This is a genomic window from Photobacterium sp. GB-56, assembly GCF_003026105.1.
Taxonomy (GTDB): Bacteria; Pseudomonadota; Gammaproteobacteria; order Enterobacterales; family Vibrionaceae; genus Photobacterium.
In genome coordinates, this window is record NZ_PYNW01000004.1 from 57672 (window position 1) to 405146 (window position 347475).

The 347475-nt window shown below is 38.7% G+C and carries 298 protein-coding genes and 5 pseudogenes (1 of these 303 cut by a window edge); 138 read left to right on the plus strand and 165 right to left on the minus strand.

Annotation, left to right across the window (positions count from 1 at the left end; translation table 11 throughout):
- Window positions 1-1765 carry the 5' portion of an efflux RND transporter permease subunit gene (locus tag C9J42_RS06645; RefSeq protein ID WP_107301807.1) on the minus strand. Its footprint begins 1328 nt before the window's first position, so only the first 1765 of its 3093 coding nucleotides appear in the window; it begins with the start codon at window positions 1763-1765; its stop codon lies off the left edge, out of view.
- 1 nt (window position 1766) lies between these two features.
- On the minus strand, window positions 1767-2918 hold the full coding sequence (locus C9J42_RS06650; protein WP_107205871.1) for an efflux RND transporter periplasmic adaptor subunit: 1152 nt from the start codon (window positions 2916-2918) through the stop codon (window positions 1767-1769).
- 134 nt (window positions 2919-3052) lie between these two features.
- Between C9J42_RS06650 and C9J42_RS06655 the strand changes: the two genes are divergently transcribed.
- The 4 genes from C9J42_RS06655 (at window position 3053) to C9J42_RS06670 (ending at window position 5609) form a co-directional block, all read left to right on the plus strand.
- The gene (locus C9J42_RS06655) at window positions 3053-3661 is read left to right on the plus strand and encodes a TetR/AcrR family transcriptional regulator (RefSeq protein WP_107205872.1); all 609 of its coding nucleotides are present in this window, start codon (window positions 3053-3055) and stop codon (window positions 3659-3661) included.
- Between the two features lie 29 nt (window positions 3662-3690).
- Window positions 3691-4293, plus strand: coding sequence for an HAD family phosphatase (locus C9J42_RS06660; RefSeq protein ID WP_107245317.1), 603 nt, complete (start codon window positions 3691-3693; stop codon window positions 4291-4293).
- A 54-nt stretch (window positions 4294-4347) separates the two neighbouring features.
- Complete coding sequence (locus C9J42_RS06665; protein WP_107205874.1) at window positions 4348-4815, plus strand: hypothetical protein; 468 nt, start codon at window positions 4348-4350, stop codon at window positions 4813-4815.
- Between the two features lie 95 nt (window positions 4816-4910).
- Window positions 4911-5609: a hypothetical protein gene (locus tag C9J42_RS06670; RefSeq protein ID WP_107301808.1), complete on the plus strand. Its 699-nt coding sequence runs from the start codon at window positions 4911-4913 to the stop codon at window positions 5607-5609.
- A 30-nt stretch (window positions 5610-5639) separates the two neighbouring features.
- Here C9J42_RS06670 and C9J42_RS06675 read toward each other — a convergent pair whose 3' ends face one another.
- Window positions 5640-7580, minus strand: a complete 1941-nt coding sequence (locus tag C9J42_RS06675) for an FUSC family protein (protein WP_107205876.1) — start codon at window positions 7578-7580, stop codon at window positions 5640-5642.
- A 211-nt stretch (window positions 7581-7791) separates the two neighbouring features.
- Window positions 7792-8157 (minus strand): hypothetical protein, encoded by a 366-nt coding sequence (locus tag C9J42_RS06680; protein ID WP_107205877.1) that lies wholly within the window; start codon window positions 8155-8157, stop codon window positions 7792-7794.
- Between the two features lie 290 nt (window positions 8158-8447).
- Between C9J42_RS06680 and C9J42_RS06685 the strand changes: the two genes are divergently transcribed.
- A complete protein-coding gene (locus tag C9J42_RS06685; RefSeq protein WP_005367462.1) occupies window positions 8448-8729 on the plus strand; it encodes a hypothetical protein in 282 nt (93 codons plus the stop codon).
- 108 nt (window positions 8730-8837) lie between these two features.
- The gene (locus C9J42_RS06690; protein ID WP_107245314.1) at window positions 8838-9419 is read left to right on the plus strand and encodes a glutathione peroxidase; all 582 of its coding nucleotides are present in this window, start codon (window positions 8838-8840) and stop codon (window positions 9417-9419) included.
- Between the two features lie 68 nt (window positions 9420-9487).
- Here the strand turns inward: C9J42_RS06690 and C9J42_RS06695 are convergent, their stop codons facing one another.
- Window positions 9488-10990: a sodium:alanine symporter family protein gene (locus C9J42_RS06695; RefSeq protein ID WP_107205879.1), complete on the minus strand. Its 1503-nt coding sequence runs from the start codon at window positions 10988-10990 to the stop codon at window positions 9488-9490.
- Window positions 10991-11553: 563 nt separating this feature from the next.
- Window positions 11554-12567, minus strand: a complete 1014-nt coding sequence (locus C9J42_RS06700) for a ribonuclease T2 (protein ID WP_107301809.1) — start codon at window positions 12565-12567, stop codon at window positions 11554-11556.
- Window positions 12568-13122: 555 nt separating this feature from the next.
- On the opposite strand from C9J42_RS06700, the gene C9J42_RS06705 reads away from it, so the two are divergent.
- From C9J42_RS06705 to C9J42_RS06715, 3 genes are all read left to right on the plus strand, one after another.
- Window positions 13123-13428 (plus strand): hypothetical protein, encoded by a 306-nt coding sequence (locus tag C9J42_RS06705; protein WP_107205881.1) that lies wholly within the window; start codon window positions 13123-13125, stop codon window positions 13426-13428.
- Between the two features lie 565 nt (window positions 13429-13993).
- Window positions 13994-14866, plus strand: a complete 873-nt coding sequence (locus C9J42_RS06710; RefSeq protein ID WP_107205882.1) for an ABC transporter ATP-binding protein — start codon at window positions 13994-13996, stop codon at window positions 14864-14866.
- Window positions 14863-15696: an ABC transporter gene (locus tag C9J42_RS06715; RefSeq protein ID WP_107205883.1), complete on the plus strand. Its 834-nt coding sequence runs from the start codon at window positions 14863-14865 to the stop codon at window positions 15694-15696. The genes C9J42_RS06710 and C9J42_RS06715 overlap by 4 nt, the downstream gene beginning before the upstream one ends.
- Before the next feature lie 124 nt (window positions 15697-15820).
- Here C9J42_RS06715 and C9J42_RS06720 read toward each other — a convergent pair whose 3' ends face one another.
- From C9J42_RS06720 to C9J42_RS06735, 4 genes are all read right to left on the minus strand, one after another.
- Window positions 15821-16024, minus strand: coding sequence for a hypothetical protein (locus tag C9J42_RS06720; protein ID WP_005367479.1), 204 nt, complete (start codon window positions 16022-16024; stop codon window positions 15821-15823).
- Window positions 16025-16351: 327 nt separating this feature from the next.
- Entirely contained in the window at window positions 16352-19204 is a 2853-nt protein-coding gene (locus tag C9J42_RS06725; protein ID WP_107301810.1) for an Hsp70 family protein, read from the minus strand.
- Between the two features lie 151 nt (window positions 19205-19355).
- Window positions 19356-21191: an Hsp70 family protein gene (locus C9J42_RS06730; RefSeq protein WP_107301811.1), complete on the minus strand. Its 1836-nt coding sequence runs from the start codon at window positions 21189-21191 to the stop codon at window positions 19356-19358.
- Window positions 21191-21859 (minus strand): DUF2760 domain-containing protein, encoded by a 669-nt coding sequence (locus tag C9J42_RS06735; RefSeq protein WP_199188044.1) that lies wholly within the window; start codon window positions 21857-21859, stop codon window positions 21191-21193. The genes C9J42_RS06730 and C9J42_RS06735 overlap by 1 nt, the downstream gene beginning before the upstream one ends.
- 455 nt (window positions 21860-22314) lie before the next feature.
- Between C9J42_RS06735 and C9J42_RS06740 the strand changes: the two genes are divergently transcribed.
- The gene (locus C9J42_RS06740; protein ID WP_005367488.1) at window positions 22315-22671 is read left to right on the plus strand and encodes a YajD family HNH nuclease; all 357 of its coding nucleotides are present in this window, start codon (window positions 22315-22317) and stop codon (window positions 22669-22671) included.
- A gap of 80 nt (window positions 22672-22751) precedes the next feature.
- On the opposite strand, the gene C9J42_RS06745 is transcribed toward C9J42_RS06740, so the two are convergent.
- The gene (locus tag C9J42_RS06745; RefSeq protein WP_107301812.1) at window positions 22752-23837 is read right to left on the minus strand and encodes a site-2 protease family protein; all 1086 of its coding nucleotides are present in this window, start codon (window positions 23835-23837) and stop codon (window positions 22752-22754) included.
- 79 nt (window positions 23838-23916) lie between these two features.
- Window positions 23917-24210 carry a helix-turn-helix domain-containing protein gene (locus C9J42_RS06750; RefSeq protein ID WP_107205888.1) on the minus strand — a complete coding sequence of 98 codons (294 nt, stop codon included), beginning with the start codon at window positions 24208-24210 and terminating at the stop codon, window positions 23917-23919.
- Window positions 24211-24574: 364 nt separating this feature from the next.
- On the opposite strand from C9J42_RS06750, the gene C9J42_RS06755 reads away from it, so the two are divergent.
- Together C9J42_RS06755 and lpxL are read left to right on the plus strand one after the other, a co-directional pair.
- On the plus strand, window positions 24575-25501 hold the full coding sequence (locus C9J42_RS06755) for an LpxL/LpxP family Kdo(2)-lipid IV(A) lauroyl/palmitoleoyl acyltransferase (RefSeq protein ID WP_107261550.1): 927 nt from the start codon (window positions 24575-24577) through the stop codon (window positions 25499-25501).
- A gap of 227 nt (window positions 25502-25728) precedes the next feature.
- The gene (gene lpxL, locus C9J42_RS06760) at window positions 25729-26661 is read left to right on the plus strand and encodes an LpxL/LpxP family Kdo(2)-lipid IV(A) lauroyl/palmitoleoyl acyltransferase (protein WP_107301813.1); all 933 of its coding nucleotides are present in this window, start codon (window positions 25729-25731) and stop codon (window positions 26659-26661) included.
- 102 nt (window positions 26662-26763) lie between these two features.
- On the opposite strand, the gene C9J42_RS06765 is transcribed toward lpxL, so the two are convergent.
- From C9J42_RS06765 to C9J42_RS06785, 5 genes are all read right to left on the minus strand, one after another.
- Window positions 26764-27510 carry a YdiY family protein gene (locus C9J42_RS06765; RefSeq protein ID WP_107245305.1) on the minus strand — a complete coding sequence of 249 codons (747 nt, stop codon included), beginning with the start codon at window positions 27508-27510 and terminating at the stop codon, window positions 26764-26766.
- Window positions 27511-27624: 114 nt separating this feature from the next.
- Window positions 27625-28251, minus strand: coding sequence for a DNA-J related domain-containing protein (locus C9J42_RS06770; RefSeq protein WP_107290341.1), 627 nt, complete (start codon window positions 28249-28251; stop codon window positions 27625-27627).
- A gap of 139 nt (window positions 28252-28390) precedes the next feature.
- Window positions 28391-29680, minus strand: a complete 1290-nt coding sequence (locus tag C9J42_RS06775) for an HAAAP family serine/threonine permease (RefSeq protein WP_107301814.1) — start codon at window positions 29678-29680, stop codon at window positions 28391-28393.
- Window positions 29681-30274: 594 nt separating this feature from the next.
- On the minus strand, window positions 30275-30757 hold the full coding sequence (locus C9J42_RS06780) for a YajQ family cyclic di-GMP-binding protein (protein WP_005367504.1): 483 nt from the start codon (window positions 30755-30757) through the stop codon (window positions 30275-30277).
- 147 nt (window positions 30758-30904) lie between these two features.
- Window positions 30905-31963 carry a 3-deoxy-7-phosphoheptulonate synthase gene (locus C9J42_RS06785; RefSeq protein ID WP_107205894.1) on the minus strand — a complete coding sequence of 353 codons (1059 nt, stop codon included), beginning with the start codon at window positions 31961-31963 and terminating at the stop codon, window positions 30905-30907.
- A 339-nt stretch (window positions 31964-32302) separates the two neighbouring features.
- On the opposite strand from C9J42_RS06785, the gene C9J42_RS06790 reads away from it, so the two are divergent.
- Window positions 32303-33187, plus strand: coding sequence for a putative PEP-binding protein (locus C9J42_RS06790; protein ID WP_107205895.1), 885 nt, complete (start codon window positions 32303-32305; stop codon window positions 33185-33187).
- Between the two features lie 97 nt (window positions 33188-33284).
- On the opposite strand, the gene C9J42_RS06795 is transcribed toward C9J42_RS06790, so the two are convergent.
- The 3 genes from C9J42_RS06795 to cra form a co-directional block, all read right to left on the minus strand.
- Complete coding sequence (locus C9J42_RS06795) at window positions 33285-33659, minus strand: hypothetical protein (protein ID WP_107205896.1); 375 nt, start codon at window positions 33657-33659, stop codon at window positions 33285-33287.
- A gap of 119 nt (window positions 33660-33778) precedes the next feature.
- The gene (locus tag C9J42_RS06800) at window positions 33779-34828 is read right to left on the minus strand and encodes an FUSC family protein (RefSeq protein WP_107205897.1); all 1050 of its coding nucleotides are present in this window, start codon (window positions 34826-34828) and stop codon (window positions 33779-33781) included.
- 140 nt (window positions 34829-34968) lie between these two features.
- Window positions 34969-35952, minus strand: coding sequence for a catabolite repressor/activator (gene cra / locus C9J42_RS06805; RefSeq protein ID WP_107301815.1), 984 nt, complete (start codon window positions 35950-35952; stop codon window positions 34969-34971).
- 306 nt (window positions 35953-36258) lie between these two features.
- Between cra and fruB the strand changes: the two genes are divergently transcribed.
- From fruB to fruA, 3 genes are read left to right on the plus strand one after another with little or no spacing between them, the layout of a single operon-like run.
- On the plus strand, window positions 36259-37377 hold the full coding sequence (gene fruB / locus C9J42_RS06810; protein ID WP_107205899.1) for a fused PTS fructose transporter subunit IIA/HPr protein: 1119 nt from the start codon (window positions 36259-36261) through the stop codon (window positions 37375-37377).
- A gap of 11 nt (window positions 37378-37388) precedes the next feature.
- Window positions 37389-38339 carry a 1-phosphofructokinase gene (gene pfkB / locus C9J42_RS06815; RefSeq protein ID WP_107301816.1) on the plus strand — a complete coding sequence of 317 codons (951 nt, stop codon included), beginning with the start codon at window positions 37389-37391 and terminating at the stop codon, window positions 38337-38339.
- A gap of 40 nt (window positions 38340-38379) precedes the next feature.
- Window positions 38380-40119 carry a PTS fructose transporter subunit IIBC gene (fruA, locus tag C9J42_RS06820; protein ID WP_107301817.1) on the plus strand — a complete coding sequence of 580 codons (1740 nt, stop codon included), beginning with the start codon at window positions 38380-38382 and terminating at the stop codon, window positions 40117-40119.
- A gap of 103 nt (window positions 40120-40222) precedes the next feature.
- Here fruA and C9J42_RS06825 read toward each other — a convergent pair whose 3' ends face one another.
- Together C9J42_RS06825 and C9J42_RS06830 are read right to left on the minus strand one after the other, a co-directional pair.
- Window positions 40223-41590, minus strand: coding sequence for a DEAD/DEAH box helicase (locus tag C9J42_RS06825; protein WP_107301818.1), 1368 nt, complete (start codon window positions 41588-41590; stop codon window positions 40223-40225).
- Window positions 41591-41711: 121 nt separating this feature from the next.
- The gene (locus C9J42_RS06830; protein ID WP_173425657.1) at window positions 41712-41993 is read right to left on the minus strand and encodes a hypothetical protein; all 282 of its coding nucleotides are present in this window, start codon (window positions 41991-41993) and stop codon (window positions 41712-41714) included.
- A gap of 342 nt (window positions 41994-42335) precedes the next feature.
- On the opposite strand from C9J42_RS06830, the gene C9J42_RS06835 reads away from it, so the two are divergent.
- The 3 genes from C9J42_RS06835 to def all read left to right on the plus strand — a co-directional run bounded on the left by C9J42_RS06835 (window position 42336) and on the right by def (window position 45956).
- Window positions 42336-43226 carry a sulfurtransferase gene (locus tag C9J42_RS06835; RefSeq protein WP_233217601.1) on the plus strand — a complete coding sequence of 297 codons (891 nt, stop codon included), beginning with the start codon at window positions 42336-42338 and terminating at the stop codon, window positions 43224-43226.
- Between the two features lie 152 nt (window positions 43227-43378).
- A complete protein-coding gene (locus tag C9J42_RS06840) occupies window positions 43379-45256 on the plus strand; it encodes an ATP-binding protein (RefSeq protein WP_233220731.1) in 1878 nt (625 codons plus the stop codon).
- A gap of 187 nt (window positions 45257-45443) precedes the next feature.
- The gene (def, locus tag C9J42_RS06845; protein ID WP_005367524.1) at window positions 45444-45956 is read left to right on the plus strand and encodes a peptide deformylase; all 513 of its coding nucleotides are present in this window, start codon (window positions 45444-45446) and stop codon (window positions 45954-45956) included.
- Between the two features lie 61 nt (window positions 45957-46017).
- On the opposite strand, the gene C9J42_RS06850 is transcribed toward def, so the two are convergent.
- The 5 genes from C9J42_RS06850 to C9J42_RS06870 all read right to left on the minus strand — a co-directional run bounded on the left by C9J42_RS06850 (window position 46018) and on the right by C9J42_RS06870 (window position 51753).
- Window positions 46018-46986, minus strand: a complete 969-nt coding sequence (locus C9J42_RS06850) for an LD-carboxypeptidase (RefSeq protein WP_107205905.1) — start codon at window positions 46984-46986, stop codon at window positions 46018-46020.
- 119 nt (window positions 46987-47105) lie between these two features.
- The gene (locus tag C9J42_RS06855; protein ID WP_107301820.1) at window positions 47106-48221 is read right to left on the minus strand and encodes an anhydro-N-acetylmuramic acid kinase; all 1116 of its coding nucleotides are present in this window, start codon (window positions 48219-48221) and stop codon (window positions 47106-47108) included.
- 218 nt (window positions 48222-48439) lie between these two features.
- A complete protein-coding gene (locus tag C9J42_RS06860) occupies window positions 48440-50200 on the minus strand; it encodes an ABC transporter ATP-binding protein/permease (RefSeq protein WP_107301821.1) in 1761 nt (586 codons plus the stop codon).
- A 166-nt stretch (window positions 50201-50366) separates the two neighbouring features.
- On the minus strand, window positions 50367-50654 hold the full coding sequence (locus C9J42_RS06865; RefSeq protein ID WP_107205910.1) for a hypothetical protein: 288 nt from the start codon (window positions 50652-50654) through the stop codon (window positions 50367-50369).
- A 187-nt stretch (window positions 50655-50841) separates the two neighbouring features.
- Complete coding sequence (locus C9J42_RS06870) at window positions 50842-51753, minus strand: LysR family transcriptional regulator (RefSeq protein ID WP_107205911.1); 912 nt, start codon at window positions 51751-51753, stop codon at window positions 50842-50844.
- 265 nt (window positions 51754-52018) lie between these two features.
- Between C9J42_RS06870 and C9J42_RS06875 the strand changes: the two genes are divergently transcribed.
- From C9J42_RS06875 to C9J42_RS06885, 3 genes are all read left to right on the plus strand, one after another.
- Window positions 52019-53212 (plus strand): glycine C-acetyltransferase, encoded by a 1194-nt coding sequence (locus C9J42_RS06875; protein ID WP_107205912.1) that lies wholly within the window; start codon window positions 52019-52021, stop codon window positions 53210-53212.
- Window positions 53213-53347: 135 nt separating this feature from the next.
- Window positions 53348-54379: an L-threonine 3-dehydrogenase gene (gene tdh, locus C9J42_RS06880; RefSeq protein ID WP_107205913.1), complete on the plus strand. Its 1032-nt coding sequence runs from the start codon at window positions 53348-53350 to the stop codon at window positions 54377-54379.
- Between the two features lie 240 nt (window positions 54380-54619).
- Entirely contained in the window at window positions 54620-55093 is a 474-nt protein-coding gene (locus C9J42_RS06885) for a VF530 family DNA-binding protein (RefSeq protein ID WP_005367537.1), read from the plus strand.
- 125 nt (window positions 55094-55218) lie between these two features.
- Here the strand turns inward: C9J42_RS06885 and C9J42_RS06890 are convergent, their stop codons facing one another.
- Window positions 55219-56571, minus strand: a complete 1353-nt coding sequence (locus C9J42_RS06890) for a phosphatidylserine decarboxylase family protein (protein WP_107205914.1) — start codon at window positions 56569-56571, stop codon at window positions 55219-55221.
- A 332-nt stretch (window positions 56572-56903) separates the two neighbouring features.
- Here C9J42_RS06890 and C9J42_RS06895 point away from each other — a divergent pair, with 332 nt between their 5' ends.
- The 8 genes from C9J42_RS06895 to C9J42_RS06940 all read left to right on the plus strand — a co-directional run bounded on the left by C9J42_RS06895 (window position 56904) and on the right by C9J42_RS06940 (window position 65670).
- On the plus strand, window positions 56904-58499 hold the full coding sequence (locus C9J42_RS06895; RefSeq protein WP_105060337.1) for an ABC-F family ATPase: 1596 nt from the start codon (window positions 56904-56906) through the stop codon (window positions 58497-58499).
- 126 nt (window positions 58500-58625) lie between these two features.
- Complete coding sequence (locus C9J42_RS06900) at window positions 58626-59078, plus strand: YaiI/YqxD family protein (RefSeq protein ID WP_107261532.1); 453 nt, start codon at window positions 58626-58628, stop codon at window positions 59076-59078.
- A 458-nt stretch (window positions 59079-59536) separates the two neighbouring features.
- Window positions 59537-59995 (plus strand): isoprenylcysteine carboxylmethyltransferase family protein, encoded by a 459-nt coding sequence (locus tag C9J42_RS06905; protein WP_233217597.1) that lies wholly within the window; start codon window positions 59537-59539, stop codon window positions 59993-59995.
- A 139-nt stretch (window positions 59996-60134) separates the two neighbouring features.
- Window positions 60135-60647, plus strand: a complete 513-nt coding sequence (locus C9J42_RS06910) for a methylated-DNA--[protein]-cysteine S-methyltransferase (protein ID WP_107247676.1) — start codon at window positions 60135-60137, stop codon at window positions 60645-60647.
- 888 nt (window positions 60648-61535) lie between these two features.
- Window positions 61536-62138, plus strand: coding sequence for a hypothetical protein (locus tag C9J42_RS06920; protein ID WP_107245287.1), 603 nt, complete (start codon window positions 61536-61538; stop codon window positions 62136-62138).
- Window positions 62139-62270: 132 nt separating this feature from the next.
- The gene (locus tag C9J42_RS06925) at window positions 62271-62867 is read left to right on the plus strand and encodes a bifunctional 2-polyprenyl-6-hydroxyphenol methylase/3-demethylubiquinol 3-O-methyltransferase UbiG (protein WP_107208492.1); all 597 of its coding nucleotides are present in this window, start codon (window positions 62271-62273) and stop codon (window positions 62865-62867) included.
- 887 nt (window positions 62868-63754) lie between these two features.
- On the plus strand, window positions 63755-65089 hold the full coding sequence (locus C9J42_RS06935) for a cyclic GMP-AMP synthase DncV-like nucleotidyltransferase (protein WP_107301822.1): 1335 nt from the start codon (window positions 63755-63757) through the stop codon (window positions 65087-65089).
- 2 nt (window positions 65090-65091) lie between these two features.
- Entirely contained in the window at window positions 65092-65670 is a 579-nt protein-coding gene (locus tag C9J42_RS06940; RefSeq protein ID WP_107301823.1) for a hypothetical protein, read from the plus strand.
- 497 nt (window positions 65671-66167) lie between these two features.
- Here the strand turns inward: C9J42_RS06940 and C9J42_RS06945 are convergent.
- A pseudogene (locus tag C9J42_RS06945) lies at window positions 66168-66397 on the minus strand (phage integrase N-terminal SAM-like domain-containing protein); the annotation flags it as partial.
- 216 nt (window positions 66398-66613) lie between these two features.
- On the opposite strand from C9J42_RS06945, the gene C9J42_RS06950 reads away from it, so the two are divergent.
- Window positions 66614-66985, plus strand: a complete 372-nt coding sequence (locus tag C9J42_RS06950) for a hypothetical protein (protein ID WP_107301824.1) — start codon at window positions 66614-66616, stop codon at window positions 66983-66985.
- 221 nt (window positions 66986-67206) lie between these two features.
- Here the strand turns inward: C9J42_RS06950 and C9J42_RS06955 are convergent, their stop codons facing one another.
- Window positions 67207-67392 (minus strand): hypothetical protein, encoded by a 186-nt coding sequence (locus C9J42_RS06955; RefSeq protein ID WP_233220732.1) that lies wholly within the window; start codon window positions 67390-67392, stop codon window positions 67207-67209.
- 453 nt (window positions 67393-67845) lie between these two features.
- On the opposite strand from C9J42_RS06955, the gene C9J42_RS06960 reads away from it, so the two are divergent.
- Both C9J42_RS06960 and C9J42_RS06965 read left to right on the plus strand, forming a co-directional pair.
- A complete protein-coding gene (locus tag C9J42_RS06960; RefSeq protein ID WP_107208491.1) occupies window positions 67846-68403 on the plus strand; it encodes a type II secretion system protein GspG in 558 nt (185 codons plus the stop codon).
- 110 nt (window positions 68404-68513) lie between these two features.
- Window positions 68514-69176, plus strand: a complete 663-nt coding sequence (locus C9J42_RS06965) for a tetratricopeptide repeat protein (protein WP_107208490.1) — start codon at window positions 68514-68516, stop codon at window positions 69174-69176.
- Between the two features lie 463 nt (window positions 69177-69639).
- Here the strand turns inward: C9J42_RS06965 and C9J42_RS06975 are convergent.
- A pseudogene (locus C9J42_RS06975) lies at window positions 69640-69905 on the minus strand (site-specific integrase); the annotation flags it as partial.
- 208 nt (window positions 69906-70113) lie between these two features.
- Between C9J42_RS06975 and C9J42_RS06980 the strand changes: the two are divergent.
- Window positions 70114-70653, plus strand: coding sequence for a DUF2628 domain-containing protein (locus tag C9J42_RS06980; RefSeq protein WP_107301825.1), 540 nt, complete (start codon window positions 70114-70116; stop codon window positions 70651-70653).
- 243 nt (window positions 70654-70896) lie between these two features.
- Here C9J42_RS06980 and C9J42_RS06985 read toward each other — a convergent pair whose 3' ends face one another.
- The 3 genes from C9J42_RS06985 to C9J42_RS06995 form a co-directional block, all read right to left on the minus strand.
- Window positions 70897-72300 carry a HAMP domain-containing sensor histidine kinase gene (locus C9J42_RS06985; protein WP_107301826.1) on the minus strand — a complete coding sequence of 468 codons (1404 nt, stop codon included), beginning with the start codon at window positions 72298-72300 and terminating at the stop codon, window positions 70897-70899.
- Window positions 72301-72302: 2 nt separating this feature from the next.
- Entirely contained in the window at window positions 72303-72974 is a 672-nt protein-coding gene (locus tag C9J42_RS06990; RefSeq protein WP_107287433.1) for a response regulator transcription factor, read from the minus strand.
- A 77-nt stretch (window positions 72975-73051) separates the two neighbouring features.
- The gene (locus C9J42_RS06995; RefSeq protein WP_107208484.1) at window positions 73052-74668 is read right to left on the minus strand and encodes a phosphoethanolamine transferase; all 1617 of its coding nucleotides are present in this window, start codon (window positions 74666-74668) and stop codon (window positions 73052-73054) included.
- Between the two features lie 266 nt (window positions 74669-74934).
- Here C9J42_RS06995 and C9J42_RS07000 point away from each other — a divergent pair, with 266 nt between their 5' ends.
- The 3 genes from C9J42_RS07000 to gpmA all read left to right on the plus strand — a co-directional run bounded on the left by C9J42_RS07000 (window position 74935) and on the right by gpmA (window position 79233).
- The gene (locus tag C9J42_RS07000; RefSeq protein ID WP_107291297.1) at window positions 74935-76833 is read left to right on the plus strand and encodes an LTA synthase family protein; all 1899 of its coding nucleotides are present in this window, start codon (window positions 74935-74937) and stop codon (window positions 76831-76833) included.
- Window positions 76834-76948: 115 nt separating this feature from the next.
- Entirely contained in the window at window positions 76949-78136 is a 1188-nt protein-coding gene (gene metC / locus C9J42_RS07005) for a cystathionine beta-lyase (RefSeq protein WP_107208482.1), read from the plus strand.
- A 404-nt stretch (window positions 78137-78540) separates the two neighbouring features.
- Window positions 78541-79233 (plus strand): 2,3-diphosphoglycerate-dependent phosphoglycerate mutase, encoded by a 693-nt coding sequence (gene gpmA, locus C9J42_RS07010; RefSeq protein ID WP_107246573.1) that lies wholly within the window; start codon window positions 78541-78543, stop codon window positions 79231-79233.
- A gap of 76 nt (window positions 79234-79309) precedes the next feature.
- Here the strand turns inward: gpmA and C9J42_RS07015 are convergent, their stop codons facing one another.
- On the minus strand, window positions 79310-80773 hold the full coding sequence (locus C9J42_RS07015) for a YdiU family protein (protein WP_107301827.1): 1464 nt from the start codon (window positions 80771-80773) through the stop codon (window positions 79310-79312).
- 187 nt (window positions 80774-80960) lie between these two features.
- On the opposite strand from C9J42_RS07015, the gene C9J42_RS07020 reads away from it, so the two are divergent.
- Both C9J42_RS07020 and C9J42_RS07025 read left to right on the plus strand, forming a co-directional pair.
- Entirely contained in the window at window positions 80961-83561 is a 2601-nt protein-coding gene (locus C9J42_RS07020) for a choice-of-anchor L domain-containing protein (protein ID WP_107301828.1), read from the plus strand.
- Window positions 83562-83577: 16 nt separating this feature from the next.
- A complete protein-coding gene (locus C9J42_RS07025; RefSeq protein WP_107301829.1) occupies window positions 83578-83979 on the plus strand; it encodes a hypothetical protein in 402 nt (133 codons plus the stop codon).
- A gap of 60 nt (window positions 83980-84039) precedes the next feature.
- Here C9J42_RS07025 and C9J42_RS07030 read toward each other — a convergent pair whose 3' ends face one another.
- Together C9J42_RS07030 and C9J42_RS07035 are read right to left on the minus strand one after the other, a co-directional pair.
- On the minus strand, window positions 84040-84549 hold the full coding sequence (locus C9J42_RS07030; protein ID WP_107301830.1) for a beta/gamma crystallin-related protein: 510 nt from the start codon (window positions 84547-84549) through the stop codon (window positions 84040-84042).
- Between the two features lie 52 nt (window positions 84550-84601).
- Window positions 84602-85450 carry a hypothetical protein gene (locus tag C9J42_RS07035; RefSeq protein ID WP_107301831.1) on the minus strand — a complete coding sequence of 283 codons (849 nt, stop codon included), beginning with the start codon at window positions 85448-85450 and terminating at the stop codon, window positions 84602-84604.
- 264 nt (window positions 85451-85714) lie between these two features.
- Here C9J42_RS07035 and cfa point away from each other — a divergent pair, with 264 nt between their 5' ends.
- Window positions 85715-86857, plus strand: a complete 1143-nt coding sequence (gene cfa / locus C9J42_RS07040) for a cyclopropane fatty acyl phospholipid synthase (RefSeq protein ID WP_107301832.1) — start codon at window positions 85715-85717, stop codon at window positions 86855-86857.
- A 68-nt stretch (window positions 86858-86925) separates the two neighbouring features.
- Here cfa and C9J42_RS07045 read toward each other — a convergent pair whose 3' ends face one another.
- Window positions 86926-88335 (minus strand): hypothetical protein, encoded by a 1410-nt coding sequence (locus tag C9J42_RS07045; protein ID WP_107208475.1) that lies wholly within the window; start codon window positions 88333-88335, stop codon window positions 86926-86928.
- A gap of 312 nt (window positions 88336-88647) precedes the next feature.
- Here C9J42_RS07045 and C9J42_RS07050 point away from each other — a divergent pair, with 312 nt between their 5' ends.
- Entirely contained in the window at window positions 88648-89490 is an 843-nt protein-coding gene (locus tag C9J42_RS07050) for a S1 RNA-binding domain-containing protein (protein ID WP_005367598.1), read from the plus strand.
- Between the two features lie 102 nt (window positions 89491-89592).
- On the opposite strand, the gene C9J42_RS07055 is transcribed toward C9J42_RS07050, so the two are convergent.
- Window positions 89593-89826 (minus strand): glutaredoxin family protein, encoded by a 234-nt coding sequence (locus tag C9J42_RS07055; RefSeq protein WP_107208474.1) that lies wholly within the window; start codon window positions 89824-89826, stop codon window positions 89593-89595.
- 477 nt (window positions 89827-90303) lie between these two features.
- Between C9J42_RS07055 and C9J42_RS07060 the strand changes: the two genes are divergently transcribed.
- Window positions 90304-91512 carry a NupC/NupG family nucleoside CNT transporter gene (locus C9J42_RS07060; RefSeq protein ID WP_105060313.1) on the plus strand — a complete coding sequence of 403 codons (1209 nt, stop codon included), beginning with the start codon at window positions 90304-90306 and terminating at the stop codon, window positions 91510-91512.
- Between the two features lie 93 nt (window positions 91513-91605).
- Here C9J42_RS07060 and C9J42_RS07065 read toward each other — a convergent pair whose 3' ends face one another.
- The 3 genes from C9J42_RS07065 to moeA all read right to left on the minus strand — a co-directional run bounded on the left by C9J42_RS07065 (window position 91606) and on the right by moeA (window position 94321).
- Window positions 91606-92112 carry a DUF2059 domain-containing protein gene (locus C9J42_RS07065; protein WP_105060312.1) on the minus strand — a complete coding sequence of 169 codons (507 nt, stop codon included), beginning with the start codon at window positions 92110-92112 and terminating at the stop codon, window positions 91606-91608.
- Between the two features lie 186 nt (window positions 92113-92298).
- A complete protein-coding gene (gene moeB, locus C9J42_RS07070) occupies window positions 92299-93069 on the minus strand; it encodes a molybdopterin-synthase adenylyltransferase MoeB (RefSeq protein WP_107246584.1) in 771 nt (256 codons plus the stop codon).
- Between the two features lie 16 nt (window positions 93070-93085).
- Window positions 93086-94321 (minus strand): molybdopterin molybdotransferase MoeA, encoded by a 1236-nt coding sequence (gene moeA, locus C9J42_RS07075; protein WP_107301833.1) that lies wholly within the window; start codon window positions 94319-94321, stop codon window positions 93086-93088.
- Between the two features lie 306 nt (window positions 94322-94627).
- Between moeA and folE the strand changes: the two genes are divergently transcribed.
- Together folE and C9J42_RS07090 are read left to right on the plus strand one after the other, a co-directional pair.
- Window positions 94628-95281: a GTP cyclohydrolase I FolE gene (gene folE, locus C9J42_RS07085; RefSeq protein ID WP_107208468.1), complete on the plus strand. Its 654-nt coding sequence runs from the start codon at window positions 94628-94630 to the stop codon at window positions 95279-95281.
- A gap of 151 nt (window positions 95282-95432) precedes the next feature.
- On the plus strand, window positions 95433-96380 hold the full coding sequence (locus tag C9J42_RS07090; protein ID WP_107208467.1) for a LysR family transcriptional regulator: 948 nt from the start codon (window positions 95433-95435) through the stop codon (window positions 96378-96380).
- 120 nt (window positions 96381-96500) lie between these two features.
- Here the strand turns inward: C9J42_RS07090 and C9J42_RS07095 are convergent, their stop codons facing one another.
- The gene (locus C9J42_RS07095) at window positions 96501-97373 is read right to left on the minus strand and encodes a YjjW family glycine radical enzyme activase (RefSeq protein WP_255419057.1); all 873 of its coding nucleotides are present in this window, start codon (window positions 97371-97373) and stop codon (window positions 96501-96503) included.
- A gap of 14 nt (window positions 97374-97387) precedes the next feature.
- Window positions 97388-98932, minus strand: coding sequence for a YjjI family glycine radical enzyme (locus C9J42_RS07100; protein WP_107287426.1), 1545 nt, complete (start codon window positions 98930-98932; stop codon window positions 97388-97390).
- Window positions 98933-99054: 122 nt separating this feature from the next.
- Between C9J42_RS07100 and C9J42_RS07105 the strand changes: the two genes are divergently transcribed.
- The 3 genes from C9J42_RS07105 to C9J42_RS07115 all read left to right on the plus strand — a co-directional run bounded on the left by C9J42_RS07105 (window position 99055) and on the right by C9J42_RS07115 (window position 102345).
- Entirely contained in the window at window positions 99055-99312 is a 258-nt protein-coding gene (locus C9J42_RS07105; RefSeq protein ID WP_107208465.1) for a DUF333 domain-containing protein, read from the plus strand.
- 377 nt (window positions 99313-99689) lie between these two features.
- Window positions 99690-101453, plus strand: a complete 1764-nt coding sequence (locus tag C9J42_RS07110; protein WP_107301834.1) for a murein L,D-transpeptidase — start codon at window positions 99690-99692, stop codon at window positions 101451-101453.
- A 163-nt stretch (window positions 101454-101616) separates the two neighbouring features.
- Window positions 101617-102345: an HAD family hydrolase gene (locus C9J42_RS07115; RefSeq protein ID WP_107208463.1), complete on the plus strand. Its 729-nt coding sequence runs from the start codon at window positions 101617-101619 to the stop codon at window positions 102343-102345.
- A 50-nt stretch (window positions 102346-102395) separates the two neighbouring features.
- On the opposite strand, the gene C9J42_RS07120 is transcribed toward C9J42_RS07115, so the two are convergent.
- Window positions 102396-103358 (minus strand): TerC family protein, encoded by a 963-nt coding sequence (locus tag C9J42_RS07120; protein WP_107208462.1) that lies wholly within the window; start codon window positions 103356-103358, stop codon window positions 102396-102398.
- An 811-nt stretch (window positions 103359-104169) separates the two neighbouring features.
- On the opposite strand from C9J42_RS07120, the gene C9J42_RS07125 reads away from it, so the two are divergent.
- A complete protein-coding gene (locus C9J42_RS07125; protein ID WP_107208461.1) occupies window positions 104170-104568 on the plus strand; it encodes a hypothetical protein in 399 nt (132 codons plus the stop codon).
- A gap of 58 nt (window positions 104569-104626) precedes the next feature.
- Here C9J42_RS07125 and C9J42_RS07130 read toward each other — a convergent pair whose 3' ends face one another.
- The 4 genes from C9J42_RS07130 to C9J42_RS07145 all read right to left on the minus strand — a co-directional run bounded on the left by C9J42_RS07130 (window position 104627) and on the right by C9J42_RS07145 (window position 110504).
- Entirely contained in the window at window positions 104627-105997 is a 1371-nt protein-coding gene (locus tag C9J42_RS07130; RefSeq protein WP_107208460.1) for a DASS family sodium-coupled anion symporter, read from the minus strand.
- 484 nt (window positions 105998-106481) lie between these two features.
- Window positions 106482-107228: a vancomycin high temperature exclusion protein gene (locus C9J42_RS07135; protein ID WP_107208459.1), complete on the minus strand. Its 747-nt coding sequence runs from the start codon at window positions 107226-107228 to the stop codon at window positions 106482-106484.
- 200 nt (window positions 107229-107428) lie between these two features.
- Window positions 107429-109117: an NAD-dependent malic enzyme gene (locus C9J42_RS07140; RefSeq protein WP_107246592.1), complete on the minus strand. Its 1689-nt coding sequence runs from the start codon at window positions 109115-109117 to the stop codon at window positions 107429-107431.
- 490 nt (window positions 109118-109607) lie between these two features.
- Window positions 109608-110504 (minus strand): 1,4-dihydroxy-2-naphthoyl-CoA synthase, encoded by an 897-nt coding sequence (locus tag C9J42_RS07145; RefSeq protein ID WP_107287423.1) that lies wholly within the window; start codon window positions 110502-110504, stop codon window positions 109608-109610.
- A 149-nt stretch (window positions 110505-110653) separates the two neighbouring features.
- Here C9J42_RS07145 and C9J42_RS07150 point away from each other — a divergent pair, with 149 nt between their 5' ends.
- A complete protein-coding gene (locus tag C9J42_RS07150) occupies window positions 110654-113137 on the plus strand; it encodes a helicase-related protein (protein ID WP_107301835.1) in 2484 nt (827 codons plus the stop codon).
- Between the two features lie 46 nt (window positions 113138-113183).
- Here the strand turns inward: C9J42_RS07150 and C9J42_RS21500 are convergent, their stop codons facing one another.
- From C9J42_RS21500 to C9J42_RS07185, 7 genes are all read right to left on the minus strand, one after another.
- Window positions 113184-113996 carry a hypothetical protein gene (locus tag C9J42_RS21500; RefSeq protein WP_158260203.1) on the minus strand — a complete coding sequence of 271 codons (813 nt, stop codon included), beginning with the start codon at window positions 113994-113996 and terminating at the stop codon, window positions 113184-113186.
- An 87-nt stretch (window positions 113997-114083) separates the two neighbouring features.
- The gene (locus C9J42_RS07160) at window positions 114084-115655 is read right to left on the minus strand and encodes an LruC domain-containing protein (protein ID WP_158259526.1); all 1572 of its coding nucleotides are present in this window, start codon (window positions 115653-115655) and stop codon (window positions 114084-114086) included.
- 34 nt (window positions 115656-115689) lie between these two features.
- Complete coding sequence (locus C9J42_RS07165) at window positions 115690-116187, minus strand: hypothetical protein (RefSeq protein ID WP_107301836.1); 498 nt, start codon at window positions 116185-116187, stop codon at window positions 115690-115692.
- Window positions 116188-116206: 19 nt separating this feature from the next.
- On the minus strand, window positions 116207-118381 hold the full coding sequence (locus tag C9J42_RS07170) for an LruC domain-containing protein (RefSeq protein WP_107208452.1): 2175 nt from the start codon (window positions 118379-118381) through the stop codon (window positions 116207-116209).
- A gap of 493 nt (window positions 118382-118874) precedes the next feature.
- The gene (locus C9J42_RS07175; protein ID WP_107208451.1) at window positions 118875-119330 is read right to left on the minus strand and encodes a TerB family tellurite resistance protein; all 456 of its coding nucleotides are present in this window, start codon (window positions 119328-119330) and stop codon (window positions 118875-118877) included.
- A 120-nt stretch (window positions 119331-119450) separates the two neighbouring features.
- The gene (locus C9J42_RS07180) at window positions 119451-120425 is read right to left on the minus strand and encodes a zinc transporter ZntB (RefSeq protein ID WP_107262206.1); all 975 of its coding nucleotides are present in this window, start codon (window positions 120423-120425) and stop codon (window positions 119451-119453) included.
- A gap of 128 nt (window positions 120426-120553) precedes the next feature.
- The gene (locus tag C9J42_RS07185) at window positions 120554-121414 is read right to left on the minus strand and encodes an AraC family transcriptional regulator (RefSeq protein ID WP_107208449.1); all 861 of its coding nucleotides are present in this window, start codon (window positions 121412-121414) and stop codon (window positions 120554-120556) included.
- Between the two features lie 124 nt (window positions 121415-121538).
- Between C9J42_RS07185 and C9J42_RS07190 the strand changes: the two genes are divergently transcribed.
- The 8 genes from C9J42_RS07190 (at window position 121539) to C9J42_RS07225 (ending at window position 140882) form a co-directional block, all read left to right on the plus strand.
- Window positions 121539-122933 carry an MATE family efflux transporter gene (locus C9J42_RS07190; protein WP_107301837.1) on the plus strand — a complete coding sequence of 465 codons (1395 nt, stop codon included), beginning with the start codon at window positions 121539-121541 and terminating at the stop codon, window positions 122931-122933.
- A gap of 261 nt (window positions 122934-123194) precedes the next feature.
- The gene (locus tag C9J42_RS07195) at window positions 123195-125249 is read left to right on the plus strand and encodes a metallophosphoesterase (protein WP_107291306.1); all 2055 of its coding nucleotides are present in this window, start codon (window positions 123195-123197) and stop codon (window positions 125247-125249) included.
- 217 nt (window positions 125250-125466) lie between these two features.
- On the plus strand, window positions 125467-129381 hold the full coding sequence (gene hrpA / locus C9J42_RS07200; protein ID WP_107208793.1) for an ATP-dependent RNA helicase HrpA: 3915 nt from the start codon (window positions 125467-125469) through the stop codon (window positions 129379-129381).
- Between the two features lie 259 nt (window positions 129382-129640).
- Window positions 129641-135259, plus strand: a complete 5619-nt coding sequence (locus tag C9J42_RS07205) for a tandem-95 repeat protein (RefSeq protein WP_107301838.1) — start codon at window positions 129641-129643, stop codon at window positions 135257-135259.
- 64 nt (window positions 135260-135323) lie between these two features.
- The gene (locus C9J42_RS07210) at window positions 135324-137498 is read left to right on the plus strand and encodes a type I secretion system permease/ATPase (protein WP_107287417.1); all 2175 of its coding nucleotides are present in this window, start codon (window positions 135324-135326) and stop codon (window positions 137496-137498) included.
- Complete coding sequence (locus C9J42_RS07215; RefSeq protein WP_107260282.1) at window positions 137491-138873, plus strand: HlyD family type I secretion periplasmic adaptor subunit; 1383 nt, start codon at window positions 137491-137493, stop codon at window positions 138871-138873. The genes C9J42_RS07210 and C9J42_RS07215 overlap by 8 nt, the downstream gene beginning before the upstream one ends.
- 30 nt (window positions 138874-138903) lie before the next feature.
- Window positions 138904-140274, plus strand: a complete 1371-nt coding sequence (locus tag C9J42_RS07220) for a TolC family outer membrane protein (RefSeq protein WP_107301839.1) — start codon at window positions 138904-138906, stop codon at window positions 140272-140274.
- The gene (locus C9J42_RS07225; RefSeq protein WP_107301840.1) at window positions 140274-140882 is read left to right on the plus strand and encodes an OmpA family protein; all 609 of its coding nucleotides are present in this window, start codon (window positions 140274-140276) and stop codon (window positions 140880-140882) included. The genes C9J42_RS07220 and C9J42_RS07225 overlap by 1 nt, the downstream gene beginning before the upstream one ends.
- 98 nt (window positions 140883-140980) lie before the next feature.
- On the opposite strand, the gene C9J42_RS07230 is transcribed toward C9J42_RS07225, so the two are convergent.
- Window positions 140981-143170, minus strand: coding sequence for an LruC domain-containing protein (locus C9J42_RS07230; protein ID WP_107301841.1), 2190 nt, complete (start codon window positions 143168-143170; stop codon window positions 140981-140983).
- 1246 nt (window positions 143171-144416) lie between these two features.
- Between C9J42_RS07230 and C9J42_RS07235 the strand changes: the two genes are divergently transcribed.
- The gene (locus C9J42_RS07235) at window positions 144417-144632 is read left to right on the plus strand and encodes a hypothetical protein (RefSeq protein WP_233220734.1); all 216 of its coding nucleotides are present in this window, start codon (window positions 144417-144419) and stop codon (window positions 144630-144632) included.
- Window positions 144633-144681: 49 nt separating this feature from the next.
- Here the strand turns inward: C9J42_RS07235 and C9J42_RS07240 are convergent, their stop codons facing one another.
- The 4 genes from C9J42_RS07240 to C9J42_RS07255 form a co-directional block, all read right to left on the minus strand.
- A complete protein-coding gene (locus C9J42_RS07240) occupies window positions 144682-145959 on the minus strand; it encodes a GlyGly-CTERM sorting domain-containing protein (RefSeq protein ID WP_233220735.1) in 1278 nt (425 codons plus the stop codon).
- Window positions 145960-146140: 181 nt separating this feature from the next.
- Complete coding sequence (locus C9J42_RS07245) at window positions 146141-147445, minus strand: inosine/guanosine kinase (protein ID WP_107208173.1); 1305 nt, start codon at window positions 147443-147445, stop codon at window positions 146141-146143.
- Between the two features lie 297 nt (window positions 147446-147742).
- On the minus strand, window positions 147743-148441 hold the full coding sequence (locus tag C9J42_RS07250; protein WP_107208174.1) for a DUF2786 domain-containing protein: 699 nt from the start codon (window positions 148439-148441) through the stop codon (window positions 147743-147745).
- 228 nt (window positions 148442-148669) lie between these two features.
- A complete protein-coding gene (locus C9J42_RS07255) occupies window positions 148670-149914 on the minus strand; it encodes an NADH:ubiquinone reductase (Na(+)-transporting) subunit B (RefSeq protein WP_107301842.1) in 1245 nt (414 codons plus the stop codon).
- A 207-nt stretch (window positions 149915-150121) separates the two neighbouring features.
- On the opposite strand from C9J42_RS07255, the gene C9J42_RS07260 reads away from it, so the two are divergent.
- The gene (locus tag C9J42_RS07260; protein WP_107246615.1) at window positions 150122-151087 is read left to right on the plus strand and encodes a hypothetical protein; all 966 of its coding nucleotides are present in this window, start codon (window positions 150122-150124) and stop codon (window positions 151085-151087) included.
- Window positions 151088-151261: 174 nt separating this feature from the next.
- On the opposite strand, the gene C9J42_RS07265 is transcribed toward C9J42_RS07260, so the two are convergent.
- From C9J42_RS07265 to C9J42_RS07275, 3 genes are all read right to left on the minus strand, one after another.
- The gene (locus C9J42_RS07265; protein WP_107290809.1) at window positions 151262-152347 is read right to left on the minus strand and encodes a methyl-accepting chemotaxis protein; all 1086 of its coding nucleotides are present in this window, start codon (window positions 152345-152347) and stop codon (window positions 151262-151264) included.
- Window positions 152348-152632: 285 nt separating this feature from the next.
- Window positions 152633-153121, minus strand: coding sequence for a CIA30 family protein (locus C9J42_RS07270; RefSeq protein WP_107301885.1), 489 nt, complete (start codon window positions 153119-153121; stop codon window positions 152633-152635).
- Between the two features lie 80 nt (window positions 153122-153201).
- Complete coding sequence (locus C9J42_RS07275) at window positions 153202-153474, minus strand: DUF3081 domain-containing protein (RefSeq protein WP_107260291.1); 273 nt, start codon at window positions 153472-153474, stop codon at window positions 153202-153204.
- A gap of 178 nt (window positions 153475-153652) precedes the next feature.
- On the opposite strand from C9J42_RS07275, the gene C9J42_RS07280 reads away from it, so the two are divergent.
- The gene (locus C9J42_RS07280) at window positions 153653-153967 is read left to right on the plus strand and encodes a heavy metal-binding domain-containing protein (RefSeq protein WP_107208179.1); all 315 of its coding nucleotides are present in this window, start codon (window positions 153653-153655) and stop codon (window positions 153965-153967) included.
- 120 nt (window positions 153968-154087) lie between these two features.
- Here C9J42_RS07280 and C9J42_RS07285 read toward each other — a convergent pair whose 3' ends face one another.
- Window positions 154088-154534 (minus strand): DUF411 domain-containing protein, encoded by a 447-nt coding sequence (locus C9J42_RS07285; RefSeq protein ID WP_107208180.1) that lies wholly within the window; start codon window positions 154532-154534, stop codon window positions 154088-154090.
- 81 nt (window positions 154535-154615) lie between these two features.
- Window positions 154616-155053, minus strand: coding sequence for a hypothetical protein (locus C9J42_RS07290; RefSeq protein ID WP_107260293.1), 438 nt, complete (start codon window positions 155051-155053; stop codon window positions 154616-154618).
- 221 nt (window positions 155054-155274) lie between these two features.
- Here C9J42_RS07290 and C9J42_RS07295 point away from each other — a divergent pair, with 221 nt between their 5' ends.
- Window positions 155275-155634 (plus strand): helix-turn-helix transcriptional regulator, encoded by a 360-nt coding sequence (locus C9J42_RS07295; protein WP_105060270.1) that lies wholly within the window; start codon window positions 155275-155277, stop codon window positions 155632-155634.
- Window positions 155635-155681: 47 nt separating this feature from the next.
- On the opposite strand, the gene C9J42_RS07300 is transcribed toward C9J42_RS07295, so the two are convergent.
- Window positions 155682-156395, minus strand: coding sequence for a phosphatase PAP2 family protein (locus tag C9J42_RS07300; protein WP_107260295.1), 714 nt, complete (start codon window positions 156393-156395; stop codon window positions 155682-155684).
- 356 nt (window positions 156396-156751) lie between these two features.
- On the opposite strand from C9J42_RS07300, the gene nagE reads away from it, so the two are divergent.
- The 3 genes from nagE to C9J42_RS07315 all read left to right on the plus strand — a co-directional run bounded on the left by nagE (window position 156752) and on the right by C9J42_RS07315 (window position 160307).
- A complete protein-coding gene (gene nagE / locus C9J42_RS07305) occupies window positions 156752-158137 on the plus strand; it encodes an N-acetylglucosamine-specific PTS transporter subunit IIBC (RefSeq protein WP_107208183.1) in 1386 nt (461 codons plus the stop codon).
- A gap of 183 nt (window positions 158138-158320) precedes the next feature.
- Window positions 158321-158998 carry a response regulator transcription factor gene (locus C9J42_RS07310; RefSeq protein WP_107208184.1) on the plus strand — a complete coding sequence of 226 codons (678 nt, stop codon included), beginning with the start codon at window positions 158321-158323 and terminating at the stop codon, window positions 158996-158998.
- The gene (locus C9J42_RS07315; RefSeq protein ID WP_107208185.1) at window positions 158979-160307 is read left to right on the plus strand and encodes a HAMP domain-containing sensor histidine kinase; all 1329 of its coding nucleotides are present in this window, start codon (window positions 158979-158981) and stop codon (window positions 160305-160307) included. Before C9J42_RS07310 ends, C9J42_RS07315 begins: the two co-directional genes overlap by 20 nt.
- 54 nt (window positions 160308-160361) lie before the next feature.
- Here C9J42_RS07315 and C9J42_RS07320 read toward each other — a convergent pair whose 3' ends face one another.
- The 6 genes from C9J42_RS07320 to C9J42_RS07345 form a co-directional block, all read right to left on the minus strand.
- Window positions 160362-161087, minus strand: coding sequence for a DUF3581 domain-containing protein (locus tag C9J42_RS07320; RefSeq protein ID WP_107208186.1), 726 nt, complete (start codon window positions 161085-161087; stop codon window positions 160362-160364).
- Between the two features lie 506 nt (window positions 161088-161593).
- Window positions 161594-163372, minus strand: coding sequence for a bifunctional molybdopterin-guanine dinucleotide biosynthesis adaptor protein MobB/molybdopterin molybdotransferase MoeA (locus C9J42_RS07325; protein ID WP_107301843.1), 1779 nt, complete (start codon window positions 163370-163372; stop codon window positions 161594-161596).
- A complete protein-coding gene (mobA, locus tag C9J42_RS07330; RefSeq protein WP_107246623.1) occupies window positions 163359-163952 on the minus strand; it encodes a molybdenum cofactor guanylyltransferase MobA in 594 nt (197 codons plus the stop codon). The genes C9J42_RS07325 and mobA overlap by 14 nt, the downstream gene beginning before the upstream one ends.
- Window positions 163939-164640 (minus strand): energy-coupling factor ABC transporter ATP-binding protein, encoded by a 702-nt coding sequence (locus tag C9J42_RS07335; protein WP_107246625.1) that lies wholly within the window; start codon window positions 164638-164640, stop codon window positions 163939-163941. Before C9J42_RS07335 ends, mobA begins: the two co-directional genes overlap by 14 nt.
- A 15-nt stretch (window positions 164641-164655) precedes the next feature.
- Window positions 164656-165357 (minus strand): ABC transporter permease, encoded by a 702-nt coding sequence (locus tag C9J42_RS07340; RefSeq protein WP_107208190.1) that lies wholly within the window; start codon window positions 165355-165357, stop codon window positions 164656-164658.
- Window positions 165358-165485: 128 nt separating this feature from the next.
- Complete coding sequence (locus C9J42_RS07345; protein ID WP_107287408.1) at window positions 165486-166310, minus strand: substrate-binding domain-containing protein; 825 nt, start codon at window positions 166308-166310, stop codon at window positions 165486-165488.
- Window positions 166311-166583: 273 nt separating this feature from the next.
- On the opposite strand from C9J42_RS07345, the gene C9J42_RS07350 reads away from it, so the two are divergent.
- On the plus strand, window positions 166584-168035 hold the full coding sequence (locus C9J42_RS07350) for a sigma-54 dependent transcriptional regulator (protein ID WP_107301844.1): 1452 nt from the start codon (window positions 166584-166586) through the stop codon (window positions 168033-168035).
- 59 nt (window positions 168036-168094) lie between these two features.
- Window positions 168095-170089, plus strand: coding sequence for a cache domain-containing protein (locus tag C9J42_RS07355; RefSeq protein WP_107301845.1), 1995 nt, complete (start codon window positions 168095-168097; stop codon window positions 170087-170089).
- A gap of 414 nt (window positions 170090-170503) precedes the next feature.
- Here the strand turns inward: C9J42_RS07355 and pbpG are convergent, their stop codons facing one another.
- A complete protein-coding gene (pbpG, locus tag C9J42_RS07360; RefSeq protein ID WP_107208194.1) occupies window positions 170504-171400 on the minus strand; it encodes a D-alanyl-D-alanine endopeptidase in 897 nt (298 codons plus the stop codon).
- A 608-nt stretch (window positions 171401-172008) separates the two neighbouring features.
- Here pbpG and C9J42_RS07365 point away from each other — a divergent pair.
- Window positions 172009-172467 (plus strand): hypothetical protein, encoded by a 459-nt coding sequence (locus C9J42_RS07365; protein WP_107287405.1) that lies wholly within the window; start codon window positions 172009-172011, stop codon window positions 172465-172467.
- 124 nt (window positions 172468-172591) lie between these two features.
- Here C9J42_RS07365 and C9J42_RS07370 read toward each other — a convergent pair whose 3' ends face one another.
- Together C9J42_RS07370 and fdhD are read right to left on the minus strand one after the other, a co-directional pair.
- On the minus strand, window positions 172592-173503 hold the full coding sequence (locus tag C9J42_RS07370) for a helix-turn-helix transcriptional regulator (protein ID WP_107208196.1): 912 nt from the start codon (window positions 173501-173503) through the stop codon (window positions 172592-172594).
- The gene (gene fdhD / locus C9J42_RS07375; RefSeq protein WP_107260303.1) at window positions 173503-174384 is read right to left on the minus strand and encodes a formate dehydrogenase accessory sulfurtransferase FdhD; all 882 of its coding nucleotides are present in this window, start codon (window positions 174382-174384) and stop codon (window positions 173503-173505) included. The genes C9J42_RS07370 and fdhD overlap by 1 nt, the downstream gene beginning before the upstream one ends.
- A gap of 311 nt (window positions 174385-174695) precedes the next feature.
- Here fdhD and C9J42_RS07380 point away from each other — a divergent pair, with 311 nt between their 5' ends.
- The 10 genes from C9J42_RS07380 to cobB all read left to right on the plus strand — a co-directional run bounded on the left by C9J42_RS07380 (window position 174696) and on the right by cobB (window position 184958).
- Window positions 174696-175190: a DUF3305 domain-containing protein gene (locus tag C9J42_RS07380; protein ID WP_107208198.1), complete on the plus strand. Its 495-nt coding sequence runs from the start codon at window positions 174696-174698 to the stop codon at window positions 175188-175190.
- A complete protein-coding gene (locus tag C9J42_RS07385) occupies window positions 175180-175875 on the plus strand; it encodes a DUF3306 domain-containing protein (RefSeq protein WP_107208199.1) in 696 nt (231 codons plus the stop codon). Before C9J42_RS07380 ends, C9J42_RS07385 begins: the two co-directional genes overlap by 11 nt.
- 300 nt (window positions 175876-176175) lie before the next feature.
- The gene (locus C9J42_RS07390; RefSeq protein WP_107260308.1) at window positions 176176-177831 is read left to right on the plus strand and encodes a 4Fe-4S binding protein; all 1656 of its coding nucleotides are present in this window, start codon (window positions 176176-176178) and stop codon (window positions 177829-177831) included.
- Window positions 177832-177840: 9 nt separating this feature from the next.
- On the plus strand, window positions 177841-178458 hold the full coding sequence (locus tag C9J42_RS07395) for a molecular chaperone (RefSeq protein ID WP_005367775.1): 618 nt from the start codon (window positions 177841-177843) through the stop codon (window positions 178456-178458).
- Window positions 178459-178555: 97 nt separating this feature from the next.
- A complete protein-coding gene (locus C9J42_RS07400; protein ID WP_107208201.1) occupies window positions 178556-178750 on the plus strand; it encodes a twin-arginine translocation signal domain-containing protein in 195 nt (64 codons plus the stop codon).
- Window positions 178751-178763: 13 nt separating this feature from the next.
- Complete coding sequence (locus tag C9J42_RS07405; protein ID WP_107292315.1) at window positions 178764-181622, plus strand: formate dehydrogenase subunit alpha; 2859 nt, start codon at window positions 178764-178766, stop codon at window positions 181620-181622.
- 11 nt (window positions 181623-181633) lie between these two features.
- Window positions 181634-182251: a formate dehydrogenase FDH3 subunit beta gene (fdh3B, locus tag C9J42_RS07410; protein WP_005367779.1), complete on the plus strand. Its 618-nt coding sequence runs from the start codon at window positions 181634-181636 to the stop codon at window positions 182249-182251.
- Between the two features lie 95 nt (window positions 182252-182346).
- Window positions 182347-183417, plus strand: coding sequence for a formate dehydrogenase subunit gamma (locus C9J42_RS07415; RefSeq protein ID WP_107292316.1), 1071 nt, complete (start codon window positions 182347-182349; stop codon window positions 183415-183417).
- Between the two features lie 177 nt (window positions 183418-183594).
- Entirely contained in the window at window positions 183595-184101 is a 507-nt protein-coding gene (locus C9J42_RS07420; RefSeq protein WP_107208204.1) for a prepilin-type N-terminal cleavage/methylation domain-containing protein, read from the plus strand.
- A gap of 143 nt (window positions 184102-184244) precedes the next feature.
- A complete protein-coding gene (gene cobB / locus C9J42_RS07425; protein ID WP_107208205.1) occupies window positions 184245-184958 on the plus strand; it encodes a Sir2 family NAD+-dependent deacetylase in 714 nt (237 codons plus the stop codon).
- 66 nt (window positions 184959-185024) lie between these two features.
- On the opposite strand, the gene C9J42_RS07430 is transcribed toward cobB, so the two are convergent.
- The 6 genes from C9J42_RS07430 to potA form a co-directional block, all read right to left on the minus strand.
- Entirely contained in the window at window positions 185025-185471 is a 447-nt protein-coding gene (locus C9J42_RS07430) for a glycine zipper family protein (protein WP_107208206.1), read from the minus strand.
- 191 nt (window positions 185472-185662) lie between these two features.
- Window positions 185663-186718, minus strand: a complete 1056-nt coding sequence (gene potD, locus C9J42_RS07435; protein WP_107208207.1) for a spermidine/putrescine ABC transporter substrate-binding protein PotD — start codon at window positions 186716-186718, stop codon at window positions 185663-185665.
- A 304-nt stretch (window positions 186719-187022) separates the two neighbouring features.
- Window positions 187023-188060: an extracellular solute-binding protein gene (locus C9J42_RS07440; protein ID WP_107292318.1), complete on the minus strand. Its 1038-nt coding sequence runs from the start codon at window positions 188058-188060 to the stop codon at window positions 187023-187025.
- Window positions 188061-188244: 184 nt separating this feature from the next.
- Window positions 188245-189015 carry a spermidine/putrescine ABC transporter permease PotC gene (potC, locus tag C9J42_RS07445; RefSeq protein WP_045084112.1) on the minus strand — a complete coding sequence of 257 codons (771 nt, stop codon included), beginning with the start codon at window positions 189013-189015 and terminating at the stop codon, window positions 188245-188247.
- Window positions 189015-189872: a spermidine/putrescine ABC transporter permease PotB gene (gene potB / locus C9J42_RS07450; RefSeq protein WP_045128969.1), complete on the minus strand. Its 858-nt coding sequence runs from the start codon at window positions 189870-189872 to the stop codon at window positions 189015-189017. The genes potC and potB overlap by 1 nt, the downstream gene beginning before the upstream one ends.
- Entirely contained in the window at window positions 189856-190974 is a 1119-nt protein-coding gene (gene potA, locus C9J42_RS07455) for a spermidine/putrescine ABC transporter ATP-binding protein PotA (RefSeq protein ID WP_045129697.1), read from the minus strand. Before potA ends, potB begins: the two co-directional genes overlap by 17 nt.
- Window positions 190975-191417: 443 nt before the next feature.
- Between potA and C9J42_RS07460 the strand changes: the two genes are divergently transcribed.
- Both C9J42_RS07460 and pepT read left to right on the plus strand, forming a co-directional pair.
- Window positions 191418-192248: a hypothetical protein gene (locus C9J42_RS07460; protein ID WP_107208209.1), complete on the plus strand. Its 831-nt coding sequence runs from the start codon at window positions 191418-191420 to the stop codon at window positions 192246-192248.
- A 268-nt stretch (window positions 192249-192516) separates the two neighbouring features.
- Entirely contained in the window at window positions 192517-193731 is a 1215-nt protein-coding gene (gene pepT / locus C9J42_RS07465) for a peptidase T (RefSeq protein ID WP_107301846.1), read from the plus strand.
- A 65-nt stretch (window positions 193732-193796) separates the two neighbouring features.
- Here pepT and C9J42_RS07470 read toward each other — a convergent pair whose 3' ends face one another.
- Window positions 193797-194042, minus strand: a complete 246-nt coding sequence (locus tag C9J42_RS07470; RefSeq protein WP_107208211.1) for a hypothetical protein — start codon at window positions 194040-194042, stop codon at window positions 193797-193799.
- A gap of 251 nt (window positions 194043-194293) precedes the next feature.
- Between C9J42_RS07470 and C9J42_RS07475 the strand changes: the two genes are divergently transcribed.
- Both C9J42_RS07475 and C9J42_RS07480 read left to right on the plus strand, forming a co-directional pair.
- The gene (locus C9J42_RS07475) at window positions 194294-194893 is read left to right on the plus strand and encodes a sugar O-acetyltransferase (protein ID WP_107208212.1); all 600 of its coding nucleotides are present in this window, start codon (window positions 194294-194296) and stop codon (window positions 194891-194893) included.
- A gap of 75 nt (window positions 194894-194968) precedes the next feature.
- Complete coding sequence (locus tag C9J42_RS07480; RefSeq protein ID WP_107208213.1) at window positions 194969-195763, plus strand: Cof-type HAD-IIB family hydrolase; 795 nt, start codon at window positions 194969-194971, stop codon at window positions 195761-195763.
- Window positions 195764-195828: 65 nt separating this feature from the next.
- Here the strand turns inward: C9J42_RS07480 and C9J42_RS07485 are convergent, their stop codons facing one another.
- Together C9J42_RS07485 and C9J42_RS07490 are read right to left on the minus strand one after the other, a co-directional pair.
- Window positions 195829-196500, minus strand: a complete 672-nt coding sequence (locus tag C9J42_RS07485) for a flavin reductase family protein (protein WP_107208214.1) — start codon at window positions 196498-196500, stop codon at window positions 195829-195831.
- Window positions 196501-196664: 164 nt separating this feature from the next.
- Window positions 196665-198149 carry a carboxypeptidase M32 gene (locus tag C9J42_RS07490; protein WP_107301847.1) on the minus strand — a complete coding sequence of 495 codons (1485 nt, stop codon included), beginning with the start codon at window positions 198147-198149 and terminating at the stop codon, window positions 196665-196667.
- A 357-nt stretch (window positions 198150-198506) separates the two neighbouring features.
- Between C9J42_RS07490 and C9J42_RS07495 the strand changes: the two genes are divergently transcribed.
- On the plus strand, window positions 198507-199682 hold the full coding sequence (locus tag C9J42_RS07495) for a D-alanyl-D-alanine carboxypeptidase family protein (RefSeq protein WP_107294846.1): 1176 nt from the start codon (window positions 198507-198509) through the stop codon (window positions 199680-199682).
- Window positions 199683-199880: 198 nt separating this feature from the next.
- On the plus strand, window positions 199881-200774 hold the full coding sequence (gene ttcA / locus C9J42_RS07500; protein WP_107208217.1) for a tRNA 2-thiocytidine(32) synthetase TtcA: 894 nt from the start codon (window positions 199881-199883) through the stop codon (window positions 200772-200774).
- A gap of 63 nt (window positions 200775-200837) precedes the next feature.
- Here the strand turns inward: ttcA and C9J42_RS07505 are convergent, their stop codons facing one another.
- Together C9J42_RS07505 and C9J42_RS07510 are read right to left on the minus strand one after the other, a co-directional pair.
- Complete coding sequence (locus C9J42_RS07505) at window positions 200838-201596, minus strand: hypothetical protein (RefSeq protein ID WP_107292322.1); 759 nt, start codon at window positions 201594-201596, stop codon at window positions 200838-200840.
- A gap of 3 nt (window positions 201597-201599) precedes the next feature.
- Window positions 201600-203330 (minus strand): trypsin-like serine protease, encoded by a 1731-nt coding sequence (locus tag C9J42_RS07510; RefSeq protein ID WP_107292323.1) that lies wholly within the window; start codon window positions 203328-203330, stop codon window positions 201600-201602.
- 166 nt (window positions 203331-203496) lie between these two features.
- Here C9J42_RS07510 and C9J42_RS07515 point away from each other — a divergent pair, with 166 nt between their 5' ends.
- Window positions 203497-203796: a hypothetical protein gene (locus C9J42_RS07515; RefSeq protein ID WP_107208220.1), complete on the plus strand. Its 300-nt coding sequence runs from the start codon at window positions 203497-203499 to the stop codon at window positions 203794-203796.
- 44 nt (window positions 203797-203840) lie between these two features.
- Here C9J42_RS07515 and uspE read toward each other — a convergent pair whose 3' ends face one another.
- From uspE to C9J42_RS07540, 5 genes are all read right to left on the minus strand, one after another.
- Window positions 203841-204782 carry a universal stress protein UspE gene (gene uspE / locus C9J42_RS07520; protein ID WP_107246646.1) on the minus strand — a complete coding sequence of 314 codons (942 nt, stop codon included), beginning with the start codon at window positions 204780-204782 and terminating at the stop codon, window positions 203841-203843.
- 271 nt (window positions 204783-205053) lie between these two features.
- On the minus strand, window positions 205054-205818 hold the full coding sequence (locus C9J42_RS07525) for an FNR family transcription factor (protein WP_105060229.1): 765 nt from the start codon (window positions 205816-205818) through the stop codon (window positions 205054-205056).
- Window positions 205819-205892: 74 nt separating this feature from the next.
- Complete coding sequence (locus C9J42_RS07530) at window positions 205893-206576, minus strand: sulfite exporter TauE/SafE family protein (RefSeq protein WP_107208166.1); 684 nt, start codon at window positions 206574-206576, stop codon at window positions 205893-205895.
- Complete coding sequence (gene ccoS, locus C9J42_RS07535; RefSeq protein WP_107208165.1) at window positions 206569-206790, minus strand: cbb3-type cytochrome oxidase assembly protein CcoS; 222 nt, start codon at window positions 206788-206790, stop codon at window positions 206569-206571. The genes C9J42_RS07530 and ccoS overlap by 8 nt, the downstream gene beginning before the upstream one ends.
- Window positions 206791-209187: a heavy metal translocating P-type ATPase gene (locus tag C9J42_RS07540; RefSeq protein ID WP_107301848.1), complete on the minus strand. Its 2397-nt coding sequence runs from the start codon at window positions 209185-209187 to the stop codon at window positions 206791-206793.
- Window positions 209188-209655: 468 nt separating this feature from the next.
- On the opposite strand from C9J42_RS07540, the gene C9J42_RS07550 reads away from it, so the two are divergent.
- Window positions 209656-210111, plus strand: coding sequence for a hypothetical protein (locus C9J42_RS07550; RefSeq protein ID WP_107287396.1), 456 nt, complete (start codon window positions 209656-209658; stop codon window positions 210109-210111).
- Window positions 210112-210157: 46 nt separating this feature from the next.
- On the opposite strand, the gene C9J42_RS07555 is transcribed toward C9J42_RS07550, so the two are convergent.
- Window positions 210158-210889, minus strand: a complete 732-nt coding sequence (locus tag C9J42_RS07555; RefSeq protein WP_107208162.1) for an SDR family oxidoreductase — start codon at window positions 210887-210889, stop codon at window positions 210158-210160.
- Window positions 210890-211034: 145 nt separating this feature from the next.
- On the opposite strand from C9J42_RS07555, the gene C9J42_RS07560 reads away from it, so the two are divergent.
- Both C9J42_RS07560 and C9J42_RS07565 read left to right on the plus strand, forming a co-directional pair.
- Complete coding sequence (locus tag C9J42_RS07560; protein WP_107208161.1) at window positions 211035-212198, plus strand: FIST signal transduction protein; 1164 nt, start codon at window positions 211035-211037, stop codon at window positions 212196-212198.
- A 12-nt stretch (window positions 212199-212210) separates the two neighbouring features.
- The gene (locus tag C9J42_RS07565) at window positions 212211-214313 is read left to right on the plus strand and encodes a PAS domain-containing hybrid sensor histidine kinase/response regulator (RefSeq protein ID WP_107301849.1); all 2103 of its coding nucleotides are present in this window, start codon (window positions 212211-212213) and stop codon (window positions 214311-214313) included.
- 721 nt (window positions 214314-215034) lie between these two features.
- Here C9J42_RS07565 and C9J42_RS21835 read toward each other — a convergent pair.
- Window positions 215035-215145 carry a single-stranded DNA-binding protein gene (locus C9J42_RS21835; RefSeq protein WP_105060222.1) on the minus strand — a complete coding sequence of 37 codons (111 nt, stop codon included), beginning with the start codon at window positions 215143-215145 and terminating at the stop codon, window positions 215035-215037.
- Window positions 215146-215875: 730 nt separating this feature from the next.
- Here C9J42_RS21835 and C9J42_RS07575 point away from each other — a divergent pair.
- The 3 genes from C9J42_RS07575 (at window position 215876) to C9J42_RS07585 (ending at window position 217461) form a co-directional block, all read left to right on the plus strand.
- Complete coding sequence (locus C9J42_RS07575) at window positions 215876-216670, plus strand: transcriptional regulator (protein WP_107287394.1); 795 nt, start codon at window positions 215876-215878, stop codon at window positions 216668-216670.
- Window positions 216663-217100, plus strand: coding sequence for a hypothetical protein (locus tag C9J42_RS07580; protein ID WP_107208157.1), 438 nt, complete (start codon window positions 216663-216665; stop codon window positions 217098-217100). The genes C9J42_RS07575 and C9J42_RS07580 overlap by 8 nt, the downstream gene beginning before the upstream one ends.
- A gap of 115 nt (window positions 217101-217215) precedes the next feature.
- Window positions 217216-217461 carry a hypothetical protein gene (locus tag C9J42_RS07585; protein ID WP_107260332.1) on the plus strand — a complete coding sequence of 82 codons (246 nt, stop codon included), beginning with the start codon at window positions 217216-217218 and terminating at the stop codon, window positions 217459-217461.
- Between the two features lie 45 nt (window positions 217462-217506).
- On the opposite strand, the gene C9J42_RS07590 is transcribed toward C9J42_RS07585, so the two are convergent.
- The 3 genes from C9J42_RS07590 to matP are packed head-to-tail and all read right to left on the minus strand — an operon-like array spanning window position 217507 to window position 218783.
- On the minus strand, window positions 217507-217905 hold the full coding sequence (locus tag C9J42_RS07590) for a PPC domain-containing DNA-binding protein (RefSeq protein ID WP_107208155.1): 399 nt from the start codon (window positions 217903-217905) through the stop codon (window positions 217507-217509).
- A 55-nt stretch (window positions 217906-217960) separates the two neighbouring features.
- Window positions 217961-218266: a DUF3634 family protein gene (locus C9J42_RS07595; protein ID WP_107208154.1), complete on the minus strand. Its 306-nt coding sequence runs from the start codon at window positions 218264-218266 to the stop codon at window positions 217961-217963.
- A 52-nt stretch (window positions 218267-218318) separates the two neighbouring features.
- Window positions 218319-218783, minus strand: a complete 465-nt coding sequence (matP, locus tag C9J42_RS07600; RefSeq protein ID WP_107208153.1) for a macrodomain Ter protein MatP — start codon at window positions 218781-218783, stop codon at window positions 218319-218321.
- 193 nt (window positions 218784-218976) lie between these two features.
- Here matP and C9J42_RS07605 point away from each other — a divergent pair, with 193 nt between their 5' ends.
- Together C9J42_RS07605 and fabA are read left to right on the plus strand one after the other, a co-directional pair.
- Window positions 218977-220710, plus strand: coding sequence for a Lon protease family protein (locus C9J42_RS07605; RefSeq protein WP_107246653.1), 1734 nt, complete (start codon window positions 218977-218979; stop codon window positions 220708-220710).
- Window positions 220711-220778: 68 nt separating this feature from the next.
- The gene (gene fabA, locus C9J42_RS07610) at window positions 220779-221294 is read left to right on the plus strand and encodes a bifunctional 3-hydroxydecanoyl-ACP dehydratase/trans-2-decenoyl-ACP isomerase (protein WP_107208151.1); all 516 of its coding nucleotides are present in this window, start codon (window positions 220779-220781) and stop codon (window positions 221292-221294) included.
- 317 nt (window positions 221295-221611) lie between these two features.
- On the opposite strand, the gene rmf is transcribed toward fabA, so the two are convergent.
- The 10 genes from rmf to pepN all read right to left on the minus strand — a co-directional run bounded on the left by rmf (window position 221612) and on the right by pepN (window position 239304).
- Window positions 221612-221785: a ribosome modulation factor gene (rmf, locus tag C9J42_RS07615; RefSeq protein WP_005367875.1), complete on the minus strand. Its 174-nt coding sequence runs from the start codon at window positions 221783-221785 to the stop codon at window positions 221612-221614.
- A gap of 172 nt (window positions 221786-221957) precedes the next feature.
- On the minus strand, window positions 221958-223937 hold the full coding sequence (locus C9J42_RS07620; protein ID WP_107301850.1) for a DUF3466 family protein: 1980 nt from the start codon (window positions 223935-223937) through the stop codon (window positions 221958-221960).
- A complete protein-coding gene (locus tag C9J42_RS07625) occupies window positions 223937-225871 on the minus strand; it encodes an ABC transporter ATP-binding protein (RefSeq protein WP_107287392.1) in 1935 nt (644 codons plus the stop codon). Before C9J42_RS07625 ends, C9J42_RS07620 begins: the two co-directional genes overlap by 1 nt.
- Window positions 225872-225876: 5 nt before the next feature.
- Entirely contained in the window at window positions 225877-226128 is a 252-nt protein-coding gene (locus tag C9J42_RS07630) for a glutaredoxin family protein (protein ID WP_107246656.1), read from the minus strand.
- Complete coding sequence (rlmKL, locus tag C9J42_RS07635; protein WP_107208148.1) at window positions 226122-228266, minus strand: bifunctional 23S rRNA (guanine(2069)-N(7))-methyltransferase RlmK/23S rRNA (guanine(2445)-N(2))-methyltransferase RlmL; 2145 nt, start codon at window positions 228264-228266, stop codon at window positions 226122-226124. The genes C9J42_RS07630 and rlmKL overlap by 7 nt, the downstream gene beginning before the upstream one ends.
- Window positions 228267-229251: 985 nt before the next feature.
- On the minus strand, window positions 229252-229791 hold the full coding sequence (locus C9J42_RS07640) for a cell division protein ZapC (protein ID WP_107208147.1): 540 nt from the start codon (window positions 229789-229791) through the stop codon (window positions 229252-229254).
- Between the two features lie 254 nt (window positions 229792-230045).
- Complete coding sequence (pyrD, locus tag C9J42_RS07645; RefSeq protein WP_107208146.1) at window positions 230046-231056, minus strand: quinone-dependent dihydroorotate dehydrogenase; 1011 nt, start codon at window positions 231054-231056, stop codon at window positions 230046-230048.
- Window positions 231057-231392: 336 nt separating this feature from the next.
- Window positions 231393-236216, minus strand: coding sequence for an NAD-glutamate dehydrogenase (locus C9J42_RS07650; protein ID WP_107246661.1), 4824 nt, complete (start codon window positions 236214-236216; stop codon window positions 231393-231395).
- 112 nt (window positions 236217-236328) lie between these two features.
- Complete coding sequence (locus tag C9J42_RS07655) at window positions 236329-236553, minus strand: DUF2835 domain-containing protein (protein WP_107301851.1); 225 nt, start codon at window positions 236551-236553, stop codon at window positions 236329-236331.
- 126 nt (window positions 236554-236679) lie between these two features.
- Window positions 236680-239304, minus strand: a complete 2625-nt coding sequence (gene pepN / locus C9J42_RS07660) for an aminopeptidase N (RefSeq protein ID WP_107246662.1) — start codon at window positions 239302-239304, stop codon at window positions 236680-236682.
- A gap of 673 nt (window positions 239305-239977) precedes the next feature.
- On the opposite strand from pepN, the gene pncB reads away from it, so the two are divergent.
- Window positions 239978-241177, plus strand: coding sequence for a nicotinate phosphoribosyltransferase (gene pncB, locus C9J42_RS07665; protein WP_107301852.1), 1200 nt, complete (start codon window positions 239978-239980; stop codon window positions 241175-241177).
- 153 nt (window positions 241178-241330) lie between these two features.
- Here the strand turns inward: pncB and C9J42_RS07670 are convergent, their stop codons facing one another.
- The 4 genes from C9J42_RS07670 to C9J42_RS07685 all read right to left on the minus strand — a co-directional run bounded on the left by C9J42_RS07670 (window position 241331) and on the right by C9J42_RS07685 (window position 245419).
- Window positions 241331-241996: a lipocalin family protein gene (locus C9J42_RS07670; RefSeq protein WP_107301853.1), complete on the minus strand. Its 666-nt coding sequence runs from the start codon at window positions 241994-241996 to the stop codon at window positions 241331-241333.
- A 200-nt stretch (window positions 241997-242196) separates the two neighbouring features.
- Complete coding sequence (gene prc, locus C9J42_RS07675) at window positions 242197-244200, minus strand: carboxy terminal-processing peptidase (RefSeq protein WP_107301854.1); 2004 nt, start codon at window positions 244198-244200, stop codon at window positions 242197-242199.
- 18 nt (window positions 244201-244218) lie between these two features.
- Complete coding sequence (proQ, locus tag C9J42_RS07680; RefSeq protein WP_107208140.1) at window positions 244219-244851, minus strand: RNA chaperone ProQ; 633 nt, start codon at window positions 244849-244851, stop codon at window positions 244219-244221.
- A gap of 109 nt (window positions 244852-244960) precedes the next feature.
- Window positions 244961-245419 (minus strand): GAF domain-containing protein, encoded by a 459-nt coding sequence (locus C9J42_RS07685; protein ID WP_107208139.1) that lies wholly within the window; start codon window positions 245417-245419, stop codon window positions 244961-244963.
- An 84-nt stretch (window positions 245420-245503) separates the two neighbouring features.
- Here C9J42_RS07685 and C9J42_RS07690 point away from each other — a divergent pair, with 84 nt between their 5' ends.
- The 4 genes from C9J42_RS07690 (at window position 245504) to rsmF (ending at window position 252838) form a co-directional block, all read left to right on the plus strand.
- The gene (locus C9J42_RS07690) at window positions 245504-247336 is read left to right on the plus strand and encodes an ABC transporter ATP-binding protein (protein ID WP_107208138.1); all 1833 of its coding nucleotides are present in this window, start codon (window positions 245504-245506) and stop codon (window positions 247334-247336) included.
- A 117-nt stretch (window positions 247337-247453) separates the two neighbouring features.
- A complete protein-coding gene (locus C9J42_RS07695) occupies window positions 247454-248650 on the plus strand; it encodes a paraquat-inducible protein A (protein WP_107208137.1) in 1197 nt (398 codons plus the stop codon).
- The gene (locus C9J42_RS07700; RefSeq protein WP_107246665.1) at window positions 248631-251258 is read left to right on the plus strand and encodes an MlaD family protein; all 2628 of its coding nucleotides are present in this window, start codon (window positions 248631-248633) and stop codon (window positions 251256-251258) included. Before C9J42_RS07695 ends, C9J42_RS07700 begins: the two co-directional genes overlap by 20 nt.
- A gap of 149 nt (window positions 251259-251407) precedes the next feature.
- Window positions 251408-252838, plus strand: coding sequence for a 16S rRNA (cytosine(1407)-C(5))-methyltransferase RsmF (gene rsmF, locus C9J42_RS07705; RefSeq protein ID WP_107301855.1), 1431 nt, complete (start codon window positions 251408-251410; stop codon window positions 252836-252838).
- Between the two features lie 357 nt (window positions 252839-253195).
- Here rsmF and C9J42_RS07710 read toward each other — a convergent pair whose 3' ends face one another.
- Window positions 253196-253504: a DUF496 family protein gene (locus C9J42_RS07710; protein WP_105060198.1), complete on the minus strand. Its 309-nt coding sequence runs from the start codon at window positions 253502-253504 to the stop codon at window positions 253196-253198.
- Window positions 253505-254022: 518 nt separating this feature from the next.
- Between C9J42_RS07710 and C9J42_RS07715 the strand changes: the two genes are divergently transcribed.
- Both C9J42_RS07715 and C9J42_RS07720 read left to right on the plus strand, forming a co-directional pair.
- On the plus strand, window positions 254023-254232 hold the full coding sequence (locus tag C9J42_RS07715; RefSeq protein WP_005367915.1) for a cold-shock protein: 210 nt from the start codon (window positions 254023-254025) through the stop codon (window positions 254230-254232).
- A gap of 481 nt (window positions 254233-254713) precedes the next feature.
- Window positions 254714-254923 (plus strand): cold-shock protein, encoded by a 210-nt coding sequence (locus C9J42_RS07720; protein ID WP_005367917.1) that lies wholly within the window; start codon window positions 254714-254716, stop codon window positions 254921-254923.
- A gap of 93 nt (window positions 254924-255016) precedes the next feature.
- Here C9J42_RS07720 and C9J42_RS07725 read toward each other — a convergent pair whose 3' ends face one another.
- The 3 genes from C9J42_RS07725 to hflX form a co-directional block, all read right to left on the minus strand.
- The gene (locus tag C9J42_RS07725; protein ID WP_107301856.1) at window positions 255017-255478 is read right to left on the minus strand and encodes a GNAT family N-acetyltransferase; all 462 of its coding nucleotides are present in this window, start codon (window positions 255476-255478) and stop codon (window positions 255017-255019) included.
- A gap of 111 nt (window positions 255479-255589) precedes the next feature.
- Window positions 255590-256162, minus strand: a complete 573-nt coding sequence (gene yeiP / locus C9J42_RS07730; protein WP_107246668.1) for an elongation factor P-like protein YeiP — start codon at window positions 256160-256162, stop codon at window positions 255590-255592.
- A 311-nt stretch (window positions 256163-256473) separates the two neighbouring features.
- The gene (gene hflX / locus C9J42_RS07735; RefSeq protein ID WP_107208167.1) at window positions 256474-257817 is read right to left on the minus strand and encodes a GTPase HflX; all 1344 of its coding nucleotides are present in this window, start codon (window positions 257815-257817) and stop codon (window positions 256474-256476) included.
- A gap of 478 nt (window positions 257818-258295) precedes the next feature.
- Between hflX and C9J42_RS07740 the strand changes: the two genes are divergently transcribed.
- Window positions 258296-259627 (plus strand): hypothetical protein, encoded by a 1332-nt coding sequence (locus C9J42_RS07740; protein WP_107292334.1) that lies wholly within the window; start codon window positions 258296-258298, stop codon window positions 259625-259627.
- Complete coding sequence (locus C9J42_RS07745) at window positions 259620-259955, plus strand: multidrug efflux SMR transporter (protein WP_107246672.1); 336 nt, start codon at window positions 259620-259622, stop codon at window positions 259953-259955. Before C9J42_RS07740 ends, C9J42_RS07745 begins: the two co-directional genes overlap by 8 nt.
- Window positions 259956-260072: 117 nt before the next feature.
- On the opposite strand, the gene C9J42_RS07750 is transcribed toward C9J42_RS07745, so the two are convergent.
- The gene (locus C9J42_RS07750) at window positions 260073-260675 is read right to left on the minus strand and encodes a LysE/ArgO family amino acid transporter (protein ID WP_107246673.1); all 603 of its coding nucleotides are present in this window, start codon (window positions 260673-260675) and stop codon (window positions 260073-260075) included.
- 393 nt (window positions 260676-261068) lie between these two features.
- Here C9J42_RS07750 and C9J42_RS07755 point away from each other — a divergent pair, with 393 nt between their 5' ends.
- Window positions 261069-261359: a hypothetical protein gene (locus C9J42_RS07755; RefSeq protein WP_107208129.1), complete on the plus strand. Its 291-nt coding sequence runs from the start codon at window positions 261069-261071 to the stop codon at window positions 261357-261359.
- 297 nt (window positions 261360-261656) lie between these two features.
- Here C9J42_RS07755 and C9J42_RS07760 read toward each other — a convergent pair whose 3' ends face one another.
- Both C9J42_RS07760 and C9J42_RS07765 read right to left on the minus strand, forming a co-directional pair.
- Complete coding sequence (locus C9J42_RS07760; protein WP_107301857.1) at window positions 261657-261974, minus strand: antibiotic biosynthesis monooxygenase; 318 nt, start codon at window positions 261972-261974, stop codon at window positions 261657-261659.
- 186 nt (window positions 261975-262160) lie between these two features.
- Window positions 262161-262460: a DUF3088 family protein gene (locus C9J42_RS07765; RefSeq protein WP_107246678.1), complete on the minus strand. Its 300-nt coding sequence runs from the start codon at window positions 262458-262460 to the stop codon at window positions 262161-262163.
- A gap of 15 nt (window positions 262461-262475) precedes the next feature.
- Here C9J42_RS07765 and C9J42_RS21705 point away from each other — a divergent pair.
- A pseudogene (locus C9J42_RS21705) lies at window positions 262476-262618 on the plus strand (phage integrase N-terminal SAM-like domain-containing protein); the annotation flags it as partial.
- Window positions 262619-262807: 189 nt separating this feature from the next.
- Here C9J42_RS21705 and C9J42_RS07770 read toward each other — a convergent pair.
- From C9J42_RS07770 to C9J42_RS07785, 4 genes are all read right to left on the minus strand, one after another.
- On the minus strand, window positions 262808-263191 hold the full coding sequence (locus C9J42_RS07770; protein ID WP_107208126.1) for a VOC family protein: 384 nt from the start codon (window positions 263189-263191) through the stop codon (window positions 262808-262810).
- Window positions 263192-263243: 52 nt separating this feature from the next.
- The gene (locus tag C9J42_RS07775; protein ID WP_107301858.1) at window positions 263244-264050 is read right to left on the minus strand and encodes a DUF6597 domain-containing transcriptional factor; all 807 of its coding nucleotides are present in this window, start codon (window positions 264048-264050) and stop codon (window positions 263244-263246) included.
- A 504-nt stretch (window positions 264051-264554) separates the two neighbouring features.
- On the minus strand, window positions 264555-266042 hold the full coding sequence (locus C9J42_RS07780; RefSeq protein ID WP_107301859.1) for a hypothetical protein: 1488 nt from the start codon (window positions 266040-266042) through the stop codon (window positions 264555-264557).
- 16 nt (window positions 266043-266058) lie between these two features.
- Window positions 266059-266670 carry a hypothetical protein gene (locus C9J42_RS07785; protein ID WP_107208123.1) on the minus strand — a complete coding sequence of 204 codons (612 nt, stop codon included), beginning with the start codon at window positions 266668-266670 and terminating at the stop codon, window positions 266059-266061.
- Window positions 266671-267045: 375 nt separating this feature from the next.
- On the opposite strand from C9J42_RS07785, the gene C9J42_RS07790 reads away from it, so the two are divergent.
- The gene (locus tag C9J42_RS07790) at window positions 267046-267522 is read left to right on the plus strand and encodes a peroxiredoxin (RefSeq protein WP_107208122.1); all 477 of its coding nucleotides are present in this window, start codon (window positions 267046-267048) and stop codon (window positions 267520-267522) included.
- Between the two features lie 177 nt (window positions 267523-267699).
- Here the strand turns inward: C9J42_RS07790 and C9J42_RS07795 are convergent, their stop codons facing one another.
- Window positions 267700-268590, minus strand: coding sequence for a LysR family transcriptional regulator (locus C9J42_RS07795; protein WP_107208121.1), 891 nt, complete (start codon window positions 268588-268590; stop codon window positions 267700-267702).
- A 202-nt stretch (window positions 268591-268792) separates the two neighbouring features.
- Here C9J42_RS07795 and C9J42_RS07800 point away from each other — a divergent pair, with 202 nt between their 5' ends.
- Complete coding sequence (locus tag C9J42_RS07800; RefSeq protein ID WP_107246683.1) at window positions 268793-269362, plus strand: DUF2938 family protein; 570 nt, start codon at window positions 268793-268795, stop codon at window positions 269360-269362.
- Between the two features lie 285 nt (window positions 269363-269647).
- On the opposite strand, the gene C9J42_RS07805 is transcribed toward C9J42_RS07800, so the two are convergent.
- The gene (locus C9J42_RS07805; RefSeq protein ID WP_107208119.1) at window positions 269648-270079 is read right to left on the minus strand and encodes a DUF2000 domain-containing protein; all 432 of its coding nucleotides are present in this window, start codon (window positions 270077-270079) and stop codon (window positions 269648-269650) included.
- A gap of 59 nt (window positions 270080-270138) precedes the next feature.
- Entirely contained in the window at window positions 270139-270546 is a 408-nt protein-coding gene (locus C9J42_RS07810; RefSeq protein ID WP_107208118.1) for a GNAT family N-acetyltransferase, read from the minus strand.
- Between the two features lie 205 nt (window positions 270547-270751).
- On the opposite strand from C9J42_RS07810, the gene C9J42_RS07815 reads away from it, so the two are divergent.
- From C9J42_RS07815 to C9J42_RS07825, 3 genes are all read left to right on the plus strand, one after another.
- Entirely contained in the window at window positions 270752-271561 is an 810-nt protein-coding gene (locus C9J42_RS07815; RefSeq protein ID WP_107301860.1) for a peptidyl-prolyl cis-trans isomerase, read from the plus strand.
- Window positions 271554-272588 (plus strand): HupE/UreJ family protein, encoded by a 1035-nt coding sequence (locus C9J42_RS07820; protein WP_107301861.1) that lies wholly within the window; start codon window positions 271554-271556, stop codon window positions 272586-272588. The genes C9J42_RS07815 and C9J42_RS07820 overlap by 8 nt, the downstream gene beginning before the upstream one ends.
- A 109-nt stretch (window positions 272589-272697) precedes the next feature.
- A complete protein-coding gene (locus tag C9J42_RS07825) occupies window positions 272698-273000 on the plus strand; it encodes an antibiotic biosynthesis monooxygenase (RefSeq protein WP_008987102.1) in 303 nt (100 codons plus the stop codon).
- A 61-nt stretch (window positions 273001-273061) separates the two neighbouring features.
- Here the strand turns inward: C9J42_RS07825 and C9J42_RS07830 are convergent, their stop codons facing one another.
- Window positions 273062-273364, minus strand: coding sequence for a hypothetical protein (locus tag C9J42_RS07830; RefSeq protein WP_233217731.1), 303 nt, complete (start codon window positions 273362-273364; stop codon window positions 273062-273064).
- Window positions 273365-273685: 321 nt separating this feature from the next.
- Between C9J42_RS07830 and C9J42_RS07835 the strand changes: the two genes are divergently transcribed.
- The 9 genes from C9J42_RS07835 (at window position 273686) to purT (ending at window position 283554) form a co-directional block, all read left to right on the plus strand.
- Window positions 273686-274759, plus strand: coding sequence for a sensor domain-containing diguanylate cyclase (locus C9J42_RS07835; RefSeq protein ID WP_158260204.1), 1074 nt, complete (start codon window positions 273686-273688; stop codon window positions 274757-274759).
- A 215-nt stretch (window positions 274760-274974) separates the two neighbouring features.
- Window positions 274975-276150 (plus strand): serine hydrolase, encoded by a 1176-nt coding sequence (locus C9J42_RS07840; RefSeq protein WP_107301863.1) that lies wholly within the window; start codon window positions 274975-274977, stop codon window positions 276148-276150.
- Between the two features lie 549 nt (window positions 276151-276699).
- Window positions 276700-278121 carry an exodeoxyribonuclease I gene (gene sbcB / locus C9J42_RS07845; protein ID WP_107292345.1) on the plus strand — a complete coding sequence of 474 codons (1422 nt, stop codon included), beginning with the start codon at window positions 276700-276702 and terminating at the stop codon, window positions 278119-278121.
- 239 nt (window positions 278122-278360) lie between these two features.
- A complete protein-coding gene (locus C9J42_RS07850; RefSeq protein ID WP_107208277.1) occupies window positions 278361-278882 on the plus strand; it encodes a hypothetical protein in 522 nt (173 codons plus the stop codon).
- A 125-nt stretch (window positions 278883-279007) separates the two neighbouring features.
- Window positions 279008-279352 carry a CidA/LrgA family protein gene (locus C9J42_RS07855; protein ID WP_107292346.1) on the plus strand — a complete coding sequence of 115 codons (345 nt, stop codon included), beginning with the start codon at window positions 279008-279010 and terminating at the stop codon, window positions 279350-279352.
- On the plus strand, window positions 279349-280032 hold the full coding sequence (locus C9J42_RS07860) for a CidB/LrgB family autolysis modulator (RefSeq protein WP_107247647.1): 684 nt from the start codon (window positions 279349-279351) through the stop codon (window positions 280030-280032). The genes C9J42_RS07855 and C9J42_RS07860 overlap by 4 nt, the downstream gene beginning before the upstream one ends.
- 228 nt (window positions 280033-280260) lie before the next feature.
- Window positions 280261-281148 (plus strand): cytidine deaminase, encoded by an 888-nt coding sequence (gene cdd, locus C9J42_RS07865; protein WP_005367973.1) that lies wholly within the window; start codon window positions 280261-280263, stop codon window positions 281146-281148.
- Between the two features lie 149 nt (window positions 281149-281297).
- Complete coding sequence (locus tag C9J42_RS07870; RefSeq protein ID WP_107247649.1) at window positions 281298-282182, plus strand: DMT family transporter; 885 nt, start codon at window positions 281298-281300, stop codon at window positions 282180-282182.
- Between the two features lie 193 nt (window positions 282183-282375).
- Complete coding sequence (purT, locus tag C9J42_RS07875; RefSeq protein WP_107247650.1) at window positions 282376-283554, plus strand: formate-dependent phosphoribosylglycinamide formyltransferase; 1179 nt, start codon at window positions 282376-282378, stop codon at window positions 283552-283554.
- A 105-nt stretch (window positions 283555-283659) separates the two neighbouring features.
- Here purT and C9J42_RS07880 read toward each other — a convergent pair whose 3' ends face one another.
- Window positions 283660-284298, minus strand: a complete 639-nt coding sequence (locus C9J42_RS07880; protein WP_107208272.1) for a thiopurine S-methyltransferase — start codon at window positions 284296-284298, stop codon at window positions 283660-283662.
- A gap of 129 nt (window positions 284299-284427) precedes the next feature.
- Window positions 284428-285765 (minus strand): PLP-dependent aminotransferase family protein, encoded by a 1338-nt coding sequence (locus tag C9J42_RS07885; RefSeq protein WP_107292347.1) that lies wholly within the window; start codon window positions 285763-285765, stop codon window positions 284428-284430.
- Between the two features lie 307 nt (window positions 285766-286072).
- On the opposite strand from C9J42_RS07885, the gene C9J42_RS07890 reads away from it, so the two are divergent.
- A complete protein-coding gene (locus C9J42_RS07890) occupies window positions 286073-286948 on the plus strand; it encodes an NAD(P)-dependent oxidoreductase (protein ID WP_107260398.1) in 876 nt (291 codons plus the stop codon).
- A gap of 185 nt (window positions 286949-287133) precedes the next feature.
- On the opposite strand, the gene C9J42_RS07895 is transcribed toward C9J42_RS07890, so the two are convergent.
- Entirely contained in the window at window positions 287134-287427 is a 294-nt protein-coding gene (locus C9J42_RS07895; RefSeq protein WP_005367981.1) for a hypothetical protein, read from the minus strand.
- A gap of 241 nt (window positions 287428-287668) precedes the next feature.
- Between C9J42_RS07895 and C9J42_RS07900 the strand changes: the two genes are divergently transcribed.
- Complete coding sequence (locus C9J42_RS07900) at window positions 287669-288061, plus strand: nitrous oxide-stimulated promoter family protein (protein ID WP_107247678.1); 393 nt, start codon at window positions 287669-287671, stop codon at window positions 288059-288061.
- A 364-nt stretch (window positions 288062-288425) separates the two neighbouring features.
- On the opposite strand, the gene C9J42_RS07905 is transcribed toward C9J42_RS07900, so the two are convergent.
- Entirely contained in the window at window positions 288426-288794 is a 369-nt protein-coding gene (locus C9J42_RS07905) for a lipoprotein (RefSeq protein ID WP_107208269.1), read from the minus strand.
- A gap of 398 nt (window positions 288795-289192) precedes the next feature.
- On the opposite strand from C9J42_RS07905, the gene C9J42_RS07910 reads away from it, so the two are divergent.
- Entirely contained in the window at window positions 289193-290482 is a 1290-nt protein-coding gene (locus C9J42_RS07910) for a hemolysin family protein (RefSeq protein ID WP_107208268.1), read from the plus strand.
- Between the two features lie 66 nt (window positions 290483-290548).
- On the opposite strand, the gene C9J42_RS07915 is transcribed toward C9J42_RS07910, so the two are convergent.
- From C9J42_RS07915 to C9J42_RS07945, 7 genes are all read right to left on the minus strand, one after another.
- Entirely contained in the window at window positions 290549-291007 is a 459-nt protein-coding gene (locus tag C9J42_RS07915) for a hypothetical protein (protein ID WP_107301864.1), read from the minus strand.
- A gap of 138 nt (window positions 291008-291145) precedes the next feature.
- Window positions 291146-291739 carry an alpha-ketoglutarate-dependent dioxygenase AlkB gene (locus C9J42_RS07920; RefSeq protein WP_107301865.1) on the minus strand — a complete coding sequence of 198 codons (594 nt, stop codon included), beginning with the start codon at window positions 291737-291739 and terminating at the stop codon, window positions 291146-291148.
- 100 nt (window positions 291740-291839) lie between these two features.
- Window positions 291840-292886, minus strand: a complete 1047-nt coding sequence (locus C9J42_RS07925) for a lactonase family protein (protein ID WP_107208280.1) — start codon at window positions 292884-292886, stop codon at window positions 291840-291842.
- A gap of 73 nt (window positions 292887-292959) precedes the next feature.
- On the minus strand, window positions 292960-295350 hold the full coding sequence (locus tag C9J42_RS07930; RefSeq protein ID WP_233220736.1) for a family 20 glycosylhydrolase: 2391 nt from the start codon (window positions 295348-295350) through the stop codon (window positions 292960-292962).
- A 58-nt stretch (window positions 295351-295408) separates the two neighbouring features.
- The gene (locus C9J42_RS07935; RefSeq protein WP_107301867.1) at window positions 295409-296353 is read right to left on the minus strand and encodes a sugar kinase; all 945 of its coding nucleotides are present in this window, start codon (window positions 296351-296353) and stop codon (window positions 295409-295411) included.
- 100 nt (window positions 296354-296453) lie between these two features.
- On the minus strand, window positions 296454-296846 hold the full coding sequence (locus C9J42_RS07940; protein ID WP_005368015.1) for a RidA family protein: 393 nt from the start codon (window positions 296844-296846) through the stop codon (window positions 296454-296456).
- 43 nt (window positions 296847-296889) lie between these two features.
- Complete coding sequence (locus tag C9J42_RS07945) at window positions 296890-298341, minus strand: amidohydrolase family protein (RefSeq protein WP_107294638.1); 1452 nt, start codon at window positions 298339-298341, stop codon at window positions 296890-296892.
- Window positions 298342-298518: 177 nt separating this feature from the next.
- Between C9J42_RS07945 and C9J42_RS07950 the strand changes: the two genes are divergently transcribed.
- Both C9J42_RS07950 and C9J42_RS07955 read left to right on the plus strand, forming a co-directional pair.
- On the plus strand, window positions 298519-299790 hold the full coding sequence (locus C9J42_RS07950; protein ID WP_107301868.1) for an amino acid deaminase: 1272 nt from the start codon (window positions 298519-298521) through the stop codon (window positions 299788-299790).
- 28 nt (window positions 299791-299818) lie between these two features.
- Complete coding sequence (locus tag C9J42_RS07955) at window positions 299819-300682, plus strand: MurR/RpiR family transcriptional regulator (protein ID WP_107301869.1); 864 nt, start codon at window positions 299819-299821, stop codon at window positions 300680-300682.
- 43 nt (window positions 300683-300725) lie between these two features.
- Here the strand turns inward: C9J42_RS07955 and C9J42_RS07960 are convergent, their stop codons facing one another.
- Window positions 300726-301268, minus strand: a complete 543-nt coding sequence (locus C9J42_RS07960; RefSeq protein WP_107301870.1) for a prepilin-type N-terminal cleavage/methylation domain-containing protein — start codon at window positions 301266-301268, stop codon at window positions 300726-300728.
- A 158-nt stretch (window positions 301269-301426) separates the two neighbouring features.
- Entirely contained in the window at window positions 301427-302314 is an 888-nt protein-coding gene (gene bla, locus C9J42_RS07965) for a class A beta-lactamase (protein WP_107301871.1), read from the minus strand.
- Window positions 302315-302515: 201 nt separating this feature from the next.
- Between bla and C9J42_RS07970 the strand changes: the two genes are divergently transcribed.
- From C9J42_RS07970 to C9J42_RS07980, 4 genes are all read left to right on the plus strand, one after another.
- A complete protein-coding gene (locus tag C9J42_RS07970) occupies window positions 302516-303235 on the plus strand; it encodes a sulfite exporter TauE/SafE family protein (RefSeq protein ID WP_107208259.1) in 720 nt (239 codons plus the stop codon).
- 146 nt (window positions 303236-303381) lie between these two features.
- Window positions 303382-303534, plus strand: coding sequence for a hypothetical protein (locus tag C9J42_RS21610; protein ID WP_199187151.1), 153 nt, complete (start codon window positions 303382-303384; stop codon window positions 303532-303534).
- Between the two features lie 760 nt (window positions 303535-304294).
- Entirely contained in the window at window positions 304295-304756 is a 462-nt protein-coding gene (locus C9J42_RS07975) for a SulA-like leucine-rich domain-containing protein (protein WP_107260411.1), read from the plus strand.
- 194 nt (window positions 304757-304950) lie between these two features.
- A complete protein-coding gene (locus C9J42_RS07980) occupies window positions 304951-306363 on the plus strand; it encodes a basic amino acid/polyamine antiporter (RefSeq protein ID WP_107208257.1) in 1413 nt (470 codons plus the stop codon).
- Between the two features lie 63 nt (window positions 306364-306426).
- Here C9J42_RS07980 and C9J42_RS07985 read toward each other — a convergent pair whose 3' ends face one another.
- The 9 genes from C9J42_RS07985 to C9J42_RS08025 form a co-directional block, all read right to left on the minus strand.
- On the minus strand, window positions 306427-307743 hold the full coding sequence (locus C9J42_RS07985; RefSeq protein ID WP_107208256.1) for a GGDEF domain-containing protein: 1317 nt from the start codon (window positions 307741-307743) through the stop codon (window positions 306427-306429).
- A gap of 186 nt (window positions 307744-307929) precedes the next feature.
- Complete coding sequence (locus tag C9J42_RS07990) at window positions 307930-309213, minus strand: DEAD/DEAH box helicase (RefSeq protein ID WP_107301872.1); 1284 nt, start codon at window positions 309211-309213, stop codon at window positions 307930-307932.
- A gap of 142 nt (window positions 309214-309355) precedes the next feature.
- Complete coding sequence (locus tag C9J42_RS07995; RefSeq protein WP_107247661.1) at window positions 309356-309685, minus strand: hypothetical protein; 330 nt, start codon at window positions 309683-309685, stop codon at window positions 309356-309358.
- Between the two features lie 131 nt (window positions 309686-309816).
- Window positions 309817-310725, minus strand: coding sequence for an N-acetylglucosamine kinase (nagK, locus tag C9J42_RS08000; RefSeq protein WP_107208253.1), 909 nt, complete (start codon window positions 310723-310725; stop codon window positions 309817-309819).
- Between the two features lie 232 nt (window positions 310726-310957).
- The gene (locus C9J42_RS08005) at window positions 310958-311683 is read right to left on the minus strand and encodes a tRNA-uridine aminocarboxypropyltransferase (protein ID WP_107247662.1); all 726 of its coding nucleotides are present in this window, start codon (window positions 311681-311683) and stop codon (window positions 310958-310960) included.
- A gap of 93 nt (window positions 311684-311776) precedes the next feature.
- The gene (locus tag C9J42_RS08010) at window positions 311777-313858 is read right to left on the minus strand and encodes a methyl-accepting chemotaxis protein (RefSeq protein WP_107247663.1); all 2082 of its coding nucleotides are present in this window, start codon (window positions 313856-313858) and stop codon (window positions 311777-311779) included.
- 321 nt (window positions 313859-314179) lie between these two features.
- The gene (locus C9J42_RS08015) at window positions 314180-314524 is read right to left on the minus strand and encodes a DUF3802 family protein (protein WP_158259295.1); all 345 of its coding nucleotides are present in this window, start codon (window positions 314522-314524) and stop codon (window positions 314180-314182) included.
- A 65-nt stretch (window positions 314525-314589) separates the two neighbouring features.
- Entirely contained in the window at window positions 314590-315609 is a 1020-nt protein-coding gene (locus C9J42_RS08020) for a GGDEF domain-containing protein (RefSeq protein ID WP_107208249.1), read from the minus strand.
- Complete coding sequence (locus C9J42_RS08025; RefSeq protein WP_107260419.1) at window positions 315606-316574, minus strand: response regulator; 969 nt, start codon at window positions 316572-316574, stop codon at window positions 315606-315608. The genes C9J42_RS08020 and C9J42_RS08025 overlap by 4 nt, the downstream gene beginning before the upstream one ends.
- 317 nt (window positions 316575-316891) lie before the next feature.
- Here C9J42_RS08025 and C9J42_RS08030 point away from each other — a divergent pair, with 317 nt between their 5' ends.
- From C9J42_RS08030 to C9J42_RS08040, 3 genes are all read left to right on the plus strand, one after another.
- Window positions 316892-317251: a glutathione S-transferase N-terminal domain-containing protein gene (locus C9J42_RS08030; protein ID WP_107208247.1), complete on the plus strand. Its 360-nt coding sequence runs from the start codon at window positions 316892-316894 to the stop codon at window positions 317249-317251.
- Window positions 317252-317417: 166 nt separating this feature from the next.
- Complete coding sequence (locus C9J42_RS08035; protein WP_107208246.1) at window positions 317418-318098, plus strand: DUF3334 family protein; 681 nt, start codon at window positions 317418-317420, stop codon at window positions 318096-318098.
- A 202-nt stretch (window positions 318099-318300) separates the two neighbouring features.
- Window positions 318301-319329, plus strand: coding sequence for an acyltransferase (locus C9J42_RS08040; protein WP_107208245.1), 1029 nt, complete (start codon window positions 318301-318303; stop codon window positions 319327-319329).
- A gap of 56 nt (window positions 319330-319385) precedes the next feature.
- Here C9J42_RS08040 and C9J42_RS08045 read toward each other — a convergent pair whose 3' ends face one another.
- The 9 genes from C9J42_RS08045 to C9J42_RS08085 all read right to left on the minus strand — a co-directional run bounded on the left by C9J42_RS08045 (window position 319386) and on the right by C9J42_RS08085 (window position 329343).
- Window positions 319386-320927 (minus strand): GTPase family protein, encoded by a 1542-nt coding sequence (locus C9J42_RS08045; RefSeq protein ID WP_107301873.1) that lies wholly within the window; start codon window positions 320925-320927, stop codon window positions 319386-319388.
- Window positions 320911-322107, minus strand: coding sequence for a YcjF family protein (locus tag C9J42_RS08050; RefSeq protein WP_107294644.1), 1197 nt, complete (start codon window positions 322105-322107; stop codon window positions 320911-320913). The genes C9J42_RS08045 and C9J42_RS08050 overlap by 17 nt, the downstream gene beginning before the upstream one ends.
- 63 nt (window positions 322108-322170) lie before the next feature.
- Window positions 322171-322854 (minus strand): potassium channel family protein, encoded by a 684-nt coding sequence (locus tag C9J42_RS08055; RefSeq protein ID WP_107208242.1) that lies wholly within the window; start codon window positions 322852-322854, stop codon window positions 322171-322173.
- Window positions 322855-322893: 39 nt separating this feature from the next.
- Window positions 322894-324153, minus strand: a complete 1260-nt coding sequence (locus C9J42_RS08060) for a hydroxymethylglutaryl-CoA reductase (protein ID WP_107208241.1) — start codon at window positions 324151-324153, stop codon at window positions 322894-322896.
- A gap of 87 nt (window positions 324154-324240) precedes the next feature.
- Window positions 324241-324591, minus strand: a complete 351-nt coding sequence (locus C9J42_RS08065) for a hypothetical protein (protein WP_107301874.1) — start codon at window positions 324589-324591, stop codon at window positions 324241-324243.
- A 21-nt stretch (window positions 324592-324612) separates the two neighbouring features.
- On the minus strand, window positions 324613-325023 hold the full coding sequence (locus C9J42_RS08070) for a GFA family protein (RefSeq protein WP_107301875.1): 411 nt from the start codon (window positions 325021-325023) through the stop codon (window positions 324613-324615).
- A gap of 117 nt (window positions 325024-325140) precedes the next feature.
- Entirely contained in the window at window positions 325141-326232 is a 1092-nt protein-coding gene (locus C9J42_RS08075) for a lipocalin-like domain-containing protein (protein WP_107301876.1), read from the minus strand.
- Window positions 326232-328691: an ABC transporter permease gene (locus C9J42_RS08080; protein ID WP_107260429.1), complete on the minus strand. Its 2460-nt coding sequence runs from the start codon at window positions 328689-328691 to the stop codon at window positions 326232-326234. The genes C9J42_RS08075 and C9J42_RS08080 overlap by 1 nt, the downstream gene beginning before the upstream one ends.
- Window positions 328672-329343 carry an ABC transporter ATP-binding protein gene (locus C9J42_RS08085; RefSeq protein WP_105060132.1) on the minus strand — a complete coding sequence of 224 codons (672 nt, stop codon included), beginning with the start codon at window positions 329341-329343 and terminating at the stop codon, window positions 328672-328674. The genes C9J42_RS08080 and C9J42_RS08085 overlap by 20 nt, the downstream gene beginning before the upstream one ends.
- A gap of 402 nt (window positions 329344-329745) precedes the next feature.
- On the opposite strand from C9J42_RS08085, the gene C9J42_RS08090 reads away from it, so the two are divergent.
- Window positions 329746-330879, plus strand: coding sequence for a cupin domain-containing protein (locus tag C9J42_RS08090; RefSeq protein ID WP_107208236.1), 1134 nt, complete (start codon window positions 329746-329748; stop codon window positions 330877-330879).
- 71 nt (window positions 330880-330950) lie between these two features.
- On the opposite strand, the gene C9J42_RS08095 is transcribed toward C9J42_RS08090, so the two are convergent.
- On the minus strand, window positions 330951-332318 hold the full coding sequence (locus C9J42_RS08095) for an MATE family efflux transporter (protein ID WP_107247670.1): 1368 nt from the start codon (window positions 332316-332318) through the stop codon (window positions 330951-330953).
- 281 nt (window positions 332319-332599) lie between these two features.
- Between C9J42_RS08095 and C9J42_RS08100 the strand changes: the two genes are divergently transcribed.
- Window positions 332600-334060, plus strand: a complete 1461-nt coding sequence (locus C9J42_RS08100; RefSeq protein ID WP_107208234.1) for an SDR family oxidoreductase — start codon at window positions 332600-332602, stop codon at window positions 334058-334060.
- A gap of 136 nt (window positions 334061-334196) precedes the next feature.
- On the opposite strand, the gene C9J42_RS08105 is transcribed toward C9J42_RS08100, so the two are convergent.
- Window positions 334197-335768: a BCCT family transporter gene (locus C9J42_RS08105; RefSeq protein ID WP_107208233.1), complete on the minus strand. Its 1572-nt coding sequence runs from the start codon at window positions 335766-335768 to the stop codon at window positions 334197-334199.
- Between the two features lie 919 nt (window positions 335769-336687).
- Window positions 336688-337476, minus strand: coding sequence for a helix-turn-helix domain-containing protein (locus C9J42_RS08110; RefSeq protein WP_107208232.1), 789 nt, complete (start codon window positions 337474-337476; stop codon window positions 336688-336690).
- 94 nt (window positions 337477-337570) lie between these two features.
- Here C9J42_RS08110 and C9J42_RS08115 point away from each other — a divergent pair, with 94 nt between their 5' ends.
- The 3 genes from C9J42_RS08115 to C9J42_RS08130 all read left to right on the plus strand — a co-directional run bounded on the left by C9J42_RS08115 (window position 337571) and on the right by C9J42_RS08130 (window position 340807).
- Entirely contained in the window at window positions 337571-338926 is a 1356-nt protein-coding gene (locus C9J42_RS08115; RefSeq protein WP_107288013.1) for a CynX/NimT family MFS transporter, read from the plus strand.
- 673 nt (window positions 338927-339599) lie between these two features.
- Window positions 339600-340100 carry a hypothetical protein gene (locus C9J42_RS08125; RefSeq protein WP_107301877.1) on the plus strand — a complete coding sequence of 167 codons (501 nt, stop codon included), beginning with the start codon at window positions 339600-339602 and terminating at the stop codon, window positions 340098-340100.
- 131 nt (window positions 340101-340231) lie between these two features.
- On the plus strand, window positions 340232-340807 hold the full coding sequence (locus tag C9J42_RS08130) for a hypothetical protein (protein WP_107208228.1): 576 nt from the start codon (window positions 340232-340234) through the stop codon (window positions 340805-340807).
- Window positions 340808-340900: 93 nt separating this feature from the next.
- Here the strand turns inward: C9J42_RS08130 and C9J42_RS08135 are convergent, their stop codons facing one another.
- Complete coding sequence (locus C9J42_RS08135; protein ID WP_107301878.1) at window positions 340901-341206, minus strand: hypothetical protein; 306 nt, start codon at window positions 341204-341206, stop codon at window positions 340901-340903.
- Between the two features lie 215 nt (window positions 341207-341421).
- Between C9J42_RS08135 and mdtD the strand changes: the two genes are divergently transcribed.
- On the plus strand, window positions 341422-342801 hold the full coding sequence (gene mdtD / locus C9J42_RS08140) for a multidrug transporter subunit MdtD (RefSeq protein ID WP_107301879.1): 1380 nt from the start codon (window positions 341422-341424) through the stop codon (window positions 342799-342801).
- Between the two features lie 444 nt (window positions 342802-343245).
- Here the strand turns inward: mdtD and C9J42_RS08150 are convergent, their stop codons facing one another.
- Entirely contained in the window at window positions 343246-343719 is a 474-nt protein-coding gene (locus C9J42_RS08150) for a GNAT family N-acetyltransferase (RefSeq protein WP_107301880.1), read from the minus strand.
- 200 nt (window positions 343720-343919) lie between these two features.
- Here C9J42_RS08150 and C9J42_RS21710 point away from each other — a divergent pair.
- A pseudogene (locus C9J42_RS21710) lies at window positions 343920-344080 on the plus strand (integrase); the annotation flags it as partial.
- Between the two features lie 219 nt (window positions 344081-344299).
- On the opposite strand, the gene C9J42_RS08160 reads toward C9J42_RS21710, so the two are convergent.
- Window positions 344300-344842, minus strand: coding sequence for an N-acetyltransferase (locus C9J42_RS08160; RefSeq protein ID WP_199187152.1), 543 nt, complete (start codon window positions 344840-344842; stop codon window positions 344300-344302).
- Window positions 344843-345064: 222 nt separating this feature from the next.
- Between C9J42_RS08160 and C9J42_RS08165 the strand changes: the two are divergent.
- Window positions 345065-345223: pseudogene (locus C9J42_RS08165) on the plus strand (integrase); the annotation flags it as partial.
- A gap of 219 nt (window positions 345224-345442) precedes the next feature.
- Here the strand turns inward: C9J42_RS08165 and C9J42_RS08170 are convergent.
- A complete protein-coding gene (locus tag C9J42_RS08170) occupies window positions 345443-346195 on the minus strand; it encodes a class I SAM-dependent methyltransferase (protein ID WP_158259626.1) in 753 nt (250 codons plus the stop codon).
- Window positions 346196-346324: 129 nt separating this feature from the next.
- On the minus strand, window positions 346325-346738 hold the full coding sequence (locus C9J42_RS08175) for a TonB C-terminal domain-containing protein (RefSeq protein ID WP_107301881.1): 414 nt from the start codon (window positions 346736-346738) through the stop codon (window positions 346325-346327).
- A 415-nt stretch (window positions 346739-347153) separates the two neighbouring features.
- Between C9J42_RS08175 and C9J42_RS08180 the strand changes: the two genes are divergently transcribed.
- Window positions 347154-347366 carry a hypothetical protein gene (locus tag C9J42_RS08180; protein ID WP_233220737.1) on the plus strand — a complete coding sequence of 71 codons (213 nt, stop codon included), beginning with the start codon at window positions 347154-347156 and terminating at the stop codon, window positions 347364-347366.
- The last annotated feature ends 109 nt before the right edge of the window (window positions 347367-347475 follow it).

Here is a 347475-nt window from a genome sequence, read left to right on the forward strand (position 1 = left end):
TATCCTTATATTCTTTAAGTAAGTGATCGATTTTTTTCGTGGTTGCTTCTGTTGCATTGCTACTCGCTTGTGGCGGTAAAAACACTTGGATCTCGAACATATCACGATCAGAAGGTGGGAAAAATTGTTCGGTTAACTGAGATGCACTCCAGATACCAACAAAAGGTAATACTGACATTGTAATGAGCGCTAATAACGGACGCTTAATTGCCATTTTTACGGTATTGCCAAATGCATTGGCAAGCCATGGTAGGGTTAAGCCTGTTTGGTACCATTCATTATGTTGGGTTTGTTTAGGAAGCCAACGCGCTGCAAATCCTGCAACCAGAGTATGAGCAATAAGATAAGAACCGATCAGAGAAAAAGATACGGTGATAGCAATAGCACCTACAAATTCACCAGCAGGACCTGGCATTAGGAAAATAGGGGCAAAGGCAAGAATGGTTGTTAGTGTTGAACCGAGTAATGGTATCCATAAATGCTGAATAGCTTTTAAGGCTGCATCGATTCGTTCAAGACCTTTCTTACGATAATGTTGAATAGTATCTACCATTACAATCGCATTATCGACCATGATCCCAAGCGCAACAATCAACCCCGTTACCGACATTTGGTTCATCGGTAACCCAGTAAAATGCATTAAAGCGAGGGTGAATAAACAAGTAAGTGGTAATGATAGTGCAACAATAAACGCAGATCGGATCCCAAGCGTAATAAATAATACGATTAAGATGAGCGAGAAGCCGAGCAATAAATTGTGGGCTAAGTCAGTAAGTCGAACTTGGGTATAACCTTGCTGCTCAAAGATACGATTGAGTTTTATATTACTCGGAAGCTCTTGTTCAAATTGAGACAGAAAGTGATTAACGTTTTTTGTCCACTGATCAACGCGTAGATGAGGCTGCATACGCGCAGCAACAATAACAGCGAGCTTTCCATCGATAACAGCTATCTCAGCTGCTGGGTTTGTTTGCTGACGTTGAATGGTGGCGATATTTTCTAACCGCACAAGATGACCGTTACTATCAATAGTGATAGGTACTTGTCTGATACGGTCGAGTGAGTCTAAAGAATCGGCAATTTCTAAACTAAATCGACTTTGTCCATTTACCAGTTCACCGGCAGCATTTTTTGCATCTGCACCTTGTATGGCAGAAGAAATAGAAATGGCTGAGCGTCCTAATGCACTAACGGCAACAGGATCAATTTTTACCACCACTTCTTCTTCGGGTAAGCCATATTCATCAACAAACTCTGTACCATTAAGTGCACGTAGGCGGTTACCTAGTTCAATGGCATAACGGCGTAGAGTGAGTAAATCTGTGGGAGAGCGACCTTGCCAAGTAAGCGCGGTAATGACGGTAAAGGCATAAGAATGATCGCTGTCTAAATTAGGAACAGAAGCACCTTCTGGTAGGTTCGGTGTGATATCAGAGAGTTTATCTCTTGCATCAGACCATACTGGTTCTGAATCGGTAACGCTGTCTTTTAGTTCTATACTGACAAGCGAAATACCCGGACGAGAAACCGATGTAATGTTATTAATATCATCTATTTGTCGTAGTTTATTTTCAATTTTCTCGGTAACGAGCGCTTCAACACGTTCAGCCGTTGCCCCCGGATAATGGGTTATAATTGAAGCGTTACGATTATTAATAATTGGGTCTTCAGCTCTTGGCAACGAAGATAAAGCAGAAAGACCACTCACGATCAATAAAGCGACAGCCAAAACCAGTAGGCGGGTATTAGAAAGAATACGTTTCATTTTAAGCCCCATTATCATCAGTTAATGCTGGCTTGGTGGCTGTTTTTTGTTTTGGTGTTACGCTTGGGGTTATGGTTACGATTTGGCCTGGTACTAAACGATGTAATCCTGTTGCGATAATCTGTTCGCCTTCATCAACGGCACCTTGGATATAGGCTTTATCATTTGCAGCATAGAGGAGTTGTACTGAGCGTCGTTCAACTTCCGGCCCCGCACCATTTTCAACAACCGCAAAAATATTCCATGTACCGCGTATACCGTCAGTTAACGCTGATAAGGGAACCCAAAATCCTGCTTGCTGTTGTGTATCGTTGTAATTGAGATACGCTAATTCACCATTAATAACATTGGCATTCGTTGGCAATGAAAAACGGAAATTTATTGCACGACTATTAAGGTTCACGGTAGCACCCGGATTGAGCAAAGTGACAGGGTATGTATCTTTACCCACCCGTACTGTCCATGTTTTTTGTTGGGTCACGCCTTGTACCTTGTCGATAGGAATACCGATATGTACTTCTTTGTTTTTATTCGCCAGTAGAGTAACAGTAGGAGAGCCTGCGTTTACAACATCGCCATGGGAAACATGACGGGCGCTGATGACCCCACTGTAGGGAGCAATAATGGTGGATTTCACTAACCGTAGTTGGTTTGCTGCAAGGGTCGCTGAGAGTTGACGATAGTTCGCTTGAAGCTCTTTACGTTGGCTTGTCAGGCTATCTATGTCCGATGCCGCGCTAAAGCCTTTGGATTTGAGTGATTTTTGGCGTTTTAAATTAGCATTAACTAACTCAAGTTGCGCTGATATTTGAGCTTGTTGGGCTTTTAATTGGTCGGCTTCAGTGGCAAGTAATAAAGTATCGAGCGCTAAAAGAGGATCACCTTGCTGAACTGTGTCACCCACATTGACATAAATACTGTCAATTTTACCGCCGAGTTCAAAGCCAAGGTTTGCCTGTTGACCTGCTTGAACAAATCCAACGTATTCACGCTCAATCGCAAACTCTTGTTGTTGCTTGAGTTGATGAGTGTCTACACTAAGCAGTTGTAATGATGCTTTATTTTCTTCTTTTGCTGGCGCATCACACCCAGTTAGCGTAGCAGTGCTCATTATCACATATAACGCTAAAGAAGATTTGGTTATCCGTTGCATTAATGGCTATCCTAATATTAAACTAGACTGGCAAGTCCATATGACTAAAAAGTATACCATTCAAACTAGACTGTCTAGTTTGAATGCGTGTATTTATGTAAATAATTAGCATTTATGTGCTCGTAGGTGGAAAATTGCTAACAGCAAGAAGTCAATTAAAGAAACAACAAATATTAGATGCGGCGACTGAGCTCTTTACTCAACATGGTTATGCGATTTCTATGGATAGCATTGCATTGGCTGCGAATGTTTCTAAACAAACGGTTTATGCGCATTTCAAAACTAAAGATGATCTGTTTGAAACGTGTATTCGTGCTAAATGCATGGAAAGCCAGATGGATAAATTGCCATTAGATGATAGAAGAAAGCCACGAGATGTATTGTGTGATTTTGCTAAACGTTTTCAAACGATTTTACGAACAGAAGAAGCTATTTTGACCTATAGAACAGCGATTCGTCAGTTAGAATCGCATCCTGATCTGGCTAAAGTGTTTGTTTCTGCCGGACCTGAAACGACTATTGAAATGTTGGCTCAATACTTATCTGTTCAACAGCAACAAGGTGTGTTGAATTTTTCAATTTCAGCCTCTGACGCAGCGATGCAGTTATTATTAATGTTGCATGGTCGAATGGTATTTTTAGCGCAACTAGGTCAACCTTGTGATATGACAGAGCAAGAAAATGATGCTTATATTGAAAGCTGTGTTGATTTATTTATGACAGGTTACGCCGCAAAAAAGTAACGATAAACGATTGAGAAGGGATTTAATCAATGGATATTAGTAAATACAAAGCAGTCATTTTTGATATGGATGGAACCTTAGTGGACTCTATGCCAGCTCATATTTATGCTTGGCAACTCACGTGTGAAGCGCACAATATTCCTTTTGATCACGATTGGTTTTATACCATGGGCGGTTCACCAACCTTAAATACGGCAAAAGCTCTCATTGAAAAATATCAGTTAGATGTAGATCCTGTTTATCTTGCTGAATCAAAACTCCATCACTTTGATGATATTACACATAAAGGTGAGGTGATAACGGGGACTTTCGAGGTATTGAAACAAGCAAAATCGAAAGGTATTCCAACTGCAATAGGGACGGGATGTCAGCGTCGCCACACTGAAGAAATTTTAACCAGTGCAGGCTTAATGCCGTATCTTGATGCTATTGTCACTGCCAATGATGTTACACAGCATAAACCGCTTCCTGAAACGTTCTTATTAGCGGCACAAAAATTAGGTATTGCAGTACAAGATTGTGTGGTGTTTGAAGATACCGAATTAGGTTGCCAAGCAGCTAAATCGGCAGGCATGGACTGTTATTTAGTCGCTGGTGGAGAAATGAAAGAATTCCGCCCTGCAAATATGTAGTGTTAACTGAAGATCAGTTATGCTTGCGCGCCTACTCGCTTAATACCGACGATTATGACCGATAAAAAATCAACGCATCAACGTGGAACACATAAACCACACCCGAATAAAGGCCAGCCTTACACTATTTCTGAAACGCGATTTTGGTGCCAGCGTTTAGCAAAAACAACCATCAGAGCACTACATATTTTAGGGGTTGCAGTATCTAGTGCTGGTTTTATGTTCGCTGTTGATAAAGCACTTTGGATCAATTGGTGGGTTTTAGCCATGATGAGCGGTGTTACCATGATGTCGCTAGAAATTTATCGTTCAAAACTATGGCTCATTCAGCTTAAAGGTATTTTAACCTTTGTTAAATTATTCATGTTGTTATCTATTATTTGGCTTCCAGCACATCAAGCACATATCTATATAGCAGTGATTTTACTTTCAGTATTTATTGCCCATGGTCCAGCGGGATTACGTCATTATTCTATCTGGCACCGTAAACGCATTGATGAGAAAAAACAGTTGAATGGATAGATTATTACAACTGTTCTTATAGCAATAAAAGCAAGGATGCTGAATTAGACTTACACTAATAGGAGCGAGTGTGTTGTTATCAATAGGAAGGCATTATGGGACACCGCCACATTGTATTTTATTCTATTGTCATCACTGTAATTGTTCTTGTTGTGTTTGCGTTAAGGGAACAAGAAGTACATCAACAAAGTATGGAAGAAAAGTTAGCCTCCGCGATAGAAAAACAGATCTTACCCCCAGATAAAACCTTACCTAATACTGATCAGAAATTACCTTATTACCTCTATGGGCGAGCGGATTTAAATAATAACGGTAAAGAAGAAACCTTTGTGCTTATGCAGAGCGAACGTTATTGTGAGAAAGATGAGTGTAAGGCCTATTTATTTGATGACCAATATCAATTAATGGCAAAGTGGGAAAAAATTCAACAACCTGTGTTGGTAGGTGATGATACGAATAACGGTTGGAAAGATATTTTATTAACATCTAATAATCAAACGTATATCATTCAATATTCAGATAAAACCTATAATGAAAAGATAACGACAGCAGCTAAATATACGGATAAAGCACAAGCGTTAGAAGCCGTAGGATTAGCAATAGATAGTGAATATTATCAAGCGAACGGGACTAATTTAGAGCTTGATTACAACCAGCCGATTTTTGATTGTCAAACCTGCTATTTATTTAGTTATGAAGAACTTGATAATGCTAACAGTCAGCAACATTACTTAGCCGTGAATGTTGCGACTGGCAGTGTTAGAAGGGTGAATGACTCTCAAAATAAACAGTGAAAGTAGATTTTTCTGAACTGTAAACCTAGCTTATTTTAATGGAAATGCTTGTTGATAACATAGCCACAATTCTAATTGATTAATATCTTCTTCAATTAATGAACATAGCATATCAGCCGAATGTTCATAATTATCCGTATCAATATCAATAGGTTGATCTATCTCATATCGTTGTGGGAATCGTTTTTCAATGTCAGAAAGCTGTTTAATCCACTTCTGGGTATAGTTATTATCATCAGGAGTATTCAGTCCAAGCTTGGTTGCTAATAAAAGTGAATCACTTAAACGGCGTAAGATAACCAACAAACTCTTCCAATCTTGAGAGGTACGAGGGCTAAGATTTGGTTCTTTTAGTAAATTAAATATCTCAGCTTTAAGGGCATAATAATTATCCTGTGCTTTGTACAGGTTTAGTTTCTGCTCAAACAGTGGCTTATTGAGTACTGTTACATACAAAATCTGTGAGCGTATCATGCGTGCAATATAGAGATCTAACCAACGCATTGTCCAACTCGGCGCGACAAAATAATTAATAGAAAAGGCAATGGTTACACCAAATAAGGTATCAATAATACGATAAAACGTCACATAGGTATTATCCGGTGAGAGTAAGCTGATAGAGAATACAATCATCGATGTTAACCAGAATACGTGAATGTCATAGCGCTCTTTATGGTATGTGGTAAAAGCAAAAAAGACAGAGATGCTAGTTAGTATAATCAAGTGTTGATTTGGAAAAAAATATAAGCATACAAAGCTATATAAACCGCCTAATGCAGTACCATAAAAACGATGCCAAATGCGGTGGTTAGTTACACCTATTGACGAGGTGAGTAATACAATAAAGGCTGTTAATGAAATCCAATAACCTTGAGGGATTTGATAGAAAATCGTTAAAAATTGCGTAATCGCTAATGTAATGGCTATTTTACCACCGTGTCGCCATTCTTTAGATTTAAGATGTAAAGCATGCTTAAAATTACGTAAAAAGGACACCGTATCTGAGGTGAAAAGATAAATATTTTTACTGTAATCGAGTGTAGAAAAGGTTGAGAAATTATAACAGCGCTTAAGTTGTTCTAATAAATCGACAATGTATTGGTTGTTTTTATGTTCGTTGACATCAAAGATCGCTGTAATTTGCTGGTGGTGTTTGATTTCTCTCGCAGCTTGCTCAATCCAATTAGATAAACGGCTGCGTGTATTTTCTTGTAAATTGAAACTTAAAATACGCTCAAGACTAATTACATATTCAGCAACTTCAAGTGAACGTTGTAAATCCATACGCACTTGTTCAGTTCGTTTAACTGAAGTAATTGAATTGCTGTAGTAAGCGACTTTGTGCGCGCATAAATAAAATTGCTGTCGTTTCTCTTCTAGAACAGATTCATCATCGGTTAAACGGACTGTATTTAGCCAGTCAGCAAGAGTAAACGTCACTGAGTGTATATGGTTTTGTAAAATACGTCCTTTGAAAAAAGGCCATAAGATCAGTGACGTTAGTATTACACTGCCTGCGGCAAACAGGTTCGCGAACAGAATGATGAAAAAGGAATTTTCGGTGCTCGCAAAATGAATGGACATAATGTAAGTGAAACCAAAATTATAACCAAACGAACGAATATGCGGACGTTGGTTAGACATCAAGCCATATACAATTGCAATGCTACATAATGTAATGGCGCTAAGCCATAAGTTATCAAAGACACTAAAAGCGAGGTAGGTTGATAAAGCGGTTAAAAGCACTGAGATCAATAAGATTTGTAAGCGCTTTAAATAGGGGAGATCGCGCGCTTGAGTGCCGAGTAGCCAAGCGGTGATGAGTCCTGATATTCCAGCAGCGGTAAAACCAAAAAAATAGAATAAGCCGAGTGACATCACCATAGGAATGGTAATGCGAATAGAGTCAGGTATATCTGCCGCATTAGAAAACCAACGAGACCATAGAGAGCGAAGAGAGTGCTTTTTCATTAGTTACAGTACAAACGCAAGAAATATAGAGATGAGTTAGTATAAAACTAACGGAATTCGTAAGAGGTATATTATAGCGTAATGTATGCCCATGAAAGAGGCTTTACAAGAGGATTCTCAGTATAAGACTTATTTAGTGCTTATTAGTTAAATATTGCAGCAAATAAATGCAATAAAGCCCTTGTGTTAAGGGCTCTAGAAAGTGGCGACATTAAGCTGATTTTAAGAGTAGTTGGCCAAGGTAGTTCATCGAAAATGCAGCATCTTGCGCTGCGGTATTAACTTTAGCGATGTATTTCTCTGCTCGTTCTGGATCATCTTTTAGGCTAGCTTTGATCTTGCTGATCATTTGCTCTGCCATTTCAGTCTTTTGCTTACAATCATTAAATAGCGCAGAAATAAAAGAAATTTCAATTTCTCCGCCTTTTGCGAACAACTCAGCGGCAATGTTATAAACTGTATGGAATTTGTTCGCAGCATCTTTTTTATCTGCTTCCACTTCCGATTCCCATTCAGATGACCAAGTCTTAAAAATAACGGCAATCTGCGAATTAGCGGCGATTTTAATTTGTTGCATATTGAGTTCCTAGCGTTGTTCGATAAAGCATAATAATTCAGCTTAATTACGGATAAAAGCCTTTCTTACCGAAAAGCAAAATCGATGGTAGATCTCTTTATGCTTTGTTTGATTGTTAGCCATATTTACTATTAACAACCAATTATCAGCGGATTTACATCACATTATTTATCTAAATTTGCACTTTCTTGTCATTTCTATTGCGAAAAAGCTTGCTTGCGACACTGTAACGTTTTAGCTTGAAGTTAGCCGATAATTTATATTAATGGCTGAAAGCTAAGGAGGAACTTATGATTCAAGTGAACTTCGATTTAGCAAAAACGGCGTACAATAAAGTGCTTAAATACCCATTTGGAGGTGAATTAGAGCAGCATGAATATTTAGCTCTCCGAGTATTTCGTTGGGATCTCGCTCGTGCTGGAATGCAAATCGATCGTGCGTTTGATTTGCGCTTAAAACGGTGCGGTTATCGAAATATTGCTACGCAGCCAGCTAAAGCACATCGACCATTGCCTGCTTGTGTTATTGATAAGATGAGCGAGGCGTGGAAATTTCAAAACGGTTATATCTAATGTTTTATTCTCTTCAATAGTGGCTAAAGATATAAACTTTCTTTAGCCCTTTTTCGTATTGTTGACTAATTAGCTAAATAATTAATTGATAAATAGAAGGGAAACAGCATGCAAGTGGTTAGTAATAATCGTTTTATTTTACGACTTATTTTATTAATAAGTTCGATCCTTTTTACTTCTCTTGTTACAACATCAGCGAATGCTTCAAGTTGCCCAACGCTCTATCAACATCCTTTAAAGAAACTCAATAGCGATGAGTATTATGATTTTTGCCAGCAATTGACTGGCAAAGTGGTATTAGTGGTGAATACGGCTAGCCAATGTGGTTTTACACCTCAATTTAAACAGCTGGAAGAATTATATAAAAGGTATAAAGACAGGGGATTGGTGGTTATTGGTTTTCCATCTAATGACTTTAAGCAAGATAGAGGTAGCGATCAGCAAACGGCTAATATCTGCTATAGCAATTATGGCGTAACGTTTCCTATGATGACAAAAACAAGTGTTAAGGGAAGTAAGGCCAATCCATTCTATAAACATTTAATCGCACAGTCTGGTAAGTCGGTTGGGTGGAATTTCCAAAAGTATTTATTAAATAAACAAGGGCAAGTAGTCGGCGTATTTCCATCAAGTCTATCACCAACAAGTGATGAAATGGTTGCTGCAATTACGCAACAATTGAAGATGTAATATCGGAGATTAGAAAAGAAAAAAGCCAGTATTGAATATCAATACTGGCTTTTAAAAGCGCTTATAGATTATTTAGTGAAATGGTTACCGTGTTTACGGCGCGCTTTCGCAATGGTATCTGGGTGCCATGCACCGTCAAGATCTTCAAGCTCTGGGAATTTAGAACGGTCAAACTCAGGCGTTTTTCCTTGTTTTATCTGATGCTCGTAATCTTTAATAACGCGGATAGCTAATTTTGATAAGAAAATTAGCGCTACGATATTAACAAATGCCATTAAGCCCATGGATGCATCAGCTAAGTTCCATACCACAGGTAGAGAAGCGACTGAGCCAAACATCACCATGCCTAGTACACACAAGCGGAAAAGCATCAGACCTTTTTTGGTATTACCATTTAGGAACATGATATTTGTTTCAGCGTATGAGTAGTTTGCAATAATTGATGAAAAACAAAATAACAAGATTGCTGCGGCAATAAAGTATGTTGTCCAGTTACCTAATTCGTTAGACAGTGCGGTTTGTAATAAGCTAATACCTTGACCCGCATTTGGCATATCCATCACACCAGAAAGCATGATCATCGCAGCAGATGCAGTACAGATAACAATAGTATCAACAAATACACCTAGCATTTGTACAAAGCCTTGTGAGGCTGGGTGGTTAGGGTTTGGTGTTGCACTTGCTGCGATATTAGCAGCCGAGCCCATACCCGCTTCATTTGAGAACAAACCACGTGCAATACCGGTTTGCATTGCTTGTGAAATTGTAAATGCGACACCGCCTGCAGCCGCTTCTTGCCAGCCAAATGCACTCTTCACAATAAGAGAAAGAACAGCAGGGATTTCTGTGATATTCATTATTACGACGATAACAGCAATAGCGAGGTAACCAATTGCCATCACAGGAACAATTTTAGCTGATGCTGAAGCAACACGGCGAAGACCGCCCATAATAAAGAAAGCAGAAAAGATGACGAGTACGATGCCTTGAGTTGTTTCATTAAAACCAAAAGAGTGGTGAAGCGCATCTGTAATCGTATTTGCTTGAACTGCGTTAAATACAAAGCCAAACGCGATAATTAAGCAGATAGAAAATAGCGTTCCCATCCAACGCTTGCCTAAGCCCTTTTCCATATAATAAGCAGGGCCGCCACGATATTGACCATCAACGTCTTTTACTTTGTATACTTGCGCAAGAGTGGATTCAATAAACGCGGTTGCCATACCAAATAAAGCTATAACCCACATCCAGAAAATAGCACCAGGTCCACCAATGCTTAAGGCTACTGCAATACCTGCCATATTACCGGTACCAACACGCGCCGCCATTGATGTACAAAATACTTGGTATGAACTGATTCCATTTTCAAGTTCACGGCCACTTCTAAGCACCTTAATCGCATGTCCGAATTGACGGATTTGTATAAAACCTAAACGTAGAGAGAAATAAATACCCACGCCTACGAGTAAATACACTAATACTTGTCCCCACAGTACACCATTGATTGAACCAATGATTGCTAACAGACTATCGTTAATAGTTGTAAGCAAATTTTCATTCGTAGAATTCATAATTTTTCCTGTAAATAAAACTTAATCATCAAGATAATTAAGTGAATAGGAACATTCATATTTAGTGAGTGTTCTTAATTTATCGGCTTGTATGATGGTATTTTTTATAATTAATATGAATGAATATTCTATAGTGAACATATCACAACCATCTCACCGACTTAGCTGCTCTAAAGGCGATGAAAGGTAGCACGAATCACTAAAAATCCAAGTGGGTTTATATCACAAAAAAAGAATCAATTCTATGTAACGCGTTACATTTCGCTGTGTGTTACAGTGTTTTATTTATTTTAATCAATTAGTTATATTTTTGTATGCGGTGATAGTGAACTTACTCAAATAAACACTGTGCATTATCACAGGTTAAGAATATTCGAGCGATTTAAGATTTTTAAGTGGCATTTTATTTTTTGATAAGCGCGAGATAAGAGAATTAACAGTAGATTGAGAGGAGTGTAAATGGAGATAAATAGTCATATATATGATTATATTGAATGACATTTACACTGTATAAGAATATACATGTGAAGAGTAAGGGATAAACAATGTTTATCCCTTTTATATTATTTACCAGAATCTTCGATATAAATTATTTTACGGCAGTTTCCGTAAAACGCTCTGCCTTTTGGACCAGCATTAAGTAAATCAACAATAGGTTTACTCAAATCGATATCTTTTCCTAAATTAAGGCGTACTTCATTGAGGTATTTACCCTGAGTACAAGATAGACTGATACGATCAACGGCATTGTTACCAAAGCTGGCAACGAGTTTCTTCTTGAAACTAGATACAGAAACGTTACGACCTATATTGTCTTTAATAAATAAGCCAATAGGAGAGGCGTCTACTTTTTCAACCAGTTTTGTTGCTGTTATAAAGTAGTCGTTAGCATCACGCGTTTGACAAGTACCATGTTTCTTCCACTCATATTCACCAAACTTTGTTTGGTAATAGAAGTTAGGCATCCACGGTGCAATTTGGTTTATGGTATTACGAGAAAGGTCTAATCGAGCGTAACGATCACAGTAACCATAGGTGGTTCCGCAACTGGCTTTATTCGGCCACAAGCCATGCAATGTTAGGTTGGTGATTTTTAACTTACCATCGTTAATTGCATTACATTCAGGCTTTGTACCTTTATAGCGAAAGTGTTCACAAAAACCTGGCTGCCAAGTAAGTGCTAAGACATAAGAATCAAAATCTCCCACAGTGCTGCAACTTTTACGAGAGTTCGAATATTTGTTGTCATGCTTTTTGACGGGGGCGCTGATGCTTTGGCTTAAATCCACAGTACCGCAATCTTTACTTACCCAGCGAACAGCAGGTTTAGCATCTGGCACAAGTATATGAACCCAGCGATAATCGCGTTCATTGAGTGCCTTTATTTGATATTGTTTACCGACGACAAGTTTAGTGTCGTCAGGGTTCGTTTGCTTACGAAAGGATTGGAAGGCTTCGCAATTTTGTGTTGCTGTAAAACCACCAGATGTGGCAATAGAGGCATAAGAGCCAAAACTAGAGAAAGAGAAAAGTGTACCTAAGCAAAGCGCTGTTAGTGTTTGTTGATGTTTACGCACAGTAAAACCTATAACAAAGATGATATGGCGCTAACTATAGTCTATTATTTTATAAACCTTAATAGTTGTGACTTTTTGTCATTGTAAAAGTTAGATTTTAGCTATCGACCAGTCTATCTAGACAAATCTCAATTGAAACATCATGATAGTGACAATAATCAATATGTGATTCTGGTTATAAATATGAATGACGAGTCATTATTGTGCCCTTTTTTTTTGTACAATTCTATTAGTGGCCAGTGTGTTCTAAGTTATGAATTAAATTTTTACTTAATTATGTATTCACAATCATCAAAACAGAGAGTAATATCTGTCTAAGTAACACTCCCTGTTATACGAAATTGTAAATTTCAATTATAATTAAAGCATAAGACCTACTTGGTGAACAACTCATTAGTGTTTACAGTTATCATCCCACGATCCTTTGTTGGGAGGTTAATATCATTAAGACTAAATATGTAGAAACTAATGCAAAATCAAGCTTGGTATTAGTAATTTTACGAATAAATGATACGGTACTTTTACCGTAGCGAATTTGTGTCCTCGAGGTAATTAATGGATAGTTTCGCAGCTGCAGAAAAAGCGCTGAGTGCAATGTTAAAGAGTGTAGAAGAGACGGGCGTTGTTAAAGAAACACGTGTCGACTACCGCCAAATTTTGATTGATTTTGCCGATGAAGTCCCAGGTCGTCAAAAAGCAGTGATTAAAAGAATACCACTCCAAAAAATAAACAACCTTATTGCTGTTCTGCATGAATTTAAACAAGAATCACGCCAAACGCGTATGATTGAAATATTAGCCATGATGGAAAAAGATGATGTTTCTCCTTATGAGCTGTTAGATGATGAATATGAAGATTAAACAGTAACAAGCAGTTTATTGATTTATAAAAAGAATGATAATTATATATAGAATATACAACAAGGTTTGTATCGTCTTTTATATGTAAATTATATATCGCATTCATAATAGATTGCTTTATTACTCCGAATTGCTGTCGTATGCAGAGCGTATGCTTATTCAATGCTCTGTGTACGCTTGTTCATGCCTTCTATTAGCCTATCTATATTACTTGATAGTCCAATTTTCCACGATGTTTCTTTTAATGAAATGATAATTCGACATTAGCTAAATAATCGTGAGAAGAATAAATTTATAATGCTATTTACCTTCATAAAGGCGTTTCTTATTTATCCGTTTGCATAAATGAGATCTTTTATTGCTAGGCTGAGTACGATTAACTTTTATCTTCATATATTTCATCTAAATACAAAGACGTTCAAATTTTGTCGATTTTCATTATAAAAATCAAACGATGCAAAGCCATTCTTTTATTAACAGTTGATTCATTGCCGAACTTCTCGTTACTCTTACTATAAGCAAGCCAATAAATAACCGTTATTAGGTATTTCCAAAGGAAGCGGACGTGAATAAAAGTTTTGTAGATCTAACATTTATCTCAGCCCAACACATCAGTAAAGCGTACCAAAATAATGAAGTATTAAGTGATGTTAATTTTGAGTTAAAATCGGGACAAGTCTTAGGCTTACTTGGGCATAATGGCGCAGGAAAGTCGACATTAATTAAAGCAATGCTGGGGATGCATAACCATAGTGGTGAATTAACTATTTTTGGTCTAGAGCCACAAAAACAACGGGAAAAAATTGTAGAGCGTCTTGGCTATATATCGGATGTTGCAGTATTACCTGAATGGATGACTGTTAAGCAAGTGATGAAATATGTACAAGGTGTACATCCTCGCTATGATCAACAGAAGATGACAGCATACTTAGCTCAAACCAATATTTCATTAAAAAGTAAAATTGCTGCGTTATCTAAAGGGATGAAAGTACAGTTGCATCTTGCACTTGTGATGGCGACAGATGTGAATGTTTTAATTCTTGATGAGCCTACGCTAGGCCTTGATTTAATGTACCGTGAAACCTTCTATCGTTATTTAATGGAATGGTTCCATGAGGGCGAAAGAGCGTTGATTATTGCAAGTCATGAAGTTGATGAAATAGCTCATATGCTGACAAATGTGTTGGTGTTGAAAAAAGGGCGAACTGTTTTACAAGGACAACTTAGCGATTTATCTGAGCGTTTTAATATCCTTTCGGTTGATGATCAACATATTGATCAAGCGAAAAAGTTAAAACCGATTAGTTGTAAAGTAGGTTTAGGCCAACACCGTTTATTGTTTGAAAATATTTCACCAACTGAATTAGCAATGTTAGGTACAGTTACTAAGCCAAGTCTTGCTGATATATTTATTGCCAAGCAACAGGAGGCTTTATGAACCCAATAAAAGCATTGTTAACTAAAGAATTGCTTGAGCATAAGCTTGTCACTCGCTTACCACTGTTTCTTGCTGCTTTTTCGATTATTTGCATCATATTAATTATGAGTAATAGCCAGAACTTCTCATTTAATGTGCAATCATCAGGGTTAGAAAATTGGTCGCCAAATTTTACTCATAGCGATTCTTTTGCGGGTATTGCCGGGCTAATTAATTTCATGCTGGCAGGGTTGGTGACATTAGTGAGCTTTTTCACCTACACAGCGAGAACACTGTCGAAAGAGAGAAAAGAGGGCAGTTTAGCGTTTTGGCATTCAATGCCAGTATCGGATGCTAAAGCGATAGCTGTAAAACTTATTTTTGCCTTAGTGATTATACCGATTATTACTTCTTTCCTATTGTTGTTTGCTGATCTTACTGTTTGGTGTGTCGGACAATGGTTTCTTCCACAAAGTTTATTAACGGACTATTCAGTTAATCTTGTGGCATTGGGGCAGCATTATGGCGAATTTATATCGACAATGGCAGCCATGAGTTTAGCGTTATTGCCTGTCGCTTGTATTATATTCTTTATTTCTCAATTTAATGAGCATCCCTTAATTACAATATTTGTGATTATCTTACTTATTAAAATAATGGGATCTATTGTTTTTAATTCAAGTGCCATTGGCGATTGGATAAGTCAAGTCAACAATCTGTCAATTAATATATTAATGAGTGATCACCCATGGGGGACATTAATGGCAATAGGTAGCCCAACATTGATGGGATTATTCATTATTGCGGTTATTTTCTTTATTCTCACTGTCAGATTTAGATCGGGAAAATAAACAGTAGACAATAAAAAAGGAGAGTATCAACTCTCCTTTTTTTACGCACCGGTATTAAGCTTTCGTTTGTTTTTTTATCTATACAGTTATATGCATGGGAAAGCTTATTATTTTATAATTTAGATTAAGCTGCTGTTACAGATTCAATGTACTTTACTTCATTTTTATATTTGCGCACGTTACGTGATAATGTGCCTTTAGGAAGTTCGTAACGTTTTTCAGCCTCATAGCTTGATAGGCCATCAAAAACAACAGCTGCTACTGCAACACGTTGATTTTCTGACTTAAAAATACGTTGTGCGATGATGTGGAATTGAGAATTATTCATAGCGACTTCTACTCTTCTATATATTTAAATGTCTTTATTGAGGGGCTAAAGGGAGTCCCCCAATAGCTTTACTTGTTAATAAAACAAGCAAACAAATGCTGTTAATAAGACAATAACAAGATGAACCTTAACAGAAGATTAATAGATTAGGCTTTCGTTATTAAAAGTAGATATTGATTCATAATTTTAATAGATTCTCTTTGTTTATTTATATTTATCAACGGATAAGTAATAAAATACAGATGTTATATTTCATAAATGATGAAAGGATGAGTAAAAACTCACCCTTTTAATTAAAAGTAAGGTTAACTTTTATAAATTAGCAGATTAGCCAATTAATCTTAAACCATTAGGTAAAGCATCACCAAAGACGCGCTTGGTTTCATCTTCAGTTAATATTTTAATTTCTGATACCATTTCAATCCAGCTTTCAGGTGCACGACTTGCTTTAAGTTTATCAATAACTTGCTGTCGTAAAGCATCATTGATATCTAAGTTACGATCACCCGTTTTACGCGTCATCATAACAGCCGCAAAGCCAATATAGGGTTCTTTACGCCAATCAAGCTCCATCAGCTCTGGTAAACAGAAAGAGACATGTTCTGCCGAGAGAAGATTATGAGTTGAACCATAGAAAGGCGTACGTGTAGCAATACGTCCAATCGCCCACCAATGCGCTTGTGCGTATTGGGTTTTCTGTAAGCGTCCAAATAACCACTCAATAAGTTGAAGCTTTTTGTCAAAAGGCAAATGTTCAAGTGAGGCGGCTAAACGTACCATGTCTTCATAGCTACGTTCTTGAAGCTCTTTATTCAGTTTGGCATTACGACTAGCACCAGGAGTGATGTATTTAGCAATGTCTTTATAGATCACTAATTGTTGCTCTTGGGTTAAACCACCGGCAACACGACGCCAGAAGGTCCACCAGTCACACCAAGTTTGGGTATTGGATTCAAATTGAATACCTTGTTGGTACAATGCCCAAATTTCATTCATACGGAAATCATCAGCAGGGTAGCCAAAACCCGGACGCATGGTAAAGCCTATAAGTTTTAACCAGTTACGCTCATGAAGATCTGAACGACGTCGACGCTTTTTACTTTCTAACAGAGCGTTAGCTAATTCACGTAAACAGGGGGTTTCCCAGTTATCACGTTTTCCCAGCATCTTATCCAGATCGTTACGCAACGTTTTCGCCGCTTTACTGTTATCGCTATTCTTGCTGCCACCATAAACTTTTTTGATAGCATCAATGGCGTCATTCATTCGTGGAGGAAGCTCACTTTCAGCAAGGGTGCTGTCGACATCACCACGATGTAATTTTGCGAGATCTTTTCGGATCGCAAATTCAACTTTCCAGCGTTTTTTGGGATCTGCTATGCTAACCGCTTCGATCTGAAGGGTGCCGACTTCAGTTAGCTGACATGCTAAGGTTACCTCTTCACGATCTTTCTGGTTTGCCGCTAATTCGCTACGATCTCGTTCACTATCAAGAGTCGCAATAAATGGCGGTAGAGTAACAAAACCATCACCAATAATTTCAACCAGTTCACCGGCTTCTGAGTATTTTTCATCAGTGGTAGAAACAAGGTTAAAACGCACGGGCTCACCCAAGGTTAAAGCAAATTTACGATGAGTTAAGTTAACTTCAGTACTTTCTTCAATACCTTTTGGTAATAAACAGATACCTTGTTTTACGTCTTTATTTTGACCAATAACAAGGAAGAAAGAACGGGCAGAGCCACCGCCAATTTTTAGTTGTGCGCCATGACGGGCTTTGGCATAAGCAACCGCACCAAAGGCAACCGCAAGATCGGGATGTAGGTTTTTAAGCTCTGTAATACTGCTATCGTCGCGCCATGATGAAATGACGTTAAGTGTGCGCTCAGTCAGTAATGGGCTGTTAAAGACACCACCATTTAGCAGTACGGCAACAGGAATCGCTGGTTTATCGTCATCGATTTCAATACCATTTTCTTTGAACGCATCGCGGCACACATGATCATGAAGATCGATAAATTGTGCAATATGTTTACTAATAGCAGGATCTGCCGCATAGGGTAGGCCAAATTCGACCATAGCCGCTTGACGTTGGCTTGGTTGCTCGCTGTATGCTGTCATAGGGAAGAAACCGTCAAGCGCAATGCGATGCACTTCGTCACGATTTAACTCAATACTTTTGGCACCACCAATCAATCGTGAGCCGCTACCTAACATGGTTACTTTTGCTGTATCTGGTGCATTACCTGATAATAAGCTTTCTTTCACTTTACGTGTTTGCTGTATAAGTTTTGATAGCGCAGATTGACTGAGTTTGTTTGATTCACCGTTCAGACGTTGCTCGGCAACATGAGCAAGGGATAAATCAAGGTTATCCCCACCAAGCATTAAGTGATCGCCAACCCCTATACGATCAAGGGTTAGCTTATTATCTTTGCTACCGACTTTTATTAAGCTTAAATCCGTTGTACCACCACCTACGTCACACACCATTAATAGTGGTATGTCTTTTAATAATTCATCAGCGTTATCTTTATTTTGCGCGTACCAGTCGTAACATACTGCTTGCGGCTCTTCTAGCAGTAAGACTTTTTTTAATCCTGCTAACTCTGCTGCTTGTAGTGTTAACGCACGTGCGGCTTCATCAAATGATGCAGGCACAGTTATCACTACTTCTTGATCGGCAAGCTTGGCATTCTTATGGTGATAATCCCATGATTGACGAACATGGTTTAAGTAACTGGCACTAGCAATGACAGGAGAAACTTTCTTAACATCTGATTTAGATGCGGTTGATGACCAAGGTAAAATAGCTTCGTTACGATCAACGTTGGGATGAGATAGCCAGCTCTTAGCACTCACCACTTGGCGACCTTCAACTTTTGCACCCAGCTCACGCGCTAACTCACCAATGATCACGGTATCAATTTCGCCGTTAACCGGTTCAGGGTTCCATGGTAAGACAAGTTGAGTTGCATCCATTTCACCTTGAGCGGGGTGATAACGGAAAGAGGGCAGTAGAGGTTTACGAGCGACTTCGCCCGGTGCAATAAGTTGATCGATATTGAAAATATGCATTGGGCTATTTTCAAGGTCATCTGTAATTTCAGCGTAAGCTACAACGGTGTGCGTTGTCCCTAGATCGATACCGACTAAATAGCGAGGGGAAGATGAAGGCATGACGACTCCACAAAGTAAAATAGGAAAATTGACAAGTGGGAATAAATGAAAGCCCTACAGAAGGTAGATGATTGTGTATTGTTATAACTATAAACCCACGAGTATGTATATAGATAAACGGCGCATCAAAAGATGCGCCGTTAGTTCGATATTAGCTTTCGCGAACGTCGAATTCTACCTGCCATTTCTGACCGTTATCAGTCGAAATCGCTTCAAGACAAAGTGTCCCTAATTCTGTTACGCGTGATGCTAGCTTAACAGGAACCACTTCACCTACGGTACGGCCATCAGATACTGGCAGTGTCATTTGAATCGATGGTAATTCTTCCATCTCTTCAGGTTGCCACCAATCAAGATGAGTACCAGCAACATCATCACGGCGTACTGTAGAACCGAAGAACTTGAACTGTACGGGTTGGCCAATGATTAAGCCAAACTCTTGGCTTGGTACGTTAGCTTGAGAGCCTTCTTCCATACCAAATGGTGCGACACATAGCGCTTCAAGTGGCGGCTCCATGCCTGGGATTGCAGGCATAGCACTTTCGATGCCGACATAGTAGCTACTTGCGATACCGCCACGGATACGAACGCCTTTACCTTGACGAACAGAGCCGTAGTAGGACGCGCCGCTTGCAACCGCTAAATCAAGATCTAAACCTTGAAGTAATTTAGCTGGCTCTGAACCACCTGTAGTTAACCAACTATTAATGATACCTAGTAGGCGATCAGATAATAGGTTAGATTTTAAAACGCCACCGTTGAACAAAATTGCAGTAGGACGGATGAAGCCGTCATGCATTTGTTCAAATTGCTCAAAAAGCTCATCAACCGCTTGGCTTTGACGGCTAAGGAAACTTGCTACATGGCGAGATACCGCCGCATCTTGTGCGTAAGGTAAGCCCATTTGGGTTAATGCGCCGCGTGCTGCTTGAACTGGGTGCTCTTCAACAGATGTTTGTGGGAAGAAACCTTCAACAAGTGTCTGTTGTACTTCTTCTTGAGTCAGTTCAGTTTGAAGTGTGCCGCCAAGTAGTTTAGAACCACGACTAGGAACAACAATTGGCATTGCTTGTAATTCAGCATCATTAAGTAATGCTTCTTTAGCATCACGACATGCATGCGTAATCGCCAATACTTGCCAAGGTTGTAACTGTTTGCCTTCTTGCGCTAGCTTCATCTTTAAACGATAAGCCAGAGCTAAGTCCATGTTGTCGCCACCCAGCAGGATATGATCGCCAACAGCAACACGATTCAGAGTAAGGTTGCCGTCTTCTTCAGTTACAGCGACTAACGATAAATCTGTTGTACCACCACCGATATCAACCACGAGGATGATATCACCAACGGATACTTGATCACGCCAGCTTTCATCGTTGTTTTTAATCCAGCTATATACTGCCGCTTGTGGCTCTTCAAGCAACGTAAGGTACTTAAAGCCAACATTACGTGCTGCTTCTGCGGTTAAATCACGCGCTGCGGGATCAAACGACGCTGGGACAGTAATCGTTACGTCTTGATCAAAAATAGGCGTTTCAGGATGCTGGAAGTTCCATGCATCAGCCATGTGCTCAAGATATTGTTGTGTGGCTTCAAGAGGTGATACTTTGACCACTTCTTCTGGGCTATTTAATGGTAAGAATGCATCACGACGGTTTACGCCGCCGTGACATAGCCAGCTTTTCGCACTAGAGATAAGACGGATAGGAGTCTTACTGCCTAATGAACGTGCCATTGTACCCACAATCGCATTCGGTTTTGCATTCCAAGGAAGTGCAGTATCACCTTCAGCCAGTTCAGATTCATGTGCTTGATACATGAACGATGGAAGCTGGTTCTTTTCTTCCACATTACCCGGATTGGTTAATTGTGGGATGGGCATAACCGTAACATCAGCGTTCTCATCTTGAAGATCAACATAAGAGAGTACGCAGTGTGTTGTACCTAAATCGATACCAACGCTGTAACGGTGTTGTTGTGTGTCTTGCATTATAATTCTACCTCAGCGGCTGCGATGATATGTGCATCGTGGCCTTCTGCCAATTTAGGCAATTTAACTTCTGTTACTTTCCAGCCACGGTGGATCAAAGTTCCGTTAAATGGTGCTTCACCAACCACATTACCTGTTAGGCGAACTTCAGATGCGTTGAAGCCTTGTGGCAGGGTAATACGTGTCTCTTCTTCTTCAGTGCGAACTGGCGCAAAACTGAAGTATTCATTTAATACTTTATGACCGCCTTCGTGAATAACACGTGCTGCGGCACCGATATCGGCGTCAGCATAGCCTTTAAGATCTTCTTGCATGAAGTCGATAAAGCGCGCTTCTTGTTGAAGCAGAGAAAGAAGTTGTAATGCAGCATCAGGGGTCGATGTTTTTAGCTTAGGTTCAACTTCAACCTCAACGATTCTTTCAACAACTTTTTCAACTTCGACAATTTTCTCGACGGGTTTTTCGATAATCTTTTCTACGATTTTCTCAACCGGTTTTTCAACTTCGACGATCTTCTCTACTTCGATTTCTTTTTCGATAATCTTTTCAACTTCGACTGGCTTGCCTTTTTTCGTGAGGTACATAACCAATAGAATTAGAACTAGAGCGCCTAACCATGCGTGACCCATGTCGATAGTAGTTGGCACTGCCGACAAATCAACGTGCATCTTAGAAAAATCAAAAGCCATATTTGTTTACTCTTAGCGGTTAAAGGGCGATTCGGTTAAATATTAAGTGTGAATCAGCTTCAAATAATTAGTCGAATATTAACATAGACGTATGCAAAAGATGCCTACTAGAGCGTGTTTTTTTGCTTAAAAGCGAGAACAAACGGTTTCTTAGCCTAATTTGCAATCAATATATTACGTTAAATACTAGTGTATTTAGCGTATTTGACACATCGATGTTCTGACATGTAGCTAAAATGGGGATGGAGGGTGACGTTTTCAAGCTAACTGATTGTATTAAAAAGATATGGCTTAAAATTCGATAACAAGGTCATTAATCTTAAAAGAATTGCTTGATATAACCACTTTGGTGGTGGTTCAATACAGCAAAATTAGTACTAAAGCATGATAGTTCTTAAGTGTATGGGCTGTTGTGTTAGAAGATAGGTCAAGATATGTCATCTGATTTCTACGGCACCAGTGCCGCTTATGCACGTAAAGAAGCGGGTTACCGTGAAAAAGCATTAAAAATTTACCCGTGGGTATGTGGTCGTTGTTCTCGTGAATTTGTATATTCAAATCTCCGTGAATTAACCGTTCACCACGTAGATCATGATCATACTAATAATCCAGAAGATGGCAGTAACTGGGAACTACTTTGTTTATTCTGTCACGACCATGAGCATGAGAAATATACTGATGCGGATAACGGTCAAAGTAGTGTGATCCGTGCTGGCGAAAATGAGCATGAAGCTGCTACGTTCAACCCATTTGCAGATTTAAAAGCAATGATGGAAAAAGGCAAAAAGTAATAGCTTGCTTGTATCCGTTAGAAAAAATGAAAGGGACGATAATTCGTCCCTTTATTGTATCTATCGTTTAGGAAAATCTATTAGGTGCCTAGAATTTGCAATGGCAAGCTCAGCAAGGTATCGCCCATGCTTGCAAAGTACCAAATAATTGCCATTAGTGAGGAAACCAGACCGACATACCATACAAAAGAGAAAATCTGTCCATAGCGATCAAGTGGTAGCAAATGACTATGATGACGCTGCTTCCACTCAAAAATAATTTCAATACAGCCCATGATAAGTAAAAAACCAAAGAGGGTTAATCCTAGTTTATAGCTGAGAATGACACCACCAATAGCCGCGCCGGCACATAGAATAATGCCAAGCTTACTGTTCATAGAAAAGCTGATACTTTTCAGTACATGTCCACCATCTAACGGTAAAATAGGCAGTAGATTGAATAAATTCAGTAAAGCATTAAATACCGCGAGACCTGCAAAGAACATCTCGCCAGTGATCCAATAGGCAACCATACAGATCAAAGACATGATCAAACCAAAGAGTGGTCCCATAATAGAGATAACCACATCTTGCCAGCGAGTATTTATTTTCTCATCACTTAGCGCAAGCCCACCAAGAAAAGGCACAAGATAAATACCTTTGGTTTTCATACCAAAATATTTCATGGCACGGACGTGACCGTATTCATGAAAAACTAAACAAGCGATAAGTGCTAAAGCAAACTGAAATGAGAAAAGCCAAGAATAGGCAGCAAGGCTGGCTGACGCTAATACCACTTTGATCAGCTTGGCACTTTTTAATGCCTTCATACCGAGCGAGACTAGACCAATTATGCTGAATCTTCTTTCAGCAACAATTGGTGTATGAGGCGTTTGGCGCTCTATGTCTTTTTCGTTACGCTCACCCTGCGCGATAACTTGGTTATTCACTTGCGCTTGGTAACTGATCAAAAAAGGTTGCCATGAAAGATTACCTGATAGCTGGCATTCAATGGTTTCATCGCCATTTTGAAGCGCAAATTGGTGATGAAAATTGTTATTATCTGATGCTGAAGCATCTTTTTGTGAAACTAGCGTGTTGTCCCAGAACAACTGTTGCCAGCCTGCAAGTGAACCTTCTAAACGAAGCGGTTTACCTAAAAAGTCATCTAGTTGAAGCAGTTCCAATGCGTTACCTGTCTATCTAAGGTGAGTGAGAAAATTATACGGAAAAAAGCACAATGTTATAGCGTAAATGTGTAACGAGTTATGGATAATCTAGTGCTACTTTTATCTGTTCAATATTCTGGTTAAGCCAGTCTTTATTAATCGCTCCCCATTGTTCAATGCTGTAATGGCCTGTTTGATGTCGCTCACCCTTGGTTTGGGTAAATTGACAAATAATATCAAGTTCAATCAAGCTCTTGATAGTATCTTGTGCAGTACGGCGAGGCATACCTGAAAAGGCAATAATTTTAGGGACATTATTAATGCCATTTTCGATTAAATAAGCGATATAAAGACGACGATAAAAACTCGATTTTGTTTTGCTTAATTCCATATACAGATTCCGTTGAGTTGAAAAATTACCCTGGGGGATAAGTCAATAAACTTATGTTCTATTTTTGTAAAAATTTAAACTTATTACAAAATGAACTAATACCTTTAATTATGAGCTAATTTTAAATAATAAACATTTATTTTTTAATTGGTTAACGAATTTTTAAATAAAACCAACTTACAATAATGATTCTTTTAGTACGATGTTATGAGTAAATATTGAGATGTATATCAAATGAATTAGGGGAAATAATTTATTTACAATATTTTACTACCTCATTAGTTGTTAACCGCTTATTATGTCCGTCTACATGATTATGCGTTCTGTTGTCTTTTTGCACGATAGGAGGCAGAAGGCTATAAATATGACAAAAAATAACACTCCAAAATTTACCCTATCTCTTCTTCATCCCCGTTATTGGGGGACGCTTATTCTCGTTGGCGTAATGTATCTGCTGAGTTGTCTTCCGTACTCATGGCAATTAATGATGGGTAAAAACATCGGTCGCCTAGCGATTAAATTGATGAAAAAACGTCGCCGTACAATTGAGCGTAATTTAGAGCTATGTTTTCCTACGATGCTGGAAGAAGACAAACAACGTTTAATTGCAGAAAATATCGATAATACAGGTATGGGCCTGTTTGAAACTGGCATGGCATGGTTTTGGTCTGATGAACGCGTGAATCGCCATGTGACAATTGTGGGTCTTGAACAAATGGAACAACTTGCCAAAGAAGGCAAAGGCGCATTAATGGTTGCTGTGCATTCAATGAATCTTGAATTAGGTGCGCGTGCGTTTGGCATTAAAATGTCAGGTATGGGGGTTTATCGTCCTAATAGTAACCCTTGTTTTGATTACTTTCAGTATTTAGGTCGTTCACGCTCAAACCGTACTTTGATTGATCGTAAAGACGTAAAATCAATGTTGCAGGCATTAAAAACGGGTGAGCGAGTATGGTATGCACCCGATCATGATTATGGTCGTCGTCGTTCAACATTTGCGCCATTATTTGCAGTAGAGCAAGCGTGTACAACAACAGGTACAAGTTTGTTAGTTGATAATACTGATTGCGTTATCGTACCCTTTACTATGGTAAGAGACGATAAAGGGCATTACACACTAACCTTACGTAAAGCGGTTGAAGGGTTTCCGAAAAAAGATCCTGATGCAGCTGCAGCCTTCATCAATAAAATTGTTGAAGAATCAATTATGGCTGCGCCTAGCCAATATATGTGGCTACATCGTCGCTTTAAAACTCGCCCAGAAGGGCAAGAATGCTTGTATAAATAACCTAAGCTATCTGATTAATACTTTGAAGCCTGCAAATATTGCAGGTTTTTTATTTTTCAAAATCTTAACGCAAGCTGTCTATTTGCGATGATGATCACACTTGAGCTTGCAACTATTCCACAACTCAACATAAAATACTGTTACTAACTGCTTAGAAATACTATCAATATAATTAGAAATTTATACTTCACTAAGCAGACATACATTGTAACGGGATTATCGTCGCTATGAGAAAGTTCACAGCTCCAACGTTTACTTCATCTTTTTTACATCCTAGATATTGGCCTGTTCTGATATCTATGGCAGTGATGTATTTAATTAGTTGGTTGCCTTATTTTATACAATTTCGCTTAGGTCAAAATGTTGGACGTTTAGTAATGCATTTTATGCGTGACCGACGTAAAACGATTGAGCGTAATTTAGAGTTGTGCTTTCCAGATATGGATATTAATGAGCGTAATAAGCTTATTAAACAAAATATCGATAATACTGGCCTAGCGTTATTTGAAACCAGTATGGCATGGTTTTGGCCTGACTTACGGGTTGAGCGCCACGTTAAGGTTGAAGGTTTAGAGCATGTTTATAAGCTGCAAGAACAAGGAAAAGGGATCTTGTTAATTGCTGTTCATTCACTGAACCTTGAATTAGGTGCGCGTGCTTTTGGTTTACATACGCCAGGTGTCGGCGTATATCGTCCTAATAACAATCCATGTTTTGATTTCTTTCAATTTAAAGGGCGTGTCCGTTCAAATAAACATATGCGTGATCGTAAAGATTTAAAAGGCATGTTTCAGGATTTAAGACAGGGTGAAATGCTGTGGTATGCACCCGATCATGATTATGGTCGTGGCCGAAATTCCACATTCGCACCTTTATTTGCGGTAGAGCAAGCGTGTACAACGACAGGTACCAGTTTATTGATTGATAATACTGATGCGGTGCCATTACCTTTTGCGATGATCCGTGATACTGATAGTGGTCAATATACGTTGAAAATATTTCCACCGTTGGAAGGATTTCCACACAACGACCCAGATGCCGCTGCAGCTTATATTAATAAAGCGGTAGAGCACTCTATTTTGGCGGCACCTTCGCAATATATGTGGTTACATCACCGCTTTAAAACCCGCCCAGAGGGTGAACCATGTTTATATAAGTAGTTAGACAAAGATAGCGAATATATAAAGAGAGAATAGAAATGCCGAAGGTTATTATCTTCGGCTTTTTTATATCTAACCTAATATTTTCTATCAGGGAAAATATTAAAAGTCGTAAGTAATACTGACCGTACTGTATATCTCATCGTTACTTTTATCACTTGCTACTTCTGTATTGTAGATATATTGGGTATCTAACATGAGTGCAATATGATCAATTAATCGGTTCTTTACAAAGGCTTTTACATCATAGGTTGTATTTGAACGACCATAGTCAATATTACTTTCAAGCCCAGCAGAAAAAGTCGGAGTGAACTGTTTTTTTGCACGCAAGAATACATTGGCAATCATGTTTTTTTCAGTTTGATTTGGATAATCGGGATCATTTTTTTGGCGACGACTATGACGATAACCCGGACCACCACCAACCGTTAGTTTTGTTGTTTTGGTGTTATAAAATTTGTAGCCTAAACCGGTCGAGACAATATATTCACTGTGGTATGTGCCAAATTGATCGTGGTTATAGGTATTACTTAAATAAGTAAAAGAATGAGGCCCGATAGCATATTCATTTTTTAGTGCTATTTGGTATTTATTAACACCATCTTCTTCTTTAGTGCTATCGGTATAAAAAGAGCTTAATGATAATTTATTCGACCAATTATTTTTATCGTAATTAAAATCAGTACCGGAATTTAACGACATAGAAGTGTTGGTCGTTTTTGAATAGATAAAGCCCAGCTTTGCTGAACCATCAAAGGCTGGGGTACTTTGTGCTGTATTGGATGACGTTGTTGCGAAAGCCATCTGACACAAAAGGGGGGAAAGTAGCAATATAGAGTATCGTTTCATTGTCTCGCAGCCAAAAATAAATGTCGCGGACAATGTAGGTGATGAAGGTTAATGTGCTGTCAGAACTGTGTGATAGCTATGTGTGAAATATCAGTCGTATGATTATCAGTGTCGCTATCTATTCTTTAAGTAATTAACTAATCGTTGGTTAGCGTTATAAAGTAGTTTGAATTTCTCACTATCACCATTTTCACGATCAGGGTGCCATTGTAATGCTAAACGACGCCACTGTTTTCTGACTTCCGCTAGTGATGCTGTATTGGATAAAGAAAATAAATCAAAATCATCATCAATGGATGTCGTGGTAATATTAATTGGCTGGTTATTAATATGTTGCTGGTATCGTCGCCAAAAAGAGCTCAGTAGTTGCTCTATCGCATCGCCATTAGCATGATAGTTCTTCCAGTCTAAATAATACTCCCGTAGCGGATCTTCTTGTTCTATATGATGGGTCTGATAAACAATATTAAGCAGTTGAATATCCATTGCTTGAACTTGTAGCCACTGTTTTGGAAACAATAAAATCTGCAGTTGGTAGAGTGCATTCATTAATAAGAAATTACGTTTGAAGAGATCCTTATTGCTGTCACTATCAAGCGTATCTAACATTTCTTTTTCACGTAATGCTTGGCTAAGGGTGTGGATCATCCAGTTTTTTGGTTGGTGTTGCAGTAAGGACAGGATCGGCCAAATAAGCGGGTTCTCGTGTTCGAGTTGAAAATCAATTGGCTGATTAGTCATTGGCTTCCCAATATTTAAGTCATAAAAAATGGCATACGTTATGATTAATGTAGCAAATTTTTAACAATATTGAGAGTGGTAAGAGTTAAAAATAAAAAAGGCTAGCACTAAGCTAGCCTTTTAACTCATTGTTTATACATTATATAAATAATGAGTAGAAGATTGCAGAGATAGAAACAAGGCCGATAACCGTCACAAATACATTGCTGATTGCGCCTGAGTATTTCTTCATGGATGGTACTTTTTTGATTGCGTACATTGGCATAATAAAAAGCAACATCGCAATAATAGGGCCACCTAAGCTCTCAATCATACCGAGAATACTTGGGTTTAGTGTCGCTACAGCCCATGTTGTTACTAGCATAAAGATTGCTGTAAAGCGGTTTAGTACTTTTTTTGAGATCTCTTTATTCTTATCACGAGTAACTTTGATTACTAAACCATTTAGGCCTTCACTGGCGCCTAAGTAGTGGCCAAGGAAAGACTTAGTAATTGCAATAATTGCTACAATCGGCGCAACGTAAGCAATGATCGGTGTATCAAAGTGGTTCGCTAAGTAAGTTAGAATCGATACGTTATTTGCTTTAGCTTCTGCTAGATTTTCAGGTGATAAGCTTAATACGCAGCTGAAAACGAAGAACATTACGGTTAATACCATCATAATGTGTGCACGGGCTAGAATACGTGAACTTTGACGCTCTGCGTTTTCGCCGTATTCTTTTTGCTTAGCTACAGCAAATGATGAGATAACAGGTGAGTGGTTAAACGAAAAAACCATTACCGGTAAGATTAACCATACAGCAAGCATTACTGAGTTTAAGCCACCGTCTGCTGGGATGATGTTATGGAAGATAGAGTCATTCCAGTACGGTACAAGAAACAGTGCCAACATTAATAATACAGCAACGAATGGGAATACTAAGATACTCATCGCTTTAACAATTAACTGCTCACCTAAACGAACAATTGCCATTAAACCAAGGATCAATACTAACGCTAAAATTGCACGTGCTGGTGGCTCGATACCTAACTGGTTAAGCATAAAGCTTTCAACAGTATTTGTTAGTGCAACACTATAAACTAATAGAATGGGGTAGATAGCAAAGAAATAAAGTAATGTGATCACTTTGCCCATGCCCTTACCAAAATGCTCTTCAACAACTTCTGTAATATCAGCACCCGGATTCGAACTTGATAACACAAAACGTGTCATCGCACGGTGGGCAAAGAATGTCATTGGAAATGCAAGAGCGGCCATTACAAGTAATGGAATTAAACCGCCAACACCCGCATTAATGGGTAAAAATAGAGTACCTGCACCCACGGCGGTACCGTATAGGCCAAGCATCCATAATGTATCACTTTTGCTCCACCCTAATTTTTTGTTTTGTGCAGAAGTCGTCGCCGTTAAATTTTGTGCGGTGTCCATAATGGACATCTCCTTTATAAGTATTATGTTTAACTTTCAAAGGGCTGAGTTATTCTGATCTTCCTTGGTCGCATACGCGAAGAGCAACAGATAAAGCTTCAAAAAATAAGAAGTAGTGAACGTGCGATTTGATGGTGAAATATAGGATATATACTCTATATTCAGTGACGGGTCCGTTGTCGATCTTGTGTTTCCATACTTACATCAAGCAAGTTATAAACAATGTCTGCTGTGATTCTCTCTTATAATAACCTTGTAAATAGTCCCCTTATCGAAGAGCGCGCATTATAGGGGAAAAAACTTGGGTTCAACAAATTTTGCAGAGAAAAAATTTACGTTTGCTTAAAAAGCATGCAAGTGCGTTAACGTTATATTAATAACATTATTATGTAGTGATAATGGTAGGGGTTTTATGTCATAAAAGTGTATATATTGGATAAAATATGCAATTTGTATGATTAAAATGACTTTTAAACTATATTTTTGAATAATGCGTCTTGGGTATATTTTTTACAATATTATTTTAATGCATGCAAAAAAAGTTTTAAAAAAAGGAAGGCAAAGAGCCTTCCTTTTTTAACTATTTGGATAAAATCAGTCGCGGAAATTATCAAACTGGAATGGTTGACCTAACTCTTGTTCACGCACCAGTGACATAGTCGCTTGTAGATCATCACGCTTCTTACCCGTTACGCGCAGTTTCTCACCTTGGATAGAAACTTGAACTTTCAGTTTAGCGTCTTTAATCGCTTTCACTAATTTCTTCGCGTTTGTGGTTTCTACGCCTTGCTTAAATTCAATATTTTGAGACGCAGTTTTACCTGAGAAAGTGACTGCTTTACGCTCAAGCGCATTAGCATCAACACCACGTTTAGCAAGGTTACTACGTAAAATTGCAACAATTTGGTCTACTTGGAATTCAGACTCAGATGTGATTTTTACGATTTCTTTATTTAATTCAATGCTTGATTCAACATTACGGAAGTCGAAACGCGTGTCTAATTCACGCTTTGAGTTGTCTACCGCATTCTTGATTTCTACGGAATCTACTTCTGAAACAATATCAAAAGATGGCATGTTTATGGCCTCTTATCATAAGTCTAAGGGAATATTTCCCATCTACATTAACACGAATAGTATACCGTTTATTAATGAAGGAGAAGCAATCTATGCCTCTCTTTCTATCTCGGTATTATATATCATCAAATTGTTTTTATTGATATTTTAGCGTTGTGCTGTTTTAACAGCATCCGCTAGCATATCGAGCATCTTAAGCGTGTCTTTCCAATGAATACAAGGGTCAGTAATAGATTTACCGTAAACAAGTTCATCAAGTTTGTTTTCAATAACCGCTTGATTCCCTTCTTCAATAAAGCTTTCTGCCATGATGCCCGCAATTGAATGGCTACCATTTTTCAATTGTTCACAAATTTCAGCAGCAACATCTAATTGACGTTTATGCTGTTTTTGGCAATTACCATGACTAAAATCGACAATTAATCGCTGTGGTAATTCAAACTCGGCTAATGCCTCACATGCTGTTGCGATGTCTTCAGCGTGGTAGTTTGGCATTTTACCGCCACGTAAAATAATATGACCGTAAGGATTACCGGAAGTACGGTAAATTGTCATTTGTCCATTTTTTGCTGGTGAGCAGAAAAGGTGAGATTCACGTGTGGCGCGAATAGCATCAATCGCAATTTTGGTATTACCGTCAGTGCCGTTTTTAAAGCCAACTGGACACGACAGTGCTGACGCCATTTCACGGTGGATCTGAGATTCGGTAGTACGCGCACCAATGGCTCCCCAACTGATAAGATCAGCAAGGTATTGACCAGTGATCATATCGAGGAATTCAGTCGCAGTAGGTAAGCCTAGCGAGTTAATATCAATTAATAGTTTGCGTGCTTTTTTTAAACCAGTTGCTAAATCTAAACTGCCATCTAAATGTGGATCAGTAACTAAACCCTTCCAGCCAACAACAGTGCGTGGCTTTTCGAAATAGGTACGCATTACGATAAACAATTGGTCTTTATATGTTTCTTGTACAGCAACAAGGCGTTTCGCATAATCAACTGCGGCATCGGTATCATGTATAGAACATGGACCAACAATCACCAGTAAACGGGAATCTTGACCCGTTAAAATTGCTTCAATCTGTTTGCGAGAGTGGTCTACATGCGCCGCAATTTCATCAGTCATTGGTGATGTTGCTTCAATTTCAGCAGGAGTTGGCATCAAGCCTAAACTCACGGTGCGAAGTTCATCTGTTTTCATTGGCATAATATGTTTGCCTACCTTGGGGATCTCTGTAATAACACCGCTAAGATATCCCAAAAATCGATTTTAATAAACCAAACTTGTGATATCACTTAGCTTTCTAACCATCCTATGACTACGATTGAAAACTAATGATGATTTTGTAATCAAGAAATGATCTAACTTTAAAGTTTGATTGATATGAATAAGTTATCAGTAATTAGCTTTAGTTCTTGCCTCATAATTCAACACAAAGTAAGGTCGATATACAGTAATGGTGTTTAATGTATTTTTGAATACACAGGGTTTAGATGACGATTTATTTAAATACTCGTCTTATTAACAAGGAAGTATTGGTGTTTTATGACAACTGAAAATGAATTAACGTTAACTGCAATGTTGACGTCATCAGTGCAGTTAACTGGACTTGAAAGTGGTGAGGTGGGGATTGTCTCACTCGATGATCTTATTGCTCATGATATTGGTGTTCACCCTTGTGCTGTTACAAAGCCTGAATCACTTTCTACTGAAACGACAGCGGCTATTTTTGATGCGCTAGAAGCCGATAATCAAACGCCTGTCGCTGAGTTATTTGTAACCAAACTTAGCCAGTTATTAATTGCAGCGGCAGCCACACAAGGTGATGCGCCGTTAAAAGTATGTTTAACCAGTGATAACTCATATTCTCGTAGCCATTTATTAGGTGCGGAAGTAGAGCCAGACGAAATTAACCCAGCAATGGGATTACGTGGTGCATCTCGACTAGGTCATGCCGATTACCGAAAAGAGTTTGAGCTAGAATGTGAAGCGATTAAACGCGCACGCCTTGATGCGAAAAATATCGAACTTGTTGTACCGTTTGTTCGTACGTTCAGTGAAGCGGCAACAGTGATTGATTTATTGGCTGAGCAAGGATTATGTCGCGGTGCTGATGATTTAAAAGTCTTTATGATGTGTAGTGTCCCTTCTAATGCATTATTAGCAGAAACATTCTTGCAGTATTTTGATGGTTTTATTGTTGATGTTGAACAATTAGCGCAATTTACTCTTGGTCAAGATATTGAGAATACATCGTTAAACTACATGTCGGATGCACAAAACGACGCGCTACTTTTGTTAGTGAAAATGTTATTAACCTCGGTTGGAAACTCGAATAAGCCGTGCTTGGTATACAGTCGTTTTATTGAAGACTCACCACGTTTTAGTTCATGGTTACAAGAGCAAGGTGTCACTCACGTTATATGTTGAGCTAATGCTAAATAGTTAGTGCTATAGAATTAAAAACGGCATGGTTAATTTTAACCATGCCGTTATATTTTGTATTTTATAAAGAGAATAGGCTGAATTAATCCATTTCTTGCATAGCAGAAACAACAGAAGGATCGTTGATTAGGTTAAATAACAAGCTTTTTGCTGAAGCGCGTTGAGCGTCAGATAAAACTTTTTTCGGGTTTTCACGGGTTAGCGTCAAAATACTGGTGACAAATTTACTGTTCGTACCTGAGAGCTCATAAGCAAAGCGTAATGTATCCATTAATTCTGCTTGAGGTAGGCTATAAACGGCCATTTCACAACTCAAACCATCCATAGCAAGGAAGTTGTTTACTATTTCTTTCTGCTTAGCATTAAACTTTTGTTTGGCTTCAAAAGCATCAATTAAAGCCTGTACTCGATCGGCGATGGCTACAGGTACTTCCATTGTTTTCGTTTTATGAGTCATTGCTGATTCTCCCGACATAGCTGTAAATATATTATTGAGTCAGTTTACGTTGTTGTTTACCGTTTGGCATTTCTTTCTTTTAGACATAATGCAAGTGTCAAAATTGTTATCAAAACCGATTATTCACCATTCGTATCATCATGATAAGGTTTTGTATTCTTAATTAATTTCAATTGCACAATTAACTCATCTAAACGATAAACCAATTGACGTGTTAGCCATAGATAACCATAAGGGCCCAATAAAATCGAGTCTTTTGGTTGTGATATTTGTAATGCCATCTGTTTTAGTTGATGAATGTCCGGCAGTTCAATATTAAGATCTTTATCATCGGCTAATTGATTTAAAATCAACACTATTTGCTGCTGATAGTTTTTCAATCCTGTTTGCTCTAATAACTTACGGCGACCGATATCTGAGCTCCAATGGGTTTCGATGAGTTGTTCAATTAAGCTAATCATTGAACTTTGAATCGTTACAATCGCTTTATAGTGTCCTGTTGACTTTGGGTTTTCCTTTTGTACATTCGCCAGCAAACTAATCATTTTTATTTGGCGTTCATTCACTTGGTTTTTGATCCGCGCTAGGATCTTAATACTTGGTATATGGGCTGATGCATGTGCTTGATAAAGCTGACGTAAATCATGCATGTTTTGATTAAATAGCATATCCCATGAATATTTAGCGCGAATAGGGAAGAGCATTGAAAAAGACATCGCGATCAAACTACCAATAATGATATTAGTGACTCGCCATAATGCAACAGAGACTTCTTGGGCACTGTTACCTTGATATGCCACGATGATCAGCGTCATTACGGCTAAGAAAAAGATATATGTATTTTTACCATGTGACTTAAGCGACAGTAAAAAACACCAGGTTAGTATCCAAATAGGAATAAATGCAACGAGGTTTTGTGGAAAAAAGACAGTAACTAAACCTAAAATGGCGCCGAGTAATGTCCCACCTACACGTTGAAAGCCTTTTTGTTTGATCACGCCTGCATAAGGCTGCATTAACACCACTGCGACTGTGACTGGTCCCCACATTGAATGAGGTACTGGAATAAAGTGATAAAAGACCAAGCTAAATGCGATAGCCATAGTGACACGAAGGGCATGAGAAAATTGTGCGTGCGTTAACAGCAAATTTTTAAAACGAAGATACATAGCGTGCCATAAAGTTAGGTAATTACTTGCTGTGATTATGCGATTAAAATCATAGTCTATCCACCTATTTATGTGTTGTAGGTATCGAGTATCTAACGGGTTACTAAAAATTATGCTGTTATTTTGTAATGGATATTTATTTATCGGCGGATCACTTTTCTTGGTACGACTTCAACGCCTTGCTGATAATGACCTTGAACTGCAGAGAGGGCGAGTTGTAGCGCATGATCAGCAATTAAATCGAATTGCTGTGGGAGTGATTGGATTTTATTGGGTAAAAAATCAAGTAATCGATTATCACCAAAGGTTGCCAAGTATGTTTTTGCCATTACATCGGGATACTTTAACAAACAATCTAGAATACCCTCAAACAAGGTATAAGAAGTGGCAAGGATAGCTTCAGGAAAACAGTTTTCATCAATCCATTGTTGAGCAATTAGTGCACCATGGTGTTGGCTAAATTGCTCACCATAGGCAAGGCTAACATTCATTGTTTTAGGGTGATTATTGATTGCAGCTTGAAAACCTTGCTCTCGCTCAATAGAAACACCCAGTTCCGCAACGGCGCCAATTAAGCCGATCGATGAAATAGATTGATCTAACAATGCGTTCGTTAATGCATAGGCACCATCAAGATCTTCACTGATAACGGATGCAAAGTATTCGTCATCTAACGCGCGATCAATGGCGATAACTGGGGTACCTTTTGCCTGTACTTTTTTGTAAAACTCATTATCAGCAGGAAGGGCACTCGCAACAATAAGTGCGTCTAATTTACGACTTAATAATAGATTTGCGACGTCTACTTCAGTGACAGGATCATCATCACTACACGAGATAATAACTTGATAACCTGCAGTTCTAGCATTCAATTCTAGTAACTTAGCAATCTTTGCATAGCTCGTATTGTCGAGATCGGGGATGATCAAACCTAGCGATTGACTACTTCCTGCACGAAGGGAAGACGCCGCGTGATTGGGGCGATAATTGTGCGCATTAACCACAGCGAGGACTTTTTGTTGTGTCTTGTTACTGATTCGATATTGCTCAGCTTTACCGTTAATAATATAGCTAGCTGTGGTTCTTGATACACCAGCAAGCTTGGCAATTTCATTCAATGTCATCAGTTGATACTTCCATTTAAAGCTGTTTGCGCAGCGCGTTTTGCTATAAATAGCAATTCCTATCCTTATTTCATAACACTAGATATAGATTTAAGGCCAATTTGTGCGTCTCATCATAGATCTAATAATCGCTATGCGTTGATCAATTGTAATTTAAGCTGAAACGATTCAGTATTCAAGCTGAAAGGTTTCAGCAGAATCTATAGGTATAAAATGTTCCCATAATTCGACTGAAACTTTTAATTTGCCCATTTGCTGAAACGATTCAGCCTATATGAATAAGATTCGATACTATCGGAGTTAGAGATGTTGTCATTATCAAAACACGATATTGCTTTGCGTAAATCAGCAAACAATAAACAAGATGCAATCAAAGTACTGGCATCAGAGTTAGAGTCAGAAGGCTTAGTTAAAACGGGATACGTCAATGGTATGTTGGCGCGTGAAGCCCAAAACTCAACCTATCTTGGTAATGGTATAGCGATCCCACACGGTACAACAGAGACGCGAAATCTTGTTAATAAAACAGGTGTAAAGGTTCATCATTTTCCTCAAGGCGTAGACTGGGGCGAGGGGCAAACTGTTTATTTAGCCATTGGGATCGCTGCTAAATCCGATGAGCACCTTGAGATTTTAAAGCAATTAACCAAAGTGCTGTCAGCAGATGGTATCGATGAGAAATTAAAGCGTTGTGATTCAGCAGATGAAGTTATTACGATTTTAATGGGTTCAGAGCAATCGGAAGCAGAATGCAATGCTCAACTTGTTTTAAAAGATTTTCCAGCAACTGATTTATTACAGCTAAGTGCGGTTGCTGCCGGTTTAATAAAGCATCAAGGCTTTGCGAGCAAGCAAATGGTGGCGGATGTTGTCGCAAAAGAGCCGAGTTACTTAGGTCAGGGATTGTGGTTAATAAGTTGCAATCAAGAGGTTGAGCGAACAGCGATTGCTATTGTGACACCATCAGTAATCTTTGAAGAGCACAATCATCCAGTTAAAGGGGTAATTGTTATTGCGGCGAAAAACAGTAGCTATATTGCCAATATTGAACGACTCACTCAGCTGATTTATAGCCAAACGGTTGATGCGTTTTTGTCATCAAGCCCAGAGCAAATGTGTGCAGTGCTTTCTCAAACTCAATTAGAAGGCAATAGCGCAATATTTACGATTAAAAACCCGCATGGCTTACATGCTCGTCCGGGGGCAATGCTAGTTAATACCACCAAGAAGTTTGATGCAGATATACAAGTCGTTAATGTTTCTGGCGGCAGCAAAGCGGTTAATGCAAAGAGCTTAATGAAAGTGATTGGGCTTGGTGTTAAATGTGGTAACGAATTGAAATTTACAGCCAGTGGTAGTGATGCTGAACAAGCACTAACGGCGATCGGACAAGCTATTGCCGATGGTTTAGGCGAGAAACTTTAAGGGTGAAAATAATGAGCGAAACAGAAATTAAACCGTCACTTAAAGTTGTCGCCGTGACGTTAAATCCTGCCTTGGATCTAACTGGGCACCTATCATCTCTTACTGCCGGTACGGTAAATGTGGTGGATTCAGGTTCACTTCATCCAGCAGGTAAAGGCGTTAATGTTGCAAAAGTACTCGCGGAATTAGGTGCGGAAGTAACGGTAACGGGATTATTAGGCCGTGAAAATCAAGACGGTTTTTGTCAGTTATTTGAACAGATCGGTGTTATTGATAAATTTGTCAGGGTATCAGGCGCAACACGTATTAACGTTAAATTGGTTGAGCAAGATGGGCGAGTAAGCGACATAAACTTCCCCGGTGTTGAAGTAAATGCCACTGACATTGCGAAATTTGAAGCGACATTATTTGAACTGGCAAATAGCCATGACGTTTTTGTTATCGCAGGTAGTTTACCCCGTGGAATTTCAACCCAGCAATGTGCGAAATGGATCGAGCAACTTCAACAGCAAGGTAAGCAAGTGTTGTTTGATAGCAGTAAAGCGGCTTTTGCTGAAGGGTTAGACGCAAAACCATGGCTGGTTAAACCGAATGATGAAGAATTAGCGGACTGGGCAAAATGCGAATTACACAGCGATGAAGAAATCATTGAAGTGGCAGAGCAGCTTGCTACTAAAGGCATTGAAAATGTAGTGGTGTCACTGGGTGCGAAAGGAGTGATGTGGCGCAATTCTGAAGGTTGGTTACGTGCCGAGCCGCCTAAAATGACGGTAGTTAGTACTGTTGGTGCTGGTGATACCTTAGTTGCAGGTATGTGTTGGGGGCATCTACAGCATTGGACAAAATCAGAGACATTACGTTTTGCAACGGCGCTATCAGCGTATGCAGTCACACAAGTGGGTGTTGGCGTTGATGATATAAACGCAGTCAAAGCAATCGAAGAAAACGTTCAGCTTTCATAACAACATAAAAATATAACGTGAAAAGTGCAGAGGTCGAATAATGAATATTAGTATTATTACCGCATGTCCAAGCGGTATCGCAACAAGCTTAATTGCTGCCGGTTTACTTGAAAAAGCCGCCGCCGAATTAAAATGGCAAGCCAATATTGAGCGCCATACATCGTTAAAAGCAACCAATATGCTGACACAACTACAGATCGAACAAGCTGACTGTATTGTGATTGCCGCTAATGAAAATCTCGCCATTGATGAGCAACGTTTTGTTGGTAAGCGAGTCTTTCGTGCAGATGTTACCGCTTGCATGGAAAACCCAACCGCGTGGCTACAAAAAGCGGTTGAACTAGCTTCAGAACTGACGGTTGAAAGTGTGGCAACTCAAGCGATATCGACCAAGAAAAAGATTGTCGCAGTCACCGCGTGCCCAACAGGTGTTGCGCATACGTTTATGGCAGCTGAAGCGCTAGAGACCGAAGCTAAACGTCAAGGTTATGAGATTAAAGTTGAAACACGTGGTTCAGTTGGTGCTAAAAACCAGTTAACAGCCGATGAAATTGAAGCTGCTGACTTAGTGATTATCGCCGCCGACATTGATGTCGACTTATCGCGTTTTAATGGCAAAGCACTGTATAAAACCAGTACTGGATTGGCACTAAAGAAAACAGCCCAAGAAATAGAGAAAGCGTTTGAACAAGCAACGCCTTATACACATACCGTTAAAGAAAATAGCGAGAAGAAAGAAGAAAAAGCAGGCGTTTATAAACACTTAATGACAGGTGTATCTTACATGTTGCCATTAGTTGTTGCCGGTGGTTTGTCTATTGCACTGTCGTTTGTTTTTGGTATCGAGGCATTTAAAGAGCAGGGCACATTAGCGGCGGCCTTAATGAAAATTGGTGGTGAATCTGCCTTTGCATTGATGGTTCCTGTATTAGCTGGCTTTATCGCTTTCTCCATTGCAGATCGCCCGGGTCTAGCACCTGGCTTAATTGGCGGTATGTTAGCAAGTGCGACAGGTGCGGGATTCTTAGGCGGTATTGTTGCAGGTTTCCTCGCAGGTTACAGTGCAAAATTCTTAGCCGAAAAAGTGAAACTGCCACAATCAATGGATGCATTAAAACCTATTTTAATCATTCCGCTGGTGGCGAGTTTAATTACCGGTCTTGTAATGATCTACATTGTTGGTGGTCCAGTATCGGCAGCAATGGAAGGATTAACCCACTTCCTAAATACAATGGGCTCTGCAAATGCTGTGCTTTTAGGTGTGATTTTAGGTTGTATGATGTGTTTTGACCTTGGTGGGCCAGTGAATAAAGCAGCTTACACCTTTGGTGTGGGTTTATTAGCGTCACATACTTATGCGCCAATGGCTGCGGTAATGGCTGCAGGTATGGTACCAGCAATGGGCATGGGTTTAGCAACGTTCCTTGCAAAACGTAAATTTGCAGCAAGTGAAAATGAAGCGGGTAAAGCCTCTTTCGTATTAGGTTTATGCTTTATCTCTGAAGGTGCGATTCCATTTGCAGCGCGCGATCCTATGCGTGTGATTCCATGCTGTATGCTAGGTGGCGCATTAACAGGCGCATTGTCTATGTTATTTGGTGCAAAACTAATGGCTCCACATGGTGGTCTGTTTGTACTGTTGATCCCTAACGCCATCACACCGCCACTACTTTACCTTGTTGCAATTATTGCAGGTACATTAGTAACGGGTATTTCTTACGCGATATTAAAGCGTCCAGAGCAAAGCTCGGCAACAGAACTAGATACAGCAAAAGCGTAATATAACGACAGATATAAAAATGGCGGGATGTATTGAATACACTTTATTAGAAAGTATATTCAGTCCATCTCGCCATTTTTTTGCTTAAAGTTTAACGTTGTGTTTACTGAGCAGGTTTCGCTTTATTTCGTGGGTTACGTGGAATGCCCGTATCACGATCAGTAATTGGTTTACGACGTTTAGGCTTAGTTGATTTTGTATTTTCACCACGTGGCGCATTGTTTTTCGAGCGTGTATCGCGACGAGGTTTACGCTCAGAATTTTCGCTATCACCGTCACGAGGTGTCATTGGTTTTTTAAACTTAGGCTTATAGTTTAAAACCGAAACCGGTACGTCTTTTTTCGGTACAAAACCTTCGATTTCTTTACGTGTGATCAAATGACCAAGTAGGCTTTCAATCATGCATAGATTTTTAAAGTTATCGCGTGAAACAAATGAAATCGCTTCACCCGATGCTCCTGCACGACCCGTACGACCAATACGGTGAACATATTCTTCTGGTGGGAACGGCAGATCGTAGTTAACAACACGAGTCAGTTGCTCAATATCGATACCACGCGAAGCGACGCCAGTGGCAATAAGATATTGCAATTTACCGTTTTTAAAATCTTCCAGTAATTGAGAACGTACGGCTTGGCTACGACCACTGTGGAAAGACTCAGCGGAAATGCCACGCTTTTCTAATTGGGTAACCAGTTTTGCTGCACCATGTTTAGTTTCGATAAAGATTAATGCTTGATCCCATTTTTGTTCTTGGATCAAATGGCTCAGCAGTGCTGATTTCATGTCTTTATCAACAGTAACAAGCCATTGATCGATTTTTGGATCAGCAGAAGCATCTTTTGCAACTGAGATTTCAATGGGATTACGCACCGCTGTTTTTGCAAGAAAGCGTACTTGATCAGAAAGCGTTGCAGAGAACAGCATGTTTTGACGATCAACAGGTAAACGCTCAACAATCTTATTAATGTCTTCAATAAAGCCCATATCTAACATACGGTCAGCTTCATCAAGTACAAGAATTTCAATGGCATCAAAGTGGATTGCACGCTTAGTGTACATATCTAATAGACGACCGGGAGTGGCGACAAGAATATCAACACCTTCAATTAAGCGACGTTTCTGTGGTTCGTAATCAACACCACCGTACATTGCCATTGACGTTAAATTTAAGTGCTTACTGTATTGCTTAATATTGTCTTCTACTTGAACGGCTAATTCACGTGTAGGCGCAAGAATGAGCGCACGTATACGTTTTGCGCGAACTTTGGTGCCATCATCTAGCATTTGTAGAATAGGCAGTACAAAACTGGCGGTTTTACCCGTACCTGTTTGTGCTGCTGCCATCAAGTTTTTACCGGTTAGTGCAACAGGAATGGCTTTTTCTTGAATAGGAGTAGGAGAGGTGTAACCCATTTCGGTTACGGCTTTAACGATAGAATCGTTTAATCCAAGCTTAGAGAATGGCATGTAGAATCTCAAAATAAATCATTAAATAGCTAATGCGGCGCACTAACTAACGCAAATACGTACATATTATACCACGCTTAACAATCAGCTGTATGTAGTCAGGCAGAGAAGACAAAAGCAACTAGTTACTAATGATGTTGTTTCTCACTAATGCGCGGCGGACATTATTACAAAGTTTGCCAAATCGACGGATCTCATCAAATTGCGGTGTTTCACCTCGTGAAATAGCGGATTCCCAATAGGTTAAATCAGTATCAACGAGCTCTAACAATTTTTTAGGACAACCGACGCATTTGTTATCAGGGCCACAGACAAACGTACTTTCATCATAAAGAGGAAATTGTTCTTTTACTTGGCTGATTATACTCAACATCGCCGTTTTACGGTCGGGCTTCTTATTCATCATAAAGACTTCCGATAAAATAATATTCTAAAACAGCATAAAACAAATATCTATTGGTAATCATCCTATACTTATGAAAGGTAATAAAACGAAGATATAGATAAATATCATATTGATATAAAACACTATTTTTATTCAATGATCATGTCTAAAAAATTAGCCATAAAGCGCAAATATGCTTTGCAAAATGCATTTTGAGAATAACAGTTTTAATTAATAAGACTTAATTACCTGATAAATCAATAAGTTGCCTGTTTGATAAATTGGCTGGTTAATTGCTCTGTTTTTAGGTAAGTCACTTGATTGTGTGTTGATAAAATTCAGTATTGCAGGGTGATAAGGATGGCAAGAATGATTCAAAGGCGAGATCTCTCGAAATTCGTAGCATCTTTTATGTTTATGACTTGGGCGTTATTGAGTAGTAATGCCTTTGCACAGCAAGATATGGTCGCAGAGCCTGATTGGTTAAAAGCGCAGATTGCAGATAAACAGCCTGTTGTGATTTTCGATGCCCGTGCGAAAGAAGATTATGATAAAGGCCATATACCTACCGCAATCAGTTTTCCTGTGGATGATACTTACGTTATCAAAGACGGTGTTTATTACGTTAAAAATAAGGTCACTATTGCCCCTCTTTTACGTAAAAAAGGGGTAACAAAAGACACCAAGATAATTGTTTATGATCAAGGTGAGCTTATGCATGCGTCACGCTTATTTTGGGTATTAGAGCTATATGGCGTGAAAAATGTCGCCATACTCAATGGCGGACTGAATGCATGGCAACAACATAATGCTTTGTCCCAAACAGCAAATAGATTACCTAAGTCTGATTTTGTTCCTGTCTTAAAATCGAATATTTATGCGAGTACGACAGTAGCAAAAGTCGCTGTCCATAACCCTAATTATGAGCTTTATGATAGCCGCACGTATGATGAATATTTAGGGAAAAAATCCGTGACTGATAAATATGGTCGAATACCTAAAGCTAAATATATCGAGTTGAATGAGTTTTTTACGACTAATGCAGATGGTCAAAAAATCTTAAAACCTAAATCAGAATTGTCTGACATATTAAGTAAATTGGATAATAACAAGAAAACGATTACATACTGTAATAAAGGTACGGCTTCAACGTTATCTTATTTCTTATTTAAACAAGCTGGATTTAATGTCGCTCATTATGATGGTTCATGGTTAGATTGGTCTGCAAAAGGACTACCCATAGAGAAGTAATATTATCTAAAGGGTTAATGATGAAAAATAAATTGGACGATAATTGTCTTAAAAATGGAAAGAATGAGCGATTAAACGCCAAGATATCACATGATATTGATGTGCATCATTTGTACCATAAAACGAGTTTATTCAGTAAAATAGCGCTGGTAATGAGCAGTGTTCTACTGTGTGTGATGTTAACCGCGCTATATATTAGTTATTACAACAATACCCAGCGAGTCGTCAAAGACATTAAAGTAATGATGAATACCTTTTCACCATTAATCATTGATGCCGCTATTTATAAAGATACAGAAACGTCGATAGAATTAAATCGCTCATTGGAAACCCATAAAAAAATACTCTCTTTATCATTGTATGATTTAGATGGGGATTTAATTCATTTTTATGAGAAGAATGATGGCAACACTTATACACCATTAGCACAAGCCCCTGGTTTATCTATTTATGATGGGAACTATACCCTTACTTATCCAGTATCTTTTAATGGCGATAATATTTTTAATTACGTTATATATTACAGTTCGGCTGACATTATTCGGACGATATTAATACAGCTTTTTGTTTTTATTCTCCCGTTCTTGTTTTTTATTATCTTTATTTTAGTGTACATGTACCGCAAAGTGACAAGACCACTAACGTTTTTGATTGGTCAACTTCCTAAAATTGGTTCAGGTGGTGTGAATATTGCGGAAGTTGAAGATGCAGAAGGGGAGGTGTCATTATTAGCCAGTGAATTAAAAAAAGCTGATGAGTGTATTTACAATACGGAAAGCAAGCTACAAGGCTTAAATAGAAAATTACGAGAGCAGGCCAACGATTTAAGCGAAGCAATAAAAATAAAAGCCGAATTTATGGCGAATATGAGCCATGAAATAAGAACGCCAATGAATGGAGTCCTTGGCTTTGTACAATGCTTAGAAGAGCGAAATTTAGATCAAGAATCACAACGGCAGATTGGTTATATAAAAGAGTCGGCTTATTCATTGTTAGTTATTATTAATGAAATATTGGATTACTCTAAACTAGAGTCGGGTAATGTGGAATTACACATGACGCCATTTAATTTAAAGCCGTTTGTGCATAGCTGTGCGACTCCATTTATCCATCAAGCCAAGATAAAAAAAATACAATTATCAACAGAAATAGGTGAGGGGTTAGCAGATAGCTATACTGCAGATGAAGGTCGATTAAGACAAATTCTGATTAATCTTATTGGTAATGCGGTTAAATTTACCCATACAGGCTCTGTAACATTAGTGGTTGAAAAGCGAGAACCGCCTGAGCAGCAGTGCGAAGAATTAAAAAAATATAACGATAAACATATTCAATGGCTGCGCTTTAAAGTGAAAGATACGGGGATTGGCATTGCTGAAGAAAAACTCGCATTTATCTTTGATTCTTATACCCAAGCTGATGGCTCTATTTCTCGCCAATTTGGTGGAACAGGGCTTGGTTTATCTATATCTAACAGCTTATGTCGATTAATGTCAGCAAAATTACAGGTTGAAAGCACCATTGGTAATGGCACAGAGTTTTGGTTCGATATTCCACTAAAACAATCGGATATTCAGAGAAATGAAAATGGCGAAGATCATGCATTAATCACTAATCTTAGCATGTATGAAGATCGTAAGATTTTAGTGGTTGAAGACAGTATGGTTAATCAACAATTAATTAAGGCATTTTTAACCGCATTTGGTTTGAAAAACATCACCATTGTTAATGACGGGGTACAGGCGGTTGAGTATATGATAGAAAATACCGCCGATGTGATATTAATGGATTGTCAAATGCCTAATATGGGGGGATTAGAGGCGACAGAATTAATTAGAAAGATGCCGTCAATCTCTCGACCTATCATCATAGCCTTAACAGCAAACGTCATGGAGGAAGAGAAGAAACGTTGTTTAAGTGTCGGTATGGATGATTATGTATCGAAACCGATTGAAAAAATCATGCTTTATAAAAGCTTACTACGTGCATTTGATAATGAACATGGTGAATATTGGGCTGCCAATATTTAAAAAATTATCCTACCTATTAATACTGCCTATCAGTCTAATTGAAAAAAACGATTGTTTTTTACACGCTATTTTCTGTAATTTATTAGTCATAAAGTATCGATATGAATTATCACTTTGAGAGTTAGCGCCTATCTGATAAGTTACGACCCAGCAAGGTATTTAACACCATTAAGTAAGTAGAGAGAAAATGGCAGTTTTAGAAATTTTAACCGAACCAAATCCAAAGCTACGCGTTCAAGCAGAAGATGTTGTAGACGTGAAAGCTGAGCACATTCAAACGCTGATTGATGACATGCTTCATACCATGTACGAAACGGGTAATGGTATCGGTTTAGCGGCACCTCAAGTTGGCCGTAAAGAATCTATCATTGTTATCGACTTATCTGAAGAGCGCAACGAGCCACAGGTATTCGTAAACCCTAAGATTGTTCGTGGTGAAAATCCTGTTGTTGGTCAAGAAGGTTGTCTATCTGTTCCTGATTACTACGCAGATGTAGAGCGTTTTGAAAAAATCGAATTAACAGCGCTTGATCGTGATGGTAATGATATTCACCTTGAGCGTGATGATTTCCTTGCTATTGCATTACAGCATGAAATTGATCACCTAAAAGGTATTCTTTTCATTGATTATCTATCACCTCTTAAGCGCCAAATGGCAATGAAGAAAGTGAAGAAATTCTTGAAGGCACAAGCGAAGTAATTCATTCTCGCTTAGAAAAAACGGTGAAAGGTTGATAGCCTCTCACCGTTTTTTTTATGTCTTAATTTTGCGTCAAATTACAGTAATCAGATGGCATACCATGCTCGTTTAATTCGTGACGCTGTAACGAAACTTGACGACCAAAAATAACCGGTTGGTTATATTTACCGTGACCGATAAAAGGGAAGTAATACACGGGTTTGCCAAGTTGTTTAGCAAATTGTTCAAGCACATGTTTATACATTAGACGGTCTTGATCGTTAGGATCCATGTTGTAGTACTGACCAAACACAATCGCATTAACGTCAAAGTCTTTTAAGAACAGTAATTGCTGAAGATAGCGATCAAGCTGGCGGTAAGTAACACCAATATCTTCCAGCAGTAAGACTTTATTTGAAAAATCAGGTTGGTAATGTGTGCCAAAGGTGGCTGAAACTAATGTGTGATTACCACCGATAAGCTGACCCGATACAGATGCGCTCTTAGCTAAATCATTGAGAGGCAATACGTTGTTGTAGCTCACCCCGTCATTTATTAAGGTTTTTAAATCAGGAATAGGTTGCTCATTACCGCCGTTGGTCGCTTGATTGGTTGAGGCGTTCACAGCATGGACTGATTGCCAGCCTAATTCGTTATTAATAAAACTATGGATAGCTGTAACATCGCTAAAACCAACAATCATTTTTGGTTTTATTTCCTGCAACTGTGTCTTGTAAGCGTGCAAAAATGGCAAGAGGTTTAACGCGCCACCACCACCACGGAAGAACCATAGGACATCAATCGTAGGATCCAGTAAAGCGGCAATAAGGTTATTTGCTCGTTCTTGATCAGTATTCACATAACCGATGTCGGAAATCACTTGGTTTAAATATTTGGTGGTAACCATGTAACCATGGGCAATAAAAGTATCAACCACGTTATTGACGCTTTGTTCATCATATTGAGTTGAACATGAAATTAGGGCGATTTGGTTCAAATCTTTTGCGCAAATATGATCGGAATCTAACGCATTATTGTTCATTGTATTCATATTAGATCTGTCTTCAATTTAGCGTGTGCCATGTTAAAAACCACTGAAAAGCGTGGTTTTTAAAGATGGCAATGAGTATAACAGATTGTTTCTTCGTTATTTTAGGTCAGCGTCAGAAATCACGGCGCAGGGTAAATTGCACCTAATGTGGTTAATCGTGATGCGCCAGTTACTTCGGGTAAATTACCTGATAATCCATGTAGCGTGCGATAGCCAAGCCATGCAAATGCCATTGCTTCCATGTTATCGCTATCGACACCACGCTCATTGGTGGTCGTCACTGTCCAATCAATTAGCAGTTCTGTTAAACGACGCATTATTAATGGGTTATGGACTCCGCCACCACACACTAATAACTCATTAGGCATGTTATCGGGCGTATCTTGCGCTGTTTTTCTTACATCGTTGGCAATGGTTACTGCAGTGTATTCCGCTAAGGTTGCCTGTACATCTTCAGGCTTAATGGTTAAACCTGATAAATGTTGCTCTAACCAAGGCAAGTTAAACAATTCTCGTCCAGTACTTTTCGGTGCAGATAGTGATAGGTAAGGTTCGCTGAGTAGGTTAGCTAATAGCTTTGAATTAACCTTTCCTGATAATGCCCACTGTGCATTTTTATCATAGCTTTGTTGAAGGTGTAGGTTGATCCATGCATCCATTAACATGTTGCCAACACCGGTATCAAAACCTATTACGGGTTTATTCGGTGTCAGAACGGTTATATTGGAAATACCGCCAATGTTTAAAATGATACGATTAATGTTTTTATCGCTAAATAGTTGCTGGTGGAATGCAGGCACTAATGGCGCACCTTGACCACCAAATGCCATGTCTTTACGGCGAAAATCAGCAACGGTAGTAATCCCTGTGTTAGCAGCGATGATATTGGCGTCACCTAATTGCATGGTAAAAGGATAGGGTGAATCGGGAGCATGGAAAACGGTTTGACCGTGACTGGCAACGGCTTTGATACTCTCTGCTGAGGTAGCTGTTTTCTCAAGTAATCCATTTACTGCATCTGCAAATAAATGGCCTAAACGGTGATCAAGCTCGCCAATGGCTAGGAGATTGGTTGACTGTCCAATACAAACGTCGAGTAATGCTTGCTTTAAATCACTCGGCATTGGGTGGTCATAATTGCCTAATAGGGTGATTTTAGTGTTATCTATTTCAACCAACACAGCATCAACACCGTCCATGCTAGTGCCAGACATTAGGCCAATATACTTTTCCATCGCAAATTCCATACATATTACAAGGCTGTAGCCATACTTTAGAGCTTACTGTTTCATAATTAAATAGATTTTAACGAAGTGCTTTGCATATATTTTAAAAGTGAAGCCAAAATATAGGCGAATAGCCCAAAAGGTTTTGAAATTGATCTAAGAAACAGCCGACGGAGTGTCGGCTATTGAAGTGATATTACGAGTGAATAAGTAATATCGAGATAGTCTTATTTTAAATGCTTGAACTGAAGATGGACTAAGCGCTGGTAGAGTTCGCAGCTTTTAAGTAATGATTCATGATCGCCTTCATCAATAAGTTCGCCACCCTCTAATACAGCGATTTTATCTGCGTGCTGTATCGTTGATAGTCGGTGAGCAATGATTAATGTAGTACGATCTTTCATTAGTTCTTCAAGTGCTTGCTGTACATAGTGTTCGCTCTCACTGTCTAGCGCACTGGTTGCTTCATCAAGTAGAAGAATTTTAGGGTTTTTAAGGATAGCCCGTGCAATCGCAATTCTTTGTTTTTGACCACCAGATAAACGCACGCCTCGCTCGCCTAAGAAGCTATGATAACCATTAGGTAGTTTTTCAATAAACGCATGGGCATGGGCTTTTTTTGCCGCTTCAATCACTTCTTCATCTGTTGCATCTGGGTTGCCGTAACGAATGTTATGGAATACATCATTACTAAATAATGCAGGTTGCTGAGGAACGAGTGCCATGTGTTGACGAAGTTCATTTGGAGCAAATTGACGAATATCTTTATTACCAATTAAAACTTGACCTTGTTGTGGATCGTAAAAGCGTTGAAGTAATTCAAAAAGCGTTGTTTTACCGGCACCTGAAGGCCCTACAAGAGCTAACACTTTACCCTGTTCAGCAACTAAGTTTAATTGATTGATAGCAGGATGATTTAAGCGAGAAGGATAGTGAAAGATCACATTGTTAAAACGAATGTCTGATGGCTGAGAACAGTCAATTGATTCGTGATCATGTGGCGTACAAATATCACTTTTTACTTGCAGGATTTCTATGAGTCTTTCCGTCGCGCCAGCTGCTCTTTGTAACTCACCAAGCACTTCTGAGATATTTGCCATTGAAGATGCAGCCATGATGGCATAAAAAACGAAAGCCCCTAAATCACCTGCTGACATTTCACCCTTTATCACATCACTGCCACCAACATATAGCATGCCTGCAATTGCGCTAAAAACGATGGCAATGACACCGGCTATTAAAATAGCGCGTTGTTTTACTCGTTGTCGCCCCACGTCATAGGCTTTTTCTACTTCCTCCGCAAAAGCTTGCTTTTCATATTGCTCAGCACTAAAACTTTGTACTGTTTTAATATGCTCAATGGCTTCTCCTGCATAGCTACCAATATCAGCCATCGTATCTTGGCTTTTTCTTGATAGTGCGCGTACACGTCGTCCGAAAAATAAAATAGGTATCAAGATAAAAGGAACAGAAGCAAGAACGATAAATGTCAGTTTAAAGTTGGTCGCAAATAACATGATTATGGCGCCGAAACATAATAATGCACTGCGCATGGCCATTGAAAATGAGGAGCCAATTATATTTTGCAATAAAGTGGTATCAGTCGTTAGTCGTGACATAATGTCGCCACTACTGTTAGTTTCAAAGTAACTAGGGTGTAGTGAGATAACATGGTTAAATACGGCAAGACGGATATCAGCACTCACTCTCTCACCAACGGAAGAGACGAGATAAAAACGAAAATATGTGCCAACTGAGATACAGATAGTTACGCCAATAATAAATTGAATGGCATGGCTAAGGTCGGTCAGTGATTGCTGGGCAAACCCCTGATCAATCAAAATACGAACCCCGTAACCAATTGAAAGTGTAAGACTGGCTGTGGTGAGAAGAGAAGCTAAAGCAGCAATTACACGCCACTTATACGGTGTAATGTAGGTCTTAAGCTTTAAAAGGATACTGAGCCTTTTGTTGTTATTCTTACTCATAGTGTTGGAAAGACCCCTTGCTACAAATCACTTAATACGTACTTTTCTAATTGAAAGATCGTAATCACTTTATATCAGTCATTGAATCATGCTTTACATCTAACAAAAAAGCCACTGGGTTAGTGGCTTTTTAGAATTCTTTAGAAAAGGAAATAGGATTTTATCTTTAATGTAATCTAGTCGTATTGCCTTTTAAACTTTGTACGCCTTGATCCGAAACGACTGATTGCATCTTATTGGCAAAATTCATTAGTTCAAGGCTAACTGGAGAGCGTGCAATCAGCTCTTCTTGATCATTAGTGATTTCAATCGCATGGCCTGTGGTGCCATCTTCATATGTACCAGATACAAAATGAATCGAAGTATTAATCAAAATTGAGTGTCCATACTCTTTTTCAACTAAATTCATCCAGTACATCAACTCATCGTGGTTTTCGATAATTTTAGCATTCATATGCTCTATCCTTGATGTATTAGTGCATTTTCTAACGTCTAATTGTATAAAAATGCTTTTATTTATAATTACTTAGTGATGATAGAGTATCAACCATCACGAAAGAATAATCGATGAATTGTTATTAAAATAATTACTCTAACGCCAAAAAGGAGAGATTGAGCAAATTACTCAACTTCAATTTTCATTAAAGAGTCAAATGAGCCGTAAAATAGTCAATGACTGCACGAATTCTTGCTGGCATAAACTTACTTTGCGCGTATTGCAGTGCAATATCACCGTGATAATTGCCTCGAATAGTCCAATCTGGTAACACTTGGATCACCTTACCAGCAACAAGATCGTGTTTAATCACAAAGTCAGGAAATATCCCAATACCCAAATCATCTATTACGCCTTTCAATCGCATTTGAGAGTGATTGACGGCATATCGACCAGAAACAGCAACGGTTATTTGTTCTCCGTTCTTATCAAAATCCCATATGTGATCGATGTTATTTTCACCAAGGTATAAACAATCGTGATGTTTCAAATCGCGCGGATGTATTGGCATCCCACGCTGGGCAATATAGTTAGGGCTGGCACACAACGTCAGATTCACTTTGCCAATTTTCTTTAGTACTAAGCCTTCAGAGGGTCTTTCTGTTAAACGAAATACCACATCAATACCTTCAGCGATAATATCAATATCACCATCACAGGCTTTTAGTTTTAAATTTACTTCCGGATATTGTGTTAAGAAAGGTTTAACTAAAGGTTGAAGAAGAATGTTCATAAAGGCTTTTGGTGCTGCAATTGTGACAGTCCCAGAGGGCACAGTATGCTCAGAGCTTGATATTTCAATTGCTTGTTTAGCCGCATCAATCATCTGAGTACATTGTTTATAAATACGATTACCCGACTCACTGATCATCAATTTGCGTGTTGTACGTTCTAACAGCTTTACCGATAAGGCTTTTTCTAACCGTGCGATTTGTTTACTGAGTGCGGATGGCGTAACACCTAATTTACGTGAAGCGGCAGTATAACTGCCTTCATCTACAATAACGATGAAGGTGGCTAAATCTGGCATTAGTGCGATGAGCTTATGTGTATCCATTTATTTGTGCCTACAGTTCATTAATCATTTTCCATCGCAGGGGATAATAGTTGTTTTTAGCATGATTTAGAATGGCAATATTAGCTTGTAGTTATCTGTATTGGATTAATTGTGATTTAGGAATACAAATAGCTTAAAACAAGGTCTAGCTACGATTTTTATTCAGATATAGTTGCTATGATAGTTGTTTATATCATGTGACGAGAATGTTGTGAGCTAATTTTCGCTAACCAACATTAACCATAATAATACTGTGAGGGACATCATGACTTCTGCATTCTATACCCAAATCCAAAAACAAATTGAAGATGTAAAAAGTGAAGGGTTATACAAATCTGAGCGTGTGATCACATCACCGCAAAAAGCAGCGGTATATATCCAATCGGGTCAAGAAGTCTTAAATTTCTGTGCCAACAATTACCTTGGTTTAGCCAACCACCCTGAGTTGATCAAAGCGGCTAAAGAGGGGATGGATGAGCACGGTTTTGGTATGGCGTCTGTACGTTTTATTTGTGGTACGCAAGATGCGCACAAAGAGTTAGAGCGTAAGCTGTCTGATTTCCTTGGTATGGAAGATACGATCCTTTATACCTCATGCTTTGATGCAAATACGGGTTTATTTGAAACGATTTTAGGTGCAGAAGATGCGATTATTTCTGATGCATTAAATCACGCGTCAATCATTGACGGTGTACGTTTATGTAAAGCGATGCGTTTCCGTTATGCCAACAATGACATGGCAGAATTAGAGCAACAATTAATTGCAGCAAAAGAAGCAGGTGCACGTAATACATTAATCGTAACTGATGGCGTGTTCTCAATGGACGGTGTTGTAGCGAACCTACCTGCGATTTGTGATTTAGCGGATAAATACGGCGCACTAGTGATGGTTGATGACTCTCACGCGGTTGGCTTTATGGGTGAAAATGGTCGTGGCACGCATGAATACCATAACGTTATGGATCGTATCGACATTATTACCGGCACATTAGGTAAAGCGATGGGTGGTGCATCAGGCGGTTATACCGCAGGTAAGAAAGAAGTGATTGACTGGTTACGTCAACGTTCACGTCCATACCTGTTCTCTAACTCAGTCGCACCTGCAATTGTTTCTGCTTCAAATCGCGTTATTGATTTATTAGCGGAAAGCGGCGAACTTCGCGATCGTTTATGGGAAAACTCGGCGCATTTCCGTACTCGCATGACAGAAGCTGGCTTTACGATGGCAGGGGCTGATCACGCGATCATTCCTATCATGTTAGGTGATGCAAAAATTGCGGCAGAGTTTGCCGAGCGCGCCCTAGAAAAAGGCATTTACGTGGTTGGTTTCTCATTCCCTGTTGTACCAAAAGGCAAAGCACGTATTCGTACGCAAATGTCAGCAGCACACACACCAGAACAACTGGATAAAGCGATTGATGCCTTTATCGAAGTGGGTAAAGAGATGGGCATTATCTAATTAAAGCTTTACGTTATTCAATGTGACGAAAACATATTGCTACTACTGCATGGTAAGGCAAAGGTTCAATAACATGCAGTGGTAGATGGACGCTGAAAAGCATGTTGTATCCTAAAGAAATAAGCGATTAATATAATGAAAATCAAAGCTCTTTCTAAATTAAAGCCTGAAGAAGGCATCTGGATGACTGAAGTAGATAAGCCTGAGGTCGGTCATAACGATCTGCTTATCCGCATCAAGAAAACAGCAATTTGTGGTACTGACGTTCATATCTACAACTGGGATGAGTGGTCACAAAAAACGATCCCTGTACCTATGGTTGTGGGTCATGAGTATGTCGGTGAAGTGGTTGGGATGGGGCAGGAAGTGCGTGGCTTTGCTCTTGGCGATCGCGTTTCGGGTGAAGGCCATATCACGTGTGGTCACTGCCGAAACTGTCGTGGTGGCCGTACTCACTTATGCCGTAACACCATTGGTGTGGGTGTAAACCGTGAAGGGGCATTTGCGGAATACTTAGTGATCCCGGCATTTAACGCATTCAAAATTCCTGATGATATTTCAGATGATGTTGCGTCTATTTTCGACCCGTTTGGTAATGCTGTTCACACCGCACTGTCGTTCGACTTAGTGGGTGAAGATGTGCTGATCACAGGTGCAGGCCCAATTGGTATTATGGCTGCGGCTGTAGCAAAACATGTGGGTGCGCGTTATGTTGTGATCACGGATGTGAACGAATACCGTTTAGATCTTGCTCGTAAAATGGGCGTGACCCGTGCGGTTAACGTAGCTAAAGAAAGCCTGACGGATGTGATGGCAGAGCTTGGCATGAAAGAAGGCTTTGACGTGGGCATGGAAATGTCGGGTAACCCTGCGGCATTCAACAGCATGCTATCAAGCATGAACCACGGCGGTAAAATTGCCCTGCTAGGTATTCCACCATCAGACATGGCAATCGATTGGAACCAAGTGATCTTCAAAGGTTTGATCATCAAAGGTATCTATGGCCGTGAAATGTTTGAAACATGGTACAAGATGGCAACCTTGATCCAATCAGGTTTAGATCTATCACCAATCATTACTCACCATTACAAGATTGATGATTTCCAACAGGGCTTTGATGTTATGCGCTCTGGTCAGTCTGGTAAGGTTATTCTTGATTGGGAATAACATTTAACGTTATTTTTTAATCGGCATAATAAAAACGGCACTGTCAACGATATCTCATTAATAGGTTGAATTGACGGTGCTATTCAAATCGAACACCACAGACATATTTTGACTGCCACTATTCGTCATACTTTCCTTCGCTTTTAAAATTTCATTCCATTACAAATTAAATTGTTTATAACTTCTTGCTCGTAGCCTTTATACTACAAAGATATCTGTAAATATCCGTTAGGAAAGGTAATGCAAGAACAACAGCAACCTGCTCAACCAGCAAAAAAAGAAAAAGAATTAACGCTAGAGCAGCGACTTTTACAAAATAATCCGCTTCATGGCTTGAGCCTTGAAAAAATGCTAACCGAACTCGTCGATCACTACGGTTGGGAAATTTTAGACACGGCAATGCGTTTTAACTGTTTCAATACTAAACCGTCTATTGCGAGTAGTGTGAAATACTTGAAGAAAACAGAGTGGGCGAGAGAGAAACTAGAAGCTTTCTACCTATCACGTTTTAAGCGTATGCCACGTGCAACAGCCGCTGAATTAGAAATTCCACCACGTATGCGTACCTTTGCTGATGGCATTGTACCTAAAGAGCCAATGGAACTAACCGTTGAATCAATTCTAGCATCGCAAGCAAAAGCGGCTTCAGCTTACAAAGAACGTGCTTCTCGCGGTCGCAGTAATAGCCGTGGCGGTGGTCGTAACCGTCGATAATTTTGTTTAGTAAGTATTAGTTACGAGTAAGCTGATATTTAAGCAATAAAAAAACGCCTTATTACAAAGTGACATAGTAATAAGGCGTTGTTGTATTTAGTGATCAGCTAATTTAAATCTTGGTATTATTTATCGGATAATACGGTTGCAATACGTGAACAAACAGGAATATTGGTTGCATCTAAACCTGGTGTTGTATTGTGGAAGTCAAACGCTAACTTCACATCTGGTCCAAATACAAGACAATGTGTTGAACCACCAAAGTGGAACATACCCAATTCATCACCTTTATTTAAGTGTTGACCTTCTTTTACGGTAATTTCACAAGACGACACTTCTGCCATACCTACTGCAATAAAGCACATTAAACCAATCTTTGGATTGTCTGATTCAATAAAGATCACTGCGCGAGTTGCAACTGCGGTTAAGAAAGGCTGAGAGTTATTCGGCGCGCTGTCATCAGCCCCTTCTGGATTATCAAAACCTTGGTATTTATTACCTAAGTAATATGAACCGTTAACAATGAAGGCTTTTTTCACTGTTCCTGAAACAGGGCTATTCCAACGGTGATAACTTAATGCACTTAAGAATGCTTGATAAATTGTACCGCCCACGAATTGTTTCGCGAGTGGATCAAAATCCATCATATTCTGTAGTGAATAAGGTTGACCTTTTAGCCAAAACTCGGATGTTTCAGCCACGTTTTCTGCCACTTGCAACGGTGCTGATTCACATGCATTAGCAATAATGTCATCACCTTCAGCAATTGGACGAACACCTTTTACGAACTCACGAGTGAAAAAGTCATCCCATGATTTAAAGCCATAATACTTATCATCAGGATCACATTGGAAAAAGTGCTCAAACGGTAATGCTTTAAGTGCTGGATCAGAAGTGGCTTGGCAAGCGACTCCAACCATTTCACGTTTAGCTGTTGGATTTAACCAACCTAACACCTTCGGTGTACGATTAAGATCATCGTTTACTAATACGTAACGGGAGTCAGAGCTTGAAAGGAAAGAAGACCAGTAAGTTAATATTTTCTTAATTTGCTGATTCACTAATGCATTTGAGAAGAATGTGTAGCCAGCAGGAGTTGCCATCGGCCAATCTAATAACGCATTAATAGGAAAACCAATTAAACCACAAGGATTGAGTTCGCCGGTTTTAGGGTCGGTATATTCAGTACATTCAGGCGCTTGCGTCATAATTGCGTTTAATAGCACAATAAATTCATCAAAACTCATGACTTCTGGTGTACCTAGCGGCGTTAATTCTTTTTGATTACCCGCATAGCTAAACATACGTTCAGCGAGTTCTTTTAGGCTTTCATCATTATCAACCAAATCTTTAAATTCTTGGATAGGTTGAACAAGCTCTGCTGGATGTTGCTCAGTGTGTGTTTTTAAGTGTTGGATCCAAGCATTAACATGTGCTTTGCTTTTTGGTAGCCAGTTACCGAAAGAATGGATATTCATAATAACTCCCTATTTATTAACCTAATGTTTGAAAATTACTATACGCTTTGAATAAACATTATCATTACACAAAAACATAACTTCATATTTCATTATTCTTTTTTCAAATCTTATTAACTCAATGTAAATACATACTTAATTGAAATAAGGTAAGTATGAAATAAGAAAAAGAGGACAGTTATCAGCAATATTACTAGTTACAATTTTGTTGTTAATTTAAAGGTGATGTAAGTCACTAAATCTGTTATACTCTGCATCAATTTAGAGAAAAGTCGCTTGTAGTAGGCGGCTTTTTTAATGCTTGATATATTCATAAATTTTGGAACAGTACATTGATTTCAACAGCTAATATCACAATGCAGTTTGGCGATAAGCCATTGTTTGAAAACATCTCAGTAAAATTTGGTGGCGGCAACCGTTACGGCCTAATCGGCGCGAATGGTTGTGGTAAATCGACATTCATGAAAATCTTGGGTGGCGAGCTAGAGCAGTCTGCAGGTACTGTTTCACTTGATCCTAATGAGCGTATGGCTAAATTAGGTCAGGATCAATTTGCATTCGAAAACTACAGCGTAGTAGACACTGTGATCATGGGTCACAAAGAGCTATGGACGATTAAAGAAGAGCGCGATCGCATCTATTCAATGGCTGAAATGTCAGAAGAAGACGGCATGCGTGTTGCGGATCTAGAAGTAGAATTTGCAGAAATGGATGGCTACTCAGCAGAAGCGCGTGCAGGTGAATTACTACTTGGTCTTGGTATTCCAGAAGATCAGCACTTCGGCCTAATGAGTGCTGTTGCTCCGGGTCTTAAAGTTCGTGTGCTTCTTGCACAGGTATTGTTTGCTAACCCAGACATCATGCTACTTGACGAACCAACGAACAACTTGGACATTCACACCATTGCATGGCTTGAGCAGATCCTACTAGCGCGTAACTGCACTATGATCATCATCTCGCACGACCGTCACTTCTTAAACAGCGTATGTACACACATGGCTGACTTAGATTACGGTGAGCTTCGTCTATTCCCTGGTAACTACGACGAATACATGATGGCTGCAGAGCAAGCTCGTGAGCAGTTACATGCAGATAATGCGAAGAAGAAAGCACAAATGGCTGAACTACAAACGTTCGTAAGCCGCTTCTCTGCTAACGCATCTAAAGCGAAACAAGCAACGTCTCGTCAAAAGCAATTGGATAAAATCCAATTAACAGAAGTAAAAGCTTCTAGCCGTCAAACACCATTCATTCGTTTCGATCAGGAAAAAGAACTGTTCCGTAACGCATTAGAAGTAGAAGGTTTGAAACAAGGTTATGGCGAAAACATCCTAATCAACGGTGTTAACTTACTGGTAGAAGTCGGTGAGCGCATCGCGATTATCGGTGAGAACGGTATCGGTAAATCAACATTCCTAAACACGCTAGCGGGCCAAATGGAGCCAATGGCGGGTATGGTTAAGTGGTCTGAAAACAATAATATTGGTTTCTACGCACAGGATCACAGTGCTGATTTCGCAGAAGATATTACATTGCTTGAGTGGATGAGCCAGTGGAAAAAGCCAGGTGATGACGAGCAAACTGTTCGTGGTATCCTAGGTCGTATGCTGTTCTCACAAAACGACATTAAGAAATCAGTTAAAGTGATTTCGGGTGGTGAGCAAGGTCGTATGTTGTTTGGTAAGTTAATCATGCAACGTCCTAACATCCTACTAATGGATGAACCAACAAACCACATGGACATGGAATCTATTGAAGCACTTAACCTTGCGTTAGAGAACTTCAAAGGTACATTAATGTTCGTATCTCACGATCGCCAGTTTGTAACATCCGTTGCAACACGTATTCTTGAGATCACTAAAGACGGCGTAGAAGACTTCCACGGTACTTACGATGAGTACATCGCGAAGAAAGGTCTTGTTGGTTAAGTTTTTACTTAATAAAACAGGCTAAGCCAAAAAGTTAATTGAAAGCCGCCTTTAGATAGGGCGGCTTTTTTACAAATAAAGCTTACGTGTTTTATGGCACGTAGAGAAAGAATGAAAGGATTATCTATGAAAATTTGGGTAGATGCTGATGCATGTCCAAACGTTGTAAAAGAGATTCTATTTCGCGCTGCTGATCGCGCAAAAGTGAACGTAACGCTGGTGGCTAACCAATACATTCGCACGCCACCTTCACCGTTTTTACGTTCGATTCAAGTAGAGCAAGGCTTTGATGTTGCGGATAATTATATTGTGCAACAAGCCGAAGAAGGGGACTTGGTGATTACCGCTGATATCCCATTGGCAGACGAACTTATCACCAAAGGCGCACATGCATTAAACCCTCGTGGCGAAATGTACACTAAAGACACTATTAAGCAGCGCTTACAAATGCGTGACTTTATGGAAACCATGCGCAGTAGTGGGGTACAAACAGGTGGCCCAGCACCACTTAGCCAAGCGGATCGCCAAAACTTCGCTAACAAACTGGATGCGTTTTTAGCCAAGAATCACAAGCCATAATAATTGCTTAATATGGAGATGAACACCGTTTGTCTCCATCTTTCTTATCTCTATTTCCTTTCTTTTAGTACCTCCGTTATTCCTATTTCAATTTAGGCGAAATGCTTTTGTTTGCTGGTAATGAATTGCCTGTATATTTATCCAGTTATAATGGAAAGCGTAAATTTTGCAGATTAAGTCTCGTTTTTAATCAGAAAATTTTCTTAATTATCTCAGTAGGTGTTTTTAACCTATTGATATTAAATAGCCAGTTTTGCTGTTTGTGTTTTTAATCCGACGGACAAAATACCATTCTTACTTTTACCAAAGGAAATATATCGATTGAATGTGATTTTTTGCGATTAACACTATGAAACGTAGTGCTTTTATATAGTAAAATGTGGGTTATTTACAGTATTAATAAAGCGTAAAAGTAAGAATGCTTATTAATATACTGTTATGCTTACAAGGAAAATACAGTGAAACTTGAACAAAAAATTCCTCCTCTATTACTTACATTTTTATTTGCTGGCTTTATGAAGCTCATAAGCTTTATTACACCAAGCTTTAATTTAAACTTCCCATTTGCACTAGAACTATGCTTCTTATTTATTGTATTAGGTATTAGCTTTGCCCTCGCAGGTGTTTATTCGTTTAAAAAACACAAAACAACTGTTAACCCTGTAAGCACCGATAATGTATCAACCCTAGTTAATACTGGTATTTTTGGTTACACTCGAAATCCAATGTATGTCGGTATGTTTACTACTTTATTAGGGTACGCATTACTTTTGTCTAACCCTATAAACTTATTAATACTAATTATGTTTATTCTTTACATGAATAAATACCAAATAACACCAGAAGAAACCTTTTTAACATCTATTTTTGGTAATGAGTATGTTGCTTATAAAAATAACGTCAAACGATGGCTGTAATTGTAAGCATAACAAGCGCTTCAACGGGAAATTTACAGCTTGGCTCCCGTCGCTACGCTCCGTAATTATAGCCAAGCCATAAATTCCCGTTAAGCGGGCGTTATAAATACGGGTAAGTTATTCATAATAAGGACATTCAATGAATCAGATTAATATCCAACACTTTAAACATCCTTATGCCGAATTTGTGCTTGGTTCATATGACGGTAAGCTTTGTCTTTGTGACTTTCGATATCGTAAAATGAGAAGTGCAGTTGATGACCGTATTAAGCGTAGCCTTAACGCTGAATTCGTAGAAAGAAACGACAATGTTTTAGAATCTACTAAAACGCAACTTGAAGAATACTTTCTTGGTGAGCGAAGTGTTTTCGATATTCCTTTATTACTGGTTGGTACGGATTTTCAAAAATCGGTTTGGGACGCATTAAATAAAGTAAAATACGGTGACATTGTAACGTATCAAGATTTAGCTATATCAATTGGTAATGAAAGCGCAGTGAGGGCGGTTGGCAATGCTAATGGTGCAAATGGATTGGCGATTATAATTCCTTGCCACAGGGTAATTGGCAGCAAAGGTGAGCTTGTTGGTTATGGTGGCGGTTTGTCATTGAAAAAACGTCTTTTAAAATTAGAGCAGAATCTCTTCATCTAAGTCTAAATAGTATTTATAACAGATAAGGATATGTGTCGCGAAGCCGACACCTCTCCGAAGTGTTGGATAAGCCTAAGCCTCCTTATATAAGTAAATATTGGAAATATCATGAAGGGTGATGACAAAAAGCAGTCGAGCGTTATCCTTGGTGTGAACCAATAATATTAATACCCTGATTTATAATAAAATCCTCTTTAATTCTGAAGCGTGAATGCCATTATCCTTATTATTTAACATCGGTTATCTGGGTCGAAATATTCCCGTTAATTGCATGACATGTTGGCAGCAGGGGCAAAAGGGTTGGGCTTTTATACGTACCGTTTTATTCGGTGAGGGCAACGTCAGTTACCCTGCTAACATGAACATAAATTGGATGGCTTGAAGCTGTGTTTTATCATCACCACAAGCCGCAATAATGCCTAAACATGGAGATGAACCCTTCTTTGTCGCCACCTCTCTTATCTCCATTTCCTTTCTTTGCGAGCTTCAGATAATCCTATTTCAATAAGGCGAGATGCTTTTGTTTTCTGCTAATGAAGCAACCTGTTTATTTACCCAGTTATAATGGAAATCGTAAATTTTGACGCTTAGGGTTCGTTTTAAATAAGAAAAAATGCTTAATTATCTCAGCTTCTATTTATAAAGCATTGATATATATGATGCTTTATTCATAGCTGTGTTTTTAATCAGACAGGTTAAAAACAGTTCTTACTTTTATCATGAGTAATTAATCAATTGAGAGTGTTTTTTTGCGACCAAGGTAATGAAAATAAATGTTTTTATTTATTAGAATGTTGAATATTTGCTGTATTAATAAAGCGTAAAAGTAAAAATACTTATTAATATGCTGTTAGCTTTTACTTTAAAATCAACTAGGGATGCAGAATTATGAAAAGAAATTTGTATGCAGTGTTTGTTTTTTTTGGTTTATTAAGCGGTTGTTCAACCACTCTTAAGCCCACGACTGTAGGGTCCACAACAGGTGAATTCAAAACAAACCATAAGATTTCATATGGAGGAGTAAAGCTTAATGAAGACTATAAAGAAGAATACTCTAAACTTGTCTTCATAAAAACTGACGAAAAATCTAAAAAATATAATGAGTTTTTTCTTAAATCCGTTGAAAATACAAAGAAATTTGAAAAGGTTGTAGACGTAAAAGGTATGGAGATGATCGTTTTTGAAAAAGACCTAACTGATAAGGTTTCAAGTGTCTCTGATTTAATAGGTCTTCATAACTTGCAAAAACATATAGGTAACTTTCTTATTATTGAACCTTATGTCGAATGGAAAGGCGGTTATAACTACGTTGCTAGCATTAAGGCGATCGATGCAAAATCTGCAAAGGAAGTCCTTCACTTGGAGAACAGTGCTTTTAATTGGGATGGCCTTGATCAGCCACTATTCTTCCCTTTGTTTAATGGTTTAATACAATGGGTAGAAGGAAGAGAAATCAACCAAGAAAATAAAAAAACGAAGAAGAAAAGTTAGAAGGACGGCTCTTAAAAGCTAACAAGTTGCTTAAACGGAAAAATAATAGTTGGCCTTCGCTTCACATTTTAGCCAGCTATTTTATTGCCGCTTAGCAAGGTGTTATGTACTTTTACGGAAAATTAGATATTTATGGATGAAAATACTGAAAATTGGCGTCAGTACTACGAAAAGGCACTGTCTCGCCCACATTCAAAACGTACTGAATTTGCTGTCAGACTTAATGAATCAAACCTCAAAGTAGCCACTGACTGTGGTTGTGGAACCGGCAGTGATATCGATTATCTATCGGGTCAAAATTACAAAGTGTTTGGGTTTGACGTTAATCCTGATTCAATAACTATTTGTAATGATAGATTTGGTTCAAATCCACAAATTAACATTGAGCAATCTTCGTTTGAATCGTTTCGGTACCCAAAATCGGGGGTAGTAATTGCAAATAACAGTTTGTTTTTTGCAGTCCCAACTGTGTTTTCGACGACTTGGCATAACATTGAATCCTCATTAGTTGTCGGTGGGGTATTTGCTGGCGACTTTATGGGTTATAAAGATAGTTGGGCTTCAGGTTTTCGCGTTCCAACTTCACCTTTCACAGAATCAGAGATTCGAGCAATGCTAACTAATTTTGACATAGTTAGTTGGTCTGAACGAGATGAAGTAGGTCAAACAACAATAGGTGCAACGAAACATTGGCACATATATTCAGTGGTCGCCGTGAAACGTAAATAACAGATAAGGATATGTGTCGCGTAGCCGACACCTATCCGAAGTGTTGGACAAGCCCAAGCCACCTTATATAAGTAAATATTGGAAATAGCATGAAGGGTGATGACAAAAAGAAGTCGAGCGTTATCCTTGGTGTGAACCAATCATTTTAATACTATGATTTATAATAAAATCCTCTTTAATTCTGAAGCGTTAAAGCCATTATCCTTATTATTTAACGTCGGTTATCTGGGGCGAAATATCCCCGTTAATTGCATGACATGTTGGCAGCAGGGGCAAAAGGGTTGGGCTTTTATACGTACCGTTTTATTCGGTGAGGGCAACGTCAGTTACCCTGCTAACATGAACATAAATTGGATGGCTTGAAGCTGTGTCTTATCATCACCACAAGCCGCAATAATGCCTAAACATGGAGATGAACCCTTCTTTGTCGCCACCTCTCTTATCTCCATTTCCTTTCTTTGCGAGTTTCAGATAATCCTATTTCAATGAAGCGAAATGCTTTTTTACTGGCCATGAAATAACCTGTTTATTTGTCCAGTTATAATGCAAATCGTAAATTTTTCCGATTAAGTCTCGTTTTTAATCAGAAAATTTTCTTAATTATCTCAGCTTCTATTTATAAGGTATTGATATATATGATGTAATATTCATAGCTGTGTTTTTAATCCGACGGACAAAATACCGTTCTTACTTTTACCAACGTAAACATATCGGGTAGATGCTAATTTTTGCGACTAAGGTAATGAAAATAAATGTTTTTATTTATTAGAATGTTGAATATTTGCTGTATTAATAAAGCGTAAAAGTAAGAATGCTTATTAATATACTGTTAAATTGGCACAGTCGAAAAGTATGTAGGCTGTTAGTCTCATAAAGGATAATTAGTGATGAATTGTAGTCAGTTGTTTTACAGTATAGATGAAAGTATAGAAACCCTTCATCAACGAACTAAACTTTCAGATATCGTATTGTCGAAAGGCATAAATAAGAAAGATGAAGTAATTGAATTTTTGAAAGCAGAACTCAGTGCTGCATTTAAATGCAAAGTAGAGTTTTGGTTGCAAGGCTCTTATAAAAGTAGCACGTTAATTAAGCCTGTAGATAAGTATTCCTCTTATGATATTGATATTGGAGTTTACCTACTATTTGACGCGGAGGAGGAGGAGATTGATGCTCAAGATGTTAAGGCTACATTAAAGGATGCATTAGAATCTTATTGTCAGATAAATGACGAGGCTAAACTACAAAAATCAAAGAATGCGTGTGAAGGTCTTACATTTTCGTCATTTTTAACTCTCGATACACCTATTTATTATAAATCTGATCTTGAAACAAAGCTTGCTACAGATAAAGGATGGATTGATAGCGATCCTAGAGCAATTCAAGAATGGCTTACGAATTACTATACAAATAGTGGTGACCGAGCGTTGATGAAGCGATTGGTACGTTATTTTAAAGCGTGGGTAAATGTTAAATGGCAAGGTACAGAGTTCAAAAAAATTCCATCGTTGGCCATAAATGTGCTTGTAGCTCAACATATGCAAAAGTATGAGAATGAAGATGACAGCTTTATACATACAGTTTTAAGTATATGTGAAGAGTTGGAGTCTACTTTCATCGTTAGTAATCCACTTAATGGAAATAATATTTTAACAATGCCAGAAGATGCTGAAGCATTTGCGCATCAAAAATTAGACCATTTAAAGAAGGTTTGTTTAAATTGCTCCGATTCAACTGAATTGGAACGATCTGTCGAATTTTCCAATCTATTTCAACATTATTTCCCTCAAGTCGAGCTTGATCCATCTTCTGGTAGTATAAATCTTCCTGCAGTTACAACAGTTCCTGAAATTTCTATCTGCCGATATGATAAAAATGGAAAACACGTAGAAACTATAGTTACTAATAGCGTAACTGTGAAAAAAGGTGATTCGCTGACATTCACGATTTGTAACCATAGTGATTTTAATTCATTTGCCGATGCGCACTGGACTGTTAGGAACGTTGGTAAGCAGGCAACTGATGCTAATGATATCGGTCATAAAGTGTCAGGTCGAACAAACGAGAGTCATAAGAGAGATACTACGTACACAGGTGCTCATACGATGGAATGTATGATTACTTATAATGGTTCGGTAATTGGCATTCAAACCATTAATGTAGAAGTTAAGCCTGCCACAACATTGAGAAGAAAAAGAGTATTTAAGGGTGGGAGACGCTAATTATGTGGGACTTATTACCATCAAAGTTAAAGTATGGATTGCCTACAGCAATTGCTATCATCTTGTATTTGGCTTTTAACCAATATCTTGAGCAGCCAATGCTAAGGTCAATATCTTATACAATTACAGCAATAACCATATTGTCATGGTTTGTTGGTAAATACCTGTGGAAGTATGTATATATCGACTACTTTAAGAATAATTTTTGTCCTGACTTTAACGGCAAATGGACTGGAAGGATTCAATCTAATTTTAATGGAGGAACAGTTGTTGAGTTTCCAGTTACAATTGAAGCAGATTTCTTTTCGATAAAAATGAAAGGTCAAACAACAATAGGTAGAAGTTACGCTAACTACTGTAAAGTAATTAGAACTGAAGATGACGGTTTTGAGCTCGAATATATGTTTAAAGGGGTAAATGATACTCCTTCTGAAACCGATACAATTTTTTACGAAGGTGCGGCTAGGCTGCATGTTACCGATGTCCCAACTATGAAAATGAAAGGCGTATTTTGGACAAATCGTTGCTGGCAAAATGGCAAAAATACAGCCGGGATAGTTGAATTTACAAAAGTTGAATAGCCGTATATGTGCCATTTAACAAATAAGGATATGTGTCGCGAAGCCGACACCTATCCGAAGTGTTGGACAAGCCTAAGCTACTTTATATAAGTAAATATTGGAAATATCATGAAGGGGGATGCCAAAAAGAAGTCGAGCGTTATCCTTGGTGTAAACCAGTAATTTTAATACACTGATTTATAATAAAAACCTCTTTTGTTCTGCAGCGTGAAAGCCATTATCCTTATTATTGAACGTCGGTTATTTGTGTCGAAATATTCCCGTTAATTGCATGACATATTGGCAGCAGGGGCAAAAGGATTGGGCTTTTATACGTGCCGTTTTATTCGGAGTGGGCCACGTAAGTTGTTCTGCTAACATGAACATAAATTGGATAGCTTTAAGCTGTTTCTTTTCATTACCCCGCAGCAAAGCATAATCACGTAGCCGACGAAATCCTTTCGGTAATATATACTGCAATATCCATATTTAATAACTTTGAAGCACATGCCTAAAGACCTAAAGAAAAGCTGTAAGTCATTGCGATCAATTTTCCGGTACTCCATGAGTGTGTTTTGATCTGTTGTGTAGAATGTTGTTTAAGATCTTCGGTAGTTAATTTGTCTAGTGATTTATCCAGTTGATGGATAATGCGACGTAGAGCACGAGTATAAGCATCAATCATAGCGGGGCGTTTACCTTGCAAGGTGAGATGGGTAAGGTGTTGTTCATAAAAATAATCTGAACGATGTTGCTATGCTTTGTTCATGATAAATATTCCTTTTTTAAAGGTATATTTACCGTAGTCGAGCTTATGGGCTTTCACTCTGCCGCGAAGCGGCCTCGTTCAACAAGCACTTCAAACGGAACAAAAACAGTTAGTTAGGTTCCGCTTCGCTTCACATTTTAACCAACTATTTTTGTCCGCTTAAGTGGGCGTTATACACTAGAGAGGATCCCGTAAGTGGATTTGGAACAACACATTAAGGAAACATGCGAACATCTCGAAAAAACAGTTTCGTTGATGGGCTGTAAGCTTTGCAAGAAACTTAGCTACATCGAGACTTTGGAAGATGTCCTAATAGTATTGTTGAATGAAAATGATAAAGGTGCAGTTTCAGGCGCTAGGTATTTAATTGGCGTTTATCTCGGTGAGATTGTATTAAATCAAACTGGTGGTGAGTGGTTCAAGAGTGAAGTAAATAACCATTTAGCACTTCGTATAAATAACCAACAGTCGTTTCCAATTGAAGCAGTTGAAGATTTTATTCAGCAACCAGTCAAGGGAAAACTTCAGATCTTTGCGAAAGGGTTAACAGTTGTGCATTGTGTATAACAGATAAGGATATGTGTTGCGAAGCCGACACCTATCCGAAGTGTTGGACAAGCCCAAGCCACCTTATATAAGTAAATATTGGAAATAGCATGAAGGGAAATGCCAAAAAGAAGTCGAGCGTTATCCTTGGTGTGAACCAATAATATTAATACCCTGATTTATAATAAAATTCTCTTTAATTATGAAGCGTTAAAGCCATTATCCTTATTATTTAACGTCGGTTATCTGGGTCGAAATATCCCCGTTAATTGCATGACATGTTGGCAGCAGGGGCAAAAGGGTTGGGCTTTTATACGTACCGTTTTATTCGGTGAGGGCCACGCCAGTTGCCCGGTTAACATGAACATAAATTGGATCGCTTTAAGCTGCTTTTTATCATCACCAAAAGCCCAATAATGCCTAAACATGGAGATGAAACCCTACTTTGTCGCCATCTCTCTTATCTCTATTTCCTTTCTTTGCGAGTTTCAGATAATCCTATTTCAATGAGGCGAAATGCTTTTGTTTGCTGGTAATGAGACTACCTGTGTTTTTACCCAGTCATAATGCAAATCGTAAATTTTGCCGATTAAGTCTCGTTTTTAATCAGAAAATTTTCTTAATTACCTCAGTAGGTGCTTTTAACTTATTGATATTAAATAACTAGCTTTACTGTTTGTGTATTTAATCCGATGGACAAAATACCGTTCTTACTTTTACCAACGTAAATATATCGGGTATATGCTAATTTTTGCGACTAAGGCAATAAAAATAAATGTTTTTATTTATTAGAATGTTGAATATTTGCTGTATTAATAAAGCGTAAAAGTAAGAATGCTTATTAATATACTGTTATAAACCACAAGAAGTATCAATGTAGTATGGAAAATAAACAAGAAAATAAGAAAGAAGCTGGGTGTCTAGGCTATGTTATTGGTGGGATGTCATTTATTCCATTAATTGGTGTTTTATTCGGAATAGTTGCCATTATATGGGGCTTTGCAATAAAGCATACAAAGCTAAAAGTTGTTGGTGCATGCGGTATTGCATTTACTGTAATTCTTTATAGTTCGTTGGGTTACTTTGGCTTTGTACAAGAGGGAGGCGTTTATGATGATTTACGCAGTGAACTGACTAAAACACAATTAACAAGTGCTGTACAAGCAATAGAGTTTTATAAAGTGCAAAATGGACAGTACCCTGAGTCATTAGAAGTGTTGCAAAAGTCCTTACCAGAGAACTCTATGGTTTTTCTTCATGATGCAGCGCAAGTAAACACAGAAGGGAAGCTTTACTATTACATGCTAATTAATGAAAGCTCATACCATATTCGCTCTTATGGTCGTGATGGCGTACTAAACACCTCTGATGATATTTTGCCTTCACCAATAAAGAATGTAGGCTTAGTTGCAGACTATAAAGTTGCAAGTGGTTTATAACAAGCGCTTGAACCAAAGGACGCAAAACAGCAGGCTTGCGCTCCTTCGTCTCTAATTTTAGCCTGCTATTTTGCGCCGGTTAAGCGGGCGTTATATTCTATGAGGGCATAGTGAAAAAGTTCCTATTGATAATAATAAATTGTTGTTTGATCGTCAGTTGTAACTCAACTGGCAATTCGACTGGAAAAGAACCTGACAAATTTGCTCAAATAGCCATAGAAAAAGCTGAAAACGGAGACCATGCCGCTCAGTATTTTTTGGCTTCTTATTATGCTGACGGTAAGCGTGGCCTCCCTAAAGACAAAAATAAAGCAATTTATTGGTATCAAAAATCAGCAACTGGCGGAAACTCAAGGTCACAAAATAACCTAGCTGTAATTTTTGAAAAATCAAAAAATTTGGAAGAAGCCGTATATTGGTATAAGAAAGCTGTTTCAAATAATAATAAAGTTGCAATGATCAATTTAGGTACGTTGTATATGAAGGGGCAAGGGGTTAACAAAGATCAAAAAAAGGGGTATGAGCTACTCTTGCGTTCCGCAAAATTAAAAGAAGGAAAAGCACAAAGAATGTTAGCATCAAGCTATCATTATGGATATGGAACCAAGTTAGACTATAACGAAGCGTATGCTTGGTACATGACCGCTAAAAGCAATGGAGTAAATGTAGAAAAATTCTTAAAGAGTTTACCTAAAATTGGTAAGGGGTTTGAGTTATCCAAAGCCGAATTACTAAGTGAGAAATACAAAAACCTTTACGGAGGGGCTTTGTAAAAATATAACAAATAAGGATATGTGTCGCGAAGCCGACACCTATCCGAAGTGTTGGACAAGCCCAAGTCACCTTATATAAGTAAATATTGGAAATATCATGAAGGGTGATGCCAAAAAGAAGTCGAGCGTTATCCTTGGTGTAAACCAGTAATTTTAATACACTGATTTATAATAAAATCCTCTTTAATTCTGAAGCGTGCAAGCCATTATCCTTATTATTGAACGTCGGTTATTTGTGTCGAAATATTCCCGTTAATTGCATGACATGTTGGCAGTAGGGGCAAAAGGGTTGGGCTTTTATAGGTGCCGTATTATTCGGTGAGGACAACATCAGTTGCCCGGCTAACATGAACATAAATTGGATCGCTTTAAGCTGTTTCTTACTATGACCCCGCAGCAAACCATAATCACGTACCCGACGAAATCCTTTCGGTAATATATACTGCAATATCCATCTCTAATAACGTTGAAGCACATGCCTAAAGAAAAGTTGTAAGTCATTGCGATCAATTTTCACGGTACTCCATGAATGTGTTTTGATCAGTTGTGTAAAATACCGCTTCAAATCGTCGGTAGTTAAATTGTTGCCGATTTATCCAGTTGATGTGTGATGTGACGTAGTGCACGACTATAAGCATCAATAGTAGCGGGACGTTTACCTTGCAAGGTGAGATGGGTAAGATGTTGTTCATAAAGATAATCTGGACGATGTTGCTGCGCTTTGTTCATGATAAATACTCATTTTGGAAAGGTGTATTTACCGTAGTTGAGCTTATGGTTTTTCACTTTGCCGCGCAGCAGCTTCGTTCAACAAGGGCTGAAAGGGACTGATAGTACTGGATCAATTTTTAGTCTTTTTAAATTGTGGTGTTTAAGGTGGTTGTTTCGTACGAGTAGTGCGTTTTTAGCCCCTAAAGCTGACGTTTTAGGAGGAAAGATGATTCCAACAGGAATGGAAGTTGTAAAAGAAAGAGAAAGACTCGTTATTTCTAAAGAGGCATCTATTGAAGCTTATAAGGCTTTTACCTGGAGTGATTATTACCCTCAGCAGTGGAAGAGTAAAATCGAAGAAGGGAAAGGTTCTGCTGGGTTTAATTTTTCAGCTTTTTTACTTACGTACAGGTGGTGTTTCTTTAGAAAATTGAACAAGCTTGGGTTAATCCTCTTTATTGTTGAAAGTCTAATTCTTGCTGCTGGTTTGATATCTATCAGAACATATCAGTTCGAACCGATTGTCGCTATATTCGCGGTTACAGCGGGAATTTTCACTATGATGATTTTTACAGGATTCTACGCTAATAGTGCTTATTTTAATCATGCACGAAAGCAGGTAGAAAGCTATATAAACTCTCGAATACCTGAAATACACTTTGGAGAAGCATTACGTAGTGACGGTGGAACAAGTATTGGAAATGTTCTTATCTTTATAGCTCTGAATGGGTTTATAACGTCATTACCAAAACTTGGTTTGGTGTAATCTCCTATAACAAATAATGATATGTGTCGCGCAGACGACACCTATCCGAAGGGTTGGACAAGCCCAAGCCACCTTATATAAGTAAATATTGGAAATATCATGAAGGGGGATGCCCAAAAGAAGTCGAGCGTTATCCTTTGTGTGACTAAATATTTTTAAAGCTTTGATTTATAATTCTATTATCTTTAATAAGGCAGCAATAAAGAATCCTAATTGCTGCTTTTTTTATCCCATTGGTTAGCTTTATTCGCTGCAATTCTTTTTCGGTATCCTTACTAATACCTGAAACTCCCCATTGGCTAACTGGTTTATTGATAACTCGTAATCGTTAATTTTGCAGATGTTATCAACGATAGATAACCCCAAACCATAGCGATTGTTATTAGAACGTGAATCGTCATGTTGAAATAACGGTTGCACCAGTTTATCGACTTCCTGCTGTGAGTAATTAATAGAGGATGGGTTGGTGATAGTGAATACCACACCCTGAGTATCATCATTAATCGTAATATTAATAGCGGTATTAGGCTCGCTGTAAAACAGTGCATTATCTAATAAGTTGGTGATGATGGTTTTTAAACAAAACTCATCAGCGAGAACTGGGTACTGAAGTGTGTTATTTAAAACGACACGTTGTTTAATATCGTCATATTTAAAGTTTAAATCGTGAATCACGGTATTTGATAAGGTTGTGATTTCAATCGGCTGTTTATAAATAGAAAGCGAATGAGACGTGCGTTGTAGTAATAATAGGTTTTCTACTATCACTTTCATTCGGTTCGATATTTGGAGAATGTCCGAGGTAAAAGTTTTCGCTAAACGTTCATCATCGGGAAAGCGTTGATGCACTTCGGTTAGGGTGATGAGTTCTGCAATAGGGGTTTTGATTTCGTGGGCGATATCAGAGGTGATCCGTTTTTCGTTATCGACCATTTTACGGTTAGTTTCGAGGAAGTTATTAAGCTCTTTACGGATCAAATCAATCTCAATATAAGAGGATGCATTTTCTTTAAACGCAAAGGTGTGATTGTGTCGTTGCTGTTTATTTTCGTTAAACAGTTTTATTTGATCGTTTAAGTTTACGAGAGGATCAAGCCCTTTAGTCACAATGATTTTAGCGACGACACGCATAATGATCATCGAGAGTAAAAAGCTACCAACCAGTAAAATATCGAGAATCCCCGTAACCTTATCAAGTCCTGTCGTTGATGCATAAATGGTTAAATAAATAGGGGTTGGTTTTTTATCTTTAGGTTTTGCGAGATAAGAGTATAGAAATGCCTTACCTATCTCATGGTTTGGTAAAGTGACATCGACAATTTGATAGCTATTTAGTGGTAACTTCTTGTGCAGTAAATTGATGTTGGGGTAATCATTGAGCGATGTAGAACGATAAATGACATCATCATTTTTCCAGATCTGATAATAGGCATAATCTTTATCGCTTTTAATCGTTTGTGCAAAATCTTGGATATTGGTGATGGTTTTAAACTGTCCGGCTTTTTGTTGGATCTCTAATTCAAATTGTTCTTGAACCCAATTATCCACACTGAAATCGACGAAAGTAAAAACAATAATAATAAAGAAGCCAAATACGGCGCTGATCGCGTTAATTAAATTCTTTTTAATTGATCGAGGATTTGTCATGTTTAACTCTCTACGTAATACCCAAAACCGCGTTTATTTTTTATTGGCAATACAGCCTCAATATTTTTCGCTTTTTTACGCATGGTAGAGATATGTACTTCAATGGTATTTTTCGAAATATAGTCGAAGTTATTAGTAATATTATCGCTGATCATACTAGCGGTCAGGATTTGACCTCGGTGAGTGAAGAGATAATCGATGATCTTAAATTCATTCGGTGTGAGTTCTAAATCGTTGTTACCATAGAATAACGTTTTGTTATTAAGATCTAACAGAAAGCCATCAATTTCAATGGTATTGGTAATGCTTACAGGTTGGCAACGACGGGAAATTGCAACCACACGAGCATGGAGTTCATCAAATGAAAAAGGTTTAGTGACATAATCATCAGCACCTTGCATTAAGCCATCAATACGATCTTGGCTTTGTGTTTTGGCTGAAAGAATAATAATACGAGTTTCAATGCCTGTTTGACGCAGTTTATTTAAAATTGTCATACCGTCAATGCCAGGGAGCATGAGATCTAAAATAATAATATCGTAATCATTGTCTAATGCTAAAGTGAGCCCTTCATTACCATTTTCTGCTTCATCAGTGGAAAAGCCTAAATTATTAAACCCCACAGCTAAACTACGACGTAATGCCGAGGAATCTTCGATAATCAGTATTTTCATGGAATGAGAGCTCAAATAAAAATGTATACCTGTAATGTCTTACAAGTATACATTAAGTCAATGGGATCATTGAATAGTTATGCTTTTACTCGACAGCTTGCAGTAATGTCTAGCTTAGGATTTATCACTTTTGATTTCACACCGTATAAGCTCAATAGGCTAGGGAATAAATTATCCTGTGATAGTCCTGCTTGGTTTTCTTTTTTCTCTAAACACGCTTTATTTAACCCTTTCGCTTGTGCGTATTGCTTTGGCAACCATAGTAACCAAGGCACGTGTTTTTGCTCTTTAGGCGCAATAGAGAAGGGCGCACCATGAAGATAGAAACCGTTCTCACCTAAAGATTCACCATGATCTGACATATATAACAAAGCAACATTATATTTATCTTCTTTGGCTTTTAGCATTTTGATCACTTGTTCTGTCACATAGTCGGTGTACAGAATAGTATTGTCGTACACGTTCCTAATTTCTTCGTCAGTACAATTTTCAATGTCGCTGCGATTACATGATGGCTTAAATTTATCGAACGCTTTAGGGTAGCGTTTGAAATAAGTCGGTCCGTGACTACCGATTAAGTGCAGTACCAAAAATTTATTTGTATCGCCTTTATCAATAAAGCTTTGTGCTTTATCTAGCATTACACTGTCGTAGCAACTGGTACCATTACAGAATTGATTATGCTGTGAAGGATCGATCGCTTGATAGTTAACGCGATCTGCTACGCCTTTTGATCCGCCATCGTTATCAAGCCACAATACTTTCGCCCCTGCGCGATGGATAATATCAACGGCATTATCTTGAGAATATGCACGATCTTGGTTGTAATGTGCTCGTGTTAAATTCGAGAACATACAAGGCACGGAAAGGGCAGTATAGGTACCGCAAGATTCAACGTTTTTGAACGATATTATGCCTTCATTTTTGGTGTATGGATTGGTGTCACGTTTATAACCGTTATAAGCATAGTTATAGGTACGTGCGGTTTCACCTAAGATCATCACAAATAAAGTAGGTTTATGGTTTTTACTTGGGCTTAGTTTTGCGTCTAACCCTTGTTGTTTAAATGGTAGTGGTTTGTAAATAAACTTCTTATAGAGGTACTTACCACCCGCATATACATGACCTGGAATGATCATACGGTTTAAAAAATGGTTATTTCGACCCACAGAAGCATAGCTTTTAAATGTCGTTAATCCGACGAGCAAAATCGCTGTACAAGCGATACCGATTAACGCGACACGAGCAACGATATCTTTAATAAAAGACTCTCGCTTGGTGATTTTTACCATTGCAATCCAAATACTTGGCACAATACCAAATACGATGACGTAGATAATAGAATGGGCATTGACATAAGACAGCGCTTCATCTGAACGTGTTTCGAAAATACTTTCAATTACGGCATTATTAAATAAGGTGTGGTAATTCACTTCTGCATAGAGTGCCATCGATGAAGTAATGGTTAAGAAAATCATTACTGGCTTAAACAGGTATGGCCAACATAACACTGTGAAGATAATCAGAAATGCCGCCATTAATACAATCGGTGCAGTATATGGAAAAAAGACATTAGACACTGAATGGCTTAAATCGAAAATCTTAGCGAGGATCGGATAGTTAAAGCATAGGGTGAAGTATGCTGACATCACCACGATGAAGCTTGTCATCTTAATTTGGAAAATTTGACGCATTACGAGCTCTTATGAATTAGCGAATAGCCATATCATCCATTTTATAACTTAAGGCTTACTTAATATTTGGATTAAAATCACTATTATTTTCAAACATGCTCACCCCTTATTCAACAAAATTGACTATCAATACTGAATTAACTTTCAACAGATGTTAGAAATGAAGAAAATGATATGGTTAATCTAAATCAATACTGCGAATAAATTGGACATAGATGCATTTTCTTGCTTCTCTAAAAGGAATCATTCATTAGCAAGGAATAGCTGTGCTTGCAATAAATACCATTATATCTTTTGCCTTTTTAATCGCAGCGATCTTTATTACTAAGTTGCTCGCTTTATTAAGTTTTGTTGAACTTCCCATCGAACTTAGTTCGCAAGATGGCATCGATGCTTTACTTTTTGGTATTTACTTTGATGCTAGCGCTGCTGTTTTACTGACTATCCCCATTTTCCTTAGCTTAATCATTGCTAGTTTATTTAAACGAGCAACCAATCAATTAACTCGATTCTTACTCTGCATTGCGATTTGTTGGGTTGTTATTACTACCTTTTCTGATGCCATTTATGCCAAAGAAGCCAGTAAACATGTCACATTTGAACTGTTTAATACGCAAGGGATGGAAGTGTCACTTATTCAGACTGCGTTTAAAGGTTACTTTGGAACTGTCGCGCTTGGTATTGCATGTTTATTAGTATCACTGTTTTTCATTTGGAAATATTTGCCATTATCCAATAGAAAGCAAGCAAACTGGTATTTTAATAGTCTGTTTATATTTTTGTGGTTAGTTACTACACTAATCATTGTTCGCGGAGGCTGGAAAGACTCACCTCAGAGTCCGATGAGTGTTTATACTATTGGTGACTTAGATAAAGCCTTCATTGCTTGGAATGCTCCCTATAGCATTGGTTACTATCTCTCTAAAGGCGATCTTGCGCCCATAGAAAAAATCACTAAAAATCCAACGTCACAGCAAGTTAAGTTTTTTGAACATACACAAGAAACAGCTTCTCCTGCCCAGCTTCAATCACTTAAATCGGCCAATGTCATTGTTGTTCTGCTTGAGAGTTGGTTGGCTTTTGATATGCAAAGTTACTCGGGTGTTGTGAATGCCACCCCATTTTTTGATCAACTTAGAGCACGTTCTTTTTCGACGTACTCAACCTATGCCGATGCTTATCGAACAGTACAAGGGACGTTTTCTACATTTTGTTCTTACCCAAATCCTATAAACGGCTTTATGGCAAATAGCCAATTACAAAATGCTTCTTATTCGTGTTTACCACATATTTTAGCTGAGCGAGGTTGGCAAACAGCCTTTATTCAGGGAAGTGGAAGAGGGGCGGTTGGGGCTTTTGCACAAACGTTAGGGTTTGAGGAGTCGTACGGTAAGTATGATTACCCATTCAAAGCGGTGCACAATGAATGGGGATTTATGGATGATGATATCTATCGTTTTTCTTTAAACCAAATCGATAAATTCAGCCAAACGGGTAAACCCTTTCTTATGACCATCAATACAGGGACCACTCACGGTTCTTTTTTACCGGATAATGTTGAATATGTTTTTGGTCGCGAAAACATCATTAACGAGCGTAGAAGTGTGATGAAGTTCGCTGATGATGCACTGAAACGTTTTATTCCTAAATTGGATTCGAAGCTTGCTCAACTCGATAAGCCGACCATCGTTATTTTGCTCTCAGATCACACGGCAAAAACGATAACTGGAGGATTAGTTAAAAATTCTATTCCACTTCTCATCTATGCGAGTGATCAATCTATCCCTAATGAAAAGAGGTCGATCACCTCATCTCAGAGAGATATTGCACCCACGATTATTGATTGGCTTGGTGGTTATGTTCCATGGTTTACTGGCAACTCGCTATTTGATGATAGCTATGATGGTCGCTCAAGCTTTTCGTATGGCACGAATTTCTTTTGGCTAACCAAAAATCATGGTGTTGCGATAGATAGTGCGACTGGTGAGCTACATTCTTGTTTTGATATTGATAATGATGTTGTGACTAAAAGACGATTAGAGTGTTCTGAGCAAGCTTGGAGCGAATCTCTTTTTGCCGAGGGAAGTTATTTTAATGCTATTTCACAGCAGTTGTTGTTTGAGGGAAAAACGCAACAATACCGTAAAGTAAACACCAAACTTTAAGGATAATTGTTCATCAGTTTAGTGCTTGATACTTATGATAACTTGCTAGTTTGTTGTGTTTATTCATGTTATACAAGAAACAGAATAGATAGACGAGTAAGGGAATCACGAAGTTATGTCTAGTAAGAAAATTGATACTGCATTAGTGAGTGCAGGAAGAAAGAAAAAATACACTCACGGTGCGGTGAACAGTGTTATTCAACGTGCTTCATCATTAGTTTTCGATACGGTTGCAGATAAAAAACATGCTATTAAGAACCGTGCGAAAGGCGAGTTGTTTTACGGACGTCGTGGCACGTTAACCCACTTTGCGCTTCAAGATGCGATGGTGGAATTAGAAGGCGGTGCTGGTTGTTATTTATATCCATGCGGTGCGGCTGCGGTATCTAACAGTATTTTAGCGTTTGTTGCTTCTGGCGATCATGTATTGATGACAGGTGCCGCCTATGAGCCTACCCAAGAGTTTTGTAATATTGTCCTTAAAGGATTAGGGGTTAGTACTACTTATTATGATCCCTTGATTGGTGAGGGGATTGCTGAACTTGTACAGCCAAATACCAAGGTTGTTTTCTTAGAATCACCAAGCTCTATCACAATGGAAGTGCAAGATATTCCAGCAATTGTGAAAGCTGTGCGTGCTGTTAACCCTGATGCTGTGATTATTATGGATAACACATGGGCGGCAGGGGTGCTATTTAAAGCGCTCGAGCACGGTGTTGATATCTCTGTTCAAGCTGGTACGAAATACATTGTTGGCCACTCTGATGCGATGATAGGGACGGCAGTTAGTAATGAACGTTGCTGGGATCAACTACGTGAACGTTCTTATTTAATGGGGCAAATGGTTGATGCTGATACCGCGTATGTGGCTGCTCGCGGATTGCGCACTATGGGCGTTCGTTTAAAACAACATCATGAAAGCAGTATCAAAGTAGCAGAATGGCTGGCAAAGCGTCCAGAAGTTGCAACCGTTAATCATCCAGCACTACCAAGCTGTAAAGGCCATGAATTCTTTGTGCGTGATTTTTCTGGAAGCTGTGGTTTGTTTTCATTTGTGCTTAATAAACGGTTATCGAGTGAAGAAGTTGCTAATTTCTTAGATAACTTTGAGCATTTTAGTATGGCGTACTCTTGGGGCGGTTATGAATCTCTTATTTTGGCAAGCCAACCTGAAGAGTTAAATCGTATTCGTCCTGTGGGCAAAGTAGATTTTGAGGGCACGCTTATTCGTGTTCATATTGGTTTAGAAGATTGCGACGATCTCATTGAAGATTTAGCCAATGGCTTTAGCCGCATCGCTTAATTAACCTTAAATATATCCTACAAAATAAATCGCTTTTTTCATCTGTTATGGCATTTGAAGAAGCGATTTTTTATTATTCATGTAAATAATACTTTACGAATGAGTTTTTCAATCATCCCCATAAAGTTAAAATAACTAATTTTATCAACTGGTTAATGTCTATTGTTACTCTGCTCAAACTCTATAATGACGCGATAGATACACATAATGACGGTATGTAGCACTTTTATTTAATAACTTTTCTTTATAGTCAGTATTGTAATCGATGAGGAATGGATTTAATCTACAACTAAAGATGATAATGATTATCAATTAGAAAGTAATTGTTAAATGCCATATGGAAATGACAGCGATTAAAAAGACGAATCTACTTAACTCATGATGTTGAGTTTCAAGGGGCTGTTATGAAAAATACACGTATTGTTTTACTTCGTCATGGTCAAAGTGTTTGGAACAAAGAAAACCGTTTTACTGGCTGGGCGAATGTCTCTCTTTCTGAATTAGGCGAAAACGAAGCGCGTAACGCAGGTATTAAATTGAAAGAGAATGGTTTCAACTTTAATTTTTGCTATACCTCAATGCTTGATCGTGCGATCAAAACATCTAACTTAGCATTAGAACAGCTTGATTCTTTATGGATCCCTGTTGAGCACGACTGGCAATTGAATGAACGTCATTATGGTGATCTTCAAGGATTGAATAAAGCAGAAACCGCAGAGGAGTTTGGCGACGAACAAGTACACATTTGGCGTCGTAGTTATGATATTGAGCCACCACAAGTAAGTGAAGATAGCTCCTTTTACCCAGGTAATGATAGACGTTACCAAGAACTACAACATAGCCAACTTCCACATGGTGAATCGTTGAAAGATACTTATGATAGGGTAATACCATTCTGGAATGAAAATATTGTCCCTAATGTTAAACCTGGCTCTGATATTTTAATTGCCGCTCACGGTAACAGCTTACGTGCTTTGATTAAATATTTAGATAATATCCCTGATGACAAAATTACAGAATTAGAAATACCAACAGGTGCACCATTAGTTTATGAATTTAACGAGCAAATGAAACCTGTACAGAGCTATTATTTGTAATGCGTATTAAATGAAATATTGAGAAAAATGCCCTATTGAATAGGGCATTTTTTTATTAATAAAACGAGAGAATGACTTAAGAAGAGCAACTAATTTCTAACTCTTTACCCCATTTAGGAGGAAGATCGGCAAGATCTTCAAAGTTAGGATGCTCATCAAAAGGATCATGTAAAACGGTTAATAGATTCTCTATAAATGTGAAATTTCCTTGCTCGGCAGCATCGATAGCAAGCTGTGCCAAATAGTTACGAAGAATATATTTCGGGTTGCTGTTAAGCATTAATGCTAAACGTTGTTGATCATCGATATTTGAAATACGTTTTTTGTAATCAGCTAACCATTCATCGATTGCGGTTGTATTTTCAGTGAGAGATGAAAAATGAGAACTGGTGTTATCGAGTTCGTCTTGGGAAAGCGTCGAAAGCGTGCGGAAGAACTGGGTGTAATCGATCGATTGTTGTTTGAGTAAATTAAATAACTGCTGAAATAACTCAGTGTCTTGTTCTTGGTTATCGAATAAGCCTAATTTTTGACGCATCAGTTTGCTGTAATGCACTTGTAGTTGGTGCTGATAAATTTCTAATGCATGTTCTATGTCTGATTTATCAATGATAGGTGCTAAGGCGTAACCGAGTGCTGATAAGTTCCATAACCCAATGGATGGCTGTTGATTGAAGGCATAACGACCAGAATAATCAGAATGATTACAAATATAACCCGGATTATAATCGTCCAGAAAACCATAAGGGCCATAATCAAACGTTAAGCCTAAAATCGACATGTTGTCGGTATTCATAACGCCATGAGCAAAGCCTACTGCTTGCCAATGGGCGATCATTTTAGCTGTATTTTCACAAACTTGCTCAAACAGGGCGGCGTATGGTTTTTCGACTTGTTGGCACTCAGGGAAATGATGTTGAATAACGTAATCTGCTAATAAACGTAATTGATCGTGTTGTTGGGTATAAAACAGATATTCAAAATGGCCAAATCGGATGTGGCTTTCTGATATTCGGAGCAGGGTTGCGCCAAATTCTTGTTTTTCACGGTACACATGAGTATCACTACCAATAACCGCGAGTGCATGTGAGGTCGGAATACCAAGGCCTGCCATCGCGGCGCTGGCTAAATATTCTCGAATGCTTGAACGAATAACGGCACGGCCATCGCCCATACGCGAATAAGGTGTAAGTCCGGAGCCTTTTAAGTGAATATCCCACTTTTTACCATGACTTGTTTGTACTTCCCCCAATAATAAACCCCGACCATCACCCAGATCGGGGTTGTATTGCCCGAATTGGTGGCCAGTGTATTTCATTGCTATGGGATCAAATCCAGCTAAGGTGTCGTTACCACTGAATATATTAATAAAATCATCAGATTGAATGGCGTTTATATCGAGTTCTAATAATTTCGCAATGTGTGGATTCACACTGATTAAGTAAGGGTTACTCAGCGGTTGCGGACTAACGAAAGTGCCGAAAAGTGAAGGGAGTTGGCTGTAAGTATTATTAAAAACAAGCTGTTGTAATGATTTCATAACAAAGGTATTCGGTGGGTTTAACAAGGATTATAGATCTAACCATATATTATAGTTAAGTACTTACATCCATTACATTTCTAATCATGAAGTGTATCGAGTAGGGGTATCGCTTAATAGAATAGTATTTAGCTTAGCAATATGATCCTTTGTTCATTTCTATTGGTTTGTTATTGAAGGGAATACAATGAACTTAACAAGGAACATACTTTTTGCCAGCACCGCCTTAGCGCTATTGGGTTGTGGTGGCGGTGGAAGTGGTGAGTCAACACCACAAGCTAAAGCTGGTGATGATATTTATACCTATGCTAATAAAAGTGTGGTGATTTCATCTAACAATATTGATCCAAACGGGACAATTGTGGATGTTTCTTGGACGCAATCAGACGCAGATGCAACAAAAGTCGAACTGATAAAAGTAAACAATAGCGCTACGTTTACTGTTCCTGATATTCAAGACAATGAAGTGTTTAATTTTACCGTTACGGTCACTGATAACGACGGTGACACAGCAACTGATGACATCAGTGTATATGCAAAACCAGCGGAAAAATCCTTATCTCTTTCTTTTGTTGGCTTAGGTGATATCAAGAAAGTAACCAATGAAGCAAAGGTGACTTTAAAAGGAAATGTTGTTTCTGATCATGATATTAAACAGATCTTAGTGACTAACGGTACCACCAAGCTTTCTGTGAATGCTGAAGTCGATGAAATGTGGTCAGCAACAATTGATTTGGTAAAAGGTAAAAATCAAATCACCGTAATGGCGTTAACCGCTGATGAAGCGCAGGTTGAGATTGTTTCTACGATTAACTATCACCCAGCGATGGATTTCACTACGCCGTTAACATTAAGCCAGCGCTCTTTTGTGTTAAATGAAGATGCAGTAACGATTTACGCTAATATTGGTACATCAAATAATAAGAATCCTGAAGTTAACTTGATCGGCTCTGGCGGTAGCATTAGTTTTGATGAAGGTGCTGATGGAATCGATGATGATGGTATTTATGCGACCTCTTTCTCTTTTAATCCAACTAAGAAAGGTAAATTTTGTTATCAAGCACAAGTATCTGATAGCGAAAAGAATGTATACCAATCAGAGCCTGCCTGTATTTGGGTAGCTGAAAAATACACCTCAGATCAAGTCACTAAGTCTGTTGATATTGCTGACAGTGTTGAAACATGGTTAACCTCAGAATTAGATAAAGGAAAAGATGTTCATGCTTCAGCCAAGGCGGTGGTTGATCAACTTAACACCCATAAGGATGTAGGTGCTGCTGGGTATACCTATGAAGGTGGTATTTGGTGGGTAAATGAAGATGGTATTTTAGGGCTTCATAACCCTCTCGTTGAAAATTCAAAGTCAGCGGCTCGTAGTGGGACTGTTGCGCCAACACCTGTTGTGAAAGCGGCACGTGAAACGCGTTATTATGATGATGTATTTAAAAAACAGGCCACAACCTACTCATCAGTAGCGCCGGCAAACCGGATTCAAAGCTCTAAAGCCGTGATGATCAGCCCGTATATTAATAATCCTGATGTGTCTGAGTTTAGTAACTTCTTCACAGCGGATGATTACTATGGTGTTTGGAAAACGATTAAAGATAGTCAATCATGTAAATTATTCCCTGATAGTGAGTTTGTGAATAACGAAACTGTGGGTGTTTCGCTTGATAGCTTTAAAGACTTTACTACTTTTGGATATATTCATTTTTCTACCCACGGTAATAACTATTTCAATGGATTATTTAAAATCTGGGATGAGAAGTGGGGGCCAAGTCACTTCTTAAAAGGGTATTTATCGGTTTCTGGTTTATATACAGGCATAGTTTTACCTAAAAATGAGGATGGCACTTATAACCTTGAAGGTTATGAAAGCGATCTTTATATGAAGCGCCTAGCCATTGGTGCTGGTGGCGCGTTGATTATTCTTCCTTCGTTCTTTGATCATTATCTTTCCACTATGCCTAAGAGCTTAGTCGTACTGTCAGCGTGTCGGTCTGTTTACAATAATTCACTTGCCAATGTGTTTTTATCAAAAGGTGCAGGGGCGGTGATTGGTTATGATGACTATGTCCTTTCTTCTTATGCTCAAGATACGACGAATGCCATTATTAGTGACATGCTTGAAAATGATTCGACATTGAAGGAAGCCTTTGATGTTGCTGTTAATAAACATGGTATAAGTGATAACAGCAGTGATGAAGCATTTATACGTATGAGAGGCGAAGAAGATTTAAAACTATCTAGTGGCTCATTTGATAATCTCAGTTTTGAACAAGGCGAATTGAATGCTTGGGCGAAAAAGGGTGATGGTCGTATTATTACAAATCTTGGTGGAACTAAACCGTTAGATGGTCAATTTGTTGGTGTTGTATCAACGGGATTAGGCTATACCAATGAGCTAGGTAGTATCGAACAATCTGCTTGTTTAGATAAAAACGTAACAACATTAAATTTTGACTGGAAGTTCTATTCAGAGGAATTTTTAGAATATTGTGGTACCGGTTTTGATGATTCATTTACTTTAAACGTGTGCGAGGAAGGCACAACAAATTGCGCATCGTTTGAAACCAGTGTTAATAAACTTTGCGAGAATCAAGAAGTACTGGTGGAGTCTGATGTATCGTTTGATCAAGGAGGTGTGTATAACACCCCTTGGATAAAAGAGCAGTTAGATGTCTCTGCTTTGGCCAACAAACGCGTGAAGCTAACAATAGAGGCGATCGATAAAGGTGATACAGCATACGATAGTGCGATATTGATTGATAACATAGAAGTTAAATAATTAGAGAGGTGCGCATATGCTGAAAATGTTTTCTTCGTGCGCACCATTATTATTTTTATTGATGCTGACTTATGGTTGTAATGTTAAATCCGATGTGGTTTATCAATCAAAAGATTTAGGTAAAGTCTTATATCAACATAAAGATAATAATGGTTGTGATTTAGAAGCAGTAGATAAAATGATTGCTCAATTCTATCTACAAATTGAAAGAAGAGAGTTGCTGCCATTAAAGGCTATGTATCAAGAAAGTGATGCTTTTATTATGAAGATAAAAACATTGCCTGCATTAGTCATTATTAAAAATGATGCAAAATGGTATATCCCATTAATAAAAGGCAGTGACTGGATTTTCGTTAATGTTAATGACACCGTTAACGTATTTAAATATCCGGAGGTGTTTCGTCAATTATGTGAATAAAGCCCCATAATAGTCACTAGTAATAAACCAATGATTATAGGGCTTATATTTTTATTAATATTACTTTTTCAAAATCTTCATTGAGCTGATAGCGTGCTCAAAACCATCGGCATTATCTTTGCCACCATTGTAAGTATAAGATTTGCCTTGATAGTTAATATCTTCGTAAAAGCGAACTTTCCAGCCAGAAGGGATCTTAAATGACACCATTTTGTCGTTAAAATCAGTGTCGAAAAAGTTAGGTTGATCGCGACTGATATCAATGGAATGGCCTTTTTGATTCTTTTTACTAAATAGCTTCACTGATTTATTCGAGTTGTGGTCATTATTTGCTGATAGCGAAGTTGTAAAGCAATTAGCTTCTTGTGCTCGGCAAAACATATCACTTTGCGATTTTAAGCAACGCTGTGAAACTTTATAGCGGGCTGCATCTTCAGTTCTAGCTGCATCTGCAAACATGTCGGTAAACGGAGAAAGGGTGCAGACATAAATTTCATCATTATTATGTTTGGCTGCAAACGCAGGAGAAACAAAACCAATCATAAGAGATAAACACAGTAATTTTTTCATTTTTCACCTTAAATATTAAAAAAATCATATACTTACCAGACCAATAATAGTCTTATAAATTCGATGAGGTTACAAAATTCACACCAATAGATGACATTCTATTCATAAAATCTTTTGCTTGTTGTTCAAATCCAGCAACAGGGCTGGTGGTATCGATTAAAATTGTTAGCTTTTTGATCTCTTCGTTTGTGAGCTTTTCGACTATTTGTTCAACCGTACTGGCAACACAGTGGGAAAGAGCTTGGCCTGAAATATAAACCTGATCATTTTGCTTAACGAGCTCGACTAGTTGAGGATCAAATTGGGTCTTTTTATCATCTTCTAACGGATATTCAGCTTCGCAACCACCGTAATGCTCTGTATGTGGGTTCTCGCCTTTAGCAATACTGATATGTTGTGTATTCGCTTGCTGCTCCCAAGCATGAATAGCAGCCTGAATAGGTTTAACGATATCATGTCCAACAGAGCCAATCACACAATGAGTCGGCCAGATAAGAAGGTTATATTTTCCCGTTTGCTCTAATGATTGGGTGTAATTAAGGACATGATTTAAAAGCGTTGGATCAGTAGGCTGCCAGATACCATCTACAATGTCTTGATGGCTAATTAGAGTAAATGGGGCTGGGTGTTCGCCTGCTTCATTTTTCCAATAGGGCGCATGAGCAATATCGTATTCATGATGGCTATCCAGTGTCACAATAATCTGATTAATATTCTTTTGTTGCTTTGTAATAAATGCAGCAAGTTTGTTAGCGTCTTCCCATGCACCAGGAACGGGAAGTGCTGGCGAAATAGTAATCTTCTGAGATGCTGAACCTAATGTGAATTGTTCATTAACGGGAACATCATAAAAGTCATATTGAGGATCAATGATAAGTAAAGACGTCATTGGTAGACGCATTGCATGCTCCTTTATGCTTTGTTAGCTTGACATGATTATGTCGAAATAATGGAAAAAATTTGAGCTAAATATACGTTGATGAGCGTTAATTGAAAAGAAATATCATTCAATTCTTAATTAGAAAATTGTTAAACTGTTTTTCTGCAATATTATTATTTTACTTATTGATATTATTAACTAAAAATTAGTTTTTGAATTTTTATATTGTGAATATAAATACAAAAAGGCAATTTGTCATACAAATAAAAAGTAGTGGTATACAGAATGACAAATAATCAATTTTTTCAAGACATTTTAGATTTTGCTGATGTGAAAATTAATGGTAATCGTCCTTGGGATATTAAAATTCATGATGAAGGTGTTTTTGATCGCGTATTAAAAGATGGTTCTTTAGGCTTTGGTGAAAGCTATATGGATGGCATGTGGGACTGTGATGCTATTGATGAAATGATTTCTCGTGTATTACATGCTGGTATCGAAGATAGGCTAACCACCACAACAAAAATACAATTAGGGTTAAAAGCTGGCGCGTCTAAACTTAAGCAATTATTTAACCCTCAAAGTGTTGAGCGTGTAACTCAGGATGTGCCTTTTCATTATGACTTAGGCAATGATTTATTTGAAGCTATGCTCGATCCTCGTATGACTTATACGTGTGCTTATTGGAAAGACAGCGACAACCTGAAAGCAGCGCAAGAAGCAAAGCTAGATTTAGTCTGCCGCAAAATGGGTTTACAACCGGGTATGCGTTTACTTGATATTGGTTGTGGATGGGGCAGCTTTATGATCTTTGCTGCTGAAAAGTATGGTGTTATTTGTGATGGTTTAACCTTATCAAAAGAACAAGCAGCACTTGGTCAGGCGAGAGCAGACGATAAAGGCTTACCCGTTAACTTTATTCTTCAAGATTACCGCTTATATCAACCAGAGCAGCCTTATGATCGCGTTGTCTCTATTGGCATGATGGAGCACGTTGGCCCTGAAAACTATGAAGACTACTTTAAATCTGCGTACAGTTTTCTTGCTGAAGACGGTATTTTCTTACTTCACACCATTGGTAGTCCGAAATCAAAAACCTCAGTTGACCCATGGATCAATAAGTACATTTTCCCTAACGGTGTGATCCCATCAATGATGCAAATTGGTGCGTCAGCTGAAGATTATTTCAATATTGAAGATGTACAGAACATTGGTCCTGATTACGATACAACACTCGTCGCTTGGAATGATAACTTTGAAGCCGCTTGGCCGACATTAGCAGAGAAGTATGGTGAGCGTTTCTACCGTATGTGGCGTTATTACTTGCTGTCTTGCGCTGGGGCATTCCGTTGTCGTGATTTAAATGTGTGGCAATTTGGTTTAACAAAAAAAGGTGCAGAATTACCAGTTTCTGTTCGTGCAGCATAATTTTCAATACCACAGTAAAAAGCTCACTATTGCACGATTGTTATCGTCAACAGTGAGCTTTTTGAGCGTTAGGCCGTTTGCGCTTTTTCGCTTTCCTTCGCAGCTTGAGCTTCCGCAACTGGCTTTTTCTCTGGAGGGAGAATAGGCTCAATATCCACAATTTTGGAACGACTCATAATAATTTTCCAACGCTGAATACGCACTGTTTTATCTTCGTCTGTTTCTTTGGTTATTAAGTTAATCAGGTGACGTTTTTCCACAGACTCTTTTGTTACCTGGCCATCATTCAGTTGGTATAAACGCTGAGAGCCTTTTTCCATTAATGCTGCAACAGTACGTAAATCTAAAATGATCGATTCTCGCGTTTGCTCATAACCACTTAAAAACTTTGTTGGTGACATACGGGTGGTACTTTTATAGTGAAGAATGGTTTCTTCCCGGTGAGACACTTTATGTTTACGCGTTTTACGAATATCGGTTGGTAAACTGTCATAGCTAATATATTCAAGCCATTCGAGCTGTCGACCAATTAAATGAGTGGTATTCGCATCAAAGAACTGCTTGCGCCAACGAGCTTTACCTTTCCGTAACCAACGCCAAAGCATGGTTTTTAAGTCATCTTTAAACACTTCACGTGCGGCATAAATTAGCGATAACACCAAAATGAATGACGCGGTAATATCACCGAGCATACCGCGTGCTTTTATCAGCATCATGGTGACAAAAATCATCACAATGCCGGCAGCTGCGCCTGTCACCACTTTTTTTGTGCTTGCACCCAGCTCAATGGTTTTCTCACTCATCGTAACAGGGTATTCAATCAAACGTCGTAATAGCCGCATTTTATTCGACATACGGGTTGGATCTTCCATCGCTTTAGCCGAGTTATAATTATGCTTTATTCGGTGTTGTGTTTCAGATTCACAGATTTCAAGTAACGTTGTTTTAATGGCGTTGTAATCGTTGCCACGCGGAAGATGAGAAATTAACTGAAGGAAGCGCTGCTCAGTAAACCAAGACAGATAGTTATCAATATTCTCGTAATACTTAAGCAGCTTTTTGTCGGTTGGAATATTTCGACGTAAGCGCTTTAAAATACGCACCGAGATATTGGCAGATTCCTCAACATCTTCAAATGTCGGGTTATCATTTTGATTTAATAAATCATTGGTGGCTTTTTCTAGCGCGAGTGCATACTGATAAGCGTAAAGGCTTAAGCTTAAACGGTATTGTTCGATAGATAATTTTCCACGGCTGGCAAGGCGACTATGAACAAGAGGAAGGTGATTAATATCACTGAAATAAGTGCGTTTACCGTGGATAGCGTTATGATAGAACTCTTCTTCAGAAATGATATTGGCATTTAAACCAAGCTCACCGGGAATGAAGATGTACATATCGAGCTGCCGATTGGTTGTTTCTTGAATAACATGGGATATTTTTAATTTATGCCCATCTTTTTTATCGACAGTGATCACTTATTGATATCCTCCAAGATCTACAACAATAACTTACTCTATTAATTTTAGAATAAGTTGGTTTTAAATATTACTGTTAACTATATAAGTTTGCGCTGATAGCATGAAAAATCATCAAATAAATGCAGATAGGTCAGGCGTTGCGAACCAACATCACGTATAATGCAGCAATCTAAGCACAACACGTGCATTATAGCCGATTGATTAGCGAGATATAGCTAATTCATCATGCAGCTAATAAATTGATTGATAAAGATATTGAAGCAACATCACCAAACGCGTGTCGTTGCCTATGCAGAGAGTACCTGATACATGATTAGAATTGGAAAATACAACACACTAGAAGTCGTCAAACTAGTAGATTTTGGCGTATTTCTTGATGGTGGTGAAGACTTCGGTAATATCCTGTTACCTAAGAACTCAGTTCCAGCAGGTACCGAGCTAGGCGATAAGTTAAAAGTATTTATTTACTTCGACTCGAATGACGAAGTCATTGCTACAACAACGGAACCTTATGCACAAGTTGGCGATTTCGCAAAACTACGTGTAGTGGGTGTAACCAACATTGGTGCGTTTGTTGATTGGGGTTTAACGAAAGATTTGCTTATTCCATTTAGTGAGCAACGCCGTCGTTTAGAAGAAGGTCAAGAAGTGGTTATTCACGTATACACAGACAAAGCGTCTGGTCGTATTGTGGGTACTACTAAATTTAACCGTTACTTAGATAAGACACCAGCAACTTACCAGATCGGTCAAGAAGTGCAGGTAATTATTGCTGAAGTAACAGATCTTGGTTTTAAAGCCGTGGTTGAAGGTAAACATTGGGGACTTTTCTTTAAAACAGAATCATTTGGTAAGCTATTTATTGGTAAAGCATTAAAAGCCTACATTAAAGAAATTCGTCCAGATGGTAAGTTAAACCTATCACTACAGAAAATGGGTAAAGATCGTGTTGACGATCTAGCGGATAAAATCTTAACCTCGTTAGAGCGTAAAGGTGGCTTTATCCCAGTAAGTGATAAATCAACTCCTGATGAAATCTTCCAAGTTTTTCGTACAAGTAAAGCGACCTTTAAGAAAACGATTGGTGGCTTATACAAGAAAGGGTTAATTGTTATTGAGCGTGAAGGTATCCGCTTAAACGACAACGACTAACAACTTGCTCGATAAATCGAGTAAAAGAAAACCGACGCATGCTGTCGGTTTTTTTATATCTAAAAAATAATAACTCACTGAAAAGTAGTATTAAATGCTTTCTTAGTCTTTTGACTTTAATGCTTTTTCAAACTTGGTAATATTCCAGCCAATTAACACCTGATCACCCACTTTTAAAACAGGGACAGATCTAGCGCCAGTACTATTAAATTCCTTTCTTCCTTTTGGTGAGCTGATATCAACCAAACGATAACTGTAGTTTTTATTTGTCATGTATTGTTGTGCATCTTTACAGTTTGAGCAGTTTTTCTGGCTAAATAAGACAATACGTTTCATTGGGATGTTTCTTTTATTTTAATATTTGCTGTAACTCTAACATAAATGAAATGAAAGATAGTAATGACAGAACAGTAGTTACAAGTGGTCTAAATCAAACAAGTTTTTAAGCCTGTTTACTTTTTCCTATCAGTAATAAAGAAGTGATACGGTAAAGGCATAGGTGATAACGCTGTAACTTATAGATTGCTTTGCAAATACGTATTTTATTTTGTTGAAAATATCAGCACATACATGCTTGTTAAATACGCTGATATTTTCGATTTTATTGCGTTAAAGCAAATTATTTTTTTTATATGGAAATAATAAAGCAGCATTTACAGCTAATGTTTTGATTTTTATGGGTTAGCTTTTGTTTTTGGCTCAATAAGTTTAGGTGTATCACTCTTGGTGTAACAACCAAATAACAATGTGATGTTGCTTGTATTTTTAGTGTAAATACAATGCAACCCTCTTTTGGGTAACAACAAAGATCTCATGATTGCTTTATTAGGTATATTCGTTCTACTTTTACTCGCGTTTCTTATCTCAACGGATAAAAAGCGTATTCCTGTAAAAATGGTGTCTATCGCGTTTGCGTTACAAGTACTGTTTGCTTTAATTGTTTTATATATCCCAGCAGGTAAAACAGCACTTCAAGCTGTCAGCAATGGCGTAACGTACGTCACCGATTATGGTAAAGATGGTTTGTCATTTTTATTTGGTGGTTTGGCAACAGGTAGTATCGGTTTTGTATTTGCCGTTAATGTACTTGGTATTATTATTTTCTTTTCTGCACTGATTTCTATGCTGTATCACGTAGGCATTATGCAGAAAGTCGTTAATATTTTTGGTGGCGCACTGCAACGTATTTTAGGTACGGGTCGTGCTGAATCATTATCTGCTGGTGCCAACATTTTTGTCGGCATGTCTGAAGTCCCACTGGTTATTAAACCGTATTTAAAATCTATGGATGATTCACAACTTTTTGCGGTGATGACATGTGGTTTGGCTTCTGTTGCAGGTTCTACGATGGTGGGTTATGCCGCTGTTGGTGTTGATTTAAATTACTTGATTGCCGCTGCGTTTATGTCTGCGCCTGCTGGTTTATTAATGTCAAAAATCATTATGCCGCCAAGCGAGAATAAGCTATCAGCGAATGAAATTACCAGTGTTGAAATTCCTAAAGCAACCAATGTAGTTGAAGCGTTGGCTGATGGTGCAATGTCTGGCTTGCGTATGGCGGTGACTATTGGTGCAACATTGATTGCTTTTATCAGTGTAATCGCATTATTTAATGGCCTGTTAGGCGATATTGGTGAGTTCTTTGGTATTCATGGCTTAACGTTCCAAATGTTGATTGGTTACCTGTTTGCGCCAGTTGCACTTTTACTGGGTATTCCAATGAGCGAGGCGGTAACTGCGGGTTCGTTAATTGGTCAAAAAGTAGTGATGAACGAGTTTGTTGCTTTCATTGATATGATTAAAGTGCAGGATACCTTATCGCCACACAGCCTTGCTGTTGTTACTTTTGCATTATGTGGTTTTGCCAATATTACAACGCTGGCTATTTTGATTGGTGGTATGGGAAGCTTAATTCCTGAGCGCCGTCCATTTATTGCGAAATACGGTATCCGCGCAGTTGCAGCTGGTGTACTGGCAAACTTAATGAGTGCAGCGATTGTGAGTATTATTTTATTGCTCTAGTAGCAGAGTGAAAAATAGTATTGGATAAGAGAGCCGACTGAGTATTAGAAAAATAGTCACAGTCGGCTTTTTAATACCTGAAGAGTAAACGGTTTACTTTATCCCTTCTTCTTTAAAACGCTTGGTTATACGTTTTTGAATTTTCGGACCTAATTTCTGTCCAAATTCTTGTCCAACTAACATGCCTTCTTGATTGATAAGCGGCATTACTCGAATTAACTTTTTGCCAAATTCGGTATCGTTAATTTCAATCATTTTACGCAGTTCATCTTCAGTGAAATGCTTATTGTAGATTGGGTACATCATGGTTTTGAAGCTGTCGTTGATCACAAACTCTTCATCCATGATGGCACTGATCTCTTCTTCTACAATGTCAAACGCTTTGGGATTAATATCGGGCTTAGATTGCTTTAAGATCAATGTCATTTGCTGGGTGAATAAATCTGAATATTGCCTACCGACAGCAACGGCAGATTGCCCCGTTTGCGCTAATAGTTTATCTATCAGTAGTTTTTTTGAGACTGGAATGTCACCAGTGGCTGCAGAGACATTAAATGACAACGCAAGCAAGGCTGCTGCTAAGATCTTTTTACTAAACATGTTTATCCCGTAATTTATTTTTTGTATTAAGGTGTTTTAGCAAAAAAATGCTCGATATATAAATTTGAGCTTGAGTTGTGTGAAACCGATCGGCTAGGGGATTTAGAGGTAGTCGTTAGTAAAGCAGTGATGGGTGAAAGGAATTACCGCTGTATATTTCATGGATGGCATATACAGCGGATATGATCAATTAGCGCAAACTGAGCAAGTGGGTTGTTTCATTAACTTCATTTCTCGCCAGCTCATTGTGAGCGCATCTAGCATGAGCAGTTTACCTGTTAATGGTGTCCCCATGTTGGCAACCACTTTGATTGCTTCCATCGCTTGAACTGCACCAACGATGCCGACAACGGGCGACATAATGCCTGCTTCAACACAGCTTAATGTTTGTTGACCAAATAGGGCGCTTAAACACTGATAACACGGCTCGTTATCTTGGTACGTGTAAACACTGAGCTGACCTTCCATACGAATTGCTGCGCCGGAGATAAGCGGCGTTTTGGTTCTAAAGCATAGGCGGTTAAGTTGATTACGAGTATCAACGTTATCGCTACAATCTAAAACAATGTCGTGGCTTTCTATGAGTGGTAGTAACGCTTCATCGGTTAAGCGTTTGGCTATGGTCTCTACCGTAAGATATGGGTTAATACGACATAACGCTTCTTTTGCAGAATCGACCTTTAATAGGCCAACCGTAGCATCATGGTGTAACACTTGACGCTGAAGGTTAGAAACTTCAACCTTATCATCATCAATCAGGGTTAGTTTACCCACACCAGCAGCGGCTAAATATTGCGTAGAAGCACAGCCTAAGCCTCCAGCACCAAGGATAAGCATAGAAGAAGACTTTAATGCTTCTTGCCCTTCAAAATCAAACTGACGCAAAATGATTTGGCGGTTATACCGCAGCATTTCATCATCTGTCAGTTCAACGTTATTTGTGTTTTCTGTTGTCATTAGAAATACCGTTTGCTTAGTACAAGGTGTGGTTGAAGATTTCGATAGTCACATCTTCACCCGCTTGAACACGACCACGATCTTGCTCTAGTACCACAAAGCAGTTAGCAAGGTGCATTGAACTAAAGGCACCAGAGCCTTGATTGCCTGTTGTTGCTACTTCTAATTGACCTTCAACGTTAATGCTGTAAATACCACGTTGGAAATCGGTACGACCAGGGCGTTTTTTAAACATTGTTGTCGCTTTTGCTTTTACACGAACAGGCGGTTGGTATTGGCTGTTACCTGCTAGTTTCGCCAGCATAGGTTGTACTAGTTGGTATAAAGTCAGCATTGCTGATACTGGGTTGCCCGGTAGGCCACAGAACCAAGCATTATTGATTTTACCAAACGCGAAAGGTTTACCCGGTTTCATGGCGATTTTCCAAAAACCGATTTGGCCTTCTTGATCCAAAATATCTTTGGTGTAATCCGCTTCACCGACACTAACGCCACCTGATGTGATTAATACGTCGGCTTCTGTTGAGCCTTTTAAAAATGCGTCACGCAGTTTTTCAGGGCAGTCCGGAATAATGCCTAAATCTAACACTTCACAACCAAATTTTTTTAGTAGAGCGCGAATACCGTAGCGATTGCTGTCGTAGATTTGACCAGCTTCTAGTGTTTCGCCTACTGGACGTAATTCGTCACCAGTAGAAAAGAAAGCCACTTTCGGGCGGTGGTACGTTTCAAGCTCTGCAATACCAAGTGATGCAAGTAAAGGCATTTCACGCGCAGTTAAACGTGTACCTGTTACTAGCACAGTTTCACCAAGGCTTACGTCATCACCAATTGGGCGCACGTTATCGTTCGCTTTTGGCTTGATATTAAAAGTGATGTTCTCACCATCAACAGACGTTTCCTCTTGCATAATCACGGTATCTGTACCGGCAGGCATTTCAGCACCCGTCATAATACGGATACATTGACCTTGCTGACATTTACCTTCAAATGGAACACCAGCGAAAGATTTACCCGCTAAAATCAATGTATCTGTATTTGCTAAGTCTTCAGCACGAAGCGCGTAACCATCCATTGCCGAGTTCGCAAATGGTGGTACGTTGATAGGCGAAAGAATATCTTGCGCTAGCACTAATCCCATTGCATCGGCTAATGCTACCGTTGATGTTGTAGTTGTAGAGGAAACTTGCTCAAGAATATTTTCAATGGCAGTTTCAACGGGCATAAGGCCTGGTACGTCGCAGCATCCCATAATGGTATCCATCTCGTTATTGTTTAATTTGAATCATAGTGGCTTTGAAGCAAGAGCATCAGTAAAATGATAAATATTAATAGCCCTTCAAACCACGTAGTAAATCGCTTAATTATGATTTTACCCTTTATTGTTAAGGGCTGTAAGGGATTGATTATGCCAAAATTAGGCCAATTGGACTAATCCCTAATAAATGGGAGGTGTAATTATTTTCATTTGGAGGTATTCTGCGTATGTTTTTAGCGCTGGCGAGCGAAAACAGGCTTGTTTTATTGCATTTCAGCCTGTGCCAGTTGGAGGAAAAGAATGACAGCATTAAGTGAATCTGCAGTACTAGTTCGTGATGCATTAGCAGCCCGTGGTCTTGAAACCCCAATGGTTGAACAAGATGTTAGCCGCGAAGAGAAAAAAGAAAAGATTGAATACCACATGCGTGAGATCTTATCGTTACTCGCGCTAGATCTGACTGATGATAGCTTGGTTGAAACCCCACACCGCATTGCGAAAATGTACGTTGATGAAGTGTTTTCAGGTTTAGACTATGCCAATTTCCCTAAAATCACCGTCATTGAAAATAAAATGAAGTGTGATGAAATGGTGCGAGTTAAAGACATCACGTTAACCAGTACGTGTGAGCACCATTTAGTAACGATTGATGGTAAAGCGACGGTTGCTTATATTCCTCGTGGGAAAATTATTGGTTTATCCAAAATTAACCGTATTGTTCGTTTCTTTGCTCAGCGCCCACAAGTTCAAGAGCGTTTAACACAACAAGTGTTAGTCGCACTTCAAACATTATTAGAAAGTGATGATGTCGCAGTTACGATTGATGCAACGCATTATTGCGTAAAAGCGCGTGGTGTTATGGATGCAACCAGTGTAACCACAACCACAGCGCTTGGTGGTATTTTTAAGAAAAATTCAGCGACACGTGCAGAGTTCTTAAACGGTATTCGATAAATAATAGTTTACGCTATTGTTGAAATTTAAAACAAAAACAACGTGCGCTATTAATAAATGAACAGAAATGCTAGTCCTTTATTGACTAGCATTTTTTTTATCTCATACTGCTGAATTATCGATTTTCTGGCTTATATATTAAAGGTCGCAGATGGATTTAATTAAACTTTCTCGTATAAGTATGAAACACTTAATTACCTTGCACGTAATGCTAGATACGCTAAGTGTTACGGCATGTGCAGAGCGATTATGTGTAAGCCCTTCTTCCGTTAGTAAAACACTCAGCCAATTACGTGACAATCTCAATGACGAACTCTTTTATCGTCATGGTAATAAGCTAATTTCTACTCCTTTAGCTCGTAGGCTAGGCCCTACGGTTCACCAAATGATCAGTGATATGAATCAGATCATGACCAAAGAAGCGTTTCAGCCAGAAGAGTATGAAGGGAGTTTTTCACTTGCGATGCGGGAAAGTACTTTTGAATTAATCGCCGGTGGTCTTTATGCCCATGTTCTAAAAAAAGCGCCGAATGTCCGTTTTGATATTTGGTCGAAAGACAGCATTGGTTTTGATGGTTTAACCAAAGGCATATTGGATTTTGTGATTTTGCCACACGATCTTAGCCAGCCACCATTGATGCAAAATAACTTAGTATGGCAGACCTTGTTTACCGATGAGATGGTTTGCTTAATGGCGCATGATCATCCTCTTGCCGATAAAGAGCTGACAATAGAAAATTATTTAAATTGTGGTCATATTGGTATTTTGGATAGTGATTTAAGTGTGCCATTTTTTGAGATGCAATTAACGCAACAGCATCATAAAAGAAAAGTGGTGGTGAATGTCGCAGACTTTGGTGGTGCAGCGACGATGTGTCATAACAGTAATTTGTTATTTACCTGCTCTAAACGTTGGGCAAGTACGGCATTACAGTCTAAAGCACTTGTTGAAAAGCCGTTACCGTTTAATTATGGCAAGGTTGCTTATAGTTTGGTGTGGCATCAACCGAGCATGAATGATCCTGCTCTTCGTTGGTTACATCAGCAAATTTTAATTCTTTGTGGCGTTGAAGATAAAACAGCAGAGATTGATTTATAAAGTCTCACTTCAAAAGATACGTTAAGAAGTGAGGATCTAAAGAAAACGAAACTCCGACTGCTGAACGACTTAATTAATTATGTCGCTATGATCAGCAGACGGAATATCTAAATTTTTGATTTAATAAATAGCAGGAGTCAGTAAGTTTTTCACGCCACGCTCTGATAGTCCGTTAGCTAATTGATTAATCTCTTCTTGGTTACACTCATCCCAGTTGAGTGCATCACCTACCACACCATGATGCCTGAAAGCATTGAGCTTTATTTTCACACTGCTTGAAAAGGGACGTAAGTAATACGCTACTTTTTCTATCTGCTCCATAAAATCGGTATTATTAGGAATATGCAGAAGTCTTATTTCGTGTAATTTGTTTTGAGCATGAAGAAAATTCATCGTTTCAAAAACGCGGTGGTTACTTCTGTTGGTTAACCATTTATGCGTTTCATCGTGCCATGCTTTTAAGTCAATCATCGCACCATCAAGGTAGGGGGTAAGGTGTTTCCAACCCGTTACGCTTAAACTGCCATTACTGTCTATCATGCATGTTAAATGTTTCAGTGAAGCCGTCGTTTTTATTAAACGAAATAGCGAAATAATAAAAGGTAAATTAAGTGATGCCTCGCCACCAGAAACGGTAATACCATTAATAAATAACCTATTTTCATGAATTTTTTCAATTAATTCAGAAACTGACATCGTTATGGTTTTAGGGCTCGCTTGTCGAGGGCAAGCCTCAATACACTTATCACATTCAGTGCATAATGCTTGATTCCATGCCACTTTAGTTTTTTCACTTTTCGTATGAATTGTTTGTAATGCTTGTGTTGGGCATTGCTTAACACAGTCTGCACAATGGTTACAAAGACCGATGGTTTGTGGGTTATGGCAATTTTTGCAGTTGTAGTTACATCCTTGAAAAAAAATCACCATTCGGTTGCCGGGTCCATCAACGCACGAAAAATTAAGTATCTTACTAATAGTGGCTGAAATCATTTACTTGTTAACTCTTAATTCTCAATAGAGAGATGTGAATAATGAGGTGTTTGCTCGTGACTTAACACACGAGGTAGACGTTTTAAAATGTCGGTTTGTTCGCTGGCTTCTGAGCCTAACCACGTTGTATTGGTACGTGAACCGGCCTCTTTGAATTTAGCAACATCAGATAGCTTAATCATATAGCCCGTTACTCGAACAAGATCGTTTGAGTGAACGTTTACGGTAAACTCACGAAACCCCATATTTAATGCGCCTTTACATAAGGTAACCATGGCGAGTGGATTTTGTTTGATTGTTTCATCAATGGTTAAAATATCGCTGATACCTGATAGGTAATACTGATGATGTGCAGCCAGCGCTTTAATGTGCAAAACAGGATCAGGCTCTGTACCATAAGGAATACGGATCCCTGGTGTTACGTTTTGATCGCTGCTAATACCACCTTGCGAGTGCAATAGTGCTCGCTGGTTATAACCATATTTCACTGGTGTATTCGTGACAATGTCACTTAATAGTTGAGTGATAGATAATGCTAATGCATTGGCTGAATCACTGTGGCCATATTTTTCTGTTGAGCCTGATTTCTCCAATAATAAATTGACTGCTTCTGCCATACCATAGATACCAAACATTGGGGCAAAACGGTTTTCATCAATCAATTGTTCTTGTACTAAAAAGCTAGTAAAGAAGTTTGATTCTTCATGAAGAAATGCTGAACGCGCTTCAATAAGTCCGAAAGTCATTTGGCAATAATGCGGTAGCACTTGGTTGATGAAGTTATCTACATCTGTTGCTTTTTCTGCCGCCGCTTTTAAGTTTAAGCGTACAAGTGTATTTGCGCCGCCTGCTAACGGTAGTGAGTTGTAGCAACTAACAATACCAAAGCCTTGTTTACCAAATGTATCTTTAAACATTGGGTAGTTGGCAATATGGGGTTTACTGCATTCACAAATATTTTGGCAAGCTTGTTCGAGTAAAGATATTGGTGATACTTCAGCGTCGTACATAAAAGTGAGATTAGGCGCGACTTGCTTAAGCTCTGCATCAATTTTTAAAATAGTACGGCAAATAATGTTATCAGTTGGACCAATATTGGCATGCATAAACGCATCGGGTAGGGTGCGGTCGAGCATAATCCAAAAACGCTTTAGCTTGTTGTAAATATCAGTTTCAGATTCACTATTTACAAACGGTAACAATAAATCATCAAGTTGACCGATATAAACAGGATAGTTAGTTACAGACGGTACGTGATGATAAATAATGGTGAGCGCATTGAGCGCGTCATCCAGATTTTTTGCGGGCTCTAGCTCTAAATAGCTTGAACCATTCTGTAAGTATTTAGCATAGTCGGGCAGTATGTAGCGAGGCTTAAAAGGCGCATTACCTTCGAACATATCACAGATAATTCCTTCATTTTTTGCTTCTAAAATTTCGTCACTTACTGGCATATAGTCTACAATTGCTTCAGCTTCGAGAGAGAGAAACAATGTTTTTTGTTTCGGGCTTAATGTAGAAGAAGAAATAATCTGTTTTATTTTGGAATGTAATGACATTGCAAGTACCGTGCATTGTTATAATTTAGTGGCACTTTAGATGAGATTAACAATTTCCAGAAGTGAAAAAGAATTAACGTATGTTTTCCAAAATGGAAAAGCGAATGACATAAGGGATGAATATGAAAAAGTGGACAGTTTTATTCGCTGTTATCGGTTTGGGTATCGCATTAGTTGGGTGTAATAAAGAAGAGCAAAAACAACCAGAACAACCCAAAAAAGAAGCGGTTGGTATGGCGAATCCAGCTTCTGTTTACTGTGAGGAGCAGGGTGGGAAACTTGAAATTAAAAAAGAAGAAAAAGGTGAAGTGGGATATTGTCACTTAGCGGATGGTAAAGTTGTAGAAGAGTGGGCTTTCTATCGCGAAAACAATAAGTAGCTTTATTTTTGAGCATAATTGAGACGAACTCACTATAAAATGCCGATTAACTTGCGCTAATAGATATTTTAGATAAATGGTGTTTTTATGAACACCATTTCAAATAATGTTTTTTTTATCTTTTAAATCAAGGTGATATTTGTATTAAATGTGTGATACTCAGTATAAAAAATCCTGTTAGGGTATATTTAACGTTTAAAGTTACGTTATTTGAATTGTATCGTGATTAAAAATTTGTCTAAATATACTGATATTGGCCTTTATACAGGTTATTTTGTTTGTGTGCCGTATGTAAGCGTTACATGGTTGTAAATGAACGTTTAGTTATTTTAATACGGATATCTTTCTTCTTTTATTTGATAAGGATCGCTTTGAAGATGTTTAATTCTCAGCGTGTTGTCACTCAGTGTTTCAGCAAGCTTCTTGTTTTATCTTTGATTCTTCCGAGTAGTGCTTTTGCTATTGAATTAGCACACATTGCACCACATAACTATGTGAACATTACAGGGCCGGATAAAGATACTGTTGTGTTTCCTCCTGTAAATGATAGAGAAGCTCCTGCAACGAGTACAGGTAGTGTGGATTGGTCTTCTTTAAACAATCAAACAGTGTTTAGCACCAAAACACTTTGTGCTGATTCGGTGAATAAGGTTTGTTTTAAGTCTCAAATAGAACAAGCGTATACTGAGAATAAGTTTTATCCTTTTTGGCAAAATAAAGCACTGCGAGATGAGTTTGAACTACAGTTAAAAGCCGTTGTAGATACAAAAATGCTACCGGGTTTATCCCAACGTCTTTCCGAACTGAATAAGCTTAAGAGTGAAAATAACGAGCAAGCTTATGACTTATTAGCGACTGATACCTATTATGTGTATCGCGCATTCCAAAACTACATTGCAACTCACCGTGATGTACTGTTCTTGTCTAAGCCTATTAACATGAGTAAGTCGATGAGCAAATATGCCGATGGCGTTAATGTTTATCCGATGACACTTGCGAGACTTGAGCAATTACGTCCTGGTTATATTGCATTTAAACCAACAATGGATGCGATTGCCAAATACCTGAATTTACCCGCGCATACTTTAACATCATCGAACTTTAAGCAGGTTTATCGCAAAGGGGCAACACTGCCTAACGGGCATGAGTTGATTAAAGTATTGTATACCCTTGGTGATATGGATCAGACAGATTACGACCGTTTATCACTTGAACATCAGATCACCAATTCTGGTGCTGTTTTTGAAAGCTTAAAAGCATTCCAAAAACGTCATGGTTTAGCAAGTGATGGTATTATTGGTGAGGCAACTGTTCAGCAACTTGTTATGCCTTATGCGGATATTGCGCGTCGTTTAGCATTGAATACGCTACGTGTGGCTACCTTAAATAAGTATAATGAAAATCGTCCTCATATTTGGGTTAACATTCCTAACTATAAGTTAGAAGTGTTTGATAAAGGTAACATCGTATTTGAATCTAAAGTCATTGTCGGTCGTGATAGCCGTCCTACAAACTTATTCTCATCGGCTATTACGACTATGGTTGTAAACCCATACTGGAACGTACCGATTACAATCAAGCAGCATGATGTTATCCCAAAAGTGAAGCACAATATTGATTATTTAAAGCAGCATAATATGCAGATTTTAAATAGTTGGCGTGATCGTACTGTGATTTCACCAACGAGTATTGACTGGGCGACGGTGAATCCAAAAACATTTCCGCATGAGTTTCAGCAAGGTCCTGGTCCTCGTAATTCACTTGGTCGTGTTAAGTTCCTTATGCCAAATGATTACGCTATTTTCTTGCACGATACTCCTTCACGCGGATTGTTTAGCAAAACTAAGCGTGATTTAAGCTCTGGTTGTGTACGTGTTGAACGTGCTTATGATCTTGCTAATTATGTAATTGAGTACCAAAATCGTGGAAACATTCCAGAATTTAAACAAATGTTAGATGCGCAAAAGCAAAAAACCGTGAGTTTATCTAAGCGGATTGGTGTCGATTTTGTCTATCTCACGGCATGGGTTGATAATAATGGTAAAGTACAAATGCGTGAAGATATCTACGGTTATGACTCGCCAAGTGCAAATAAGATTAAAAATAAATTTATTACGATGAAAGATTTTGTTAAAAATTAAGTCGTAATTAAAGATAAAAACCAGCACTAGGTTGCTGGTTTTTTTATACTTAAAATACGTGATACTCATCAGTTTGGGTAATGAAATCATGATAAATACTAGGTTAAGCGCACCATACTCGTTACTATAAGTGTGCCTGTAATCACTAATAAAGAAGGTTAACGTGTTAAAAGCTATTTTTCTCGATATGGACGAAACCTTGTGTGCAACGTCTTTAGCTGACAAACATGCCGCGAACGAGCTGAAATTATATGTCAGTAATTTGTACCCACAATTAAATGTAGACATGTTTTTAGAACGCTATATTGCAGGTGTATATAAAAAACTCAATGATGAATTACCTGAGCTAGTGCCACTAATATCCGATGAGCTTCTCTTCCGCCAAAACCTTATTTTAGTTTTATTTAAAGAGCAGGGCATTGAGTTATCTTTTGATGCTGCAGTCGCTATTCAAGCATGCTTTGATCAATCTCGTATGGCTAGCTTTGATTTTTTTCCTCAGATGAAAGAAACGCTGTTGGCATTGCGCAAATCATATCAATTGGTTGTTATTACCAATGGTCCGGTTTTTTCACAACATCCAAAGTTGGCCGCAACAGAAATGCAGCAATATGTTGATCATATTATTGTGGGTGGGGAAGAGCCTGAGGAAAAACCGGCAGTAAGTATTTTTGAAAAAGCACTAAACTTGGTGAACTGTAAACCTGAAGAAGTCATCCATATGGGGGATTCATTGGCGGCAGATATTATAGGTGCTAAAAATGCAGGTATTAAGAGCGTATGGGTTGATACCCAAAAAGACAGCGATCATCAGCAATTAGCGCTGATTAAACCTGACTATATTGTTACTAACCCTGTTGATATTCAAACTATTGTTGCTAAATTGGCTTAGACAATAAAGATAAAAAACGCCACAGACACCTGTGGCGTTTTTTTTACTTTTTATTCATGATTGATAGGCGTTTGTTCGTCGTTACGTGTTTTCCATAGCGATGCGCCAATGGCGATGGAAATAGTAAGAACAATGACACACAGTGATACCGCTGTTGGGATAGCCCAAGCGGTACCGACTAAAAGCATCTTCAAGCCAATGAAGCTTAGAATAAATGCCAGTGCGACACGTAGGTAGCAGAAACGCGTTAACATACCCTCAAGTACGAAATACAGTGAGCGTAAGCCTAGTAATGCAAATACGTTAGCAGTAAGCACCAAGAACGGTTCACGTGTTACCGCAAAGATCGCAGGAATAGAATCGAGTGCAAACATGACATCGGTAAGCGCGATCACTGCAACCACAACAAGTAATGGTGTCGCTAACCAACCATGCTCTCCTTTAACGAACATTTTATGGTCGTGATAATCATCTGTAACTTTAAAGAAGCGTTTTACAATACGTACCGGTAACGCATCTGAGAAGTCTTCTTGTTCTTCTTCATCTTCTTTCCAGAGTTTGAAGCCAGTGTAAAGAAGGAAAACGGCAAAGATGTACATAACCCAATGGAAGTCATCCAAGAGTTGAGCACCGACTGCGATCATACCACCACGTAAAAAAAGCGCACCGACAATGCCGAGCATTAATACGCGCGGGCGTAAACGCTCAGGTACCATAAATTGGCCAAAAATTAGGGCGAAAACAAATAAGTTATCAACACTTAATGATTTTTCTAATAAGTAGCCCGTGACAAAAGCAGTTGCTGCTTTTGAATTACTGTAGGTACTTTCTGGTGCCATCAACTGCCAATTGAAGTAGATAAACACCGCAAATAAGAAAGCGAGAAAAACCCAGAATACACTCCAGATAGCTGCTTTCTTGATGGAAATCTTACCACCACGTGTTTGATACAAATCCAACGCAAACATTAACACTGTTAATACAGCGAACCCTTCATAGCTAAAAAGGCTCATAGAGTCTCTCCTAAAAATCGACCTTAAAGCGATAACGTATTGTTATTTTATAAACTAAATAATAAATATTAGTTTTTTATAAGTATAAAGTTATATGCCTATAAAAAGGCAATATAGTTTGGCAACAATATGTTATCGCATAAAGATTAAAAACGCGGAAGGCAGGGTAAAAGGGTGTTTCACAATCAACCTTACGCGCATTAAAAACTCAAACCTCTGAGTGTTTGAGTATGACTGCACCAATGTGCAAGCGATAATGGCATTGGTCTCGTCAAAATGGTGCATGAATAATAATGCAAATCCATTCACGGCTGCCGGAAGTGTAAACTTCGAGATGACGACAGACGAACAATTGTGACTACTCCCCAAAACAAGGCGATTTTAGTCTTGTATTGACAAATTTTCCAGTCGTTTTTCAAAATGATTACCATATAAAGCAGTTATATAATGGTACAGCGTTTTTAAAGGTAAAATTACGCGCTTAAATATATCGATTGATTGTTATTCTCAATAACCTGATCGAATGGTTAAGCATTTTTTTTTGTGTATTAAAGGAGATCTTGGGGTATTGCTACCACAGAATATACGGTCACGTAACATGCTTAATCATAAATGAGTAGTGATAATAAAAGGTTTCTTGTTGTTAAATCTTTGTTTTAAAAGTGTTTTTTGTAATGTTAAATCAAATGTTTTATGTGACGATAATCACAAATCAAGGTTGGGTGATTTAGTTTGTTATTCTACTAGTCGTATAGTGATAAGGACATTAAGTTAATGCTAGAAGATGTTATGTTTCTACCTAAGGATAGTTATGGAAACAATGTTGAACACATCAGAAAAAGAGCAAATCATATTTGATTACACGCATTTCCTCTCGCTTCTTTGTAATCAAAAATGGACATTTATTGATGTTGTAAAAAACATCATTTCATCTTTTGAATTAAATATTAAAACAGGCACATATTCACAAATAAGCCCCGCAGAAAAGTTACATCAACAGGCGTTAAAAGTATTATCAAGCAGTGCCAGTGATACGCAGAATATTATTCGATTATTATTATTATCACGAAATGAAGGTATAAAAAGTATTTTATTATTATTACCTTTTGCTTTAGAAGAAGAGCAATTAAAAAAAATAGAAAAAAAAGGAAAGTGTAAATTAGAAAAAGAAAATGGAAACAATGAAAGGTTACTCATAACCTTATTATGAAATAATAGATAAAGAAGGTGTTGGCAGGCACCTTCTTTATATGTATTTTTTATTAAAATTACCAGAATAGCCAAGTAAATATTGTTAGAAATGCAATACATAAGATATTGAGATAAATACCAACACGCATCATTTCTTGTTGTTTTATATAGCCTGTACTAAATACGATCGCATTAGGTGGTGTCGCAACAGGCAGCATAAAGGCACAAGAAGCCGCGATAGCAATAAGAGCTGATAACACAACAGGCGATACACCTAATGCTTCTGCAACGGTTGCAAATACAGGGATTAACAGCGCTGCGCTAGCAGTATTACTTGCAAACTCGGTGAGAAAAACAACAAAGATAGCAACAACTAAAATAGTAAGGAATAAACCCGCTTGGTTTAAAAACGTACTTAACTCTTGTGCTAAGAAGACACTTGTTCCCGTGGCTTTTAATATATTGCTCAAACAGATACCGCCACCAAATAGAATAAGTACACCCCAGTCTGTTGATTTTTGAATATCTTTCCAGCTAACCACGCGTGACACACATAATAATACGATGGCGCTTAAGGCAACCAGCGTATCAAATTTAGCGAACCCACCTAAAAATGCGTTAATGGGTTTGCTGAAAATCCAACAGCTAACAGTGAGAAGGAAAATAGCTAGAGTAAGAAACTTTCCTTTTGTCCAAGTGACAGGAGTGTGGTCAATCTCAAAGGTGTGATTTAAATTTGGTTTTAGAAGAATATATAACAGACCAACGGTTAGCGGTAACAAAAAAAGACTCACAGGTATGCCAAAGTACATCCACTCGGTAAAGTTTAATCCGGCTTCTGCGGCTGCAATGGCATTAGGAGGGCTGCCGACAATCGTGGCAATGCCGCCAATACTGGCACAATAAGCAATACCAAGTAGGGTAAATACATAAGTGTTATGACCTGTTTTACTATTAACCTTATTTAATACCCCTAGTACTAATGGCAGCATCATTGCGGTAGTGGCTGTGTTACTTATCCACATTGATAGCCCTGCTGTTACACCAAATAGCATCAATACCGCGACGGACATCTTACCTTTTGCAGCTACTAGCACTTTATCTGCAATGACTTGATCGAGTTGCTGTTTATGCAATGCTGCAGCTAACGCGAAGCCTCCAAGAAAGAGAAATATAATTGGATTAGAGAAGTTTGCTAATGCTTGCTGAGTTTGAAAAACACCAAAGAATACGGCGAGTAAGGGAACGAGAATGGCAGTGACACTGACATGTAATGCTTCAGTTAACCAGAGCACAGCGATAAAGCTTAATATACTAAGCCCTAATGTGATATTAGCTTCAAATGGTAGCGTGTTTAGTAGCGTTAAAAACAAAAGTATATCTGCAATGATAATTAGACTATTACGATTCAATATCCATTGTTTAATCGTGAGTGTGAGCGCTGTCATAGCGTTTCTCCAATAGCAAGGCCAGTAGTTAATGCATCTAGTTGCGCTGCTAATATAAGGCTTGTTAACGAAAGAATTTGAGACTTATGTATATAATCGGTTAATTTTTGGTGATAATTAAGTGATTTTGTTATTTCTAGACGATTGAAATAAAAAGATATTTTATTGTTTATTCGAAGGTTAAGAAAATAGAGCAATATCATTCTATCAATGACTAATAATTTAGGTGTTGATCACAAAGAATCGCCGCTATAACTTTTGTAGCCTGTGCTAATATGTTTTCCGACAAATTATTGACGCAAAGATGGGCAGTAAAATGGCAGGGATGCAGAGACAGACTAAACGTACAGAGTTAAAAAAGAAGATGAAAACCGACGTTTTTCATCATATGAAAGATGTAAAGCATAGGTTTATGAAGATGATGAGAGATAAAAGCTAAAGACAGGTTAAAAATATAAGCCAGTGAAATCACTGGCTTTATGTTTTACTTTGAAGTGTTACTTTTTGTCACTGCTAAATTATCTAACTGCTTTTGACTATTAATAGCTGAAGATGGTGCTGTATCATCACTGATAACAGTGGAAGGTGCGGGTTTTATAATAGGTTCTTTAGGGCCTAGAAACTTAGGCTGAACATTCAGTATAAACAGATCACTCAATGCTTTAACACGAGCAAGTACTTCTCGAATACGGATTTTAAGTTGTGCCGTACCATTTGGCTCATGTACCGCCAAACATGTAGCTTTTATGTTATAACTGTCAGCAATAAATAGGGCGCGCTCGCAGTGGAATTGTTGGGTAATAATTGTAAAGTTATCCGTTTCAAACACTTCTTTTGCGCGGACGATAGAATCAAGCGTTCGAAACCCAGCATAATCTAAAACAATTTTGTCATCAGGAACACCTGCTTTTAATAAATCTCGTTTCATCGTCCAAGGTTCATTATATGAGCGGTGTGCATTGTCACCACTGAGTAAAAAATAATCTATTTTACCTTGTTTAAATAAATCTAATGCTGCTGTAATACGATATTCATAATATGGGTTTAGTGTCTTAGCTATATATTTACTTGTTCCAAGAACTAATCCCACAGAATGTTTGGGTACTGTAGAGATATCATGATAAATGCGATCAGATGTACGAGCTGAAACCCAACGATCAAATAACAATAATGTTGAAACAAATAAGATACAGATAACTGCAGAAATACGGATGAAGTTGAGCAGTTTCATAATTATCCACGAAAGTACAAAGTTCTTATCTTATATCTTACCCTAATCATTTAATAAAATGTTTATTAATTAAGAGGTAAATGTCTGCGTATTGTCATTTTACCTTATGACTGCTGAAATAATATTCAATAACGAGTAAAGGCGCAGTATTACTTACATCAAAAAAAGGTGCCAGATTGGCACCTTTTTTAAACTGAGGTTTAGAACGAAGTTCGTTTGTAACGACGATATTCTGATTTCCAGAAGTTAGCATCGATTTTTTCACGGATACGTTCATCGGAGTTTTTCGGTGCTTTATGTTGTTCTACCGCTTTCTTCGCAACGGCAAAAGCAATTTTACGTGAGACTTTCTGAATATCTTCTAATGGCGGTAATAGTGGGCCATGTCCATGAATAGCAAGTGGAGAACACTCCGCTAAGGCTTGACTACTTTCCATTAGCATTTCATTGGTAACACGGCGAGCATTAATGGCTAATACCCCTAAACCAATACCTGGGAAAATGTAACTGTTATTACATTGTGCGATTGGATAAGTTTTACCTTCATAAATCACAGGCTCAAATGGTGAACCTGTTGCAACAAGTGCATTACCATCCGTCCAACGGATCAAATCAAACGGTGTTGCTTCAACGCGGCTGGTTGGGTTGGAAAGTGGGAAAATGATAGGGCGTTCGCAGTGCGCGTACATTTCACGGATCACGTCTTCACTAAACAGTCCCGGAACACCAGATACACCGATTAAAATCGTTGGTTTTGCATTACGCATAACATCAAGGAGTGAGATGTTATTATCTGCCACATCCCAATCTGCTAATTGTGCATTTTTCTGAACAAGAGCTTGTTGGAAGTTGAGTAGATTTGGCATGCCATCAATGAGTAGGCCCCAACGGTCAACCATGAATACTTGACTGCGCGCTTGTGCATCAGAAATACCTTCAGACACCATTTGTGCAATAATCGCTTCTGCAATCCCACAACCTGCCGAGCCCGCACCAAGGAAGGTTACACGCTGCTCAGACAGTTTATTGCCTGCTGCTTTACATGCCGCAAGTAGAGAGCCAACAGTTACCGCTGCTGTGCCTTGAATATCATCGTTAAAGCAACAAACTTTATCTTTGTAACGCTCAAGTAAAGGCATTGCATTTTTTTGTGCGAAATCTTCAAATTGAATTAATGCTTCAGGCCAACGTTGTTTTACGGCTTGGATAAATTCATCAACAAACGCATCGTACTCTTTTCCGGTAATGCGGGTATGGCGCCAACCCATGTACATGGGATCAGATAAACGTTGTGGGTTATTGGTACCAACATCAAGAACAACAGGTAAAGTATAAGCTGGGCTGATACCACCACATGCGGTATATAAAGAAAGCTTACCAATTGGAATGCCCATACCACCGATACCTTGATCACCTAAACCAAGGATACGCTCACCATCGGTTACAACAATCACTTTAACGTTCTGACGAGACGCGTTGTTCAGCATGTCTTCAATACGATCACGGTTTGGGTATGAAATGAATAGACCACGACCACGACGGTAAATATTTGAGAAATCCTCACACGCAGATCCCACTGTAGGGGTATAGATGATTGGCATCATTTCTGTTACGTGATTTTCTACCAAACGGTAAAACAAGGTTTCATTGGTGTCTTGGATATTTCGCAGATAAATGTGCTTATCCATATCGTTATCAAACTTTAGGTATTGCTGATAAGCACGTTCTGTTTGTTCTTCAATAGATTCAATAGCTTCAGGAAGAAGCCCTTCAAGGTTAAAGAACATACGTTCTTCGACAGAGAATGCACTACCTTTGTTAAGAAGAGGTGTTTCAAGTAGTGCAGGACCTGCATAGGGGATATATAAAGGTCTTTTATCGTTGTTCATGCAAATAGACTCTGTAGCTAGAAGATTAAAATTGAAAACAAGTGCAAGTTTTCAGTTGGTCACTAATGCTAGAACGTCAAAGATAAGAATACAAAGGGTATGATCACTTATTTTGAAAGTTGAGCCATATTATTTGTGAAAATGCTGTTTTTTAAATTGATACTTTGTTTTAGTGACGTTTTTTGGCGAGTTAATGATGTAATTAGTTTATATGCGTGAACGCGTGCCATATTTTATAAATCATTTTTTTGAACAATATCGTCTCGTCACAACGGTATACTCAATTTTAAAATATTGACCAACGATGGGGGGAGATTAACAAGACATTTACGCAAGGAGATGTGTCATAAATCACTATTTAGCGAAGGCTTCAGTGTTGTTTCGATTGATTATTCTACGTTAGGATTCATAGCAAAATAAATGAGTAAAGCAGTATAGCCACTTATTGATAATCAGTAAGTGGCTTTTATTTATCTAGAAATTGAGTCGATCAGTAATGCCAAGGGAAGCGGCTAAAATCTTGATCGCGTTTTTCTAGGAACGCATCACGACCTTCTTGTGCTTCTTCTGTACCGTAAGCAAGACGCGTTGCTTCACCAGCAAACAGTTGCTGACCGACTAAACCATCATCTGGAAGGTTGAAACCGTATTTTAGCATACGCATTGCTGTTGGTGATTTACTTGTGATTTCTTTACCCCAACGAAGCGCTTCTTCTTCTAGTTCAAAGTGATCAACAACCTTGTTCACCATGCCCATTTCATAGGCTTCTTGTGCGCTGTAATTAAAACCACAGAAGAAGATTTCACGGGCACGTTTTTGACCGATCATTTTAGCCAGATACGCAGAGCCGTAACCAGAATCGAACGACGCAACATCAGGATCGGTTTGCTTGAATATGGCATGTTCTTTAGATGCCAGCGTTAAATCACAAACAACGTGTAAGCTATGACCGCCGCCAACAGCCCAACCGGGAACAACCGCGATAACGACTTTTGGCATAAAGCGGATCATGCGTTGTACTTCTAGAATATGAAGTCGACCCATACGCGCAACGTCAGCAGTACCCGCTTCTTCGCCTTCATATTTATAGCCATCTTTACCACGAATACGTTGATCGCCACCCGATGAGAATGACCACTGGCCTTTATGAGATGGGCCATTACCCGTTAGTAATACACAGCCTACATCAGACCATTGACGAGCGTGATCGAGTGCGGTGAAAAGCTCATCAACTGTTTTGGGACGAAATGCATTCAGGCAATCAGGACGATTAATTGCGATACGAACAGTACCCTGATCTTTGGCGCGATGATAAGTAATATCTTCAAAATCAAAGCCTTCAACTTCGTTCCAAAGCTCAGGATTAAATATGGTTTTCTTTGTCATGTGGCGTTGCCTCCATAAGTTGATGCTGTAAGGCTAGGGAGTTACAAAAAAAAGTCAATTTTTCGATGAAATTAGTAGTACTTACATAAAATAATGAAACGTAATTGATGATGGAATAAACAATTAGCCTGATACGAATAGCAAGTTTAATGAATATTATGATTCTCACTGACAAGGTAGGTAATAATTGCGAAAATAGCGTTGAATTCATTAAAGATATATTAGATATGCAGAACAACTTACCTATAGATAGCATTGAGCAACAATTTAAAGCCTTGTTACGTGATGAACATATTGTTGTTGAAGCAGAAACGGGGTCGGGTAAATCAACCCGTCTACCACTATGGGCTGCTATTTATGGGAAAGTGCTGGTGGTTGAGCCTCGACGGGTTGCTTGTACATCGCTAGCTGAATATTTATTAACAGAAGACGCAAACCCAGATCAGTTATCCGTTGGTTATGCGATCCGTTTTGAGCATCACTTTGATGAAAATACGGATATTATTTATGCGACTCCCGGTGTTGCATTACGTTGGTTAAGTGAAGGTAATTTAGATCAGTTCTCAACAATTATTATTGATGAATTTCATGAAAGACGTTGGGATACTGATCTTCTACTTGCGTTACTCAAACAGCAACAATCTCATCGTTTAGTTATTACTTCTGCAACGATTGATAGCCAACGATTAGTTAACTATTTATCCGCACAGCACTTACAAGCTAAAGGGCGTAATTTTGCGGTGAATGTGTTGCATCATACCTCTGATAGTCGAGATATGCCCGATGTGATGAATATCGATAAGCGGATAACTAGCTTGGTTCAAACGCATATTGATAGCCACCAAGACATTTTGATCTTTTTACCCGGAAGAAAAGAGATAGCGTCAACGCAAAATGCACTAACGCAACAGTTTAGTGAGCAAATACAAGCAGGATTAATGGATATTATTCCATTACACGCTTCAGTTACCGATGATGAAAGAAAGCGGGCTCTAACACAAAGTGATAAGCAACGCATTATTGTTGCGACAAATGTGGCTGAAACCTCGGTAACTATCCCAGGGATTACGTTGATCATTGATTCTGGTTTAGAACGTCGTACCCACCAGCGAAACGGTCGAACAGTATTATCATTACACGCTATTTCCAAAGCAAGCTCAGAGCAGCGGAAAGGGCGTGCAGGGCGCGTAACAGATGGTGTTTGTATTCGCTTGTATGGTAAAGCCGCAGCGCTAGAGTTATTAACACCGCCAGAGTTGCAACGCGAAGAATTGGTAGAAGCCTATTTGGCTGCTTTATGTTGTAACGCAAAACTCAGCCAACTTTCGTTTATTGATCCTCTACCTGAAAAAACCTTTGTTGCAGCGCAGCAGGCTTTGTTGTCGATGGGAGCTATGACTGAAAATGAAGTTATTACTGATTATGGCCGTTGTTTATATCAACTACCTATCGATACTTTATTTGCCCACTTAATAACAGCGATGGATACCCGAGCAAATAAAGAAGCAATGGTCGATCTTGCTGCTGCATTGTCTATTCCGCAACGGTTATGGCAGCCACCGCGATCAGAAGAAAATATTGAACAATTGTATCGATGGCTGGGTAACGTATTTTGTGATGCGACGGCATTAATAAAAATGGTGCGTATGGATGAGTGTCCAGAATGGCTTGTGGTAGATGACAATATGCTAGCAGAAGCGCGTTTGTTGTCAGTTCAAATACGAGAGTTACTTGAACTTCCAGAGCTGTCTGTTGCTAGCCGATTTAAACGAGAGTTATGGCAAGATGCTGTAATCAAGGCGGTACCTGAATTGGTTTTTCTTCGTCGAGAAAAACGTCAGCAGGCAATGAGTAACGGTATTATTGAAGTCAGTAGTGCGAAAGATTCATTAATTGATAACCCGCCGATAGATGGATCATTATCTCAAGCAGTGATCGTATTTGATCAATTTGCCTTACCAGGAAGAGGGGTTAAACAAAACCGCATTTTGGCAACGTGTAGCTCTCCCGTTACCTTGTCACAAATAAATAATGCTGAGTTAGGTGAGTTGGTTCAAGGTGATACCATCGAGCAACAGGATGGCAGTTTTAAAACGGCTGTCCAGCGGATTTATGCTGGACGGGTTATTGATACTCAATGGATTGAACCTGAAGGGCAATCAGCACGCTCTGCTATTGTCGATATGCTACTTGCAGGTGAAGTAATGCCAGATCTTGCACCTCGAATTATCTCAGATATCTCGCAGTGGAATTTATATCTCGCATTGGGTTTATATAATGCAGATTTTGTTAAACGTGCACCTGAGCAGGTTGATGCTATTGAATGGCTATCGCAACAAATTGAAGATTTAGGGATTGAACATATTGATGATCTTGAACTCTTTGAACCTTCAGACTTCACCTTTGAGGGGATCCCTGAATGGGAACGGCAAGAGTTTGATGAGCGTTACCCGCGTGAAGTTAAACTCACTGATCTTGTGATGGCTATAGAATATGATATTCATCGTAAACTTGTTGTTGCAAATTATCAGTCTGGCAACCGTAAACCAGATCCAAAACGATGGGAATTACCACGATGGCAAGGGTGGCGAGTGCAATATAAAAAAGCCAGTCGAACAATTGATATTAAGTAATAGAGGGTGACTCATAGTATCTATATACATTGGTTTATATACATGGCTATTCAACAATAGTAATGCCGCTTGGTGATGTTTCTTTTACTGCCTGATAGAAGAGCTGGTTGGCATTACTGTCGTAAAGTTGAATGAGTATAAATTCCATAGAATGAGTAACACGGATTGTGCCATTAAAATCACCATTCACAATTGTACCGGAAGTAAGCAGACTCGATGAGATTGGCAATACTGATCCACTCGTCATAACATTAAAGTCTTGGTAAATGCTAATTCTTAACGTTTTTACCGTATTGAAATCGAGTTTTATTGTCATATCATAAGATCTGTTTAAATTGAAATCATTAGGAAAGAAAAGTTCGCTAAAGTCACTTGCTGTTACATCATTTTCATTATTTGATGCTGGTTCTGCTGGTTCTGCTGGTTCTGCTGGTTCTGCTGGTTCTGCTGGTTCTGCTGGTTCTGCTGGTTCTGCTGGTTCTAAATCTGAAATATTCTCTCCTAATAAGATAGGCTCTGAACTATTACCGCTATCATTTTGCGATGAAGGCGCTTCTTCGCTGTGCTGCTCACTTTCAACTTTTATTTCATCAGGTAAAGAAGGAGTTAACAATTGATGATTACTTTGCTCAGTTGCCCCAGTTGTTGAAGAGTCATTTAGAATATCTTGGGGGGGACTATTATCAATTACTTGTGTGTCTATAGATGAATTATTCTGAGGGGCACTGGGTTCATCGATATTTTGTTGAACACTCAAATCTGAAGCTTCATTGTAACTAATATTTTCCTCAGCTTCAGGAGAAGTGTCACTTCTACAACCAAAAAGAAAAGTTACAACTAATAGAATTAATAATTTCATTTATTAGACTTAAATAATTATCAAAAAATTATAGAGAGATATGTTCAGTTATTTGTTAACGCAAGTTAGGTGCCAAAAAATATTGAATTATTCATAAATCTTCTCTAAGTTAGCGTTACTTCTTATATACCAGTCAGTATTTTCACCGCCTCCCGAAATTGCGAAGTTTGTAAGCTCTGGATATGCCTGTAATATATTGGAACCTTCACTAGGATGATTCCAAATCGATTCAACGAGTATTGCCCAAGGTAATCCACTTGAATTGTGATAGGTATCGCAACCAATACCTGGACATCTATTTTTAATAAAAATAGATGTGTCATCTTGCGTTGAAAAATAAGATATATTTGCTTTTGATGAGACATCATGATTTTTTAAATGAATTTCAATTTCTCTACCGTTTATACCTCTTATATTTGAGCCATGATTTATATCAGGAGTACCGAAAATAAATGGATTAAGTGGCATTTTTGGAACATCAGAAGGGGGAATAGGCGTGATAAATGGAATGCTGGCAATGAAAATATATTGGTTAGGAGCGTCATCAAAACATCCTTTCCAGACTCGATAAAAAGCACCAAGTTCTCCTGTACAGGTAGGCTGTTCTATCTCATCTTTAAGGTTATTGCTGATAATAATAACCGCATCAATGGTTCCTTGTTCTAACGTTTGGACATTATGTAAGGTTGTATTATTAACAACAAGTTTTGTTAACAAGCCATCTACTTTTTCTGAAGGAATGCCGTCAAGTTTTACTGCAAAGCCATTGGCTAAGTTAGCGCCATAAGCTTTAAGGCTGCCGTAAATATCATAGCGTACAATATCACCTTGATTATTAGTGATTTTGTCTACACGGTAAAGTAAAGCGACATCATTAAAGTCGAAATCACCAATAAATGGCCAACTATCTTCAAAGGCTAAAGTAACCCATTTATTTTCAGATGGATAAACATTATGTATTAAGTTTTGAGCTTCAATAGTAACGTTATGCTCTTCTTCTATGTCCGTTATAGAGGGGGTGTTTTTATCTATAGTGCTGTTATTTTGAAGCTCAGATAATTGAAATTTTGTCCATATCTGACCTGTAGATGATTTTTCTGGTACTCTAATTTTTAATTTATGAAAAGGCTTATCTTTTTCATATATTAATTGTTCATTCACTAAGACATATTCATTATTATTTTCATAAATTCCATTGTTATTCCAGTCAAACCAAGCATTAAGAAAAAAGTTAATATCTTTTTGAGTTTGAATTTCAATGAGAGCATCAGAACCTTGTTTAAAATGGGTACTGAATGTAACGATATTATTTACAGAATGGATTTCTTCTGAACTATTTGTTGATGTTTCAGTGTTTTGATTATTTACTATTTCTTGCGAATTCATCTCATTTTCTTGACTATTATCGATAGATTCAAAAATCTCGTCATCGTTTAATGGTGAGGTGTTTTGAGGGAGAAAATTATCGGTTACGACGCCTTCAAGATAAATATCATTTACGACTTCATCTTGAATTGATGAACTTTCAATTAGATTTGAAGTATTTTCAGATGACGATGTGGTAGCTTGTTGGTCATTATCACCTTTACAAGCGAGAAATATAAATAGGAATAATAATAAAGCTGTTTTTCTTACGTTCATTTTGAAAAAAATGGCCAACTTTCCTCCGTTGTAAAAGTTGGCCTTATTTGAATTAATTAGAGATGGTAACTCCGTTAACATCTGCATTAACTACAGTTTGGAATGGTGCTTTAGTCGTATCTTGATACCAAGCCTCAATAAGTAGAGATTTTACTGAACTCGTTGCAGCAATAACGCCATTAAAATCACCATTTTCGATTTGACCTGAAATAATGCGACTACTTGCAATTGGAGTCAGTGTTCCATCGTCAGCAACATTATAATCACAGTAAACACTCAAACTCATTGGTTCAGAAGTGTTTAGGTCTATCTTAATTGGCATATCATAGGTAGTAATCAAATCATAATTATCTGGAATAACAAGATCCTCAAACTTCGAAACAGTTACTGGTGCTGCACCACTAACAGAATCGCTTACTTCAGGTGCTGCTGGAGATGCTTCTGGTGATGCTTCTGGTGATGCAGCACTTGTTGAGCCGCCATCATCACCACCACCACCACAACCAAATAGTAGAGCAGCAGTAAAAAGAGTCACATATAAATTTTTCATCGTTAAATACTCCCTACCATTATTCAAAGAGCTGAGTTACATCAGCGTTAGCACGAAGGTACCAATCTGTATTAGTTGCACCACCTGATGTTGAAAATGCTTGTAGATCTGGATATGCGGTTAGTACATTAATACCTTCACTTGGGTGATCCCAAGTGCCATCAACTAAAATAGCCCAAGGTATACCGTTTGAAGTTTGGTAAGTGTTACAGCTAGGTCCAGGGCAATCTGCATCAACATAAACCGATGCATCTTGTTCTGTAGCAAAGTAAGCAGTACTTGCCTTACTTGTTACATCAGCATTTTTCAAATGAATTTCGATTGCACGACCGTCGGTTGCACGAGTACCGTCACCATGATCAATACCAGGGGTACCGAATAAGAATGGATTTAGTGGCATGCTAGGGGCACTAGAGGCTGCAATAGGTGACGAGAACGGAATACTCATTTCAAATTCGAATAAATCTGCAGCGTCATCCGTACAACCTGCCCATACTCGATAATAAGTCCCTAATGGACCAGAACAAGTAGGACCTGGAATTTCCGTTTTAAGATTATTCGTAGCAATAGCGACAGCATCTGTTGTACCAGACTCTAGAACTTGTGTCGCATGTTGAGTAGCGCCATTAATGACAAGTTTGGTTCTGTCTGAATCGACTGCTGTGGCTGCAATACCATCAAGCTTAACAGCGAAGCCATTAGCAAAGTCTGCACCGTAAGAACGTAGGTTTCCGTAGATATCATAGCGAAGAATGTCGCCAGACGAATTAGTCACTTTGTCTACACGGTAATACATTACTATATCGTTGAAGTCAAAGTCACCTTCTTGCGGCCAATCATCCTCAAATGCCAGTGTTACCCATGAACCTGCTGAAGGGTACCAATTGTGAGTAACAGTTTGTGAATCGACAGTAACTTGATGATCCTCTACTTCACCATAGGAAGCACCGCCGTATGAGAGAACTCCCGAATCTCGTGAAATACGGAAACGAGCCCATATCTGACCAGTCGCAGCATCATCAGGAACTCTCACTTTAAGAACATGGCTGGCAGGTGTTGTACCATCACCACCGATAAGCACCTCATCAGTAACAGCATGCTCAGTTGCTTCGTCAAACACACCATTATTATTCCAGTCAAACCATGCATTTACGAAACCTGAAGCAGAACCACCGATAGTTACATTGACTAAACCATCAGATCCTTGCTTAAAGTTCGCAGGGAATGAGATACCGTCTTCATCCGCAATGTTATCGGCATCATCAGAGTTAGGGGAAAGAATGGCATCTGGCTCTGTATCTACAGTAGGGCCAAAGAAGTAATTAACACTTGATACATTATAGTGTCGAGCACCATTACTAGTGAGTAAGGTTTTATAGGTGTCCGGTGCATCACCAAAGTCTGTATTTTCCGAGGTAATAGCTGCACTAACACATCGTGCACCATCGTTTATATTAGTAGAAGGACCGTTAGAGTAGAACACTGCTGTTGGGCTGATAGAGGATAAATCAGTCAAATCAATTTGATAAACATGTCCGTTTCCGTTGGTGCTTAGATAGAGAAAGCCAGCTGAATCAAAATATTGAGCTCCATAAGTACCAGATGGTAAGCCTATATCACCGAGATCATTGAAGGTTGCGTTGCCTGTGTTGAGGTCAACAATTTCATATAAATGTTGGTTACTATTATTCACAGCAAACAGACGCCCACCTGGGTGGAAAGCCATGTCAGTCAAACCAAGCGTTGCCGTCGATGAGGCCATGATATTTGTCGCTGCTAAAGTGACTAAATCAATTTCATATAATCCAGCCCCATTTTTGTACAAGTACAATTTGTTGTTAATCACATCACCTGTAATGTAAGTTGTCGCTGGTAAGCCTGTTACAGCTAAACTTTCATGTTGATAAAGTTGATTAATTCTAACTACTGTCTGTGAAGTTTTATCATGACCGTAAACATAGTCATCGGATTCGTTATAACCAGATGCAGTGATAGTCGCTGTCATTGGATCAGAGTTTTGATAGAAGCCTGTCGACAAATCAAGTTTGTGAACGACACTTGGATCGCCTTGGAATAAGATGGCTTCTTGTGGACACCCCCCATCATCTGTAAAAGGGTGGGGAATGATGCTGTAAGCTGGACTTGCGAACAAAGCCAGCGAACTAACTAGCAGGGAGTGTTTCAAACACTTCATATCTTGCCTCACTCAGTTAAAAATACTTATGGACATGCATTGTTTTGTTCATCATTGAAAAAATGTACAAGTTTCAAGCCAACAAATATTTAATAAGGCAGTAATTTCAGTGTTTCTATCTATATGATTATAAATGGAAAGTATTTTTTAAACTTTTCCATTGTACGTTGCATATAGCGAAGTTATTAAAATAAGTATCAATATAAAAATATAAATTAGGCAGGAGTGTCTATATATTCAAACCTGTCTTTCTTTCTAAATAAAAAGCATAAATGGTTATATTATCCATCAATGCCGCTATGTTAATAACATAATAGTGTTATTAAAATTTGCCTATTAAATGATTGCTTTAATTGTCTAGTAAAATATATAAAGGTGCATAAAAATTAGTATATGTTTAACTTTGCACTCTATACATAGGATAGGTCTTGATATTAAAACTATCAAGAAAGGGGTAATAAAAAAAGAGCTATAGTTATAGCTCTTAAATAGGTTAGCTTGCAGTATTTTTAGCGCTGATTTTGGCTTTTATAAATGCAGAATGATCTAAATATATTAAATCAGAAACTTGGCGAATGACAGCCTCTTCTTGTGGGTCTATCACACCATCAGCGTAGGCAACTTGCCACATTGCTTCAACTAATTGATAGCGTTCTGGTTGCTCAAGTGAACGTAATTTATTAGTAAAATCATAAAGAGAAACAGACGCCTCTGCTTGTAGTTGAGCTTTATCAAGTAGTTGTTTTGATGTGATTTCATCAACTTCAAGTAATTTCATTAGAAGCTGAATTTTAGCTTGCTCTTCTCTTGGATCCTTCTCATGGTCGGCAATAGCTACTTCACATAATAAAGAAGCCATAGCTAAATGAAGCGTTGGAGTATCAACGGCTTTATTACTATTAGGATCATTCGTCAGTTGTCGAAATAGTGTACGTAGCGATTTGAACATTATTGTCCTTATTATTTTTTCAGTTTAAGTTAATAATATTAATAATACCTATAATAAATCAACATTAAAAATAAAAATATTGGATTACACATATGTAACCAATTTATCTATTTTAGTTTTTTATATCCATTTTCTACGATAAAAAAGGATAAGTTGAAGTATTAATACACCGAATAACAGGCTACAGAATATATAAAATGCCCAATGATTTTGTGAGCCAGGAATACCTCCTAAATTAACACCCAGTAAACCGGTTAAAAAACCGAGTGGTAAAAAGATAGTGGTAATTAAAGACAGAAAATATAAACGTTGGTTTAATGCTTCAGATTGTAAGCTCATTAATTCTTCTTGTGTCACATTAGCACGTTCACGAATGGCGTTTAAGTCATCGATTACATGGAGTAGCTTTTCATTTACTTCATGTATTTTTTGTTTGTCTGATAGTGAGAGCAGTGGAGTATCAATAGTGAGTAATTTAGCGATGGCATCACGTTGTGGAGTGACATAGCGACGAAGATAAACGGTCTCTCGTCTTAATTGTGCAATATTATTACGGAGGTCGTCATCACTATTATTCATCACCTGATCTTCAAGCTGGGTTAACTTGTCATCGAGGGAATCAATTACTTCTATTTTATGGCTCGTAAGGTGATCGCAAAGACAGAGAATGAATGCACCAATGGTTTTGGGCCCAAAGCCGCCATTTATATGTGCCGCGACACGATCAAGTGCTCTGACAGGACGATCTGAGGTGGTAACAATGGTGTTGTGTGTATAGTAACCTCGAATAGAGACCATTTCTGATGGAGGATCAAACTGATTATCAGAATCTAAATCTATTCCTCGTAATGATAGGAAAAAACCTTCTTTCGTTTGATTTAATCGAGGGCGAATACGCTGAGTCGTAAGGGCTTCTTTTTCTACATCTGGCAAATGACTATTTTTTATCCATGCTAGTGCTTCTTCATCGGTATAGTTTAAATGCACCCACATTAGCCCATCATTACTGCTCCAGTTATTTATTTGATCAAGTGAGAGAGGCGAAGCGCCATTACTCGCATCAAGTTGATAACTATATGTAAAGCAGTTTTGCATCTGGTGATCCTTTCATCGTTAAAGGTATATTATCTAACAAGCTTTATTATCACTTTATTTATTTACTAGCTTAACTGATATCGCCTTCGAGAGAAAAATTATTTAATCACGACAAAGGAATAGGGGTTTTAAAGCTGAGGCTGAAACTGCGTTCGAAATTGTCGAGGGGTAAAACTACTCCAATTTTTAAATCGGGTACTAAAATTGGTTGGGTTTGGATAACCGCATAAATCACTAATATGTTGAATTGGCCAATTGGTGGTAGTCAGTAGCCCAGCAGCATGTTCCATTCGAATTTGAGTTAAATAGGCAATGGGAGATTGTTGGTAATACTGTTGACATAATCGATGAAAATGCGGCTCAGAGCATGGATATAAGGCGGCCAGATCGGAGACTTGCCATGGGTGATGTAACTGACTTTTCGTTTGCTGGTAAACATGTTCTAAACGGGTAAGTGCTTTAGGAGAGTGAGAGGCGGTTTGGGTATTCACTAATAAACAAATCTGTTCGGTAATACTTTTACATAGCGCATCGCCCAATGGATAGTTGAAACTTAAAGATTCGCTTAAGCAAATGATAGTCTTAAATAGTAATGAGCCTGATTGTGAATCTTGATAGGTAATATCATGAGGTAAGCTCTCATCCCAACGCTTATGTTTTTCAAGCATAACCCATGCGACATCCCAAATAAGATCAGGATTATCATCTGGGTGGATGACAAAGCCATTCTCATAACTGGGCGGTACATAAATAACACTGCCGGTTTCTAATGCCCATTCACTGTCTGGTGTTTTCAATAACCCTTTTCCACCCGTTGTGTATAGCAGCATATACATGTCTGGGTTTCTTCGATAAATACTGAATGCCTCTTTGCCATAATTGATGCCACATTGAAGAATTTTTTGCTTTTCAAGTTCAATCGATTGTACTTGATCAATAATAATAGATTGGCATTTTGGCGAAATAGTAAAAGTATCAATATACCCCATTCAGAGCTCCGAAATTAAAAAATGATAGTCTAGCAAAGCTTTTTGATTGCTTAGAATAAACGTGTTTGAGTAAACATAGGTATGATCAGCTTCACAGTAAGATAACATTAATTAGGTGGCGGTCATGCAACACTGGCGATACTCAGCAGATAAAACTTTTTGGCAAAAAACATGGCGTCTAGCGTTGCCAGTATCAATGCAATCTATGTTGTTTTCATTACTTGGTTTAGTCGATGTCATCATGGTCTCTAAACTCGGTGAGTCACAAGTTGCCGCTGTAGGTATTGGTAACCGCATATTTTTCTTTAATTTATTGCTTGTTGTTGGCGTCAGTGGAGCTGTTGGTGTTCTCGCGGCTCAATATTTTGGCGCAGGGAAAATGGAAGGGGTGAGACGTACGTTATTGCAATCTTGGGTATGTGCAATCTTTTTAACATTGCCTTTTGCTGTTGCATACCGTGTTTTTCCAGAGCAAATTGTTTCTTTGGTTAATGATCAAGCCGACTTTATTCACTATGCACGAGATTATTTATATGTCTGCGGCTGGAGCATTTTTTTTACAGCCATTGTCGTACCGCTTGAATCTGCTTTACGTGCAGTAGGCGAAGCTAAAATGCCTACGTATGTTGGGCTGGTGGCTGTCATTATTAATGGCGTACTTAATGCGCTATTAATTTTCGGATTATATGGTTTTCCTGAAATGGGGGTTGCTGGTGCCGCGCTGGGGACAACGATTTCGCGTGGTGCACAAACAGTTATTTTGCTGTTTATTACTTATAAAACCTATAAAAAAGTATTACCAATACAGGAAGATATAGAGCCAGCAAGTAACGCCAAAGCAAGGAAACGTTATTTTAATGTCGCTTGGCCTATGATTGTTCATGACGGTGCATGGGCGATGGGAATACTGGTTTATAGCGTTATTTTTGCCAAATTAGGTGTAACAGAGCTTGCCATCATTAGCTTATTATCGCCGATAGAAGCGGTATTAATTTCTGCCTTTATTGGTTTTGCGGTTGCCGCATCAACGAATCTGGGGCATGAATTAGGCGCTGAAAATTATCAACGAGCGTTTCATCAGTCGTGGTTCTTTTTAGCTTTGAGTGTGTCTATTGCTTTTGTGCTAGGTGTATCTATTTGGCTATCGAGTGGGCTTGTTGGTGAGTGGTTGGCAAAGGCTCAAGCACCGAACCTTGAAATGTCGCTCAATGTTACCTTAGTGATGGCGTTAGGTATGTTCCTAAAAGTGTTCAATATGGTGGGTATTGGAGGGGTATTACGTAGCGGTGGCGACATTAAATACAGCATTTTTATTGATTTATTTGGCCAATGGGCAATAGGTATTCCTTTAGCCATACTCACGGGTATTGTTTTAGGCTGGCCATTACACTGGGTGCTTGTTGCTATATTGGCAGAAGAAGTCGTGAAAGTTGGACTCACAACTTATCGGATTTATGGTCGTAAGTGGTTAAAAAACCTTATTAATGATGACGTAGAATCCTCTTCTATGACAGCATAAAAATAAAACAATACATAGCGATGGATTTAAGTCTGCATAAAAAGGGTTAGACAGAGATTGTCTAGCTTTTTTTATTTGTAATCAACTCGCCTAAGAATATCAATATTAAACATATTTTGTTGCTTATTACACAAGTAAAATTTGCAGGTAGAATATTGCCACGTGTAAGTATTTAATAAATCTGTCATTTTTAAATAATAGAAATGAAATAACAGCTTCTTAATATCCATCCATTTTTTAGGGCATTAACCAAGGTTGTATATGAGTTACCAATTATCAAGACGTCAGTTTTTATTAAATTCAGCAAGTGTTGCTGCGACATCAGCAACGGTATTACCTGGTTGTAAAATGCAAAGTAATAATAACCAGACTGATCAAACACATAGAATTGCTTTACTTGGTGATGTCCATTTTCATGATATTCATGGTGATTTTGACTTCAACAATAACGAAGTTTGTATTAGAACGATGCAAGACTCAGTTGGTTCTACTCGTATGTTTAATGAAAACTACTTTGTCTTCAAAGCGACATTAGATGACATTGTTGCAGAGGGCATTAAGTTCGTTATTCTTGTTGGCGATTTTTCTGATGATGGACAAGAAGCCCATGTTGATGGCTTGAAAAAAGTACTTGAACAATATAGTGACGAATATGGATTGGAGTTCTTCTTAACTCATGGCAATCACGATCCTACTACACCCTATGGTGAAAATTGTGATAAGACCTTCTTACGATCAGATGGTGCTGGTGTAAAAGTAACCAGCAATCAGGGCGATGTTGAAAGCTTTATTCCTAGTGATGAAGTTGACGATGTACTCTATAGCCCGAAAATGCAATCTCTAGGTTTCACACCATTAATGGAAAAATTAGGTCGATTTGGTTTTCAATCTCAGCCGCATTATCACTATTATGAAACGCCATGGAAATCGAACAAACTTGAAGATCGTGTATATCAAGCAATATCTGCTGATGGAGCTTATACAGTAGAATGTCCTGACTCTAGTTATCTCGTCGAACCAATAGAAGGTTTTTGGATTTGCTCTGTAGACATGAACACTCATGTACCTTTGGATCCGCTGGGAAGTCAGTGGGATCATGATGCAAAAGGGTATGAAGATGGTAAAGTTCAAAAACCGCAGGTATTAACTTGGTTAAAAGATGTTATTAAGCGAGCAGATGAGCAAGGAAAAACATTACTCGTTTTTTCACATTACCCTGCTATTGAATATTTAAACTACAGCGCTGACGATTTTTATTATTTGTTCGCTGACTCATCGTATAACCACAAGCGAGTCCCAACATCAGAAACTACTGAAGAGCTCATTGATTGTGGATTAAAGCTGCATTTTGCTGGGCATATTCATATTAACGATACCGCTAAATATGTTGGTCGTAATGGACAAACCTTAGTTAATGTTCAGGCACCGTCATTAGCTGCTTATATTCCAGCGTATAAAAAAATCACCTGTTATGGTCCCGACGACTTCGAAATAGAAACCAAAGTCATTGAAGATGTGCCTGAATTTGATTCTTTATTTAATCATTATGAAAATGAAATAAGCTGGCGTACAGCTAAAGGTTTAGATACACATTGGAAATCGATGCTTGAGGTGTCTTCTTACCGAGAGTTAATGTATCAACACCTGATTTGCTTAACTGTTAATGATAAGTCTGATGATTGGGGCTGGGATATGCGCCATCTTTACCAGTCAACGTTTCCAATATATTGGCTAATGGTTTTAAGCGTGATTGATGATGATTTATCAGGAACGGTACTTTCAACGCTTGTAGACAACATCAACCCAGATACCAATGATACTAAAGTTATTGATTTATTGGTGGGAGCGGGGCTAGAACAAGTGAGTGTTAATAACGCAATTGAAGACGTCAATCAGCACTTAATCAATATGAACTACAGCCGTCAGCAATTAAATCAGGCTATTTTTACAGATTACTGTAATGCAATGCTACATATTCGAAACGGTGATGAGCTTGCATTACAAGACATTGGTTTAGATAAGGTTGTTGGCTACAGTGTTGTTGCAGAGCTTTTTGGTCGTTGTGATATCGACAATAACCTCGAAAATCATGATTATTCTCAAGACTATATTGAGGCTGATCCTGAAGCAGGTTCTCATGAAGAGTTTGATGAGAATAAAGATAATTTATCAAACTTAAAATTACGTTTGGCGGCACTGGCTAGAATTTTCCACATGTTCAGAATTACAGAGCCAACAACGCACTTCAGGGTTTTCCCATCGCGAGGGGAAGTGTTGGATTTATCAAATGAGAATCCACTTAGAATTAAAGCGTAATCAATAGCCGACCTTTAGAGTCGGCTTTATTTTTTTATTCATTACACATCATGTTCTATATCGCATCATTACATCCCAGTAATTGTCTTTTAACCTGCTCTCACGCCGCTTTAATTGTGATAGAATTAACAAAAATTTCGAATCGCCAAGTGATACTAAGCGAGTTGTCATCATGATGTTCTCGGTATCCATTAGTCATTGAAAGACAGGAATTAAATTGAGTCAGTCGAATCAAACTCAAGCAGACGTGTTGAATAACGAAAAAACATTAAAGTCTGCTATTAAAGATTGCATGATGCGCGATCGTTTTCGTCTACACAAACGTGTACAAGGCGCATCAAGAATTAAAAACGAAAAATCCAAGCACGCTGTATTTGACGAAATTGCATTAGAGATTGCGAAATCAATGCAAACAGTGGAACGTCGCCGTACTCAGCGTCCAAAAATCATATACCCAGCACAGTTACCCGTAAGCCAGAAGAAAGATGATATCGCTGAAGCGATCTTAAATAACCAAGTGGTTATTGTGGCGGGTGAAACGGGTTCAGGTAAAACTACTCAGCTACCTAAAATCTGTTTAGAAATCGGTCGTGGTACCCACGGTATGATCGGCCACACTCAGCCTCGTCGTCTGGCTGCACGCTCTGTTGCTTCTCGTATTGCAGAAGAAATGGAATGTGAGATGGGCTCTCACGTAGGTTATAAAGTCCGATTTAACGATCAGGTCTCAGAGCATAGCCACGTAAAGTTAATGACAGACGGTATTTTACTGGCTGAAATTCAACACGATCGTTTCTTAAGTCAATATGACACTATCATTATCGATGAAGCGCACGAACGTAGCTTAAATATTGATTTCATCATGGGTTATTTGCGTGAGTTATTACCAAAACGCCCAGATTTAAAAGTCATAATTACTTCAGCAACCATCGATCCTGAGCGTTTTTCTAAGCACTTTAATAATGCACCTATTATTGAAGTGTCAGGTCGTACGTACCCAGTAGAAGTTCGCTACCGCCCTGTGGTTGAAGACGGTGATGACACCGATCGTGATCAGTTAGATGCAATTTTTGATGCGGTCGATGAACTGTGCGATGAGGGTGAGGGTGATATCCTGATCTTCTTAAACGGTGAGCGTGAAATTCGTGATACTGCAGATGCGTTAGAAAAGCGCAAATTACGCCATACTGAAATTCTACCTTTGTACGCACGTCTATCGGCGGGTGAGCAAAACAGAGTATTTCAATCACACTCTGGTCGCCGTATTGTACTTTCAACAAACGTAGCGGAAACTTCACTGACTGTTCCGGGTATTAAATACGTTATTGATCCGGGTACAGCCCGAATTAGTCGCTATAGTTACCGTACTAAAGTACAGCGTCTTCCGATTGAAGCTATATCACAAGCTAGTGCTAATCAGCGTATGGGGCGTTGTGGTCGTGTTCAAGAAGGTATCTGTATTCGTCTATATTCTGAGGAAGATTTTTTATCGCGCCCAGAATTTACCGACCCAGAAATTCTACGTACTAACTTAGCGTCAGTTATTCTTCAAATGACCGCGATTGGTTTGGGTGATATCCAAGCTTTCCCATTTGTAGAAGCGCCCGATAATCGTAATATTCAAGACGGTATTCGATTATTGGAAGAGTTAGGTGCGATTAACTCTAAAGCCACAGATCCTCGTAAACGTTTATCACCAATGGGTCGCCAATTAGCGCGTCTTCCTATTGATCCACGTTTAGCTCGTATGGTACTTGAAGCGCCTAAGCATGGTGCATTACGTGAAGTGATGATCATTGCATCGGCTTTATCTATTCAAGATCCACGTGAGCGTCCATCAGATAAACAGCAACAGTCTGATGAAAAACATCGCCGATTTAACGACAAAGATTCTGACTTTGTTGCGTTCGTTAATTTATGGAATTACGTCCAAGAGCAACAAAAAGAGCTTTCTAGTAATCAATTCCGTCGTTTATGTAAGAAAGAATACTTAAACTACTTACGCATTCGTGAGTGGCAAGATATCTATTTCCAAGTCAACCAAGTGATTAAAGAGCTTGAGTTGAAAATGAATGGCAACGAAGCAAGCTATGACAGTATTCATATTTCGCTATTAAGCGGATTGCTTTCGCATATTGGTATGAAAGACCAAGAGAAAAATGAATACCAAGGTGCGCGTAACGCTCGCTTTAATATCTTCCCTGGCTCTGGCATTTTCAAGAAACAGCCAAAGTGGGTGATGGTTGCGGAGCTGGTGGAAACGTCACGTTTATGGGGGCGAATTGGCGCAAAAATTCAGCCGGAGTGGGTTGAACCATTAGCAGGTCACTTGATTAAACGTAGTTATAGCGAACCGCATTGGGAGAAGAAGTCAGCTGCCGTTCATGCGTTTGAAAAAGTTACGCTGTATGGCATTCCTGTGGTTGCCAAACGTAAAGTTAACTACGGCAATATTGATCCAACGTTATCACGTGAAATCTTTATCCGCTCAGCATTGGTTGAAGGGGATTGGGATACGCGCCATAAGTTCTATCAACAAAACCGTAAGCTATTGCGCGAAGTTGAAGAACTTGAGCATAAATCACGTCGTCGTGACATTCTGATCGATGATGACGAGCTGTTTAATTTCTACGATCAGCGTATTGATTTGAAAGTAACGTCAGGTCGCCACTTTGATTCATGGTGGAAGAAAGCATCGAAAGAAGATCCTGAGTTATTGAACTTTGAGCGTGAGATGTTATTCCGTGGCGATGCAAGTCATGTCACTGATCTAGATTATCCAAACTTCTGGCATCAAGGTAACTTGAAGCTAAAACTGAGCTACCAGTTTGAACCGGGTGAAGATAACGATGGTGTCACCGTTCACGTGCCATTGGCTATCTTAAACCAAGTTCAACCTGACGGCTTTGACTGGCAAATTCCAGGTTTACGTCATGAGTTGGTTGTTGCGTTGATCAAATCATTACCAAAACCGTTACGTCGTAACTTTGTGCCTGCACCAAACTACGCTGATGCGTTCTTAGCACGTGTTAAGCCAATGGAAGCACCATTGCTAGATTCACTAGAAAAAGAATTGAAGCGTATGAGTGGCGTCACAATTGTGCGTGAAGATTGGAATTTAGATCAGATCCCTGATCACTTGAAGATCACTTATCGTGCTGTTGATCACCGCAATCGTAAGTTACGTGAGAGCAAAGATATCTATGGTCTGAAAGACAACTTAAAAGAGAAGGTTCAAGAAACTTTGTCACAAGTTGCTGATGATGATATTGAGCAAGATGGTTTGAAAACCTGGAGTTTTGGTACGCTACCTGAACGTTACCAACAGAAACGCGGTGGCTTTGAAGTAAAAGCTTATCCTGCGCTGGTGGATAACAAAGATTCTGTTGGTATCAAACTGTTTGAAACTGAAGAGCAGCAAAACAATGCGATGCAGGCGGGTCAACGTCGTTTGATTTTACTTAACGTACCATCGCCAATTAAGTACCTTCATTCAAACTTGCCAAACAAATCGAAGCTAGGTTTGTACTTTAATCCGTATGGTCGTGTACTTGATCTGATTGATGATTGTATTGCTTGTGGTGTTGATAAGCTAATTGAAGAGAAAGGCGGATTAGCATGGCAGCCTGAATCATTTGAAGCGTTGAAAGAGTTTGTTCGTGCTGAGCTTGGTGACACCGTGGTTGATATTGCCAAACAAGTAGAAGAAATCTTAACCACAGCATTTAACATCAGTAAGCGTTTGAAAGGGCGTATTGATTTAAGCATGGCATTTGCGATGTCTGATATCAAAGCACAAATTGAAAGCTTGATCTTCAAAGGTTTTGCAACAGAATGTGGGTGGAAACGTCTGCCTGATATTCTGCGTTACATGCGTGCCATTGAGCGTCGAATGGAAAAGCTGCCAATCGATCCAAACAAAGATCGTGTGCATATTCTGAAGATTGAATCAGTAGTTAATGAGTACAAAGAGCTATTGAATAAGATCCCGAAAGGGCAGCCAGTACCTGATAAAGTAAAAGAGATCCGATGGATGATTGAAGAGCTACGTGTTAGTTACTTTGCTCAGCAGTTGGGTACGCCATACCCTGTATCAGACAAGCGTGTACGAAACGCAATTAACGAATGTTGATTTAGTTAATAGCGAAATAATAAAGAGCCGATAATGTACATAACATTATCGGCTTTTTTATGCATAAAAAACAGTATTTATTATGTCATTAATAATTAACATGCAAATTTGTTGAGGTGGTGACAAAAAAATGACACCATATGATATATAAAATAAGTGTGAACTTATTAAATTGTTTTTGTGCCAATTACCATCAGGTGATAATACCACTAGAGCTATATCTATCTGATTTTGTAACTAAACAAGGATTGTTTATTCCATGAAATCTTTTTCGGTCGTTCAAGAAAGTAAAGTATTGTCATTTTCTGGCAATGTTGAATTGAGTAATGAAATGGGTAACAAGGTTGTTACTGAGCAGCTCATGTTGTCAGTTGGCGATGTATTAATATTGCCTAATTATGCAACTGTGAGTTTGGAGCAGTCAGATGGAACACAAGTCGTATTTTCTAATGTTAATTCTAATAGTGTAGAAGAAGATCTTCCTGATGAGATAGCCAACCTTCAGGCTTTAATTGCTTCTGGAGAGGATCCAACCCTTATTGCGGAAGCTACTGCAGCTGGTCTTCAAAACATTAGTAATAGTGGTGGTTTTAGTTTTAATAGCATTGAAAGAAACGCAAAAGAAATCATAGCTGAGTCTGGATATGATAGTCGTGATACCAGCCCTCGTCCTCCTACCTCTCCTTACAATGATGGTAATGATTTTTATAGTCCTTCAAAACCACTAGAGCAGCAATCTCCTCAAGATGACGGTAAATCGAATATATCAATAAACAGCAAGCCTATTATTGTCGATGAAAACGGTGCGCCAGAAGGTGAGAGTATTACGGTAAGCACCGATGAAGAAGTCGCAGTGAGCGGTCAACTGTCCGCGACCGATGTTGACGGCGATAGTTTAGCCTTCACTTCATCGACGAATCCAACGAACGGTACAGTTACCGTCAACACTGATGGCTCGTGGACTTACACGCCTAAAACTAATTTCCACGGTGAAGATAGCTTTAACGTTGAGGTCAGTGACGGCAACGGCGGCACCGATACGATCACTGTTAATGTGACCGTGAATCCTATCAATGATGCGCCAGTGATTGTTGATGATAACAATAATCCACTGGGCACAGATATTGGTGTTGAGACCGATGAAGAAGTCGCAGTGAGCGGCAAATTGTCCGCGACCGATGTTGATGGCGATAGCTTAACGTTCACTTCATCGACGAATCCAACCAATGGCACAGTGACGGTTAACACTGATGGCACATGGACTTACACACCAAACAGTGACTTTAACGGTGATGATAGCTTTAAGGTTGAGGTCAGTGACGGCAACGGCGGCACCGATACCATCACCGTTAATGTGACCGTGAAGCCAATCAATGATGCGCCAGTATTGGTTGATGATAACAATGATCCATTAGGCAGTGACATTACCGTCACGACCGATGAAGAAGTCGCAGTGAGCGGCAAACTGTCCGCGACAGATGCGGATGGCGATAGCTTAACGTTCACGCAAAGTTCTAACCCGACCAATGGTCAAGTGACGGTTAACACTGATGGATCGTGGACTTACACACCAAACAGTGACTTTAATGGTAGCGACAAATTTGATGTTATCGTCAGTGATGGCAAAGGCGGCACCGACACCATCACCGTGAATATAAAAGTTAATCCAATTAATGATGCGCCAGTACTGGTTGATGATAACAATGATCCACTGGGCAGTGACATTACTGTCACGACCGATGAAGAAGTCGCCGTGAGCGGTCAACTGTCCGCAACCGATGTTGACGGCGATAACTTAACCTTCACGCAAAGTTCTAACCCGACAAATGGTCAAGTGACGGTTAACACTGACGGTACGTGGACTTACACACCAAACAATGATTTTAACGGTGATGATAGCTTTAACGTTGAAGTCAGTGATGGTAAAGGTGGTACCGACACCATCACCGTTAATGTCAAAGTTAATCCAATCAATGATGCGCCAGTATTGGTTGATGATAACAATGATCCACTGGGCAGTGACATTACCGTCACGACAGATGAAGAAGTCGCAGTGAGCGGTCAACTGTCCGCGACCGATGTTGACGGTGATAACTTAACCTTCACGCAAAGTTCTAACCCGACCAATGGTCAAGTGACGGTTAACACTGACGGTACGTGGACTTACACACCTAAGACTAATTTCCATGGTGATGATAGCTTTAAGGTTGAAGTCAGTGACGGCAACGGCGGCACTGACACCATCACAGTTAATGTGACCGTGAAGCCAATCAATGATGCGCCAGTACTGGTTGATGATAACAATGATCCACTGGGCAGTGACATTACCGTTACGACCGATGAAGAAGTGGCAGTGAGCGGCAAACTGACCGCGACCGATGTTGATGGTGATAGCTTAACCTTCACGCAAAGTTCTAATCCAACCAATGGCACAGTGACCGTCAATACGGATGGCACATGGACTTACACACCAAACAGTGACTTTAATGGTGATGATAGCTTTAAGGTTGAAGTCAGTGACGGCAACGGCGGCACTGACACCATCACAGTTAATGTAACCGTGAATCCAGTCAATGATGCACCAGTATTGGTTGATGATAACAATGATCCATTAGGCAGTGACATTACTGTCACGACAGATGAAGAAGTCGCCGTGAGCGGTCAACTGTCCGCGACCGATGTTGATGGTGATAGCTTAACCTTCACTTCATCGACCAACCCAACCAATGGCACCGTCGTCGTGAATACTGACGGCACGTGGACTTACACACCAAACAGCGACTTTAATGGTAGCGACAAATTTGATGTTATCGTCAGTGACGGCAAGGGTGGCACCGATACCATCACTGTAAATGTGACCGTGAATCCAATCAATGATGCACCAGTACTGGTTGATGATAACAATGATCCATTAGGCACAGACATTGCCGTTACGACTGATGAAGAAGTGGCTGTGAGTGGTCAACTGTCCGCGACCGATGTTGACGGTGATAACTTAACCTTCACGCAAAGTTCTAACCCGACCAATGGTCAAGTGACGGTTAACACTGACGGTACGTGGACTTACACACCAAACAGTGACTTTAATGGTGATGATAGCTTTAACGTTGAAGTCAGTGACGGCAACGGCGGCACCGATACCATCACCGTTAATGTGACCGTGAATCCAATCAATGATGCACCAGTGATTGTTGATGATAACAATAATCCACTGGGCAGTGACATTACCGTCACGACAGATGAAGAAGTCGCAGTGAGCGGTCAACTGTCCGCGACCGATGCGGATGGTGATAGCTTAACCTTCACGCAAAGTTCTAACCCGGCCAATGGTCAAGTGACGGTTAACACTGATGGCACATGGACTTACACACCAAACAGTGACTTTAATGGTAGCGACAAATTTGATGTTATCGTCAGTGACGGCAACGGCGGCACCGACACCATCACTGTTAATGTGACCGTGAATCCAATCAATGATGCACCAGTATTGGTTGATGATAACAATGATCCATTAGGCAGTGACATTACCGCTACGACAGATGAAGAAGTCGCCGTGAGCGGCAAACTGTCCGCGACAGATGTTGATGGTGATAGCTTAACCTTCACTTCATCGACCAATCCAACCAATGGCACAGTTACCGTCAATACGGATGGTACGTGGACTTACACACCAAACAATGATTTTAACGGTGATGATAGCTTTAACGTTGAAGTGAGTGACGGCAACGGTGGTACAGATACTATTACTGTAAATGTGACCGTGAATCCAATCAATGATGCGCCAGTACTGGTTGATGATAACAATGATCCATTGGGCAGTGACATAACCGTCACTACTGATGAAGAAGTGGCAGTGAGCGGTCAACTGTCAGCAACAGATGTTGATGGCGATAGCTTAACGTTCACGCAAAGTTCTAACCCGACAAATGGTCAAGTGACGGTTAATACTGACGGCACATGGACTTACACACCAAACAGTGACTTTAATGGTAGCGACAAATTTGATGTTATCGTCAGTGACGGTAAAGGTGGCACCGATACCATAACCGTGATTATCAAAGTTAATCCAATCAACGATGCGCCAGTATTGGTTGATGATAACAATGATCCATTAGGCAGTGACATTACCGTCACTACCGATGAAGAAGTGGCAGTGAGCGGTCAACTGTCTGCGACAGATGCTGATGGTGATAGTTTAACGTTCACATCACTGACAAATCCAACGAACGGCACAGTTACCGTCAATACGGATGGCTCATGGGAATACACACCTAAGACTAATTTCCATGGTGAAGATAACTTTAAGGTTGAAGTCAGTGACGGCAAAGGTGGCACTGATACCATCACTGTTAAACTAGACGTTGTTGCTATTGCAGATCCAATTCTTGTCACCGTGAATTTATTAGGTACTCCTGTTTACAATACTGGCGGTAAATATGAAGGTGGAAAGAACTATGTCGATTGGGAAACAGTTGTTAAAGAGTACGGTGATAAAGCAAGAACGTTAACACAGAAGGTTGATACTCCATATGAAAATACATTATCGACTGAAAGTTTAGCTTATAGAGGAATGGAGCTCAGCGATCATATTGTTATTCAATCAACTGGCGATAACATTTTGGTCGGTGAAGATGGGATTATAGGTAATTCAACGATTGATGGTAGCCCAATAACAGGTCTAGTTAACGACACATTAACTGCTGGTGCCGGTAATGATATTTTAATGGGTGAGCAAGGGGATGATTCACTATATGGTGCCGCAGGAGTTGATACAGCAGTATATGCTGGAAATTTCTCTGATTACGATATTACTAAACCTGTCGAAACCTCAGGATCATCGATATTTTTTGAAGTAACAGATAAACGAGTAACAAGTGGCGAAAATGTATATGCACGAGAAGGCTCAGATGATCTCTACGACATTGAACGCCTTCAATTTGCTGATGGCACATACTACTGGGATGGTGATAGCTGGATCAAAGAGCAACCAACTTACACGTATACGTTAGATATTAACGTTATGCTAACGGATACAGATGGTAGCGAGTCAATTAGCCAAATATTATTGTCAGGATTACCTAAAGATACCAAAGTAATTAGCGCGGATGGTACAACCGTTCTCGGTATTGCCAATGCTGCTGGTGAGATTGAACTAACGGGATTATGGCAAAACACGGATACGCAAGTTTCACTTCCTGGTTTACAAATTACCGTACCAGCAGAATCAGCAGATTCAATTGAGTTAACGGTAACGGCTACTGGTAAAGAAAATAGTAGTAGCAGTGAAAATTCTGGCTCTGATAGCGTGTTATTTGATAATAACATTGTCAATGGCTCGGATGTTGATAATGACCTTGTCGGTAGTACCGGTATCGATATTCTTAATGGCTTGCTAGGTAATGATAAACTTTCGAGTGGTGAGGGTAACGATACATTAAATGGCGGTGAGGGCGATGATCTTCTAATTGGTGGTCAAGGCAATGATCTTCTTAATGGCGGGATCGGTGCTGATACATTTACTTGGAGTAAAAGTGAGTCTATTAGCGATATAGATACCATTCGAGATTTTGATTTAGCGGAAGATAAATTAAACCTCAGCGATTTATTAAAAGATGCAACCGCAGAAACGTTAGATGACTTCTTATCGATTAGTCAAAATAATGATGATAGCGTTATTACTATCAAAACTGGGAATGATAAGTCAGTAAACATTATTCTTGAAGATATCGATTCAAACAGCTTGAAAGATAAGCTTGGTGTTATCACCAATAACTTATTAAGTAATGATAATGGTGAAATCATTTTAAATACTCAGATGCTTGATAGTATTTCGATTGATAAGCCAATGACATTACCACCACAGCAAGATGATAATTAAATATGAATAGAGAAAATGGATATTCCTGTTCGTAGTAATAAAAAGTAACAAGGACGTATAATTCATGATATCCACAGCTGAAAATAAGCAGGAATATTGGAGTATTCCTGCTTCATTAAAAACAACGGATGATCCATTATTGGATAGTCTTGTTATTTTGTCTGAATATTATGGAAACCCTTGTTCTGGAGATGCGTTAATTGCAGGGCTTCCTCTTGAAAGTGCTTTAGTCACGCCTGATATATTTCCTCAGGCAGCAGCAAGAGCAGGTTTAACCGCAAAATTATTACGTAAATTGTTGTCAGATATAACGCCGCTTGTTTTGCCTTGTGTTTTACTTTTAAAAGATAAGCAAGCATGTATTTTAAGGGAAATAGATCAAGTAAATAACCTTGCTGTGATTCAGTTTTCTGATAATGGCGGTGAATCTGAAATTTCATTAGAAGAGTTAGAAAGTTGCTATACGGGGTATTGCTTCTTTATTAAGAAGCAATACCGAGGTGACCAGAGTGTTGATGTTCATCAACATGTTAGTTACGGTCACTGGTTATGGAATATGATTAAAGAAGCCAGCCCTATTTATCGAGACGTATTAATTGCTTCGATATTAGTGAATGTTTTTGCTTTAATCTCTCCCTTATTTATGATGAATGTGTACGATAAAATTGTACCTAATTTAGCATTTGAATCATTATGGGTTTTAGCCAGCGGTGCTGTCGTTGCTTTTATATTTGATTTTTTAATGCGTCATATTAGAGGGTATTTAATCGATTTAGCTGGGAAGAAAATTGATATTGTTGTTTCATCTCGTTTATTTGAAAAAGTGATTGGAATTCCATTATCAAAACGTCCATCTTCAGTTGGTGGAATGGCAAAACAATTAGGTGAATTTGATAATATTCGTGACATGTTGACGTCAGCAACGATAACGACATTAATTGATTTACCTTTTGCTTTATTATTTTTATTAGTTATTTATTTTGTTGCTGGCGACCTTGCTGTTATTCCATTAATTGCAGGCTTATTAATTATTGGTTATACATTACTGGTTCAACCTAAATTAAAAATAGCCGTTGAGGAGTCTAATAAGTTTTCAGCGTTAAAACATGGACATTTAATTGAAAGTTTAACGGCGATAGAGGCGATTAAATCAAATAGTGCAGAAGGGATGATACAACGGCACTGGCAACAGATGATCGCACATACTGCTAATTGGCAGTTAAAAGTTAAAAAAATCTCTAACTCTGTTTCGTATTTTGCCACCTTTATTACTCAGTTAACGGCTATTGGTGTTGTGGTTTTAGGCGTTTATCGTGTATCAACGGTCGATATATCCATGGGTGGGATTATCGCTGCTGTCATGCTATCAAGCCGTGTTGTTTCTCCTATGGCTCAGTTAGCAAATTTATTAACAAGAGCCAATCAAACGTCAAGTTCTCTGCGTCAATTAGATCAACTGATGCAAGAAGAAAGTGAATTTGAAGACAAAGCACATTTGATCAGTCGCCATAGAATGAAAGGAGCTATTAAGGCAGAAAATGTCCAATTTTCGTATCCGAATCAGAAAAAATGCACGATTGACTCTGCGAACTTTTCAATTAAACCGGGTGAGAAAATCGCGATTCTTGGTAAAAATGGTTCAGGTAAAACGTCATTAGCGAAGTTATTAGCGGGGCTATATTGCCCAACAGAAGGAAGTTTACGCTTTGATGGCATTGATCGTGAACAAATTCACCCCGCAGATTTACGAAGAAATATTGGTTACATGCCACAAGATATCACGCTTATTCATGGCACTATTCGTGACAATATTATGTTTGGAACGAGACAAGTCACTGAACATCAGTTGTTGCGTGCAATTCAACTCTCAGGTGTTAGCAGCTTTACAGATAGCGACTCAGAAGGTTTAGATAAACAAGTTGGAGAGTTAGGAAACGCATTATCGAGAGGGCAGCGTCAAGCAGTCGCACTAGCTCAGGCGATATTAAATGATCCTCCAATTTTATTAATGGATGAGCCAACAGCAAGTATGGATGCACATGCAGAGAAGCGTTTTATGCATTCAATGCAGCATGTTGCCATAAATCGAACCTTGCTAATTATCACCCATAAAATGTCATTACTACCGCTTGTGGATCGCATTATCGTCGTTGATAACGGTAAGATCGTTTTAGATGATCAACGTGAAAAAGTATTGAAACAGTTACAGCAAGGTGTATCGGGAGGCCGGAATGAATAAGCCTTTTTCCGACCAAGATCAAGAGATGATGGATGATGTCTACAACGCGATGATGATTGATTCGCCTAGGAAGCATCGCTATATGGTATGGGCACTGTTTTTTATGTTGATATGCTTTTTCATTTGGGCTTTTTTTGCTCAATTGGAACTTGTCACTAGAGGTTCAGGTAAGGTTATTCCATCATCACAAGTACAAGTAATTCAAAGTTACGATGGCGGTCTGTTGCAAGCACTATACGTGGAAGAAGGAATGACAGTTAAAAAAGGTCAACCCCTTGTACGTATTGATGATACTCGTTTTCGTTCTGATTTAGCTCAGCAAGAAGACGAAGAAGATAGCTTAAACACGAATATTGCCCGTTTTCGGCAAGAACTGAAAAGCATTGTAATTGATGATGATATTAAAGACTGGAAAGAACGGATTAAGATCAATATCGAGCCGCTTGTTTTCTCCCAAGAACTTGCACAAAAAGAGCCTGAACTCATCGCTCGCCAGCAGGATGAATATCAAGGGCGGTTAGAAGAACTTCAAAATCAATTGGCGATCCTTGCTCGTCAAATTGTTCAACAGCAACAGGAAAGTTACGCATTATCATCTCGAATTCGCACCCTGAAAAGTAGCTTAAAACTGATTAATAAAGAATTAGTCATGACAAAGCCTTTAGCGAAAAAGGGCATTGTCTCGGAAGTTGAACTGTTGCAGTTAGAGCGTAAAGTCAATGAAACCAAAGGTGAACTTTCGGCACTTTATGCTGAACAACCGAAGCTAAAAGCCGCTTTAGATGAATCTATTTTAAAGCGACGTGAAGCCGTGTTGAATTATCAAAAAGATGTACGAGCTCAACTTAATGAAATGACAGCCAAACTTTCACGTTTAACCGAAGCGCAGGTTGGCTCGCAGGATAAAGTAGATAAAGCGATATTACATTCACCCGTAAATGGCACAATTAAAAGTATCAATATAACAACCATTGGTGGTGTGGTTAAACCCGGTGAAGCCATATTAGATATCGTACCAACGGAAGATAACTTATTAATTGAAGCAAAGATCCAGCCTAAAGATATTGCATTTTTACACCCTGGGTTACCGGCTGTTGTAAAAGTAACAGCGTATGACTTTACTCGTTACGGCGGGCTTGAAGGCTCTGTTGTGAATATTAGTGCAGATACCTCGCAAGATGAAGAGGGCAATAGTTATTACTTAGTAAAGGTTCGCACAACAAACTCACATTTAATGAAATCAGATCAGACACCTTTGCCTATTATTCCCGGTATGTTGACATCTGTTGATGTAATTACAGGAAAAAGAACAGTTTTAGAATACATACTTAACCCGATTTTAAGAGCTAAGGAAATGGCGCTTAGAGAGCGCTAAACCATAAAAATAAGAGAAGGATATTCATTTATGCGTTATGGAATACGCGATTGTATTAAGAAGAGTTTGATTACAACAGCCATTGTTTCATCGTTATATCCAGTGTCAGCCATGAGCCAAACATTAGAGCAAGCTGTTGCGGTTACTTTAGATACTAACCCTCAGTTACAGCAGGCTTTAAGTCAATTTAAAGCACGAGAGGAGCAAGGTAATCAAGTGTTTGGTGACTATTTACCGACTGTTGATTTGACGGCGAGTTATGGTTTTAAGCAAAGCTCAACTCCTCAGAGTCGATTACAAACAGAAGATATTGTTGATTCAGAATCACCAGAAGTTGGAATTAGTATCCGACAAGTATTATTTAATGGCTTTTTAACAGGACATGAATTATCACGTTTAGATTTTGAAGCTAAAGCGGATCAACTAAAGCTTTTTGCTACAGCGGAAGATATCGCGCTTTCGGTGGTAAAAGTCTACATTAACTACTTAGTAGAAGAGCAGGTAGTTAAGTTAGCAGAAAACAATGTTGAAAAGCATCAGCTTTTGTTTGACCAAATAAAAGAGAAAACAGAATCTGGCTTAGGTTCAAGCGCTGATTTATCTCAAAGTAAAGGGCGTTTAGCACGTGCTAATTCTAATTTAATGTCAGCACAAAATAATCTCGCTGATGCACGAAGTGAATTTATTCGAGTGGTTAATGAATCGCCAGAGAATGTAATTGTGCCAATGGCCGATCAAGACAAACTTCCATCATCATTAGAACAAGCGATTGAAATAGCACAAAAAAATAATCCGATATTGAAATCATCCAACAGTGATATTGATGCAGCGCGTTCAGAGAGAGAGGCTTTAAAATCTAACTATTATCCTGAAGTCACTTTGGAGCTTGGTGGTAAATGGTCAGATGAAAAGTTTGATTATGAAAATGCGCTTGAAGGGGAAGATAAAGAGTTACAGGCAGGGATTCAGTTACGTTATAACCTCTTTAATGGTGGCAAAGACACGTCTCGAGTTCGTGAAGCCGCATATAGAATTGATGAAGCAAAAAGTGTTCATCAAAATACATCACGCGATGTAAGAGATGGAACAACACTCGCTTGGAATGCTAATACCTTTTTGGCTAAGCAACGAGACTTTATCCGTACACATGTTGAGGCTTCGAAAGAAACCCAATCAGCGTATGAGCAGCAATTTAAATTAGGCCAACGTTCATTATTAGACTTGTTAGATTCTGAAAACGAATTGTTTGAAGCGCGAAAAAGTTATTTACGTGCTGAGTTTGATGAGCTTGTTTCACAATACCGCATATTACATGCAACAGGGCAGCTAATCTCATCACTACGTGTAACAACGCCTGAGAACTGGAACAGTGAAGCAACTCGTCAAGGAGAGAGTGAATAATGAAAAAAAACATACTATTAAGTTCGTTAGTCATTATGTCTACAATGATTAGCGGTTGTGCTTCATCCGACGGTTCTGAATCACAAACAACGACACAGCAATACGATCTACGTGACTTAGATGGTGATGGTGTGATTGAAGCACGCGATCAATGCCCAAACAGTGTGCCAGGCTCATTTGTTAATAATGTTGGCTGTGGAAAAGAGAAAGAAATTTCTGAGCGTGTAGAGCTTAAATTAAACTTTGCTAATAATTCAGCCGTTATTAAACCTGTGTATCAGCGTGAAATTGAGGCCATTGCTAATTTTATGCATCAGTACCCTGATTCGTCTGTGACGATTGAAGGGCACTGTAGCAAGAGCGGTAGCTATGAGTTGAATATGGCACTGTCTCAGGCTCGTGCTGAAGCAGTGGTTGATATGTTGAAAGATACATTCTTTATTGACCCTAATCGTCTTCAAGCAATAGGTTATGGTTACACCAAGCCTATTGATGATAGTGAAACAGAGATTGCTGCTGAGCGAAATAGACGTGTTATTGCAGCGGTATCAGGTACGGATAAAACAATTGATATGAAGTGGCATATTTATTCGGTAGATACTGAATAAGTGTTACAGATAAGCAATTAACGAGCTACAGTAAAAAGCCGACAGTTCAAGTATGAAAGCACTATCGGCTTTTTTATATTCATCGCTTACAAATAGACTTACTCGAAGAGCTTAGTAATATCTGAGTTCGCACGAAGATACCAGTCCGTATTAGTACTACCACCAGATACAGAGAAGCTTTGAAGATCAGGGTAGGCTTCAAGTATGTTTATCCCTTCGCTGGGGTGATCCCAAGTTCCATCAACTACGATAGCCCATGGAATACCGTTTGAAGTATGATAGGTATCACAGTTAATACCAGGACAGTCGCTATCTACATAGGCAGAATCATCATGTTCAGTTGCAAAATAAGCAGTATTTGCCTTAGTTGAAACGTCTTTATTTTTCAGATGAATCTCAATTGCACGGCCATCAGTTGCACGCGTACCTTCGCCATGATCAATACCTGGCGTACCAAATAGAAATGGGTTCAAAGGCATACTTGGAACACTCGATGATGCTAATGGCGTGATGAAAGGAATGCTTGCTTCAAATTGGAATAAATCAGCGGCATCGGAATTACACCCCGTCCATACTCTGTAAAAAGTTCCTAAGAATCCTGAACAGGTTGGGGTCGGTATTTCTGTAAGGAGATTATTTGAAATAATCGCAACCGCATCAGTTGTGCCCGATTCTAATATCTGTTTAGGGTGTAAGGTTGATCCATTAATCACTAACTTAGTTCTGTCCGCATCTACGGCAGAAACGGGAATACCATCAAATTTTATAGCGAAACCATTCGCAAAGTCTGCACCGTATGCTCTTAAATTTCCATATATATCATAGCGGAGAACATCACCCGCAGAGTTCGTTACTTTATCAACGCGGTAATATATAACGACATCATTAAAGTCGAAATCGCCTTCTTGCGGCCAGTCATCCTCATATGCCAATGTTACCCAAGAGCCTGAGGATGGGTACCAGTTATGGGTAACGGGTTGGGAATCAATCGTTACTTGGTGATCTTCTACTTCACCGTAAGAGGTCCCCCCATAAGATAATAAACCTGCATTTTTGGAAATACGAAAACGAGCCCATATTTGTCCAGTGGCTGCATCGTCAGGCACTCTAATTTTCAGAACATGACTTGCTGGTGTTGTTCCATCTCCAGCGGTTAATAACTCATCATCAATCGCATGTTCTGTTGCCTCATCAAATACACCATTATTATTCCAATCAAACCATGCATTGATAAAACCATTTGCTGAGCCACCAATAGTCACGTTAACTAAACCGTCAGAACCTTGTCTAAAGTTTGCCGGAAACGAAATACCGTCTTCATCAGCAACACTATTGGCATCATCTGAATTCGGTGAAACAAAAGCATCGCCTTCTGTATCAATGTTGGAACCAAAATAATAATTGACGCCTGAAATATTGTAGTGACGAGCGCCGTTAGTAGAAAGGGATGTTTTGTATGTATCAGGAGCATCACCAAAATCTGTATTTTCAGCCACTATGGCAGACGTTGAACACCTAGCGCCATCGTTCAACGTTGAAGTCGGACCATCAGAATAAAAAACGGCATTTGATGTAAAACTCGATAAATCACTTAAATCAATTCTATAAATGGCGCCATCATCGTTACGGCTTAGGTAGAGGAAACCATTTGAATCGAAATACTGCGCACCAAAACCACCGTTTTCTGGAACATTGATCCCACCAATTTCAACAAACGATGCACTATTGGGTGTAGTAAAGTTAGTTATTTCATAAAGCTTTTTATTGTCGCTATCAACAGTAAATAGTCGTCCAGATGAATCGGGATGAAAAGCCATATCATGAAGGTTTAATGTGGCACTACTGGGTGTCATGACGAGAGTAACAGATAAAGTCGTTAGATCTATCTCGTACATACCTACACCCTGTCTGTATATATAATATTTATTATTATAAACGTCACCAGTTGGATAGGGCATGGTGGTGTCAATACCTGTGACGGGAATAGTTTCGAAATCAAAAAGCTGATTTATACGGACAATTTCTTCATTATTTACGTCGTATCCGTAAATATAACTGTCTGTTACGTTAAATCCGACAGCATTAACTTGAGATGCCATCGTTTTCGATGGGCGATAAAATCCAGAAGATAAATCCATTTGGTACACTACAGTTGGATTACCTTGAAACAAAAAAGCATTACTAGGGCAGCCACCATTGTCAGTGAATGCATGCGGTATGATGCTGTGGGCCGAGGTTGAAACTAAGGCTAACGAGCATGCTAGTAAAGAGTGTTTTAAACACTTCATATCTTTGCCTCACTCAGTTAAAAATATTAATGGAAGTCATTGAGCCTTTCATCATTGAAAAATTTACAAGTATCAAGCCAATAAATATTTAAAAAAGCAGTCGGGTAATTATATGATTTATCTGTTAATTAAATTTTCGAATAATCTAGTTATGATCTAATAGGGTAAAGAAATCATAATGATTCTAAGATTGAAAATATAAATTAGACATTAATGTATTCATATATATACTTCTAAGTAAAAATAAAATATAAGAATTGTTTCATATTTAACTTATGATCTCTATCATAAGCGATTGCTTTGTTTGTCTAGTAAAAATACAGGAATGCACATTTAATAATTATATGATTTAAATTGCACTCTAATATAAAGTTTAGAATTGGTTAATAGAAGTATCAAGAAAGTAAGATAAAAAGAACGTAGAAAATTGTCGTATAACAGCTTCTTTTTCTAAACAATAACATCATCATCGTATGTGACTTTCAACTAATTGAAAGCATTCAGACTGTTCTGAAGAAAAAACGTTGTTGTAACATCATAAAAAGAAACTAAATATTATTTTTCTGTTGCGCGATCATTCATAGGCTTTCATCATTTATTAAATGGTTTCAATTGGTTGATTGGTTGATTGGTTGATTGGTTGATTGGTTGATTGGTTGATTGGTTGATTGGTCGATTGATTGGTGTTTTTTATTTTTCCTCTCTTATTTATGTTGAACGAGCGCAATGTAAATAAAAAACAAGCTATGGCGAGCTAAAGTGTAGGCATATCTACGCATCATCAATATTGGAATTGGCAAAGTTTTTAAAATAGTATTCGTAATTAATTTAAATTATTACCCCTAATATTTTGTTATCTCGGTTATAAAGGCTAAGTTATTTATTAAATTAAACATTAAAATATAACTTTGATTACCAGTAGTAAAAAAGTTATATAAATGTTAAAAAATTAGAAAAATTTTCATATGAAAGCACTGGTTAATATATTACTACTTAAAGTGATTAAATACAGGAAATACAAATCACCTGTGTTTATCTAGTTAAAGACGTTTTCTTAATTTTAAATAAAATAACGTGAAGTTCTATTAATTTTTCTACTGTCGGAACGCCATATCCAGTGTCTGATAAGCGTATATGTAATGCGATTTATAAGGGTTTATTAGCATTTATTAAAAATAGATGAAAGCAAATAGTATTGAAGCACTATTAAAATGCTTTCTTTGCCGCAAGCTTACTAGGAACCGAAGTGTTTGTATTAACAACATCGTTTACGACTTATTTAACTCGATTGATTTCAGAAGGGACAATGCGGTCAGTGGGGAAGCTGGTAAACCAAAATAAATCTCAGTTGATTGTTGAAGCGGCGGTTTATGATGCCGAAAATAGAGAAATAGGGCGAGGTAGTGGCGTCTTTGTGCATAGTAAACAGCAACTTGTTGATGTAAATGGTTATGGTCTATAAGTGGCAAGCCGTTCCTAATGGTTAGGAACGGCTTGTTGTAATTAAAAAATTAATTACGACGTCTGAAGAGCAATAGTGCAAGGCCAAATAGACTCAATAGACCTGTGCTACCGCCGCCGCCGCCGCCGCCGTCATTTCCATTATCTGGTGCTGGTGTCGGTGTTGGTTCTGGCTCTTTGTCTTTCGCACAACTAGCTAGCGTGTCTTCAGGCGTTTTAACGGTAAAATCGAGTTGGTTAGATGAGCCAAGTTTCTCTCCCCATCGTGTACCAAGTTTTAACGTTCTTTCACCATCATCACAAATCGCATCAGTAGGTGCTGGATTGACAAGTTGTAGAGATACCGTTTTTGTGGTTTCGTTCGGTGCAAACTCAACACGTTTTGCCAGCTCTTGATAATCGGTTGCTGGCACAGCGGTGACCGCATCTGAATAAACCTCAATCGAAGCAGCTTGAGACACGTCACCATCACGTGTCACCGTGATAACTTTCTCAAATTCTGACGATTGGTTTTCATCCAGAGCAATAGTGACGTTACCAATTTTTGTTAAAGGTGGTACTTGCGCCCAATCTGCCGTTCTCACTTGGCTAATTGTTTCGAGTAATACTTTCGCATTGTTCGCGGTTACTGTACCACACGCTTCTCCACCTCTTGTTACGTTGGGATCCGAATAGAACTCATTCAAATCAAACTGATTGTAATTGAGGTCGGCACTCATGATGGTCGGTTTTCCGCCACAGCGCCATGCGTAGTTGTCGTCTTCAAAATGTGATTGTGTGTGCTCGTACTCATGACCAAGACGGTCAACGTGTCCCCATTCGTGCGCTAGCAACGTTGGTAGTGAGCAGGATTCGTTAAACGCGCTGACGGTGTGGTAACTGGTTTGTACACCACACTGACGGTCAGCAAGGTTACTGTTAATGACAAGTGAGACGACTGAAGCACCGTACTTGCGGCGTATTTCATCAAAATCACCAAATGAAAAACTATCCGCAACTTCTGCCACATTATCGCCTTCCAATTTCATTGGAATGGCGGCAACAACATTACGGCGGTATTTGATGTTGTTGATATCGTGAGCTTTATTAGCAATCGCGGTTTGCTGCATCAAATATCGATTTAACTGCTCAGGTTTGATGCTTGGATCGTAAATAACAAGAATGTTACTCAGTGGGCCGTCATACCCATCTTCAACTTGTGAGTTGTAATTTTGGATTTCATAATTCGGCCAATTTTCAGGAAGATTGTTTGCTGAGAATGGTTGCATTCCTGCGAATGTGGGGGCACTTAATAAAGCCGATAACGACACGATTAATATTTTATTCATTGTTTTCCTTAACAATATAGACTGCAACTTTATAAAGTAATCGAAAAATTCAAGCCTAATTAACAAAATATTAACTTTCAATGAAGTAGCAAAATTTTGCGATACACTTATCTCATTGAGTTAAATACAAATAACAAAAAGGAGCTAATTAGCCCCTTTTTTAAACTATTACAAATTGGAATTAACGTTCCCAGTATGCTTCTTCTAAACAGTCTTCACGCTCTGGTAGGCCATGAGATAGGCGAGGTGCGTGTTGGATCAATACTTCATAACTAACACGGTTAGAGTACTGGCAAATCTGAGAGAAAGACGAATACGACAAGAAATTCGCAGTGTGTTTCGCAGAATTAGGTACATTAACCTTATGGAAACGGTTAGCAGACATATCGTGTAGAAGTGCAGAAAGCGCAGCATCACCCGCACCGTTTGTGTTTTTGATCTCAACAGGGCCACCAAGGTAAGGGGCAATGTGAGAGTAAACACGAATTGGGTTTTCACATGCACTTTTTGCCATTGGGCGGCTGAATTCGTATTTATTGAATTCTGGGATCTTACCCGGCAGAAGCGGCAGTGATGATTCACGCTTTAATGAATCTTCGGTGTAACCCGCCATGTATAAACCCGCAGGACCGGCAGTACACAAAACCATATCAACCCAATCAAGTGCTTTATCGGCAGCCGTCAGTGGATCTGTTTCACCGGTTAGTGCTTCAGCTTCTTCTTCGTTCATCGCAACACAGGTGACGTGCTCTTTTAGAAACTCAATCCACCATTCGCGCTTATCTTCGATAACGTATTTAGTCCCCATCGTCAGTACGACTGGCACATTATACTTTTTCGCGTATTCGATAGCTTTCAGTGCCGCATCTTTCATTGGATCTGTTGGCTTACCACGAACAAGGTAAGTTGATAGCACCAATGCAGAGGCTTTTTTGAATGCAGATTCAGGAATACTCTCTGGACGAAGTTGGTTCATTTGACCTTCGTTAATCGCGAAAGTACGTTCACCATCTTCACTAATAAGCGTGTAACAACGACCGATAGGGCCATTTACAGGCTGCAGGTAATCTAAATCCATACGGCTAGAGGTGTTACATAAATAGCGGTAGGCGTATGAACCGATTTTTAGATCTTGGCTCATTACACCAAGCAGAATTGACTTATCATCAGCTAATACAGAGTAGTTGTGCAATGTATTACCAATGGTATCGCCAGGGTATTCGTGGCTGATAAGCTTACGATCTTTTAATTCTTTATAAAGCAGTTCAGCTTTATCTTCATCAAGAACGACAGATTGTCCCTTAGTAAGAGCATGTCTGGCTAAGAAGTCATCGTCAACGCGAGCTTCAATATCAACTATGGTTTGACCTACACCAATTAGATGTGATTTTGCTAATGGATTGTCTTGTTGAATTTGAACAATTAATGGATCGCGGGCATTGACAGGAAAGTAATGTTTTGACTTACGTTGACCAGGAAATTTCATGTCTTGATGGCTATGGAATTAAGGGATTTTGATTTATTCTAACATAAAAACGCGACTGGAATCTCATTTCTTTGAAATATCGTGTTTATAGTTGTTCTTTTGCTGTTTTTTTAAACGAGTCAAATAAAGTTAGATAAAAAGAGGCTAATAACTATACTTTTAAGCTATTTATCAGCGATGTACATCGATTTGTGATAGGCGTGAAATGGTAGCTATATTAGCGATTATGGTAATTTATAAATTAAAAAGTTATAAAAAAAGCCACATTAGCGGCTTTTTTACGAGAAAAGGATAGAATCAGTTAAGTCTTTTTAATTCTTCTTGTGCTGATTTACCACCGACAGGGCGGCTAACCGAAATGGAACGGCCTTTTTTCATCCCTTTTTCATAATCATCGGTGAGTGCTTTCATTGCTTCCTGTAGCTGTTTTTTAAACGTTTCACGATCAAGGTTTTCAAATTGTTTATCAATGTAGTTCGCCATACGTTGATCATGGTCATCGTCTGTCGTTAACTCCGGCAGTTTTTCCAATGCACCTTCAAGCCAACCTGCTAGGAAAGAGTTTACACGTCGTGTGACTTCCTGTGTGCTAGTGCCAGAACCGGCAAAACTATTTCTAAATTGTCCCGTTTGTTGGTTCATTTCACGATATACAACATCAAAAGCAAAAGCGGCGAAAATTGCGCGCTCAGCCATACCGATGAATTCCGCTTTTTTTAAACCTTTATAATTAGTTAGTACACATTCCACGCCAAATCGACGGTTAATACCACGGATTATTTTTAATATCTGTGCGCTTATATCAGTTGGGAGTAAGGTTTGAGATTTTGTTTTGCCCATTTTGATGAATTCAATATCGTCTTTCTCAAGACCATATTTGAGCATGAGGCGATGGGCCATACGAATAGCTTGCGCGGCTTCATTAACGTTAGCCGAGTTACCTAACTCAAGGCATTTTGCTATTTTCTTTAGCGCCTTTCGCTTTTGTTCAGACATTCAACATACTCACGATTTAAAACAGGGCACGTATTTTACCGCTTTAGTTGCTATTACATCAAGCGTAACGGCTATTAATAACGACAATTAATACTAAGAACCTAATCTTTATCATAACAACATACTGTAACGATAATTTCTGTTGATATATTTTTCTTATTATCTGATTACACGAAACGAAAGATTATCGTGTAATCAGATAGTTGATAAGGGTATCAGTGAAGGTATCTATTTTAATGCCGCCCGTTTAGCACGGCGTTTAATATTTCCTGTTTTGGTCATAAAATCGAACAGTGGCGCAAACAAGTTGGCAAATAAAATAGCGAGCATGATACCTTCGGGATAAGCAGGATTTAGCACGCGAATGAATATGGTCATCACACCAATTAAAATGCCGTATGCCCATTTCCCTTTATTGGTAAATGCGGCAGAAACTGGATCGGTTGCCATAAAGAAAGTACCAAAAGCGACACCTCCAATAACAAAGTGCCAATAGAAGGGCATTGAGAACATGTAATTAGTATTTGAACCAATGGTGTTAAGTAGTAAGGAACTCCCTGCGAGGCCGATGAAAACACCTAGTACAATTCGCCACGATGCGATTCGCATAAAAATTAAGATGACGCCTGTTAGCGCGATAAATAGGGTTGAGACTTCTCCCATTGAACCGGGAATATTACCAATGAAAGCATCAAACCATGAGATAGGTTGCCCCGTCATATTATTCGTCAGTGCATTTTGTCCACCTTCATACCACTGACTGAGTGGTGTCGCCCCTGAATAACTATCTGCTGCAACCCAAACAGCGCCTCCAGACATATTTGCAGGGTAGGCGAAGTATAAAAAAGCACGACCGGCGAGTGCTGGATTTAAGAAATTTCGACCCGTACCACCAAAGATCTCTTTTGCGACAACAATACCAAAGGTAATACCTAGCGCCGCTTGCCAAAGTGGAATAGTTGGAGGAAGAATAAGCGCAAACAATATGGAGGTGACGAAGAAGCCTTCATTCACTTCATGCCGCCGAATAATGGCAAACAATACTTCCCAAAAGCCACCAACTATAAAGACAGTAAGATAAACAGGGAAAAAGTAACTGGCACCAACTAAGAGATCGCTGATCCAACTTGATTGCTGAACGGCGTCAAGAGACCCCCACACCCAACTAAGTCTCCATGAGGAATCCAATGCTTGCTGAGCCGCCGTCGCATCAAGTCCGTATAACAACGCATGACTAGATTGTTGCCCAATATTGTACATACCCCAAATCATGGCGGGAAAAACAGCTAACCAAACCATGATCATAATGCGTTTTAAATCAATGCTATCTCTAACATGAGTAATACCTTTGTTGACCTGTCCAGGGGTATAGAAAATAGTTTCAACCGCCTCAAACAAGGGATAAAAGGTTTGGTATTGTCCACCAGGTTTGAACTTTGGTGATAGCTTATCTAAATAACGTTTAAGACTCATAACACACCCTCCTATGATGTATTACGAGCGATCGCTAAAATAGATCGCTTTTTGAGCAAGTAAACGCCTTTCTTTATATCTAACACCTCTATATCTAATGAAAGATAAAATCAGATTAGCCATAAACAGCGACTTTAAGTATAAATAGCCATACAAGGTTGAGATCATGTCAACTTCAACGATTACCACAACAATGAGTACTCCCATATGACGACCGATTATGTGTCGATTGATGTGCCTTTTGAGTTTCGTCATACCTGTTGGTTTTGTGGCGAACCTTATTATGAAAGCCATGCATTTATGGCAAAGCCTAATTATGATGGCCAATCTGCACCTATCATGGTGCCTTGTTGCCAAGAGTGCTTTGGTTTTACGAAAGAAATTAAAGCAAGTGGCCTTGATATTTTACGCGATAAAGTAAAAGAGAAACTGCATAAGAAGTATCAAAAGCATTTACAGATTGGTGTTAATTGGACTAAGCAAGAGCTTGAAGAGTGTGAATTTGAAGGTAAAGCACTTGAAGGTTTTCGTGAAAGCGCATGGGCAATGTTTGAAATTGCCAAAGAGCGAGTCAATTACCGTGGATGGGCGGTAAGTATTGATGGTATTCCTGTTGAAGGGCTAACAACAGCGTTCCAGTTTGAATTTGATGGCATTGTATATACCAGTTTAAATCATGCAGTGATCCAGCTGGCGACGGCATATGCGATCCCACAACCCTATTTGGAACAGGTCATTGAGTTAGTCGGACGCGATAAAATGGCGTATGCCTTACGTTTTTGTAAAACAAGCTACGGTTATTCAAGTGCTGAAATTGCGGCAAGTTTAGCGAGTTTACGAGCATTGTTAGCGGAAGAAAAAGCCAACAAGCAGATTGAATCTAGCAGTACTCGTTGTAAAAATAAAAAAGTCGCTATTTCGGAGATCAAAGAGCTGATCTTACATCGAACGATGATTTCACCTTATGCCATTCAATGGGCGCTAGAGCATGGTGCAACCACCTTGCAATTATTAGCAGAACAAGAAGAGGCGTTTTTTGAGCATTTTAATAAAGAATCTGAATTAACAGCCTTTACGTATTTTAATGGCTTACAGATTTACCTTGAGCAGCGAGAGATTGATCCTGAGTGGGTCGTTAATTCTGATCCAAATAAGCAGCTATTTGAATCTTAACTGAGTAAATGATTTCCCATCAAAGTGCTGTAATGGTGAGAGGGCATTGTTGCGCTCTTTAACCTATCTGAACAACGGTGTATAGCATGTAAAAAAGCTATACACCGTTTATATTTGAGGTAATCTTTAGCACTCGATATAAACACAAGAGTGCAATTAAAATAACCTAATCAACTAGCTTTGTGTTATTTCGTGCATTAAATTGTCGATTTGGAGAACTACTTTTTTACTTGCTTCTTCCATAGCGTTTATTGCCGTTACTACTTCTGACATATTGCCCGATTTCGCTTGGCTCATCGCTTCACGCCCCATTTCATGAACCGCTTTATGAGGCTCTTCTATTAATGCATAGCTTCTTAAATGGCTAAATGCTTTACCTTCATCATGGTAATACCATTGACCTAAACGACACTCCGAGTGGCTATTAATAACTTCATTAAATGCACCACGCTGCAGGAAGCTGTAAATATTATTTTTCCAAATGGCATGATCAAGTTTTACCGTATCTAAAAAAGCACGCGTTGATGCAATATGAATAACACGCTGCATATGTTCAGATTGGCCAACCACTTCATTAACAATAGTACCGATTTGAGCAGAAGAAGCTGATACTTCTTCAGCACAGGACTGGTTTTCATCAATCGATGATTTTATCTCATTCACTTGCGTAAGTACTTGGCTAACAAGAGTGTCAATCTGCTCGCTGGCTTCGCTTGCTTTGCCTGCTAAATTTCTAACTTCATCGGCTACAACCGCAAAACCACGCCCAGCTTCACCCGCACGAGCAGCTTCAATAGCGGCATTGAGCGCTAACAAATTCGTTTGGTCAGAAATTTCTTTAATCGTTGATACAAGGTGAGAAATAGAAGTGGCGGTGGTATCGAGTATTTTTACAGAGTCTGTACTTTGAGTGGCCTGAGAGCTGATGTTAACCGCACGAGTATCAAGGCGTGAAAGTGCCTGATGGGTTTGTGCAAACATTTCGTCTAGTTGTTGTAGCTGATGGTTTTCGTGTTCCATAGATTGAGCACTTTCAACCATCTCATTACGGATCGTTGTAAGCATGTCGCCACCTTTTAAACTGCACGACAATAACTCATCACTTTTATGGTTATCCTGCTTAGCCGATTGAACTAATTGTTGAGTTTGTTGAAGTTTTTCTTCTAAGGCGGTGATATCAGCTTGATACTTTTCTTTAAGGTCTGCTAACTCTTGCTTTAGCGCTTTATTTTCTGTTTCTATTCGTTTTCGTCCAAACATTGTTATCAAACCTTTATTTATACAGCCGTGAAATACAATCGATCTTCCATAGTGAAAGTAATACTGAGTATTAATAATATTATCTGAGAAATACGGCACTTATACCGTGACTTGTTACAAATATTTAAAGATTGTGAATAAAAAACGAAATGATAAGTTGTTACCCGTTAATAATCAAATAAGTGGTTGTAAAGGCTTTATAAGTAGAACAAGTGAAACATCTTCATAAACCATTTAGCGAAGACTGGCTAATAAAATCCCTATATTATTATGTGTTAGTGAGTTTTATTTAAAATTAAGAAATTCAATACTCTGAACTTTCAAGACGAAAGGGAGTGGTGTTTTATCAGTAATTAAAAAGCCAATTTGTTTGATATCTTGTGCGACAAGTTCGGGCGCGCCAATCAGTAACCTTCCTCTAAACACAGCTTTAAAGTCATTAAAGTTAAAAGTTTTGCTTTGTTGTTGCCCTTTAATCGTTTCGAATTCATGTTTGTAGTTAATAGGGTAACCATCTTTCCTCGTCGTAAACCGTAATTGATATGTTCTACCATCACCAATATAAGTCAGATTCACAGCGTTAATGTTATTAGTTAATGGTGCTACTGTTCTATTTACCGAGCTAAATCCGCCATTGTTAGCTAATGATAGCTCACCAGTAAATTGACTTACGCTGCCATCATAGGTGAATTGCCCAGTAGAAATACCACCCATCACGTTGTCGTTTACGGCAGACCAACGTTCGTATTCTTTCGGACTGTTAAAATCCATCATTTTTAATTCTGAACTCCATGCTTTAGAAGAAATAATCGTGGCGATAGTGATGATAATAGATAATAAATTCATACTAACACCTATTTGACCGTTTGCGTGTTATTGGCAATCAGTGATAAACAACGCTTAGTGAAGTCTACATAGTTTGCATGTTTCTCGTATTCAACTTTTAGCGAACCATGAAACATCAATGTGACCGTTACATCTCGATAATTTAGCCAGCAGGTGTAACCGTCATAGTCATGCCATGCGTATATATCTTCCAACAAGTATTTGCTATCTAGGGGGGTACCGATTGAGCGAATATGATCAAATGCTCTAAGAAATTCTTTAATAGTAAGTTGACTTTCCATTTATCACTCCAACAATGTAGATATTAACTGAGTGTAGTTATCTTATTAAAAGAGTTACGATTTAATCATATGCATTGATCACCTAATGCATCATTACCATTTTAATAACATATGAGTGAGGGTGTTATTGTGATAGGTTCTCATTTATCACTGTTTCTAACGCAACGGCAGAGGCCATATGATTTACACAACAACGGAAACAATATCTGGACGTGAAATAGAGTCCTTGCTGGGCGTGGTCACTGGAAGTGTTGTTCAGTCAAAACATGTCGGCAGAGATATTATGGCAAGCTTAAAGAGCATTGTGGGTGGCGAATTGAAAGGGTATACAGAAATGCTAATGGAAGCACGCGCGCTTGCGACAGAGCGTCTAATTGCAGAAGCTGATAAACTTGGTGCTGATGCTATTGTTGGCGTGAGATATACCACTAGCTCTGTCACTGATGCCGCATCTGAAATTATGGCTTTTGGTACAGCCGTTAAATTAAAATAGTGTTATCTGTTGTGATGCAGTAATTCATTTGAATCTTACGGTAAGAATGTATAGTTTCTGTATGCGATACATTAAAAAGCCCGTCACAAGTACGGGCTTTTCATGCATCGCTAAAATCGATTACTGGTTGTGGCGTGACCAAACCATGGTGTTGCCATCCTTATCAAATGCTAACACGTCATAGGCGTCTTTTTGATCGCCATATTCCATACCAGGTGAACCCATTGGCATACCACCTACAGCAAGGCCAATCATACGCTCAGGCTTACTTTCTAAGAAACGCTTAATTTCAGTTGCTGGAATATGTCCTTCAAAAGTGTAACCTTCAATTTGTGCAGTGTGGCATGACGCATATTCAGGACGTAAACCTAATTTAATTTTAATAGGCGTTAAGTTTTCTTCGTACACCATATCTAATTTAAAGCCATTGTCTTCCATGTGCTTAACCCATTCTTTACAACAACCACAGTAAGGTGACTGGTAGTTAGTGCCAGTAATAGGTGTACTTGCTTGAGCCAATGAGGTAACAAATAAGCATGTAGCAGCAAAGATATGTGAAATTTTCATCTGTAAGTCCTTCAAGTTGCGCGAATATTGTCGCGCTAAATAACAAAATAAAGTGGTGGCAAATGCCGATTAGTTATTTCGTTAAACGAGAGGAGGCCTTAGTTGTGCTTCACTAAAATAAATAGGTGCGTGTGTTTGACTTGCATATAATTGCACGTCATTAACAATTGCAGAAAACGCAAACAAAGTTAACAGTGCTGCTTGTGTTTGTTTGCTCTTGCAATCATCGTCATTACAGCATGATGATTTTTCTTTAACAGTATCGTTGTGAGCCAGTGATATATCATCGATATCGCTCATTCCACAAGAGGAAAGCGTCGTGATGTTCGTTGACAACATAGGCATATCTTCATCGCAGCATTGATCTGGATGGACTGCTTCTTTTAATGGTGTTGTCATTTGAAGGCAGTGTGTTTGAGGTATTTGATCAAAGCTAATGGTGCGTGCAATCACAGCGTTAGTAAAAACACTGAAAATGATAAAGAGTGTGAGGATTGAACGACGACACAACGTGATCATATAAAAGCAGCATTCCTTACATAACATTAGCTTATAAATATTAATTATTAACAAGTATATATGAACATCATGTAAGTACAATAACGAGGTTGTAACGAGCTGTGTTATCGAAGCAGAGCTTAACGCGGTTTTGACATTAATACCTAGTAATTAGGCGTAAACTATTCTAACTAGAGGAAATGACTCTATTTTAAAATAAAAATGCGCTGTTAGGGCTAATTATGTTGTATACAGAAAAAGATCGTCAAATTTTGCATGACACATGGATGAGTTACAAAGCAAAAATGCGTATAACTCAGATTGAAATGGCTAAAAAGCTAGGCTTAACCCAGTTGGAGTTTTCAGATATTTTACGGGGATCTAAACCGATTGAGCAACAGTTCGTCAATGAGTTTTGTCGTCTATTAAATGTTGACCCTATCTTGATTTTACCGTCACTGCGAGAGCAAATGGCTTCAGGACAAAGCGCTAATTCATCTATTAAAAATACGTTTATTTTTGATGGTGAAATTACTAACGTAACGTATTCGGGCAATCAATTGATTGTTGAATACGAACACAAAGCGACACCTGTACAGTAAATTAATATTGTGTGGATGTAAAAGAGGGCTCTTGCGAGCCCTTTTTATTATTTCTCAGAATCTACTCGCCATTCGGGTATAAATAAATATAACACTGCTGCAGATAAGATTGAGCCCATTACGTCTGATGGGAAATGCATACCTAGCCATAAACGGCTAATACCCACACCCACGGCCCATGTTACAAGTCCACCAGCTAATAAATAGTGGCGAGTACGTAGTAAAAAGCCGCCCCAAAACAGAACGCAAATTGCAGCAAAGATTGTGTGTCCTGATGGAAATGAATAGTTTGTTTCAGCTTCCCAACTACGAATGCGCCATTTACTAATATAGGTAGATGCTTTTTTAACAACGTTTTTTCTTTCGCTTTTATTCAGCTGATAAAAGTTTTCAGGTGATGTGACTAAGTTTAAACGCTGTAGTTCATAGGTATAAGGACGAGGGATCGCGGTTTCATGCTTTAAGATTGTTTTCGCGCCAAAACTTAGTACCAACAAAATAGCAAATTGAATCCACAACTTAATGATTTGTTTTTTAGGTAAACGGAAAAATACCGGTAATAAACACAGTAATACGGTTGTGATAAGGAAGAAGGGTTTACCTGCCGTATCCGTTAATAAAGAAAATGATAAGCCAGCCGCATTATTAATGGGATCGCTTAACAGAGGTACTGGGAATATAGAGATAGCAATGAAAAGTGCTAATGCAAAAAAAGCTAATGCTAGATAGTTAACAAGTTTTTGAGAGATAAAAGACATCATGGTTAAAGTCAATCAGTAATAGGGTATGAGTAGGTTGACATCAAATTCTAAAGAAAGTGCCATAGAAATGATATTTTATTTTCACAAAGACGGCCAAATTTTGCGTCAAAGAGAATGTGTAATGCTATATAGCCATGATTATTTGCTGTTGGTTCTTTCCATGTTAAACGTGAAAAATTGGAGAATTTATAAAACTGTGATGTCTATCACTCATAATTGTGCTTTTAGAAGCAAACATTAAGAATCCTTAATCTTTTGCTTAATTCCAATTAAGAATCAATGCGTATCATTAAGTTATTAAAACAATTTACTTTAATTTTAACTTTTAACTTTTAACTTTTAACGTGGAGAAGAGGATGAGCATTCTCGGACATTTCCAAAAGCTAGGAAACGCAATTATGTTTCCTATTGCAGTTTTACCGATTGCCGGTATTTTGCTGCGTATTGGACAACCTGATCTATTAAATATTCCTTTTATTGCAGCGGGTGGTCAGGCTGTATTTACCAATCTTGCATTACTTTTCGCAATGGGTGTGGGGGCCGGATTTTCGAAAGATAATTCAGCAGCAGCAGCGATTGCATCTGCCGTAGGTTATTTCATCCTGATGGCGGCACTTAAAACGTTAAACCCAGATGTTGATCCAGGTGTTGCTGGCGGTATCATTATTGGTGTTTGCGCCGGTCTTCTATATAACCGCTTCCATGCAATCAAATTACCTGAGTTCTTAGGCTTCTTTGGCGGAAAGCGTTTTGTGCCTATAGTAACGGGTTTAGTTGCTTTAGTACTTGCTTACGCATTCAGCATTATTTGGCCTCCAATTCAAGATGGTATTAACCATCTTGGTCAATGGATCCTAACAAGTGGCGTACCTGGTGAGTTCGTTTACGGTGTTGCTAACCGTCTATTAATTCCACTTGGTTTACACCATATCTTAAACAGCATGGTTTGGTTTGTATTCGGTAGCTACACAGCTGCGGATGGCCATGTAGTAACAGGTGAAATCTCTCGCTTCTTTGCTGGTGACCCAACAGCAGGACGCATCCTAAGTGGTTTCTTCCCAGTTGTTATGTTTGGTTTGCCAAGTGCTGCGCTTGCATTCTATGTAACAGCGAAGAAAGAAAACAAGAAAGTGGTTGGTGGTATGTTGTTAAGTGTTGCGCTAACTGCATTCTTAACTGGTATCACAGAGCCAATCGAATTCATGTTCATGTTCCTAGCTCCAGCATTATACCTAGTACACGCTATTTTAATGGGTGTGAGTATTGTTGTGGCGTCTTACCTGAATATCCACATGGCATTTAGCTTCTCTTCAGGCTTAATTGATTACATCTTGAACTACAACGCACCTGCTGCGCACAACTCATGGGAAATTATCCCAATGGGTCTTGTGGTAGGCGCAATCTACTTCGTAATCTTCGTTACTGTAATTAAGATGTTTAATCTTAAAACACCAGGTCGTGAAGATACGCCGGCTGAAAACTCTAACCCAGAAGACGATGCTGCAAGCAAAGCAGATTTAGCAAAAGCTTACCTAGCAGCATTAGGTGGTAAAGATAACTTAACTGATATTTCAGCTTGTATCACACGCTTACGCTTAGGTATTGTTGATCGTTCAGTTATCGATGACACAAAACTTAAACAACTTGGTGCTAAAGGTGTAGTAAATGTAGGTTCTAATAACCTTCAAGTCATCCTTGGCCCTCAAGCTGAAATTATTGCTAACCAGATGAAGTCACTTTAAGACGTTAGCATTAAGAAATTCGTGATTTCATAATTCCCCCTATGATCACGTTAAGCGGCCTACCTTTTGGTAGGCCGTTTTTTTGTCTTTAAAAAGTAAAGCCATGATCCTGTTACCTGAAAATTATATCTCTTATGTATATAATGCGAAAATAAGCGGTGAGAAGAAATGATTAGGTATTAAATGAAAGTTCTCGTTATTGAAGATGATGTCACTACGCGTGAATTTATTGCGCAAGGATTGCGAGAGCATGGCTTTGTGGTTGATGAAGCAGAGGATGGTCATCAAGGATTAATGATGGCAACAAGTTGTGAGTATCAACTGATTATTTTAGATCGAATGTTACCGATACTTGATGGTTTAAAAGTACTTGCAGCATTACGAGCAACAGAAAATGAAACCCCCATCTTAATCTTAAGTGCCATGGATAGTGTAGAAGACCGTGTAGCTGGTTTAACGGCAGGCAGTGATGATTACTTAACGAAACCTTTTGCTTTAGCTGAGCTAATTGCTCGTGCCAATATATTAGTGAAGCGCCATCAGTCTAGTGTGAATATTTCATCTGAATATAGCTATGACGATTTACGACTTGATATTAAATCTCATCGGGTATGGCGCGGATCTCGCGTATTAAATTTGCAGCAAAAAGAGTTCTTACTTCTGCAATATTTAATGGAGCATGCTGAAAGTGTGGTTTCGCGTATGAGCTTATTTGAGTCGGTATGGAGCTACCACTTCGATCCTAAAACTAATGTTATCGATGTACATATCGCAAACTTACGAAAAAAATTAGAAGAAGGTGGTGAGCCCAGTTTGATCCATACCGTACGAGGTGCAGGTTATGTCTTACGCAGGCTCTGATCGGTTATCGCGTTCGAGTATTCTTAAAGTTCTACTCTATTTTATTTGTTGTGTTGCTATTATATTTATACTGTTTATTAACCAAGTTTATGTTAATTCAGAAACTATTTACAATAAACAGTTAACAAAAGAGTTAAATATTGAAATGACATTGTTTGAGCGTATGGTTCAAAAAGGTCATATTAATGCGATTCCTGATCTTGTTAAAGAGCATCAGCAAATCCAAAATGAGCTTGAATATAGGATTATCAACAGACCAGAGATGAATACTACGCTATCGTATCCAGCAGTATTATCAGATACCGAGCTTAGTGTTAATCACCTTCAAAAGACATTAAATTTACCTAATAATAAAATGCTTATTATTAGTGTTAATCCTGAAATAATGCGCTCATACCGAGAAAACATGACACCAATGTTAGTTTCAGGCATTGTGGTTCCCGTGATTTTGATGCTTGCGGGCGCTCTATTATTTGCAATTTCTATTTTAAGGAAATTAGAGCGTGTTAACCATGGTATGAACCGAGTTAGCCTTGGCGAAAAAGGGGTGAAACTCCCAGTCAGTAAAAATGATGATGAATTTGATGTACTGACTATCCACCTTAATTTTCTTATTGAACAAGTCGAGAAAAAAGAAGAGTCATTAAAGGAACTCTCGGTTGGTATGGCGCACGATTTGCGTACACCAATTGCAAGAATGAAACTTCGGCTTGAAAGCTTACTCGAAAAAGATACGACACCGTTTACCAAAGACTTAGAAGCTTGCCATGATGATTTGGAAGTACTCCTTAGCATGTTCAATGGGATGTTGGAAATTTCTCATATCAACACGGGGAAACATAAAATTGATAAGCAATGGGTAAGTCTATCTCAAGTTTGCCAAGATGTTGTTGATTTTCTATTGCCTATTTCGGATGAAAAGAAACAAGTTTTATCATTTCGTGAGGACGAGCCATACCATGTAAAAGGTGAACCTAGTTTACTCTTTCGTGCCATTTATAATGTGGTTGAAAACGCGATTAAATATACACCTGATGAAGGAAGTATTGATGTTGTCGTCGATCATTTTGGTGTGGTAGTGATTGATAATGGAATTGGCGTATCCGATGAAGATAAAGGACGCATTAAAGAGCCGATGTACCGTGCTGATAAAAGCAGGACGCATCAAGGTTTTGGTTTAGGATTATCGCTTGTTGAAGCGGTGATGAAACGTCATGGTGGCGATTTGGTGTTTAGTGATAATAATCCTGGTTTACGAGCACGATTATATTTTCCTTTAAAACATGATCATAGAATAAATGATCATTAAGAAAAAGCCCGCTAATGGCGGGCTTTTTGAAATACAAAATATGATTTCTTCTGTTTAAACTTTTTCTGTTTGAAGATTATTGTAGTGTTCTTTTTTTGCGTTGAAACGAGAAACCAAATCATCGATACCATCTTGGCAATAAGGCTTTAAGCCACTCATCAGCATACGCTTACGGCCAGTACCCACAATCTCTCCATTTTCTTTAAAACAGAAATTCAGCGTTACGCTGCCACGTTTGCCATCAACATCAATATTTGAACTTGTTAGCTCTACATGGGGTGCTGTTAAATCTAGTCGGCAGAACTCAAGTTCCATGCTTTCGTAAATAACTAATGGTCGAGCAGGGTTGATCATCATGTCTTTAGATTTCATCAAAGGCACCATGATATGAGGAAAATTCATTCCTGAAAATTGAACGTAACTTTTAGTTATTTGAGCAATTAAATCTTGGTTATGGGTAATTTCACCAGAACGTGCAAGATGAAGAAATTCCTTACCTTTGCTATCGATTAATGATAAATCGGTATCGGATTCGGCTAAAATACTCAGTTCTGTACTCTCATTTATCATACCTGCAAACGTCACACGCATTTTTTGGCTGATACCAACATTGGCAAGTAAGACAGAAAAAAGTAGATCACCAGGAACACAAAAGCGCTTATTATCTGGATCGTGAATAGGGTTGAAGTCACCCGCAATTCGTTTTGCAAAATCACTTGCTTGTTCACGAGTAAAAGAAAACTGACCACTTTTATCTGAATAGTATGTATCTAAAAACATGTTACGTATGAATACCTAAAATAGAGACTGCGCCTATTCTACAACATAAAATGTTGTGTAATGGTCTAGCCAGATGAAAAACGAGTTGTTCTTAACTTATGTGTAAATGCAAGTGCTTCTATTCACCATTGATATTCAATGATTGTGAATAGTATACAATGCCATATTTGTTCTAGTTTAATTATATAGAAATGTTTACAGTATTTTATGAAAATTTCAATAAAACATATAATCTTGATTGCATAATATGCTTAACCGCTATTTTTTTAATGTTTTACCCAGTAAATCTATGATTGTCGTGTATATCGATAAATTATTCGGTATTATCATTTATCTAGAGAATAAAGAAACCTTTTGTTACAACTTAACATATAACGAAAGGTTTGTGTCGACTTCTAACGTGTAGAAGATGGGAAATAAAAAGGTAGCATGGAAGCTACATATAAAAATAAAAAAGCCAAGCTACTTTAAGTAGCTTGGCTTTTTTATCATGGAGAGCTGAAACGTTACATGCGTATATCTAATGGAATGATGGTAACCTTATCACCGATTTCTGCATTTACTTGCTCTGGTGCTATTTCAATTAAGCAATTTGCTTCGCTCATCGAACGAAGTATGCCAGAACCTTGCGAGCCTGTACTTTTCACCACTAAACGGCCATTAGCATCAAAACTCGAAATACCGCGAGTATACTCAGTACGTCCTGGACGAGAGCGAAGTTTTTCAATCGCGATAGCTTGATGCGTTTTCGGCTGCCAATTGATAATGCCTTGCTGTTTTCTAATTGCTGGTTCAACAAATTGTAAGAACGCAACTATTACCGCGACAGGATTACCCGGTAGGCCAAAGAATGGCACGTTACCAATGGTTCCAAAAGCAAGCGGACGACCTGGACGCATATTAATACGCCAAAAGTTAATTCGACCTAACTTCTCTAACACGCTTTTTATATAGTCCGCATCGCCGACAGATACACCACCAGAAGATAAGATCAAATCAGCTTTCGTGCTCGCTTGTATTAACGTTTTTTCAAGCGATGCTTCGTTATCATCAATAATACCGAGATCAACGACTTCACAGCCTAAGTGAGTGAGTAGGGCATATAATGTATAGCGGTTTGAGTCATAGATGCAGTTTTGTTTCTGTGCGTCACCCGGTTGCTGAACTTCATCACCGGTAGAAAAAATTGCAACCCGGATAGGTTTGTTGATTATGATTTTATCAATACCCAGTGACGCTACCATACCAAGCTCTGGCGCTGTGATGGTTGTTCCTGCAGCAACGGCAATTTGACCTAATGCGAGATCTTCACCTGCTTGACGTACGTTTTGACCAGCTTTAATGTTACCCATTGCTTTATCAAACGTGACCGTGTCACCTTTTTGGGTTGCTTGTTCACGCATAATGACGGTATCCGCACCTTGCGGAATAGGTGCGCCTGTCATGATACGAACAGCTTCACCATGATGTAGTGGCTCATCGTAACTATGACCAGCAAGTACTTGACCAACAACCTGATAGCTATCACGCCCTATATCATCACCAGCAATGGCATAACCATCCATTGCAGAATTAGTATGTTGGGGGACATTGACTGGCGATAAAATATCTTGTGCGACAATTTGCCCTAGTGCTTGATGTAGACTAACAGATTCGCTGATATGTAATGGCTTAATCTGTTCAAGAATTTTTTCTCGACCTTGAGTAACCGATAACATACCTGCAGGATTGATATCGCTACAGCTTAATGTTTGCGCTTCAGTGGTTGCACTGCTGTTCACGTAATCAATAACAAAGTCAGTAAGTTGATCAAGATTATTGATATCCATTTGTGGCAATGTGCTTTCAGCTGGGATATTCGCTGCGATGGCAATGATGTTGCTGTCTTCTGGGTGTAGCCAAGGTTTGCCGACTTCTTTGCGGTGTAATTCAATCTTAGGGAAATCGAGCTTTTTAAAACCTTCCACCAAAATGAGATCTAATTGGGTTTGATCTAGTTGGCTGAGTAAATAGGGAAGTTGTGCTTCTTCTTCTGGTGTTTCTGTCACCAGTGCGCGACGGTAGCGAGAAGAGATCAACATTTGGCTTGCGCCTGCTTTACGAAGGCGGTAGCTGTCTTTGCCTTCTTGGTCGATATCAAAATTATGGTGAGCGTGTTTTACCACGGCTACACGAAGTCCTCGCTCTACAAGTTTAGGCAACATTGCTTCAAGTAAAGTGGTTTTACCTGTACCGCTAAATGCAGCGAAACCAAGTAGCGGTAAAGAAGCGTTAATTTGACTCATGTAGCACTCCAAATTGAGAGAGTTCTTCAGGGGTATTAAGGTTTACAAAAGCATCGGCTTGATCACTAAAATCAACCGTGATCATATTACATTGACGGTAAAGCAGAATGATTTTTCTATCACCATTAGCGAGAAAGGCTTCAAGCTTAGGTAAAATGCGGCGGTGAACAAGTGTGACTACCGGTTGAATATGCTCACCATTATGAGCAACAGCAATATCGGTTTCTTCTGTACAAGCGTTTGCCATTCTTGCGACTAAATCATGTGGAAGCTGTGGGCAATCACAAGGCACAAAACCGATCCAGTCGTTATCGATATGAGAAAGTGCGGCATGCATCCCCCCCAAAGGGCCGGGGTAGTCTTTAATGGTATCCCCAAAGACTTCACCAAATTCAGCATAACGTTCATGGTTGCGGTTTGCATTGATGGTGACATGTGATGTTTGTGGGCGCAGCGTATCGATAACATGTTGAATTAATGGCTTATCAGCCAATTTAATTAAACCTTTATCATTGCCTCCCATGCGACTAGCTTGTCCACCAGCCAAAATAACCCACTGAGTTTGCTCAGGCGTAGGCATAGTTATCCTTATCTTTTTTAACAAGCTGCAAATCTGCACGCTCAATTAATTTTGTGTCATTGATTGTCCACTGGCGACGACATAAGTCGGTTAGCTCATTATGTTGGTGGCTAGTGATGACAAGGCTAGAGCCTCGCTCTAATAAATCTTTTGCCAATACAACTTGTCGGCTGATGGATTCTTTATCCATACTTGCACTGGATTCGTCCATCAATAATACACTTGGTTTTAATACCCATGCACGTGCCATTGCTACACGTTGTCGTTCGCCGCCCGATAATACCGAGACATGTTCATCGGCAAGGGTTTCTAAGCCAACCATTCTTAAGGCATTAATGGCTTCATTACGGCGTTGTTGGCGATCTCTAACAATATATTTTAAGCCATAACAAACATTATCAAACACCGTTCCATCAAACATATAAGGGGTTTGATGCATGTAGATAATGCCATTTTGATAACAGCCTCCAAACAAACGACTTAACCAATGGTGTTGAGTATTAATTTTTCCAGTGGTCGGCTTTTGTAATCCCGCGAGTACTTTTAATAGCGTTGTTTTTCCAACACCGTTATCACCAGTAAGATAAATCGCATCTTGCGGCTCTAACTTTAACTGAGGAATATGGAAAAGTAGACGATGTTTAAAGCGAACAGAAAGATCTGTTGCCTCAATTGAAATATGCATCATATCAATACCCTCAGCTTAGTTCGTACGCAAGTGGGCTTTGCCACGAGAGAACGATAAAATAAAGTTTAGTCCGAGAGCGAGAAGTAATAAGACCATTCCCAAGGCGACACCTTGTGCAAACGCACCTTTAGAGCTTTCCAATGCAATGGCTGTCGGAATATTTCTGGTTGAATTTAAGATGTTGCCACCCACCATCATTGAGCAACCCACCTCAGTGATGATGCGACTAAAAGACGCAACAATGGCAGCTAATAGTGGAAAACGGCTTTCCCACATAAGGCTCATTAGTGCACGAGGGTAGCTTGCACCTAATGAAATAGCGGTTTCCCATGCGCGACGGTCACTATTTTGGAAGGCGGCATGCATCATAGATATCAAGATTGGAAAACAAATTAATATTTGCCCAAGAATCATCGCTCGCTGTGTAAACAGCATTTGCCAGTCACCTAAAGGCCCTGAACGCGATAGCAACATATACAACAATAAGCCAATAACAACAGTAGGAACGGATTGCAGTGTATTAACAAAAGAAAGGATTAGCCATCGACCTGGAAATTTGCCATAAGCAAGGGCGAAAGCAACCAATAAAGAGGGAATTAATACAATAGCAATGGCTAACAGAGAAACTGAAAAAGAAACACCAACAATGCCCCATAGCGAACTATCTCCACTGAACAAAAGTTGGATTGCTTGTTGCGTTGTTTGCCAAATATTCATTGTTATTTTATTTCTAATATTTAATTGGTTACGCCGAACATGGCCTTATTTCATTATAACAGAAGTGTTAATTAGATAAGAGCAAGTGTTCGGCGTAAAATGCTATAAAATCAAATAAAGTTGATTGTTTATTGCGTAATCGCATCTGCAACAAATAGTTGTTCACCATGACGTTGGTAATCGTTAATCATTTTTTGTGCTTTAGCGTTAACTAACCAATCGCTGAATGTTTTTGCACCTTGGTAGTTAATGTCAGGGTAACGGCTAGGGTTAACTAAGATCACTTGGTATGGGTTAAATAGACGTTTGTCACCCTGAACCATGATTTCTAGGTGCAGTTTATTTTGGTAAGCAAGCCATGTACCACGGTCAGTTAAAGTATACGCTTGTAATTCAGACGCCATGTTTAATGTAGGCCCCATACCTTGACCAACCGCTTTGTAACCACCGAAGTTTGGTTCCATTTTTGTCTGTGCCCAAAGGTTAAGTTCTTTTTTATTGGTACCAGAATCATCACCACGAGAAACAAACACAGCATCTGTTTCGGCAATGTTAACCAGTGCATTAGCAACGTCTTTATCACCTTTGATCTTTGCAGGATCTGCCTTTGGACCAACAAGTACGAAGTCGTTGTGCATTAGCTTGCGAGGAAGGATACCGAAACCACCATCAACAAATTTGGCCTCTGCTTTAGGGGCGTGAGTCATGACTAAATCAACATCACCATTTTCGCCCATGCGCAATGCTTTTCCTGTACCCGCAGCTAGAACTTCAACAGTGTAGCCCGTGTCTTTTTTAAACGCTGGTAAAAGGTAGTCAAGAAGCCCTGAGTGGTAAGTACTGGTTGTCGTTGCTAAACGAATTGTTTTGTTTTCCTTGTTATCGGTTGCAGCATGGCTAAGGCTTGCTGCGGCTAAGCTTAAAACAACTAAACTCGTTTTAAAAAAATTCATAAGGTTCCTTGATTTACAGATTCAACGTCAAATAAAAAGAGACAATTTGAGACCTTTCGTCCCAATAAATAGCTTATGCGCCTATAAGCAAATAAAATGCCAGAAGCGATAGGATTTAAAATATGTGAATATTTATTTCATAATACTTTGATTATAAACTGCTATTTTTTGTTTTTTGCGCTGCGTCATTATTCTGCTTCAAATCTATTTTGACTTTTATCTTCATGGTGAGACAAAATGTCGCATCTTTTTTATGGGTAATAATGTCCCTTTATGTCTGATCTTGAATTAAATACACCTTGGACTGCTGTTTCTGTATTGGTTGTCGATGATGAGCCGGGAATGCGTGCCATCTTAAAAAAAGCATTAAGTAAAAAGTTTGCTCAGGTTGATACTGCAGGCAGTATTGAAGAAGCGGAAGAGATAAGAAAACGCTGCCACTTTGATTTATTAATAGTAGATATAAATCTACCAGGGCGTTCAGGCATTGAATGGCATGAAGCGTTTGATCCAAATACACGCCGTAGCGATGTTATCTTTATGACAGGCTATGCAGATTTAGACATGGCGATTCAAGCACTACGCGCGGGGGCGTCAGATTTCATCTTAAAGCCGTTCAATTTAGAACAAATGATGCAGTCAGTAAGCCGTTGTATTGAACGTCGATTAGTAGAACGTCAAAACTTTGCACTCCAACGCGATGTAGAGCGCAGTTATCCCGTTGATATTATCGGGGATGCAGCAAGCACGCAAAAAATGAAAAAACTGATCACCCAATTAGCACCATCAATTGCCGCGGTATTGGTTGAAGGGGAATCTGGAACCGGTAAAGAGCTGGTGGCGCGTGCCCTTCATCAGTTAAGTAAACGTACCGGACCATTTGTACCTCTTAACTGTGGTGCGATTGCACCTGATTTATTGGAAAGTGAACTGTTTGGTCATGTTTCTGGTGCATTCACAGGTGCTAAAAAAGGGCGTGATGGTCTATTTCGGGTAGCAAATAACGGCACACTGTTTTTAGATGAAATTGGTGAAATGCCGTTATCCATGCAATCTTCGTTATTACGCGCGCTTGAGCAAAAAGCAATACGACCTGTAGGCGCTGAGCGAGAAGTGAATGTTGATGTGCGTATTGTGGCAGCAACGAATAGGAATTTGAAAAAAGAAGTAGAAGAAGGGCGCTTTCGTCAAGATTTGTACTATCGCTTAAATGTGCTCACCATTGAATTACCCGCATTACGTGAACGTATAGAAGATATTCCAGCGTTAGCTCACCACTTTACACAGCAGCTTTCGAAAGATTTAGGAATGAAGCCAATTAAATGGGCACATGAAGATATTCTAGCAATGCAAGCTTATCAATGGCCGGGTAATATTCGTGAATTACGTAATATGATGGAACGTTGTATTTTATTGGGTAAATCACCTTCTGAATATTGGCAGGAATTAAATGGGGATGTACCTGTAATACCATCGCCCGAGAAAACGTCGATCGTATTGAGGAGTGATGAGAAGCGACCATGTCAGTGTCACGATGGTGAACAAGAGCAATATTGTTACCCAGTAGATTGGACGTTAAAAGATGTCGAAAAAGCACATATTATGCAGGTAGTAGATTCAAACGAGGGTAATAAGTCTGCGGCAGCTCGTCAGCTTGGTGTAGCGCGTAAAACGTTAGAGCGTAAATATAAAGAATGGGCTGAAGAGTCGGCATCATGCGAATAACCAAAGCATTAATGCATCCTAAAGCTTTTATATTGTTATGGCTAAGGCGGTTTCGAACCATGGTTCGTTATCGTCTATTAGTCCTAACGTCTGTACCTATTATCATCACATTAATTGCGTTAATTGCCTTAACTTTTTATTGGACAGTCACTTACACTTGGCAAAATGCGTTAATGAACGTAAGAGCGGATTTAGCTGTTGCTCATCATAGTATGGAATTATTACAAAAAGAGCAGCGTATGAAATTGCAGTCAATGGCTGACTCTTACGATTTCCAATATCGTTTACGTTTTGATGAATCCTCTTTAAGTCACTGGGTACGCACTGAAAACCAGCAATATAATCTGGATTTTATCGTGCTTCATCCTGCATCAGCATTAGGCGAGTTCTCTAAGCAAGAGCGCCGTTTTTTACTCGAAGGAAAAGTGCAAACATTTTTTCAGGTACTAGATCGTAGAGCACTAGCAGCATTGAATAGTGATTTACCTGCTCGTGCGCAAGTGCCACTGCTCAAAGAACATAAGATAGAGCAGAAGGGGTTAGTGAGTCGAAGTTTGATCCCTATTTTTAATGATAAAGGGCATCTTCAATGGATTCTTGATGGCGGTATATTACTCAATAATAGTACGGAACTGGTTGATCGAATTCGTGATTTAGTTTTTGCGTCTGATACGTTACCGACGGGCAGTATTGGCACTGTTACTATTTTTATGAATGATGTTCGTATTAGTACGAATGTACCATTAGATAGTAAAAATCTGGTTGGGCGAGCGGTTGGTACTCGGGTATCAGATGAAGTGAGCCGTGAAGTAATTACGTTTGGAAAAACCTGGGTTGATAGAGCTTATGTCTATGACAGTTGGTATGTTTCTGCTTATGAACCGTTACGCGATATAAACGGTAAAGTGATTGGTATGCTTTATGCGGGCTATTTACAATGGCCACTGATCAGAACCTTTTTAACGAATATTATTGAGCTTGGCATTGGTATTATTTTGGTGCTGATTATCTCTGGTTTTATCGTTTATCGGGGCTCTCGTGATCTGTTTTTACCGATTGAAAAAATTTATCAGGTAGCCAAATTAGTACAGATGGGATTTGAGCGTCGAGTAGGTAAATTAGATGTTTACCCCGATCACGAACTGCAAATTTTGGGGAATCAGTTTGATACCATGCTGGATCAGCTTGAACAGCGTAATCAAGTGATAAAGCAGGCTGCAGTGGAATTAGAAGAAAAGGTCGAGCAACGTACGCATAGTTTACATCATAAAACTGAAGAACTAGAGCAACATATTAAATTGCTGAATCAAGCAAGATCTAAGCTGGTGGTGAGTGAAAAACTAGCCGCCTTGGGTGAACTGACTGCTGGTATCGCCCATGAAATTAATAATCCATTAGGGGTTATCTTGGGTAATGTGGAATTGATCCAATTTGAGTTAGGGGATAATACGCTTCAAGTTCAAGAAGAGTTAGATGCAATCCATGCACAAATTGACCGTATACGTAATATTACTCGAAGTTTGTTGCAATACAGTCGTCAAGGTGGCGTACAAAATGAAGTGACATGGCATCACCTGAACCAGATTGTTGAAGAGAGTTTAACCTTAGTACGTTCAGGCACAAAAAAACTATCCGTTACTTTTGTTGTTGAACTAAATGCGAAATGCAGCGTGGAAGTTAATCGCCACCAATTATTGCAAGTGCTAGTGAACCTTCAAATGAATGGTATTCATGCCATGGACGATAAGGGGCGATTAATCATTAGAACTGAAGATTGGATTGATGAGCAGGGGAAGTCTATTGGTGCAATTGTTCGTATAACTGATCATGGCTGTGGTATTGCGAAAGAAAATTTAGAGCGAATATTTGATCCATTCTTTACTACTCGTCGTTCAGGTACTGGGCTTGGTCTCTCTGTTAGCCAAAGTTTAATTGAAGATATTGGTGGAGAGATAACGGTTGAATCTGAGGTGGGTAAAGGGACAACGTTCTCTGTCTATTTAAGACAAAAAGCGTCAACAAATAATGATCTAGATTTATTGATGATGTCTTAGTTTCATTACAACAAAGCCCCTTGGTATTTTTTCATTTAAGTGAGAGAAAATACCAAGGGGCTTTTTGTTATATGTCTATTTAGAAATTACATCAACGACAAACCAATAAGTAGAATGGCTAGAGAGGTAAGAGATATACGAGTTATTAAACTAAGGTGGGTGGGATTAATCATTTCTTGATGCTGCATAGGCACTCCTTTTATTTACTCTAACTTAAGCATAGTTGAAGAGTGTCGTAGGCGTACGTTTTTTGTTAAAAAATAAAAGGCTAGGTAAGGAAAATTCTTATTACGGGCTTAAAAAGCAGTATCCCCACATGCATCGAAGGTTTTACAAGCTATGTTCATGATAGTTCTAAAAGCAAAAAGCCAGCAATAGATGCTGGCTTTTACTTATCTCAATTAACCGTAATGATTATTTCGTTAATTCTTTTAGTTTCTGTTGTTGGTAGTATTTTGCATCAGCAGTAATTGGTTTGCTCTTACCTGTTTGTAGCCATTGCTTAATACGGCCAGCATCACCAATCGGTGTTAATTTGCCTTGAGAATCTAACATAACCATCAGGATTCTCTTACCATCAATTGTTGTTACCATACCTAAGCAACGACCAGCTTCATCAAGGTAACCTGTTTTGGTTAGGTTAACCGTCCACTTCTTACCACGCGCTAGGGCATTTGTATTGGTGTAGCCAAGTTTGTAATTAGGTTTACCAAAGTAAGCAGTATGCACAGGTGTTGTACTGTACTTACGAATTTCAGGATATTTGTAAGCAGCGCGTACCATCTTAGCGACATCTGATGCTGTCGAGTGGTTATGAGGGTCAAGGCCTGAGCTATCAACAAAATGCGTATTGGTCATCCCCAAAGATTTAGCTTTTCGGTTCATCGCTTTAATGAATGCCTTGTAGCCGCCAGGGTAGTTTCCTGCAAGTGTTGCTGCTGCTAGGTTTTCAGATGACATTAAAGCAATATGAATTGTCTCACCACGGCTTAGGGTAGAGCCCATACGAATACGTGTATATGTATTGTACATGTGCTCTTTATCAGTAGGAGTAAACGTTAGTTTTTCGTTAAGTGGGAGTTTTGCATCCAGTGTTACCATCGCTGTCATTAACTTAGTTAATGAAGCAATTGGCATTTTTACATTTGAATTTTTTTTGTACAGTGTCTTTCCTGTACTGAGGTCTATCACATAATTACTGACTGATGCCGTTTGTAACTTATTAGGATCCAGCTTACTGGTGTTGATGCTAGCCACGGAAGAGAAGCTTATACTAGCAAGAGTAAAAAACAGAATAAAAGCGTTACGCACAACGGCTCCTTGAAAATGCAAAGGGAAATAATAACAGTATTGTTAATGTCGCTATTGTCGACTTAACCTGTACTGTTAGGCAAGTCATGTTTATGTAAATAGGCCATTTATTCGCACCAAAAATTATCAATGAGTGAATATTTGTAATGAAACATTATTCAATAAAATAAAAAGTGGCTGAGTAATACAGGGGATCGTTGTAAACAAGGCAATGGCTATCAGTTTTGAGTAAGCAAATCTTAATTTATGATTGCATACTATTATTGCTGCTCATTAATTTTTATCATTTTAATGGTTTAATTCCGAGGACGTATTTCGTGGGTTTTGGTGTTTTGATTGCATTTTTGTGACTATTTAAAAAGTAGATACGAATGAAACATAGGATAATTATGATTAAGTCATTAAGTAGATTGTCTGAAGTTTAAGTTTGAACAATCGTGTGAAGGACTTAAAGAAACACAGATATTTCTAGACTAGATAAAGAGTCGATATAATGTGATCTATTACGAATATAAATATCTATTGACATAAAATTAACAAACGAAAGGTGAGAAATAGCGGTCAATTAGTTAGGGTCTTTCAATTAAATTCTATTCATTGGACTTACTATGCTTGCTCGTTGTTTACTTATCGCTTCTGTATCATTGATGTCGTTATCATCTTACGCATCAATTGACGATTCAGATTTAAATGATATTAAAAACAGTATTGAAAAGTCACAAGATACAATGCATTACGTTCGGACTGTATCGGGCTCGATCCCTGTACCTATGCCTAAACATAATGAAGATAAACCAGCTTATAGTTACTATGAAATCGTCTCTTATGACATTTATAGTAGTCAAGGTGGAAAGCGTATGATCCAAGCGGTAATCACAAACCATTCCGGCGGCGGTATTGCACTTAAACCTAAGCAGGTCAAAGCGTATTTCAGCAATAATACCTATGTTGAACCGACACGAATTGAGCAAAAGGGAAAATTTGCACAAGGTGAAACAAAGTCAGTGACCTTGTATTTTGGTGAAACAGACGCTTCTATTATTGGTTTGCTTACTCGTTCTTATTAATTCTTTTTAACTAATAGTGATGCGGTTTTAAACTGAATGGAAAAAGCCCTGATAATCATCATGCATTATCAGAGCTTTTTATTATCCAGCGACTTTCAGGGTATGTTGTTAGCTATTAGCTGACTTAGTTAGCACTCCATACCTGTTTACCTGTACGTGCAAAGTTATAACCACCGAGTGCTTTACCGTGAGCTTGAACATCTTCCTCTGAAATCGCTTGCAGCAATTGTTGCTGTAGTGTTCTAAAGTAAATGTTCTTTGGGATCACCAATTCAAACGCTTCGGTACATAGTGGAATAAAGCCTAAGCCAAATTCCCCCGCCGTACTTTGGCTAGCGCAGCCCACATCAGCCTTACCACGAGCAACAGACGAGGCAAGTTCACGTTCACTGTTACACACATCTGATTGATTAAGCATAGAAAGATTATAAGCGTGACCGTGTAACCATTCATCTAACGCACGCATGCTACCTGCACCTTCTTGACGTAGTGCCCAGCGCCAGCGAGAAGATAGTAATTCAGGCAGTTGGATAGATTTTGAATTTACCGCTTCTGCTAACTCTTTACTGACCACTAAGCCTTGTTCACGTTCAAAGGCATGGACTAATACCCAGTTTTTATGCCCTTGGTATTGTTGTAATAGCGCCGGGTGACGCAGGCTAGCTTCTTCTGCATTTCCCCAGTGAATGGCGCACATATCAACGTGGCCTTTACTTAACATGGCTAAACCTTGTCGTGTACCCGTTGAGGTATAACCAACTAATGCGGTACTGCCTAATTGGTTCGCCATCTTACCTACCACCATTTGTAATAGTGGATCGTCTGAGCCGGCAATTAATAATCGATCGGTTAACACACCGTTATGGCAAGACTCTAATAGCCATTTATCCAACATTGCTTTAGGAAATAACCATTTCCCTGTCACTTTTGTTGCTGGAAGTAAGCCATCGTTAGCAAGGGCATAGACTTTCTTCTCATTAAGATCTAAATATTCTGCGACAAGTTTCGCGTTCATGAATTCAGGAAAGTCAGCCATTAATTTTGCTCTTTATTAGAAGAAGGTTGCTCTGTTTTCTTCGATTGCTGAGAGGTATCAGCACCTTTCACATCAAGAATAAGATTCTGACCGCCATTATAAACTTGGAAGCGATGACCTTTCGCGCGGGCTATCATAGTAATACCGAGCTTCTGCGCTAACTCATAGCCCATTTGTGTTGCACCAGAGCGGGATAGAAGTACGGGAATACCCATCTGTGCGACTTTAATTACCATCTCTGAGGTTAAGCGGCCTGTGGTGTAGAAAATCTTATCTTCGCCCGTTTCGCCTTGTAGCCACATTTCACCGGCTAGGGTATCAACAGCGTTATGGCGACCTACATCTTCGACAAACGATAAGATTTCTGTATTACGGCAAACGGCACAACCATGAACGGCACCTGCAGCCTTGTACGTTTCATTGTGGTGAGTTAGCGCTTCAAGCAGCCCATACAACATAGATTGTTTTATTTGTACTTGAGGCAGTGTTACGTTTTCAAGCTTTTTCATGACGTTACCAAACATAGTGCCTTGACCACAGCCAGAGGTAACGGTCTTTTTTTCTAATTTTTTTTCTAAGCCATGGGTATTTTCACGGGTGATCACCGCCGCTGAGTTGGTATCCCAATCAATAATTACAGATTCAATGGCATCAATATCTTCGATAAAGCCTTGGTTCTTTAGATAACCGAGCACTAGTGCAGAAGGTCGTTCACCTAGGGTCATCAGGGTAACGATCTCAATCCAATTCAAATAAACCGTTAGGGGATGCTCACACGCAATTTCTTTGGTTTGAAGATCACCGTACTCATCCATGATTTCCACAGACATTGTCTGCTTAACGGCGGATTTAGTTTTTATAATTTTAGGGAGTTGGCTCATTAGGATATCCAGTGGTTACAAGAAACGTATCGAGATTTCAAATAAGTCCGTCAAAATACACACAATGATACTAAGCTCAATAAGTAGCATTAAATGGCATGTATTAAGGCAAATAAGTTTATCTCTAACGCATTAAAGCAAATATTGTTCCATAAATTCCATTTACGGATTAAAAGAGGCTACTGGTTGCCATTATTGACGATATTTTGATTTATATTTCGCACTTGGTCTAAATTTTGCTTATTACGGACGAATATTCTCAACATACCGCGATAAGCGAGTGTGTAAAAAGCAAGATGTAAGGAGTCATTGTGCCAGAACAAGTAAAGCTAGAAATAAAGAAAGATGAAAGTATTTGGCCTATTTATTTTCGACTTCAAGCAGAAGAGAAACAAGTTGGGCGTTGGACGACATACGCATGGACGATTGAAGATCTTTGTTTGAATGGTGAACAAGACTCAAACGTAGCACTTGTAGAAATCGGTGCTGGTAATTACATGCTGCCGTTAGAATTATTTCGTGATGAACGTATGGAGTATCGCTTTAACTTAAACGCACAAGATCCGCATTTATTTTTTGTTTGTGCTGAAGAAGATGAACAACTTAAACCTGTATTAATGACGGCAGCTCAAGGGGTTGCAGCCCGTTATATGGATGGAGATTATGTTGTTCTTCACATTCAAATCCCATTGCCTATTCAAGTCTGGATGGAAGCGTATCTTGGACGACACGGTGAATTAGAAGAGTGTAAACGTCGAGGCGGCGGTAAAGGTAAAAAGCAAAAAGGGCGTTCAAGTGGCAACTGATTTTTTTCAACGTTGGTCTCAAAGAAAATTAACCAAAACAGAAGATAAATCTGTAGGTGAGACATTAACTCTCGAAAGTACTGAAACGGCTCCTGAGCAAGATGTGGTTGTTACCGAAAATACGGCTATTCATACAGATATTTCTGAATCTATTGAAACGGACAAAACATTAGATAATCAATTAGATAAAACTGATTTAGTCGCTGATGACACCCCTGATATTGCACTGACGCATGATGATGTATCAACCGTGACTTACGATTCTGGCGTTGCATCATTTATGAAAGAGTCGGTTGAGAAATCAGTTAAGAAAGCAGCATTACGTAAGTTATTTCATTCAGAAGAATTTAATTATATCAGTGACATGGATGATTGCACTGAAGACTTTAGCAACATCCCAACGTTAGATCCTGCCATCGCTTCTCAAATGCGTGGTTGGGTAAATCAAGCGGTAGAGAAAGTAACTGATATGGTTGAAGATTTAAGCAGTGAAACGATGTACAACTCTGAGTTAGATAATAAGGCTGAACAGTCTGAATTAGCGCTAACAGCAACAGAGCAAACATCCTTAACTTCTCAAGATACTCTCCAGTCAACAATATCTTCATCTACGGATAATGGTGCTGAGGATGAAACTAACCCTACAACGGTTTCTCCAGAGAAAAATTCAGCACAAGAGATTTAAGTTTATAGAGTGAGACAAAAAGGGAACTAAAACCTTATTAAATGTTGGGACATTTTGGCGCGATGGGTCTTTTGCGCTAGGACAAAATGTCTCAATGCTGGTGGGTGTAATTATCCACCTCCGACTTTAGTTCCTTTTAAGTCATTTTATTCCGTGAAAAGTTGGATCGGTTATTGCTCTATATAGAGTGGAAGAAGCCAAAAACGAAAGTCAGATTTTATTGTAGAAAAACTTTAAGACATAACTTCGTTACTTCTTCAATCGGCACTGACTAGCGGTGACGGGCAAACAGGAATAAGAATGTTAAAAAGTACACTAGAAGCATTTTCTGATACAAACGGTAAAGCGCGTGCTGCTGCCATTAATGGCACAGTAGAGCTAACAAATTTAATTCCACCTACGGTTACCTATGAGAGCCGTGGGGATTTGTTGATCGTGGGTACTCAGAAAAACATCATTGCACTTGCTGAACAGTTTTCAGAACTTAATAGCGTCACCTTGCTGTCAACGGATGCAACAGGCGAAAAATCAAGCTTGTCTAATCTTTACTTTAGCCATGACGTATCAGCAAAAGGTTATCTTGGCGCGTTTGAAGTAACTTGTCAGGTTGCAGGTCAATTGACCAAAGCGAATTTAGCAAAAGTGGCTATCGGTCGTGATTGCTTTGATTTGATCTTAGATATGACAGAAAACGGCATTATGTCGTTAGAAATTCCTGCGCCGGGTTATTACGCGGTAGGTAGTCGTAAAGATAAACTGGCTCAGCTGGTGGAAGATTTACCGGCTATGATGGGGACTTTTGATAAACCTAAATACTTTCGCCTAAATCCTGATCTTTGTGCGCATTCATCGCGTGGTGTTTCAGGTTGTGATCGTTGTTTAGATGCATGTCCTGCTGGTGCGCTAAGCAGTGATGGGGTAGAAATTGCGATTGATCCTTACCTTTGTCAGGGTGTTGGCACGTGTGCTACAGCTTGTCCAACAGAGGCGATCACATACGCATTACCTGATCCTCAAAATACACAAAACTTTGTTCATCGTGTTCTTACTCGTTATAAGCAAGAGGGCGGTGAGAAACCAACATTACTTTTGTACGGCAATCGTGATGAGAAAGCGGTGACTGCTGCATTAGCAACGTTTCCAAGTTCAGTTATTGCGATTGCATTAGAAGAGCTTGCAACTGTTGGTGTTGATACATGGTTTAGTGCATTGGTTTATGGTGCGCATCAAGTTCTTCTTGCGACTAACACAAAATATATTCCTGCCACGATTGATCGTGTTTTATCGAATGAGCTTGCAATGGCTCAACGTTTCTTAACCGAAATGGGTTATGACGCTGATCGTATTTGTCTGTTTGATTTTAGTGATGTTGAAAACTTTGTTTCTTATGGCGATGCACTAGTTTCTCCTGTTACAGAGGCTTTAACTGGCTCTAAACGTGAAAAACTATTTACTTCACTTGAAATGCTTTACACCGAAGCGAGTACAAAACCAGAACAATCTTCCGTTGTAGAAAAAGCGCCTTATGGTTCTGTTTCATGTGACACAACGGATTGTACGTTATGTATGAGTTGTGTGGCAGTTTGTCCAACTCGCGCTTTACATGCCATTGGTGATCGTCCAGGACTGCTATTTATTGAAGAGGACTGTGTTCAATGTGGTATGTGTGAAAAAGCATGTCCTGAAAAAGTCATTTCATTAGAACCTCGTTTTAATTGGGATTGGCATGCTCGTAAAGAAGCGCGTCTTGTTCATGAAGAGCCTGCGGCTTGTTGTATCAGTTGTGGAAATGCATTTGCGCCAGCATCTATGGTGAAAATGTTAACTGAAAAACTTCAAGGACATTCTCACTTCCAAGGTGATGCTATTCGTCGTTTATCCATGTGTGAAGATTGTCGTGTTCGCGATATTTTCGAACAAATGGAAAAAGATCCAGAAAGTCAGGCTCGAGTTTAAGGAACGAAGATGGAAACAATTGCTATGAGCCCAGCTCAAACGTCATTGAATGAAGACGCAGTACTTCGTATTGAAATTTATAACATGCTTGCACATTTATTTCGTCAAGCGCCTGATCAAAATGTATTGAATTTTTTGGCTGATATAGATGTTGATACGGCTAATAAACCTCAACAATCTACGATGTCTGCTGCTTGGCCTTTACTGAAACTTGCAGCACAAAAGAGCATGCCACTTGCAGTTGAAGAAGAATATCAAGATGTCTTTATTGGTATTGGTCGCGGTGAAGTTGTGCCTTTTGGATCATGGTATTTAACAGGTTCATTAATGGAAATGCCTCTGGCTTATCTTCGACGAGATCTTAAGCAATTAGGATTTGAACGTGATGAGTCAGTGAAAGAACCGGAAGATCATATTGCGGCTTTGCTTGAAGTGATGGCAATGCTAGTTGAAGGCGGCGATGAGCACCTTCAAAAAACGTTCTTTAATCGTCACTTAGCTGAGTGGTGTGAAAAGTTCTGTACCGATGTTAAAGCTGCTAACAGTGCTGTTTTTTATACCGCTGTTGGTGAGCTCGCTTTGCAGTTCTTAACTGTAGAGAAAACACGCTTTTTAGAATCAAAATAATCCCTATACGTTGCTTGCAACGGTTTGATTCAAAGCAATAAAACTAAGGCAAAAACCCATCGTAACTTATTTTAGTGACGATAAAGGAGCAAACTTTATGAGTGAGCAAAAAACCAATGAAAGCCGTCGTCAATTGTTGAAAAACATTGGCTTAACAGTGGCTGCTGGTGCTGTTGCTGCTGGAACGACAACAGCAGTTCAAGCTGTTGAAAAGTCAGAAGAGAAAAAAACAAAAACAACTAAAGGTTATCACGAGACCCAACACATTCGTGATTACTACAACACTTTGTAAGGCGGAGCTCTAAATGAAACTTACTAAACGTTCCGATAAAGTGAGCAAAGCAGAAAACCAACTGGGTATTTCTCGTCGTTCTTTTATTCGTAATACATCTCTAGCTGCGGCTGGTGGCGTTGCAGGTGCAAGCATGTTTGCACCAGGTCTGATGAAAAAAGCAGAAGCTGCATCAGAAGATGTGTACGACGCGCCTAAAGTGGTTAAACGTACTATTTGCTCACACTGTTCAGTGGGTTGTGGTATTTACGCAGAGACGCAAGATGGTGTCTGGACTCACCAGGAACCCGCTTTTGATCACCCTTTTAATGCTGGTGGACACTGTGCGAAAGGCGCAGCACTTCGTGAACATGGTCACGGTGCACGTCGCGTAAAATACCCAATGAAACTTGTTAATGGCAAGTGGAAGAAACTGAGCTGGGAACAGGCGTTAGATGAAGTTAGCCAGCAAGTGCTTAAGATCCGTGAAGAATCAGGCCCAGATTCTGTTTACTTCCTTGGTTCTGCAAAACATAACAACGAACAAGCTTACATGTTCCGCAAAATGGTTTCTATGTGGGGCTCGAACAACGTTGACCACCAAGCGCGTATTTGTCACTCAACAACAGTGGCAGGTGTAGCGAACACTTGGGGTTACGGTGCAATGACTAACTCGTTAAACGACATGCATAACTGTAAGTCGATGTTATTCATTGGTTCAAACCCAGCTGAAGCTCACCCAGTAGCAATGCAGCACATCCTTATCGCGAAAGAAACGAACAGCTGTAAGATTGTGGTTGTCGATCCACGCCGTACACGAACTGCGGCAAAAGCAGATCACTACGTTTCACTTCGTCCAGGTACTGACGTTGCTTTTGTATGGGGTGTGCTATACCACATCTTCAACAATGGCTGGGAAGATAAAGAATTCATCCGTCAACGTGTATACGGTATGGACGAAGTTCGCGCAGAAGTGGCGAAATGGAATCCAAAAGAAGTTGAGCGTGTATCTGGCGTGCCAGAAGATCAAGTTTATCAAACAGCGAAAATGCTGTCTGAAAACCGTCCTGGCTGTGTTGTTTGGTGTATGGGTGGTACTCAGCATACAACAGGTAACAACAACACACGTGCTTACTGTATCCTTGAACTTGCACTTGGCAATATGGGTAAATCAGGCGGCGGTGCAAACATCTTCCGTGGTCACGATAACGTACAGGGCGCAACAGACTTTGGCGTGCTTTCTGACAACCTGCCTGGTTACTACGGCCTATCTGAAGGAGCTTGGAAACACTGGGCACAAGTGTGGGATGTAGACTACTCATGGCTACAAGGTCGTTTCGACCAAAACACTTACAACGGCAAAAAACCAATGAACAGTGCGGGTATTCCTGTCTCTCGTTGGATCGACGGTGTGTTAGAAAACAAAGATAAGATTGAACAGCGCGATAACATCCGCGCCATGTTCTACTGGGGCCATGCTGTAAACTCACAGACTCGTGGTCCTGAAATGAAAACTGCGATGGAAAAACTGGATATGATGGTCATCGTTGACCCATACCCAGGTGTTGCCGCTGTAATGAATGGTCGTACAGACAATGTATACCTATTCCCAGCGACTACACAGTTTGAAACATACGGCTCAGTAACAGCAACTAACCGTTCTATTCAATGGCGTGATCAAGTTATCGAACCGCTATTTGAATCGAAACCTGATCACGAAATCATGTACTTGCTTTCTAAGCGTCTTGGTTTTGCAGATCAATTATTTAAAAACATTAAAGTTGAAAATAACCGCCCACACATTGAAGACATTACACGTGAATTCAACAAAGGTATGTGGACGATTGGTTACACAGGTCAAAGCCCTGAGCGTCTAAAAGAGCACCAACAAAACTGGCATACATTCAACCGTACTTCTCTTGAAGCGATTGGTGGCCCAGTGAACGGTGAAACTTACGGTCTACCTTGGCCTTGTTGGGGTACGCCTGAGATGAAACACCCAGGTACACACATTCTTTATGATACATCTAAGACGGTGGCACAGGGTGGCGGTAACTTCCGTGCACGTTTTGGTGTTGAGCACAATGGTGTAAGCCTATTGGCTGACGATAGCTACTCATTAGGTTGTGAGCTAGAAGATGGTTACCCAGAGTTTACCGCTAAGATGTTAAAGCAACTTGGTTGGTGGGACGATCTAACAGCAGAAGAGAAAGTGGCTGCTGAAGGCAAAAACTGGAAAACTGATCTTTCTGGTGGTATTCAGCGTGTAGCGATTAAACACGGTTGTATTCCATACGGTAACGCCAAAGCACGTACTGTGGTTTGGACATTCCCAGATGCAGTGCCTATTCACCGTGAGCCACTATATACACCACGTCGTGATCTTCTTCCTGAGTACCAAACTTGGGATGATAAGGCGCACTTGTTCCGTTTACCAACACTTTACAAGTCAATTCAAGACAAAGATATGTCGAAAGAATACCCAATTATTCTAACGTCTGGTCGTCTGGTTGAGTACGAAGGTGGTGGTGAAGAAACGCGTTCAAACCCATGGCTTGCAGAGCTACAACAGGAAATGTTTGTAGAACTTAACTTAAAAGATGCAAACGATCGTGGCATTAAAGATGGCGAGATGGTTTGGGTTGAAGGTGCAGAAAAAGGCCGTATTAAAGTGAAAGCGATGGTAACCCCACGTGTTCGTGAAGGCTTAGCATTCTTACCATTCCACTTCGGTGGTGAATTCGAAGGTGAAAGCCTACGTAGTCATTACCCAGAAGGTTGTGCTCCTTATGTTTCTGGCGAAGCTGCTAACACAGCAACGACATACGGTTACGATCCAGTAACTCAGATGCAAGAAACAAAAGTCACCCTTTGTAACATCACTAAAGCGTAAGGAGTCATCAAATGGCACGTATGAAATTTCTTTGTGACTCTAAGCGTTGTATTGAATGCAACGGTTGTGTGACAGCTTGTAAAAATGCTAACTCAGAAGCAGTAGGCTGGGGTATTCAACGTCGTCGCGTTGTGACACTAAACGACGGTCTTCCAGGTGAAACATCTATTTCTGTTGCTTGTATGCACTGTAGTGATGCGCCTTGTATGGCGGTTTGTCCAGCAGATTGTTTCAGTCAAACAGAAGACGGTATCGTTCAGCACGATAAAGATCTTTGTATTGGTTGTGGTTACTGTCTATTTGCTTGTCCGTTTGGAGCGCCTCAGTTCCCTAAACAGGAAGCGTTCGCAGAGCGTGGCAAAATGGATAAATGTACTTACTGTTCTGGCGGTCCAAATACTGAACCTGGTTCAGAAAAAGAGCGTGTACTTTACGGCGCAAACCGTATTGCAGAAGGTAAGTTACCAATGTGTGCATCTATGTGTTCGACTAAATCACTACTTGCAGGTGATGCTGAGAAGATTTCTGAAATCTTCAGCAAGCGCGTTGTTGCTCGTGGTGCAAAAGATGCAGGTTGGGCAAGTACTGAAGATCTAGCGTACGACGCAGCAAAAGTACGTAAAGCGTAATTGTCTTTATTTGGGCTTAACATAGGCGTTGAGCCCAAATATTAGATCTCGGATGTAACAAAATTTCTGTTCAAATTGAGCAGGCAGGAGCTTTAATGACTAAGCGAATTCAACGCTGGTTAACGGTATTCGTTACCGCATTAATGGTTGCGTTTTCTGTCCAAGTGATGGCAAATGAAGCCACTACAACAACCAGTAGCGAGCAACTTGGCGAATCTATGGTAAAAAAAGAAGTCATAGGTTTTGCGGGTGCTGATTATTGGCGAGCGGTCAAGGATGGCGAAAAAGGGTATACCACATCGGGTTGGCCTGAGCATGATGTGTTGATCAGTGTGCCTGGTCAAACATGGTATATCTTAAAAGAAAAGTGGATGTCACCACTTGGCGCGATGGCTATTTTTGGCAGCCTTGTGATGGTAACACTAGCCTACTTTGTGGTAGGCCCTCTTAAATTAAGTAAGCCTAAAACAGGTCGTAAAATTCAGCGTTGGAGCCGGATGGATCGTGCTTTACACTGGAGTTTGGCATTCACATTTTTAACGTTAGGTTTTAGCGGTTTAGCTCTTGTTTACGGTAAACATTTTATTAAACCTATCGTCCCAACAGAAGTGTGGGGCTGGATCATTTATGCCGCGAAACAATACCATAACTATATGGGGCCATTATTCGCAATCATTCTTCTTTTAGTGGTCGTTAAATGGTGGCGTAAGAGTATCTTCAATAAAGTTGATATTGATTGGTTTAAAAAAATGGGTGGTATGGTGGGCAAACATAAAGGCTCACACCCTAAAGCTGGTTTCTCAAATGGTGGTGAAAAAGCACTGTTCTGGCTACTTGCCTTCTTTGGTGTCTTCATTGTAGTGAGTGGTTTTGTTTTAGATTTTCCAATTTTCGACCAAACGCGTCGACACATGGAATTATCAAATCTCGTACACATGATTTCAGCACTTATTCTGATCTGTGGCTTTATTTTCCACATCTATATTGGTTTGTTCGGTATGGAAGCGGGTCTTGACGGCATGGTAACTGGTGAAGTGGATGAAACGTGGGCGCGTGAACACCACAGCGAATGGTTTGAAGAAGTAAAAGATCTGCCTGAAAACCAACCAGGATACAGTGAATCACAGCAGCATGAAGCGAAGAGTAAACCTTCGTCTAATGCATAATCATAGTTAGTGATTTTTAAAACCGACATTCGTGTCGGTTTTTTTATACCTAAAATTCGAGCTTAATGTTTTTTTTGTTACTTATAGCTATTCATTCATCCTGTTAAGTTTTTGTACAATAAAGTAAAATACTACTGCCAATAATATCAATAATAAAACATTAAAAAGGATTAATTGATGAGGAATAAAGCAGGATTTACCCTGATTGAAGTTGTTATTGTTATCGTCATTCTCGGTATCCTTGCTGTTACTGCGGCTCCTAAATTCCTCAATATTTCTTCAGATACGTATCGCGCCAAGCTACATGAGCTTAAAGGATCTATGACTGAAATATCTCGGATTATCTACGGAAAAGCTGTAATACAAGGCGATGAAAATGATATTACCGGCCGTAAAAAGGTAGAGGGGATCGCTATCTGGAATGGTTACCCGAAAGCAATATACGTCGGTATTGGTTTAACGATTGTGGATTTTAATAAAAACTGGGCATTTAACCAAGATAAGACGGGTTCTAATTCACATAATGGTGGTGAGCGTGTTTTTGTTGCGACTTTTCTCAAAAAACTGGATAGAAAAGACAAAGATGATGTTAATAAAATCAAAGCGACCAATTGTTATTTAAGTTACAAAGAAAATAACACTGGGGGCGAACCTATTATTACAATTATTGATTCAGGTTGCTGATCTAACTGTGATACTGAAAAGTTTATTTACACGGTTTTGTAGGGTGAAATCACGCATAATTAAGAACCTAGATTGTTAGGGTTAAATTCTTTGTATTTCAGTGCTATAAAGGCAGTATAAATACTGAAATAAAGGATGTTCATATGCTTTTTCCCTATAAAAATATCGTTGTACTTACGGGTGCAGGTATCTCGGCTGAATCGGGCATCCGAACTTTCCGTGCCGCTGATGGTTTATGGGAAGAACATCGTGTTGAAGATGTTGCAACACCAGAAGGCTATTTACGTGACCCTGAGCTTGTGCAACGCTTTTATAATGCGCGTCGAGCCCAAATCGAGAATGGCTCTGTAGCGCCTAATGCTGCACATATTGCACTTGCTAAACTTGAACAAGAATTAGATGGTAACGTGACTATTGTTACGCAAAACATTGATAATTTGCATGAGAGAGCAGGAAGTAAAAATGTCATTCATATGCATGGAGAGTTATTAAAAGCACGATGCTGTGAATCAGGACAAACAATTGAATGGCATGGTGACTTAACGACCTGTGATCATTGTCATTGTTGTCAAATTCCTGCACCGATGCGTCCTGATATTGTATGGTTCGGTGAGATGCCAATTGGAATGGATAGAATTCATGATGCCATTGTGAAGGCGGATTTATTCATTTCTATTGGTACTTCTGGCAATGTATATCCAGCAGCTGGATTTGTACATGAAGCTGCTTTACAGGGCGCTCATACGATTGAATTAAATCTTGAACCAAGTAACGTAGAAAATGAATTTGAAGAAAAACGTTATGGTAAAGCTTCTGAATTAGTACCTGCTTATGTAGACGAAATATTATCTGCTTAATAAAAAAGCCTCAAGTTTGAGGCTTTTTTATTATAAGAACAAAAGGTGAGCATGTTTTTCGATTAATTAAGATATATCGTAAACGTGATAACCTTTTTGTAATAAGCATTGGCGAAGAACGGATGACTTTTTATGTTTTTCATCTTTAGATGCTTCATTAGAGCCGGCTACGTATCCGCCAGCTGCACCAACAACAGCACCTAATGCAGTTACAACTCCTGGATGTTTTATCGTATCGTAATTATCCGAATCGTAAGCGCCTGCACCAAACGCTGTAGCACCTGCTAGAGTGCCAATTACTACATCTCTCTTTTTTGTTGCTGACGTCATTTCAGGTGTTGAAACACTATCAGCAAAATGGTTGCAGTAATCATAATCTTTTTGATATTGAGCAGTATCAACACCATTCATGTCAACGACGAGTTCTTTATCGACTGGTGTCATCGGGGCGCTACAAGCCGAAAGGGTTGAAACGAATAAAACGGGGATTAGCGCTTTAAATTTTGTAGACATTATAACCTTATAACTTACATCTAAAATGGTAGTTATAGCTTATATAGAAATTCTGAATCAAAACTGTATGAGTAAATTGTCATAATTATTGAATGGTTATATGATTTTATTAGGTTATAGATAACCGTCTGACTCAAATAAAAAAACCGAGTATTTAGCTCGGTTTTTTTGCATTTAACGATGAGTGGCTATTATTCACCAGCTTTTAGTTTTTGGAAGTATTCTTCGTAAACTTCAGTCATAGGACCAACGCTGTTCTGCCATTCACCTGCATCCATTACAGATTGTGGTGGGTAGATGCTTGGATCGTTAACGAAATCTGCTGGAAGCAGTTTCTTAGCGGCAGCAACTGGTGTTGGGTAACCAATTTGTAGTGCGATCTTCGCAGCGATGTCTGGACGAAGTAGGAAGTTGATCATCTTGTATGCATTGTCGATGTTCTTCGCATTCTTAGGAATAGAGATGTTATCCATCCAGAAGATTGCGCCTTCTTTTGGCCATACGATGTCGATTGGAGCGCCATCTTTACGTGCCATGTAAGCAGAACCATTCCAAAGCATACCGAGTGATGTTTCACCAGCCATGTATGGGTTAGCAGGGTAGTCTGAGTTAAATACTAATACGTTTGGCATTAGTTTCTTCAACTCTTCATATGCTGCTTTGATTTGCTTAGGATCTTCAGTGTTACCAGAGTAACCAAGTTTACGAAGCGCTACGTGGAATACTTCACGTGCATCATCCATCATCATTAGCTGACCTTGCCATTTAGGATCCCATAGGTCTGCCCAGCTAGTGATTTTAGACTTGTCGATCATGTCTGTGTTAACACCGATACCCGTTGCTCCCCAAATGTATGGAATAGAGTAGTCGTTGTTAGGATCAAAAGGTTTATTTAAAAAGTTAGGATCTAGACCTGCGAAGTTTGGAATTTTAGAATGGTCGATTTTTTGAAGCATACCTTCATTACGCATTTTAGCTACATAATAAGTAGAAGGAACAACAAGGTCGTAACCTTTATCGTAGGTCTTTAGCTTGGCGTACATCGTCTCATTCGACTCGTAAGTCGAATAAATAACTTTAATGCCTGTTTCTTTTGTGAACTCTTCTAAAACATCTGATGGGATGTATTCAGACCAGTTGTAAAAGTACAGCTCATTAGATTTATTGCTATCATCGGCAGTCGCAACGTTCGAAAACATTGACATTGCACATGCAGCACCGGCCATTAATAAAGACCATTTTTTCATTGTGTTAGCTCCTAACTAAACAGGATATCGAGAGTGTTCTCTAGCGGTATTGACCGCTTCTCCTAATTGGTTGTCGACGCATGATACATGCAGAAACAGATGTTGATTATAAAACAGAGTTATTATAGCAGAGATTATTCGTCGAGCGCATCACAAAACAAGAGTAATTTGTCTGTTAAATTCCGCTATCATATTGATAAATAACAAACATGATAAGTAAAACCTTAGAAAATAACACAACTAACCATGTTTATTAATAAATAACAAATATAAAAAAAGCTGCCATTGGCAGCTTTTGTTTTACTTATTGATCCGCTTTTAATTCAAGGAAATAATTTTCGTAGCGGATATTCATGTCACCAACTGAATCTTGCCACTCACCACGATCAAGATCTTCTTGTGGTGGGAATAGAGTTGGGTCATCTTTATATTTAGCGTTAGATTTTTCTACTGCCGTGAGGTAGCCGGTTTGCTCTGAAATTTGAGCGGCAATATCTGGGCGTAGTAGGAAGTCGATCATCTTATGTGCTGCTTCTACATTCTTCGCGTTTCTAGCTATTGCTAAACTATCAACCCAGAAAATACCGCCTTCTTTTGGCCAAACAAGTTTAATTGGTAAACCTTCTTTTTGTGCTGCTGCTGCCGAGCCATTCCACAACATACCTAGACCCACATCACCCGCTAGGTAAGGCGCTGCAGGGTTATCTGAGTTAAATACCAGTACGTTTGGCATGAGTTTCTCAAGCTCTGCTTTCGCTTCGTCAATTTCTTTTGGGTTGGTAGTGTTGCCAGAGTAACCTAGCTTACGTAATGCAATATGGAAGACTTCACGGGTGTCGTCCATTAGCATTAATTGACCTTTAAGGTCAGGATCCCATAAGTCTGCCCAGCTGTCGAAATCTTCTGGGTCGTACATATCAGTATTAACCGCAAGACCTGTCATTGCGATTACGTGTGGAATTGAGTAATCGTTATTTGGATCAAAAGGTTTATCTAAGTAGTTCTTATCAAGCTCAGTAAAGTTCGATAGCTTTGATTTATCAATTTTTTGCAACATACCTTCGTCGCGCATTTTCGCAACAAAGTAAGTTGATGGCACAACCAGATCGTAACCTGTAGGGTGGGCACGAAGTTTTGCATACATGGTTTCATTCGACTCGTAAGTCGAGTAGATCACTTTAATACCTGTCTCTTTCGTGAATTGTTCACGAAGCTCAGTAGAGATATACGGCCCCCAGTTCATAAATACTAACTGTTTGTCTTTCTCTTCTTCTGAAGCAAAAGCATTAAAACTTGCTGAAAGTAGGGCTGTACTAATAACAAGAGATGACCATTTTTTCATTCGAGTGTCTTCGTAGTGAATGCGATAAAAAGTGGCCGAAATTTAGAGCAAGTTTCCGTTTTTAGATAGCAAAAAAGTGTTTGAAAATGTTACAGGAGAATATATTTAAAGGTCATTGAATAATATGTAAAAAAAATGGCTAACTGAATACAGTTAGCCATTTAGCATTAGCTGTTGTTGATGCTTACTTTATTTTGTCTCGAGCCAGTAATTGTGAGCAAATAACCAGAACAAGAGAAACTATCAACATCACTGTCGCTAGGGCGTTCACCTCAGGTGAAATACCGACTTTAACCATTGAGTAAATCTTCAATGGTAAGATTTCGTAAGTTGGACCCGTTACGAACGAGCTTACAATTACATCATCTAGCGATAGGGTGAAGCTTAATAACCAACCTGCAGCAACTGCGGGTTTTGCCAATGGTAGGATAATCTGCTTTAAGATAACCCACTCACTAGCGCCCAAGTCACGTGCTGCTTCAAGCATTTTCACATCAAAGCCTTTTAATCGGCTGTAAACTGTTACAACAACAAAAGGTAAACAGAATGTGATATGAGAAAGCAATAGCGTTAAGAAGCCTAAGTTCGCACCCAATAGTAAGAACAGTGCAAGTAGCGAGATTGCCATTACGATGTCTGGAGACATCATAACGAGAAATAGCATACCTGATACAAACTTCTTACCTTTAAAGTTATAACGAAATAAAGCAACAGCCGTTAAACTACCAATTAGGGATGCTGCTGTTGCAGAGAACACAGCGATAGTGATCGAGTGTCCTGCCGCTTGCATTAAACTGTCATTGTTAACCAGTTGCTCATACCATTTAGTGGTAAAGCCACCCCATTTCATACCGAATTTGCTTTCGTTGAATGAGTTAACAATCAGGATAATGATAGGGGTATATAAAAATGCATATACCACCGACATAAAGCTAAATTTAAACAAGCGTCCCATTATTCAAGCTCCACTTTTTTGTTCAGCAACTTACCTGCACGGTAGTAGGCATACAGCATAATTGCCATTGCTAACGTAAGGGCAATACTTGTTGCAGAACCAAATGGCCAATCTCGCGCGTTTAAAACCTGACTCTTAATAACATTACCAATCAGTAAGTTCTTCGCGCCGCCTAAAAGGTCGGAAACGTAGAACATACCCAAAGCAGGCAGTAATACCAATAAACAACCTGCAATAACACCAGGCATGGTTAGTGGGAAGATCACTTTAATAAAGGTTTGAACCTTATTTGCGCCCAAGTCGCGAGCTGCTTCAATGTAGTTATTATCAAGCTTTTCGATAGCGGAGTAGAGTGGTAGCACCATAAATGGTAGCAAGATATACACTAAACCGATCATTACTGCGTACTCGGTGTACATAATACGCAGTGGCTTATCGATAATATCGAGGTACATTAATGTGTTATTTAAAATACCACGCGTACCCAACATCAGTTTAAGGCCATATGTACGAATTAGAGAGTTAGTCCAAAATGGTACGATAACCAAAAACAGCATAAATGGACGCCATTTCTCTGGCATTTTTGCAATGGCATAAGCAAAAGGATAACCAATTACTAAACACAGAATGGTTGCTGTGATTGCCATGTAAAAAGAGTGCCAAAGTACTTTTGCGTACAGTGGATCAAACAGTCTTTCATAGTTATCAAACGTGAAGACCATTTTGATTAGATTTGCATCATCACGCGTTAGGAAACTTGTTCCTATAATCATTAAGTTAGGTACAAATACAAACAGTACTAACCAACTAACAACTAACGCGATAATGAAATTCTGTAAATTAAACTTCTTGCTCATCAGCGAGTACCACTTCCCAACTTTCAATCCAAGTAATGGCAACTTTTTGGTCAAGAGAGTGGTCTACGTCAGGGTCATCTTCGTTGAAGAATTCGCTAACCATCACAGACTTGCCAGACTCTAACTGCACCACAGAATCCAATGTCATACCTTTATAGGTACGTTCACGAACATAACCAACGATGCCGTTAGTTTCGTCACCGTTATGGATCTCTTCGATAAGAATGTCTTCAGGTCGAAGTAATACTTTAACCTTATCACCAACATTCACATCTAAATCACAGTGGATCAATGAGTGGCGACCTTCGACATCAGCCATGATACGTTTTTCGTCTAAACGCTCTTTAACTGTTGCATCAAATACGTTGATTTCACCGATAAAGTGGGCAACAAATAAATTCGTTGGTTCTTCATAAATTTCACGAGGTGAACCATCTTGCTCAACGTGACCATCACGCATAACAATGATGCGATCAGACATAGATAAGGCTTCTTCTTGATCGTGTGTTACGAAAATAAAGGTAATGCCTAACTTACGCTGTAGTTGTTTCAACTCAAGCTGCATCTGTTTACGTAATTTGTAATCAAGTGCAGACAGTGATTCATCAAGTAAAAGAACTTTTGGTTTGTTTACAACCGCACGAGCAATCGCAACACGTTGTTGCTGACCACCGGACAGTTGATGAGGTTTACGAGGGGCAAACTTTTCAAGTTGCACCATACGCAATGCTTCCATTACACGCGGCTCAATATCACTCGCGGGTACTTTTTGCATGCGTAAACCAAACGCGACGTTCTCAAACACTGTCATATGTGGGAACAGTGCGTAACTCTGAAACACCGTGTTTACTAGACGTTGTTCAGCAGGAATGTCTGTAACATCTTTGCCATCAATGGTGATCTGCCCATCATCGGCAGTTTCAAATCCAGCAATTAGACGAAGTACTGTGGTTTTACCACAGCCTGATGGACCTAGAATGGTTAGAAACTCACCATTGTTTACGTTTAGGTCCAAACCTGAAATGATCTGCTTACCGTCAAAGCTTTTGCTAAGACCCTTCAGCTGAATGACAGGTTTCTGAGATGTTTTTTCAGCGTTCAATTCTACGTTATCTCCACCCTGGGATTATTTGGTTAAATCCCAACATTTTGGCTTTAAAATAAAGGGCGCATGATAGACCTGTAGTCTTTCAAATTAAAGCGTTTTTTCACTAATTTTAATGCAAAGATGTAATATTTTTCATCGTTAAGTAGTGAAATCCCTTGTATGGTGTCAGTCACTTTATCGATTTTATAAACAATCTTTTACTAACATGTCGGTAATATGATTATTCAAAAAACTATCGTTATAATAAAAAACCTTATTACAGCTTAGTCTTAATAGTCGATCTTTAAGTGAAAGACGATTTTATTATCAGCTTTTTTGACTTTTTTGCATGAAAAACACACAAATTAGTCAGCTTGACTGTTTTTTTATCTTAGAAATGTTTTTGTCTTACCCTCTCTGAAGTACAATGCCGCATTACACCAATAACTGACATGAGTATGAAAGAGCCAATTAATCGAAGCTTCCACATTGGTGGGTCTATTGAAAAAGCATTGAAGGGGGAAGTGGAGCTACAACCCGTCACTGTTTTAGTTGAAGCATGGAAAATCACAGGGAAGAACATTTTTAGCTTTTTGCCTGCCGTAATTTGCTTGTTTCTTGCGCAAGTTGCATTATTACTTTTAGGGCTTGAAGTTCAATTAGGTAGCCCAACGGTTTTTTTTGATGCTTTCATTACAGGGCAGGGATTTACCGCTGAAATACTAAAAGCGGGCTTTATGGCTAATTTTTGGTCTGATGTGCTTATTGCGCCACTCTATGCAGGGGTTAGCCTAATGGCATTAAACCATGCGGTTGGTTTACCAACCAAGCCAAGCCAGATCGTTAAAGGGTTTTCTTTTACCCTTGTTTCATTAATTACCATGTTACTGCTTTCTTCTATTCAAGGACTAGGTAGCAGTGTTTTCCCATTAATTGGCTTGTTCCTAACAATGGCATTAAGCATGGCTATTTTATTAGTGTGCGAAAAGAAAGTATCACCAATAAAAGCGATTCAATACTCTTTCATGGCAACGATCCGTAAAGTATTGCCAATGACGGCTATCTATATTGTGATCATGCTAATGTTCTTTATCTCGATTGCTACTGCAGGTATCGGATTGATTTGGACATTACCTTTCTTCTTTAACGTGAAAGGGATTATTTATCGCAATATGTTTGGCGTAACATTACAAGTTACTTCTGTGGCAAAAAGTGATGATGAGCAACCTCCACAAGATGGCGGTGAGCCACCAGTTGATAAGATAGATAAAGATGTCTTTAATGCGTAAAGCATAAGTTTAAAAAAAGCTCCTAGGTTAGGGGCTTTTTTATTATTTGAATAACACCCTAACGCACTATAACTTTATATTTGATTGATAAAATAACAAACAGTAACTAATAAAAATCATGATTCAATCATTTTAAAAGCTTTAATAGGGCATATTGGCCCAAATACCCGTCTATTCATATTAAAACTGATACATCGCAAAAATAGTAATTAACTTATCCGTCATAATTTATTACGCAAATAAATAAGCTATGTAAGGTTAATGATGGATAAGTTACTTGAACGTTTTTCGCATCGAAACACAATCTGATGGTGATGTTGCATCATGTCCGAGTACTGCAGGGCAATTTAACCTTGCACAACAACTAAAATCTGAAATGGAAGAGTTGGGTTTATCTGATATTTCATTAGATGAACATTGCTATTTAATGGCACGTCTTCCTTCAAATGTTTCTGCTGATATTCCAGCTATTGGTTTTATTGCTCACATGGATACAGCACCTGATGCTTCAGGTCTAAATGTTAAACCACAAATTGTAGAAAACTATCAAGGTGGTGATATTGCATTAGGCATTGGTGATGAAGTGCTATCTCCCATTCAATATCCCGACTTAAATAAGTTACACGGTCACAATATTATCACTACCGATGGTACAACACTGCTAGGTGCGGATAATAAGGCCGGGGTTGCTGAAATCATGACTGCCATTGCGTATCTTGTGGCACACCCTGAAATTAAACATGGTGATATTTGTATTGGTTTTACACCTGATGAGGAAATCGGACGTGGGGCTGATCTCTTTGATGTTGAGAAGTTCAATGCACAATGGGCTTACACCATAGATGGTGGACCTATAGGTGAATTAGAGTTTGAAAACTTTAATGCAACCTCTGCTGATGTGATTTGTCATGGAACCAATGTTCACCCTGGAACTGCGAAAGGTAAGATGGTGAACTCAATGAACATTGCCGCGCAGTTTCAGTTAATGATGCCCAGCAATGAAACGCCAGAAGCGACAGAAGGGTATGAAGGTTTCTACCATTTAAAATCAATGAAACCATCTGTCGCTAAAACAGAGTTAGGTTATATCATTCGTGATTTTAGCCGTGAAGGGCAAGAACAACGTAAAGCCTTTATGCAGCAGAAAGTTGATGAACTAAATCTACAACTTGAAAAAGGGCGTGTAGAGTTAGTGTTAACCGATTCATATTTCAATATGCGTGAAATGGTAGAGCCATATCCACATATCATTGAATTAGCGAAATCAGCAATGATTGAATGCGACGTACAGCCAGAGATCAAACCGATTAGAGGTGGTACAGACGGCGCGCGTTTATCATTTAAAGGATTACCATGCCCGAATATCTTTACTGGCGGATATAATTTTCATGGTATTCATGAGTTTATTACTGTCGAAGGGATGGAAAAGGCAGTAAATGTGATTATAAAACTGGTTGAAAAAACAACAGAAAAATATAGCTAATGCGTTGTAGCTAATTAAAGCCCCTAACATGTTTTAAATCATAATAAACGTGTTAGGGGGTTTTGTTATTCGTGATCTGTGCCTTTAAGTATTTCGTTTAGCTTTTTCAAAATAGTATGAACGGCGTGTCCTTTTGTGACTTCACCACCTTGCTCAACTTCAATTTTCTTTTTACCGTATAAGCCGGTTTCTTCTTCAGCGATATGAAGCCAGTCTGGATGCCAGTAAAAAGATTGACCGCCATCTGTGATCCAATTATGTACACCACAATTTTCACCACGGTAGTTAAGATCTTTAGCTTGGTAAGCCATACTTTATCCTTTTTTTTATAGTCAGTTATGTCAGAACAATATAGAAAATCAGAATACTAAACCGTGATCTAAGTATAATATTTATAGTGAATGTAACCAATTATTAATATAAATAATGGGATTAGATTCTCACGTTTCGTTCTGACTAACTGTATTTGTGATGAGCTTTTGAATCTCATTACAGCAGTCTTCCCAACCCAAATTGTCAGTATTATTCTAGCGTTATTATTAATGTCTTAATAAGGGCAACGATGGACACCCTCGAACAAGTTCATAGTCAAAAAGTCTATTTTTGTACCGATGAAGCGTTAGCAAATGCACAAGTACAATGTTTGGAAGTGCTGTATGACTTTAATCAAACTCGACCTTCTGAATATGATAAGCGCCAAGCTATCATGAAAGATTTGTTTGCTGCTGTGGGTGATAATTGCTACATCGAGCCACCGCTACGTGCTAATTGGGGAATCAATACACATATAGGCAATAACGTTTACGCTAATTTTAATCTTACCTTGGTTGATGATACCCATATCTATATTGGTGACAGTGTCATGATCGGACCTAATGTCACTATTGCAACAGCAGGTCATCCTATCGACCCTGATCTTCGTCGCGATGTGGCCCAATTTAATATTCCAGTGACGATTGGAAATAATGTCTGGTTAGGTGCACATGTGGTGGTTTTACCAGGTGTGACAATAGGTGAGAATACGGTGATTGGTGCAGGTAGTATTGTTACCAAAGATATTCCTGCCAATGTGGTTGCAGTCGGTAACCCTTGCCGAATATTAAGACCGATTACTGAGCACGATAAAGAGTATTACTATAAGAACCGCCGGATTCATGAGTAATTATTTCTATTCATTTACAATGATTGCTCTCTAACAGGTAAAATAGTGTGATAAACACTCAGTGGTAAAGGTTATATGACAGCTTCAATTAAATTTATTGCAACAGACATGGATGGCACGCTGCTTTGTGAAAAAAAGCAATTACCATCGGATTTTTATGATGTATTCAACCAACTACAGCAAAAGAATGTGCTATTTGCTGCGGCATCAGGGCGTCAATATCAAAGCCTAGTGAATACATTTGCTCCAATTAAAGATGATATGATCTTTATTGCTGAGAACGGTACATTAGTAATGTATCAAGGAAAAGAGTTGTATAGCTCAACTATCCCAACCAATGAAATTCACGATATTCTTAAAACTGTTAAGCAAGTACAGGACTGTGACATTGTGTTATGTGGTAAGAATGCAGCCTATACCGAAGCCACCAGCGAACAAGCTTTAGATGAAATTCGTAAGTATTACCATAATCTTGAGTTAGTTGATGATTTACTGGCTGTTGATGATGAGTTTATTAAAGTCGCGGTTTTAAATTTCAATGGTACAGAAGAGCATGTTTATCCAGTGCTATCACCGCAATTTGGTGGCACACATCAAGTGGTCGTAAGTGCGAAGATTTGGCTTGATTTAATGCATAAAACAGCGTCAAAAGGCGCCGCAATAAAGTACTTACAAAAAGAATTCGGTTTTACGTTCGAGGAGAGTATGAGCTTTGGTGATTTCTTCAATGATGTAGAAATGCTTAAAGAAACTTACCATAGCTATGCAATGGACAATGCCCATCCTGAGATAAAAAAATTAGCTCGATTTGAAGCGCCGAGTAATAACGAACAGGGTGTAATGACTGTTATTAAGAAGACAATATTATAATCAGCATCTTAATCTAAAGTTATAAGCCTCAATATATTGTTTTAACAATCATTGAGGCTCTACTTTTACTCTTTAATAAAAAAAGCATTACCATCAATATCGAGTGGTACGATAGGTTTATCGGGTTTTGCGTAACTTAAACGTCCAACACTTTGCGTTACGTGGTAGTTATCGAGTCCAGAAAGCGTCATTAAGTCTAGGCTTTCAATATTGATATAGCCATCTTTTCGAAGGGCGTATTTAGGTAAAATCACTCGCTCAATTTCCCCAATAATCATATATGTACCATTAGATGGAATAGGTATGATTTCTACTAACCTTAAGCCTATTTTTATTGGACTCTCTAATACAAATGGCGCATCAAAATGATTGTCATAGAAAGGGGTGAGACGCGTTTCATTAAATTCTGACACATCTTTAGGATAGCGAGCAGATGTTTGATGGGCTCGTTGGTAGAATTCCTCAGATACAGCGTTAATTGTGTATTGTTCGGTTTGCTGGATGTTTGTATAAGTGTGTCGTTCGACGGTGTTAGGACGTAATATAAAGCCTAATAATGCAGGTGATGATCCAAGATGGATAACAGAACTGACAATGGATACATTTTCATTTCCATCTTTATCTGTCGTTCCTATAAGGTTGGCGCTTTTAAAACCAGGTAAAGAGTTTATTAATTGAACTCTTTGACGTTTTTCCATTGTGTGAATATCACGTGTTGATAATCGAATATTATCCATATATTACCTCAGGTTTCTAAACGTTAAGTTTTTTACGCCTAATGACTGAGTGTGGATCACCTTGATAATATGAATAATAAAGAAATGAAAGAGTTATAAAGCCATAGTGAGTTATGGTTAACTACTTAAAACACTATGGCTAATATTTAACCTGATTTAATGCATCACTGGTTATAACGAGCCATTAAATGCTGTTTAAAAAAACGAGGATTTAATGTTTCGCCTGTCGCTTGTTTTACTAATTCATCCGTTGAAAGTGTACATCCTTTTGACCAGATATTCGTTTCAAGCCATGTAAAAATAGGGGATAAATCACCTGATGTAATTGCAGCTTCAACATCTACTACTTTCTTCATTGCAGCCATGAATTGTGCGGCGTACATAGCACCCAGCGTATAAGATGGAAAATAACCAAAGCTACCATCTGTCCAGTGAATATCCTGCATACAGCCATCTTTGAAGTTACCTTTCGTATCAATACCAAGATAAGCTTGCATTTTTTGATCCCAAATTTCAGGAATATCGTCAACTTCGATTATACCTTCAATAAGATCACGTTCAATTTCATAACGCAGAATTACGTGGGCTGGGTAAGTTACTTCGTCAGCATCAACACGGATAAAACCCGGTTTAACGCGAGTATTAATAGTGTTGAGGTTTTCAGCCGTCAGCGCACTATCGGTTTCACGATTAAATGTTTTCTGTGCTAATGGCGCCAGTTTTCTTGCAAAATCAATATTACGTGAAAGCTGCATTTCAAAAAACAGCGACTGACTTTCATGAATCCCCATTGAACGAGCTTGGCCTACAGGCAGATCTCGCCATTGATGTGGTAAACCTTGCTCATAACGTGCATGACCAGTTTCATGAATAACGCCCATTAAGGCTGAGGTAAAGTCAGTTTCGTCATAACGCGTTGTAATACGTACATCGGTTGATACACCACCACAGAATGGGTGAGTACTGATATCTAACCGCCCATGATTAAAATCGAAGTTTAATAGTTTCATGACGTCTAGACTAAGTGCGTTTTGCTCGGCAATCGGGAATGTTCCGGTTAAAGGCAATACGGCGTCATTCTTCTGCTTGTTTTGCACATCTTGAATAAGCTGCGGCAACCACGATTTTACATCAGCAAAAATACCGTCAAGAATTTCAGAAGTCATTCCTGGTTCGTAAAGATCGAGCAGGGCATCGTATAGACTTAATCCTGTTGCTTTAGAGCGAATAGCCGCTTCTTGACGTGCAAGTTTCACAACAGGAGCGAGGTTTTGTTTAAATCCTTCCCAGTCATTTTCTTTACGTTGGGTACGCCAAGCATGCTCACATTGTGAGCCTAATAAGGATTTTTGCTCCACTAGCTCGGCTGGTAAAATGTTATGCATCATCCATTGACGTTTTAACGCAGCAAGGCTGATACGTTCAGCATTAGATAATTGCTCTTTTTCTGCTTGTTCAAACCAATCAGCAAGATAACCAGCGGTTGATAATTCATGTGTAATAACCGCAAGTTCAGCCATTGCTTCCGAGCGAGCTTCAGCACCACCACTTGGCATCATTGCAGCTTGATCCCAACCACATATTGCGCTTAGATGACCTAAACGCGATAACTTACGAGCATGCTGTTCTAATTTTAGATAATAGCTCATTTCACATCCCTAATGTTTAGCTGTTAAAAACATCACTATATTATGTATTACTTATTGAATAGTCAGTAAAAAAGTACGAAAGGTTCATTAAAATAGGGAAAAATTTATAACAACGTGAGCAATAATAAAAAAACACGATAGAGGCAGTATTAAACGTTTATATTTTTTTTTATTAACGCTATAAATGTAAAGATGGCGTGCAAATCGTAAAACAGTGTTACAAAAGGAAGTTTTTCATATTGCAAACGCTATAATGGGCCTCAACTAATATACCTATTTGAACTATTTTACGAACTTATGATGTTGTAAATAGTTATATTAGATTGTTTATCGTATTTTTAAGGGATTTTGCCTCAAATGAAAAAGACATCACCGCTTTTTTCTCTCGTTGGTGTAACTGCGCTTTGTACTGTGTCGTTTTCATCATTAGCAGCACCTTCTGTTATTCCAGATGCACCGACATTAAGTGCAAAGGGTTATGTATTGATGGACTACAATACAGGCCAAGTATTAGTCGAGAAGAATGCTAACGAAAAATTAAACCCTGCAAGCTTGACGAAATTAATGACTAGTTATGTTGCTGGTCAGGAAATGCAACAAGGCAATATCAGTAAAGATGATATTGTTGTTATTAGCCGTAACGCATGGGCACGTAATTTCCCTGATTCTTCGAAAATGTTTATCGAAGTAGGGAGTGAAGTACCACTAATGGACTTGTTCCGTGGTTTGATTATTCAATCAGGTAACGATGCAAGTGTTGCACTTGCTGAACACGTAGCTGGCTCTGAGCAAGCATTTGTGGGTTTAATGAACTCATGGGCTAAAAAGCTAGGAATGAATGCTACACATTTTGCGAATCCTCATGGTTTAGATCACAGTGATCTTTATACTACACCGTATGATATTGCATTATTAGGCCAAGCGTTAATTCGCGACTTACCATCAATTTATCCGCTATACAGTGAGAAATCATTTACATATAACAACATTACCCAACGTAACCGAAATGGTCTGCTGTATGATAAAAGCATGAATGTTGATGGTATGAAAACCGGCTACACAAGCGGTGCTGGATATAGCTTAACAAGTTCTGCAACTGAAGGTGACATGCGTTTAATTGCGGTTGTGATGGGAACAAAAAGTACCAAAACCCGTGAAAGAGAAAGTAAAGCCTTACTAAATTACGGTTTCCGATTTTTTGAAACAGTCGTGCCACATAAAGCTGGCGATAAAATCTTATCTGAACGCGTATGGTTTGGTAATAAAGAGAACGTTGAGTTAGGTGTTGATAGTTCAAGCTATGTGACATTGTCACGTAACGACACCAAAAAATTGACAGCAAGCGTTGAGCTTAATGGTGAACTTGATGCACCGATCGAGAAAGGTGAAGTCGTCGGTAAGGTACTTTACTCTGTTGATGGTAAAGAAGTTGCGTCTCAACCACTTGTTGCATTAGATTCAGTTGAACAAGGCAGTATTTTCAGCCGCCTTATTGATCATGTTAAAAAGTTCTTTGCTGGATTATTTAGTTAATTTAATCGCTTTTTAAGGTTAAAGATTCGTATACAAAGAAGCTCGGTTTTAGCCGAGCTTTTTTGTATCGATTTATCCAATGATGGTTTTCCGTAGTTTACTATTTCCTGTTGAGTCTAAAATCCGTATAATTCACGCCCTATAAATTCTTATCCAGCAATTCTACTGTCGGGATTACCGACGGTGAGAGAAGTAGTAATGAATCAGACAGATAATCGTAAAGAAGTACTTGAATTTAATAAGCTGCAAAAGCGTCTACGTCGTAATGTCGGTAACGCCATTATTGACTACAACATGATTGAAGAAAATGATGTTGTGATGGCATGTATCAGTGGCGGCAAGGACTCATTTGCGATGCTGGATATCTTATTGAACCTGCAAAAAGCAGCACCGATCAATTTTGAAGTTGTTGCGGTTAACTTAGATCAAAAGCAACCAGGTTTCCCTGAGCATATTCTGCCAGAGTACTTTTCTAGCTTAAATATCCCATACTATATCGTAGATAAAGACACTTACTCTGTAGTGAAAGAGAAAGTGGAAGAAGGTAAAACAACGTGTGGTCTTTGCTCTCGTTTGCGCCGTGGTACGCTGTACTCTTTTGCTGAGAAAATTGGTGCAACTAAGATCGCACTAGGACACCACTTAGATGATATCGTTGAAACATTATTCTTAAACATGTTCCACGGCTCTCGTTTAAAGGCAATGCCGCCTAAGTTACGTTCTGATGATGGTCGTAATGTTGTTATTCGTCCATTAAGTTACTGTCGTGAAAAAGATCTAATTAAGTACGCAGAGCATAAAGCCTTCCCAATTATTCCTTGTAACCTGTGTGGCTCTCAAGAAAATCTACAACGTCAAAGTATTAAAGCGATGTTAATTGATTGGGACAAGAAAACACCAGGTCGCGTAGACGCTATCTTTAAATCTATCCAAAACATCAGTCCAAGCCAGTTAGCTGATAAAAATCTATTTGATTTTGTTAACTTGCCATTAGATCGTGAAGGTGAGAAGGCTGAGTATGCCTTTACTGAAGCGACGGTTTCTTCAACAAACATTGATGAGTCGATGTTTATTGATGTGACTAACGTTTAGTCACTACGTTGTTAAAATAATGGGCTAATAAACTTTGCCAAATGCGACAAAGAATTTAGCCCTTTATTTAAGAAGCTCAGAAAACGCCTCACTGTTTCTTTTTACTGCATTATCGTTGTTACTCATCAACTGACTTTTACTGGTTATCCATCCTTTATTATTCACGGTTCTTAAGTGGTATTCGTCATTATTGTCAGTAATAAACGAACCTTCTGTTAAGTTACTTATTTGTGTAATCTTCCCTATATCTTGGCGTTGTGTGTTTTGAAGATCCCATGATGTTACCTTGTCACTTATTGTATTTATCTTTGAGACTATTATTTGTTGTTCAGCACCATTTGGCATGGTGAAAACTAAGCTATCACCAATAGTTAAAATACTGAGTAACTCATCATTTATTTCCACAATACTTTCAATCGGTAGTATTGATATTCCTTGTTCTTGTTTCACTTTGTCTAGTAAATTGGGGCGGTAAAGCCAGAGATCTTCGCCTGTTAATAGATTAATCGGTGTATCAATTGTTGTCGCTACTTGATGATCATAACTATGAAGTTGTGGGTTACCTTCTAGATCTTCTTCAGCGACATAAGAAGGATCATCAATGATTATTTCTTCTTCCATACTTAATATTTTAAAATCTTTGGGCGCTTCAGCAACCTCATAAAGGTTTTTTGTTAATTGATTCTTATTTATTGTACGTGATGTATCACTTACAATTTCAGGTGTTTTTATTTCGTTAGCTGTTTTGTCGGGTTTAAAAATAAAGACACAGAGCAACCCAACAATCAGCGCTAAACCAGTATATTGGATCACTCTTTTCATACATTACTCGGTAATATTTAATTTAATATCAAGGTGTAAGTCTTTAGTGAACCCACGCTTATGTAAGCCCTTCACGTTAACGGATAAAGATCCAGAATATTCACCAATAGGTAAATCTTTATTGTCATCAGCGATAAAGCTCACACGTAACTCACCATAAACAGGGCGCATATAACGACAATAGGCGGCATTGTTCATTATTGTCCACCCACAACCCATATAGCGTTCTCCGCGCAACATAATAGTTTGTTGTTCTCCGGTTTCTGTATTCGTTACATTTACTTTCAAACGACTATAACCTCGGTTATAGCGACGCCAAACCACACGATTACGGTTCATTTTATTATCAGATAGATAATATACGCTGCCATAAACATCTTTTTCATAACGAGGAGAAACGTAAGGTGTTGAATCAGTAATGACTCCGTCACTTGGAAGTGCAGAAGTAATCTCGATATTTGTTGCAACGGTTACTTCATCTGAGTAAGAGCGGTTATAGAGACTTTTTACCATTAAACTAAAATCACCACTGTAAGTACCGATAGGCAATGTCGGATTATCTGCTTGAATAAATTCTAGTTTAAGTTGACCTAAGTTTGGCGCAGGGTAACACCATGCACTGTTATTAATACGTCCCCAGCCACAATGTGTTTTACGTTGACCTCGCAACCAGACTTCATGTTCTGTATTGTTTTCTTTTTGGGTTAATGCAACGGAAAATTTGGTCATTTTTCGTGGATAACGCCAAACAAATCGTTCAGGTCCAGAAACAACATTGTCGCCCTTAACATAATAAACAGAGCCTCGTACACTTTGCTCTAAAGGATCGGTTTCTATCGGTGCTTCATGGGTTAATAACCATGCAGGTTCCTCAACTGGCGGCTCATCTTCAATATCATCTACGGTTTTTAATACAGGAACGACACCTTTTAACCAATCAATATGTAAAGCAATAGGGACGTGACCTGAATACCCATATTGCCAGCCATACCACCATGACGAAATACCGACAGCAACAGGGTGTTCATTACGTTGTTGCCAAATCGCAGAGCCACTATCACCTGGGCTTGCAAATGCCCATGCGTCTGTATTCTCAATGGCCTGATTTATTAAACAGTCTTGGTAATAATAACGAATATGTCCTTCACCATGTCGCTTACCAATATAGCCAAGTTGACCTAATGAACGTGAACCGAAGATACCAAATCCTGTGAAGGTAGTAGGGTTAAGTAGCAAATCAGTATTTAAATTATTGTCGACAAACGGTTGCTTAATGACATCACCATTTGCATCTAGGGGATCGGAGACTTTCGGGATTTTTGCGACCGCTATGTCATCACTGCAGCCAGTAAAGGTACGAAAATAGTTAGTAGAAATACCTGCAGCAATAATCGTCCCATCTTGTTGTTTAAACGAGACATATTGACCTGAATATTCTGAAGAATCAGAGCCTGATAAACAGTGTGCAGCCGTTAGTACATAGCTATGAGATTCATCACTCCCAAGCCATGTACCTGAACAATATCCGCTACCAATCACTAAACCGACGGAGCGAAATTGTTCAACATTCGCATTTTGTTCTAATACGTTACTAACATTATTGACGACACTTGGATCTAAACTTCCTCCTAATTCAATGTATTTACTATCGTTAATGCCTAATGAAAAAGCAGAAGCTGAAAACAACAGGGTGAGACAGCATATATAACGACTTAAAAAATGATAACTATTCATGACGTTAACCAGCCTAAAACGGTGTGTTTTTAAGAGTAGATTATCAATAAGAAGTCATTTTTATCAAAAATAAGACATTGTCAGTGGCACAACACATACCTAACAATATTCTTTGTGTTTTTAAGCTGATAACATGATTGGAAATATTTCGACGATAGAGACATGCATGTTACGCAGTATTTTAATCACAACGAGCCTTGTATTCATGGTGGGTTGTAGCTCTCATCAAGCACAAGAATTGGGGCTAGGTGGTGGGCAAGTTAATGGCTATGCGCAAAATATGACAAATGCTCAATTGTGCAGCATTTATTTAAAAGAACGGACGTCAAATCAGACTCGATCAGCTATTGCTTCTGAATGGAGTCGTCGCAAGTTAAGTCGAGCATATTGTAAAGAAAAAGCCAATGAGTGGTATCTTACCAAATTTGCCAAATGGCTAACGCTACAAGAATCTGAGAAGAAATAAATCGCATTCTATAAGAGAAAGGCCTCAATAGAGGCCTTTCTTACTTAATCGATATTAGGTGCTAATGGACTAACGTACCCATCAGGTTTTAAAGCTAATAAATCACAATTTAAACTATCAATCGTATTTTCAGCGGTATTTCCTATAAAGACAGCCGATAATCCAGTCCGACCTGTTGTTCCTAATATAACAAGTTCTGCTTTTATATCTTCAGCAACTTGAGGAATAATATCTTCAGGTAAACCTTCAAGCACATGAGTTTGCTCTTCACTAATTCCATATTTTTGACGGAGTGCTTTCATCGTCGTTAGGTGATACCCACGTACAGCATCGGTATAACTAGCAGGATCAAATTCAGGTAATTCAATCGTAATATTTACCGGTGTTGCAGGGTAAGCATTAACTAAATTAACTTCGGCATTAGCGATAGAAGCAAACGCAAATGATTCTTTGACGATTTTTTCGTTAAGCTCCTCGTGAGTTTCATCATCGGTAGAGATATTGACGCAACCTAATACTTTGCCGTGCTCAGGCCAGTTATTACCTTTAACTAAAAGTACAGGAATAGGGCATTTACGAAGCAGATGCCAATCTGTTGGTGTGAAAATCACAGAGCCTAAACGATCATGTTCATGAGTGGCTTTGATAAGTAAATCAATGTCTTGGCTATATACATCAGCAATGATGGCCTCATAAGGACGATTATGCCAAACCACTTTAATTTCTATATCAACGTCTTTTTCTAAGTAAGGCTGAATGATTTCCTTTAACCACTCTTCTCGCTGCATTACCACACCGCGACGCATAGCATCACGTTCGTCTGATGATAACATTGACGTCATTTCATAAGAGAAATCATAAATAGCTAAGAAAATAATAATTTTTACATCTTTGCTCATTTTAGCAAGATGAACAGCGCGCGAGATCGCTGGTTGTTGTTCTTTTTCAGGATCTGCGACGACTAATATATTTTTATACTTTTGCATAATGCCTCCTTTACACAACTGTGTAGGCAATCTCTTGATAAGTTGAATTTAAAACAGGTATAACAACGGCTATGTACTTAGATATCAAAAGATTAAATAAATCCTTATAAATACTGTAACCTAGAATAGAAAGATATGGGAACGATAATAGAGAAAATTATGTAAACTTTGATACGCTGGACAAATAAATATAAGAAATAGCGGATTAGCGAAATAAAAAAGCACCGTATAAACGATGCTTTAAAATTTAAAAAGGATAGGGCTAAAACGATTATTGTGGAGGTAATGTGTTACTTTTAGCCACACCAGCAAGACGAGCTAACTCATCGTGATCAATAATTGTAATGTATTTACCTTTTACACTTAACATCTCAGATTTCTGGAAACGCCCTAATAAACGACTGATAGTCTCAACCGTTAAGCCTAAGTAGTTACCAATATCACCGCGTGTCATTGTTAAACGGAATTCACGTGGAGAAAAACCGCGCTGAGAAAAACGTAGTGATAAGTTATATAAGAAAGCGGCAAGACGTTCTTCAGCATTCTTTTTAGAAAGCAGCAAGATCATTTCCTGATCGCCTTTAATCTCATTGCTCATTAAGCGCATGATTTGTTGACGAAGCTTTGGCATTTTACCAGAAAGATCATCAAGGATTTCAAATGGGATTTCACACACCATTGATGTTTCAAGTGATTGAGCAAAACTTGGATGCTGCATTTCATTGATCGCATCAAAACCTACTAAATCACCTGCAAGATGGAAGGCAGTAATTTGCTCGTCACCTTGTTCGGTAATGGTGTAGCTCTTAATGGTGCCAGAACGAATAGCATATAACGATTTTAGTTCGTCACCTGCTTTAAATAGCTCCTGACCTTTTTGGATCGGTTTTTTTCGTTCTATGATTTGATCCAGTTGGTCTAGCTCAGACTCATTCAGCGTGAAAGGAATGCATAACTGACTAATACTGCAATCTTGGCAGTGAATTGCACACCCACCTGATTGGATACGTTTTGTTGTAAGCTTGTCTGAAATCATATGCCTGTCTAACCAATTTGATGTAGGTCAATATTTTAACATATTATGAAGCATTATTACGAGTAATAAAAAGGTCACAATATTTGTTTGATTGCTATATAACCAGTTTGAATGCCATAAACCATTAATAATAATGCACTAACACGCCTAAAATAGAGGTTCTTTAGACATATTTTTAACTGTGTCGCAAAACCGCCAACCGCTAACATTGCAGGTAATGTACCTAACCCGAAAGCAAGCATTACTATTGCACCATTTAGAGCACTTCCAGAAACAGCTGCCCATGTTAAAGTTGAATAAACTAAACCGCAAGGTAGCCAGCCCCAGAGAAAACCAAATGGCAAAGCTTTTATCGGTGATTTAAGGGGAAGAAATGATGAGGCTAGTGGTGAGATATATCGCCATACCACTTGCCCAACACGTTCAATTTTGTTTAACCCAAACCACCATTGGCCAATATATAACGCTAAAATAATCATCATAATTGCTGCTAAAAAGCGCATGAATATCAATGGGCTATTAGATCCATTAATGGTAGCAATACTCGCAAGCATTGCGCCTATAATTGCCCCCGCAACTGTATAAGCGACTAATCTTCCAAAATTATAATTTAATAGATAAATCCAACGTTTACTGTTTTTTGTGTTTTCTGGCATACCGATTGTGATCGCAGCAGCAACACCACCACACATACCAATGCAATGGCCAGCGCCCATTAAGCCGATTAAAAAGGCAGCATAAAAATCTAAATTAACCATTATTGCTATCTTGATCGTTACTTGGCTTTTTTTCTATTAATTCAGAATTGGAAACTGTGTTTTTATGTTTAGTATCATCTTCGTCGAACAAAATATCATATCCACGACGCTCTAAATCATCAAATTGCTCACTTTTCACTGCCCATAAAAATATACCGATAGCAATACAGACAAAAACAATAGCGATAGGTATTAATATGTAAAGACTTTCCATTTATTTTAATAACCTTAAAGAATTTGATACAACAATGATCGAGCTTGCTGACATACCGACAACGGCAAAATAGGGCGCCACCAGTCCTGAAATAGCCAGAGGTAGGATTATCAAGTTATAGCCAAGCGCCCAAGATAAATTTTCTCGAATAATTTTTCGAGTTTTCAATGCTAAAGTACGGGCTTCTAAGATACGTTCTAATTTATCGCCAACTAGTACCATATCTGCTGAAGATTTAGCTATATCTGTTCCACCACCCATAGCAACAGAAAGGTGAGCGCCTGCGAGAACAGGGGCGTCATTGACACCATCACCTATCATTAATACTACGTCATCTGCTAATAATTCGTTCAAATACGCCAACTTTCCTTGTGGTGTTTGGTTAGCTATAACCTCATCAATATTCAGTTGTTTAGCAACGTTATTGGCATGAACAGTATTATCACCCGTTAACATTGTTACGTTAATACCATGTTGCTGACATTGTTTAACTAAAAGAGCGCTTTCTTGACGGATTGGGTCGTCTAATTTAAATGCTGCAATAGGTTGCTGATTGCAAGTTAACCATACCGAGAATTCATTACTATTTTTAAACGATTGATTATTTTCAATATCAAGAGCAAAACTATATTTACCAATGCGCCACTCATCACCATTCAGCGTTGCTTTCAAACCACAACCAATCACATTCTCGACCTTATCAAAAAGTACGCTTTGTAGGCGATATTGGCTAAAAGCTTGAGCAATAGGGTGATTGGCGAAACGCTCTAATTCAGCAGCAATCATCAACGTTTTGTCTTGTTCTATGTTTCCGAATGTACGCGTTTCAACTAAGCGAATGTTACCTTCAGTTAAGGTGCCTGTTTTGTCTAATACCAGTCGATTAACGTTACATAGCGTTTCTAATACATGCCCTTGACGAAGCAATATCCCTAATTTACTAAGTGTAGACGTTGAACAGGTAATAGCCGTTGGTGTGGCTAATGATAGGGCACACGGACAGGTGGCAACTAAGACTGCTAATGTGATCCATAATGCATCATCAGGTTGATTTTGATGCCAATAATACCAAGTGCTAGCTGCGATAATCAGTATTGCAGCAACAAAATAGCGAGCTACATTATCGGCTAACTCTGCCACTTTAGGTTTTGAGAGTTGAGCTTCATCTTGCAAGCGTACGATATTAGAAATAAGTGAGTCATTTCTATTGACTGTAACTGTCATTGTGACATTGGCATCACCGTTAATCGTCCCTGCAAACACCTTATCTCCAATCGCGCGAGTGACAGGCACTGACTCTCCCGTTAACATGGATTCATTAACGGTTGTTAATCCTTTATTTATTTCACCATCTGCAGGGAAATGCTCCCCTGGCAATATAGTGACAACGTCACCTGTTTTAAGCGTTTTTGCTGCAACTTGTTCACCATTAGCAAGCGTAGCCATATTTGGTATGAGTTTTAACAAATTTGCACTGGCGGCCGCTGCTTGTCGACGGGCACGCATTTCTAAGAATCGACCCAATAGTAAAAAGAACGTAAACATTGAAATGGATTCAAAGAATACTTCGCCTTTATCCATAACAGTTGCGTATAAACTTGCACCGTAAGCAAACAATAAAGCGATTGAAACAGGCACATCCATCCCTAATGTGAAGGCTTTTAGGCTTCTCCATGCATTAATATAAAAAGGGAGTGCTGAGTAGAGTAAAACGGGGGTGGCAAAAATTAGGCTTACCCAACGGAGGTAGTTTTTAAATTCAGTATCTAGATCGCCAAAGACTTCAAAATAGAGCGCAAATGCAAGCATCATCACCTGCATGGTAGCAATGCCCGCAATACCTAGCTTATACAAATATTGCTTCATTATGTTGTGGTATTGTAGCTCTTGAGCATCAGCTTCAAAGGGTGATGCTTGATAGCCAATATTATGGATAACCGTTAATAAATGGCTGAGTTGTACTTTTTCAGTATCCCAAACGAGCAATGCACGATTGGTCGTAGTATTTACACGAATGGAAATAACACCATCTTCGCGTACTAATTGCTTTTCAATTAACCATGCGCAAGCAGCACAAGAGACACCTTCAACAGAAAGGGACACCTCACTGAAATTTTGATCTGTCGTTCGTACGAAATCTTGCTGAATATCTGCGTGATCATAAAGGGAGAGAGACTTAAACTGTTCGGGGACTAAATCGGCTTTTTCGGCAGGCTCAGTTCGGTACTCGTAATACGAAGTAAGGCCACTTTTAACAATCGTTGTTGCAACGGCTTCACAGCCAGGACAACACATAGATCGAAGTTGGCCTAATATTTCGACTTCAAATTGGCAACCACTAGGAACAGGATCACCGCAGTGGTAGCACTCATCATGAACATGTTTTTCTATTGTCATTCCTTACTCTGCCCGTACAACGAAGTCGGAGAAGGTGATGGTACGTCTACACGTCCTTGTAAACTCCAATCACTTTTAAAAGGTTCAATATCAACTAACCATGGGCCAATTAAAGATTCCGGTGTGATAAGTACCTTTTACGTAGGTCATGATCATTTGGCTAATATCTTTATCCGGAATAATTCGAATATTCGCATTAATATTTAAAGTATCAACCTCCCGAAAACGAGAACGAACTACATTAATAATAGTAATCCATATCCCCAAAAATGTTGACATTCGACCTTGCTCCTCTGATTACTCATCAAAACAAGATTCAAATTGCTATTTTTTTGTAGAAGTGGCATTTTCATTTCTCATAATACTTGAGCTAACACATTTTTCAGAGTGGGTGACCACATTACATTTACGCTTAAGTAACAGTATGTGAGAATTTTGAGCTCTGTAACACAGGAATATTTGTAAAATATGGCAGCAGAAAAACTAACCCGTGGTCGTTTAATCCAAATAATAGTGTTAATGACTATATTGATTTCAGCTTTTTTTTGGAGAACAGTGACATATACATCTCCCGAAGGTGAAGATAGTCTTAAAGATGGAGTGAAAATATGTCAATTAGACACAACAAATTGTCAGTATTTGTTAGATGATAAGAACGTTGATGTACAGCTTTTAACAAAAAAAATATCTGCACAAGCACCAATTCTATTACAAATAACCAACATGGATGTTAAACCGTCAGCTACTGCTTCAGGTGTTTCAATGAATATGGGAACGGTACCCATTATGTTTACGCAGCATAATAAGAACACTTGGGTGGGAGAGTTTACCGTTCCAGCATGTACACATAACTCAATGGTTTGGGAAATAGATATAACGGCTAAAAACACGACAATGATTTCCCAATTTACCGTTACTAAATAATATTAGAAATAGCACTTCTTAATATGAACATTTACTGAAGTGCTATTTACTCGCAATAAATCATTTTCTTTGTCATCCCGCCATCCACAACAAAATTTTGCCCCGTTATGAAACCTTGGCTACAAAGTAAAAAATCAACCATTTCAGCAATATCATTGACATTTCCAACTCTTCCAGACAAGTGCTGCTGATGATCGATACCTCGTAATTGACTCGTATCTGTATGAATCCAACCCGGTGAAATACAGTTTACTTTTATATTAGGAGATAAACTCACAGCGAGTGCATGAGTTAATGATACCAATCCACCTTTACTTGCAGCGTAAGCTTCGGTGTTTGGTTCCGACTGTAGATATCTTGTTGAGCTCATATTAATAATATGTCCTTTACTTTCAGTAAGTAAAGGTAGGCACTGCTGACTCATGGCTAAAGGGGATGTTAAGTTAACATTTAAAATATGGTGCCATTCATCTAACGGTAATTGGTGTAAGGGAGTATTGTAAGGGTTGGAAATAGCAGCATTATTGATGAGACCATCTAGTCTTCCAAATTGACATTTCACCCAATCTAACGTGTTTTTAATATCCGATATTTGAGTAACGTCCGTTAAACGAAACCGAATACGTGGTTCTTCATTGACTAAATCATATCCGGCTTGCTCATTGATATCTAATGCGATAACGATAACGTTTTTTTGTGCCAAATATTTACAAATCCCTTTGCCGATACCATTAGCACCACCGGTGACAATAACGATTTTATTTAAGCTTAAATCCACTTTAATAATCCTTAGCTTACAAATATTTGCATCATGATACGATAAGATAAGCTAATCTAATAAGAGGTAGGTAGAATTCTGACTTAAAATGTGCAAATAACTGATAATATTAATCATGAGTTAATTCAAGGATGAGTCTATTGATATGGATATAACAACAAGTTACTCAATACAATCTTCATCTTTCGAAGCTATTAATGAGGCTATTGATAAGCTAAATCTAAAAATTGCAACGCCTTCTTTGCTGCTTATCTATTATTCTGAAAATTATGACATCAATATTTTCCAAGCCGAACTCAAAAAGTCATTTCCCCATACCGCTATTTTAGGTTGTACGTCATGTCAGGGCTTTATGACAAATGAAGGCTATTTTAGTGGAACAGGTTTAGCATTATGGGCAATTAATGATTATCACGGAGCATATGGCACGGCCATTATTTCGAATTTTGAGACGCCTTATGAAATGGCAAGGCAAGCAACATTAAAAGCGATTCATAATAGCGGTCGAGTTGGCGAGTTGCCATCACTCATTTTATTACATGCAACACCGGGTTACGAAGAACAAATTATTCAAGGAATAGAAAAAGAGTTGGGCTGTACCGTTCCTATTATTGGCGGCTCAGCTGCTGACGATTTCATTGCAGAGAAATGGCAAATATTTAATGTTGAACAACAAACAGGTCAGGGGATTGGTATCGCTGTTTTTTATCCGACCTGCGAAGTAAGCCTTTCATTTCATTCAGGTTATGCTAGTACAGGCTTATCAGCAATAGCCACTAAAGTTGAACATAGAGAAGTTATAGAGCTCGATAATAAACCCGCAGCGGATGTCTATCAACAATGGATGAAGATTCCATTTGATACCAACAGCAACATAATAAGTGAAAGCAGTTTAAATCCTTTAGGGCGTTTTGCTGGAGAATATTTTGATTTACCTTATTTTAAATTAGCTCATCCTGCACATATTACACAACGCAAGGGCATCGAAATGTTTGCTGAAGTAAAGCAAGGGGATCGCTTGTACTTTATGAACGGCACTGATGAACGACTGATTTCTAGAGCAAGTCGGGTAGTTAAAGCATCAAATGGTAATAAGCTTAATCCAATAGGTGGCATTACGATTTTTTGTGCCGGATGCATGTTAAAAATAAAAAATCGTATGGATGATGTTGCTAGCGGTGTAAATATTGCAATGTTAAATAAGCCTTATGTTTCTCCATTTACCTTTGGTGAGCAGGGGCAATTCATCAGTGGTGAAAATGCGCACGGTAACTTAATGATTTCAGCAGCTATTTTTCATAAAGGGTAGGTTGTTAATACTATGATAAGTTCTGAATCTGAAAAGCTACAAGAAACAGTCATTGATTTATTACGCAGTCAAGAACGAGAAAGCCAATTACAAGATGAGAATGAAGCCATCTTAGAAGGCATCTCGGCAATGGCGGGTGCGAATGATAAACGTCAAGTATTCAATAGCTTATTAGAAGTCCTACGCAAGTTTATTGGTTTTGATCAAGCACTAGTTCTTACTAGAGAAGACGAGCAAGAGCTGCTTGATGTGCTGGTCAGTACTGATAATCGTTTTAGTACAAACTCTTGGCTTATGGAAAGTACATTTAGACGAGCGATCAATGGTGAATGTATTGCACTATATTCTCCTAAAGATATTGTTGAATTTAGTACGCAATCGATTGAAGCATTAAATGACTACAGTTCGGCATTATTAACGGGGGTTAAAGTAAGCTCAAGTGATGCTGTTATGATTTTAATGAGCCACGATAAAAGTCAGTTCACACCAAGATGCAGGCGAGTGCTTAATAGATTTAGACCATTACTTGCACGTGCGATCATCGATATAGATTATCGAGAACGGCTGCAATCTTTAGTGGCAGCCCGAACTCAACAACTGACATTTAGTCAGCAACGATTTAAAGATTTTGCCAAAACAGCAGGTGATTGGTTTTGGGAAATTGATGTTGATTATAACTTTACCTATATTTCAGAACCTCAAGTCGCTAATACACAAATTGCCTGTGATAACTTTATAGAATTCTTTAATAACTACCCACTGTTCCAACAAAAAATGACGAATAAGCTCTCGCAGCAAGTTGTCTTTGAAGACGTAGAATGGAATCTTAGCGTTGATAATACTGAGCAGTGGTACAGCTTTAGTGGCACCCCTTATTTTGATAAGTATGGAAAACTACAAGGATTTCGCGGAACAGCTAAAAACATAACGAGCAGAAAAAAACGTTTATTTGACTTACAGGAAGCGCAAAAGCAAGCAGAAACAGCCAACAAAGCTAAATCTCAATTTATCGCAATGATGAGTCATGAGATACGAACACCACTTAATGCAGTATTAGGTTTAATGGAATCGCTATCTTTATCTGGCTTGAATAATAAGCAAAATCTTTGGTTATCACAGATGGACCAATCAGCACATTTATTGCTGACGATTATCAATGACATCTTAGACTTATCAAGAATAGAATCGGGGAGTTTTAGGCTTTTCAATAGTGATATTAATGTTGTGGAAAGTATAAGGCTTGTCTCTGATCAATTGGCACCACAAGCAACTAAAAATAATGTTCAATTTCAATGTGAAATTGACGATGCGATCCCTAAACAAATCTACGGTGACAAAAATCGAATTGCTCAAGTGTTATTTAATTTAATCGGCAATGCCGTTAAATTTACGAGTATTGGTTCGGTTCGCGTTGTTGCTCGTAAAGTTGACGATAACATTGAAATAGCAGTCATCGATACCGGCATTGGTATTGCTAAAGATGCACAAGCAAATATCTTTAATCCATTTCATCAAGCGGATGGAAGTATCACACGTCGTTATGGCGGCACAGGTTTGGGCTTGGCGATTAGCCAGTATTTGATCGAAAAGATGAACGGAACAATATCACTTGAAAGTGAATTAGGAACGGGAAGTTGTTTTAAAATTTCTATTCCTATTATTTATCCATCATTGAAGAGTTGTGAAGCTGACACTAAATTTAAAAATAAATCGGATTGCTCTTTAAATATTTTATTAGCAGAAGATAGTAACACCAATCAGTTGGTTGCTAAGTTGATGTTAGAGCGGCGAGGACATAAAGTTGCGATAACTAACAACGGAAAGGAAGCGATAAATGTACTGTTACAGGGTCACAATAAGTTTGATTTAGTGCTAATGGATATTTCTATGCCTATCTTAGATGGCTTAGAAGCAACAAAACAACTTAGACAGAGAAAAATTAGTATTCCAATCGTCGCATTAACCGCGAACGCGATGCAAAGTGACCAGAAAATTTATCATGATATTGGTATGGATGGCTTTTTAGCAAAACCAATCTGTTCAAACGAGCTAGATGCGTTGCTGGAAAAATACCAAGAACTTAAAGAAAACCAGCAATCAGAAAGTACGATTTAGAGATTCGTATTAATCGAATCTCTAGTAATTAACAGCAAGCTTTAAGTACAAGGCAAACTGAACATTTGCAGCAGTATTTAAAATTGATGTTAATTACCTATTTTATGGTAAATAGCCAATACTGTTAAATACAATAATCAACCCACAAGCAGAGTAGAGATGTTAGATACAAAGTAGGAAAAACAAGATCATATATAGTTACCTCGACACATTATTTAACATAATATACATAATGCGCACTTAAGTATAATGTTGAAATGATGGAGATTTAGCTTGGTAGCTTTGTTGGTTATTGAGTTTTAAGTGCTTCAAGCAGTTCGTCCATACCATCATCAAATTCAGGCGCACCTCGGTAACTTGTAATTCCATGATGCTCATGTGCAAACTTCATTGTTGCATCGGCTGACTCGTATGGCCCGTAAATCTTAAACTGATGTCCTTCAATAACTTTTGATAAAAACCACATGCCGATTTTAAATGTATCGTTGGTGCTGCGTTGTACATCTTCAACATTTTCGGCTGTGATATTTGAAAGTATAAATTAAAGTTTAAGCTTGAACTTGTGGTTAACTTTATCGTAAGAAAAATATTGGCACACTTTAGTTGTCATTGTTAGTTCACCAGAATTGATTTGTAGTTTTCAATGATTTCTTGGTCAGCATCTATTAATGATAATATCCGAGTTAAACCAAGCGACTAACACTACAACAATTTTCAATCCCTAGCGTTTAAGCTCTAGAGACCAAAAATTAATAACGGTAAAGCTCGATCTATCTAATGTATAAAGTCCAGCTTTGTAAGCTTGGTCTTCTTCAGATAAGATTAATTTCATTTTGATAAACTAGAAAATGTAACCCAAGGTCTGATGGTGAGTAACAAACGCTTAGATAAGGTAGTTAAATTTTCTCAAACGAAAGAGCTGAAATGCAACCAGAAAAACAAAACGAATAAGCAGTACGGCAATTTAAAACCATTAATCCCGCACTTATTCACCCTATAACGTTCACCTCTAACACCAAGAAGAAAACGTGACTTCCCTACTCTATAACCCAATTTATCCCAACTAGAGTTACCTTAAAGGAGACCTTTAATCAGATAATAATGAGGACATTTTTAAATAGGAAAACATAACTACGATGTTATTTAACTTGGTCGCTTTTTGTAATTACTTGGTTTAAATTCTCCAACCAATTCGACCATGTAGTCGCTAAATTCATGTGTACATGGATATAACTCAATATGTTGTTGATGTTTCTTCAATACTATCGAACGAATAAAAACAAGCTTTCTTCTTTCAACTGATTAATGGCTAATTAAACAGAGAGTTACACTGATATAACCTTTAAACAAAATAGTTACACCGTCACTTATAGCATTTAAAGCTTCTAACTAAGTCGTTTTCACTATCAATTTGATTAAAAAACAGAAGAATTTATATACAAATGATAATATGCCAAGCATATAGTTGCATCAATATAGAATTCGATACCTTTTTTGTATAAAATAGCCTCTCTTTTTGAGTAGTTATCCCCTTTGACAACTCTATTATTGATAAGTAAATAATGAACGATGAAGTAAACAACGGAATAGAACGTTTTGGTCGTTTTGATGTTGATTATTCGCGAAGAACGATCACCCGTATAAGTGATAATGCTGTTTTAAAAGTCTCACGCTCAGAGACTCATATCTTTGCTTTATTAGCAAACACCGCAAACAATACTGTACATAGAGAAACATTACTAAAAGAGTGCTGGCAAGGAAAAGTAGTAACGAATAATTCGTTAACTGTAGCGATAAAAAACCTTCGCACTTCATTTAGTAAAATCGGTGAGCATAATATCATCACAACCGAGCCAAAACTTGGTTACTCAATTAGAGAAACCTCTCTGCTTGATGATGGTTCTCATCCGCCTCTGTCTGAAGATATTAGTAAACATATAGAAGCTCATGAAATTGCAGAAAAGTTAGAATTAGAAGAGCATCAAGAAAGCATTATTGATAAACCAGTAAATACTGAGAAGAAAAAAAAATTCAGCTTACTCAATAAATTAAATACATTTAGCCTATTTGATTTTCTGATTGTTTGCTTTTTCTTTTTAGCTACTTTATTTGTCTGTTACCAGTACTTATTTTTTGTTAATACAACTGATGTTGATGGTATATCTGTTAATTATAATGGCGTTGAATTACCAAATCCTGTTACACAGGCAATCATTGATTATAAAGCAGGCGATATAAGTCAATGGTATGCATTCCCTATCGGTGGATTGTGTGAGCGTTATAAATTAATAGGTGTGCATAATGAGCACTATATTGACTTAACTTCACAGGTGAACCAGGAGCAGTGCGATGCTTAAAAAAGCTTTCCTTGGCATATTCCTAGCTCTATTGTTTATTATTGTCCAAGCGATTTTTAATGCTGTCAGCACACAGTCGGCATATTTATTTACTAAGGAATACCCTGCTTTTGGCTCTGAAATTATAAAGGTTGACCTAAATGATGGGCGAATTAAGATTAATACAATTAGAAAAGATAAAGAAAATCGAGTTATTTCATCATCTTTATTTAGTGGTGTATTTTTAAAAATTCAAAATCATTATTACACTTTTGGTGTTAAGCAATTAAATAAAAGTCGTGAAGTCGATTTCACTTTTAGTAACTTCTATATTGATTATCTTCGAACAAAAGAAGCTGTTTATATATCCGATGACAGAGGTATTCTAGAGCTAGCTTCAGGTAAGTCTATTTACCTAAGTAGCCTACTATTAGGTCAAAAGATACGCTAAAAATAAGCCGGTGTTTGCCGGTTTATTTTTAGTCAGCAACACTAAGTTATAGTGCGCTAGGGTGGTGACGTTTTGATTAAAAATTGATATATTATAGAGAGTTAAGGAGTATCTAATGGCAATAACAATCCGTGATATCGATAAGCATTATTATATGATTGAGTCTCTTAAATCATTAACGAATAGTAATGTTACAACCAAAGCGCTGATAAAAGGTGGCTATTTAGCCGTAGATTTAGGTCAACAATTAGAAAATGAACGACTAAAAAGAATAAAAGCAGAGAGTGAACTTCAGGAATTAAAGCAAAAGTTTTCATCTTATATAAAAAGTAAAGAAGAGTTATTAGATGCATTAAAGTAGATTTAATAACAAGTTAAACTTATCTTTAACTTGTTATTATTCGCTTCACTTTGCACAAATTTTCAGCTCATCAAATCGTGTTGATTCGTCATACTCTCGGTTAAATGATAAATTTGTATAACTCGCAATACAAACTTCTGCAGTATAAGAAACAATACTTCCATCAACAAGATGGCCACCTATTACCTGCCCTTTTTTATCAGCTACCGAAATATGAAGATGGACATGCTGTGGTGTTAATGTTCCTGATAATGTAAGAATTTCCAGAGGGCCAGAAACCTCTATTGTCTTAGATTCATCAGCCAATCGTATATTCACTTTAGACAAACAACCAATGCCTGAAAGTAAACTTCCTGCTTGGATCTTATTGTCTTGTACAAAGTGCAGAATACTCTTTTTAAGATCTTTACCTTGGGTTAATCGAAACGCGTATGGAATAATCACAATTGACTCTTTTAAATAGTAAGTGTAATGAACGTTTTATTACACTTACTTCCAATTAAGCACGTTTGCCCTTTTTAGTTGAATGAGAGCTATGAGGGAAAACATTACGAATACGTTGTTTTGTTTTACTTGGAATATCCTTTGAAAAATCAATTTTTGTAGTGAATCGATTTTTATAAACTTTGATATGACCACTAAAAGGTGTTTTATGTGCGATCTCTTTACATGCGGTTTGAAAGCCAGTCGGTACACTCCCTTTCGTTTTTATCAGTTCGCCATTTTCAAATTTCAAAACCATAATAGGACGATCTTTAAAGACGATAAAAATAACAACTACTGCTAAAACAAGTACATATTCCATTTGCTTACTCCTTAAACGTAACCTTTAAAAGAACAGCAACCACCAAAAAACGTTATTTATCAAAGGATTCAATGTTTAGTAGTTCTGTCAGGTTATTCTTGATATCACTAACCTGTTTGTTAGCTCGCTCTGTTCGGTTACTTTCACTGATCAAATATTCGATAGTATCGGATAATGTAGAACCTAACTCTTGCGATTTTTCTGCCAACTTTTCCCAAACACGGAAATCTAAATCGATTGATTTTTTTCGTGTATGTACTTGTTCTGCATTAAAATGGCGCTTTCTTTTTGCTCGAATCGCTTGTTTTAATTTATTTTCAAGCGCAGGAGACATATTTGAACCGATCCATTCAATCACTTTTGTTGGTTCGTGTTCAATATCGAAAAGAGCCTCAACAGCAGCTTCTGCTTCACTGCGATCAATAAAGCGTGTAATTGATTCGCCTTCCTTGTGTTTTTTTACTAAATAAGCCCATTTCCAACCGGATTCAAGATTTTCAAGCTGCTGATATTTCATAAAATTACAATTTTCTCATCGTCAACGAAAAACGCGTTACAGTGTAACTCTGACATTCTTAAATAACAATCACCTATATAGAATAACCGATTGTTTTTATGAAACATAAATATAGCTCATAAGTTTCTATTATGAGCTCTTTGATTGTTTTATACTGCTTACCTTTTCACAGTAACAATAGAAAGCTAAATTTATGCATGAAGAATCTTGGCGTACAATGTTTCCTGATTATAGCCAGTACCAAACAACTCTAGAACATTATAGTAATCTTGAACCCGCGACAGTTGGTACTCTTCAACCTCGACTATCAGATGCCGTACGCCGCTTCAGCGCGCTTAATTTACAGCCTCGTATTCTACGTATTACGGCGCCTGATAACACGTTGTATCGTGACTATATTATTGAACTCATAAAAAAATACCAATATCAAAGTAGTAATAATACATCTAGCTCACAAACGAGTGAAAATGAGCAACCGATCATCATCGCGGGTGATGATATTACAGCTGAAAAACTATTTGGTGCCGTCTATCCTGCTCTAGAGTCAAATAGTTTAGCAAAACCAAGCGTTAAGCATGGTTTATTACACCAAGCAAATAATGGATATTTGATTTTATCAATCACCGCCCTTCTCAGTAATCCATCGTTATGGCCGCGTTTAAAAAGCGTACTAATGGACGGCATGCTAGATTGGGAGGCCGCTAACAAAAAAGTACTATGCCCCTTACCTGCGCCTGAGAAGGTAAATGTAAAACTGGTAATCATTGGTGATCGTCATTTAATGGCAGAACTTGATCATGCTGAGCCTGATCTTGCCGCTGGTTTTGCTATGTACGGTGAATTTGAACAAGATCTCTTATTAAACGAATCCAATCTTGAAGAGTATCTTCGTTATATAAAGGCGATTATTACTCATCATAAACTGCCAGACTTGGCTGATACGGACGCTGTAACTGCACTGCTATGTGCAGGTGCGCGTTATGCTGAAGATCAAACACGCTTACCACTTTGTTTGCTTTGGCACCTAAATCTATTGTCTGAAGCAAGTATAGAGACAGACGGCAAAGTTTTAACGGCAACGAATATTAAAGCATCACTTCGCGCTAAAGAATATCGTGAGTCTTATTTGCCAGAACGCGCTATTGCTGATATTCACCATGGCCAAGTCCTGATTGCTAGTGAAGGTAAAGAAGTGGGTCAGGTTAATGGTTTAACCGTGGTTGAAATGCCTGGACACCCAACAGCCTATGGCGAGCCTGCTCGTATTTCTTGTGTGGTTCACTTTGGTGACGGCGATATTTCTGATGTCGAACGTAAAGTTGAACTGGGCGGAAATATTCACGCGAAAGGCATGATGATCATGCAAGCGTTTGTTGCAACAGCGCTAGATTTAGATCAAGCCCTGCCTTACTCAGCGTCCATTGTTTTTGAACAGTCATACTCTGAAGTCGATGGTGACAGTGCCTCTCTTGCAGAACTCTGTGCATTAATGTCTGCATTATCTTCACAGCCTATTAATCAGCAAATAGCGGTAACCGGTGCTGTTGATCAGTTTGGTCGTGTACAAGCTGTAGGTGGGATTAATGAAAAAATCGAAGGCTTCTATAAAGTGTGTGTTCATCGAGGGTTAACTGGTAATCAGGGTGTTATATTACCAAAGACTAACTTGAGTAACCTTTGTTTAAATGATGAAGTCATTGAAGCAATAAAAGCGAAGCAGTTCCACATCTGGGCAATAGAGAACGTTGATGAAGCGATCCCTCTTTTAACGGATAAGCCATTCCGTAGCGAGAATGATGAAGATGAAACGATTTTATCTTTGATTGAAGAAAGAATTGATTATTTCCACCATGGTGACCTTTCAAATGAGATTGGTCTGTTAAATCGCCTACGTTTACGTATATCTAACTGGTTTGTCCAGAACTGATCCGAGTTGTTTAGCTTACACGTGTAAGCTAAATTGCTCCCATACATTTGAAGGAGTAATTGATTCTAATGACACGCCAGCATTCTTATACACACGAAGAACTTGTCGCTTGTGGCAACAGCGAACTATACGGTCCTGACTTCCCATCATTACCATCAGATAACATGCTAATGATTGACCGTATCGTAAATATCACCGATAAAGATGGTGATCACGGCAAAGGTTTTATTGTCGCCGAATTAGATATCAATCCTGACTTATGGTTTTTTAACTGTCACTTTAAAGGTGATCCTGTAATGCCTGGTTGCCTTGGTCTTGATGCAATGTGGCAACTAGTAGGCTTCTTCCTTGGTTGGTCTGGCGGTGAAGGCAAAGGTCGAGCACTGGGTGTGGGTGAAGTTAAATTTACAGGTCAAATTCTCCCGACAGCCAAAAAAGTAACTTATGAAATTCAGTTTAAGCGTGTTATCAACCGTAAGCTAATCATGGGTGTTGCTGATGGCCGTGTACTGGTAGACGGTAAAGAAATCTACGTTGCTAAAGATTTAAAAGTGGGTCTTTTTAAAGATACTGACAATTTCTAATCAGTGTGGCGAATCTAAATACTCAGCCCTGAGGCATTTATGTCTCGGGGCTTTTTTTATCCACCAGCATAATAACCTTGTATCTCTTCTACGTACTTATCCGTTACATGACTCTGACAAATCAACGAATTAAAAATAATAACACTCTTTAGTTTGCAATCACAAAAACAAGAAAATATCCATTAATACTCATTTGATTGCAGTCTCTGTAATGTGTCTTAAGTAGATAAATCAAGAATGCTATCATTTCTTATTATGCATAAAAAAGCCCCTTCTCCTAAGGGGCTGCAGAATAGGGTTAACCATGAGGGAGGTTATTATTTGTAGAGACCTTGTTGTAACTCTTCTCTAGCGTCTCGCCAACCACCTAGCCAGTTAGTACGGGCATCTGTACCTTGGTACGGACATGCATCTGTAGAACGGCCATTTAATCCGGCTTGATAACCTCGAGCCTGCGCACGTTCTAAACGATCCCGCTTTTGTCTCTTCATAGTTCGGTCCTCATCCTTATCTGTATATTACTTTTCATTATCATTACATAATGATGGAGTTTTTATGTCTCCACTTATAAAAATGGGTTATTTCGAACAATTTATCAAATTTAAAAACGAAACAAGCCCACAAAATGTGAGCTTGTTGGTATAACATAATTTATTTTAAAAATTACTTACGGCGTCTGAAACCAATAAAGCCTAACGCTGTCAAAGCCAAAATGCCAAGCGATCCACCAGAACGTTTTACTGGCTCCTCGTCTTCTGTTTTACGAACAATAATATCTTTATCCGTCGCATTTGCCTTAGGAACAAGCTTAATCGCAACCTGCTTTTCAGTCACAGAACACTGCGCTTCTTTAGTTAAGTTTTGATAACCACCAGCACAGTAATTTGCTGTTGCTGAAATAACACCTGCGTCGTTAATATCGGTTGCAGAAATAATACGGTAAGAGTTTGCAACCGTATTCGCTGCACCGCCATCATTGGTTAAGTCATCTAGCATCCATACACTACCAGCCTTTAGAGGCCCTTGCGCTGTAGAGCCTGCAATGTAGGTAAATGCACGATGACGACGCTCAGAGCCATCAATTTGATTCTTCGTTTCTGAATCAACCCAACCTACAACCTGATCATTATCATTAATTGCTGTTGCATCACCATTTGAACCACGGAAGAATAATGGGCTTATAGATGTATCAAGGAACTTAGTCTGGTTCGTTGCTTTATCAAAGATAAACATTTTTTGTGGAATCGAACGGTTTTCAGCATTATGACTCTTTGCAATACCAACAACTTTAAAGCTCGAGTTGATGTCGTTAGCCATTGTGTATTGATAATTACGATCATCGCCAGTTGAAATATTTAAGCCAGGAACAAAAGTTTGTGTCCATTTCGTTAAATCAGCACTAGGTTCAAAGTATGCGGCTTGCATAACATAAGAATCATTACTATTGGTATCGCGAGATGCATAGCCTACAGCAACAGGAGCGTTATTGACCATAGCAACCGCATTAGCAGATGCTTGTGAAGAAACATCATCATGATCAGGGTCAACAGCTGCTAAATTTGAACTAATAACACCTGATTTAACAAGATTACCTGTATTATCAACAACCCAGAAAGCAGCTGCATTAGCAAAAGTACTAAACTGGCACTCAAACGTACTGTACAGATTAGAAGGATTATTCACACATTTAGCGAAGGTATCTTTGTTGAAACCTAAACCTATATTAATGTTATCTGTATTTGGCACTCGCGAATCAAGATTTTGAGTAAATGTTTGACCAAAAGAAGATGAACCCACAACTAACAAATTACCGTCAGTCGTTTCTACTGCCCCATTCGCTGTCGTCTGCCCCATATTTTTAACAAATGCATCGCCCGATACAGGCGCTAATAATGATACTGGGGTACCATCATTATTTACAAAACCACGTTTAGCAAAAGCACGAGGATTCACCGAACCATTCTTAAATACGGCTGAAGTTGACGTACCAAAACTGTAATTACCCACGATACCTTCAAGAACGGCATCAGTTGTATTTTCTTGAATACTTCCTAAGCCAGTTTCAGAGTATGCGCTAGCATCATCGGCTTTAGTTGTTACAGCTGCCCCATTTTTAAGTGCAAGAGCATTTGAATGGTAACCATTTAACCATGTCTGTTGAATATGTTGTAGACCACCTAAACCTTGACCGTCTTGAACATCATCAATATTGTAGTCATAACCGTAATACTCATTATCAGCCCAAACATTACAGATGTTGTAGCCTAAGTTATCACGACAGTAACTATATAACCCATTCCAATCATCAATGAACTGACGATTCTCATTATATGCTGTGGTATCAGATAACGGCGTACCTTGAGTACCACGTCGAACGGTTCCCGCAACATCATATGAATCAGCATTACAGTTGTTACCTGTAAAGCAATTGTCGCCTTCAGCAGATGGTTTAATACCCGTAGTAAAAGCTGAAACAGGTGTACTATCTGCATTTGCCTGTGCACTCGGGAAATATGCTTGAGCTGCAAGTTGATCTGATCCTGCAGTTGAAACAGGGACAATATCATAAACAGCAGCGCTAGCTTGAGAGGCACCAGCAACGAGGATTGCAAGTGTTGATAGTTTTAACATCTTATGTGGCATTAGGATTCCTTTTGCATCGCTTCCAATTCTTCCCATCGTTCAAAGGCAACTTCAAACTCTTCTTCAAGCTTAGCTAAACCTGTAAGGATGGCTTGTGTGTCATTTTTCGGATCGGAGAAAAATGCAGGATCATTAATTTGTTCCTGAATTTTCGCGATTTCATTTTCCAAGTCTTCAATTTTTTGCGGCAAGCCAGCTAACTCATGTTGAAGAGTAAAAGATAGCTTCTTACCTGCGCGTTTAGGTGTAACATCTTTTTGCTTTTGTTCTTGAGCAGCTTTCTTGCTCTTCTCTAATTCGATTTTTGCAGCCTGCTCTCTTGCTTGATTGGCATAAGAATTCGCACGCTGAGATTGTGCATCATGGTAACCGCCAACGTATTCGTTAACAACGCCCTCACCTTCAAAAATCCAGCTTGTAGTCACAGTATTATCAACGAATTGACGATCGTGACTCACTAAAAGTAACGTACCTTGATAATTGGCAAGTATATCTTCTAAAAGTTCCAATGTTTCGATATCTAAATCGTTCGTTGGTTCATCAAGAACCAGCAAATTATTTGGTTTTAGGAACAATTTCGCCAACAATAGTCGGTTCTTCTCACCACCAGACAGCGCTTTAACTGGCGTACGAGCACGACGAGGGTGAAATAGGAAATCTTGTAAATAACCTAGCGCATGACGAGTTTTACCGTTAATTGTCACTTCTTGCTTACCATCAGCAAGGTTATCCATTACGGTTTTCTCTGGATCGAGAATTTCACGGTACTGGTCAAAATAAGCCACTTCTAGCTTAGTACCACAGTGGAAGTCACCCTCAGTTGCTTGCAGTTTATCCAGCATCAGTTTAATTAAGGTACTCTTACCACAACCATTAGGACCAATTAAGGCAATACGATCGCCACGCATAACATTAAAGCTGAAATCTTTAACGATTTGCTTATCGCCATAGCTATAACCGATATTCTTCGCTTCAAAGACAATCTTACCTGAACGGTTCGCGTCTTGTAGCTGCATATCCGCTTTACCTACAACATCACGACGCTCTGCACGTTCATTGCGCAATGCTTTAAGTGCACGAACACGACCTTCGTTACGAGTACGACGCGCTTTAATACCTTGCCTTATCCACACTTCTTCTTGTGCTAGTTTTTTGTCAAATAATGCGTTTTGTTCTTCTTCTACACGCAATAACTCAACTTTTGCCTCTAGGTAACCTTCATAGTCACCAGGGAAAGACACTAATTGGCCACGATCTAAATCAACGATACGAGTCGCCATAGAACGAATAAATGCACGGTCGTGCGAAATAAAGATAATTGAACCACGGAAGTCTTTTAGAAAACCTTCTAACCATTCAATCGTTGTTACATCAAGGTGGTTTGTTGGCTCATCAAGTAACAAAATATCAGGATCACACACTAGCGCACGAGCAAGTGCTGCTTTACGTTGCCAACCACCAGACAAATCAGTAAGAAGTGTATTCGGTTCAAGCTTCAAGCTTTCAAGTACTGCTGCAATACGCGTATCTAACTGCCAACCGTTATGGTGATCAACTTGCTCCTGAATACGCGATAGTTTATTAATGTTTGCTTCACTAGGATCGGCGGTGACAAGGTCCAATTGGTGATGGTACTCACGCAGAACACGACCTGCATCAGCAAGACCTTCCGCTACATAATCAAATACAGACCCTTCCGCATTACGCGGTGGATCTTGCTCTAAACGAGAAACCACCAGCTCATTTTGACGTTGAATACTACCGTCATCGAGTAATACGTCACCAGCAATCACTTTCATTAATGTTGATTTACCAGCGCCGTTACGGCCAACAAGACAAACACGCTCATGTGGCTGAAGAAGAAATTCTGCTTTATCGAGTAAAGCATGATCGCCATACGCTAGTTGAGCGTTACTAATTTTTATAAGTGCCATCGTAATTAACCAAGCTTATTTGTTATTAACCATGTTTTTAATGAATCTGTATCAAAGGGCCAGCCCAATTCAGGAACATTACGATCATGATTTTGAATAGAGAGTACAGGTATAGTTACACCGTAACGAGAAAACAGTGCGTCATCAAATGCGATATCAACAATATCAACTTTATCTTTAAGTCCAACCTCTACGAGCAGACGGTATGCCTGCTCGCAAAGGTGGCAGCCTTCCGTGCTATAAAGTGTGATTAACACTCGTCTTCCTTGTGAGTAATAATCCAACAGTTATGGATTTGCTTATTCTTAGCAAAGTCCATTGGCAATGTTTTATTTGAGATATTCTTCGCCTGTAAGCCAAGTTCATTAATCTTATCTAAATCCATCTTGAACTGACGTTTATTGTTTGAGAAAACAATTTGACCATCAGGACGTAGCATGCGCTTTAGGTTTTCCATTAACATGATGTGATCACGTTGAATATCAAACGTCTGCTTCATACGCTTAGAGTTAGAGAACGTTGGTGGATCGATAAAAATCAGGTCGAAAGTATCATCAACTTCTTGTAGCCACTGTAAACAGTCAGCCTGAACATATTCATGTTGTGGGCCTACCTGATTATTAAGCTCCATATTCTCTTGAGCCCAACGAAGGTAAGTATTCGACATATCAACGGTAGTTGTTGTCTTTGCACCACCGACAGCAGCATGAACAGTTGCAGATCCTGTATAAGAGAACAAGTTAAGGAAATCTTTACCTGTTGCCATTTGGCCAAGCATACGACGCGTAATACGGTGATCAAGGAACAAACCTGTATCTAAGTAATCATAAAGATTCACTTTAAGTTCAACACCGTACTCTTCAACAATCATGTGGCGCTCTGCACTTGATAGCTTCTGGTATTGGTTCTTACCTTTTTGACGCTCACGGACTTTAAGAATAACTTTATTGCTTTCTACACCCGTTACTTCAATTGTCGCACGCAACACATCCATAATACGACGACGTGCTGTTTCTTCAGAAACGGATTTAGGCGCTGCATATTCTTGGATAATTAAGTAATCTTTGTACTTATCAATCGCGGCATTGTAGTTAGGTAAATCAGCATCGTAGATACGGTAACATTCGATACCTTCACGTTTTGCCCATTTATCTAACTTAGTAATGTTCTTTTTAAGGCGGTTCGCGAAATCAGGCGCGACCTCTTCTTGAACGATGACACCTTCAGATTGCCCTTCTTCTTTCTGAACACTACCCGCAGTGATCAAATAAGTTTTAAGTACACAATCTAATGCGCCGTTACGAAGCTTAAATTGCTTGTCTGCACGCATACGCATACAACTTAACAATTCGTTCGAACCTGAATAAATGGCAGCAACAGAACCCGCAAAAGCGAGTTTTAAACGGTTACCAAATTCTTTGTACAATGCAATAAGTTCAGGGGTTGTACCTAAACGTTCACCATATGGAGGGTTACAAAGAATAATGCCTGTTTCGAACCCTTCAGGGCGAACAAGCTGTGTGGCATCACCATATTCAAAATCAATCAGATCTTTAACACCAGCACGACCCGCATTATCACGAGCAATCGCTAATACACGACGATCCATTTCACGACCAAAGAACTTGGTCGTGACTTTTGCAGGACCACGACGAGATTTAACCGTTGCTTCTGCATGGATCTCTAACCAAGCTTCTTGGTCAAAGTCTTTGATTGATTCAAAGCCCCAACGCTTACGTTTAAGACCTGGTGCAATTTCAGCGGCTATCATCGCAGCTTCAATCACTAAAGTACCTGAACCACACATTGGATCTAACAATGCTTGTTCTGGTGTCCAGCCACTTTTCATAACAAGTGCAGCAGCATGGGTTTCACGCAGTGGTGCTTTACCCGCTTCACTACGGTAACCACGTTGGTGTAAACCGCTACCTGCCATATCAAGACCAAGAATACCTTTCTCACCAGATAGACGCATATGAATACGTAGATCAGGACGCTCACGGTCGATATTAGGACGACGTAAATCCGCTTTTGTAAATCGGTCTACAATCGCATCTTTAATTTTCATTGCACCGTATTGGCTATTACGGATTTCGCGGTTAGTACCATTAAAATCGACCACAATACGTGTATTGCTATCAAAATAGTTCATCCAGTTGATAGCTGTTGCACCTAAGTACAAGTCCATATCATCACGAACGTTAAATTCACTCAGTACTTGAATGATACGTGATGAGATTCGTGTCCATAGACAACAACGGTAAGCTGTTGCTTGTTCTGCTTTAAAACGGACACCTGCATGCACAACTTGAATGTTCTGTGCACCTAATTGTTCTAATTCATCCGCAAGCAAATTTTCAAGGCCGCGGGAAGTAATCGCTAGATATTGATTCATGGAGTTCTTTTCACACTAATATTGCGAGGAATTATAACTGAAATCACAAAAAATGCCTCGTCAAAACCATAATGAAATGGCTCATTTAGGAAAAAAAATTCATTCTTCAATCAGTACGTTCTCAATCAAAGAGGATGTAACAACAAACATCTTCACTTACCTGCAAAACTTGCGACCAATACAACGCTAAAAGTCATATTTAACGATTCTCATCAAACAAAGAACAAATCATTAATCTGGAATAATGAAAACCACCCTCAAAGCAATTTCTCACCCTGAGTGACATTTGATTTATCTTTAACATTCAAGAGCTTAAAAATTTTTTACGCTAAATACCCCTATTCAATATTATCACCCGCCCTTTGGTGGAATAAATTATTCCAACGCTATTACACAACCACTACTTCACTATTAACGCAGGAAAAAGAGGAAGGGGTTGTCAATCAAACGTAATGTAACAAAGAAATTAACGTCATAAACCATCAGGTTTTACTTAAATAAAGCAGTAAGAATTGTCTGGCTATATATAAGAATTTTGAGATCTATGACATATTTTTAGTGTAATTTTTAACCAGAAAAATGGTGGATATACCTTACTGAGTAGCAATGAAGTCAGTTAACGAATACAAATATACGCTCTAACCTATCTTGAATACCTACAAGGAAGCGTAACTATCATGAATTACAGAAATTGATGATGCGGTATGTAGATAACAGTAGTTATGTTGTTATCGTTAGTTACAAAGAAAATGGATATAAAAATGAGAGATTTGGACGATAACTATCTCAATAAAAGGTGATATCTTTCTCACCATCTAATAGAGAAAAGCATGCAAATATACTAAGGGAGGCCGTACTGGACAGCAGAAGAAAGATAGCAAATTAGCCTAAATTTAATGGGCTTTTACTACAAAAGATAACAAATACTGCTATCTACCGGGAGACTGATAAGGATATACGACAAAAATATGAGATGAAGAAACGACTAACCGACAAGCGCAAAATGTCGCTGTTCAGTTTCTACAAAACAGGGAGCCATTCGATCATTCATAACTTTAATCGTTTCGCAGAACTCCATGCTTTTAAGGCCGTCTAAATCAACAGTAGCAACATCAGCAAGCATACAGAGACTCGCGACCCCACTGTTTTCAATCACAACGTAATGGGCAGTACAAGAAGCCGTCATTAAAGTAATAACTTGTCCCTGTAATGGCTCTACACCTTGTTGAGGTGCGAAATACCAACTTTTTGGCATCATAGGCTTATGGAAACGTCGTGCGGCTGTAGCATTTAATGCTAATTCACATTTTCTAGCTGCAGAAATTGGCAGATGAGCAATCTGCTCTTGGAAGTTTTGATAGGCTTCAATATCATCAACATTAAAAATATCACTTATTTTGGCTTCTGGGGTAAGCAGCTTACTTGGTAACGATACACGGAAAAGCATATCGTCATTCAACTCAAGCATGAGTGAATTCATTTCAGCGTCAAAATACCATTTCCATGAATTATCTGGCTTTAACACGTTCTTACTCCTGAAAGACAGTGATTTATTTTGTATCTGTGATCATATGTTTAAATTTTAGCTTAATTCTACTCGCGTATTCATAAAATAAAAGGGGAAAATAGCGGTTCTATCACGAGTAAATCAGATGTATATTTGATACAAATAGACTAAGTACATAATTAAAAACCCAGCCTAGTATTCACTAAGCTGGGTTTTCGTATGTCAGAAGATATTTAAATTTAATACTTCAGTACGAGAGCGATAGCCAACAGTTAAAGACCGTTTACAATATCTTTAACTAAACGTGGGCCATGATAAATAAAGCCAGAATAAACCTGTACTAGGCTTGCACCAACCATCATCTTCTCGCGAGCAGCCATTGCAGAATCAATACCACCGACACCAATGATTGGTACTGCGCCATTTAATGCTTCTGACATTTTTCGAATAACTTCAGTACTCTTGTTTTGCAAAGGACGACCGCTTAAGCCCCCCGCTTCATCACAATGTTCCATCCCTTGAACCAAAGAGCGATCCAATGTGGTATTTGTTCCAATCACACCATCTATATTATTACGGATCAAAGAATCACATACCTGTTGAATCTCATGATCATCAAGATCGGGAGCGATCTTAAGTGCTAGAGGAACATACTTATCATGTTGTTTCGCTAATTCAGCTTGTTTAGCTTTAAGCTGGGAAAGCAGATCATCTAAAGCTTCACCATATTGTAAGCTACGTAATCCCGGTGTATTCGGTGACGAAATATTTACAGCAATATAACCAGCATATTGATAAACTTTTTCCATACAAATAATGTAATCTTCAACACCCTTTTCTATCGGTGTATCTTTATTTTTACCGATATTAATACCAATGATGCCGTCAAATTTTGCTTTCTTTACATTCTCAACAAGATTATCAACACCAAGGTTATTAAAACCAAAACGGTTGATAATGCCTTCAGCTGGGATCAAACGGAAAAGACGAGGTTTATCATTACCAGGCTGTGGACGAGGTGTCACGGTCCCTACTTCAACAAAGCCGAAACCCATTTCACCAAATGCATCAATACATTCGCCGTTTTTATCAAGACCAGCCGCTAAGCCAACAGGGTTTTTGAATGTAAGCCCCATAACTTCGACAGGACGTGCAGGAAGATTTTGTCGGTAGAAAAGTTCTAATGGAGTGCCAGTAAAGCGAGAAAAGTTCTCAATAGCGAGGTCGTGTGCTTTTTCAGCATCCAACTGAAAAATAGCAGAACGTGCGATGCGGTATAACATTGTAACTCCAAAATAAGTCCCGAATAAACGGGATGGTATTATTCACAGTTATTCTGTTAACTTCAATCGTTATTTTTTTGATTATTGTCAATAAAACAGTAACTTAGAAATTAAACCTTTGTTTAACAATAAGTTATAGTTTCGTGGTTTCACAATTTATTACACATAAAAGCAATCGTTTTCTTTTTAGTTGTGAAAAAAGTAACGTATTATTTTTATAACCTTATTGTTAACACTTAAATAGTGACAATGTAACATAAAAACATTGGAGAAAGTTACATTGTCACTGTATATGTTACACCGTAGCTTATTAGGCGGTGACTATAAGTACACTGACTACTGTATCGGCCTTGAGTTGAGATTTAGAATGGTTAATTCACGTAAAGCGACAGAGAACTTTGCAAACTCATGCGCATTACCGACTTTAAATTCAGCCAGTACACTCTCCCATCGATCAACCGCTTTTTTATGTTGTTCCATCCATAGTGATATACTTTCTTCTGGCTTAGCAGTACTTGTCATTATAACCGCTGTTGTTAATTGTCTTTGTTGCCAATCTAGATCTTCACGAAATGAAGCTCTTGCTAATGCTTGCCAATTATTCTCAACAGCTTGGTTTTGAATTTGCTTTAAGAACCAATGAAGTGATAGTTGCGCTCCTAGTACAAAGTACACTCTTGCAATATGCGATATGTTAACGTCCATTTCTTTTGCAATTTGCGCTATATCCATGGCTGAATATAAACTGGTTAAGCGTGAAATGTTTTTGGCCAACCGCTCAGGTACCCCTTTGCGGATCATTTCATTCGCTTGCTCTTCATGCTCTACCACTTCTTCAGTTACAAGGTAACTATCTAATTCATTCCGTAACTGCTCAACAAAGGGTTGATAGAACACTATTTGTTGTTCTATACCTAACTTGTGCTCTCTATTGCGTAGGAACCATCGTGTGACCCGACGCAACATACGCCTTGAACGATAAAGCATGTCATATTGCGTTTGTGCTGAAACTTGATTGTCTAATGCTCTAATTTCACTAAAAATCTGGTCAAACTTAAAGATCTCACGCCCTATTGAGTAAGAGGCTGAAATTTCATTTATCGTTGCCCCCGTTTCTTCTTGCAGCCGAGTAACAAAATTGCATCCCATTTCATTCGACATCAAATTAGCTAATGATGTTGCGATTAATTCACGTCGTAATGGATGATTTTCCATTTGTGATCTGTAGTTATCTTGTAAAAATTGGGGGAAGTAAGCAGGTAAAAGACGGGAATGATAAGGATCACTGGCTATATCGTGATTAACGAGTTTTTCTTTTAACACCATTTTACCGTAAGCCACCAGCACAGCAATTTCTGGTCGTGTTAAGCCAATCCCTGCCTTTTCACGCTCTACTAATGTTTCATCATCAGGTAGACATTCCAGGCTTCGATCCAATTTGCCCTGTCGTTCCAGTAAATGAATAAACCGCGTTTGTTCCTTTAATAGTTGTACTTGCTGTTGCTCTGTTACTGAAATAGATTCACTTTGGCGATAGGCATCATCTAATACAATGTCAGCAACCTCATCTTCCATCTTTTCTAAAATACTATTACGCTGTTTAAATGTCAGCTCATCAGCGGTCACTAGGCTATTGAGTAAAATTTTGATGTTCACTTCATTATCTGAGCAATCAACCCCACCAACATTATCGATAAAATCGGTATTCACTCGACCACCAGCTTTCGCAAATTCAACTCGACCTAACTGGGTTAAGCCTAAGTTTCCCCCTTCACCTACAATTTTTGCTGCAAGTTGAGAACCATTAACCCTAACAGCATCATTGGTGCGATCACCAACATCGGTGTGAGTCTCTTTAGTCGATTTTATGTATGTTCCTATACCACCATTCCACAATAAATCGACCTGCATTTGTAATATAAGATGTATCAACTCATTAGGTGTGCAACTTTGCTTACGCGTTTGCAGTAAAGTTTGCACAATAGGTACAAGCTTAATCGCTTTACTTTTACGTGAAAATATCGCCCCACCTTCAGATAAAACTTCACGATCATAATCTTCCCAACTCGATCGTTTAAGTTCAAAAAGACGTTTGCGTTCTAACCAACTTGCGGCAGGATCCGGATCTGGATCAATAAAGATATGCTGATGATTAAAGGCCGCTAATAAACGAATATGTTTTGATAACAACATCCCGTTACCAAACACATCACCCGCCATATCACCAATGCCGACACAGCTAAAATCTGTTGTTTGGCAATCTATACCTATCTCTCTAAAATGCCGCTTAACTGACTCCCAAGCCCCTTTCGCTGTTATTCCCATTTGTTTATGGTCATAACCATTAGATCCGCCAGAAGCAAAGGCATCACCTAGCCAAAAATCATAATCAGCAGCCAATGAATTGGCGATATCTGAAAATGTTGCCGTGCCTTTATCCGCCGCAACCACTAAATAAGGATCATCTTCATCATGACAAACGACATTTGCTGGTGGATACCGTTTACCCTCTAAGATATTGTCTGTTACATCAAGCAGCCCACAGATAAAACGTTGATAACAATGTAATCCCTCTGCTGCTATCTCTTCACGTGTTGTTAATTGAGGCTGCCGTTTGCAAATAAAGCCACCTTTCGCACCAACAGGCACAATTACCGTATTTTTAACCTGTTGTGCTTTGACTAGTCCTAATATTTCTGTGCGGTAATCTTCTTGCCTGTCTGACCAACGTAAGCCACCACGCGCAACTTTTCCCCCGCGCAAATGGACACCTTCCACATCGGGGGCATAAACAAATATCTCGTAACGAGGAATTGGAGCTGGAATTTCAGGGATAGATGATGGATTGAGTTTGAGTGATAGCCATGCTTTTGGCTTACCGGTATCTGTTTTTTGATAAAAGTTCGTTCTGAGGGTTGCTAAGATCATATCCATATAACGACGAATGATCCTGTCGTCATCTAAACTCTCGACATTCTCTAATCGCTCTACGATCTTTTTGATCAATAACTGTTCTGCTTTCTCACTATATTTCGCTTTGGGATCAAAGCGTAATTTAAACAACGACACCAAATAACAAGCTAGCTGACAATGATTAGACAGTGTCTCTTCTATATACTGCTGGCTAAATGGAAAGCCAACTTGTCGCATATAACGAGCATAACTGCGCAATATGGTAATTTCTCTACCAGACAAACCAGAACGCAGCACTAAACGGTTAAAACCATCACTTTCAAGCTCTCCATGCCAAATATCAGAAAAAGCATTTTGAAAACGATCTCTTGCTTCTGATAGGTCAAATCCATTTCTAACATGATGTAACATCGCAAAATCTAAGATCCAATTAACGACACCATCCGCAGTGATCACTTGATATGGTGATTCACCAATGACCCGCAAACCTAGATTTTCAAGCATTGGCATAACATCAGATAAATGAATCGGTTCATTACGGTGAAAAAGCTTCAATTTTACAATCGATGAGTCTGCTGATTCCTCTTGTGGTCGATAAAATAACATGCCTAATTTATTATCTTCATTCAGCCCTTCTAGCTGTAAAACATCTGCTACTGCAGAGCCAGGTAGCATTTGCTCTTTATAAGATCGAGGAAAAGCACGCGCATAATTTTTGGCAATTGGGATCCCTTTGCTTTCGCCAAAGTTAGCCACTAACGACTGGGTTAAACGATCTTCCCACGAGGCAACAGCGACAACTAAATTATGCTCTATCGATTTAACATCCACATCGAAATTATTGTTCTTTACCCTAACGATGTAGTGCGTACGAGCTAATGGACTCACAGAAAAAAAGGTTGTGAACTCAACAGTTTGTGATGAACCAAGATAGTCTTTTAAAACACTTTGGATCTTACGCCTAAGCTCCGTGTCATAACGCTCTTTGGCAACATAGACCATGCAGGAAAAAAAACGCCCAAAAGGATCCCGTCTTACAAACAATCGCAGCATGTCACGATCTTGCATTCGTACTACGCCTACTCCCACCTCAAGCATTTCCTCTTCTTTTGCTTGAATAAGTTCATCTCTGGGATAAGTTTCTAATACATTATTGAGCGCTTTCCAAGAATGCGAGCCTTCCGAATACCCACTGGCGTTGAGTATTCGTTTTACCCGATTACGGATCAATGGAATGTTCATTGCTGTTTGATGGTAAGCCGTCGACGCATATAGACCAATAAAGCGATGTTCACCAATGACATTACCTTTACTGTCAAATCGTTTAATACCGATATAATCAATGTAAGCGGGACGATGAATACGAGATTTAGCATTACTTTTGGTGAGAATAAGCAGATCGGGCTTTTGCGCTTCAATACGCGCTGATTCAGGTAAACTGGATAAATTAAGTGGCCGTGCATGGCGCGGCTTTTTAAGTAGACCAAGCCCGGCCTCTTGCGTTGGTCTCAATTGATAATCACCTTTTATCGGCTTTAGGTCGTAACAGTGATAACCCATAAAGGTAAAATTATGATTGGCAACCCAATCAAGAAATTCAATCGCTTCCTCGCAGTATTGATTTTCAACAGGTAATTTTTCTGTTCTTAGACCTTTGATAATTTGATGCATTTTATCTTGCATCCATTGCCAATCATTCACCACTAATTCAATGTCTTTAAGCACCGCTTCAAGTTCATCTCGCAATATCGCCATTTGATCATTTTTTGTAAGACGATCTACTTCAATATGAAAAAGTGTCTGTAGATCCCCCTTATCACCGCACGCCTTAACGATGTTATTTTTTTTGTCGCGCTCAAAATAATAAGGACCATTCAGCATTAAATGGCTAGTAATATCTAATCGATTTAACGTCATACGTACAGAATCAACCAAAAAGGGTTTATCTGGCATAACAATCTCAACCACGGTGTGGGTAGATTTCCAGCCATGGCGACTTAATGTGGGGTTATACACACGAACGGATATTTGTTGCGGATTATTTTTAACCAGATGATGCCATAGGCTCAGCACAGCACCATATAAATCAGATTCGTTACGTTGTAATAAATCATCTTCAGCCAATTGATTTAATAGGCTTTTAGCAAACACATCAACTAAAGGTTGCTGGGTGTTATCAACTTTGGATTTTATTAAGCCATATACTTTTTCAAGTAATACAGGAACCACATTGTCTGGTGCATTCATAAGAAAATCCCATAACTTTTACTACCTTAGGTAAGTATAGGTATGCAATTTTCTGTCCGAGTTTCAAATAAAATACATGATAACAATTTAGCTATGATAAGAGATGTAAACACTAATCAGACAATTTAGTTAATGTAGTCAGTTTATTATTATCATCGACAGCAACTTGAAAACGCCCTCGTACACCCATTTGCGTTAAATACGGACGTAAACGCACAGCGGGCAATTGAAGTTTTAATCCATTCTCTGTCACCACAACAGCACTACTTGCTGCACCAAAATAGTGTTGTAAGAAAACTTGATAACTAATATTTACTCGAAAAGTAAAGCTTCGCATAATCCCTTTTATCTCGTTATTCGTTCAATAGCCCAATATAGAAAAAGCCAAGTCCCCATTACACACTCCCTCATAGAAAGTGTTTAGTAATAAGGTACTTGGCTCTATTATTTAGCGAATTATGATTTATTGTTCAAGCGCTTTATGCACTTTCTCAAACAGATCTTTTGCTAAGTTATCTAATGCCGCTAACTTCTCAAGCTCGCTACGCATTAATTGCTGACGTGTTTCATCGTATTGGCGATACTTTAAGAACGGCTCAATTAATCGTGAAGCTACTTGTGGATTACTGGTATTTAATGCCGTTAGGATTTCAGTTAAGAACGCATAACCAGAACCATCTTTCGCATGGAAATGCACTGGGTTATTGGCACAGAAACTCGCCACTAAACTGCGCGTGCGGTTAGGGTTTTTCAAGCTAAACGCTGCGTGACTCATAGTATTACGCACATTTTCTAACGCATTATCAGCAGGATTTGTGCCTTGTAGCATGAACCACTTATCCATAACCAAGCCATCGTGAGTCCACTTATCACTAAAGTCTGACATTTGTACTGCGCGACAAGCTAATTGCGCATTATTTGCAGCAGACATAGCAGCCATCGTATCAGTCATGTTGTCAGCAGCTGCATATTGTGCAATCACTAAATCATTACCTAGCGCTGTATGCGCTAGATAAGATAAACACTTGTTACGCAATGCGCGTTTAGCCATAGCATCATGATCAAGACTGTATTCGCCTTGCGCTAAGCTACGATAAATCGCGAGTAATTCATCTTCCATTTCTGTCGCTAAAATTTGAGTTAACGCACCAACAACCTTATTGATTGCATCAACATCAACTTGCTTGTACCAGCCTGCGATTTCATTCTCGCTTGGCAGTGTTAGCATTTCAGCAATAAATGCAGGATCAAGATTTTCATCCAATAATGCGCCACGGAAAGCATCAATAACCGCTTCAGGTAATTGAACTGACTCACCAGCTTGAACAGCTGCCACATTGTTACGAATGTATTTCGCCAATAGCATTTGCCCAGCATCCCAGCGTGCAAACTCGTTACGCGCGTGGATCATCAAGAAGATCAACTCTTGATCTGAGTAATCATATTTTAAGATCACAGGTGCAGAGAATTCACGCAGCATCGACATCACAGGCTGTTCCGCAACATTCTCAAATACGAAAGTTTGCTCTGCTTCTTTTACATCTAACACGTTGTGAACAGGCATACCATTTGATTGAAGTGCAATAACCTCACCTTTGCTATCATATAGTTCGATATCAAACGGAATGTGAAGTGGTAGCTTTTCTTCTTGCCCTGCTGTTGGAGCTGTGTGCTGCTTTATAGTGACGTTGTAACACTTAGTATCTGCATCATATGACGTATCAACTGTAACAACTGGCGTTCCTGCTTGGCTATACCAACGACGGAAGCGAGACAGATCAATACCTGATGCATCTTCCATTGCTTGAACAAAATCATCACAAGTTGCAGCAGTACCATCATGGCGATCAAAGTACAGCTTCATACCTGCTTGGAAATTTGCTTCACCTAGCAAGGTATGCATCATACGGATCACTTCGCTACCCTTTTCATACACTGTTAATGTATAGAAGTTATTCATCTCAATCACTTTTTCAGGACGAATTGGGTGCGACATTGGACCACGATCTTCAGCAAACTGTGGACCACGTACAATACGAACATTGGCAATGCGATTTACTGGACGAGAGCCAAGATCTGATGAGAATTCTTGATCACGGAATACAGTTAAACCTTCTTTTAAGCTTAATTGGAACCAATCACGACAAGTAACACGGTTACCTGTCCAGTTATGGAAGTATTCATGACCGATCACAGCTTCAATACCTTGGTAATCAGTATCCGTTGCTGTTTTAGGGTTTGCGAGAACGAATTTAGAGTTAAAGACATTCAAGCCTTTGTTTTCCATGGCGCCCATGTTGAAGAAATCAACCGCCACAATCATGTAGATATCTAAATCATATTCAAGACCAAAACGCTCTTCATCCCACTTCATTGAGTTTTTCAATGAAGTCATGGCGTAATCTGCGCGATCAAGATTGCCTTTATCAACGAAGATTTCGAGCTCTACGTTACGACCACTCATTGTGGTGTAGTTATCACGTAAAACGTCAAAGTCACCTGCCACTAAAGCAAAGAGGTATGAAGGTTTTGGGAATGGGTCTTGCCATTGTACCCAGTGACGACCATTGTCTAAGTCACCTTCAGCAATACGGTTACCATTACTAAGTAAATAAGGGAATGCTGCTTTATCCGCAATGATCTTAGTTGTGAAACGAGCCAGTACATCTGGACGATCAAGATAATAAGTAATCCGACGGAAACCTTCTGCTTCACATTGAGTACAGAAACCGCCCCCCGACTTATACAGCCCTTCTAATGCAGTATTTGCTTCTGGATTAACGGTTGTAACGATCGTTAAATCAAATTGAGCAGGCAGATCTGATAAAGTTAAGTGGCTGCCTTCTTGAATATATGACGTCCATGTTTTGCCATTGACAGAAATACTCACAATGGCAAGTTCATCACCATCAAGTACAAGTTGGGCATCATCGTTATCACTAATACGAATAACCTTGCTTTGCGCTATCACCGTTGTATTGGTGTCATAAAGGTCAAACGTTAAATCGATATCTGTAATAGTGTAATCCGGTTGACGATAATCGGAACGATATTTAGCAGTAGGTTGTAAAAATGCCTGCTCTGTCATTATTATATTTCCTTTTATAAAGGCTCTACCAAACCTTGCATCAATAGACAGGTGTTAATAGAACGACAAACAATTTTCATAGTTTGATACTATAACGTTCAAACAAGAATTAATATCAAATATATCCGATAGTTTTATCTTTAACGGTCAATTTCTTAGTTTTCGCAATTAAACGATTAAAAATAAATCAAATTTCAATCGACATATCTAACCTCAGCCTTTTCTGGATATAAATTAATCAATTGTTCTATGTAAAGTACAATTTTTAAATAAAGAAATACTGTTTTACTCACTATTAATAATTATTATTTATCCAGGAAAAGTATGAGTAGTTAACTGCCAAACACTAGAAAACGTTTAAAACACTCAGTATTAATGAATAAACTCCCCGTCAAGCTATAGTTTATATATTGCTCGTAACGATAAGAGAATTAAAAACTCATAAATAATGCGTAAGCTATATATTTAGTAAGTAAACTTCATGAGTCTATAAAGCCTAATGAGAATGGTTATACTTGACGAACATTACATCTTAGTTCACAATCAGTCGTAACCTAAGGCATTAATAAATTCTATTTTTTATTTATCTTCAATAATATAACCCATTGAATAATAATAAAATCACGTTACAGATAGATTTATTATCACTTCTAATAAGTATCTACAGCCAGATATGAATAATAACCAACACAATATTGGGGTTATCAACTCCCTGCTTGATACTGATGCGTATAAATTGCATATGCAACAGGCAATTTTTCATCAATACCCAGACGTTGAAGCAGTGGCTGAATTCCACTGCCGAAGCGACGAAGATCTGCGCCCGTACTCTCAAGAGATCAAAGATCAAATCGCAAACATCGCATCGCTCTCTTTTGCTGACGATGAAATCAATTATCTATCAACATTAACTTTTTTCAGTGCTGACTATCTTAAGTATTTACGAAATTTTCAACTAAATGCAGATGATGTTTGTGTTGATGATTCTGGTGAACAACTATCTATTATCATTCGTGGTAAATGGTTGGATGTGATCTTATGGGAAGTTCCTCTTCTCGCAATTATTTGTGAAGTGCGCTGTGCACACTTATATCCAAATGCTACGCCCGAAGATGCCATTAAACAATTACAAGAAAAAATTTCACGCTTCTACCACAATGCACAAGATACAGATTTAAGTGAATTTTCGCTGGTAGATTTTGGCACTCGCCGCCGTTTTTCTAAAGCCGTTCATCATAAAGTTGTTGATTACTTAAAAGAAAACATGCCAGAGTTCAAAGGTACTTCGAACTACTATCTTGCATATACTCGTAATTTAACACCGGTTGGAACTCAAGCTCACGAATGGTTCCAAGGCCATCAGCAATTAGCCGGAGAGCTTGCTGATTCTCAACAATTAGCATTAAATCGTTGGCTACAAGAATACCCTAACGATTTAGGTATTGCGCTCACCGACTGTATCAATATGGATGCTTTCTTACGTGACTTTGATAAACGTTTATCTGAACGTTTCATTGGTTTACGCCATGATAGTGGTGATCCTATTTCTTGGGGTGAAAAAGCCATTGCACATTACAAATCATTAGGCATTGACCCAAAAACAAAATCACTGGTTTTTTCTGATAGCCTTACACTTGATAAAGCACTGAACATCTTTAAGCATTTCAACCACCAAATAAACGTAAGTTTTGGCATTGGCACACAGCTAACCTGTGATTTACCAAATGTAAAAACATTGAATGTTGTGTTGAAACTAACTGAATGCGAAGGTCGCCCTGTAGCAAAAATTTCAGACGAACCCGGTAAGAGCATCTGTCGGGATGAAGACTATTTAGATCAGCTTCGTACTGCATTTAATCTCGCTAACGAATAAAACTTCATCTATTTTCAAATTAGAAAGGCGAACAAGTTATCTTGTTCGCCTTTTTGTCTGCACATCATAACCAATGCTATATTTGTTAATATTATAAAAGTTATGGAATGACCTTCCCTTTCACCACTAGCATTGTCGCTACATTAATAAAAATTATTCTCGTTGTAATATCGCTTCCATTCCAAAATGAGTATTCGTTAACGTTAGCGTGTCATTGCTACTTAATTCAAATTCAGAATCGTGTTGCCCATCTTCATATAATAAAACCAGTTGGTTATCTTCAATATAATAAATACCACGATGCTCTTTTGATTTTCCTTGATCATTTGAGACTTCAGCAGAGAATAAAAAATCAGGGCGTAACGTGAGTGAAAGTTCAGAAATACTGTGGTCAACATCAGAACCTGATATCATTGAAGTTTTCCAATTACCTGGTAGATTTTCAGGGGCTAACTTAGTAAATCTTGCACCATCTAACACGAACTGATTATAACTAAGCATATAAGTATGCATTTGATCTTCTTCGCCTTCGGTGACAAAAGTAATATTGGTTTCGTCAATATCATACTCACCTGACCATTGTTCTATTTTTCCATCAATACGAAGTAAACGCATTGCAAATACATAGTCAGATTTAAACATCACATGCATTGCACGATAACTTTCACCTTCACTTTCTACACCGGCTTCTGTTGAGCTAAACCAATACCAATTACCTAATAAAAATGGATAGTCAAACTCCGTAATATCGTCGGCAATGATTGGGCGACTAAATGCGCTAAATAAGAATAACACGGTAATAAAGAATAGTTTTTTCATAGGCTTCCCCTGTTACTAGAACAAAGTGCATGTACTTTAAAACTAGTTGGTAAAGCTATTTTGCGATGAAAAATATGCGACAGATCACATTTAAATATGCGACAAGTCTTATTTATGAGATTATTACAGTAACAAAGAGAAATAAAAAAGCGCCCCATGAAGGGGCGCTTATTTGTGTGTTGCTGGATACTATCAGAAAATTACGATGATTTTATCTTGATTAAGTCAGCGGTAATACCAATGGCTTCATCCAAATATGCATCAGGTGCTTCATAATCTTTTGGTACTGCATCTAAATCAGCAAACGGTTTTTTACCGAGTACTTTTTGACGCTTATTTAAACGTACCAATCGATCAGCATCTTGTTTATCTTGCTCAGCTAAACGCATTTTTTCATTTAATGAAATTCTATTGATATCTTTTTCCTTTTTATAGGTTTTGATATCTTCATTAATGAAACCAAACTCCATATCATTCTTAATTCGTGCAAGGTGTTCTTCATTTAACTTAGGAAGAATTGACGAATAATTATGAAGTTGTTGATATTTAGCCGGTTTAATACTATCCCACGGTAATGCATTATCTTCTACACTTTCACCGGTTTCAGACGGATCAATTGCTGTTGGGAAAGAGATATCAGGCACAACACCTAAATTCTGAGTACTGCCACCATTAATACGGTAGAACTTTTGAATTGTATATTGTACATGACCCAGTGGCTTATCGAATAAATCATATAACTGGTTTAAAGAACGGTGCTGCTGCACAGTACCTTTACCAAATGATTGTTCACCAAGAACCACTGCTCGACCATAATCTTGCATTGCCGCAGCAAATATTTCAGATGCCGATGCACTATAACGGTTAATTAAAACAGTTAACGGCCCATTAAAGAAAACTTGATTATCTGAATCACTGTTTACTTTTACGCGACCATAACTATCACGAACTTGAACAACAGGCCCGCTTGAAATAAATAAACCACTTAATGCTGTCGCTTCAGTTAATGCACCACCGCCATTGTTACGAAGATCAATAACGACACCATCAACTTTCTGCTCGTTAAGCTTAACCAATTCTTTTTTGGTATCTTCAGATAAACCGACATAGAAACTTGGTACTTCAATCACACCAATTTTCTTGCCTTCAACAGTTTTCACTTCCGATTTAACGGCATGATCTTCTAGACGAATTTTGTCTCGAACAATAGTGACAGTGTAACTCTTGCTGTTCTTACCTTCTGGTAAAACATCAAGAATCACTTTACTGCCTTTCGGACCTTTGATTAATTGGACAACATCATCTAAACGCCAGCCAATAATATCTACAATTTTTTCGCCATCTTGACCAACACCAATGATACGGTCACCCGCAGCCAGCTTTTTAGAGCTCGCAGCTGGTCCACCGGCAACAAGGGATTGAATCGTCGTATAATCATCTTTCACTTGCAGCACTGCTCCAATCCCTTCCAAAGAAAGGTTCATTTCTGATTGGAACTGCTCAGCATTTCGAGGAGATAGATAACTAGTGTGAGGATCAACTTCACGCGAGAAAGCATTCATGTATAACTGGAATACATCTTCACTATGGGTTTGAGTTAAACGTTTAACGGCGTTGTTATAACGTTTACCTAGTGTTTCTTGTATTTCTTTCCAGTTTTTACCTGCCAGCTTTAAATTCAACGCATCGTATTTCACACGCTTACGCCAAATTTCATTTAACTCAGCTTGATTTTCTGGCCACTCAAGTTCAGAGCGATCAATAACAAAGTCTTCATCTTTATCGAATTTAATCTCTGTATCTAATTGCGAAATCGCAAACTGATAACGGTCAAAACGACGTTGAAGGACTTTATTAAAAATATCAAATGCACCCGATGTATCACCAGATTTCAATTGATCATCAAACTGATTTCGCCAGCGTTCAAATTGCTTTACATCAGAAGCTGTTAGAAAGCTTTTATTATAGTCGAGCATTTCGATATAACGATCGAAGACCTGACTAGAGAATTTATCATCAAGTGAAAAATGCTTGTAATGAGAGCGGGTAAAGCGTGACGCTACCCTCTTACTCGCAGTTGCGTGCTGCTGCTCTGGTGCAAGTTGCGGCAAATCACTTAATGAATACTTAGCCTCTAAGGCTTGCGCTGAAGCTGCCAGCATCATGCCGGCAGCAATCAGTGAGAAACGGAATCGACAATTCATGCGTCGCGCATTCTCCCTTTATGAACGCAGGTGCTCCGCTTTAACAGCCATTACTAAGCCGTTATTTAAGCGAACACGCACATCGTCCTTGTTAATTTCGACAATAGTTGCCGGCATGTTACCTGAGCCCATATTCACTTGTACGTTCTTACCAACAATAACTTCGTCAGCTTTTAGTACAGGTGTAGTCTCAACTGGCTTCTTATTAACTTTAGCCGTTTTTGGCTTAATGTTCTTAGGTTTAGCAGTTTTTGCGCGAGTTTTTTTCGCATCGCCTTCTTTAGCTGCTTTAGCGATAGCCTGCTCTTTACGACGAGTACGTACTTTTGCTTTGCTTTCTTCTAAGGCTTTAAGTGCGTGATCAACGTGTTCTTGCTCAAGTACATCACACTCATTTCCATCAAGATCAACACGACTTACACCAGCTTTAACGCCGTGAAGGTAACGCCAGGAAGATGTGTATTGACGTAATGCTGTACGTAGTTGAGTCTTACTGATTTTTGGATCATCACTTAAGCGCTCAGCAAGATCTTGAAAAATACCGATCTTAAGTGGTTTAGCTTCACCCTCAATAGTAAAACATTTTGGGAAACGCTCAGCAATATATGCAATAACTTCTTTACTGTTCGTTAACTTTTCAGAGTTTTCCATGGACTTTCCTGACATAAACGAGATTTGCTCGTTATTAGTGCTTTGTTCAAAAAGAAATAGTGGGGCTATTATAATTACCTAATAAGGAAAAACCACCGAAAGCATGAAATTAGAGTACTTTTTGTAGCTCTGTAACCAAAGAAACTAGACCTTGTTCATCATTTTGGTCAAATCTTGACAAATCTGGACTATCAATATCCAGTACACCTATACATTTTTCCCCTATATTTAATGGGATAACGATTTCAGATTGACTAACTGCGTCACAAGCAATGTGCCCAGGAAAGGCATGAACATCATCAACACGGATGACTCTGTTATCTTTTACTGCCGTACCGCATACCCCGTTACCGACAGGAATACGAACACAAGCAGGTTTTCCTTGAAATGGACCAAGTACGAGCTCATCATTTTTTAATAAATAAAAGCCAACCCAATTTATGTTCTCTAACTCCATATTCAACAACGCACTAATATTAGAGAGATTGGCAATGAGATCTGATTCACCTTCAACTATAGCTAAAGCTTGAAGTGTCAGACGGTTATAAAAAGAACCTGTATTTTCCATAGCATACGCCTTACATAATCGTTAAAATGGAAACACTTAACAATAATAGGAATCATTATCACTGTGAAGCATTCATTCCCCACTATGATTAATTGGTCTTGGCTTTTTATTCAAGCTAAAAAACATCGTCCCCGCCTTATCACCGCGAATATTATTGCTGTTATTGCCACCTTGATTAGCGTACCAATTCCATTACTTATGCCATTAATGGTCGATGAAGTATTACTCCATAAGCCAGCTGAAGGGATCCAATATTTAAACCACCTTCTTCCCGAACAATGGCAATCACCTACTGGCTATATCTTATTAGTGTTATTTTTAGTTGTCTTAATGCGTACCGTAAGCCAAGCATTGAACATTTTACAAAGCCGCCAATTCACGCTTGTATCAAAAGAGATCACCTTTAATTTACGTCAGCATTTATTGGATAAATTAGGGCGTATTAGCATGCGCCAATATGAAGAAAAAGGCAGTGGCGGCATTACTTCGCATCTTGTCACTGATGTTGAGACTATCGATAAGTTTGTCGGAGATACGTTAAGTCGTTTTATTATCGGCTTGCTCACCGTTGTTGGTACTGCTGGCGTTTTATTATGGTTAGATTGGCGACTCGGGCTATTTATTCTCATCATTAACCCTATTGTTGTTTACGCTTCAAAAATGATGGGTAACCGCGTTAAAAACCTCAAGCGTCAAGAAAATCAATCTTATGAAAAATTCCAACAACGTTTAGTCGAAGTATTAGATGGCATATACCAATTGCGCGCATCTAATCGTGAGCGTGAATTTTTAGCTCAACTAAAATCGCACGCAAATGATATACGCCACAGTGCTGATAAGTTTGCATGGCAATCAGAAGCGGCAGGACGCATCTCTTTCTTATTATTCTTGGCGGGTTTTGAAGTATTTCGCGCCGCTGCAATGTTAATGGTGCTTTTCAGTGGCTTATCTATCGGTGAAATGCTGGCTGTCTTTAGTTACTTATGGTTCATGCTTGGGCCTGTACAAGAGTTATTGGGGATTCAATTTTCTTGGTATAGTGCATCTGCGGCCATGCAGCGTTTAAATACGCTGTTAGATTTAGAAGAAGAAGTTCGCCCTACCGCTACCGTTTATCCCTTTAATCACAATGAAGCACTGGATATTAAAGTAAGAAATGTCCGTTTTTCTTATGACAACGATAAACAAGTGCTGCGAGGTTTAAATATTGATATCCCTGCAGGAAAACGTGTTGCTCTTGTAGGTGCATCAGGCGGCGGTAAATCAACCTTAATTCAATTACTGCTTGGCATTTACCAAAAGCAATCAGGTGATATTTTTATTAATGGTCACCCGATTGAGGCGGTCAGTTATGAATCTCTTCGCGAACGTATGGCTGTTGTGCTCCAGCAGCCCGTCTTATTCAACGATACATTACGCCATAACTTAACATTAGGTGGTGAATATACTGATGATGAACTCTGGAATGCATTAGACATTGCTCAACTTACAGACATGACAGAGCGGTTAACGCATGGCCTAGACACTGAAATTGGTCGACAAGGTATTCGTTTATCCGGTGGTCAGCGTCAACGTTTAGCGATTGCCCGTATGATCTTATCTAATCCTGACTTTGTCATTTTAGATGAAGCAACATCAGCGTTAGATACTTCAACAGAAGCTGCACTTCATAAAGCGCTGAATGGTTTTTTAAAAGATAAAACCACCTTAATTGTTGCCCACCGTTTATCTGCCGTTAAACAAGCTGATTTAATCTATGTCTTAGAAGATGGATTAGTCAGTCAATCAGGTACACATACTGAGTTAGTGAGTCAACATGGGTTATATCGAACACTTTACGGTTCAATTCAATCACCTAATAATGATGTTGAACAAACAGATCAACAACTTCCAGTAGCAAGAATCGGTACAAAATAATATAGTACCCATCCTTGACGCTCATGGGCTATCATTCACTATGTTTTTACAAACGTGTGAATTTTTATTTCGTGAGCGTTTTTATATCTCGCTCTTTTGCAAAGGAAACAACGTACTATGTCAACGGCCAGACGCTGCCCCGGTTGCAATTTACTCGTGCTCCCTGAGGTGGCTCAACAAGGACACAGTGCTTACTGTCCCCGTTGCCAAACACGTTTATATCGTGGGGGAACAGCAAGATTTAATGCAGAACTGGCGATTGCCGCAGCGGGTTTAATCCTTTTTATTCCAACCATTACTTTACCGTTAATCACAATACGATTATTCGGACAGATGATCCCTGCGACACTTCCATCTGGCGCCATCACACTTTCAGAAAATTTTCCGGGCGTTGCCGCATTAATCTTATTTTGTAGCGTTATTGCCCCGCTATTAGTCATAGGGGCGGTTTTTAGCGCCCAATTTTCCCTTAAATTTCGTCACTTTACTCTATTTAAAGCATCAACATGGGTTCTTCATCATTTAAAGCAATGGGTGATGCTCGATGTTTTTTTAGTTAGTCTCGCCATTGCTTGTTTTAAAGTCCAAGAAGTCGCAGAGATTAATATCGGTCTTGGGCTGTACTGTCTCATTACCTTACAGATATTATTTCTCGTGTTACTGACTCGTATCAGTGTTCGTCGTTATTGGGATGCATGGCAACCTGAAAATGAGCATATTAGTGATGACTTAGACACACTTTGTACGACATGTCATTTAACGCAAGAACACCTGACCCATTGCCGCCGCTGTAATAGTCCATTACACGATCGTATTCCACATTCTATTCAAAAAACATGGGCATATTTAATTTCAGCAAGTATTTTTATCTTGCCTGCTAACCTTTATCCCATTTCAATTTTCATGAATAACGGTAAGCGTATTGAAGATACTATCTTTTCAGGTGTTGCTGAACTCGTCAGAACGGGAATGACAGGTATCGCAGCAATCATCTTTATTGCCAGTATTGTTGTCCCTGTCGCGAAAATTCTAAGTTTGGCTTATATCCTTTTAGCCGTACAGTTCAAACGAAAAACACACCACCTATTACGTATGCGACTATTTCGTGCCGTACACTGGATAGGTAAATGGTCGGTAATGGATCTTTTTGTTATCGCCATCATGGTCACATTAATCGACCGTGGGCAAGTTCTTGATTTCACGCCGGGACCTGGGGCAATTGCCTTTGCCGTCGTGGTAGTATTAACAATGTTAGCAGCAGAAAGTTTAGATTCTCGCCTGATATGGGACAATTATGAACAACGATCCAAATAACGAACAACCCAAAAAGGTGAAAATTCGCCGTGATCGGGGGTTATCACCGCTGTGGCTGTTGCCGCTATTAGCATTAATACTTGCTGGTTGGTTACTGTATAAATCAGTTAACGAAGCCGGTGAACGTATTCAAATCCACTTTAACGATGCCGTGGGTTTAGTCGCTGGAAGAACGACTATTCGTTATCAAGGCCTTGAAGTGGGTATTGTACGTGATATCAGCCTATCAAAAGATCTTAAGAGTATTTACGTTACTGCCGACATTTATCCTGAAGCGGTAAACATTCTTCGTAAAAATACCCGATTCTGGCTAGTCAAACCTAAGGCATCTATAACGGGTATATCAGGCTTAGATACTCTTGTTTCTGGTAACTATATTGCGTTATTACCTGGTGATGGACCTGAAGCAACAAAATTTACGGCATTAGAAAACCAACCAGCAGATACCCCATTAGAAGATGGTTTAAAGCTGCAATTAAAAGCACCGAATCTTGGATCAATCAGTATTGGTTCGCAAATTTTCTATAAGAAGATCCCTGTCGGTGAGGTGTTCAATTACACCCTTAGTGATAACAAAAAAGAAGTGATTATTGATGCACTAATCAAACCTAAGTATGCCAACCTCGTTACAAATAAAAGCCGTTTCTGGAATGTCAGTGGCATGCGTGCTGATATCGGTTTCAACGGTGTTGATGTGCAGTTTGAAAGCCTGTCAGCACTAATTGCGGGTGCTATCGCATTTGATTCGCCAGATAAAGGTAAAGCCATTGAAGCAAATCACCAGTTTAAACTCTACCCCGATATCAATACAGCGGGTCGTGGTATTGCTATCACAATAACCTTGCCAGATAACAATGATATTAGCGATTCAGGTTCACCTATCATGTACCGGGGTTTGCAGATCGGTAAAATCACCGATGTAAGCCTTGATGAAAAAACCAATAAAATTATCGCACATGCTGCGATTGAACCTAGCATGCGTGAATACTTAAATAGCGGCTCTCGTTTATTACTCGAAGAAGCTGAAGTATCACTAAACGGTGTTAAAAATATCGGCAATCTGGTACGAGGCAATTTCTTACGTTTAATACCGGGTAAAGGCGAAACTTCACGTCAATTTACAGCTATTACCCGTGACACATTAGAAGAGCAACAACCCGGTGTAGCAACCTTCAAACTGTATGCTGATAAAAGTTTTGGTATTAAACGTGGCACCAAATTACGCTTTAAGGGATTAGATGTCGGGCGAATCACTAACGTTGAATTAACCGGTGAGCGTGTAAGCTTTGATGTCTTAGTTCAACCTGAGTACACCCATTTGATCAGAAGTGGTAGTCGATTCTTCGTTGATGGTGGTGTCGATGCCAGCATTTCGAGCAAAGGTATTGATGTTTCTATTCCGCCAGCCGATCAATTAATCAGCAGTGCGATTAGCTTCACTTCTATCGGTAGCAAAAAAATAAACAAAAGCTACACCCTATTTAAAAACCGAAGTCTTGCCGATCTTGCGGATGAAAAACTGAAAGGCTATAGCAGCATTAGTTTATTTGCTGAAAAGTTACCCCCCGTATCTGAAGGTAGTCCAGTACTTTACCGTAACTTACAAGTAGGTGAAGTGAGTGACTTTGCTTTGAAAGATAACGGTGTGAGCATTAAATTAAATATCGAGAAAAAATACCGTCATTTGATCACTAACCACACCGTATTCTGGAACCGTTCAGGTATCGAAGTAGAAGCAGGATTAAATGGTATTAAATTAGTGACCGATCCCCTATCAACGCTTATCAAAGGTGGGATTGCTTTTGATAACATGAAGCAAGTGACTAACCGTATCGGATCTAAATACAAGCTTTACCCAAGCTTAAGTTCAGCGCAACATTTTGGACAGCTGATAACTTTAACAGCCGATGATGCACGATCTGTCTCTAACAATACTGAGATCAAGTTCCAAGGCGTAACCATTGGTAAAATCATTAACATCGAACCAGATTTTCATACAAACAACGTGAAAATACAGGCCCGTTTATATCCGAAATACGCTCAAAAAATCGCAAAGTCAGATAGCTACTTTTGGGTGGTTAAACCAAAGATCAGCTTAAGTGGTAGTGAAAACTTGGATTCGTTGCTGAGCTCTTACATTGCTGTTCAACCTGGGAAAGGCTATTTTGCTGATACCTTTAAGCTTGGTTCGGCAGAGTTGTTTGATTCCCGCGTCACGATAGTATTAGAAAGTGAAGAGCGTGATTCGATTAGCGAAGGTACACCATTGCTCTACCGTGATATTCAAGTTGGACAAGTGGTTAACGTTTCACTCGGTGACTTAGCTGACCGTGTCATCATAAAAGCCCAACTTGAAAAGCAATACCGCCATTTAGTGCGAAAAAACACTGTATTTTGGAACACCTCAGGTGTGAATGTTGATATCGGTATTACAGGTGCCAACATAAAAGCAGGTACATTTGATAGCCTATTACGTGGCGGAATTGCCTTTGCAACCCCCGAAAAGCAACCACTTGAACCACAAGTTAAAGCAGGAACACACTTCTTACTACATAAAGAAGCAAACCCTAAATGGTTAGCATGGCGTACTGCAATTCCTGAGAGTTAACAGCTAAAATCAAACAAAATAAAGAGCACTTCGGTGCTCTTTTTTTATTCAGAAAAAACCTTTATTACGCTTTGTATTAGCAAAAACTGCAATTCATACCAATCTGTTATAAAATCAGCCTCATTAGCTAGTTAATAGAGATCCTTCCTTTGCATCCGAATATTCACATCCCTGACGCATTTATCGATTTAATCAAGCAAACTATGCCTGAGCATTTAGATATCGATGAATTTATTGCTTGTTGTAAAACACCCCTTCGTCGCAGCATTCGCGTCAATACACTTAAAATCAGTGTTGAGGATTTCTTAGCGCGTGTTGCAAATCGTGGTTGGACATTAACGCCTGTTCCTTGGTGTGATACTGGCTTTTGGATTGAACGAGAAGACGAAGATACTGTTTCTCTTGGTAATACCGCAGAGCACATGGCAGGACTTTTTTATATTCAAGAAGCCAGTTCGATGATGCCAGTAACCGCATTGCTTAAAGATAATGACGCATTAGACTGTGTATTAGATATGGCATCAGCGCCAGGTTCTAAAACCACCCAAATTGCATCTGCAATGCAAAACCGTGGTGCACTGGTTGCCAACGAGTTAGCCGCGAGCCGAATTAAAGTACTCCATTCAAACTTACAACGTTGTGGTGTTCACAATGCAGCACTGACCCATTTTGATGGCTGTGTATTTGGCACATGGGCACCAGAATCTTTTGATTCGATCTTATTGGATGCGCCATGTTCTGGTGAGGGTGCAATTCGTAAAGATGAAGATGCTATGGCTAATTGGAGCCTAGCTTCTATTGATGAAATTGCCGAAGTACAACGCAACCTTATTGTAAGTGCATTCCAAGCTCTGAAAACTGGCGGGGTTATGGTGTATTCAACATGCACATTAAACCAAAATGAAAACCAAGACGTTTGTCATTTCCTAAAAGAAAAATTTGGTGATGCTGTTCAATTTGAATCGCTAAGCGATCTGTTCGATGGTGCAGAAAAGTCACTCACAGAAGATGGCTTCCTACACGTTTACCCTCAGATCTTTGATAGCGAAGGTTTCTTTGTCGCACGTATTCGTAAGCTGGCACCTGTTGAAACCGATAGCGTAAAAAAGCGGATGGGGAAATTCCCGTTTGCTCAGCTCAAAGACAAAGAGCAACAAGAGATAGCCCAACAGTTAAAACAAGATTTAGATATTACCTTACCTGAGCAACATGATGTCTGGTTACGTGATAAAGAAGTTTGGCTTTTCCCTTCTCAGCTACGTACTTTAATTGGTGAAATCCGTTTCCAACGTATTGGTATTAAGCTCGCAGAACAACACAAGAAAGGCTATCGCTGGCAACATGAAGCGGTAATGACACTGGCAACAGGCAAAGAATCTATCGCTATTGAACTTAATGTTGAACAAGCTAAAGAGTGGTTCATGGGACGCGATATTCGCCCAGGAATACCAGCAGGCAAAGGTGAAGTGATTGTTACTTACCGTGATTACCCTATTGGTATTGGTAAATGGGTGAGCAACCGTATCAAAAATGGCTTACCTCGTGAATTAGTTCGTGATACTAACCTATTTGATATTTAAGGTAAAAATATCGTTAGCATCAAAAAGTATAGTTAATGATGACTTTATTAAATGCAATAACTGGAAAATAAACATTATTCAACTAACATTGAAAGTGTAATCATACTCCATTTACTAACCAGTTAGCGCAAGGCTCTTACGAGAGCCATTCCCCTAAGCCCGAAACAGGAATCGTTTCGGGCTATTTTTTGCCTTAAGTAATATTTCCAATCAGCGCTAAAACTTAAAAGCCCAGCGCTATAGATATTGTTATTACTTGCGATAGATATAAAAAAACCGAGCATTACGCTCGGTTTAATTTAACTAATATAAGCATGCTATGTCTTTTGCACAATCTCAACTTTCTAGTGCTGAGAATTAGTGTTTATGTGCAATTTCAGCTTTTTTCAGCTCTTTTACTGCTTTGCTTACTTCACGACGCTCTTTCGAAAGCTCTGCACTGATGATGATATGATCATCAACACGATCTTCGTAGTCACCTTTCATGTTTTCAACAATTTCAACGATTTGATCGTGGCTCATATCGGCCTTAATGTAATCCATCAAGTTCTCTAACAACTCAACACGCTTACGGTTATCACGAATTTTACGATCGTTGTCTAGGATTTCGCGTTTAAGTTTGTTTTTACGACGTGTTTGACGAACGAGTTCAAGGATGTTGTTCATGTGTAGTCCTTAGTCTGAAAATAAAACCTTGTGAAACTGATTTAATGCAAGGGATAGAAATAATGCACTTCCTAGTACATAACCGTCGAGTCTCAGTTTATTACTGAAATCGTTATATCAGAAAGTCATTCGTAAACTCAAGCAATACTCATGATTAAATGCTCAATGATGATTCTATGAGCATCAACTTATGTTTCTCGCTTAAATATCACACAAAAAGCTCAACAAATTTTTGATATATCACAATAAATACCCCTATTTTAATTAATAATTATGACAATTAGACAATATATGTAATCTGTAATAACAAAATGGTATCTTTTGTGAAATCCACCACAAAAAAAGCCTTCCTGTATTTGCAAATAGCATATCAGCACCTACTCTTGAAATAGACCAGTACTCGTTTACAACAATGCAATCTGGACAAGGATAGCTTCCTCGAAGTGTTCAAGCTCAAATAGCGTAGTAACCCGATATTGGCGACACAGTGTTTGATGTAAAGTTTATCAGGAGAAAACATGTCAAAAGCAACAGGTACCGTTAAGTGGTTTAACGAAGAGAAAGGTTTTGGTTTTATCACTCAGGATAACGGCGGTGCTGACGTATTTGTACACTTCCGTGCGATTACTGGCGATGGCTTCAAAACCCTAACTGAAGGACAAAAAGTTTCTTACGAAACAGAGCAAGGTCCTAAAGGTCTACAAGCTGCAAATGTTGAAAAAGCATAATTATTTGCTTATCTAACGTTACGTTAGTTCACATAGCACTTGATAAAAGGGTCGTCACGGCCCTTTTTTTATCCATAATTAATATTCCCACCCTACCGCCTCACATTCACAATCGACTGCATAAAAGTGATTTACCAGTTAAAAATGCAAGATTAGAGCACACTTATAGATATTGATAGACCTGTTATTATTAAAATTCCTAATAAGAATTAACCAGCCTGATTAATAAGACACCTATTTCATAATATTCTTTGCTTTTTTTTTGTAATGCGGCTCACATTATAACGCGATAAATAAGTAACTCACTTGCTCTTTAAAATCGAAAATGGCTTAATATCAGCGTCCTATATAACAGGGCTATTTATGAAACAAAGTGAAAGAAAAACTTCGTTACACTGTTCAAACGTACACAGTTGTCCTGAAGCGCTTCAATATTCTTTTGTACATAAGTAACACATTAATTTATTTCAGGAGACATCACATGTCTAAAGCAACTGGTATCGTTAAGTGGTTCAACGATGAGAAAGGTTTCGGTTTCATCACTCAAGATAATGGCGGCGCTGACGTATTCGTTCACTTCCGTGCTATCGCTGGTGAAGGCTTCAAATCTCTAGCAGAAGGTCAAAAAGTTTCTTTTGACGTTGAGCAAGGCCAAAAAGGTCCTCAAGCTGCTAACGTTGAGCGCATCTAATCTACAACGAACAGTTGAAGAAGTAAGGGTATCTTTGGATGCCCTTTTTTATTTCCGTAGAAAATGATATCAAGCGACTTAAACAATATATGCCTACTCTTTACGATTTAAGCACATCTTAATTCTTGGTGAGCCACAACCAAAATAATCGTCTTCTTGCCCTATCTCTACAAAGCCTAGTCTCTGATATAGCTTTATTGCCGTGTTCTTTGGGTGCACAGTCAATAAAATTCGATTGTAATCAGCTAGCAGCGCTAATGCCTTATTCAACAACGCTTTTCCAACACCTTTCCCTTGCATCTTATTCGCAACCGCAATACCTAATATCCACGCATCGCTCTGCGTTTCTGTTTGTCTATTAAAGCTTGGGCTTGCAAGTACATAGCCTACTACATGTTCACATTCTGAAACGGCAACCAATAATCCACTTGGCCAACAATCATATGCCTGACGAAATAAAAAATCAGGATAACAATGTTTGCCAAATAGCTCACGCTCTAATTGGTATATCGCAGCAAGATCTGATTTTTCTGCTTGTCGTATTTGATATAGCACTATCCATTGCTCCGTGACGTCATGCAGCCAATAAAAAACCAGCCCATCGGCTTAACAAAAAGCTAGCAAGATGAAGGCTGGTTTTATCCAGTATAGATTATAAGTAACCTATTACTTGTCAGCGCGGCTCATGAACTTTTGCTCAGCCGTGTTAACTTTAATTTTTTCGCCATTCGCGATGTATTCTGGAACTTGAACCACTAGACCAGTTGAAAGTGTCGCTGGCTTAGTACGAGCACTTGCAGAAGCACCTTTGATTGATGGATCAGTTTCAACGATAGTTAGTTCAACTGTCGCTGGAAGTTCGATAGCAACAGGCGCGCCATCAACAGTAAGAACTTCGATACCTTTCGTATCTTCAGTGATGAATAGTAGTTCTTCTGCGATTGCTTCTTTGTTGAATGTGTATGGTGTGTAATCTTCATCATCCATAAACACATACTCTTCACCATCGATGTAAGAGAATGATGCTTTTGTACGACGGAAATCAGCTAAGTTAACCATTTCATCAGCTTTGAAGCTTACGTCTGATTTAGTACCAGTAGCTACATCATAAATACGCATTCTGTAAAGACTTGCGCCAGCACGACCACTAGGCGTTAGCTTACTAATTTCTTTAACAAGACCTACTTTACCGTTGATTTCAACAGCAGCAAATTTTTTAATGTCACTAGCCTTTGGCATGATCATAATTCCAAATAAAAATAGTGGTGAGAAATTACACCAAGATACAGATTTATAGCAAGTGTTATAGTAGTACAAACACTAATTTTTTGCGTTTACTCCCTAAGCTTGTTCAAAGCTTAAACAACCATAAACACTTTGCATAAAAAACCACGGTTTATCTGCTTTTGATATCCCATCCAACATTTGTGACAAAGGCTCAACCAACTGATTTCAAACATCAATCTAGAACTTTAATCCATCGTTATAAACAAGCAAACACACACAGCTATTTGCTCACTCAATAAAGTTTCTATATAAAGCTACATATGTCACTTTTGATATTCAGACATCCGTTTTTTCAAGCGTGCGAGTTCAATCTCATTAGAGCGAACAGTCAGCTTAATATGGTCATATTCATATTCTTCTTTCGTTACACTCATCACCGAACGAATATCCCCCATCAGCCCTTTTGCGGTATAAGGCACAATGATTTCTTCTTCTATCATCTCGTGTTGAGCTACATCGACAACGTATTGATGAAGTTTGGTAATATCTAGTGGATTACGGGTTGACGTCATCATAGCATCAGGAAATTCAGCCATTAATGCCTGTTGCTGATCAACACTTAATTGATCTGATTTATTCAGCACTAATAGTTTTTTTATACCATCAACACCCACTTCTTTTAGCACTTCATGAACAACGTCTAATTGAGAACGGAATGACACATCAGATGCATCAACCACATACAATAATAGGGAAGCGTCATGAGCTTCAGCCAAGGTTGAATGGAAAGATGCCACCAAATCGTGCGGTAATTTTTTAATAAAACCAACCGTATCTGATACTAAAATACGCGGTTGTGTTTCTGGTTTTAAGGCGCGAACAGTGGTATCTAGCGTAGCAAATAATTTATTTTCGCCTTCAACATCACTACCTGTTAATGCTCGCATCATAGACGACTTACCCGCATTGGTATAGCCAACTAACGCCACACAAAAAAGCTCTGAACGTTGAGTTCGACGCCCTTTCATTTCATCTTGAACGCTGACTAATTCACGGCGCAATTCCGCCAATTGATCGCGAATTTTACGACGATCAAGCTCTAGCGTTGTTTCACCCGCACCTTTACCCATTTGTCGCTCTTTATTACCGCTGGTGGATTCGCGTAAACGTGGCGCTAAATAATTAAGACGAGCAATTTCAACCTGTAGTCGTGCCGTTCGTGTACGAGCATGACGGCTAAATATCTCAATAATGATGCCTGTGCGATCAAACACTTCAACGCCTAATTGATTTTCCACATTACGTAATTGAGATGGGCTTAAATCACAGTCAAACACCACAACATCGGCAAGTACGCTGGGTAAATCATCGAGTGACACATCTATAAAATCAATGTCATCAAGAGGATCATCTTCACCATCGTCTTCAATAACACCAAGGTTTCCAGTTAACTGCGCGATCTCAGCCATTTTACCAGAACCAAGTACACTCATTTTTTTTGTTGAGCTTAGTTTTTGAGACTGTGTGCCAACAACTTTAAAGCCTAATGTCGTCACTAGGCGTGCTAATTCTTCTAATGAACTTTTTGCTTCATCGCCTTTAAATTGCGGCGTTTGGATTGAAATTAGTAATGCGTTGTTTTTTAACGGTTTTTGTGTTAACTGCATACTGAATGCTAATGCACTAACGTGCACCCTATCTTTATAATTACCTTCATCCTACGCTCTTATAGTCAGGCTTTATACAAGAAAAGATATTATTATTTAACATTCTTTCTATTTATTATTACGATAATAAAGATGTTGCTCTCTGTTTAAAGGTTCTAACGATTTATTTTAAATACCACCACGATATGTCATCGCATTTACCTAAGTATCCAGAATAAATTTAAATGATATATTGATGAATTATAAAAATATTATTTAAATACAACGTGACTTATTATGTAACAACTTACAATATTAGATTATATTATTGAATCACATAAGTAATATAAAACAATACCTTGATTAACATTCAACCATGTAATAATATCCGCGCCTTCGTTTTGAATATATCAATTAGTTTTAGAAAGTATCTTACTTTTAGCTTTATCTAATAGTTCTATTAGAACTCTAGATCACAAATAAAAAATTACGGTTCTTCATGTTACAAATAGCGATGCTACTTTTCGGTGCACCTTTCGTAAAAAGTAAAATATTTCATCTGTTAGGATTCAGCACCCTTTGGGGATTTGCTGGCCTTCTCATCTTCATTGATGGCCTTGACGGAAAAGTATTTGATTCCTTCAGTTACTTTCTTTTACTTGAAAGCTTAACAACTTTAATCGTAGCGCCTAGCGGATTGGGGTTGCACCGTAACATCCTTATTTTAAAAGGATTAATATTCCTTTGTTGCGCAATTTCGGCACTCGTAAATATCAAATTTAGCAATATTTTATTATCTGCGACTTTTGGTTTAACTTATATTTCTGTTGGTATTTTTAATATTGCATCCGCTTGGGTTGTTCGTTTTGCTCATTGGAAAAGAGCTATCGTGTGGGGATGTATTCAAATCTTTTATTCTATTTTCCTATTACAAAATTATAATTATGTTATTTCTTACTTTCTTGGGTTTATTATGATCACAGGAAGTATTCGAAGTATCATTGTTCTAATGAAGGTTAGTTCATTAAAATACAACAGCCCTATTTTTCAATTATTAAATAATAGTGGAAATGAATATATATCCACAACTGACAGCGTATATTCGATAAATAGCACAGAAAATAGAAATAATACGCAACCGTTAACAATACATATATGGACACCAGAGGGGTCAGCAGAAAACCCACATGTTCCTCGCCCCATTATTAATCGTTACATTGCAGCTACAGATGTAAACGGTGTTATTTCTACCGGTCATGCCGCATTAGAAGCAGGATTTGAGTGTTATATTAGTTTATATCCATCAGAAGATATTGATCGCTCACCTTCTGAGTTTATTCGCACTCTAAAAGCGACTCCTGAAAATAATGTGCTTGGCCGTTACTTACCGGATTACAAAACCGAAGCCGCTGAATGGTGTGAATCAAATGTTAAAATAGAATTTATTCAATATAACGCACTAACATTAAAGCAGTTCTGGCATCATTGTTATAAAAATCCTATTTATAATTTAACCTCCAATAACTGTTCAAGTAATACCGCTTATGCACTAGAAGCGGCATTAGACGGTGTCTTGTATAAAAAAAGCAGCAGTATATTCACACTTTTAAAACTGTTGTGCAGCCCTGAGTTATGGCTTGCAGCTCAAATTCGACATCGTGCAATGATGATGGCATGGACACCTGGTTTAACGATGGATTATAGCCGCGTGTTACACAGCATTGTTCAACCAGCTTCATTACCTTGGTATCAACGGTTATCACTTAAATATTCTTTGCAGCAAGCAATCAGACGCACACAAAACAATTTAGCGAGTAATTTTTATGACTAATGTATACCTGATACTCTTTATTTCTATAATTGCTGAAACGCTTGCAACAACCATGATGAAAGCATCTGAAGGCTTTACCCGACTCGCTCCCAGCCTTGTTGTACTAGTTGGTTACGCGATCTCATTTTATGGGCTTTCTCAAGTCGTTAAAATCATGAATGTCGGCATCGCTTATGCACTTTGGGCAGGGATCGGTATCTTTTTAGTCTCTACACTGTCTTATTTTGTATATCAGCAAAAGCTCGATTTTCCAGCCTTGCTTGGGTTAATCCTTATTGCCGCAGGCATCATCACGATTCAACTTTTTTCAAAATCTGTCATGCAGTAATAAACACATAAGCCATCAGTTCTGCAGCCATAACAAGTGTGGGCTGATATGGCTCGTTGATACCCGACCATTATTCCCATTGCTGTTCTCGGTGTAATTTGAATCACTCTAACCGACTCAAATACCGAGAACCAACGATGCTGCAATAGATAACATAATTACCCCTACCAGTATTTCTAACACCTTCCATGCTTTAGGCTGCTGAAATAATGGAGCTAATAAACGCGATCCATGGCCCAGTGAAAAGAAAAACACAAAAGATGCCGTGATAGCCCCCAGCGCGAATTGCCACTCATAAGGTTGATATTGGGTAGAAATAGAGCCAAGTAGCACGACTGTATCTAAATACACATGTGGGTTTAACCACGTAAAAGCCAAACAAGTCAGTATCGTTTTTAATAATGAACCTGATGTTCTTTGATCAATAAGCAAAGCATGATCCGTCATCAATGCCGATTTAAAACTCAACAGCCCATAAACCGTTAAGAAAATTGCGCCACCGTAACGCGCCACAGTTTCAATATCTGGATACTTACTGACAATAACGCCAAAGCCTGCGACACCAAAGCTAATCAATAATGCATCTGACAACGCACAAACAATACAGATGATAAACACGTATTGATTCTTAAGTCCTTGTTTCAATACAAACGCATTTTGAGAGCCAATTGCCAGTATTAAAGATAAGCCAAGCGAAAAGCCAGCAAGAAAGATAGTCATTACAGCACATCCATGTAAAAAGTGACGAGTATTAGGTTAATACTATTTATCTACGTAAGTTACAAAGTAGTTAATAATTCAGCAATGAATGACCACTTTACTCATAATTAACAGCGATAATCACCTTTCAATTATACCCAAAAAGAAAGATGTATACTTTTCATACAGAAATACATGCAAAAACACGCCTCTCTGGTTTTGTTCTTCAAAAACTCTAATTCACTATTTATTGATAATAATCAAGATATTAGTTAATCCCGTAATAATCCATAACAAACTTAACAATAATTAATTATCGTTTTACGATAATTTTTTATTTATTTAGTTTTGTTTTATAGCTATATTAGCAACCGAACCAACGCACAATATTCATTAAATTATTAGAGGTATATAATGAAAAAAGTATTACTATTACTAGCACTTAGCTCTGTTTCTGTTTTCGCACATGCAGCTCCAGCTAAACATTCTGAGCAAATGCTGGCACAAGTAGATAGCATTACCATTTATTCGGGTGACAATGTTGATAGCCAAAAACAAGCGGTTAAAACAATCAATAAAGCACTTGTACCAAACTTTGAAAAATGTGCAGTTTACTTACCGAAAGGTGCCTCAAAAGCAAGTACAACTATCACCCTAACTCGCGATGCTAATGGTAAAATGTCGCTTGATTGTGCTGGCCAATAAACCTGATACAAATAAAATACCGACCTGATGTAGGTCGGTATTTTTTTTATAAGTGTCTTTACCTAATAAATAATGAGGGTAATGGTGAATTAGCTGAATTGATAACTCATGTGAAGACATAATGTGTTAGGACGTTACTCTATTTAGACCAGTAGATATTTATTAGGGCAAGTAAGGCTATGTTCGACTTTCAGCAACACCCTTTATAATATTCACAATATTTACTTATATAAGGGAGGCTTCGGCTTGTTCAACACTTCGGATAGGTGTCGGCTACGCGACACATATCCTTATTTGTTATATGCCATAGTCTCGTTCTACCTTTGAAATACGAACCTTAAATGACTCATACCATAACTTACGACCGTATTTTTGAGCCTCTTGGTGCTCAGTATTCGCCTTCCAGTTTTTAATAGACTCCAAATCAAGCCAGTAAGAAACTGTAACCCCTAGATCTTCTCTTGCTGATTCAGCACCTAAATAGCCTGGTTGCTGTGCGGCAAGCTCAATCATCCTATTTGCAGTTTCGCTATAACCATTATCGCCCGTAGTACGAACTGAAGTAAAAATAACAGCATAGTATGGTGGCTTTGGGGTATTAACTAAAAGAGTCATCAATTATCCTTGACATATAACGCCTTGTTAGTTGCTTATTTCAATAAATAATGGTTACTTTCCCAGACACCATTATCTAAAAGTTATCCTGACTTAAAATTGTTAGCTAAAATATTCGACGAAGGAACCAAAATTTAACTGTTTTAAGTCCTTTTTTATTTTCTAGTTAGGCTTACTTTACTCTCATTATGGGTGTACCGCAGCCCCGCTAAATTCTCTTGCTAAATAATTAATAATTTCTGTTGGTTCAGTGATCGTCTTATTATTTTCAAGTATGAGTACAGGAAGCCATTGGTTTTCTTCACCCAATATATCCACTACTTCCTTTCTTGGTTTTGGAAACGCTATACGGCGAACTTCCACCATATCTTCCCAGTGCGTATTTACTGATAATGCACCTTCAATAAGTGCACAGTGTGAACAGATCCACATTTTCCCGGGACCATCTTCAAATGGCATGTTTAAAATAAATAATTTCGGCTTCATCAATAACTACTCTATGTTTTTGAACAATACCTTACTCATCTCACCTTGCAAGGTAAACGCCCCGCTACGATTGAAACTTATAGTCGTGCTCTACGTCGCATTAACATCAACTGGGTAAATAGCCAGACACCTTAACTACCGACGATCTGAAACGATATTTACACAACAGATCAAAACACATTCATGAAGTACCCATGATAATTGTTCGAAATGGCATCCACGCTTCAGAATTAAAAAAGGTTTTATTATAAATTAGAGTGTTACAATCACTGATTCACACCAAGGAGAGGTGTCGGCTATCGGTACATATCTCTTATTTGTTCTATTTTTAACGCATTATCTGTAGGTTACAAATGTTGAACGACGTCAATACTTAAACCTGCAGGATCTTGAATCATAAAATGTACTTGCCCCCATTCTTCTTCTTTTAAAGCCATTATAAGGTTGAGATCCATTTGCTTAGCTTCGGCATACGCAAAGGTAGCATCCTTGACTTCAAGCGAAATAACATACCCCTTAGAAGACATTATAGGATGAAGAAATTCAGGTTGGCTTGCGACGTTTGGTAATAGAAAACCAAGCTGGATATTATTATTAGGCGAGACCAAATGAAGGTAAAAATTTGAATCATAGAATACGGCGTTAAATCCAAAAACGGTCTCATAAAACTGCTTTACTGCCTCTAAATCACTCGTCACCATTACGGGGAACATAGCATCAACGTCTATCATTTTATTTACTCCTGAGATTAGATTATTAAAACAATATTATTATTCATTTAATTCAATCTGCCTTGTACAAAGCGGACATAGTCCTAAACTCGCTGGGAGTAACACCAGATATATTTTTAAATTCTCGATTAAAGTGCGGTTGGTCATAATAATAATACGCCCATACATCGACGAAACTCTCCATATTCATCGCACGTAATATTTTCTGAAAACGAAAAACCTTAGTGAATTCTCTAGGCGAAAGTCCTAAATATTGTGAAGTTAATCGACGAAGGTGCCGAGCTGATACACCAAATTCAGAACACTGTTTATTAGACAAATCAATACCAGATGTAATGCTTCGATCACAATACAAAATAAAGCGTATTAATCTACGATCAACTTCGCTAGAACCTATATTACCAAGTAATATTTGAGAAATAATTTCGCAACGTCTTTGAAATGACATTGCCTGATAAGCGTTATTGTATAAAGCACTTAATAAATGTTTGGGTAATAGGTCACTGATGATTGTTACATTCTCGTCATTACTCCATTGACTCAAAGGAGCCTGGATTATTCCTTGATGCCCTAATATACGAAACCGAATACCAAAATATGAAACAGGCCCTGTCATCTCAAATACTTTAGCCGAGCAGAATGGTGTTACAACAAAGGCGTCTTCAGGAAAAGTAAGATTAATTATGATGTCGACACAATTATCAGGGAGACTACGATAAAAATACTGACCATCAGGTACATTAAGTTGCCAAAACTCCTGCACCCAATTACTTAACGGTGGTATTGGTTTGAAAGTAATATAATAATTTGGATTATTTACACGACCTTGCAAGGAGTCATCATTAATGTTTATCAGCATAATTGAATATCCGCCTCTCAGAGAGTATAGGAAAAATATAGCGCGCTCATAACGGGCATCTTTAACAGCTAACCCACTGATTTATATAGATTAGTGCAACCTATAACTTTTAGTTCCTTTTCAGGGTTAAATCAGCTAAAAATTTAGTAAAGCCAACACAAAACACGCTATAGTTTTTAGCATGTAAAACTGTGGCCAGTATTTGTTGACCACTACAATTGAAGGTTCAATAACCTGATTAAGTATAGAAGCTCGATATAAGTTTAAACTGCGATTACTTAGCTTCACATTGAAACAAGTTATATTCGGATATTTGCTGCTCAGCAATACTTCTTAAGTTTTCAGGTAAGAAACTTAAGCAAAGATGGAGATACTCTTGTTCATAAAGTGTTGATTGAACACAAAGAAAGTAAGAAATGTATGTATTCTTATTAATACAAATTGAATATAAAAGCCACAAGCTTTCCATGAAAGCCTGTAGCTTTAATTCATTCTTTTATCACGCTAATAACTCAAGCCTAGCTCTTTAATGATAGTTTCTGAACGCTCGATACTGACAGTAATGCGAGATTCTAAACGTCCCATAATAAACTCATGGCGTTCTGCTTCATTAACACCAAACATGTCTAGTTTATCTAACATAAACACGACAAAAAGAGAGCCTAAACCAGAAAGTAATCCTGTCAATACCATACTGATAGTGCCAGCAAACGGAATCGTCCCTAATGCAGTAGCAATGGCTTCCCCTGCCATAATACCGCCAGTGATCACTAAACCCGTGGCTAAGATTTTAGTTGCTTCATGGGCTGCTTGTTTTGCTGTCATTCCTTCGGGTGGAAATATTAATGTTTTTAACGCTTTGGTTAATGACATAAAGCCTTCACGGATAATACGCACCATGTTTTTTCCTGTGCGTACAAACATGTTCAGTAATGCGGTAATGATTGAACTTAAAAAGCCTGACAACGCCCCTGCTGCAAACGCTTGAGCCACATTCTTCCATTTTGAAAGCAGTTTGTTTTTGATGTTATTAAGCCGAGAGATCAATGCATCCACCCACGACATTTCCAGTGCGTTACCTTTGAAACCATTATTAAATATATCTTTTACTTCTATGAAGGTGGCAGAAATAAACTCAGATAACAAAGCACCTAATGCTTGTTGTAAACCTTGTTGGCTACCCGCTTTTACACCATCTACCGCACCACGTTTAGCAACAAAAACGGTTTTACCAACAGGATTTGACGGTACATATTTCTCCGCGGCTTTTTCTGCTCTTGTATGTGCAGCGTTAGTGCGTCTTTTATCGGCTTGTTCATTGGTTTCTGAGAACTCTTTAAGATCCTTTTCACCTTTAGATCGGTTTAAACTGTTATGGGTAAATTCATGATTATCAGGATCAGCTGCAAATTGGCGTTTCTCAACATCTGATAACATATATGCCCCAGTTTCATGAAAGGCTTTTAGCGATTTAACATGGTCTAAGTCCATCTCAGATGCATCGTGATATTGACCTGTATACGTGTCTTTAATCTGCCCCTGCTCGTTAGTCGATTGCAGCTTTAGTTTTTTCCGTTGTGTATCAAACGATACACCTTCACCACCAGAACTCTTTGGTGATTTGGTGTAATCATCACGATTGTATTCAAAATTACGATCGACATTTTCTAAGTCAGCACGACTTAAATTAAGTGGGCTTAGCAGTTGATTGATCAAAACGTCTTTACTTGATTCAAACAACACATCGTATTTTTCTTTATTAAAATCACTATCTAGCATCTTTAATGATGCTTTTACTTCTGCTTCAGAGACATTAAGATCGTAGATCGGCGCTTTTTCTAACAGCGCATTATCAATAAACTCTTGATCAACCTGACGGGCTAACATCTGTTGCGATACTTCAGAATTTGCCAGTTCTTTAATATGGCTTTTCTCGGCATAATTACTGCGAAGTTGCTGTCTTTTCTTAAAGCGTTCCGATCTACTACTCATTTGTTACTGCCCTGTCTTACGCTGCTTTTACCAATGTATTCCATGCTTGTTCGAACGCTTTTTCATTCTCATGAACACGACCATCAGCATGCATCACCACTTCGATGATTTCGTTGTAAAGTTCAAATGAATTCAAGCCCACCTTTTGTGCTAGTGCAAACGCAGTATTAACATTTGGTGGGTTCTTAGCCATATCTTCGATTTTACGCTTCACGTGACTTGGTAATTCACTTGAAGACACACCCGCAATAAATTCATCAATCTCTTGGCGTTCTTCTAATGAAATTTCACCATCACAATTAGCACACGCAAGGCCAACTGCTTCCATTGCGATCAGTAAATTAAAATAATTTTCAGTTTCGTCTAAACGATTTTTTGCGTCTTCAAACGCAGCCGTTAATTTACTGTATTTAAGTTCCTGTTCAGCATTAGCTCGACGCTCACCACGGCGTTCTGCCTCTTCTTCACCGTCGTCCATTGCTGCGGCAACACCACCGGCGGCAGCACCAACACCACCCGCAATCGCTGCACCTGCTGCAGTAATTGCACCTACTGGTCCTGCAATTGGTAATGCCACTACACATGCAATCCCAGCGGCTGCGCCACCAATAACTTTCCAAAAGCTCATGTATTAACCCTTTTCAATATCAAGATATATGTTCAAATTGAGTCTCTATATTTAACAACCACCAGCATTTCATAACCATACAATATAAGGCCAAAGAATTTAGGAATCAGCCATTCCACTACAGCCAGCCAAATATGAAGCATTAAATTTTATTTATAATTTATAGGGTTTTATAAATAGTGAGTCTGTGAAGTAATGCGCATTCCATTACAGTCGCGATATTTTGCTTATTTTCTTTGTTCAATTCGCTACTGAGACAACAAATTTCAAATATCTGAATATGACATTGACAATGATTGCTCCACCAGCAAAATTAGCCGTGAGATAAAATCCTCGCTACACTGTTTCAAACTAATACAACAAGGAAAGTAAACCATGATCGAAAAAGGCCAAACATTACCAGCCGCAGTGCTCAGTGAACTCACACATGACGGTATGGTTAAACACGATACCGCAGAGCTTTTTGCCAACAAACGTGTTGTGCTGTTTGCTGTACCAGGAGCATTTACTCCTACTTGCTCTGAAGCCCATTTACCGGGTTATGTCGTGCTAGCAGATGAGATCAAAGCAACAGGTGTCGACATTATTGCTTGTGTATCTGTTAATGATGCCTTTGTTATGCAAGCTTGGGGCGAAGCGCAAAACGCATCTGAAATTATGATGTTGGGCGATGGCGATGGAAGCTTTACTAAAGCATTAGGGCTTGAAATGGACACTGCTAACTTTGGTGGTATTCGTTCTCAACGTTATGCAATGGTTGTTGATAATGGCGTGGTAACTCAGCTCAACGTTGAAGAGCCAAAACAATTTGAAGCGAGTAAAGCGGAAACGATTTTAGCAAGCTTGAAGTAACCGCAATAAGACTTTAAACATCAATAATATGGTTCAGTGTGTGATCATTGAACCATATTTATACTTACCCAACTCTGAAAGCGTCAACCAGCTCACGAGTGGCTGTATCTTCGGTCATTATGGACGTCTTCATACATTTGCTAGTAATAAGAAACGCTCACTAAATTAGTGACAATGTCACAATATTTCGCTGAGTTTATTTCTCAACCATTGGTTAGCTGAGTTATGTTCATCACGCTTATGCCACATCATAATGTGTTTGAAAGGTTTGGAAGAAAATGGCAATGGCAGTATTTGTAAGTTAAATAATGAGGCATATTTTTCAGCCATGAGTCGGCTAACTGGCGCAACGGCGTTGCTCTCTGACACTAATGCTAAGATTGAAACAATAGATGCGGTTTCACAGTCTAAATCTCTTGGCAGAAAGCGTTCATCAGAGAAATAATTCATTTCAAGTAAGTCTATTCGCCTTTTCTGCATGAAGATTATTTTTTCAGCATAAAACTGCGCTTGCGTGATTGTCTGTTGGATATTGGGATGATCTTTCCGACAGACTACGACAATTTCATCATCGATAAATGATTGATAGAAAAAAGACGGATTACTGCGTAAACCAATATCAATGGCTAAATCTGCTTTCTGTAAACTTAACTGAGATAGCAACTCTTCTTCTGTATTAGGCGTCATATAGAGGTTTATTTTGCAATTCCCCATCGTTGGGTCGAGCTCAATTTTATTTCTAATCGTGTGCATAACCACCTCATTTACATAAACCGTAAACGCGTGATGATTTTGAACATCAAACCCCGCGATATTACCTAACGCACTTTGTACTGTCGTTAGCGCTGGCTCTATCTCATTCGCTAATTTAATTGCGGCATGTGTTGGGCTAATTCCACGCCCTTCTCTTACAAAAAGAGGCGTCCCTAACTGGGATTGTAATCGCTTTAATACGCCACTTACCCCAGGTTGTGTTAAACCTAATGATTCTGATGCTAATGTGATGGAACGAAGCCGATACACTTCTAAAAATACCACCAGCAAATTCAAATCTAAATTTGGTTTCATCCTTGATCCCATACATAACCATTCGTAATGCTTTGCATAAAGCATACTTTATATATCCCAATTTTTCATTGCCTTAGACTATAAACATCAACAAATCATTGAACTTATAAAAGCCATTGCCACGGTGTTAATAAACCACACCTGACTATGACAAGCTCTTTTCATTATCACAATGAAAGCGTAATTAATCAGGAGATGCTCTATGTTCTATTATCCCCATCACCAACGTTCATCCTACCTCCTTCACCTTCTGTTTATTAGTGTATTTAGTGGTCTTTGCTTAGATTTAGGCAGCAACTTATATCTATTATTCAGTGATCACCCACTAAATAATTTTGCGAGTTTAGGCCGTTATTTGGTTTATATCACTCAAGGGCATCCACTGGTTGAAGCTATACAGCAGGTGCCAGCCGTTCCCCATGATGTTCTCATCGGTTGGATTATGCACTTTAGCGTTAGTTTAGTTTATACCGTGATTTATATTAGCTTTGTAGAGAAAGGATTGTTTCTAAAACCAAGTCTTAAAAAATCGCTTGTTTATGCATGGTCATTGTTATTTTTTCCATTAGTTGTGGTGAGTTATGCCTTTGGTGAAGGCTTTTTCCACGTGAATAGTCCCAATATGATCCACGCGATTTTGTTCTCTATTTTTTGTCATTCTTGCTACGGTATTGGTTTGTATATCACTACGAAAGTGCTTTACGCTAGTCGATTAGAGATTTTCAAAGAAGCGAAAGAACATCATGCAATAATCGTCAACAATGCGACATAACATTAAGAAAAGGTACTTTAATCATTGCGTTGTTCGATTAAATGCATTGCCAATCACGCGATATATTTTATATAGCATCGCGTGATTTGTTATTTATCTGAAAAGCAAACATCAGCAGCTAAAGTAAGAAGTTTGAGTGCTTCATGCGACTGCTTGTTTGCTGTTATATATTCGGTTGGAAATAACAACGTTTTTAGTTCGTTAATACCATAAAATGTTAAAATGGTTTTGAAACAAAAGTAGCTCACAATATGCGTCAGCTTGACCAATTTTTAATACAACACACTACTTATACAAACTGAACTTTTTAGTAAATTCTCGTAATGTTTCAGTATCACCAAACAAACAAACTCCCAAGTACTCCAAATCAGCTTCTTTTGTTTCTTTCGTCCTCAGCTGCTGTTCTGTTGATCCCCCATCTATCATAGTACTTGTAAAATCAGTGAATTTAATACCACGACTCAAAGCCTCTTCTCTTACTTTACGTAATTTATTTGAATTATCAGCTTTTAACACAATGAATGGATAATGCGATAAACTCGGATGCACATTGCCATCCAAATCAACATAATCTAGATAAGCACCTTCATCTTCAGACAGTTGTTTAGACAAACCAACACTCAAATGCCCAAGTACATTTAAGGTACGCCCTAAATCCATTTTTTTACTTAAAACTGAAATATACCTTTTCTGATTTTCATCAGGTAAATCAACCATAATATCCCCTTATAAACTGAACGTTCATATTAGCTGTATAAAAGCGCTTACGTAAAATATTAATGCTCTGTGCCTTCATACACCCACATTGATTCTGTTTTACCTGCTCGTTCAAAGCCAAGCGCTTGATAAAACGCAATGGCTTCACCATCAGCAGTCAACATTTGTTGGTGAAATCCACTGTATACAGACAACATTGCTTCCATCATTTTACGACCAATGCCCTTACCCTGATGTAAAGGGTGAACAAGCATATGGGGATAATACACAACAAGATAACCGTCTGTGATAGCGTTCCCCACTCCAACTAACTTACCGTTAGCACGAGCAGTAACCAAAGTATGAGAATTACGTAATGCAGCTAAGAGTTGTTTGGGTTTATCTGCTGAAGACCATTCATTCGCACGGTACAATGCGATAACTTCGGCTTCTTCAATCTCGCCGTTAAGTTCAACGTTAATATCCATATAAACGGTACTCCCTTGTCATCATGCCGAATGTTTTAATCATATACTTAATAAAAATGCGACTTTTAAAACATTCTTATCTTATTGATAAATAACGTAGCATCACAAAAAGTAAAAATCTACATGCAGTCAACATTCAACACTCATACAGTTAGCATGGGTATTCTTATAGAGCATTATTTAATATAAGAAAAGATCCCGTAACATGTTAAAAAAAGTCTGCTATTGGCTTAAGCGATTCATTCAAGATCCCTTTTCGCATTTCCTTATCGCGGGTGCTGTGCTGTTTATTGGTTATTCACAGTATTACTCGTCTACTTCTGTAAATACCATTTCAGTGACACCGTCACAAGTTGAGCAACAAAAAAAAGACGATACGCTTTATTTTGGTTCCCCCCCGTCGAGCACAGAACTAAACAAAGACATTAACCATGTAGTGTTAAAACAGATGCTATCTCAACAGGCATTAAAATTAGGCTTGGAGAAAGGCGATCCAAACTTAAATGAAATGTTGATGCAACGTTACCTGTCCTATGTTTCACAGTTAGCTAAGATCAATGCCACCAACACAACCTTATTACATAAATACTATTTAACGCATCAAGCGCGTTATAAGCATCCCGATATGTACTCATTGTGCTATCACTTTTTAACGCCACAAGAAGTGCAACACCCTATTGCTACGATGGATTCTCAACAATGTTTAAGTGATGTGAGTAAGCAGGCATTATTGGCAAAGCTGGGTACAAAAACAGTAGACGCATTAGCCGCACTAGCACCAAACCAATGGTCAACACCGATTGATACTCCCTTTGGCGCGATAGCAGTAAAGGTACTCGATTATCAAAAAGCAGGCGTTCTCAGTTTTAAGCAGGCCAAGCAACAATTAGCACAAGATTTTGCCCGTGATGATGTTAATAACAAAATAGCTGCTGTTATTAAGCAATATCACATTGCACTACCCGCAGGTTCAGATTTTACCGTTAACACAAAGACACTATTAAACAATGTATAAGCACATCTCTTATTTTATGTGGCGCTTAGTTGTTGGCACAGTCGTTGGCGCCCTGATTACGGTAGTAATGGCACCACTGGCAATGGCGCATCCTTATCAGCCCTCAGTGGGTTTGATCACACAGTTAGATAATCAACAATATAAGTTGGCGTTAAAACTACCGGTAATTGCAGGTGAACATACACAAATAACACCCACCTTAACTAATGGCGGCACGGTACGTTTATTGTCATCACAGCGAAGTGACAATGGTTTCGGAATGGATGAACAAGATTATTTGCTGCAACTTAAAGCGAATACATCATCACCGACTCTGGTATTTAACGGACTAAAAACAGGCCAGCTACTCACGCAGTTAACGCAAAAAGATGGGAAAGTGAGTACGCTTGCGCTGTATAAAGGGCATAACAGCCTACACTTAACCGATAAGATCTCGATTTGGACAACAATAAAGCTCTTTGTCACCTTAGGTATCACCCATATCTTAACGGGGATTGATCACCTAATGTTTGTGGCGGGCTTATTGTTATTTACGCGCGATTTTAAAACCTTTTTAAAGGCCATTACCTGTTTTACCTTAGCCCACAGTATTACGTTAAGCTTGTCTGCGCTTAATCTGGTACACATTCCAGAACCGCCAGTAGAAACGGGAATTGCACTGAGTATTTTGTTTTTGTGTTATGAGCTTACTCGCCCTTATGACAAAGCACATCCAACATTAAGCCGAAAATTTCCATGGCTGATTTCGTTTTCCTTTGGTTTATTACATGGGTTGGGGTTTGCCAGCGCATTAAAAGAAGTAGGATTGAGCCAAACCAGCATTCCGTTAGCCCTCGCCTGTTTTAATATTGGGGTTGAGATTGGGCAATTGATCTTCTTATCGTTTCTTATCGTGCTATTGAAATTGTGCGCTAAAGTGCCTGTATTTCATCATAAGTTCTTTCAAAAAGTACCTTTGTATACCATGGGGATCATGGCGTCTTTTTGGTTTATTCAACGGGCGTACATTATGTTCCATGTTTTATAGTGGAAGTTACAGAGAACATATATTGTATTTTTGCTGCTAGCTTGCATTAGCCAATACTGTAATAGTGGCAGGACAAAAATAAAAACTGAAGTTAGTAAAGGAAGTCATCATGTATATAGCAATGAACCGTTTTAAAATCCGTTTAGGTTCTGAGCAAGAATTTATCGATATCTGGAAGAACCGCGATACCTACCTAGATACCGTACCGGGTTTTCAATCATTCAACTTGCTTCAAGGTACATCAAACGATGAGTACACCCTGTTTGCCTCGCACTCAGTATGGGATTCTCGCCAAGCGTTCGAAGACTGGACACAATCAGAAGCATTCCGTAAAGCTCATGCTAATGCTCGCGGTAATAAAGACATTTATTTAGGCGCACCAAACTTTGAAGGGTTTGAAAGCTGCCTATAATTTACATTTAACAAGAAATGTATACCCAAATACGATTTACCTGTGTTTGGGTATTTTTTGCCTAAATACTGAAGAGTTCTTTAAACATTACAAGATTAAACACCACCGCGATCACGCCTAATAGCCAAGCTAATACAGTAAAAACGATGCCAAAATACATCACTTTCTCGCTAACGAACTTAGAGATCAGCTTTACAGAAAGATAAGATGAAACGATAAAACCAGAAGCGACTATCAGCAAAACAACATTGATCAGAGGATGGCTAAGACTCTCACCATGAAGCAACATATAAGTACCAATCGTACCCGCAAAAGACAGTACGGGGATCAGATATATAATCAGAAATATCGCTGCAGTACTCACATTTACTCCATCTTGGTGTAGGCGCAAAGACAAGTTGCCTGCCATTTAACTTTAAAACAGCACCTTACGCACCTAGCCTTGCAAGGTAAACGTGCCACAACGATATATACACATAGTCGTGCGTTGTATCACATTACACATAAGTAAAGAAATGAGCAGATACATTAACTATCACACCACTTTTATTGAAAATTAAGTCACTTCTCTAACAACCACTTGTTATTACTAAAAAACAATTAATAGCTTTTAAATTAAAAGACTTAAGTGCAATTGTTAACAAGCAAAATAGATAGTGTATCCATGTCACACAATGTTAATAAAATGCTAAAATTAGAAAAATTTAATAAAAAAGATATGCCTATTGTGAAGAAAGAATCGATGCTTTTATCTGCACATCGCAAATTCAATTTATTATTGAGAGACCTTGTTCTGAGCTCAAAAATTGAACCTTTCCTAGAGCGAATGGTTGATATGGTAGAAAGTTTTTTACCAGGCAGCAAAGTCTCCATTCTCACTTTAAATCAACAACAAGGTACTTTACATACAGGGATAAAAAACAACCTTCCTGATTTTTATAATGAAGCTGTTAATGGTATCAAAATCGGAAAAAATGTAGGAAGTTGTGGTGCGGCAGCCTTTCTTAACAAAACAATCATTGCTAGCAATATCAATGAACACCCAAACTGGCAGCCGTTTTTAGCCATTACACAAAAAGCAAATCTACACTCTTGCTGGTCTGTACCTTATACCGATTCAAACTCAAATGTATTAGGCACATTCGCCATTTACCATAGTGAACCTAAATCACCTTCGGACATTGAAGAAGAAATCGTTAATGTCGCTGCACTCATTATATCAGTCGCTTACGAGAAATTAATACTCGAAGAACAGCTACGCTTTAGCGCAACACATGATGAATTAACCAAGCTTCATAATCGTACTTATTTAAATGAAGTCGCAACTAAATTTTTATCACTGTGCCTACGAAAAAATTTAAAAAGCTCACTGTTATTTATCGATCTAGATAAATTTAAATTAGTGAATGATAATTTGGGTCACAAAGTTGGTGATGATCTACTTGTTTTAGTTTCAGACGTTATATCTCAACAAGTACGTGACTGTGATATTGCATCCCGTTTTGGTGGCGATGAGTTTATTATCGTAATGGAAAACACCCATACAAGAGATGGTACTCAAGTCGCAAACCGACTTCACGACGCTATTATGGCCAAAGTACCATCCGATATATTGGATTTAGGATTTGGTGTAAGCATTGGTGTCGCAACGTCAACAGAAGAAAATCAAGCCTTAGATCAACTCATTCAGAAAGCAGACCAAGCAATGTATCATGCAAAGCAGCACCGTTTAGGTGTTTATAGCGATACGTCACTTTAACTAAAGCAGCATATTTTTGAGTAAACTTTCTCACTGCTCTGCAAATAATCTTGTGCTTACTCCCGTTATCTTTCATCCAAAATGTAATTATTTCACATTATAAATTAAATCAATTCCAACACGTAAATTAAGAACCATTAGATTGATTTTCAACCTACCGACATGTTAATAAATTGTTTAATTTATTTTAAGTGAACAAATTTTAAGCAGCCAAGATGAAACGTATTATCAAAATCGGATTATTATTATCACCTGCTATTTTTATCTTATGGATGATAACCTTTCCTCCTAAAACTGACATGAGTGATTTTAATTGGACTCAAACGTCTGAACAAAATGATTGGAAAGTTAGCTCCCCCAAAGCAGAAGGTTTTAACCCAGATAAGCTAATTGAACTTCACCAACAAGTAACCTTACGTAAGTCAAAAAAGGTGCAGTCATTGCTGATAACACGGAATGATAAATTAATTTTTGAACAATATTACCCTGTTAGGCACTCTGGAGATGGCACCCCAATGCCAGATTTTTTTCCACCTTCACCCGATAGGTATCACAATATAAAATCAGTTACCAAGACGGTCACATCAACATTAATTGGCCATCTTTTATATAAAAAAGAAATAGCCAATACTGATGTCTCGCTGTTTGATTATTTTAATAAAAAAGATATCCCCAATTTTGAAAAGAAAAGGCAAATTAAACTTCGACATGCTTTAGATTTCAATAGTGGTCTTGATTGGGCAGAATGGCATGAAAGACATAGCGATGCGATGTCTATGTGGTTATCCGATGACCCTTATCAATATATTTTCCAAAAAGGTATTAAAGATCAGCCCGGTAAAACATTTGTCTATCAAGGAGCTATGAGTGTATTACTAGGTGGAGTAATAGAAAAAATCACAAAGATGAACCTTAAAGAATATACCAATCAAGCACTATTCCAACCACTAGGTATCACTCATTATGATTGGTTTGCTCATGAAGTGACCGGTGATTATTTAGGTTCATCAGGTTTATATTTACGTCCAAGAGATCTTGCGAAGTTAGGACAACTTTATATAAACCAAGGGGTATGGAAGGGTCAGCGTATTTTTTCAAAACAATGGGCACAAGAGTCTTTAAAACCTAAAGGTAAATTTTGGCCCAATAAGTCTATTGCTTACGGCCATAACTGGTGGTTTCCAACAATAAAAAAAGAGGGTAAAAAAATAGATATAGCAGGAATGAGAGGTACAGGTGGTCAAGAAGTTTTTATCATTCCACAGCTCCAACTGACGATTGTTATCACATCAGGTGCGTATATGGATCAAGATGATACTTACCCTTTTAAGCTGATCGTCGATTATATTCTGCCGTCACTTGGGATCGACGAAGCCGAATATATAACATAATGTATTTATACGAGTACCGTTAGTTATGTAAGCTTAAGGTACTAATAATTTTCTGTATTTGGCTCCCTTTTTATTGGAATGCATTTTCTCTTTTTTATAACGTTACGCATCACGCTCTCCCCTTCACCACCGAGGTCTTATTCACCCACCTCGGTGGTGGTTTACAGAAAAATTTTATTCTTCTGAGAGCATGAGCTGTTAGCGCAATTTGCTCTTTCGGAAGAACCGAGACATTAATTTCTATCCAAACCAATAAACCCAGCAGCAATATCTTTAAGTAAGCTTTCTAACTGCTCTGCAAATAAAATAGTGACACCATCAGTATTTTGGAAGTCCTATATCTCAACACCACGATTAATTTATCCGCCTCCCGCCTTGCCTATTTGCCCTTAAATACGGGATACTTAATGTTATGCGTGCTTAGGGTTTTACTCTGAAGCGTTTAACGACTTAAATACAATAAACTGCTGAATTTATAAGCGGTTTTAACAACAAGCCATTGCTTAGATAAAGAGTAATAATAACAACCGTAATGGCTATGGATGATTTATGAACGATAAGAACCAAGCAACACTTTATTGGATTGACTACGAGACGTTTGGCGCAAGTCCTGCCAATGATCGTCCTTGCCAGTTTGCGGGTGTCCGTACTGATATGGACATGAACATTATTGGTGAGCCACTCGTTATTTACTGTAAGCCACCAGCCGATTACTTACCGTCACCTGAAGCGTGTTTAATCACAGGTATTACACCGCAAGAAGCGATGGAAAAAGGCTTATCAGAGCCTGAATTTATTGAAGCGATTCATGCTGAACTGTCAAAACCCAATACATGTGTCATTGGTTACAACAACGTTCGTTTTGATGATGAAGTAACGCGCTATACCTTATACCGCAACTTCTTCGACCCATACGGTTGGGCGTGGCAAAATGGTAACTCGCGTTGGGATTTATTAGATATTATGCGTACTTGTTACGCATTGCGCCCAGAAGGTGTCAACTGGCCGCTGGATGATGAAGATCGCCCTAGCTTTAAACTTGAAAAGCTGTCTGTTGCCAATGGTATTGAACACGCGAATGCTCACGATGCAATGGCTGATGTTTACGCGACAATCGAGCTGGCTAAAATCATTAAAACGAATCAACCTAAGTTGTTTGATTACCTGTTTGATTTACGTCATAAGCGCAAGCTACAAGAATTAATCGATATTGTTAACTTAACGCCGTTAGTACATATCTCTGGCATGTTTGGTACTGATTGTGGCAATACGAGTTGGATTGTGCCTGTGGCATGGCACCCTGATAATAAGAACGCTGTTATTACAGTGAACCTCGCGCTTGATCCTACCCCATTAATTGAGCTTGATGCCGACCAACTGCGTGAGCGTTTATATACTAAGCGTGTTGATTTAGCACCAGATGAATTACCGGTGCCCGTTAAAGAAGTGCATTTGAATAAGTGCCCTGTTCTTGCTCCAGCTAAAACATTAAAAGCTGAAGATGCCGCGCGTTTAGGGATTGATAGAGAGCAATGTTTAAAGAACCTTGCCTTAATTAAGCAGCACCCTGAAATTCGTGAAAAGTTAATCGAAATGTTTAGTGTTAAACGTGAATATGCGGCTAACGATAATGTTGATGCGATGCTCTACGATGGGTTCTTCTCTACTGCTGATCGTTCAACCATGGATATTATCCGTGAAACGACACCCGATCAGTTAGCTTCACTTGAAATCAATGTCGATGACAAGCGTATTAAGCCGCTGTTATTCCGCTATCGTGCCCGTAATTTCCCAATGACGTTAAGTTATGAAGAGCAAGTACGCTGGAAGCATCATTGTCAGGATTTCTTTGAAATGAATATGCCAAAGTATATGGAAAACTTTGAGGCTGTCGCCTACGAGCATGAATCTGACGAAAATAAGATGAAAGTTTTAAAATCTCTCTATGACTATGTTTCTAAATTGGTTTAAACCTTTTTATTAATACGATAGCGATAAATGAAGCCTATTACGTGATTTTCTTTTTGAATGTCGCGAATAGGCTTCTTTTTTTTAAGATTATTATGTAGTGATTTATTTGATGATTACGTCATTAACGTTAACAATTAAAGACAACAATAAAACGGCTCACTGATTTGCGTTTATTAATAACGGAATAGCGATCATTGATACCGTGACGCTCGAGATCTATTAAGCGGTAGGTGTGCACTATGACAACACAAACCCTATTGAAATGTTATAGCTACGACAAAATAGATTTTTTTCCTGAAAAGCATCTATTGATATGGAAAGATCATACGCAAACGTTATTAACGCGAGAAGAATCTCGGTTATTAGAAGTGTTATGTCTCTGCGCTGGAGAAGTGATTGGAGCCGATTCACTCTACCGTAAAACGTTTACATCATTAGATGCGTTTGAAGAAACCAGTGATCACAATTATGACTTGAATTTACTACTGGTATCACTTACAGGGAAGTTACAATGTAACGGAGTAATGGCGATACCTATCCATGTTGTGCCTCACTATGGCTTTCGTGTCCCATTACCTTCGAAAACATCACGTCGACTGCCTTTTACTACCCGTCCTTGCCCTCGTGCTACCCCTTCTAAAAAAAAGCCTTTGTTATTCAATAAAGCATGGTTTAAGTATGTGGTAATCGATTTTATTTGGCTAAAAGTGACGATTCTTTTGACACTTGCCGCGCTCATTGGTCTATTTTTGTGGAATTAAGCATCAATAAATATCACGCGATCTACATTTTTTAACGAATTATCTAAATAATGCTCTTTTTTGTGTGACAAATAACACGTTTATTTGTATGATAAATAAAATTTTCTAGCATTACTTTTTTTACTATGGATTACATTCGATCTTTTGCCATTGTTATGTTTTGCTTTTTACTTGGTCAAGGCATACAACATCTGACTCATTTGCCGATCCCTGGCAGTATTATTGGCTTGTTTATACTGTTCTTTGGCCTCGTTACTGGCATATGCAAAACAAAATGGGTCGATAAAACCTGTAATTTACTCATCAAACACATGGCATTGCTATTCGTGCCTGTTGGAGTTGGCTTAATAAACTACCTTGGTTTAATTAAGCACAATGCAACTATCATCTTTGCGAGCACATTAGGCAGCACATTAATTGTATTGCTTGTGATCGGCCTTGCGCTTCATCATAAGGAAAAAGAGTCATGATCTGGTTAGTTGCAACGCTAGTGGTATTTTACAGCATGCGCTATTTAGCAATGAAGATTCGTAATCCACTTTTTAATCCATTGCTCATTTCGCTGATTATTTTAATCGCTGCACTGCATTGGTTACAGGTGCCGTATGAAACCTACTTTGCAGATAACGAAATAATTAACTATTTGTTAGGTCCTGCGGTAGTGGCCTTAGCCTTACCTTTATATCAGCAACTGCCTTTAATTAAGCGTAAGTGGAAAACAATTTTAAGTGCCTGTTTTGTTGGTAGTATCTTGTCGATGACATTTGGTACCTCCATTGCGTTTTTAATGGGTGCTGATGCTCAACTTGCAGCCAGTATTTTACCAAAATCTATTACCACACCACTTGCGATGGCCGCTTCTCAACAAATTGGCGGGATTCCTGCGATTACAGCAGCAATGGTGATTATTGTTGGGCTATTTGGTGCGGTGTTAGGTTATCCAGTGATGAAACTGGTCCGTATTTACCATCCGTTAGCAAAAGGGTTAACGATTGGTACGGTATCTCATGCTTTAGGTACAGCAAAAGCTGTCGAAGAAAATTATCAAGAAGGGGCATTTAGCTCATTAGCGTTAGTTATCTGTGGGATCATGACAACGTTACTCGCTCCCATCATGTTCCCTATTTTAGAACACCTGTTTTTCCACTAAGTTATTCCTATCTCATGTTATGAGCTTAAACACTAATTCTTATTAGTTTTAAGTTCATAATGTTTTGATAACTATTTATTACAGGAAAAATTACATTTACATGTGTGAGTTCGCTCTCGATAATGTATACCAACCTACACTATCATTATTAATGTGATTCAAATCACACTTGATTAATGACAATTAACTTAGAATGTTTCTCCATCAACAATACGGAGTAACACACCAATGCACGCAAAAGTTATGGATGCATTAGGTCAATTACCTAAAGAGCTTGCATCAGCTTTACGACCAATTATTGAAGATAAAGATTTTGATTCAACAATTAGTCCTGAACAATTTGAACAGTTAGTTTCCCAAACTAATTTATCTGATACTGATCTTCGTCTTGCTCTCCTTCCTGTTGCTGCTGCTTACGCTGTTGTTCCTATTTCTAATTTCTATGTTGGTGCTATTGTTCGTGGTACATCTGGTCGCCTATATTTCGGTGCAAATATGGAATTTGTAGGCGCAAGTATGGCGTGTACGATCCATGCTGAGCAATCTGCAATTAGCCATGCTTGGATCAAAGGTGAAACAGGCATTAAAGACGTAACGATTAACTACAGCCCTTGCGGTCACTGTCGTCAGTTCATGAATGAATTGAATACGGCGCAAGATTTAGTTATTCAACTTCCTGAACGTCAGCCAATGACACTGCAACAATACCTGCCTGAATCTTTCGGCCCTGCTGATCTTGGGATTAAAGATGCGCTATTAAGCGACATTAATAATGGTATTACGATTGCTGAGCAATCAGAGCTTGCTGTTGCTGCTTGTGATGCTGCAAACCGCTCTCATGCACCGTACTCTAAGAACTTCAGTGGTGTTGCATTAAAAGCCAAAGATGGTCGTGTTTTTGTGGGTATGTATGCTGAAAATGCAGCATTTAACCCAAGCCTACCACCGCTGCAAGTTGCGCTAATCAACATGAATATGTCAGGTTACAAACTATCTGAATTAGTTGAAGCGGCATTAGTAGAAAGTGCAGAAAGCCTAATCAGTCAATTAGCGCGTACTCAAGCACTACTAGAAGCACTAAATCCTGATATTCAAATGACTTATGTTGCTTACTAATCGTTAGTGCTAGCAATATCTGTTGATGTAAAACCGCCATAATAGGCGGTTTTTTATTGCCTAATGCATTCAACACAATCAGTTATATTGGCTATCTAAAAACAAAAGCGTATTATCTCGCTATGCTTTTTTGACGAAACCAATTTTTAATGTCTGATTCACATACCCCAGTTCATAACCCAGTCCAAGGTGCCGGATGGATGCTTTCTGCAGGCCTTGCCTTTGCGATTGTAAATAGCCTTGCACAATTTCTCAGTATTAAGCTCCATGTCTCTTCAACTACTTTTGCGTTAATCCAATACTTTGTTGCACTGGTGGCTATGCTGCCATGGCTGAGAACCATGGGTATTCGCCGTTCACTAAAGACAGAGCAATTCTTCCAGCACTGTTTCCGTGTCTTTCTTGCGGTGATTGGTATCCAACTCTGGCTATGGGCACTTGCCTATCCTGTTCCTATTTGGCAAGGCATTGCACTGCTTATGACTTCACCGTTATTTGCAACTATTGGCTCAGGTGTATTACTAAAAGAGAAAGTTGGCGCTGCACGTTGGTGCGCAACGCTTGCTGGCTTTATTGGTGCAATGATCATTTTAGAGCCGTGGTCTGATTCATTTAGTATTGCGACATTATTACCTGTCGGCGCTGCGGTTTTCTGGGCGGGTTATTCTTTGATGGTGAAAAAGCAATCTACTACAGAATCACCAACCACTGTTGTGATGTATTTACTTATTCTGATCACGCCATTTAACTTGTTACTGGCTCTACCTGATTTTACTATGCCAACAGGCGGCACAACATGGACATTAATCATCGCTGCTGGTCTGTTAACCGCACTGGCACAATGGGCGATTGCTAAAGCCTATGCCGTCGCTGATGCGTCATTTGTTCAACCATTCGACCACGCAAAATTACCACTAAACGTGTTAGGTGGTTGGCTTGTATTTGGTTGGGTACCACCGGGTCGATTATGGTTAGGTGCGGCGATTATTATTGCTTCTGTGGCCTTTATCACCCAATGGGAAAAGCGAAAATAGCTAGTAATAACCGTACCCCATAAAAGATTCACTAACCGCCTTCTTGGCGGTTTTTTATTATAAGCTCTAAAGCTTTTCTAATATTTACTTTTAAAGTCTATTTAAATCCCGACGCAAACGTTTGCTTAAATAAAAAAACAAGGTATTATCACGCCCAACCAACACTATCCAACATAAATAGTAAGGAATAATAATGTTAGGTACAGCTAATGGTTCAAATGCAACACGTGTTTTACTTTTAGGCTCTGGCGAGCTTGGCAAAGAAGTCGCGATTGAATGCCAACGTTTAGGTATTGAAGTGATTGCCGCAGATCGCTACCCCAACGCGCCAGCAATGCAAGTTGCACATCGTAGCCATGTGATTGATATGCTCGATGGCGAGGCGTTAAAACACATTATTGAACTAGAAAAGCCCGACTACGTTGTTCCTGAAATTGAAGCCATTGCCACTGACACGCTTGTAGAATTAGAGCAGCAAGGTGTTAACGTTGTGCCTACCGCTAATGCGACGAAACTGACAATGAACCGAGAAGGTATTCGTTGCCTAGCCGCTGAAACCTTATCGATTCCTACATCACCTTATGAATTTGCCGATCAATTTGATGATTTCTCAGCAGCGGTACATCGCGTTGGTATGCCATGTGTCGTAAAGCCAATTATGAGTTCATCAGGTAAAGGTCAAAGTGTGATTAAAACCGAGGCTGATATTGAATCTGCTTGGCAATACGCACAAGAAGGCGGTCGTGCTGGTGCGGGTCGTGTGATCATTGAAGGCTTTGTTGATTTTGATTACGAAATCACGTTATTAACTGTTCGTGCGGTGGATGGTGTGCATTTCTGTGCACCTATTGGTCATCGTCAAGAAGATGGGGATTACCGTGAGTCATGGCAGCCACAGCAAATGTCTGAAGCAGCATTAAAAGCGGCACAGGATGTAGCAGAAAAAGTAGTGAACGCACTTGGCGGTTTTGGTTTATTTGGTGTTGAGCTATTTATTAAAGGCGATACCGTGTTATTCAGTGAAGTCTCTCCTCGCCCACATGATACGGGTATGGTGACGCTTATTTCACAAGAGTTATCAGAATTTGCGCTTCACGTTCGCGCTTTCCTTGGTTTACCCATTCAACACATCACCCAATATGGCCCATCAGCTTCTGCAGTGATCCTTGCTGAAGGTGTATCATCAAACATCCGTTTCGATAACCTGTTACCTGCACTCTCTCGCCCACAAACACAGATCCGATTATTTGGTAAACCTGAAATTAATGGTCGTCGTCGTTTAGGTGTCGCGCTTACACGTCGAGAAGATATTGTTAGCGCAGTAAATGATGCCGTCAATGCCGCTGGTGATGTTGAAGTCATTTTCGATTAACCACGCTTAACTCAGCATATTACAATTTCTCTATCAGCAAAAAGGCATGGTTTCCACTAATAAGAAACCATGCCTTTATTTTTATCTGTACTTTATAACAACAAGTTATACTTCAATTAACCATACTTCTTCGGCAAATCGCGATAAACCACGTTGGCGACGAGGATGACTTTCATCGGCATCATCACGTTCAAGATGCGTCACTTTACAACCCGCAAATAATGCTTCAACGTCTGCTTTTGGCACTGAGAAAGGAGGCCCTGCCAATTCATCTTGTGGGTAGTCTAACGTCACCAACAAAATACGACCGCCAGTTTTAACCAACGATAACAGTTTGTCGACGTACATTTGTCGCATATCTTCTGGCATTGCAATTAATGCAGCGCGATCATAAACCACATCGACAGGATCGATATTTAGCGTGAAGTAATCACCTTGGTAAATCGAAATCTCATCAAATTGGTAAAGATGTTGATGACCAACACCTGTCACTAAAGGTGTATACAGGTTTTCTGCAAAAAAGGCTTTAACTGCAATATCACTCAGCTCAACCCCAATCACGTGGTCATGTTTTTGTGCTAACCACACAAGATCTTCCGACTTACCGCACATAGGGACAAACACGCGATCATCACGTTGTGCATTTAACGCCGACCAATGCTTGATCAGTAACGGATTAACCTCTGATAAGTGAAAACCAATTCGATTTTCTGCCCAGCGTGAGTGCCAAAATTCTGCATCCATTTTATGACTCGACTTTTTCTAATTAAAATAATAATGCTGAAATAATAACATAGGTCAGTGGCTTTCAAAGAGTGCTAACAGTCGCTTTTTATAACTTCGCAGTGACTGTCAATTTTGCTATCTTTGCGCTTAAAACGGGATAACGCTGCTGACTTCAGAGTGAGCTAAATCGCGTAATAATGTTAAACCTTGTTGTAACCGCTGCTCAGAATTAATAGCCATTAGAGACAAACGGATATGCTTCGGATCGTCGCCATTTGCATTAAAATAACGCCCACTACTGACAATTAACCCTTGGTTTTTTGCTTCCATCACAAAGCGTTCCTGCTGCCAATGTTGAGGCAACGGCCACCAGATTTGAAAACCAGTTTCATTACCATCATGGCTTAAAATATCACGGGCTAGTTGTTGCCTTTTACAGGCAGTTTCACGCTGGTTTTCTGCTAACTCAAAGGCTTCACCACTCTCAATTAACTGCGTTGCAGCAATATAATTTAGCGGTGACGATAGCCAAATGTTAGCGCGAATAGTGGCCTGTAAAACCGCGATATGTGATTCGGGTACTTTTAAAAAGCCACAGCGTAAAGCAGGACTAAGGGCTTTTGATAAACCTGAAATATGAAAGCTATGCAGTGGAATGCGATTACTGATCGCGGCGATAGGATCTGGATTTAAAAAGCCGTAGATATCATCTTCAATTAACCAAATATTATTGCGTTCAATCACTGTTGCAATGGCATCTCGTCTTATTGGCGGCATGGTGATACCTGTTGGGTTTTGATGAGATGGCACGACAATGACTAATTTAGGCTGATGTTGAGTGATCACCTGTTGCAGATCATCAGGGCACATCCCCTGCTCATCAAGTTTGACCCCAACCACATGACGACCTGCTGCTTGAGCGATCGCCATAATACCGGGGTAAGTTAAGGCTTCTACCGCGATGGTATCACCAGGCTCTGTTAACGTATGAATAAGTAACGATAAGCCATGCTGTGCGCCATTCGTCAACAAGGTATTTTTAACATTCCCCCCTTCCAAACCAAACTTTTTGGCCCATGTTACAGCAGCCAAACGATGGCTTTCATGGCCTGAATGTTCGGTGTAGCCCATTAAATGACAACTCAGTTGATCTGCTGCATTCATCATAGCATCACGCAGTGGAGACAGGTTTTGAGACAAGCAAGGTTGCAAGATAGAGAAGTTAAAATCAGTTTCATCATCAGCAGGTTGAATGACATCGCTGAGTCTTGATGGTGAGCATACAAATGTTCCACGCCCAACAAACGATTCCACGCGTTTTTTATCTACCAGTAACTGATATGCTTTAGCTACCGTCGCGGGTGTGGTGTTTAACTCATCCGCAAGTACACGGTGTGTCGGCAATTTAAACCCTTTCGGATATTCACCATTGTCTATGCGCGCCTCTATTGTTTTTGCTATTTGTTTATATTTAGCGACACTCACAGTCTGATCCTATATTTATCATTATCACCAATCACTTAACTAACTTTAACCAAGTTAGCTCAAAAATGATACCTTAAATAAACAAATTGACATATGTCAATGTAACCCCTAGTGTACTAACCATCATTTGGTAACCATTTAGCTAACAATGAGCACAAATGGATAAAATCTGATATTACAAAGGTAGTTACAACCTTTAATAACAAACGTTCAGCTCGCCATCGTTTATGAATAAAGGCATTGCCTGCTGACGACATATCACATAATGACATAACTCAATTTTACTGTATTTGGTAAGGAGAAACCTATGACAACAAGTATCGCTTTTATTGGTTTGGGTGTAATGGGCTTCCCAATGGCACGTCACCTGTTTAATTCAGGTTTCGACACCACTGTGTATAACCGCACGACCTCTAAAGCACAGCAATGGGCATCGGAGTTTTCAGGACAATACAGTGAAACACCGCGTGAAGCTGCTCAGAACCGAGATGTGGTTGCGCTTTGTGTTGGTAACGATAATGACGTTCGAAGCGTTGTATTTGGCGCTGACGGCGTTTTAGCAGGCATGAAAGCGGGCTCTACGCTTGTTGATCATACGACAACCTCTGCGGAACTTGCTGAAGAGTTAGCGAAAGCATGCTTAGCTCAAGGCGTTAACTTTGTTGATGCGCCAGTTTCTGGTGGTCAAGCCGGTGCTGAAAATGGTGCACTTACTATCATGTGCGGTGGCGAACAAGCTGTTTTTGATAACGTATTACCGATTTTAAACAGCTACGCGAAACAAGCGGTATTGGTTGGCGGTTATGGACAAGGTCAACGCTGTAAAATGGTGAATCAAATTTGTATTGCCGGTGTACTACAAGGATTGAGTGAAGCATTAACGCTGGCACAAAAATCAAACCTTGATATCGAACAAGTTGTCAGCGTACTAAAGCATGGTGCGGCGGGCTCTTGGCAGATGGAAAATCGTGCTAAAACGATGGCTGAAGATAAATTTGATTTTGGCTTTGCTATTGATTGGATGCGTAAAGATCTGGGCTTTTGTTTAGATGAAGCGAAAAAACACGATCTTGAATTACCACTGACGGACGCAGTGGATAAACGTTATGGCTTATTACAAAACGAAGGGCTAGGCAGAATGGATACATCTGTCTTGATTAAAGCTTTCAATAAAGCGGTTTAATTTTACCTAGACCTCAGCCACTGAGATGAGAAAGTGACTTTGTGAAAACCGATATTACATAACGCCAGAAAAGCGAAAGGGATGCACTTGCATCCCCTTCTGCCGACCCCGATAAACATCAAGATCAAAAATCCGTTTTCCAATTCTACATTGGAGTCATGGAATACCGATTGAATCCATTCAGCTTACGAAATTCTGAATAGTTTAATCGAATCACGACGTACTGTTACACCACGGAAAGTTACAGGCTCTAACAACGTCATTAGTTGCTTAGAAACAAAAAACTTACCACCGTAGCTACGATCGCCACCACGATTAACCCAATCAGCAAATTCATCAGCCAGACTGAACATAGAGTTACCGACTAGTAAAACAAGAACTTTAGCAACTTCGCTATCGTTCTGACGGTTAAACTCAGCGTCACGAACTTTTTTACGATATTCGTCGACAATTCTTTCAAGGCACTCAAATCTGCTCATATACACCACCATAAAAATCGAGGCGTGGATACTACTGCTCTAGCCTATTTAAATCAACCCATCGCCTTATGTTTCTTTAAAAAACTGATACTTTTTTTCAATTTGGTAACAAAGATGATGCTATTTATCATTAAAAACACGATTTAATTTCATATTCACCCTCTAAAAACTTAAATGTTATTTCATATGCATGTTTGTATAATGACAGTATTAGATAGAGTCTATTAAGAAATACAAAATGATGACTATAAACACTAACTTTAAGCTGCTAGGTAAATTAAATCGTGAATATTTGACGATTTCAGCAATGATCGAAATTTACTGCTCACATCACCATTACGAAAAATGTAAAAAAGTTAATTTATGTGAAGACTGTGAATCTTTCAAAAACTACGTAAAACAAAGGCTAGATCGTTGTCCTTATGGTATCAACAAGCCGACATGTCGACAGTGCCCTATTCATTGCTACAACGTTCAAGAAAAGGTCAAATCACAAACAATTATGCGTTATTCGGGCCCTAAAATGATGTATAAACATCCAATAATGGCTATTACACACTTAATTAATGATAAAAGAAAAGTTAAAGCGTTAAATCAAGCAATGACTTCAAACAGAAAAATAAGAAAGAGTTAATAAACAACAAGTAAAAGTTAAATGTTCAGTAAAATATATTTTTACTTTTATATTTCATTCACTTTTAAGTCCGCTTTAGGGCTTGGCTACTTTATAATCAGCCTATTTACTGCTGTGTAAAAAACATACATCAATGTAATGACAAGAAATACCGATATAAGAAGGAAACTATTGAAAATAGCCCGTATGTACATAAATATTTCGTTTCATGACTTTTTATAAATAAAACAGTCAACATGTTAATTGTAGTAACAAATGGCTGGTATTTATCAGTAAAGGCTCATCACTTTAAATATTTAGAGTATTGCTACCTAAAAAAACAGCGATAGATGATCGCTGCTTTTTGATAACAGATGAGTTTTATTTAGTTTCGATAATAATCAATTACTTGAATTTTCACAGGTTTATCTGCGCTGCTAATATCGACAGTAAACTGATCGTCATCAACAACTTTCGCATTTTTTGCCCCTTCCCCAATGACGTCAACACCTTCAATCTTGGTATATAGCTTGGTGTAATCGTAATGCATGGTGACAGTTGCGGTAACAGGTTTAGAAGCCGTTAATTCAAAAGTACAAATACCTGTAGGACAAAACACATCAATATCTTCTGCGGACGTCACCGCGATAGAATCTACATTCTTAATTGGCGTACCGGTGATTTTTGCTTCCCCACAGCCTGTTAATAATAATGCCGTTGTAACTGCAACAAGGCCAAGTTGAATTTTTTTCACACTGATATCCTCATGTATTCCGCTGAACGGTGATCTTTGTTCACTATAACAAAGAAAGTTTTACGTAGACTATATCAAACATAACAAGTTCAATGAATTAGCATTGCTGAGACAGTGCTAACATCCATCAATCACAAACCAACAACAATCAATTCACAATTTCACCTCTTTACCCTAACAAGTATCACTAATTGTTTTCACTTCTGTTTATTGGCTAAACGAATACATAATTTATTTCTTATCAATAAGCAATAAAGGTTAATTTTTAATTAACCTTATAGGCATACTATAGATATAATCACCTACAATGTGTGAATAGGCTTTCTTTTATTCATGTTATAGACGCACCTATTTTTATTCCCACCCTATGGTGCACTCGAAGTTTCTAGGAGAAATAAATGAGTATCATTATTTTGGTCTGTTTGATCATTATTAATGGATTATTTGCTATGTCTGAGATAGCACTTGTCACAGCAAAGAAAAACCGGTTACAGCGATTAGCAGATGAAGGGAATATCTCTGCTCAAAAAGCAATAGAGCTAGGTGAATCACCAACTCAATTTCTATCAACAATGCAGATCGGTATCACTGTTATTGGTATTCTGAACGGTGTTATTGGTGAAGCTGCATTAGCTGGCCCTATTTCACATTGGTTAATTGAGTTAGGCCTTCCTGCAAAATCCGTTGGCTTTACTGCTTCAGCAATTGCGGTCATTGTTTTAACGTATGTATCTATTGTTATTGGTGAATTAGTCCCTAAACGATTAGGTCAAGTAAACGCTGTTTCTATTGCGGTATTTTTCGCCCGCCCAATTGCAGTTATCGCTTTTATTTCTCGTCCATTTGTCTGGCTATTGGCAAACTCAACCGATTTACTGTTGCGTTTATTGGGCAAAGGAAAAGACGACAGTTCAGCACTAACAGAAGATGATATCCGTGCAGTGATCGCGGAAGGTTCTCAGTCAGGTGTTATCCACCAGCATGAACATAACATGGTGCGTAATGTCTTCAATTTCGATGACCGCAAAGTATCTTCAATGATGACGCCACGAAATGAAATTGCGTATCTTGATTTAAATTATTCGCCTGAGAGCTATTTACAAAAATTACTCTCAAGCACGCATGCTTGCCTTCCTGTTGGAAATAACGGCTTCAGCGATTTAAAAGGCACATTAAATGCCAAGCAGTTATTACAATTTATCAATGATAATACGGCTGAAAATCCACTATCAATTTTAGATTACTTAACCCCTCCCGTTTTCGTACCAGAAAACTGGACAGGTACAACGCTATTAGAAATGTTCCAAAGCTCAGGTACAGACTTTGCCTTCGTGGTTGATGAATATGGTGATATTCAAGGTATTGTGACTTCTCAAGATATTTTAGAGGCATTAGCCGGTAAATTTACCCCTGATAATCCAAAGGATGTTTGGTCAAAGCAAAACCCAGATGGCAGTTGGAATTTAGATGGCATGATGCCAATCACTGTATTTAAAGATCTATTAGATATTAATAAACTGCCAGACGAAGAAGACGGCGGTTACCACACACTTAGCGGTATGTTAGTGTGGCTATTAGATGATTTACCTAAATTGGATGACTGTATTCGCTGGCAAGGTTGGCAATTCCGCATTCTAACATTAGAAAATAACCGTATAGATCGTATATTAGCTCAACGCTACGAATAATCTGTTGCGTTTCATTCAATCAAAAAAAGTTAGCCATAAAGGCTAACTTTTTTTTCATCTGCTCTATTAACTATAAGCAGGACTCGTTGTTTGTAACGTTGCTTTAAATGCCTTAATCATAAAAAACAGATAAAATATCTCAAAAGCAATACCATATAATAATAAGCCGTAGGTATCATGTTTTAAAGAATCGGGAAAAACAAAATACATAAGACCCGAGAATACAAACGTAAATGGAACGAGGTAAAAGATTAAAACTCGCCACGTTACAACCCAGCTTAACGAAAAGTATTTAATTAAATAGTTCTTTCCGTTATTGCCGCCATTGACGATAAATAAAATAATAAAGTTAATTATAATCATTACGTCATCAGCAAGTGACTCTAATGAATCTGTTTGTGGTAAGTAATACGAATACAGCATCATCAAAATAATCGGAATCAAAATGTACAACGCAGATTCCCGCTCAGTGACATTATTGTGTTTTAAATCAAGCAACAAGGCTTTTAAATTGAAAAAATACATATCCCCCTCCCTTATTGTTAATAAGCCTATCCTGTGAAGGTGGAGATAGTGATTGTAATAATTGATGAATTAGAATGAGTTATCAAAATATAACGTTTTGATGATAGCTATTTCAATCGAACGTGATCATACCTGCAGTTACTGATTAATATAACGAAAGGTCAAGTTTATGCGTGGCTCATTGACACGTTTAGTTTTAGGTAGTGCATGTTGCCAATACTGCTGGGTCTCTCCTGCCATTATCAGCAAAGATCCCGGTGTTAATTGAAAGGCAATTTTCTCTTTAGTGGTTTTATGTTTAAACACGAACTGCCGTGTTACACCAAAGCTTAAAGAAGCAATAACAGGTTGATGACCTAATTCACGCTCATTGTCTTGATGCCACCCCATGTAATCTTCTCCATCACGGTATAGATTGCCAAGCACAGAGTTAAACGACGTTTTCGCTTGCTGTTCACACTGTGTTTTTAAATCTAATATTGCCGATGTCCAAGGTTGTTGATGCATGGTAAGCCCTGAATAAGTATAAACAGCATCACCGAGCCATGTTTGTAACCTCGGCTGAAGCACTGACCTACCAAATAGCGTAATGTGTTCTTGTTGCCAGTTCAGTTCGTTTTTCAATTGCTGAAAATACTGTTCAGACTGCTGTAAATTCAAAAACTGTGGATGCCAATAGAGTAATCCATTGTTGATCGTTATCCACTCCCCTTGATCAGCAAACAAATCCATCGTGTTTTCCTAAATTCATTTAACAACAAGTTATACGTTTTTAAGGTACAAAAAAGCCACAGTCAACACTATGGCTTTTAAGACGTTAAGATCAATTTGATTATCGTGAAAGCATCTCGACAAGGCACACAGGTGCACCGACATTACAACGATAACCTGTTGCTGTGATATCACCCGTCTCAACATTACGGTGATAGCTAACAATATCGTTAGAATGTTGATTCGCCACCAGCAACCATTCGCCATTTTGGGAAATCACAAAATCACGAGGGAATGCCCCGCCACAATCAACAGCGGCTAATTGAGTGACGTTTTCACCGTCTACATTAAAATAACTAATCTTGTTTTGAGCACGACAAGAAACATATAAAAAGCGTTCATCTGGTGATAAGTAAATAGCAGATGCCGCTTGTTTATTTTCTTCATTAGCAAGCAGTGCTTGTTGTGATACTTGCTCCCAGCAGCCATTTTGTTTTGTGATCACCACAAGCGTTTCAGACAGTTCACACACAACATAGCCGATTGATTCATCATGGCTGAAAACAAGATGTCGAGGGCCTGATCCTGCTGGCATGTTTAGCGTTTGATTTAAGGCAAATGATAATGTGTTTACGTCATAATCGTAAAAGTAAACGCAATCACTGCCTAAATCAACAACGGCTAACTGATTGGTATGCTTTAGAAATGTAACTTGATGTGCATGAGGGGCTTCTTGACGATCAACATTTGGTCCACAGCCATCAACAAATAAATCTGCGATACACTCTGTCGGTTGACCTTCTTCATCTAAACCATAAACAGTGACATTACCTGAACCATAGTTCGCCACCGCCAAAAGCTTATCTTTTACATCAATATGACAAGGATAATCCCCAGCAATAGCTAAAGAACAACGCGCTTGATGATCAGAATAATGAAGCTGTGCACCACTGTGTCGATCAACTTCATTAAAGGTATATAACCCGTTTTGAGTCGCAGCAAGATAAGATGGATTATGCTGTTGTTGCAACGTATCTGGCACTATCTCATTGTTTAACGTTAATACGCCAGATTGAGGATCAAGGGAAATGCCTACAACACCATGACTATCACTCGGTGCATCGGTATAAGTACCTACATAAAAATGTAAGGGAGATTGTTTTGTCATGGAAACCTTCATAAATAAATGCGTTATCAATCATTAAAATGCCGCCTGAATAATCAGACGGCAACGACTTCTTTTAATGATTTTCTAAAATGTGAAGTAACTGCTTAGTTGGCGAGACGATAGCAACGATGGTTTCGTCAAATATGACGGCATTTTTATCAATAATTTGATGATAAGCCGCTACCTCTTGCTCTGATAACTGGCTTCCCTGTTTTATTTTATCAATCAGGTTCATACCGAGTTCTGCAACCGCTATAACAGCATCAGTCATCGGCAGAGTATTTACAGCAGCAATATTGTTAGCAAAAATTGGTTTTGCTTGCTGCGCGGCTAACTTAACGGTTAAGTAATGCATATTTAGCGTAGCAAGGGCTGACATATCCCCCTTATTAATACGTGAAACCAGATCGTTCATCTCATACACTGCCAAACTTTCAACAGGCAATGCATCCGCAAAGCGATTTAAACGCTCATACTGGTTATATAAATCGCCTTTCGTTGGTGTCGAATTCCACTTCTCCCAATGACGTGCATAATATTGGGCTGGCTCAACGTACTTGGCTAAGGTTTGTAACGGGCTTGAATCAGTACCATTAGCAAGACGTTTTAGCATCATGTTTGCATCTGCATGATGGCGTAACCCAACAGATATCTCTGACCACGTATCGATTGCTTTCATCCGCTTATACATGCTGCGCTCATCAGTTAACGCTTGGCTTGACCACAAACGCTCTGCAATTGCGTAACTTCGCGGCCATAAACGGTGCTCAATCGTCATAGAATCAAGGTTTTCGCCCCATATTGTGGTTTCACCACCTAAAATCAATGCTTGTTCTTTTTCAGTTAATTCTGCTGGATAGCCCCCATTAGGTTCTGGGATCTGACTGCCTTTTATATCACTACTTGCAATAAGTTGCCCTGTTGCAGGCCAGCGCACATTACCGATTAACTGATAACTGCTGTCTGCAAGTTTGTCATTGGAAAAATCGTAATTAAATTCGGTGTATGACATGAAGTTATCGAAATAACCTCGGAATTTAACGCCTGGCACATACATAAGAATGTATACCTCTTCACGAGACTTACCGTTGTAGTCTGTAAACGCCCGATAACTGCCATCAGCAGCGGTAATAATAGTTAAGTTACCTTTACGTGGGCCATCTTTGCTTCTTGGCTTTACCCAATCATAAGTCTCGAATACCTCGCCTTGACGAAGTTTGTCATCCACCGTGCTCCCTTTAGGCATAGGATCGTTTCGATAGTGATAGCTTGTCGGTTGTGGCTGATCAAGGTAATACCCCGTAGAAAGAATACCTTGATACCCTTCTTTTGCGGCACGGCCTATGCTGTCATGACCTTGCCAGCTTTGGATCACTATCGATTTGGGTAACTCTTTATGCCAAATTTCATCCCACCCGATCATTTTCTTACCGCGCTCTACCAGCATCTGCTCTACTTTAGTATTAAGATAAGACTGTAAACCGCGTTCACCATCAATATGATGCTCTTTAATAAACTGCTGAATTTTCGGGTTGTCACGCCATTGTTTATAGTTAGGCTCATCCCCGCCTATGTGGAAATACTCATCAGGAAATAAGGCAACAACTTCATCAAACACACTCGCTAGCATTGCATAAAGTTCTGGATTAGTAGGATCCATTAAAGGTTCAAATACTCCCCATCCACGTTGCTGAGGGTATTGTTGCTTTCCTATGCCAGACATTAATTCAGGGTAAGCATGAGCCACCGCAGATGCATGACCTGGTAATGATATTTCTGGAATAACACGAATACCTAAATTACGCGCATAATCGACAACCTGACGAATCTGAGCTTTGCTATAGAAATCACCATCGGTCGTGTCACGCCAAAGTTTTTGGTATTTATCGAGTTGAATACGTATGCCTTGATCGTCCCATAGATGCCAGTGAAAAACATTGAGTTTGGCTGATGCCATTGCATCTAATTGACGAAGGATCACATCAAGCTCAATGAAATGTCTTGAAGTATCATAAGATACCCCACGCCAAGGAAAGCGTGGCCTATCTTGAATAGAAACAGCAGGAAAAAAATAACCAGTAGCATCCATAGAAACTATTTGAAGCAGAGTTTCTAAGCCACGAAATACACCATAATGCTGCGCTGCATTAATCACAATTTTACCGTTGCCAACATCAAGCGTGTAAGACTCGTCACTATCTATATTCTGAACATCTGATTTGGGGCGATGATGAATATTAATCACTAACGTCGCGTCTTGTTCAGATTGTGCTTGCCAGTTCAACATGGGCAACCCTGTCTGACGATAAAGTCGCTCAATGATTCTTTTGGCGTAAAATTGTACACGAGGCGAATCGTAACCTTTGATATAAATAGCAAAGGATTTATCCAACGTGACTATGCCTTGTTTACGCTCCACTCTCTGTGGATAAGGCATTAAATTTAAATCGCTATTTGGCGTCATTGCTATGCAACCATTAGAAACGTGGAACAAGGAAAGACATTTTTATGATCTCAGGTAATTATAAAATTAAATGTCGCATTATATCGTTGGGGATAATGGCGCCTGAATGTTGGATCACAATTGCCGCTAAAGCATGTCCTAACGTTGCTGAGTCTTGATGGCTTTTCCCTGTAACTCGCCCAGCTAAATAGCCCGCAGCAAAAGAGTCACCTGCCGCACAAGTATCAATCACATTGCTCACCTGCTCTGTCGCAACATCAGCACGCTGAACAAGCTGATCTTGGCGCCAAATAAGCTGGCAAGGTTCACTCCCTCGTTTTATCACTATTTCATGACAGCCCATGCGTAAACAACGAGCAGCAACGCTTTCATCATCTCCCCACACCAATACATCATCGTCTTGTGTGATTAACGCGATATCAACCAGCGGTAAGATTTGGCTATACCAATGTTGCGCTTCTTCGCTCGACCATAATTGAGGGCGATAGTTATTATCAAAGATGATCTTTCCACCTGTTTGCGAAAAAGCTTCAAGCCGGTTTTTAAGTCGTAAGCGGCTTGCTTGGTCTAAAATGGCAAGACTAATACCGCTCAGGTAAAAGTAATCGTATTGCTTATCTTGTAATGCAATTTCTAATTTATTCAGTGATGAGGTTGAGAAATAGCGTTTTGCTGCCGAGTTATCTCGCCAATAGAGAAAACTCCGCTCACCCGTTTTATCCGTTTGTACCATGTATAAACCGGGTAATTGCTGAGCGAAGATTTCAACTAAATTGGTGTGGATTCCTTCTAGATGCCATGTTTCCAGCAGCTCTTGAGATAATGTGTCGACACCTAATCCTGTCGCATAAGAAACATGTACTGAGTGCTGGCAAGTTAATCGTGAAAGATAAAGCGCAGTATTTAATGTATCGCCACCAAAGCTTTTACGAATAGGATCGCCGCTTAGTTCGATCATACACTCACCAAAAAATGCAATCTTGGTTTCAGCGGAGTTAAGCATCAATTGAAAACTCGATATGTAATGATATAAATAAAAAAAGAGCGCCTAAATAATCGAAGAGATGGCATTTAGGCACTCCAAATAAAGCTTAAATCTAGGGTTAGCGGCGGTCTTCTCGGTAACAAGTCACATCGACTTCGACTTTTACATCAACAACCAAATCACACACCATGCAAATACGTGCTGGTGGATGTTCACCAAAAAATTCACGAAACACTTTATTGAATGATTGGAAATAACGAGCATCAGTAAGCACGACTTTTACATGCATTACATCGGCAAGGGTATAGCCTGCTTCGTCCATGATATCGATACAGTTTTGGATCGCTAAACGAGACTGGTCAACGATTCCTCCTTCTACTACCTCACCATCAATCATCGGTGTTTGACCAGAGACATAAAGAAACCCTCCAGCCTCAGTTGCGCGAGCAAATGGCAAGTGTTGACCTCCTGTACCTACCCCACCTTCTACACCATAACGTTTGATTGACATACGACTCTCCACCGATAACTAGTTATTCTTTAAATATGTTTTTTTAATTATTTTCTTGGGTGCTACTTCTAAATAAAAATACGCCTTTCCTTTTGCCACTGACGTTGCCATTTGAATAGGTTAATTGTCCATTTACAAAGACGCTTTCTATACCCTTAGCAATAGATATTGGGTTTTGAAATGTGGCTGTATCTTTTATGGTATCAGGATCAAATAAAACTAAATCGGCAAACGCCCCTATTTTTATTTCACCACGATCTTTTAATTGATATCGATTCGCCGACATTCCCGTCATTTTATGAACCGCTTCTTCTAATGAAAATAACTGTTCTTCACGACAGTATTGACCTAACACTCGCGGGAACGTTCCCCATAAACGAGGGTGTGGCTTCGGATCATTCGGTAAGCCATCAGACCCCACCATGGTCAATTTATATTTTAAAACTCGTTTTACATCGTCTTCATCCATACAGTGATAAACAGCCCCTGCCGGTTGTAATGCTCTTGCTGCTTCTAATAATGAAAGATTCAGCTCTTCAGCTATCACCTTTAGGGTTTTACCTGCGAGTTCTGGTTTGGGTTCTGACCAAGTAATAAAAATATCAAAATCATCCGTAACTTGATTTAAATCTAGCGTTGATGAACTGGCTGAATATGGATAACAATCACAAGCAATATCTTGATATTCTGAGACTTTATCCATCAAGGATAACACTTCTACCGTGCGCCCCCAGTTACCAGCTCCTGCACATTTTAAGTGAGATATAACCACAGGTACTTGCGCATGCTTTCCTGTTTCAAAGGCTTCTTCCATCGCACTGATGATCGCTTCAAACTCTGTACGCATATGGGTTGTATATATACCACCATATTGACTTAGCACTGTCGCCAACCTCATGACTTCATCTGCGGTGGCAGCTTTTGCACTTTGGTAAGCTAAACCGGAGCTTAATCCCAATGCACCTTGCTTCATCGCTTGAGCTAAGCTCTCGCGCATAGATTCAATTTCTTCATTTGTGGCAGTACGTTGCAAATCATCTATTACGTTATTGCGTAATGTGGTATGCCCCACCAAGGCTGCAACATTCACTGCTGGCTCCGCAGCTTGCACCGCCTTTACATAATCGCCAAAGGTTGAATATTGAAAATCGTCTTTTTTTCCCAATAAGTTCATTGGCTCCGGTGGCTCTCCTTTCAAAATCGTGGGGCTTGCACTAATGCCACAATTGCCCACTATCACGGTTGTGACACCTTGGCTAATTTTAGAAAGACACTCAGGAGCACGGATCACATTGGTATCATCATGGGTATGTACATCAATAAAACCCGGTGACAACACCAATCCTTCAGCGTGAATAATTTGCTTAGCGTCATAACCATCTAATTGACCAATCGCTTGAATACGATCCTGACAAATAGCGACATCCGCAATGAACGATGCCGCGCCAGTACCGTCAACAATGACTGCTTTTTTAATGATGGTATCGCACAGCATATTGAGCACGCTCTAAATTTATAAGATGTAGACATAGTAAAGAAACGCGGATTTTAATCAGTGATAAAACACACAAAAAGGTAACAATTGTTTGATAGTTTCTAACACGTAACTTACCCTTTTATACATTTATAAAATAAGTATCAACAACTTAACTTATGTTAGAAAAGGTGATGCATGGATAAAAATCTCTTTGAATACGATAAAAACTATCATGATAACTGTTTTACTACGCCAAGTTTTGGTGATAAATCGCAACCAATTACGACTGAGTCAAATCGGAATTACAGCCTTATTGATGAAGAAATCGCCTTACCTGCAGCAGTAATTAAAGCCTCTTTACTGGATAATAACCTTCAGTGGATGCAACAATTTGCGAATCACCATAACGTGAAATTGGCACCTCATGGTAAAACGACCATGACCCCAGCCTTTTTCCGCCAACAACTTGAACACGGCGCGTGGGGCATCACTATTGCAAGTCCTGCTCAAGCCCAAATAGCCGTACTCAGTGGGGCACAAAATATCATTATGGCGAATCAATTAGTGGGTCGCGCAAACATGATGATCATTTCACAATTAATCAAAGATTATGATGTAGACTTTTATTGTTGCGTCGACTCAAGACGCAATGTTGAAGCCTTGGAAGACTTCTTTGCCAGCCATGATCAAAAACTGAATATATTAATTGAAATGGGTGTTGATGGCGGTCGTTGTGGTTGTCGTACAGCGCAAGAAGTCATGGCGTTAGCTCAACTTATTCACCAAAGCCCCCACTTAAACTTAAAAGGTATTGAAGTCTACGAAGGGGTTATTCATGGCGATGATGCAGAACAACGAGTCAGAGACTTTCTCAATCGTACTATTGCAATCACCATCCAATTACAGCAAGAACACCTCATTCAAGGAATGCCATTAGTCACAGGTGCGGGCTCTGCTTGGTATGACATTGTTGCTGAATGTTTTAATAAGCAGCAAGAGTTAGAGGCTGTTATTCGTCCCGGTTGTTATGCCATCCATGACACGGGCATTTATCTTGATGCGCAACATCAAGTCATGCAGCGTGCTGAAAAAAATCAGGGAATAGCATGTGATTTAGGTGGTGATTTAGCATCAGCACTGGAGCTTTGGGCGTATGTGGTCTCTCGACCAGAGCCGAATAAAGTGATTGTCGGCTTTGGCAAGCGTGATGCTGCTTTTGATGCAGGATTACCTATTCTTGAACGCGCTTATCGTAATGGTGAACCTGTTGTTTTTGATCAGGTAAAAACAACGGCTGTGATGGATCAACATGCTTTTCTCTCTGTTTCAAGTGATTGCGATCTACAAGTAGGTGATGTCCTCGTATTTTCAACTTCTCACCCTTGTCTAACCTTTGATAAATGGCGTGCTGTCGCAGTATCTGATGATAACGATCGCGTCACTCACTGGGTAAGAACATGGTTTTAAACGCACTAATTAACAAGAGGAAAACAATATGAGTGTAGATGTCGATATTATTTCTCAAATAACAGAGCGTTATAATGCCCTTCGTGATGCCGAAAAGAAAGTCGCACAATGGATCATGGATGACATCCAAAGCGCAGCCAATGCCAGTATTACTGAATTAGCACAAGGCGCTGATGTTAGTGAAGCTTCTATTACTCGTTTTGCTAAAGCGATTGGATGTAAGAACGTGCGTGACATGAAAATTAAACTCGCGCAAAGCTTATCTGTCGGTCAGCGATTTATTCTAGAGCCACCGGATCAAAGTGGTTATCAAGGTATTTATGAATCAATCAAACAGTCGTTAGATGTAAACCGCAGTTTAATTGTCGAAAAAGATATTGATACCGCTGCTGATTGGTTACACAACGCTCGGCAGATCATCGCTATTGGAATGGGCGGCGGTTCAACAATTGCCGCACAAGAAATACAGCACCGTCTATTTAGATTAGGCTACCCTGTTGTGGCTTACAACGATGGGCTGTTATCACGAATGATAGCCGCAACCGCCGAAAGTAATGATGTTTTAGTGATGATTTCATCTACCGGTTACACACCAATCGTGGTTGAAACCGCGCAGTTAGCCAAAGAGTACGGCTTAAAGATTATTGCTATAACCCCGAATAATACCCCACTCGCGGAAATAGCTAGTTTAGTGCTACCAATTAAACATCAAGAAACAGACTTTATCTATAAACCATCCGCATCACGCTACGCCATGCTAGCACTGGTTGATGTCATATCAATGGCGATTGCAGTTAAAAACAAACGACGTTCAAGAGACAAACTGCGACGATTAAAAATAGCCCTTGATGCTCATCGAGGTGGTTTAGAGAGACAGCCGCTTGGAGATTAATAAGAGAAATATCTATGTGGCTGTTTAAAGGGAAAATACTGGGTTAACAATCTTTATCTTCAAGACCAACAACAGGTGGTTCACCATCGTAATAATTTACAAAGTAAACGCCACACTGATCGTTATAACTAAAACCACGAGGAAATATTTTACCGACTTTAGGTGTGGTATTGCCTGCTGGTAATGCTGAGATTTGACCACTAGGTATTGTACCTTGATTACCCAAACCACACCACTCAGCCTGGCATTGGGTATCTCTACCACTGGTATACATTACATCATTCAAGGTCAATAAGTAACGCATGCTATGCATCCAATGCCCGGTTGGATAACCCATAACAATTTCAATATCAACATCACCTGCATCTATCACTGACTTGTTAGGATCATGCTCAACACCAAGAACTATGGCGCGCGTATGGACAAAATCACTTGCCGTTATCAGTGAAGATTTCACTCCTTTTAATAAAGCAATGCGAGCATCTCTACTGATATTTAAAAACTTAGGGGCGACGAAAACAGCAATAATTCCAACAATAACGATGATGATAACTAGTTCAATAAGACTAAACCCTCTAATTTTCAATATCGTTATCCTTTATGTACATCAGTTTTTTGTGTCGTATATTTCCATCCTATTGACTGAGCAATGAATAGCAAACAAAGTGTTGGAAAAACGTTAGCAATATCAATAGATCATAAAAGCACAACATAAATTACATTGTGCTTTCGTATTCCTGTGTTTTAAGCCCCAAAATGCTGCAAAATAGCCTGACCAATTTGAGCTATTTCTTTATCACGCTCAGGAATACTCGCTTTAGTACCTGTTAGATAAATACTGATCACTAACGGTTGTTTTTGTTCGTTCCATACCACAGCAGTAATACCACGTGAACCATGGCCACCAGCGCCTGAGCGATCTGCAATTTCCCACCCTTTTGGTAAGACTGAACGCAACAAGCCATTTGAAACTTTATTGGCTTTCATCCAGTCTTTCAGTTGTTGTTTTGAAGACGCATTTAAAGCATTACCTAATACTAAATTGCTAATCGTTTTATTCATTGCATAAGGTGTAGTGGTATCACGCTCATCACCTGGTGTTGCCTCATTGAGTAATGGTTCAATACGATCTAACCTTGTTACATTGTCACCACTATCAATTAAAAATGTCGTTACGCCTACTGGGCCACCAATATGACTTAGTACTAAATTCGCCGCTAAATTATCACTGGTTGTCATGGTGGCAAAACACGCGTCTTTTAATGACACCTCTGTGCCGACTTTGTCTTGAAATACTGGCGCATAATCTAAAATTGTATCGGCGTTGATCAGATAGGTTTTATCCATCATGCCATCATTGATTTGGTTATCATGTAGTAACTTTGCACAAGCAAGTGTTTTAAAGGTACTCATTAATGGAAAACGTTGATCGCTGTTATAGCCAAACAACTGCTTTCCTTTGCCATCAACGACTGAGACACCAATTCTTGCACCTAATTGCTTTTCAGCATGTTCAATTGCTGAATTAACTGTGATGTTTTCCGCTAGGCTCACGCTAGAAAAGCCCAAAAGAGAGCCCATTAATACTGAACCAATAATGTGTTTTGATATTTTTTTTGATAAATAACGCATGTACACCTCTGATAATAGCTTTCACATTTTATCAGTAAAAAAATCCATTAAAAGTAACGTTTGCGACATAAAGTTAATTAAAATTGGATAACCACCTATATTTTCATTTACTATTTTACTTTATGCATTATTAGTATTAGTTTGATTTAGTATTTACATAATCTCCGTAACCACCCATATTCAAGCTACTACATAAATATAATGACTATTGAACCTACCACCTTACTTGCGATTGCAGCAATCTTTGTCGGATCTTATGTCCAAACAGCTATCGGCTTTGGTTTAGCAATTGTTTCTGCACCTATTTTAATTGTTTATGCTCCACAATATGTCCCTGCCCCTATTTGCCTTATTGCATTATTTATCTCATTACTTAACGCCTTAAAACATCGCAGTAGTATTGAACTTGGTGGTTTAAAAATGGCCATTTTAGGGCGGGTACCTGGCTCTATTGCAGGTGCGGCTTTACTTGTTTATGTTTCGGCTCATGTCCTAACATTGTGGATTGGTTTACTGGTACTACTTGCAGTGGTTGTGAGTATCTTACCTTATCGGATTGAACCGACGCCTCGTAGAATGGTTATTGCAGGCTTCTTCTCAGGCTTATTCGGTACAAGCTCCGCCATTGGTGGGCCGCCAATGGCGATATTGTTGCAACATCAAGAAGCCAATCAATTACGTGGTAACCTATCAGCATTCTTTGTCTTTAGTTCTATTGTTTCTTTAGCGGCACAAATTCCTGTCGGCTTTCTTTCTTTTGATAAACTTTGGATAACCCTCCCTTTAATCCCAAGTGCATGGCTGGGATATTGGTTAGCGCTCAAGACTACCCAGTCTCTGCCGAAAGAAAAAATACGCTACGCTGCTCTTATCCTGTGCTTAATTTGCGGTATCATTGCCATCTATGAAAGTATCCACTAGTAAATATGTACTCAATATCACATATCACTAAGATTAGTACCCACAGTATCAATTAAACCAAACAAAATGATTGACCATTACCGATACAACTTGATAAACATATGTTAACAAACATTAATTTTTATCAGTTATTTAAGAGGTATAATATGGATATTGTTGTTGCCTTAACGAACGGAAAGTTCGGTATTGTTGAAGACTGCATCACGGCAGATGATATTGAAGGTAGCTGTATTGAGTGCTGGGTTGAAAATGACACAGGCTTTACTTACGAAAAAGCGATTGTCGCATATTGTTTATAGTCTAGTTACTTTAGAATTAAGCATCTAAATAATAGGTGCTTAATTCTCTCATCATATCAAGCCAACTCTATTCAAGAACTATTGTTTTATTTATCTGAAAATATGTTGGCAATTCAATTGATAATTATAGTTAGGGTAAATGCATAGAGCATATCCTAACTATGTTATTTTCCCATCACCTGAGACTACAAAAGTAAGTAATCGCCTCTCCCGCATTAGATCTCATTAACCTATTAACCTTCTTGCAAGCCTTTCTAAATACACATAAATGTCCTATCGGTAATGCTTTTATCTAGATTAATAACAAACCAACAATCCACATAACTATGCATCGGCTATAGGCAATACCGTGACGAATGCGCACAGAGCCATCTTCTATTCCCATTACTACATTAATTACGCTGATTAATCATCCACAGCAGCCTCAACAGTCAATTAACCGATTTAATACTGTAACTGTTTTTAACCCAACCACTGTACAAAACACTGTATGAATTACTGTATAAACACCTGTGACATAGCGCAATATTTTAACTATTGATAATTTTCAGTTTTCATAAAACAAAATAACACAAATAAAACACACTTAAATATTCATTTAAAATCAGATATTTAAATTAATTTTAATTCAAACGCTACCTATAAAAAACCACACAAGATATAAAAAGATCACACAAAAAACACTTGCATCAGGAGCTAAATAAAACTACTGTACACACATACAGTATGTATATATAACCACTAGTTGAGGAAAGCACTAATGAACTACCACTCATCAATTACTGCTTCACAAGTTTACAAGTCAACATTTGCAGCAGATTCAACCCAGCACCCCCTTTCTGCTGCGGTCGGACAACCAATTGAAGTGAGTTATAGTGCAGAGCAGCAAACTCAATTAGCCTATTTCTTACGACTATTAAAAAAAGCGAATAGTGAAAATCGTTGGATCATGTTTATTGGCTATGATGCCTTAATCGATAAGTCATTATTGAAAAATGCAGGTATCGACATCAACAAGGTCTTGCTGTTAAAAACACCTGTTCATCAAAGTAAACATAATTTAATGGTGAAGGCATTAGAAATGGGAAATTGCAGTGCTGTTATTGTTGCTGGTGAAATCGAACAATTTGATACTCCCCTTATATACTCTGCAGCGACCAGCGGACATGCGATGGCATTTGTACTAAATAAAAATACAACAACCCACTTAACTGTGCATTAACATGGACTAAGATCGTAACAAAATGGTTACAGTGACGTAATTTTAATGAGGATAACGTTAATAAGTTTAAATAATTCCCCTTGTTCCATCCCAAATAAACATACAAACTATCATTTTATTAAGATAATGGTTTTTAGGTACATAAAAAGACCATATAATCTTATATATATGATAATTAAAGATTAGGTTACAACATGGATAATAAGCTTGGATTAGGGGCGCTAACAGCACTCGTGATCGGCTCAATGATTGGTGCCGGCGTATTTAGCCTTCCTCAGAATATGGCACTCGTTGCAAGTCCAGCGGCTGTAATGATAGGATGGATGATCACTGGTATTGGCATGATCTTTCTCGCCCTATCATTTCAATACCTTACAATTATAAAACCTGAAATTAATAGTGGTGTATTTGGCTATGCGCAAGCTGGTTTTGGTGACTACATCGGATTTTGTTCCGCATGGGGTTACTGGCTAAGTGCAATGCTAGCAAATGTCTCATATTTAGTGATTGTCTTTAGCACATTAGGCATGTTTTTCGATAAACCTAATGATGTTATTTTTGGACTTGGTAATACGTGGCAATCTGTTGTTGGCGCTTCTATTATTTTATGGCTCGTCCACTTCTTAATTTTGCGAGGTGTTAAAACAGCAGCAAAAATTAATATGGTAACAACCATCGCTAAATTAGTACCTCTATTCTTATTTGTCTTCTTTACCATGCTTGCCTTCAAATGGCACACATTCATTTTTGATTTTACTGGCATTGAGTTTGGTTCCAAACATGACCTACTTGATCAAGTAAAATCGACTATGTTAATCACAGTATGGGTATTTATTGGTGTTGAAGGTGCCGTCGTTGTTTCATCACGAGCTCGCGATCGGAAAGATATTGGCCGAGCAACTATTCTCGGTCTATTAACAGCGCTTATTATCTATATTTTTGTAACGCTTCTTTCTATGGGTATTATCAGCACTCCTGAACTCGCAAAATTACAAAATCCATCAACGGCTAAAATATTAGAACACATTTTAGGACCGTGGGGAGCCGTTCTAATTGGCTGTGGCTTACTTATTTCTGTATGTGGTGCTTTCCTTAGCTGGACGGTTTTAGCAACAGAAGCACCGTTCCTTGCCGCTAATAATAATGTATTTCCTAAAATTTATAAGAAACAAAATGAAGCCGGTACTGCCGTTACTTCATTAAACCTAACGACTATTTGTATTCAGGTATCTTTATTTGTAGTGACTTTTGCAGGTGGAACCTACAATAGCATTTTGGTCATTGCCTCTGAAATGATTTTGATCCCCTACTTTTTAGTTGCTGCTTATACGTTAAAAATAGCGATACAAACTAAAAATAGAGGTTCTTTACTCTGGGTTGGTATCTTTGCAACCGTATACGGTATCTGGCTACTCTACGCATCTGGTTTGCACCATTTGCTGTTGTCTGCAATTTTGTATTTACCTGGAGTGTTTTTCTTTATTAAAGCAAAACGAGAACAAAATAAGCCTATTTTTGTAGGTAGAGAAATCTATTTTGTTTTATTCCTTATTACCATTTCAGCGTTTGGTATCTACTTACTTGTAACAGGAAAGTTAGTCATCTAAATTGCAACTAAAAAAGCCGTGTTAATAAAATCAACACGGCTTTTTTCACATCATCTGTTTAACTTATAACTGTCGTTCATTCCAAGCTATCTCAACGCGATTTCTACCACGCTCTTTAGCCTTCATTAAGGCCTCATCAGCACGTTCAATAAAGTGGCTATAATCTTCATTCTCAAGTTCTGCTACACCTAAACTACAAGTAACTTTCATACCGTTATCCCATACAGCACTCTCTATACATTCACGTATTGATTCAGCCAGTTCTGCGGTAGCACCTAAAGGTGTTGCTGGGCAAAAAATCACAAATTCTTCTCCTCCCCAACGAGCAAATACATCAGATTTTCGTACACGCTTATTGATCAAACTTGCAAATCGTCGTAATACTTCATCACCTAAGCGATGGCCATACTTATCGTTCACTTGTTTAAAGTAGTCAATATCGATAAATATCATTGAAAAAGAAATATTATTAACAATTGAGTGTGTTGTTACCTCTGCTAACCATTCATTAATTTCATGTCTATTACGAGTTCGCGTCAAGGGATCCGTAAATGCTAACTCTTCAAACACCAAGCTTTTCTCGTACAAAGTACGGTTTGCAGCACGTAAACGTTGTGTACGTTCTTCTGTTTCTTTAATCTTTTTTCTTAGATAAATGCGATCAATAATGATAAAAGATATTGCTGTTACTACCCAAAGCGATAACAATATTTTTACTAACGCTTGTTCAGTGATCCTTTCACCATAAAAAACCAGCTTATTTAATCTAATGGAATAATTCGCTTCTTTTACATAACTGCCTGTAGCAACTTCAATGATTGAAATGTTATCAAACTGTCGACTTGATTTATCAACAGGCACTTCGTAATCAGCTATCCACCATGATAAAACTTGGAAAGAACGAAGAGGAAATACAACTAGCCCTTTATCCTCTCCAGGGGCATACTCAATTGCATTAAACTTTAGAGAAATAGGATCTGATAACTTCGCGTAAGCTGAATCATAATTACGTAAATAAATACGGACTCTTTCTCCCTCTAAAGGGCTGTCATAATCAATATCAATCCCAACACTATCATAATCACTAAGATCAATACCTTTATCAACTGAGTCTGTTAGTGATATCGCAATTTCACAAAAAGGCCATTGCGCTTTATTAACGATATCACATTCAAGTAATGCACCATTCCTATCTATATATAAAGACGATTCTGTTGCACCATTCTGTCCTTTATCATCAATAATTTTGTATGTACTATTTACAGGAGACACAATGTACTCTTTCTTTGCGCCACCAAGCATAAACCACCCATAAACAATACAGGTAAAAATAACTAGAAATAATATAGTGTAACGGACTGGTTTTATTAAACCTGTCATGAAAACCTCAGAGACAATTAAAGAAAAAAATATGCATATAATTTAGTAGTAAAACTAACAAAGCTTACCGATTATAACAATAGAATAATCATTAATATGTAAGCCTTATTATACTTTCAGTGCAAAGCATTAACACTAATAAAACAATAAGTTATCTTGAATTTATCATTATTGCCTCACCGTATATTAGCGACGATTTCTATGCTTACCTCTATTCTGGTGGATTCTACTTTTCGACTTTGCTCGTCGCTTTTCAGCTGCTGCACCACGGTGAACAGATTGTGTTTCTATTAATTCAGGATTAGGCTCATAGCATTCTAACCATTGCTGTGGTAGACGGCTATCTAATAACTCTTCAATCGCTTTTAATGCCCATTCTTCATCAAGGCTCATCAAAGTAATTGCATGACCAGTCATTCCTGCTCGGCCTGTACGACCAATACGGTGAACATAATCTTCAGCTTTGAAAGGCATATCAAAGTTAACTACATATTCAAGTTGCTCAATATCCAGACCTCTGGCAGCAACATCAGTCGCGACTAATACACGAGTCTTACCTGATTTAAAATCATCTAATGCACGTTGGCGCGCACCTTGGCTTTTGTCACCATTGATCGATGACGCTTTAATACCATCTAAACCCAAATCTTTTGCTAACTGATCAGAGCCCTGCTTAGTTTTAGTGAAAACCAATACCTGTCGCCAATTACGAGAACCAATTAAATACGCAAGTAATTCAGCTTTACGATGTTTATCAACAGGATAAACCATTTGTTCAACGGTTTCCGCAGCAGTATTTGCTGGCGTTACTTCTACCATTTTAGGGTTGGTAAGAATATCAAATGCTAGCTTTTTAACTTGCTTTGAAAAAGTAGCAGAGAAAAATAATGTCTGACGTTCTGCCGGCATTCGCTTCATAATACGTTGAATATCAACAATGAACCCCATGTCTAACATACGATCTGCTTCATCTAATACAAACGTTTCAACTTCAGATAAAGAGACAGAACCATTAAAGACGTGATCAAGTAAACGTCCAGGTGTCGCGACTAAAATTTCAGCGCCTGCATTTAAGGCTTTAACTTGTACATTCATACTCGTACCGCCATAAGCAACCGCCACTTTTAACTCGGTATATTTGGCATACGTTGTAATACTATCAAATACTTGTTGAGCTAATTCTCGTGTTGGAGTCAAAATTAAAGCACGAATTTTATTACGTGACTTCTGATTATTTTCGACCGCTGTCGACACCTGCTCAGCTTGCGATGGTAACGTCATTAAGCGTTGTAATAGTGGAAGTGCAAATGCTGCTGTTTTACCTGTGCCAGTTTGTGCACCTGCCATTACATCGTCACCTTTCAATGCCAATGGAATTGCTTGTTGCTGCACATCTGTAGGTGTTGAATAACCTAATTCAGTCAATGCTTTTAACAAATTGGGATGAAGGTTTAGGGATTGAAACGACATAATGATTTCCTAACAGTAAAAACACTTATAACTTTCGATACAAGTAAGAACCGTGAGTCTACCATAAAAGGAAATAAGCGATCTTTTATCAATTGAAACAATATATAAAAATTATCAACAATGCAGATTTATAGAAAGGATGTTATTGGATATAGAGCTGTTTTTTTATTCTATAAATTCGCAGTTCTCTGATAGTAACAAAAACAAAATTGATAATCACAGTGATAAACAGGAAAGATGCTCCTAGTGGAGAATAGTCGAAGCTCATCATAAGATAGCCTAATGCACTGAATGAAATTAAAACTAATATCCACCTCAATGGCGAACCAAATCGTAAATCGTCGCGTTTCTTATCGTAATACACTGAAAAACGGCCTAATAGAAAGCCAAACTTAATGTCTAAACCATAAGATTTTATCTCATAAGGCTGCGAGATTTTTTTTAATTCCTGCTCAAGCTCTGCAATATCCATATTCATTTCCTTATAAAAGTATATCCATACTAGCAATTTAAAAATAAGAATTTTAAACAGAGGTAAAATTATGAGGCTCGTTTAACAAAAAAGAGCTCTATAAGAGCCCTTTTGATTGAATCTAAAAAATATTATTTTATATTTAAGAATGCCGCACCACGTACGCCACCCGCATCACCATATTTTGCTTTCACTACTTTTGGCGCAACAGCTACAGACAATAAATATTTAGGTAAACGCTTTGGTAATTCATCGTAAATAACATCAAAATTAGATAAACCACCACCAAGTACCACAACGTGCGGATCTAAACCAGTAAAGATATTAGCGAAACAGATAGCAAGCAACTCTAAGAAACGTTCTACATGCTCAACTGCTTTTTCTTCACCTTCACGATAATGACCAATAATTTCAATTGCTTTTAACTTTTCACCGTAATAGTGCTGGTATAACAATTCAAAACCACGACCCGAAAGATAATTATCAATACAGCCTTTTTGACCACATCCACAACCGAGTAACGGTGCATTTTCACCTAAAAATAACCATGCATCTAACGGTAATCGAGCATGGCCTAGTTCACCACCTACATGGTTTAGACCAGAAAACACCTTGCCATCAAATACCATACCACCGCCAACGCCAGTACCAAGGATCAAACCTAGTACTGATGGCGAATCTTTATGTTCATCATCCCACGCTTCAGATAATGCAAAACAATTCGCATCGTTATCAAGTGCCACTTTACGACCCAGTTTCGCTTCTAAGTCTGCACGTAACGTGCGCCCTTTTGCAGCAGGAATATTAGACGTTAATACAACGCCATTTCGTGCATCTTCAATACCAGGAATACCGATGCCTACCAAGCCTTCACAACCAAATTTTTCATCGGCTTGTTGAACCAAAGTAACAACTATATCGATTAACTTATTGTAATCATCACCTGGTGTTGCCACACGCTCTGTTGCTACACGCTCAAGCTTTTCATTAAATGCCCCAAATTCAATTTTGGTACCGCCGATATCAAAGCCGTAGTACATCCTATAACCTCACAAATAATGCTCAACAACACCCGACCAGTGTACAAAACTTTCACTACTTTGAAAATTATCCACACTAAGCACCACTCTATCTGTGACTAATAGCAAATTTAGCCTCATGATGAGGTGTAAAGATCTCGTTTAAAGAAAAAATTTAGCTAAATTACATAATCATCACTGATTAAATGACAACCTCTCTCATTAACAACAAGTGACAAGGTAACGTTTACATTTAATTTCCGTACTCAAGCATAAAACTTTGAAGTGTTTTTAAGGCAGAGTCATCAGGCAATAGTCGATTCATTTTACCTGTGATGTAATTTTCACGAAATACATCAAACCACAGGTCTAACATTTCAGCATTTTCATGCTCACCAAATAAATCAACAATTTTAGCAGCAACTTCTGCTGTACCTAATTGGTTATCCTTAGACGCCTCACGCATTTTATAACGTGATGGTTTATCAGGGTTTATCGATAAGACTGGGAAATTATTTAAGTAAGGACTTTTACGAAACATTTTTTTTGCTTCAGCCCAACTACCATCCAGCATGATAAATAATGGACGTTTGCCGTCTGGCAGCTCAACGTTTTCGGCAACACGTTCAGGCTCTGCATATTCAGCAGGAAAAACCACATAAGGTTGCCATTGTGGATCATTAAGCAGTGCTAACATCTCTGTATTCGGTTCAGTACGAGACCAAATATAAGCGAAGGTATCTTCAAAAACATCAGCAATCAAACGGCCTGTATTGCTTGGTTTTAAGATCTCGTCATCGAACATGATGAGTAGAAACGCAGCATTCGATGTTGCTAATGGTCGATACTCACAAATACAAAGATGAGTTCGCAGCATACATTGACGACAACGCTCAACTTTACAACCGCGAGCTAAAAATGGACGAGTCGAACGCGCTAAACGTTCGTCATATAAAGTATGTACAGCATGTATGCGCATGAAGGATAACCTGAGACAAAATGAACTGCCGCATTCTACCGAATACCATGCGCAACATACAAAAATTAACTCTATCCAGTTCGTCTCTGATTATTAATTAGTCGATACTGGCGTTTCAAATGTTAAGACGGGATCATTTTCATCTTCCAAATGATAACGGCTCAACATACCTTGTTGTTGTTGCGCGATGACAGCGACACGTTCAGCTTCATCAACAAGCGTATCAAGCTGGTGATTATTTTGTTGAGCACGACTTGCAACCTGCTCCAAATTTTGGGCAACATGTTGTGACGCTCGTTCTTGTTGTTGTGTCGCGACGGCAATCGTCACCATTTGTTGATTGATATCTGAAATAGTATTTTTGATCAAATTTATAGCTTGTTGCACATCACTGCTACGTTCAATAGACGACATCATTTCTTTACGACTCACTAACATCGCTTCATTGACGTCATCAGCCGCTTTATGAAGCGAGGCTATCGTATTGCGAATAGACTCTGTTTGTTGATTCGTTTCACTTGCCAATTGACGAACTTCATCTGCAACAACAGCAAACCCACGGCCTTGTTCTCCCGCTCTTGCTGCTTCAATGGCTGCATTTAAAGCCAGTAAGTTAGTGTTATTCGCGATAGAACTTATAAGCTCCACGACTTCTGTAATTTCTTTTACGTAATTATCTAACTCTTGCATTCGCTTTTCATTAATAGCGAATTGCTCTTCTAATGCTAATAAGCCTTGAGTACTGCACTCAATAATCCCAACACCATTTAAAGCTAATTGTTGAGCCTTTTGCGCTTGTTTTTCTGATTCAGAGCTACTTTGCGAGATCTCTCGAATAGATCCTTCAAGTTGTGTCATCGATGTTGTTACAACAGCCAATTCCTCACTTTGATTTTGTAGCGCAACACGCGAAGTTGTAGAAGCGTGCATGCTTAATTCAGCAGCACTGGTTAACTCATTACTGTTAGTAATTAACTGCTGTAGTGATTCTCTATCATGTTCACACAGATCGTTGAGCACTTGTGCTAACTGAGCAAATTCACTAGCAGCATTAGTATTTGCCTTAACCGTTAAATTCCCCTCACTAATTTTATTTACAACGTCACTAATATGTTCAATCGACTTTTTCACTACGCGGCTTATCCACGTTCCTGCAAGCACTGAAATAATTAACCCAATGATGCTAAAAATTAGGAACATTTGTCGTGCATCATTGCTTGCATGTGTAAAACCATTTTCACCATTTTTAATTAAGCCATGTGATTGCTGGGTAATCACTTGGAGTAAATCCATAATCAAACTAGTTTGGTGTTTAACTTCGGTATATTTAATGCTTTGTTCTTCATTGAGTTTCAATACATTTAAATAACGTTCAATATATCCCTGTTTGGCAAATAACTTTTTTACCATTTCAAATGGCACAGTGAGGCTTGAAAAATCATTTATCGCACCATTTTCACGTACCAATTCACCCCAAGCATATTTCATCCCTGATAAATTCGTACGTTTAAGATCTTTTGCTATCAACTTTGCTTTAACCAAATCAGGTTCTGTGACTAACAGCATCAAGTTACCGCTTAACTCTACAGCATGATTTAAAAAGTTAGTGACATTACTCATCGCATACTCGTTATCAGAATATAACGTTATACCAACACGACTCATTTCCGAACGAACAGATGAAACCGCATAGTTCATCGTTGAGCGCTCAGTTGCTAGCTTTTCTTTATTTAGAATAATTTCTTTTTGAATGGAATAAATATCAAACGCTAATTGATTAATGGATTCAACTTCAGACAAGTATTTTTCTGCATATTGTTTTAACCAGTTTATCTTATAAGTTTTTGCTAGTATCTCTAACTCTTTACCTGCATCTTCACCTTGGCTATGCATATTCTTATAAATAGCAAATGTTTGATTCAGTGACTGTTCATTATTACTCATCAACATATCACTTAAACTTTGCTCAACTTCTAATGCACTTGTCACAATCGCGGCGTTTTTTAATGATACTGGCACCGCTTGGTTGCTTAATACATCAAACTCTCGGGTCATGTTATTTAATCCATTGTTACCCGAAAAAGAAAGCGTAAGACTGATTGTTACCAGTATTGCTAAAACAAACTGAATTCTTAAAACAACAGATAATTTTTTTGCGCGATGTGCTTGCTTCATTAACCTATCCTCAGAACATTGTTAAGAGAGAAAAGTAAAAAGCAAAATGCTAACTACCAATTATTAATATTATGAATACTCTCTATGGAGCATTAAGGTAATAATTAATTGTTAAAGAAATATTTCAATTATTTATTTTATTAATATTCTTGTTTTTAATGATAATAGACATGAATTAAGTTCTACTTAACTCACATTCCATATAGGGATTTTTGGTGGCTTTTATATGATAAAATACAGCATAAAGTTGAAATGAAATATGACATTAAATACCTTATTCCTTTTCTGCATTTATTAAATGGATTAACTACATTAAAATTTTTAATAAATTTTTAAAATTGCTGAGTCAAATAAGTTTTTTACTAAACTAATAAAGTCTTCTAAGAAACTAATTTGCACATCAGAAGCTTCACATAACCAAATTCCTTCAAGAACTTGATTGAGATCAGCAAGAACTAAATCAGCTTCTTGCATTAACTGAAAACGAACATCTTGCTCAATATCAGGGTTTTGCGAAAATACGGTCATCAATTGCGTTGCGATTAAATCAGTGACGACATCTTCTATAGTAATGCTTTTTTCAGATACGGATAACCCTTCAAATAAGGTTAAACTTGAGGCTAAATACTCAACTAAAGCTTCATATCCTTCTGTATTTACGACCAGATTTTCCACAATACTATCCATATATAATCAGAAAATTTTTATATACTTTACTCTTTATTTTTTCATTAACCAATATTTCTATTGAATTCATTGATATTTTTTACATTTGTCGCTAGTGAAGTAAATTTACCATCCGCTTGCATTACTGTCGTTTGATTTCGTCCTTTATTCTTCGATTCATACAGAGCAGAATCAGTTTGTTCTAGCCATGATTCATAGTTGGTTATACCTGGGTGTAACTGGCACACACCTAAACTTATCGTGACATTAATTGTCTTACCATCAACAACAACATTCGCCTTTTCTACTTTTTTACGTAATCTTTCAGTAAAATAGCTGGTCATATCTGCCGTAGTTCCAGGTAAAATCACACCAAACTCTTCTCCCCCATAGCGCCCTGCTATATCGCTTTGCCGTTTTGCTTTTCGAACGATATCAGCAATCGTTTTAATGACGGCATCACCAGCAACATGGCCATAAGTATCATTAACATTTTTAAAATGGTCGATATCAAACATAACTAGTGTCATCGATTGATGCATTTGCTGATAGTGTTCAAACTCTTCAACTAAACAATTTTCCCAATGCCCACGATTATACAGCTGGGTTAATCGATCTGTGATACTAAGATGAGTTAATTGCTCGTTTGACTCCCTTAGGTGATTTTTATTTTTAGCTATATCCGTGACATCTGTAATCGTTAAACAGATATGAGTATATTCACCAGTCAAAGACTTCAAAGGTGTTAATGTCATGTTTTGATACATGAAATCAGCACCTCCAGAGATTGGACTAAAATTACTAAACTTAAATACCCAAGGACGATCTTCCCATGCAGAAAAAGAGCGCATTCGTAATTTAAATGTTGATGATATTTTATTTTTTAGCCAATTCTTAGGTAAATTCTCTACAACATCAAATAAAGGCTTACCCATTATTTGATCGGTTGATATACCGCTATATGCCTGCATAAATGTATTCCATGCATATACATTGTAATCTTTATCCAATATCACAATCCCTGCATCCAAATGATCAAGGACCTGCATGGTTAAATGAAAATCAGCTAATGAAATATCACTCAATTTAATGTTTCCATAATCTGGTGAATAACTTTAGTGGAGTGACTATCCATCATAAATAGTACTTCACATTCAAGATCCAGTGTTTCAGCTTTATATACGTATTCCACGGTAAAAAAATCACTCTCTTCATACTCTTTCTGACTCAAATTCATATATTCTTCTAAAATGATTGGCTGCCGAACTGAGAATGGAATACTTATTTGTTCTGATAAAGCAACGAGAAAAGAAGAAACCATGATATTACTAATATCAATAACAACTTCATTTTTATCTTCATTTGTTTGACTAAAACCCAATTTTTCACCAAACGAAAGAATATCTTTACCGCGTAAATCAACTAAAGCTTCACCATGAATACCACCACCGACAAACCGCTGAGCAATTGCAATTGATTGATGATCACTACGAATATCAGCAATTGTCATAGCAAGATCGCTACTTTGCATAGTGGCGACATATGGCAATGGCATTTTAATAAACTCACCAAGATGGTCTGAAATAATTGCAGCACCACGACCAAGTGAGATATTTGCGATTTCTCTAAAACCTTCAATATAATCAACAGATAAAGTGTTATCGTTCGCGGTTGTATTTGTTAACACCGTGATTTGTAAATTCGATAACAGTTGTTTGAGCTTTTTCTTGTCAAATGGCTTTGACAAAAAATAATCGGCACCAAGCATCAAACAACGCCTTGCTGCTTCTTTTTGGACATCTGCAGAAATAATCACAATTGTAGGCTTATAACTGAAACTCGGAAGTCGTTTTAATACTTCAAAACCATCCATGATAGGCATAGTCAGATCTAGAAAAACGACATCAATATTATTTTTAGCTATTTTATCTAGGCCATCACTACCATTTTCAGCATAATATAAATTTATGTCATAGCTATCCTTCAACAAACGCGTCATTGATTTATGGACTAGCGGTGAGTCATCACAAATTAGTATATTTTTCGCCATAACAATAGATTAGGATCTTTTTAACATTAATAAAAATATCATAGAGATATTGCTACAAATATCTATCATTTGGTTATGAAATTTAGTTGATAAGTGACATTGGTCTAATTTTTGACTTTGGTTCCAAAAATTACATTACAACAGAGTGATAAGTTTATCGATGATATTCGGATAAGCTTGTATTTATACTCGTAAAGTGATGTTGCCGTTATAATAAGATGACTATAAATGACCATAATTTCACGGTATTCTAATACTGTCCATTTGGATGTATGAAAATAAATTAACACTATATTAATTATGTAAGGTTTGTCAGTATGAAGGTTATTCGCTGGATTCTTGGGCGTATTATTCTTGTCCTAAATTTTATTTTTTCTCCTCGCGGGATAAAACGTTCTTCCGAACAGCAAAATGAGGTCAACAAAGCGGTAGCTAAACTCAAGTTATATCAATTTGATGCATGCCCTTTTTGTGTAAAGGTACGTCGCGAAGCTAAACGACTAAGCTTACCGTTAGAAACACGTGATGCAAAAGTATCACCTTGGGAGCAAGAATTAATCGAACAAGGCGGTAAGCGCAAAGTTCCTTGTTTACGCATTGAAAAAGAAGACGGCGTTGAATGGATGTATGAGTCTAGCGATATTATCGCCTATCTTCAAAAACGTTTTAATGGCTAGGTTAGAGAGTTAAAATCCTCCCCAAATAACCTTTTAATAACAACGACTAAAGTTCCCTCTTTTGATGCCGATAAACAACCGTTATTGTTTTATCGGCATCTTCTCCACTTTATTAAAGCAACTATTTAGTGGCTGCCTTCAACATCTTGATACAACAGGACGTACAATGAGAAAATTAAAAACCGTCACTACAGATGATATTCTATTAAAACTGTGCCAATCACTTTCCGATGTCTTATCTAAAGCAACAGAAACTGACGTTTCCTATTCCGCCATGGTACAAAAAATTAATAAAACAAGTTTAAAACCTGATATTGGTTGCTTTGTACTATTTGATGGCGGTTTTACTGGTTTAGTCGTTACAAACTTTACCAACCAAGCAGCAATGGAGCTTTATAAAGAATATATGCTACGTATGGGGATTTCTGAAGATGAGCTCGCTGTACATCATACCTCTGATGAGGTTGCGAATATTCTTGGTGAATTAATGAATCAAGTCGTTGGGGATTTTACGGGTAAGATCGGACGTGAGTTAAAAGTCTCAATTACTCAGAACCAACCAAAAATGTTAGCACTCAACAAACAAATATTATTATCTGTTGATACCAACTTAGATCGCCCTCAAGCTCGTCGTGTTAGCTTTACTACAGCCAAGAACAACATTTTCTATCTTGAATTTGCTATGGATAAAACCGAATTTATCCAACTGGAAGAATTTGAACAAGACACTCAAGACACCGACAGCATTTTTGAATCAGCCAAGCTTGAACAACAAAAGGAAAATGCTAAAAATCAAACGTTAAAAGATATTAACGACCAAGATCTCTTTGATCAACTAGGCATTTAATCTAATAGGTTTTAATGAATATTTAATAGGCAATATATTACTCTCATGTATTGCCTTTTCTCAAAACAAATATCGGTGTGAGATGTTAGTCACATTTTATATCTATTCCTCCTGCTAACCACTCTTTTCCCCTTCAGTTTAATTTACAAAATAGACTTTTAAGTTTACCTTCTTTGCGAAATTATTTGATGAGAATGCTGTAATGACACACAAGCGTATTACTAGTTTTGAATCTGGGCGACTCATTGCTTTACTCGCAATTATAGGCTTACACAGTCAAGTCTTTATGAAAACACCGTTGATTTTCGGAGAGCCCCTCATTGGGATGTTCTTAAATCAAATGAGTCGTTTTGCTGTGCCGCTATTTTTCATTATTGCAGGTTATTTTTATTACCCAAAATTAGTCGCCAGCACGTCAAAAGAAGATGTTTTAGTAAAGTACGCAAAACCTCTGCTCATTATGTGGTTAAGTTGGAGTGTTGTTTTTCTAATAATCCCTTTTAACTTTTCGATACTACTCAGTGACGGTTACCTTGCCGAGCGCAGTAATCACTGGAATAGTTTACTTGCAAACCCAATAAATACTTTGTTTGAAGGTTCTCTTGTACACTTGTGGTACATCCCTGCTCTAATTTGCGCGATAGGTATCATAACCTTGTTACATAAATATCGCCTTGATAACCTACTATTACCTGTTGGTTTAATATTATTCATTTATGGTTGTGCTGCAGGCAGCTATGTTCCAATTACAAATATAGAAGCACCAATTTTAACCCGTAACGGCCCCTTTTTTAGTACGTTATTTGTTGTATTAGGTTATGAAATACATCGTCGCCAGATAACATTGAATACCAAACTAAGCTTAATTATTGCTAGTATTGGTTTTGCTGTATTTTTAATAGAGGCAAATTACCTCTATTTCTTTGCTAATGGTGCCTTTTATCATGATTTCTTATTAAGTTCACCAGTATGGGCTGTAGGGATTTTCTTATTTCTTCAAGATAAGTCTAATTTTGGAGAACAGTTAAAGCCAACAGCATTTAGTAAAGATATTTTAGGTATATACCTCTGTCATTTACTTATTGTTATTTACTTTTTTAATTTGGTTTTCATGCTTAATATCAATCCGATATTATCCAGCTTTTTAGCATTACCTTTTGCTTTTATCATTTCATTCCTCTTAGTGAAGCTCTTACGGAAACTCCCTTTTGGGTATCTATTAGTTCGCTAACAGCATGAAAAAAGCCCTCTCGTTTACACTTGAGGGCTTTGTTCATTTACATATTTTTATTTTACTGCAGCATCAAAAACCAGTTTGCCTAATCGATACAATCGTTGAGCTTGCTCGGTATAATCAATACGATCGCCATCAATACGACGACGATTTAACTGGGTATTGATACCCTCTTGATACACCTCTTGAATCGTCTCTTGAAGTACATCTAAGTTATAAGTCAATCTTTCACTACTAACAGATAATGGAATGATAGTGTCGCTTTTCATCAAGTTTTGGTTGTAATTAACGGCATCTAAAATGATTTCCCCTTTCTTGGTTTGGATATCATTCAAATCATAAGGGGGTAACCATTCATCAACAGGCTTCAGCTTATCCACCTGATTAACCAGAACAACGATCTTTGGTGCTTTACGATGCTGATTTTTCGGTTGTGTATAAAACTCTTCAATCATCTGTTTTAACGTAATATCAGCTTGGCGCGATGATTGATTCGCTTTAAGTACCCACAACACCACATCACTTTGCGTAACTTGTTTTAACAGCATTTGATTAATACTTTCAGTACCGTCAATACCAGGTAGATCAATTAAATTAATCACATCGGTTCCTTCGACTTCGCAACGATAGGTTGTTGCTTTATCTGTTGAAGGTAACGCACTAATTTCTGCGGACATCTCCCCTAATAAACCATTAACCACAGATGATTTACCCGCACTAATTTGCCCTATTACTGCAACACGTAGTGGTTCAATAGGAACCGCTCCAGCCTGTTGATCTTTGTCATGCATTTTACTGTGCGGAACGGAAGCATCATCAAGTTTGAAATGACCGCTATAAAGATCGATGGCGACTGAGGCAACTTCTTGTAGCAAGGTCATTTTTAGTTTGGTTTGCACTTCTAAGCTGACATCATCAAATAGCTTACCTAACACTAATCCGCGCGCTTCTGCTAACCATCCTGTTGGTGTTGCAATACGAAATAATCGATAGACATCATAGGCAGATTTCGCATAGCCCACTTTATCCTTTAACTGATAGCCTTGCTGAAGGCTCTTTAATGTTATTTTCTCAGCAAATGGCACATGCTCTTGTAAAAAATAACGATAACGCCGACTTACTTCTTCCACCATAAGTAAAAACTCAGGAGCAGTAAAAGATAGGCGTTGGGCTGATTTACCTTTATTAAAACGATCCGCGACTTCTGCAACTAAGACATATGCATGCGCTTGTAATGACTCCCACTCAGGTGCATCACTCAGTTGTTGCTGAATGATCAATGTCACTTCTTGCCACACCTGATTTTCATGCGCTCCCCATTGAGGATTACCTTCCACATGCAATGGGACTAAATCATCACTGACAGCATCACTCACTACTCTTTTTCGGCGAATAAACCAATAAGGGACAAAAACAATCAAACACGAAATTGCAATTAAAGCGAAAAACAGTATCCATTGACCATTATTGATTAATGCGACAATACCAAAGCCTGATAACACGACAACTGGCAATAAAATAGCAACAGCCACCAGCGGAATAAAACCATCTGATAACTGACTAATAAGTTGATAACTCTTATTTACGCGCTTCATGGCTATCCTTACTATCAAGATTATTTTGATTAACTTGCTGGTCAGCCACTTTTTTAACTGATTTAAACGCTTGTTGATACGTTGTCTTTAATAACTCTTTCGATACGGTTTCACCTTTACTCCGGTGGTAGAGGTACATAGCGGCGGCACGGCCAATCGCATAAGAGGATGAAAAGCTCATTGCGGCAGCCGTCGCACTACCGACAGTTTGCCCATAAGCGGGAATAAATTTTACTAACTGATTAACGCTTAACTTGGAGATATAATGCAATAAGAAACCAGAACCAAGCATACTAATAAATTCTGCATAGTCTTTCTTATTCCACGTCACACCATATTGATTGGCAAGGCTGTGTAACATTTTTCCTTGAATAGCTGGAACCGTAAATAAGCCAATGGCTGGAATCGCATCACTCGCGCCTGCAGCACCTGCATACCATAAGACTTCTTTACGTAATCGCTCGAAGTTTTGCTCTTCTCTATTACTGTGTGCCTGTTTATTTGAGAGAAGGCTCAACATAGGCAGCGTTTCAGAAAGCACTAAGTTTAAGGTATCTAAGCCGATGTACTGTTGCTCATCAGGGATCAAATCAACCCCAATTGGCTGATAAGTATTTAATTGTTCATCCGTATTTTTCGCTTGCCATACGGACTCTTTAATACCCCATACTTCCATAACCCGCTGATGATTATAAAAAATGGCTCGCTCGCGTTCTTGGCTATCATTCAGGCTATTTATTGCCGTGTGAACAACCAATAAATGTTTAATTTTGCCTGAACGCTTAATGGTTTTTAACGCCTCAAGAACGGATGATTGTTCTGGTTCTTCAGCTTTCATGATAACGATCAATGCGTGGCTTTTACCGCTACACATCGCTATGTCCTCAGCAGGATCATAATTAGCTTCTGCCAAACCTCGGGTATCTAGAAAACGAACTAATGGGCTATCTGTTGGGTATTGGTAAACTTCTGCAGTACGTGTGCACGGTTGAAAACCGTTACCGATCTCAACCGCACTACTTCCTGTGATGGCTTGAATAACCGTCGATTTACCCGCACCTGTTTTACCCAAAAGCCATAATGTTGGAATATGCTTTTGCCATTCATCGAATGCGGGCTCAAGCTCTGGATTAACCGTTGGGTTAATATAATCATAAACTTTCTTGAAAAAACGATTCATTGTTTATAAATACTCAATAACGTTCAAAAACAACGACTATCGCTTTTATCAAACGATAGTTAACTACTCATCACGACCTAAATGCTTACTGCCACTAGAACTAACTAAACTCGATACTACAATTGCCATATAAAACACGCCGACAATAGCTTCTAAATATGCGAAAACTTTCGCAATCGAAGAGACCGGTAAAATATCGCCATAACCTAATGTCGTTAAGGTAACAAAACTAAAATACGCCGCATCAGAGAAATTTTCATGCCATGGCCCTGAATTGATACCATGAATTGAATCGGGGAAAACACGAACAAGAATCAAATACGCAATCGCCCACATTAATCCAAGCAATAAAAATAATGCCATAGAGCCAATGATCTTATTGGTATTTATTGAGCCTGTGAACAGGATCTGACGCATAATAGATTTAAACGTGCCAAAAAAGAATACAAACATCAGCGATAGCATAATAATTTCAATTTCTTCAATACCTAATAGGATTCTAGCAATCATCGCCATAATCCAGATTCCGACCAAAGATGTTAAAAAACGAAACCATGACCTATCAAAACGTAAGCTTAATAAGCAGACAATAAACGTAATGACAGTAAAGGCCTCTAACGCATACTGAACTATGCCATGCGGGATCACTTTTTCTAGTGACGCACTAATTAATAAGCTTATTAAAGCTATCGTCAGAAAAAAGAAATTATTCTGCGAGTTAATTTGTTCTATCTTTTTTTGTAACACAGTATTCTATACTCCATGTAATATACCATCTAATTAAGCTTATCGTGCTAACCGATGATGCGCTTTGGCAAAATGGCCTGAACAAAAAGCTCCAATAATTGAAAGTTCACCGGCTAAACATAAAACGGCACACACTTCTGCTAATGCTTGAGAGTGGCCACTTCCATATAAACCTAATAGTTCTAAACACGCTTTTTGGCTAGGGAGATGTGTTCCTCCACCTACAGTCCCTACCATTAAATTGGGTAATGTCACCGATACGCAAAGAACATCATGTTGATTTAGTTCCATTCGCGTTATACCAACAGAAGATTCCGCAACACATGCCGCATCTTGCCCACATGCAATATAAAATGCAGCAAGCGCATTCGCATAATGTGCATTAACACCGATAGTACCGCTTAACGCACCGCCTACTGTGGTCATTTTGCCAAAGTCGACCATTTTTTCAGGGGTCGTATGAAGATATTTCTTCACTAGCTCACGGCTTAAATGTACTTCAGCAGTCACTTTCTTCCCACGAACCGAACGCAACGTTTGTGCCGTTGCTTTTTTATCACCAGATAAATTACAGTCTAGAAAGGCTTCAACAGGTTTAATCGGTGTATTAGCAAGAATATATTCAAAAACGGCATTAGTTGAAATCGTCACCATGTTTTGACCAGATGCGTCACCGGTTAGATATTCAAATACCAAGTAAACATGATTACCTTCCATGCTCAAATTAATGTCTGATAACTTACCGTAGCGCGTGGTTGATTCTGCAATCGTTTTAAAAGTATCGTATTGTGTTGTGACCCAAGTAATAAATTTGCTCGCCTGTACAAGTGATTCAAACGCAAAACCTGGTGCTCGTGTTACGCCTTCATTTAACAATATAGCACTTGCTCCTCCTGCTTCACTGATCAGAAGAGCCCCACGATGATAAGATGCAACTAATGCCGCTTCTGTTGTTGCTAATGGCACAAAGTACTCACCACTAGCAAATAGACCATTCACTTTTAAAGGCCCTGCAATACCTAACGGCAACTTTACTGAGCCAATAAAGTTTTCTATGTTCTTTTCGTAGCAATGCTGTTGTTGCTGAGTTTCGGTATCATACAAAATAGTTTGAGAGTTAATGTTATTCAACACTTCCCAGCGTTTGGCGATGATACGATCACTGATATATGGGTTACGCGGTAACTTTTTTGTTAATTGTTTTACTATGGGATCAAGGCGTTGATGTAATTGCGAAGAAGAAAGCTGACCTAACATGGAGGTCACATAATCCGGACGATGTAAGTTAAATTTTGGCATGAATACAACACATTACTAAATGAATGCGTATTATATCGCTAAACGCACCATTCACTGCTCATGCCAGATAAGATTTAAATTGAGAGACTAAAGCACCATAACATGGTCGCAAAGAATACGGTCCTCATGGCAAACTAATACCATTTCAGCCATAAACTCACCTTCTGCTTTGCTGAAAAATTGCTTCCACACAATAACAACAGAATCAGGTCTTTTAAACACAGCAACAGGAAAGCGTTCAGTAAAAAAGCCTTTTTCCGATTGGTACTGTTCACACACTTGTTTAAGGTAATCTTTCGTCACAATAGCCTTTAATCGCGGAGTAAAATCGCGAACGTGTGCTGAATGATCTTGCCTTGTTGACGCATCCATTAAGTTATCCATTATAGGTGTTGCTAACAGCAAGATTTCACCATCATCAATAGAAGTAAAATTCATTAAAACCTCTTTTAAATGGGCTTAGTGTGGCTGCTTTGGATAACACGGTACATTTTCAGGTAATTGATACCAGCTCACTTTTTCACTTACCCAAACATGCATTTGTGGCTTGAACATAACATCGTCAACGCAAGCAACAGGCTTAAGTTTAAGCTTAACTGTAGAGCGATCATCAGGGTTAAAATGATAAATACGATTACCACATTCAGGGCAAAATACCGCCGTATTGGTGTTGCCACTATCGGCTTTACGACTCCACATTTTTAATTCACCACTAAATGTAATATCTTCTGCGGCAATCACCGCTGTAATACTAAATGGGCTGGTTGATAGTTTTTGGCACTCTTTGCAATGACAAGCAAAGACTTTTAATGGCTTATTTTTTAATACATAAGAAACCTGACCACACTGGCATTGCGCTTTTATTTCCACAAATAATCTCTCACTTTCAAGTAAAATATCACAGTAACAGTGCCTTGAATTTAAACTTAGATCTTGTTCACAAATATCAGATAAGAAAAAAGCCGAACGAGTCGGCTTTTATCAATATTATTCGTATCCGGTAAGCTCCATAAAGCCTTTTCCTTTATGACTACCACTGACCCGAATAGGTCCTTCCCAATAAGGGAAAATAAAAGGTAACCACTGTTCTCGACGAACAACTGTTGTTTTAATCTTTATGGATTGTGATGGTATCTCGATTTCCCATATTAACGGGAACTGCTTTCCTTTAACGGAAAAGTATTTAATCGGTTTCATGCGGATCTGGTGGTTATCAAGCTTAACCACGTTACCATTTTTCCAAGAACGAGAACCAAAAAAGTAAGGCTTTTCACCGTGTTCACGTAGTTGAGAGACCATCAATGCACTGCCATCATCAAGGTGAATAGAGAACCAATCCCATCCCTGCTGCTGCAAGCTAAGCATACTGCTACTCCATTCACGATCAAACCAACCTTGGCCTTTTACGCGATAGGTTTCGCCATCAAGCTCTAGCATCCCTTTTACATTCAAAAAGGGCGCACTGTAATAATAGGAGGCAATATCTAGCAGTGGGTGTTTCCGGCTATAGCCATTATCACCCTGTAAAACTATCGTTCCCGCTTGTGTGATATCTAAAATTGCTTTCATATTATCATCAGCAAATTCAAGCCTACCGGGAAACGGTGAATTATCTTTTGAGCGCCATGTCCAATTATCTAACCATGCTCGAAATGGGTTTAATACCACCCCTGCTTGCCCTATTCCACCGCGGGCAAAACGCTCTGCTCGCCATGTTTTCTTATCAGTTGTGATCACCGCATGTGCCATATACATTTGTGGCGTTTTCCAACCTTTGGTTTCTTCATCCCCCGTCGCCATTCGGAATAATGTCCATTGCAACGCTATTTGCTTGCCACTTTCAGATTCAAGGTTAGTGGTGAAATACCACCATTCAGCACGATATTCAGGATGTGAACCATAATCTTTAGGAAATTGCAGCTTGTTACCTTTCACTACAGGCTCAAAAACATAGTCGGTTGATTGAGTTAGTGATTCCACAGATTTGCTCGGTGGTTTTTGGTTATCGCAAGCATTTAAAAGCAACGCTAACGTTAGGGTAACTACAACGCGACAGAGCCATATTAATGACATCTTCATTAGAATGACTCCCTTAAAGACAAGATTGCAGAGCGACGAACCAAACGCCAAACAGGCCACGCTCCAGCCACCAACAAGGCTAATAAGGCAGTACCCAATGTCGTCAAATAATCCACAGGGAAATATTGCACTGGCATTGTCCAACCAAAGGAATATTTAAGCACCACATCAATTAATAGCTGGGCAAGAAACAAGCCTAGCGGCAATGCTATCAACGAGGTAATCACACCAATAAACAGCAACTGCCCACCACCAAGTAACGCCAATTCTCGTCCTGTCATTCCCATGCAACGTAGCAACGCAAACTGACGTTGACGTGATACTTCCCCTGCTATTGTGGCAAAAAATAAACCACATATCGCAATGAACAAGGTTAAATGTCCCAGTGTTGAGGTCACAACAAACGTGCGATCAAAAACCCCCATCGCCTCTTTCATCAAGGCTGCATTATTACGAATACGTTCAGGTTGTAAACGGAAACGAGCACCAAGATCGGCAAGTAATTTATCTGGGTTTGCGTTCTTATTAAGGTGAATAGCTAATCCAACTTGCCCAGAATGGGGCCAGAAACGCTGCCACTTAGACTGTGAAATTAATACCTGACCATAAGGGTTACCATAGTCATAATAAATACCGACAATTTTCCAACCTTTATTCATCGGTGCGGGCAAATTAATGATATCTCCGACATCCCAATGATTTTTAAGTGCTATAGACTCACTCACCATAACCGAGCGGCTTTTATGCAGTGTCTTCCAATAGTCATAAGCTGTTTTTTTAACGACTAACGCTTTTTTCTCGCCAGAAGTATCACCAATACTCATGACTTGAATAGTACCAGCGTCAGACGGCGTTTCTTTTTGCCAGCTCCACCAAACTTGCGCAACTTCTGGTTGGTCTTGTAACCACTTAGAGATACGTGGTGCCATATTCATTGATGGACGTATATAAATATCAGCGGCTAACCGTTGCTCTAGCCAACTTTCAGTGGTGTTTCTAAAGCTACCCACCATGGTTTCCATACCGATATTTGATGCTAAAGCCAGCATAAATGCCATCGCAGCAACACCTCGATAGCTCAAACTTGCCGCGGCATCATTAAAAAACCATCGTAATTGTGCCGAGCGACAAAGCTTGCCGAGCCATAAAAACAATTTCCACATCAGATATGGCATGAATAAGCCTGAAGCAATCAAGATAAATGCAATCAGCGCAAAGCCAGCTAGTTGTCCATGAGGCAGTTGATAGATGCCAAAGGCAATCAACATGAAGATACCTGAAAACAAAGCTTGCCACGCAAATTCTCGACCGCTAAAGCGAATTAAAGACAAATGAGCTGCGAGTCGTGATGGTTGCGATCTCACTAACCGGATCAAAGGCCAAGTACAGGCAAACGCACAACCAAAGAAAGCAATGGCTAAACTTGCCAGTCCCCACATCCAATGCCACTGAATTTGCAAGCTAACGTTAGCACTATAAAGATCATTGAGAGATGCTGCGACACTAGGCAGTAATTGCTGAGCTAATAACAAGCCCAATAAATTACCGCCAATCAAGCCTAAAACAATCCAAGCGATTAATTCAAAAACTAACGCTTTCGCTATTTGTCCACTGGTAACGCCTAATTGACGTAACACACCGACTAAAGGCTGGCGCTGAGCAAAAGATAGTGACATCGCTTGATAGAAAATAAATAACCCAACCACAAACGATAGCATGCCCATTGCAAACAAATTTAAGTGAAATGCATTAGTTAAGGGCTCTAATTTCGCACTTTGTTTACGTTCTAAGGTTAATCCTGGAGGAAGAATATGAGTTAACTTACTTAATTGTTTTCGGCTCATCTCCCCGCAAACAACAGCAGTGAAACCAGAACTTGGGTTCAATTCTCGCAACAATGCAATATCAGCAATCATACGAGGTTGATTCATTCTTTTGTCTTGAATAATCTCGACTGGACCGATTTTTTTTCCAGAATCTAACGTGATCATACTGCCATCAGACAAGCCAATATAATTTGCGAGCTGTTGACCTATCATGATCGGATAAGGTGGACGCATCAATTTCAGCAGTTCTACCTTACCTTCATCTAATCCATTCGAACCTGACACAGACATCATTGTAACGGGATCAATACCTAGCAATTGAAAGTCACGTTGCTGATCAGTCACGATGCGATATTCTTCCATCGGCGAGCAAGTTTTCAATCCTGCTCGGCGCATTTGAATATAAAAACCCTGTGGGACTTTCATCCCCATTTGTACGTGGCGAATGCGATAAGGGAAAGGATTAGAAAAAAGTTGTTCACCTTCGCGGTAACTTTCTTTGGCTTGCTGATTTACGGCCATAACGCCAACAAGTAAGGCAATACCTAACGTTAGGCCTAACCATACAAGAACAATTTGAAACGGGTGACGTCGATAATGCCCCCATAACGCATTAACTACGGGGCGTAACATGAAGTTGCCCTCCCTGCAGACGAACATGGCCTTGCATGTGTGATGCGACTTTCTTACTGTGTGTTACAACAAGTAGGGTGCAGTGAAGTTTTTTTGTGAGAGATAGAAGTAACCGAATAACGGCTTCAGCATTGCGTTCGTCAAGGCTACCCGTTGGCTCATCGGCTAACAGGATCTTAGGCTCCATATAAATAGCACGTGCAATCGCTACACGCTGTTGCTGCCCTCCTGATATTTCTTCAGGATAACGCTCTAACAACGGCATAAGATCTAATGCAGAGATCAATTGACGCCATAACTTATCATCTGACGCTAATCCCTTAAGCTGACGGCAAAATTTAATATTATCAGCAACGGTTAATGTTGGTAATAAATTATATTGCTGGAAAACCAAGCCAATATTATCACGCCTAAAGGCCGTTCGTTCTCGCTCTGAAATAGAATGTATGGGTGTGTTGCCCAGCCAAATCTCCCCTTCATCAGGAGTATCTAGCCCTGCAATTAGGTTTAATAACGTACTTTTACCTGAACCACTTTCACCCATTAACGCAACTTGATCACCGGGTTCAAGATCTAAATTCGTTCCTTGAAGCACAAAATGAAATTCGGAGCCGTCACGGTATCCTTTGCAGAGTCCTGCGAGTCGTAACATTTATATCACCAACACTTGAAATCACATCAACTACTTAAAATTTGAGCAATTGATTAAAATAACTAAATAAATACGTCACGCATTTACGCGGCAAATTTACAGCAAATAGCACTGTCATTAAAGTTATTTCAATTGTCAAAGTCGCGATAAATAGTATCACTTAACTTAAGCAACTTATTATTAACAATCTTAACTTTTATAAAAAAATTATAACTTATACTGTGAATTTGTAACCATGCCTAACGTCAATATATTTTCTGTTATTTCATCTGTTATCATGAATATAAAGACGTTAATTCCAGATTGTATTTACATATCTATGACACTTAGCAACATAAAAATCCGTCGATGTTTTTTAATTACGTTATACTCATCGCCTATTTCATAATCAGTAGCTTGCGAATGTATCAATTAACGTTCTCCCTAGAAGAATTTCTCACCCAATATTGGCAAAAAAAGCCAACCATTATTAAAGGTGGCTTTAAGCACTTTGTCGATCCTATCAGCCCTGACGAATTAGCGGGGCTTGCGATGGAAGAAGAAGTTGATTCTCGCTACATTGCAAAGAAAGATGACCAATGGGAAGTCCTGCATGGACCATTAACCTTCGATAATACGCCAGAAGAGAATTGGTCGTTCATCGTACAAGCCGCTAATCATTGGCATGAAGGTGCAGCACAATTAGTCACTCCTTTTCGTCAACTTCCAGGCTGGTTATTTGACGATTTAATGATCAGCTATTCAACCCCTGGTGGCGGTGTTGGTCCTCATATTGACCAGTATGATGTATTTATTGTTCAAGGTTCAGGAAAACGTCATTGGCGTGTGGGTGAGAAACGCGATGATTATGAGGAAGAGTTTCGTCATTCGGCATTACGCCAGATTAAAGGTTTTGAACCAATCATTGATGAAGTGTTAGAAACGGGAGATATTTTATATATTCCACCTGGTTTCCCACATGATGGCTATTCTGTGGAAACATCCATGAGCTTTTCTGTCGGTTTCCGTTCGCCTAAAAAACAAGAGTTATTAAGCACCTTTGCTGATTTCGTGATTTCAAATGATATTGGTGATGTCCACTACCACAATCCAGCCCTCTCTACCCGTCGTTGTAATGGTGCAATTTCAGAGCAAGATTACCATGATCTTGAAACCATGATGCGCAGTTTGCTTGATCACCCGCATTTGTTAAAACAATGGATGGGCGAACATTTAAGCCAAAATCGTCACGAGTTAGATATTGTTCCGTCTGATCCTGAGTGGAGTAATGAAGAAACCTATCAATGCTTAATGAATGGCGATAGCTTTAATCGCATTAGCGGCTTACGTGCGTTTTATCATGATGCTCAACCTGAGATCATCTTCATCAATGGTGAACAATACGCATTACCCGATGAATGTGCAGAGACCGCAAAACAGTTTTGTAATGAGCAAGTCGTGACTGCTGAATCTCTAGGCAATGCCATTCATCACCCTGCCGTATTAACGCTACTTACTCAGCTTATAAACCTTGGATATTGGTACTTAGCAGAATAAATAAAGTCATGTTATCAGACTAAAAATGGCCTAAATAAGCGGGAGTCAACCTCTTCTTTTAGGCCGTATATTTAAGCCACTAAATTATTCATCCAACGACGAGAATGTACACGAAATGATGATGCAAACCATTTAATTAGCTCTTCTAAACCTAATAAAGCATAAACCCACTCTATCGGCCAATGTAAAACAAATGCACAGAATGCGGTGACGGGAATACCGATCATCCATTGCGCAATAATATCTTGATAGAAGCAAAACTTAATATCACCACCAGCTCGTAATACACCAACAATCATTACCATTGGAATACTTTTTAACACCAGAATAACTGCAAAAATATCAAAGAAATGATCAGTTAACGCGCGTACATCTTCTGTTAATCCTGAAAATAAGCTTAATAACGGCTGTTTAATTAAAAACATCACACATACCGTTAATAAAGCAAAACCTAAGTTAAGTAACGAGAATGCCCACGCCTTTAAATAGGCTTCATCATTTTTATTGGCACCGAGTAAATTGCCGATAAATACAGCTGACGCATTTGAAATACCGATCAGCATTGCAAGTGACAGTGACTCAATCGGTGTGATCACCGACATTGCAGCAAGCCCATTTACACCTAATTGCCCTATAATCGCATGGTAAACAAAAATTCCCCCCGCCCATGCAAGGTGATTAAATGTAATCGGTAATGATAGTTTAAGAAAACGCTGAATATCTTTTTTATTACAAACAGCTACAACCGTTTGTAAATTAAACGCTAATAAATGTTTTCGCCCATATAAATAAGAGGCCAGTAATATCAGTTCAATACCACCACTAAGCAACGTTGCCCATGCAGCACCTTTGATCCCCATCGCTGGCAAACCAAATTTACCAAAAATAAATACCCAATTAAGGAACATATTGGCACCAATACCAATCGCACTAAAAAAGGTACTAACACCGGGCTGGTGCATCGAACGTAAACCCACAGCGATACCAATACCAAATGCCGCGCCGAGTAAGTTAAATGCCGTAATACGTAAATAATCAGAACCTAACGCGATAACTTTTGGCGATTGTGTCGCAAGGCCCATGATCCATTCTGGCGCAAATAAAAACAGTGCCGCTGCGACTGAAGCAAAACAACCGCTGATCATCACGGTTAAGGCTGTTGCTTCTCGTACTCCTTGCTTATTATTCGCCCCCCAATATTGAGCAGTCAACATCGCACCGCCTGTCGAGACGCCAAATAACATAATAATGGCAACAAAAAAGGCTTTACCTGCAATACCAGCAGCGGCTACTTGGGCATTCCCTAACTGGCCTAACATCAAAATATCGACAAGACTTCGACTTGAAAACAACATTGACTGCAACGCAATAGGTAAAGCAATCCAAAATAACGAACGAAGGAAGCCTCGATCAAATTGTTGAAGAATGAGTGTCGGCATTGCAATAATCCCTAATAACAACAATCGATAATATAATAGTTATTATCGAGTAACCATTGGTAAAATTTACTGATAAACTGTCGTGATAAAGCAGAGTAATTATCTAAAATAAAGCATACTGATAGATAATCAATTTGACGTGAAATGTTATGCTAATCGCGAAAATAACTTGATGCCATACCTATTATTCTGAACTTGGTTACAATTAACAAAAATATAAATCTTTATATCTACGATAACTCTTCTTAAGTCACACCATAAGGAAATGGAGCAATGAGGTAATGAAACAAACAATTCTAGTGGTCGGTGCGTCAGGCTATGTGGGTAGCCATTTAGTGCCAGAATTGCTAAATCAAGGTCATCACGTTAAAGCCACAGGACGCAACTTACAATTGCTAAGAAAGCGTGGCTGGAATGATCTTGATAATCTTGAATTAATTTACCTTGATCTCAATGATGATAGTGACCTTACGGATCTCTTTCACGGTGTTGATATCGTTTTCTTCCTTGTACATGGTATGAACCATGGTCATGATTTTATTGATTTTGAATTAGACTGCGCACGCCACTTTAGCCAATATTTAGAACATAGTCAGGTTAAGCAGGTTATCTACTTAGGCGCGCTACAATCTGAAGATGCAGCTTCAACTCACCTGCTAGCTCGTAAAGAAACAGGTAATATTCTTCGCAATAGTGGCAAAACTATCGTCGAATTACGTGCAGGTATCATTATCGGTCCTGGCTCTGCCGCTTTTGAAGTGATGCGCGATTTTGTAAGTCATCTACCTGTGATGCTAACACCACAGTGGGTCAGTTCTCGCAATTCTCCAATTGCGCTTAGAAACTTGTTATTTTATTTAACTGAGCTGATTAAAAAGCCTAATAATGAAAACCTCATTTTTGATGTTGCAGGACCAGAACAACTTACCTACCGCGATCAAATGGTACGTTTAGGTACACTGCTTAATAAGAAAATTCGCGTGATACCGCTTAAATTCTTAAGTCCAGCCATGGCAACTTATTGGCTACGTTTTATTACCTCAGTACCGACCAATATTGCAAGAGCATTGATCAACGGCTTGCAATATGATTTACCAGCTGATGGAAGCAAGTTACAGCAATACATCCCACAAGTCTTAATCAGTTACGATGATGCGGTATCAGAAGCATTAGAGATGAATGATGAGATTATTGATAGTGAGATTTGGGGATTTGACCCTGATGCATTATCGCGCTGGAAATCTAATTATGGCTATTACCCTAAACAAGCGGGCTACACGTTAAAAACCGATGCGAGTGCTGAAGATTTATGGCAACAAGTTCAGCTCGTTGGTGGAAAAGAAGGTTACTTTTTTGCCAACAGTCTATGGCGTATTCGTGAATGGATGGATTCGATGATTGGTGGTAATGCTCTAGAACGTTATCGCCGTGATCCTCAACATTTACAATTGGGCGATCGCATTGACTCTTGGAAGGTGATCAGTCTTGAAGAAAACCATTTCTTATCACTCCTGTTTGGGATGAAAGCGCCAGGTTTAGGACGATTAGAATTTACCATTAATGATCATGGTGATCACCGCTCAGTGGATATTCGAGCATGGTGGCACCCGAAAGGTTTTAAAGGTCTTTTATACTGGTTCGCTATGATGCCTGCACACCTATTCATTTTTAGAGGCATGACATTACAGTTAGTCAAACGTTGTAAAGCGAAAGCGAAAGATGGACAGATTGATACGGTATAACCTTGGCTTTGCTTGTCATTTCTAACAAACCTTATAGTCCGTAATAAAAAACGCCCGATAGCGCATGTTATTTCTAACAGCAATATCGGGCGTTTTTCATTTACGGAATGTCAACATCAATAGGTGATATACCGTATTATGCAGCCACTTGTTTTGTTGCACATGTCATTCTGTATGCAGCGATTGGGCCACTGATCAATGTGAACGCAATCAAGATAGAAACAGGGACAGCAGTGATCACAATGAACGATTGCAGTGCATTTAAGCCACCGTCACCTGCAAGCAATAATACCGCAGCAACCACACCCATAGTGATCGCCCAGAACAAACGATGCTTACTATCAGGTTCATTATCACCAGAAACCACCATCGCAATCGAATATGCCATTGAATCACCCGTGGTAACAACAAAGGTTGTCGTCAACACAAGAAACGCAGGTAATAAAATACCGCTTAATGGCAAGTTAGACAGTGATGCTAATAATACCGCCGGTAAACCACCGTCATTCAGTGGGCCAGAAATTACACCCGGTGTTTGTAGCTCAAGGAAAATACCAGTACCACCTAATACAGCGAACCAGAAATTCGTCACGATAGGCGCACCAATCGCAACCGCAAGAACTAAACCACGAATGCTACGCCCTTCTGAAATACGTGCAATAAAGATTGCCATCATCGGTGCAAAACCGATAAACCAACCCCAGAAGAACCATGTCCACCATACATTCCAAGAAGGCTTATCATTCGCTAAGCTTAGCTCGCCAAAATGATGAATGTAATCACCAAACGCGCTACCAAACTCAGTTAAAATAAATTTCGTTGGGCCTAAGAATAGCATTGCTAGTAATAGTCCAAACGCACCAATCACGTTTAAGCGTGATAGCCACTGTAGACCTTTATCCATTCCTGACGCAGCAGAAAGAGAATAAATAGACACAACGACGGCAAGGATCATTAACTGAGATTGAACGTTATTTTCAAGCCCTGTTAGCAACTCTAAACTATAACCTAACTGCGATGCTAGGAAACCAATAGGGCCAATTGTACCTGCGGCAACGGCAATAATTGAGCAAGCATCAATTACACTACCGAACCAATGATCTTCCAACTTCTTTCCAAAGATAGGAAAAAGCAAAGCACGCGGACGTAATTTTACGCCATGTTCATGGTGTGCATACATTAATACAATAGTTGCCAACGTGCCCAATACAGCCCACGCTAAAAAGCCCCAGTGTAAGAACGCTTGACCCAGTGCAGGGTCGACAGCTTGTTGTGTAGATCCAACAACACCTTCAAATGTCGGCGGTGGTGTAATGAAATGGTAAATTGGCTCAGCGGCAGACCAAAATACGCCACCACCCGCTAATAAAGTACACATGATCATCGCTAACCAACGAAAAGTACCGATTGTTGGTTTTTTCACGGTTCCCATCACCTTTTTACCCAAAGGGCTAAAAGCAATGGCTAAAGCAATAAGAAAGTTAACCAGCATTAAGATCTGCCAGCTATAACCAAAAGCATTGGCTGCAGATTCAAAGCTAGTTTGAATTAATGCTGTAAAGCTGGACATATCAGCCAGTGCAGCAAAAATGAATAAGGAAATGAAACCAATAGTTAGAATTGGAACTAGTTTTGCTTCAAAACGAGAAGAATCTGAGTTCAAAGATGTGTTGTTACTATCAGCTATTTGACATGCATTACTTGGCATAAATATCTCACGTTGTTTGTGAGGGACGAGAGATTAGCAGCTAAAAAGCATAAAGACCAGTCAAAAACTCCTTTATTTTCAATAAAAAGACCATACAATCTATCATTGCATAGCTTTTTAATTGGTAGATCATGACGTTACATATTTATATTACAAATTTTGATTAACGATAAAAAATTGAATATTTATTATACAGACTGTATTGATAGGAAAATAATTACCAAACATCGAAAGTCTTTATTGCTCTAACCATTTCCCATCTAGTATTACAAAATACAGTAGATAATCATGCAGCAATAGCCGTCTAGTTGGCATGTTAACGTCTCTATAATTCGTGGTAATAGGCACAATAATGAGAAAAAGCATCACTTTCACTGCTCACCTCTTCGACTGAGTTTACTCGTCGGCACTGCGATATCAATTAATCGAAGCAAAGAGATCAGCTAATGAAAAATGTTGTCTAATGAAGAAGGGATAAATTCGAATATGTAACAGCAGATTCATCCACAATTAGCTCATAAACAGTCAGTGAGTGAATATGATCAATATGCAGAATTTGTTGCCTAGGCATTAAAAGCTAATCATTCGTTTACTCTAATGGTTCAGAAGCCAATGTCACACAGCCTAACTGCTGCTTAATATATCGTTGGCGCAGTGTTATTTGTACTGTTACACGCGATCGGAATACCAACCGAAACCATCACCGTTCACAAAGTTAAGGCTTTTCGCTCTTCTAACATGTGAGGGATTAGCGAATGCTCTGATTGATAAATCCATTCAGAGAGAGAAGTCGATTTTACGTGAAAGGCCAGCCAACGAGACATAGCCCCCATCTAGTTTTGTCATATAAATGAAAAATGGACTCTTTACCTTGGCTAAAATCAAGTCTAAATCTCGATATAAACACATATCTAAAAATTTAATCATTAATCCGTTTTTTAATGTATTGCTTAGGCGGTCGTCCGAGGGTTTTTTTAAAGAAAGTAATAAAGGCACTTACCGATTCGTAGCCTAAATCTTCTGATACTCGCTGTACAGGCTCCCCTGATGACAGTTTTTGCAATGCAATCACAATATGAAGCTGTCCACGCCAATTACCAAAGGTTAATCCTAATTCCTGCTTCACCAAACGCGCCAAGGTTCTTTCACTCATCGCATATTTACTTGCCCATTCACCAACAGTACTGCGATCGCTTGGGTTATTAATGAGCTCTAAAGCAATACTGTGTAATCGACTCTCAGTCGGAATTGGAAAATCAAAATGTTCAGATGGCATGCTCGTTAATTCATCAATCAACACATCCGCTAACCTTGCGGTTTTACATTCGGATGTATAGGAGAGATCGGATTCTGTTAAACGAACAATAAGCTCACGTAAAAGTGGAGAAATAGATAATGTGCACGCTTTAGATGGCATTCCAACTACATCTGGATCAACGAATAGCATACAAGTATCGGCATCAGGAGAAACACTATTACTATGAGGTACTTGGCTTGGGATCCAAACTGCGCAATTCGCGGGAACCATCCAGATAGCGTCAGCAATTTTACAACGAACAAAACCACTTAAAGGAAGAACAAGTTGTCCTTTACGGTGTTGATGGACTGGGATTTCTTCATCCTTCTCTAACCCAGATAGGCGCAATGCAACGACCTTTTGTGGATAAAGATCGGAGTCAAACTCAGGGAAATGGATACTGTATTTCATAATTTGTCCGAATTTAGATATCTACTGTCAATATAACTTAATACAGAAAAAATTAGGAGGGGTATTATGTCATTAAAGATTTAAGGAGAGAGCTATGTCACATAAAAATAAAAAAACAGTCCCTAAAGTTGCACGACCAGCATTGGTTATCCTGGGTATTTTACTTATTGCAAGTAACCTACGTGCGCCACTTACAGGATTAGGACCTATTCTAGAGTTCATCTCACAAGATTTAGGTTTAAGTGCAACACAAGCCGGTATGTTAACTACTTTGCCTTTGTTGGCCTTTGCCCTATTTTCACCGGTATCATCTGGCCTTGCACGTAAAATCGGCTTAGAGCCATCTCTTATGATAGCTCTGGTTCTTGTTGGTGGTGGTGTGCTTATCCGTTCCGGTGGCTCAACCTTAATGCTATTTTTAGGTACATGCATTATCGGTATCGGTATTGCGATTGGTAACGTATTACTGCCAAGCTTACTAAAAAGAGACTTCCCAACAAAAGTCACGACTTTGACTGCTGTCTATGTATTAATCATGGGTATTGGCTCAACGTTAAGTTCAAGTACGGCTATTCCAATGATGAACCTAGCAGGTTCAATGGGCATTACGGCAATTCCGCATTGGGCATTTGCTTTAGCAACCGTACTGATCTTCCCTATTATTTCAATTATTGTATGGTTGCCACAATTATCAGGTCACACTCGCCCTTCAGCTGATACGGCTGATATTGATAGCCATAGCTACCTATGGCGTTCAGCGGCAGCATGGCAAGTTACCATCTTTTTAGGCTTAAACTCTTTTATCATGTACATCTTTATCAGTTGGTTACCAAGTATCCTAATTGATAACGGATACACAGAGAACCAAGCGGGTTACTTACATGGTGTATTACAGCTTTCAACTGCCATACCAGCACTCGTGCTTATTCCACTTATGGCAAAAATGAAAGACAAACGTGCAATGAGCTTTGCGATGGCTGTCTTAGCCTTCATCGGTATTCTTGGCCTACTTATGATGCCGGAACACGCATTAATCTGGGTAATTTGCTTTGGCTTTAGCTGTGGTGGTGGTTTTATTCTTGGCCTGTCATTTGTTGGTATTCGTACTCATGACGCCCACCAAGCAGCCGCACTATCAGGTATGGCACAATGTATGGGTTACTTACTTGCAGCAACTGGCCCTATTATTTTTGGCTCGCTACATGAATCGACACATAGCTGGGAAGCACCACTATATATGACACTTGCCGTCTGTGTGGTATGGGGATTCTTAGCACTGTTTGCAGGACGCTCACACGTTATCGTTCGCTCACAAAGCGGTAAAGATATCGTTATTGATGCACCCGTTCATGAAAATATTCACGAAGAACTTAAACGCGTAAAAAATGAATTAGCGCTAGTGACTGAAGAGCGTAACGAACTTAAAAAAGCATTTAACGCAAAATTATAAAGCTCTCTTAAATTGGCAAGGACGCCAATCTCTTATTACTTATATATCGGCAGGACGCCGATATTTTTTTATCCGCTTAACATACACTTATGCAATAACAGCTTGTAATAACAATGATTGCCGCTAATAGCAGTTAGTTTTAACGTAAGTTTTATTTCTTATGAGTAAACCACAATGAAACTATCTTATCTTCTTACGAGTGTTGCTCTTTTTTCTCCCCTTGCACTAGCAGAATCTACGCAATCACAGCCACAACAAAACGTATTTTATATCCTTGCTGTCACCATCATCTTTTTGATCGCCCTTGCATGTTACCGTGTAACTAAAAACAAAGCGCGCAAACATAAACCGGAGATACCTTCATTCATACACCATCTCATTGGTTTTGTGATCGGCTTTATTTGTTTCTATGCCTTATTCTATTTTCTTGGGTTTTGTTTTTAATTCCATCCATCAATAGGCGAATAATAAGATGTCATATACCATTAAATTTGCGCACTATGGCTAGTGTTCTTACAGGAATTATCTCTTTTACTCATTCATCATCTAACCTAATAATAAGAAAGCAACGTGTAATTCACACAATCTACTGACATAACATACAATAAAGTCTATATCCTCAAAGAGTTAGTTTTGCTAACGGCACAATACAGTGCGTCACAGAGGAGATAGTATGAAAGGAATAACCATCGCAAGTGTTTTACTTGCCACCGTATTACTCGCTGGATGTAATCAGCAACACGATCACCAAATCCACGGTACATTAACTCACGTCGGCATTGCCACTGACTTCGACTTAAACAACACCCCAGCTGTCAGTATTATCTTGTCAAAAGATACCGAACATTACTTAACTATTTCACTGAATCAGCACAGCCTTCAAACCTTACTTGCACATCAAAACACCCAAAACTTCAATCAGAAAAATAACAATATTGATGCCAATTTAACTTGGGATGGGCATTATATTATCGATAAATCACGAGCATCAGGTATCGTGTTAGACCTAGAATATATTAATAAAACAACACATAGTGCAAAAATTCACTACACCGCCACACTTGTTAACGCCAAGAAAGAAAGCAATAAAACTATAGAGCTTAGTGACTCATTCACTTTAGCTGCTGATGATCTGAAGGTAATCCAAGAGCTGAGTTCCAAGCCAGCCAGCTAACTAGATGAAATAACAAATTTAATTGGTAATTGATTAAGGATTTTAACAAGGTGATGGGATATTAATGGACATCGTCGTGTGAACACGTATGATCAGCGCCAATCTATTGAATCCCATATTGGAATAGCATTTTGATTAGAGAAAATGTATTTACCTCATACGAAAATTGGACAAAACCTTTCGTATCAGAAGTCGCTGAAATCATTAACCTACTGAAAGATCATGGCTATGATGCAAAGAAGTTAGCGTTAGTCACTGGTTTGCAAGAGAAGAATGTAAGTAGCTGGACAGCGAAATACAAAAAAGAACCTTTCAATGTGTCGACTATTCCATACCCATGTTGGTGTTTCTTAGCGGCATTAATTGGCAAACAAAGCATTGCAACTAATGGCAAAGTGATCCCAGTTGAGGATATTCGTCGCGTATTACGCTTATTCAAACCATCAGCATTTGGTGCTCGTAATACTTTTGTATGCCCAACCAACGAACAATTTGCCAAGCTAATTGATAGCGGCCTATTTGAAGAAATGACAGCGCAGAATATTTGTGAATTATTTAGTTGGAACCCAAGTCAGTTTGTTGAAAGCATTCAAACAGGCAAACTCCCTTTCCTCAATTGGTGTTTAATCATCATGATGTTAGGAATTAATATTCAAAAAATGGTACTTAAAGACTTAGAAGCCCCATTAGAATACGTACCAGAATAAACTTCGTTTAGTCTTCAAATTCTAGCAAACGACTGTTTTACCACAGTCGTTTTTTTATTCTTAAAAACCATTAACTTATTAACAATCAGAATCTTATCTTTTAAGCATCTTACCCAACCCAGCTAACACAATCGCACTAACAACAACATTTACAGCAAAACCAATGCTTATTAATAAAATAGTAAGTGGATTGCAGATATAACTGCTGGTATAGGCACTACACATTGCGCCAACTTCTATCGTAAAGAACGACCATGGCAAAGCTAAATACAAAAAGACGATATGGTTTTCATAAAACAAATGATTAAGATCCGTACTTACGTACAGAGATAAAAACCAAATTATGCCGTAAATAATAGGCACCATAAATGCGATAACAAAAATCCGTTTTCTATTCATTGACCGATTCTCCTTTTCATATTCCCAACACCAGTTTAGCTGCATATTTTCGATTATGTTATACCGTAATAAGCATGTTTCGCGATTCACTTCAGGTTAAGTTACAACTGATATAGTCATAATACATTACGTATAACCTTCGTTATTTCCTCTCCACTGTTTTATGCTTCTGGCTACTCTGCGCGCGGAATATCGTTACCATTAATGAGGTGACTATGGTGAAACCATCAAAACAACTGACATGGCTACCATGGATTGCGGGTATTGCTTTTTTTATGCAGACTCTTGATGCCACAATAATAAATACAGCAATCCCCTCCTTGGCCAAAAGCTTACATGAATCGCCCTTAACGATGCAGCTAACCATCATTAGCTACACTCTGACTGTTGCGATCTTAATTCCTATCAGTGGCTGGCTTGCTGACAGATTTGGCACCCGCATTATATTTGGCTGGGCTGTAGGCTTATTTACACTCGGTTCGTTGGCGTGTGGATTATCTGGCACATTAACGCAACTGGTACTGGCTCGCATTCTCCAAGGTGTTGGTGGCGCAATGATGGTGCCTGTAGCACGCTTAGCATTATTACGGAGCTATCCACGTAATGAATTTGTTCACGCGTTAAACCTAGCAACAATGCCGGGATTAATCGGTCCTATTGTCGGCCCTGTACTTGGTGGCGTATTAGTCACTTATGCAAGTTGGCATTGGATATTCTTAATAAATATCCCTGTCGGTATTATTGGACTATGGATGACCAAACGCTACATGCCTAACTTTACTTCAACTGCGAGTAAGTTTGATGGTTGGGGATTTATTCTATTTAGCTCAAGTTTAATTACTCTTTTAAGCGGCATTGAACTTTTAACTAAATCAGAGACGGCTTTAATTCCAGTTATAACCTTATTAATTGGTTTTACTCTTCTTGTTACTTATATTTATTACGCATCAAAAAAACAAAACGTGCTTATTCCTTTATCACTTTTTAAGACTAGGACTTTTTCTGTTGGTATCGGTGGAAATATATTTTCTCGTTTAGGTACAGGTGCCATTCCTTTTCTCATACCACTTATGTTGCAAGTTGGAATGGGAGCCTCAGCCTTATATGCAGGGTTAATGATGGTTCCCTTAGCCTTTGGCGCATTATTAGGTAAATCGTATGTCGAAAAAACCCTTAAGCGTCTAGGCTACCGTAAGACATTGTTCTGGGTGACCATTGTTATTGGAGTTATTACAGCCGCTTTTGCCCTTATATCAGGCCAGTTATCTCTATGGTTAGCCCTACCATTACTGTTTGCGTTAGGTATTGTTCGCGCAACACAATTTACTGCAATGAACACCATAACATTAGCTGATTTAGATGATAATCATGCAAGTGCAGGCAACAGTATGCTAGCGGTAACCCAACTACTTTCAATTAGTTTTGGTCTTGCTATCTGCGCGTGTGTTTTACACTTTTTCTCAACCTATTACGCTGGCAATGATATGTCTCATTTTCACCAGACATTCATCGTTATGGGCCTGCTAACCGTTATCTCTGCTTTGTCATTTTTATCCTTAAAACGATCCGACGGTAATAACTTAATACACAGATAACATTCATATTAGCGATGAAATCTGTGAGCATCTGTACTAAACATACTGATGCTCACATCGATATATGAGTAATAACCGCAGCTTTATTGATCCAATTTATGTTCATGTTAGCCGGGCAACTAACGTTGCCCTCACCGAATAAAACGGTACGTATAAAAGCCCAACTCTTTTGCCCCTGCTGCCAACATATCATGCAATTAAGAGGAATTTTCGCCCCAGATAACCGACGTTAAATAATAAGGATAATGGCTTTCACGCTTCATAATTAAAGAGGATTTTATTATAAATCAGGGTATTAATATTATTGGTTCACACCAAGGATAACGCTCGACTGCTTTTTGTCATCACCCTTCATGATATTTCCAATATTTACTTATATAAGGTGGCTTGGGCTTGTCCAACACTTCGGATAGGTGTCGGCTTCGCGACACATATCCTTATCTGTTAGGTTAATCGTTTTTCTGCCAATTGCCCACGTTCACCAAGCTCTCCGACATCAAACCAACCATGTTTGCGATAGAAACTAACGGCTTGCAAATTTGCAGGAATATAGCGTAGCTGTGCATATGTACATTGCTCGTTTTTGAACTGAGCACATATGAAATCCACTAGTTTTTTACCTAAACCGTTGTTACGAAATTCAGGTAACAAATACAGCAAGTTAATATAGCCAAACTTTATACCTTGCTCATCCATCAAGCCATTTCGAAATTCTATTTGACCGATGACCTCATTGTTTTTGAGGACATGATAAAAGCCAGAATTATCAAATGTACTTAGCTTTGTAAACCACGCTTTAGTTTCATCAACACTAAAACCGTCATCATTCCCAAAGCTTACTACATGTACATCTCGTCGAAATTGTATGCATAAATCGAGAGTATCATCCATTTCAATTTTTACGGGAATAAATTCCATTTTACACTCCGTACTTTAAGTAGATTAACCTAACGCCTCGTTAAGAGGCGAAAAATTGTTGGCTAAAATTAGCGACGTAGGAGCAAAAGCCAACTGTTTTTGTCCTTTTAAACGACTTATTGAACGAAGCGCTTCGCGGCAGAGTGAAAGCCCATAAGATCGACTACGGTAAATACACCTTTAAAAAAGGAGTATTTATCATGAAAAAAGCACAGCAACATCGTTCAGAATATCTTTATGAACAACACCTTACAACCATCTCACCTTGCAAGGTAAACGTCCCGCTACGATTGATGCTTATAGTCGTGCGCTACGTCGCATTACCCATCAACTGGATAAATCACCAGTCACATTAATTACCGACGTTAGATAATAAGGATAATGGCTTTCACGCTGCTGAAATAAAGAGGATTTTATTATAAATCATAGCCTTAAAATTATTGGTTCACACCAAGGATAACGCTCGACTTCTTTTTGGCATTCCCCTTCATGCTATTTCCAATATTTACTTATATAAGGTGGCTTGGGCTTGTCCAACACTTCGGATAGGTGTCGGCTTCGCGACACATATCCTTATTTGTTAGGCTTTTAACTCACGATATAGTACTAAGCAGTTGTATTCCTTACCAAGTTCTATTTCTTTATCGAAAGATCTAATTTGTGTAAAACCCTGTCTGTACCAGAACCTAAAAGCAGAAATGTTTTCTGCATAAACATTTAAAGCTACATTTTGTAGATTTGCGTATTCACATGCTACGGTGATAACACTACTAACTATTTCAGAACCCAATCCTTTACCTTTAAAACTCGGTAGAATTGTTAACATAGGAAGCCAAAGAGTGCCAGTTGAAGGAGCATGAAACTCCAGTTGTATGTAGCCAACCACTTGACCTTTCTTTGTGCTAATTTTTCTTAGGTAAAATGCACCTTGCTCGTCAGGTAATTTTGACTTATTGCTTTCAGCTATTAACTTTTCATACTCTGTGATGGGCCATTCTCTGAACGTTGGATCCATTGCTTTTACATTTGAGTTACTGTCAAAAATTGACTTGGCTAGCTCCGCCTCATCACTTAAAAACTCAGTGAAAACTAAATTTTTTGACTCCCATTGTGGTATTAACACTAACAACTTCCTCCCTAAAGCCTAACGCCTGCATAACACGTTTGCTACTATACAGACTTACCTGAATTTTACTGCCTTAATCACTGAAACTAAAGGCAAACTGACAATGCCGAGTGTAGCAAATCGTGTTGATGCATTTGTTGAACGAAGCCGCTGCGCGGCAGAGTGAAAACCCATAAGCTCAACTACGGTAAATACACCTTTCCAAAAGGAGTATTTATCATGAATAAAGCACAGCAACATCGTTCAGATTATCTTTATGAACAACACCTTACCCATCTCACCTTGCAAGGTAAACGCCCCGCTACGATTGATGCTTATAGTCGTGCTCTACGTCGCATTACCCATCAACTGGATAAATCACCAGACACATTAATTACCGACGTTAGATAATAAGGATAATGGCTTTCACGCTGCAGAAATAAAGAGGATTTTATTATAAATCAGGGTATTAATATTATTGGTTCACACCAAGGATAACGCTCGACTTCTTTTTGGCATCCCCCTTCATGATATTTCCAATATTTACTTATATAAGGTGGCTTGGGCTTGTCCAACACTTCGGATAGGTGTCGGCTTCGCGACACATATCCTTATTTGTCATAGCGCTTTTACAACACCCACGATACTATTTGATACTTTAGTAAAAGGGGTCTTTTTCCAGTCGGAATAATGTCCTACTAGCTGTAAGCCAGCACTTTCTAGACAGTTAACGATCTCATCTATTGAACGATATTTGAGCTCTATTTCACTATGGTATTGCTCACCACTTTCGTAATCCCTACGGATGTGATGAAGCATCGTATCATTGGAATGAGGGTGAACACAGTCCCAGCCGTACACTTTAACTTTTCCCCCCTTCGGGCTTATATATGAAGACCAATACTCATAACCACTGGTTACTTCTAGATGCTCTGGGGATGGAAGCCGACAATCAAAAATGAATGTACCATTGTTACCCATATGATTTTTAATCTGATTTAGCATGGACAAGAAGTCAGCATCAGAGATAAATGCTTGAAACGCATTACCAGTCATAGAGACTACATCAAATTTGGTGCCTATATCGAAATTGGTCGCATCCATTTCATAGAATGAAATATTGTTTATCGTTGCGGATTTTTCTATAGCGAACTCGACCATTGCCCCTGAAAAATCTATACCTACTACATGAGAAGCCTCATTGGATAAAGGAATCGTGACGATGCCTGTTCCACAACACACATCTAGAAGCGATGACGCTTGTTGGGAAGTTAATATGTCACGTAGAAATGAGATTTCATTAGCATAATCTTCACCATACTGTGCATCATATTCCTCGCCTGACCAAAATTCACTCTTGCTTTGTTTCAACGACTCTTCTCCTTGAGCATGAATGCGCTATAACGCCTTACTAAAAGGCGGAAAATGCTTGGCTAAAATTAGCGACGAAGGAGCGCAAGCCAAGCGTTTTACGTCCTTTTGAGTAATTTGTTATGTGTATTATCTTTGAAGGTTAATTGTAATTTTCATATTTTTTACCTTTGAGAATTCAACATCCGAGAGCATTTTTGTATTGTATGGTGCAGAAGCATAAATAGCTTCGAGTACTTTCCTTTGAAATTCTTGAGAGCTGCTTTTTTCCACAACCTTAACTTCGGAAACTTTACCATCACGCTCAATAGACAACTCAACTACAGTCGATAGGCCTATATACGGATTTGTATTTCCCATGTGTCTAGTAATACTTGAATTGACATAGCCTGACCACTTGTAGATGTTTGCCATCTCTTTATTCGTTAATGAAGCCTCTGCTTTCTTAATATTTGAAGTTTGAGGAGAGCTTTTGATTGAGCTCGTTTCAGTCGAAGCGCATCCTGTTAAAGCTAAAACCAACAATATATATATTTGCTTCATATTTCCCTATTCACATAACAGTATATTAATAAGCATTCTTACTTTTACGCTTTATTAATACAGCAAATATTCAACATTCTAATAAATAAAAACATTTATTTTCATTACCTTAATCGCAAAAATTAGCATCCACCCGATATGTTTACGTTGGTAAAAGTAAGAACGGTATTTTGTCCGTCGGATTAAAAACACAACCATGAATATTACATCCTATATATCAATGCCTTATAAATAGAAGCTGAAATAATTAAGCATTTTTTCTTATTTAAAACGAAGTCTAAGCGTAAAAATTTACGATTTCCATTATAACTGGGTAAATAAACAGGTTGCTTCATTAGCAGAAAACAAAAGCATTTCGCTTCATTGAAATAGGATTATCTGAAACTCGCAAAGAAAGAAAATGGAGATAAGAGAGGTGGCGACAAAGAAGGGTTCATCTCCATGTTTAGGCATTATTGCGGCTTGTGGTGATGATAAGAAACAGCTTCAAGCCATCCAATTTATGTTCATGTTAGCAGGACAACTGACGTTGCCCTCACCGAATAAAACGGTACGTATAAAAGCCCAACCCTTTTGCCCCTGCTGCCAACATGTCATGCAATTAACGGGGATATTTCGACCCAGATAACCGACGTTCAATAATAAGGATAATGGCTTTCACGCTTCATAATTAAAGAGGGTTTTATTATAAATCAGGGTATTAATATTATTGGTTCACACCAAGGATAACGTTCGAC

Coding starts and splice junctions, on each gene's coding strand:
- C9J42_RS06650 (WP_107205871.1), bottom strand. CDS start 2,918: ATGCAACGGATAACCAAATCTTCTTTAGCGTTATATGTGATAATGAGC.
- C9J42_RS06660 (WP_107245317.1), top strand. CDS start 3,691: ATGGATATTAGTAAATACAAAGCAGTCATTTTTGATATGGATGGAACC.
- C9J42_RS06665 (WP_107205874.1), top strand. CDS start 4,348: ATGACCGATAAAAAATCAACGCATCAACGTGGAACACATAAACCACAC.
- C9J42_RS06670 (WP_107301808.1), top strand. CDS start 4,911: ATGGGACACCGCCACATTGTATTTTATTCTATTGTCATCACTGTAATT.
- C9J42_RS06675 (WP_107205876.1), bottom strand. CDS start 7,580: ATGAAAAAGCACTCTCTTCGCTCTCTATGGTCTCGTTGGTTTTCTAAT.
- C9J42_RS06680 (WP_107205877.1), bottom strand. CDS start 8,157: ATGCAACAAATTAAAATCGCCGCTAATTCGCAGATTGCCGTTATTTTT.
- C9J42_RS06685 (WP_005367462.1), top strand. CDS start 8,448: ATGATTCAAGTGAACTTCGATTTAGCAAAAACGGCGTACAATAAAGTG.
- C9J42_RS06690 (WP_107245314.1), top strand. CDS start 8,838: ATGCAAGTGGTTAGTAATAATCGTTTTATTTTACGACTTATTTTATTA.
- C9J42_RS06695 (WP_107205879.1), bottom strand. CDS start 10,990: ATGAATTCTACGAATGAAAATTTGCTTACAACTATTAACGATAGTCTG.
- C9J42_RS06705 (WP_107205881.1), top strand. CDS start 13,123: ATGGATAGTTTCGCAGCTGCAGAAAAAGCGCTGAGTGCAATGTTAAAG.
- C9J42_RS06715 (WP_107205883.1), top strand. CDS start 14,863: ATGAACCCAATAAAAGCATTGTTAACTAAAGAATTGCTTGAGCATAAG.
- C9J42_RS06720 (WP_005367479.1), bottom strand. CDS start 16,024: ATGAATAATTCTCAATTCCACATCATCGCACAACGTATTTTTAAGTCA.
- C9J42_RS06725 (WP_107301810.1), bottom strand. CDS start 19,204: ATGCCTTCATCTTCCCCTCGCTATTTAGTCGGTATCGATCTAGGGACA.
- C9J42_RS06730 (WP_107301811.1), bottom strand. CDS start 21,191: ATGCAAGACACACAACAACACCGTTACAGCGTTGGTATCGATTTAGGT.
- C9J42_RS06735 (WP_199188044.1), bottom strand. CDS start 21,859: ATGCACGTTGATTTGTCGGCAGTGCCAACTACTATCGACATGGGTCAC.
- C9J42_RS06740 (WP_005367488.1), top strand. CDS start 22,315: ATGTCATCTGATTTCTACGGCACCAGTGCCGCTTATGCACGTAAAGAA.
- C9J42_RS06750 (WP_107205888.1), bottom strand. CDS start 24,210: ATGGAATTAAGCAAAACAAAATCGAGTTTTTATCGTCGTCTTTATATC.
- C9J42_RS06755 (WP_107261550.1), top strand. CDS start 24,575: ATGACAAAAAATAACACTCCAAAATTTACCCTATCTCTTCTTCATCCC.
- lpxL (WP_107301813.1), top strand. CDS start 25,729: ATGAGAAAGTTCACAGCTCCAACGTTTACTTCATCTTTTTTACATCCT.
- C9J42_RS06765 (WP_107245305.1), bottom strand. CDS start 27,510: ATGAAACGATACTCTATATTGCTACTTTCCCCCCTTTTGTGTCAGATG.
- C9J42_RS06770 (WP_107290341.1), bottom strand. CDS start 28,251: ATGACTAATCAGCCAATTGATTTTCAACTCGAACACGAGAACCCGCTT.
- C9J42_RS06775 (WP_107301814.1), bottom strand. CDS start 29,680: ATGGACACCGCACAAAATTTAACGGCGACGACTTCTGCACAAAACAAA.
- C9J42_RS06780 (WP_005367504.1), bottom strand. CDS start 30,757: ATGCCATCTTTTGATATTGTTTCAGAAGTAGATTCCGTAGAAATCAAG.
- C9J42_RS06785 (WP_107205894.1), bottom strand. CDS start 31,963: ATGCCAATGAAAACAGATGAACTTCGCACCGTGAGTTTAGGCTTGATG.
- C9J42_RS06790 (WP_107205895.1), top strand. CDS start 32,303: ATGACAACTGAAAATGAATTAACGTTAACTGCAATGTTGACGTCATCA.
- C9J42_RS06795 (WP_107205896.1), bottom strand. CDS start 33,659: ATGACTCATAAAACGAAAACAATGGAAGTACCTGTAGCCATCGCCGAT.
- C9J42_RS06800 (WP_107205897.1), bottom strand. CDS start 34,828: ATGTATCTTCGTTTTAAAAATTTGCTGTTAACGCACGCACAATTTTCT.
- cra (WP_107301815.1), bottom strand. CDS start 35,952: ATGACATTGAATGAAATTGCCAAGCTTGCTGGTGTATCAAGAACCACA.
- fruB (WP_107205899.1), top strand. CDS start 36,259: ATGTTGTCATTATCAAAACACGATATTGCTTTGCGTAAATCAGCAAAC.
- pfkB (WP_107301816.1), top strand. CDS start 37,389: ATGAGCGAAACAGAAATTAAACCGTCACTTAAAGTTGTCGCCGTGACG.
- fruA (WP_107301817.1), top strand. CDS start 38,380: ATGAATATTAGTATTATTACCGCATGTCCAAGCGGTATCGCAACAAGC.
- C9J42_RS06825 (WP_107301818.1), bottom strand. CDS start 41,590: ATGCCATTCTCTAAGCTTGGATTAAACGATTCTATCGTTAAAGCCGTA.
- C9J42_RS06830 (WP_173425657.1), bottom strand. CDS start 41,993: ATGAATAAGAAGCCCGACCGTAAAACGGCGATGTTGAGTATAATCAGC.
- C9J42_RS06835 (WP_233217601.1), top strand. CDS start 42,336: ATGGCAAGAATGATTCAAAGGCGAGATCTCTCGAAATTCGTAGCATCT.
- C9J42_RS06840 (WP_233220731.1), top strand. CDS start 43,379: ATGAGCAGTGTTCTACTGTGTGTGATGTTAACCGCGCTATATATTAGT.
- def (WP_005367524.1), top strand. CDS start 45,444: ATGGCAGTTTTAGAAATTTTAACCGAACCAAATCCAAAGCTACGCGTT.
- C9J42_RS06850 (WP_107205905.1), bottom strand. CDS start 46,986: ATGAATACAATGAACAATAATGCGTTAGATTCCGATCATATTTGCGCA.
- C9J42_RS06855 (WP_107301820.1), bottom strand. CDS start 48,221: ATGGAAAAGTATATTGGCCTAATGTCTGGCACTAGCATGGACGGTGTT.
- C9J42_RS06860 (WP_107301821.1), bottom strand. CDS start 50,200: ATGAGTAAGAATAACAACAAAAGGCTCAGTATCCTTTTAAAGCTTAAG.
- C9J42_RS06865 (WP_107205910.1), bottom strand. CDS start 50,654: ATGAATGCTAAAATTATCGAAAACCACGATGAGTTGATGTACTGGATG.
- C9J42_RS06870 (WP_107205911.1), bottom strand. CDS start 51,753: ATGGATACACATAAGCTCATCGCACTAATGCCAGATTTAGCCACCTTC.
- C9J42_RS06875 (WP_107205912.1), top strand. CDS start 52,019: ATGACTTCTGCATTCTATACCCAAATCCAAAAACAAATTGAAGATGTA.
- tdh (WP_107205913.1), top strand. CDS start 53,348: ATGAAAATCAAAGCTCTTTCTAAATTAAAGCCTGAAGAAGGCATCTGG.
- C9J42_RS06885 (WP_005367537.1), top strand. CDS start 54,620: ATGCAAGAACAACAGCAACCTGCTCAACCAGCAAAAAAAGAAAAAGAA.
- C9J42_RS06890 (WP_107205914.1), bottom strand. CDS start 56,571: ATGAATATCCATTCTTTCGGTAACTGGCTACCAAAAAGCAAAGCACAT.
- C9J42_RS06900 (WP_107261532.1), top strand. CDS start 58,626: ATGAAAATTTGGGTAGATGCTGATGCATGTCCAAACGTTGTAAAAGAG.
- C9J42_RS06910 (WP_107247676.1), top strand. CDS start 60,135: ATGAATCAGATTAATATCCAACACTTTAAACATCCTTATGCCGAATTT.
- C9J42_RS06920 (WP_107245287.1), top strand. CDS start 61,536: ATGAAAAGAAATTTGTATGCAGTGTTTGTTTTTTTTGGTTTATTAAGC.
- C9J42_RS06925 (WP_107208492.1), top strand. CDS start 62,271: ATGGATGAAAATACTGAAAATTGGCGTCAGTACTACGAAAAGGCACTG.
- C9J42_RS06935 (WP_107301822.1), top strand. CDS start 63,755: ATGAATTGTAGTCAGTTGTTTTACAGTATAGATGAAAGTATAGAAACC.
- C9J42_RS06940 (WP_107301823.1), top strand. CDS start 65,092: ATGTGGGACTTATTACCATCAAAGTTAAAGTATGGATTGCCTACAGCA.
- C9J42_RS06955 (WP_233220732.1), bottom strand. CDS start 67,392: ATGTTTAGGCATTATTGGGCTTTTGGTGATGATAAAAAGCAGCTTAAA.
- C9J42_RS06960 (WP_107208491.1), top strand. CDS start 67,846: ATGGAAAATAAACAAGAAAATAAGAAAGAAGCTGGGTGTCTAGGCTAT.
- C9J42_RS06980 (WP_107301825.1), top strand. CDS start 70,114: ATGATTCCAACAGGAATGGAAGTTGTAAAAGAAAGAGAAAGACTCGTT.
- C9J42_RS06985 (WP_107301826.1), bottom strand. CDS start 72,300: ATGACAAATCCTCGATCAATTAAAAAGAATTTAATTAACGCGATCAGC.
- C9J42_RS06990 (WP_107287433.1), bottom strand. CDS start 72,974: ATGAAAATACTGATTATCGAAGATTCCTCGGCATTACGTCGTAGTTTA.
- C9J42_RS06995 (WP_107208484.1), bottom strand. CDS start 74,668: ATGCGTCAAATTTTCCAAATTAAGATGACAAGCTTCATCGTGGTGATG.
- metC (WP_107208482.1), top strand. CDS start 76,949: ATGTCTAGTAAGAAAATTGATACTGCATTAGTGAGTGCAGGAAGAAAG.
- gpmA (WP_107246573.1), top strand. CDS start 78,541: ATGAAAAATACACGTATTGTTTTACTTCGTCATGGTCAAAGTGTTTGG.
- C9J42_RS07015 (WP_107301827.1), bottom strand. CDS start 80,773: ATGAAATCATTACAACAGCTTGTTTTTAATAATACTTACAGCCAACTC.
- C9J42_RS07020 (WP_107301828.1), top strand. CDS start 80,961: ATGAACTTAACAAGGAACATACTTTTTGCCAGCACCGCCTTAGCGCTA.
- C9J42_RS07025 (WP_107301829.1), top strand. CDS start 83,578: ATGCTGAAAATGTTTTCTTCGTGCGCACCATTATTATTTTTATTGATG.
- C9J42_RS07030 (WP_107301830.1), bottom strand. CDS start 84,549: ATGAAAAAATTACTGTGTTTATCTCTTATGATTGGTTTTGTTTCTCCT.
- C9J42_RS07035 (WP_107301831.1), bottom strand. CDS start 85,450: ATGCGTCTACCAATGACGTCTTTACTTATCATTGATCCTCAATATGAC.
- cfa (WP_107301832.1), top strand. CDS start 85,715: ATGACAAATAATCAATTTTTTCAAGACATTTTAGATTTTGCTGATGTG.
- C9J42_RS07050 (WP_005367598.1), top strand. CDS start 88,648: ATGATTAGAATTGGAAAATACAACACACTAGAAGTCGTCAAACTAGTA.
- C9J42_RS07055 (WP_107208474.1), bottom strand. CDS start 89,826: ATGAAACGTATTGTCTTATTTAGCCAGAAAAACTGCTCAAACTGTAAA.
- C9J42_RS07060 (WP_105060313.1), top strand. CDS start 90,304: ATGATTGCTTTATTAGGTATATTCGTTCTACTTTTACTCGCGTTTCTT.
- C9J42_RS07065 (WP_105060312.1), bottom strand. CDS start 92,112: ATGTTTAGTAAAAAGATCTTAGCAGCAGCCTTGCTTGCGTTGTCATTT.
- moeB (WP_107246584.1), bottom strand. CDS start 93,069: ATGACAACAGAAAACACAAATAACGTTGAACTGACAGATGATGAAATG.
- moeA (WP_107301833.1), bottom strand. CDS start 94,321: ATGGGATGCTGCGACGTACCAGGCCTTATGCCCGTTGAAACTGCCATT.
- folE (WP_107208468.1), top strand. CDS start 94,628: ATGACAGCATTAAGTGAATCTGCAGTACTAGTTCGTGATGCATTAGCA.
- C9J42_RS07090 (WP_107208467.1), top strand. CDS start 95,433: ATGGATTTAATTAAACTTTCTCGTATAAGTATGAAACACTTAATTACC.
- C9J42_RS07095 (WP_255419057.1), bottom strand. CDS start 97,373: ATGATTTCAGCCACTATTAGTAAGATACTTAATTTTTCGTGCGTTGAT.
- C9J42_RS07100 (WP_107287426.1), bottom strand. CDS start 98,932: ATGTCATTACATTCCAAAATAAAACAGATTATTTCTTCTTCTACATTA.
- C9J42_RS07105 (WP_107208465.1), top strand. CDS start 99,055: ATGAAAAAGTGGACAGTTTTATTCGCTGTTATCGGTTTGGGTATCGCA.
- C9J42_RS07110 (WP_107301834.1), top strand. CDS start 99,690: ATGTTTAATTCTCAGCGTGTTGTCACTCAGTGTTTCAGCAAGCTTCTT.
- C9J42_RS07120 (WP_107208462.1), bottom strand. CDS start 103,358: ATGAGCCTTTTTAGCTATGAAGGGTTCGCTGTATTAACAGTGTTAATG.
- C9J42_RS07125 (WP_107208461.1), top strand. CDS start 104,170: ATGGAAACAATGTTGAACACATCAGAAAAAGAGCAAATCATATTTGAT.
- C9J42_RS07130 (WP_107208460.1), bottom strand. CDS start 105,997: ATGACAGCGCTCACACTCACGATTAAACAATGGATATTGAATCGTAAT.
- C9J42_RS07135 (WP_107208459.1), bottom strand. CDS start 107,228: ATGAAACTGCTCAACTTCATCCGTATTTCTGCAGTTATCTGTATCTTA.
- C9J42_RS07140 (WP_107246592.1), bottom strand. CDS start 109,117: ATGAACAACGATAAAAGACCTTTATATATCCCCTATGCAGGTCCTGCA.
- C9J42_RS07145 (WP_107287423.1), bottom strand. CDS start 110,504: ATGACAAAGAAAACCATATTTAATCCTGAGCTTTGGAACGAAGTTGAA.
- C9J42_RS07150 (WP_107301835.1), top strand. CDS start 110,654: ATGAATATTATGATTCTCACTGACAAGGTAGGTAATAATTGCGAAAAT.
- C9J42_RS21500 (WP_158260203.1), bottom strand. CDS start 113,996: ATGAAATTATTAATTCTATTAGTTGTAACTTTTCTTTTTGGTTGTAGA.
- C9J42_RS07165 (WP_107301836.1), bottom strand. CDS start 116,187: ATGAAAAATTTATATGTGACTCTTTTTACTGCTGCTCTACTATTTGGT.
- C9J42_RS07170 (WP_107208452.1), bottom strand. CDS start 118,381: ATGAAGTGTTTGAAACACTCCCTGCTAGTTAGTTCGCTGGCTTTGTTC.
- C9J42_RS07175 (WP_107208451.1), bottom strand. CDS start 119,330: ATGTTCAAATCGCTACGTACACTATTTCGACAACTGACGAATGATCCT.
- C9J42_RS07180 (WP_107262206.1), bottom strand. CDS start 120,425: ATGCAAAACTGCTTTACATATAGTTATCAACTTGATGCGAGTAATGGC.
- C9J42_RS07185 (WP_107208449.1), bottom strand. CDS start 121,414: ATGGGGTATATTGATACTTTTACTATTTCGCCAAAATGCCAATCTATT.
- C9J42_RS07190 (WP_107301837.1), top strand. CDS start 121,539: ATGCAACACTGGCGATACTCAGCAGATAAAACTTTTTGGCAAAAAACA.
- C9J42_RS07195 (WP_107291306.1), top strand. CDS start 123,195: ATGAGTTACCAATTATCAAGACGTCAGTTTTTATTAAATTCAGCAAGT.
- C9J42_RS07205 (WP_107301838.1), top strand. CDS start 129,641: ATGAAATCTTTTTCGGTCGTTCAAGAAAGTAAAGTATTGTCATTTTCT.
- C9J42_RS07210 (WP_107287417.1), top strand. CDS start 135,324: ATGATATCCACAGCTGAAAATAAGCAGGAATATTGGAGTATTCCTGCT.
- C9J42_RS07215 (WP_107260282.1), top strand. CDS start 137,491: ATGAATAAGCCTTTTTCCGACCAAGATCAAGAGATGATGGATGATGTC.
- C9J42_RS07220 (WP_107301839.1), top strand. CDS start 138,904: ATGCGTTATGGAATACGCGATTGTATTAAGAAGAGTTTGATTACAACA.
- C9J42_RS07225 (WP_107301840.1), top strand. CDS start 140,274: ATGAAAAAAAACATACTATTAAGTTCGTTAGTCATTATGTCTACAATG.
- C9J42_RS07230 (WP_107301841.1), bottom strand. CDS start 143,170: ATGAAGTGTTTAAAACACTCTTTACTAGCATGCTCGTTAGCCTTAGTT.
- C9J42_RS07240 (WP_233220735.1), bottom strand. CDS start 145,959: ATGAATAAAATATTAATCGTGTCGTTATCGGCTTTATTAAGTGCCCCC.
- C9J42_RS07245 (WP_107208173.1), bottom strand. CDS start 147,445: ATGAAATTTCCTGGTCAACGTAAGTCAAAACATTACTTTCCTGTCAAT.
- C9J42_RS07250 (WP_107208174.1), bottom strand. CDS start 148,441: ATGTCTGAACAAAAGCGAAAGGCGCTAAAGAAAATAGCAAAATGCCTT.
- C9J42_RS07255 (WP_107301842.1), bottom strand. CDS start 149,914: ATGAGTCTTAAACGTTATTTAGATAAGCTATCACCAAAGTTCAAACCT.
- C9J42_RS07260 (WP_107246615.1), top strand. CDS start 150,122: ATGACGACCGATTATGTGTCGATTGATGTGCCTTTTGAGTTTCGTCAT.
- C9J42_RS07265 (WP_107290809.1), bottom strand. CDS start 152,347: ATGTTTGGACGAAAACGAATAGAAACAGAAAATAAAGCGCTAAAGCAA.
- C9J42_RS07270 (WP_107301885.1), bottom strand. CDS start 153,121: ATGATGGATTTTAACAGTCCGAAAGAATACGAACGTTGGTCTGCCGTA.
- C9J42_RS07275 (WP_107260291.1), bottom strand. CDS start 153,474: ATGGAAAGTCAACTTACTATTAAAGAATTTCTTAGAGCATTTGATCAT.
- C9J42_RS07280 (WP_107208179.1), top strand. CDS start 153,653: ATGATTTACACAACAACGGAAACAATATCTGGACGTGAAATAGAGTCC.
- C9J42_RS07285 (WP_107208180.1), bottom strand. CDS start 154,534: ATGAAAATTTCACATATCTTTGCTGCTACATGCTTATTTGTTACCTCA.
- C9J42_RS07290 (WP_107260293.1), bottom strand. CDS start 155,053: ATGATCACGTTGTGTCGTCGTTCAATCCTCACACTCTTTATCATTTTC.
- C9J42_RS07295 (WP_105060270.1), top strand. CDS start 155,275: ATGTTGTATACAGAAAAAGATCGTCAAATTTTGCATGACACATGGATG.
- C9J42_RS07300 (WP_107260295.1), bottom strand. CDS start 156,395: ATGATGTCTTTTATCTCTCAAAAACTTGTTAACTATCTAGCATTAGCT.
- nagE (WP_107208183.1), top strand. CDS start 156,752: ATGAGCATTCTCGGACATTTCCAAAAGCTAGGAAACGCAATTATGTTT.
- C9J42_RS07310 (WP_107208184.1), top strand. CDS start 158,321: ATGAAAGTTCTCGTTATTGAAGATGATGTCACTACGCGTGAATTTATT.
- C9J42_RS07315 (WP_107208185.1), top strand. CDS start 158,979: ATGTCTTACGCAGGCTCTGATCGGTTATCGCGTTCGAGTATTCTTAAA.
- C9J42_RS07320 (WP_107208186.1), bottom strand. CDS start 161,087: ATGTTTTTAGATACATACTATTCAGATAAAAGTGGTCAGTTTTCTTTT.
- C9J42_RS07325 (WP_107301843.1), bottom strand. CDS start 163,372: ATGAGTCAAATTAACGCTTCTTTACCGCTACTTGGTTTCGCTGCATTT.
- mobA (WP_107246623.1), bottom strand. CDS start 163,952: ATGCCTACGCCTGAGCAAACTCAGTGGGTTATTTTGGCTGGTGGACAA.
- C9J42_RS07335 (WP_107246625.1), bottom strand. CDS start 164,640: ATGATGCATATTTCAATTGAGGCAACAGATCTTTCTGTTCGCTTTAAA.
- C9J42_RS07340 (WP_107208190.1), bottom strand. CDS start 165,357: ATGAATATTTGGCAAACAACGCAACAAGCAATCCAACTTTTGTTCAGT.
- C9J42_RS07345 (WP_107287408.1), bottom strand. CDS start 166,310: ATGAATTTTTTTAAAACGAGTTTAGTTGTTTTAAGCTTAGCCGCAGCA.
- C9J42_RS07350 (WP_107301844.1), top strand. CDS start 166,584: ATGTCTGATCTTGAATTAAATACACCTTGGACTGCTGTTTCTGTATTG.
- C9J42_RS07355 (WP_107301845.1), top strand. CDS start 168,095: ATGGTTCGTTATCGTCTATTAGTCCTAACGTCTGTACCTATTATCATC.
- C9J42_RS07365 (WP_107287405.1), top strand. CDS start 172,009: ATGCTTGCTCGTTGTTTACTTATCGCTTCTGTATCATTGATGTCGTTA.
- C9J42_RS07370 (WP_107208196.1), bottom strand. CDS start 173,503: ATGGCTGACTTTCCTGAATTCATGAACGCGAAACTTGTCGCAGAATAT.
- fdhD (WP_107260303.1), bottom strand. CDS start 174,384: ATGAGCCAACTCCCTAAAATTATAAAAACTAAATCCGCCGTTAAGCAG.
- C9J42_RS07390 (WP_107260308.1), top strand. CDS start 176,176: ATGTTAAAAAGTACACTAGAAGCATTTTCTGATACAAACGGTAAAGCG.
- C9J42_RS07395 (WP_005367775.1), top strand. CDS start 177,841: ATGGAAACAATTGCTATGAGCCCAGCTCAAACGTCATTGAATGAAGAC.
- C9J42_RS07400 (WP_107208201.1), top strand. CDS start 178,556: ATGAGTGAGCAAAAAACCAATGAAAGCCGTCGTCAATTGTTGAAAAAC.
- C9J42_RS07405 (WP_107292315.1), top strand. CDS start 178,764: ATGAAACTTACTAAACGTTCCGATAAAGTGAGCAAAGCAGAAAACCAA.
- fdh3B (WP_005367779.1), top strand. CDS start 181,634: ATGGCACGTATGAAATTTCTTTGTGACTCTAAGCGTTGTATTGAATGC.
- C9J42_RS07415 (WP_107292316.1), top strand. CDS start 182,347: ATGACTAAGCGAATTCAACGCTGGTTAACGGTATTCGTTACCGCATTA.
- C9J42_RS07420 (WP_107208204.1), top strand. CDS start 183,595: ATGAGGAATAAAGCAGGATTTACCCTGATTGAAGTTGTTATTGTTATC.
- cobB (WP_107208205.1), top strand. CDS start 184,245: ATGCTTTTTCCCTATAAAAATATCGTTGTACTTACGGGTGCAGGTATC.
- C9J42_RS07430 (WP_107208206.1), bottom strand. CDS start 185,471: ATGTCTACAAAATTTAAAGCGCTAATCCCCGTTTTATTCGTTTCAACC.
- potD (WP_107208207.1), bottom strand. CDS start 186,718: ATGAAAAAATGGTCTTTATTAATGGCCGGTGCTGCATGTGCAATGTCA.
- C9J42_RS07440 (WP_107292318.1), bottom strand. CDS start 188,060: ATGAAAAAATGGTCATCTCTTGTTATTAGTACAGCCCTACTTTCAGCA.
- potC (WP_045084112.1), bottom strand. CDS start 189,015: ATGGGACGCTTGTTTAAATTTAGCTTTATGTCGGTGGTATATGCATTT.
- potB (WP_045128969.1), bottom strand. CDS start 189,872: ATGAGCAAGAAGTTTAATTTACAGAATTTCATTATCGCGTTAGTTGTT.
- C9J42_RS07460 (WP_107208209.1), top strand. CDS start 191,418: ATGAAAGAGCCAATTAATCGAAGCTTCCACATTGGTGGGTCTATTGAA.
- C9J42_RS07470 (WP_107208211.1), bottom strand. CDS start 194,042: ATGGCTTACCAAGCTAAAGATCTTAACTACCGTGGTGAAAATTGTGGT.
- C9J42_RS07475 (WP_107208212.1), top strand. CDS start 194,294: ATGGACACCCTCGAACAAGTTCATAGTCAAAAAGTCTATTTTTGTACC.
- C9J42_RS07480 (WP_107208213.1), top strand. CDS start 194,969: ATGACAGCTTCAATTAAATTTATTGCAACAGACATGGATGGCACGCTG.
- C9J42_RS07485 (WP_107208214.1), bottom strand. CDS start 196,500: ATGGATAATATTCGATTATCAACACGTGATATTCACACAATGGAAAAA.
- C9J42_RS07490 (WP_107301847.1), bottom strand. CDS start 198,149: ATGAGCTATTATCTAAAATTAGAACAGCATGCTCGTAAGTTATCGCGT.
- C9J42_RS07495 (WP_107294846.1), top strand. CDS start 198,507: ATGAAAAAGACATCACCGCTTTTTTCTCTCGTTGGTGTAACTGCGCTT.
- ttcA (WP_107208217.1), top strand. CDS start 199,881: ATGAATCAGACAGATAATCGTAAAGAAGTACTTGAATTTAATAAGCTG.
- C9J42_RS07505 (WP_107292322.1), bottom strand. CDS start 201,596: ATGAAAAGAGTGATCCAATATACTGGTTTAGCGCTGATTGTTGGGTTG.
- C9J42_RS07510 (WP_107292323.1), bottom strand. CDS start 203,330: ATGAATAGTTATCATTTTTTAAGTCGTTATATATGCTGTCTCACCCTG.
- C9J42_RS07515 (WP_107208220.1), top strand. CDS start 203,497: ATGTTACGCAGTATTTTAATCACAACGAGCCTTGTATTCATGGTGGGT.
- uspE (WP_107246646.1), bottom strand. CDS start 204,782: ATGCAAAAGTATAAAAATATATTAGTCGTCGCAGATCCTGAAAAAGAA.
- C9J42_RS07525 (WP_105060229.1), bottom strand. CDS start 205,818: ATGATTTCAGACAAGCTTACAACAAAACGTATCCAATCAGGTGGGTGT.
- C9J42_RS07530 (WP_107208166.1), bottom strand. CDS start 206,576: ATGGTTAATTTAGATTTTTATGCTGCCTTTTTAATCGGCTTAATGGGC.
- ccoS (WP_107208165.1), bottom strand. CDS start 206,790: ATGGAAAGTCTTTACATATTAATACCTATCGCTATTGTTTTTGTCTGT.
- C9J42_RS07540 (WP_107301848.1), bottom strand. CDS start 209,187: ATGACAATAGAAAAACATGTTCATGATGAGTGCTACCACTGCGGTGAT.
- C9J42_RS07550 (WP_107287396.1), top strand. CDS start 209,656: ATGGCAGCAGAAAAACTAACCCGTGGTCGTTTAATCCAAATAATAGTG.
- C9J42_RS07560 (WP_107208161.1), top strand. CDS start 211,035: ATGGATATAACAACAAGTTACTCAATACAATCTTCATCTTTCGAAGCT.
- C9J42_RS07565 (WP_107301849.1), top strand. CDS start 212,211: ATGATAAGTTCTGAATCTGAAAAGCTACAAGAAACAGTCATTGATTTA.
- C9J42_RS21835 (WP_105060222.1), bottom strand. CDS start 215,145: ATGAAATTAATCTTATCTGAAGAAGACCAAGCTTACAAAGCTGGACTT.
- C9J42_RS07575 (WP_107287394.1), top strand. CDS start 215,876: ATGAACGATGAAGTAAACAACGGAATAGAACGTTTTGGTCGTTTTGAT.
- C9J42_RS07580 (WP_107208157.1), top strand. CDS start 216,663: ATGCTTAAAAAAGCTTTCCTTGGCATATTCCTAGCTCTATTGTTTATT.
- C9J42_RS07585 (WP_107260332.1), top strand. CDS start 217,216: ATGGCAATAACAATCCGTGATATCGATAAGCATTATTATATGATTGAG.
- C9J42_RS07595 (WP_107208154.1), bottom strand. CDS start 218,266: ATGGAATATGTACTTGTTTTAGCAGTAGTTGTTATTTTTATCGTCTTT.
- matP (WP_107208153.1), bottom strand. CDS start 218,783: ATGAAATATCAGCAGCTTGAAAATCTTGAATCCGGTTGGAAATGGGCT.
- C9J42_RS07605 (WP_107246653.1), top strand. CDS start 218,977: ATGCATGAAGAATCTTGGCGTACAATGTTTCCTGATTATAGCCAGTAC.
- fabA (WP_107208151.1), top strand. CDS start 220,779: ATGACACGCCAGCATTCTTATACACACGAAGAACTTGTCGCTTGTGGC.
- rmf (WP_005367875.1), bottom strand. CDS start 221,785: ATGAAGAGACAAAAGCGGGATCGTTTAGAACGTGCGCAGGCTCGAGGT.
- C9J42_RS07620 (WP_107301850.1), bottom strand. CDS start 223,937: ATGCCACATAAGATGTTAAAACTATCAACACTTGCAATCCTCGTTGCT.
- C9J42_RS07625 (WP_107287392.1), bottom strand. CDS start 225,871: ATGGCACTTATAAAAATTAGTAACGCTCAACTAGCGTATGGCGATCAT.
- rlmKL (WP_107208148.1), bottom strand. CDS start 228,266: ATGAATCAATATCTAGCGATTACTTCCCGCGGCCTTGAAAATTTGCTT.
- pyrD (WP_107208146.1), bottom strand. CDS start 231,056: ATGTTATACCGCATCGCACGTTCTGCTATTTTTCAGTTGGATGCTGAA.
- C9J42_RS07650 (WP_107246661.1), bottom strand. CDS start 236,216: ATGAATGCACCAGACAATGTGGTTCCTGTATTACTTGAAAAAGTATAT.
- C9J42_RS07655 (WP_107301851.1), bottom strand. CDS start 236,553: ATGCGAAGCTTTACTTTTCGAGTAAATATTAGTTATCAAGTTTTCTTA.
- pepN (WP_107246662.1), bottom strand. CDS start 239,304: ATGACAGAGCAGGCATTTTTACAACCTACTGCTAAATATCGTTCCGAT.
- pncB (WP_107301852.1), top strand. CDS start 239,978: ATGAATAATAACCAACACAATATTGGGGTTATCAACTCCCTGCTTGAT.
- C9J42_RS07670 (WP_107301853.1), bottom strand. CDS start 241,996: ATGAAAAAACTATTCTTTATTACCGTGTTATTCTTATTTAGCGCATTT.
- prc (WP_107301854.1), bottom strand. CDS start 244,200: ATGAATTGTCGATTCCGTTTCTCACTGATTGCTGCCGGCATGATGCTG.
- proQ (WP_107208140.1), bottom strand. CDS start 244,851: ATGGAAAACTCTGAAAAGTTAACGAACAGTAAAGAAGTTATTGCATAT.
- C9J42_RS07685 (WP_107208139.1), bottom strand. CDS start 245,419: ATGGAAAATACAGGTTCTTTTTATAACCGTCTGACACTTCAAGCTTTA.
- C9J42_RS07690 (WP_107208138.1), top strand. CDS start 245,504: ATGATTAATTGGTCTTGGCTTTTTATTCAAGCTAAAAAACATCGTCCC.
- C9J42_RS07695 (WP_107208137.1), top strand. CDS start 247,454: ATGTCAACGGCCAGACGCTGCCCCGGTTGCAATTTACTCGTGCTCCCT.
- C9J42_RS07700 (WP_107246665.1), top strand. CDS start 248,631: ATGAACAACGATCCAAATAACGAACAACCCAAAAAGGTGAAAATTCGC.
- C9J42_RS07710 (WP_105060198.1), bottom strand. CDS start 253,504: ATGAACAACATCCTTGAACTCGTTCGTCAAACACGTCGTAAAAACAAA.
- C9J42_RS07715 (WP_005367915.1), top strand. CDS start 254,023: ATGTCAAAAGCAACAGGTACCGTTAAGTGGTTTAACGAAGAGAAAGGT.
- C9J42_RS07720 (WP_005367917.1), top strand. CDS start 254,714: ATGTCTAAAGCAACTGGTATCGTTAAGTGGTTCAACGATGAGAAAGGT.
- yeiP (WP_107246668.1), bottom strand. CDS start 256,162: ATGCCAAAGGCTAGTGACATTAAAAAATTTGCTGCTGTTGAAATCAAC.
- hflX (WP_107208167.1), bottom strand. CDS start 257,817: ATGCAGTTAACACAAAAACCGTTAAAAAACAACGCATTACTAATTTCA.
- C9J42_RS07740 (WP_107292334.1), top strand. CDS start 258,296: ATGTTACAAATAGCGATGCTACTTTTCGGTGCACCTTTCGTAAAAAGT.
- C9J42_RS07745 (WP_107246672.1), top strand. CDS start 259,620: ATGACTAATGTATACCTGATACTCTTTATTTCTATAATTGCTGAAACG.
- C9J42_RS07750 (WP_107246673.1), bottom strand. CDS start 260,675: ATGACTATCTTTCTTGCTGGCTTTTCGCTTGGCTTATCTTTAATACTG.
- C9J42_RS07755 (WP_107208129.1), top strand. CDS start 261,069: ATGAAAAAAGTATTACTATTACTAGCACTTAGCTCTGTTTCTGTTTTC.
- C9J42_RS07760 (WP_107301857.1), bottom strand. CDS start 261,974: ATGACTCTTTTAGTTAATACCCCAAAGCCACCATACTATGCTGTTATT.
- C9J42_RS07765 (WP_107246678.1), bottom strand. CDS start 262,460: ATGAAGCCGAAATTATTTATTTTAAACATGCCATTTGAAGATGGTCCC.
- C9J42_RS07770 (WP_107208126.1), bottom strand. CDS start 263,191: ATGATAGACGTTGATGCTATGTTCCCCGTAATGGTGACGAGTGATTTA.
- C9J42_RS07775 (WP_107301858.1), bottom strand. CDS start 264,050: ATGCTGATAAACATTAATGATGACTCCTTGCAAGGTCGTGTAAATAAT.
- C9J42_RS07780 (WP_107301859.1), bottom strand. CDS start 266,042: ATGAGTAGTAGATCGGAACGCTTTAAGAAAAGACAGCAACTTCGCAGT.
- C9J42_RS07785 (WP_107208123.1), bottom strand. CDS start 266,670: ATGAGCTTTTGGAAAGTTATTGGTGGCGCAGCCGCTGGGATTGCATGT.
- C9J42_RS07790 (WP_107208122.1), top strand. CDS start 267,046: ATGATCGAAAAAGGCCAAACATTACCAGCCGCAGTGCTCAGTGAACTC.
- C9J42_RS07795 (WP_107208121.1), bottom strand. CDS start 268,590: ATGAAACCAAATTTAGATTTGAATTTGCTGGTGGTATTTTTAGAAGTG.
- C9J42_RS07800 (WP_107246683.1), top strand. CDS start 268,793: ATGTTCTATTATCCCCATCACCAACGTTCATCCTACCTCCTTCACCTT.
- C9J42_RS07805 (WP_107208119.1), bottom strand. CDS start 270,079: ATGGTTGATTTACCTGATGAAAATCAGAAAAGGTATATTTCAGTTTTA.
- C9J42_RS07810 (WP_107208118.1), bottom strand. CDS start 270,546: ATGGATATTAACGTTGAACTTAACGGCGAGATTGAAGAAGCCGAAGTT.
- C9J42_RS07815 (WP_107301860.1), top strand. CDS start 270,752: ATGTTAAAAAAAGTCTGCTATTGGCTTAAGCGATTCATTCAAGATCCC.
- C9J42_RS07820 (WP_107301861.1), top strand. CDS start 271,554: ATGTATAAGCACATCTCTTATTTTATGTGGCGCTTAGTTGTTGGCACA.
- C9J42_RS07825 (WP_008987102.1), top strand. CDS start 272,698: ATGTATATAGCAATGAACCGTTTTAAAATCCGTTTAGGTTCTGAGCAA.
- C9J42_RS07835 (WP_158260204.1), top strand. CDS start 273,686: ATGCTAAAATTAGAAAAATTTAATAAAAAAGATATGCCTATTGTGAAG.
- C9J42_RS07840 (WP_107301863.1), top strand. CDS start 274,975: ATGAAACGTATTATCAAAATCGGATTATTATTATCACCTGCTATTTTT.
- sbcB (WP_107292345.1), top strand. CDS start 276,700: ATGAACGATAAGAACCAAGCAACACTTTATTGGATTGACTACGAGACG.
- C9J42_RS07850 (WP_107208277.1), top strand. CDS start 278,361: ATGACAACACAAACCCTATTGAAATGTTATAGCTACGACAAAATAGAT.
- C9J42_RS07855 (WP_107292346.1), top strand. CDS start 279,008: ATGGATTACATTCGATCTTTTGCCATTGTTATGTTTTGCTTTTTACTT.
- C9J42_RS07860 (WP_107247647.1), top strand. CDS start 279,349: ATGATCTGGTTAGTTGCAACGCTAGTGGTATTTTACAGCATGCGCTAT.
- cdd (WP_005367973.1), top strand. CDS start 280,261: ATGCACGCAAAAGTTATGGATGCATTAGGTCAATTACCTAAAGAGCTT.
- C9J42_RS07870 (WP_107247649.1), top strand. CDS start 281,298: ATGTCTGATTCACATACCCCAGTTCATAACCCAGTCCAAGGTGCCGGA.
- purT (WP_107247650.1), top strand. CDS start 282,376: ATGTTAGGTACAGCTAATGGTTCAAATGCAACACGTGTTTTACTTTTA.
- C9J42_RS07880 (WP_107208272.1), bottom strand. CDS start 284,298: ATGGATGCAGAATTTTGGCACTCACGCTGGGCAGAAAATCGAATTGGT.
- C9J42_RS07890 (WP_107260398.1), top strand. CDS start 286,073: ATGACAACAAGTATCGCTTTTATTGGTTTGGGTGTAATGGGCTTCCCA.
- C9J42_RS07895 (WP_005367981.1), bottom strand. CDS start 287,427: ATGAGCAGATTTGAGTGCCTTGAAAGAATTGTCGACGAATATCGTAAA.
- C9J42_RS07900 (WP_107247678.1), top strand. CDS start 287,669: ATGACTATAAACACTAACTTTAAGCTGCTAGGTAAATTAAATCGTGAA.
- C9J42_RS07910 (WP_107208268.1), top strand. CDS start 289,193: ATGAGTATCATTATTTTGGTCTGTTTGATCATTATTAATGGATTATTT.
- C9J42_RS07915 (WP_107301864.1), bottom strand. CDS start 291,007: ATGTATTTTTTCAATTTAAAAGCCTTGTTGCTTGATTTAAAACACAAT.
- C9J42_RS07920 (WP_107301865.1), bottom strand. CDS start 291,739: ATGGATTTGTTTGCTGATCAAGGGGAGTGGATAACGATCAACAATGGA.
- C9J42_RS07925 (WP_107208280.1), bottom strand. CDS start 292,886: ATGACAAAACAATCTCCCTTACATTTTTATGTAGGTACTTATACCGAT.
- C9J42_RS07930 (WP_233220736.1), bottom strand. CDS start 295,350: ATGACGCCAAATAGCGATTTAAATTTAATGCCTTATCCACAGAGAGTG.
- C9J42_RS07935 (WP_107301867.1), bottom strand. CDS start 296,353: ATGCTTAACTCCGCTGAAACCAAGATTGCATTTTTTGGTGAGTGTATG.
- C9J42_RS07940 (WP_005368015.1), bottom strand. CDS start 296,846: ATGTCAATCAAACGTTATGGTGTAGAAGGTGGGGTAGGTACAGGAGGT.
- C9J42_RS07945 (WP_107294638.1), bottom strand. CDS start 298,341: ATGCTGTGCGATACCATCATTAAAAAAGCAGTCATTGTTGACGGTACT.
- C9J42_RS07950 (WP_107301868.1), top strand. CDS start 298,519: ATGGATAAAAATCTCTTTGAATACGATAAAAACTATCATGATAACTGT.
- C9J42_RS07955 (WP_107301869.1), top strand. CDS start 299,819: ATGAGTGTAGATGTCGATATTATTTCTCAAATAACAGAGCGTTATAAT.
- bla (WP_107301871.1), bottom strand. CDS start 302,314: ATGCGTTATTTATCAAAAAAAATATCAAAACACATTATTGGTTCAGTA.
- C9J42_RS07970 (WP_107208259.1), top strand. CDS start 302,516: ATGACTATTGAACCTACCACCTTACTTGCGATTGCAGCAATCTTTGTC.
- C9J42_RS21610 (WP_199187151.1), top strand. CDS start 303,382: ATGGATATTGTTGTTGCCTTAACGAACGGAAAGTTCGGTATTGTTGAA.
- C9J42_RS07975 (WP_107260411.1), top strand. CDS start 304,295: ATGAACTACCACTCATCAATTACTGCTTCACAAGTTTACAAGTCAACA.
- C9J42_RS07980 (WP_107208257.1), top strand. CDS start 304,951: ATGGATAATAAGCTTGGATTAGGGGCGCTAACAGCACTCGTGATCGGC.
- C9J42_RS07985 (WP_107208256.1), bottom strand. CDS start 307,743: ATGACAGGTTTAATAAAACCAGTCCGTTACACTATATTATTTCTAGTT.
- C9J42_RS07990 (WP_107301872.1), bottom strand. CDS start 309,213: ATGTCGTTTCAATCCCTAAACCTTCATCCCAATTTGTTAAAAGCATTG.
- C9J42_RS07995 (WP_107247661.1), bottom strand. CDS start 309,685: ATGGATATTGCAGAGCTTGAGCAGGAATTAAAAAAAATCTCGCAGCCT.
- nagK (WP_107208253.1), bottom strand. CDS start 310,725: ATGTACTACGGCTTTGATATCGGCGGTACCAAAATTGAATTTGGGGCA.
- C9J42_RS08005 (WP_107247662.1), bottom strand. CDS start 311,683: ATGCGCATACATGCTGTACATACTTTATATGACGAACGTTTAGCGCGT.
- C9J42_RS08010 (WP_107247663.1), bottom strand. CDS start 313,858: ATGAAGCAAGCACATCGCGCAAAAAAATTATCTGTTGTTTTAAGAATT.
- C9J42_RS08025 (WP_107260419.1), bottom strand. CDS start 316,574: ATGGCGAAAAATATACTAATTTGTGATGACTCACCGCTAGTCCATAAA.
- C9J42_RS08030 (WP_107208247.1), top strand. CDS start 316,892: ATGAAGGTTATTCGCTGGATTCTTGGGCGTATTATTCTTGTCCTAAAT.
- C9J42_RS08035 (WP_107208246.1), top strand. CDS start 317,418: ATGAGAAAATTAAAAACCGTCACTACAGATGATATTCTATTAAAACTG.
- C9J42_RS08040 (WP_107208245.1), top strand. CDS start 318,301: ATGACACACAAGCGTATTACTAGTTTTGAATCTGGGCGACTCATTGCT.
- C9J42_RS08045 (WP_107301873.1), bottom strand. CDS start 320,927: ATGAAGCGCGTAAATAAGAGTTATCAACTTATTAGTCAGTTATCAGAT.
- C9J42_RS08050 (WP_107294644.1), bottom strand. CDS start 322,107: ATGAATCGTTTTTTCAAGAAAGTTTATGATTATATTAACCCAACGGTT.
- C9J42_RS08060 (WP_107208241.1), bottom strand. CDS start 324,153: ATGCCAAAATTTAACTTACATCGTCCGGATTATGTGACCTCCATGTTA.
- C9J42_RS08065 (WP_107301874.1), bottom strand. CDS start 324,591: ATGAATTTTACTTCTATTGATGATGGTGAAATCTTGCTGTTAGCAACA.
- C9J42_RS08075 (WP_107301876.1), bottom strand. CDS start 326,232: ATGAAGATGTCATTAATATGGCTCTGTCGCGTTGTAGTTACCCTAACG.
- C9J42_RS08080 (WP_107260429.1), bottom strand. CDS start 328,691: ATGTTACGCCCCGTAGTTAATGCGTTATGGGGGCATTATCGACGTCAC.
- C9J42_RS08085 (WP_105060132.1), bottom strand. CDS start 329,343: ATGTTACGACTCGCAGGACTCTGCAAAGGATACCGTGACGGCTCCGAA.
- C9J42_RS08090 (WP_107208236.1), top strand. CDS start 329,746: ATGTATCAATTAACGTTCTCCCTAGAAGAATTTCTCACCCAATATTGG.
- C9J42_RS08095 (WP_107247670.1), bottom strand. CDS start 332,318: ATGCCGACACTCATTCTTCAACAATTTGATCGAGGCTTCCTTCGTTCG.
- C9J42_RS08100 (WP_107208234.1), top strand. CDS start 332,600: ATGAAACAAACAATTCTAGTGGTCGGTGCGTCAGGCTATGTGGGTAGC.
- C9J42_RS08105 (WP_107208233.1), bottom strand. CDS start 335,768: ATGCCAAGTAATGCATGTCAAATAGCTGATAGTAACAACACATCTTTG.
- C9J42_RS08110 (WP_107208232.1), bottom strand. CDS start 337,476: ATGAAATACAGTATCCATTTCCCTGAGTTTGACTCCGATCTTTATCCA.
- C9J42_RS08115 (WP_107288013.1), top strand. CDS start 337,571: ATGTCACATAAAAATAAAAAAACAGTCCCTAAAGTTGCACGACCAGCA.
- C9J42_RS08125 (WP_107301877.1), top strand. CDS start 339,600: ATGAAAGGAATAACCATCGCAAGTGTTTTACTTGCCACCGTATTACTC.
- C9J42_RS08135 (WP_107301878.1), bottom strand. CDS start 341,206: ATGAATAGAAAACGGATTTTTGTTATCGCATTTATGGTGCCTATTATT.
- mdtD (WP_107301879.1), top strand. CDS start 341,422: ATGGTGAAACCATCAAAACAACTGACATGGCTACCATGGATTGCGGGT.
- C9J42_RS08150 (WP_107301880.1), bottom strand. CDS start 343,719: ATGGAATTTATTCCCGTAAAAATTGAAATGGATGATACTCTCGATTTA.
- C9J42_RS08175 (WP_107301881.1), bottom strand. CDS start 346,738: ATGAAGCAAATATATATATTGTTGGTTTTAGCTTTAACAGGATGCGCT.